Annotated in this window: 406 protein-coding genes, 11 tRNA genes, 1 other RNA gene, 7 pseudogenes and 1 riboswitch (2 of these 426 running past the window's edge); of the genes and pseudogenes, 182 read left to right on the top strand and 243 right to left on the bottom strand. The window is 72.1% G+C overall.

The annotated features are described in order from the left end of the window. Nucleotides 1–1,693, bottom strand: the 5' portion of a protein-coding gene (locus OG403_RS17035) for a hypothetical protein (RefSeq protein WP_329565258.1). 725 nt of this gene lie to the left of the window's left edge; the window shows 1,693 of its 2,418 coding nt (coding positions 1–1,693); its start codon is at nt 1,691–1,693; the stop codon falls past the left edge of the window. Beyond that, a complete protein-coding gene (locus OG403_RS17040; RefSeq protein WP_329565260.1) occupies nt 1,690–3,681 on the bottom strand; it encodes an ATP-binding protein in 1,992 nt (663 codons plus the stop codon). The genes OG403_RS17035 and OG403_RS17040 overlap by 4 nt, the downstream gene beginning before the upstream one ends. A gap of 265 nt (nt 3,682–3,946) precedes the next feature. Between OG403_RS17040 and OG403_RS17045 the strand changes: the two genes are divergently transcribed. Then, the gene (locus tag OG403_RS17045) at nt 3,947–4,264 is read left to right on the top strand and encodes a hypothetical protein (protein ID WP_329565262.1); all 318 of its coding nucleotides are present in this window, start codon (nt 3,947–3,949) and stop codon (nt 4,262–4,264) included. Here OG403_RS17045 and OG403_RS17050 read toward each other — a convergent pair. Next, nucleotides 4,243–5,562, bottom strand: coding sequence for a TetR/AcrR family transcriptional regulator (locus tag OG403_RS17050; protein ID WP_329565264.1), 1,320 nt, complete (start codon nt 5,560–5,562; stop codon nt 4,243–4,245). The genes OG403_RS17045 and OG403_RS17050 overlap by 22 nt on opposite strands. 187 nt (nt 5,563–5,749) lie before the next feature. On the opposite strand from OG403_RS17050, the gene OG403_RS17055 reads away from it, so the two are divergent. From OG403_RS17055 to OG403_RS17075, 5 genes and pseudogenes are all read left to right on the top strand, one after another. Beyond that, on the top strand, nt 5,750–6,907 hold the full coding sequence (locus tag OG403_RS17055) for an acyl-CoA dehydrogenase family protein (RefSeq protein ID WP_329565265.1): 1,158 nt from the start codon (nt 5,750–5,752) through the stop codon (nt 6,905–6,907). An 82-nt stretch (nt 6,908–6,989) separates the two neighbouring features. Then, a complete protein-coding gene (locus tag OG403_RS17060) occupies nt 6,990–8,753 on the top strand; it encodes a class I adenylate-forming enzyme family protein (protein WP_329565266.1) in 1,764 nt (587 codons plus the stop codon). 43 nt (nt 8,754–8,796) lie between these two features. After that, nucleotides 8,797–9,915: pseudogene (locus OG403_RS17065) on the top strand (IS701 family transposase); the annotation flags it as partial. An 846-nt stretch (nt 9,916–10,761) separates the two neighbouring features. After that, nucleotides 10,762–11,037 carry a Sec-independent protein translocase subunit TatA gene (gene tatA / locus OG403_RS17070; protein WP_329565267.1) on the top strand — a complete coding sequence of 92 codons (276 nt, stop codon included), beginning with the start codon at nt 10,762–10,764 and terminating at the stop codon, nt 11,035–11,037. Nucleotides 11,038–11,228: 191 nt separating this feature from the next. Continuing rightward, entirely contained in the window at nt 11,229–12,470 is a 1,242-nt protein-coding gene (locus OG403_RS17075; protein WP_329565268.1) for a hypothetical protein, read from the top strand. On the opposite strand, the gene OG403_RS17080 is transcribed toward OG403_RS17075, so the two are convergent. After that, complete coding sequence (locus tag OG403_RS17080; RefSeq protein ID WP_329565270.1) at nt 12,448–13,629, bottom strand: sensor histidine kinase; 1,182 nt, start codon at nt 13,627–13,629, stop codon at nt 12,448–12,450. The genes OG403_RS17075 and OG403_RS17080 overlap by 23 nt on opposite strands. A gap of 217 nt (nt 13,630–13,846) precedes the next feature. On the opposite strand from OG403_RS17080, the gene OG403_RS17085 reads away from it, so the two are divergent. Both OG403_RS17085 and OG403_RS17090 read left to right on the top strand, forming a co-directional pair. Continuing rightward, nucleotides 13,847–14,506 (top strand): double zinc ribbon domain-containing protein, encoded by a 660-nt coding sequence (locus OG403_RS17085; protein ID WP_329565272.1) that lies wholly within the window; start codon nt 13,847–13,849, stop codon nt 14,504–14,506. A 238-nt stretch (nt 14,507–14,744) separates the two neighbouring features. Beyond that, the gene (locus OG403_RS17090) at nt 14,745–15,449 is read left to right on the top strand and encodes a MerR family transcriptional regulator (protein ID WP_329565274.1); all 705 of its coding nucleotides are present in this window, start codon (nt 14,745–14,747) and stop codon (nt 15,447–15,449) included. Between the two features lie 7 nt (nt 15,450–15,456). On the opposite strand, the gene OG403_RS17095 is transcribed toward OG403_RS17090, so the two are convergent. Next, nucleotides 15,457–17,160 carry a protein kinase domain-containing protein gene (locus OG403_RS17095; RefSeq protein ID WP_329565276.1) on the bottom strand — a complete coding sequence of 568 codons (1,704 nt, stop codon included), beginning with the start codon at nt 17,158–17,160 and terminating at the stop codon, nt 15,457–15,459. Between the two features lie 287 nt (nt 17,161–17,447). Here OG403_RS17095 and OG403_RS17100 point away from each other — a divergent pair, with 287 nt between their 5' ends. Both OG403_RS17100 and OG403_RS17105 read left to right on the top strand, forming a co-directional pair. Further along, nucleotides 17,448–18,275, top strand: a complete 828-nt coding sequence (locus tag OG403_RS17100) for an ABC transporter ATP-binding protein (protein WP_329565278.1) — start codon at nt 17,448–17,450, stop codon at nt 18,273–18,275. 159 nt (nt 18,276–18,434) lie between these two features. Next, nucleotides 18,435–19,391 (top strand): esterase/lipase family protein, encoded by a 957-nt coding sequence (locus OG403_RS17105; protein ID WP_329565280.1) that lies wholly within the window; start codon nt 18,435–18,437, stop codon nt 19,389–19,391. Nucleotides 19,392–19,484: 93 nt separating this feature from the next. On the opposite strand, the gene OG403_RS17110 is transcribed toward OG403_RS17105, so the two are convergent. The 4 genes from OG403_RS17110 to OG403_RS17125 all read right to left on the bottom strand — a co-directional run bounded on the left by OG403_RS17110 (nt 19,485) and on the right by OG403_RS17125 (nt 23,689). Next, nucleotides 19,485–20,084 carry a cation transporter gene (locus OG403_RS17110; protein ID WP_329565282.1) on the bottom strand — a complete coding sequence of 200 codons (600 nt, stop codon included), beginning with the start codon at nt 20,082–20,084 and terminating at the stop codon, nt 19,485–19,487. Between the two features lie 115 nt (nt 20,085–20,199). Continuing rightward, entirely contained in the window at nt 20,200–20,607 is a 408-nt protein-coding gene (locus OG403_RS17115) for a RidA family protein (protein ID WP_329565284.1), read from the bottom strand. Nucleotides 20,608–20,701: 94 nt separating this feature from the next. Further along, complete coding sequence (locus OG403_RS17120; RefSeq protein WP_329565286.1) at nt 20,702–21,448, bottom strand: class I SAM-dependent methyltransferase; 747 nt, start codon at nt 21,446–21,448, stop codon at nt 20,702–20,704. A gap of 108 nt (nt 21,449–21,556) precedes the next feature. After that, a complete protein-coding gene (locus tag OG403_RS17125) occupies nt 21,557–23,689 on the bottom strand; it encodes a transglycosylase domain-containing protein (RefSeq protein WP_329565288.1) in 2,133 nt (710 codons plus the stop codon). Nucleotides 23,690–24,069: 380 nt separating this feature from the next. Between OG403_RS17125 and OG403_RS17130 the strand changes: the two genes are divergently transcribed. Continuing rightward, nucleotides 24,070–25,152, top strand: a complete 1,083-nt coding sequence (locus OG403_RS17130) for a MarR family transcriptional regulator (RefSeq protein ID WP_329565290.1) — start codon at nt 24,070–24,072, stop codon at nt 25,150–25,152. A 237-nt stretch (nt 25,153–25,389) separates the two neighbouring features. Here the strand turns inward: OG403_RS17130 and OG403_RS17135 are convergent, their stop codons facing one another. From OG403_RS17135 to OG403_RS17150, 4 genes are all read right to left on the bottom strand, one after another. Continuing rightward, nucleotides 25,390–26,115, bottom strand: a complete 726-nt coding sequence (locus OG403_RS17135; RefSeq protein ID WP_329565292.1) for an MgtC/SapB family protein — start codon at nt 26,113–26,115, stop codon at nt 25,390–25,392. Between the two features lie 27 nt (nt 26,116–26,142). After that, a complete protein-coding gene (locus OG403_RS17140) occupies nt 26,143–26,550 on the bottom strand; it encodes a winged helix-turn-helix domain-containing protein (RefSeq protein WP_442910927.1) in 408 nt (135 codons plus the stop codon). A 15-nt stretch (nt 26,551–26,565) separates the two neighbouring features. Beyond that, on the bottom strand, nt 26,566–26,847 hold the full coding sequence (locus OG403_RS17145; RefSeq protein WP_329565293.1) for a hypothetical protein: 282 nt from the start codon (nt 26,845–26,847) through the stop codon (nt 26,566–26,568). A 209-nt stretch (nt 26,848–27,056) separates the two neighbouring features. Further along, nucleotides 27,057–28,733 carry an NRAMP family divalent metal transporter gene (locus OG403_RS17150; RefSeq protein WP_329565295.1) on the bottom strand — a complete coding sequence of 559 codons (1,677 nt, stop codon included), beginning with the start codon at nt 28,731–28,733 and terminating at the stop codon, nt 27,057–27,059. Between the two features lie 305 nt (nt 28,734–29,038). Next, a riboswitch (M-box (ykoK) riboswitch) is annotated at nt 29,039–29,216 on the bottom strand. Between the two features lie 319 nt (nt 29,217–29,535). Between OG403_RS17150 and OG403_RS17155 the strand changes: the two genes are divergently transcribed. Together OG403_RS17155 and OG403_RS17160 are read left to right on the top strand one after the other, a co-directional pair. Continuing rightward, nucleotides 29,536–32,379 carry a PKD domain-containing protein gene (locus OG403_RS17155; RefSeq protein WP_329565297.1) on the top strand — a complete coding sequence of 948 codons (2,844 nt, stop codon included), beginning with the start codon at nt 29,536–29,538 and terminating at the stop codon, nt 32,377–32,379. Between the two features lie 309 nt (nt 32,380–32,688). Beyond that, the gene (locus OG403_RS17160) at nt 32,689–36,744 is read left to right on the top strand and encodes a hypothetical protein (protein ID WP_329565299.1); all 4,056 of its coding nucleotides are present in this window, start codon (nt 32,689–32,691) and stop codon (nt 36,742–36,744) included. Between the two features lie 502 nt (nt 36,745–37,246). Here OG403_RS17160 and OG403_RS17165 read toward each other — a convergent pair. Next, complete coding sequence (locus OG403_RS17165; RefSeq protein WP_329565301.1) at nt 37,247–37,612, bottom strand: DUF6907 domain-containing protein; 366 nt, start codon at nt 37,610–37,612, stop codon at nt 37,247–37,249. Nucleotides 37,613–37,854: 242 nt separating this feature from the next. Here OG403_RS17165 and OG403_RS17170 point away from each other — a divergent pair, with 242 nt between their 5' ends. Next, entirely contained in the window at nt 37,855–38,175 is a 321-nt protein-coding gene (locus tag OG403_RS17170) for a hypothetical protein (RefSeq protein ID WP_329565303.1), read from the top strand. Next, nucleotides 38,175–38,945 (top strand): nucleotidyl transferase AbiEii/AbiGii toxin family protein, encoded by a 771-nt coding sequence (locus OG403_RS17175; protein ID WP_329565306.1) that lies wholly within the window; start codon nt 38,175–38,177, stop codon nt 38,943–38,945. The genes OG403_RS17170 and OG403_RS17175 overlap by 1 nt, the downstream gene beginning before the upstream one ends. A 334-nt stretch (nt 38,946–39,279) precedes the next feature. Here OG403_RS17175 and OG403_RS17180 read toward each other — a convergent pair whose 3' ends face one another. The 5 genes from OG403_RS17180 to OG403_RS17200 form a co-directional block, all read right to left on the bottom strand. Further along, on the bottom strand, nt 39,280–41,271 hold the full coding sequence (locus OG403_RS17180) for a hypothetical protein (RefSeq protein WP_329565308.1): 1,992 nt from the start codon (nt 41,269–41,271) through the stop codon (nt 39,280–39,282). Nucleotides 41,272–41,835: 564 nt separating this feature from the next. Further along, entirely contained in the window at nt 41,836–42,558 is a 723-nt protein-coding gene (locus OG403_RS17185; RefSeq protein ID WP_329565310.1) for a hypothetical protein, read from the bottom strand. Nucleotides 42,559–43,506: 948 nt separating this feature from the next. Next, nucleotides 43,507–43,580: transfer RNA gene (locus OG403_RS17190), tRNA-Thr, on the bottom strand. A gap of 103 nt (nt 43,581–43,683) precedes the next feature. After that, on the bottom strand, nt 43,684–44,343 hold the full coding sequence (gene leuE, locus OG403_RS17195; RefSeq protein ID WP_329565311.1) for a leucine efflux protein LeuE: 660 nt from the start codon (nt 44,341–44,343) through the stop codon (nt 43,684–43,686). 38 nt (nt 44,344–44,381) lie between these two features. Beyond that, complete coding sequence (locus tag OG403_RS17200) at nt 44,382–44,960, bottom strand: GNAT family N-acetyltransferase (RefSeq protein WP_329565313.1); 579 nt, start codon at nt 44,958–44,960, stop codon at nt 44,382–44,384. Between the two features lie 65 nt (nt 44,961–45,025). Here OG403_RS17200 and OG403_RS17205 point away from each other — a divergent pair, with 65 nt between their 5' ends. Next, nucleotides 45,026–45,619, top strand: a complete 594-nt coding sequence (locus OG403_RS17205) for a TetR/AcrR family transcriptional regulator (RefSeq protein ID WP_329565315.1) — start codon at nt 45,026–45,028, stop codon at nt 45,617–45,619. A gap of 37 nt (nt 45,620–45,656) precedes the next feature. Here the strand turns inward: OG403_RS17205 and OG403_RS17210 are convergent, their stop codons facing one another. The 6 genes from OG403_RS17210 to OG403_RS17235 all read right to left on the bottom strand — a co-directional run bounded on the left by OG403_RS17210 (nt 45,657) and on the right by OG403_RS17235 (nt 57,171). Beyond that, nucleotides 45,657–47,273: an alpha/beta hydrolase gene (locus OG403_RS17210; protein WP_329565317.1), complete on the bottom strand. Its 1,617-nt coding sequence runs from the start codon at nt 47,271–47,273 to the stop codon at nt 45,657–45,659. Between the two features lie 106 nt (nt 47,274–47,379). Further along, nucleotides 47,380–48,510: a hypothetical protein gene (locus OG403_RS17215; protein ID WP_329565319.1), complete on the bottom strand. Its 1,131-nt coding sequence runs from the start codon at nt 48,508–48,510 to the stop codon at nt 47,380–47,382. 167 nt (nt 48,511–48,677) lie between these two features. After that, on the bottom strand, nt 48,678–49,895 hold the full coding sequence (locus tag OG403_RS17220; RefSeq protein ID WP_329565321.1) for a DNA polymerase III subunit delta': 1,218 nt from the start codon (nt 49,893–49,895) through the stop codon (nt 48,678–48,680). Between the two features lie 214 nt (nt 49,896–50,109). Next, entirely contained in the window at nt 50,110–53,322 is a 3,213-nt protein-coding gene (gene tmk / locus OG403_RS17225; RefSeq protein WP_329565322.1) for a dTMP kinase, read from the bottom strand. Between the two features lie 159 nt (nt 53,323–53,481). Next, nucleotides 53,482–56,328 (bottom strand): type I DNA topoisomerase, encoded by a 2,847-nt coding sequence (gene topA / locus OG403_RS17230; protein WP_329565324.1) that lies wholly within the window; start codon nt 56,326–56,328, stop codon nt 53,482–53,484. 357 nt (nt 56,329–56,685) lie between these two features. After that, a complete protein-coding gene (locus OG403_RS17235; protein ID WP_329565326.1) occupies nt 56,686–57,171 on the bottom strand; it encodes a hypothetical protein in 486 nt (161 codons plus the stop codon). 235 nt (nt 57,172–57,406) lie between these two features. Between OG403_RS17235 and OG403_RS17240 the strand changes: the two genes are divergently transcribed. Then, nucleotides 57,407–58,033: a hypothetical protein gene (locus OG403_RS17240; RefSeq protein ID WP_329565327.1), complete on the top strand. Its 627-nt coding sequence runs from the start codon at nt 57,407–57,409 to the stop codon at nt 58,031–58,033. Between the two features lie 34 nt (nt 58,034–58,067). On the opposite strand, the gene OG403_RS17245 is transcribed toward OG403_RS17240, so the two are convergent. The 5 genes from OG403_RS17245 to bldG all read right to left on the bottom strand — a co-directional run bounded on the left by OG403_RS17245 (nt 58,068) and on the right by bldG (nt 64,665). Continuing rightward, nucleotides 58,068–59,606 (bottom strand): DUF7059 domain-containing protein, encoded by a 1,539-nt coding sequence (locus OG403_RS17245; RefSeq protein ID WP_329565330.1) that lies wholly within the window; start codon nt 59,604–59,606, stop codon nt 58,068–58,070. Between the two features lie 96 nt (nt 59,607–59,702). Further along, a complete protein-coding gene (locus tag OG403_RS17250; RefSeq protein WP_329565332.1) occupies nt 59,703–60,566 on the bottom strand; it encodes a hypothetical protein in 864 nt (287 codons plus the stop codon). A gap of 89 nt (nt 60,567–60,655) precedes the next feature. Beyond that, complete coding sequence (locus OG403_RS17255) at nt 60,656–63,118, bottom strand: sodium-translocating pyrophosphatase (RefSeq protein WP_442910928.1); 2,463 nt, start codon at nt 63,116–63,118, stop codon at nt 60,656–60,658. Nucleotides 63,119–63,585: 467 nt separating this feature from the next. Next, on the bottom strand, nt 63,586–63,996 hold the full coding sequence (locus tag OG403_RS17260; RefSeq protein WP_329565334.1) for an ATP-binding protein: 411 nt from the start codon (nt 63,994–63,996) through the stop codon (nt 63,586–63,588). A 327-nt stretch (nt 63,997–64,323) separates the two neighbouring features. Then, the gene (gene bldG / locus OG403_RS17265; protein ID WP_329565336.1) at nt 64,324–64,665 is read right to left on the bottom strand and encodes an anti-sigma factor antagonist BldG; all 342 of its coding nucleotides are present in this window, start codon (nt 64,663–64,665) and stop codon (nt 64,324–64,326) included. A 269-nt stretch (nt 64,666–64,934) separates the two neighbouring features. Between bldG and OG403_RS17270 the strand changes: the two genes are divergently transcribed. Then, entirely contained in the window at nt 64,935–67,259 is a 2,325-nt protein-coding gene (locus OG403_RS17270; RefSeq protein ID WP_329565338.1) for a DEAD/DEAH box helicase, read from the top strand. A 282-nt stretch (nt 67,260–67,541) separates the two neighbouring features. Here OG403_RS17270 and OG403_RS17275 read toward each other — a convergent pair. From OG403_RS17275 to OG403_RS17285, 3 genes and pseudogenes are all read right to left on the bottom strand, one after another. After that, nucleotides 67,542–68,111 (bottom strand): annotated as a pseudogene (locus OG403_RS17275) (Rv3654c family TadE-like protein); the annotation flags it as partial. Next, a complete protein-coding gene (locus OG403_RS17280; protein WP_329565340.1) occupies nt 68,108–68,431 on the bottom strand; it encodes a TadE family type IV pilus minor pilin in 324 nt (107 codons plus the stop codon). The pseudogene OG403_RS17275 and the gene OG403_RS17280, both read right to left, overlap by 4 nt. Nucleotides 68,432–68,519: 88 nt before the next feature. Next, entirely contained in the window at nt 68,520–68,615 is a 96-nt protein-coding gene (locus OG403_RS17285) for a DUF4244 domain-containing protein (protein ID WP_329565342.1), read from the bottom strand. 18 nt (nt 68,616–68,633) lie between these two features. Between OG403_RS17285 and OG403_RS17290 the strand changes: the two genes are divergently transcribed. Next, complete coding sequence (locus OG403_RS17290; protein ID WP_329565345.1) at nt 68,634–70,241, top strand: recombinase family protein; 1,608 nt, start codon at nt 68,634–68,636, stop codon at nt 70,239–70,241. Nucleotides 70,242–70,498: 257 nt separating this feature from the next. On the opposite strand, the gene OG403_RS17295 is transcribed toward OG403_RS17290, so the two are convergent. The 6 genes from OG403_RS17295 to OG403_RS17320 all read right to left on the bottom strand — a co-directional run bounded on the left by OG403_RS17295 (nt 70,499) and on the right by OG403_RS17320 (nt 74,791). Beyond that, on the bottom strand, nt 70,499–71,857 hold the full coding sequence (locus OG403_RS17295) for a replication initiator (protein WP_329565347.1): 1,359 nt from the start codon (nt 71,855–71,857) through the stop codon (nt 70,499–70,501). 253 nt (nt 71,858–72,110) lie between these two features. Beyond that, nucleotides 72,111–72,302, bottom strand: coding sequence for a hypothetical protein (locus OG403_RS17300; RefSeq protein WP_329565349.1), 192 nt, complete (start codon nt 72,300–72,302; stop codon nt 72,111–72,113). Further along, the gene (locus OG403_RS17305) at nt 72,299–73,639 is read right to left on the bottom strand and encodes an FtsK/SpoIIIE domain-containing protein (RefSeq protein WP_329565350.1); all 1,341 of its coding nucleotides are present in this window, start codon (nt 73,637–73,639) and stop codon (nt 72,299–72,301) included. The genes OG403_RS17300 and OG403_RS17305 overlap by 4 nt, the downstream gene beginning before the upstream one ends. Next, the gene (locus tag OG403_RS17310; RefSeq protein WP_329565352.1) at nt 73,639–74,187 is read right to left on the bottom strand and encodes an RDD family protein; all 549 of its coding nucleotides are present in this window, start codon (nt 74,185–74,187) and stop codon (nt 73,639–73,641) included. Before OG403_RS17310 ends, OG403_RS17305 begins: the two co-directional genes overlap by 1 nt. Further along, complete coding sequence (locus tag OG403_RS17315) at nt 74,184–74,369, bottom strand: hypothetical protein (protein WP_329565354.1); 186 nt, start codon at nt 74,367–74,369, stop codon at nt 74,184–74,186. Before OG403_RS17315 ends, OG403_RS17310 begins: the two co-directional genes overlap by 4 nt. A 53-nt stretch (nt 74,370–74,422) precedes the next feature. Beyond that, complete coding sequence (locus OG403_RS17320) at nt 74,423–74,791, bottom strand: hypothetical protein (protein ID WP_329565356.1); 369 nt, start codon at nt 74,789–74,791, stop codon at nt 74,423–74,425. A gap of 221 nt (nt 74,792–75,012) precedes the next feature. On the opposite strand from OG403_RS17320, the gene OG403_RS17325 reads away from it, so the two are divergent. After that, entirely contained in the window at nt 75,013–75,765 is a 753-nt protein-coding gene (locus OG403_RS17325; RefSeq protein ID WP_329565358.1) for a GntR family transcriptional regulator, read from the top strand. 551 nt (nt 75,766–76,316) lie between these two features. Then, a complete protein-coding gene (locus OG403_RS17330; protein ID WP_329562113.1) occupies nt 76,317–76,583 on the top strand; it encodes a helix-turn-helix domain-containing protein in 267 nt (88 codons plus the stop codon). A 30-nt stretch (nt 76,584–76,613) separates the two neighbouring features. Here the strand turns inward: OG403_RS17330 and OG403_RS17335 are convergent, their stop codons facing one another. The 4 genes from OG403_RS17335 to OG403_RS17350 all read right to left on the bottom strand — a co-directional run bounded on the left by OG403_RS17335 (nt 76,614) and on the right by OG403_RS17350 (nt 79,419). After that, nucleotides 76,614–77,042: a hypothetical protein gene (locus tag OG403_RS17335; RefSeq protein WP_329562112.1), complete on the bottom strand. Its 429-nt coding sequence runs from the start codon at nt 77,040–77,042 to the stop codon at nt 76,614–76,616. Next, nucleotides 77,039–77,869: an IS5 family transposase gene (locus OG403_RS17340; RefSeq protein WP_329562111.1), complete on the bottom strand. Its 831-nt coding sequence runs from the start codon at nt 77,867–77,869 to the stop codon at nt 77,039–77,041. The genes OG403_RS17335 and OG403_RS17340 overlap by 4 nt, the downstream gene beginning before the upstream one ends. A 513-nt stretch (nt 77,870–78,382) precedes the next feature. Then, complete coding sequence (locus OG403_RS17345) at nt 78,383–78,592, bottom strand: DUF397 domain-containing protein (RefSeq protein WP_329565360.1); 210 nt, start codon at nt 78,590–78,592, stop codon at nt 78,383–78,385. Continuing rightward, on the bottom strand, nt 78,589–79,419 hold the full coding sequence (locus tag OG403_RS17350; protein WP_329565362.1) for a helix-turn-helix domain-containing protein: 831 nt from the start codon (nt 79,417–79,419) through the stop codon (nt 78,589–78,591). Before OG403_RS17350 ends, OG403_RS17345 begins: the two co-directional genes overlap by 4 nt. A 144-nt stretch (nt 79,420–79,563) precedes the next feature. Here OG403_RS17350 and OG403_RS17355 point away from each other — a divergent pair, with 144 nt between their 5' ends. The 6 genes from OG403_RS17355 to OG403_RS17380 all read left to right on the top strand — a co-directional run bounded on the left by OG403_RS17355 (nt 79,564) and on the right by OG403_RS17380 (nt 83,906). Continuing rightward, the gene (locus OG403_RS17355; protein WP_329565364.1) at nt 79,564–79,878 is read left to right on the top strand and encodes a hypothetical protein; all 315 of its coding nucleotides are present in this window, start codon (nt 79,564–79,566) and stop codon (nt 79,876–79,878) included. 372 nt (nt 79,879–80,250) lie between these two features. Then, the gene (locus OG403_RS17360) at nt 80,251–80,550 is read left to right on the top strand and encodes a hypothetical protein (protein WP_329565365.1); all 300 of its coding nucleotides are present in this window, start codon (nt 80,251–80,253) and stop codon (nt 80,548–80,550) included. Nucleotides 80,551–80,569: 19 nt separating this feature from the next. Beyond that, nucleotides 80,570–80,782, top strand: coding sequence for a hypothetical protein (locus OG403_RS17365; protein ID WP_329565367.1), 213 nt, complete (start codon nt 80,570–80,572; stop codon nt 80,780–80,782). A gap of 126 nt (nt 80,783–80,908) precedes the next feature. After that, the gene (locus OG403_RS17370) at nt 80,909–81,409 is read left to right on the top strand and encodes an NUDIX hydrolase (protein WP_329565369.1); all 501 of its coding nucleotides are present in this window, start codon (nt 80,909–80,911) and stop codon (nt 81,407–81,409) included. A gap of 345 nt (nt 81,410–81,754) precedes the next feature. Next, entirely contained in the window at nt 81,755–82,750 is a 996-nt protein-coding gene (locus tag OG403_RS17375; protein ID WP_329565371.1) for a radical SAM protein, read from the top strand. Between the two features lie 118 nt (nt 82,751–82,868). After that, nucleotides 82,869–83,906 carry a methyltransferase domain-containing protein gene (locus OG403_RS17380; RefSeq protein ID WP_329565373.1) on the top strand — a complete coding sequence of 346 codons (1,038 nt, stop codon included), beginning with the start codon at nt 82,869–82,871 and terminating at the stop codon, nt 83,904–83,906. 26 nt (nt 83,907–83,932) lie between these two features. Here OG403_RS17380 and OG403_RS17385 read toward each other — a convergent pair whose 3' ends face one another. Further along, nucleotides 83,933–84,178 (bottom strand): GntR family transcriptional regulator, encoded by a 246-nt coding sequence (locus tag OG403_RS17385; protein ID WP_329565375.1) that lies wholly within the window; start codon nt 84,176–84,178, stop codon nt 83,933–83,935. Nucleotides 84,179–84,335: 157 nt separating this feature from the next. Here OG403_RS17385 and OG403_RS17390 point away from each other — a divergent pair, with 157 nt between their 5' ends. After that, complete coding sequence (locus tag OG403_RS17390; RefSeq protein ID WP_329565377.1) at nt 84,336–84,716, top strand: hypothetical protein; 381 nt, start codon at nt 84,336–84,338, stop codon at nt 84,714–84,716. Nucleotides 84,717–85,090: 374 nt separating this feature from the next. Here the strand turns inward: OG403_RS17390 and OG403_RS17395 are convergent, their stop codons facing one another. The 4 genes and pseudogenes from OG403_RS17395 to OG403_RS17410 all read right to left on the bottom strand — a co-directional run. After that, a complete protein-coding gene (locus OG403_RS17395) occupies nt 85,091–85,573 on the bottom strand; it encodes a DUF4244 domain-containing protein (protein ID WP_329565379.1) in 483 nt (160 codons plus the stop codon). 112 nt (nt 85,574–85,685) lie between these two features. After that, complete coding sequence (locus OG403_RS17400; RefSeq protein ID WP_329565381.1) at nt 85,686–86,720, bottom strand: type II secretion system F family protein; 1,035 nt, start codon at nt 86,718–86,720, stop codon at nt 85,686–85,688. After that, nucleotides 86,627–87,895 (bottom strand): type II secretion system F family protein, encoded by a 1,269-nt coding sequence (locus tag OG403_RS17405; RefSeq protein ID WP_329565383.1) that lies wholly within the window; start codon nt 87,893–87,895, stop codon nt 86,627–86,629. The genes OG403_RS17400 and OG403_RS17405 overlap by 94 nt, the downstream gene beginning before the upstream one ends. Further along, a pseudogene (locus tag OG403_RS17410) lies at nt 87,892–88,500 on the bottom strand (ATPase, T2SS/T4P/T4SS family); the annotation flags it as partial. The pseudogene OG403_RS17410 and the gene OG403_RS17405, both read right to left, overlap by 4 nt. 69 nt (nt 88,501–88,569) lie before the next feature. Between OG403_RS17410 and OG403_RS17415 the strand changes: the two are divergent. From OG403_RS17415 to OG403_RS17430, 4 genes are all read left to right on the top strand, one after another. Further along, nucleotides 88,570–90,198 carry a recombinase family protein gene (locus OG403_RS17415; protein WP_329565385.1) on the top strand — a complete coding sequence of 543 codons (1,629 nt, stop codon included), beginning with the start codon at nt 88,570–88,572 and terminating at the stop codon, nt 90,196–90,198. Nucleotides 90,199–91,177: 979 nt separating this feature from the next. Then, the gene (locus OG403_RS17420; protein WP_329565387.1) at nt 91,178–91,441 is read left to right on the top strand and encodes a hypothetical protein; all 264 of its coding nucleotides are present in this window, start codon (nt 91,178–91,180) and stop codon (nt 91,439–91,441) included. Nucleotides 91,442–91,473: 32 nt separating this feature from the next. Next, complete coding sequence (locus tag OG403_RS17425; RefSeq protein WP_329565389.1) at nt 91,474–92,868, top strand: phage major capsid protein; 1,395 nt, start codon at nt 91,474–91,476, stop codon at nt 92,866–92,868. A gap of 249 nt (nt 92,869–93,117) precedes the next feature. Further along, complete coding sequence (locus OG403_RS17430) at nt 93,118–93,582, top strand: P27 family phage terminase small subunit (protein WP_329565391.1); 465 nt, start codon at nt 93,118–93,120, stop codon at nt 93,580–93,582. 263 nt (nt 93,583–93,845) lie between these two features. Here the strand turns inward: OG403_RS17430 and OG403_RS17435 are convergent, their stop codons facing one another. Continuing rightward, complete coding sequence (locus OG403_RS17435) at nt 93,846–94,937, bottom strand: helix-turn-helix domain-containing protein (RefSeq protein WP_329565393.1); 1,092 nt, start codon at nt 94,935–94,937, stop codon at nt 93,846–93,848. A gap of 96 nt (nt 94,938–95,033) precedes the next feature. Here OG403_RS17435 and OG403_RS17440 point away from each other — a divergent pair, with 96 nt between their 5' ends. The 4 genes from OG403_RS17440 to OG403_RS17455 all read left to right on the top strand — a co-directional run bounded on the left by OG403_RS17440 (nt 95,034) and on the right by OG403_RS17455 (nt 96,931). Further along, entirely contained in the window at nt 95,034–95,294 is a 261-nt protein-coding gene (locus OG403_RS17440; RefSeq protein WP_329565395.1) for a hypothetical protein, read from the top strand. Continuing rightward, the gene (locus tag OG403_RS17445; RefSeq protein WP_329565397.1) at nt 95,291–95,470 is read left to right on the top strand and encodes a hypothetical protein; all 180 of its coding nucleotides are present in this window, start codon (nt 95,291–95,293) and stop codon (nt 95,468–95,470) included. The genes OG403_RS17440 and OG403_RS17445 overlap by 4 nt, the downstream gene beginning before the upstream one ends. Nucleotides 95,471–95,649: 179 nt before the next feature. Beyond that, nucleotides 95,650–96,135 (top strand): NUDIX domain-containing protein, encoded by a 486-nt coding sequence (locus OG403_RS17450; protein ID WP_329565399.1) that lies wholly within the window; start codon nt 95,650–95,652, stop codon nt 96,133–96,135. 241 nt (nt 96,136–96,376) lie between these two features. Further along, nucleotides 96,377–96,931, top strand: a complete 555-nt coding sequence (locus OG403_RS17455) for a glycine-rich domain-containing protein (RefSeq protein WP_329565401.1) — start codon at nt 96,377–96,379, stop codon at nt 96,929–96,931. A gap of 1,159 nt (nt 96,932–98,090) precedes the next feature. Here the strand turns inward: OG403_RS17455 and OG403_RS17460 are convergent. Both OG403_RS17460 and ssd read right to left on the bottom strand, forming a co-directional pair. Beyond that, nucleotides 98,091–98,627 (bottom strand): ATPase, T2SS/T4P/T4SS family, encoded by a 537-nt coding sequence (locus tag OG403_RS17460; RefSeq protein WP_442910929.1) that lies wholly within the window; start codon nt 98,625–98,627, stop codon nt 98,091–98,093. Between the two features lie 218 nt (nt 98,628–98,845). Then, entirely contained in the window at nt 98,846–99,958 is a 1,113-nt protein-coding gene (ssd, locus tag OG403_RS17465) for a septum site-determining protein Ssd (RefSeq protein WP_329565403.1), read from the bottom strand. A gap of 828 nt (nt 99,959–100,786) precedes the next feature. Between ssd and OG403_RS17470 the strand changes: the two genes are divergently transcribed. Further along, nucleotides 100,787–101,650: an HAD family hydrolase gene (locus OG403_RS17470; protein WP_442911073.1), complete on the top strand. Its 864-nt coding sequence runs from the start codon at nt 100,787–100,789 to the stop codon at nt 101,648–101,650. 503 nt (nt 101,651–102,153) lie between these two features. Here OG403_RS17470 and OG403_RS17475 read toward each other — a convergent pair. Next, nucleotides 102,154–103,086 carry an oxidoreductase gene (locus tag OG403_RS17475; RefSeq protein ID WP_329565408.1) on the bottom strand — a complete coding sequence of 311 codons (933 nt, stop codon included), beginning with the start codon at nt 103,084–103,086 and terminating at the stop codon, nt 102,154–102,156. A 196-nt stretch (nt 103,087–103,282) separates the two neighbouring features. On the opposite strand from OG403_RS17475, the gene OG403_RS17480 reads away from it, so the two are divergent. Together OG403_RS17480 and OG403_RS17485 are read left to right on the top strand one after the other, a co-directional pair. Further along, complete coding sequence (locus OG403_RS17480) at nt 103,283–104,356, top strand: ATP-binding protein (protein ID WP_329565410.1); 1,074 nt, start codon at nt 103,283–103,285, stop codon at nt 104,354–104,356. 445 nt (nt 104,357–104,801) lie between these two features. Next, on the top strand, nt 104,802–107,117 hold the full coding sequence (locus OG403_RS17485) for a bifunctional SulP family inorganic anion transporter/carbonic anhydrase (RefSeq protein WP_329565412.1): 2,316 nt from the start codon (nt 104,802–104,804) through the stop codon (nt 107,115–107,117). An 89-nt stretch (nt 107,118–107,206) separates the two neighbouring features. On the opposite strand, the gene OG403_RS17490 is transcribed toward OG403_RS17485, so the two are convergent. After that, on the bottom strand, nt 107,207–108,151 hold the full coding sequence (locus tag OG403_RS17490; protein ID WP_329565413.1) for a chitinase: 945 nt from the start codon (nt 108,149–108,151) through the stop codon (nt 107,207–107,209). A gap of 282 nt (nt 108,152–108,433) precedes the next feature. After that, nucleotides 108,434–108,973 carry a hypothetical protein gene (locus tag OG403_RS17495; RefSeq protein ID WP_329565415.1) on the bottom strand — a complete coding sequence of 180 codons (540 nt, stop codon included), beginning with the start codon at nt 108,971–108,973 and terminating at the stop codon, nt 108,434–108,436. Nucleotides 108,974–109,424: 451 nt separating this feature from the next. On the opposite strand from OG403_RS17495, the gene acs reads away from it, so the two are divergent. Continuing rightward, complete coding sequence (gene acs, locus OG403_RS17500; protein ID WP_329565416.1) at nt 109,425–111,380, top strand: acetate--CoA ligase; 1,956 nt, start codon at nt 109,425–109,427, stop codon at nt 111,378–111,380. 172 nt (nt 111,381–111,552) lie between these two features. Here the strand turns inward: acs and OG403_RS17505 are convergent, their stop codons facing one another. Continuing rightward, nucleotides 111,553–112,977, bottom strand: coding sequence for a serine hydrolase domain-containing protein (locus OG403_RS17505; protein WP_329565421.1), 1,425 nt, complete (start codon nt 112,975–112,977; stop codon nt 111,553–111,555). Nucleotides 112,978–113,832: 855 nt separating this feature from the next. Here OG403_RS17505 and OG403_RS17510 point away from each other — a divergent pair. The 6 genes from OG403_RS17510 to OG403_RS17535 all read left to right on the top strand — a co-directional run bounded on the left by OG403_RS17510 (nt 113,833) and on the right by OG403_RS17535 (nt 119,772). Continuing rightward, entirely contained in the window at nt 113,833–115,113 is a 1,281-nt protein-coding gene (locus OG403_RS17510; protein WP_329565423.1) for a sensor histidine kinase, read from the top strand. A gap of 105 nt (nt 115,114–115,218) precedes the next feature. Further along, complete coding sequence (locus OG403_RS17515; RefSeq protein WP_329565425.1) at nt 115,219–115,863, top strand: response regulator transcription factor; 645 nt, start codon at nt 115,219–115,221, stop codon at nt 115,861–115,863. 338 nt (nt 115,864–116,201) lie between these two features. Continuing rightward, entirely contained in the window at nt 116,202–117,491 is a 1,290-nt protein-coding gene (gene nhaA, locus OG403_RS17520; RefSeq protein ID WP_329572342.1) for a Na+/H+ antiporter NhaA, read from the top strand. Between the two features lie 200 nt (nt 117,492–117,691). Continuing rightward, nucleotides 117,692–118,159: a phage holin family protein gene (locus OG403_RS17525; RefSeq protein WP_329565427.1), complete on the top strand. Its 468-nt coding sequence runs from the start codon at nt 117,692–117,694 to the stop codon at nt 118,157–118,159. A 150-nt stretch (nt 118,160–118,309) separates the two neighbouring features. After that, nucleotides 118,310–119,365, top strand: a complete 1,056-nt coding sequence (locus OG403_RS17530; protein ID WP_329565429.1) for an alpha/beta fold hydrolase — start codon at nt 118,310–118,312, stop codon at nt 119,363–119,365. A 191-nt stretch (nt 119,366–119,556) separates the two neighbouring features. Then, the gene (locus OG403_RS17535) at nt 119,557–119,772 is read left to right on the top strand and encodes a hypothetical protein (protein WP_329565431.1); all 216 of its coding nucleotides are present in this window, start codon (nt 119,557–119,559) and stop codon (nt 119,770–119,772) included. Between the two features lie 92 nt (nt 119,773–119,864). Here OG403_RS17535 and OG403_RS17540 read toward each other — a convergent pair whose 3' ends face one another. The 4 genes from OG403_RS17540 to nth all read right to left on the bottom strand — a co-directional run bounded on the left by OG403_RS17540 (nt 119,865) and on the right by nth (nt 123,592). Then, on the bottom strand, nt 119,865–120,566 hold the full coding sequence (locus tag OG403_RS17540) for a metal-dependent hydrolase (protein ID WP_329565433.1): 702 nt from the start codon (nt 120,564–120,566) through the stop codon (nt 119,865–119,867). 227 nt (nt 120,567–120,793) lie between these two features. Further along, on the bottom strand, nt 120,794–121,981 hold the full coding sequence (locus tag OG403_RS17545; RefSeq protein WP_329565435.1) for a MarP family serine protease: 1,188 nt from the start codon (nt 121,979–121,981) through the stop codon (nt 120,794–120,796). Nucleotides 121,982–122,069: 88 nt separating this feature from the next. Then, on the bottom strand, nt 122,070–122,738 hold the full coding sequence (locus OG403_RS17550; protein WP_329565437.1) for an NUDIX hydrolase: 669 nt from the start codon (nt 122,736–122,738) through the stop codon (nt 122,070–122,072). Next, nucleotides 122,735–123,592 carry an endonuclease III gene (nth, locus tag OG403_RS17555; RefSeq protein ID WP_329565438.1) on the bottom strand — a complete coding sequence of 286 codons (858 nt, stop codon included), beginning with the start codon at nt 123,590–123,592 and terminating at the stop codon, nt 122,735–122,737. Before nth ends, OG403_RS17550 begins: the two co-directional genes overlap by 4 nt. Before the next feature lie 176 nt (nt 123,593–123,768). Here nth and OG403_RS17560 point away from each other — a divergent pair, with 176 nt between their 5' ends. Together OG403_RS17560 and OG403_RS17565 are read left to right on the top strand one after the other, a co-directional pair. After that, on the top strand, nt 123,769–124,161 hold the full coding sequence (locus OG403_RS17560) for a PPOX class F420-dependent oxidoreductase (protein WP_329565440.1): 393 nt from the start codon (nt 123,769–123,771) through the stop codon (nt 124,159–124,161). A 297-nt stretch (nt 124,162–124,458) separates the two neighbouring features. Further along, nucleotides 124,459–125,133, top strand: coding sequence for a Crp/Fnr family transcriptional regulator (locus OG403_RS17565; RefSeq protein WP_030060009.1), 675 nt, complete (start codon nt 124,459–124,461; stop codon nt 125,131–125,133). 50 nt (nt 125,134–125,183) lie between these two features. Here the strand turns inward: OG403_RS17565 and OG403_RS17570 are convergent, their stop codons facing one another. The 5 genes from OG403_RS17570 to OG403_RS17590 form a co-directional block, all read right to left on the bottom strand. Next, nucleotides 125,184–126,005, bottom strand: a complete 822-nt coding sequence (locus OG403_RS17570) for an MBL fold metallo-hydrolase (RefSeq protein ID WP_329565443.1) — start codon at nt 126,003–126,005, stop codon at nt 125,184–125,186. Nucleotides 126,006–126,015: 10 nt separating this feature from the next. Beyond that, nucleotides 126,016–126,183 (bottom strand): hypothetical protein, encoded by a 168-nt coding sequence (locus tag OG403_RS17575; protein ID WP_329565444.1) that lies wholly within the window; start codon nt 126,181–126,183, stop codon nt 126,016–126,018. Continuing rightward, nucleotides 126,170–127,078, bottom strand: coding sequence for an NUDIX hydrolase (locus OG403_RS17580; protein ID WP_329565446.1), 909 nt, complete (start codon nt 127,076–127,078; stop codon nt 126,170–126,172). The genes OG403_RS17575 and OG403_RS17580 overlap by 14 nt, the downstream gene beginning before the upstream one ends. Before the next feature lie 77 nt (nt 127,079–127,155). Further along, nucleotides 127,156–127,620 (bottom strand): RidA family protein, encoded by a 465-nt coding sequence (locus tag OG403_RS17585; protein ID WP_329565448.1) that lies wholly within the window; start codon nt 127,618–127,620, stop codon nt 127,156–127,158. After that, the gene (locus OG403_RS17590; RefSeq protein ID WP_100889483.1) at nt 127,620–127,778 is read right to left on the bottom strand and encodes a DUF4177 domain-containing protein; all 159 of its coding nucleotides are present in this window, start codon (nt 127,776–127,778) and stop codon (nt 127,620–127,622) included. The genes OG403_RS17585 and OG403_RS17590 overlap by 1 nt, the downstream gene beginning before the upstream one ends. Before the next feature lie 243 nt (nt 127,779–128,021). On the opposite strand from OG403_RS17590, the gene OG403_RS17595 reads away from it, so the two are divergent. Both OG403_RS17595 and OG403_RS17600 read left to right on the top strand, forming a co-directional pair. Next, nucleotides 128,022–129,038, top strand: a complete 1,017-nt coding sequence (locus OG403_RS17595; protein ID WP_329572345.1) for an ArsA-related P-loop ATPase — start codon at nt 128,022–128,024, stop codon at nt 129,036–129,038. Nucleotides 129,039–129,079: 41 nt separating this feature from the next. After that, nucleotides 129,080–130,312: an ArsA family ATPase gene (locus OG403_RS17600; RefSeq protein ID WP_329572347.1), complete on the top strand. Its 1,233-nt coding sequence runs from the start codon at nt 129,080–129,082 to the stop codon at nt 130,310–130,312. A 51-nt stretch (nt 130,313–130,363) separates the two neighbouring features. On the opposite strand, the gene OG403_RS17605 is transcribed toward OG403_RS17600, so the two are convergent. Beyond that, nucleotides 130,364–130,687, bottom strand: coding sequence for a WhiB family transcriptional regulator (locus OG403_RS17605; protein WP_145905440.1), 324 nt, complete (start codon nt 130,685–130,687; stop codon nt 130,364–130,366). Between the two features lie 575 nt (nt 130,688–131,262). Between OG403_RS17605 and OG403_RS17610 the strand changes: the two genes are divergently transcribed. Further along, nucleotides 131,263–133,518 (top strand): transglycosylase domain-containing protein, encoded by a 2,256-nt coding sequence (locus OG403_RS17610; protein ID WP_329565454.1) that lies wholly within the window; start codon nt 131,263–131,265, stop codon nt 133,516–133,518. A 98-nt stretch (nt 133,519–133,616) separates the two neighbouring features. Here OG403_RS17610 and OG403_RS17615 read toward each other — a convergent pair whose 3' ends face one another. After that, a complete protein-coding gene (locus OG403_RS17615; RefSeq protein WP_329565457.1) occupies nt 133,617–134,075 on the bottom strand; it encodes a GatB/YqeY domain-containing protein in 459 nt (152 codons plus the stop codon). Between the two features lie 242 nt (nt 134,076–134,317). Here OG403_RS17615 and OG403_RS17620 point away from each other — a divergent pair, with 242 nt between their 5' ends. Both OG403_RS17620 and OG403_RS17625 read left to right on the top strand, forming a co-directional pair. Next, a complete protein-coding gene (locus tag OG403_RS17620) occupies nt 134,318–135,262 on the top strand; it encodes a metallophosphoesterase (protein ID WP_329565459.1) in 945 nt (314 codons plus the stop codon). A gap of 76 nt (nt 135,263–135,338) precedes the next feature. Continuing rightward, nucleotides 135,339–135,412 (top strand) — tRNA-Pro (locus tag OG403_RS17625). Nucleotides 135,413–135,728: 316 nt separating this feature from the next. On the opposite strand, the gene OG403_RS17630 is transcribed toward OG403_RS17625, so the two are convergent. The 3 genes from OG403_RS17630 to OG403_RS17640 form a co-directional block, all read right to left on the bottom strand. Next, nucleotides 135,729–136,043 (bottom strand): hypothetical protein, encoded by a 315-nt coding sequence (locus tag OG403_RS17630; RefSeq protein ID WP_329565461.1) that lies wholly within the window; start codon nt 136,041–136,043, stop codon nt 135,729–135,731. Between the two features lie 391 nt (nt 136,044–136,434). Then, nucleotides 136,435–136,710, bottom strand: a complete 276-nt coding sequence (locus OG403_RS17635; protein WP_329565463.1) for a hypothetical protein — start codon at nt 136,708–136,710, stop codon at nt 136,435–136,437. Nucleotides 136,711–136,788: 78 nt separating this feature from the next. Further along, complete coding sequence (locus tag OG403_RS17640; protein ID WP_329565466.1) at nt 136,789–139,425, bottom strand: right-handed parallel beta-helix repeat-containing protein; 2,637 nt, start codon at nt 139,423–139,425, stop codon at nt 136,789–136,791. A 445-nt stretch (nt 139,426–139,870) separates the two neighbouring features. On the opposite strand from OG403_RS17640, the gene sigJ reads away from it, so the two are divergent. From sigJ to OG403_RS17660, 4 genes are all read left to right on the top strand, one after another. After that, nucleotides 139,871–140,815, top strand: a complete 945-nt coding sequence (sigJ, locus tag OG403_RS17645; RefSeq protein ID WP_329565468.1) for an RNA polymerase sigma factor SigJ — start codon at nt 139,871–139,873, stop codon at nt 140,813–140,815. A gap of 125 nt (nt 140,816–140,940) precedes the next feature. Next, on the top strand, nt 140,941–142,146 hold the full coding sequence (locus OG403_RS17650) for an NAD(P)/FAD-dependent oxidoreductase (RefSeq protein ID WP_329565470.1): 1,206 nt from the start codon (nt 140,941–140,943) through the stop codon (nt 142,144–142,146). A 359-nt stretch (nt 142,147–142,505) separates the two neighbouring features. After that, nucleotides 142,506–144,098, top strand: a complete 1,593-nt coding sequence (gene dacB / locus OG403_RS17655) for a D-alanyl-D-alanine carboxypeptidase/D-alanyl-D-alanine endopeptidase (protein ID WP_329565472.1) — start codon at nt 142,506–142,508, stop codon at nt 144,096–144,098. Between the two features lie 505 nt (nt 144,099–144,603). Further along, entirely contained in the window at nt 144,604–146,622 is a 2,019-nt protein-coding gene (locus tag OG403_RS17660) for a TolB family protein (protein ID WP_329565474.1), read from the top strand. A gap of 135 nt (nt 146,623–146,757) precedes the next feature. On the opposite strand, the gene OG403_RS17665 is transcribed toward OG403_RS17660, so the two are convergent. The 3 genes from OG403_RS17665 to OG403_RS17675 all read right to left on the bottom strand — a co-directional run bounded on the left by OG403_RS17665 (nt 146,758) and on the right by OG403_RS17675 (nt 149,232). Further along, nucleotides 146,758–148,038, bottom strand: coding sequence for an ATP-binding protein (locus OG403_RS17665; protein ID WP_329565476.1), 1,281 nt, complete (start codon nt 148,036–148,038; stop codon nt 146,758–146,760). Between the two features lie 94 nt (nt 148,039–148,132). Further along, nucleotides 148,133–148,888: a hypothetical protein gene (locus OG403_RS17670; RefSeq protein ID WP_329565478.1), complete on the bottom strand. Its 756-nt coding sequence runs from the start codon at nt 148,886–148,888 to the stop codon at nt 148,133–148,135. Continuing rightward, entirely contained in the window at nt 148,885–149,232 is a 348-nt protein-coding gene (locus OG403_RS17675) for a PadR family transcriptional regulator (RefSeq protein ID WP_329565480.1), read from the bottom strand. The genes OG403_RS17670 and OG403_RS17675 overlap by 4 nt, the downstream gene beginning before the upstream one ends. Nucleotides 149,233–149,394: 162 nt before the next feature. On the opposite strand from OG403_RS17675, the gene OG403_RS17680 reads away from it, so the two are divergent. Both OG403_RS17680 and OG403_RS17685 read left to right on the top strand, forming a co-directional pair. After that, nucleotides 149,395–150,321, top strand: a complete 927-nt coding sequence (locus OG403_RS17680) for an N-acetylmuramic acid 6-phosphate etherase (RefSeq protein ID WP_329565482.1) — start codon at nt 149,395–149,397, stop codon at nt 150,319–150,321. Further along, nucleotides 150,318–151,211 carry an N-acetylglucosamine kinase gene (locus OG403_RS17685; RefSeq protein ID WP_329565484.1) on the top strand — a complete coding sequence of 298 codons (894 nt, stop codon included), beginning with the start codon at nt 150,318–150,320 and terminating at the stop codon, nt 151,209–151,211. The genes OG403_RS17680 and OG403_RS17685 overlap by 4 nt, the downstream gene beginning before the upstream one ends. A gap of 17 nt (nt 151,212–151,228) precedes the next feature. On the opposite strand, the gene OG403_RS17690 is transcribed toward OG403_RS17685, so the two are convergent. Continuing rightward, entirely contained in the window at nt 151,229–151,813 is a 585-nt protein-coding gene (locus OG403_RS17690) for a hypothetical protein (protein ID WP_329565487.1), read from the bottom strand. 319 nt (nt 151,814–152,132) lie between these two features. Between OG403_RS17690 and OG403_RS17695 the strand changes: the two genes are divergently transcribed. Both OG403_RS17695 and OG403_RS17700 read left to right on the top strand, forming a co-directional pair. Then, complete coding sequence (locus tag OG403_RS17695; protein ID WP_329565489.1) at nt 152,133–152,765, top strand: TetR/AcrR family transcriptional regulator; 633 nt, start codon at nt 152,133–152,135, stop codon at nt 152,763–152,765. A gap of 93 nt (nt 152,766–152,858) precedes the next feature. Beyond that, nucleotides 152,859–155,048 (top strand): MMPL family transporter, encoded by a 2,190-nt coding sequence (locus OG403_RS17700; protein WP_329565491.1) that lies wholly within the window; start codon nt 152,859–152,861, stop codon nt 155,046–155,048. A 35-nt stretch (nt 155,049–155,083) separates the two neighbouring features. Here the strand turns inward: OG403_RS17700 and OG403_RS17705 are convergent, their stop codons facing one another. Continuing rightward, complete coding sequence (locus tag OG403_RS17705; RefSeq protein ID WP_329565493.1) at nt 155,084–157,804, bottom strand: ATP-binding protein; 2,721 nt, start codon at nt 157,802–157,804, stop codon at nt 155,084–155,086. 98 nt (nt 157,805–157,902) lie between these two features. Between OG403_RS17705 and OG403_RS17710 the strand changes: the two genes are divergently transcribed. The 3 genes from OG403_RS17710 (at nt 157,903) to OG403_RS17720 (ending at nt 161,628) form a co-directional block, all read left to right on the top strand. Continuing rightward, nucleotides 157,903–158,271 (top strand): nuclear transport factor 2 family protein, encoded by a 369-nt coding sequence (locus OG403_RS17710; RefSeq protein WP_329565494.1) that lies wholly within the window; start codon nt 157,903–157,905, stop codon nt 158,269–158,271. A 68-nt stretch (nt 158,272–158,339) separates the two neighbouring features. Continuing rightward, nucleotides 158,340–159,770 (top strand): MFS transporter, encoded by a 1,431-nt coding sequence (locus OG403_RS17715; RefSeq protein ID WP_329565496.1) that lies wholly within the window; start codon nt 158,340–158,342, stop codon nt 159,768–159,770. 46 nt (nt 159,771–159,816) lie between these two features. Beyond that, complete coding sequence (locus OG403_RS17720; RefSeq protein WP_329565498.1) at nt 159,817–161,628, top strand: S9 family peptidase; 1,812 nt, start codon at nt 159,817–159,819, stop codon at nt 161,626–161,628. A gap of 17 nt (nt 161,629–161,645) precedes the next feature. Here OG403_RS17720 and OG403_RS17725 read toward each other — a convergent pair whose 3' ends face one another. The 6 genes from OG403_RS17725 to OG403_RS17750 all read right to left on the bottom strand — a co-directional run bounded on the left by OG403_RS17725 (nt 161,646) and on the right by OG403_RS17750 (nt 168,623). Next, entirely contained in the window at nt 161,646–162,431 is a 786-nt protein-coding gene (locus OG403_RS17725) for an SURF1 family protein (RefSeq protein ID WP_442910930.1), read from the bottom strand. Between the two features lie 131 nt (nt 162,432–162,562). Further along, nucleotides 162,563–163,852: a hypothetical protein gene (locus OG403_RS17730; RefSeq protein WP_329565503.1), complete on the bottom strand. Its 1,290-nt coding sequence runs from the start codon at nt 163,850–163,852 to the stop codon at nt 162,563–162,565. Then, nucleotides 163,849–164,367, bottom strand: coding sequence for a SigE family RNA polymerase sigma factor (locus OG403_RS17735; protein ID WP_329565505.1), 519 nt, complete (start codon nt 164,365–164,367; stop codon nt 163,849–163,851). The genes OG403_RS17730 and OG403_RS17735 overlap by 4 nt, the downstream gene beginning before the upstream one ends. Nucleotides 164,368–164,566: 199 nt before the next feature. Continuing rightward, entirely contained in the window at nt 164,567–165,640 is a 1,074-nt protein-coding gene (locus OG403_RS17740; RefSeq protein ID WP_329565507.1) for an aspartate-semialdehyde dehydrogenase, read from the bottom strand. Continuing rightward, nucleotides 165,637–166,917, bottom strand: a complete 1,281-nt coding sequence (locus OG403_RS17745; RefSeq protein ID WP_329565509.1) for an aspartate kinase — start codon at nt 166,915–166,917, stop codon at nt 165,637–165,639. Before OG403_RS17745 ends, OG403_RS17740 begins: the two co-directional genes overlap by 4 nt. A gap of 305 nt (nt 166,918–167,222) precedes the next feature. Continuing rightward, nucleotides 167,223–168,623: an MFS transporter gene (locus tag OG403_RS17750; protein ID WP_329565511.1), complete on the bottom strand. Its 1,401-nt coding sequence runs from the start codon at nt 168,621–168,623 to the stop codon at nt 167,223–167,225. Between the two features lie 169 nt (nt 168,624–168,792). On the opposite strand from OG403_RS17750, the gene OG403_RS17755 reads away from it, so the two are divergent. Next, nucleotides 168,793–169,323, top strand: a complete 531-nt coding sequence (locus tag OG403_RS17755; RefSeq protein ID WP_329565513.1) for a MarR family winged helix-turn-helix transcriptional regulator — start codon at nt 168,793–168,795, stop codon at nt 169,321–169,323. A gap of 116 nt (nt 169,324–169,439) precedes the next feature. Here OG403_RS17755 and OG403_RS17760 read toward each other — a convergent pair whose 3' ends face one another. The 5 genes from OG403_RS17760 to ffs form a co-directional block, all read right to left on the bottom strand. Then, complete coding sequence (locus OG403_RS17760) at nt 169,440–170,096, bottom strand: DUF5063 domain-containing protein (protein WP_329565515.1); 657 nt, start codon at nt 170,094–170,096, stop codon at nt 169,440–169,442. After that, on the bottom strand, nt 170,089–170,688 hold the full coding sequence (gene recR / locus OG403_RS17765) for a recombination mediator RecR (RefSeq protein ID WP_329565517.1): 600 nt from the start codon (nt 170,686–170,688) through the stop codon (nt 170,089–170,091). The genes OG403_RS17760 and recR overlap by 8 nt, the downstream gene beginning before the upstream one ends. Before the next feature lie 246 nt (nt 170,689–170,934). Next, a complete protein-coding gene (locus OG403_RS17770; protein ID WP_329565519.1) occupies nt 170,935–171,279 on the bottom strand; it encodes a YbaB/EbfC family nucleoid-associated protein in 345 nt (114 codons plus the stop codon). A gap of 162 nt (nt 171,280–171,441) precedes the next feature. Then, nucleotides 171,442–173,685 carry a DNA polymerase III subunit gamma and tau gene (locus OG403_RS17775; RefSeq protein ID WP_329565521.1) on the bottom strand — a complete coding sequence of 748 codons (2,244 nt, stop codon included), beginning with the start codon at nt 173,683–173,685 and terminating at the stop codon, nt 171,442–171,444. 69 nt (nt 173,686–173,754) lie between these two features. Continuing rightward, nucleotides 173,755–173,845: signal recognition particle sRNA small type (ffs, locus tag OG403_RS17780), an RNA gene on the bottom strand. A gap of 133 nt (nt 173,846–173,978) precedes the next feature. Between ffs and OG403_RS17785 the strand changes: the two genes are divergently transcribed. Next, nucleotides 173,979–174,063: transfer RNA gene (locus tag OG403_RS17785), tRNA-Ser, on the top strand. Nucleotides 174,064–174,675: 612 nt separating this feature from the next. Here the strand turns inward: OG403_RS17785 and OG403_RS17790 are convergent. From OG403_RS17790 to OG403_RS17815, 6 genes are all read right to left on the bottom strand, one after another. Further along, nucleotides 174,676–175,791: a hypothetical protein gene (locus tag OG403_RS17790; protein WP_329565523.1), complete on the bottom strand. Its 1,116-nt coding sequence runs from the start codon at nt 175,789–175,791 to the stop codon at nt 174,676–174,678. Then, on the bottom strand, nt 175,788–176,096 hold the full coding sequence (locus tag OG403_RS17795) for a helix-turn-helix domain-containing protein (RefSeq protein WP_329565526.1): 309 nt from the start codon (nt 176,094–176,096) through the stop codon (nt 175,788–175,790). The genes OG403_RS17790 and OG403_RS17795 overlap by 4 nt, the downstream gene beginning before the upstream one ends. Next, nucleotides 176,093–176,839 (bottom strand): hypothetical protein, encoded by a 747-nt coding sequence (locus OG403_RS17800; protein ID WP_329565528.1) that lies wholly within the window; start codon nt 176,837–176,839, stop codon nt 176,093–176,095. The genes OG403_RS17795 and OG403_RS17800 overlap by 4 nt, the downstream gene beginning before the upstream one ends. Further along, nucleotides 176,830–177,126 (bottom strand): hypothetical protein, encoded by a 297-nt coding sequence (locus OG403_RS17805; protein WP_329565530.1) that lies wholly within the window; start codon nt 177,124–177,126, stop codon nt 176,830–176,832. The genes OG403_RS17800 and OG403_RS17805 overlap by 10 nt, the downstream gene beginning before the upstream one ends. After that, nucleotides 177,123–177,917 carry a hypothetical protein gene (locus OG403_RS17810; RefSeq protein ID WP_329565532.1) on the bottom strand — a complete coding sequence of 265 codons (795 nt, stop codon included), beginning with the start codon at nt 177,915–177,917 and terminating at the stop codon, nt 177,123–177,125. Before OG403_RS17810 ends, OG403_RS17805 begins: the two co-directional genes overlap by 4 nt. A gap of 115 nt (nt 177,918–178,032) precedes the next feature. Further along, on the bottom strand, nt 178,033–178,686 hold the full coding sequence (locus OG403_RS17815; RefSeq protein ID WP_329572349.1) for a Crp/Fnr family transcriptional regulator: 654 nt from the start codon (nt 178,684–178,686) through the stop codon (nt 178,033–178,035). A gap of 390 nt (nt 178,687–179,076) precedes the next feature. Here OG403_RS17815 and OG403_RS17820 point away from each other — a divergent pair, with 390 nt between their 5' ends. Beyond that, on the top strand, nt 179,077–180,453 hold the full coding sequence (locus OG403_RS17820; RefSeq protein WP_329565533.1) for a hypothetical protein: 1,377 nt from the start codon (nt 179,077–179,079) through the stop codon (nt 180,451–180,453). A gap of 395 nt (nt 180,454–180,848) precedes the next feature. On the opposite strand, the gene OG403_RS17825 is transcribed toward OG403_RS17820, so the two are convergent. From OG403_RS17825 to OG403_RS17835, 3 genes are all read right to left on the bottom strand, one after another. Then, entirely contained in the window at nt 180,849–180,998 is a 150-nt protein-coding gene (locus OG403_RS17825; protein WP_329565535.1) for a hypothetical protein, read from the bottom strand. Nucleotides 180,999–181,530: 532 nt separating this feature from the next. After that, entirely contained in the window at nt 181,531–181,659 is a 129-nt protein-coding gene (locus tag OG403_RS17830) for a hypothetical protein (protein ID WP_329565537.1), read from the bottom strand. Between the two features lie 75 nt (nt 181,660–181,734). Further along, on the bottom strand, nt 181,735–182,367 hold the full coding sequence (locus OG403_RS17835) for an NADPH-dependent FMN reductase (RefSeq protein WP_329565539.1): 633 nt from the start codon (nt 182,365–182,367) through the stop codon (nt 181,735–181,737). 113 nt (nt 182,368–182,480) lie between these two features. Here OG403_RS17835 and OG403_RS17840 point away from each other — a divergent pair, with 113 nt between their 5' ends. Further along, nucleotides 182,481–183,167 (top strand): TetR/AcrR family transcriptional regulator, encoded by a 687-nt coding sequence (locus tag OG403_RS17840; protein WP_329565541.1) that lies wholly within the window; start codon nt 182,481–182,483, stop codon nt 183,165–183,167. A 214-nt stretch (nt 183,168–183,381) separates the two neighbouring features. On the opposite strand, the gene OG403_RS17845 is transcribed toward OG403_RS17840, so the two are convergent. Continuing rightward, on the bottom strand, nt 183,382–184,650 hold the full coding sequence (locus OG403_RS17845) for an alpha/beta fold hydrolase (protein WP_329565543.1): 1,269 nt from the start codon (nt 184,648–184,650) through the stop codon (nt 183,382–183,384). Between the two features lie 134 nt (nt 184,651–184,784). Here OG403_RS17845 and OG403_RS17850 point away from each other — a divergent pair, with 134 nt between their 5' ends. After that, nucleotides 184,785–185,384, top strand: a complete 600-nt coding sequence (locus OG403_RS17850; RefSeq protein ID WP_329565545.1) for a TetR/AcrR family transcriptional regulator — start codon at nt 184,785–184,787, stop codon at nt 185,382–185,384. Between the two features lie 64 nt (nt 185,385–185,448). On the opposite strand, the gene OG403_RS17855 is transcribed toward OG403_RS17850, so the two are convergent. Then, nucleotides 185,449–186,015, bottom strand: a complete 567-nt coding sequence (locus OG403_RS17855; RefSeq protein WP_329565547.1) for a TIGR03086 family metal-binding protein — start codon at nt 186,013–186,015, stop codon at nt 185,449–185,451. A gap of 95 nt (nt 186,016–186,110) precedes the next feature. Between OG403_RS17855 and OG403_RS17860 the strand changes: the two genes are divergently transcribed. Then, nucleotides 186,111–187,067: a helix-turn-helix transcriptional regulator gene (locus OG403_RS17860; protein WP_329565549.1), complete on the top strand. Its 957-nt coding sequence runs from the start codon at nt 186,111–186,113 to the stop codon at nt 187,065–187,067. A 113-nt stretch (nt 187,068–187,180) separates the two neighbouring features. On the opposite strand, the gene OG403_RS17865 is transcribed toward OG403_RS17860, so the two are convergent. From OG403_RS17865 to OG403_RS17875, 3 genes are all read right to left on the bottom strand, one after another. Next, the gene (locus OG403_RS17865; protein WP_329565551.1) at nt 187,181–188,368 is read right to left on the bottom strand and encodes an RCC1 domain-containing protein; all 1,188 of its coding nucleotides are present in this window, start codon (nt 188,366–188,368) and stop codon (nt 187,181–187,183) included. 274 nt (nt 188,369–188,642) lie between these two features. Next, entirely contained in the window at nt 188,643–190,100 is a 1,458-nt protein-coding gene (locus tag OG403_RS17870; RefSeq protein ID WP_329565553.1) for an MFS transporter, read from the bottom strand. Nucleotides 190,101–190,161: 61 nt separating this feature from the next. Next, a complete protein-coding gene (locus OG403_RS17875) occupies nt 190,162–191,106 on the bottom strand; it encodes an NADP-dependent oxidoreductase (protein WP_329565555.1) in 945 nt (314 codons plus the stop codon). A 102-nt stretch (nt 191,107–191,208) separates the two neighbouring features. Between OG403_RS17875 and OG403_RS17880 the strand changes: the two genes are divergently transcribed. From OG403_RS17880 to OG403_RS17890, 3 genes are all read left to right on the top strand, one after another. Then, entirely contained in the window at nt 191,209–192,270 is a 1,062-nt protein-coding gene (locus tag OG403_RS17880; protein WP_329565557.1) for a GlxA family transcriptional regulator, read from the top strand. A 132-nt stretch (nt 192,271–192,402) separates the two neighbouring features. Further along, nucleotides 192,403–193,530, top strand: coding sequence for an NADH:flavin oxidoreductase (locus OG403_RS17885; protein WP_329565559.1), 1,128 nt, complete (start codon nt 192,403–192,405; stop codon nt 193,528–193,530). A gap of 372 nt (nt 193,531–193,902) precedes the next feature. Next, nucleotides 193,903–194,613, top strand: a complete 711-nt coding sequence (locus OG403_RS17890) for a hypothetical protein (protein ID WP_329565561.1) — start codon at nt 193,903–193,905, stop codon at nt 194,611–194,613. A gap of 46 nt (nt 194,614–194,659) precedes the next feature. Here the strand turns inward: OG403_RS17890 and OG403_RS17895 are convergent, their stop codons facing one another. The 3 genes from OG403_RS17895 to OG403_RS17905 all read right to left on the bottom strand — a co-directional run bounded on the left by OG403_RS17895 (nt 194,660) and on the right by OG403_RS17905 (nt 197,168). Continuing rightward, on the bottom strand, nt 194,660–195,550 hold the full coding sequence (locus tag OG403_RS17895; RefSeq protein ID WP_329565563.1) for a LysR family transcriptional regulator: 891 nt from the start codon (nt 195,548–195,550) through the stop codon (nt 194,660–194,662). 63 nt (nt 195,551–195,613) lie between these two features. Next, entirely contained in the window at nt 195,614–196,378 is a 765-nt protein-coding gene (locus tag OG403_RS17900) for an SDR family oxidoreductase (protein WP_329565564.1), read from the bottom strand. 70 nt (nt 196,379–196,448) lie between these two features. Continuing rightward, a complete protein-coding gene (locus OG403_RS17905) occupies nt 196,449–197,168 on the bottom strand; it encodes a TetR/AcrR family transcriptional regulator (RefSeq protein ID WP_329565567.1) in 720 nt (239 codons plus the stop codon). A gap of 109 nt (nt 197,169–197,277) precedes the next feature. Here OG403_RS17905 and OG403_RS17910 point away from each other — a divergent pair, with 109 nt between their 5' ends. After that, complete coding sequence (locus tag OG403_RS17910) at nt 197,278–198,357, top strand: alpha/beta fold hydrolase (RefSeq protein ID WP_329565570.1); 1,080 nt, start codon at nt 197,278–197,280, stop codon at nt 198,355–198,357. A 39-nt stretch (nt 198,358–198,396) separates the two neighbouring features. Here the strand turns inward: OG403_RS17910 and OG403_RS17915 are convergent, their stop codons facing one another. From OG403_RS17915 to OG403_RS17925, 3 genes are all read right to left on the bottom strand, one after another. Next, the gene (locus OG403_RS17915) at nt 198,397–199,320 is read right to left on the bottom strand and encodes an RNA polymerase sigma-70 factor (RefSeq protein WP_329565572.1); all 924 of its coding nucleotides are present in this window, start codon (nt 199,318–199,320) and stop codon (nt 198,397–198,399) included. Beyond that, nucleotides 199,317–199,778, bottom strand: coding sequence for a carboxymuconolactone decarboxylase family protein (locus OG403_RS17920; protein WP_329565574.1), 462 nt, complete (start codon nt 199,776–199,778; stop codon nt 199,317–199,319). The genes OG403_RS17915 and OG403_RS17920 overlap by 4 nt, the downstream gene beginning before the upstream one ends. Before the next feature lie 266 nt (nt 199,779–200,044). Continuing rightward, nucleotides 200,045–200,755: a CTP synthase C-terminal region-related (seleno)protein gene (locus OG403_RS17925; protein WP_329565576.1), complete on the bottom strand. Its 711-nt coding sequence runs from the start codon at nt 200,753–200,755 to the stop codon at nt 200,045–200,047. Between the two features lie 77 nt (nt 200,756–200,832). Here OG403_RS17925 and OG403_RS17930 point away from each other — a divergent pair, with 77 nt between their 5' ends. Beyond that, on the top strand, nt 200,833–201,732 hold the full coding sequence (locus tag OG403_RS17930) for a LysR family transcriptional regulator (protein WP_329565578.1): 900 nt from the start codon (nt 200,833–200,835) through the stop codon (nt 201,730–201,732). 91 nt (nt 201,733–201,823) lie between these two features. Here the strand turns inward: OG403_RS17930 and OG403_RS17935 are convergent, their stop codons facing one another. The 9 genes from OG403_RS17935 to OG403_RS17975 form a co-directional block, all read right to left on the bottom strand. Continuing rightward, complete coding sequence (locus tag OG403_RS17935) at nt 201,824–202,792, bottom strand: ribose-phosphate diphosphokinase (protein ID WP_329565580.1); 969 nt, start codon at nt 202,790–202,792, stop codon at nt 201,824–201,826. Next, nucleotides 202,789–203,859, bottom strand: coding sequence for an alkene reductase (locus tag OG403_RS17940; protein ID WP_329565582.1), 1,071 nt, complete (start codon nt 203,857–203,859; stop codon nt 202,789–202,791). Before OG403_RS17940 ends, OG403_RS17935 begins: the two co-directional genes overlap by 4 nt. A gap of 25 nt (nt 203,860–203,884) precedes the next feature. Then, entirely contained in the window at nt 203,885–204,817 is a 933-nt protein-coding gene (locus tag OG403_RS17945) for a pseudouridine-5'-phosphate glycosidase (protein ID WP_329565584.1), read from the bottom strand. Then, a complete protein-coding gene (locus OG403_RS17950; protein ID WP_329565586.1) occupies nt 204,814–205,143 on the bottom strand; it encodes a hypothetical protein in 330 nt (109 codons plus the stop codon). Before OG403_RS17950 ends, OG403_RS17945 begins: the two co-directional genes overlap by 4 nt. A gap of 61 nt (nt 205,144–205,204) precedes the next feature. Further along, nucleotides 205,205–206,158: a DMT family transporter gene (locus tag OG403_RS17955; RefSeq protein WP_329565588.1), complete on the bottom strand. Its 954-nt coding sequence runs from the start codon at nt 206,156–206,158 to the stop codon at nt 205,205–205,207. Continuing rightward, on the bottom strand, nt 206,155–206,856 hold the full coding sequence (gene upp, locus OG403_RS17960) for a uracil phosphoribosyltransferase (protein WP_442910931.1): 702 nt from the start codon (nt 206,854–206,856) through the stop codon (nt 206,155–206,157). The genes OG403_RS17955 and upp (OG403_RS17960) overlap by 4 nt, the downstream gene beginning before the upstream one ends. A 19-nt stretch (nt 206,857–206,875) precedes the next feature. After that, complete coding sequence (locus OG403_RS17965) at nt 206,876–207,559, bottom strand: phosphoribosylanthranilate isomerase (RefSeq protein WP_329565592.1); 684 nt, start codon at nt 207,557–207,559, stop codon at nt 206,876–206,878. A gap of 349 nt (nt 207,560–207,908) precedes the next feature. Then, entirely contained in the window at nt 207,909–208,253 is a 345-nt protein-coding gene (locus OG403_RS17970; RefSeq protein ID WP_329565594.1) for a PRC-barrel domain-containing protein, read from the bottom strand. A 235-nt stretch (nt 208,254–208,488) separates the two neighbouring features. After that, nucleotides 208,489–209,442, bottom strand: a complete 954-nt coding sequence (locus tag OG403_RS17975; RefSeq protein ID WP_329565596.1) for a helix-turn-helix transcriptional regulator — start codon at nt 209,440–209,442, stop codon at nt 208,489–208,491. A gap of 129 nt (nt 209,443–209,571) precedes the next feature. Here OG403_RS17975 and OG403_RS17980 point away from each other — a divergent pair, with 129 nt between their 5' ends. Both OG403_RS17980 and OG403_RS17985 read left to right on the top strand, forming a co-directional pair. Beyond that, on the top strand, nt 209,572–210,378 hold the full coding sequence (locus OG403_RS17980; protein ID WP_329565598.1) for an alpha/beta fold hydrolase: 807 nt from the start codon (nt 209,572–209,574) through the stop codon (nt 210,376–210,378). Nucleotides 210,379–210,480: 102 nt separating this feature from the next. Then, a complete protein-coding gene (locus OG403_RS17985) occupies nt 210,481–213,723 on the top strand; it encodes a BTAD domain-containing putative transcriptional regulator (RefSeq protein ID WP_329565600.1) in 3,243 nt (1,080 codons plus the stop codon). Here the strand turns inward: OG403_RS17985 and OG403_RS17990 are convergent. Together OG403_RS17990 and OG403_RS17995 are read right to left on the bottom strand one after the other, a co-directional pair. Continuing rightward, a complete protein-coding gene (locus OG403_RS17990) occupies nt 213,707–214,492 on the bottom strand; it encodes an ABC transporter permease (RefSeq protein ID WP_329565602.1) in 786 nt (261 codons plus the stop codon). The two genes, OG403_RS17985 and OG403_RS17990, sit on opposite strands and share 17 nt — an antisense overlap. Next, a complete protein-coding gene (locus tag OG403_RS17995; protein ID WP_329565604.1) occupies nt 214,492–215,478 on the bottom strand; it encodes an ATP-binding cassette domain-containing protein in 987 nt (328 codons plus the stop codon). The genes OG403_RS17990 and OG403_RS17995 overlap by 1 nt, the downstream gene beginning before the upstream one ends. A 343-nt stretch (nt 215,479–215,821) precedes the next feature. Here OG403_RS17995 and OG403_RS18000 point away from each other — a divergent pair, with 343 nt between their 5' ends. From OG403_RS18000 to OG403_RS18015, 4 genes and pseudogenes are all read left to right on the top strand, one after another. Continuing rightward, nucleotides 215,822–216,391 carry a cysteine dioxygenase family protein gene (locus OG403_RS18000; RefSeq protein WP_329565606.1) on the top strand — a complete coding sequence of 190 codons (570 nt, stop codon included), beginning with the start codon at nt 215,822–215,824 and terminating at the stop codon, nt 216,389–216,391. Nucleotides 216,392–216,435: 44 nt separating this feature from the next. Beyond that, entirely contained in the window at nt 216,436–217,863 is a 1,428-nt protein-coding gene (locus OG403_RS18005; protein WP_329565608.1) for an FAD/NAD(P)-binding protein, read from the top strand. 43 nt (nt 217,864–217,906) lie between these two features. Next, nucleotides 217,907–218,578, top strand: a pseudogene (locus tag OG403_RS18010) (SAM-dependent methyltransferase). A 124-nt stretch (nt 218,579–218,702) separates the two neighbouring features. Further along, nucleotides 218,703–221,156 (top strand): helicase-associated domain-containing protein, encoded by a 2,454-nt coding sequence (locus tag OG403_RS18015; protein ID WP_329565610.1) that lies wholly within the window; start codon nt 218,703–218,705, stop codon nt 221,154–221,156. Between the two features lie 31 nt (nt 221,157–221,187). Here the strand turns inward: OG403_RS18015 and OG403_RS18020 are convergent, their stop codons facing one another. Further along, nucleotides 221,188–222,594 carry an amino acid permease gene (locus OG403_RS18020; protein ID WP_329565612.1) on the bottom strand — a complete coding sequence of 469 codons (1,407 nt, stop codon included), beginning with the start codon at nt 222,592–222,594 and terminating at the stop codon, nt 221,188–221,190. A 165-nt stretch (nt 222,595–222,759) separates the two neighbouring features. Then, entirely contained in the window at nt 222,760–223,029 is a 270-nt protein-coding gene (locus OG403_RS18025; protein ID WP_329565614.1) for a hypothetical protein, read from the bottom strand. 127 nt (nt 223,030–223,156) lie between these two features. Here OG403_RS18025 and OG403_RS18030 point away from each other — a divergent pair, with 127 nt between their 5' ends. Further along, nucleotides 223,157–223,765, top strand: coding sequence for an HhH-GPD-type base excision DNA repair protein (locus tag OG403_RS18030; RefSeq protein WP_329565617.1), 609 nt, complete (start codon nt 223,157–223,159; stop codon nt 223,763–223,765). Nucleotides 223,766–223,793: 28 nt separating this feature from the next. Here the strand turns inward: OG403_RS18030 and OG403_RS18035 are convergent, their stop codons facing one another. Continuing rightward, the gene (locus OG403_RS18035) at nt 223,794–226,553 is read right to left on the bottom strand and encodes a lectin (RefSeq protein ID WP_329565619.1); all 2,760 of its coding nucleotides are present in this window, start codon (nt 226,551–226,553) and stop codon (nt 223,794–223,796) included. Between the two features lie 107 nt (nt 226,554–226,660). Between OG403_RS18035 and OG403_RS18040 the strand changes: the two genes are divergently transcribed. From OG403_RS18040 to OG403_RS18055, 4 genes are all read left to right on the top strand, one after another. Continuing rightward, nucleotides 226,661–227,383 carry a rhomboid family intramembrane serine protease gene (locus OG403_RS18040; protein WP_329565621.1) on the top strand — a complete coding sequence of 241 codons (723 nt, stop codon included), beginning with the start codon at nt 226,661–226,663 and terminating at the stop codon, nt 227,381–227,383. An 80-nt stretch (nt 227,384–227,463) separates the two neighbouring features. Beyond that, nucleotides 227,464–228,630 (top strand): hypothetical protein, encoded by a 1,167-nt coding sequence (locus tag OG403_RS18045; protein WP_329565623.1) that lies wholly within the window; start codon nt 227,464–227,466, stop codon nt 228,628–228,630. Between the two features lie 110 nt (nt 228,631–228,740). Next, nucleotides 228,741–229,037 carry a type II toxin-antitoxin system VapB family antitoxin gene (locus OG403_RS18050; protein ID WP_329565625.1) on the top strand — a complete coding sequence of 99 codons (297 nt, stop codon included), beginning with the start codon at nt 228,741–228,743 and terminating at the stop codon, nt 229,035–229,037. 254 nt (nt 229,038–229,291) lie between these two features. Further along, the gene (locus OG403_RS18055; protein WP_329565627.1) at nt 229,292–230,044 is read left to right on the top strand and encodes a LytR C-terminal domain-containing protein; all 753 of its coding nucleotides are present in this window, start codon (nt 229,292–229,294) and stop codon (nt 230,042–230,044) included. A gap of 81 nt (nt 230,045–230,125) precedes the next feature. On the opposite strand, the gene upp (OG403_RS18060) is transcribed toward OG403_RS18055, so the two are convergent. Beyond that, nucleotides 230,126–230,761: a uracil phosphoribosyltransferase gene (gene upp, locus OG403_RS18060; RefSeq protein ID WP_035847466.1), complete on the bottom strand. Its 636-nt coding sequence runs from the start codon at nt 230,759–230,761 to the stop codon at nt 230,126–230,128. Nucleotides 230,762–230,868: 107 nt separating this feature from the next. Here upp (OG403_RS18060) and OG403_RS18065 point away from each other — a divergent pair, with 107 nt between their 5' ends. The 9 genes from OG403_RS18065 (at nt 230,869) to OG403_RS18105 (ending at nt 237,267) form a co-directional block, all read left to right on the top strand. Then, nucleotides 230,869–231,123 (top strand): hypothetical protein, encoded by a 255-nt coding sequence (locus OG403_RS18065; RefSeq protein ID WP_329565630.1) that lies wholly within the window; start codon nt 230,869–230,871, stop codon nt 231,121–231,123. 331 nt (nt 231,124–231,454) lie between these two features. Further along, complete coding sequence (locus OG403_RS18070; protein WP_442910932.1) at nt 231,455–231,970, top strand: tRNA adenosine deaminase-associated protein; 516 nt, start codon at nt 231,455–231,457, stop codon at nt 231,968–231,970. A 57-nt stretch (nt 231,971–232,027) separates the two neighbouring features. Beyond that, entirely contained in the window at nt 232,028–232,537 is a 510-nt protein-coding gene (gene tadA, locus OG403_RS18075) for a tRNA adenosine(34) deaminase TadA (RefSeq protein ID WP_329565634.1), read from the top strand. A gap of 77 nt (nt 232,538–232,614) precedes the next feature. Next, nucleotides 232,615–232,704, top strand: a tRNA-Ser gene (locus OG403_RS18080). A gap of 282 nt (nt 232,705–232,986) precedes the next feature. Then, a complete protein-coding gene (locus OG403_RS18085) occupies nt 232,987–234,000 on the top strand; it encodes a Gfo/Idh/MocA family protein (RefSeq protein WP_329565636.1) in 1,014 nt (337 codons plus the stop codon). A gap of 387 nt (nt 234,001–234,387) precedes the next feature. Then, nucleotides 234,388–234,552, top strand: a complete 165-nt coding sequence (locus OG403_RS18090; RefSeq protein WP_329565638.1) for a hypothetical protein — start codon at nt 234,388–234,390, stop codon at nt 234,550–234,552. A gap of 106 nt (nt 234,553–234,658) precedes the next feature. After that, on the top strand, nt 234,659–234,952 hold the full coding sequence (locus tag OG403_RS18095; protein WP_329565640.1) for a Dabb family protein: 294 nt from the start codon (nt 234,659–234,661) through the stop codon (nt 234,950–234,952). 223 nt (nt 234,953–235,175) lie between these two features. Continuing rightward, complete coding sequence (locus tag OG403_RS18100; RefSeq protein ID WP_329565642.1) at nt 235,176–236,147, top strand: SigB/SigF/SigG family RNA polymerase sigma factor; 972 nt, start codon at nt 235,176–235,178, stop codon at nt 236,145–236,147. A 172-nt stretch (nt 236,148–236,319) separates the two neighbouring features. Continuing rightward, nucleotides 236,320–237,267, top strand: coding sequence for an RNA polymerase sigma factor SigF (locus OG403_RS18105; RefSeq protein ID WP_329565644.1), 948 nt, complete (start codon nt 236,320–236,322; stop codon nt 237,265–237,267). Nucleotides 237,268–237,321: 54 nt separating this feature from the next. Here OG403_RS18105 and OG403_RS18110 read toward each other — a convergent pair whose 3' ends face one another. Further along, nucleotides 237,322–238,251, bottom strand: coding sequence for a tyrosine-protein phosphatase (locus OG403_RS18110; RefSeq protein ID WP_329565646.1), 930 nt, complete (start codon nt 238,249–238,251; stop codon nt 237,322–237,324). A 385-nt stretch (nt 238,252–238,636) separates the two neighbouring features. Between OG403_RS18110 and OG403_RS18115 the strand changes: the two genes are divergently transcribed. The 8 genes and pseudogenes from OG403_RS18115 to OG403_RS18150 all read left to right on the top strand — a co-directional run bounded on the left by OG403_RS18115 (nt 238,637) and on the right by OG403_RS18150 (nt 248,702). After that, nucleotides 238,637–240,874 carry a hypothetical protein gene (locus OG403_RS18115; RefSeq protein ID WP_329565648.1) on the top strand — a complete coding sequence of 746 codons (2,238 nt, stop codon included), beginning with the start codon at nt 238,637–238,639 and terminating at the stop codon, nt 240,872–240,874. A 151-nt stretch (nt 240,875–241,025) separates the two neighbouring features. Continuing rightward, on the top strand, nt 241,026–242,477 hold the full coding sequence (gene pelF, locus OG403_RS18120; protein WP_329565650.1) for a GT4 family glycosyltransferase PelF: 1,452 nt from the start codon (nt 241,026–241,028) through the stop codon (nt 242,475–242,477). Then, nucleotides 242,474–243,982: a hypothetical protein gene (locus OG403_RS18125; protein WP_329565652.1), complete on the top strand. Its 1,509-nt coding sequence runs from the start codon at nt 242,474–242,476 to the stop codon at nt 243,980–243,982. Before pelF ends, OG403_RS18125 begins: the two co-directional genes overlap by 4 nt. A 143-nt stretch (nt 243,983–244,125) precedes the next feature. Beyond that, nucleotides 244,126–245,118, top strand: coding sequence for an SDR family NAD(P)-dependent oxidoreductase (locus OG403_RS18130; protein WP_329565654.1), 993 nt, complete (start codon nt 244,126–244,128; stop codon nt 245,116–245,118). 56 nt (nt 245,119–245,174) lie between these two features. Then, nucleotides 245,175–245,879 (top strand): annotated as a pseudogene (locus tag OG403_RS18135) (nucleotidyltransferase family protein); the annotation flags it as partial. 119 nt (nt 245,880–245,998) lie between these two features. Further along, nucleotides 245,999–246,928: an NAD-dependent epimerase/dehydratase family protein gene (locus OG403_RS18140; RefSeq protein ID WP_329565656.1), complete on the top strand. Its 930-nt coding sequence runs from the start codon at nt 245,999–246,001 to the stop codon at nt 246,926–246,928. After that, the gene (locus tag OG403_RS18145) at nt 246,925–247,701 is read left to right on the top strand and encodes a spherulation-specific family 4 protein (protein WP_329565658.1); all 777 of its coding nucleotides are present in this window, start codon (nt 246,925–246,927) and stop codon (nt 247,699–247,701) included. Before OG403_RS18140 ends, OG403_RS18145 begins: the two co-directional genes overlap by 4 nt. Beyond that, nucleotides 247,698–248,702, top strand: coding sequence for an endo alpha-1,4 polygalactosaminidase (locus OG403_RS18150; RefSeq protein ID WP_329565660.1), 1,005 nt, complete (start codon nt 247,698–247,700; stop codon nt 248,700–248,702). Before OG403_RS18145 ends, OG403_RS18150 begins: the two co-directional genes overlap by 4 nt. A 63-nt stretch (nt 248,703–248,765) precedes the next feature. Here OG403_RS18150 and OG403_RS18155 read toward each other — a convergent pair whose 3' ends face one another. After that, nucleotides 248,766–248,960, bottom strand: coding sequence for a hypothetical protein (locus OG403_RS18155; protein ID WP_329565662.1), 195 nt, complete (start codon nt 248,958–248,960; stop codon nt 248,766–248,768). Nucleotides 248,961–249,107: 147 nt separating this feature from the next. Here OG403_RS18155 and OG403_RS18160 point away from each other — a divergent pair, with 147 nt between their 5' ends. Next, on the top strand, nt 249,108–250,067 hold the full coding sequence (locus tag OG403_RS18160) for an aldo/keto reductase (protein WP_329572351.1): 960 nt from the start codon (nt 249,108–249,110) through the stop codon (nt 250,065–250,067). Nucleotides 250,068–250,141: 74 nt separating this feature from the next. On the opposite strand, the gene OG403_RS18165 is transcribed toward OG403_RS18160, so the two are convergent. The 6 genes from OG403_RS18165 to OG403_RS18190 form a co-directional block, all read right to left on the bottom strand. Further along, on the bottom strand, nt 250,142–251,056 hold the full coding sequence (locus OG403_RS18165; protein WP_329565665.1) for a C40 family peptidase: 915 nt from the start codon (nt 251,054–251,056) through the stop codon (nt 250,142–250,144). Continuing rightward, nucleotides 251,053–252,090, bottom strand: coding sequence for an SPFH domain-containing protein (locus OG403_RS18170; protein ID WP_329565668.1), 1,038 nt, complete (start codon nt 252,088–252,090; stop codon nt 251,053–251,055). Before OG403_RS18170 ends, OG403_RS18165 begins: the two co-directional genes overlap by 4 nt. 255 nt (nt 252,091–252,345) lie before the next feature. Next, nucleotides 252,346–255,075, bottom strand: a complete 2,730-nt coding sequence (locus OG403_RS18175; protein ID WP_329565670.1) for an Ig-like domain-containing protein — start codon at nt 255,073–255,075, stop codon at nt 252,346–252,348. 243 nt (nt 255,076–255,318) lie between these two features. After that, a tRNA-Arg gene (locus tag OG403_RS18180) sits at nt 255,319–255,394 on the bottom strand. Nucleotides 255,395–255,431: 37 nt separating this feature from the next. Further along, nucleotides 255,432–255,507, bottom strand: a tRNA-Arg gene (locus OG403_RS18185). A 149-nt stretch (nt 255,508–255,656) separates the two neighbouring features. Beyond that, nucleotides 255,657–255,747 (bottom strand) — tRNA-Ser (locus tag OG403_RS18190). A 201-nt stretch (nt 255,748–255,948) separates the two neighbouring features. Here OG403_RS18190 and OG403_RS18195 point away from each other — a divergent pair. Beyond that, on the top strand, nt 255,949–259,260 hold the full coding sequence (locus OG403_RS18195) for a PAS domain-containing protein (protein WP_329565672.1): 3,312 nt from the start codon (nt 255,949–255,951) through the stop codon (nt 259,258–259,260). Nucleotides 259,261–259,326: 66 nt separating this feature from the next. Here OG403_RS18195 and OG403_RS18200 read toward each other — a convergent pair whose 3' ends face one another. Both OG403_RS18200 and OG403_RS18205 read right to left on the bottom strand, forming a co-directional pair. Further along, nucleotides 259,327–261,003 (bottom strand): long-chain fatty acid--CoA ligase, encoded by a 1,677-nt coding sequence (locus OG403_RS18200; RefSeq protein WP_329565674.1) that lies wholly within the window; start codon nt 261,001–261,003, stop codon nt 259,327–259,329. A 211-nt stretch (nt 261,004–261,214) separates the two neighbouring features. Then, nucleotides 261,215–262,192, bottom strand: a complete 978-nt coding sequence (locus OG403_RS18205; RefSeq protein ID WP_329565676.1) for a LysR family transcriptional regulator — start codon at nt 262,190–262,192, stop codon at nt 261,215–261,217. A 154-nt stretch (nt 262,193–262,346) separates the two neighbouring features. Here OG403_RS18205 and OG403_RS18210 point away from each other — a divergent pair, with 154 nt between their 5' ends. Both OG403_RS18210 and OG403_RS18215 read left to right on the top strand, forming a co-directional pair. Next, nucleotides 262,347–263,288 (top strand): zinc-binding dehydrogenase, encoded by a 942-nt coding sequence (locus tag OG403_RS18210; RefSeq protein ID WP_329565678.1) that lies wholly within the window; start codon nt 262,347–262,349, stop codon nt 263,286–263,288. Nucleotides 263,289–263,322: 34 nt separating this feature from the next. Further along, a complete protein-coding gene (locus OG403_RS18215) occupies nt 263,323–263,736 on the top strand; it encodes a nuclear transport factor 2 family protein (RefSeq protein ID WP_329565680.1) in 414 nt (137 codons plus the stop codon). Nucleotides 263,737–263,770: 34 nt separating this feature from the next. Here the strand turns inward: OG403_RS18215 and OG403_RS18220 are convergent, their stop codons facing one another. The 6 genes from OG403_RS18220 to OG403_RS18245 all read right to left on the bottom strand — a co-directional run bounded on the left by OG403_RS18220 (nt 263,771) and on the right by OG403_RS18245 (nt 269,895). Next, nucleotides 263,771–264,859: a glycoside hydrolase domain-containing protein gene (locus tag OG403_RS18220; protein ID WP_329565682.1), complete on the bottom strand. Its 1,089-nt coding sequence runs from the start codon at nt 264,857–264,859 to the stop codon at nt 263,771–263,773. A gap of 196 nt (nt 264,860–265,055) precedes the next feature. Beyond that, complete coding sequence (locus OG403_RS18225) at nt 265,056–265,385, bottom strand: hypothetical protein (protein ID WP_329565684.1); 330 nt, start codon at nt 265,383–265,385, stop codon at nt 265,056–265,058. Between the two features lie 280 nt (nt 265,386–265,665). Then, nucleotides 265,666–267,018, bottom strand: coding sequence for an FAD-binding oxidoreductase (locus tag OG403_RS18230; protein WP_442911074.1), 1,353 nt, complete (start codon nt 267,016–267,018; stop codon nt 265,666–265,668). 54 nt (nt 267,019–267,072) lie between these two features. Then, on the bottom strand, nt 267,073–267,867 hold the full coding sequence (locus OG403_RS18235; RefSeq protein ID WP_329565687.1) for a COG4705 family protein: 795 nt from the start codon (nt 267,865–267,867) through the stop codon (nt 267,073–267,075). A 93-nt stretch (nt 267,868–267,960) separates the two neighbouring features. Then, a tRNA-Ser gene (locus OG403_RS18240) sits at nt 267,961–268,051 on the bottom strand. A gap of 77 nt (nt 268,052–268,128) precedes the next feature. Beyond that, nucleotides 268,129–269,895 (bottom strand): S1C family serine protease, encoded by a 1,767-nt coding sequence (locus OG403_RS18245; protein ID WP_329565689.1) that lies wholly within the window; start codon nt 269,893–269,895, stop codon nt 268,129–268,131. Nucleotides 269,896–270,267: 372 nt separating this feature from the next. Here OG403_RS18245 and OG403_RS18250 point away from each other — a divergent pair, with 372 nt between their 5' ends. The 4 genes from OG403_RS18250 to OG403_RS18265 all read left to right on the top strand — a co-directional run bounded on the left by OG403_RS18250 (nt 270,268) and on the right by OG403_RS18265 (nt 274,748). Next, a complete protein-coding gene (locus tag OG403_RS18250; protein WP_329565691.1) occupies nt 270,268–271,656 on the top strand; it encodes a purine-cytosine permease family protein in 1,389 nt (462 codons plus the stop codon). A gap of 97 nt (nt 271,657–271,753) precedes the next feature. Then, complete coding sequence (locus OG403_RS18255) at nt 271,754–272,602, top strand: glycerophosphodiester phosphodiesterase family protein (RefSeq protein WP_329565693.1); 849 nt, start codon at nt 271,754–271,756, stop codon at nt 272,600–272,602. Between the two features lie 567 nt (nt 272,603–273,169). Next, nucleotides 273,170–273,616: an ATP-binding protein gene (locus OG403_RS36715; protein WP_442910933.1), complete on the top strand. Its 447-nt coding sequence runs from the start codon at nt 273,170–273,172 to the stop codon at nt 273,614–273,616. Nucleotides 273,617–273,764: 148 nt separating this feature from the next. Continuing rightward, complete coding sequence (locus OG403_RS18265; RefSeq protein ID WP_329565695.1) at nt 273,765–274,748, top strand: DUF5926 family protein; 984 nt, start codon at nt 273,765–273,767, stop codon at nt 274,746–274,748. Between the two features lie 239 nt (nt 274,749–274,987). Here OG403_RS18265 and OG403_RS18270 read toward each other — a convergent pair whose 3' ends face one another. Continuing rightward, a complete protein-coding gene (locus OG403_RS18270; protein ID WP_329565697.1) occupies nt 274,988–275,791 on the bottom strand; it encodes a bifunctional DNA primase/polymerase in 804 nt (267 codons plus the stop codon). Between the two features lie 519 nt (nt 275,792–276,310). Here OG403_RS18270 and OG403_RS18275 point away from each other — a divergent pair. From OG403_RS18275 to OG403_RS18285, 3 genes are all read left to right on the top strand, one after another. Next, nucleotides 276,311–278,014 (top strand): PP2C family protein-serine/threonine phosphatase, encoded by a 1,704-nt coding sequence (locus OG403_RS18275; RefSeq protein WP_329565699.1) that lies wholly within the window; start codon nt 276,311–276,313, stop codon nt 278,012–278,014. A 136-nt stretch (nt 278,015–278,150) separates the two neighbouring features. After that, nucleotides 278,151–279,650 (top strand): aminopeptidase P family protein, encoded by a 1,500-nt coding sequence (locus tag OG403_RS18280; RefSeq protein ID WP_329565701.1) that lies wholly within the window; start codon nt 278,151–278,153, stop codon nt 279,648–279,650. A 283-nt stretch (nt 279,651–279,933) separates the two neighbouring features. Next, nucleotides 279,934–280,911, top strand: coding sequence for a helix-turn-helix domain-containing protein (locus tag OG403_RS18285; protein WP_442911075.1), 978 nt, complete (start codon nt 279,934–279,936; stop codon nt 280,909–280,911). Nucleotides 280,912–280,924: 13 nt separating this feature from the next. On the opposite strand, the gene OG403_RS18290 is transcribed toward OG403_RS18285, so the two are convergent. The 4 genes from OG403_RS18290 to OG403_RS18305 form a co-directional block, all read right to left on the bottom strand. Then, nucleotides 280,925–281,407 carry a rhodanese-like domain-containing protein gene (locus tag OG403_RS18290; RefSeq protein ID WP_329565705.1) on the bottom strand — a complete coding sequence of 161 codons (483 nt, stop codon included), beginning with the start codon at nt 281,405–281,407 and terminating at the stop codon, nt 280,925–280,927. Between the two features lie 146 nt (nt 281,408–281,553). Further along, nucleotides 281,554–282,822, bottom strand: coding sequence for a hypothetical protein (locus tag OG403_RS18295; RefSeq protein WP_442910934.1), 1,269 nt, complete (start codon nt 282,820–282,822; stop codon nt 281,554–281,556). Nucleotides 282,823–282,991: 169 nt separating this feature from the next. After that, a complete protein-coding gene (locus OG403_RS18300) occupies nt 282,992–284,134 on the bottom strand; it encodes a hypothetical protein (RefSeq protein WP_329565707.1) in 1,143 nt (380 codons plus the stop codon). Between the two features lie 254 nt (nt 284,135–284,388). Beyond that, complete coding sequence (locus OG403_RS18305; protein WP_329565709.1) at nt 284,389–284,970, bottom strand: GNAT family N-acetyltransferase; 582 nt, start codon at nt 284,968–284,970, stop codon at nt 284,389–284,391. A gap of 104 nt (nt 284,971–285,074) precedes the next feature. On the opposite strand from OG403_RS18305, the gene OG403_RS18310 reads away from it, so the two are divergent. After that, nucleotides 285,075–285,911 (top strand): MerR family transcriptional regulator, encoded by an 837-nt coding sequence (locus tag OG403_RS18310; RefSeq protein WP_329565711.1) that lies wholly within the window; start codon nt 285,075–285,077, stop codon nt 285,909–285,911. On the opposite strand, the gene OG403_RS18315 is transcribed toward OG403_RS18310, so the two are convergent. The 5 genes from OG403_RS18315 to OG403_RS18335 form a co-directional block, all read right to left on the bottom strand. Continuing rightward, on the bottom strand, nt 285,884–287,209 hold the full coding sequence (locus tag OG403_RS18315; RefSeq protein ID WP_329565713.1) for a CoA transferase: 1,326 nt from the start codon (nt 287,207–287,209) through the stop codon (nt 285,884–285,886). The two genes, OG403_RS18310 and OG403_RS18315, sit on opposite strands and share 28 nt — an antisense overlap. 49 nt (nt 287,210–287,258) lie before the next feature. Further along, the gene (locus OG403_RS18320) at nt 287,259–288,062 is read right to left on the bottom strand and encodes a pentapeptide repeat-containing protein (protein WP_442911076.1); all 804 of its coding nucleotides are present in this window, start codon (nt 288,060–288,062) and stop codon (nt 287,259–287,261) included. 66 nt (nt 288,063–288,128) lie between these two features. Then, a complete protein-coding gene (locus OG403_RS18325; protein WP_329565717.1) occupies nt 288,129–289,013 on the bottom strand; it encodes a LysR family transcriptional regulator in 885 nt (294 codons plus the stop codon). Nucleotides 289,014–289,086: 73 nt separating this feature from the next. Next, nucleotides 289,087–289,824, bottom strand: coding sequence for a hypothetical protein (locus OG403_RS18330; RefSeq protein WP_329565719.1), 738 nt, complete (start codon nt 289,822–289,824; stop codon nt 289,087–289,089). A gap of 187 nt (nt 289,825–290,011) precedes the next feature. Further along, nucleotides 290,012–292,408, bottom strand: a complete 2,397-nt coding sequence (locus OG403_RS18335; RefSeq protein WP_329565721.1) for a glycosyl hydrolase family 18 protein — start codon at nt 292,406–292,408, stop codon at nt 290,012–290,014. Between the two features lie 448 nt (nt 292,409–292,856). On the opposite strand from OG403_RS18335, the gene OG403_RS18340 reads away from it, so the two are divergent. After that, complete coding sequence (locus tag OG403_RS18340) at nt 292,857–294,530, top strand: DUF4132 domain-containing protein (protein WP_329565723.1); 1,674 nt, start codon at nt 292,857–292,859, stop codon at nt 294,528–294,530. Nucleotides 294,531–294,543: 13 nt separating this feature from the next. Here the strand turns inward: OG403_RS18340 and OG403_RS18345 are convergent, their stop codons facing one another. Beyond that, the gene (locus OG403_RS18345) at nt 294,544–296,010 is read right to left on the bottom strand and encodes an MFS transporter (RefSeq protein ID WP_329565725.1); all 1,467 of its coding nucleotides are present in this window, start codon (nt 296,008–296,010) and stop codon (nt 294,544–294,546) included. Nucleotides 296,011–296,140: 130 nt separating this feature from the next. On the opposite strand from OG403_RS18345, the gene OG403_RS18350 reads away from it, so the two are divergent. Further along, nucleotides 296,141–297,133, top strand: coding sequence for an Lrp/AsnC family transcriptional regulator (locus OG403_RS18350; protein ID WP_329565727.1), 993 nt, complete (start codon nt 296,141–296,143; stop codon nt 297,131–297,133). A gap of 9 nt (nt 297,134–297,142) precedes the next feature. On the opposite strand, the gene OG403_RS18355 is transcribed toward OG403_RS18350, so the two are convergent. Both OG403_RS18355 and OG403_RS18360 read right to left on the bottom strand, forming a co-directional pair. Next, complete coding sequence (locus OG403_RS18355; RefSeq protein ID WP_329565729.1) at nt 297,143–297,379, bottom strand: hypothetical protein; 237 nt, start codon at nt 297,377–297,379, stop codon at nt 297,143–297,145. A 74-nt stretch (nt 297,380–297,453) separates the two neighbouring features. Then, entirely contained in the window at nt 297,454–298,104 is a 651-nt protein-coding gene (locus OG403_RS18360) for an ATP-binding protein (RefSeq protein ID WP_329565731.1), read from the bottom strand. 249 nt (nt 298,105–298,353) lie between these two features. On the opposite strand from OG403_RS18360, the gene OG403_RS18365 reads away from it, so the two are divergent. The 9 genes from OG403_RS18365 (at nt 298,354) to OG403_RS18405 (ending at nt 308,170) form a co-directional block, all read left to right on the top strand. Then, nucleotides 298,354–299,154, top strand: a complete 801-nt coding sequence (locus OG403_RS18365; protein WP_329565732.1) for a hypothetical protein — start codon at nt 298,354–298,356, stop codon at nt 299,152–299,154. A 128-nt stretch (nt 299,155–299,282) separates the two neighbouring features. Continuing rightward, entirely contained in the window at nt 299,283–300,002 is a 720-nt protein-coding gene (locus OG403_RS18370; protein WP_329565734.1) for a YcnI family copper-binding membrane protein, read from the top strand. A 98-nt stretch (nt 300,003–300,100) separates the two neighbouring features. Beyond that, nucleotides 300,101–300,775, top strand: a complete 675-nt coding sequence (locus tag OG403_RS18375) for an SCO family protein (RefSeq protein ID WP_329565736.1) — start codon at nt 300,101–300,103, stop codon at nt 300,773–300,775. Then, nucleotides 300,775–301,269, top strand: coding sequence for a copper chaperone PCu(A)C (locus OG403_RS18380; protein ID WP_329565738.1), 495 nt, complete (start codon nt 300,775–300,777; stop codon nt 301,267–301,269). The genes OG403_RS18375 and OG403_RS18380 overlap by 1 nt, the downstream gene beginning before the upstream one ends. A 7-nt stretch (nt 301,270–301,276) precedes the next feature. Further along, nucleotides 301,277–303,301, top strand: coding sequence for a copper resistance CopC/CopD family protein (locus OG403_RS18385; protein ID WP_329565740.1), 2,025 nt, complete (start codon nt 301,277–301,279; stop codon nt 303,299–303,301). Between the two features lie 3 nt (nt 303,302–303,304). Next, on the top strand, nt 303,305–304,519 hold the full coding sequence (gene efeB / locus OG403_RS18390; protein ID WP_329565741.1) for an iron uptake transporter deferrochelatase/peroxidase subunit: 1,215 nt from the start codon (nt 303,305–303,307) through the stop codon (nt 304,517–304,519). A gap of 116 nt (nt 304,520–304,635) precedes the next feature. Further along, nucleotides 304,636–305,571 carry a prephenate dehydratase gene (pheA, locus tag OG403_RS18395; RefSeq protein ID WP_329565743.1) on the top strand — a complete coding sequence of 312 codons (936 nt, stop codon included), beginning with the start codon at nt 304,636–304,638 and terminating at the stop codon, nt 305,569–305,571. A 518-nt stretch (nt 305,572–306,089) separates the two neighbouring features. After that, entirely contained in the window at nt 306,090–307,364 is a 1,275-nt protein-coding gene (serS, locus tag OG403_RS18400; protein ID WP_329565745.1) for a serine--tRNA ligase, read from the top strand. After that, entirely contained in the window at nt 307,361–308,170 is an 810-nt protein-coding gene (locus OG403_RS18405) for an HAD family hydrolase (RefSeq protein ID WP_329565747.1), read from the top strand. Before serS ends, OG403_RS18405 begins: the two co-directional genes overlap by 4 nt. A gap of 52 nt (nt 308,171–308,222) precedes the next feature. Here OG403_RS18405 and OG403_RS18410 read toward each other — a convergent pair whose 3' ends face one another. Beyond that, entirely contained in the window at nt 308,223–309,836 is a 1,614-nt protein-coding gene (locus OG403_RS18410) for an LCP family protein (protein WP_329565749.1), read from the bottom strand. 218 nt (nt 309,837–310,054) lie between these two features. Between OG403_RS18410 and OG403_RS18415 the strand changes: the two genes are divergently transcribed. Together OG403_RS18415 and OG403_RS18420 are read left to right on the top strand one after the other, a co-directional pair. Next, the gene (locus OG403_RS18415; RefSeq protein ID WP_329565751.1) at nt 310,055–310,807 is read left to right on the top strand and encodes a FadR/GntR family transcriptional regulator; all 753 of its coding nucleotides are present in this window, start codon (nt 310,055–310,057) and stop codon (nt 310,805–310,807) included. Between the two features lie 76 nt (nt 310,808–310,883). After that, nucleotides 310,884–312,131 (top strand): CynX/NimT family MFS transporter, encoded by a 1,248-nt coding sequence (locus OG403_RS18420; protein ID WP_329565753.1) that lies wholly within the window; start codon nt 310,884–310,886, stop codon nt 312,129–312,131. A gap of 42 nt (nt 312,132–312,173) precedes the next feature. Here OG403_RS18420 and OG403_RS18425 read toward each other — a convergent pair whose 3' ends face one another. The 10 genes from OG403_RS18425 to OG403_RS18470 all read right to left on the bottom strand — a co-directional run bounded on the left by OG403_RS18425 (nt 312,174) and on the right by OG403_RS18470 (nt 321,212). Beyond that, nucleotides 312,174–312,899: an ABC transporter permease gene (locus OG403_RS18425; RefSeq protein WP_329565755.1), complete on the bottom strand. Its 726-nt coding sequence runs from the start codon at nt 312,897–312,899 to the stop codon at nt 312,174–312,176. Between the two features lie 41 nt (nt 312,900–312,940). Then, nucleotides 312,941–313,858, bottom strand: a complete 918-nt coding sequence (locus tag OG403_RS18430; protein WP_329565757.1) for an ABC transporter ATP-binding protein — start codon at nt 313,856–313,858, stop codon at nt 312,941–312,943. A 9-nt stretch (nt 313,859–313,867) separates the two neighbouring features. After that, nucleotides 313,868–314,785 carry an ABC transporter permease gene (locus OG403_RS18435; RefSeq protein WP_329565759.1) on the bottom strand — a complete coding sequence of 306 codons (918 nt, stop codon included), beginning with the start codon at nt 314,783–314,785 and terminating at the stop codon, nt 313,868–313,870. After that, nucleotides 314,782–315,747, bottom strand: coding sequence for an ABC transporter ATP-binding protein (locus OG403_RS18440; RefSeq protein WP_329565761.1), 966 nt, complete (start codon nt 315,745–315,747; stop codon nt 314,782–314,784). Before OG403_RS18440 ends, OG403_RS18435 begins: the two co-directional genes overlap by 4 nt. Before the next feature lie 119 nt (nt 315,748–315,866). Continuing rightward, nucleotides 315,867–316,745 (bottom strand): hypothetical protein, encoded by an 879-nt coding sequence (locus OG403_RS18445; RefSeq protein WP_329565763.1) that lies wholly within the window; start codon nt 316,743–316,745, stop codon nt 315,867–315,869. Further along, complete coding sequence (locus OG403_RS18450; RefSeq protein WP_329565765.1) at nt 316,742–317,593, bottom strand: hypothetical protein; 852 nt, start codon at nt 317,591–317,593, stop codon at nt 316,742–316,744. Before OG403_RS18450 ends, OG403_RS18445 begins: the two co-directional genes overlap by 4 nt. Next, nucleotides 317,590–318,360, bottom strand: a complete 771-nt coding sequence (locus tag OG403_RS18455) for a hypothetical protein (protein WP_329565767.1) — start codon at nt 318,358–318,360, stop codon at nt 317,590–317,592. Before OG403_RS18455 ends, OG403_RS18450 begins: the two co-directional genes overlap by 4 nt. 58 nt (nt 318,361–318,418) lie before the next feature. Then, complete coding sequence (locus OG403_RS18460; RefSeq protein ID WP_329565769.1) at nt 318,419–319,255, bottom strand: hypothetical protein; 837 nt, start codon at nt 319,253–319,255, stop codon at nt 318,419–318,421. A 234-nt stretch (nt 319,256–319,489) separates the two neighbouring features. Next, the gene (locus tag OG403_RS18465) at nt 319,490–320,314 is read right to left on the bottom strand and encodes a putative hydro-lyase (protein ID WP_442910935.1); all 825 of its coding nucleotides are present in this window, start codon (nt 320,312–320,314) and stop codon (nt 319,490–319,492) included. 10 nt (nt 320,315–320,324) lie between these two features. Beyond that, nucleotides 320,325–321,212 (bottom strand): LLM class flavin-dependent oxidoreductase, encoded by an 888-nt coding sequence (locus tag OG403_RS18470; RefSeq protein ID WP_329565774.1) that lies wholly within the window; start codon nt 321,210–321,212, stop codon nt 320,325–320,327. A 139-nt stretch (nt 321,213–321,351) separates the two neighbouring features. Between OG403_RS18470 and OG403_RS18475 the strand changes: the two genes are divergently transcribed. From OG403_RS18475 to OG403_RS18490, 4 genes are all read left to right on the top strand, one after another. After that, a complete protein-coding gene (locus OG403_RS18475; RefSeq protein ID WP_329565775.1) occupies nt 321,352–321,588 on the top strand; it encodes a hypothetical protein in 237 nt (78 codons plus the stop codon). Then, the gene (locus OG403_RS18480) at nt 321,585–321,977 is read left to right on the top strand and encodes a type II toxin-antitoxin system VapC family toxin (RefSeq protein WP_329565777.1); all 393 of its coding nucleotides are present in this window, start codon (nt 321,585–321,587) and stop codon (nt 321,975–321,977) included. Before OG403_RS18475 ends, OG403_RS18480 begins: the two co-directional genes overlap by 4 nt. 354 nt (nt 321,978–322,331) lie before the next feature. Beyond that, a complete protein-coding gene (locus OG403_RS18485; RefSeq protein ID WP_329565779.1) occupies nt 322,332–323,279 on the top strand; it encodes a hypothetical protein in 948 nt (315 codons plus the stop codon). Between the two features lie 242 nt (nt 323,280–323,521). Further along, nucleotides 323,522–325,570 (top strand): phosphocholine-specific phospholipase C, encoded by a 2,049-nt coding sequence (locus OG403_RS18490; RefSeq protein WP_329565781.1) that lies wholly within the window; start codon nt 323,522–323,524, stop codon nt 325,568–325,570. Nucleotides 325,571–325,651: 81 nt separating this feature from the next. On the opposite strand, the gene OG403_RS18495 is transcribed toward OG403_RS18490, so the two are convergent. The 4 genes from OG403_RS18495 to OG403_RS18510 form a co-directional block, all read right to left on the bottom strand. Further along, on the bottom strand, nt 325,652–326,299 hold the full coding sequence (locus tag OG403_RS18495) for a hypothetical protein (protein ID WP_329565783.1): 648 nt from the start codon (nt 326,297–326,299) through the stop codon (nt 325,652–325,654). A gap of 73 nt (nt 326,300–326,372) precedes the next feature. After that, the gene (locus OG403_RS18500) at nt 326,373–327,572 is read right to left on the bottom strand and encodes an MAB_1171c family putative transporter (RefSeq protein ID WP_329565785.1); all 1,200 of its coding nucleotides are present in this window, start codon (nt 327,570–327,572) and stop codon (nt 326,373–326,375) included. Further along, on the bottom strand, nt 327,569–328,189 hold the full coding sequence (locus OG403_RS18505) for a hypothetical protein (RefSeq protein WP_329565787.1): 621 nt from the start codon (nt 328,187–328,189) through the stop codon (nt 327,569–327,571). The genes OG403_RS18500 and OG403_RS18505 overlap by 4 nt, the downstream gene beginning before the upstream one ends. A gap of 194 nt (nt 328,190–328,383) precedes the next feature. Further along, a complete protein-coding gene (locus tag OG403_RS18510) occupies nt 328,384–328,923 on the bottom strand; it encodes a helix-turn-helix domain-containing protein (RefSeq protein ID WP_329572355.1) in 540 nt (179 codons plus the stop codon). A 396-nt stretch (nt 328,924–329,319) separates the two neighbouring features. Between OG403_RS18510 and OG403_RS18515 the strand changes: the two genes are divergently transcribed. Then, nucleotides 329,320–330,168, top strand: coding sequence for an HAD family hydrolase (locus OG403_RS18515; protein WP_329565789.1), 849 nt, complete (start codon nt 329,320–329,322; stop codon nt 330,166–330,168). Nucleotides 330,169–330,198: 30 nt separating this feature from the next. Here OG403_RS18515 and OG403_RS18520 read toward each other — a convergent pair whose 3' ends face one another. From OG403_RS18520 to OG403_RS18570, 11 genes are all read right to left on the bottom strand, one after another. After that, the gene (locus OG403_RS18520) at nt 330,199–331,020 is read right to left on the bottom strand and encodes a phosphate ABC transporter ATP-binding protein (RefSeq protein ID WP_329565790.1); all 822 of its coding nucleotides are present in this window, start codon (nt 331,018–331,020) and stop codon (nt 330,199–330,201) included. A gap of 50 nt (nt 331,021–331,070) precedes the next feature. Continuing rightward, entirely contained in the window at nt 331,071–331,997 is a 927-nt protein-coding gene (locus tag OG403_RS18525; RefSeq protein WP_329565792.1) for a sortase, read from the bottom strand. After that, the gene (locus OG403_RS18530) at nt 331,994–333,883 is read right to left on the bottom strand and encodes a substrate-binding domain-containing protein (RefSeq protein ID WP_329565794.1); all 1,890 of its coding nucleotides are present in this window, start codon (nt 333,881–333,883) and stop codon (nt 331,994–331,996) included. Before OG403_RS18530 ends, OG403_RS18525 begins: the two co-directional genes overlap by 4 nt. Nucleotides 333,884–333,942: 59 nt before the next feature. After that, a complete protein-coding gene (gene pstA, locus OG403_RS18535) occupies nt 333,943–335,094 on the bottom strand; it encodes a phosphate ABC transporter permease PstA (RefSeq protein WP_329565796.1) in 1,152 nt (383 codons plus the stop codon). 101 nt (nt 335,095–335,195) lie between these two features. Continuing rightward, nucleotides 335,196–336,209: a phosphate ABC transporter permease subunit PstC gene (gene pstC, locus OG403_RS18540; RefSeq protein WP_329565798.1), complete on the bottom strand. Its 1,014-nt coding sequence runs from the start codon at nt 336,207–336,209 to the stop codon at nt 335,196–335,198. A 97-nt stretch (nt 336,210–336,306) separates the two neighbouring features. Continuing rightward, nucleotides 336,307–338,946 (bottom strand): hypothetical protein, encoded by a 2,640-nt coding sequence (locus tag OG403_RS18545; protein ID WP_329565800.1) that lies wholly within the window; start codon nt 338,944–338,946, stop codon nt 336,307–336,309. Between the two features lie 246 nt (nt 338,947–339,192). Next, nucleotides 339,193–339,792 (bottom strand): hypothetical protein, encoded by a 600-nt coding sequence (locus OG403_RS18550; RefSeq protein ID WP_329565802.1) that lies wholly within the window; start codon nt 339,790–339,792, stop codon nt 339,193–339,195. Between the two features lie 179 nt (nt 339,793–339,971). Continuing rightward, a complete protein-coding gene (locus OG403_RS18555) occupies nt 339,972–341,030 on the bottom strand; it encodes a PstS family phosphate ABC transporter substrate-binding protein (RefSeq protein WP_329565804.1) in 1,059 nt (352 codons plus the stop codon). A gap of 343 nt (nt 341,031–341,373) precedes the next feature. Continuing rightward, nucleotides 341,374–341,811 (bottom strand): hypothetical protein, encoded by a 438-nt coding sequence (locus tag OG403_RS18560; RefSeq protein WP_329565805.1) that lies wholly within the window; start codon nt 341,809–341,811, stop codon nt 341,374–341,376. Beyond that, nucleotides 341,804–342,427 carry a YegP family protein gene (locus OG403_RS18565; RefSeq protein ID WP_329565806.1) on the bottom strand — a complete coding sequence of 208 codons (624 nt, stop codon included), beginning with the start codon at nt 342,425–342,427 and terminating at the stop codon, nt 341,804–341,806. Before OG403_RS18565 ends, OG403_RS18560 begins: the two co-directional genes overlap by 8 nt. A gap of 180 nt (nt 342,428–342,607) precedes the next feature. After that, entirely contained in the window at nt 342,608–343,051 is a 444-nt protein-coding gene (locus tag OG403_RS18570) for a DUF3224 domain-containing protein (protein WP_329565808.1), read from the bottom strand. Between the two features lie 89 nt (nt 343,052–343,140). Here OG403_RS18570 and OG403_RS18575 point away from each other — a divergent pair. Further along, nucleotides 343,141–343,746, top strand: a pseudogene (locus OG403_RS18575) (helix-turn-helix transcriptional regulator); the annotation flags it as partial. A 56-nt stretch (nt 343,747–343,802) separates the two neighbouring features. Here the strand turns inward: OG403_RS18575 and OG403_RS18580 are convergent. From OG403_RS18580 to OG403_RS18600, 5 genes are all read right to left on the bottom strand, one after another. Further along, on the bottom strand, nt 343,803–345,203 hold the full coding sequence (locus tag OG403_RS18580) for an LCP family protein (RefSeq protein ID WP_329565810.1): 1,401 nt from the start codon (nt 345,201–345,203) through the stop codon (nt 343,803–343,805). Next, entirely contained in the window at nt 345,196–345,639 is a 444-nt protein-coding gene (locus tag OG403_RS18585) for a DUF6542 domain-containing protein (RefSeq protein ID WP_329565812.1), read from the bottom strand. Before OG403_RS18585 ends, OG403_RS18580 begins: the two co-directional genes overlap by 8 nt. Continuing rightward, nucleotides 345,629–346,960: an LCP family protein gene (locus OG403_RS18590; RefSeq protein ID WP_329565814.1), complete on the bottom strand. Its 1,332-nt coding sequence runs from the start codon at nt 346,958–346,960 to the stop codon at nt 345,629–345,631. Before OG403_RS18590 ends, OG403_RS18585 begins: the two co-directional genes overlap by 11 nt. 124 nt (nt 346,961–347,084) lie before the next feature. Beyond that, nucleotides 347,085–347,630 (bottom strand): SigE family RNA polymerase sigma factor, encoded by a 546-nt coding sequence (locus OG403_RS18595; protein WP_329565816.1) that lies wholly within the window; start codon nt 347,628–347,630, stop codon nt 347,085–347,087. Nucleotides 347,631–347,738: 108 nt separating this feature from the next. Then, nucleotides 347,739–348,668: an MBL fold metallo-hydrolase gene (locus OG403_RS18600; RefSeq protein WP_329565818.1), complete on the bottom strand. Its 930-nt coding sequence runs from the start codon at nt 348,666–348,668 to the stop codon at nt 347,739–347,741. A 133-nt stretch (nt 348,669–348,801) separates the two neighbouring features. Between OG403_RS18600 and OG403_RS18605 the strand changes: the two genes are divergently transcribed. Next, nucleotides 348,802–349,749 (top strand): AraC family transcriptional regulator, encoded by a 948-nt coding sequence (locus OG403_RS18605; protein WP_329565820.1) that lies wholly within the window; start codon nt 348,802–348,804, stop codon nt 349,747–349,749. 55 nt (nt 349,750–349,804) lie between these two features. Here the strand turns inward: OG403_RS18605 and OG403_RS18610 are convergent, their stop codons facing one another. Continuing rightward, nucleotides 349,805–350,296 (bottom strand): MarR family winged helix-turn-helix transcriptional regulator, encoded by a 492-nt coding sequence (locus OG403_RS18610; protein WP_329565821.1) that lies wholly within the window; start codon nt 350,294–350,296, stop codon nt 349,805–349,807. 91 nt (nt 350,297–350,387) lie between these two features. On the opposite strand from OG403_RS18610, the gene OG403_RS18615 reads away from it, so the two are divergent. Beyond that, nucleotides 350,388–350,951 (top strand): carboxymuconolactone decarboxylase family protein, encoded by a 564-nt coding sequence (locus tag OG403_RS18615; RefSeq protein WP_329565823.1) that lies wholly within the window; start codon nt 350,388–350,390, stop codon nt 350,949–350,951. A gap of 57 nt (nt 350,952–351,008) precedes the next feature. On the opposite strand, the gene OG403_RS18620 is transcribed toward OG403_RS18615, so the two are convergent. Further along, nucleotides 351,009–352,784, bottom strand: coding sequence for a sensor histidine kinase (locus OG403_RS18620; RefSeq protein WP_329565825.1), 1,776 nt, complete (start codon nt 352,782–352,784; stop codon nt 351,009–351,011). 46 nt (nt 352,785–352,830) lie between these two features. Continuing rightward, nucleotides 352,831–353,430, bottom strand: a complete 600-nt coding sequence (locus OG403_RS18625) for a class I SAM-dependent methyltransferase (RefSeq protein WP_329565827.1) — start codon at nt 353,428–353,430, stop codon at nt 352,831–352,833. A 55-nt stretch (nt 353,431–353,485) separates the two neighbouring features. Between OG403_RS18625 and OG403_RS18630 the strand changes: the two genes are divergently transcribed. Continuing rightward, nucleotides 353,486–354,274 carry an AraC family transcriptional regulator gene (locus tag OG403_RS18630; protein ID WP_329565829.1) on the top strand — a complete coding sequence of 263 codons (789 nt, stop codon included), beginning with the start codon at nt 353,486–353,488 and terminating at the stop codon, nt 354,272–354,274. Between the two features lie 74 nt (nt 354,275–354,348). Here OG403_RS18630 and OG403_RS18635 read toward each other — a convergent pair whose 3' ends face one another. The 12 genes from OG403_RS18635 to OG403_RS18690 form a co-directional block, all read right to left on the bottom strand. Then, on the bottom strand, nt 354,349–355,773 hold the full coding sequence (locus tag OG403_RS18635) for an ATP-binding protein (RefSeq protein WP_329572357.1): 1,425 nt from the start codon (nt 355,771–355,773) through the stop codon (nt 354,349–354,351). Nucleotides 355,774–355,872: 99 nt separating this feature from the next. Continuing rightward, nucleotides 355,873–356,703, bottom strand: a complete 831-nt coding sequence (locus OG403_RS18640) for a glycosyltransferase family 2 protein (RefSeq protein ID WP_329572359.1) — start codon at nt 356,701–356,703, stop codon at nt 355,873–355,875. A gap of 123 nt (nt 356,704–356,826) precedes the next feature. Next, the gene (gene cydD / locus OG403_RS18645; protein WP_329565831.1) at nt 356,827–360,399 is read right to left on the bottom strand and encodes a thiol reductant ABC exporter subunit CydD; all 3,573 of its coding nucleotides are present in this window, start codon (nt 360,397–360,399) and stop codon (nt 356,827–356,829) included. Nucleotides 360,400–360,408: 9 nt separating this feature from the next. Continuing rightward, nucleotides 360,409–361,434, bottom strand: coding sequence for a cytochrome d ubiquinol oxidase subunit II (gene cydB, locus OG403_RS18650; RefSeq protein ID WP_329565833.1), 1,026 nt, complete (start codon nt 361,432–361,434; stop codon nt 360,409–360,411). A gap of 18 nt (nt 361,435–361,452) precedes the next feature. After that, entirely contained in the window at nt 361,453–362,994 is a 1,542-nt protein-coding gene (locus tag OG403_RS18655) for a cytochrome ubiquinol oxidase subunit I (RefSeq protein ID WP_329565835.1), read from the bottom strand. 291 nt (nt 362,995–363,285) lie between these two features. Continuing rightward, nucleotides 363,286–364,878, bottom strand: coding sequence for a sensor histidine kinase (locus OG403_RS18660; RefSeq protein ID WP_329565837.1), 1,593 nt, complete (start codon nt 364,876–364,878; stop codon nt 363,286–363,288). A gap of 1 nt (nt 364,879) precedes the next feature. After that, nucleotides 364,880–365,659, bottom strand: a complete 780-nt coding sequence (locus OG403_RS18665) for a response regulator transcription factor (protein WP_329572360.1) — start codon at nt 365,657–365,659, stop codon at nt 364,880–364,882. A gap of 357 nt (nt 365,660–366,016) precedes the next feature. Further along, a complete protein-coding gene (locus tag OG403_RS18670; protein ID WP_329565839.1) occupies nt 366,017–366,724 on the bottom strand; it encodes a hypothetical protein in 708 nt (235 codons plus the stop codon). 76 nt (nt 366,725–366,800) lie between these two features. After that, complete coding sequence (locus tag OG403_RS18675) at nt 366,801–367,994, bottom strand: ABC transporter permease (protein WP_329565840.1); 1,194 nt, start codon at nt 367,992–367,994, stop codon at nt 366,801–366,803. Between the two features lie 11 nt (nt 367,995–368,005). Continuing rightward, complete coding sequence (locus OG403_RS18680; protein WP_329565842.1) at nt 368,006–368,878, bottom strand: ABC transporter ATP-binding protein; 873 nt, start codon at nt 368,876–368,878, stop codon at nt 368,006–368,008. Further along, nucleotides 368,878–370,287 (bottom strand): efflux RND transporter periplasmic adaptor subunit, encoded by a 1,410-nt coding sequence (locus OG403_RS18685; RefSeq protein WP_329565844.1) that lies wholly within the window; start codon nt 370,285–370,287, stop codon nt 368,878–368,880. Before OG403_RS18685 ends, OG403_RS18680 begins: the two co-directional genes overlap by 1 nt. Before the next feature lie 385 nt (nt 370,288–370,672). After that, nucleotides 370,673–371,272 (bottom strand): PadR family transcriptional regulator, encoded by a 600-nt coding sequence (locus tag OG403_RS18690; protein ID WP_329565846.1) that lies wholly within the window; start codon nt 371,270–371,272, stop codon nt 370,673–370,675. A 116-nt stretch (nt 371,273–371,388) separates the two neighbouring features. Here OG403_RS18690 and OG403_RS18695 point away from each other — a divergent pair, with 116 nt between their 5' ends. Beyond that, nucleotides 371,389–372,648, top strand: coding sequence for an FAD-dependent oxidoreductase (locus OG403_RS18695; protein ID WP_329565847.1), 1,260 nt, complete (start codon nt 371,389–371,391; stop codon nt 372,646–372,648). Here the strand turns inward: OG403_RS18695 and OG403_RS18700 are convergent. Genes OG403_RS18700 through OG403_RS18710 form a run of 3 tightly spaced genes read right to left on the bottom strand, consistent with a single transcriptional unit; the run spans nt 372,617 to nt 376,106 of the window. After that, nucleotides 372,617–374,890, bottom strand: a complete 2,274-nt coding sequence (locus OG403_RS18700) for an ABC transporter permease (RefSeq protein WP_329565849.1) — start codon at nt 374,888–374,890, stop codon at nt 372,617–372,619. The genes OG403_RS18695 and OG403_RS18700 overlap by 32 nt on opposite strands. After that, nucleotides 374,887–375,585, bottom strand: coding sequence for an ABC transporter ATP-binding protein (locus OG403_RS18705; RefSeq protein ID WP_329565851.1), 699 nt, complete (start codon nt 375,583–375,585; stop codon nt 374,887–374,889). Before OG403_RS18705 ends, OG403_RS18700 begins: the two co-directional genes overlap by 4 nt. Then, nucleotides 375,582–376,106, bottom strand: coding sequence for a PadR family transcriptional regulator (locus OG403_RS18710; protein WP_329565853.1), 525 nt, complete (start codon nt 376,104–376,106; stop codon nt 375,582–375,584). The genes OG403_RS18705 and OG403_RS18710 overlap by 4 nt, the downstream gene beginning before the upstream one ends. A 145-nt stretch (nt 376,107–376,251) precedes the next feature. Between OG403_RS18710 and OG403_RS18715 the strand changes: the two genes are divergently transcribed. Next, nucleotides 376,252–376,647, top strand: a complete 396-nt coding sequence (locus OG403_RS18715; RefSeq protein WP_329565855.1) for a VOC family protein — start codon at nt 376,252–376,254, stop codon at nt 376,645–376,647. Nucleotides 376,648–376,684: 37 nt separating this feature from the next. Here the strand turns inward: OG403_RS18715 and OG403_RS18720 are convergent, their stop codons facing one another. The 3 genes from OG403_RS18720 to hisC all read right to left on the bottom strand — a co-directional run bounded on the left by OG403_RS18720 (nt 376,685) and on the right by hisC (nt 379,379). Continuing rightward, nucleotides 376,685–377,500 (bottom strand): class I SAM-dependent methyltransferase, encoded by an 816-nt coding sequence (locus OG403_RS18720; protein ID WP_329565857.1) that lies wholly within the window; start codon nt 377,498–377,500, stop codon nt 376,685–376,687. A gap of 53 nt (nt 377,501–377,553) precedes the next feature. After that, nucleotides 377,554–378,102, bottom strand: a complete 549-nt coding sequence (locus tag OG403_RS18725; protein WP_329565859.1) for a hypothetical protein — start codon at nt 378,100–378,102, stop codon at nt 377,554–377,556. Nucleotides 378,103–378,299: 197 nt separating this feature from the next. Then, nucleotides 378,300–379,379 (bottom strand): histidinol-phosphate transaminase, encoded by a 1,080-nt coding sequence (hisC, locus tag OG403_RS18730; RefSeq protein WP_329565861.1) that lies wholly within the window; start codon nt 379,377–379,379, stop codon nt 378,300–378,302. Between the two features lie 361 nt (nt 379,380–379,740). Here hisC and OG403_RS18735 point away from each other — a divergent pair, with 361 nt between their 5' ends. Both OG403_RS18735 and OG403_RS18740 read left to right on the top strand, forming a co-directional pair. Next, nucleotides 379,741–380,916 (top strand): LacI family DNA-binding transcriptional regulator, encoded by a 1,176-nt coding sequence (locus tag OG403_RS18735; RefSeq protein WP_329565863.1) that lies wholly within the window; start codon nt 379,741–379,743, stop codon nt 380,914–380,916. Between the two features lie 115 nt (nt 380,917–381,031). Further along, nucleotides 381,032–382,219 carry a metallophosphoesterase gene (locus OG403_RS18740; RefSeq protein WP_329565865.1) on the top strand — a complete coding sequence of 396 codons (1,188 nt, stop codon included), beginning with the start codon at nt 381,032–381,034 and terminating at the stop codon, nt 382,217–382,219. A 33-nt stretch (nt 382,220–382,252) separates the two neighbouring features. Here the strand turns inward: OG403_RS18740 and OG403_RS18745 are convergent, their stop codons facing one another. The 5 genes from OG403_RS18745 to paaN all read right to left on the bottom strand — a co-directional run bounded on the left by OG403_RS18745 (nt 382,253) and on the right by paaN (nt 387,627). Then, nucleotides 382,253–382,603 (bottom strand): YrdB family protein, encoded by a 351-nt coding sequence (locus tag OG403_RS18745; RefSeq protein ID WP_329565867.1) that lies wholly within the window; start codon nt 382,601–382,603, stop codon nt 382,253–382,255. Nucleotides 382,604–382,685: 82 nt separating this feature from the next. Further along, a complete protein-coding gene (locus OG403_RS18750) occupies nt 382,686–383,117 on the bottom strand; it encodes a GNAT family N-acetyltransferase (protein WP_329565869.1) in 432 nt (143 codons plus the stop codon). Between the two features lie 11 nt (nt 383,118–383,128). Further along, nucleotides 383,129–384,298 (bottom strand): ARPP-2 domain-containing protein, encoded by a 1,170-nt coding sequence (locus tag OG403_RS18755; RefSeq protein ID WP_329565871.1) that lies wholly within the window; start codon nt 384,296–384,298, stop codon nt 383,129–383,131. Next, nucleotides 384,295–385,728 carry a hypothetical protein gene (locus tag OG403_RS18760; RefSeq protein ID WP_329565873.1) on the bottom strand — a complete coding sequence of 478 codons (1,434 nt, stop codon included), beginning with the start codon at nt 385,726–385,728 and terminating at the stop codon, nt 384,295–384,297. Before OG403_RS18760 ends, OG403_RS18755 begins: the two co-directional genes overlap by 4 nt. A gap of 216 nt (nt 385,729–385,944) precedes the next feature. Next, nucleotides 385,945–387,627, bottom strand: a complete 1,683-nt coding sequence (paaN, locus tag OG403_RS18765; protein WP_329565875.1) for a phenylacetic acid degradation protein PaaN — start codon at nt 387,625–387,627, stop codon at nt 385,945–385,947. A 124-nt stretch (nt 387,628–387,751) separates the two neighbouring features. Between paaN and OG403_RS18770 the strand changes: the two genes are divergently transcribed. After that, nucleotides 387,752–388,342, top strand: coding sequence for a TetR/AcrR family transcriptional regulator (locus tag OG403_RS18770; protein WP_329565877.1), 591 nt, complete (start codon nt 387,752–387,754; stop codon nt 388,340–388,342). 17 nt (nt 388,343–388,359) lie between these two features. On the opposite strand, the gene OG403_RS18775 is transcribed toward OG403_RS18770, so the two are convergent. Next, complete coding sequence (locus tag OG403_RS18775; protein WP_329565879.1) at nt 388,360–388,884, bottom strand: Lrp/AsnC family transcriptional regulator; 525 nt, start codon at nt 388,882–388,884, stop codon at nt 388,360–388,362. Between the two features lie 194 nt (nt 388,885–389,078). Here OG403_RS18775 and pdhA point away from each other — a divergent pair, with 194 nt between their 5' ends. From pdhA to OG403_RS18790, 3 genes are read left to right on the top strand one after another with little or no spacing between them, the layout of a single operon-like run. After that, nucleotides 389,079–390,212 carry a pyruvate dehydrogenase (acetyl-transferring) E1 component subunit alpha gene (gene pdhA, locus OG403_RS18780; protein WP_329565881.1) on the top strand — a complete coding sequence of 378 codons (1,134 nt, stop codon included), beginning with the start codon at nt 389,079–389,081 and terminating at the stop codon, nt 390,210–390,212. Nucleotides 390,213–390,244: 32 nt separating this feature from the next. Beyond that, nucleotides 390,245–391,207, top strand: a complete 963-nt coding sequence (locus OG403_RS18785; RefSeq protein ID WP_329572362.1) for an alpha-ketoacid dehydrogenase subunit beta — start codon at nt 390,245–390,247, stop codon at nt 391,205–391,207. Nucleotides 391,208–391,212: 5 nt separating this feature from the next. Further along, the gene (locus OG403_RS18790) at nt 391,213–392,511 is read left to right on the top strand and encodes a dihydrolipoamide acetyltransferase family protein (protein ID WP_329565883.1); all 1,299 of its coding nucleotides are present in this window, start codon (nt 391,213–391,215) and stop codon (nt 392,509–392,511) included. 131 nt (nt 392,512–392,642) lie between these two features. Here OG403_RS18790 and OG403_RS18795 read toward each other — a convergent pair whose 3' ends face one another. Genes OG403_RS18795 through OG403_RS18805 form a run of 3 tightly spaced genes read right to left on the bottom strand, consistent with a single transcriptional unit; the run spans nt 392,643 to nt 393,512 of the window. After that, complete coding sequence (locus OG403_RS18795; RefSeq protein ID WP_329565885.1) at nt 392,643–392,816, bottom strand: hypothetical protein; 174 nt, start codon at nt 392,814–392,816, stop codon at nt 392,643–392,645. Then, complete coding sequence (locus OG403_RS18800) at nt 392,813–393,052, bottom strand: hypothetical protein (RefSeq protein ID WP_329565887.1); 240 nt, start codon at nt 393,050–393,052, stop codon at nt 392,813–392,815. The genes OG403_RS18795 and OG403_RS18800 overlap by 4 nt, the downstream gene beginning before the upstream one ends. A 58-nt stretch (nt 393,053–393,110) precedes the next feature. After that, a complete protein-coding gene (locus tag OG403_RS18805) occupies nt 393,111–393,512 on the bottom strand; it encodes an ATP-binding protein (protein ID WP_329565890.1) in 402 nt (133 codons plus the stop codon). Nucleotides 393,513–393,810: 298 nt separating this feature from the next. Between OG403_RS18805 and OG403_RS18810 the strand changes: the two genes are divergently transcribed. From OG403_RS18810 to OG403_RS18820, 3 genes are all read left to right on the top strand, one after another. Further along, nucleotides 393,811–394,677, top strand: coding sequence for a helix-turn-helix domain-containing protein (locus tag OG403_RS18810; RefSeq protein WP_329565892.1), 867 nt, complete (start codon nt 393,811–393,813; stop codon nt 394,675–394,677). After that, nucleotides 394,670–394,873: a DUF397 domain-containing protein gene (locus tag OG403_RS18815; RefSeq protein WP_329565894.1), complete on the top strand. Its 204-nt coding sequence runs from the start codon at nt 394,670–394,672 to the stop codon at nt 394,871–394,873. The genes OG403_RS18810 and OG403_RS18815 overlap by 8 nt, the downstream gene beginning before the upstream one ends. 261 nt (nt 394,874–395,134) lie before the next feature. Then, complete coding sequence (locus OG403_RS18820; RefSeq protein WP_329565896.1) at nt 395,135–396,712, top strand: globin domain-containing protein; 1,578 nt, start codon at nt 395,135–395,137, stop codon at nt 396,710–396,712. A 15-nt stretch (nt 396,713–396,727) separates the two neighbouring features. Here OG403_RS18820 and OG403_RS18825 read toward each other — a convergent pair whose 3' ends face one another. Continuing rightward, complete coding sequence (locus tag OG403_RS18825) at nt 396,728–397,255, bottom strand: NUDIX domain-containing protein (protein ID WP_329565898.1); 528 nt, start codon at nt 397,253–397,255, stop codon at nt 396,728–396,730. 130 nt (nt 397,256–397,385) lie between these two features. Beyond that, on the bottom strand, nt 397,386–397,763 hold the full coding sequence (locus tag OG403_RS18830; protein WP_329565900.1) for a phage holin family protein: 378 nt from the start codon (nt 397,761–397,763) through the stop codon (nt 397,386–397,388). Nucleotides 397,764–397,824: 61 nt separating this feature from the next. Between OG403_RS18830 and OG403_RS18835 the strand changes: the two genes are divergently transcribed. From OG403_RS18835 to OG403_RS18855, 5 genes are all read left to right on the top strand, one after another. Then, nucleotides 397,825–398,142: a cupin domain-containing protein gene (locus OG403_RS18835; RefSeq protein ID WP_329565905.1), complete on the top strand. Its 318-nt coding sequence runs from the start codon at nt 397,825–397,827 to the stop codon at nt 398,140–398,142. Between the two features lie 65 nt (nt 398,143–398,207). Then, a complete protein-coding gene (gene tenA / locus OG403_RS18840; protein WP_329565906.1) occupies nt 398,208–398,879 on the top strand; it encodes a thiaminase II in 672 nt (223 codons plus the stop codon). 187 nt (nt 398,880–399,066) lie between these two features. Then, nucleotides 399,067–399,267 carry a DUF5326 family protein gene (locus tag OG403_RS18845; protein WP_280691242.1) on the top strand — a complete coding sequence of 67 codons (201 nt, stop codon included), beginning with the start codon at nt 399,067–399,069 and terminating at the stop codon, nt 399,265–399,267. A gap of 194 nt (nt 399,268–399,461) precedes the next feature. Further along, the gene (locus OG403_RS18850; RefSeq protein WP_329565910.1) at nt 399,462–400,160 is read left to right on the top strand and encodes a VC0807 family protein; all 699 of its coding nucleotides are present in this window, start codon (nt 399,462–399,464) and stop codon (nt 400,158–400,160) included. Nucleotides 400,161–400,190: 30 nt separating this feature from the next. Beyond that, a complete protein-coding gene (locus OG403_RS18855; RefSeq protein WP_329565912.1) occupies nt 400,191–401,201 on the top strand; it encodes a hypothetical protein in 1,011 nt (336 codons plus the stop codon). 71 nt (nt 401,202–401,272) lie between these two features. On the opposite strand, the gene OG403_RS18860 is transcribed toward OG403_RS18855, so the two are convergent. Together OG403_RS18860 and OG403_RS18865 are read right to left on the bottom strand one after the other, a co-directional pair. After that, a complete protein-coding gene (locus OG403_RS18860) occupies nt 401,273–402,760 on the bottom strand; it encodes an SPFH domain-containing protein (protein ID WP_329565914.1) in 1,488 nt (495 codons plus the stop codon). 212 nt (nt 402,761–402,972) lie between these two features. Further along, the gene (locus OG403_RS18865; RefSeq protein ID WP_329565916.1) at nt 402,973–403,179 is read right to left on the bottom strand and encodes a hypothetical protein; all 207 of its coding nucleotides are present in this window, start codon (nt 403,177–403,179) and stop codon (nt 402,973–402,975) included. A 303-nt stretch (nt 403,180–403,482) separates the two neighbouring features. Here OG403_RS18865 and thiC point away from each other — a divergent pair, with 303 nt between their 5' ends. From thiC to OG403_RS18885, 4 genes are all read left to right on the top strand, one after another. Beyond that, on the top strand, nt 403,483–405,315 hold the full coding sequence (gene thiC / locus OG403_RS18870; protein WP_329565918.1) for a phosphomethylpyrimidine synthase ThiC: 1,833 nt from the start codon (nt 403,483–403,485) through the stop codon (nt 405,313–405,315). Nucleotides 405,316–405,491: 176 nt separating this feature from the next. Then, nucleotides 405,492–405,914, top strand: coding sequence for a hypothetical protein (locus OG403_RS18875; RefSeq protein ID WP_329565920.1), 423 nt, complete (start codon nt 405,492–405,494; stop codon nt 405,912–405,914). Between the two features lie 554 nt (nt 405,915–406,468). After that, entirely contained in the window at nt 406,469–408,433 is a 1,965-nt protein-coding gene (locus OG403_RS18880; RefSeq protein WP_329565922.1) for an ice-binding family protein, read from the top strand. A 336-nt stretch (nt 408,434–408,769) separates the two neighbouring features. Beyond that, nucleotides 408,770–409,063, top strand: coding sequence for a type II toxin-antitoxin system VapC family toxin (locus OG403_RS18885; protein ID WP_329565924.1), 294 nt, complete (start codon nt 408,770–408,772; stop codon nt 409,061–409,063). A gap of 96 nt (nt 409,064–409,159) precedes the next feature. On the opposite strand, the gene OG403_RS18890 is transcribed toward OG403_RS18885, so the two are convergent. After that, complete coding sequence (locus OG403_RS18890) at nt 409,160–409,468, bottom strand: putative quinol monooxygenase (protein WP_329565925.1); 309 nt, start codon at nt 409,466–409,468, stop codon at nt 409,160–409,162. Nucleotides 409,469–409,568: 100 nt separating this feature from the next. Here OG403_RS18890 and OG403_RS18895 point away from each other — a divergent pair, with 100 nt between their 5' ends. Both OG403_RS18895 and OG403_RS18900 read left to right on the top strand, forming a co-directional pair. Next, the gene (locus OG403_RS18895; RefSeq protein WP_329565927.1) at nt 409,569–410,540 is read left to right on the top strand and encodes a GlxA family transcriptional regulator; all 972 of its coding nucleotides are present in this window, start codon (nt 409,569–409,571) and stop codon (nt 410,538–410,540) included. Between the two features lie 83 nt (nt 410,541–410,623). Beyond that, complete coding sequence (locus OG403_RS18900; RefSeq protein ID WP_329565929.1) at nt 410,624–412,315, top strand: DUF885 domain-containing protein; 1,692 nt, start codon at nt 410,624–410,626, stop codon at nt 412,313–412,315. A gap of 67 nt (nt 412,316–412,382) precedes the next feature. Here the strand turns inward: OG403_RS18900 and OG403_RS18905 are convergent, their stop codons facing one another. Next, a complete protein-coding gene (locus tag OG403_RS18905) occupies nt 412,383–412,967 on the bottom strand; it encodes a MarR family winged helix-turn-helix transcriptional regulator (RefSeq protein WP_329565931.1) in 585 nt (194 codons plus the stop codon). Nucleotides 412,968–413,043: 76 nt separating this feature from the next. Beyond that, nucleotides 413,044–413,520, bottom strand: a complete 477-nt coding sequence (locus OG403_RS18910; protein ID WP_329565933.1) for an NUDIX hydrolase — start codon at nt 413,518–413,520, stop codon at nt 413,044–413,046. A 223-nt stretch (nt 413,521–413,743) separates the two neighbouring features. Between OG403_RS18910 and OG403_RS18915 the strand changes: the two genes are divergently transcribed. Next, nucleotides 413,744–414,418 carry a helix-turn-helix transcriptional regulator gene (locus tag OG403_RS18915; RefSeq protein WP_329565936.1) on the top strand — a complete coding sequence of 225 codons (675 nt, stop codon included), beginning with the start codon at nt 413,744–413,746 and terminating at the stop codon, nt 414,416–414,418. A gap of 43 nt (nt 414,419–414,461) precedes the next feature. On the opposite strand, the gene OG403_RS18920 is transcribed toward OG403_RS18915, so the two are convergent. Then, the gene (locus OG403_RS18920; protein ID WP_329565939.1) at nt 414,462–414,863 is read right to left on the bottom strand and encodes a GtrA family protein; all 402 of its coding nucleotides are present in this window, start codon (nt 414,861–414,863) and stop codon (nt 414,462–414,464) included. 188 nt (nt 414,864–415,051) lie between these two features. Here OG403_RS18920 and OG403_RS18925 point away from each other — a divergent pair, with 188 nt between their 5' ends. The 6 genes and pseudogenes from OG403_RS18925 to OG403_RS18955 all read left to right on the top strand — a co-directional run bounded on the left by OG403_RS18925 (nt 415,052) and on the right by OG403_RS18955 (nt 422,854). Next, nucleotides 415,052–416,692, top strand: a complete 1,641-nt coding sequence (locus OG403_RS18925) for an FAD-dependent monooxygenase (protein ID WP_329565940.1) — start codon at nt 415,052–415,054, stop codon at nt 416,690–416,692. A 373-nt stretch (nt 416,693–417,065) separates the two neighbouring features. After that, nucleotides 417,066–419,486 (top strand): protease pro-enzyme activation domain-containing protein, encoded by a 2,421-nt coding sequence (locus OG403_RS18930; protein ID WP_329565941.1) that lies wholly within the window; start codon nt 417,066–417,068, stop codon nt 419,484–419,486. Between the two features lie 345 nt (nt 419,487–419,831). Next, nucleotides 419,832–420,848, top strand: coding sequence for a hypothetical protein (locus tag OG403_RS18935; protein ID WP_329565943.1), 1,017 nt, complete (start codon nt 419,832–419,834; stop codon nt 420,846–420,848). A 107-nt stretch (nt 420,849–420,955) separates the two neighbouring features. Then, nucleotides 420,956–421,429, top strand: a complete 474-nt coding sequence (locus OG403_RS18940) for an HPP family protein (protein ID WP_329565944.1) — start codon at nt 420,956–420,958, stop codon at nt 421,427–421,429. Between the two features lie 44 nt (nt 421,430–421,473). Next, nucleotides 421,474–422,048: pseudogene (locus OG403_RS36720) on the top strand (SAM-dependent methyltransferase). A 35-nt stretch (nt 422,049–422,083) separates the two neighbouring features. Then, entirely contained in the window at nt 422,084–422,854 is a 771-nt protein-coding gene (locus OG403_RS18955) for a TrmH family RNA methyltransferase (protein WP_329565947.1), read from the top strand. On the opposite strand, the gene OG403_RS18960 is transcribed toward OG403_RS18955, so the two are convergent. Genes OG403_RS18960 through OG403_RS18975 form a run of 4 tightly spaced genes read right to left on the bottom strand, consistent with a single transcriptional unit; the run spans nt 422,753 to nt 428,264 of the window. Further along, nucleotides 422,753–424,936, bottom strand: a complete 2,184-nt coding sequence (locus OG403_RS18960) for an FUSC family protein (protein WP_329565949.1) — start codon at nt 424,934–424,936, stop codon at nt 422,753–422,755. The genes OG403_RS18955 and OG403_RS18960 overlap by 102 nt on opposite strands. A 10-nt stretch (nt 424,937–424,946) precedes the next feature. Further along, nucleotides 424,947–426,266, bottom strand: coding sequence for an HTTM domain-containing protein (locus tag OG403_RS18965; protein ID WP_329565951.1), 1,320 nt, complete (start codon nt 426,264–426,266; stop codon nt 424,947–424,949). Next, on the bottom strand, nt 426,263–426,925 hold the full coding sequence (locus tag OG403_RS18970) for a DUF5819 family protein (RefSeq protein ID WP_329565953.1): 663 nt from the start codon (nt 426,923–426,925) through the stop codon (nt 426,263–426,265). The genes OG403_RS18965 and OG403_RS18970 overlap by 4 nt, the downstream gene beginning before the upstream one ends. Before the next feature lie 43 nt (nt 426,926–426,968). Next, nucleotides 426,969–428,264, bottom strand: a complete 1,296-nt coding sequence (locus OG403_RS18975) for a rhodanese-like domain-containing protein (protein ID WP_329565955.1) — start codon at nt 428,262–428,264, stop codon at nt 426,969–426,971. A 293-nt stretch (nt 428,265–428,557) separates the two neighbouring features. On the opposite strand from OG403_RS18975, the gene OG403_RS18980 reads away from it, so the two are divergent. After that, entirely contained in the window at nt 428,558–431,347 is a 2,790-nt protein-coding gene (locus OG403_RS18980) for a SpoIIE family protein phosphatase (RefSeq protein ID WP_329565957.1), read from the top strand. Between the two features lie 46 nt (nt 431,348–431,393). Here OG403_RS18980 and OG403_RS18985 read toward each other — a convergent pair whose 3' ends face one another. Both OG403_RS18985 and OG403_RS18990 read right to left on the bottom strand, forming a co-directional pair. After that, entirely contained in the window at nt 431,394–432,125 is a 732-nt protein-coding gene (locus OG403_RS18985) for a hypothetical protein (protein WP_329565959.1), read from the bottom strand. A gap of 275 nt (nt 432,126–432,400) precedes the next feature. Beyond that, complete coding sequence (locus tag OG403_RS18990) at nt 432,401–434,233, bottom strand: phosphatidylglycerol lysyltransferase domain-containing protein (RefSeq protein ID WP_442910936.1); 1,833 nt, start codon at nt 434,231–434,233, stop codon at nt 432,401–432,403. 184 nt (nt 434,234–434,417) lie between these two features. On the opposite strand from OG403_RS18990, the gene OG403_RS18995 reads away from it, so the two are divergent. The 3 genes from OG403_RS18995 to OG403_RS19005 all read left to right on the top strand — a co-directional run bounded on the left by OG403_RS18995 (nt 434,418) and on the right by OG403_RS19005 (nt 436,733). Next, nucleotides 434,418–435,080, top strand: coding sequence for a response regulator transcription factor (locus tag OG403_RS18995; RefSeq protein ID WP_329565961.1), 663 nt, complete (start codon nt 434,418–434,420; stop codon nt 435,078–435,080). Further along, entirely contained in the window at nt 435,077–436,297 is a 1,221-nt protein-coding gene (locus OG403_RS19000; protein ID WP_329565963.1) for a sensor histidine kinase, read from the top strand. The genes OG403_RS18995 and OG403_RS19000 overlap by 4 nt, the downstream gene beginning before the upstream one ends. Before the next feature lie 190 nt (nt 436,298–436,487). Continuing rightward, nucleotides 436,488–436,733 (top strand): chaplin, encoded by a 246-nt coding sequence (locus OG403_RS19005; protein WP_329565965.1) that lies wholly within the window; start codon nt 436,488–436,490, stop codon nt 436,731–436,733. Nucleotides 436,734–436,761: 28 nt separating this feature from the next. Here OG403_RS19005 and OG403_RS19010 read toward each other — a convergent pair whose 3' ends face one another. Continuing rightward, complete coding sequence (locus OG403_RS19010; protein ID WP_329565967.1) at nt 436,762–437,589, bottom strand: hypothetical protein; 828 nt, start codon at nt 437,587–437,589, stop codon at nt 436,762–436,764. Nucleotides 437,590–437,715: 126 nt separating this feature from the next. On the opposite strand from OG403_RS19010, the gene OG403_RS19015 reads away from it, so the two are divergent. After that, nucleotides 437,716–438,936, top strand: coding sequence for an MFS transporter (locus OG403_RS19015; RefSeq protein WP_329565969.1), 1,221 nt, complete (start codon nt 437,716–437,718; stop codon nt 438,934–438,936). Here the strand turns inward: OG403_RS19015 and OG403_RS19020 are convergent. Beyond that, entirely contained in the window at nt 438,908–439,642 is a 735-nt protein-coding gene (locus tag OG403_RS19020) for an alpha/beta hydrolase (protein WP_329565971.1), read from the bottom strand. The two genes, OG403_RS19015 and OG403_RS19020, sit on opposite strands and share 29 nt — an antisense overlap. Before the next feature lie 220 nt (nt 439,643–439,862). On the opposite strand from OG403_RS19020, the gene OG403_RS19025 reads away from it, so the two are divergent. Beyond that, nucleotides 439,863–440,240, top strand: coding sequence for a hypothetical protein (locus tag OG403_RS19025; RefSeq protein ID WP_329565973.1), 378 nt, complete (start codon nt 439,863–439,865; stop codon nt 440,238–440,240). Nucleotides 440,241–440,293: 53 nt separating this feature from the next. Here the strand turns inward: OG403_RS19025 and crcB (OG403_RS19030) are convergent, their stop codons facing one another. Genes crcB (OG403_RS19030) through OG403_RS19045 form a run of 4 tightly spaced genes read right to left on the bottom strand, consistent with a single transcriptional unit; the run spans nt 440,294 to nt 442,072 of the window. Continuing rightward, a complete protein-coding gene (gene crcB / locus OG403_RS19030) occupies nt 440,294–440,668 on the bottom strand; it encodes a fluoride efflux transporter CrcB (protein WP_329565974.1) in 375 nt (124 codons plus the stop codon). Further along, a complete protein-coding gene (locus OG403_RS19035; protein WP_329565976.1) occupies nt 440,665–440,997 on the bottom strand; it encodes a DUF190 domain-containing protein in 333 nt (110 codons plus the stop codon). Before OG403_RS19035 ends, crcB (OG403_RS19030) begins: the two co-directional genes overlap by 4 nt. Further along, nucleotides 440,994–441,410 (bottom strand): fluoride efflux transporter CrcB, encoded by a 417-nt coding sequence (crcB, locus tag OG403_RS19040; protein ID WP_329565978.1) that lies wholly within the window; start codon nt 441,408–441,410, stop codon nt 440,994–440,996. The genes OG403_RS19035 and crcB (OG403_RS19040) overlap by 4 nt, the downstream gene beginning before the upstream one ends. Next, a complete protein-coding gene (locus OG403_RS19045) occupies nt 441,407–442,072 on the bottom strand; it encodes an MOSC domain-containing protein (RefSeq protein WP_329565980.1) in 666 nt (221 codons plus the stop codon). Before OG403_RS19045 ends, crcB (OG403_RS19040) begins: the two co-directional genes overlap by 4 nt. 89 nt (nt 442,073–442,161) lie before the next feature. Here OG403_RS19045 and OG403_RS19050 point away from each other — a divergent pair, with 89 nt between their 5' ends. From OG403_RS19050 to OG403_RS19060, 3 genes are read left to right on the top strand one after another with little or no spacing between them, the layout of a single operon-like run. Beyond that, a complete protein-coding gene (locus tag OG403_RS19050) occupies nt 442,162–442,692 on the top strand; it encodes a potassium channel family protein (protein ID WP_329565981.1) in 531 nt (176 codons plus the stop codon). Nucleotides 442,693–442,723: 31 nt separating this feature from the next. Further along, nucleotides 442,724–442,918, top strand: coding sequence for a hypothetical protein (locus OG403_RS19055; protein ID WP_329565983.1), 195 nt, complete (start codon nt 442,724–442,726; stop codon nt 442,916–442,918). 48 nt (nt 442,919–442,966) lie between these two features. After that, nucleotides 442,967–443,593, top strand: a complete 627-nt coding sequence (locus OG403_RS19060) for an HAD family hydrolase (RefSeq protein WP_329565985.1) — start codon at nt 442,967–442,969, stop codon at nt 443,591–443,593. Nucleotides 443,594–443,697: 104 nt separating this feature from the next. On the opposite strand, the gene OG403_RS19065 is transcribed toward OG403_RS19060, so the two are convergent. Next, a tRNA-Leu gene (locus OG403_RS19065) sits at nt 443,698–443,781 on the bottom strand. 440 nt (nt 443,782–444,221) lie between these two features. Here OG403_RS19065 and OG403_RS19070 point away from each other — a divergent pair. The 5 genes from OG403_RS19070 to pknB all read left to right on the top strand — a co-directional run bounded on the left by OG403_RS19070 (nt 444,222) and on the right by pknB (nt 451,526). Continuing rightward, complete coding sequence (locus OG403_RS19070) at nt 444,222–445,115, top strand: DUF3662 and FHA domain-containing protein (RefSeq protein WP_329565986.1); 894 nt, start codon at nt 444,222–444,224, stop codon at nt 445,113–445,115. Between the two features lie 11 nt (nt 445,116–445,126). Continuing rightward, nucleotides 445,127–445,696, top strand: a complete 570-nt coding sequence (locus OG403_RS19075) for an FHA domain-containing protein FhaB/FipA (protein WP_329565988.1) — start codon at nt 445,127–445,129, stop codon at nt 445,694–445,696. Between the two features lie 98 nt (nt 445,697–445,794). Further along, complete coding sequence (locus tag OG403_RS19080; RefSeq protein ID WP_329565990.1) at nt 445,795–447,498, top strand: PP2C family protein-serine/threonine phosphatase; 1,704 nt, start codon at nt 445,795–445,797, stop codon at nt 447,496–447,498. Nucleotides 447,499–447,638: 140 nt separating this feature from the next. Further along, a complete protein-coding gene (locus OG403_RS19085) occupies nt 447,639–449,099 on the top strand; it encodes a peptidoglycan D,D-transpeptidase FtsI family protein (protein WP_329565992.1) in 1,461 nt (486 codons plus the stop codon). Nucleotides 449,100–449,375: 276 nt separating this feature from the next. Further along, on the top strand, nt 449,376–451,526 hold the full coding sequence (gene pknB / locus OG403_RS19090; RefSeq protein ID WP_329565994.1) for a Stk1 family PASTA domain-containing Ser/Thr kinase: 2,151 nt from the start codon (nt 449,376–449,378) through the stop codon (nt 451,524–451,526). Between the two features lie 82 nt (nt 451,527–451,608). Here pknB and OG403_RS19095 read toward each other — a convergent pair whose 3' ends face one another. The 6 genes from OG403_RS19095 to OG403_RS19120 all read right to left on the bottom strand — a co-directional run bounded on the left by OG403_RS19095 (nt 451,609) and on the right by OG403_RS19120 (nt 456,091). Beyond that, nucleotides 451,609–452,286 (bottom strand): hypothetical protein, encoded by a 678-nt coding sequence (locus OG403_RS19095; RefSeq protein WP_329565997.1) that lies wholly within the window; start codon nt 452,284–452,286, stop codon nt 451,609–451,611. Between the two features lie 134 nt (nt 452,287–452,420). After that, the gene (locus tag OG403_RS19100) at nt 452,421–453,161 is read right to left on the bottom strand and encodes a class E sortase (RefSeq protein WP_329565999.1); all 741 of its coding nucleotides are present in this window, start codon (nt 453,159–453,161) and stop codon (nt 452,421–452,423) included. Nucleotides 453,162–453,201: 40 nt separating this feature from the next. Continuing rightward, nucleotides 453,202–454,332 carry a class E sortase gene (locus OG403_RS19105; RefSeq protein ID WP_329566001.1) on the bottom strand — a complete coding sequence of 377 codons (1,131 nt, stop codon included), beginning with the start codon at nt 454,330–454,332 and terminating at the stop codon, nt 453,202–453,204. A gap of 4 nt (nt 454,333–454,336) precedes the next feature. Then, entirely contained in the window at nt 454,337–454,999 is a 663-nt protein-coding gene (locus OG403_RS19110) for an aminodeoxychorismate/anthranilate synthase component II (protein WP_329566002.1), read from the bottom strand. A 65-nt stretch (nt 455,000–455,064) separates the two neighbouring features. Continuing rightward, entirely contained in the window at nt 455,065–455,235 is a 171-nt protein-coding gene (locus tag OG403_RS19115) for a hypothetical protein (RefSeq protein ID WP_329566004.1), read from the bottom strand. 73 nt (nt 455,236–455,308) lie between these two features. Then, entirely contained in the window at nt 455,309–456,091 is a 783-nt protein-coding gene (locus OG403_RS19120; protein WP_442910937.1) for a DUF881 domain-containing protein, read from the bottom strand. A gap of 154 nt (nt 456,092–456,245) precedes the next feature. Here OG403_RS19120 and crgA point away from each other — a divergent pair, with 154 nt between their 5' ends. After that, on the top strand, nt 456,246–456,497 hold the full coding sequence (crgA, locus tag OG403_RS19125) for a cell division protein CrgA (protein ID WP_329566006.1): 252 nt from the start codon (nt 456,246–456,248) through the stop codon (nt 456,495–456,497). 374 nt (nt 456,498–456,871) lie between these two features. Here crgA and OG403_RS19130 read toward each other — a convergent pair whose 3' ends face one another. Then, nucleotides 456,872–457,750: a rhomboid family intramembrane serine protease gene (locus tag OG403_RS19130; protein ID WP_329566007.1), complete on the bottom strand. Its 879-nt coding sequence runs from the start codon at nt 457,748–457,750 to the stop codon at nt 456,872–456,874. A 284-nt stretch (nt 457,751–458,034) separates the two neighbouring features. Between OG403_RS19130 and OG403_RS19135 the strand changes: the two genes are divergently transcribed. Further along, nucleotides 458,035–458,886 carry a DUF5324 family protein gene (locus tag OG403_RS19135; protein ID WP_329566009.1) on the top strand — a complete coding sequence of 284 codons (852 nt, stop codon included), beginning with the start codon at nt 458,035–458,037 and terminating at the stop codon, nt 458,884–458,886. Nucleotides 458,887–458,992: 106 nt separating this feature from the next. Here OG403_RS19135 and OG403_RS19140 read toward each other — a convergent pair. The 5 genes from OG403_RS19140 to OG403_RS19160 form a co-directional block, all read right to left on the bottom strand. Then, nucleotides 458,993–459,065 (bottom strand) — tRNA-Ala (locus OG403_RS19140). A 121-nt stretch (nt 459,066–459,186) separates the two neighbouring features. Beyond that, nucleotides 459,187–459,315 carry a DLW-39 family protein gene (locus OG403_RS19145; RefSeq protein WP_211786189.1) on the bottom strand — a complete coding sequence of 43 codons (129 nt, stop codon included), beginning with the start codon at nt 459,313–459,315 and terminating at the stop codon, nt 459,187–459,189. Between the two features lie 257 nt (nt 459,316–459,572). Next, nucleotides 459,573–460,331, bottom strand: coding sequence for a protein phosphatase 2C domain-containing protein (locus OG403_RS19150; protein WP_329566012.1), 759 nt, complete (start codon nt 460,329–460,331; stop codon nt 459,573–459,575). Between the two features lie 133 nt (nt 460,332–460,464). After that, nucleotides 460,465–460,538, bottom strand: a tRNA-Ile gene (locus OG403_RS19155). Between the two features lie 16 nt (nt 460,539–460,554). Next, on the bottom strand, nt 460,555–461,373 hold the 3' portion of the coding sequence (locus OG403_RS19160) for a cyclopropane-fatty-acyl-phospholipid synthase family protein (protein WP_329566014.1). It continues 594 nt past the right edge of the window; the window shows 819 of its 1,413 coding nt (coding positions 595–1,413); the start codon falls outside the window, past its right edge; its stop codon occupies nt 460,555–460,557.

Consider the following 461,373-nt stretch of genomic DNA (forward strand, 5'->3'; position numbering starts at 1 on the left):
GGGCGGTGCCCTCGACCGGCAGGGCGTGCGCCAGCAGCTCCTGGTAGAGCCGCTGGGCGGTGGCGTGCTCGCCCAGTTCGGTGGCCGCGGCGGCGGCCAGCCGGCGCGGGTTGATCCGGTCCGGCTCCAGTGCCAGCAGCGCCTGGCAGCTCTCCACCGCCTCGGCCCAGCGGCCCTCGGCCACCGCCCAGCGGGCCCGGATCCAGTGCGCGTCGGCCGGGCTCGCGATGGCCACCCGCTCGGCCAGCCGGCGCAGGCCCTCGCCATCGCGGGCCTCGATCAGCACCGAGGCCAGCATGCCGATCAGGTCCTGGTGGCCCGGGTCCTGCTCCAGGCGGGCCCGCAGGAGTTCGGCGGAGCCCTGCTCATGGCCCAGCGAGGCGAGCAGGCCGGCCAGGCTGAGCAGCAGGCCGGTGGCGCCTGACACCTCATCGGCCGACGCCTGCGCACGCTCGAGCGCCGCCCAGCCGGCCGCCAGCAGGTCCAGGTCTCCCTCCGGATCCGGCTCCGGAGCCGCATCCGGGCCCGGCGCTGCCGCCGCCGCCTCGTCCCGTTCGCCGAGCCAACGCGGCAGCTCCAGCGGCGCGACCGGCAGCGACGGCACCGGCAGCGCCTCGGCCGCCGCCCGCAGCTCGGCGAGCGCGGCGGCCGCGCCCTCGGTGCGGCGCAGCAGCGGCAGCTTGCGCTCCCCCGTCGCCACCAGCGCCAGCGCCACCGCGCGGGCCCCGCGCCGCACCGCCAGCCGGCCGGCCATCAGCGCCAGGTCCAGGCAGGGGCGGTGCGATCCGGCCGCGTCCAGGTAGGAGACCCAGTGGGCCAGCCGGACACCGAGCCGGGCGTCGTTCGGGAACCGGTCCACAGCCACCAGGCGCTCGACCGCCTCGGTCCAGCGGTGCCGGATGTCGGCGAAGCCCTCGGCCTCCTCGAGCGGCGGCAGCTGCGCCAGCGCCTCGTCGTGGCGCCCGAGCGCGGCCAGCGCGCGGGCCCGGAGCACGCCGAGCTTGCGCTGGTCGTCCTCGTCCAGGGTGTGCCGGGCGGCGGTGTAGGCCTGCTCGGCGGCGGCCAGCGCGGCCAGCGCCTCCTCGGGCCGGCCGAGCTTGTACAGCGCGGCGGCCCGGGCTTGCCCGAAGGAGAGCGAGACGCTCGCCCCGGCCGCCTGGATCCGCAGCTGCGCCCGGTCCAGGTGGGCCAGGGCGGCCTCGGCCCGGCCGTCGTCCTCCAGGGTGTCGGCGTACTCACGGGACAGGCAGTCGAAGCAGGCGCGGGCCGGCTCGACCCGCTCCAGCGCCTCCTCCAGCACGGCGAGCCGCTCGGGGACGTAGCCGGGGCCGTCGATGTTGGCGTGGCAGATGGTGAAGTCCTGCACCGCGCAGACCGCCTGCGGGCAGCCGGCGGTCTCCTCGCGGTGCGCGTACTCCAGCAGCGAGACGGCCTCGGTCATCGCCCGCTCGCCCTGGTGGCGCTTGTTCAGCAGGTTCTGCAGCCGCCAGTGCCGCAGGAACACCTCGACCCAGGGCAGGCCGAGCGCGCGGGCCGAGGCGAGCGCCTCCGGGAACATCGCGTCGAGCTGCTCGTTGCGCCCGTCGACGGCGTGCCCGGCGATCTCCGCCAGCGCCGTGGCCAGCCGGTGCTGGCCGGACTCGACCAGCCGGCCGTGGGTGTCGTGGACCCAGCTCCAGATGTCCGTGGTCATCGGACGCCCTCCCCCTGCTCACGCGGCGAATCGTCACCGCGCGAATCGTCACCGCGCGGATCGTCACCGCGTGGATCGCTACCGTGCGGATCGGCACCGCGCGGATCGTCACCGAGGATTCTGTCGAGTCCCGCTGACAGCTCGTCTGTGGCCGGCGCGGTCAGCGCGGCGACGGCGGTGCCGACCCCGGCCAGCGCTGCCCCCAGGTCGCCGCCGGCCGAGCCGGTGGCACCGGCCGCCGCCATGATCACCTTGAGCGAGCGGAGCAGCCCGGCCGCCGTCGCGCTGCCGGTGTGCCCGGCCCGGTAGGCCCGCAGCAGGTCCTGGACGGCGGGTGAGGCGGTGTTCAGGTAGAGCCGGGCCCTGGTCCCGCCGTCGGTCCTGGCGGTGAACGCGCGGGCCAGCCGCAGCGCGGCCGACGGGATCCGGGCGTCCGCCTGGTCGTCCTCGATCCGCGCCTTCAGCTCGGCCTCCCGGTCGGGAACCAGCACCAGCGGCAGGCCGGGCGGCTCGAACCGGGCCGGCACCAGCTGCTCGCCCTCGTCCGCCAGCGCCGCGGTCAGCCAGCCCAGCTCCTCGGCGGGCAGCGGCTGTTCGGGGTCGCGGAACAGCTCGCGGTTGCCGTCCTCGCTGCCCAGCTCGACGATCCGGCAGTCGCGCAGCTGCGCGTAGCGGCGCAGGAACGGCAGCACGGCGTACCGGTCACCGCGCGCGATCGGCACCCGCATGGCCCGGTAGAGCATCTCCTCGAAGCCGCCGCCGGAGCCGAGCGCGACGTGCACCGCGCCCCCGCCGGCCGCCCGCAGCGCGCCGGCCGTCAGGTCGCCCTGCGAGGTGGGCACCGGGACGTCGTCGGCGAGCAGGGTGAAGAGCCGCTCGTCGCAGAGCGCGGCGCCCAGCAGGTCCTGGCCGTGCCGGGCCAGGATCCGGCGCCAGGCGGCCGGGTGCAGCCGGGCGGTCTCGTAGAGGCCGTTGACGATCGCGTCGGCCAGCGCCTGCTGCAGGTGCCGGTAGTGCTCGTCGCGCTGCAGGTCCTCGCGGCTGGCGGTGGGGGTCAGGCGGTTGGACTCGACCACGCCGCCGATGAATCCGGCCCAGCTGGGCAGCAGGTCGCGGGCGTCGTCGGCGAGCAGCATGCCGCGCAGGTAGACCGCGAGGTCGCGGTTGTCGCTGCTGCCGTAGGTGCCGCCGTCCTGCACCCAGAGCAGGCCGACGGCGTCCGTCCCGCCGTCGACCGGCTCGAACGGGAAGGCCGCCAGCGGTTCGAAGCGCCGCCCGAAGGCGGTGGCGAACTCCATCCGCGCTGCGTACAGGCGGGCCTGCGGGACCGGTTCCCGCCAGGGCACCGCGATGTCGTTGACCGGCCGCTGGTCGTCGCCGACGTACACCGGGACGGCCAGCAGCACGCAGTAGCGGCCGAGCACCTCGCGCAGCGCCGCCTCGTCGGCCAGGTGCGCGTGCTCGGGCTTGAGGGTCAGTTCCACCACGGTGCCCGGCCGCGGGCGGGCGGGCGCCGGCTCGACGCTGTACTGCTCGCCGCCCCGGCTGCGGTAGCGGTGGCCGAGGGCCGGCTCGCGGTGCGAGGTGGTGGTGACGGTGACCTCCTCGGCCACCGAGAAGGCGGAGAGGAAGCCGAGGCCGAAGGCGCCGATCAGCTCCTCGTTGCCGGTGACCTCGCGCAGCAGCCGGGTGTAGCCGGTGCCGACGGTGGCCAGGTAGGCGTGGATCTCGGGTTCGGTCAGGCCGGCACCGGTGTCCTCGATCGCCAGGGTCCTGCGGGCGGCGTCGGCGCGCACCGTGATCCGCGGCTCGTGGGCGGCGGCGCCCGCCGGGTCCTCCAGCCGGCGGCGGGTGTGCGAGTCGTGGGCGTTCTGCACCAGTTCGCGCAGCGCGACCAGGGGTGTGGAGTAGAGATGGGTGGCAAGGACGCTCACCAGGCCGCCCAGGTCGACCTCGGTGGTGCGCAGGTTCTCCTGACCTTCAGACATGGTCCGTCAGTCTGCCAGTCCGACAATCGTGCGACCAGCGGATTCCCGGGTGTCCACGCCGCCCCCCAACTGCCGGTCGGTCCAAACCTTCTCCGGTCGATATCCGGCGGTTATGACCCTATTGAGCGAATCACCGCCGGATCACTGGCCGCCGGCCGGAGTACCGCGTGATGCTGATGGTGCGACGTCAGACAACCGGCGCATTGGGGCGGCCACCCCGGAGGCGCCAACTCGCAGCAGTACCAGTACTCCTAGGGAGACCATCGTGTCCCGTACCCGTGCCCTCACCGCCGTCACCGCGCTCGGCGCCTTCCTCCTCCTCGGCATCGGCAGCGCCCAGGCCGACAACGGCGCCGGCGCCAGCAACGGCTCCAACAGCAGCGTGGTCAGCAACTGGGGCTCCGGCAACGTGGTCGGCAGCGTGACCGGCAACGGCAACGCCTCCCAGCAGACCGCCACCGGCTCCGGCGGCAGCAACCAGAACAACACCACCGGCGTGGCCGGCAACGACGGCAACGTGGCCGCCGAGCAGGGCAACCTCAACTACCTGCACGCCGTGCACTACCTGCCGCTGGGCGGCTGACCGGCGCCCGAGTGGTGAACCGCTGAGCAGGGGACGGGTCCGGCGCCGGACCCGTCCCCTGCGGCGTCCGGTTCCGGACGCCGACCGGTGCCCAGGACCGCATGCGCCAACTGCTCCAGCTGCGGCGCGAGTTCCGCCCCGAGATCCCGGGACCGGTTCCGCACCCCGTCGTTGACCAGGGCGAACATCGCGTGCACCCGGATCCGGGCCTCGGCCTTCTCGTCGTCCGGGCGGACCCGGCGCAGCAACTCCACCCAGAGCCGCAGGAAGTCCCGGCGGAAGTCCAGCGCCGCCTTGCGGTCCGGCTCGGCCAGCCGCTCGGTCTCGCTCACCATGGCGCCCAGGTAGTGGCGGTGCCGGCAGGCGAAGGCCACATAGGCGCGCAGCCCCTGGTCCAGCAGGTCCGCCGGCTCCCCCGCCGCCGCCAGCACCGGGGCCACCTCGTGCCGCAGCCGCTCACGGCAGCGGACCAGGGCGGCGGCCAGCAGGTCGGTCTTGGTCGGGAAGTGCTTGTACAGGCTGGGCCCGGCGATGCCCACCGCCGCCCCCAGCCGGTCGGTGCTGACATTGTCGAAACCGCGCTCGTCGAACAGCCGGACGGCCGCCGCCAGCAGTTCCTCGCGACGACTCGACGGTCTCGGTTCGCACGCTACTCCGCTGCCCTCAAGGATCATTGACGATCCGTCAGACAACGGGGCGGCGAACACCCCGAGCAGCAGCTCGGCCATCAGCCGCTCGAACCGCCGCCGGGGCGGCGCGAAGGTGTGGTACGACAGACTGCCGGCCACCGAGAGCGCCGACCAGGCCAACAACTCCGCTTGAGCCGAAGACAGTTCCGGCCTGGCGCCGGCCAGTACCCAACCCGCCGCACGGACGCTGGCGCGCAGCACCCGGCGCAGCTCGGCCCGGTCGGCCGGCGGCAGCAGCCGGGCGTCGCGCTGCCAGAGAGTGGCGAGCAGGCGCTGGTCCAGGGCGACCACCGCGAGCGCCTGGGCCAGTTCGCGCACCGCGGCCACCTGGTCCGCCCCGGCCGCCGTCCCACCAGCCGCCGCCACCCGGTCCACCGCCGCCGCCAACTCGCCGAGACCACCGCGCACCGCCTGGCGCAGCAACTCGGGCTTGCCCCGGTAGTGCCGGTAGAGCGCGGGCGCGGTGATCCCGACCGCCGCCGCCACCTCGGCCATCGCCACCTGGTGGTAGCCGCGCCGGTGGAACTGCTCGGCGGCAACCGCGAGGATCTGCGTCCGCCGCCCGCGCGGCCGGCGCGCGGGCCCGTCCGGGCCGCCGTCCCGTGCCATCCGCCGCCTCCTGCCACTGCCCGCCGCCCGGCTAGCAATCATTCACATAAAGGGCGCACAGGTCTACTGCCGCAGCACGGCTGATCACCGCAGTCGACTGCGCGCGGACTCTGGACAGGAAAGCTACTGGCGATTAACTTGGCGATCGATCAGCGTCCTGCCCCACCCGCGCGAAGGGAGCGCCATCGTGCGCCGCACTGTGTACAACGAGGACCACGAGGCGTTCCGGGCCACCATCCGGGACTTCATCACCAAGGAGGTCGTCCCGGTCTACGAGAGCTGGGAGACCGAGGGCCACCCGCCGCGCTCCTTCTACAACAAGCTCGGCGAGCTGGGCATCTTCGGCATCGAGGTGCCGGAGGAGTTCGGCGGCGCGGGCGAGACCGGCTTCAAGTACCAGGCGGTGATCACCGAGGAGGTGGCCCGCGCGGGCGTCAGCTTCGGCTCCTCGGGCGTGCACACCGGCCTGGTGCTGCCCTACATCCTGGAGTACGCCAACCAGGAGCAGAAGGAGCGCTGGCTGCCCGGCTTCGTCTCCGGCGAGATCATGACCGCGATCGCGATGACCGAGCCGGGCGCCGGCTCCGACCTCGCGGGCATCACCACCACCGCCAAGCTCTCCGCGGACGGCACCCACTACGTCCTCAACGGCGCCAAGACCTTCATCACCGGTGGCGCGCTGGCCGACCTGGTCCTGGTGGTCGCCCGGACCAGCGCGTACGACCCGGCCAACCGCCGGGCGGGCCTGTCCATCCTCTGCGTGGACACCACGTCCGAGGGCTACTCGGTCGGCCGCAAGCTGCACAAGATCGGCCTGCGCACCTCGGACACCGCCGAGCTGTCCTTCGTCGACGTCAAGGTCCCGGTCGCCGACCTGCTCGGCGAGGAGGGCAAGGCGTTCAGCTACCTGACCCACAACCTGGTCCAGGAGCGCCTGGCGATCGCGGTCGGCGCCTACGCGGCCGCCGCCGCGGCGGTCAACTTCGCGCTGCAGTACGTCAAGGACCGCAAGGTCTTCGGCCAGGCGGTGGCCGAGTTCCAGAACACCAAGTTCGTGCTGGCCGACTGCAAGTCGCAGGTCACCGCGATGCAGACGATGGTCGACCAGTCGCTGGAGCTCTACCAGAACGGCGAGCTGACGGTGGCCGACGCCGCCGAGGGCAAGCTGTTCTGCACCGAGGCGGCCTCGGTCGTGATCGACAAGTGCCTCCAGCTGCACGGCGGTTACGGCTACATCCTGGAGTACCCGATCGCCCGCCTGTACACCGACAACCGGGTGTTCCGGATCTACGGCGGCACCAGCGAGGTCATGAAGACGATCATCGCCAAGTCGCTGGGTCTGTAACCACCACGCCGGGGGCGGGCCGCGCCAGGACCTGGCGGCCCGCCCCCGGCTGCCGCGTTCGCGCCGGACCGTGGAGGCCGCCTTGACCAGCCCTGTCCCGTCCAGCAACTCACTCGCCGTGGTGACCAGGGTGCAGGCCGCGCTCTCGGCCCCCGGCACGCCCTTCGCCACCGTCGACACCCCGCGCGGACGGCGCTACGCCAACGCCCCCGCCGTGCTGCGCGAGGTCCTGGAGGCCACCCGTGCGCACGGCGAGCGGCCGTTCCTGCTGCTGGACGGCCGCGGCTACAGCTACGCCGGGCACTACGCCACCGCCGCCGCACTGGCCCACCGCTGCCTGACCGAGTACGGGCTGCGCCCCGGCGACCGGGTGGCGATCGCCATGCGCAACCTGCCCGAGTGGCAGGTCGCCTTCTGGGCCACCCAGCTGGCCGGGCTGATCGCGGTGCCGCTGAACGGCTGGTGGTCGGGCGAGGAGCTGGCCTACGCGCTGGACGACTGCACGCCCGAGCTGGTGGTGGCCGACCCGGAGCGCACCGAGCGGATCGAGCCGTGGCTGGCGGCCCGGGGCGAGCAGGGGAGGCGCCCCTGGCTGCTGACCGTGGGCATCACGACGCCGCCCGGCCCGGACACGCCGCGGACCGAGCGGTTCGAACGGCTGCCGCCCCCCGCTGACGGCCTGTCGGCCCCCGAGGTGGCGATCTCCCCCGAGGACGACGCCACCATCATGTACACCTCCGGCACCACCGGACGCCCCAAGGGCGTGGTCGCCACCCAGGCCGCGTGGTGCGCCGCCGCCCTGAACCCGCGGTTCTTCAGCGCCACCGCAGCGCTGGCGGCCGGCCGGGACCTCGCGGCGCTCCCGCCGCAGACCGTGCTGCTGACCTTCCCGTTCTTCCACGTGGCCGCCTTCACCACGCTCTTCCCGCTGATGGCGAACGGCGGGAGCGCCGTCCTGCTGCACAAGTGGGACGCGGAGCAGGCGCTGGAGCTGATCGAGCGCCACCGGATCACCCTCTACAGCGGGGTGCCGACCACCGCGCTGGGCCTGCTGGACGCCGCCGAGCGGCGCGGACTGCCGCTGACCGGCCTGACCACGATCGGCACCGGCGGCGCCGCCGCGCCGCCCGAACTGGTCCGCCGGATCCACCGCCAGTTCGACGGCCGGGTGGAGGCCCGCAACGGCTACGGCCTGACCGAGGTCTGCGGCGGCGTGATCGGCAACGTCGGCGCGCGCTACCTGGAGCACCCCGAGAGCATCGGCCGCCCCTCCCCCGCGCTGGAGGTGCGGATCGCCGACCCGGCCGGCGGGCGCCTGCCCGAGGGCGAGGTCGGCGAGCTGTGGCTGCGCGGGCAGGCGGTCTTCCGCGGCTACTGGCGCAACCCCGAGGCCACGGCCGCCGCGTTCAGCGGACCGCCGCAGGCCGGCGGCTGGTTCCGCACCGGCGACCTGGCCTGCCTGCGGGAGGGCGAGGTCTACGTGGTGGACCGGCTCAAGGACCTGGTGATCCGGGGCGGCGAGAACGTCTACTGCGTCGAGGTCGAGGGGGTGCTGCACGACCACCCGGCCGTCGCGGACGCGGCGGTGCTCGGCGTGCCGCACCCCGCCCTCGGTGAGGAGGTGGCCGCCGTGGTGCGGCTGCGCCCCGGTGCGAGCGCGGACGCCGAAGAGCTGCGCCGGCACGTCGCGGGCCGACTGGCGGCCTTCAAGGTGCCGGCGCACGTGGTGTTCCGCAGCGAGCCGCTGCCGCGCAACCCCACCGGGAAGATCCTCAAGCGCGAGCTGCGCGCCGAGGTCCGGGCGGAGCTGGCCGAGCGGCTTAGTACTGCAACTGCACTTGCGTGACGATCATGGTTTTGGCTCGTTGAAGTGACTGTGTGCTGAAGAGCTGACGGTTGAGCAGGTCGAGTCGTGGTCCGATGGCATAGCCGGGTTCCATGCCCGGTTCGCCCACCATTTCGGCAGGTCGGAGCCCCGCGAGCGGGCGCTGGACTACCTGAGGGGGCTACTGGCCCCGCTGGAGCGGAAAAACGGCTGGACGCTGTCCGAGCAGGTCGGGCAGCTGCGCCCGGACTCGGTCCAGCGCCTGCTCAACCACTCCGAGTGGGACGAGGACGCGGTCCGCGACGACGTGCGCGACTACGTGGTGGAGACCATCGGCACCAGGGACGGCATCCTGATCGGAGACGACACCGGCTTCCTGAAGAAGGGCACCAAGTCCGCCGGCGTCCAACGCCAGTACACCGGCACCGCCGGCCGGACAGAGAACAGCCAGATCGGAACGTTCCTGGCCTACGCCTCGACCAAGGGCCGTGCGCTGATCGACCGGGAACTCTACCTTCCCGTCTCCTGGACAGATGACCGCGAGCGCTGCCGAGCTGCCGGCATCGACGACGAGATCCCGTTCGCGACCAAGAACGAGCACCTCAAGTGGATGCTGCAGCGCGCGATCGACGCCGGGGTCCCGTTCGCATGGGTGACCGCCGACGAGGCGTACGGGCAGGTGAAACACCTGCGCTCCTGGCTGGAGGAACGAGGCGTCGCCCACGTGCTGGCCACCAAGGTCAACGACACCGTCATCACCACCAGTTGGGCCGATATCCGCGTGGACTCCCTGATCGCCGCCCTGCCCCGCCAGGCATGGAAACGCCTTTCCGGCGGGCAGGGCGCACACGGCGAACGGATATACGACTGGGCCCGCGTCGCGATCCGCCCCGTATGGGAGAACGGCTTCGGGCACTGGGTCCTGGCCCGCAGGTCGGTGAGCGACCCCACCGAGATCGCCCACTACGTCTGCTACGGCCCCGTCGACACCCGCCTGAAAGACCTGGTCAAGGTGGCCGCGGCCAGGTGGGCCGTGGAGGAGTCGTTTCAGATCGCGAAGAACGAGTGCGGCCTGGACCACTACCAGGTCCGGCTCTACCGCGCCTGGTACCGCCACATCACCCTGTCCATGGCCGCACTCGCCTACCTGACCGCCCTACGCGCCCAGGAAGCCACAAAGGGGCACCGCAGACGACGAGCAAGACCTCATACCCCTGAGCGTCCCGGAGATCCGCCGACTGATGGGCCACCTCGTCAAACCCCGCCACCAGACCAACGAACACCATCTGCACTGGTCACGCTTCCGACGACGCAGCCAAGCCCGAGCACGCCGATCCCACTACAAACGCCGAGGCCACACTCCCCAGATGCGGTTGCAGTATTAGCTGAAGGACGACTGGTCGGTGGAGTTCGCGCCGCGCCAGGCGTCCAGGCCCGCCTGGGAGGCGGCCCGGGCCTGCTGGAAGGCGCGGGCCGCCCGATCGGTGGGCGCGGTGTCCAACTGCCGGACCCAGCCCCGGCCCGCGGTGGCCAGCGCCACACCGACCATGGCCGTGCCCAGCAGTCCGGCCACCGCGCCGACGCCGCCGAGCAGCAGCCCGGCGCCGATCAGCTTGCGGTTGGGCTGGAACCCTTCGAAGATCTTCTGAGTGGTCGTCATACCGCCCACCATCGGCGAGGCGGTCGCCACCCGCACGCCGGACGGGTCCGACCGGGCGTCAGCCGGTCGCCGCCGTTGCCCCCGGCCACCCGGCGCCGCACCTGTCGCCGCACCTGTCGCCGCGCTCGCCGCCTTGCTCGGCGCCGCCTCGAACGAATGAATGCCTGCTGGGCGCGGTTGACCGACCGCCTCGGGTGACCTGGGCCACAGTGGCGCGCAATGCGCCGAACGTGCCACCGTCACCGGCTCTTTGACCACCGTTTCCCGACCGGTGTATACGTTCCGGCGCCGGGCCAGGCATACTGGCGATGTCGGGCGGGTCCGTCCGGCCCAGCAACCGCGAGAAAACCGAAGGGACCGGTGGTCAGGATGTTCCGCAACGGTCTGGAGCCCTGGCACCTCCTGGTGGTGCTGGCTATCGTCATCCTCCTGTTCGGCTCCAAGAAGCTCCCGGAGATGGCCCGCGGGCTCGGCAAGTCCATGCGCATCCTGAAGGCCGAGACCAAGGCCATGCGCGAGGACGACGCCCCGGCCGCCGACACCGGCACGGCGAACTCGACCGCCACCGAGCAGGAGCGCCCGGCGGTGGCCCCGGTCAACGTCACCAAGTCCGACGAGACCACCCGGACGAACACCACCGCCTGATCGGCTTTCGCAGCCCCTGACGCGCCCTCCGAGGAGCGTGCGTCAGGGGCTTCGCCATGCCCGGGGCCGACCGCGCGAGCGAGCGACCGGCGATCCGCGCGCCGGGGGCGGCCAGGCGGCCCTCATCGACTGGCTGTCCGCTATGTCCTGGTATCTGCTGTTCTGACAGCGGATACCGGAGGTGGCAGCGGATGGCCAGTGCGCTGGAGCGCCCACGGCGCAGGTGGCGGTCGGCCCTGGCCGCCGTGCTGATCGTGCTCGCCGCCGTGCTCGCCCCGCTGGGCATCCTCTCCGTCTGGGTGAAATCACAGCTCACCGACACCGACCGCTACCTGGCCACGGTCGCCCCGCTCGCCCACAACCCGGCGGTGCAGGCCGCCGTCACCAACCGGGCGACCGACGCGATCATGCAGGAGATCCCGGTCGGCTCGCTGCTGAACGGACTCTCCCCGAACGACCAGTCGGTGCTCGGCGGCCTGCTCGGCCAGCTCGGCGGCACGCTGAACGACGGGCTGACCGGGTTCGTCCACGGCCAGGTGGCCCAGGTGGTGGAGAGCGACGCGTTCGCCGCCGTCTGGCTGGCGGTCAACCGCACGGCGCACGACTCGCTGAACCGGGCGCTGACCGGGCAGGGCGGCGGCGCGGTGCAGATCACCGGGAACACCGTGACGCTCGATCTGGCGCCGCTGATCGACCAGGTCAAGACCGGCCTGGTGGACAACGGGCTGAGCATCGCCGCGAGCCTGCCCACCGTGCACACCTCCTTCGTGCTGGTCAGCTCCGACACCGTCGGCGACGTGCGGACCGGGTTCCGGGTGCTCCAGGTGGCCGGGTTCTGGGTACCGGTGGTGGCCCTGCTGGCGGCGGCGGCCGGGGTGCTGCTGGCGGCGAACCGGCGGCGGGCACTGGTCGGCGCGGCGCTGGGCGTCGCGGCCGGCGCGCTGGCGCTCGGGATCGGGGTGGACGTCTTCCGGGCCGTCTACCTGGACGGGCTGAGCGCCGGGGTCGACCAGGACGCGGCCGGCGCGATCTACGACGCGCTGGCCCGCTTCCTGCGCGAGACGGTCCGCACCGTGGTCGTGCTCGGGGTGCTGGTGGCGATCGCCGCCTGGCTGACCGGGCCGGGGCGCCGGGCCCGGGTGGTCCGCAGCCTGTGGCGGGCGGGGCTGGGCGCGGTGCGGCAGACAGGCGAGCGGCTGGGGCTGCGGCTCGGTGCGACCGGGCGGTTCACCCACCGGCACAAGGCCCGGCTGGAGTGGAGCGCGGTGCTGCTGGCGGTGCTGGTCCTGCTGCTCTGGGGCTACCCGACGGCGGGCGTGGTGCTGAGCCTGGCGGTCGCGCTGCTGGTGGTGCTCGCGGTGCTGGAGTTCCTGGACGAGCCGGACGACACCCCGGGCGCCGACGAGGCGGTCAGACCGGAACCTCCATCGTGACCAGCCAGCCGGTCGGCGTCGGACCGGCCTCCGTGGCACCGCCGACCCGCTCGATCCGCTCGCGCATCCCCCGCAGGCCGTTGCCGCCGCCACCGCTCACCCGGGCCGCCGCCGTGCCGACGCTGTTCGCGACGGTGAGCCGGACCTGGTCGGCGCGGTAGTCCAGGAGCACCTCGGCGGGCGCCCCGCCGGCGTAGCGGGCCACGTTGGTGAGCGCCTCCTGCACCCCCCGGTAGAGCGCGAACTCGGCCTGCGGCTCGCCCGGTCGAGCCGTGCCCCGGACCTCGAAGGCGATCTCGACCCGCAGGTCCCGGCCGCTGCGCTCGACCAGCGCGGCGAGGTCCGTCAGCCCCGGCAGCCGGTCACCGCGCAGCGCGCCGACGGCGTGCCGGGCCTCGACCAGGCCCTCCCTGGTCAGCTCGACCGAACGGCCGATGATCTGCTGGAGCAGCGGGGCCACCTGCTCGCGCTCGGCCAGCGTGCGGGCCGCCGCCAGCTGGATGGCCAGCGCCGAGAGCGACTGGGCCAGCACGTCGTGCAGCTCGCGCGCGATCCGGGCCCGCTCGGCCTCGGCCGCCGCGCTGGTCTCCGCCTCCCGCGCGTCGGCCAGCTCGGCGAGCAGCAGTTCGGTGCGCTCGTGGCTCTCCCGACTGAGCCGCAGCAGCCGGGCGGTGACGGCCAGCACCACGCAGAGCAGCACCGCGGAGCCGATCGTCACCAGCGGTTGGTCGACCGTCAGCCCCAGGATGACGGCCAGTCCGAGCGTCGTGCCCCCGCCGAGGAGCAGCGCGTTGCGCTCGTCGAGCCGGATGAAGCAGGTCATCACGACGCCGGAGACCGGTAGCGCGTTGAGGGCGCCGGGCTCCACGACGGTGAGCAGCAGCGCGCTGACCGCGCTCAGGCCGAGCAGCGGCAGCAGGGCCCGGTCGGTCCGCGCCGGGTGGATCCGGCCGACCGGCGCCAGCGGGACGGCGAAGCCGAGCAGCGCCAGGCTGACGACCAGTCGGCGCCCGGTCAGACCCGGCGGAACCGAGTTCGTCCAGGCCATGACGGCGACGGCGGCCAGCAGCAGCCAGCCCAGCTGGCGCAGCCGGGCCACCTGGCCGCCGCGCCGGCACTCGGCCTCGGCTATCACGCGGGCGACCCGCTCACTCACCATGCGCCGCAGCATATTGCCGGTCGGTCCAAGGGAGGTGACCTGCACGGTGACCAGCCGTGCGGTCGCGACTGACATCGAGTGAACGGCAGCTGAAAGGCCTTCCCTTCATCTCAGCTGACATGCCACTCTTCGCATGCCGAGAACCGCCCGGCGACACGAGGTGTCGTCAAGCCGACGGACGGCGTTCCGATATGGATCACCCTGGGGGGAACCACCGATGACCACCGAGATCTACTTCACCAACAACCACCGGGATCTGTGCGAACAGTACGGGACCGGCGCGGGTTTCCAGTTCGAGTTCAACTGCCAGCGCTGCCAGGACACCTGGCGATCGCCGTACGAGGCGTTCACCACCGGGCGGGCGGCCGGCTGGATCAGCAAGGGCGTCGGCGCCGCCTGGAACATGCTGGGCGGCAGCGGCAACACCATCTCGAACGCCGCCGACGGCCTGGCGGGGGCGAGTTGGGGCCATGCCAAGGACGCGGCCTTCGAACGGGCGATCGTCAACGCTCAGGGCCACTTCCACCGCTGCGCCCGGTGCACCCAGCACGTCTGCGACCTGTGCTGGAACCCGGCCCAGGGCCTGTGCCAGGGCTGCGCCCCCGACACGGCGGCCGAGGCCGAGGCGGCCCGCCGGCGCGGGCTGAACGAGGAGGTCGCCCAGCGCGCCTACACGGCGGGCCAGCAGGCCGGCCAGGGCTACGACGTGGCCACCGAGCGGCAGTTGGTCTGCCCGCAGTGCAACGCCGAGACGCACGGCGGGGCGTTCTGCGCGGGCTGCGGCTTCAAGCTGGCCACGCCCGGCAGTTGCGGCTCCTGCCAGCAGTCGGTGCCGGACGGCGCGGCCTTCTGCCCGGGTTGCGGCGCCCGGCAGTAGCCGAAGCACGCGCTGCGGGCCCGCGGATCACCCCCGGGCCCGCGGTGCGTACTTCGTCGCGGACCGTCCCGCCACCCCGTTCGCGCCACCCGGGCGAAGGCCGTGGGCACGCCCCCCAGTGGGGTCCCGCCACCGCCGACGGACAGTCAAGGGTCGCAAGGGTCTGGTTGCGGCGACCGCCCGGCGCCTAGGCTTGCGGGCATTACCGCTGGTCCAGGGCGGGAGAGGAGATCGGCCTGTGCGCGTCGGGGAGTTGAGTCGGCAGACCGGGGTCCCGGTACCCACCATCAAGTTCTACCTGCGCGAGGGGCTGGTCCCGGCCGGTGAGCTGACTTGCCCGAACCAGGCGCAGTACGACCAGCGACACATCCGGCGGCTCAGACTGGTGCGCGCGCTGCTGGAGGTCGGCGGGCTCTCGATAGCCGCCGCCCGCGAGGTGCTCGGCACACTGGACGGGCCCGAGGTGTCGCTGCCCGACACCCTGGGCATCGCGCGGCGGGCGGTCACCCCGGCCTGCGGCACCACCACGGAGCCGACCGGCCGGGCCGGGGACGCCGCTCGGCACACCGCCGCCCGGCAGGCCCCCGGAGCACCGGACCCCGCCGGGCAGGCGGCACTCGACGCGGCGGCCGCCTGGGTGGCCGGGCGCGGCTGGCAGGTGCGGCCGGGCGGCCCGGCCTGCGCCTCGCTCGCGCAGCTGATCCGCACCCTGCACGAGCTCGGTCGGCCCGACCTGCTCGATCTGCTCGACGAGTACGCGGCGGCCGCCGAGCAGTTGGCGATGGCCGAGCTGGCGCTGGTGGGCCGGCGCGCGGACCCGGACGGGCGGCTGGAGGGCGCGGTGCTCGGCACGGTACTGGGCGACGCGCTGCTCGCCACCCTGCGGCGGCTGGCCCAGGAGGACGCCTCGCGGCGGGCCTTCACCGTGCCCGCTTCATCGTGACGTTGCGTCAGTTCCCCGCGTCGTCACCGTTGTTGTTCCCGCTGTCACCGTTGCCGTTGCCGCCGTTGCCGTTGCCGCCGTTGCCGTTGCCGCCGTTGTCCACGCTGCTGTTGTCCACGCCGCTGTTGGCGTTGGCGTTGGCGTTACTGCCGGCGCCGCCGTCCTGGCCGTTCAGCGAGCCGATGATCGAAGTGAGCTGACGCTGCCAGCCCTCGGTGGTCTGCGCGTCCACCGTGTGCTTCTTGGCCAGGTCGCGGACCTGCTTCTGCGCCGCCTTCAGGGCCTGCACCGCGTCCTGCGGGTGGCCGGCGTTGGCCGCCGCCGCGGCGACATCCAGCGTGTGCAGCAGCGGAGCCTGCCGCTCCTTCGGCATCGGGGCGGCGGCCATCTCGGTGCGCAGCTCGCCGATCGCGGCCACCGGGGTCGCCGCACCCCCCACCGGGGCCGGGGTCGGCCTGCCCGGCGTGAACGACTGGCCGGGCGTGCTGCCCGCCGCGGGGACCCCGGCCGTGCTGCCGACCGCCGAGCCGGCGGCGGGCGGCTTGCTGCTCCCCGTCGAGGAGGAGTCGGCGAAGGCCAGCACGCCGACCACGCCCACCACCGCGAGGACGGCGACGCCGAGCACCCACGCCACGGTGCGGCGCGGGCGCCGGGCGGGAGCGGCGAGGTCGTCGCCCTCGCCCTGGTCGTGGCGGTCGTCCGGGCGGCCGTCGAAACCGTTGCCCGGGTAGGCGGCCTGCGCGGCCATCACCGAGGTGGGCGCGGCCCCGCCGCGGAACGGCGGCGGCTCGGGTATCGGGCCCGTCATCGGGGGCAGCATCGTGGTGCGGTCGCCGCCGGTCCCCGGTGCGGGCGTGGCCAGCAGCTCCGCCGTGCGGTCCACCGCTCCCGCCACGGTCACCGCCGCGAGCAGCTCGGCCCGCGCGGCGCCCGCGTTGGCCGGCCGGTCCGCCGGACGCTTGGCCAGCATCCGCGCCACCACCCGGTCGACCGTGGGCGGCACGTCGGGGCGGCGCAGGCTGACCAGCGGCGCCTCCTCGGTGACCTGCATGAACGCGGTCGCCACCGGCGTGTCGGCGGTGAACGGCGGCTCCCCGGTGAGCATCTCGGTGAGCACACAGCCCAGCGCGTAGAGGTCGGTGCGCCCGTCCACCTCGCCCGCGGTGGCCTGCTCGGGCGACAGGTAGGCGGCGGTGCCGAGCACGGTGGCGGTCTGGGTCAGCTGCTGCCCGCCCGACGAGGCGCGGGCGATGCCGAAGTCGACGACCTTGACCCCGCCGTCGTCGGTGATCATCACATTGGCGGGCTTGATGTCCCGGTGCACCAGGCCGGCCGCGTGCGCGACCTCCAGCGCCTCGCACATCGCCGCCGCGATCCCGACCGCCCGCTCGACCGGCAGCGGGCCCTGCTCGGCCAGCACCGAACTCAGCGACCGGCCCCGGATCAGCTCCATCACGATGTACGGAGAGCCGCCGTCCATCCCGGAGTCGAAGACCATGGCGATCCGCGGGTGCACCAGCATCGCGGCGTGCTGGGCCTCGCGGCTGAACCGCTCGGCGAACCTCGGGTCGTCGGCCAGCGCGTTGTTGAGCACCTTGACCGCCACCGGCCGGCCGAGCACCCGGTCCATGCCGTGGTAGACGGTGGCCATGCCGCCCATGCCGAGGATCCCGACCAGCTCATAACGGCCGTTCAGTGCTCGTCCGATCACTGGTCCCGCTCCTCACACTCCATCGGCCGGGCACCCGCGCGCCCGGCACCCGCGCCATGATCCGGCATCACTGCGACGCTCCCCCAGCGGGGTCACCGCCGAGGGTATCGGCGGTTGCCCGGCAACCGGGAGTCCAGCGACTGGAACGGTCCACGGACCGCCGAGGGCGACTGCTAGCGTGCGAGTCCCGACGCGGGCGCCCGGTGCGGACACCCGGTGAGTACGGACGTGGGTTCGCGCCGCCCGGTTGCCCTCGTTCGTCACGACCGCCGAGGAGCGCGCCCCCGATGACCGCCGCCACCGACCCCGCACCGCACGGCCCGCTGCTGCACGCCGAGGACGTCGACGTGGTGCGCGACGGCCGCCATCTGCTGCGCGCCATCTCGCTGACCATCGAACCCGGCGAACACTGGGCCGTACTCGGGGCCAACGGGGCCGGCAAGAGCACCCTGCTCGGCCTGCTCGGCGCCGTCTCGCACCCCACCCGGGGTGTGGTGCGGGTGCTCGGCCGGCAGTTGGGCCGGGTGGACATCCGGGAACTGCGCGCGCACCTGGGCCATGTGAACCCCCGCCATCCGCTGCGCTCGCCACTGACCGTGCGCGAGGTGGTGCTGACCGGCCTGACCAACAGCATCGAGCCCGAGCTGCGGCGCCAGCCCAGCACCGAACAGGTGCGGCACGCCGAGGAGTTGATCGCCACCCTCGGCATGAGCCGCCGGATCGAGGCCCCCTGGACCACCCTCTCGCAGGGCGAGCGCGGCCGGACCCTGATCGCCCGCGCCCTGATGCCCCAGCCGCGCCTGCTGCTGCTCGACGAGCCCGCCACCGGGCTCGATCTGACCGCCCGCGAGCAACTGCTCAGCAGCCTGGACGAGTTGCGCGAACAGCACCCGCAGCTGGCCAGCGTGCTGGTCACGCACCACCTGGAGGAGCTGCCCAGCAGCACCACGCACGCCCTGCTGCTGCGCGAGGGCGAGTGCGTGGGGCGCGGGCCGGCCGCCGAGACCATCACCACCGAGCTGGTCAGCGCCTGCTTCGACCACCCGATCAGGATCACCCGGGAGGACGGCCGGTGGGCCGCACGGGCGGCTCGGCGGGCTACCGCCGTGCGCTGATCGCCGTGCACTGATTTTCGGCACGATTCCCCCCTCAGGGTGTCATTTCGTGCGCGGTGTCTGGCCAGGCGCTTAACGCGGAAGTAACTTACTGGCCAGTTCCCTCGGCGCACCCCCACGCGCCGTTCGCGTACCTCCTACCCCACCCGGAGGACAGCCATGTCCGGAACACCTCTGCGCTCCACCCTGCCCAGAACCGGCCTGCCCAGAACCGGCTTCGGCCGCCGCCTCACCTCGCTGGCCCTCGGCTGCGGCCTGCTCGGTGCCGCGCTGGCCGGCGCCGCCGCCCCCGCCCAGGCCGCCACCCGTGGCGCCACCGACCCGATCGCCGCCGCCCAGGCGCTGGCCGCCCCCGGCGTGCCCGGGGCCAACAACTGGTCCTGCCACCCGAGCGCGGCCCACCCGCGCCCGGTCGTGCTGGTCCACGGCACCTTCGCCAACGGCTCGGTCAACTGGCTGACCATCGCCCCCGCACTGGCCTCCGACGGCTACTGCGTCTACGCCCTCACCTACGGCACGATGCCGAACGTGCCGGTGCTCGCGGCGATCGCCCCGGTGGCCGACTCCGCCCAGCAGTTGGCCACCTTCGTGGACGGCGTGCTGGCGGCGACCGGCAGCGGCCAGGTCGACATCGTCGGCCACAGCCAGGGCGGCATGATGCCGCGCTACTACCTGAAGTTCGACGGTGGCGCGGCCAAGGTGCACACCCTGGTCGGCCTCGCGCCGAGCAACCACGGCACCACCCTGGACGGCCTCACCACGCTGGCCCAGTCCTTCCCCGGCGCCCAGGCCGTGGTCAGCTCCGCCTGCCCCGCCTGCGCGGACCAGGAGGTCGGCTCGGCCATGCTCCAGCAGCTCAACGCGGGCGGCGACACCATGCCGGGCGTCGACTACACCGTGATCGCCACCGAGGACGACGAGGTGGTCACCCCCTACACCTCGCAGTTCCTCAGCGGTCCGAACGTGGAGAACGTGACGGTCCAGCAGCTCTGCCCGCTCAACCACCCCGACCACGTGCTGATGGCCGTCGACCTGGTGGTGCTGCACGAGGTCCGGCACGCGCTCGACCCCGCCGAGGTGGGCGAGGCGAACTGCTCCGCCAACCTGACGGGCTGACCCCCGGGCCTGCCTGACGGGCCGTCCTGGCCCGCGCCGTTGGGCCCGTTCCGGGGAGCGGACCCAACGGCGTCCGTTCGGCCCGACGCTGCGTCAGCGCTTCGCCCGGAAGATCCCCAGCGCCTCGCGCGCCGCGTACGCCGCCAGCAGGTATCCCACCAGCGGGTCGGCCCACCACCAGCCCAGCACGCTGCCGAGCAGCAGCCCGAGCAGCACGGCGACGGCGAGCGCCCCGTAGACCAGGGCCACCCGCGCCTCGGTGCGCAGCACCTGGTTGTCGAGCGCGGCCCCCGTGCGGGCCTGGCCCGCCGCGAGGGCGGACAACACGGCGGCGGTGGCGGCGGTCCAGCCGATGCCCAGCGGCGAGTGGCGCGCGTGGAAGCCGTCGACCAGCACCAGCGTCGACTGGATCGCGAGATAGCCGGCCAGCAGCGCGAAGCCGCCGCCGACCAGCCGCAGCGCCAGTTGCCGGTGCGCCTTGCCGGTTCCGGTCAGCTCCCCGAGCACGACCGCCGAGGCCCCCGCCTCGAGCAGCGAGTCCAGGCCGAGCCCGGCCAGCGCCACCGATCGCGCGGCGAGCGCCGCCACCGCGAGGACGGCGATCCCGGCGACCTGCCAGCCGAGGGTGGCGCAGGCGAAGGCGATGCCCCGGCGTAGCAGGGTCTGGCGGGAGATCTCGCGAACGATCGGCACCGGCCGCAGTCTGCCAGGCACCCCTCGGCCCCGCCAGAACCTCTCACCCACGGCACCCGCGACACTCCCCCGCCCGGGGGAGCGCGGTGGAACGACCGGCGGTCCGCACCCGGCGCTACGGCAGTGCGACGACCGCGTCGACCTCGACCAGGAACCCGGGGCGGAACAGCGAGGAGACCTCGACCAGCGTGCTGGCCGGGTTGGCCTGCTCGCCCAGCACCGGCCGGATGAACTCGTCGCGCGCATCGCGGATCGCCTGCACCTCACCGACGTCCAGCAGGTACCAGCCGAACCGCACGACGTTGTCCCAGTCGGCGCCCAACTCCCGCAGGACCGCCCGCAGATTGCGCATCGCCTGCCTGGCCTGCGCCGCCACATCGCCCGCACCGACCAGCTCGCCGTCGCCGTCGATCGCCACCTGCCCCGAGACGAAGGCGAGTCGGCCGGAGGTGACCACGGCGTGCGCGTAGCCGGGGCCGGGCGCGAGGTCCGGCACCTCGGTGAGTCGGGCATCGACAGGCATGGGATCCCCCGGTGTTGAGATCGTCAACGTGCTCGGAGCGCAAACCTACCAACCCGCTGACCCGGCGCCGGAGCGGCCAGGACGTCGCTCACCGCTACCGCACGCGCCGGGCGATCGTGATGATCTCCCGGGCCCCGGCCCCGGTGACCGGCTCGCCGCCCCAGTAGCCGTACTGCGCCTCGATCTCGAAGCCCGCAGCGGCGAGGAACGCGTTGAGCGGCGCCACGTCGAGGAAGCGCAGGCTGGTCCGGTCGGCCTGGAGCACGGTGCCGTCCGGTGTGGCCATCGTCCCGTCGAAGGTGACCACGTCGGCGGTGACGGAGTCGACCTCGTGCCACAGGCGCAACGGACGCCCGAAGGCCTCGAAGTCGAGCACGTTGGACGGGTTCCAGCCTTCCCAGGCCCGCGCCCTCGGGTGCCGGGTCTCGAAGGCGAAGCGGCCGCCCGGGCGCAGGGATGCGTGGATCGCGGCCAGGGAGGAGCGCAGCTCGTCGTCGGTGAGCAGGCACTGGAAGGCGTGGCCGGTCATCGTCGCGAGCTCGAAGCCGGCGCCGGCCCGGTCAACCCGGTCCGCCTGGGCAGCCGTACCCTCGATCCAGTCGATGTCGGTCCGCCGCTGGGCCCGGGCCAGCGCGGCGCGGTCCGGGTCCAGGCCGACCAGGCGGCCGTGGTGGCCCTGTTCGCGGGCCCGGATCAGCATCGCGCCGGTGCCGCAGCCGACGTCCAGGACCGAATCCGCCGCCATCACCAGCTCGTTGTAGAAGCGGTCCTCGGGGCGGTGGCCCGGGTCCCAGGGGTTCAGCAGGTCGTACAGCGCGGCGGCGTCGGCGTCCGAGATCACCGCGACAGTGTGGGCCGAACCCCGTGTTCCGGCAACTGGTTTCGCGAGTGGGCGAACGCGTTGAGCCCCCGGCCGAGGCCGGGGGCTCAACGCGTCAGGGCGGCGGTATCACTGGCCGGGGCTGGCCCCGCCGCTCGGGCTGGAGCCGTCGGTCGGGCTGGTGGGGGGGTTCAGCGCGGGTGCGCTGGGCAGCGAGATGGGGGGGAAGCTGTTGACCGGGGTGCCGGCCACGATGGCCTGCATCGCCTCGTGCCAGACCGGGCCCGCGACCTGGCCACCGAAGGCCTGCTCGATCGGGCTGCCGCCGAGGACCTGCCCCTCCAGCGGCTGCTGGGTGCCGGTGTCACTGACCACGGTGGCGCCCACCACGTCCGGGGTGTAGCCGATGAACCAGGCCTGCAGGGCCTTGTCGGTGGTGCCGGTCTTACCGGCGGAGTCACGACCGGCCAGACCCTGGCCGCTGGCGGTGCCGCCGTCCTGCACCACGCCCTTGAGCATCGCGGTCATCGTGTCGGCGGTGTTCGCCGACATGACCTGGGAGCAGTTGGCCGACGGGACGGCCACGCTCTTGCCGTCCGGGCCGGTCACCGAGCTGATCGCGATCGGGTCGCAGAAGACGCCGTGCGAGGCGAAGGTCGCGTACACGCCCGCCATCTGCAGCGGCGTCAGGGAGTTGACGCCCAGCGTCATCGCGGGGACCACCTGGAGCTTCTGGCCGCCGGCCTGCTGGGTGATGCCGAGCTTGTTGGCCATCTGATCGACCGTGCAGAGCCCGACCTGGCCCTCCAGCGTGGCGAAGTAGGTGTTGATCGACGCGGACAGTGCCAGCGGCATGCCGATGTCCCCGGCCTCCGCGGTGGAGTCGTTGTGGACCTCGCCGCTCGACTTGAAGCGGCCGCCCTGGCAGTCCTTCATCTCGGGCCAGGGCATGCTGTACGGCACGGTGAGGTTCGTGTCATCGCCCATGCCGTTCTCCATCGCGGCGGCGGCCACGATCGGCTTGAAGGTCGAGCCGGTCGGGAAGCCCTGGCCGCCGCCCATCGCATGGCTGACGTTGAGGTTCATCGTGGTCTGGTTGGTGCCCAGACCGTAGGGGTGGCTCTGCCCCATCGCCAGGATCTTGCCGGTGCCCGGCTGCACCACGCTCATCACGGCCGCCGGCTTGTCGGAGGCGTTCGCGTTGTCCGCCATCGACTGGTTGACCGCGTTCTGCGCCTTCGGGTCCAGGGTGGTGTGGATCTGCAGCCCGCCCCGGTTCCACAGCGCCTGCCGGTCGGCGGTGCTGGCGCCGAACGCCGGGTCCGAGAGCATGATCTGCTTCACGTAGTCGCAGAAGAAGCCCTCGCCCGCCTTGGCCGTGATGCAGCCCTGCTGCGGCGGGGTGACCGTGAGCTGGATCGGGGTGTTGATCGCCTGGTCGGCCGCGGCCTGGGTGATGGTCCCGTACTGGGCCATCTTCTTCAGCACCGTGTCGCGTCGTTCCTTGGCGTTGGCCTTGTGCACGATCGGGTCGTAGTTGGTGGGCGACTGCTCGATGCCGGCCAGCAGGGCTGCTTCCGGGAGCGTCAGGTCCTTCGCGTCGGTGCTGAAGTACCGCTGGGACGCCGCCTCGATCCCGTAGGCGTTCTCACCGAAGAAGGTGATGTTGAGGTAGTTGGTCAGGATCTGGTCCTTGGTCAGCGTCTGCTCGACGCTGATCGCGTACTTCATCTCCTGGATCTTGCGGCCGATGGTCTGGCGCTGTGCCTGCTGCACGGCTGCCGCGTCGTCACCGGCCTCGTCGACGAAGACGTTCTTGACGTACTGCTGGGTCAGCGTGGAGGCGCCCTGGGTGCCGCCACCGCTCGCGTTGCTGTCCAGCGCCCGCGCCAGGCCCTTGGGGTCGATGGCGCCGTGCTGGTAGAAGCGGTTGTCCTCGATGTCGACCAGCGCCGACTTCACCAGCGGGGATATCTGGTCACTCGGCACCACGGTGCGGTCGCGGTCGTAGACGGTGGCGATCACGCCGTTGTTCGCGTCGTAGATCGTGGAGGCCTGGGAGAGCGGCGGCGTCTTGAAGTCGCTCGGCAGACTGTTGAAGTTGTCGACCGAGGCCTTCGCGCCCAGGCCAACTCCGCCTACGAACGGAAGAGCCATGCCGGCCAGCAGGACACCGGCCACGCCGCTCGCACCGATCAGGCGGACGCCTGAGGAGAGCAGCACCAGTGGACGGGAAGCGCGGGAAGGGGACTTCGACACCATGGCATCGACCGTACGTTCCTACACTGGGAAAATGGTAAGGGTATTTTCCGCAGCTCGTAACAGTACGGTCACAGTGCTGTTCTGAGCTGCCTTCAGGGGGTCGCGGGAGGCCTCAGGAGACCCCGCGAGGCAGCGGCGGTAGGCGTCGCGGCACCCCGAGCTTCGGGCTTCGAGACCCGAGCGCTCTCACTGCGGAACGGTGGGTGGTACATATCCCGCCCACCCACCCAATGCTCTTGCAAGCCGATGAGTATGACTTATTGTCATCAGTTGGCAACTGCCAGCGATCGCGGTGTACGGTTCGCGCAAAGAAGCAACCCCCGCCGGTGCACCAACACCGAACGGGGGTCTGACCGACACGAATCGAGCCGATCGATCCAGTGGCTACTCACCATGCTATCGCCGCCCCCGGCTACGGCAAGCGGTCCGCGCCGTCGCAATACCCGAGCGGGCCGGACGACTTCGCTCACCTGCCCGACCGCGAGGCCGAAATCGCCCGCCACATCGACGGCCTGCCCGAAGGCGCGGCCGTCGACATCAAGTCCCTCGCCCGCGCGCTCGCCCGCTACGGGCAGCAGGCCGTGAGCACCGTGCTCCGTGCGCTCATCCGCAAAGGCCACCTGCGCCGGGTGCGCGAGACGGTGGGCGACGGCCTGACCCAGTGGGTCTCCCGGACGTACTTCTCGCGCACGCCGCGCAGCGCCACCTGGTGGGAGAAGTTCCTCAACGACCGCGAAAGCAGTGGGCGCACGGACCCCGCGCCCGCGCCCCCGGCGCGCTCCTTCTCCTACCGGGCGCTGGCCTCGCTGGCCGCCGCCGACCGGCGGATGATGCTCTCGGCCGCCGAGTGCGCGGAGTTGGAGGCGCTCGCCGCCGAGTGGTTCGCGCGCGGAGTGACCGTCGAGCAGTTCCGCTTCGCGATGACCAACGGCTTGCCCGCGACCGTGCAGTGCCCCGGTGCGTTCGCGCGCAAGCGGCTGATCGACCGGCTGCCGCCGGCGCGGGACACCGAGCCGCAGCCGCCGTCCGAGCGGCTGACGGAGTGCCAGGGCTGCCACCGCCCGGCCCGCCCGACCGCGCTGCGGGACGGGCTCTGCCGCAGCTGCTGGGAGGAGGAACCGGCACCGGGCGAGGGCCGGGCAGGCGACAGCCGGGCAGGCGACAGCCGGGCAGGCGACAGCCGGGCAGGCGGCCAGGAACAGGAGACACCGACCGGGATGATCGCCGGGATCCGGGCCGCGATCCGGGAGCGCAGAGCGCCCCGAGAGGTCAGCCCTGCTGCCGGGCCGCCGCCACCAGCAGCTCCGACGCCGCCTCCGGCAGGTCCAAGTGCCCGGAGATCCACGACGCTTCATGACCGGTACGGGCCAGCACCCACGCGGTCTGCAGCCGCCCCAGCGGACAGCCGGCCAGGTACGGCCGCACCGCCTCCAGCGGAAAGCCCGCCAGGCTCTCGGCGGTGAACCAGTCGTCGGCCGCCCCCGCAGCCGACCCCATGACCGGCTCCACCGCCGGCTCCACCGCCGACTCCCCCGCCAACTCCCCCACCACGACCGCCCGGCGCCGCCACCGCCGGAACGCCGCCAGTCCGCCCCGCACGCTGCTCCACACGTCCGCGCCCCCTGCCTCGCGCCGCGCCGTCGCCCGGTTCACGCCGGCGCCCGGTTCACGCCAACGCCTGGTTCACGCCAACGCCTGGTTCACGCCAACGCCTGGTTAACGTCCTCCTCCTCGTCCAGGTGCCAGTGCAGATCCCGCACCCCCGGCTCCAGCGAGAGCCGGGAGATCACCTGCTCCAACGCGCTGGCCACGTCACCGCTGACCGAGAGCGAGGCGCGCAGGCTGGTGGTCTCCGGGGTCTCCCGGCGGGCCCGCAGGCCGGTCGGGGTGAGGCCCGAGCTGGTGAGGGCCTGGAGCAGCAGGGCCCGGATATGGGTCTCGGAGCTGCGGTCGCAGCGCAGGTGCAGGTTGGCCTCGACCACCGCGTCGGGGTCGGTGCCGGCGGCCGGGACCCGGTCGAGCAGGCGTCCGGCGGGACGGCCGACCACGTGGACGGCGATCACGGCCAGCGTCCCGATCACGGCGAAGCCGTACTTGCCGGAGGCGGCCAGCACCCCGGCGGCGGCCGAGCACCAGAGCGTGGCAGCGGTGTTGAGGCCGCGCACCCCGGCGCCGTCACGCAGGATCACGCCACCGCCGAGGAACCCGATACCGGAGACCACGTAGGAGGCCACCCGGGTCGGGCTGCTGGTGTCGCCGACGGCCTCGCTGTAGAGCACGAACAGGGTGGCCCCGGTGGCGACCAGCGCGTTGGTGCGCAGGCCGGCCATCCGGGCCCGCCACTGGCGTTCGACCCCGATCACGGCACCGCACAGGACGCCGGTACCCAGTCGGAGCAGGAAGTCGAGGGTGGACAGGGCGTGCATGAAGCACCTCCTCGGGGATCGCTGGGGTCAACGGGTGCGGCGGTGGTCAGGCCCGGCGAAGGCCGGGTCGAACTTGTAGCCGATCTGCCGGACGGTGGTGATGGCGTCGCGATGAGCCGGGCCGAGCTTACGGCGGATCCGGGCCACATGAGTGCTGACCGTCCTGGTGTCGCCGAGATTCGGGCGGCCCCAGACGGCCTCCATCAACTGGCTGCGGGAGAGCACCCGCTTGGGCTGGGCCATCAGGTGGGCGAGCAACTCGAACTCCAGGTAGGTGAGGTCGAGCCGCCGCCCGTCGACGGTGGCAGTGCGCTGGTCGATGTCGACCACCACGCCGACCGCCGTGAGGCGCCGGGTCGGCGCCTCCACCATGGGAGCAGTCGCGGTTGGATTGTCGGAGAAGATCAGCTGAACCCTGGGGTAGTGCAGGGGCATCGAAACGTCTCCTTCTCAGCTCTCGGCGTGCCAGGCGGCTTCGAGGTGGACGGTCCCGGCGCGGTCGGTGACGGCGTGCCACTCGGCGGCCAGCCGCACGCGCTGCCGCTGCGGAGCGGCGGTGGCGCGCGGCGCCGGGGGCCGGAAGGTGTGCAGCACCGGGCTGTCGAGCGGGCTGTCGGCCAGCCGGCGCAGCAACTGCGCCAGGAAGGTCCGGACCCGGACGGTGCCGCCGAGGCCGATGGCCGGTCGCGGTCGGGCCGCCGGGAGCGCGGTGTGGAACGTGAAGACGGACACGGGGAGCTCACCTCCGTGGACGGCGTGCGCGCACGTCACGCGCACGCGGGCATGGCGAAGCGAACGCTTCGCGCGATTGAGCGTGCGTCAGTTGAAAGGCAGGAGGAGCTGTTGAACGGCAGGGTTGGAGGCCGGGACGAGTTGGGCCGGGGAAGGCGGCCCCTGTCCGGCCGGCCGGGACCGGGCGGCCGGACAGGGCGCCTCGGCCGTCAGTGGCCGAGCGCGGTCTCGACCAGCTTGAAGACGACCATGACCATCGCGATCAGCAGGTAGCCGCGCAGTGCGCCCATGCCGACCTTGCGGCCGGTGGACATCACCGGGCGGGTCAGGGTCTCCAGCGGCGGCATCCGCCAGTCGTCGCGGCCCGTGCGGTCCTGGGGGCACCCCCGGCCGGAGGCTGGGGGAGGGTCCTCGGCGGTCGCGGTCCGCTTGCGGGTGAAGGCGAAGCCGGCGACCAGCACACCCACCACGCCGCAGCCGGCCATGATGTCCAGGATCTGCCGCGAGGTGATGTCCGGGAAGAGCACCGAAGCGGTCAGGATCACCGACAGCGTCACCAGCACCCCCACCACCGCCGAGGTGAACGCGTTCACCTTGGGCCCGTTCGACCACGGCCCCAGCACCTGCTTGTCATTGCACAGCAGCAGCAGGAACACCGACGCCGACGGCAGCAGCACACCCGCCAGCACCTGCACACCCTGCGTCAGCAGACCCAGCGTGTGGTCACTGGACGCCAGCACGATCGCCGCCGCCGCACACACCAGACCCGCATACACCGCGTAGAACCCCTTCGCCCCACCGACCCCGCGGTGCAGCGAGTGCTTCATCCCGAACACATCACCGATCGCATACGCCGTCGACAGCGACACCGCGAACGCACCGATGATCGACGCGTCCAGCAACGCGATCGCGAACAGCACCCCGACCAGCTTGCCACCATGGTCCGCCAGCCCCTTCGCCACCGCACCCGCGTCCGTGAAGTTCCCGAACCCGTCCGTACCCGCGAACGCCGCCGCCGTGAAACCCATCATCGCCGCCGCACCCACGACCACGATCACGATCCCGATCCACAGATCGGCCTTCTCGTACTTCATGAACCGCGGCGTGATCCGCTTGTCGATCACATACGACTGCTGGAAGAACAACTGCCACGGCGCCACCGTCGTCCCCACGATCGAGATGATCAGCAGCATCACCGTCGCCAACTGCCCCGTACCACCCGGCATGTCCGGCACCACGAAGTCATGCGCCAGCTGCGAGGTCCTCGGGTGGACCATGAAGTAGATCGGCACCAGCAGCAGCGACCCCGCGCACAGCGCCACCGCGATCCGCTCGAAACGCTGGAACGACCCCGTGAACGCCGAAGCGATGATCACCGCCGCCGCCAGCACCACCGACGCCACCTTCGGCAGCCCCAGATACCCCGCCGCCAGCGTCACCCCGATGAACTCCGTCACCAGCGTCAACCCGTTCAGCAGGAACAGGTCGATCACGCTGAACGCGCCCCAGAACTTCCCGAACCGCTCCAGGATCAGCCGCGCGTGCCCCACACCGGTCACCGCACCCAGCCGCAGCACCATCTCCTGGTTCACGTACAGCACCGGAACCAGCAGCAGCAGCGTCCACAGCAGATGCGTACCGTAGTTCTGCCCCGCCTGGCCGTACGTCGAGAACGCCCCGGCGTCGTTGTCGCCGACCATCACGATCAGACCCGGACCGACAATCGCCAGCAGCGTCTTCAGCTTCGCCGACAGACCCTTGCGGTCAGCCGTGTCATCCAGCCTGATCGTGCCCAGCGCACCCTTGATATCGCCCAGGTGCGCATCATCCAGCACCGCGCTGCGCGCCGCCGGAACCTTCGAGTCGAGTGTCACGTTGGTGGTCATGGTGAACCTCCCTCAGCCCCCAACGATTCAGGGGGAGTTTGGAGGCACGCGGCAGCTATCCCCGCTACGAACAAGCGCCAAGGAGCGCGCCAGGGCAGCACTGAGCCGCTGATGGCGCGTCAGATCGAAAAGCGCGTAGCGAAGGTGGTTACCGCGAGCCGAAGAAGTACGAGGACAGGCGGGGGTAGGGGCAACTGTGGCCCGGACTACTGCAATCCATGAGTCTCTCGCCTCCTCCCGGCCGGTGCGCGCGACGGACCGCTGCGCATGACGACACGGCAAGGAGCTCGCCGGCCCCGAGGACCAGCTCACCCCAACTCGTCAGAGCTTTGGCACTTCACGGCGTGATCCGACTCGGCTGAGCCGGAAGCCACTTGGGATCAACCCTTAGGTCGGGAAGATCTGTCCTGATCCGGAGCGTCTCTCGACGGTTGGGATCAGTGGCCTGTGTCCATGAAGACGCCTCACCGAACGAGGTGCCTGCAAAACCTTGCCTAGCTTAGCCCTGTTCCACCCGAACGCTTGCCGCATTTACTAAACCTTGACCAAAGGGCCCTGGACACGTGGGGAAGTCCAGGTCACCGAGCGCCACCCGGGCTTCCGGCAGGCCAAGGCTTCGCCACGCGGCGATCAAGGCGGTCAACCGCCGTCCGCGCAGTGAATCGCCAGCTCAGGGCCGGGTTTCCCGACATCCGGGAGGCGCTCGTAACGGCGTGACAAAGATGAAGATCAAGAGGAGGATGTGCCCGGCTTCCGCCACGTGCGTAGAAGCCTCCAGCATCCGGTCCACAGGGGGTCCTCCGTGCGCCAGCGTCATCTCGCCGGCCTCGCCGTCGCCACCGTCATCGCGCTCGGGGCCGGTCTGCCCGCCCCGGTCCTCGCGGTCGCCGACGGTGCCACGCTCTTCGTCAACCCGGTCTCGGGCTGCACCGACACGGGCAGCGGCACCCAGGCCGCGCCGTTCTGCACCATCCAGGCCGCCGTCGATGCCGCCCAGCCCGGCCAGACCGTCCAGGTGGCCGCGGCCACGTACCGCGAGCAGGTCACGCTCACCCACTCGGGAGAGCCGGGCAAGCCGATCACCGTTCGCGGCGGCGACATCCGCAACGGCCTCAGCACTCTGCCGCTCGTCGGCTTCGACCCGGGCGGCACGGCCGCAGACCACGGCTTCGTCCTCAACGGCGTCCACGATGTCACGATCACGGGTCTCGGTATCCGTGGCTCCCTCGGTGCCGTCCAGTTGGCCGACACCCAGCTGGTGACCCTCGACGGCAACATCATGGGCGGATCGACGTCCGGCCCGCAGACCGCCGGCATCCACCTCAGCGGGACGACCGCCTCCACCACGATCAGCCGAAACATCGTCAGGGGCCTTGCCCGTACCGCCATCGTCGTCGACGCCGGCGTCACCGGCACCATCCTCACCACCAACGCCGTGGACAACCAGGCAGGCGGCGCCGGCATCCAGATCACCGACGCCCCGGGCACGGTGATCACGAGCAACACCGTCAGCTCGGTCTGCGGCCCGGCCATCGGCCTGCTCGGCAACTCGTCCAAGGCCGTGGTCGAGAACAACGTCCTCGCCACCGGCTTCGACACCGGCAAGAACGCCCCCGCCTGCGACCCGAGCCAGGGCACGGCCAAGCTCTCCGTCTCCGCGGACTCGGTGCCGGGCACCGTCGCCGACTACAACCTGGCCGACCCCTTCGGCAACGCGCCGGTCTACAACTGGGCGGGCACCAGCTACGCCACCGCGGCCGACTTCACCAAGGCCGTCCCGCAGCAGGGCGCCCACGACATCACGGCCGATCCGCACTACTCGGGGAACCCCGACACCGCTCTCCCCATCGGCTCCAACTCCCCCGGCATCGACTCGGCCGACGCCAACGCACCCGGCGAGCTCACCACCGACCTCTACGGCTACCAGCGGATCGACGACCCCGCCTTCCCCAACACCGGTACCGGTTCGGGCTACTACGACCGGGGCGCGTTCGAGTTCACGACCTCGTCCCGCTCGGTCGCGGTCGAGGTCCAGCCACGGCAGATTCCCGCCGGAGCGTCGACCACCCTCACGCTGCACGACTTCGGAAGCTGGTCGCCAGTCGTCTCCTACACCGTCGACTTCGGCGACGGAACTCCGACCGTGACGACCACGCAGTTCTCGGTCCAGCACACCTACCAGACTGCGGGCTCCTACCAGGCCACAGTCGTCGCCACCGAGCAGAACGGCGACACCACCACCACCGGTGACACCACCGTGCAGGTCAGCCCGCCCGGCCTGCTCGTCCCCAAGCTGACGTCCTCCCGGAACAGCAACCCGCTCGGGTACGACTTCTCGGACTTCGGCTCCACGTCCCCATGGTCGCTGGAGAGCTTCAGCTTCGACTTCGGTGACGGCAGTTCCCCCGTCACCACCACAGACGTCATCACGGGCACCTCCCACACCTACGCGAACGAGGGCGACTACACCGTCACGCTGACCGTGACCGACACGGGTGGGCGCAGCGAGAAGACCTCGCAGCTTCTGCACGTCGCGTACCAGGCGGGCGCCTTCCACCCGACAACCCCGATGAGGCTGCTGGACACCCGCACCCTGCCCAGCAGCGTGGCCGCCGGTGGCACCTTCGACCTCCAGTTGCTGCCCAACTACTCCAACTACTTCGGCTACCAGCAGCCGACTGCCGTCGTCCTCAACGTGACGGCGGTGTCGAAGGGGCGGGACGGCCACGTCACCGTCTACCCGACAGGTAGCAAGCAGCCCACCACGTCCAGCGTCAACTACGTCGGCGGGCAGGCCGTGCCCAACCTGATCACCGTCCCGGTCGGTCCGACCGGTGCGGTGTCGTTCGCCAACTCCTGGGGTGGCGACGTGGATCTGGTGGTGGACATCTCCGGCTTCTACAGCACCGACCTGTCGAGCGGCTCCAGGTTCACCCCGCTCACCCCCGCCCGCCTGGTCGACACCCGCAACGGCGACACCGGCGGCAAGCTCGGCCCGGACAGCACCCGCAACATCAAGGTTGCGGGCAGCGGCGGTGTACCCGCCAACGCCACCGCCGTCATCCTCAACCTCACCGGCACCGACGCCACCGAGACCACCCACCTGGACGTCGCCCCGAGCGGCACCAGCGGCTACGGGGCCTCCAACCTCAACCCCGTTCCCGGCCAGGACCGCGCCAACCAGGTCATCGTGCCGCTTGGCCCCGACGGCAGCATCAACGTCTACAACCACGCCGGCTCGACCGACATCGTGCTGGACGTGTTCGGCTACTACAGCCCGGACGGGAAGGGCCTGTTCACCCCCACCACCCCCACCCGCCTGCTCGACACCCGTACCACCGGGACCCCGCTCAGCCGGGACAGCCAGACCAGTCTCCAGATCGCCGGCACCGGCAACGTCCCCGCCAACGCCACCGGAGCGGTGCTGAACGTCACCGCCACCGACTCCACCGCCCCCAGCTACCTCACCGTCTTCCCCGACGGCCAGACCCGCCCCGGCACCTCAAACCTCAACGCCCAGCCCGGAGTCGACGTCCCCAACCACGTCACCACCCCGCTCGGCACCGACGGCAGGGTCGACGTCTACAACCACGACGGCACGACGGACGTCCTCGCCGACCTGCTCGGCTACTTCACCGCCGGCTGATCCCGCACAACCGCATCCGCCCCCACCGGGTCTCCCGGCGGGGGCGGAACCGTTTGGACCGGGCTTCCAGACCGGCCAGGTCTCGCCGCGCCAAGCGGCGTCCCAGGACATCCACTTGTGAAGGAGCACACCGGCCTCTGCCGGCGCAGCGCCACCGCTCCCGGTGCTGGATCGATCCCCGTTGCGCCCAACGGTAGTTCGGCAACGGAATCCCGCGCGCCGGCGTGCGGGCAACTCGCTAGACTCCGCCTGCTCGGCAGTTCCTGTGCTGTTCTTAGAAATCCGGTGTAACCGGAATGGGGGGATCGTATGAACCTGCTGCCGTCCGGCAGACGAGAAAGAAGAGGCTCCGGCGCGCTCGCGTCCGGCGCCGTGTTGCTGGCCGTCATAGCCTCGCTGATGGGCCAGCCCGGCAGCGCCGCCGCGGCGGCACCGCCCGTCGCGCCGCAGTCCGCCGCGGCCGCCTCGTCACAGCCCGGCGCCACTTCCGGCCCCACAGCCGGCACCGCCACCGCAGCCCCGTCGGCTGCCGCCAGCACGCCCCCGTCGGCGTCCGAGAGCCGACCCGCCAAGGTCGCGCCCAAGACGGCGCCCACGACCGAGGCGAAGTCCGCCCGCGGCGAGGCCGTGCGGGCGGTCCAACAGAGCGCCCCGCCCGGCCCGTGCCCGGCCACCCTTGCTCCGCAGACGGTCGTCGGCTGCGCGGTCGGCGCCTACCAGACGGCATCCTTCTCCATCACCCTGCCGCAGCAGACGGACCTGGTGCTCATCCAGGCCGTGGCGGCCCAGGGCACGCTCTACCCGACAATGGTGGCGCCGGACGGCAGCACCAAGGTGACCTGCGACAGTCCCTTCGGCTCCGGCTACGGGTACGGCGTGCTGCGCTGCCCGACCAGCCAGGCGGGGACCTACTCGCTGCAGGTCAAGGACGGCAGCGGGACGCAGAACGGCATCTCCGTGTCGTACCTCCCGCTGCTGTCCGCCACCGGCTGCAAGACAGTGGCCGCCACCGACCGGACGCTGGGCGCCCCGACCGTGTTCCCCGGCTCACTGCCCGTCGCCTCCGCTGGTGACTGCTACACGCTGGACCTGGCCGCCAACGACGTGCTGCGCAGCTACGCGAACACCTACCGGGTCACCCAGACCGTGTACGACGCCACCGGCAAGCAGGTCTGCACCGACCAGTCGAACCCGGGCAACGGCCTCGACTGCCGGCTCGCCGGCACCGCGCCGTTCCGCGTGACGGTGCAGCAGTCCTCCGGGGCCGCCCAGGACTACTCCTACAGCGCCGCCCGGCTCTCCCAGCCGGAGGGCTGCACGGTGGTGGAGCCGCAGGCGTTCGGCACCACCCCGGATCTGAGCGGCACGGCGCGCTGCCGCACGCTCCGGGTCCCGCAGGCCACCCACTACGGCTTCGGCCCGGTGTCCACCGGGACGGCCCCCTCCGGCGGGCTGTTCACGCCGGACGGCACCGCGCTGGTCGCCAACTGCTCGCTCGGCGCCTGCGACCTGACCCCCGGTGACTACACCTGGGCGGTCCAGGCGAGCAACACCACCGCCGGTGCGTTCGGCATGTTCCTGTACTCGGCCACCGAGAACCGGGGCTGCGTCGCGACCGGTGACGAGGACCTGGCGAACGGCCCCGCCACCGGCACCTTCGCCGGGCCGGGCGAGCAGCTCTGCCTGGCCCTGCCCACTGCCACCGGCAACGGCCTCTACCTGCTCAACCAGCCGCCGTCCGGCGGCGCCGACGTGGCGGTCGAGATCGACGACGCGGGCGGCGCCAAGCAGTGCACCAACGGCGGCTACGCCTACGGCGTCTGCAAGTTGACCGGCACCGCGCCGTTCCGCGCGGTGCTGAGCGGCACGCCCGGCAAGGCGTACCAGCTGGCGATCCAGCGCACCGGCGACTCGGCCGGCTGCACCGCCTGGCCGCAGTCCGGCTTCGACGGCTCCTGGGGCGCGCAGGTCTCGCTGACCGCGACCGTGCCGCAGGCCTGCCTGAGCCTGCCCGCCGACCAGCACGCCAGCGCCGAGATGCTCGACTTCGCCAACAGCAAGAACCAGTTGAACGCCTCGGTCCACGTGGTGGATCCGAGCGGCACCGAGGTGTGCCAGACGGTCGGCACCTCCTACACGGCCTGCCAGCTCGCGGCGGGCGTCCCCTACACGGCGATGCTGGTCGGCGTCGGCGGGGCGGACACCTACAAGGTGGTCCACCGCGACATCTCGCCGACCGCGCAGTGCACCACGCCGGCCTCGACGGCGGTCGGCGGTCCCTCGACCCCCTACGACCTGAACTCGGTCCTGGACGCCCGCTGCATCCGGATCAGCGGCGCGGCCACGGACAAGTTCTGGCTGAGCGCGCGCACCCTGGGATCGCGCTACGACCCCGGCACAGTGATGTCGGTCGTCGACGCCAACGGCAAGCCCGTCTGCACCCAGTGGGGCACCGCCTGCAAGGTCACCGGCTCGACCTCGTACGTCGCGTTCGTGCTCGCCTCCGGCTACAACGGCACGACCATCCACACCAACGTGGATACCTGGAAGGTCGGCTCGGCGGCCGGCTGGGCGCCCGAGTGCACCGCCAACCCGGTCTCCGTGGACGGCTTCGCGCTGCGCAGCGGGGTGCTCAACGAGTCCTCGACCGGCTACTGCGCCGTGCTCGACATGAAGCCCAACCAGTCCTTCAACGTCTACGGCACCGACAGCTCCACCAGCCTGGAAACCCCGCTGCTGACTCTGACCGGCAGTTCCTCGTGGGACGACCCGAACCTGACGTACCAGTGCGTCTCCATGTACGGCACTTTCGGCGCCAATTGCCAGGCAACCCCCAACTCGGTTGCCGGCCAGGCGGTTCTGCTGCTGAGCGCGAACCAGGCGGCCACGCCGGTCGAGTACAGCATGCAGGGTGTCTGCAACCAGGGCTGCACCCGTGCGCCTCAGCCGACACCGACGGGGCTCAGTCCCGCGACCGGTACCGCCGGGACGCAGCACCAGGCCGTTCTCCAGGGCACCGGACTCACCCTGGGCACCAAGGCGTGGCTGGCCCAGAACGGCGGCAAGCAGACGGTGCTGACGCCGCTCTCCGTGAGCGCCGACGGCACCTCGCTCGATGTCCTGGTCGACACCAACGGCCTGGTTCCCGGTAGCTACGACCTGGCGCTCGACACGGTCGGTTACACCACCGGGACGCCCTCCTACGGCTACCTCCCCAACGCGTACACGGTCACGGCCGCCGCGACCACCGCCAAGGACAAGTTCGTCCCGATCACCCCGACCCGCTTCCTGGACACCCGCTACGGCATCGGTGCCCCGAAGGCGCAGCTCGGCTGGGATGGCGTGGTCGCGCTTCAGGTGGCGGGCCAGAACGGGGTCCCGTCCACCGGGGTCAACGCCGTGGTGATGAACGTGACGGCCGTCAACCCGTCGGACGCCGGCCACGTAACGGTCTACCCGGACGGTCAGCCTGCCCCGAACACGTCGAACCTCAACTTCACCGCCGGGGACACCGTCCCCAATCTGGTGACCGTTCCGGTGCTGAACGGCAAGGTCGACCTGAAGAACGCCTCCAGCTCCGTCGACCTGATCGCCGACGTCACCGGATACTTCACCGACTCCGGCGCCGGCTCCGCGTTCACACCGATCACCCCGACCCGCTTCCTGGACACCCGCTACGGCATCGGTGCCCCGCAGGCGCCCGTCGGCCCCGGCGGTGTGGCCTCGCTCCAGGTGGCGGGCGTCAACGGTGTTCCGGCCACCGGGGTGACCGCCGTGGTCATGAACGTGACCGCCGTGTACCCCACCGAGGCCGGCCACGTGACCGTCTACCCCGACGGCCAGCCACTGCCCGACGTGTCGAACCTCAACTTCACCGCCGGGCAGATCGTCCCCAACCTGGTGACCGTCCCGGTCGTGAACGGGATGGTGGACCTGCGCAACAACTCGGGCTCGGTCGATCTGATCGCCGACGTCACGGGCTACTACTCGGCCACCGGATCGACCTACTCCTCGGTCGCGCCGGTTCGCCTGCTGGACACCCGGGTCGGCACCGGCGCCCGCCAGGGGAAGGTGAGCGGGGACAGCATCGTGAGCCTGCAGGTGGGCGGAGTCGAGGGCGTACCCGCCACCGGAGTGACCGCGGTCGTGCTGAACGTCACGGTCACCGAACCCACCGATGACAGCCACATGACGGTCTATCCGCACGGGATCGCGTGCCCCAACGCCTCGAACCTCAACTTCACCGCCGGACAGACCAGGGCCAACCTGGTCGTGGTCCCGGTGGTGGACGGCCGGGTGACCTTCTACAACCACGCGGGCGACACCCATGTGATCGCCGACCTGGAGGGCTACTTCACCTCCTGACACCGCTTCACGCCGAAGGCCCTCCCGGAAGCGTCCGGGAGGGCCTTCGGGCTCCAGCGGGCCAGCCGGAGCAGCGGCCTCGCACGGCTTCCGACCCCGCGGGCAGCGCCCTTCGGCTCACGCTCGTTGCCAAAACCACGGGTCACAGCGGCTGGAAACAGAAAAACCCCAGGTCAGAGGCCTGACCTGGGGGTTCCGGTGGAGCCGCCTATGGGATTCGAACCCATGACCTACGCATTACGAGGACACGTGATCATCCGCCGACTAGTCCCAACCGGCGGGCTCGCGTCCCAGTTTTCCCTGATCAGAGCACGTCCGTGCGTGACGGCTCGTCCCATACGGTTCGGCTGATCCCAAGCGGCTATGGATACTCCCGGGCAAGTTCCGGGCAAGTTGCTCCGGAGGAATCCCGTTACCCCTCCCTGTTCCTTCTTGCTCGGCCAACGCAAAGACTGTTACTCAGAGCATTCGATGTGGTCGGCCGTGGGGCTTCCCCAGTCAGTCACGCCGCGCGGTGCTGGGCGGCGCGCGCGATCGCGCCGTAGCGACGCTGGAACTCTCTCAGCTCTGTCACGTACCGCTCGAACCCCGCTATCAGCGCTTCCAGCCCTGCTGCGTCCAGTGCCTGCTCCTGTATGCCCTCCACATCAACGGACGGCAGGATCGGCCCAGGCGTCTCCGGGTCGGCTTCACCCATGAGCGCAACCTTCAGCAGCAGCGGCACGGGCGGTCCCTCACCGCCCGGAGCGGTCAACAGCAAGGCCGAGCCGTAGTGCCAATCGGACGGCTCACGATGCCCGCCGTCGCACCACTCCGGGCAGGCTGACCCGGTACTGGCTTCCGCCGGTATGCCTGACGTGCTCTCCATCGGGGGACCTCCTATGGGCTCCGCCTGGGGCCCCCACAGCGGGGCCAATCCGTCTACGGCCACTCTGCATCGTCCCGCCAGGCGCCCGCCGCCGCGCCCGCGAAATGCATCACTCGTTGGAGTGAGGTCTAGGAGAAGTCGTTGCGGCGGACAGCAAGGCGGATTGCTCCGGCAACTCTCACCCACTCGATCAGTCTGTCGAGAGCCTGCTTCCTGGGGCCCAAATAGGGCATCCTGGTGACGTGAGTAGGTATGCCGATGCCAAGCCCTACGCCGTCCCGGACACCCTGGCTGAGCTGACAGGACCGGTCCACGGCCTCATTCGCCTGCCCCGTCACCTCGACTGGGGCCCGGACTATGCCTACGACCTCGACGATGACACAGACCTTGCCGTCATGTACGAACGCGTTGTCCGCGAAGCCCAGTCCGCAGCAGACCTCCAGGAGCACCTCGACGGTGCCACCCTGGCGCGGCTGTGGCCACAGCTGATCGTCCCCGCGCCCGCCCGGGCCCGCTGGGAGCAGCGTTTCCCCCAGCTTCGCCGTCAGGCGACGGCGGCATAGTGGACGAACTGCACGCACGCCTGATCCGAATCTGCCTCGCTGCCCTCGCCGACGACTTCGGGTTCGCCCTCGCGGGCGGCTACGCCATCCAGGCGCACCAGATCGTCAACCGGCTCAGCGACGACGTGGACCTGTTCACGCCCTTCGAGCGCAGGGATCAGATGCCGGCAGCCACGACTCGCGCCTTGTCTGCCCTCTGGGAGGAAGGTCTGGAGGCGGAAGCCGCGACCACATCGGAGACCTACGTAAGGCTCCAGGTGACCGACCCAGCAACCGGGCGGGAAACGAAGGTAGAACTGGTCGCCGAGTTCCTTTCCCACCCACCCGTCGAAGCAGCACTCGGCCCAGTCCTGCACCCTGACGACGTAGCAGCCGGCAAGATGACCGCGCTCTTCTCCCGAGCCGAGGTCCGTGACTTCATCGACGTCGACGGCCTGCTGCGCGCCGGATACACCCGCGAGCGTCTGATCGAACTCGCCGAGCAGCGCGATGGCGGCTTCGACACCGCCGTCCTCGCTGACATGTTCGCCAGCATCCAGCGTTTCAACGACCGCCAATTCGCGTCATACGGGATCGACGTCCACCGGGCGACGATCATCCGAGGCACTTTCCTGCGCTGGCGCGAACAATTGCTTCCCGGTAACAGCAGCAGTCCCCGAGGCACGGCGGCCCGCGCTCGCTCCGGCTTGCCTACTGGAGAGCCGCACATGCCAGCCTCACAATCGCAGCCTCTGACCGAAGCGCCCCGGGACGACGGTCGGACCCGCTGACTGCCATACCCCCGCACGGAACTCCCAACTGCGATGTTGGCCCGGAAGTCGGGGTCAAGGTCGGCATGCTGAACGAGTAACCAGGCAGCGGAGGCCGTTTCTGAGCCGACGAGCGAAACAGCGGACCAACCGGCATGGGCAACAACTCTTTGAGGCGGGCGGGGTGGCGTTCGTCTATGACCGCGTCCCATATGCCCGTTTCCAGGGCATCATTTCCCATATTCCGATCACCTTCGGCCATTTCCAATATCTCTTGGGCAAGCTCGTTGCTCCTCGGACTCCATAGGGTTGACCCTACGCCTACCGTGACGGCCGTAGCCATTTCTTGGCGCACTTATCCAGCGTCACGTATCGCGATCACTCGCTGCTGGACTGCGAGCATGGGTTCCAACATGGTGACTACCTCCCGCGCATACCGACCAGCCGCTACGTCATCCGACGCACGGCTGTCAGCCAAACCGGTCAACGCCACTATCAAGCGGTCGGTCCCTGCTACGACTTCGCCAGTGAATTTCCGGCGGCGTTCTTCAGGGAAAACATCATCGAGGCGCGACCGCATGATCCGCAGGCTAGCGATGGCGGCGTGAATGTTTTCGGTCCGCTTAGGCTCCTGGGAGGCATAGCGCACGGAATCGAAGAAGACAGCTGTCAGTGGAAACGTGACGTACATGGCCTCATTGACTTGAGTCCAAGGCCCTCCGTTATGCAAGAGCCATTTGGCGGTGGATATACCTAGGCGCGGTCGGCTGTGTGGTAAGGCATCATCGCCACCAGAGAACTCGTCACGCTCAAAGGAGACAGAATCACGACCAGCGATATTAAGGGTAGCTCGCTTGGCAGTAGGAACAGCTCCGAAGGCTGCCGGCATCAAGCTGAGGATACCTACTTCGTCAGGCTCACCAATGCCCTCCCTTAGATTTGCAGAGACTTTGACTGAGTCATCGTCTTCGGCTACCTCGACGTCGGAAAGCCCAACCAGGCCACCAAGCAGCGCGATGGTCTGGTTCCGCTGCCCGGGTGTTACGAGCTCCATTGATACCGCCGTTGCTACATGCTCGGCACCGTGGCTCCAGACCCACGGCAATACGGCAAGTTGCAGCGCGAGAAGGGTTTCCTGGAGTGCCACCATATCTTCATGGAACTCGGCGTCTGACAGGTGGAGTTCTTTACGCGAGACCACTCGACCATTTTCAATCCGACGCGACTTAGCGGTGATCCCATCAGCCGTTACTTCGATACCTGCATGGGAACTTGCGTTGCGGATGACCATCTCTACTGTGCCGGCCCAAGGCGCGCCCAAGCGGGATAGCTCCTCGACGACTTCGCCGGACTTGATCCCCTCAATAACGTCAATCTCATAAGTGGCGTTATCGTCACCGCGGCTCGTCCTAGCCGAAACGAGCACGATGCCGCCGAGGTCAACCAAAGCCCCTTCAACTAGGTCCTTATAAACCTCTGCCATCGAGCGCATGCGATGGCGACGCGGCAATTCATGTCGCAGCTCACGGTCAAGCCGCTCGGCCTGGTCCACGACGCGCTCAACACCGCGACTGAGACGTTCAACAAGCAAATCTGGCTCAACTATCCAAGTGCTACTCGTGCCACCGTCGAGTACAGAACGCAGTAGGTTGGCCCGCTCAACCAATGCGTAGTGATCGACAGCCTGCGCTCCAAAGGACAGCGTCGGGAGAAGCGCGATGGCTCGCTCATCGGGAAGTGTGCGGATTCCGGAGATGTCCCCATAGGCGTTACGGGCGATCTCTGCGCCACGAGCGATTGACGGGCTGGCTGAACTCGCACCCCTCACACCGGCCCAGACCAGAGCAGCGATGTCCAAAGAGCCATCGACCCTAAACGGGCCATCACTTGGCGACTGCTCAATCAACTCGATAAAGGCGTCAACGCGCTCGGCATGTTTTGCGCTGACATCGAACGCTCGGTTCCCCGCCCCCTGCCAACGCACAGCCTCATCCATGTCCACAGCGCTCAGGGTCATCGCCATGAGCACGTGGCCGCGCACGTTAGCCACCAAGGCGCGGATGGCCTCGCGGTGAAGCGCGCGGAGCTCGATGGCTGGCATGGTCTCTCGGAGTGGGTCGATCCGGGAAAGTGCTCCGTCGAGGACCTGGATCAGGCGAGTGAAGTCGGCTAGACAGCCTGGCTCTTCCGGGTCCCAAGACCGTGAACCAAAAATCTTTGCAACCTCGTTGTGAAGCACCGATAGCGCCCGCATGCCAGGCAGCAGGACGTCACTGAGGTGAACATGCATCGGCAGCGGCGCGCCCCGGGTGGCAAATTGAAGTGGGCCGTCGGTGACCTGCTTCATGCGGTCCTGGAGTCGGTAGAGACGTCCCTTGAACGCCTGCCGACGGCGGCGTACTACGGCTCGCACTATGTCTACCGCATCGGGATCGAGCGGACTGGAGCACTCCGGGCAGACAGCGGGATGCCGGACGGACCTCCCCTCACCACATGCCGGGCAGGGCGCAACCAACGCCAGTCTGATGGAGTAGGTGCTGTCATCGTTCGCCGTCACGAGTTCCCCAGTCGAACTATTCGGTGCCCAGACCTCAGCGCAAGCAACCTGGAGCGGGTGCTGCTGCCTGCCTGCTTCCGGGTCCACTGTGGCACCACGCCTGCTCGACCATCCACAACCTTACTCAAGTGCTCACTGTCGCTGATCACCTCGGATGACACATCATCAAGGCTCCGCCGACTCCAGTCCATGTTCGTTCGACTCTCGGTAGTAAGAAGCGCAAGCTCAGGCGCAGCCGAGGGCCAAGTCGCGCGCTGGATTCGATCACCGGATCGGCTGGACGACGCCCTGCTCGCCGTCAACAAGCGAGTCTCCATGCTCGATGGGCGACCGGTTCGGCTTGCTGAACTGAACTCAACTTTCGTCGTCCGTGGCCATCTCCAGGTACTTGGAGATAGCGAAGGCCCGGATCATGTAGGCGAGCGTCAGGACGTCGGCCACCTCAAGCCCCCTTTCGAGCAGCTCGGGGAGGAGTTGGTACCCGAGTGCGGTAACCGTCAGGAACAGTAGAGTCACCGCGGTTCCGATGTTCGTAGCCCGCTTCTGCCGATCCGAGCCCTTCGCATGTTCGGCGAGGTCCGCCACCAGGTCGCCAACCCGATCGGCTACCTCCGTCGACAGCTGCACGTCGGGCAGCTTGGCCGGGCCTGTTTCTGGGGCGGACGCAATGACCTTGCGGGCTGTCTGGATGTTCTCGGGCGACAGCAGCGGGTGCTGGAAATCCTGCGCCCCCAGGCCGTCATACAGGCCGAGCAGGCCGCTGCGGGCTGCGGCCGGCTCCCAGTCGGTCAGCGGGGACTCCGCGGCGACGGTGGCCAGTGTGTTCAGGTCCTTGAGCGTCGTCGAGTCGAGCAGCCGATCCAGCTCGCTCGTCCACGTGCGGCCGAGCGCGTCTAGCCCGGTCGTCAAGGCGCGGAGGTTCGCGTCCACTGCCTGTGAGTATGCGGTCAGCGAAGCGTGCTTCTTGAGGGCGCGCTCCATGTCCCGACCCGCCTTCAGCGCGGCCTGGAAGGCGGAATCGTCGAGGATGCGGGCGGTCTGCTCGGCCGCCTTCTGGATACCCAAGATGGTCGTCACGCGAACCAGCATGCACCCCGGTTCGGGGCTTGTTTGACGCTGAACCGGGCAATCCGCTCCGTCCGGCAGCACCCGCTCGAAGCCTCGGAGCGACCGCACCCGCGCCAGCGATCGGGGCAGACTGCTCCTGGTCCCTACCCCATGGCGCTGGGCTGCATCGCCTAGCTTGACGCACCATGCCTTGGCTCGATCCTCAGAGTCCGCCTCGCCAGCGAGACGCTCCCTGCTCTTGACCTGCAAGATGACCCCGTCGGTCCCAGCTACCAACAGGCCACCGCTGATCTCTCGGCTACCGCCTCTACGTTGCACGAGTACGGGCTCGTACACGAAATCGGGTACGCCCATGCCTCCCGCCAAGCGCCGCGCGTAGTCCTCAACCGCAGTGCCCTGGGCCGGTTCACTCATCGGCCCATTCTCGCCCACTGCACCGACGATCCAGAGGCGGGCCTGTCGGCCCGGACGGCAGCCGGCAGTTGGGGATATTCAGAGGCACCGTGTACACGCCCTGGACTCGGACCGGCCGCCGGTCCACAAGTGCCCGCCGAAGAGCTCAGCCGTGGGCACCTTCGAGCCCGCCATCCGCAAGGGCATCGAGCTCGACCCTTCCCAGCAACATTCCAGGAAAAAGGTCACTCAGAGCGACGAGGGCTTGAGAGCAACTCGACCAGATGCGTCTGACCCATTTCATGATCATCGCCGGCCCGGGCAAGTTTCGGGCAAGTTCAGGGGTCGCGGTTGCGCGCAGCGCCGACCCTCATCACCCGCAAGGAACAAGAAAGCGCAGGTCAGAGCCCCATACTCGGAATGCTCGCCACTCTGCGGCTACGCGCTGCAAACAAAACCCGATGCATCTGGCATGCGTTGGTTTCGTGCCCGACAGTCCCACGATCCCAAGGTCACAGGACGGCAAAAACCCCAGGTCAGAGGCTATGACCTGGGGTTTCCTTGAGCCGCCTATGGGATTCGAACCCATGACCTACGCATTACGAGTGCGTTGCTCTGGCCAACTGAGCTAAGGCGGCACCGCTACCAGCCACCGACCCGCCAAGGAGCAGGTCCGTATCGGCAACGCGGGCCAGTCTACACAGGTCCGCGGGGTGATCCGAACCCGATTCGAGCGCGGGGTCAGGCGGAGGAGGCGGCGAGCTTGGCGGCGAAGCCGGCGAAGAGGAGGGCGACGGCGCTGGTGAGGCCGGCGGACAGGGCCCGGCGGCGGCGGAAGGCGGCGGCCAGGCGGGTGCCGGCGAAGATCAGGGTGGAGAGGTAGAGGAAGCTCATCGCCTGCAGGATGCCGCCGAGCAGCAAGAAGGAGAGGGCCGGCATGCCGTAGTGGGGGTCGACGAACTGGGTGAAGAAGGAGAGCAGGAAGAGGATCGCCTTGGGGTTGAGCAGGCTGATCACCAGCGCCCGGCGGAACGGGCGCTCGGCGGCGGCCTCCGGCTCCGGGGTCGGTTCCGGCTCCGGCTCGGCGGCGGCGTGGCGTTCGAGCCAGAGGGAGCGGGCGGCGCGGAGCATGCCGAAGCCGATCCAGAGCAGGTACGCCGCGCCGCCGAACTTCACCACCGCGAAGGCCTCGGGGTTGGCCTTGAGCAGCGAGGCGGCGCCCAGCGAGGTGAGGGTGATCAGGGTGAAGTCGCCGAGGAAGACGCCGGCAGCGGCCCGGTAGCCGGTGCGAATGCCCTTGCGGGCGGCCACCGAGAGCACGTAGATCGAGTTCGGGCCGGGCAGCAGGACGATGATCAGCGCCCCGAGCGTGTAGGTGGCGAGGCCGGTGACTCCCAGCACGGCGGGCTCCCTCTGACTACCGGGTGACTGCGGGCTGGTTATCGTACCGGCCGCACCGGACGCTGCTCGGAGTCGAGCCACTCCTGCGCGAGGATCGACCAGACCTCCTTGTCGTGCCGGATCCCGTTGTGCGCGTAGTACGAGCGCAGCACGCCGTCCAGCCGCATGCCGACCCGCTGCGCCACCGCCCGGCTGCGGGCGTTGGTGCTGCTGCTGTACCACTCGACGCGCTGCATGCCGCGCTCCGCCACCGCGAGCTCGATCAGGTGCCGGACCCCGGCCGAGATCAGGCCGAGCCCCTCCCCCGCCGGCTCCGCCCAGACGCCGATCTCGCAGTTGCGGTGCTTGGTGTCGAAGTGCGGGTACATCACGCCGCCGACCAGCGTGCCGTCCAGCCAGATGCCGTAGATCGCGCCGGTGTCGGCGGCCGCCATGTCGGCGTAGCGCTGCAGCGTGGCGCGGGCGGAGTCGACATCGGTGGTGAGCGAGGCGAAGCCGATGAACCGGTCGAGGTTGGCCCGCGCCCGATCCATGTGGGCCAGGAACTCCTCGGCCCGCCAGGGCTCCAGCGGGCGCAGCTCGGCGGGCAGGGTCTCGGAGAGGGATATGGCGAACACGGGGCTTCCTCCAGAGCTGGGGCGGCAGCGGTGCATAACAAACGTTTGGTAGGTACCATAGCGCCATGACGCCCGCCCGTGGAGACCATGACGCCCGCCGCCGAGACGTCTCCGAGGCGGTCTGGCGGGTGCTCGCCGGCCGGGGCTTCGGCGGACTGACACTGCGCGCGGTGGCCGCCGAGCTGGGCGCCTCGACCGGGCTGCTGACCCACTACTTCCCGAACAAGCAGGCGCTGCTGCGCACCGCGCTGGAGGTGCTCGACCAGCGCAACCAGGACCGCCCGCGCCGCACCCCGACCGCCGAGGGGCTGGCCGCGGTGCGCGCCACCCTGCTCGACATCCTGCCGCTGACCACCGAGTCGGCCGACGCGAACCGGATCTGGGTCAGCTCCTGGGACATCGCCCTGGCCGACCCCGAACTCGCCGCGGAGCACGCCGAGCGCTACCGCCGCTCACGGGCCCGGCTCGCCGGCCACGTCACGACCGCCCAGGCGCGCGGTGAACTGCCGGCCGGCCGGCCCGCCGCGGACCTGGCCGCCGCCGCCCAGTCCTTCACCCTCGGACTGATCACCCAGGCGCTGCTGGCCCCGCAGGAGTTCCCACCTGAGCGCCAGATCCGGTTGCTGGACGACTGGTTGGCCGACGTCGCACGCCACTGACCGGGCTCCACGACCGGGCTCCGCGACCGGGTTGCGCCTACTTCGCGCAGCGCAACCCCGGGGCCGGCGGTTGCCCCTCCAGCAGGTAGTGGTTGACGGCCGAGTCCACGCAGTCGTTGCCCAGCCCGTACGCGGTGTGCCCGTCGCCGTCGTAGGTCACCAGCCGCCCCGACTCCAACTGCCCGGCCAGCGACCGCGCCCAGGCGTACGGCGTGGCCGGGTCACGGGTGGTGCCGACCACCACGATCGGCGCGGCGCCGGCCGCCCGGACGGTGTGCGGCGTGCCGGTCGCCTTGACGGGCCAGTAGGCGCAGGCCAGCGCCATCCAGGCCATGTCCCGCCCGAAGTGCGGCGAGGCCTGCTCGAAGTCCGGCACCGCGCGCTGGACTTCGGTCGGAGAGTCGAAGGCGGGCGGCAGGTCCAGGCAGTTGACGGCCATGTTGGCGAACATCAGGTTGGGGTAACTGCCGTCCGCCGCACGTCCGTAGTACGAGTCGGAGAGCCGCAGCAGCGGAGCACCGTCGCCGCTCTTGGCCGCCGTCAGCGCGCTGCGCAGCTCGGGCCAGAGGAAGTCGGCGTACATCGCCTCGATCACCCCGGTCACCGCCTGGGCCTCGGTCAGCTGCCGGGTGCCGTCGACCTGCAGCGGCTTGGCCTCGAACCCGCTGAGGAGCGCGTCGAGTTGCTGACCGGCCTGCTGGACGTTCTGGCCGACGGGGCAGTCCGGATGGGTGTCGCAGTCCTTGACGAAGGAGTTCCAGGCCGTTTCGAAGCCGCCGGCCTGGGCGCGGTTGCCGTCCAGCGAGTCCAGCGAGGGATCCATCGCACCGTCCAGCACCAGCCGGCCGACCCGGGACGGGAAGAGCCCGGCGTAGGTCGCACCGAGCAGGGTGCCGTAGGACTTGCCGACGTAGTTGAGCCGGGGATCCCCGAGCAGCGCCCGCAGCACGTCCATGTCGCGGGCCGCCTCGATGGTGCTGACGTGGCCGAGCAGGGCGCCCGCGTGCTGCTGGCAGCCGGCCGCGAACTCCTTGTCGGCGGCGACCAGCTGGTCGATCCCCGCCGGACTCGCGGGCGTGCTGTCGACGGCGGCGAAGGCGTCCATCCGGTCCCCGCTCAGGCAGCTGATCGGGCTGCTCCGACCGACCCCGCGCGGGTCCAGGCCCACCAGGTCGTAGGCGGCGCGCACGGCCGGCTGGTAGCCGGGGGCCACCGACTCCAGGTACTCCACCGCCGAGCCGCCCGGGCCGCCCGGATTGAGCAGCAGCGAGCCGAGCCGCCGGGCGCCACCCGCGCCGTCGGCCACCCGGCGCGCGGCGGCCAGGGTGAGGTCGCCGCCCGCCGGGTGGTCGTAGTCCACCGGCACCTTGAAGGTGGTGCACTCGAAGCCCTGGTCGCACGGCTTCCAGTCGAGCTGCTGGGCGTAGTACGAGGCCAGCGCGGCGGGGATCGCGGCGGGCAGCGGCTGCAGCGGCGTGACCCCGGGGGCGGACGCGGTGGCGGACCCGCCGCCGTCCGAGGAGGCGGCGGGCGCACCCACGGCGCCGGTCCGGTGGCCGCCGGTGCACCCCACCAGCAGCAGCCCTGCGGCGGCCAGTCCGAGGACCCGGCGAAGCGCGGCGGCGGGCTGGGTGGCGGGCTGACCAGGGCGCATGCGGAGTTCTCCCCTCGATGGCCGGCCCGGTCAACGGGCGACCGGGTCGGCGGCTGCTGCTGAGCGTAGCCGGAGAACGGCGCGGAACCCGGACCGCGAGCGCCGGTCAGCCCGCCGGATGGGCGAGCGCGTCCATCAGGTACTGCGCGGCCGCTCGGACCAGCCGCAGTCGCGCCCGCTCCGGCGTGTAGTCCTGGACGACGTCGGAGACCTTCACCACCGCCCGCCCCGCCTGGCCCTTGGCCCCGCGCAGCGCCTCGGCGAGCCGGTGCGCCGCGGCCAGGCCGTCCGCGTCCGTCCGGGCGGCGGCCAGCAGCAACCGGGGCGCGTGGCCCGACGGGGCGTCAGCGGCGGCCTGGGTCAGCGCGGCCGTGTCGTACCGGCCCGAGACGGCCGCCGCCGCCCCGTACAGGTCCGGACGGGTCAGCCCGGCCGCGACCGCGCAGGGCGCGGCGCCGTCCACCCCGAGGACGGCCCAGCCCTGCGGGCCGGGCGGCAGGGTGCGGAAGGCGGTCGCGACGGCGGTGCGGATCGCGGCGTCGTCGGCCAGCGCCTGCGGGGCGGCGGCGACCAGGTCGCAGGGGTGCTCGGTGCCGGTCGGGGCGGCGGGCGCCACGACGATGAACGGGTGCGCCCGGCCCAGCTTGATCGCGGAGGCCAGGCCGTCGAAGACGTCCGGCTGCTCGGCGTCCGCCGTCCGGCCCGGCCCGGCGGCGTGCAGCACCAGCACCGGCAGCCGGACCGACGGATCGTCGGCGTAGCGCGGCGGCAGCCAGACCCGCACCGCGCGGGGCCGCCCGTCGCCGCCGGGCACGGCGGCCTGCAGCAGCTCGCCCTCGGCGGGGTGGGAGACACTCTCGAACCGCACCGCGGCCGGAGTCCGGGCCGGTGCCGGGCTCGGGGCGCTGCTGCCGGTGGCCGACGGCAGCGGGTGCGCGAGCGGCGGCGCGGCCCGCACCTCGTCCGCCGCCACCACCTGGGCCCGGGCCGAGCGCGGACCAGCACCGCCCGCCCCGGCCTGGGCGCCCAGGACGGCGGCCACCGCGAGCCCGGCGGCACAGAGCCCGCAGCCGACCGCCCCCAGCAGCCGCAGCACCACCGGGCGCAGGTCGGCGGTCAACTCATAGGTGCGCGCGGCCCGCTCGCCGCGCCAGCGGCTGAGCGCGGCACGGGCCAGCCAGCAGGCGAGCAGCAGGACGGGGACGAGCGCGGACAGCAGGAAGAGCGGACGGGGCACGGGGCACCACCTCGGGGAGCAGGACTCGGCCCCCAGCGTGCAAGACGCCGCCACCGATCAGGCGGAGCGTCCCGGGCGATCACCCACGTTCACTCGAACGAGCGAGCAGGGCCCCCGGCTCTGACACCGGCTCGTCCCGTGCGGCAGCCGGCCGCCGCGGCCGGGCGTCACCCCGCGCGCAGCGCCACCGTCATGGCTTCGACGGCGAGCAGCGGATCGACGTTGCGGTCCAGCGCCCGACGGCAGGCCAGCACCGCCTCGATCCGGCGCAGCGTGCCCTCGGGCGGACCGGCCGTGGCCACCTTGTCCAACGCGGGCCGCTGGTCCTCGTTGGCCAGCGCGCCGGTCGAGCCGAGCTGCAGGGCGAGCACGTCGCGGTAGAAGCCCAGCAGGTCCAGCAGCGCGACCCCGAGCGTCTCGCGGCGGGTCCGGGTGGCCCGGCTCTTCTGCCGCTTCTCCAGTTCCTTGACCGCTCCGGCCATCCCGCGCGGGGCCTTGCCACCGAGCCCCTCGGCGGCGCCGTACACGGCCCTCAGGTCGTCGGTCTCCTTGGCGTCCCGGGTCTCGGCCAGCGCCTCCGCGTCCGCCTTGGCGGTGTCCACCAGGCGCTGCGCGGCGGCCAGGCAGCCCCCGATGTCGGCCACCTCCAGCGGGATCCGCAGCACCTCCAGGCGGCGGCCGCGGGTCTGCTCGTCCACCGCGAGGCGACGCGAGCGCTCGATGTCGCCCTGCCCGGCGCGGGCGGCCAGCTCGGCCAGCCCCGGCTCCACCCCGTCGCGGCGCACCAGCAGGTCGGCCACCGCCTCGGCCGTCGGCGTGCGCAGCACCAGGTGGCGGCAGCGCGAGCGGATGGTGGGCAGGGTGTCCTGGACGGACGGGGCGCAGAGCAGCCAGACGGTCCTCGGCGAGGGCTCCTCAACCCCCTTGAGCAGCGCGTTCGCCGCCGCTTCGGTGAGCCGGTGGGCGGCGTCGATCAGGATCACCGACCAGCGGCCGCCGGTCGGGTAGCTGGACGCGCGCAGCACCAGGTCACGCATGTCGCCGACGCCGATGGACAGGCCGTCGCTGCGGACGAACTTCACGTCCGCGTGGCTCTCGGACATGACGGTGTGACAGCCGTCGCAGAACCCGCAGCCGGGCACGCCGCCCACTTCGAGGTCCGGGCTGGTGCACTGGAGCGCGGCGGCGAAGGCTCGGGCCGCGGTGGTCTGACCCGCGCCGGGCGGGCCGGTGAAGAGCCAGGCGTGCGTCATCAGCGAGGCGTTGCCGCCGGCCGCGGGCCCACCGGAGCGCCCCGCGAGCACCGTCGCCCGGGCGGCCCGGGCAGCGGCGGTGAGCTGTTCCACCACCCGCTCCTGGCCCACCAGGTCGTCCCAGACGGCCACCGCTGCTCTCCGCTCTCCTACCGACTAACCGAACTACCCGAACTACCCGAATCCAGCTGACCGGCCCGAACGGCCCGAATCCGCTGTCCGACGCCCCGAGCATACGGCGCAGCACCGACACGCCGAGCCGCCACCGAACCGCCACCCAACCGGCCCGAGCAGCCCCGGGCGGGCCGAGGCCGACCACCGCCTCCACCCCCGCCCCCGCCCGCGCTCACTTGCGCTTGCGACGCCCCTTGCCGCCGTCCGGCTCCCCGTCCTCGGGCCCGGTGTCCTCCCAGCGCGCCCACTCCTCACGTGAGCCGAGCAGCGAGTCGGTCAGCGACGGCAGGTCGTCCATCGGCGTCTCCTCGGCCCAGGACGGGCGGGCCGGCCGCTGCACCTGGGTCGGCTCGTCCGCCGCCACCCTCGGCAGCTCGCGCGTGGGGTCGGCCGGCGCCGGCTCGGGGCGCCACAGGCCCGGCGGCACCCGCTCCTCGACCGGCCGCACCGGCGGCGGCGGCCCGCTCGGCGTGGCCTTGGGCAGCACCGCGGTCTGCTCCACGGCCGACTCCGACGGCTTCGACGGCTTCGACGACTGCGACGACTGCGACGACTGCGACGACTGCGCCCGGCGGGCAGCGGCCTCCGCCGCCGCCACCGCCGCCTGGCGGTCCTGCTCGGAGATCTCCTCCGTCAGGTCGTCCGCCCCGGGGACCGCCGGCTTCGGCAGCTCCGCCGTGATCGCCGCGGCGTCGTTCGCGGCAGCCGCGGCGGCAGCCGCCGCCTCCGCCACCCGGATCGCCTCGGACCGCTGCAGCGCCTCCTCGGCACGCCTGCGCTGCTCGGCGCGCTGCACGTCCCGCTGTCGCTGGAGCTCGGCCTGCTGGGCGGCCTCCGCCTCCCGGCGGGCCCGCTCGGCAGCCTCGGCGGCCAGCCTGGCCTCTTCCTCGGCCCTGCGGGCGGCTTCCTCGGCCGCGCGCCGCTCGGCCTCCTGCTCGGCCTTGAGCCGGGCCTCCTCAGCGGCCTTGCGCGCCTCCTCGGCGGCCTTGCGCTCGGCCTCCTCCTTGGCCACCCGCTCCTTCTCGGCCTGCTCGGCGCGCAGTTGCTCCAGCAGTTCGAGCCGCTTGCGCTCGGCGGCCTCGGCCTCGGCCTTCTGCCGGGCCTCCTCGGCCGCCCGCCGCTCGGCGGCCTCCTTCGCCAGCCGCTCCTGCTCACGCCGGGCCGCCTTCTCCTGGTCGGAGAGCGGCAGCTCACGGTCCAGGCGGTGCCGGATCGCGGTGGTCACCGTGGCCGGCGCGGCACTGCCGTCGACCACCAGGTAGCGCACCGGATCGGCCGCCGCCAGCGCGAGGAACCCGGCCCGGACCCGGGCGTGGAACTCGGTCGGCTCGGACTCCAGCCGGTCCAGCGCCTCGGTGAACCGCTCCCGGGCCTTGGTCGGGTCGACGTCCAGCACCACGGTCAGGTCGGGCACCAGGCCACCGGTAGCCCAGCGCGAGATCCGGGCCACCTCGGTGGCGGCCAGGTCACGCCCGGCCCCCTGGTAGGCGATCGAGGAGTCCATGTAGCGGTCGGTGATCACCACCGCGCCGCGGGCCAGCGCGGGCCGGATCACGTTCTCCACGTGCTCGGCCCGGTCGGCCGCGTAGATCAGCGCCTCGGCACGGTGCGACAGGCCGGTGTTGCCGACGTCCAGGACCAGGCCGCGCAGCCGCTGCCCGACCGGGCTGCCGCCGGGCTCGCGGGTCAGCACCACCTCGTGGCCCTTGCTGCGGATCCACTCGGCCAGCGCCTGCGCCTGGGTCGACTTGCCGGCTCCGTCGCCGCCCTCCAGCGCGATGAAGAACCCTGCGCCACTCGCCCGGTGCTCGGGGATCTCGCGGCCCCGGCCCAGCGCCTCCAGCAGCTCGCGGCCGAACGGCACGGTGCCACGCTGGTCGTCCGTCTTGAGCAGCACCACGCCGGCCAGCGCCAGGGTCAGCACCCCGGCGGTGGCCACCGCGAGCGCCGCGCCGCCGTGGATGAAGGTGAAGCTGCCGGGCCCGCGGTCGCCGTAGTCGATCTCGCCGTAGCCGGCCGCCAGCAGCGGCATCGTGACCAGCGCCCCGCCGACCACGATGCGCAGCACCGCGTAGAGGTGCTCGGTGACCCGGGACAGCCGGGTCTCCTCGACCTCCTGGGCGAGCAGCGCCCGGCCGACCCCGACCACGATCCCGGCGGCCGTCCCGGCCACCGCGGTGAGCAGCAGGATCAGCACGTAGTCGAAGACCAGTCCGGCCAGGATCAGCGCGGCGCCGAGCAGCAGCAGCGCGATCGCCAGCAGCCGGCGGCGGGAGAGCGCGGGCAGCGTGACCCGGGTGAGCCGCAGCCCCAGCCAGGGCAGGCCGGTGGCGGCGAGCACCAGCAGGCCGTAGCCGATCGGCCCGGCGCCGTGCTCGGCGGCGGTGAGCAGCGCCAGCGCGGCGACACCGGCCATCGAGGCGTAGGCGGCGGCCACCGCGAAGGTGAAGTACGGAGCGGAACCAGTGCGGCCCTTGCCGAACGCCGGGCCGGGCGTCGCGTCGGTGGGCGCGCGCAGGCCGCGCAGCGGGGAGACGGGTGCCCCGGCGGCGGCCCGGCGCGGCAGGTCCTGGAGGTACAGCAGGGCGGCCGAGGCGGCGAAGAGCCCGGCCGCACCGAGGGTGGCCACCGTGACCTGATGCCCTCGCAGCCAGTGCGAGCCGAGCGCGGCGGCCAGGTTGTTGACCAGGGTGAGGCCGATCAGTGCGATCGCGGCCAGCGGCAGGGTGGCCCAGCCGGTGCGCAGGTCCAGGGTCCGCAGGGTGTCCAGGTTGGCCGCCGACGGCCGCTGCGCGGCGAGGCCCTGCTGCCCGTCGGCGGGCAGCGCGGGACCGTTGGCCAACGGCAGCAGGCTCGGCACGGTGACCCCCTTGGCCACCGACCAGACCCGCTCGGCGGCGCCGGCCGCGAAGACGGTGGCGAGCAGCGCGTAGGTCGCACCGTCGCCGTGCGCCCAGACGATCCACCAAGGCGCCACCGCGACCAGCACCGCACGCAGCACGTCGGCGCCGATCAGCGTCCAGCGCCGGTCCAGCCTGCCGGTGAGCAGCCGGTGCAGCGGGCCGAGCAGCGCCACGCCGACCAGCGCGGTGGCCGCCAGCCGAACCGCGAAGACCAGGGTCAGCGCGAACGCGACCCCTCGGTAGCCGCCGCCGAACTCCCCGGCCCGGCTCGCCGCGGCGACGGTCAGCGCCACCAGCACCAGGAAGGCCAGCCGGTCGCCGGTACCGCCGAGCAACTGGGTGACCCAGAGGCGTCGGTAGGGGCGCAACCGCAGCAACGCCCGGGCACGTTCGCCGGAGGTCCCGGCGGGGGCCACCTGCGGGAGGTCGGGCGGGGGGGCGGCGGCCTCGGCGGTGGGGATGGGCTGCTGCTCGCTCGTCATACCGTCAGCGTAGCGGGCGGGGCATGGCCGAAAAGGGGTCATCGCCTTCCGGAAGGCGGCCATGACGAGGTTGTGACGCACTCCACCGCGACGAGCGCGGCCCCGGACCGACCGCGCGAAGCGATCGGTCCGGGGCCGCCCGGAGCACCCGACAGGGCATCAGCCCTCGTCGCTGTCCCCCGCCGTCTTCTTGGCCACCGTCTTCTTCGCGGCGGTCTTCTTGGCCGCCGTGGCGGTCGTCTTCTTCGCCGCCGTCTTCTTCGCGGCGGTCTTCTTCGCGGCGGTCTTCTTGGCCGTCGTGGCGGTCGCCTTCTTGGCCGGCGCCTTCTTCGCCACCTTCTTCACCGGCCCGCGGGCCCGCTTCTCGGCGAGCAGCTCGTAGCCGCGCTCCGGCGTGATGGTCTCCACCTCGTCATCCTTGCGGAGCGTGGCGTTGGTCTCACCATCCGTCACGTACGGGCCGAACCGGCCGTCCTTGACCACCACCGGGCGCTCGCTGACCGGGTCGGTGCCCAGCTCCTTGAGCGGCGGGGCGGCCGCGGCCCGGCCGCGCTGCTTGGGCTGGGCGTAGATCGCCAGCGCCTCCTCCAGGGTGACCGTGAAGAGCTGGTCCTCGCTGGTCAGCGAGCGCGAGTCGGTCCCCTTCTTGAGGTACGGGCCGTACCGGCCGTTCTGCGCGGTGATCTCCACGCCCTCGGCATCGGCACCGACCACCCGCGGCAGCGAGAGCAGCCGCAGCGCCTCCTCGAGCGTCACGGTGTCCAGCGCCATCGTCTTGAAGAGCGAGGCGGTGCGCGGCTTCACCGCGTTCTTGCCGGTCTTGGGCGTGCCCTCGGGCAGCACCTCGGTGACGTACGGACCGAACCGCCCGGCCTTGGCCACCAGCGGGTTGCCGCTGACCGGGTCGGTGCCCAGCTCGACGTCGTCGCTCGGCTTGGCCAGCAGTTCCTCGGCCAGCTCGACGGTCAGCTCGTCCGGCGGCAGCTCGTCCGGGACGTCGGCGCGCAGGCCCGGCTCGCCCTCGACGGCAGCCGCCTTCTCGACGTACGGCCCGTACCGGCCGACCCGCAGGGTGATCTCCTTGCTGAGCGGGAACGAGCTGATCTCCCGGGCGTCGATCGCGCCCAGGTCGGTGACCAGCTCCTTCAGCCCGCCCAGGTGGTCGCCGTCGCCGTTGCCGGCCTCGGCGGCGACCCCGGCGCCCTCGCCCTCACCGAAGTAGAAGCGCTTGAGCCACGGCACCGACTCGGCCTGGCCGGCCGCGATCCGGTCGAGGTCGTCCTCCATCTTCGCGGTGAAGTCGTAGTCGACCAGCCGACCGAAGTGCTTCTCCAGCAGGTTGACCACGGCGAACGAGAGGAAGGAGGGAACCAGCGCGGTCCCCTTCTTGAAGACGTACTTCCGGTTGATGATCGTGTCGATGATCGAGGCGTAGGTCGAGGGGCGGCCGATCTCGCGGTCTTCCAGCTCCTTGACCAGCGAGGCCTCGGTGTAGCGGGCCGGCGGCTTGGTCGCGTGGCCCTCCGGGGTGAGCTGCTCGGCGGCCAGCGGGTCGCCCTCGGTCACCTGCGGCAGCCGGCGCTCGCGGTCGTCCAGCTCGGCGTTCGGGTCGTCGGCGCCCTCGACGTAGGCCTTGAGGAAGCCGTGGAAGGTGATGATCTTGCCGGAGGCGGAGAACTCGACGTCCCGGCGGTCGGCCGAGGTGCCGCCGACCTTGACGGTGACGGACTGGCCGGTCGCGTCCTTCATCTGGGAGGCGACGGTGCGCATCCAGATCAGCTCGTAGAGCTTGAACTCGTCGCCGCTCAGCGCGGTCTCGGCCGGGGTCCGGAAGCGGTCGCCGGAGGGGCGGATCGCCTCGTGCGCCTCCTGCGCGTTCTTGACCTTGCTGGCGTAGGTGCGCGGCGCGTCCGGCAGGTAGGAGGCTCCGTAGAGCTGGGTGACCTGGGCCCGGGCGGCCGTGATGGCGGTCTCCGAGAGCGTGGTGGAGTCGGTACGCATATAGGTGATGAAGCCGTTCTCGTACAGCTTCTGGGCCACCTGCATGGTCCGCTTGGCACCGAAGCCCAGCTTGCGGCTGGCCTCCTGCTGCAGCGTGGTGGTGCGGAACGGCGCGTACGGCGAGCGGCGGTAGGGCTTGGACTCGACGCTGCGCACGCTGAACGCGGTCTGCTCCAGGGCGGCGGCCAGCGCGCGGGCGGCCTGCTCGTCCAGGTGCAGGGTGTTGGCGCTCTTCAGCCGGCCGTCCGAGCCGAAGTCACGGCCGCTGGCGATCCGCTTGCCGTCCACCGCGGCCAGCCGGGCGCCGAAGCTCTCCGGGTTGGCGGCGTCCGCCGGGGTGCGGCCGGTGCCGAAGGTGGCGACCAGGTCCCAGTACGAGGCGGAGGTGAAGGCCATCCGCTCCCGCTCGCGCTCGACCACCAGGCGGGTGGCCACCGACTGGACGCGGCCGGCCGAGAGCTTCGGCATGACCTTCTTCCAGAGGACCGGAGAGACCTCGAAGCCGTACAGCCGGTCGAGGATGCGGCGGGTCTCCTGGGCGTCGACCAGGCGCTGGTTCAGCTCGCGGGGGCTGGCCACGGCCGCCTGGATGGCGTCCTTGGTGATCTCGTGGAAGACCATCCGCTTGACCGGGACCTTGGGCTTGAGCACCTCCTGCAGGTGCCAGGCGATGGCCTCGCCCTCGCGGTCCTCATCGGTGGCGAGGAAGAGTTCGTCGGACTCCGCCAGCAGCTGCTTGAGCTTGCTGACCTGCGCCTTCTTGTCGCTGTTCACCACGTAGATGGGGGCGAAGTCGTGGTCGACGTCCACCCCGAGCCGGCGCACCTCGCCGGTGTACTTGTCGGGGACCTCCGCCGCCGTAGCGGGAAGGTCGCGGATGTGCCCGACGCTCGCCTCGACGATGTAGCCGGGGCCGAGGTAGCCCTTGATCGTCTTCGCCTTGGCGGGCGACTCGACAATGACGAGTCGCTTACCGCCCTGCGCGGTCTCGCTGGTCGGGGACACCTTCGCTCTTCTCTCCCGGTCGTTTCCTGTGTGCTGGCCGACGGCCGGCCCAGGTCACCGGCCGTCGCACGACCGGTCACCGCGGGCAGCGCGGGCTCTCGCCGCCCGGCACACCACCGCCTGGGGCTGCCGCACCGCGACGACCCCACCAGCGGAGTGTGACCGTACCCTGGCCACCCTTGTCAAACGGACCGATCCCGCTTTTTCACTGGCAAGGCCGACCTACGCCACTCGAACGGTAACCCGATGACGGTCCTTCCCGCCGCATGGTTATCACCGGTGAGCACTCGGGGGCCAGGCGGATCGCGGCTGGCCAGGAGTCCCGGGCGAGGTCGGCACGGGCCGCCGGGGAGTGCGTCAGCGCAGCACCGCGAGGCCCAGCAGGCTCAGCCCGCCGGCCAGACTGCTGGTGCCCAAGAGGGTCCAGAACACGTCAAGTGGCAGCGAGGCGGCGACCGCCTTGCCGGTCAGCACCACGGTGGCCGGGCGGACCGGGTCGTAGGAGACCCGGACCGGGCTGCCGGGCAGCAGCCGGTCGGGACGGCGCAGCGGGGTGCGCCCGCGCGGCCGGGAGAGCACCGTGACCGACTCGGCCCGGACCGGGGTCGCGCCCGGCGCGCCGTCCGCCGGTCGGCCGACGGTGGGCAGGGTGTCGTAGGCGAGCAGCGGGGCCGGGTCCAGCGCGTCGGCCGGGGCCGGGTCGGGGACCACCAGGGCGGTCACCGGGATGCCGTGCCGACGCAGCCGGTGGCGAAGGCGCAGCTCGGCCGCGCACCAGAACAACAGTGCGCCTCCGAAGAGCGCCAGTACGCCCCCCGTGACCATCGCCGTCGGCATCTCCACCTGCGTCCCCCCGCTTCGCCCCGCGCTGAAGATCTTCCCGCTCGGGAACGTGACAGGCAGGGGGTAACCAGGCGTCGACAGCCACCGAACCCGAGGGAAACGCCAGGTCACGGATTGGTGAACCGCTGTCACAAGCCGGAAACAGCGGAAACCCGTCAGCGGCTTTATGCCGTGCTGACAACTGACCGGACGGCGCGATCGGCCGACCCGCACTCACCTCCAGGGGGGACCCACCATGAAGGCCAACCGCCTCGCCGCAGCCGCCGTCCTGACTCTGGCCGCGCTCGCCCTGACGGCCTGCGGGCCGGACGAGACGACCGGCGGCGCCGCCCCGGCCGCGCCCAGCAAGGTCGCCACCACCCCGAGCACGCCGGCGGCGCCCCCCGCCGGCCCGACCGCCACCGCCCGGCCCAGCAGCGCCCGGCCGACCACGGCCAAGCCCAGCGGCGCCAAGCCCAGCTCCGGCGCCTCGACCGGCGCGAGCCCGACAGCCGACTGCACGGCGAACGCCGCCGGCGTCGGCCGGGTGGTCGAGGCCACCGACGACGGCTACGCGACCCATGTCTGGATGCGCGCCAAGGCGACCAAGTTCGTCTGCGGTCCGGACATCCCCGACGACGGCTACTTCGAGAGCTACGGGGACCCCACGGTGTTCACCTTCAGTAACGACGTCAAGACCTCGCTGCTGGCCAACGTGCAGCCCCGGGTGGTCGACCTGAACACCTTCATGAAGCACGTCGACGACTGCCTGCACAACCCGTCGGCCGTGCAGCAGCCGTACATCTGCTCCGGGAACCAGTACATCATCACGGCGAACAGCCAGAACGTGATCACCAGCATCGTCCAGGGCTACCACTCCTGATGAGCAGCGGTTCTGACTGATCGTCAGACCATCATCAGAGCGACTCGACCGGCTCGACGAACCCCTGCTCGACCAGCAGCCGCAGCGCCTCGGGGACCCGGTCGCGCAGCCCGGCCGGGTGCTCGCCGAGCAGCTGCGCGATCGCGTCGAGGATCTCGCCCGCCGTCAGCGTGCCGTCGCAGACCCCGGCGAACCCGGCACCCACCGTGTCCACCTTGGTGGCCCGGCGCATGCCGCGGTTGTGGCGCAGCACCACGTGCTCGGGGTCCTCGGCGCCCGGGGCGCCGACCTGCTCCTGGACCACCTCGTCGGCCAGCAGGTAGCGGGCGGCGAGCAGCGCCGCGTCGTCGTGCCCGCGTAGGAAGTCCTGGCGGGCGAACCACTGCTCGATGTGCGGGCCGAGCGGCTGCTCGACCGGGTGCGGCCACTCCTCGATCCGCACGGTCGGCTGCTCGGCGCCGGCCGCCCGCAGGGTGATCCAGCCGAAGCCGATGCCCTCGACCTTCGCCGCCTCGAAGGCGTCCAGCCACTCGTTGTAGCGAGCCTCGTAGGCGGCGCGCGGCGCCAGGTGGTCACCGCCGTCACGCAGCCAAAGCTCGGCGTACTGCGCCACGTCCTGGACCTCGCGCTGCACCACCCAGGCGTCCAGGCCGGTGCCGGCCACCCAGCCGGCCAGCCGCTCGTGCCAGTCCTCGCCCTTGACGTGCTGCCAGTTGGCCAGCAGCTGGCAGTAGCCACCGGGCTCCAGGTGCGCGGCCGCGCCGCGCACCAGCGAGCGGCACAGCTCGTCGCCGGCCATCCCACCGTCCCGGTAGACGAAGCGACTGCCGGGCGAGATCACGAACGGGGGGTTGGAGACGATCAGGTCGAAGCGCTTCTCGCCGACCGGCTCGAAGAGGCTGCCCTGGGCGGTCTCGGTGTTCTCGAACCCCGACAGCGCCAGGGTGAGCCGGGAGAAGGCCAGCGCCCGGGGGTTGAGGTCGGTGGCGGTCACCCGCTGGGCATGCCGGGCCGCGTGCAGGGCCTGCACACCGGAGCCGGCCCCGAGGTCGAGCGCGGCACGCACCGGTCGGCGCACCGCCAGCCCGGCCAGCGTGGTGGAGGCGCCGCCGACGCCGAGCACCAGTTCGCTGCGGGCCACCCCGGCGGCGCTGCCGCCCGCGCCGATCCCGCCGGCGCCACCGACCGCGCAGCCGAGGTCGGAGACCACCCAGGCGTCGGAGCTGTCCAGCCCGGCGACCTCGTTGGCGTACGGGCGCACGTCCACGGTCGCGCGCACGTCCTCGCCGTCCCGCTCGAGCCAGCCGTCCGCCAGGCACTCCTCGACCGGCAGCGCGACGGCCGCGGCCGCGTACGGCACCGCTTGCTGCAGCAGGAAGAGCCGGACCAGGCTCTCCAGCGGCGTTCCGCCCCGGGTGGCGCGCAGCGCGGGCACCGCCTCGCTGCGGGCCAGCGCGGCGTAGCCCGTGGGGCCGAGCAGGTCGAGGCAGCCGTCGGCGGTGTAGTCGGCGGCGAGCAGCGCCTCGCGCAGGCGGGCGAGGCGGGCGGGGTCGGGAGTGGGGAGCTTGGTCACCCCGCCATTGTCCCGCCCGGCGGCCACCGGTCCGACCGGGGCGCGCTGCCGAGCGGGCGGGGCCGGCAGGTCGGCCGGCCCGGCGGGCGGGGCGGGCTAGCTGGGGGAAGCGCCGGGCGCCGACGGGCTGCCGGACGGCCCCGGGCTGCCGGCGGCCGGGCTACCGGCGGCCGGGCTACCGGCGGCACTGCCCGACGGGGAGCCGGACGGCGCCGGGCTGCCGGACGGCGCGCCGGCCCCGGACGGGCTCGGGCTGCCCGCCGCGCCGGGGCTCCCCGAGGCACCCGCCACCGGGCTCGGGCTCGCGCCCGCTCCCGCGTCCTGGCTCTTGCAGCCGGGCTGCTTGGCCAGTGCGGTCCCCAGGTCACCGGTCTGCACCTTGCCCAGGGCGCTGGTGGAGAGCGTGGACAGCTGCTGCACCTGGTCGCCGATGCTCTTCAGCCCGTCGGCGAACGTCGCCTGATCGCCGGTGGGCAGCGCGGTCAGCTTCTGCTGGACGTCCTGGTAGCCCTGCGCCGCCTGGCGCAGCTCGCTCACGGCGTCCTTCTGCAGTCCGGCGCCGTTGCTGACCTTGGGCGCGCCCGCCTTGTCGAGCGCGTCGGCGATCTGCTGGTTGGCCGTCCCCAGACTGCCGAGGTCGGTGGCCAGCCGCTTCTGCAGGTCAGCAGGGGCCTCGCCGCTCTTGACCACGCCGGTGTCCTTCATCGCGTCCTGCGACTGGGTCACCGGGCCGCGCAGCCCGTCGCAGACCTGCTTGGCCCAGTTGCCCAGCGCCGCGCTGTTGTCGCTGGAGCAGGCAGCCGCGCCGGTCGCGAGCAGCGCCCCGAGCAGCGGCAGGGTGAGCAGCCGGCGGGCCGATCCGCGCGCCGGGAAGAGCCCGCCCCCGCCGCGCCCGGCCCGCCTGGCCCGCTCGTCCGCCAGCACTCGCTCGTCCACCTGGGAGCCCTTCCGTCCAGTCACGATCCGTCCCGGGTGAACCTACCCGACACCGAAACGCAGACGGTCGGGCCGGCCACCGCGGTTCCGCGGCGGCCGGCTCCGGGAACCGCTCAACTGCCGGTCGGCGCCACCACCTCGCCGCCGACGGCCGCCACCACGTCGGGGCTCCCCGCGACGTCCACCGTCCGCCGCTTGGACACGTACACCGCGACCACCACCACCAGCACCGCCACCACCGCGACCGCCGCGCGCAGGCCCGCGTTCGCGTGTGCGCCGTAGCTGAACCGGACGATGGCGGGCGCGATCAGCAGCGAGACCAGGTTCATCACCTTCAGCAGCGGGTTGATCGCCGGGCCCGCGGTGTCCTTGAACGGATCACCGACCGTGTCGCCGATCACCGTCGCCGCGTGCGCCTCGCTGCCCTTGCCGCCGTGCGCGCCGTCCTCCACCAGCTTCTTGGCGTTGTCCCAGGCACCACCGGAGTTGGCCAGGAAGACCGCCATCAGGGTGCCCGCCCCGATCGCGCCCGCCAGGTAGGCACCGAGCGAGCCGACGCCGAGGCCGAAGCCCACCGCGATCGGCGCCAGCACCGCCAGCAGGCCGGGGGTGGCCAGCTCACGCAGGGCGTCCCTGGTGCAGATGTCGACCACCTTGCCGTACTCGGGCGTCTCGCTGCCGTCCATGATCCCGGGATGCTCGCGGAACTGCCGCCGCACCTCGAAGACCACCGAACCGGCCGAGCGGGAGACCGCGTTGACGGCCAGTCCGGAGAAGAGGAAGACCACCGCGGCGCCCAGCAGCAGGCCGACCAGGTTGTTCGGCTGCGAGATGTCCAGGCTCAACCCGGCCGGGTTGCCGATCACCGCGCTGCCGCCCGCACTGCTGACGGCGTCGTTGATCGCGTCGGTGAACGAACCGAACAGCGCGGTGGCCGCCAGCACCGCCGTCGCGATCGCGATGCCCTTGGTGATCGCCTTGGTGGTGTTGCCCACCGCGTCCAGCTCGGTCAGCACCCGGGCGCCGGGCCCCTCGACCTCGCCGGACATCTCCGCGATGCCCTGCGCGTTGTCGGAGACCGGCCCGAAGGTGTCCATCGCCACGATCACGCCCACCGTGGTGAGCAGGCCGGTCCCGGCCAGCGCGACCGCGAAGAGCGCGAGCACGATCGAGCCGCCGGCCAGCAGGTACGCACCGTAGACCGCCGCGCCGATCAACACCGCCGAGTACACCGACGACTCCAGACCGAGCGAGACGCCGGAGAGCACCACGGTGGCCGCGCCGGTGAGCGAGCTGCGCCCGACATCGCGCACCGGGCGGCGGCTGGTCTCGGTGAAGTAGCCGGTCAGCTGCTGGATCAGCACCGCCAGCACGATCCCGATCGCCACCGCGGCCAGCGCGAACAGGCGCGGGTCACCGCGATGGTCGTGGATGGCGGCCGGCACGTGCCGCAGCGCGGCGAAGCTGGACGGAAGCACCAGGTAGGCGGCGGCCAGCACCAGCAGCAGCGAGACGGCCGCGGAGAGGAAGAAGCCCCGGTTGATGGCGGTCATCCCGCTGCGGTCGCGCCCGCGCGGCGAGACCGCGACGATGCCGAGCACGGCGGTGACCACGCCGATCGCCGGAACGATCAGCGGCAGCACCAGGCCGGTGTCACCGAACACCGCGCGGCCCAGGATCAGCGCGGCCACCAGGGTCACCGCGTAGGACTCGAAAAGGTCCGCCGCCATCCCGGCGCAGTCGCCCACGTTGTCGCCGACGTTGTCCGCGATGGTGGCCGCGTTGCGCGGGTCGTCCTCGGGGATCCCCTGCTCGACCTTGCCGACCAGGTCCGCTCCGACGTCGGCCGCCTTGGTGAAGATGCCGCCGCCGACCCGCATGAACATCGCCAGCAGCGCGGCGCCGAAGCCGAAACCCTCCAGCACGCGCGGGGCGTTGGCCTGGTAGATCAGCACCACGACGGCCGCGCCCAGCAGGCCCAGGCCCACGGTGCACATGCCGACCACGCCGCCGGTGCGGAACGCGATCCGCATCGCCCGGTGCTGCGCGGGCTGCTCCTGCCCGGCCTCCACACCCCTGGCCACCGCGGCCACCCGGACGTTGGCCCGCACCGCCAGCCACATGCCCAGGTAGCCGGTGGCCGCCGAGAACGCCGCGCCGACCAGGAAGAACAGCGAGCGGCCCAGCCGCTGCGACCAGTTGTCCGCGGGCAGCAGCATCAGCAGGAAGAAGGCTCCCCCGGCGAAGACCGCGAGGGTGCGGAACTGGCGTGCCAGGTAGGCGTTCGCGCCCTCCTGCACGGCCGCCGCGATGCGCCGCATCACCGGCGTTCCCGGGTCGGCGGCCAGGACCTGACGGACCAGCAGCACGGCGACCCCGAGCACACCGAGCGCGATCAGGCCGATGATCAGCACCACCAACTGGTTGCCGCCGGTGAGAACCGCGTTTCCCGAAGAGCCGCCTGACGAACCGTCCGCCAGAACATCCAGGATTCGTGGTCGCACCGGTGCGGCCGAGACGGATTTCAGTACGTCAGATGTGGTTGAAGCACTCGCGATGATCGTGAATCCGGCCATGCGTCCTCCCCGACGACCGGCACGCCGACCTGTCCGAACGGCGCGCAAGTGGCTCTGGTGGCACAGGCGACCGGACCGGGCTTTCCCGACCCGACCGGATATCCAGAAGCGAGTGTAGGAATCATCGACGGATTGATATAGACCACGCGCGGCAGATACGGAAAGAATCATGGGCGGTGCCGAAAACCCGAAGGTTTTCGGCACCGCCCATGATTCTTTTGATTCGCTTTCCGTTTATCCGCGTCACTTCACGCGACTTCACGCGCCCGGAACCCCGCCCGCTTCGCCAGCCCCCGAGACCCCGTCCAGCGCGCCGGCCACATGCCTCGCGAAGAGGTCATGACGCAGCAGCGGGCGAACGGCGTAGCGGCGGGGGACGGTCTGGCGGCGGGGGAATGCCAGGGCCGCCCGGGAGCGAGTCAGGTCGCCCCGGGAGCGAGTCGGGTCTGCCGGGCCTCCGGCGGGACTCAGGCCGGCTGCACCGGCCAGCTCATCCGAATCAGCCCGCCGTCGTCGTCCCGGCCGACCTCGACGTCCTCGACCAGCCCGGTGATCACCGCGAGGCCCAGCGTGTCGTCGGAACCGTCAGCGGATTCGTCGGCGCCGGACTCGGCCAGCTCGCTGAGCGCCCCGGCGCCGTCGCCGACCTCGATGACGAAACGCTTCTCCTGGTCGGTCAGCGCCACCCGGACCGCACCGCCCAGGCCGCCGTGCTGGTGCAGGCCGACCGCACGGGAGCAGGCCTCGCCGACCGCGAGCCGGAGCTCGTCGAGTACCGACTCGTCCACACCCGCGCGTCTGGCCACCGCCGCCGCCACCAGCCGTGCCGTCCGCACGTGCTCGGGAAGGGGGCTGAATCGCAGTTCGACGGTTGCCATCTCTCCCTCTCGGGGTTGTCACCGCGTCGGTGCCACCGCTGCCTCAGGTCATGACCGACACACCGTCCGCGGGGCAGCATCCGACAGCGGTGCCCGGATCGAGCACCACCGCGCGTACGGATCTGACCTCCTGACGGACCGCCATCGGCCGAGCAGCCGCGACAACCCACGGAAGCGACCCGAAGCCGTCCCGTCCGGGACGGCCGGATCCACTGGACCGGTCAACCGCTCAGCGGGTTGACCGGTTCGGTCAGTTGAGCCAGTTCAGTCGGTCGAGCCGACTGAACTGGTTGTCCTCGTTGAGCTCGTTGAACTGGTTGAGCTGGTTCAGTCGGTCGCCTGGACGGCGTCTTCCACCGAGGTGTGGATCGGGAACACCTTGGTCAGACCGGTGATCCGGAAGATCTTGAGAATGCGCTCCTGGTTGCAGACCAGACGCAGCGAACCCTCGTGCGCCCGAACCCGCTTCAGGCCGCCCACCAGGACGCCCAGACCGGTCGAGTCGAGGAAGTCCACGCCCTCCATGTCGACGACCAGGTGGTAGCTACCGTCGTTGACGAGCTCGACCAGCTGCTCGCGAAGCTTGGGGGCGGTGTACACATCGATCTCGCCGCCAACCCTGACGACTGTGCGGTCGCCGATTGTCTCGGTCGACAGGGACAGGTCCACGGAACCTCCAGCACCTTGCTTGGTCAATTGCGTTCTACGGCGAGTCAGGCGGCATCGGCCGTTCTCGGTTGCCGATCCCGGCCGGACGGCCGCCACCGCACGAGGCGCTTGTGCACCGCCTGCCCGGTTCCACCGCATGGCCGAGTGACCGGCCCAGGTGCCGCCGGTCCGGCCAACTGGCCGCCACCGCATCATTCAACCACCTGGCAGCATGCCCGCACGATGGCTTGCCGCGATTGTCCGTCACTCCAGTGACACACTGGGTCTCCATGCCGCCCAGCCATCGCCCGCCCGAGGCCCTGCTCGACACCCTGGTCGCCAGTCGGGGCCGCTCGGACCGACTCACCCATACGGAGCATCTCCCCGCGCGCGAGGCGCGTTATGCCCCATGGCCCGACTCGATCCGCCCCGAGATCCGCGCCGCAGCGGCAGAACTCGGCGTGGACCGGCCCTGGGCCCACCAGGCCGAGGCCATGAATCTGGCCAAAGCAGGCCAAACTGTGGTGATCGCCACAGGAACCGCCTCGGGCAAGTCGCTCGGCTATCTGGCGCCGGTGCTGAGCGACCTGCTGGACGGCACCGAGGCCCCCAACGGGCGCGGCGCCACCGCCCTCTACCTGGCCCCGACCAAGGCCCTGGCCGCCGACCAGCGCCGCCGAGCCGCCGAACTCGCCCCGCAACGGGTGCGCGCCGCGCTCTACGACGGCGACACACCGCCGCAGGAGCGCGAATGGGTCCGGCAGTACGCGAGCTACGTGCTCACCAATCCGGACATGCTGCACCGGGGCATCCTGCCGGCGCACGCCCGCTGGTCCTCCTTCCTGAAGACACTGCGCTACGTGGTGGTGGACGAGTGCCACAGCTACCGGGGGGTCTTCGGCTCCCATGTCGCACAGGTCCTGCGAAGGCTGCGCCGACTGTGCCGCCGCTACGGCTCCGATCCAGCCTTTCTGCTCGCCTCGGCGACCGCCGCCGACCCGGCCTCGGGGGCCGAGCGGCTCACCGGGCTGCCCACCGTCGCGGTGACCGAGGACGCCTCCCCGCGCGGGCCGCTGGTCTTCGCACTGTGGGAGCCGCCGCTCACCGAGCGCGTCGGCGAGCACGGCGCCCCCGTGCGGCGGACCGCCACCACCGAGGCCGCCTACCTGCTGACCGACCTGGTGGCGGCCGGCACCCGCACGGTGGCCTTCGTACGCTCCCGCCGGGCCGCCGAACTGGTCGCGCTGCAGGCCCCGGACAACCTCGACGCGCCGCTCGCCAATCGGGTCGCCGCCTACCGCGGCGGTTACCTGCCCGAGGAGCGCCGGGCGCTGGAGCGCGACCTGCACTCGGGGCGGCTGCTCGGTCTGGCCTCCACCTCCGCCCTGGAACTCGGGGTCGACGTCTCCGGGCTGGACGCGGTGCTGCTGGCCGGCTATCCCGGCACCCGCGCTTCGCTCTGGCAGCAGGCCGGGCGGGCCGGACGGGAGGGCCAGGGAGCGCTCGCCGTTCTGATCGCCCGGGACGACCCGCTGGACACCTACCTGGTGCACCACCCCGAGGCCCTCTTCGCCCGCCCCGTCGAGGCCACCGTGCTCGACCCCGACAACCCTCATGTGCTGGCCCCGCATCTGTGTGCCGCCGCCGCCGAACTCCCGCTCGGGCCCGACGACCTCGAGCTGTTCGGCCCCTCGACCGCTCAGCTGCTGCCGGTACTGGAGCAGCGGGAACTGCTGCGCCGACGTGCCGACGGCTCCTGGTACTGGACCCGGCGGGAACGGGCGGTCGACGCCGTCGATCTGCGGGGCAGCGGGGGGAACCCGGTCCAGATCGTCGAAGCCTCCACCGGTCGGCTGCTGGGCACCGTCGACGCCGCCGCGGCGCACACCACCGTGCACACCGGAGCCGTCCATCTCCACCAAGGGCGGACCTACCTGGTCCGGGAACTCGACCTGGAGACCTCGGTCGCCCTGGTCGAGCTGGCCAACCCCTCCTACAGCACGGCCGCTCGCGACACCACGACGATCTCCGTCCTCACCACCGACCGCACGGTGGCCTGGGGAGAGGGCCGGCTCAACTTCGGCTCGGTCGAGGTCGTCAACCAGGTGGTCAGCTTCCTGCGCAAGCGGATCTCCACCGGCGAGGTCCTCGGCGAGACCAAACTGGATCTGCCACCCAGGACGCTGCGGACCAGGGCAGTCTGGTGGACTGTCACCGAACAGCAGCTGCTGGAAGCGCTGATCCCCTTCGATCAGCTGCCGGGCGCCGCTCACGCCGCCGAACACGCCTCGATCGGCCTGCTGCCGCTCTTCGCGACCTGCGACCGCTGGGACATCGGCGGCGTCTCGGTCCCGCTGCACCCCGACACCCAGTTGCCGACCGTCTTCGTCTACGACGGCCACCCAGGTGGTGCCGGCTTCGCCGAGCACGGCTTCCGACGTGCGGTGCAGTGGCTCACCGCCACCAGGGACGCGATCGCCGCCTGTGAATGCGAACGCGGCTGTCCGTCCTGTGTGCAATCGCCCAAGTGCGGCAACGGCAACGACCCGCTCGACAAGGCCGGCGCGGTCCGACTGCTGACCGCGCTGCTGGCGGGCGCGCCGAGCCCGTCGTAGCCAGGAAGAACCACGGCTGCCGACACCGGCTACGGCGCGGCCAGGCCCACCCGGGCCGGCCCTGATGCGGTCGGGCAGGACCTCGTCGGCCACGCGGTCAGGCGGGACGCGCTCGGCCGCGTCCTGGTCGGCCCGGATGCGATCAGGCCTGATGCCGGCAGGCCCTGCGGCCAGCGGTGGTGCGGCCAGTTGTGGTGCGGCCGATCGCACCGCCACCCGGCTGGCCACCAGCGCGGCTTCGGGCTCGTCCCGACCGCCGAAGGCCCAGATCGGCCCGGCCCGCGCCCGCGCGGTCGCCGGGCCGATCGGCAGCCGCACGCCGCGCACCGGGACCTCGACCTGGACCTCGACGCTGTCCGTCCCGAGGTCAACCGTGCAGGAGACCAGCGTGGCCCGGTGCGCGACCGCGAGCGCCCTCGCCCGGGCGCAGCCACCGTCCGCGTCCAGCAGCAGATGGTCGGCCGCCGCCAGGGCCGAGAGGTCGGCTGCGGACTCGGCACGGTGCCGAGCCACCAGGACCGCGCCCAGAGCCAGGGAGGCTCCGAACACCGCACAGCCGAGGAACGCCAATCCCGTCAACCAGACCGTCGCCGACCCCTGCTCGCGATCCACCAGCGCCTTTCCCGCCACCGCCCCCGCCGACGCCGACGCCGGCAACGGCAACGGCAACCGTCGGGGACGTCCCGCGCACCGGACCGCCACCTCCCCACCTCGCTCCTGCCCCCCAGTGGCCTTCCACCGGCCCCGGGAGAAGGCCCCGCCCGCTACCGCCCTGCCCAGCCGCAGCGCTTGGCCTGGCACCCACGCCCGCCCCCGCACGCTCACCCTCGTCATGACCGACAGCACCGTCATCGCCCCGTCTCCCTTCCGATCCGGTCCTCCCGAACAGCCTCGGCCCGTGCCGAGACCGTCATCGACAGCGCGGACGCCAACCGTCCGGGCCCCAGGCACTTCGCCTCCACCACGACCTGAACCATGTCGCCGCTCTCAGCGACCTCGACCGTGGCCCCGCGCGGTGCGGCTGCCTGGGCCCGGGCGACGACATCCCCTTCTCCGCGTGCAGCCATCCGCGCTCCCAACTGAGCGGCGTCGATACAGCGGAGCTGCGCGGCCGCGGTCAGCACACCCCAGACGAGCATGCTGATCAGCACCACGAGGGTCGGCAGCAGCACAGCCGTCTCCGCCGTCACGTACCCGGCGTCCCGCCCTCCCCGAGCCCGGCGACGCCACCTGCCAGGACGGCCCGCAGCCCCACCGATGTCAGACCGCATGAAGCGCCCGATCCAACAGATCCGCCAGCGCACCGCTCACCGCACCGCTCGTCACCACCTTGTAGAGCAGGGCGCTCAAGGTCACTCAAACTATGCTTCTTTTATGAGTGGAGGACGAAGCACAAGGCTGCGCAAGGCCAATCGTGCTGGGGGGTATGTCCGTATCTCGGAAGACCCGACCGGTAGCGAGGCAGGAGTTACGAGGCAGAAGGAGGACGTTGCCGCGCGGGCCGAGCAACTCGGCTGGACTGTGGCCAAGATCTACGAGGAGAACGACACCAGCGCTTACAAGCGCCGCCGCATCAGGAAGCACGACGGCCGCAGCGTATGGCGTGTGATCCGGCCGGAGTTTCGCCAAATGCTCCAGGACTACGAGGACGGGGTGATAGATGGAATCATCGTTTACGACCAGGACCGACTTGCACGCCAGCCTCGTGATCTTGAAGATCTGATCGACCTTGTCGATCACTTCAAGCGGCCTGTTGTGGGAGTGACCGGTGCGCTCGATCTGATGACCGACAACGGCAAGGCGATGGCCCGCGTGATGGTCGCCATCGCAAACAAGCACAGTGCCGACACTGCCCGCCGCGTATCCAGGGGACGGTTTCAAGAAGCCCGCACAGGCATTAGCAGGCCGGGAATCCGGGCGTTTGGCTGGAAGGCCGATGGCACACTTGAGCCTGAGGAGGCGAAGGTGCTCCACGATGCGGCACTCCGCTTCACGTTCGGGGAATCCTGGGCAGGCCTCACCTCCCAAATCATCGCCTGCGGGATCTCGACAGTCCAGGGTGGGAAGTGGCACCTGAAGACGGTCAAGGGCATGATCCTCAACCCCCGCATTGCGGGCATTGCCGTTTACAACGGCCAGTTCGAGGAGATCGACGGTGACGCGGACACCGAAACCGATTCGGTGGAACCAGTTATCAACGCAGGCATCACGGACCCCCGTGAACTCGCGATGCGTGACTCTGCCGGGGACTACGTGAAGGGCCAGTGGCAGCCCATCCTCACGGTGGAGGAGTGGGAAGCCGTGGTCGATGAGTACGAGCGCCGCCGCTCCGGGAAGGAGTTCACCACCCAGAACACCCGCAAGCACCTGCTATCCGGATTCCTGCGGTGTGGCAGGCCGCGCGAGGACGGGACTTTGTGCGGCAAGCCCATGAATGGGACCGTGACCACTAGGCGAACCGGCAAGGTGCCGATCTACAGGTGCCCCGGCCCCATTCACGGCGGGTGCGGAAGCTCGCAGCGCAACATGGCGAAGTTGGACGAGCTGATTACGGATCTGTTCTTCGCCCACCTGGAGCAGAATGCCCCCGACCCGAAGAATCGACTAGAAGAGGCCAGCCCCACCAGTCCGGCGGTCCAGGAACTTGAACAGGTGCGAAGCGACCTCCAGAGATTCCGTCACGGAATGCGCGATCGGACCATCAGCGCCACGTCGTTCTTCGAAGTAGTGCCAGCACTTGAAGCGCGCGAAAAAGAACTCGTCGCCATTGTCGGTAGGACCCGCCGCGCTGCTGCCGATCGGGCCCGAGTCCTGCGGACACCCAGCGAGGTTCGGAACGAATGGGAGCGCGCCACCGCTGCCGGCCGACGAGCGCTGCTCGGTCAGTACCTACAGGCGATCGTCGTTCATCCATCCCAGACCCGTGGACCCGTGTTCGATCACAGCACGATCGAGCCTCTTTGGAAGCCCCCAGCCGCTTAGCAACCGCTCACGGCAAAGCCCCGGTGATGCGATCACCGGGGCCGAGCAGGAATGTCTGGCGATGCCGTCAGGTGGTGCTGTCAGGAGCCCTCAACACAAGCAGCGTCTTGCGCCACTGCTCCGGAGTGATCTTCGGTGCACGGCCAACGTGGTGAGCAATCCACTCGGTACGTGTCATCGAGGCTCGGCGAGCTTGAGCCTTCGGGTGGCCCGTGGTGCCGTCCGTGGTAGCGCCGACTGAGACACACCCCGCCGGTTCAGCTTCCATGCCCCGCCCCCGACTGCCGAGGCCCGTCAGCCCCGCCTGGTCCCCGCCGCGCCCCACCCACCCACCCAGGGGTTAGGTAGTCCCGGGCCAGGTCACGCGCCCTCTTACGCTCATCAGCGATTCCGGCAGCTACCAGCGCTTCCGCCGGTGAGTGCCCCGAGCCGACGAACCGCCAGTGCCCCAGGGTTACTTCGTCCACCCCGACCAGCGCCAGCCCGGCAGCGGCCCGCACCCAGGCCTCACGCTCAGCCCGCAGCCGGCCGAAGGTGGTCGAGTACGCCCGCGTCTTGGTCAGGCAGTGCCCCCGAAACCCGAGCGTGTGAGCCCACGCCCGCAGCCGCAGGCCCTCCAGCTCCACCAGACCGCCCAGGCGCCAGCACGTACCGATCAGCGCCCGAACATGCCCCGTGACCGCCAACACCCCGATCTCAGCCGCACTCCGCACCGGCCGATCCACCGAGCCCACACCATCCGCACCCTTGGTCGTGTACTTCGCCAGGTAGGCCGCGACCCGCTCATCCACCGCCGCCTGATCACCGGCCCCCGTGATCGGGTGCACCTCCACCTGCGTCCCGAACCCCAGCCGCCGCGCCCCGTAGGCCGCCGACTCCGGCAGCCGCAGAGCCACCGCCACAGCCGCCGAACGGACCACCTGACGCAGCAGCCCCGCCGACGCCCACGACGGCGCAGCCTCCCCAGGCCCTGACGGACCGTCGAACCGCAGCACCGCGTGAAAGTGCACAACGCCCCGACGCTGGTACTCCGCCACCTTCGCCGCCGACACCCGCACCAGCCGCCGCACCGCCGAACGGCCAACCCCCACATGCGCGGCAACGTGGTGATACAGGTTGTCCGTGAACGCCTTCCACAACGCCCCGGCGTGAGCGTTCCACAGCACATGCCCCACGTAGTCGTAGCAACCCGCGCACAGCGGCTGACCAACCACCGGATCCGCGTCCGCATGCTGCCCACCGCAGCCAGTCAGGCGCCCGTGCTCGCACCGACCCCGCCGGACCCGATGGCAGACCCCGGCACGGTGCACCGCCCCGAACGACGGAGCCGTGAGCGTCGCGAACACCATCGGCCGCCCCCGAACCCCGGTCGGCACACCCTTCCCACCGACCAGACCCGAGCGCACCAGATGCCAGGCATCACCCCGGTACAGCCACGAGCACGGCTCACACCGCGACGCCCGCCGGTTGCGGCACCGCACCGCCAACCGCCCGCCCGGCTCGCCCGCCGTGCTGTAGCGCCTCAGCAACTCACCCGACACCGCATCGAACACCGACGACCCACCAGCCAGATACACCGGATGCGCGCACCCGCCCGTCGCGGCGATCTGCTCCAACCACCGTGACCGGCCCGGCATCTGACCCAACCGGACCAAATCCCGGTCCGTCTCACTCAGCGCCCTAAGCCGCGCCTCCCGGGCCAGGAAAGCACGGCGGGCATCAACCGACTCGAACGGATTAACCATGGGGGATGACTCCAAGGAAACAGGGCCCGCCCCGGCCACACCGGGCACAGCCCGGCATGACCAAGGACGACGACAGGCGGACATGGGACGGGCCTTGCTGGTCGCATGGGAACTCCAGTTCGATTCAATGTCCGTGGGTCAATCCGACGATGAGCGACGTGACGGTTATGGTGATCGGCTCACCTAGGGCCGTCTGGTCCAGGTACATCCCGAACAACCCGACCAAGATCACCTGCCAGAGCCGAAGCGCGTTCGAGCGCAACAGCACGAAGACCAGCAGCCCGAGCAGCGCCACCAGCGGAATGGTCGCGCTCACGCCGCAGCACCGCCCGCCCACAGGTCATCCAGGCTCGGCGTCAGGTGCGCGAACTCCTCCGCCACCTCCTGAGCCTGCTTCGGCGTGATCGGGTGCGTGCGAGCCCGCAGCCAACCCCCGGTCTGCGCGTCCGCGATCACCGCCGTTCCCGGCGCCTCGATGCTGATCTCCTGCACCGCGTCCACCGCGTCCGGCGCCAGGTCGCCGAGCACCATTTCCGCCGTGCCCTTGTCCAGCACCCGAAACGACACCCGGCCGGCCAACTGAGCCCTTACCGCCGTCGCGCCCGGTCCCAGGTCGGAGCCGAACCGCTGGCCGGCGATCACCAGATGAACCCCCAGCGCCGCACCAAGCTGACCGATCCGAAGCAGTGCCGTCGAGCACTGCGCCACCTCGGCCTTGTCTGCGTTGCTGGCCATCAAGTACAGCTCGGCCACCTCGTCCACCAGGACCACCACCGGCACCGGCTGAAGCGGCCGGGGCAATTCCCACACCGAGCGGACCCCCTCAGCCCGGCAACGCGCCATCCGCCCCGTCATGATCTCCACCAGCCGATCCAGCAGCGCCGCCGCCTCACTGCGGTTGCTCGCCAACGCCGTCAACCGACGCTCGAACAACCCCAGCTCCATCCCGCCCTTCAAGTCGACGCCGATCAGCGCCAGCTTCTGGCGCGCGAACTGCGACACCAACGCCGCCAGAAACGTGGACTTGCCCGACCGGGTCGCACCCACGGCCAGCCAGTGAGGCGCCTGCCGAAGGTCCACCCGCCACCAAGCCCCGTCGTCCCGGACGCCGACCACCGCCGACAAGAGACCGGCCGAACGCGCCAGGCCCGTGAACGGCGCCGTCAGCGGATCCCACGCCGCAGCCCTCAGCACCACCTCACCGCGCTGCTCCGAGACCGCCCGCACCGCGAACATCCGCCACGCGTGCGCCATCGCCTCACACACCGCCGCATACTGCTCCGGCACCTGGCCCGGGTGCAGCCACACCGTCACCTCCAGACCACCCAGCCGCCAGCGCGGGAACGACAGCTTCGGCTTCACCGGCCGAAGCGCCCGCCCCTTGACCATCACCGCCCCGACCACCGCCAGCGGCGGACGCTTGGCCACCGACAGGCCCTGAAGGTCCGCCAGCCGGCGCCACGTCCACAGCACCCGCAGTACTGCCACCGGGTACCCGCACAGCGCCCACCACACATGCGGCCGCCGACCCCGCAACCACGGCGACACCACCGCCAAAACCCCGGCCACCAGCCCTAGGGCCACCAGGACCCACACCCCAAGAGGTATGCCCTGATGACTAGTTGACGCCACACTGAGCACGATCGTTCGCATCACTTCACCACCTCTGCCATCTTGTTGATCACGTCGATTTCCACTACGACCGTGCGCGAGATCTGATCGGCGAACGTCTGCCGCCGGTAGTGCACCAGCGGCCGGAAGCACCCGAAGAACCCCGGCGCGATGTCCGCCACGTGCAGAGCACTGCGCACCAGCGACCTCGCCACACCCACCGGACGCCCCGTGTCCTCATCCACCGTCACGATCCGCAACAGCCTCTGCCCCAACGACTGGCCCGTGCGCCCGCGCTCCGCTGCCTGCCACACCAGGAACGCCGACCCTGATGCCCAGTAGCCCAGTTGGAACAGCGGCTGCATGTGGAAGCCCAGCAGGAGACCGACCGTCTGAATCAGCGCGAATGCCGGACGCGCAAAATACAGCAGATACCCGTAGGCGCTGATCACCCCGCTCGCGATGCTGATCTCCAGCAACGCGGCGCCCGCCCGAGCCCCCCACGGCGCCATTCCGGCAACAGCCGGCCGAGGCTCCTTCACCGGCCGCCCCGGGCCGATCAGCGCCCGCCAACGCGCCTCATCACTCACGGCGCCTCACCCCCGCCCATGTCCAGCGGCGGGAGTTCAACCCCGTGCTCGGCCGCCAGGCGCACCAACTCGGCCTCCAGGTCAGCGGCCAAGCTCGCCGCATCCCGCGCCATCGTGGAGATCACGGCGAACAGGAACCGGTAGGTCCCCCAGTCCAGATCCGGTCGGATCTCATCCGCCAACTCGCCTATGTCGCTAAGCCGTTCACGAAGGGCCGACCAATCACGCTCCCCGCTCACTTCTCACCCCCGCGCGCTACCCGAGGCTCGCTCGCCGGACGAGGCGGCGCCGCAGGAGCCAAGGTCACCGACTCCGCGCGGTAGGCGAGCCCCGCCCGCCCGTTCATCTCCCACCAGAACGCCTCCAGGCCATGCAGCTGCACGACCTGACCGACCTCCACCCCCGCCGGCTCACCCGACACCGAGACCTCGATCAGCGCCGTCTTACGACCCTCCGGCCGCACCGCGACACTGACCGCCCACACCGCAACCCCGTCGCGGTCCGCCTTCACCGCACCCGTTTCCGGATCCGTCTTTGCCTCCACCGACACGCACAGCGCGACCCCCAGCCGCGCAGCGTCCAAAGGCAGATTCTTCAAGCTCACGCCGTCTCTCCCACCCCAGGACGACCAGCCCAATGGGTCAGTCGTCATGATGAATTTGCCTGTGGGTAGAGCATGCGCCCGCTTGACTCACGACGCAAGCACATTCATCATGACGACTGTTGAATGAGCATGCGATCACCGCGCCTGACCAGCGAAGACGCAACTTGGAAAACTTGTTCGGGCGACATGACACAGTGAGCCGAGCCCTCGAAGGGGGAGACATGGCGGTCCGACCGCAGGCCCTGTACAAGCAGGTCGCCCAGGACATGCGCAAGAAGATCATCCGAGGCACATGGAAGCCCGGCGCCCAGATCCCCACCGAAGACAAGCTCACCGCACAGTTCGGCGTCTCCCGCCCCACCGTCCGCCAGGCCGTTGCCGAGCTTCGCACCGAAGGCCTGCTAGACGTCCAGCAGGGCCGAGGCACCTTCGTGCGAGGCCTGGCCCCGGACCGAGCCGAGCCGGTCTGGATCGACCGAACCGTGAGCCGAACAGGCGAACGCTACGAGTGCACCGGCGACTGGTCCAACGAGGAAGACCCCACGATCTACCGAGTCCGCGTCGACGCCACCGCAGCGGAGATCCTGCACATCGAGGAAGGCGAAGCCGCTTACCTGGTTGACCGCCTGATCATTCATCAGCCAAGCGGAACCCGCGCCCGGTACACCACGCTGCTGCCGATGGAAGCCATCACCAGCACCCCGATCGCCCAGGACCCAGCCATCCCGACCGCCGAGGCCTACACACACCTCGCCGCAGCACACGGCCCCCTCCAGTTCCGCGAAGCCGTCAGCGCCCGCATGCCCAACCCGGACGAGCGCGCTGTCCTGCAACTCCCGGACTCTGTACCAGTGCTGATCTCCCAGCGCGTCACCCAGACCGAGCCCGACGGTAACCGGCTCATCCTGGAGACCACCACCATCGGCGCAGGCGCAACCCACGTGATCTTTACCCACCGTCCTGCCGACCAGTGATCATCGGGAGTCTCGGGGTCCGGGGCAGCCGTCGAAAACTGTCTCTACATCCTCAAGGGCGGCGCTTGCGCGCCACCGGGGCGGCCTTGCCGCCCCGGCCGGGCATGCGGCCTGACGGCCGGTCCCGACCGGGCGGCCGGCACGCCCCGCGCGTAAGCCACACCATCGAGATGCCGATCAGACCGGCCGATCGGGCGCTAGCTCACCGCGCCCAGCCATGCGGTCCATGATCTCGCTGAGCTTGCGGGCCCCCGATGGCGTTCCCTTCAAGAACACCATCCCGTGCCCGTCGTCGGACCACCCCGCCTGCGCCCTCACCAGGTCGGCACCCCGCAGTCCGAACTCTGCTAGCACGAAGTTCAGTTGCTTGGCAGCGGCCCGCGCCTCAAGCCACGCCGCCTCAGAGGGCGGTACGCAAGGATTCGCCCGACTTATCCCTGTCGCGGGATTGACCTGCAGGACAGGGCAGTTCGCGGGCCTCCCACTGCCCTCGCGGCCTGGGATCGGGACAGAGGGCTGTCCCAGCCGGGGCTCAGCGGCATACTGCGGTCATGAGTGAGGAATCGGCACGACTGGCGCGAGCCCTCGTCGAGTTCCGTGAGGCCGAAGGCATCTCGGAGCGCGAGCTCGCACGACGTACCTGGCTGAGTCACGCGACCATCAGGACCTTCGAACGCGACCGCGCGGGCCTGCCCACTCCGACCGTGGCCCGAACGTTCGAGGAAGTCCTCGGCTGGGCTCCGGGGAGCATCAAGGCCACGCCGTCCGAGGCGACGGGCCTTGTGTCATCGGCCGATTCGAGCTCAGGCCTCAAGTAGGCGCGCTGGTCAGGCCTGCTTGCCGGACGGCTACGGTCGCGGCAGGGCGAACAGGCCCGGTTCGGGCTCTGCCAGGATGTTGCGCCCGGTCAGGCGCTTGAGCTTCAAACGGACGTTGTTGATGTTGTTCGGAGCCGGGTCCAGGTCCATCGCCTCGCACACGCCCCGCGCGCGCAGCGGACCGTCTGCCTGGGCGAACACCACCATGATTTCCTGGTAGGCCGCCCCGTCCGGCACCTGCGGGGCGGACGCCGACGGCGCGGGCGGGTCCGGGTCGGGCAGCCCCAGCAGCGTCTTGCGGGTGATCCGCACTTCCTCGGCGGCCCGATCGAGCTCGTCCAGCACGGCGATGAGCCGCGTGATCTGCTCGCGGGTCTCTTCGGCCTGCGCGGCGATCTCTCGCTCGCGCTTCTCCAGACGCACCAGCACCGCCCCCAGGGTCAGGTCCCCGCTGGTCACGCGCCGCGCCATGACATCGCGCCGCCGGTCAGCCGACGGGTCATCACGTCGCTTATCGCCCAGTAGACCCGGGACTCGGCCGAGGCGGGGCGGTGCTCGTAGTCACGTACCAGTCGCCGGTGCAGCATCAAGATCCCGTTCGTCTGCTCCACCCGCCACCGGATCGGCTGCGGGACGAACCCGGTCTCGGCAGGGTTGCGTTCGACGATTTCGACGTCGATGCCCACCTGCTTGCCGTGGTCCACAACGGTCTTCTTGAACCCCTGGTCCACCAGGGCCTTCGTCACGGTGTCGCCACTGGCTACTGCGACCTTGTCGAGCAGGGCGGTGCCGAAGGCGTTGTCGTGGACGGAGGCGGCCAGCACGACCACGGCGATCACCAGGCCCAGCACGTCCACGGCAAGGCCCCGCTTGCGGCCGGGCACCTTCTTCGCCACGTCGCGTCCCGTCGTCTTGGCCGGCACCCCGGCCGCCGCGTGCAGGCTCTGGGTGTCGAGCACCACCAGGCTGGGGTCGGCTAATCGGCCCCTCTTCTCGCGGACCTGCCAGCGCAGCAGGTCATGAATGACCTGGTCGGTGCCGTCATTGCGCCACGTGTAGAAGTAGTACTTCACCGCGCCGGCGGGTGGCAGGTCGTGCGGGAGGTAGTCCCACTGGCAGCCGGTCCGGGACTGGTAGAGCAGCGCGTTGACGATCTCCCGCATCTCGTAGCGGCCTTCGTGGCCGCTGACCGAGGGATGCTGGACCTTCCACGAGGTGATCACCGGCTCGATCAGCGCCCAGCGTTCGTCGGACAAGTCGCTCTTGTAGGGCTTGCGGTCGCTCACGCAGTCACCTCAGCACGGCGCCAGCCCCGCGACCTGCCAGAGGTAGCAAGGCCACACGTTCAGGCGACGACAGAACGGACTTAATCTCTCATTCCGCCCACTCATAGTTGACCCCCTCCAGCACCGAGCCACCCCCGAGGAAGAATCTTCCCTCCTCCTCGCTGCTGTCCAACTCGCCCATGGCGCCCCCTTCGGACTTCTCACTCATGCCCCGTCCGCCCGCACGCGTCGTGACCGAGACCCCTCCGTTTGGCCACCAACTGTAACAACCTCATCACGCCAAGCATGGGAGGCATGGGCAAAAAATCCTTTGCCAACGGCATAGTCGCTAGCTGCAACCTGCTACACAGCCGACCCAGTTGCAATGCCGGAAGTTGGCCGCGTATCGTCAAGACAGCTCGCGGGACTCAGCCTTGTCTGTTCTCTCGGGAAGCCCCACTCATCGGCCGGCGCCCAGGAGACGCTGAACCCCTGCGCGCCGGTAGAGCTGCACAGGGGTCCAGTGGGGATCGGTCAGACGGTGCCGAAGTCGCCCGCCTTGACCCCAGCGACGAACGTTGACCAGGCACCCGCCGTAACCACTAGGGCGGGCCCCTGAGGGTCCTTCGAGTCGCGGACGGGCACGATGCCGGGGAAGCTGGGCGCCACTTCAACACACGAGCCGCCGTTGCCGCTGTGGCTCGACTTGAACCAGGAAGCGCTGGACAGGTCTAGGTCGGTCATGGGTTCAGTTCCTCTCTTGCCTTGCAGATCAGGTCAAGGGATGCGGCCTTCGAAAGCGCTTCCACCTGTAGCCGATGGTAGGCCCTCTCCCACGCCCTTACTGTCTCGTCCCCCCTCACTACGTAGCCCTGCTCAACCGACTCTGTGTACCCGACCACCGAGCGGTCCGGGAAGGTCAGCAGGGTCATGAACGCTCGGAACGGGATGTGCTCGGCCAGACTGAACGGGGCGATCTGGATGATCACGTGGGGCCGACGTGCCAGCTTGACCAAGTGATCAAGCTGAGCCCCCATGATGGCCGGACTTCCGACAGGGCGCCGGATACAGCTCTCATCCATGACCGCGTGAATGAGTGGCGGAGCTGTTCTCTTGAGGAGACGCTGCCGCGCTGCGAGGAACTTCACTCGCTCGTTTGCCTGTTCGGGTGCGACGTCACCGCGCTGTACTGCTGCGTCTTCAAGCGCGGCAGCGTACTCCGGTGTCTGGAGAAGCCCGGGGATCATGTTGGGCTCGAAGACTCGGATCTCCGCTGCCCGTGCCTCCTGCGCTGCGTGCTCAGGGAAGCCTTCAAGGAAGCCCTTGCGCCGAAGCCCAACCCACATAAGTTCGAGTGTTTGTCCGGTTCCTAAGGCTGCATCAGCTGACCTTGCGAACTTCAGCGAGGGAGACTTGCGCCCTACTTCCACATTCGAAATGTAGCTACCCGAGTACCCCATGGCGGCGCCTAGCTCATCCTGTGACCAGCCCTTGGCCTCACGTGATGTGCGGAGTTGTGAGCCAAAGGCGGCGACTGGCGACGACTGTGGATCGAGCTTCTTCCGGTTCAATGATCAACTCCAACTGTGCTGCGACGCTGGCCAAGTTGCATGGTTCCACATGGTGCGGGACTCTGAACGCCCTTCGGTAGTCGACCGGCTACCGAAGGTGCGGTGATCTTAGTCCTGGCGACCGTGAGGGGGTTAACTCCCGTAGTGGAAGGCAACATTGAGACCGATCACCAGCGCATGGCGCGAGAGCTGCGTGCATGGGCTGAGGCATCTGTCCAGAAGCTCGAGGATGCGTTCGCGCTGGCCGAACTTCCGCCCCTGGTCGGCGCTGGACGAATCACGATCACGCCCGAGGGCATTCATGTCGAACTGGGCGGCGTCAGTGTTCGGACGGTTCTGGCACTCAGTGACTTCGTGCTGGCGCACGCCCGGTGCCTGGGAAGGGTCCAACAGGGCGAGATCGTGCCCACTGGACTGGCCGAACTGCCCTATGTGCGCTGTGAGTTGGACGCTGAATGAGCCTCGCTGAGCCGCCGCCCCATGCGGGCCTGACCATCCAGATCTATCGGATCACCAGGACCGGTCGGCGAATCGACCTGGGCAGCACCGAGTACGGCCCTGAGCTGCCGAGCAGTAGGCCATTCGACGGCACATGGCCGGTCTGCCAATGTCCGCGCTGCCTAGGGCAGTTGGATGAGCAGGCGTCGGGGGATGTGGCATGACGTACGACCCCATGCCACGGCCCGTATGGGTCCATAATCGGCGCCCGCCGAGCCCGCGCTGGACTGCCGCCGCCCCCGCCGCACTACCGAGTGCGTGTCGATCTCCGGCGGCTACCCGCTCCGGCCCATGAGAGTGACCAACGACCACCACATGAAGGTGAGTTGCCTGATGTCCGCTGAACCCACCCTTGCCACCGTGACCGCGCTGCCCAGCGCCATGGCGAACCGACCTGGCAGCCTCGGCCGTCCGTTCAGCCGGCCCGAAGCGTTCGCCGACCTTGCCTCGCTCGGTCGGCTGCTCGACCACCAGGTGACCCGCCCCGGGAGCGCCACGGTCTCCGAGCTGGATGCCACGCTCACCGTGATGCGCGCGGTGCACGACCGGGTCGTGGCCGAGCTGAGTGCCACGCTGACGGTGAGGCCCCGTGGCCGATTCGCCTACTGGCAGAAGCTGCGCCGCGCGGCCTGACCATCAGGGAACGAGCGCCGTGAAAGACCTGTCGTACTTCTATTCGTACGACGTAGTTCGAGATGAACTGACGGGCAAGATACGGGTTTTGCGATGCCCGGACGATCTCTGCCACCGCCTGGTCGGCGTCGCGGGCGGCCGGTTGATCGAACACGATGACTACTACCAGGTTGCGCGCTGCGAACTGTCTGGAGTCCGGGTCGTCGACCAGGTCCCGCGCCGCACCTCGTGACCCACAAGCCCCGTGCTGGTCGACGGATCCTCCCCCCGACCTGCACGGTCCAGGTCCCGCCTGTCTACCCCCCGTTGCTGACGGGCGGGACCGCTCCACAGAACATCAAGGAAAGGCACAACTTCCGTGGCTCATTGCGATGTTGACTCCAAGAACCCCCCGCCCCGCCGCATCGGGGCTGTGGTCCTGCTGCGGACGTCCACCGGGTCCGTGCTGCTGGTCAAGCCCACCTATCGCGAAGGCTGGCAGCTGCCCGGCGGCGGTGCCCACCAGGGTGAGCAGATCGCCGACGCTGCCGCCCGCGAGCTGAAGGAGGAGACCGGGCTGACGCGTCAGCTCTCGCACTTCTTGGCGCTGGACCAGGTGTCCGCCAGCGAGAACGGAAGCTCGGCCGAGGGCTTCAACATCGTGGTCGACGGCGGGACGCTCACCAGCGCCGAAGCGGCATCCGTCGCGATCCCCGACAGCGCCTCGGGCGAGCTGTCCGATATCAAGTGGGTGCCCCTGGACCGGCTCGGCGAGTACACCCAGCCGTACCAGGAACGCCGCATCCGGGCGGCCGTGGCTGCCGCCGTAGCCGGTGCCCGGCTGCCCCTGCTGGAGCACGGCCGCACCGTCGGCGAGTAGGTGCGTGGGCGAAACCCCAGTCGTACCTGATGAGACGAATAGGCGCCCCGCGCTGGTATGTCTGCGTTGTGGCGAGCTGGATGCGCGGCGCAAGACGGCCCAGACGGCCCAGGACTAAACCGCCCTGGTGGACGAAGGTGTACTGAGGCTCACCCCCCGTCAACTGACGGGCGAGACCACCCAACTCCCGGCAGGAGCATCAATGGCTACACCGCCACCCCCGCCACCGCCCGAGCCGACCCCGACGCCGGTCCCGGACCCGGGCCCGCCCTGGTGGATGTAGGCGCCGCACAGACCCCCGCCCCGTAGGGGCATTCCGACACCCGTTGCACGGAAGGACGCACTGTGACTGCCGTACTCGAACCGCCGATCGCCGATATCCAGCACATCCCGCACGTGATCGAGCTGGAGATCACGGGCAAGTGTCAGCTTGAGTGCACGCACTGTTTCGCCGATTCCGGGCCGACCGGAACGCACGGCGTCATGACTCAGGTCGACTGGTGCGGCTTGATCGATCAGGCCGCTGAACTCGGCATTACCACCGTGCAGTTGATCGGTGGCGAGCCGACCGCGTACCCCGGATGGTCCACCCTGGTCGACCACGCGCTGAACGCGGGCCGCAAGGTCGAGGTGTTCTCGAACCTCTACCACGTGAGCGCGAAGGGCTGGGCCATCTTCGAACGCCCCGGCGTCAGCCTGGCCACGTCGTACTACTCGCCGAACCCCGGCGAACACGACAGGGTGACCAAGGTGGCTGGCAGCCACGAGCGAACCCGCGCCAACATCCGCGAAGCGGTACGCCGGGACATCCCGATCCGGGCTGGCGTGGTCGGTATCAACGATGGCCAGTTGGAACGCCTGGCGGTCGCGGAATTGCGGGAGCTGGGCGTCCAGCGCATCACCCTGGACTACCAGCGGGGAGTTGGCCGCGCGGCGAAGGTCGCGCCGGACGTCAGCGTCCTGTGCGGCAATTGCGGCCGGGGCCGGCTGGCCATCATGCCCGACGGGGCGGTGTCCCCGTGCGTACTCGGCCGGTTCATGCGCCCGTTCAACATCCGGCAAACCACGCTCCGTGAGGTGCTGTGCAGCCCGGAGTGGGCGAAAGTGATCGCCACCATCCCTCCGAGGAGGGGCACCGGACTGGATGGCGCACGGGCCGCATGCCCGCCAGACGACTCGAACGACTGCTCCCCGGCTTCTACGGAAGCATGTGACCCGGCGTACTTCGTGCCGGGCGAGGGCGCGCCGCTGGCGGTGAGCGCGCGCACCTACGCGTGTCCGCCGGACGACTCGAACGACTGCTCCCCGGCGAGCACCGAGGCATGCGACCCTGCGTACTGACGGGGACGAGAGGGGAACGCAAGTGAACTGGCAGAGCCATGCCGTCGCAATGGCGGCACGCGTCACCGACCCGGATTCCCGATGGCGCACGGCAGTTGAGAACATCCCCCGGCACAGGTTGATCCCGAAGTGGTGGGAGCGGACGCCGGACGGTGCGTGGACGCTGCGCGCCGGCGAAGACGACCCGGAGCGGTGGGCCGCCATCGCCTACGGCAACGAGTCGGCCGTCACCAGTGTCGGTGGACTCCACGCGGACCACGCCGACCCGGGCGACCACCCGATCGGTCTGCCCACGTCGAGCGCCACCCTGGCCGCCCTGGTCGTGAAGATGCTTCGGCACGGCCGGGTCGCGGACGGTCACGACGTGCTCGATGTCGGGACAGGCGCTGGAGGGCTGACCGCCTACCTGGCACACCGGCTAGGCGAGGAGCACGTCACCAGCGTGGACGTAGACGGCTACCTGGTCGAGGCAGCCTGTGATCGGCTCGCCGAGCTGGGGTTCCGGCCGACGTTCGTCACGGGTGACGCCACCGGCCGGCTCCCGGGTGACTACGACCGGATCGTGTCCACGGTGGGGGTGCGCCCGGTGCCGCCGTCGTGGCTGGAAGCCCTGCGGCCCGGTGGACGGCTGGTCACCACCATCCGGGACACGGCCTTGATCCTCACCGCCTGGAAGACGCCCGACGGTGGTGCTCGCGGGATGATCGAACGGGACTGGGCCGGATTCATGGGCACCCGGCACGGCGACGACTACCCACCTGGTCCCGTCGAGCTGTTCAAGACCGCTCGCGAGTCGGATGGCGAAGTCATCACCACCGGCCGCTACCCGGTGGCCGACGTGCGCAGCGCCTGGGAAATCTGGTCCTACCTGTCCATCTCCGTGCCCGGCATCGAGTACGACTTCGAGGATCGGGAGGACGGACGGTCGCTGTACATGGTCCACCCTGACGGGTCCTGGGCGCGGGCAACGGCTACCCGATTCGAGGCGCCCACCGTTCACCAGGGCGGCCCGCAGCAGCTGTGGACCGCGTTGGAGCGCATCCGGACCCGGGTGATGGTCGAGGGCGGTCTACCGCTCTACGGCAGCGACGCGAAGATCACGCCGGACGGAGAGATCCACCTGTCACGCGGTCGCTGGTCAGCAGTGATCACCTGAGAGCCCAGCGCGAGCCCCGTCCGGGATCACCTGGGCGGGGCTCCCTTTCCCCGGTCTGTCACGAAACTGCCCATGCCTGTCTCAGTACGGATCAGCCGTTCATCGCGCAGTGCAGCCGTCACCTTTGCGACCGTAGCCCGCGCCACCCCGAAGTCCTGCTCAAGTTGGGCAGCTGAAATCAGGTGACCAGGCGGGTACTCCCCGCTCTCAATGCGGCTCGCGATCACTTCGAAGATCTGTCGCCACTTGGGACGGGTGCTGTCGAACTCCATGGTCAGACCGTAACCGCTGGTGGTCATCAGTGGGAGTGAGATGCCATAGGGGACCATAGACAGGCATAGGGACCCCTAGTAATGTCGGGGCGAAAGCGACCCCGGCGAGTGCGGACACACTCCCGGGGTCGGTCAAAGCCACTGGAGGGCTTACGACATGACCAACCCTAGCGCCTGGGCGTTCGCCCCGGCCCTCGCCCTTGTGCTCGCCTTCCTGGCCGCCTGGGCCATCACAGCAGCACCCGAGCGGCCCATCACGCGCGAGCCGATCGGCGTGCCGCTCCGCGTGACGCAACCCACTTCCTGGCAACTCCCCGAGCCTGGCGACTGGGCGGCGCCGCGCGCCATCCCGCCCCACGTGGCCGAAGAACCGGAAACCTTCTCCAGCCTGCCGGTGGTGCCGCTGTGGCTGGTGAACTGGGAAGAACAACAGCGCCAGGCAGAGCGGCGCCGAGCGCTTGAAGCAGCCGCCATCGGTAGGCCCGATACGGGCTACACCTACCCGGGCGCCCACCACATCCCCGGATCGGTGACATGATGCGGCACCCACTGTCACCCCCGAGCATCCGCTGCGCACACTGCCAGAACAGCCCGCTCATCCCCGTTCGGGTCGGGGCCATCCTGACTGGCAAGGACCGTGCGTGGCCTATCTGGGCCTGCCTGCGCTGCGCACCAAGCGTCCGCCGCCTGCTACACGGCAGCTAGCCCAAGAAGCACCCGAGGTCCGGATTCCTTCCGACGGAATCCGGACCTCGCACGTTCCCCGAACTACAGGCTGCCGCGCCGTGGCCGAGCCCGGCGGCGGGAAGCTTTACGCACCTTGCCGAGCCGGGACCCGAGTCGGGCAAGACCGGGGGGCCACTCGGCCAAATTGCGGTCAGGCCCAGAAGCCTGCCCGAGACCGCGACGAGCTTACGGCCCCCCGGCCATGCCCGACCCCAGCCCCGCAAGGACACCGCCCAAAGCTTCCCGCCACCTCTGCGAACCGCCGCCGGCTCGTCGGAATGACACAGTTTGATAAACAAGCAGCGCCGCGAACCCGCAGGCCGCCACCGTGCCGACGGCGTACTCGGCCGTCGACATGCCAAGGTCCGAGGCTCCCGCGAACCTTCGGCGGGACCAGGCGACCAACCGCCGGGCCGCGCTGCGCATGACCTGGCGCAACCGTCGCCGCGGTCGTCGGCGCGCGGGCGAAGAGACCGTCCCGAGCGGCCACGGGTCACCGTCCACCGGGGTCACACAGCGCCCGCCTGCCACCGCCCGCCACGGGGCCGCCCGCACGTGCGCGGGAAGGGCCACGAAGGTCACGACCGGCGTGTCGCGGTCGGTGACAGCGTTGCCGCCGTTCATCTCGTTCCTGCCGTTCCTGCCGTTCCTGCCGTTCATGGCTCGCATGTCCTTCCTCTCCGAGATCGCCAACCTGGTCGATCTCGACGCCGCCGCCAGTCCGGTCGATTCCGCCAAGCTGACTAGTGATCAATTCACCTACTCCACAAGTCGCACCGGCTCACATCCGCTGACCGAACGAGGCCGCCAGGCCCATCACGACCGGAACGACGCCGATCATCACGAACGCCGGCAGGAAGCAGAGCCCGAGCGGCGCGGTCGCCAGCACTCCGGCGCGACGCACCCGGGCATGTGCTGCACGACCGGCCGCCGCCCGCTGCGCGAGGGCCAAGCCCGTGAGCGGCGCCGCAGGCGGTGCCCCACTCACGGTGGTCCGCACGAGGCAGCGGGCGAGCGGAGACAGGGCCGGACACTCATCCCCCAGCCGCTCCCAGCAGGCGGCCGGCGGAGCTCCCAGTGCCAATTGCGCCGACACGGCACTCAGGCGTGTTCGCATCGGGTCACCGATCGTCCGTGCGACAGCCTCCGCCGCCTGGGCCGGTGAGGCGGATGAACCCAGGCAAGCCGCCAACAGTTCAGCAGCCAGTGGAAGTTGGGCAAGCATCAGATCCTGCTCGCGAGCCGCCCGCCGGTCAGCCGAGCGGATCACCGGCAGCAAGCGCCGGAGCAGCAGAGCCGCTCCCGCTCCTACCAGCGCCCCGACTCCACTGGGAAACAGCACCACAATCGCCAGCCCCGCCAGCAGTGGCGCTGCGGACTCGAGGCCGACCCATGGGCGCCTGCCGGCGCTGACCGCCGTGACCACTGGAGCTGGCCCCGTCGTCTGCTCCGGCGAAGTCGCCGCGAGAACGGTCAATCCACCCGCCCGAGTCGACGCATCGCCGACCCGCCCCCACTGCCTGACGCCGCCGAGGAGTTGTCTGCCCCGTCGCCGACCGGCTGCCCCCAGCCGGACCGCCCGTCGCCGTGCAGCCCGCCCGTGCAGCCAGCGCCCGCCGAGCGTCGCCAGCAGCAGCGCTGGTGTGAAACCCCCAACCATGATCATCAGCGGCAGGAGGTCCGAAGGTGCCGACGGCGCGTACGTGTCCGGGCTCCCGCTCATCACGACGTCCCCAACGCGCCGCCGAGCACCCTGTGCCGACCGCCGTGCCCCGGGTACCGCAGACGCCCCGGGCACCTGAGCTGCCGCAGGCATTCGCGCTGCCACCACGAAGACGCCCCGCGCCGCTCGGTCGCCGACTCCCGCCCGTACGAGCGCCGCGATCGGTCGACCTGGGCCGCTCGGCGACCGCGACCACCAGCGCCGGCCCGACAGCTCGCACGCCGCCGGGTCGCTCGGCCACCCGTCCCGCTCGGCCCGCCCACAGGGCTGGCCCCGCACGCCTGCCGCTGCGGCACCCGCGCCCGGTCGCGGCCCGATCGCCGCCCACCCGACCGCACCACTGCCCCGGCCTGGACGCCCAGATCGGCCAGCGCACCGCGCACGATCCGACCGCTCCAGCACAGACCCGTGACCTCCAGCGCCACGCCCGCCGCCAGGCACCCCCACCCCAACGGCGTGTGCAGGAGAACCCGCAGCGGCTGCGCCCCGAGGGCGGCTCCGAGCAGCAGCCCGAAGACCGGAAGTGCCGCGAGCAGCACGGCGGTGGTCCGCGGCCCAGCCAGCTCGCTCTGGACCTCTTCGCGCAGGGCGCGATCGGCTCGCAGCGCCTCGGCCACCTGTTCAAGCGCCAGGGCCAGGCCGCTACCGCTGTCCGCCGTCACCTGCCAGCAGGCCGCGATCGCCGAGCCACCCCCACCACCCGGCAGGGTCGCCAACCAGCGCAACGCGGCGGGGACATCAGCCCCGTAGCGGGCGGCCACCAGTCGGGCCACCGCTTCCTCGCCCAGCCGCTCCAGCAGGCCGGCCGTCGCCCGCCCTGGACTGGTGACACTGTCCAGCGCCTGTTCGGGCGTCGCGCCGCTGCGCAGTTCTCCCGCGAGCGCCGCGCACAGCTCGATGACGGCGACAGCCCTGCGCTGCTCCGCACGGCCCGCTCGGCGCCGCTCACGCCAGCGACAGCTCGGGAAGACCAGAAGCACGGCGGCCACCGGCGGCACCGGCGAGCGCAGGACGTACCCGGCTACCAACCCGCAGGGCAGCAGCAGGAGTTCGGGGACCAGCCAGCGCGGTCGAGGCGCACCCGGACCGAAGAACCAGCGCAACCGCCGCACGCCCATCCGGACCAGCTCCCGCGCACCTCCCGATTGCTCCAGCACGACGCCAGAACGCCGCCTCGCCAGCCTCTGCCGGTCGAGCCGCGACCACGCCGTGGCCGCCATCGCGCACAGCAGCAGCGCCGGCGCCAGTTGAAGCTGAAGTCCAGTCATCGCTGCCTCCGTTCCAGCACGACGCCGCGCGCCGCGCACAGTTCCACCAACCGCGCCCAGCCGGGCCCGCGAGTCACCGTTCCGTCCGCGCCGAAGAGCACGGCGGGCACCGTGATGGCGAGGCCGGTGGCATCACCGGTCAGCGTGTGCAGCTCAGCCACTCGCCGCCGACCGGTCCGCTGCTCCCGGACCAGGTGGATCACCACGTCCAGTGCGGCGCGCAGCTGGCTGTGCACCGCCCGCCGCTCCAGCCCGGCCATCGAGCCGAGCGCTTCGAGCCGAACCGGCACATCGGCCGCCGTGTTGGCGTGGACCGTGCCGCAGCCGCCTTCGTGGCCGGTGTTGAGAGCGGCCAGCAGGTCGAGCACCTCGCTGCCGCGCACCTCCCCCACCACCAGCCGGTCGGGCCGCATCCGCAGTGCCTGGCGGACCAGATCCCGCAGGGTCAGCTCACCGAGCCCTTCCTGATTGGGCGGCCGGCTCTGCAGACGGACCACGTGGGGGTGCAGCGGCCGCAGCTCCGCCGAGTCCTCCGCGATGACGATCCGTTCGGCTCGGTCGACCAGCCCCAGCAACGCGGCCAGCAAGGTGGTCTTGTCTACCCCAGCTAAGTGCCACCGCAGGAATTCCCCGCTCCCTAGAAATTTCGAGAGCACCTGAGGGGAATTCAGAACATGCGAGCACTTACAGCAGTCCGACTGTCGAACGTCACCGACAACACGACCAGCCCCGCACGGCAGCGAAAGAAGACCGGTGGATGGTGCGATGCCAACGGGGCAACGGTAGTTGGCGAAGCGCTCGATTTGGATGTTTCAGCGTCGAAGGTCGCGCCATTCAAGCGCCCAGAACTAGGCAAGTGGCTGAGCAGGCCCAACGAGTATGACGCCATCGTGTTCTGGCGCCTTGACCGCGCAGTTAGGTCAATGGCCGATATGGCAACGCTGGGCCAGTGGGCCAAAACACACGGAAAGCTGCTTGTATTCGTTGAAGGCCCCGGCGGGACGCCACTGGTACTGGATATGCGCGCGACCTCTCTGGTGTCTGAGCTAATCATCATGCTTCTGGCTTTCGCTGCTCAAATGGAAGCAGAAGCGATCAGAGAACGAGTTCAGGGCTCGCGCGCCGAACTCCGATCTCAGGGGCGCTGGCATGGCGGTCGAGTCCCCTACGGCTGGACTGCCACTGAAAACCCGGACGGCAAGGGATGGGTGCTGGTCGAATGCCCAAAGACCGGCCCGATTGTCCGGGAGATTATCCGGCGCGTGATAGTTGGAGATTCAATCTATGCAATAGCCAATGACCTTGACGAGCGGAAGGTTCCGACGGCTACCGATCTCGAAGTTGAGCGCAAGACGGGAGCACTACCCGAGAAGCGGAAGAAGTGGGACCACCAGCAGATTTCGGGAATGCTGCGGTCCGAGCACCTCCGGGGCTACACGCTCCATGACCCGGAAGCAACGGCAAAGAGGAATCGCCGCGCGGAAGGCGCAGAATGGCAAGCATGGGAAGGGCGCCCGCTGCTGGACAGCAATGGGCATCCTCGCATTGACCGACCCCCGCTGATCAGCGATGAGGACTGGCCCAAGCTGCAAGCCGTCATGAAGACCAAGGAACGCCCCGAAGCCAGAACTCACAGCGCGGGGTCAATGTTGGTCCGCATAGCATACTGCGGCGGAATAAACAAGGACGGCACCGTTTGCAGTGAGCCCATGTACGGCGGATCAAAGAAACGTCTAGCAAACCGCAAATGGACCGGGGAGCACGTGCGAATTTACCGGTGCAAGGCACGCGGCACCGGCCACTCTGTAACGGTGGATGCCGATATTGTCGAAAGGTGGACGGAAAGCGAGTTTCTTAAGCGAATCGGGAGCTGGCCGATTATGATGCAGGTCGCCGACCAAGGAGAGGACCATTCAGCTGAAATCTCGCGTGTCGGCGAAAGCATTTCCCGCCTGCGGCGAGACCGAAATGCCGGACTCTATGACGGGGAAGAAGACGAAGTCGAATATGACCGCATGATGGCTTCTCTGGTCAAAGAGCGAAAGGTACTAAAGGCCCTTCCCTCCCGCCCGGCAAACATCATGTCTGTGCCGACCGGGCGCACCTATGCAGATCTGTGGCACGCAGCCGATACCGAAGGAAAGCGACGCATGATGATGGATGCTGGCGCGCGTCTTACTGTCATCACGGGCAAGAGCATCGGGCCCCGGTTCAACTACGACCGGCTCTCGTTCGCTATCGGCCAACACGAGGACCCCCAAGCGGCCGAGCTTGCCGCGATCGCTCTTTCAGAAGCCGCCTGAGGCACCATCACCGCCCCTGTAGCCCCGTCTGGCCCCCGTGGGTCCGACGGGGCTCTTTCATGCCCTCAGATGGCCCCACAGGGCCCCTGCGGCACCGGCGGGAATTCCTTGCTCCCCACGAAAGGGAGGAAGGCGCGTGCCGGACTAACGGGCCGTCCCGTCGGAACGCGTGGCAACGCTGACGCCTTGTACGAGACAACCCAGGAGTAACTACGCATGCACAGCTCCCATTTCGACGCGATACGCCGGGCACTGGAGTCGGCCGAGGCGGCCACCTGGGGGGCGCTCGCCGGCAAAAATCCAGACCTCATCGAGGAGGCGCACACGCGAGTGCGCGAGGCGCTGAAGCTCGTTCAGGACGCGATGGAAGCCCCCCGGTGCGGGCGGCCGGAGTGCTCAAATCCCGTCCCCCGCAAACCACTGGGCCGCCCAGCACTGTTCTGCTCCCGCAGGTGCCGTGACCGTACGCGCTATCGCGAGTCGCGGCAGGCTGAGGCAGAACAGCGGTAGCCAGCGTGAAGCGGGGTGGTCCTTAGGGGCCACCCTTTGGCGCTTCAGCGTAGCGGGCAGGCGCATGACGCTATACCTGACACATCGTTAGTAGCACCCCCTCTGACCTGCGCTTTATGGCGGTATGACGATTAGAGAGCTTGTCCTGGTATAGCAATATAAATACTAGGGAACCAGGAAACGGCATCCAAAGCGCCATACCGTCATGCGCCCTCCGCTGGCCCAAGTCGGCAGGGGGTCACCTACGAAATTTCGTAGGTCCTTGCCCGCTGCGCCCTTCCTCGGCGCGCGGGAATTCCTTGCTCCCTAGTCCTAGTAGAGAACGAGTCCGCCGCTCTGTTGTTGCGCCCCGATCTCTTTGCGCTTGGCGGCGCGCGCCCTCTAATTTTGGCCCCCGTGTACCTGGAATGCATGCCGCCCATAGGCATTCCAGGTCCATGGGGGTCTTTTTTTATTTCAAGGAATCTCTGTGGCTCTAAACGAGATGGCTCTACGGCTGAAGCCCGCCCAGGATGTTGGGCCGGACGCGTTCATTCCGGAGCTGCGCCTACGCCTCAACGCGCTTGCTCTCGCTGCTCTTGAGGCGGTCGAGCGAGACGGGGTGTCAGTCGATGGAAAGCCCCATCCGATGCTCTCCGCTCTTACTGCTCTGGTCGAGGTCGGCACTGACATGCGCCGTCTGGCGAATGACCGCCGCATCGCAAGTGCAGTTCTCGACAGCAATCGACACTGAGAACGACAAGGAACCAAATGGATAAGCGGGAAATGATCGCGGACCTGCGAGCGAAGCGCGAAGAGTCTCGTGATGCGCTGGAGCGAATTCTTGGGCGTGCCCAGTCTGGAAATCGCAGCCTCACGCCGGCCGAAGCCCGAAATTTCGATACGCGAGAGGCTGAAATTCGTGCCATCGACGACCGTATCGAGGAACTGGACGAGCAGGTACGAGCAGCGGATGCCGCCGCGCCCATGCAACGCCAATACGCCCCAAGCGCAGGAGTAAACCACGTGACCACTGAAACCCGTAAGCTGACGATGCCTGGCACCGCCATTATTACCCGCGAGCCGGAGGTGTATAAGCGCGAGGATGCTAAGACCTCGTTCTTTATGGACATGCTCAATGTTCGCAATAATGGCGACCGTAACGCGCTTGAGCGGCTGGACCGCAATAATAAGATGGTTGCCGACCGGGCCCGCGCAAACGGTGAAATTCGCGCTGTCAGCACCACGAATGGCAGCGGTGGCGAGTTCGTCCCGCCTGCCTGGTTGGAGGACCAGTTCGTCAAGCTCGCACGTCCGAGGCGTGTTTTTGCCGATCTGGTGGCGAATGATCCGCTACCGCCCGGCACTGATCAGCTCAACATTCCGAAGGTCAATAGCGGTACTGCGACTGGTGTTCAGTCTACGCAGAACACTCAGATTCAGCAGACGGACCTGACGACTACCAGTATTTCCAGCAGCGTGACCACGGTGGCTGGTGGGCAGACAGTTTCGCTCCAGCTTATGGAGCAGAGTCCGCTGAATATTGATGACCTGATCTTGGGTGACCTCGCTGCGGATTACGCGATGCGCTTGGACACGCTCTGCCTTACCGGCCCAGGTACTGGTGGCCAGCCGACCGGAATTCTGACCCTCTCCGGCACTAACTCCGTTGCGTGGACCGGTACCGCGCTGACCGGCGCCAACTCGCTTTACAGTGCGATTGTGTCGGCGATTAGCAAGGTTTATACCTCTCGCTTTGAGGCGCCGGACGCAGTGATCATGCACCCACGCCGGTTCCTATGGGCGCTTGCCCAGCAGGACACGCTAGGACGTCCCGTCATCGTTCCCGCCGAGACTGGCCCGAGCAATGCTCTCGGTGTTCTCGGCCCGAAGCTGAACGCTGAGGGCCCGGCCGGCCGAATCGCTGGTCTGGATGTGTATCTCGACGCGAACATCCCCACCAACCTGGGTACCGGCACGAATGAGGACCGAATCCTAGTTCTCAAGTCTGATGATGTCCGACTGTGGGAGTCGCACATTCGAGCCGAGGCTTTCCAGCAGACCTATGCAAATCAGATGTCTGTGTTTGTGAGGCTCTATAATTACGCGTCCTTCCAGGCGGCCCGCTATCCCGGCTCTATTTCGGTGATCTCCGGCACTGGCCTTAACCAGGTCCTGTAGGGGATTCGCCTTGCCAGCGCCCGCCGCAGTCACCTACTGGTCACTGTGGCGGGCGCTTCGCTTTCCAAGCCTTAAAGGTGCAGCCCCTACTAAGTGTGACTCCCAAAACGGACATTAGGGTGCATGGGGGGCACATCAGTCTTCAGGTCGTCACTCAACGAGGACCCGGCCCCCTAAGAACGCGCACGGCTGCGAAAGTCGCGAACTGAGTTCACCCGAATACTTGAGAAAAGAGGGGCCAAAATGGCTATGGGTCGACCGCCAAAACCCGTAGAACTCAAGCGCAAGCTCGGAAATCCTGGTCAGCGTTCGCTGAGTCCGCTCTCTGAGGTCGCGCACGTTGATGCTGTCGATCCGGACCCGCCCGCGCACCTCAGCGCCGCCGGTAGATCGTTCTGGGCTCGCGCTGTCGAGTCCGCGACGTGGATAGCGGCTACGGACGCGCCAGTTCTCCTGCTGCTCGCCGAACAGCTCGACCGGCGCGCCGATTGGCTAGGGCGCATCGCCGCTGACTCCCCGGTGCTCGTCTCGCCACGGGGCCAGCAGTACGCGCACCCGCTTGTGCGCCCGGTTGCTGTCCTTGAGGCCGAGATCCTGAAGTCGTTCAGCGCACTGGGCTTCACTCCGGCGGATCGCACTCGCATGGGGGTTGCTGAGATCAAGGCCACGAACGCCTTTGAGGAGATGCTTGCCCGTCGCCAGTGCCGAGAGTAGCCCCCGGTCTGCCGACACCCACGCCCCAACATCTGGCCTTCCCGGGTCGATGTTGGGGCGTTCGTCGTTAACTGGACTGCTTGTAGGTCGAGTTGGGGTCCTCGCCCCTGCGGCCGGCGCGGGGTAACAGCGCTGAAAGTAGCCGGAGTTGACGCGTAGCTGCTTCGGTCGGCGTACTCAACTCGACTCAGCATTCGCCAGTCAGCACAGAGCCCCTGCGCGGCTCTCTGCGGGCCTGGCAGGGGCTCAGTGGGGGGATCGGGTCAGACGGTCCCGAAGTCGCCTGCCTTGATGCCCTGCACGAACGCTGCGAACGCGTCGGCGGGGAAGACCAAGGCGGGACCAGACGGGTCCTTTGAGTCACGGACGGGCACGACGCCGGGAAGGTTGGGGGCCACCTCCACGCACTGGCCGCCGTTGCCGCCGCTGTAACTGCTCTTGAAGTAGCTGGCCGTAGCCAGAACATGCGGCTCCAGGGCCATGATCAGTAGACCTTCCATGTGACGGCGAATGAACTGCGCCGACTCGTCCGGCGAGAGTGCGTCCGCGCGAAGCCGATCATAGTTCCGGCCGCGCCGCGCAAGCTGCTTTGGGTCGGCGGAGAAGTGCCCCTGATCCGCGCTCTCTGAGTAGATCCACTGATCACCGTCCGGTAGATCCACAAGTGTCAATGAGGTGGCGGCGCGCGTGCGGGCACCGAGCTTCAACGGCGCAACTTGCAGCAGGACGTTCGGGCGCTGTGCGACGACCAGCAGATGTGCCAACTGCCTGTACAGGACCGTAGGCCCGCCGACTTCGCGCCGGATCACTGCCTCATCCAAGACGACGTCCAGGAGGGGAGCGCTGCCGAGTGCCCCCAGGTAGCGTGCTTGCCTGCTCATACGGGCTGCGACGCGCTCAGCGATCGACTCCTCATCTGCTGATTCGTCCTCTTCTCGAAACAGTGCGCGGGCGTACTCCTCTGTCTGCAACAGACCCGATACCAAGGTTGGTTGGTACTCCTGGAGGCGCGTCGCTCGTGCTTCCATCTCGGCGAAGCGCTTGAACCAGTCCGGGTGTGCAGCGACCACGTGCCATGCAACGTCGTCCCACACGCGAGCCAACTGGCCACCCGTAGCGAGCACTTGATCGCATCGCTCGGCGAAGTCCCTTTGTGGAACCCTCTCCAGGCTCTCGATCTTGGTGATGAGCGACGGGTGGACGACCAGCTTTCGGGCCAGCGAGGCGCAGGTCGGGTAGCCCGCCCGGATACGCAGATCACGCAGTAACCACGCGAAAATCTCGGGCGTCAGAGTGCCCGTTCGTTCGATTACTCGCCGTCCGGCCAAAACTGACTCCCATTCAAGACAGATCACTTGTCTCGTTTGCCGACCTGGTCACCGTACTACCGGGCGCCCACCCTTGAGGTACACACAGTGAGGGTGGGGACGGATCGGCGAACGGAACGGATCATGACGTCACACATCAACCGGCACACGGCCGAAGCAAGACGGCAGGCGGCAAGCGCACTTGAGGATGTAACAGCCATCCTCGCGCTTGCGAACGTGCTCCTGCCGTCGGTGGCCGTCGACTGGCACTCGGGACAGCTCACCGGCACCTACCTGGTCGACTTGGGCGCTGCTCGGCCCGACGTGGTCATGGCCCTGGTGGCGGTCCTGCGGGCTGGAGTCGAACACATGGCGCACTGCGGTCATGAGGCGGTGGAGTCATGATCCGCAAACGTGCAATGTCCATCCGGTCATACCGGATCACCAGCAGCGGCCAGCGGATCGAACTGTCGAGTGTCGACGTGCTCGAAAACACGCCGGACGTGCCGTTCTCCGGGACGTGGCCCCGCTGTCAGTGCCCCAAGCACCGAGAAGCGACCGAACAGAAGGACACCGCATGAGCCGCAAGGCAGCACAAGTAGCCCGCAACATAGGCGAGTTCATGAACGGGGTGCGGCGAGCTCGCGCTGAGATCGCCGAACAGGACGGGCCATGCCCCATCTGCGGCCGGAATCCCTGCACGAGCCCGACCCGACACCTGTCCTGGCCCTGAGCCCAACTGACTGAAACTGGAACGACGTTGAACCCAACCGACATCCTTTCTCACCCGCCCGTCCGCCGGCTCGGCTGCCAGGTGATCGCCTTCAACCCTGCTGGCGAAGTGCTCGTCGTGGACCCGGAGTACAAGAGCGGGCTGACGCTCCCCGGTGGGTCGGCCCTTCAAGGTGAGGCCCCGAACGAAGCCGCCGCGCGCCACCTCGCGCTGGAGACCGGTCTCGTCCTGGACCTCTGGCAGATCCTGGCCGTCGACTACGTACCGGAGGGCGTGTACCCCGAGGGGATCAACCTGGTCTTCAACGGCGGGATGCTCACGGATCGTCAGGTCGAAAGGATCGCGGTCCCGCCGATCGCGAAGAGTCGACTTCACGGCTTCCGCTTCGTGCCCATGACCGAGGTCAGCACGTGCACAGAGCCGTACCAGCGGCGCCGGATCCGGCAGGCGTACAACGCGCTGAACATGGCCAAGGCACTCCCGCTCCTGCTGCGGGGCGAGCTTGTCTGCTGACCCCCATAGACCCCCGCCCCGGGACGGTACTTCGATCGGCCGGACGCCGGGGCGGGCCCTGCAACACCGAACGGTTCGGCCGCCAACCGGCGGCGTAGTCGGCCAAAGCGCTGACCCACAGATTCCCGCCCCAAATCGCCGAAGTCTTGGCAGAGAGCAGCGACCGGGGCGGGTCCGCAACACCGAACCGCCCCGGTCACCAACCGGTGCCCGGAACGCCTCCGAGTGAGGAGATCCCATTATGAGCGCCACGCTCCCTGACACGCCCGAACCGGGCCCGGTGTCGGACCGCCGGATCCGCCGCATCGACGGCATGGACCTGCTGACCGCTGGAGAGTTTCAGCGCGTCGCGGACACTGTGATCGGCAGCAACCCCGGGATGGAGCCGGAGTTGTCGCGCCGCATCGTGGCCGAAGCCCTGGCCTACCTGACCACCTACGCGCGGAACGTCAACGCGCAGATCGCCCCGTCACCGGTCGTGGACGAGGGTTGGCACGCGCTTGTCCTCCACACGGAGCTGTACGCCTCGCTCTGTGAGGGGCTGGGGGGTGGGTTCATCCACCACTACCCGCAGCGCACCGAGGAGGAGGGTTACGCGGCAGGCACCGTGGATCGCACTGTCGCCATGATGGCTGCGGAAGGCTTCACGGCCGATCTGTCCCTGTGGCGGGGGCCGGATAACGGCGGAGTGCAGGTGACTGCCAACGTCTGGCACTCGCCCGGACCGAACTGCGGACCGATCATCGTGAACCCGCCCGGTGTGCCGAAGCCGGGGAAGGTGACGATCCCAGGCTAAGCACTGTGGCCCCTGCCGTCGAAGTGCCGATGGCGGGGGCCGCACGTCGGTAGGCTGCTGGCGGAGACAGGAGGCGCCCCCGTGAGCGAGTGGACAGATCCCCGTTACACCGAATTGGTCGCGGCGTATCGACGGGCCGCTGAAGACGCACAACAGGCCGAGCCGGACGAAGATCAGAATGGGGGGCCCGTGCGCGCGTTCCTGACCGTCCTCCCGGCTAGCTAAGCCATCTGTGGGCCCCGGCTGACACCTCCGGTAGCCTCACGGGCAGGGGTGCGGGCATCTCCTTGATTACGACCCAAGCCGAGCCTGCATCCCTCCCACAGGCGGCATTCCAGCCCCGTTCGGATCACCGGGCGGGGCTTCTGTATCTGGTCCCGAAGCTGACGAGTAGACAGATCATCCAGCCGGGCCGTACGGTTCGACCACAACAAAAAATAGACCCCGGCGAGTGCTGGTAACACTCCCGGGGCATGGACGACGCTTAGTAGGAGCGACGACGTGACCCACTTTAGCGCCTGGGCTTTCGCCTGGGCTATCGGCCTCTGTGCTGCCGCTGTGGCCGCCTGGATGATCTCCAGCGCGCCCAATCAGCCAGCGGCAACCCGTGAACCCATCCGGGTGCAGCTCGCATGTCTCCAGCCCGGCTCGTACCAGCTGCCTGAGCCCCGTACATGGGCGACACTGCCAGAGATCCCGCCCCACGTGCTCAAGCGCTCAGAACCCCTCTGGGGCGACGAGACGGAGCTAGTCCGAGGACACGTCCGGCACGTGGCCAGCGTCCGTAAGGCGGTGGCCTGATGATCACCGCAGCAACTGGACAGACCACCTGTGGCGCCCGTCGACCGGGCTGGGAGCACGGACCCGCAATCGGAATCCACCGCATCCCGTGTGTTCTTGACCCGTTTCACCAGGACGACCACGCAAACGCGTTCGGCCTGGGATGGGAGCGCAACCCGGAGGACTGTCCGCCGTGCGTGCAGTGCCACACGCGCCCGCTGCTTCCCGTCCGGGTCGGTGCCGTACCGACCGGCAGCGGCCCTGCGTGGCCCGTCTGGGCCTGCCTGAGCTGTGCCACGGCCGTCCGCCGTCTGCTGCTTGGCAAGTAGCCCCTGAGCCCCGTCCGGCCACCAACCGGGCGGGGCTCTTCCGGGGGAACCTAGTGGTGGCACATAGGGAGGGTCGTCTTGCCGGTGCCGGTGCCGCCACTGATCAACAGCGAGAGTCGGGCCCGCACGATGGCGCCGAGCAGTTCGGCAGCGGTCGGCGCCAGAGCCCCGGCTGCCTCCAGTTCGGCGATCTCGAAAGGTTTCTGACGGCTGATCCGGAGCGAGATGTGTGTGCAGTCGGCAGCGATCGGCGGGAGCACCGCGTGCAGCCGGGTGCCGTCCGGGAGCCGGGCGTCAACCCACGGCCGCGCGTCGTCGAGCCGGCGCCCGGCTGCGGTCGCCAAGCGGTGAGCGAGGTGGCGCACCGCCTGCGCATCCGGGAACCGGACCGTCGGCTCACGGCACAGCCCGCTGCCCCGGTCGACCCAGACCTCGTCCGGGGCGTTGACCAGTACGTCGGTCACGTCAGGCGCGCTGAGCAGAGCCTCCAGGGGTCCGGCGCCGACGAGTTCGGCCCGCAGGGTACTGACGGTGTCCAGCAGGTCGTCACCGCCCAGCGGGGGCCGCGCGGCACGCAGGGCCGCCACGACCTCCACGGTTGTCGGCACCGCACCGGCCTCAGCCAGCCGCAGACGAACGGCGTCCAGCAGGGCGGCGGCACGCTCAGGGGCGACCGGAGCCGGTTCCGGGGGCCTGGAGTGACGCCGGAGCGCGGCGAGGATGGGCCGCGGCTTCGGTCGGTCGGACTGCGCAGGCCACGGGAGGTGTCGATCGGTGGCGCGGCCGGTGGGAGTCGTGGCCGTGTTCATGATGACGGTTCTCCTTCGGTACTGGGCATGACTTCGTCGAGGTATGCGGCGCAGAACCTGGCGAGTGGTCCACCACCGCGCAGTCCGGGAGGCTTGCCACGCTCCGCGTCGAGGGTCAGCCCGACTTCGTGCGCGATCTCGCCCGCGAGCGGCAGACCCAGACCGCGGGCGATCTCCGCACCGCGCAAGCCCACTGGCCCCGGCAGTCGGATCACAGCTCGCAGGTCGGCCAGACGCATCCCGGCGACGGCTGCCACCCGCCCGGCCGCCGCCAGTGCGCGCAGCTCGGCGGGGACCACCAGGAGCCCGGTGTCGGCCTGTTCCAAGGCCTGGGCAGCCGCCAGATCCAGCTGTCGCGGCAGATCGAGGACGACCAGCCCACCGCGACGCCGGGCTGCCGCAAGCACACTGCGCATCGCGATCGGTGGGATCACCAGCGTGTCGCCCCGGTCCCAGGAGAGCGCGCTGACCCGGTGCAACCTGGGTAGCGCCTGGACCAGTTCGGTGCTGCTGATCCGGCCACGGGCACCCGCCAGATCGGGCCAGCGCAGCCCGTCGACGCCTTCGCCACCGAGCAGGACATCCAGGCCGCCGCCCAGTGGATCGCCGTCGATCAGCATGGTGTGGTGGCCGGTCCTGGCCGCGGTGACCGCGAGCGCGCAGGCGAGCGTGGAGGCCCCTGCGCCGCCGCGACCGCCGAGCACCGCGACAGTCAGCGCCGGGTTGCCGACACCCTCCACCGCATCCGCGATCCGGTCCAGCAGCCAGGCCTGCGCCTCGGGCAGGAACAGCACCTGTTCAGCTCCGAGTTGGACGCCGCGGACCCACACCTCGCAGTCATCCAGGTCGAGGCCGAGCAGCAGCACCCCCGGCCTTCGGACCAGTTCCGCGCAGCGCTCGTACTGGTCATCACCGACCAGGACGATCGGGGCGGTCTCCCAGAGCCGGCGGGGCGGGGCGCCGGCCAGCAGCCGGGGCTCCGCACCGGCCGCCGCGCAGAGCTTGACCAGGTGCTCGGCCAGTCCCTGGTCCTCGGTGAGGATCAACGGCCCGGCGCAGCCGGAATCGTCGGGCATCGGCCGGTACTGGTCGATGGTGGGTGTGGGCATGGCTGCCTCCCCGGGGCGGGATGCTCGCTGCTGCCCGAGCCGGTCGACCCGATCCGCTGCCGCACAGGCGGCTTCGTCGGGGAGATCGGCCCGGCCGAGCGGGCGACGACGGTGGCGGCCTCGGCCATGAGGTGCCGTCCCGGTCGGTGGCCTGCGCCCCTCCGGTCCAGCCATGACGTCGGCTTGGGCCCCACAGTGCCGCCCAGCCGCTAATGCGGCAGCCACTCTTCGATTCGCTGTGGATAACCCGGGGGATGTGGAAATCGGAACTCACCCGGATGGACTCTCATCACTCGTCCGAGGAGTTCACGTCGACGAATTGACGTAGTTCCAGGGTGGTCTCCGAGCACAGCCCGCTAGACTACTGAGAGTGACGAACTGGGTCGAGGATCCGCCCGGTGATCCTGGCTGGAGTGCCGCCCGCAAGCCCCTCGATCAGCCGTCTCGGCACATCGCAGAAGCCCTAAAAATGGGCCCGGACATGCGACGACCCCCGCCGGGGGGGAGAGCGGGGGTCGTCTATCCACGGCCCGACTCGGGGGGGAGGAGCCGGACCGGGTTAGCACGGTCGCGAACGATCCGTGACTTCCATGGTGTACCCGAGCGGCCAGAAACACAAACCAGCACACCCCCGCGTCCACCGAATGGCGGCGCCTGTGAGGCCGCCATCTATCCTCGGTTCCTGTGGACACCACCGAGAACGCCGACATCGTAGGCGGTGCCGAGAACTCCGGACCGGAGACCGCACCGAATGCCGCGCCGCGCGACAGCACGATTGTCCCGCACACGACCGAACGGTCCGCCCCGACCGCGACGGGCGGCACGACCATGGCGGCGGACGGCACGCCGACCGTCGCCGATCACCCCGCCCCGGAGAGAACAGCCGCCGCCTTCACCCGCACGGCGGCGTTCTTCGACCTCGACAAGACGATCATCGCGAAGTCCAGCGCACTCGCGTTCAGTCGACCCTTCTACCAGGGCGGTCTGATCAACCGTCGGGCCGTGCTGAAGAGCGCCTACGCCCAGTTCGTCTTCCTGGTCGGAGGCGCGGACCACGACCAGATGGAGAAGATGCGGCAGTACCTCTCCGCCCTGACGCGGGGCTGGAACGTGCAGCAGGTCCGCGAGATCGTCGCCGAGACCCTGCACGGCCTGATCGACCCGATCATCTACGAGGAGGCCGCCGCGCTGATCGAGCAACACCACGCCGCCGGACGGGATGTGGTGATCGTCAGCAGCTCCGGCGCCGAGGTCGTCGAGCCGATCGGCGCCCTGCTCGGCGCCGACCATGTGATCGCCACCCGGCTGGCGATCGAGGACGGCTGCTACACCGGCGAGATCGAGTACTACGCGTATGCCGAGAACAAGGCCGCAGCGATCCGCGAGTTGGCCGAGCGCAAGGGCTACAACCTGGCCGACAGCTATGCGTACAGCGACTCGATCACCGATCTGCCGCTGCTCTCGGCGGTCGGGCGCCCGTCCGCCGTCAATCCGGACCGCAGCCTGCGCAAGGAGGCCGTCGCCCGGGACTGGCCGGTCCTGGTCTTCGACCGCCCGATCGAACTCCACCGCCGACTGCCCGAGTTCAAGACGCCGAGCCGCAGCGTACTGGCGACGGCGGCGGTCGGCGCCGCGTGCCTGAGCGCCGCACTGGTCTGGCAGTTGGCCAAACGGCGGCGCCCAACCGGTTGACCGATCGATCCGTCGGCGAGATCCACTGGCCGACACGATCGGCCAACCAGCCATGCTGCCGAACAGTCAGTCCATGCCAAAACGGGCGAAAGGTAAAGAATTCGCCCTTCGAGTTCCGTTTGTCATGGATCCGAGATACAAAGGACTCACGGCCCGCGTGACCCGGAAGGACCCGAAGAGGTCAGACCGACACCGCAGTTCAGGCCCCACGGACCGCGTACAACCTCCGAGCACCCACGTGCCGCCGACCCGCGATACGGGCCGCCGCACCAGGCGAACGGGCTGGATCCCCGCCTGATGGGCATATCCGGTGCACGCATGGTCACCCGGACCGTTGTACCAGCGGCGACATCAGCAGTCAGGATGTCGCCGCAACTCTCTTCGCGGGCCTGCCGCCTGCCCGGCACACCCGGGCCCGCCGCCTCCCGGCCCGTTGACGCCCGCCACGGAGCCCGTCGCGACGTCGCCCCCCCGCTCGCGCGACGCCACCCGCATCTCGCCGCTCAGGCCATCCCTCGCTGCATCGCCTCACACACCGCCGTGCTCTCCCGGACGCCGAGTCGCAGTGCCAGCCCGCAATGCGCGATCCAGCGCGCCAGACCCTCGGGCGTGCCGGTGAGGTAAGCCGCCAGCGCCGCACGGTAGGCCGCGGTACCGAGTTCGACCAGACCCACCTCCGCCGGGCAGATCGCCTTCGGGTCAAGGCCCTCGGCAATCAACACGATGCGCTGCGCGGCCCTGGCCACCAGGCCGTTGTGACTCTCGAACGGTCGCAACGCCAGGAGCTCGCCGTGCACCACCGCAGCGGTCACCAGCGCGGGCGCGCCGCCCTGGGCACCCGACGTCCGGGTCGCCAGCAACTGCGCGAGCTGGTCCAGGCGGGCGGCCACCTCGGCGGCGGACGGAGCCGGAGGCAACACAGCGGCCACCTGGCTACCGACCACTCCCCCGGCCGGTGGCGAGGCGGGTGCCAGCGGGTCGATGGGTGCAGCCACACCGTCCACCGGCGCCAGCTCCAGCGGGAAGAGCTCCTCGACGGGTTCACCCTCCCGCCGCGGCCTACCGGCCGCAGGGCTCGCGTCACCGGCGGCCAGTAGATGCAGCCGCGCCAGCACCTGCAGCGGAGAGGTCCGCCACACACTCAGCAACTGGCCCGCTTCCGCCGAGATCCGCAGCGCGCCGCCGACGATGCGCTCGTCGGCGCCGGCGCTGAAGTCGCTGCGTCGGCGCACCTCCTCCAGCGGCCAGTCGGCACCGGCCAGCGCGGCCGACGCCCTGGCCCCGCGCAGCGCGGACTCCGAGGTGACCTCGGCCGCACGGCGCCGCATGACGCGGTGGCCGTAGAGCCGGTCAACGACCTTACGGACCTCGGCGACGGACTCGGGCACCCCGGCAAGCGCGGCCAGCGGGGCAAGCGGATCAGTTCCAGTGCTCACCTACCCGAGAGTAACGACCCTCCCGCCCAGGACCGCACAGCAACCCCGGCTTCACCCGTTCGAGGCAATCCGCGCTTCCCTTCGACACGGCAGCCCAAACCCCTACTACGATGTCAACTATCGGACACGATAACGATTATCAAAAAGTTCGCCGAGGCCCGTGCGGCGATCGACGGACCGAGAGCCGGGAGTCCAGATGAAGATCGCCTTCGTCGGCAAGGGCGGCAGCGGCAAGACCACGCTGTCGGCACTGTTCATCCGCCATCTGGCCGCCGCAGGGCGACCGGTGATCGCGGTGGACGCCGACATCAACCAGCATCTGGGCCCGGCACTCGGCCTGACAGATGATCAGGCTGCTCAACTCCCCTCACTCGGGGCCCACCTGCCCGAGATCAAGGAGTACCTTCGGGGCAGCAATCCGCGCATCGTGTCCGCCGCGGAGATGATCAAGACCACTCCGCCAGGCCGCGGCTCGCGCCTGCTGCGCATCGTCGAGGAGAATCCCGTGTACGCCGCCTGCGCCCGCCCGGTGGCGCTGGACGAGGGCTCGGTCCGCCTGCTGGCCACTGGCGCCTTCACCGAGGAGGACCTCGGCGTGGCCTGCTATCACTCCAAGGTCGGCGCAGTGGAGTTGCTGCTCAACCACCTGGTCGACGGCCCGGACGAGTACGTGGTCACGGACATGACCGCGGGCTCCGACTCCTTCGCCTCAGGTCTCTTCACCCGCTTCGACCTCACTTTCCTGGTGGCCGAACCCACCCGCAAGGGCATCTCGGTCTACCGCCAGTACAAGGAGTACGCCCGGGACTTCGGTGTCGCCCTGCGGGTGGTCGGCAACAAGGTCCAGGGGGCGGACGATCTCGCGTACCTGCAACGGGAGGTGGGCGACGATCTGCTGGCTGTCGTCGGCCATTCCGAGTGGGTCCGCAGTCTCGAGCGGGGCACCGCGCCGGCGCTCGACTCGCTGGAGCCGGCAAATCGCGCTGTTCTGCAGGTCCTGCGCGAGGAGTTGGACGCCGCCTTCCCCCGCCGAGACCCCCAGCGGTACACCGCGCAAGCAGTGGACTTCCACCTGCGCAACGCCGAGAGCTGGGGCAATGCCAAGGCAGGCGTCGACCTCGCCACCCAGGTCGACCCATCCTTCGTACTCGATCAGGCCGCACTCGACCGGGCCATGACGGAGCAGGCGGTGGCGGGGCGGACCGACGGCACCCGGGCAGTGCTCGACCCGGCCGAAGCCAGTATCGACCCGGCCGGCGCTCACGTCTGACGCCACATCGGTCAAGGGGCCGGGTTCGCAACCACGGGGTTGCGAGCCCGGCCCCTTGGCTTCCCCCGTGCCACACACCACGCCTGGCGCCCGGGACCGGCCGACAGCGCAACTGGGCAGCTGGGCAAGCGACGACTCGGGCAGCCCGCAGGGACGGCGGGGCGCTGTCACGATCCCGCGCGCCACCCACAGGAGTGAATCTCAGCAACAGGACTCCCGCACACACTTACGCTATGCGAAGCTTCCATTACTCACAGTTTACCAAGTCTTGGCGTGCGAGATCGATGGCCAGTGAGCCGCACCGTGCCTGCCGGCGCAGTGCTCGTGGCCGTCCCAGCCCGCTGCCGCACCTCCCGGGCAGCCGTTCCGATCATCCGCATCAGCGACGGACTTGGCCGTAGCAACGGACTCGACGGTGTTCGTTCTCCTGGAAGGACAGGAAGCCATGGCCCTCGGCTCTGCCCCACCCCCACCGCGCACCGATGCCGAGAGCCATGCACCGCCCCCGGCCTCGGCGGGCAGTACCGCCCGGTTCCGGATGCCGGGCGCACAGGATCTGACGGCCTCCCTGGTGGTGTTCGTCTTCGCTCTTCCGTTCTCACTCGGCATCGCGCTGGCCAGCGGGGCACCGCTGACAGCGGGTCTGGTCGCGGCCGCCGTGGGCGGGATCACGGCCGGGCTGCTCGGTGGGACGCCGCTTCAGGTGACCGGACCCTCAGCTGCCCTGACCGTGATCACCGCCGAGCTGATCACTCGTTACGGCTGGCAAGCCACCTGCGGGATCACGCTCGCGGCCGGCCTGCTGCAGTTCCTGTTCGGGGCCCTACGGATGGCCAGGTCCGCTCTCGCGGTGTCCCCCGCCGTGGTGCACGGGATGCTCGCCGGGGTCGGCATCACGATCGCCATCGCCCAGTTCCACGTGGTCCTCGGCGGCTCACCGCAGGGCTCCGCACTGGCCAATCTCAGCGCCCTGCCGGCCCAGCTGTCCGGGCCGCATCCACCTGCACTCGCCGTGGGCCTGTTGGCAATCGCGGTCCTCGGCGGGTGGCCGAGGCTGCACCGGCTGCCCGGATCCGCCGGACGGATCGGCGCCCTGCTCGGCCGGGTTCCCGCCGCCCTGGTCGCGGTGGCCGCCGGCACGGCGCTGGCCATGGCCTTCGACTTTCGACTCGCCCGGGTGGAGCTCGCCGGCTGGGGGGAGCACGATCTCGCCACCCTCCCGCACGGTTCGCTGCTCGCGCTGCTCGGCGTGACGCTGACCGTCACGGCGGTGGGGAGCGTCGAGTCGCTGCTCTGCGCCGTCGCCGTCGACCGACAGAGCGGCCGACCCGGCGACCTCAACCGCGAGTTGCGTGGCCAGGGACTGGCGAATCTCCTCAGCGGAGCGCTCGGCGGTCTGCCGGTGGCCGGTGGCGCGATTCGCAGCTCGGCCAATATCCAAGCGGGTGCGCGCAGTCGCCGGGCCGCTGTCTTGCAGGGCTGCTGGGTGCTCCTGGCAGCCGTGGCGCTGACCGGCGGGCTGCGCAGAATCCCGCTCGCCGCCCTGGCCGCGCTGGTCATGGTGGTAGGCATTCAGATGGTGAGCGCCGCGCACATCCGCAGGGTCCATCGGCACCGGGAGTTCGCGGTCTACCTCGCCACCGTCCTCGGCGTGGTGCTGCTCGGCGTCCCCCTCGGGGTCGCGGCCGGTGCGGCGATGACCGCACTGCTCGCCCTGTACCGGCTCAGCCGGGCCCACATCGACCTGATCGACTATCAGGACGGCTCGTACGAACTGCGCACACACGGGCCGCTGACCTTCCTGGCGGTGCCCAGGCTGACCGGGGCGCTCGCCTCGATCCCGCTCGGCACCGCCGTCACGATCCGCCACGACGGGGCCTTCCTCGATCATTCCGCCTACGGGGCCCTGCGGAGCTGGCGCAGCGAGCGCGTCGCGCAGGGCGACCAGGTCGTCATGCTGACCGACCGTCATGACGAACCGGTGCTGGACCCGGACGGCACGGTGGGCTCCGCCGAGGGCTCCCGACCACACCGCTGCCGAGCCTGGACGCCGTGGGTGGGTCATCACTGCATCGACCAGGAGGACGACCCGCACGGTCGGCTGCTCAACGGTGTGCGCGGATTCCAGGCGTACACCGCCCCCCTGGTCAGACCGGAACTGGCCCGGCTCGCCCGGGAAGGCCAGACGCCCTCTCAGCTCTTCCTGACCTGTGCCGACTCCCGGCTGGTCACCAGCATGATCACCAGCAGCGGCCCGGGCGACCTCTTCACCGTCCGCAATGTCGGCAACCTGGTCCCGGCCCCACACGAGCCGGGCGCGGCCGACGATTCGGTGGCCGCCGCCGTGCAGTACGCGGTCGACGTGCTGGGGGTGGGCAGCATCACGGTCTGCGGGCACTCCGAGTGCGGCGCGATGAAGGCCCTGCTGGACGGCGTCCACGAGCAGCCCGGGCGGCCGACACCGCTGGCCCGCTGGCTGCGCAACGGTCGAGGCTCGCTGGCCCGGCTGGCCCGGGTTCCGGCGGAGTTCACGGATCGTCCGGTCGCCGACCGGGTCGAGCAGTTGTGCATTACCAACGTGGTTCAGCAACTGGACCAGCTGATGACCAACCCGACGGTCGAACGTCGGGTACTCGACGGCAGCCTGCGCCTGATCGGCATGTACTTCGACTTCGCCACCGCACAGACCTACGTTCTCGACCAAGCCACCGGGAGGTTCACCGCCGTCATCGGCACCCGCGAGATCGCGAGTGCCGCCTGACGTCGGTGCCGGACCAGCGGCATCCGCCCGCTCGGCGGTACGACTGCGGGTGGTGGCCCGGCCCAGGCCACCACCCAGCTACCGCGAGGTCAGCCGGCGATCTTGTTGAAGATCTTGGAGTAGGCGTAGCCCGTGCCCTTGTCGTAGCCGTCGACCTCCCAGAAGGACAGCTCCTGGACGCCCTTGGCAGCGGCGAAGCTCTCCAGGGTCGCGGCGTTGGCCTGGGTGAAGTTCTCGTTGTCATCGTTCCGGCCGGCGATCGGGGTCAGCCCCAGCCTTCCCCAGGCCTGGGCCGATGTGCCCCCGTAGAGCCCGGCCAGCTGCCCGTGAGTCGCGTTGGCCGCCGATTCGGCGTCCTTCAGGGCGTTCTGCCCGTCGCCGAAGTCCATGGTCATGATGTTGACCAGGCTGACCTGGACGCCCTTGCTCTTGGCGTCCTTGAGCAGGTTCAGAGCGTTCGACTCCAGCCCGGTGGGGTCCACCGGGACGGTGAAGTCGATCCGCACCGAGGGGTTGGCCTTCTGGAGTGCCGCCAGGGCCTGGTCGCGGCGGGAGTTTGACGCCGTGTCGTCCAGGACGTTCCCTTCTATGTCGAAGTCGAGCCTGGTGACACCGTAGGTCTTGACGACATTGGCGTAGGCGGCGGTCAGCGCGGAGACCGAGGTGCAGGTCTGAGCGAGCTCTCCGCCGGCCTCGCCGCCGAAGGAGATGATCACGTTGCCGCCGGCCGACTTGAGCGCGTTGACCTGTGAGGTGAAGGCTCCGAGCGAGTCGTTGTTGTCCTCCCACATGGGGGTACAACCGGACTTCGGGGTAAGAAAGGCCAGGGTGTAGAACGGGTCACCGCTGGCCTTGTGATCGGCGGCCAGGTCACCCGCATCCGAACCACTGATCTGCAGGTACGGCGCGGCATAGCGGGCGGGGAAGGCAGCGGCGGCCGGCGTGACCGCCGCCTGGGCGGGAGTGGTGGCGAGGGCGAGAGTGATCGGCAGGACCGAGGCAGCGAGCGCGGCGAGCCGGAACTTCTTGTCCATGACAACCTTTCAGGCACATACCTGTCCCGTTCGCAGTGAAGCTCACCGAGGACGTACGGACGGGAGATGGCAGGCCAGGATGTGGGGGTCCATGTCAGTTAGTAAAGCTTCCTGACGTTAGGTCAGGATGGTGGCGCCGCCCCGAAGACCTGTCAAGGGTCCGCGCAGTCCCGTCCTCGGCAAGGGATTTGATCAGCACTGGCGCAGGAGCACTCGCCCGAAGGGCGCACGCAACGACACGGCCCCGGCATCGCGCCGGGGCCGCGGACTAAGCAGGTCGGATCAGCTGATCAGCCGGTAGAGGTCGGCCGGCGTGACGTAGCCGGGCCAGCGCCCGTCGCCGAAGAGGTGGATCCCGGCGTCCTGGTAGCACTGGTCGACCAACTGCGAGCAGATCTGGTGCCGCGTGTCGGCAACATAGCCCTTGAGCAGCGAACTGCCCGGCAGATGCACGCGGTGTGCGGCCAGCGCGGCGTAGTCGAGGAAGCTGTACGGCACCCGCAGACAGCCCCGTGCAGCAGCGACGATCTCCACTCGTTGATCGTTCGTCAGTTGGATGTGACCGCTGGACCAGCGAATCAGATGCGTGTCGTACTCGGCCAGTGGCGCCTGCCGAGCCCCACCGGGTTGAGCTTCTATCACCTCGTCATCACCGACCAGGACGAAGGCATGTTCGTAGTTGGCGAAGCCGTCTCCGTTGAGCCATTGACCCAAGCGGATCAGCCGACCGACCTCACCACCCATGCTCACCACGGCGAAGTCGCCAGGCCTCGGCAGCGGGATGGCAGTGGCAGGAGACGCAGTGGCAGGAGATTCCGACATGTCTCAACTCCCCGAGAGTGCCGCGCCAGCCGGCACCCCCATGACCGGACCATCGAGACCTCGGGCAGATGGCGGCGCTCTGAGCTGGTGTCTCCAGTGGAGTACCGGCACGGAGAAGCGTCAAGGTCCACCACCGAGCAAGTGCGTCGAACACGGCCGCCGCTGCCGCGGTCTCACGACACGCCACATCCGTGGGGCGGTCATGATGCTGGGAAATTCCCGCATGTCCGGCGGCAATCCCGCGCCACCCCGGCCCTGACGACGGCAAATTGATCAAAGGTCTACACCAATTTCTCGGGTCCCCTTGTCAAGCGACCTATTCGCCTGATGAGCTGTGCGCTGGGACAGACGGGACAATCCCTAGTCAAGGGACATCCCGCAGCACTGGTACTTCTCCCCGCGGGGCCCGTGAGGGGAAGCACTGTGAAACAGACTCGATGAGGAGTGTGCGTTGAGCAACGAGAGCCTGGCCAATCTGCTCAAGGAGGAGCGGCGCTTCGCCCCGCCCGCCGAGCTCGCCGCGGCCGCCAACGTCACCGCGTCCGCGTACGCGCAGGCTTCCGAGGACCGCCTCGGCTTCTGGGCCGAGCAGGCCCGCCGGCTCGACTGGGCCGTCGAACCGACCCAGACCCTGGACTGGTCCAACCCGCCCTTCGCCAAGTGGTTCGCCGACGGCAAGCTCAACGTGGCGTACAACTGCGTCGACCGCCACGTCGAGGCCGGCAACGGCGACCGGATCGCCATCCACTTCGAGGGCGAGCCCGGCGACGGCCGCTCGATCAGCTACGCCCAGCTCAAGGACGAGGTCTCGCAGGCCGCCAACGCGCTGCTGGAACTGGGCGTCGCCAAGGGCGACCGGGTGGCGATCTACCTGCCGATGATCCCCGAGGCGGTCGTCGCGATGCTCGCCTGCGCCCGGATCGGCGCCGCCCACTCCGTCGTCTTCGGCGGCTTCTCGGCCGACGCTGTCGCCTCCCGGATCCAGGACGCCGACGCCAAGCTGGTGATCACCGCCGACGGCGGCTACCGCCGCGGCAAGCCCTCCGCGCTCAAGCCCGCCATCGACGAGGCGCTGACCAAGTGCCCGCAGGTCGAGCACGTCCTGGTGGTGCGCCGCACCGGCCAGGAGATCACCTGGTCCGAGGGCCGGGACGTCTGGTGGCACGACATCACCCAGCGCCAGTCCACCGAGCACACCCCTGAGGCACACGAGGCGGAGCACCCGCTCTTCATCCTCTACACCTCCGGCACCACAGGGAAGCCCAAGGGCATCCTGCACACCTCCGGCGGCTACCTCACCCAGGCCGCCTACACCCACCACGCGGTCTTCGACCTCAAGCCCGCCACCGACGTCTACTGGTGCACCGCCGACATCGGCTGGGTCACCGGCCACTCCTACATCGTCTACGGCCCACTGGCCAACGGCGCCACCCAGGTCATCTACGAGGGCACCCCCGACACCCCCCACCAGGGCCGGTTCTGGGAGATCATCCAGAAGTACCGCGTCACCATCCTCTACACCGCCCCCACCGCGATCCGCACCTTCATGAAGTGGGGCGACGACATCCCGGCGAAGTTCGACCTGTCCTCGCTGCGGATCCTGGGCAGCGTCGGCGAACCGATCAACCCCGAGGCCTGGATCTGGTACCGCGAGCACATCGGCGCCGGCCGCACCCCGATCGTCGACACCTGGTGGCAGACCGAGACCGGCGCCATGATGATCAGCCCCCTGCCCGGCGTCACCGAGACCAAGCCCGGCTCCGCCCAGCGCGCCCTACCCGGCATCTCGGCCACCGTCGTCGACGACGAGGCCAACGAGGTCCCCAACGGCTCCGGCGGCTACCTCGTCCTCACCGAACCGTGGCCGTCCATGCTGCGCACCATCTGGGGCGACGACCAGCGCTACATCGACACCTACTGGTCACGCTTCCCCGGCCGCTACTTCGCCGGCGACGGCGCCAAGAAGGACGAGGACGGCGACATCTGGCTGCTCGGCCGAGTGGACGACGTCATGCTCGTCTCCGGCCACAACATCTCGACCACCGAGGTGGAGTCCGCCCTGGTCGGCCACCCGGCCGTCGCCGAGTCCGCCGTGGTCGGCGCCAGCGACCCCACCACCGGCCAGGCGATCGTCGCGTTCGTCATCCTGCGCGGCACCGCCACCGACAGCGAGGAACTGGTCGCCGACCTGCGCGACCACGTCTCCAGGACGCTGGGCCCGATCGCCAAGCCCAAGCAGATCAAGGTGGTCAGCGAACTGCCCAAGACCCGCTCCGGCAAGATCATGCGCCGCCTGCTGCGCGACATCGCCGAAGGCCGCGAGGTCGGCGACACCACCACCCTCGCCGACTCCTCCGTGATGAACCTGATCCAGTCCCAGCTGCCGGCCACCCCGAGCGAGGGCTGATCCACCGAGGCCCTGGTACCACGGGGCCACACGGTTGAGGGCCTCCCCCGCGTGCTGCGAGGGAGGCCCTCAACCGTGGCGCCGGTCAGGCTCACCGGTCACCACGGGCGGGCGGGTGCCGCGTGACCGGACGCGTCACCGACAGCCCGACGGCACACGGGCCGACCCGGGGTCAGCGGAACAGCTGATCCGCGGCGAGCCCGTGCAGCGTCTCCTGAGCTGTCCGCAGGAACTGACGGCGCCGGGTCGGCGGCGAGCTGACCAGGGCGACCAGACCAGTGGCGGCCTTCGGGTTGAAGCCCGCGAAGGCGATGAAACCGCGGGTGCCGCCCTCGTGGAAGAACAGCTCCTGGACCTCCCGGTCCGGTGCCCGGTGGCCGTCGTTCCCAGCACGACCGTTCGGCCGAGCACTGCCGCCCTCGCCACCGCCCCGCAGAACAGCGGTGTTCCGAGTACCGCTGTCCCGAGCAGCGGGTGCACGGGAGCCGGTTCGCCGAGCGGTCGCCTCGTGCACCGCCTCCTCCGTCCAATCGGCCTCGGTCCGGTCGGCCTGCCGCGGCCGGTTCCGGACCGCCGGGGCCCACGGTGCGGCCAGGCCGCCCAGCGTGTCCGCCGCGCTGTCAGCTCGGCGCCTGGCGGCCGCCTCGGTGCGCTCCGCGTCCCGTCCCGGCTCAGCGGGCAGCAGCTCGATCGGGCGCTGCTTCCACCCCAGACAGATCCGAGTGCCGGCCAGCCGCCAGGCCACCCGTGGACGGCGGACCTCGCCGAGCGCGGTCCGCAGTGTGGACCCCGTACTCTCGGCGGCACCGTCCACCACCAGCGCCTGCAGATAGCGGAGCATGTCGTCGGCGCTGGAGCGCAGCGCGGCGGCGCCTGGCAGCGCCGGTATACGGAACGACGGAACCCACCGGCCGCGGCGGTAGTCGCTGCCGATCTGGCCGCCGGGGTCACAGGACGTGTCGAGCAATCCCAGCGGACCGCAGACCCGGCTGGCGAGCAGATCCTCGTACCGAGTACCGGCTGCGTTCTCCAGCAGCAGGCCGAGCAGGCCGCAGCCGAGGCTGGAGTAGCGCACCTGCGTCCCCGGTGTGCCGCGCACCGGCGTGCGGGCCAGCGAGCGCAGCAGATGGGCCTCCCCGAAGGTCGCGCAGGGCCGGGTGAACCACTGCGGGGTGGTGCTCGGCAGCAGGCCGACCGGCAGTCGCGGCAGGCCCGAGGTGTGCGTGGCCAGGTGCAGCAGGGTGATCGGGCGCTGCGTGGGGTACCCGGGGACGGCACCGGCCGGCAGATACCTGTCGATCGGATCGTCGTACCGAACCTCGCCCCGGGCGGCCATCTCGGCGAGCAGCAACGCGGTGAACGTCTTGGTGATGGAACCGAGTTCGAACCTGGTGTCGGCCCTGACCGGACGCAGCGCCGCGGGGTCGGTGTAGCCGCGGCAGGCGACCGTACGCTGGTCGCCCTGGACCACCGCGACGGCGACGCCGCTGTGCGGCGGCAGACCCTGGAAGAGCGGGCGCAGCCGGCGTTCGATCCGAAGGGCGTCGTCCGCGGCGAGTTCCAGGCCGACCGGTGTGCGAGCCGCGGCAAGGCGCACAACCGGCCCTGCGGGTGCGCCGAACCGGCTCGATGCCACCCGGCGGGCGGCAATGGTGAGCGGGACGGGCGGGACGGGGAGCACCGGAAGGGCAGTTGATCCTGCGGGCAGTGCCGCCAACGCGGGCCGCGACGCGCTGTCGGGCACGGCCTCTGGGGTCGGCAGGAGCGATGAACCGGTCGGGGAGGGCGGAACGCTGGGCCGCGAGGGCACCGACGGCGGGGTCGGCACCGGTGCGCGCCCGGCCTGCGATAACAGAGGGGGCGCGCTCTGCGCGCCCTCACCTCCCGCTGCTGGGTACGGCACGGCGGCACGGCCGGACGGCACCGCGGCGGCGGGCCCGACCGAATCGGCCGGTTCCTGAACGGACATGGTGTTGCCTCCGAATGGAGTCGACTCTTCGGCCGCAACTAGGGGCGGCACGTTGAAATGACGATAAGTTCGCCCACGGTCCGCCGCATGTGCTCAACGCCTTTCGAGCAGCGGAAGTCGACGCCCGGACCGGCTGCGAAACACCGCCACTCGGTCAGCACGATCCGGCGTTCGTGCTATCACGAGTCCGGAACAGGGGTGCCAGCACGCAGCGAAGACGGGTGCCAGCGCCCGTGCGCGAAGGCACCCGGATTCGTCACTCTGTTGCCATGAAGACAACACGCAGAGCAATCGCCAGCACGATCGCCACGATGGGCAGCAGCCACGCCGCCAGTACGGTTTGCCGCACGCCGTCCAGCACGCTCAACGGCTCTCCGGGGAGCTTCCCGATACCCGTGGCCTGCGCCGTCACACTGCCGACGGTCGCGGGCCCCTCGTTCAAAAGACGCGACGTGTGAGATCGCGATGATCCACACTGGCCGGATGGCATCGGGGACCATAATGCGCGAACATCTGACAGCACGTTCCTGGCGTGAGCGGCTCTACTCGCTGCTCAGCCTGCCGTTGGCGGCCCTCGGGCTCGCTGCGGTGGTGCTCACAACCATCCTAGGCCTGCTCTCCGCCGGGCTCCTCTTCCTCCCGATGCTGGCGCTGAGCCTTCGGGGCGACCGGGCCCTGGGCTCTCTCTACCGATCGCTGGCCCGCAGTCTGCTGCGGCTGGAGATCGCGGCACCGCCTCCTCCGCCGCGCGCTCCTGGCCTCTCCGGCCTGATGGGACAGCACCTGGGCGATCCCGCTGCCTGGCGGGTCTGCCTCTACCTCCTCATTCGCATCCCACTGGGGGTTCTCCAGTTCACCCTCGGCTTCCTCTGGTGGGCCTACGGCCTCCTCTTCCTCTGCTACCCGCTGCTCTGGAAGCTGGAGCCACTGCACGGAGTCGACAGCGCCGGCGTCGCCCACAGCTTCGGCTTGGAGATCGCGGGCTTCTACTTCGACACCTGGCCGCGCGCGCTGGTGGTCGTGGCGGCCGGCGTCCTGATCCTGGTGGCCTCGCCCTGGCCAAGTCGCGTGCCACTGCTCGCCGATCGCTTTCTGATGCCCCGTCTGCTCGGCCCGAGCTCCGCCTCGGTCCGCCTGGCCCAGCTCACCGAGACCAGGGAACACGCCATCAACGAGGCGGCGACGACGCTGCGTCGGATCGAGCGCGATCTGCACGACGGGGCCCAGGCCCGACTGGTAGCCCTGGGGATGCGGTTGGGCCGAGCCGAGCGGCAGCTGACCCAGGGGAACCTCGAGCAGTGCCGATCCTTGATTCGAGAATCACGACAAGAGACCAAGGAGATCATCAGCGAGCTGCGCGAGTTGGTGAGCGGCATCCACCCACCCGCGCTGGACGCCGGATTGGGCCCCGCACTGACCACGCTCGCCGCCCGCTCGGCCATTCCGACCCAGGTCGAACTGGACCTGCCGGAACGGCCATCGGCCGCCGTCGAGACCATGCTGTACTTCGCCGCGGCGGAGCTACTGGCCAATGCCGGCAAGCACAGTGAGGCCCAGTCGGTGACCGTGTCGGTCCGCACGGCGCGGGGACGGCTGAGCCTGCTGGTGAGCGACAACGGAAAGGGAGGAGTGCAACTGGACGGATCCGGCAGCGGGCTGCGCGGGCTCGCCGAACGGGTCCGGGTCGCCGACGGGGTCTTGACCGCAACCAGCCCGATCGGCGGGCCGACGACGATCTCGATCGAGCTGCCGGCGCCGTCCTGAGCCGATCGATGTCGCCCGCTCCTGGTTGCACAGCCACCCAGCCTGGGAGCATCGGGAAGATCGACATCAGAGAATCAACAGACGCGGCGAAGGGGCACTCGGACGATGCGGGTGGTAGTGGCTGAGGACACCGCGATCCTGCGGGCCGGACTGGTTCAGTTGTTGGAGGAGGAGGGGTACCTGGTCGTGGCGGCGGTTCCGGACGCCGAGCAGCTGCGGGCTGCGGTGCTCACACACGGTCCGGACCTGGTGGTCTCCGACATTCGGATGCCGCCCACCCACACCGACGAGGGCCTGCGCGCCGTGATCGACCTGCGGACGGCCAATCCCGCGCTGGCGGTCCTCATCTTCTCCCAGTACGTGGAGACGCAGTACGCCACCCGGCTGCTGGCCAGCGGTTCGGCCGGTGTGGGGTATCTGCTCAAGGAACGGGTCCTGGACGCACAGGACTTCATCGACGCATTGGAGCGAGTGGCGGCGGGTGGCACCGCGCTCGATCCCGAAGTGGTCAACCAGTTGATGGGCGCCAGCCCGACGCGCAAAACGGTCAGCGAGCTCAGCCCCCGAGAACGGGAGGTCCTCGCGCTGATGGCGGAGGGCCGGTCGAACGCCGCGATCGCAGTGGCGTTGGTGGTGACGGAGCGCGCCATCGAGAAGCACGTGGCCAATATCTTCCTGAAGCTCGACCTGCCGGTCTCGGCAGCAGACCATCGACGCGTGCTGGCCGTCCTGCGCTTCCTGGGAGCCTGACGGCAGCTCAACCGAGTGGGGGCCGCGGCCATGGGTAGCGCGGGTGCTCCGGCAGCTCGGCAGACGCCGAGAGAAAAGCGCACATAAAATACGACAAAACGGATATCGACCCTCGACGCCCCGTAGACTGTCAAAGTCGCAACAAGATCGGCGACAGTTCTTCGAGGCGCGCCGGGAAGTCTGGTCGGCACCGCACCACCGGTGTATCCGCATGTCCTTCCCGCGCCCTGGAGGTCTCTCGCGTGGCCAGCCCGCCGCCCCATGACCACTCGTCTGACCAACCCGCTCAGCACCGGCCGCCGAGCGACCCGGCCCAGCAACCGCGCCAGTTCCTCGGCCTGCTCCCGCTGCCCGAGCGGCGCTACCTGGCCGAAGCCCTGCGTACCGAGACCGTCGGCGGTGTCCTGCTCCTGCTTGCCGCGGTCACGGCACTCATCTGGGCGAACAGCTGGCCACACTCTTATGAGAGCGTCCTCCACTACACCATCGGGCCTTCGACACCACTGCACCTGCACCTGTCGTTGGAGACCTGGGCCAACGACGGGCTGCTGACCATCTTCTTCTTCGTCGCGGGGATCGAGCTCAAGCGTGAGTTCGTCGCCGGCGAGCTGCGTACACCCAGCGCCGCGGTGCTGCCGGTGGTCGCCGCCATCTGCGGGGTGGCACTGCCCGCGATCGTCTTCGCCGTGGCCAACAGCGGACCGGGCGGACATCCCGGCGGCTGGGCGATCCCGACCGCCACGGACATCGCCTTCGCCCTCGGGGTGCTGGCCGTGGTGAGCAGTCACCTGCCTTCCGCGCTGCGGGCATTCCTGCTGACGCTGGCCGTGGTGGACGACCTGATCGCCATCCTGATCATCGCGGTCTTCTACAGCTCCGGCATCAAGTTCTGGGCGCTGGGGCTCTCGCTGGCGGGCCTGGTGCTGTTCTGGTTCCTGCACCGGCGGGGAGTGCACGGCTGGTACCTGTTCGTCCCGCTGGCCGTGGTCATCTGGGCGCTGATGCACGAGAGCGGGGTGCATCCGACGGTGGCGGGGGTGGCGATGGGCCTGATGCTGCGCTGCCACCTCGAGGGCGATGAGACGCACTCCCCCGGTGAGCACATCGAGCATCTGGTCCGACCGCTCTCGGCCGGGGTGGCGGTACCGGTCTTCGCGCTCTTCGCGGCGGGCGTCACGGTCTCACCCTCGGCGATCAAGGAGGTCTTCACCCAGGCGATGCCACTGGGCATCGTGCTCGGCCTGCTGCTGGGCAAGACCGTGGGAATCTTCGGCGGAACCTGGTTGGCCGCCAGATTCACTAGAGCCGAACTCAATCCCCAGCTCACTTGGGCCGATCTGTTCGCACTGTCCACGCTGGCGGGCATCGGTTTCACGGTCTCCCTGCTGATCAGCGAGCTGGCCTTCACCGACCACCCCGAGCTTGCCGACCGGGCCAAGGCAGCCGTGCTGATCGGTTCGCTGCTCTGCGCGGTGGTGGCGACCGTCCTGCTCAAGCTGCGCAACCGGCACTACCGGCAGCTCTGCGAGGCGGAGGAGCTCGACAGCGACGGGGACGGGATCCCGGACGTCTACCAGCAGGACGCCCCTTCCTGGCCTGGTCACCGGCCGATCGAGAGGCGAGCATGATGAGATGGCTCACGGTCGGCGCTGCCGGGCTGGTCAACGATGACAGGCCTCGGCACTGTCCTGCGGCGGCGCGGCGCTCCTGTCCCGCGGCTGCGGGCGGGTGACACACCGTCCGCCGCGGGTGGCCCGAAGTGGTGCCTGACTGGCCGGTAGGGGCATGATTCTGAGCTGTCCGGAATCTCAGCAGAGGAGAAGACCAGATGTCCGCAGGAACCGCAGGTCCGTCCGGCAGCTCCCGGGTGCCCTACGAGGGCGAGCGCTCGGTCGGGCAGCTGTTCGCCGCGGCCACGGCTGACCTGTCGGCCCTGGTGCACGACGAGATCGCGCTGGCGAAAGCCGAGATCCGACAGGACGTCAAGCGCGGGGTGGCGGGCAGCGTCTCGGTCGTGGTGGCCGGCGTCATCGCGCTGGCGTCGATCCCGATGTTCAGCTTCGCGGCGGCCTACCTGCTGAAGTACTGGGGCCTGCCGCTGAGCGCCTCGTTCGCGGTCGTCGGCGGCGCCTACGTCCTGCTGGCCGCGGTCCTGGGCCTGCTGGCCTGGCGGTCCTTCAAGAAGATCGAGCCGCCGCACCGCACCATCGAGGGCGCCCAGGCGACCGCCGAGGTGCTGAAGAACGCCCGCCCCCGGCCGGCCACGGCGGAAGAGCTCGCGGCCCTGGAGCGCTGACCGGGCGTCGGACGCGCGCTGCGGCACCGGCCGACGGTGTCCGAAAGCGGCCCGCATGTGGCTGACACGCACGGGTATCCGTCGAAGTCCGCACTAGCCCGTACGAGTGCCGGGGCCGTGTTCCCCGCCTGGATGTGAAACGCTCTCGGTATGCCGCTCGACCAGACGCCCGTTCCGTCCACCACCGCAGGACCGCACTTGGGTTCGAAGCCCGAGGAGACCGGGGAGACCGGAGCGCCCCGGTACCCGGGCACGCCCGAGCGGCCGGCCCCCTCGGGCGCTTCGCCGATCGGTGGGCGGGCGGCTGGTTGGAACGTCCGTACGGCAGGCCCGTGGTCGCACCGCGATCTGGCCGCCAACGGAGCCCGGTTCCACATCGCGGAGCAGGGCGAGGGACCGCTGGTCCTGCTGGTGCACGGCTGGCCGCAGTACTGGTGGGCCTGGCGGCACCAGATGGCCGCACTGGCCGAGGCCGGATTCCGTGCGGTCGCCCTGGACCTGCGCGGTACGGGCGGCAGCGACCGCACCCCGCGCGGCTATGACCCGACCAATCTGGCGCTCGACATCACCGGGGTGATCAGGTCGCTGGGCGAGCACAGCGCCCATCTGGTCGGACACGACATCGGCGGCTCGCTCTCCTGGGTCGCCGCGGTGATGCGGCCCTCGGTGATCCAGAGCCTGACCGTGGTCTCGGCCGCCCACCCCCGGCACCTGCGCCGGGCCCTGCTGCGGGACCGCCGGCAGGTAGCCGCCTACGATCACGTGCTCGGCTTCCAGCGGCCCTGGATACCGGAGCGCCGACTGGTCGCCGACGACGCCGAGCAGATCGGGGACTACCTCACCGCGTGGACCGGCCCGAACCAGTTGGACGCCGAGGCGGTGGCGAACTACCGCAAGGCGATCCAGATCCCGAGCACCGCCCACTGCTCGATCGAGCCGTACCGCTGGCTGGTCCGTTCGATGGGCCGCCCGGACGGCATCCAGTTCGCCCGCCGGATGAAGAAGCCGGTGACCGCGCCGACGCTGCACATCCAGGGCGCGGCCGACCCGGTGCTGCTCGCCCGCACCGCGCTCGGCGCGGGCGAGTACGTGGCCGCGCCGTACCGCTGGCGGCTGCTTCCCGGCGTGGGCCACTTCCCGCACGAGGAGGCACCGGAGGAGTTCAGCGCCGAGCTGGTCTCCTGGGTCCGCGAGCACAAGCGGTAGGGCAGGCACCCCGGCGGCCGCCCGGACTGCCGCCCGCACCGGCGACCGGACCACCACCCGGAACCGCGGGCTCCGATCCCGGCGTCTCAATCGATATGACGAGATGTCGCATGCCGCGGGCATAGTCCGGTTCGTCCCAACGAAGGTGGTTACCTCCGCGGGCTCAGGGGCATCCATCCTGCATGACCTGGATGCCCGATCGAACCGCCGCACCTCGCGGACGACGTGTCAGCCGCAGCTCGCAGAACACCTCGCAGAGCACCACGCACTCGAACCCCGCGCCCCACCAGAGCGAGTGGGCGAGCGAGTCGCCGTACCCGGCCACCGAGCCACATCCCCTGGGTATCCCGCGCATCCTCGGCCGCCGTGCCCGCTGGGTCGGCGCCCGGCTGCGCCGCGAGGCCTGAGCCGCGCACTCCCCCAGCACCTGGAACCAGTACCCGAAACGCCGAGGTCCGCGCGGTGATGGTGCCGCGCGGACCTGGGAACGGGTGGGTCGTCAGCTGATGACCGCAGGCTCGACCGCCGTGAACCAGAGCAGCGCGAAGGTCGCGACCGTCATGATCGGGACCAGCACCTTGGTCTCCACGTCGTTGCCACTGCGCTTGATCAGCACGATCTCGTAGCGCTGCTTGTGCGGCCAGAGCCACGGCGCACCCATCTTGGTGAGGCTGTCACCCAGCAGGTGGGCCAGGGCGCCGAGGGCGACCGCGTACGGCAGCCAGCCCGGCGCGGCGGGCATCCACCTGTCCAGCACGAAGGTGCCCACGGCCGAGAGCCCGAGCACGCTGAGCCAGGTGGTGTGCCCCTCGCCCGGCACGTGGAGCCGCAGCGCCTTCACCGCGAGGGCGAGCAGGAAGAAGGTCATGCCGAGGGTGAACGGGCGGCCCAGGTAGGTGACGCCGGCCCAGGTGCCGCCGCCCACCAGGGCGACGAAGAGCAGCGAGTGGGTGGCGTGCCGGTGACCGCCCGAGATCCAGGCCACGAAGCGGCAGAGCAGCTTGGAGACCGGGCCGAGGAAGTTGGCGATCGTCCCGTCGTGGTGGTCCAGGTCGGGCAGCAGCGCGGCACCGGCGCAGAGCACGGTGCCGAGCAGGATGTCGGCCGGCTTCAGGTGGGTGTGCAGCAACAGCGGCGGCAGAAACGGCGCGGAGGCCGCGTACAGCATCGCGCCGCTGACCGCGTGCGAGTGACCCATCATGGCCGATTACTCCTTCTTACGTGGCGCCGGCTGTACTGCCGGCCGGGCCCGTACCAGCCTGACTGCGCCGAACGGGTGAGCGCCGCCGACGCTATCAGGCGGAACTGACGGTTCGACGGATCGTGTCCAGGTCAGCGGGGGTAAGCAGACGCGGCGTCAGCCGGAGCCGACGCCGCGTCAGGAGTATGGAGGGAAGGGGCGGAGGGGGAGTTCCCGGGGCGGAGCGGTCAGAGCGCGCAGCCCTGGGTGTCCGCCTGGGTGCTGTCGGTGGCTCCGGCGACCGCGTCCGGTTTCACCTCGGCGGCGGTCAACGCGTAGCCGGTGTCGGCACTGTCCAGTGACTTGGCGAAGACCACGCCGTACACCTCACCGTCCGGGGTGAGCAGCGGACCGCCGCTGTTGCCCTGGCGGACCAGCGAGCGGATCGAGTAGACGTCCCGGACCACCTGGCCGCGGTGGTAGATGTCCGGGCCGTTGGCCTGGATGTCTCCCCGGATCCGGGCGGGCTGGACATCGAACGGCCCGTTCTCCGGGAACCCGGCCACGATCGCGCTGTCGTTGGTCTTGGCCTCGCCGGCGAAGGCCAGCGGCGGGGCGTTGAGCTTGGGCACCTCGAGGATCGCGATGTCCCGCTGCCAGTCGTAGCGGACCACGGTGGCGTCGTAGAGCGGGCCGGTCCCGCCGATCTGCACGGTCGGCTCGTCGACGCCGCCGACCACGTGGGCGTTGGTCATCACCCGGTGCGGCGCGAAGACGAAGCCGCTGCCCTCCAGCGTCTTGCCGCAGGAGGGGGCGGTGCCCACCACCTTGACCAGGCTCTGCCGGGCCTTGGCCAGCGCGGGGCTGCCGGCCAGCGCCGGATCCGGCGGCTGGACGTCGGTGATCGGCTCGTGCTCGAAGGGGTTGAAGACCTGCGGGAAGCCGTTCTGCGAGAGCACCTTGCTGAAGTCGGAGAACCAGTTCGGCGCGTCGGCCGGCAGCGCCTGCTGGACCCCGCCGAGCACCCGGGAGGTCCTGACCTGCTTGGAGACCGTGGGCATCGAGGTCCCGGCCAGCGCCGAACCGATCAGCCAGGCGACCAGCAGCATCGACAGCACGTTCACCACCGAGCCGCCGAGCGCGTCCAGCACCTTGGCGGGACCGCGCTCGCCGATCCGGCCGCGCAGCTTCCACCCCAGCTGGGTGGTGGCGGCCTGGCCGACCGCCGCGAAGACGATCACCACGACCACCGCCACCACCGAGGCGGTGGTCCCCGGGCTGAGGTGGCTGAGCAGCAGCGGCAGCAGTTGCACCGCGATCAGGCCGCCCCCGAGGAAGCCCAGCACGGAGAGGATGCCCACCACGAAGCCCTGCCGGTACCCGGACACGGCGAAGCCGATCGCGGCGGCGAGCAGCAGCAGATCGAGCACGTTCACCGGGCCACCCTCCCATGGATGTCGGACCGCACAGCAGCGGACCCGGCCGCCGGCCCCGGGGCGCGGCGCTGCGCGAGGTCCGGCCGCCTCACGGCATGGCGATCAGGCGGGAGCCGTCCCAGGGCAGCTCGAGCCCGCTGTGGTGCAGTACCCGGTCGATCACCCCGGCCGTGAAGCCCCACACCACATGACCGGCGACCGCGAAGGCCGGCCCGCTGAACCCCGACGGGTGCCGGTAGCGACCCCGGTTCGCCGGGTCGGCGAGCTCGGCGAGCGGGACCCGGAAGACCGCGCCGGTCTCCCCCGGGTCCACCGGCGCCACCGGGCTCTCCTCACGCCACCACCCCAGTACCGGGGTCACCACGAAGTCGCTGACCGGGATGTAGAGCGCGGGCAGCGTGGCGAAGACCTGCACCCCGCCCGGGTCGAGACCGGTCTCCTCCTCGGCCTCGCGCAACGCGGCGGCCACCGGTCCCGAGCCGTGCGGGTCACCGTCCACCGCGTCCAGCGACCCGCCGGGGAAGGAGATCTGACCGGCGTGCGAGCGCAGTGCTTTGGAGCGCTCGGTCAGCAGCAGGTCCGGGCCGCCCGCCCCCTCGCCGAAGAGCAGCAGGACGGCGGAGCGCCGGCCGCCCTCGGCGGGCGGCAGGAAGCGGCTGAGCTGCTCGGGGCGGACCGTCTCGGCCGCCGCCCGGACCGGCAGCAGCCAGTCGGGCAGGCCGTCGCGGACGATCGCGGTCGGCGCGCTGCTCGTCACTCGGTCACCTCGTTCGCGCCCTGGACGCCGTCACCCGTCGCGGGCTGCGCGGGCGCGCCCGGGTAGTCGGCCGGCGGGCGCAGGCGCTGGCCCGGTCGGCCGCCCAGCTCGTACTTCAGCAGCGCGGCCGCCTTCTCCGGGTCCACCTCGCCGACACCGTAGGAGGGGCAGAGCGGCGCGATCGGGCAGGCGCCGCAGGCGGGCTTGCGGGCGTGGCAGATCCGCCGGCCGTGGAAGACCACGCGGTGCGAGAGCATGGTCCACTCCGACTTCGGGAAGATCGCCGCGACGGCCGCCTCGACCGCCACCGGGTCCTCCTCGGTGGTCCACCCGAAGCGCCGGGCGAGCCGCCCGAAGTGGGTGTCCACGGTGATCCCCGGCACGCCGTAGGCGTTGCCCAGCACCACGTTGCCGGTCTTGCGCCCCACCCCGGGCAGCGTGACCATCTCCTCCAGGGTTCTCGGCACCTCGCCGCCGAAGTTGTCCCGCAGCGCGATCGACAGCCCGATCAGCGCCTTCGCCTTGTTCCGGAAGAAGCCGGTCGGCCGGATGATCTCCTCCAGCTCGTCCGGCACCGCCGCCGCCAGGTCGGCCGGGGTCGGGTACTTCGCGAACAGCGCCGGGGTCGTCTGGTTCACCCGCAGGTCGGTCGTCTGCGCCGACAACACGGTGGCCACCAGCAGTTGGAACGGCGACTCGAAGTCCAGCTCCGGATGCGCGTACGGGTACAGCTCCGCCAACTCGCGGTTGATCTTCCGGGCTCGGCGGACCATCGCCAGCTGCGACTCCGGCTTCTTCGGCTTCGCGACCGTCCGCACCCCGGACGCCGCCTGCCGGACCTTGCTCTCTGCCATGCACGCAGGCTACGCCGGACGCGTAGCCGTATGTGGCGGAGTCCGCAACTGCTGACCGGTCCGGGTCCGCCCATCCGGGCGCCGCCGCAGGTCCGTTCGGCCCGGCCCGTAGGCTGCGCCACAACCCTGCCGAGCCGGTCGGCCCGCGCAGCCTTCGACCCGATCGGGAGACCCCTGTGACCCTGCCCGAGGAACTGCTGACGCTGCTGCGTTCGGCGAGCACCTGCTACCTGGCCACCTCGATGGCCGACGGCTCACCACAGGTGACCCAGACCTGGGTCGACACCGACGGTGAGCACGTGCTGATCAACAGCGTCCAGAGCCATCTGAAGACCCGGAACGTCGCCCGCGATCCGCGGGTGGCCGTCGCCATCTCGCACCCGGACAACCCCTCTCGCTACTTCCAGGTGCGCGGCCGGGTCCGCGAGGTCACCACCGACGGTGCGGTCGACCACATCGAGCAGCTCGCCCAGCGCTACCTGGGCACGGCGTACCCCTGGTACGGCGGTCGCGACCAGGTGCGCGTGATCTTCGTCATCGAGCCGGAGAAGATCAGCAGCATGGGGTAGGGCCGCCGAAGCAGCTCCCGGCCACCCGGGCGTGGGGCGGCCGGGAGAGGTGACCGATGAGTAGCCGATGCGTACGGATGGCCGTGTATCGGGCTCCAGAGCGCACCCCCTCCTCATATGATCGGAGCGACATGCGCCATGCTTGGTGATGAAGAGCACTGTTCCTCCATCGCCGGAGATCAACGGGGATCGATCGAAGATCGCCGGAGACCGCCGGGACCACCGACAGACATGGCGGAACAACCAGTACGCGAGCCACCCGGGGGCCCACCTCGGACGGCGAACAGGAGGAAGCACGTGGACGACGTTCTGCGGCGCGCCGCGCTCTTCGCGGCGCTCGACGACGAACAGGCCGGCGAGCTGCGCGCTTCCATGACCGAGGTGACCCTCGCCCGTGGCGAGTCGCTGTTCCACGAGGGCGACCCGGGCGACCGGCTCTACGTGGTCGCCGAGGGCAAGGTCAAGCTGCACCGCGCATCGCCGGACGGCCGCGAGAACATGCTCGCGGTGCTCGGGCCGAGCGAGATGATCGGCGAACTCTCACTCTTCGACCCGGGTCCGCGCACGGCCACCGCCAGCGCGCTGACCGAGGTCAAGCTGCTGGGGCTGGGCCACGGCGACCTGCAGCCCTGGCTGCACGCCCGCCCCGAGGTCTCGATCGCGCTGCTGCGCGCCATCGCCCGCCGGCTGCGGCGGACCAACGACGTGATGAGCGACCTGGTCTTCTCGGACGTACCGGGCCGGGTGGCCAAGGCGCTGCTGGACCTCTCCCGCCGCTTCGGCGTGCAGTCCGACGAGGGCATCCACGTCGCCCACGACCTGACCCAGGAGGAGCTGGCCCAGCTGGTCGGCGCCTCGCGGGAGACCGTGAACAAGGCGCTGGCCGACTTCGCCGGGCGCGGCTGGCTCAAGCTGGAGGCCCGCGCGGTGGTGCTGCTGGACGTCGAGCGGCTCTCCCGCCGCTCCCGCTGAGCCGCTGCCGCTGAGCGGCTGCCGCAGCTTCCCGGAGGACCACGGGCTCGTCAGATGAGCCCGTGGTCCTCCAGGTATCGCAGCTGGGCCCGGACCGAGAGTTCGGCGGCCGGCCAGAGCGCCCGATCCACATCGGCGTACACCCGGGCCACCACCTGCTCAACCGTCCGGCAGCCGGCCTCCACCGCCGTCTCCACCTGGGCCAGCCGGGCCGCCCGGTGCGCCAGGTAGTACTCCACCGTGCCGAGCGCGTCGGCCAGCACCGGACCGTGCCCCGGCAGCACGGTGCCCACGCCGTGCTGCGCCGCGAGCGCGCGCAGCCGGCGCAGCGAGTCCAGGTAGTCGCCGAGCGCCCCGTCCGGGTGGGCGACCATCGTGGTGCCGCGCCCCAGCACCGTGTCGCCGGTCAGGATCGCGCCGTCCGCCGGGAGGTGGAAGGTGAGCGAGTCCGCCGTGTGGCCCGGGGTGGCGACCACCCGCAGCTCAAGGCCGCCGACCTCGATCACCTGCCCGCCGTGCAGGCCCTCGTCGCCCAGGCGCAGCGCCGGGTCCAGGGCGCGGACCTGAGTACCGGTCAGCTCGGCGAACCGGGCGGCCCCTTCGGCGTGGTCGTGATGGCCGTGGGTGAGCAGGGTGAGGGCGACCCGCTTGCCCCGCTGCTCGGCGGCGGCCAGCACCGCGCGCAGGTGTCCCTCGTCCAGCGGCCCCGGGTCGACCACCACGGCGAGCTCGGAGTCCGGCTCGGCGAGCAGCCAGGTGTTGGTGCCGTCCAGGGTCATCGGGGACGGGTTGGGCGCGAGCACGCAGAACGCGCGCGCGGTGGCGACCCCGCCGACGGTAGCGGCGGGGTCACCAGGCAGCGGACCGGTCACGGAGAAGTCCTCAGGAGGGGGTGGGCCGGGACAGCCCGCGCACCGTCAGCTCGCGGGTCAGCGCGCGGACGGCCACGCCGGCCGGCAGCTGCGGGCACTCGCAGGCCAACCGGCGGGACAGCGGACGGGCCGCCAGGGTACGGGGGGCGAGCACGCGAGCCACATCATTGTGGGTCATCGGTTGGGGGTCCTTCCTCGGGATAGCGTCCGTCGATCGTCAGCTCTTCATACCCAGGCCAGCGAATGGTCATTCGATCACCCGCCAGCTCGGCCTGGCCGAGCACCGGTGTCAGGGTGCGCCGCCCGGCCAGCTCCAGCGCCTCGCGCGCGGTGCGGGCCGGCAGCAGCTCGCGCAGCACCGAGATGGTCGGCGGGAGCATCCCGTACCGCCCCTCGGCATAACCCCGGGCGGCCTCGGCCGGCGTCAGCCAGGCCACCCGGTCCGCCTCGCCGACCTCGCGCGCGGCCCGCTGCCCGGGCGGCAGCGCGGCGACGAAGAACCAGGTGTCATAGCGCCGCTCCTCGAAGGCCGGCGTGATCCAGCGGGCCCAGCCGGCCAGCAGGTCACTGCGCAGCACCAGGGCGTGCTCACGGCAGAATTCGGCGAAGGAGAGCTGGTGCGCCTCCAGCGCGGCCCGCTCGGCGCTCCAGTCACGCTCGGGGGCCATGGTGTGCGCGTCCGGGCCGGCCAGCAGGACGCCGGCCTCCTCGAAGGTCTCCCGGACCGCGGCGCAGACCACCGCCTGCGCCGTCGCCCGGTCCACCCCGAGCCGGGCGGCCCACTCCTCGGGGCTGGGACCGGCCCAGCCGATTTCCTGCTCGGCGTCGCGCGGATCGACCCCGCCACCCGGATAGGCGTACATGCCGGCCGCGAAGGCCATCGATCCGCGACGGCGCAGCAGGTAGGCCTGCGGGCCGGCGGCGTCCGCGACGTCGCGCAGCAGCACCACGGTCGCGGCCCGCTTGGGGACCACCGGGGTCAGCCGGCCGGCCGCCAGCGCCCGGATCCGGGCGGGCCAGCCGGGCGGCATGGGAAGAGCGGCCGTGGGCGGGCCGGGGAGGTTCGCTGCCATGTCCGGATGCTATGCACCCGGACATGGCGCTGAGAAGAGCCCGCTGATCAGTGGTCCACCGATCAGCGGCAGGTGGGTCAGGCGCGGACCCGGACCTGGATCTCCACCTCGACCGGCGCGTCCAGCGGGAGCACCGCGACGCCCACCGCGCTGCGCGCGTGCACGCCCGCGGCACCGAGCGCCTGGCCGAGCAGCTCGCTGGCGCCGTTCACCACGCCGGGCTGACCGGTGAAGTCGGGGGCCGAGGCGACGAAGCCGACCACCTTGACCACCTGCTCGATCAGGTCCAGGTCGCCGATCACCGACTTCACGGCGGCCAGCGCGTTGAGCGCGCAGATCTGCGCGAGCTCCTTGGCCTGCTCGGCGGTGACCTCGGCGCCGACCTTGCCGGTGTACCGCAGCTTGCCCTGCACCATCGGCAGCTGGCCGGAGGTCAGCACGTGGTCGCCGGAGCGGACCGCCGGGACGTACGCGGCGACCGGGGCCGCCACCTCGGGGAGGGTCAGGCCCAGCTCGGCCAGGCGGCTCTCGACCTTGCCCATCAGTTCTTCTCCCGCTTGAGGTAGGCCACCAGCTGCTCGGGGTTGTTCGGCCCGGGCACCACCTGGACGAGCTCCCAGCCGTCCTCGCCCCAGGTGTCCAGGATCTGCTTGGTCGCGTGCACGAGCAGCGGCACCGTTACGTATTCCCACTTGGTCATGGGGCTGACTCTAGACCGTCCGCGCGCACCGCAGCCCGATGTGAGGTGGGACACAATGCGGGCCGCGAGGGTGCCCGGCAGCCGAATGCTCCCGGCATCGGGCGCGAGCGCTGGTTACGCTCGCGAGGAGGGCCCAGTGGAGGGAGACGGAGCGTGCCAAGGATCCAGCAGCCCGGTGCGACCGCGGCGCCGACGGACGCCGAGGAGCCCGGAGCGGCATCCGGCGGTTCCGACTGGGAGGGCGTGCGCCTGCACGTGGTCAGCGGAAAGGGCGGCACCGGCAAGACCACCGTGGCGGCGGCGCTCGCGCTGGCGCTGGCCGCCGAGGGGCGGCGCACGCTGCTGATCGAGGTGGAGGGCCGGCAGGGGATCGCCGAGCTGTTCGGCAGCAGCGCACTGCCCTACGAGGAGCGGAAGATCGCCACCGTCTCCCCCGCCAAGCTCGGCCTGCCGGGGCGCGGCACCGGCGAGGTGTTCGCCCTGGCGATCGACACCGAGCAGGCGCTGCTCGAGTACCTGGACATGTTCTACAAGCTCGGCCGGGCCGGGAAGGCGCTGCAGAAGGTCGGCTTCGTCGACTTCGCCACCACCGTCGCCCCCGGGGTCCGCGATGTGCTGCTCACCGGCAAGGCCTGCGAGGCGGCCCGGCGCAAGGGGGCCGACGGGCGCCTGGTGTACGACGCGGTGGTGATGGACGCGCCGCCCACCGGTCGGCTGACCCGGTTCCTGAACGTCAACTCCGAGGTCGCGGGGCTGGCCAGATTCGGCCCGATACACAGTCAGGCCCAGGCGGTGATGGGCGTGCTGAAGTCCCCGCAGACCGCCGTGCACCTGGTCACCCTGCTGGAGGAGATGCCGGTGCAGGAGACCGTGGACGGCTTCACCGAACTGCGCGCGGCCGGGCTGCCGGTGGGCGGGGTGCTGGTGAACATGGTGCGCCCGCCGGTGCTGGACGCGGCGGCGGTGGCGGCGGCGCACGGCGACCACCGGGAGGAAGTGGCGCTGGCGCTGGTGGAGGCCGGACTCGGCGGGCGCTCGCGAAGTGCGGCCACCCGGCGGGCAGCGGTGGAGCCGCTGCTCGACCCGCTGCTGGCGCAGGCCCGCGAGCACGCCGAGCGAGTGGCGCTCGAACACGAGCAGCGGGCCGACCTGGGCACCCTGGAGCTGCCGACCTACGAGCTGCCGCTGCTCAGCGGGGGCGTGGACCTCGGCGGGCTGTACCGGCTGGCCGGCGAGCTGAAACGGCAGGGGGCGGCGTGAGCGCGGGCGGCGGGAGCGGCGCGCGCAGCGGCGGGAGCGGCATCAGCGACGGCAAGGGCGGCGGGAGCGACGACGTGAACGGCGGCAACGGGCTCGACATCGACCGGCTGATCGACGACCCGGGCACCCGGATCATCGTCTGCTGCGGCTCCGGCGGGGTCGGCAAGACCACCACCGCCGCCGCGATCGGCCTACGGTCCGCCGAACGCGGCCGGCGAACCGTGGTGCTGACCATCGACCCGGCCCGCCGGCTGGCCCAGTCGATGGGCCTGACCGAGCTGGACAACACCCCCCGCCCGGTGAAGGGCGCGAACGGCCCGGGTGAACTGCACGCCATGATGCTCGACATGAAGCGGACCTTCGACGAGGTCGTGCTGGCCCACGCCGACCCCGAGCGGGCCCGGGCGATCCTGGAGAACCCCTTCTACCAGTCGCTCTCGGCCGGTTTCGCGGGCACCCAGGAGTACATGGCGATGGAGAAGCTCGGCCAGCTGCAGGCCACCGGGGAGTGGGACCTGATCGTGGTCGACACACCGCCCTCGCGCTCGGCACTGGACTTCCTGGACGCACCGGGCCGGCTCGGCTCCTTCCTGGACGGGAAGATCATCCGGGTGCTGATGACTCCGGCCAAGGTCGGTGGACGCAGCGCGATGAAGTTCCTCAACGTCGGGATGGGGCTACTCACCGGCACCCTCGGGAAGATCTTCGGCGCCCAGCTGCTGACCGATCTGCAGACCTTCGTGGCAGCGATGGACTCGATGTTCGGTGGCTTCCGGGAGCGCGCGGAGGGCACCTACCAGTTGCTCAAGGCCCCGGGCACGGCCTTCCTGGTGGTCGCCGCGCCGGAGCGGGACGCGCTGCGCGAGGCCGCGTACTTCGTGGACCGGCTGGCCGCCGATCAGATGCCGCTGGCCGGGCTGGTACTCAACCGGGTGCACGGCACCGGCGCGCCGCAGCTCACGGCGGAGCGGGCGCAGGCGGCGGCCCAGGCGCTGGAGGAGAACGGCGCGGAGAACGGCGCTGGTAACGGCGGCGGCAGCGGTGGCGAGCACGAACCGCACCAGGGCGCGGCCGAGGCACTGGCAGCCGGACTGCTGCGGCTGCACGCCGAGCGGGTCGAGGTGATGAGCCGGGAGCGGCGGACCAAGGACCGGTTCGTCTCGGTCTATCCCGATGTGCCCCTGGTCGAGGTGCCGGCGTTGGCCGGGGATGTGCACGACCTGGAGGGGCTGCGCCTGATCGGGCGTCAACTGGCCGGCGGACCGGACCAGTGAGCAGCGTGGTCTGAGCAGCGTGGGCGACCCCGTTGCGCCGGGGCCGCCCGGTCAGCCGGCCTGCGCGTAGTCCGAGAGGATCACGCCGGTGGCGAGCGACTCCTCGTACTCCGTGCGTGCCGTCTCCAACAAGCGGCGCCAGGAGATCACCGTCGGACGGCGGCGCAGCAGTGCCCTGCGCTCCCGCTCGGTCATCCCGCCCCAGACACCGAATTCCACCCTGTTGTCCAGCGCGTCCGCCAGGCACTCGGTGCGCACCGGACACCCGCTGCACACGGCTTTCGCCCGGTTCTGTGCCGCCCCCTGGACGAACAGTTCGTCCGGATCGCTCGTGCGGCAGGCAGCCTGCGCGCTCCAGTCATCTACCCAGCCCATCCCGGCGCCGTCCTCTCCCGAATCGAGGCTCCCCCCACGGCGGTAACGGCATATTCACCGTTGCCAGTTGAGGACGTTACGGAAGATTGGCGGAGCGCAACAGCCCCTTCGGGTCCAATCTCGAATGACCCGATCGGACTATGGGTGCCGGTCAGATCACTCGTTGGAGTGATCGCAGGTCGCGAGGCTTGCCCTCGTCCCGATCGTCCGCTTTGCCGCCACTTTCGTCACGGAGCGCCACAGCGCCCCCAGGGGCTCGCGCCACGAAGGTCGATCAGCGGCCGAACCAGCTACCTCATAACCCGTCAAATCGGGCAACTCTCAACACTCACAGGAGTGTTTGCAGCCTACGGAGCGGAGCTGTCGCAGGCCTGCGACAAGCGTAGGCGAACGCCTGCCCCTGCGCCCCGATTTTGGCAACGTAGAGTCTTCTTATGGCACCAAAGCGCTCCTCAGCACCCCAGCGCCCCCGCCGACGGAGCACCTCTCCTCTGGAGTTGACCGGACACGGGATCAAGTTTCTGGGCGTCAGTGTTCTCTCCGGCCTCGTACTCGCGGGCCTCGCGTTGCCCGCCGTGGGCACGATCGGACTCGGCGCCAAGGACGGCGTCCAGGGCTTCGACAACATCCCGGACGACTTCAAGACCCCGACCCTGTCCCAGGCCTCGTACATCTACGACTCCAAGGGAAACCAGATCGCCAAGGTCTACGCCCGGGACCGGACGATACTGACCCAGGATCAGATGTCGCCGCTGAGCCGCAATGCCCAGGTCGACATCGAGGACGCGCGGTTCTTCCAGCACGGTGCGATCGACCCCAAGGGCGTGCTGCGCGCGATCGGCAAGAACGCCTCCTCCGGGGACTCCGCCGAAGGTGCCTCGACACTGACCCAGCAGTACGTGAAGAACGTCTTCGTCGAGGAGGCGGGCGACGACCAGAGCGCCTTCAAGGCGGCGACCGAGAAGAGCCTCGGCCGCAAGGTCAAGGAACTGAAGTACGCCATCCAGTTGGAGAAGGATCTGACCAAGGAGCAGATCCTCACCAACTACCTCAACATCACCTTCTTCAACCACCAGGCGTACGGCATCGAGGCGGCCGCCCAGCGCTACTTCGGCAAGTCGGACAAGGACCTCGACGTCGCCCAGGCCGCACTGCTGGCCGGCATGGTGCAGAACCCGTCGGCGTACGACCCGCTGGCTCACCCGAAGGCCGCGCAGACCCGGCGCGACACCGTGATCGACAAGATGCTGCAGTACAAGCACATCACGGCGCAGCAGGCCCAGGCCGCGAAGGCCAGCGGACTCGAACTGAGCTACCAGGCGCCGCAGAACGGCTGCATCACGGCCGGCAACGGCATGGCCTTCTTCTGCGACTACGTCCAGCGGGTGGTGGAGAACGACCCGGCCTTCGGCGCCTCCACGGCGGCACGCGGCAAGCTCTGGAGCCAGGGCGGCCTGAAGATCTACACCACCATCGACCCGGACAAGCAGGCCGCGGCCAACAACGCCGTCACCTCCCAGGTCAAGGTGACCGACTCGGTCGCGGCGGCCATGACCATGGTCAAACCGGGCACCGGGGAGATCCTCGCGATGGCCCAGACCCGGCCCTACGGCCTGGACGCCGGCCAGCACCAGACCGTGGTCAACCTCAACGTCGACGCGGCGATGGGCGGCGGCAACGGCTTCCAGCCCGGCTCGACCTTCAAGGCGATCGTGGCGGCGGCGGCCCTGGACAGCGGCTCCGCCCAGTTGAACACCAGCTTCCCGTCACCGCCGCAGATGCCCTACCCGGACATGTCCACCTGCGGCCAGACCTGGAAGAACAGCACCAGCAAGCCCGCGACCGTCAGCAATGACAGCCCCACCGAGGCCGGGCCGTTCATGATGCCGGAGGCGATGGCCCGCTCCATCAACACCTACTTCGTCTCGCTGGAGCAGAGCATCGGACTCTGCGCGGTCACCCAGATGGCCAACAAGCTGGGGATCAAGACCCAGGCCAGCGGCGCCGCGCTGCAGCAGGTCCCGTCGATGACCCTGGGCACCCAGCTGATGAGCCCGCTCGACATGGCCGGCGTCTACGCCACCTTCGCCTCGCGCGGCGTCCACTGCGACCCGCTCGCGATCAAGTCGGTCACCGGCATCGACGGCAAGCAGCTGGCGGTCCCGCAGGGCAACTGCCAGCAGGTGATGCAGCAGAACACCGCGGACAGCATCAACACGCTGCTCAAGGGCGTGACCGAGAAGTCGGGCACCGGTGCCGCGCTGAACCTGGACGACAACCGTCCGATCGCCGGCAAGACCGGCACCACGGACCACCGGTACGCCGCCTGGTTCGACGGCTACACCCCCGACCTGGTCGGCGTGGTCTGGCTCGGCGGCCCGGAGACCAGCGTCCCGATGGACGGCAACATCGTCATCGGCGGCCACCACTTCTCCGACGGCGTCTACGGCGCCACCGGCCCCGGGCCGATCTGGCAGCAGGCGATGAGCCGGGCGGTCGCGGGCACTGCGGTGAGCCAGTTCAACCTGGTCCCGAACGCGCCCTCCGCGACGGCCTCCTCGGACAGCCCACCGGCGAGCCCGAACCCCAACCCGAACAACCCGAGCCCGCCCGCGGGCGCCCCGAACAACCCGCCCGCCAACCCGCCGGCCAACCCGCCCGCCAATCCGCCCGCCACCAACGCCGGCCTGGTCACCACCAACCCGGTGCCGCCGATCACCGCGGTGCCCGGACCGCCTCAGGGCGGCACCGTCGGCGGCGGCTTCACCCTGCCGCCGGGGATGATCGGCGGCGCCGGTGGCGCCAAGCCGGGCCGGCCCGTGCGGCACTGAGGCCGAGCCGCACGCGAAGAGGGCTCGGGGCCCCTGGATCCGTCCAGGGGCCCCGAGCCCTTTGCTCGTACGGCAGGCGGTAGGCGGCAGGCGGATGCCTAGCGGTTCGCCAGTGCGGCCTTGACTGCTGCGGACACCCGGCCGCCCTCGGCCAGGCCCGCCACCTTCGGCCGGACCACCTTCATCACCGCACCCATCGCCTGCGGCCCGCTCGCGCCGCTCTCGGCCACCGCCTCGGCGACGATCGCGGCCAGCTCCTCGTCGCTGAGCTGCTTGGGCAGGTACTCGGCCAGCACGGTGCCCTCGGCCTGCTCACGCTCGGCCGCCTCGGGCCGCCCCGCGTCCGCGAAGGCGGTCGCCGCATCCCGGCGCTTCTTCGCCTCGCCCTGCACCACCTGGACCACCTCGGCGTCGGAGAGCTCGCGCTTCTCCTTGCCGGCCACCTCGGCGCGGTTCACAGCGGTGAGGGTCAGCCGAAGCGTGGACGAGCGCAGCTCGTCCCGGGCCTTGATCGCGGCCGTCAGGTCGTCCCGAAGCCGCTCCTTGAGCGTTGTCATGGGCCAATCCTCACACCTGAGCCGCCGCCGTGCGCGTGAATATCGGGCGAGGAACCGGGAGGAACCAGTGGTACCGCCACGGGCCTGACGGCGCCTTGGCCGCATCTCGGCGGGATCGCCGGGTCGCCGACCGGGCGCGGACGGGTCGGAACGAACGCAGTACCCGTGCGGCCGACGGGATGTCAGACAACCGAGGGAAGGCCCGGTTCTCCCCGGCAGGCCGGGTCTGCGACCATGGACCGATGCGAAAGCTGTACTCCGTCCCACTCGCTGCCCTTGCCACCGGAGCCGCCGGGCTCGCCTACTCCGCCGGCTACGAGGTCCGCTCGTTCCGGCTGCGCCGGGTCGACGTCCCGGTGCTGCCCCAGGGGGCCAAGCCGCTGCGGGTGCTGCACGTGTCGGACATCCACATGGTGACCGGGCAGCGGAAGAAGCAGCGCTGGCTGCGGAGCCTGGCCGGACTGCGGCCCGACCTGGTGGTGAACACCGGCGACAACCTCTCCGACCCGCTCGGCGTGCCCGCCACGCTGGACGCGCTCGGGCCGCTGATGGAGTTCCCCGGGGCATACGTCTTCGGGTCGAACGACTACTACGGCCCCGCCCGCAAGAGCCCGACCCGCTACCTCAAGGCGCTGGCCAGCGGGAACCACGGCCTCAACAACGCCGACGGCACCGGGCGGGCGGGCATCAGCGGGGCGATCCACAACCCCTGGGAGAAGCTGCGCGACGGCTTCGACGCGGCCGGCTGGCTGGACCTGACCAACGCGCGCGGTCGCCTCACCCTGTCCGGCCTCGACATCGAGTTCACCGGCGTGGACGACCCGCACATCCGCCGCGACCGCTACGCCACGGTGGCCGGCGGCCCGTCCGCCGACGCCGACCTGTCGATCGGCGTGGTCCACGCGCCCTACCTGCGCAGCCTGGACGCCTTCACCGCCGACGGCTACCCGCTGATCCTGGCCGGCCACACCCACGGCGGCCAGCTCTGCGTCCCCTTCTACGGCGCCCTGGTCACCAACTGCGACCTGGACGCCAAGCGGGTCAAGGGCCTCTCCACCCACCGGGCCGGCGGCAAGCAGGCCCACCTGCACGTCTCCGCCGGCTGCGGCACCAACCGCTACACCCCCGTCCGCTTCGCCTGCCCGCCCGAGGCCACCCTGCTGACCCTGACGCCCCGCTCCCGATAACCGGATTTCGTCTCCTGACCTGCATGGGATAGAGTTCTACTCGTTGCGCCGGAGACGGAAGCAACGAGAGCAGGACCGGGGTGTGGCGCAGCTTGGTAGCGCGCTTCGTTCGGGACGAAGAGGCCGTGGGTTCAAATCCCGCCACCCCGACCCAGCCCAGAGGGCCAGTCAGAGTAATCTGACTGGCCCTCTGGCGTTCCTGCCAGCAGGCAAGTACAGCAACCGCTACCGACCTGCCAGAAGTCGATGCGGACGTGGGCCGCCACCGAAAGACCGACCGGCCCGAGAAGATCAGCGTCGACGCAGGCCCGCACCACACTCCCCGTGACCGTGCTCACACGTCCAAGCGTGCTCTTGATCCCGGCGGGGACCGCCTCGCCAGAAGCAAGGTCGGAGCCCTTCGCACCGCCACAGCGCCCCGTCCGATCGAGAAGAGGACTGGGTGCTCCCGCCAGCGGCGAACAGGTCAGGACCTACCCCGCAGCATCGACAGCACGGTAGCGACTGGCCCGAGGGAGAGGTCTGCTCCGTACAGCAGCACGAAGGGAAGAACGGTCGCCGCCGTTCCTGCGGGTACCGCGAACGGCCCAGAGGAAATGAGCCAGCCGGAAAACCCGATGAGGGAGGCGGACCACAGGATCGCCACTGCCATCCGGATAGAGCGGCGCCACCACGACGGAGCAGGCTCCTGGTCCGTCAACCACTCGTCCGCCCACAGGGACTCCGGCAGCAGCGCCGCTGTGCGCCCCTGGGCGTACCGCTCGGTGATCTCGGTCGTCATCTCCGCAAGGAGCTTCAGGGCCTTGTCGGGGTCGGCATCCAGGTGCTCTCGGACGGAGTGCGGAGCAGCCGCGACCTTGGGCCCGTGTGTTCGGGACAGCCGCGAAGGACCCACGATGGGCCCGACAGATCGCATCGGACGGCGAAGGGCACGCTCAACTCTCCCGCACTGCTGGTGCAGCAGGTACAGCTTCACCGGCCGGCCCGCCAGGTCGGCCGCCCGCACGTCGTTGCACAGGCCCACAGCCGTGACGGCGTATATCGGATCACCCGATAACGGCGATAGGCACCTTCCGTCGTCCGGTGGGACGCGATACGCCATACAAGCCAAGGGGCGAGGACCAGCGTCATCCCGATCGGGAGCTTCCGAAGTAGCGGAGGCGCGGAGTCGGTCAGGAAGATCGCTCCCGGCGGGTCCGAGGCCGTCCTCCACCAGTGAGGAACATGCTGCGCCAGTTGCGCGGCTCGACCGGCGTCCCGTACCGCGTGGTGAAGACGAGGTCGGAGTCGGTCCGCAGCTCGCCGGCGGCCGGCTTGTCGGCCGCGCCGCGCTTCTGACGCGGTAGCAGCGCGGCGCGGCCGATCTCGGGCAGCGGGAGCATCGACTCCCAGGTGTCGGTCCTGACCTCGGAGTGCGGCAGCCGGCGGCGCACAGAGGTGCTGGGCACCGTCGTGTACGCGTGAGCGCCCCGCAGCGGCCTGGTCGGCTGCTGCGGGGCGCTCGGTCGGCGGGTACTGCGGAGGACTCAGTCGTTCTGGTAGAGGCCGAAGATGTCGACCACCAGGTTGATGTTCCCGCCGCTGGCGTTCCAGAAGTCGATCAGACCGTCGGGGCCGCGGCCCGTCTGGACCATGTTCGGGACCGTCTGACCCGCGCGCCAGTTCAGCGTGGACACGGACGGCGGCGAGAGCGGGGCCTCCGATCCACTCTGGTACTGCTGAAGGGTGTTCGGGTCGAGCCCGATGCTGAGGTGTCCGTCGGTCGCCGTGTCGGTCGCGGTGCTGTTGAGCACGAACCCGGTGAAGTCGGGGTGGTTGTGGGCCAGCGGCATGTAGATGTAGTTCCAGCCGGGCAGCGGGCCGCCGCTCCAGCTCGCCGGGTCACGGGTGTCGAGCAGACGCTCCGGAGCCAGCGGCAGGTAGGCGCTCTTGCCGGCCGCGCTGTAGTAGCCGACGACGTCGACGATCAGGTCGGCCGCTCCCCAGGAGCTGTTGAGGATCTGGATCCTGCCGTCGGCGCCCACCGGCACGACCACCGAGTTGGCGATGGTCTGGCCGCCGCTGTAGTTCACGTTGGACGCGTTCGGCGCCGCCTGGCCGTCCGGGTAGACGGTCAGGTGCCCGGGCCCGGCGGGCCCGGTGACCGTGACGTTGAGGGCGACGGCGGTGATGCCCGAGCCGGGCAGTTGGCCGCCGGCCGACCCGGCGATCTGCACGGGCAGCGACTGGCCGCCGCCCACCCGCGGCTGCCCGCTGCCGTCGCGGGTGTCGACCAGGCGGTTGGGCACCACGGGGGTGTAGCCGCTGGACGGGGACTGGGTGAAGTAGCCGTCGATGTCGACGATCAGGTTCAGCGCGTCGCCGGCGTTGTACAGGTCGATGGAGCCGTCGACGCCGACCTCCGCGACCACCATGTTCGGAACCGTCTGGCCGGTCGCGTAGTTGAGGTTCGACGTGCCCGGCACCGGGTCGCCGTCGCCGTAGACGGTGACGTGGCCGGCGCTGGTGGTGTCGGTGGCCGTGACGTTGAGCACGACGGCCGTCACACCGGCCGGGATCGCAACGTTGCCGGCGATCTGCAGCTTGGTCGTCGAGTAGCCCGCGACGTTCGGCAGGTTGCTGCTGTTGCGGGTGTCGAGCAGCCGGGTCGGCCCGTACGGCGTGTAGTCCGAGCCCGCGGTGGCGATCGTGCCCGAGTTGCTCACCGCGTAGCCGGCGGTGTCGGTGGCCGTGGCGGTGATGGGGAACTGACCGAGCTTCGGGTAGGTGTGCGGGGCGGTGGCGGGGCCTGGGGCGAAGTTCACGTCGCTGCTCGTACCGTCACCCCAGTCGACGTGCAGGGATCGCGCGCCGCTGACGGATGTGACGGTCGCGGTGAGCGTCACCCCGTAGGCGCTGGTGTCCGTCGCCTGCAGCGCGAGGGTCAGGTCGGGGGCGTACGCGATCGCGCCCCGGTCGTGGTACGGGCTCGCCGCGTAGAAGTCCGAAGCCAGCGCGCCGGGAGCGTTCGGGTTCGCCGAGCCGATCGCGGCGGAGCCCGGCTGCGGGCGGGCGTCCACATCGGTCGACTCGTTCGGCCGCAGCGCGACCGGGGCCGCCTCCTTGGTCTCGACGGCGTCGTGCGTGCCCAGCGGGCCGGCGGCCTTGGAAGCGTCCAGGCTCGGGTAGGTCGTGCCGGCCCAGCTGTAGGGCGCGGTCGCGTCGCTGCCGAAGACGGAGAAGTCGTTGTAGTCGGACACCGTGCCGGCGGCGGAGTCGCTGGACACGGTGATGTCCGGCGCCCAGCCCAGGTTGTTGGCGAGGCACTGGGACTGGTAGCCGCCCAGCAGGGCATCCGTGGTCGGATCGGCGTCCTCCAGCACGTTGTTCTCCAGGGAGACCCCGGACGACGCACCCTCGACGTCGATCGCCGACTTGCACCCGCGCTGGATGGTGTTGCCCACGGCGTTCAGGCCAGTCACCCCAGCGGCCGAGATCCCCCCGGCGGCCAGGATGTCACTGGCGAGACTGATCCGGCTCGCGCCGGACGCGACCGAGACCGCCGTGACGTTGGAACCGCTCTGGTTGTAGCGCGTGTCGACGTACGTACGGCTCACCGAGATGCCGCTGGAGGCCCCGTCGATGGTGAGGCTGCCCGACGCGTTGTCGGCGGTCAGGTAGCTGGAGTCCAGGCTGACGTTCGAGGACCCGATCACCTGGACCGCGGGCGCCCCGTACGAGGTCAGCATCAGGTTGCTGATCGTCACATTGCTGACGTGGTCCAGCACGATCGCGGGCTTGCCGCCACTGGCGTTGGTCGCGGTGATCCACGCCTGGTCGCCGAGGCCGACGATGGTGATGCCCGACGTCTTGACAGTCACCGACTCCTGGGAGAAGTAGCCGATCGAACCCTGGACGTCGATGGTGTCGCCCGGCTGCGCCACGTTGACCGCGTCCTGCACCAGGCAGAAGGGGGAATCCTGCGCGCCCGTCCCGGGGTCGCTCGAGCAGCCGCCGTTGGCCGTGGAGGCGTAGATCGTCCTCGGGCCCGCGCTCACGCTCGCGCTCTTGCTCGCTGCGGCCTTGCGCGTGCCGGGCGCCGGCCGCTGCACGCGGAGCGACTTGTCGGCGGGACTGGTGAACGTCTTGAGAGCCCCGGACCCGGTCAGTGGTGCGGTGTTCACCAGGTGCGACTCGGCGCCGGCCGGCGGCGAGTCGGTCGCGGACGCGAGACCTGGTACGAGTGCGATACCGACCGCGGCTGCGGCAGCGGTGACGACGAGCCGGTGATGAAACACCAACCCCCCCAGTCGTATTCATGTGATGAACGGGCAGAAAGCTGGGTCAGCGTACGGGAGACGCGCACGCCGAACAAAGCCAATTCCTCCCTACTGTCGCCACACCGCACCCACCATCAGTTGCACCACTCCCACTGCCTCCCGGGTCAGGGCCTGCTGGGAGAAATTGCGCCGGGAACGGTCTCGGCGGCTCTGCTGACGCGCCGTCAACGGAGTCGGGCAACGCCACGGCCGACCTGGGCGGCATTCGCCGACGAGCCCCCGAGGACGCCTCCTACCGAGCGCTGTCCCGCCTGCCGTTCCGCCGCCGGGGCGAGTAGGATCCGCGAGCATGGCCCTGAGCATGAGCGACGTGGACCGGTTCGAGGCCGCCAGGCCCCGGCTGGAGGCCATTGCCTACCGGCTGCTCGGCTCGGCGGGTGAGGCGGAGGACGCCGTCCAGGAGACGTTCCTGCGTTGGCAGGCGACCGACGTCGGGCGGATCGAGGTGCCCGAGGCCTGGCTGACGAAGGTCCTCACCAACTTCTGCCTCAATCAGCTCACTTCGGCACGCGCCCGGCGTGAGACATACGTGGGGAGGTGGCTCCCCGAGCCGCTGCTCGCCGGCGACCCGATGCTCGGCCCGGCCGACACCGTGGAGCAGCGCGAGTCGGTGTCGTACGCCGTCCTCGTCCTGCTGGAGCGCCTGTCGCCCAACGAGCGGGCGGTGTACGTGCTGCGTGAGGCCTTCGACTACCCGCACCGGGAGATCGCCGGGATCCTGGACCTCACCGAGGCCGCCAGCCAGCAGATCTACCACCGGGCCAAGAAGCACGTCGTGGACGGCAGGGCGCGCACCGAGATCGACGAGGCCACCGCCCGCAGGATCGTCGAGGAATTCCTGGCCGCGGCGACCAGCGGCCGTACCGAGCCCCTGGTACGTCTGCTCACCCAGGATGCCGTCTCGGTCGGCGACGGCGGTGGGAAGGTCCCGGCCCGCGCGAAGGGATTCGAGGGGGCGCTCGCGGTCGCCAAGTTCCTGCGCGGCCTGTTCAAGCCCAGCGAGGCCAAGCGGGCCCTTGTCGGCGGCGCGGCCGAGATCCACGCCACGACCGCCAACGGCGGGCCCGCCATCGTGGCGGTCGTGGACGGCCGGGTCGTCGGGATCACGTGCCTGGAGGTCACCGCGGAGGGCATCGCCGCGGTCCGCAGCCAGGTCAACCCCGACAAGCTCGTCCGCGCGACCGCGCAGTGGGCCGCCACGGACCAGGGGGACTCCCCGCTCCACACGCTCTGATCCGATACGAGGCGAGCTGTGACGTGCCTCACATCCCGATCCTGTCAGGAAACGCCGGGCTGCACGGTTCAAGGGGCGAAACCGCGCACGACCACGGCGGACCCGCGCAGACAGGAGCAGGCACAATGCAGCACCGCATCGTCGTCCTCGGAGCCGGCTACACCGGAGCCATCGCCGCCGGCCGCCTCGCCAAGCGGCTGCACCGCGAGGACGTCACCATCACCCTCGTCAACCCCGAGCCCGACTTCGTCGAGCGGGTCCGGCTGCACCAGCTCGCGGCCGGCCAGGACCTCGCGCCCCGGCCGTTCAGCGAGATGTTCGCGGGCGCGGGCGTGGAACTGAGGCTCGCGAAGGTCACCGCCGTGGACGTGGACCGCAAGACGGTGGCGGTCACCGCCGTGGACGGCCCCGCGGCGGGGGAACTCGAGTACGACACGCTGGTCTACGCCCTCGGCAGCGACTGGAACCACGAGGGCGTACCCGGCACCGCCGAACACGCCCACGAGGTCTCCAGCCGCCCCGGAGCCCTCCGCCTGCGCGAGCGCCTGGCCGCCCTGGACGCCGGCCGGACCGTGGTCGTGGTCGGCGGCGGACTGACCGGCCTGGAGGCCGCGACCGAGATCGCCGAGGCGCGCCCGGACCTCGATGTCGCCCTGGCGGCTCGCGGCGCGCTCGGTGACTGGCTCTCCGAGAAGGGTCGCGCCCACCTGCGGAAGGTGGTGGACAAGCTCGCCATCAAGGTCCACGAACACACGGCGGTCACCGCCGTGGCGGCGGACGGCGTGACGGCGGCCGACGGCACGACCATCCCCGCCGAGGTCACCGTCTGGACCACCGGCTTCGCCGTCCACCCGATCGCCCGTGCCACCGCCCTGGAGCGCACCGACCGCGGGCAGATCGTGGTCGACTCCACGATGCGCTCGGTCTCGCACCCGGACGTGTACGCCGTGGGCGACGCGGCGATGGCGATCGGCCCGGGCGGAAAGCCCCTCCGTATGTCCTGCGCCTCGGGCGTTCCCATGGCCTGGCAGGCCGCCGACGCCATCGCCGCCCGCCTCACCGACACCAAGGTCCCCAGCGTCGCCATCCGCTACTTCCAGCAGTGCATCTCGCTCGGCCGCAAGGAGGGCCTGATCCAGTTCGTCACCGCCGACGACCGAGCGGTCAACCGCGCCCTCACGGGCCGCGTGGCCGCCCTCTACAAAGAGCTGATCTGCAAGGGCGCGGCCTGGGGCGTCGCCAACCCGACCGTAGGCGTCCCGTCCCGCCGCCGGCGTGTCGTGCGGCAGGAGACCCGAAGCCGTGCAGGGGTGGAGGCGAGCGCGGCCTGACCCCGCCCGATGGGGCGCCGGAGGGGATGCGCCAGCTTCAAGGCGAGGCGTCGGCACAGCGTCGCCCGTACAGCAGGAAGGGCCCTGCCGGAGGGATCCGGTAGGGCCCTTCCCGACGGGCCGTCTACTGTCCGGCCCCGACTCCTATGCGTGCCCGCCTTCGACCGATCGAATGACTTTCACATCCCACGCCGTCAGCACGCCGCGCAGCAGCCCCGGTCCCGGAGTCCGCGTACCTACCATGCGCCGTGAGTGCCCTGAAAGCGGGGCTTCCGACTCCAGAAACGGCTGGGCGAATGAGATCAAGGATCCGTGATCGGCTTCGGGCCTGGGCCACCCTCGGCGTCACGCTCGCGGTCGTGGCCGGGACAGCTGCCGCCGCACCTGCGGAGAACCCGCACAGCGACCTCGGGCCCGACATCACGGCGATCATGAACAAGCCCGCGTACAAGCACGCGCAGTGGGGCCTGCTGGAGATCGACCCCGAGAGCGGGCGGGTCGTCCACTCCATGAGCCCCGACCAGTTCTTCATGCCGGGTTCGACCATCAAGCTGATCACCATCTCCAGTGCCTGGCACGCCCTCGGCCCGGACCACCGCTTCACCACGCCGGTGCACGCGATCGGCCAACTCAACGGGTCGACCCTCACCGGGAACCTGGCGCTCGTCGCCCAGGGCGACCTCACCATGGGCGGCCGGACCAAGCCGGACGGGTCGGTCGACTTCACCCCCATCGACCACACCTATGCCGACGACGTCCCGGGCGCGACCCTCACGCCGGAGGACCCGCTCGCCGGCCTGGACGGGATCGCCCACCAGGTCCGCGACTCGGGCATCACCGCGGTCGACGGCGATGTCGTCATCGACCCGCGGCTGTTCACGCCCCCGTCGCTCAACCCCCAGCCGACACCCCTCATCATCAACGACAACGTCATCGACCTGCTGACCACCCCGGCCTCCCCCGGACAGCCCGCCCAGCTGAGCTGGCGCCCGCAGGTCGCGCCGTACCAGGTCACCTCCAACGTCCAGACGGTGGCGGCCGGTGGCACCACCGACATCCAGGTCACCGCGTCCCCTGACGGCACGAGGATCACGCTCTCCGGCACGATCGCCGCCGACGCCCAACCCACCTTGAAGGTCTCCCAGATCCAGGACCCCAACGCATTCGGGCGCACGGCCCTGATCGAGGCCCTGGGCCGCGCGGGGGTCACCGTCACCGCCCCGCCGACCGGGCCCAACCCGGACGGCACGCTGCCCGCCTCGTACACCGGCGATCCGCAGGTGGCCGCCTTCGTCTCACCGCCGTACCGCGAGTACGCCAAGCTGATCCTGAACGTCAGCCACAACCTCGGCGCCAACCTGGCGCTGTGCAACATGGCCGTGAACCGCGGCAGCACGGACTGCTTCGACGGCTTCCCGGTCATCCACGACTTCCTCACCCAGACGGCGAACGTCGACCCGACTCAGTTCCAGATGGCGGACGGACGCGGCGATGTGCCCGTCGACCGCGTCACGCCCACCGGGCTCAACCAGCTGCTCGCGTACTGGCTGCGCACCCCTGACGCGGACGCGTTCCGCACCTCACTGCCGATCCTCGGGGTGTCCGGCACGGGCGCTCTCTTCTGCACCACCGACTGCCCGGCCAAGGGCAAGGTCTTCGCCAAGCCCGGCACCATCATCGGCTTCGACCAGCTCAACCAGCAGTTCGCCATCAACGCGCAGACGTACGCGGGCTACCTGCAGGCGGACGACGGCCACCTCTACACCTTCTTCATCGGCGTCAACGGCGCGGCGGCACCGGACATCCAGGGGTTCTTCGACGTCAACGACGACGTCGACGAGATCGCCGCCATCCTCCAGCAAGAGGCATGCGCGGAACACGGCGCCGGCCGCTCGCACCACAAGGACGTCATGTCCGCGAGAAGGCCGCTCTCCCGGATCATTCGTCCGTAACGCGACCAGTACCCACGGCTCGCGCCGTTGCCGCACGCGATGGCGCTGGCGGGATGACGCCGGCACAGCTGATGCGGCATGCATCGCCTGCCCCCCGGCGGCGCGAGCTCCTGGGAAGCCACCCCAGCGGTCAGGGGACTCGGCAGACGAGTCCGAGGAGTACGGCAGCCGCCCCGACCCGGTAACACCAGCTCAGGGCCGGTATCCCGCAAGGGACACCGGCCCTGACTGGTTTCCCGACCCGTTGGGAGCCGCTGGGGAGCGAGCCGGGGAGCGGACCAAGGAGCCCGCTCCCGAGCGCCTGCTACTGACACGCCCTCAGCAGGGCATCGAGGGCGGCCTCCCGGACCCGCGTCAGGCGGCCGGGCGGGTTGAACAGCCGGCACCCCCAGAGGATCTTCACCGATTGCCCTCGTTTAGGATCACGTAGCCAACACGGCTTCGACACAGGCGAGTTGAGATGCATCGCATACCATTGCGGCAAATTGTTCCGATTGCGGCGGCCTTGTCGCTCGCGATCGCGCTCTCACCCTTCGGCACCCCGATGGCGCAGGCCGCGCTGCCGGGTACGCCCGGGCTGCTGGTGGGGACCCGGATCTACCCCAACGGGGGCGCCACGACGGCCACCGAAAACCCGGACGGCTCCCGGCTGGTCCTGGCCGTCAGCCCTGGAGGGGGCACGGACCAGGGGAGGGCTCCGACGTGGTCCCCTGACGGCACGAGGATCGCGGTCCAGAGCGGGGAGGGCGGGGTGGCCACCTACCTTCCCAATCTGACCGGTGCAGTGCTTGCCGACGGCGGCGTGGACGGCTTCCCGGCCTACACCGCGGATGGAGCGGACGTCATCGTCGGCTCCTATACCGGTGCGGCGGACGCGCAGGTCCAGCTGAAGTACTCCCCGTCGACCTGGGACATTAACCAGCACGAGGGTTCGGGCGACCTGCAGCCCTGGTTCCCGACCTCCACCGGCGGCTCCGACACGGCTCCCAGCGTCTCCGCGAAGACCGGGACCGTGGTGTTCGAGCACGACACCGCCGGTTCCTCGGACATCTGGACCGACCACGGCAACCACACCGCCGGGCTGCTGATCTCCAACGGCAAGCAGCCGGACGTCTCGCCCGACGGTTCGACCATCGCGTTCAGCCGGACCGTCAACGGGTTCGCCCAGCTCTTCACCCAGCCCGCCGACGGCTCCGGCAGCGCGGTCCAGGTGACCAGCGGCGCGACCAACCACACGTATCCCAAGTGGAGCACGGACGGCAAGGAGCTGTTCTACGACAGCAACCCGGGCACCGACTACCAGTCGACGGTCGGCCATTACCTGGTGCTCTCCACCATGGCCGACGCGCTCACGCCCAACGGCCTGATCGACGTCCAGCAGCAGCCCACCACCCCGAAGCCGGCCGGGGTCGCCTCGACGTTCCATCCGATCCCGCCCGCCCGGCTGCTCGACACCCGCGACGGCACCGGGACAGTGGCCAAGGGCGCCGTGCCCGCCGGAGGGATCCTGCCGCTGCAGATCAGCGGTGCCGGGGGCGTCCCCGCCTCGGGCGTGACCTCGGTGGTCCTCAACGTCACGGTCACCGACACCACCGGTCCCGGGCATCTGACCGCCTGGGGGGACACGACCGCGATGCCGTCGACCTCGAACCTCAACTGGAACCAGGCGGGACAGACCATTTCCAACCTGGTGACCCTGCCGGTCCCCAGCGACGGCGAGCTGGACATCTTCACGAACAGCACCACGGACGTCGTCGCCGACGTCCAGGGCTACTACACGGCCGACACCAGCGGCGCGACGTTCACCAGCCAGGCGCCGACGCGGATCCTGGACACCCGCACCCCGCTGGGTGTCCCGAGCAAGGGCCCGGTCGACTACAGCACCATCAGCCTGAAGGTCGACGGCCAGAACGGCGTTCCGGCCAACGCCTCGGCGGTCGTGCTGAACCTGACCACGGCGTTCACCGCCAATGACGCCGGCTACCTGGAGGCCTACCCCGAGGGCACCGCCCCGCCGACCGTCTCCAACGTCAACTGGTCCTCGAGCGGCGCGCTGATCTCCGGTCTGGCGGTCGTCCCGGTCGGGGCCGACGGCAACGTCAGCATCAAGGTCCACGGCACGACCGACGTGGTTGCCGATGTCTTCGGCTACTTCACGGCCGACAGCGCTGGTGCGAAGTTCAGCAGCACCGTCCCGGGCCGCATCCTGGACACCCGGCTCAGCGGGAGCGCGCTCACCGCGGGCCAGCCGCTCGCCCTCCAGGTCACGGGGGTCGACGGCGTCCCCAGCGGCATCAAGTCCGTCGTACTGAACCTCACCGTCACGGACAACAACAGCGCGGGCTTCCTGGAGGCCTGGGCCGACGGCACCACGCGTCCGGCCGCGGCGTCCAACGTCAACTGGGTCAGCGGTCAGACGATCCCCAACCTGGTGATCGTCCCGGTCGGGGCCGACGGCAAGGTCGACCTGTACACCAACAGCACCACGAATGTGATCGCCGACGTCTTCGGCTACTTCAGCTGAGGTCCGGCTCCGCCGCGATCGGCGGGGCTCGGCGCCCGAGAGGGCTCAGCACCAGGTCAGGGGCCTGATCCGCGGTGCGGGTCAGGCCCCTGGCCCGGGGAGCGTCCGCACCTGGGCCGACCGGGAAGTACTCGCTCAGAACCGGCTGTACGCCTCGATGTCGTCGGTGAACTCCGCGATCGCCTCCCGGGTCAGGGTCGGGCGGGTGTCGGCGATGGCGGTCAGGTAGTCGCCGGTGCCCGCGGGCTTGCCCTGGCGCTGGGTCAGCTCGCGCTCGAAGGCGGCCTGGGCGCCCTTGCGGGCGGCGAACTCGATGTCGGCCGGCGTGAAGAGTTCGCTGGCCCGCACCAGGCGGTCCAGGTCCACCGCCTCGGCGGCGGGGCCCAGGTAGCGGGCCCAGATGGCCGCGCGGGCCGCCGGGTTCGGCGGGCCGATCGGGATGACGTAGTCGAACCGGCCCGGACGCAGGAAGGCCGGGTCCAGCGAGCGGACCGAGTTGGTGGCGCAGACCAGCAGCCGGGCCTCGTGCTCGCGGAAACCCGGGATGATCTTGAGCAGCTCGTTGGTGACCCCGTGCCCGGGGTCGACCGCCTTGCCGGACCGCACCCCGGCGATCTCCTCCACCTCGTCGATGAAGAGCAGGACCGCGTCCAGTCCGGCGAGGTCCGCGAACGCGTCGCGCAGCGCCACCGCCAGCCCGCCGTCGGTGCCGGCCGCCAGCCGGGACGGGAAGAGCTCCACGAACGGCCAACTCAGCCGGGACGCCACCGCCTTGGCGAAGCTGGTCTTGCCGGTACCGGGCGGGCCGAAGAGGATCACCGCCTTGGGCGGGGCGACGCCGTAGCGATCGGCCAGCGCCGGCTCCGTCAGCGGAAGGACCAGGCGGCGCTCGACGACCTGCTTCTCCCGCTCCATACCGGCCATCGCCTCCCAGAGCCCGCCCGGCAGCATCCGGCCGCCCAGCACCGCGAGCGCGTCGGCGTCGGCCGCGCCCGGCGGTTCGACCCGCTCGTAGTAGACCAGGCCGGTCCGGACCGTGTAGCCGGAGTTCTCCAGGGCCCGCGCCCCGGTGGCGCCCTCCGGCAGCAGCACGCTGATCCGGCGTACGCCGACCGCGCGCAGGCGCCGCTCGACCTCCGCGAGCAGGGCGCTGCCGACTCCGCGATTGCGCCAGTGCGAGGCCAGTGCCACCAGCAGCACCCAGGCGCGATCACCGCGCGGCTGGGCGACCACCAGGCCGATCACCTCATCGCCGACCACCGCGACCACGCTCGCCTGGTCGGCCCCGGCGGCGGCCATCACCTCGGAGACCGGGAAGACCGGGACCTCGCCGTCGGCCTGGCGGCTCTGGTCCCAGATCTGGATCGCCTGGTCGAGGTCGCCGTCGCGATAGTCCCGCAGGTGCCATGCCGGCATGGTGCTCACCTCGCCGCGTCCGAACCTCCATTCTGGCCTCCCGGAGCACGGGGCGCCGCTCGGTGGCCGGCCGGCCGGCAGCGGGCGGCGCCGCTCAGGCGTCCTCGGCGCCGGCCCGCACCTCCCGCTTCATCCGGCGCCAGCCGTTGGCCAGCCCGATCGGCCCCAGCACGGCCGCGACGGCCAGCGCCACCAGGCTCATCCGCGACCCGCCGACGTGGGTCGCCCAGCAGGCCACCACCCCGCCGAGCACCGCGCCGAGCACCGCCTCGCGCAGCCTGGACCGGGTGGTGCGGCCGACGAAGAGCCGCTTTCCGGGCGGCGGCACCAACTCGTCGAGTCCGGCCGCCGGACCGGCGCTCGCCGCCTTCGGGCGCTTGAGGTACATGAAGTACAGGAACCGGCCGCACGGCTCCCAGCCCTCGGGGGCGAGTTCGGCGGCGATCGCCGCCAGGCCGCGCGCCCGGTCCGCGCTCTCCCGCCGGTACTCCCAGCGCATCGCGCTCGCCGGGTCCCGGTGGCAGACGAAGCGGCCGAGCCGGTCGAGGCCCGCCACCTCCCAGCCCTGGTCCCCGTAGTGGTTCAGGTACTTGCGGTCGGTGTAGATGTCGGCGGCCCACTTCCAGGTCTGCGCCGAAGCGTCGGGCCGCTCGTCCGCCCCCGGCCGCCGGGTGAGGCGCGCGGCGAAGTCCTCCGGCGCGCCGAACTCCTCGTACGGGTCGGGCGATCCGCTCTCGGCCAGGTAGCCGCCGAGGTCGGCGACGGTCGCCGCGACCTCGCTCTGCGGGAGTCCGGCGGCCCGCAACCCCCCGGCCAGCTCGGCGAAGTAGCGGTCGGTGCGCTCTGTCATGGTGCTCCCCCTGGAGTGGCTCTGCTCAGCATGGACTTCACCGCGGTGTGGAACTCCAGCCACGACCGGTTCTGCTCCGCCAGCTCCCGGCGCCCCACCGCGGTGAGCTGGTAGTAGCGGCGCCCCGGTCCGCGCTCGGCGGCCCGGAACTCGCCGACCACCAGGCCGGCTTCCTCCAGCCGGTTGAGCACGGGGTAGAGCGTCCCGCCCTTGATCTCGCCGAGCCCGGCACCGGCCAGGGCTTTGGCGATCTCGTATCCGTAGCTCTCGCCCTCGGTGAGGCAGGCGAGCACGAGCAGGTCAAGGACACCCTTGAGCCAGTTGGATCTGCGATCTGCGGCCATGGGTCAATTCCAGCACTACCTAGGTAGGAATGCAATCTAGCTGGGAGTCCGATCCTGCGGGGCGCCGCTCATACCGGGCCGCGGTCGGCGAATGAGCCCGCCCGGCGCGCCGTCGGGTGGCAGACTGCTGACGGTCGCTGCCACCCACCCGAGGGAGCCCCCGTGTCCCTGGACTTCGACGACCCGTCAGCCGCGCTGCCGCCCACCGAGCGCCGCAACCCCGCGAGCCTGGCACTGGACCGGATGGACACCACCGCGATCCTGGAGCTGATCAACGATCAGGACGCCACCGTGCCGGGCGCGGTGCGGGCCGCGCTGCCGCAGCTCGCCGAGCTGGTCGAGGCGGGGCTGCGCACGCTGCGCGCCGGCGGCCGGGTGCACTACTACGGCGCCGGGACGGGCGGGCGGATCGCGCTCGGCGACGCCGTGGAACTGGGGCCGACCTACGGCGTGGGCGAGGAGCGGTTCGTCGCGCACCTGGCGGGCGGGCACCGCACGGCCGCCGTGGCCCGGGAGGGCGCCGAGGACGAGTCGCCCGACCCGGCCGACCGACCGCCCCCCGACGAGCGCGACCTGGTGATCGGCATCACCGCGGGCGGCGGCACCCCGTACGTGATCGCCGCACTGCGGGCGGCCCGCGCCGCGGGGGCGAGCACCGCGCTGCTGTCCGGCAACCCGCAGGCCCCGGCAGCCGGCTTCGCCGACCTGCACGTGCTGCTGGACACCGGGCCCGAGGTGGTCACCGGCTCGACCCGGATGAAGGCGGGCACCGCCCAGAAGCTCGCGCTCAACGCCTTCTCGACCGCCCTGATGGTGCGCAGCGGGCGGACCTGGTCGAACCTGATGGTCACCGCCTCGGCGGCCAACACCAAGCTGCGCGAGCGGGCGGTCCGCAACCTGATGACGGCCTGCCAGGTGACCCGGAGCCAGGCCGAGCGGACGCTCGACGCCTGCGACGGGCAGACCGCGACGGCGCTGGTGGTGCTGGCCGGCGGCGGCACCCCGGAGCGGGCCCGGACGGCGCTGGAGCGCAACCACGGGCAGCCGTGGGCGGCGGTGCGGGAGCTGACCGGCGGCCGGCAGCCGTGAATCCGCTCTTCCTCGGGCTGGACGCCGGCGGCAGCTGGACCCGCGCCGTGGTGCTGGACGCCGCCGGGCAGGAGCTGGGCCGGGCCACCACCGCCGGGGCGAACCCCACCGCCCGGGGCGTGGCGGCGGCGGTCGACTCGCTCGCCTCGGCGGCGCTGCCGGCGCTGCGCGGGCTGGCGGCGGACGCGGTGGCCGGCTGCGTGGTCGGCCTGGCGGGCCTGCGGACGCTGGCCGACCGGGCGGCCTTCGCCGAACGCTGCCGGACCGCGTTCGCGATCGAGGCGCGGGTGCGGCTGCTGCCGGACGCGGTGACCGCCTTCGCGGCCGGGACCGAGCAGCGCGCGGGCACCGTGCTGATCGCGGGGACCGGGGCCAGTTGCTGCCAGGTGAGCGAGTGCCGGGTGGTGCGCGCCGGCGGCGGTCTGGGCTGGCTGCTCGGCGACGAGGGCAGCGGCTTCTGGCTGGGCCGCGAGGCGCTGCGCCACGCGCACGCCGAACCGGGCGGGCCGCTGGGCGCGGCGGTGCTGCGGCACTGCGGTGCGGCGGGCCCGGACGAGTTGCTGCCCTGGGCCTACGACGGCCCGCCACGCCGGCTGGCCGAACTGGCCCCGCTGGTCAGCGCGGCCGCCGAGGCCGGGGACCGGGCCGCCCTGGCGATCGCCGAGGCGGCCGCCGGGCACCTGGCCCGGCTGGTCCGCGCGACGGCCTCGGCCACGGGGCCGCTGGTGCTGGCCGGTTCGGTGGCCGCCTCCCCCGGGCCGGTCCGCGAGCGGCTGCTGGCACTGCTCGGCGGGCCGGTGGCCATCGCCGGTGATCCGGCGCTCGCGGCTGCCCGGCTGGCGCTGCGGGCCGGATCCGCTCACCCGCCGTACCGGCCCTGGGACGGCTGATCGCCGAGGCGGGCCGATCAGGCCCGGTCGCCCGCCGGCGGCGTCAGGTCGGGCGCCGCACCGAGGCCGGGGGCGGCGGCGGCCGGGATCCGGTCGGGGCTGAACTGCTCGCTGACCCAGATCCGACCACCGCCGCGGCAGTCGACCAGGTAGTCCCGTCCCACGCTCCAGCGCCGCTCGCCGGCATAGGGCCAGTGCCGGGGCGCGAAGGAGACCGGACGGCAGGCCAACAGGCTCTGCTGCTGGGCGAGATGGTGGAGCAGCGGGGTGCCGGACGGCGGGAGCAGCGACGCGGCCTGCCGGGCCGGCAGGTAGGCGTGGCAGCCGCTGACCGTGACCCCCTGGGGCGTGATCAGCCTGCTGCGCTGCAGGACCAGCGGGGCGAGGCCGCCCTCACCCGCGAGCGCCTCGCGCACCACCGGCGGGACGGCCTGCGGCGCCACGGGCTGCTGGGCGTCCACCACCATCTGCACCGGACTGCCGACCAGGCCGGCCAGCAACCGGATGGCGGATCCGTCGAAGGTGAGCAGCAGCCGCGTCACCTCCGGATAGGACCACGGCCGTAACGGCGGCAGCTCGGTCGGCTCGGTCACGGGCACCACGGCGCACACCTCGGCTCTCTTCATCGGGACCGCCAAGCTCGCCTGCCCGCAAGCGGATCTGACTATGCGTCAATCATAGATGGCAGACAATTGATGAACGCAAGTCTTAAATTGCTCTGCAGTCAAAACTTTCCCGCGCGTCACACTGGTCGCACCGGTCACGGGCGGCCGACCTGACGTTGTGCCCTGGACGTTCTTCCGCAACCCGGCGCCCGACAGCAGCCGAGTGCTGGGTCTGACCCGCAGACCGTGGTATGAAAATCGCGTCGGTGCAGGCCACCGCCTCAGCCGACCGGGCAGAGCCGAACGGAGAACACCCATGGACCTGCGCCCGCCCGCCGGGGCCCCCGGCCTCGGCCGTCGCGAACGCAACAAGCAGCGGGTCCGCGAACGGCTCTACACGGCCGCGGTGGACCTCTTCGTCGCCAAGGGCTACGACCACACATCGATCGAGGACATCGTCGAACTCGCCGACGTGGCCCGCGGGACCTTCTTCAACTACTTCCAACGCAAGGAAGACCTGATCACCGCCTGGAACGAGCGGCGGCGCAACAGCCTGGTCGTGCTGCTGACCGAGAGCCAGTACGGCAGCACCAGCGCGGTCGACCAGCTGAACCGCTGCGTGACCGTACTCGCCCAGCTCAACTGGGCGGAGCGGGAGCTGACGGTGGCCATGCTGACCGCCTGGGGCAAGGCGGGGCGGCCGATCCTGCAGGAGCCGTACCTCGCGCAGACCTTCACCCGGATCGTCCAGGCCGGCGTCGCGCAGGGCGAGCTGCGCCCGGAGCCGTCGCCCGAGCGGGTCGGCAACACACTGCACGACCTCTACCTCGGCGCGCTCTACCGCTGGGCGGGCGAGCCCGGACCCGCCGCACCCGAGGCGCTGACCGAGGAGTTGCTGGGCGCGCTGCGACTGCTGCTGGACGGCATAGCGCTGCCCGTCGAGCGGTAGCGGTCCCGACCCCGCCCACGGCCCGGGCCGGCTACCTGATTGGGCGTATGTCGCACGGATGGGCCACACCCCGGCACCGCTTACCGTCAGCTCATGTCCACGCCCTCCCCGAGGCCCGGCGGCCTCCAGCGGCTCGGCCAGTGGTGCGCGCGCCACTGGGCCGTGGTGATCATCGGCTGGCTGGTCGCCCTGGGCGGACTGCACGGGCTGCAGAACTCCTTCGGCGGCACCTACTCCGACGACTTCTCGCTGCCCGGCGTCCAGTCGCACACCGGCCAGGAGGTCCTCGCCGCGCACGCCCCGGCCTCCGGCGGCTTCGGCTCGCAGATCGTGCTGCACGACGCGAGCGGCCCGCTGACCGCCGACTCCGGGCCGATCGGCCAGAGCGTCACCGCCCTGCAGAAGCTGCCGCACGTCCTCTCCGTGGTGAACCCGCTGCCCGCTCCCGGCGCCCCGCCCACCGGCGCGCTCTCCGCCAACCAGAGCATCGGCTACATCACCGTCCGCTTCCAGGAGAACCCCACCCTCTACGGCACCGGCTACCTGACCGGCGTCGACGACGCGGTGGCGCCGATGCGGGCGGCCGGCCTCCAGGTCGAGTACGGCGGGCCGCTGGGTGAGCTGGCCCGGCCGCACACCAAGGACCTGACCAGCGAGGCGGTCGGCTTCGCGGTCGCCGTGGTGGTGCTGCTGATCGGCTTCGGCAGCCTGATCGCCGCCGGGCTGCCGCTGCTCAGCGCGCTGCTGGCGGTGATCGTCGGACTGAGCTGCCTGAGCCTGCTGGCGATCGCGTTCACCTTCGCGAGCGTCTCGCCGACCCTGGCGACCATGATCGGGCTGGGCGTGGGCATCGACTACGCGCTCTTCCTGATCACCCGTCACCGCCAGCTGCTGATGGACGGCCTCGACCCGGCGAGTGCCGCCGGACGCTCGGTGTCCACCAGCGGGCGGGCCGTGGTGGTCTCCGGCTGCACGGTGGTGATCGCGCTGGCCGGGCTCTCGGTCTCCCGGGTGAGCTTCATCGCCAAGCTGGGCGCGGCCGCGATGATCACCGTGGCCACCGCGGTGCTCGGCGCGATCACCCTGGTCCCCGCACTGCTCGGGCTGATCGGGCGGCGGATCGACCGGTTCAGCGTACGGACCCCGGTGGCGGAGGTCAGCGCGGTCCCCGCCGAGCGGGGCGCCGGCTTCTGGCACCGCTACGCCCGCCGGGTCGAGCGCCGCCCCTGGTGGTTCCTGGCCGGCGGCCTGGTGGTGATCGGGGTGCTGACGATCCCGCTCTTCTCGATCCGGCTCGGGCACATCGACGACGGCGCGGATCCGACCAGCTTCACCGACCGGCGCGCCTTCGACCTGATCTCCGAGGGCTTCGGTCCGGGCGCCAACGGGCCGCTGACCATCGTGGTCGACCAGAGCACGGTGCCCGCCGACCAGCGCTCGACGCTGCTGACCAACCTCCAGCACGCGCTCACCGACGTGCCGGGCGCGGCGAGCATCAGTCCGCTGCAGTCGACCTCCGACGGTCAGGTGCTGATCGCCACCGCGATCTCCACCGGCGCGCCGCAGGACGCCGTGACCACCAACCTCTTCAACCACCTGAAGAACACCGCGCTGCCGCAGGGCCGGGCCGGGACCAGCGCCACCACCTACCTGACCGGCACCACGGCCGCCCAGCTGGACTTCCTGGAGCTGGTCGCCAAACGGCTGCCGGGGATCATCGCGGTGGTGGTGGGGCTGGCCTTCATCATCATCCTGACCGTCTTCCGCGGTCTGCTGGTGGCGGTGAAGGCGGCCGTGCTCAACCTGCTCTCGATCGGCGCCTCGTACGGCGTGGTGGTCGCGGTCTTCCAGTGGGGCTGGGGCGGCCCGGCGCTCGGGGTGAACGGGACGGTGCCGATCGAGAGCTATGTGCCGATGATGATGTTCGCCATCGTCTTCGGCCTCTCGATGGACTACGAGGTCTTCCTGCTCTCCCGGGTGCACGAGGAGTGGCACCGGCTGGGCGACAGCCGGGACGCCGTCGCGCACGGCCTGGAGATCACCGCCCGGGTGATCACCTGCGCCGCGTTGATCATGGTCAGCGTCTTCGCGGCCTTCATCCTGAGCGACAACATCGTGGTGAAGATGCTGGGCCTGGGCCTGGCGGTCAGCGTCCTGGTGGACGCCACCGTGGTGCGGCTGCTGCTGGTCCCGGCGGTGCTCACGCTGCTGGGCGACCGCGCCTGGTGGCTGCCGCGCTGGCTGGACCGGGTGCTGCCGAACCTGAACGTCGAAGGGGACTGACGGCGCGTCGGGGTGCCGATCGCGCGCGGGAGCCGTCAGACCAGCTCGGCCAACTCGGCCCGGGAGGCGATGCCGAGCTTCGGATAGGCCTTGTAGAGGTGGTGGCCCACGGTGCGGGGGCTGAGGAAGAGCTGGGCGGCGATCTCCCGGTTCGACAGCCCCTTCGCCGCGAGCCGGGCGATCTGCTCCTCCTGCGGGGTCAGCCCCGCCAGCGGTCCGGCCGGGGCCGCCACCGGGGCGGCCGAGCCGGCCGCGCCCAGCTCGGCGCGGGCCCGTTCGGCCCACGGCGCCGCGCCCAGCCGCTCGAAGACCTCCAGCGCCGCGCGCAGCCTGCTCCGGGCCTCGCTCTTGCGCCGGTCCCGGCGCAGCCACTCGCCGAACAGCAGATTGGTGCGGGCGAGTTCGAACGGCCGGTCGGCGGCGGCGTGCAGTTCCAGGGCCGCCAGGTAGCCCGACTCGGCGAGTTCCGGCGGCCCGAGCAGCGCCTGGCAGCGCAGCACCAGCGCCCGGGTCCAGTGCGGCTCGCCGATCCGCTGCGACCAGCTCGCGAACCGCGCGAAGGCGGCCTCGGCCCGCTCGGGCCGGCCCAGCCGGACGGCCGCCTCCACCAGGTCGGGCACGGTGCGGATGGCCGAGACGTGGTGGCGGTAGCGGCCGGCGGTGTGCGGCTCCAGGCGCTCCACCACTTCGGCCACCCGGCCCTGTCCCAGGTCGTGCACGGCCAGCGCCCACTGGCTCCAGGAGCTGCCGGCCGCCGGAGCGCCCCAGGCGGTGGCCTCGTCCGCCAGGGCCTCACCGACCCGCCGCGCGACCAGCTCGCCGTCACCCCGCAGCGCCGCCAGGTAGGCCTCCAGGGCCGCCAGTTGGCCGACCCACTGGGGCTGGGCGGTGTCCCGCGCCAGCGCCGCGCCCTCGGCCGCCGCCAGCTCGGCGTCCCGGTGGCGCCCGTGGAACAGCTCGGCCTCGGCCCGGAAGAAGAGCAGCGTGGGCAGCAGGCCGACCGCGCCGGCCGACCGCGCCTCGGCGATCAACTCCTCGGCCAGCGCGAAGGTCTCGGCGTCCCGCCCGGGGATCAGGGTGGCTCCGCAGAGCTGCACCAGCTCGCGCGGGCTGTCCACCCCGGCCGCCCGGGCCGCCGCGACGACCTCCAGCACCGGGCGGGCCGGCGGCGCGCTGCGGCCGACGGCGGGCCCGGCGCTCGCCAGCAGGTACTCCACCAGCGGGGCGAGCGGATCCGCGGCGGGCAGTTCGAGCGCCGCCAGCCGGTCCAGCACCGCACCGACCTGCTCCTCGCCCAGGTACCAGGCGGTGTGGAAGGCCTGCAGCAGCAGCCGGGCGGCCAGCGGCGCCTCGATCCCCCGCTCGGCCGCGCCCAGCAGCAGCCGGTGCGCCTGCGGATACCCGCCGCGCCAGAACGCGGCGGTGGCCCGCACCCAGTCCAGCACGGCGAGCGTGAAAGGCTCTTCGGCCAGCTCGGCTCCGCGCTCGGCGAGCCCCCTGGCCCGCTCGGCCTCCGCCGCGTCCAGCGCCGACTCGGCCGCCAGCACCAGGCAGCGGGTCACCGCCCCTCGATCCGGGGCGAGTTGGGCGGCCCGCTCGTAGGCGGCGGCGGCGCCCGCGTGGCCGCCACGGGCCACCGCCCGGCGGGCGACGCCCTCCAGCGCCTCGGCCAGTTCGGCGTCCGGCCCGGTGGCGGCCAGCGCCAGCTGCCAACTCCCGCTGTCCAGCTCACCGTTCGCCCGCAGCACCGCGCCGAGCGCGCGATGTGCGGCCATCGTGCGCTCCAGCGGCGCAGCGTGCAGGATCGCGGCCCGCAGCAGCGGATGGCGCAGCGTGTACCGCCCGTCCGGGGTGCGCCGCAGCAGGCCGGCCTGCTCGGCGGGCGACAGGTGCACGGTGCCCACGCCGAGCGTCTCGGCCGCCCGCAGCACGGTCGCCAGCACCCCGCTCTGCTCGGCGGCGGCCACCAGCAGCAGCGTCCGGGTCGGCTCGGGCAGCCGCTCCAACTGCCCCTGGAAGGCCTGGCCGAGGCGCCCGGTGAGCGGCAACTCGCCGGCGCGGTACGGGTGTCCGTCGGCCAGTGCGGCAGGCAGCTCGGTCAGGGCCAGCGGGTTGCCCTGCGCCTCGGCCAGCACCCGGTAGCGCAGTCCGGCCCCGCCCGGCGCCGAGTGCGCCGCGAGCAACTCCGCTGCGGCCGACGGATCCAGTGGCGCCAGCCGCAGCTCGGGCAGCCCGGCGGCGACGAACGAGTCCTGGCCGTCGCGGGCCGCGAAGAGCAGCACCACACCCTCGCGGCCGAGCCGCCGGGCGGCCAGCAGCAGCGCCTCGGCGGAGGAGTGGTCCAGCCAGTGCGCGTCGTCCACCAGGCAGAGCAGCGGCCGGGTGGCGGACAGTTCGGCCAGCAGCCCGAGGGTGCCCAGCCCGCCGAGCAGCCGGTCACCCGGGCCACCCGGCTCGGCCAGCCCGAACGCCGCCTCCAGGGCGCGGCGTTGGGGCGCCGGCAGGCCGGGCAGCAGCGGCAGCGCGGGGCCGAGCAGCAGATGCAGCCCGGCGAACGGCAGGTCGGCCTCGCTCTCGACCCCGCTCGCCCGGAGCACCTCGAAGTCGGCACCCGCCCGCTCGGCCGCGTACTCCAGCAGCGCGCTCTTGCCGATCCCCGGCTCCCCGCGCAGCACCAGTGCCCCGCTGCGCCCCTCGACCGCCCCTGCCAGCAGCCCCGCGATCGCGGCCTGCTCCCCCGCCCGCCCGTACAGCATGGGTCGACCCTACCTATGCGTGACCGATTCGGCTGCTCCGCATCCCGCCTACCTTCTTGACCAGCAGGAACACACAGAACGCAAGAGGGAGACGGACCATGACGAACCTTCAGCAGCTGGCCGACCAGTACCTCGCCACCTGGAACGAGAGCGACCCGGCCGCCCGCCGCAAGCTGATCGACACCTACTGGGCCGCCGACGCGAGCTACACCGACCCGCTGGCCGAGGCCGTCGGCCGCGACGCCGTGGACGCCGTCATCGGCGCCGTCCAGAGCCAGTTCCCCGGCCTGGTCTTCAGCCTGGGCGCGGGCGGCGTGGACGCCCACCACAACCTGGCCCGCTTCACCTGGGACCTCGGCCCGGCCGGCGCGGAGGCGCTGGTGGTCGGCTTCGACGTGCTGGTGGCCACCGAGGACGGCCTGATCGGCGCCGTGCACGGCTTCCTCGACAAGGTCCCGTCCGCCTGAACCCGGCGCGGCGCCATGCGGGCCCCCGGTCCGCATGGCGCCCCCGATCCCCAAGGAGCACACCCGAGATGACCATCACCCTGCCCTCCCCCCGGCTCGTCGCCGAGGAGCAGCGCCCGCCCCGCGGCCTGCTCACCGTGCTGCTCACCGCGTCGTTCGTGACCACCCTCGACTTCTTCGTGGTCAACGTCGCGATCCCCTCGCTGCAGGCCCGGCTGCACGCCGGCCCGGCGGGCATCCAGTGGGTGGTGGCCGGCTTCGGCCTGGCCCTGGCCGCCGCCCTGGTGCCCGCCGGACGGCTCGGCGACCGGTTCGGGCGCCGCCGGATCTTCGCGCTCGGGCTGCTGCTCTTCACCCTCTCCTCGGCCGCCTGCGGCCTGGCCCCCAGCACCGGATCACTGATCGCGGGGCGGGTGGTGCAGGGCCTGTCGGCGGCCCTGATGGGCCCGCAGGTGCTGGCCATCCTGCGGCACAGCTACACCGGCGCCGCGCAGGCCAAGGCCTTCGGCCGGTACGCGCTCTCGCTGGGCATCGGCGCGGTGCTCGGCCAGCTGATCGGCGGCCTGCTGATCAAGGCGGATCTCTTCGACCTGGGCTGGCGCACCTGCTTCCTGGTCAACGTGCCGGTCGGCCTGGTCACCCTCGCGGTGGTCAAGCGCTGCGTGCCGGAGTCCCGGGCACCCCTGGAGGTCCCCGCGGCCGGCGGCCGGGGCGGCACCGGCCTGGACCTGGCCGGCAGCGCGCTGGTGGCCGCCGCGCTGACCGCGCTGGTGCTGCCGCTGATCCAGGGCCAGTCGCAGGGCTGGCCGCTGTGGACCTGGCTCTGCCTGGCCGGCTCGGCCGCGCTGTTCGCCCTCTTCGCGCTGCACCAGTCCCGCCTGGCCGCCCACCCGGTGCTCGACCCGCGGCTGCTGCGCGAACCCGGCTTCGCCGTGGGCATCCTCGCCCAGCTCGGCTTCAACCTCGGCCAGGCCTCGTTCTTCCTGGTCCTCGCGCTCTACCTGCAGATGGGGCACGGCCTGGACGCGCTCGGCTCCGGCCTGCTCTTCGTCTCGATCGGCGGCGGCTACCTGCTCACCTCGCTCAACGCGCACCGGGTCGCCGCCCGGCTCGGCCGCGGTGCCGTGGCGCTGGGCACCGCGGGCATGGCCGCGGGACTGGGCGTGCTGGCCCTGACCGCGCAGTGCGTCGGCACCGCCGGGAGCGCCTGGTGGCTGGCCCCGGGGATGTTCCTGGACGGCCTCGGCATGGGCCTGGTGATCGCCCCGCTGACCGGCAGCACGCTGGCCGCGGTCCGCCCGCGACTGGTCGGCTCGGCCGCCGGCGCGGTGGCCACCACCCAGCAGGTCGGCAACGCGCTCGGCGTCGCCCTGCTCGGCATCCTCTTCTACCGCGCGGTCCACCAGGGTTGGACCCACGCCTTCGTGCTGAGCATGCTGGTGCTGGCCGTCCTGGAGCTCGCGGTGGCCGCGCTCTCCCGGCTGCTGCCGAAGAACTGACCCCCGCACTGCCCAGCACCCGCCTTCCCGTGCCAGAGTGACTCGGATGAGTAGCGAGAAGAACGACGTGCCCGCCTGGGAGCAGCGCTTCCGGGCGGCACGGGTGTCACTTCCTGAATGGGCGGACGACGCCCCGGAGCGTTCGCTGTACGTCTCGAACGCGGCCGGCAGCTATGAGGTCTACGCCTGGGACCGGGCCGCCGGCACCCACCGGCAGGTCACCGACCGCCCCAGCGGCACCACCGACGCGGCCCTGTCCCCCGACGGTGCCTGGATCTGGTGGTTCGACGACACCGACGGCGACGAGTTCGGCAGCTGGCGGCGCCAGCCGTTCACCGGCGGGCCTGACGAGGTGGCCGTGCCCGGCCTGGCCCCGTCCTACGAGGCGGGCCTGGCGCTGGGCCGGGACGGCACCGTGGTGGTCGGCCGCTCCACCGACGAGGACGGCACCACGCTGCACCTGCTGCGCCCCGGCGCGGGCGAACCGGTGGAGATCTACCGGCACGCCGAGTACGGCGGGGTCGGCGACCTGTCCCACGACTCGGCGCTGCTGGCGATCGACCACACCGAGCACGGTGACGCGATGCACAGCGCGATCCGGGTACTGCGGACGTCGGACGGTGCGGACGTCGCCGAGCTGGACGAGGTGACCGGCCGCCCGGAGCCGCGCGGCCTGACCTGCCTGGGCTTCGCCCCGGTGGCCGGCGACAGCCGGCTGCTGGTCGCTCACCAGCGCCGCGGCCGCTGGGAGCCGCTGATCTGGGACCCGCTGACCGGCGCCGAGACCGAGTTGCTGCTGCGCACCGAGGACGGGCACCCGCTGCCCGGCGACGTCTCCGCGCAGTGGCGGCCGGACGGCCTGGCGCTGCTGGTGGAGCACGAGTTCGAGGCCCGCAGCGAGCTGTTCAGCTATCAGCTGGCGACCGGCGAGCTGACCCGGCTGCCGACCCCGCGCGGCACGGTGGCCGGTGCCGGCGCCCGCCCCGACGGCACCGTCGAGTTCCTCTGGTCCTCGGCCGCCGAGCCCTCGGTGGTCCGCTCCACCGCGGGCTCGGTGGTGCTGCGGGCGGCCGGCAGCGCGCCGCCGCGCTCGGTGCCGGTGGAGGACGTCTGGGTGGAGGGGCCCGGCGGACGGGTGCACGCGCTGGTCCAGCGCCCGGCCGGGCCCGGCCCGTACCCGACCGTCTTCGAGGTGCACGGCGGCCCGACCCACAACGACAGCGACTCCTTCGCCGCCGGGCCGGCCGCCTGGCTGGACCACGGCTTCGCGGTGGTGCGGGTCAACTACCGCGGCTCCACCGGCTACGGCCAGGCCTGGACGGACGCGCTGCGCGAGCGGGTCGGCCTGATCGAGCTGGAGGACATCGGCGCGGTGCGGGCCTGGGCGGTGGCCTCGGGGCTGGCCGACCCCGAGCGGCTGGTGCTCTCCGGCGGCTCCTGGGGCGGCTATCTGACCCTGCTCGGGCTCGGCACCCAGCCCGAGCACTGGTCGCTGGGTCTGGCCGCCGTCCCGGTCGCCGACTACTTCACCGCGTACGCGGACGAGATGGAGGCGCTCAAGTCGCTGGACCGCACGCTCTTCGGCGGCACCCCCGAGGAGGTGCCCGAACGCTACCGGGCCTCCTCGCCGCTCAGCTACGTGGAGCAGGTGCGGGTGCCGGTCTACATCAGCGCGGGACTGAACGACCCGCGCTGCCCGATCCAGCAGATCGAGAACTACGTGGCGCGGCTGTCGCAGCTCGGCATCCCGCACGAGGTGTACCGCTACGACGCCGGGCACGGCTCGCTGGTGGTGGAGGAGCGGATCAAGCAGCTGCGGCTGGAGCTGGACTTCGCCCGGCGGCACCTCAAGCCGTGAACCGCTGAGCGCGGGGGTCAGTCCAGGACCGGGAGCAACCCGAGTTCCCGGTCCTGGACGGCCTCCGCCTCGCGGCGGGCCAGCCGGAACCACATGAACGGGACGAAGCCCGCGAAGACGAACCACTCCAGGGTGTAACCGAGGTTCTGGAAGGCCCGCGCGTCCAGGCCGTTGCCGCCGTCGGGCTGGGTGGTCGGGACGCTGGTCAGGCCGGCCGGCACGCTGTCGGCGGCCACCCAGCCGTCGTACACCGGGTACGGCAGCAGGTTGACCAGGGTGGCCGGGCTGATCATGCCCAGCTGTCCGACCGGCAGACCGCCGTTGACCGCGCCGTTGGTGTCGGAGGTCTCCGACGCCTGCAGCCGGCCCACCACGGTGACCTCGCCGGCCGGCGGGGCGGGCAGCGCCGCGCCGGGCGAGCCCGGCAGCCAGCCGCGCACCACCGCCACCGCCCGGCCCGAGCCGGTGCGCAGCGGAGTGAGCACGTAGTAGCCCTGGCGACCGTCCACGGCGCGGTCGGGGACCACCAGCTGGTGGGCGGCGTCGTACTGCCCGGAGGCGGTCACCTCGCGGCCCAGGCTGTTGGTGCCGACCTGGGCGGTCGGGCCACCCAGCACCGTCTCCAGCGCCCCGGCCGGCTGCGGGGTCCCGCTCGGCGTCGCCGGGGCGGCGGTGTGCTGGCTGGAGACCCGGCCCTCGAAGCGGCTCAACTGCCAGGAGCCCAGCCAGAGGCAGACCGCGATGGCGAGGATCGCGAGCACGGTGCCGCCGAGCCAGCGCGCGGACAGGAGGAATCGGTACACAGTCATCACGGTAACCATCGATTCCGAACCGCCGAGCACGGCCCCCTGCCGAACCGCCCGCCGGTCTGCCTGTCGGCCCGCGTGTCGGGCCGCGTGCCGGGCCGCGTGCCGGGCCGCGGCAGGCGGGAGCGCTACCCGGTCGGCTGCGGGGCGGCGCGGTAGAGGGTGCCGCCGCCGCAGACGCCCGCGATGGTGGCGTCGGCCGCGTCCGGGGCGATGCCGAGCGGCTGGTAGCCGAGCGTCAGGGCGGCCGGGCCACCGGGCGTCGCGGAACCCGCGGTCACGGTCGGTGACGGGCTGGGCGTCGTCGCCACCGGGTCCGCCGCGCCGGCGGCCAGCGGGCTCTGAGCGCCCTGGGCCGCACCCTGGTCCGCCGCCGCGCCCGCCGGTGCGGCGCCCCCCGCCCCACCGCCCGGGGCCGGGGTCGGGCCGCCGGCCGTCGGGCCCGCGCCGCTGCTGGCCGCCGGGGCGGCGCTGCTCGTGCTCGGGCCGGCCGCCGGGCTCGCGCCGCTACCGCCGTTCGCCGCACCGTTCGCCGAGCAGGGCGCGTCCGGCGCGAAGGCGAACGGCAGCCGGTAGCCGGCCCCCGCCCCGAGCAGCAGCGAGCCGGTCGCGCCGGCCGGGTCCGGCAGGCGGGTGGCCGGGTCGCCCGCCGTGTGCGCGAGCACCCGTACCGTCCCGCCGCCGCTGCCGCCGATCACCGCGCTGACCGTTCCCGGATCGGTCAGCGCGCAGGGGTGCCCGGAGACGTTGGTCACCGTGAACGCGCCGTAGACCCACCCCGCCGCGTCAGGGGCGCCCAGCGTCACCTGGCCGCCGCCGAGGTCACCCCGCCCGCAGCCGGGCGTCAGGGAGGCCGTCGCGCTCACGCCGCCCACCGAGGTGCTGACCGGGCTGCTGTAGTCCTGGACCGACGCGCTGGGAGTGCCGCTGACCGACGCGCTGACGGTGCCGCCGGGGCTGCCGCCCGCCGTGCCGCCACTCGCGTCGGGCACCGGGAGCGGGACGACCGGCCGCGCGCCTCCCGGATGCGCCGTGGCGCTGGGCCGACCGCCGGCGGTGCTGCCTGGGGCGGCGGCCGGGGAGGCCGCCGAACCGTCCGAGAGCTGGAGGCCGCCCAGGCCGCGCAGGGTCGGTACGGCCGCCGCCGAGACCACCGCGATCAGCAGCGCGCCGGTCCACGCCTGCCGGTGCCGGGCCCGCCGGGCCGGAATCGCCCGCCGGATCCGGGGCAGCGCGTCGGCGTCGGGCTGCAGGCCGTCCACCGCGCGGTGCAGCAGCGCGCGCAGCGCCTGTTCCTCGCCCGAGCCCGGCTCCCACTCCCGCTCCCGACCCCCGAGTGAGAAGCCAGGAGCCGACACCCCGTCAACCGGCTCGACCGGCCCGTCCGATGCCCGGCGGCCGAACTGATCATCAGTCATGAACCGCTCTCCATCAGCACCCGCAGTGCCGCCAGTCCGCGCGAGCCGTACGCCTTCACCGCACCCACCGAGATCCCGAGCAGCTCGGCCACCTGAGCCTCCGTCATGTCGGCGTAGTACCGCAGCACCAGAACCTCGCGCTGGCGCCTCTGCAAACCTTGCAGGGCCGCCTTCAGCTGGTCGCGCTCGAGAGCATCGTAGGCGCCCTCTTCTGCACTGGCCATGTCAGGCATGGGCTTGGGCAGCAGCCGCAGGCCGAGCAGCCGGCGCCGCAGCGTGCTGCGCGAGAGGTTGACCACGGTCTGCCGCAGATAGGCGAGGATCTTCTCCGGCTCGCGCACCCGCCGCCTGGCGGAGTGCACCCGGATGAAGGCCTCCTGGACCACGTCCTCGCAGCTGGAGCGGTCGTCCAGCAGCAGCGCGGCCAGCCGCAGCAGAGCCGGGTAGTGGGCCTGATAGGTGGTCGTGAGCAGGTCGACGCTGGCGCCGGCCGTGTCGGTGGCGGCCGTGGTCATCTCCGACTCAACCAGTTGCCGCACGGCGCCCCGCGGCACCCGTACGGTCGGTGCCGCTGCTAGCACTGCCAGGTCTGTCACACCCGTTGGACACTCGATCCCCCCTCAGGGTTGCCCCGTCCGGCGGACATTCTTCCGTAAACACGTCGGCCCCCTCCACCGGGAAGGGGGCTTGGGTGTCCGTCAGATCGCGGCGGCCTCAGTCGGTCAGCTCGCCCGCCACCAGTTCGGCGATCTGAGCGGTGTTCAGCGCCGCGCCCTTGCGCAGGTTGTCGCCGCAGAGGAAGAGGTCCAGCGCCGTCGGGTCGTCGATCGAGCGGCGCACCCGGCCGACCCAGGTGGGGTCGGTGCCGACCACGTCGTTCGGGGTCGGGAACTCGCCGGCCGCCGGGTTGTCGTACAGCACCACCCCGGGGGCCTGCGCCAGGATCTCCTGCGCCCGCGCCTGCGTCACCTCGCGTTCGAAGACCGCGTGCACCGCCAGCGAGTGGGTGGTGATCACCGGGATCCGCACGCAGGTCGCCGCCACCCGCAGGTGCGGCAGCCCGAGGATCTTGCGGCTCTCGTTGCGGACCTTGAGCTCCTCGGAGGACCAGCCGTCCTCCTTCAGCGAGCCCGCCCACGGCACCGCGTTCAGCACCAGCGGCACCGCGAACGGACCGCTGTCACCGATCAGCGCGCGCAGGTCGCCCGGCTGCTCGCCGGCCGCCGTCCCGGCCACCTTCACGGTCTGCTCGCGCAGCGTGTCGATCCCGGCCTGGCCGGCCCCGGAGGCCGCCTGGTAGGAGGCGACCACCAGCTCGCTCAGGCCGAACTCCGAGTGCAGCGCGCCGATCGCCACGATCATCGAGAGCGTCGTGCAGTTGGGGTTGGCGATGATCCCGCGCGGCCGGATCCGGGCCGCCGCCGCGTTGACCTCGGGGACGACCAGCGGCACGTCCTCGTCCAGCCGGAAGGCGCCGGAGTTGTCGACCACCACCGCGCCCTTGGCCGCCGCGATCGGCGCCCACTGCGCGGAGACCTCGTCGGGCACGTCGAACATCGCGACGTCGATGCCCTCGAAGGCCTCCTCGCTGAGCGCGACGACCTCGACCTGCTCGCCGCGCACGCTCAGCCGGCGGCCGGCCGAGCGCGCGGAGGCGATCAGCCGGATCTCGCCCCAGATGTCCGCTCTGGCGGAGAGGATGCCGAGCAGCACCGTGCCGACCGCGCCGGTGGCACCGACCACCGCGAGGTTGGGCCTGCCCTGGCGGTCCGCTCCGCCGCCGGTCATCGTCCGGTCCCGCCGTAGACGACCGCCTCGTCGCTCTCGCTGTCCAGACCGAAGGCGCTGTGCACGGCGCGCACCGCCTCGGGAACGTCATCAGCCCGGGTGACCACCGAGATCCGGATCTCCGAGGTGGAGATCAGCTCGATGTTGACGCCGGCCTCGGAGAGCGCCTCGAAGAAGGTCGCCGTGACCCCCGGGTTGGACCGCATGCCGGCGCCGACCAGCGAGATCTTGCCGATCGCGTCGTCGTAGCGCAGCGACTCGTAGCCGATGCCCTCCTTGACCCGGCCGAGCGCGTCGATGGCCTTCTGGCCCTCGGTCTTGGGCAGGGTGAAGGAGATGTCGGTCAGACCGGTGGACGCGGCGGAGACGTTCTGCACCACCATGTCGATGTTGACCTCGGCGTCCGCGATGGCGCGGAAGATCCGGGCCGCCTCACCCGGCTTGTCCGGCACCCCGACGACCGTCACCTTGGCCTCGGACGTGTCGTGGGCGACTCCGGAGATGATGGCCTGCTCCATCTCGCCCCCTTCGGGCTTGTTCGGGTTGGTGTTGCTGACGATGGTCCCCGGCAAACCGGAGAAGGACGATCGTACGTGGATCGGGATGTTGTAGCGCCGCGCGTACTCCACGCAGCGGTCGAGCAGCACCTTGGAACCGGAGGACGCCAGCTCCAGCATGTCCTCGTAGGCGATCCAGTCGATCTTGCGGGCCTTCTTCACCACCCGCGGGTCGGCGGTGAAGACGCCGTCCACGTCGGTGTAGATCTCGCAGATCTGTGCCTTGAGCGCGGCGGCCAGCGCGACCGCGGTCGTGTCGGAGCCACCGCGACCCAGGGTAGTGATGTCCTTGCTCACCTGGGAGACACCCTGGAAGCCGGCCACGATCGCGATGTTGCCCTCGTCCAGGGCGGAGCGGATCCGGCCCGGCGTGACGTCGATGATGCGGGCCTTGTTGTGGACCTGGTCGGTGATCACCCCGGCCTGGCTGCCGGTGAAGGACTGGGCCTCGTGTCCCAGCGCCCTGATCGCCATCGCCAGCAGGGCCATGGAGATCCGCTCACCGGCGGTCAGCAGCATGTCGAACTCGCGACCGGCCGGAATGGGGGATACCTGCTCGGCGAGTTCGATCAGCTCGTCCGTCGTGTCGCCCATCGCGGACACCACGACGACGACCTCATGGCCGGCCTTCTTGGTGTCGACGATTCGACGGGCCACGCGCTTGATGCCCTCGGCATCCGCAACGGATGAGCCGCCGTACTTCTGCACGACAAGGCCCACGTGCGCTCCTCGACTAAGTCGTCTTCGGGGGGTGGTGCCCAGCGCGGGGTGGCGCCGTCCGGTCCCCCCAGACCCCCTGGACGGGGGTACTGCGGTCGCCGGTCAGTCTACCGAGCAGGGGCCAGGCGTCAGCCACCTTCCATATGCTGATACTCACGTTTCACCTGGTGAACGCCGGTGGAGCGGGTCGACCGGCGAGTCTGCGGGCGGGAGGCGGCGGGGTCGAAAGAATTCGCGGAGGGCGGCGGTGCCGGCTCGGAATTTGCCGGAGAGATTTTTCTGTGAATTCTGCGGAACGCGGTGCCTCAGACGGGCAGCCGGGGCGCCGCGTCGGTGGTCAGTGCGCTGGTGGTCGGCACGCTGGTGGTCGGCACGCTGGTGATCGGCACGCTGGTGGTCGGCACGCTGGTGATCGCCGCACTGCCGGGGGTGCCGACCGCGACCGGTGCGGTGCGCGCCACCTGGGTCGCCGGCGCCGGCCGGTCCACCTCGGCCGGCAGCCGCCGCCCCAGCCGGAGCAGCATCCCCCCGCCCGCCAGCGCCGCGACCGCGACAAGCAGCCAGGGCAGCCGGGCATCGACCGCCAGCAGCAGGGTGAAGAGCGAAGGCGCCACCGTCTTCGCCAGCGACCAGGAGAGCTGGTAGGTCGCCTGGTACCGCCCGCGCAGCGCCGGCGGAGCCGCACTGGTGGCCAGCGCGGAGGCGGACGGGTTGTGCACCAGCTCGCCCATCGTGGCCACCACCACCAGGATCAGCAGCCCGCCCAGCACCACCGGCAGCAGGTGCGGTCGCACCGTGCCCAGCACGACCTGCCCGACCGCGCTCGCCGCGAACAGCCCCGCGCCGACAGCCGCCGTGCGGGTCCGGCTGCCGAAGCGCCGGGCCAACCGCGCCACCGGGACGCCGGCGAGCGCGCAGAGCACCGTGTTCACCACGAAGGCCACCCCGACCAGGGACTGCGGGGCGCCCAGGCAGCTGACCGCGAAGACCGGCAGCAGCACCGAGAGCGCCGAGTAGCCGACCGCGATCAGGAAGTTCGCGCTGGTCAGGCCCAGATAACGACGGTCGGCCAGCACGGCCCGGTAGCCGCAGTCAGCGCCCGCCCCGTTCGCCGCGGCCCGCCGCCGCAGCGCGCTGCCGAAGCCCTGGACCACCGCCGGCACCCGCCGCGCCAGCAGCGCGGCGGCGAAGAAGCTGGCCGAGTTCAGCCAGGCTGCCGCGGTGAAGCCGCGGTCGCCCAGCACCCCGATGATCAGCGAGGCGAGCAGCGTCCCGGCGCCCAGCCCGGCATTGGAGAGACTGCGCGCGATGGCCTGCAGCCGCTCCACGTCCGCCCCGCGCGCCAGCTCGCCGATCCGGGCCTGCTGGGCCACCGGGAAGCCGCGGTCGCCGATCGAGGTGAGCAGCGCCACCGCCGCGAAGGCGGGCAACGACCCCGCGAACGGGTAAGCCGCGAAGCCCAGCCCCCGCACCACGTACAGCCCCAACTGCAGGCGCCGGGCCCCGAACCGGTCGACCGCGGTGCCGACCAGCGGCAGCGCCGCCATCGCCACGAACCCGGTCACCGTCAGCACGGCGCCGATCAGCGGCAGCGGCAGGCCGGTGACATGCCGGAAGAAGACCAGGCTGAACGGCACGTACATGCCGGAGCCGACCGAGTCGATCGCCATACCGGCCAGCAGGGCGCGCTCACCCGGGACCCGCACGGGCTTGGCGGCTGCTTCGGCTCCTTCGACTGCTTCGGCTGCTCGCCTGATCGGGAACACGTGGCACCTCCGGGGCAGTGACAGGGAAGCTCATGAGTAAGTCAGTGAGCAAAAAGTAACTTAGCAGCAAGCTACTTAGTCGCAACCCTTTTCATGGCAGACTGGTCCCATGGAGCAGCAGGAGTCGGAGTCAGTGCCGGAGTCGGAGTCGGTGCCGGACGCCGTGGACGCGATCATCGAGCAGTGGGGGGCGGTCCGCCCCGATCTGGAGACCGACGCGATGGAGGTGTTCGCCCGGATCTACCGGCTGGCCCGGGCGATGGGGGACCGGATCGAGAAGATCTACCAGCAGTGGGGCATCGGCCGCGGCGAGTTCGACGTGCTCGCCACCCTGCGCCGGGCCCCCGCCCCGCACGTGCTCTCGCCCCGCGAGCTGACCGCCACGCTGCTGCTCACCACCGGCGGCATGACCGGCCGGCTGGACAAGCTGGAGCGGGCCGGCCTCGTCACGCGGTCACCCGACCCGGCGGACCGGCGCGGTCTGCAGATCACGCTCACCGAGCAGGGCCGGACCATCATCGACGAGGCGGTGACCGCCGGGCTGGCCGAGCAGCAGCGGGCCCTGGCCGGGGCCGGGTTCACCGGGGAACAGGCGCGGCAGCTCAACGAGTTGCTGCGCGGCCTGCTCGCCGCCCTCTGAGCCCGACCGGCGCGGGACGAGGCGCCGAGGCGCCGAGGCGACGGGGCGACGGGGCGACGGGGCGACGAGGGGACGGGACGGGGGACGGCTTGGGGAGGCCGGCGGGAGCCGTCCGGTCAGATCCCGAGCTCGGCCGCCATCAGGTCGCCCGCCTGCTGCTCCAGCTGCTCGTCCGTCAGTCCGTCGTCATCCGTGTCGGCCCCGTCCGGCACCGCGCCGATCGGGCTGTCCAGCCGCACGTGCGCGATCAGCGACTGCAGCGCCCGCAGCACGGCCGTGCAGGTCGAGCCCCAGGTCGACAGGTAGGAGAACTGCCACCACCAGAGCGCCTCGCTGACCCGGCCCTCGTCGTAGTGGGTCAGCCCGTGCCGCAGGTCGCTGACCACGCCCGCCAGGTCGTCCGAGATCCGGAAGGCGTTCGGCATCGTCGGCGCCCCGTACGGGTCGAAGACCTCGTGGTAGACGTCGATCGGCGCGAGCAGTTCGGCGAGGTGCTCGCGCAGCTCGACGCCGTCCGGCTCCGGACCGGCGTCCGGCTCGAAGCGGTCCTCCGGCAGCACGTCCTCGATCGCGCCGAGCCGACCGCCGGCCAGCAGCAGCTGCGAGACCTCGAGGAGCAGCAGCGACACGGCGCTGCCCGGCTCGTCGCCCTTGGCGATCTCGGTCACCGAGAGCACGAAACTCTTGATCGAGTCCGCGATCTGCACCGAGAAGCCGTCGGGTTCGGCCATGTGAACCGTGTGCACCGCCTGGTGCGTGCTGTTGTCAGACATCGAGCAGTCGTCTCCCTTCGAAGGCCCGGCCGAGGGTGACCTCGTCGGCATACTCCAAGTCCCCGCCGACGGGCAGCCCGCTCGCCAGCCGGGTCACCTTCAGGCCCATCGGCTTGCAGAGCCGGGCCAGGTAGGTGGCGGTCGCCTCCCCCTCCAGGTTGGGGTCTGTGGCCAGGATCAGCTCGCCGACAGTGCCGTCGGCCAGCCGGGCCAGCAGCTCCCGGATCCGCAGATCGTCCGGGCCGACGCCCTCGATCGGGCTGATCGCCCCGCCCAGCACGTGGTAGCGCCCGCGGAACTCGCGGGTGCGCTCGATCGCCACCACGTCCTTGGACTCCTCGACCACGCAGATCACCGTGAGGTCGCGGCGCGGGTCCAGGCAGACCCGGCACCGCTCGGCCTCGGCGACATTGCCGCAGACCGCGCAGAACCGAACCTTCTCCTTGACCTCCAGCAGCGCGTGAGCCAGCCGGCGCACGTCCACCGGGTCGGACTGCAGGATGTGGAAGGCGATCCGCTGCGCGCTCTTGGGCCCGACGCCGGGCAGCCTGCCCAGTTCGTCGATCAGGTCCTGAACCACGCCCTCGTACACCGCTCTGCCTTTCCACTGGTCAGACGACCCGACCGTACCGCTGTACCGCCGGTGCCATCATCCAACGAACCGGGCGCCGGACACACCGTCCGACGCCCGAAAGTCGACTCTGATCGAACTGTTCCACCAGCTGACCCCGAGCTGTCACGACTCCCGACACAGAAGCACCACACCGCTGTCGGTGTTGCCGTCCGAGCAGCGGCGGGGCCGGCCCGGCCTGGTTCGGGGGCGGGGGTCAGGTCAGGGTCAGAACGGCAGGCCGGGGATGCCGCCGCCCATGCCACCCAGGCCCTGGGTCAGCGGGCCCATCCGGTCCGCCTGCAGCTTCTGCGCGGCCGCATTGGCATCGCGCACCGCCGCGAGCACCAGGTCGGCCAGCGTCTCGGTGTCCTCCGGGTCGACCGCCGCCGGGGCGATGGTCAGCGCCACCAGCTCGCCGCTGCCGGTCACCGTCGCCTCGACCAGGCCACCGCCCGCCGAACCGGTCAGCTTCGTCTCGGCCAGCTCCTGCTGGGCCTTGGCGAGGTCCTGCTGCATCTTCTGCGCCTGCTTGAGCAGCTGCTGCATGTTGGGCTGGCCGCCAGGAAACACGGTTCACTCCTGCCTGAGTACAAGTAAGTAGGTGGTACAGCGGGTCCTGGACGGTGCCACACCGGGTCGCCCCCGGGCCATCCCCATGTCATCCGTCGGACCTCGTCGAGTCGAGCCTACGCGCTCGGCGCCACCCGACGGCCCGGCCGGAGCAGGGACCGCTCAGCCACCGTGCTGGATCTCCTCCAGCACGGTCGCGCCCAGTTCGCGCATGATCAACTCCTGCCCCGAGACGCTCTCCCCCGGCACGCCGGCCACGGCCACGTCATCGGCCGAGACCTCTTCGTCCTCCGGCCTGACGGGCTGCGACGAGCTCTGAGCCGGTGCCTGGCTCTGGGCTTGGGTCTGGGCCTGCGGCGGTCGCGCCTGCTGGAACTGCTGGGACGGTGGTGCGGTGACCGGCGCCGTCGACTGCGCCGACTGGACCGGGCCGGACGGGACCGAACCCGGCGCGGGCGCCACCGCCTGGCCGGGCGGCGGACCACCGAAGCCACCGACCGCCGTGGCCGTCGCCGCCGGTGCCGCCGGGCGCTGGGCCTGCGGGGCAGCGCCCCAGCCACCGCCACCACTGCCGGCCCCGGCGCCGGACTGCGGGGTCTGGGTGCCGCCGGACGGATCGACGATGCACTCGACCCGCCAGTCGACCCCGAGCGCGTCGGCCAGGGCCTGGCGGAGCACATCGTCGCTGTTGCTGCTGACGAAGCTGTCGCGGGCGCCGGCGTTGATGAACGAGACCTGCAGCGTGCTGCCGTCGAAGCCGGCCACCTGGCCGTTCTGGCTGAGCAGGATCCAGGTGAACCGGCGCCGGTTCTTCACCGCCTCCAGCACCTGCGGCCACATCTGGCGAACCTGCGCAGCCCCTTGCTGCTGCTGCGCCGAGGGACCCGACTGCTGCGGCATCGGCTGCTGCACCTGTGGCTGCGGCATCGGCTGCGCCGGCTGAGGCTGCGCGACTGGCGCCGGGGCCGGCGTCGCCGCCACGGGGGCGGGCTGCTGCACGGGGGCCGCCGCGGCCTCGCCGGGGGCGGGGAAGCTGCGCGGGATCGGCCAGGCTCCGGGGGCGGGGGCGGGGGCGGACGGCTCGGGGGCGGCGGCCGGTGCGGGCTGCTGAACCGGAGCCGGCGGGGTCGGTGCCATCGGCGGCTGCGCGGTCGGCATCACCTGCGCCACCGGAGCCGCGACCGGGGCCGGGGCCATTGGGACCGGGGCCATTGGGACCGGCCCAGGGACCGCCCCGGCGCCCAGCATCGGTCCGCGCCGCTCCAGCTTGTCCAGCCGTGCCATCAGCGACAGCTCGTCCGAGTAGGCACCGGGCAGCATCACCCGGGCGCAGATCAGCTCCAGCTGCAGCCGCGGCGCGGCATTGCCGCGCATCTCGGTCAGCCCGGTGTTGACGATGTCGGCGGCCCGGCTCAGCTCCGCCGCCCCGAACCGGTCGGCCTGTGCCTGCATCACCGCGATCCGGTCGGCGGGAGCATCGATCAGCCCCTTCTCACCGGCCTCCGGCACAGTGGCCAGGATCACCAGGTCCCGCAGCCGCTCCAGCAGGTCGGTCACGAACCGCCGCGGATCGTGCCCGCCCTCGACCACCCGGTCGATCACCTGGAAGACCGTCGCCCCGTCCTGCGCGGCGAACGCGTCCACCACCTCGTCCAGCAGCGCGGAGTCCGTGTACCCGAGCAATGCGGTGGCCATCCGGTAGGTGACGCCGCCCTCGGCCGCCCCCGCGAGCAGCTGGTCCATCACCGACATCGAGTCACGCACCGACCCGGCCCCGGCCCGCACCACCAGCGGGAAGACCGAGTCCTCGACCTGGATCCCCTCCCGGCCGCACACCTCGGCCAGGTAGTCCCGCAGCGTCCCCGGCGGCACCAGCCGGAACGGGTAGTGGTGCGTCCGGGACCGGATCGTCCCGATCACCTTCTCCGGCTCCGTGGTCGCGAAGATGAACTTGAGGTGCTCCGGCGGCTCCTCCACCACCTTGAGCAGCGCGTTGAAGCCGGCCGAGGTCACCATGTGCGCCTCGTCCAGGATGAAGATCTTGTACCTGCTGTGCACCGGCGCGAAGAACGCCCGCTCCCGCAGCTCACGCGCGTCGTCCACACCACCGTGCGAAGCGGCGTCGATCTCGATCACATCGATCGACCCAGGCCCGCCCGTCGCCAGATCGCGGCAGGACTGGCACTCCCCGCACGGCGTCGGCGTCGGCCCCTGCTCGCAGTTCAGACAGCGCGCCAGGATCCGCGCACTCGTCGTCTTCCCACAGCCGCGCGGGCCGCTGAAGAGGTACGCGTGGTTGACCCTGTTGTTGCGCAGGGCCTGCTGGAGCGGAGCGGTCACGTGCTCCTGCCCGATGACCTCGGCGAAAGTCTCGGGGCGATAGCGGCGGTACAGGGCTAGGGACACGCCACCGACGATATCGGGACGCGCGGACAAACGCGTCGCCCCTCGTCCCCCGCTGCCCGCCAGGAACGCAAAGACCCCTCGTGCACCCGCCAGAGCCCTCTTACCCTTGCTGCCTTCCGGCCCTGGGGGGGTTCAGAGAGATAACGCCACACGAGGGGCTGGCACTAGAGTACCGGATCCCGACCCCCACTCCGTCCCCCTCCCCCACTCTCCGATCCGCAGGCGACCCCCCGCCATCCACCTGCGAGATAGCGGTTCGCGAGCACCCCTGAACATGGGCTAAGCTCTCCCACGGAGGATTCGCCTAGAGGCCTAGGGCGCACGCTTGGAAAGCGTGTTGGGGGCAACCCCTCACGAGTTCGAATCTCGTATCCTCCGCCGGCCGAAGGCCCGGACCGCACAGCGGTCCGGGCCTTCGTCGTTCCTCGGAACTGCCTCAGGCTCGCATGAGGCGGCAACTCCCGGGCGCGGCCCCGGCGCAAATGCCCCGCCGGGGCCGCGCGCGACCGGCGGCCGGAGGGCCCGGCGAAGCTCCCGCCGGGCAGGCACTTCCTCGACAGCCCTCTCCAGAACCGCGCACACTCGGCCCAGCAGCAGACCCAGGACGATGGTGGCCCCAAGGGCTACCCCGCGCCCATCAGCCACGAGTCTCCACATAGCTGGCCTCGTCAGCGCCCGGTCTGTACCGCATCCACGTGAATATCCTCCGACTGCGCCTCGCCGGAGGCTGCATCTAAAGAGCCGCAATATGGACTGGTGTTCGATGAAGAGGGTCGCCAGCCCCTGCCAATCCGTCAGACAGCCACGAGCCGAACGCGATCATCTGGCTTCCTGTGCCGCCCTGTTCAGCCGAATGGCGGCGGTTACCCGGGCGGGCGAGGACTTCCACTAGTGAGCCGATAGCACGGCTCACCCGGCCGGCTGGTGTGCGGCGCGGGAAGCCCAGGCGGGTGGCCCTGGCAACTGTCGCCGGAGCCACCCGCCGCGCGGTCAGATCAGCGCGCGGGCCCGGCGCTCCCAATCCGCGATCCGGGTCATCACGCCACTGACCTGCTTGACCGCGGCCGTGAGGTCCCGGCCGGGCACTCGCAGCTCCCGGCTCATCTTCACCAGCCACCGCATGCCGACCTCGACCTCGCCGAGCACGCCCACCACCTCATGGGTGGACTCGGCGATACTGATCATCTGTTCCAGGAAGCCGGTCGGCGAACCGTCACGCTGCTCGGGCGGCATCGCCGCGATGACGTCAAAAGCCGTCTGGACCGCCGCGTCCATCTCCACCATCTGCCCGGCGAAACGGGTGCACGCCTCCCGGAGACCGGAGGCCGGCTCGGCCATCGCCTTCGCCAACTCGGTCATCGCCGGCAGCCAAGCACTCATCGGCGCCCCGGGCTGGGAGGCCCGCTCCATCACGGGACCGATCTGCAGTCCGACTTCGGCGATCACCGTCATGAACCCGGCGATCGCCTCCGAGGTCTCGCCCATCGCCTCCATCTGCTCCTCCACTCGAGCAAAGCGGTCGATCAGCCCGGGGGCCTCCGGGTCGTCCGGCTCCGCCTCGAGCACAGTCGGCGACGGCGCCACCGCTGGGAGCCCGAACAGAATCCGGGCCGGGGTCAGCGGCTCGAACCCGTTGTGCAGGGCACCCTCCAGCGCGCTCTCCAGGTCCCGCCGCGCCCTGACCAGCCCGCTCCGGCTGCGCTTGAACATGATCGTCCGGATCAGCGAGAGGTCGAACGGCAGCTGCCCGTGCTCGCCGATGTGGATGATGGGCTTGCCGGTCAGGTGCCGGATCCCGATCTCATAGGTGACATTGGCATTGCCCCCGGTGAGGTCGGCGATCACGATGTCGTCCTGCAGCACGTGGCGGCAGATCTGCTCGGTGATCTCGCCCGAGTCGGCGATCCCGTCCGCCCGGATAGGGACGATGCCGTGCCTGGCGCAGGCGGGCAGGATCACCTTCTCGTAGATCTCCAGGTTCTCCTCGAACGCTTGGAGCTCCTGACTCCCGTCCGGGGCGTGCTCGTTGCCGATGGGCGCGATGACGAAACAAGTCGTCATCGGCACCTCCTCGGGCTCCGGACCTGCGACGGCCACGATGCTCATGTGTAGTCCTCCGTTTCGGACTCCGTTGCACGATCGCGCCGTTCCGCGAAGTCGGCACCGGCTCGCAGATCGGCCGGGTAGACGGGACGCTCCTCGATCCCGAGCGCTCGAAGCAGTCCGGCGGTGGGGATCCGGTACTGCCACCCGAGGCGCAGGACCGAGCAGGGGAAAGAACCCTGGTGGATGAGCTTGTAGGCGGTGGCGGGGCAGAGCCCGAGCGCGCGGGCTGCGGTGCGCAGGTCGACGGCCAGCGGCAGGTCGAACGCCTCGCCGAACGACATCCAGGTGCCGGAGCGTGGGGTCATCGCCGCCCTCCGGTCTGACGCAGCGACAGGGTGCCGATCCGGCTACCCTCGCTCGGACGTCGCGCCCGGTGCACGATCTCCCCGAGGCCCAAGTACCCGGCCAGTTCGCCCAGTCGGAAGCTCTCCAGCCGCTCGGGTGAGACGCTGAACCGCACCGTCGCCGACAGACCGTCAGGCCGGGCAGGCGGCGCCACGCGCAGCTCCCAGCCATCCTGCCAGTCGCTGACCGGTGACTCCGCGGGCGCCTCCACGGCGAGGTGGGCGGCGGCCAGCGCCGCGACATCCGCCACCGGTCGCTCCCGGATGCGGGCCCGGGCGAACGCCCAGACCTGGTTGATGGCGGGGCGCAGCAGTGCGCGGCCGGCTTCCTTGGTCTGCTGGTTCACGTCCGTGAGTGCTGCCAACAGGGCGAGCAGTGCCTCGGATTCGAGCTCCCGCCGGTCGATCGGCCACCGGATCGCGACCCGGTAGACGGTTCGCCGCATCGCGGGCAGGGCCAGCCAGAGCGCCAGCAGTCGGTCGGGTCCGGCCGCGCCGGTGTCGCGCTGCGCCGCGCCGACGGCCTCGCGCCAGATCTCCTCGCGGAGCTGCGGGTCCGCCGCCCTGCCGTACAGCGCCCGCCGGGCCGCCAGGGCGGAGAGCCGGGCCGGGCCGTCGGCCGTGGTGACCGGGAAGGGCAGGTCGGCGGGCCGGAACCGGTGCTCCAGCACGTCGAACACCCGGTTGTAGGGGATCAGTCCCATGGTGCACCTCCCGAGTCGTCGGTGTCGTCACGCAGGTCGTCCACGATGCGCGAGCAGGCCCGGATGATCCGGTGCAACTGCTCGCGCAGCGTCTCGTAGGGGACCGGCGAGAAGCCGGCCGTGCGCCGCCGCGCGCTCGCGGCGGAGTGGTGGTCGCAGGCGGCGGCGTAGTAGTGCACGTCGCCGGTCCGGCCCTGGACGGAGAGGCCCCGGGCGCCCTGCTGGCGGTTGCCGCCCGCCGCGTTCCCGCAGGAGGTGCAGCCTCCGGCGGGCGGGTCGTCGTTCATCGGCCTGCCCCGCCGGGCACCGCCCCGTGGATGATGGGCCCGTGGATCACAGCCGCCTGGATGCCGGTGCCGTGGACGCCGTGCTGCACGAAGCTCGGCTGCTCCCGCTCCGCCACTCGCGCCGGGGACCGCGGCCCGTCATCCGGCGCACCCGGCCAGGGCTCCCGCCCGTCCTGCGGGTCCACACCGGGTAACCGGACCCAGCCGTACCCGGCGAACCCCTTCTGCTGCACGTGAATGCGGCGGTACTGCTCCGGGTCGAGTCCGTAGAACCGCGAGCGCACCACGTCCTGGTAGAGCCGGTCGGAGACCACCACGGCCAAGCTCGCCGAGCCGGCAGCCGCCAGGGCCTGCTTCACCTCGGGTGCGTTCAGGTAGCGGGCCACCGCGATCGGGGCGGGGCCCGCGAAGCCCAGGGCGGCCGTGGCGACCACGCCGGTGTCGATGGCCAACCGCAAGCGCATCCGCTCGGCGGGCCGGCGGGTGGCGTTGTAGCCGGCGAGCTCGGCCGCCAGGTGCGTGACGTACTCGCCCAGCACCAGTTGATCGGGAGTGCCGGGCGGGAGAACCGCGAACTCCAGGTCGCCCTGCGGCTGGGTGGACCACTTGCCGTGGTCCAGCCCGCTGCGTTCGGCTGCCGTCCGCAGCACCCGGGCGAGTTGGGCCTGCGCGGCCCGCTGGTCCGGGGTGTCGAAGCGGCTGTACTGCTCGATGTCCGCCGCCAGGCAGAGGCGGCTGGTGACGTCCGGCCGGGGCTTGTCCCAGGGCCGGACGGTCGGGTGCGACGTCATGTGAACCATCACCTGCTCGATGAGAGTGGACAGTTGCTTGCGTTGCACGCCCACTGTGCGACCGGTGGACCGGAAACTCCGCACAGGCCGCAGAAATGCGGGTTCCTAGGTCCTGTCAACGGCCGATCATCGGCAGGAGTCCGATCGCCCGGAGGCGGTCCAGCTTGATCACCACCATCCGGCGGCCGCCGGTGCCGACGATCCCCTCGTCGCGAAAACCCGCCAGCGCCCCCTGTACCGCCCTCTGCTTCGCTCCGATGAGCGCGGCGAGTTCGATCTGTGTGAGGTCGAGGCAGATCATGGTGTGCGAGTGGATGCGTCGGCCGTAGTTCTCGGCCAGTTCAGCGAGCGCACGGGCCAGCCGCACTCGAACGGGGAACTCACCGAACGCGATGCGCCAGGAATTCGCCATACGCAGGCGGCGGTTGCTGAGCCGCACGATCTGAATGGCGGCCTCGGGACACTTGTCGAGGAAGCTCCGCATCGCTCGGCCCTGGACGACGTGCGCGTCGACGTCGTCGCACGCCGTCACCGTGGCCGACCTGGGCACGTCGTCGAGCACGGCCATCTCCCCGACCACGTCTCCGCCGACCCGGATGGCGATCAGGGCTTCATGCCCGTTGCCGAGCGTGCCAGTGACCTTCACGCAGCCGGTCTTCAGGAGCACCAGGTGATCGCCCGCCTCCCCTTCCACCAGGATCTTCTTCCCGGGCGGATACTGCTTCGGGGAACCGATACTCAGCAGTTCCTCCCGGACCGGCCGTGACAGGCTTCCGAGGAAGCGGGCAGGCCGCCGCTCGCCGGTGCCACCCGTGCCACCCGTGCTGTCCCCTGGGTCGCGCGCTCCATATCCCACCTCTTGGTCGAACCCGAGTGCCTTCCCCGTCAGGGAATCAGACCCGGATTCGGGTGGAAAGAGCGTACGAGGAGTATCCGGTGTGGTGCGTATGCATGGGGAGCGCGTCGGCACTGTCGCAGGTGGAATGCCCGAGCCGCCGCCTGTCATTGGGACTGGGACTGCACATGGTCCGTGATCTTCAACCGCTGCTCGCCGGGCGTTTCAGACCGTACAAGTTCGACACTGTCTTTGGCCTGAACCGGCCTCCTTCCGAATAGGCCCTCTTGTCGTTGCTGGTGGCGATTCCTACCGTCCAATGTCATGGACTCCACTGCCTTCGAAGTCATCGAACGTCTCAGCGAGCCTCTGGCCGTGCAGGTGAACTCCTCGTCCGCGCTCGTTGAGGGAATGGGCAAGGCAGCTGCCGCCATCGATCGCGAACGGGCGAAGAAGGGGATCAAGAAGGACGTCCACGGCCCCCGCAAGCCGGGCCTCGACCAAGTCGCCCCTGCCGAGCGGGTCCCGCTGCAGATAACTCCGTGGGACGTGCTGGCGACGTTCTCACGCGCTACGACCCTGGCGCGCCAGGGACGCGGAAGGGGGCTGGCCGAGCACTGGCAGGGACTGAAGTACTGCCGTGCCTTCGCCGGAGACCGGCACGGAAACCTGTGCCTCACGAATGAGGGGAAGGCGCCCGAGCTCTCCTATCGGGCCATGCAGGCACGGGAGCTGGGACGGGCCTTCGGGCTCGCGGTCGCCGAGCGGGTGATCCGCGAGCGGTTTCCGGATCACTTGGTCAGCATCATCGACGCGGAGATCGCCCTGCTTCCCGGCTTCGCCCGGACCAAGCCGGCGGGGACTCTGGGTGCGAGGCCGCGGCCGGACTTCCTACTGGAGGCGTGGCGGCCCGGCGAAGGATCACGGATCTTCGTAGTGACTGTGAACGGCAACCACCAGGCGGTGACGGCGAAGACATCCGCGAGCTCCCGCACGACGTACAAGCAACTGGCTCGGAGCGGTGAGCGGGTGGAGCGCTTCCACCTCGGCCGGTGGGACGAAACCCCAGCGCTCCTGACGTCGACCGAGTTCCTGGCCGCGGCCGGAGTCACCGTCCACGTGCTGCAGGCCGGGGGAGGCGTCGTGCTCCCTGCACGGCCGGCATCCGGTGCCGGCACTGCTGACGTGGCCATCGGCCGCCGAGCTCTGCCGTACGTGAACTCCGTGACTGTCCCGACGAAGCGCGGAGCCGCCCAGCACAATGCCTTCTGTGTCCCCGAGAAGGAACTCGCCTGGTTCGGTCGGGTGGTCGCCCGGGCCCACGCCGCCGGCCAGCTCTCACTGGCCGGCGGCGGAGGGACGGTGGGCCGCTACCTGATAGCAGAGCAGGGAGGCAAGCACTTCAGCGAGACGGCCTTCGCCGGCACGGCAAGCGTCCATGATGCCGAAGCCACCTTCGCGGACGGGCGGTATGTCGGTACCGACCAGGTCTTCCGCATCAACGGCCGTCGCGTCGAAGCCTTCTCCGGCATGGCCACGGATCTGTACGACCTTCTTGTGGTCGGCAAGGTTGAGGAGTACCGCCGACAGGCATACGAACGTCGCATGGACTGGCCCACGCCGGACGACGTCAGTGATTGGGGTGCGACCTCCTTCCGGTCGGACGGAACTGTCCTCGCGATACGCCTGGTGCGGGAATAGGCCAGCACTGAATCGAGACCAGCGGGGGCGGGGTCCGAAAGAACCCCCGCTGGGAGTCCGCGTGTCTGGAGCCTGCATGCGGGGCGGAGCGCAATCGGCCCCAGCACGGCGAGGCGGAGCGCAGCAGGCGCGGCTTTGGTGGATCGGCCTGCGGCCGATGGTCTCAGTTCTGGTCTCATTCAGGCCCCGTCCGCCGGGGTTCAGGCAGTGTGCCGAGACTTCCTCCGCCGCAGGTCAGGACAACGGCGAACCTGTCTGCACAGTGACGAGGAGAATTGGAAAGCGTGTCGGGGGCGCCCCTCACGAGTTCGAATCTCGTACCCTCCGCCGGCAGATGGCCCGCCGTCCCGTCCCGGCATCGCGCTGTCCGGGACCGCTCGCCGTAGAGATGTCGATCACGCCGCGTCGAATCCCTCCGTCCACACGGAGCGGAGCGGGCCGACGATGTCGGCGGCCTGGCGAGGACCCGCCGCGGCGATCTGCATCGTCGCACCGACGGTGAGCTCGACCGGCGCGCCCAGCGCTCCCGCCGCCGTCGCACTCATGCCCCGGACCTGCCGCAAGCACGGCTCACGGGCCGTCAGCGCGCGCCACACGAAGGCGGCGACGAGTACGGCACCGGCGAGAGTGGGGACGAGCGCGCCAGGCGAGGCGAAGTCACCGCGCTCTCCACCCCGAGCCGACCCCGAACAGCAACAGTGCGAAGCCCGGCGAGAGCGTCAGCAGGCCCGGGACGTTCAGCTTGGGCGCGGATGAGGTGCTGAACGGCGCGGCGGGCGTAGCAGCTTCGCGGCGGGCGCCGGCGCTGCCGCGCCCACGAGCAGGCTGACGGAGAAGATCCGGTACCAGGACACGGTGTCGATCAGCCAGCCGCCCAGGATCGGCCCGGCGGCCGGTCCGACGGGACGGGAAGCCCGAGCCGTGCACGGTCTGCGGCGCGCATCACCATCGCCGTACCGACGTGCATGAGCAGCCCGCCGCCGAGCCCCCGCACCACGCGGAACGCGATCAGGCTGCCCGCGCCCACGCGCACGCGGCGAGCAGCAACCCGGGCGTGAACAGCGCGAGGGCGGTCAGCTAGGCGCGCTTGGCGCCGATCCGTCCCATCGCCCACCCTGCGGTCGGGATGATGTCGAGTACCGACATCACGGAGCCGATGATCATGACGGCGATCGCGCGGTTGAGCACCGTGGGCACCGTGGGCACGGTCCGGTGCTCCTCCGCCGATGACCCGACCGGCTGCTGCTGCGGCCCTGTGTCGCGGCCGGCTCCGCGCCCCCGTCAGCCCTCGTAGGGATGGGTTGCGCGAGCCGCCCGCAGCGCCCGCCCCCACCAGTTCAGCTGGCCGAGCATGCCCTTGGCCGCGCCCTCGCACACGGCCGTGTCGCGCGGCGCACCGTTCTCCGCGAGGCCCGACCACGGCCCGTGCAGGCTGACGGAGTCGCGCACCGTCATGGCGTGCAGCTCGGCGAAGACCAGCCGGAGCTGCTCGACGGCGCGCAAGCCCCCGCCGAGCCCGCCGTAGGAGACGAAGCCGACCGGCTTGGCGTGCCACTGCCCGTGGTGCCAGTCAATGAGGTTCTTCAGTGCGGCCGGGAAGCTGTGGTTGTACTCGGGAGTGACGATGACGAAGGCATCGGCGGCGGCCAGCCGCGGTGTGACGTCTGCCAGTGCGGCTACGGCCTCCGGGCTCGGGGTGCCGCCCCAGCCGGGCATGACGAGCGGCAGTTGGACGTCCACGAGGTCGATGACGTCCAGTTCCAACCCGGTGTGGCCCGCCGCGGTGCCGAGGAACCAGTCGGTGACGGCGCGGCCCGCGCGGCCCTCGCGAACGCTGCCGACGATGACGGCGACGCGCAGCGGCGCGTCCTCGTGAGCGGCGGTGGCCGTGGGCGCGACTTCGGTGGCAGGCATGGCGATGTCCCCTCCTTGAGCGGGTCGGCCGCCCGCTGCGACTCCCGCTCCGGTAAAGTACAACGTGCGTTGTCAAAAGTGCAACGGTCGTTGTAGATCGCGAGGAGGCGAGTGTGGGCAGCGGCAACGATGCCTGGATGGAGAGGGCGCGGCACGAAGTCCCGCCCCGGAGACTGGAGAAGCAGCTCGCCATCGCGAGCGCGTCCTGCACGGTCTTCGGCCGTGAGGGCTACACGCGCGCCTCGGTCGATGCGCTCGCCGCCGCGGCCGGCGTCTCGACGCGCACGCTCTACAACCACTTCCCTGGCGGCAAGGCGGAGCTCTTCCGCACCGTCGTCAGCTGGACGTCGGGCGAGGTGCGGGACGCCCAACTCGCCCGAATGCAAGCCCTGCTGGACCCGGAACGCCCGCCGCACCCGGACGACCTGGAGCGCGACCTCGTCGCCCTGACCCGCGCGTTCGTCGGCTTGATCGCCGACTACCCGGCCCACTTCGCACTCGTCCGCCACATCCACGCCGAGGCCGACCATGTGCCGCCCGAGGTGCTGCAGGCGTGGAAGGACGCCGGACCGGCCCCGATCGGCCGCGCGCTCGCCGACGTGATGGCAGGCCTCGCCGCTGCAGGCCTGATCGATGTGCACGGCGACGCAGCCATGGCGAGTGCTCACTTCATGACACTGACCTCACACTTGATCGTCCAGCTCTCCCACTACGGCGTCCTCCCGCTGTCGAAGGAGGAGACCAACCGCTTGATCACCGGCGGCGTTGCGGCGTTCCTACGGGCGTACCGCGCCGGGTGATCCAGCGGCACCGCTCTCGTCGGTGGTCGCGGAAGGGGCTCTGCCGGAACGATCGGCTTCCGGGGTCACCACCGCGGTGCGTCGATGTCGTGCACCCCAGGGTCGGGACGTGCTGGTAGCGCCTCGACATCACGGCCGAGGTCCGCACTCTCGGCCCTACGGGAGCAGGACCCGGCCGCGCACCGGCGGCTGGAACGCGCGCCGCGGGTCCTCGTCACCTGTGGTCGCGGAGGAACGCGGCGATGTCACTGCGGGTCGGGTAGTTCGGCAGCGGCGCCGGCTCGTCCTGGAGGAACGCGGTGATCGCGGCGACGGCCCGTTGGTCGTTGTCGTCGAGGCCGTTCCACATGTGGTGTCCGACTGCGGGCATGTACTGCGTGCGCTGGATGGCGGGATCGTCGGCGAGGATGGTGGTCTCCCACGTCCGGACCTGGGAGGAGCACTCGGCGATCATCAGCATCGCGGGCGTCCGGGAAAGCCTCAACTGCGGGGCGATGGAGGGTGATTCCTTGATCGTCTGCTGGACGCGGAGGCTGGCGGCGGCGCTGAAGGAGAAGTTCTGCGTGGTGTCCTCGACGGGAATGCGGTGCGCGTCCTTCGCGCAGTAGCCGGATGCGGTGTCGCTGCCGAGATCGGCGGCGGTGAACGCGTTGTCACCCTCGGCCTGACCCACCAGCCCACTGTCGGGGTCGAGGAGCCCGAGCCGCATGAGACCGAACGCGACGGCGTAGCGCGGGACGTGCGTCGAGCGCGGTCCGGTCATGGCCGGTGCGATGTCGCGCGCGGACGGCCGGCCCTCGTTGCCGGTGAGACGCGAGGTGGGGCCGTCCATCGGGCCGGGCTCGGCGATGACCGCCCGATGGAGGTGCGCGGCTGTGTCCGGATCGGCCAGGGCCCGGGTGAGCACGACCGCGCCCGAGGAGAATCCCAGGACGTCGACACTGCCCTTGCCCAGCCGGTCGATGAAAGCGCCGAGGTCGCGGACCTCCCTGGAGATCGTGTACTGGTCCATGGGAAGCAGATCGCTCCGTCCGCCGCCGGCCTGCTCGTAGGCGTAGACGTCGTAGCCCTGGCGCGCCAGGAGTTGCAGGAACTGATGGTCGAGCAGCGAAATGCCGCGCACGGGGCCGCCGTTGAGGTACACGAGCGGAACGGGGTGCGGGGTGCTGCCGCTGGCGGGCGGGTAGTGGTACACCGCGACCCGGCTGCCCGTGGCCAGGCTCCAGTACTGCGTGGCCACGAACGGCAGGGCTGGTGGATACCTCCTCGCGGTGGGCACCGTCGGGATGCAGACCGACGCCGTCAACGCCGCCGCGATGGCCACCGGCACTAACGGCACGAGCCGCTCCCGCCAGGCACGTCGCCGGCCCCGCCACAGTGCGGCGGTGATCGCGACCCCGACGGTCGCCGCCCACGCGGCGAAGCCCGAGCCCGCCCCCTTCGTGAGGACGATCAGCGCGAGGAAGAAGACGATCAGGGCCACGACGGCGGCCGCAGCCGGCAGCAGGCGACCGGCGAAGCGGGCAGCACGTATGACGGACGGTGGCATGGCAGTCTCCCAGTGATTTCAGAACACCGTTTCAAAACGATGTTATCAAAGCGGGTAGACTGGTCTCCATGGGTAGGCCCAGAACGAACGACGACGCCGTCAAAGAACGTCTCGTGGTGTGTGCAACCGAGATGTTCGCCACCCGTCCGCGGGAGGCGGTCACCGTCCGCGCCCTGGCCGCTGCCGCCGGGACGTCGACGGCGGCGGTGTACACGCTGTTCGACGGCAAGGACGCACTGGTGGAGGAGGTGCGCAACAGGGCGGTCGCGGGGCTGTTCCACGACCTGTCAGTGGTCCCGGACTCCGACGACGCTCTCGCCGACCTCTACGCACTGGGCGCCGCGTATCGGCGATGGGGAAGCGAGAACCGCCACCTCTACATGGTGCTGTTCGGCGCCGCCCAGTCCTTCGACCCGTCAGGTCCGGTCGGCACCCGCGACCCCGTCCGGCCGCTCCTCGCGGCGATCGACCGCGCCGTGGCGAGTTCCGTCCTCGACGGTGAGGCCACGCTGATCGCCGTCTCGCTCTGGGTGGCCCTGCACGGGCTCGTGACTCTCGAACTGGCAGGAGCCATCGACGCCGCCACGGCCGAGACGGCGTTCACCTCCACGATTCACGCCGTGCTGCGCGGCTGGGCGACTCCTGCGGCGTTCCGCAGCCTGGGATGAAGCGACCACGACCCACCCCGGGAGTGGTCACCGCTGCGGGTACTCGATCCCGCAGCGGTGATCCTCAGGCCGCCCGGCCCAGCCAGCCGGCCAGGCGGGCGTACGCGTCCGCGTCGGCCGGAACCTCCTGCAGCGGGCCGAAGGGCAGCCCCTCGCGGCTCCGTTCGGCCGGGAGCACCTTCTCGGCGATACCCAGCGAGACGAGTGCCAGTTCCTCGTCCAGGGCGGTGTGCGGGGTGACCACCTGGGCGATGTCCCAGGTGTGGGTGGCGGCCTCCATCACATAGCCGCCCAGCGCCATCCGGCCGGGCACCGCGCCCCACGGGACCTCCACGATCCGGTCGAGCGTGGCGTCGTCCGCCCAGGCGGCGATCGCGCGGGTCCGGGCCCGGCCCAGGGCGCCCGACCAGTCGGTGTCGTCGATCCGGTCCACCGCGGGGGACACGTCCAGGGCGCGGCCGCCCTCGCCCACGTACGCGATCCGGTGGATCCCGCCGATGACATGGCCGAGCAGCGCCCGCAGGTCGTACTCGGTGCACGGAGTGGGGCGGTCGAGCTCGGCGGGGGTGATCCCGGCGAGGACCGTCTCCAGCTGGTCGAGGGTGCGGATGTAGAGGGGACGCGGGTCCATCGGAGCAACTCCTTTTGTGCGCAGTGGCGTTCTTCCTTGCGAGGGACACTCTTCCGGCAATACCTGACACCTCGCGTCAGGTTTAATGGGATCTCGTGAAGGCCGACCGACTGCTGTCGATCCTGCTGCTGCTCCAAACGCGCGGCCAGGTGCCCGCCACCGAGCTGGCCGAACGCCTGGAGGTCTCCGTCCGCACCGTCTACCGGGACGTGGAGGCGCTGTCGGTGGCCGGCGTCCCCGTCTGGGCCGAGCGCGGCCGACACGGCGGGATCAACCTGCTGCCCGGCTACCGCACGGACGTCACCGGGCTGACCAGTGACGAGGCCCGCGCGCTGTTCGTCCTCTCCCCCCAGTGCGCGCACCAGGCACTCGGCCTCGGGGACGCCATCAACTCGGCGCTGCGCAAGGTGATGGCCGCCCTCCCCGCCCCGCACCGCCCGGCGGCCGAGCGCACCAGCCAGCGGATCCTGATCGACCCCGCCCGCTGGATGCGGGCCGAACCGAACGGCACCGCCGACCTCGGCGAGCTGCAACGGGCCGTCTTCACCGACCGGAGAATCGTCCTGACGTACCGTCACAGCGGTGCCGGCGAGCCGAGCGAGTACACCGTCGACCCGTACGGGCTGGTGAGCAAGGCCGGCGTCTGGTACCTGGTGGCCGACCTGGACAGCGAGCCCCGGCTGTTCCGGGCGGACCGGGTGCTGGCCGCCACCGTCTCCGACGACCCGGTGTGCCACCGGCCCGGCCTCGGCCTCGCGGACGTGTGGACGGTGCTCCGCGACCAGGTCGAGCGGGTGCCTGAAAGCGTACGGGTCCTCGTCCGCGCCCGCCGCAGCCGCCTCGACATGCTGCTGCGCATCCACGGCTCCCGGGTGGCCGTTCCGCCCGCCCCCGGTGACGGCGAGTGGGCCGAACTCACTTTCGCCTTCCCGGCCGTCCGGGCCGCCCGCGCCCTGCTCTCCTTCGGCACGGACATCGAGATCCTCGCCCCGCCCGAGGCGCGCGTCGAACTTGCCCGCGCCGCAGCGGAGATCACGCAGCTGTACGGCTAGCCGGGCCCGCCAAGGCAGTTGAAGGCCCCGACCGGTTGGTGGTTTCCGGTCGGGGCCTTCGTCATACCCCGGTTCTGGTCTCAGTTGGGGTTCCGGGCCCTGGGGAGCGGGGATCAGGCGGCGAGGCTGAAGTGCCCGTAGCTCGGTGCGGCGATGAAGGTCAGGTAGCTGTTGGCGCCCGCCGCGGCGACCGGGGTGGAGCGGTTGGTGGTGCTGCCATCGCCGAGCTGGCCGTAGCCGTTGTAGCCCCAGGCCCGCACCGTGCCGTCGCTCAGCAGGGCCAGTGCGTGCACCTGGCCGGCGGCGATGGACTTCACGTTGGCGAGGTTCTGGACGGCGACCGGGGTGAGTCGGTCGGTGGTGCTGGCGTCTCCCAGCTGGCCGTAGCCGTTGTAGCCCCAGGCCCGCTCCGTGCCGTCGCCCAGCAGGGCGTAGGTGGAGTTGCCGCCGGCCGCCAGGGAGCGGGCGTTGGCGAGGTTCTGGACGGCGACCGGGGTGTAGCGGTTGGTGGTGCTGCCGTCACCGAGCTGACCGTTGCCGTTGTAGCCCCAGGCCGACACCATGCCGTCGTTCAGCAGTGCCACGCTGTGGTTCTGGCCGCCCGCGAGCGCCTGGGCGTTGTTCAGTCCGGCCACGGTGACCGGGTTGGAGCGGCTGGTCGTGGTGCCGTCACCGAGCTGGCCGTAGCCGTTGTAGCCCCAGGCCCGCACCGTGCCGTCGTTCAGCAGCGCCAGGCTGTGGTTGCAGCCGGCGGCGATCGCCCGCACACCGTTCAGTCCGGCCACGGTGACCGGGTTGGTGCGGCTGGTCGTGGTGCCGTCGCCGAGCTGGCCGTTGCCGTTGTAGCCCCAGGCCCGGACCGTGCCGTCGTTGAGCAGCGCCAGGCTGTGGTAGCAGCCGGCGGCGATCGCCCGCACACCGTTCAGTCCGGCCACGGTGCCGGGTGTCGAGTGGTTGGCGGTGCTGCCGTCGCCGAGCTGGCCGTTGCCGTTGTTGCCCCACGCGTTCACTGTGCCGTTCCGCAGCAGCGCCAGGCCGAAGCCGTCGGTGTTGCTTCCGCCCGCCACCAGCGAGGTGAGCTCGGTGCCGGTCAGCCCGGGGATCGCGCTCGGTGTCGGCCGGCTGCTGGTGTCCACCGCGCCCAGCTGGTAGGTGGAGTTGGCCCCCCAGCCCTTCGCCCGGCTGTCCTGAGCGGTGGCACTCGTCGGCAGCGCCAGCACTGCGAGCGAGGTCGCGCCCAGCAGTAGGGCGGTCAGGATCCGACGCGGGGCATTCGCGCGCTCGGTGCGCAACGGTCTCATGGCATCAGTCACTTTCGTCAGGGCCCACGCAAGGTTGGGCGGCTTGACAGTCCTGGACGGCAACCCTGCGCGGCTGGCGCCGGGCCCGCCGGGGAGGAGGTTCCCAAGCGGATCGTCCGCATACAAGCCAGCCGCGCTGCCGACCGTCCCGGACATGCGCGAGTTCACCTGTCCGGCGGGTGCGTCCGTGGATCAAGGCTCGGACCTGCCCGGAAGTCGCGACGGCTGGGCCCGCTTCCTTCATGGCCCCGGCCATGACCGGTGCCCCTCGCACTCAGGCCCGGGCAACCGGCTGCTTCGGCAGCAGGAAGACGACGATGCCCGCGATGACAGCGAGGACGAACGTCCCGAAGGACGCGACGGCGAAGGCGTGGCCGGCGGCGGCAACCCTGCCGACTGCCGCGGGATGGAACGAACCGAAGAAGACCGCTCCGACAACGGCAACGCCCAGCGCCCCGCCACACTGCTGAGCCGTGGACAGGACCCCTGACGCGACACCGGCCGACGCCGGCTCGACGCGGCTCAGCACCGTGTTGAGCGCCGGCGTGATGACCAGTCCGCCGCCGACGCTCTGCAGGACGAGGGTGGGGACCACGAGCAGCGGAGTGATCCGCGGGCCGGACACCAGCAACAGGCCGGTCGCCAGGTAACCGCTCGCCAGGATGACCGCCCCGATCTCGAGGACACGTCGTCCATGTTTCGGGATGGTCCGGCTCGCCACCATGCTGAACACGAAGAACGCGGCGGCGGCCGGCGCGTAGACCAGGCCCGCGCCGAGCGGCGACAGGTCGAGGCCCTGCTGCATCGTTACCGACAAGGCCAGGTAGTACGAGTAGATCAGCGCGTACAGGGCGAGGACGAGAACGATCCCGAGCGAGAACGAGCGCTGCTCGAACAGCGTCAGCGGCACCAGCGGGTCCCCGCCCCGCCGTTCCAGGCCCCGCTCGATCGCGACGAACGAGCCGAACGCGGCCGCGCTGCCCGCGAAGCAGGCCCAGACCCACCCTGGCCAGCCTGCCTGCTGCCCCTGGATCAGCGGGAGCACCAGGAGGAAGAGGGCCGCACTGAGCACCAGGACGCCGGGAACATCCGGCTTGCGGGTGGCGGCTGAGCCTGTCTCCGGCAGGTATCGCACTGCGAGGAGGAACAGGACGATTCCGATCGGCACGTTCACCCAGAACACCAGCCGCCAGCCGGCGGCCGAGGGGAGGTCGGCGCCGATCAGCAGTCCGCCGATGAGCTGTCCGCTGATGGTGGCCGTACCCATGACGGTGCCGAGCACGCCGTACACGCTGTGCCGCCCCGCCGCCGGCACCAGCACCGTGACGTACGCGAACACCTGGGGAACCATCAGGGCTGCTCCCAGGCCCTGGAGGACCCGCGCGGCGATGAGGCTTTCCGCGTTCGGTGAGAGCGCGCAAGCAACTGATGACAGCGTGAACAGGGCCACCCCGAGAAGGAGGATCCGCTTGCGGCCGTACCGGTCAGCCAGCCGAGTAGCGGTGATGATGAAGACCGCGTAACCCAGCTGATAACCCGCCAGCACCCACTGGACATCGCCGGCGGAGGCATGCAGGTCCGCCTCGATCGAGGGATCGGCGACCACGACGATGAACGAGTCGAGGACCGCCATGAACAGGGCGATCAGGACAACCGAGATCGTCAGCCACGGAGTGGCGACAGCTTTCGCCGCCACTACCGGTCGGCCGGCTGACTGCTGACCACTTGCCACGACTGGAGACCTCTTCATCCATCCTCCGACTGCCCTTTGGATAACGCATGATGACGTTTCGTCAGTCGACGGTGAGCACCAACTTCCCAGTGCTCCTGCCGGTTTCACCGAGCCCGTGGGCCTTGGCGGCGTCCGCCAGCGGGAAGACGGCGTCGATGTGCACCTTCAGCCTGCCGGTCTCGACCAACTCCGTGATGGCCAACAGCGCCCGCCGGTCGGGCTCGACCAGCATGAAGCCCGAGCGGATGGAGCGCGCGGCCGCGGCCGAGGCGATCGCCTCGGTCTCCCGGGCCGGGAGGGTGATCAATGTGCCACCGCTGCGCAGCACCGAGAGCGAGCGCTCCTGGTAGTCCCCGGCGATCGGGTCGATCACCACGTCCACGTCGGAGACCACCGAGGCGAAGTCGACCGCCGTGTAGTCGATCACCTCGTCCGCACCCAGCCCCCGCACGAACTCGTGCTTGCCCGCGCTGGCCGTGCCGATGACGTACCCGCCGTACGCCTTGGCGATCTGCACCGCCAGGTGCCCCACGCCACCTGCCGCGGCGTGCACCAGGACCCGCTGCCCCTCCCGCAGGGCCGCCGTGTCCACCAGGGCTTGCCAGGCCGTGAGCGCGGCGAGCGGCAGGGCCGCCGCCCGCACGTGGTCGAGTCCGGCCGGCTTGGGGGCGAAGTGGCGTGCCGGAGCGGCCACGTACTGCGCGTAGGCGCCGACCATGCGCGGAAAGCCCGGCATGCCGTACACCTCGTCACCCGGCCGGAAGAGCGTCACGCCGAGTCCGACGGCCTCCACCACCCCCGAGACGTCCCACCCCACGATGCCTTCGCCGGGGACAAGCAGGACACCGGCCGCCCGGGTCTTCCAGTCCACCGGATTGACGCCGGCCGCGTGCACCCGGACCAGGATCTCCGTCGGACCGGGTACCGGCCGCTCCCGTTCCACGACTCTCAGGACCTCCGGCCCGCCCGGCTCTTCGAAGGCCACGGCCGTCATCTTCTCCGCCATCCGGATTCACTCCCCCGTCTCGTTCGCGGTCGATCAGCAGCCTGCCGCCGCCCGGCTGCCGAAACGAGTGGCCGGATTGCCAACTAGTGAGAGGATCCGGCCATGCAGCAGGCCGTGCACCGCGTCGTCGTCCTCGCTCTCCCCGGCGTCTTCCCCTTCGAACTCGGCATCCCCGCCAAGGCCTTCGGCCTGGCCCGCGGCCCGGACGGCGACCGGCCCTACGAGGTGCTCACCTGCACCCCGGACGGTCGGCCGGTGCGCACCAGCGAGGACTTCTCGATCGCCGTCGAGCACGACGCGAGCGTGATCGCCACCGCCGACACCCTGATCGTGGCGGCCATCGACGACCCGCTCAGGGTCAGCGACCCGCTCCCCGAGCCGGTCGCCGCCGCTCTGGGCCGGCTCCGGCCCGGCACCCGCCTGGTGTCGATCTGCACGGCCTCCTTCGTCCTCGCCGCCGCCGGGCTGCTCGACGGCCGGCCCGCCACCACGCACTGGATCCACGCCGAGCGCTTCCGCGAGCTGTACCCGCGGACCCCGCTCGATCCCGATGTGCTCTACGTGGACGACGGCGACGTACTCACCTCGGCCGGCGCCGCTGCCGGGATGGACCTCTGCCTGCACCTGATCCGCCGCGACCACGGCAGCGAGATCGCCAATCAGGTCGCCCGCATATGCGTGGTTCCGCCATGGCGCGACGGCGGACAGGCCCAGTACATCGCCCGACCCGTCCCCGACGCGACCGGCAGCGACACCGCCGGGGCCCGCGAGTGGGCCCTCCGGCAGCTCCACCAGCCCATCAAGCTCGCCCAGTTCGCCACCCAGGCGGGCATGAGCGTGCGCACCTTCAGCCGCCGGTTCCTCGCCGAGACCGGCCAGACCCCCGGCCACTGGCTCACCACCCAGCGCCTCGAACTCGCCCGCAGGCTGCTGGAGTCCAGCGACCTTCCGGTGGACCGGGTCGCCGAACACGCCGGATTCGGCAGCCCCTCCTCGCTGCGCCAGCACCTGGCCGCCGCAGTCGGCGTCTCACCCGCCGCGTACCGCCGCACCTTCCAGGGCCGTTCGGGACCGGAGTGCTCAGCCGCAGGTCAGGACGTTTCCGGCGCGGCGAGCACGGCATCTCCGCGGCTGCCGAGGGTCATGACCCGAACGAGCAGTTGACCGTCCTCGAGTCACGTGTCCGGGATCACAGGACTGCTCGCCGGATGGGCGAAATGCCGCGACCGTGCGAGCGGTTCGCATCTAGGCGTATTCAATGCGCGCGCACATACCGCCTGGTAACGAGGAACGCCCATGACCAGCACTGCGTCCTACGCCTCCCGCGCGGCCGAGATCCTGTCCCGGCCCGTCGCGCTGAACGGCCTGACCGTCCCGAACCGCATCGTGATGGCTCCGATGACGCGCAGGTTCTCCCCGGGCGGCGTACCGGGTGAGGACGTTCGCTCGTACTACGCCCGTCGCGCCGCCGCGGGTGTGGGCCTGATCGTCACCGAGGGGACCTACGTCGGCCACGAGTCGGCCGGGCAGAGCGACCGGGTGCCGCGGTTCCACGGTGAAGAGCAGCTGGCGGGGTGGGCGAAGGTCGCCGAGGCCGTTCACGCGGCGGGCGGCACGATCGTGCCGCAGCTGTGGCACATCGGCATGGTGCGCAAGCAGGGCGATCTGCCCTACACCGACGCTCCCGCTGTCGGCCCGTCCGGCATCCGCGTCGACGGCACCGAGGGCACCGGCAGGGCGATGACCCGGCGCGACCTGGACGACGTCATCGGTGCCTTCGCCCAGGCCGCCGCGGCGGCCGAGCGGATCGGCTTCGACGGCGTCGAACTGCACGGCGCGCACGGCTACCTCCTCGACCAGTTCCTGTGGGCGGGGACGAACCGCCGTACCGACGCCTACGGCGGTGACCCCGTGGCCCGGACGAAGTTCGCCGCCGAGATCGTGGCCGCGGTCCGCGAGAGCGTCTCGCCCGGCTTCCCGGTGATCTTCCGCTACTCGCAGTGGAAGCAGGAGGCCTACGACGCCAGGCTCGCCGAGACCCCGGCAGAGCTGGAGGCGATCCTGACCCCGCTCGCCGCAGCCGGCGTCGACGCCTTCCACGCCTCCACCCGCCGCTACTGGCTCCCGGAGTTCGAGGGCTCGGACCTGAACCTGGCGGGCTGGACCAAGGCGCTCACCGGCAGGCCCACCATCACCGTCGGCTCGGTCGGCCTCGACGGCGACTTCGTCCGCGGCTTCAGCGGCGAGGGCGCGCCGGTCCAGGGCATCGACAACCTCCTCGACCGCCTGGAGCGCGACGAGTTCGACCTGGTCGCCGTCGGCCGCGCGCTGCTCCAGGACCCGCAGTGGGCGGCGAAGGTCCTGCGCGGCCGGTCCGAGGAGCTGAAGCCCTTCGATGCGGCGGCGCTGAAGACGCTCTCCTGACTGAGCCGGCTGAGCCGGGAGACAGGCCGATGTGCGACCGCTCCACCTCGCGCCCCAGGGATCGCGGCCTTTCGTGGACACGGGGCGTGTATCGGCCTTTGGCCGCTGGTGAACAACCAGGTCAGCAGCATGATCACGAACATGGGCAACAGCTACCACCCGACAGCACGGCGCAGAGCGTCACCACTGACATCGACATCACGAACGCGGGCAAAGCCGCGGTCGCCCAGGCGGCCCAGTACGCGGTGCAGAACGCGCTCCAGGGCACCAACCTCGACCCGAACGGGAACACCTCCCTCAACGTCGGGCAGCAGGCGGTGACCGGCTACGGGACCGGAGCCCAACTGGACAGCGCCTTCCATCAGGGGGCAAGTGAGCGTGTTGACCCCGAAGGAAGACGTTCCTGCCGCGCGCCGTCGCCGGCGGCTGCGGGGTACTGCCGCGGCAACGGCCGTCCTGGTCGCCGCCGTCGTGTCGCTGGTCGTCTGGCAGCCGTGGCAGTCCGTCACCAAGCTGAGCCTGCCCGCGCACGCCTGCTGGGGGGTACTGACCGCCGACGACCTCCGCCCCCTGGTGGGGAAGAACGGCACGATGACCGCCGAGACCAACACCAGCACGCTCCCCACGCCTGAGGCCACCAACGGCGGCTACCACTGCTCCCTGTACTGGAAGGACGGCCCGACGAAGCTCTACCTGGGCGCCGGTCCGATGATCGCGCTCTCCACCGCGAGCGACCTGCGGCAGACCCAGGCGGTGGACGCGAGCACCGGAAAGCTGCGGTCGCTGTCCTTCGGCGCCGGGAACATCGCCTGGGAGGCGGACACCAACGTCCAGTGGCTCAACCTGGCCATTCCATGCACCTTCCGGGACCCCGTCTCCGGGCAGTCGTCCAACGGCTACGCCCGTGTCTGGATGGACATGGCCCCCAACCCCGGCGGCCCTCCCACACCCACCAGCGAGGTGCGCCAGGCGGACGCCGGGATCGTCCTCAAACTGGCCAAGGCGTTCACCCAGCAGTACCCCTGCGGCGGCGACACCCTTCCGCCGGACGCCCCGAGCATCCCGCCATACCCCGGCTCGTGACAGGAGGCGAACCCGCGCACTGAGCCGTCCCGTCCCGGCCCCCGCCTCAGGCCGACGCGGCCGCGGCCTCGACGAAGGCGAGGACGGCGGGGTCGGGGTTCTCGGCGGGCCAGGCGAGCACCACGCGGCTGGGCGGGTAGTCGGCCAGCGGGACGAAGGCCACGCCCTCCGTCCGGTGGTGGCGGGTGGCGCCGACCGGCAGGATGCCGACCGCGCCCTGCCAGACCACGGCGTGCAGGCATTCGGCCACCGCCCGGACCACCGGTCCCCCGCCGTCCGGTGCCGGAGGCGTCCCCGTCCCCGCCTCCGGCTGCGCCTCGCCGAGCCAGTACCGCCGCCAGGCGGCGTCCGCCTCTTCCGGCAGCCGCATCCACCGTCGGTCGGCGAGCTCGGCCACCGCCACCCGCTCCCGCCGCGCCAGCGGGTCACCGGACGGCAGCACCGCGACCACCGGCTCGCTCGCCAGCACCCGGACGGCCAGTCCCGCGGTGTCGAACGGCAGCCGGGTCAGCGCGACGTCCACCGCGCCGGCCCGCAACCCCGCGGTCGGATCGCTGATCCCGGTCTCCCGCAGCCGCACCAGCGCCCGGGGGTGGCTGTGCCGGAACGCCTCGGCGGCGCGCGGGCCAAGACCGCGGCCGGCCCCGGCCACGGTGCCCACCACGATGGTGCGCCGTCCGGCGGTCTGCCGGACGCGTTCGCTCGCCCGCTCCGCCGCCTCCAGCAACTCCCGGGCCTCGGCCAGCAGCACCCTTCCCGCCTCGGTCAACCGCACGCCCTGGGCGGAGCGGTCGAACAGCCGGGTGCCCAGCGAGTCCTCCAACTCGCGGATCCGCCGGCTCAGCGGCGGCTGCGACATGTGTAGCCGGGCCGCCGCCCGGCCGAAGTGCAACTCCTCGGCCACGGCCACGAAATACCGCAGACGGCGTAGGTCCATGCCGGGCACAATAGCCCGCCGCGCCGACCGGCCGTCACGGCGCGGGCGCGGCCTCCCCGGCTGCTACCAGGGCACCGGACCGTCCTCGCCGAAGAAGCCGGCGGTCGGGCCGTCCGGGCCCAGGGTCGCCAACTCGACGATGACCGCCGCTCCCTGGGCCGCCGTGCGGGCCATCGGGAAGCCCGCGCGCTGCAACTCCTTGGTCAGGTCGGTGTCGCACGGGCCGGGCGACGCGGCGTTGACCAGGAAGCCGTCCCCGCGCAGCTCCTTGGCGTACTGGACGGTCAGCGCGTTGAGCGCGGACTTGGAGGCCGGATAGGCGGCGGTGGCGGGCACCTTGGCCAGGTAGCTGTCGGGGGAGCTCTGGGCGGCCAACGAGCCCATGCCGCTTGACACGTTGACGATGCGTGGGGCGGCCGACCGGCGCAGCAGCGGGAGCAGCGCGTTGGTGACGGTCAGCACGCCGAAGACGTTGGCCTCGAAGACCCCGCGGACCAGGTCGAGGTCGGCGGTGCTGGGCCGGTGCCCCGGACTCTCGGCCGCGCCGGCGTTGTTGACCAGCACGTCCAGCCGCCCGAACCGCTCACCGATCCACCCGGCCGCCTGCCGCACGGTCGCCGGATCGGTGACGTCCAGCGTCACCGGGTGGGCGTCGGCCCCGGCAGCCCGTATCTCGTCGGCGGCGGCCCGTCCGCGCTCGGGGTCGCGAGCACCCACCACCACGGTCAGGCCGCGCTCGGCCAGTTGACGGGCCACCTGGAACCCGATGCCCTTGTTCGCCCCGGTCACCAGTGCCACCGCACCGGTCGGGGTCGCAGTCTCGATCATGCGGCCAGCCCATCACGCACTCCATGCTGCGGACCAGGACCATCTCGGCATCGCACCGTCCGTTCTGGTATCAGTGCTGCTCGATGAGGGCCTGGACGCCGTCGAGGATGCGGGCCAGGCCGAACTCCAGCGGGTCGACGGCGTCGGGGGCGAAGGCGCCCGCGGCGATGGCGCGGGTCAGGGCGGGGAACCGGTCGGCGTGGCGGTCGAGCAGCTCGCCGGTGAGGCGGTTCCACTCGCGGTCGTGCTCCTCGTCGAAGTCGAGCAGCTCCTGGGCCAGCGTGCGCACCAGGCCGGCGACGAGGACGAAGACCCGGTGCTGCTGGGCCGCGGTCAGGCCGGTCGGCGCCAGGGCCGCGAACGCCGCGTCCAGCCAGGCGAGTTGGTTGGGTCCCATGAGCTGGCGGCGCATCGCGGTGGCCGCCAGCAGCCAGGGGTGGGCCTGGTGCACCCGGGCGGACTGACCGGCCCACTCGGTGATCTGCGGCCGCCAGCCGGCTCCCGCCACCGACAGGTCGGGGGCCGGGGCGAGGATCGACTCGACCATCAGCTCGACCAGTTCGGCCTTGCCGGGCACGTAGCGGTACAGGGCCATCGCCGAGACACCGAACTCGGCGGCGACCTTGCCCATCGAGACGGCGTCCAGGCCCTCGGCGTCGGCGATGGCCACGGCGGCCGCGGCGATGCGCTGCGGGGTGAGGCTCGGCTTGGGACCGCGGGTCGGCTGGTCCTGCTCTCCCCAGAGCAGCGCGACTCCCGCCCGCAGGTCACGTGTCTTCTCCTTGGCCATGCGGCCCTCCGTCCCGGTGGCGACCAGGCGGTGCCGATTGACACCACCCAGAACTGTATATACCTTAAACGCAACTGCTGACGAGATAAACAGTTTAGGGGGAACACTTATGCTCGACATCATCGCCACCGCATCCGCCGCCGTCCTCGCCACGCCCGTCGCCGGCCTGCTGGGCTACCGGCAGCTCAAGCGCACCGTGAACGCCAGGCGCCTGCGCATCACCACCCCGAACGGCATCGACGAGTCCGGGTTCGTGCGCATCGGCGGCATCGACCAGTGGATCTCGATCCGCGGCGAGGACCGGGGCAACCCGGTGCTGCTGGAGATCCTGGGTGGCCCCGGCGCGTCCAATCTCGTCTTCCTCCCCCGCACCCGGCCCTGGGAGCGGCACTTCACGATCGTGCGGTGGGACATGCGCGGGGCCGGTCACACCTTCGCCGCCACCGGCCCCGCCGGGCAGGGCGAGCTGAGCCTGGAGCAACTGCACCGCGACGCCCTGGAGGTCACCCGGCACGTCCGCGCCCGGCTCGGCGTCGCGAAGGTGCTACTGGTCGCCAACTCCTTCGGCACCGTGCTCGGCCTGCGCCTGGCCCGCAACCACCCCGAGCTGTACTCCGGCTACGTCGGCACCGACCAGAACGTCATCGCCGGCGGGCGCGAGCACTCGGCCCACGACGCGCTGGTGGCCCGGCTCCGCGCCGCCGGCCGGAAGCGGGAACTGGCCGCCGTCACCGCGATGGGCGCCGGCCAGGCGGTGCCGAGCGCCGAGCAGCTGTCGGAGTACATCAAGATCATCCTCACCACCGACCCGCTCTCCTACGACACCATGAAGACCGTGGTGATCCGCTCGCTGTGGTTCTCGCCGCTGCACACCCTGCGCGGCCTGCGCGCCTACCTGAAGGCCATGACCTTCTCCCAGCCGCTCGCGCTCGAAGCCATGGCCATCGACGAGTGGGCCGACGGCACCGCGTTCCAGCTGCCGTTCTTCGTCTTCCAGGGCGCCCGCGACGTCCTGACCCCGCCCGAGCCGGCCAAGCGCTTCTTCGACGACGTGACCGCCCCGGTCAAGGACTTCGCGCTGATCCAGGACGCCAGTCACTTCGCGTCCTTCCGCCACCCCGACCGGTTTCTCGACCTGATGCTCACCAAGGTCCGCCCGGCGATCACCGGCGAGCCGCTCGCCCGCTGAACCCGCGGCGGCGCCGGCCGGCCCGCACCGTGCGAACGGCTACGGGGCCGGCAGCGGGGGCACGTCGTCCAGCCGGGCGAGCAGCTGGGCGAGCTTGTCGGGGTTGATGACCGCGTAGAGCTCCGCGGCGCGACCCTCGGCGTCGAAGTCGAAGACGTAGAGGACGTGCCGCTGCGGCCGCTCGAAGAGGACGGCCGGCGCGTGGTTGATCCACAGCAGCCGGGTCTCGGCCGTCCGGTAGAACCGGTCGAACACCGAGGCGAAGAGCCGCGCGGCCTTGTCGGCGCCGAGCACCGGCCGCAGCGCCGCGTTCGCCTTGCCGCCGCCGTCGGTGGTGTAGACGACGTCCTCGCGCAGCATCGCCTTGAGCCGGTCCAGTTCACCGCTGCGCGCGGCCGACAGGAAGCTCTGCACCAGCGCCCGTCCCCGCGCCGGGTCCGTCGCCGCGGGCGGACGGGGGCTCGCGGCCACGTGCAGCCGGGCGCGGTGGTGCAGTTGGCGGCAGGAGGCGACGCTGCGTTCGCAGATCGCGGCGATCTCCGCGTACGGCAGCGAGAACGCCTCGCGGAGCACGAAGACGGCACGCTCGGCCGGGGAGAGCCGGTCCATCAGGAGCAGCATCGCCATCGACGCCGAATCACGCAGGGCCGCGGTCTCGGCGGGGTCGTCGGGGCGGGTGGGGAGCGGCTCGGGCAGCCAGGGGCCGACGTAGGTCTCGCGCCGCACGGCGGCCGAGCGGAGCCGGTCCAGGGCCAGCCGGGTGACGGTGGTGGTCAGGAAGGCCGCCGGATTGTCGACATTCTGGCGATCCGCCCCCGTCCAGCGCAGAAAGGCGTCCTGGACGGTGTCCTCGGCGTCGTGGACCGAGCCCAGCAGGCGGTAGGCCAGGGCGAGGAGCATCGGCCGGTGCTCGAGGAACGGCTCCCCGGGCACCAGCCGGCCGACCGCGGTGGCTGTGCTCAACCGCGCTGCGGCACCACGGCCTGCGTGCTGATCGCGATCCGGTTCCACGCGTTGATGGTAGCGATGGCCGTGATCAGCTGGACCAGTTCCCGCTCGTCGAACTGCTCGGCGGCCTGCGCCCACACCTCGTCCGGCACGCCGTGCTCGCCGATCCTGGTGACGGCGTCCGTGAGCGCGAACGCGGCCCGCTCACGCGGGGTGAAGAGGTGGCGGGCCTCCTCCCAGGCCGCCACGACGACCAGGCGCTGCGGCGTTTCACCCAGCGCCAGCGCGTCGTGGGTGTGCATGTCGAGGCAGTAGGCGCAGCCGTTGAGGTAGCTGGCCCGCATCTTGATCAGTTCGAACAGGCGGGGGTCGAGTCGCTCCGCGCAGAACCGCTCCAGCGCGCTCATGGCCTGGTAGGCGGCGGGCTCGATCTTGGCCCAGGCGAGGCGCGCGGACGGTGCGGTGGTGGACATGGCGGGGTTCCCTTCGTTGCTCCGGACACCGACTCGACGGGACAGCGCCGCCGGATGTGACGGGCACGAAGGTGACGCCGGTCACCCGCGGGCCGGAGCCGCGACCGGACGGGGCGGGGCCGGGCCGGGCGCGACGGGGCGGGCGGCGCTGAACGCGGCTTCGGGGAGAGTGGCGAGCGGGCTGGCCGACCGGGCATCGGGCACCGTGTACGCGCGCAGCAGAGCGCGCAGCAGAGCGCCCGCCCGGCCCGCCGGCGTGCGCCGGCTCACCGGGTGCGCGCATGGTCGACGGCGGCTGCGGCGAGTCCGGCGATCAGCGGGTGGGCCCGGCTGCCGTCGCCGTCCAGTTCGGGCTGGAAGAGGGTGGCCAGGAAGAAGGGGTGGCTGGGCAGTTCGACGATGCGCACGTCACCGGCTTCGTCGCTGCCGGTGAAGCTCAGGCCGTGCTCGCGCAGCAGGTCGAGGAGGTGCGGGTTGGGGCCGTAGCGGCAGTGGTAGCGCGCCGGCGTGCGGTCGGCGCCGAGCAGTCGGGCGGCCCGGGAACCCGGGGTGATCCTGACGATGCCCTCGTGGCCGACCAACGAGCAGGCCAGCGGGATGACCACCGCGTCCTCCTCGGCGGTCTCCGGGACGTTCTCGAGGTGGCCGGCGCGCTCCAGACCGCAGACGGTACGGGCGAACTCCAGCAGCGCGTGCTGGAAACCGCCGCAGGTGCCCAGGAACGGGATGCCCTGCTCGCGTGCCGCCCGGATCGCCGCCAGCACGCCGGCCTCGCTGCGGTAGGGGCTGCCGGGCAGCACCCAGACGGCGTCGAAGCCCTCGATGTCCTGGTCGGCGTCCTCGGTGGCGATCCAGTAGGCGTCCAGGTCCAGCCCGTCGCGCAGGCGCAGCGCGTCGAGCAGGCCGGGGATGCGGGCGTGGGATCGGACGGCGTCGGAGCGGTCACCGACCAGGGCGATACGTGCGGCGTGGTTCATGGCCACGATCCTGCAGGCCCCTGCCGCATCAGGTCCAACGATGATCTGTGGACCGCGCATCAGTGATACTGATCCGCATGGATCCGCATCTGCTGCGCACCTTCGTCGCGGTCCTCGACCACCGCTCGTTCTCCGCCGCCGCCTCGGCGCTCGGCTACACGCAGTCCGCGGTCTCCCAGCACATCGCCGCCCTGGAGGCCGACCTGGGCACCCGGCTGGTCGAGCGCCGGCCCGTGGCCGCCACGCCGGCCGGAGCGCGGCTGATGGAGCACGCGCCCGCCCTGCTGCTGCGCCTGGACGCCGCCCGCGCCGACATCGCCCGCCTGCGGCACAGCCACCCCACCCGCCTGGCCCTCGCCTGCTCGCCCGCCGCGCTGGGCCCCGCCGTCGCCCGGGCGCTGGCCCAACTGCACACCACCGACCATCCGTTGGACCTCGAGGTGCGGACTCTGGGCCGGGCGGCGGTGATCGCGGACGTGCTCACCGGGCGGGCCGACCTCGGCCTCGTCGACGGCACCGCCGCCCCCAGCGACCCGCTCGCGCTGCCCGACCTCGGCCCCACCACCGTGCTCGCCGCGGCCGAGGAGCCGCTGGCCGTGCTCTTCCCGCCCGACCACCCCTTGGCGCGGCGTCGCTCGGTGCGCCTGACCGACCTGGCCCAGGCCCAGTGGATCGACGCCCCCGACACCGCCATCCCCCTGGAGCGGCTGCGCACCGTGTGCCGCACCGACGGCTTCCGCCCCCGGATCCGCCACCGCGGAACCGACCTGCACGGCCTCGCCGCGCTCGCCGCCGCCGGCCACGGCCTGGCCGCCCTTCCCCTCCCGCTGGCCGCCACGCTCGGCTGCGCGGCGGTCGCGGTGACAGCGCCGCGCCTGGTGCACCGCACCGAACTCCTCCACCTGGCCAACCCCGCCGCACCGGCCCGCCGGCTGGCCGACCTGCTGACCCGGCGTCAGACCGCCCCGGACACCTGAACCGGTGCCCGGGGCGGTCCGCCGCTCAGCGCCACGAGGCGCTACGAGGCGCTACGAGGCGCTACGAGGCGCTACGAGGCGCTACGAGGCGCTACGACTCGAAGAGGCTGGTCACCGAGCCGTTCTCGAAGATCTCCCGGATGGCGCGGGCGATCACCGGGGCGATGGACAGCACCTCCACCTTGTCCAGGTCGACCGCGGCGGTCGGCAGGGTGTCGGTGAAGACGAACCGGCTCACCCTGGAGTTCTTCAGGCGGTCCACGGCCGGCCCGGACAGGATGCCGTGGGTGGCCGCCACGATCACGTCGGCGGCACCGTTCTGGTAGAGCACCTCGGCCGCGGCGCAGATGGTGCCCGCCGTGTCGACCATGTCGTCCACCAGGACGCACACCCGCCCCGCCACCTCGCCGACCACTTCGTGCGCGGTGACCTGGTGCGCGACGTCCTTGTCCCGCTTCTTGTGGACGATCGCCAGCGGTGCGCCGAGCCGGTCGCACCAGCGGTCCGCGACCCGCACCCGCCCGGCGTCCGGGGAGACCACCGTCAGCCGGGCGTGGTCGGTCTGCGCGGCGATGTGGTCCGCGAGGATCGGCAGTGCGACCAGGTGGTCCACCGGCCCGTCGAAGAAGCCCACGATCTGGTCGGTGTGCAGGTCGACGGTGATGATCCGGTCCGCACCGGCGGCGGTCAGCAGGTCGGCGACCAGCCGGGCCGATATCGGCTCGCGGCCCTTGTGCTTCTTGTCCTGCCGCGAGTAGCCGTAGAACGGCGCGACCACCGTGACGCTGTTCGCGGAGGCCCGCTTCAGCGCGTCGACCATGATCAGCTGTTCCATGATCCACGTGTTGATCGGGGCGGTGTGCGACTGGATCACGAAGCAGTCCGCGCCGCGCACCGACTGCTCGAAGCGCACGTAGATCTCGCCGTTGGCGAAGTCCCGCGCCTGCGTCGGCACCAGCCCGGTCCCCAGCTCCTTGGCGATCCGCTCGGCGAGTTCGGGGTGCGCGCGACCGGAGAACAGCAGCAGGTCGCGCTCGCTCCCCCGGATGACCTCTCTCACCGCTCGAGGGTGGGGTAGTCGGTGTACCCGTGCTGGTCGCCGCCGTAGAAGGTCGAGTCGTCGACGGCGTTGTACGGGCCGCCGGCCTCGATCCGGGCGGGCAGGTCCGGGTTGGCCAGGAACAGGGCGCCCAGCGACACGGCGTCGGCCAGGCCCTCGTCCAGCACCGCCTGCGCGGTCTTCGCGGTCGCCGGGAAGGAGTCGCCGGTGGCGTGCGGGTTGAGGATCAGAGCGCCCTGCCACAGGCCGCGGATCGCCTCGGTGGCCGGGCGGTTGACGATCTCGCAGACCTCCAGGAAGGCCAGCTCCGGCAGGGCCGGGATCAGCTCGGCGTACAGCGCCTCGCTGTCGCTCTCCACGATGTCGTTGTAGGGGTTGGCCGGCGAGACCCGGACACTGGCGCGCTCGTTGCCGACGGCGGCGACGATGGCCTCGATGACCTCGATGGTGAAGCGGATCCGGTTGGCGATCGAGCCGCCGTAGCCGTCGGTGCGCAGGTTGGTGTTGGTGGCGAGGAACTGGTGCGGCAGGAAGCCGTTGCCCGCGTGCAGCTGCACCCCGTCGAATCCGGCGTCGATGGCGTTGCGGGCGGAGGTCGCGAAGTCCTCGACAGTGGCGTCGATCTCGTTCAGGCTCAGCTCGCGCGGCACCGGGTAGTCCTGCATGCCGTCCGGGGTGAAGCCCTGACCGCCGGCCGCGACCGGGGACGGGGCGACGGACTGGTGCGCGCTCTCGTACAGCGAGGGGTGGCCGATCCGGCCGGAGTGCATCAGCTGGGCCACGATCCTGCCGCCCTTGGCGTGCACCGCGTCGGTGACGACCCGCCAGCTGGCCACCTGCTCGGGCTCGTGCAGGCCGGGCGAGTTGATGTAGCCCTGGCCGATCTGGGAGGGCTGGATGCCCTCGGTGATGATCAGGCCGGCGGCGGCGCGCTGGCTGTAGTACTCGGCCATCAGCTCGGTGGCCAGGCCGCGCGAGGTGGCCCGGTTGCGCGACATCGGCGCCATGACGAGCCGGTTCTTCAGCGTGATCTTGCCGAAGGTGACGGAATCAAAGAGCGAAGTCATATGAGTTACCTCTTCGAACGGTGGGTCAGGAGTGGTCGGACAGGTAGCGGGCGTAGGCGGCGGCCATCCGGCCGCCGACCTCGGCGGTGGAGATGAGGACCGCCATGTTGGCCTGCGCGGTGCGGCCACCGGTGGCCCGGTCGACCGCGTGCATCAGGTACTTCGTCAGGCCCTGACCGGTGACGCCCTCCCGATCGGCCTGGGCGAGCGCGTCGTTGATGGCCGCCTCGGCCACCGCCGCGTCGACCGCGTCCTCGTCGCGGGGCGGGGCGGTGATCACCACCGAGCCCGGGTGCCCGGCGGCCCAGTGGGTGCCGACCACCTTGGCGATCAGGTCCTCGTCATCGATCCGGTACGGCGAACGGATGCCGCTGGACGCGCAGTAGAAGGCCGGGAAGTCGTCCGAACCGTAGGAGATCACCGGCACGCACTGGGTCTCCAGGTACTCCATCGTCAGCTTCAGATCGAGGATCATCTTCGCGCCGGCGCAGACCACCGCGACCTTCGAACGGGTGAGCTGGATCAGGTCCGAGGAGATGTCCATGGTGGTCTCCGCGCCCCGGTGCACCCCGCCGAGCCCGGCGGAGGAGAAGAACGGGATGCCGGCCAGTTCGGCGGCGACCAGCGAGGAGGCCACGGTGGTCGCGCCGCGCCCGCCCCGGGCGAGCACCACGGGCAGGTCGCGGCTGGAGACCTTGGGGATCCCGCCCTCGGAGGCGAACCGCTCGATGTCCGGCCCGGTCATCCCGACCCGGATCGCGCCGTCCTCGATGCAGATCGTCGCCGGCACGGAGCCGCCCTTCCGGACGGCGGCCTCCACCTGGTGCGCCGTCTCGGCGTTGTGCGGGTACTTGAGGCCGTGCGTGATGACGTTGGACTCCAACGCGACCACCGGGCGGCGCTCGTGCAGGGCCTCGCGGACCTCTTCGCTGTAGACGATCGGAATGGCGGCGCTCATCGGATTCCCTCGGTCTGGGCGGCTGGGACGGGAACGGGCTGGGCGGTGGGCACAGGCACGGGCTGGACGGTGGGAGCGGGCTGGGCGGTGGGAACGGGCTGGGAGTAGTTCGGCTGCTTCCACAGCAGTTCGGCCCGCTGTTCGATCTCGGGGATGTGCACCCGCTCCATCCACTGCGCCGGCTCGATGGACTCGACGGCGATCGACACCGACCCCGGCTCGCAGCAGAACACCCGGGTGACCGCCTGGCTCAGCGAGCTGACCAGGTCGGCCTTCTCCTCGTCGGTGAACGTGCGCGGCCAGTGCCTGATGATCATGTGAGGCACGGCTCGGTTCCTCTCTGCTGACGGCTCGACGCCGCCCTGGTCGAACACTTCTGACGGTGCGTCAGCGCGCTGTGCCGGCGGTCGTTCCGTCGGCCGGACTCTCCTGGAGCGCGGCGGGCTCGGCCACGGCCGGCGGCGCGGCGGTCGGCGCGGCCCGGCCCCGGCGCGGCTGGGCGATGACCACCGATCCGATGACGGCGACCCCGCCGAGCAACTGCAGCGGGCCGAGGGACTGGTGCAGGAACAGGTAGCCCAGGACGGTCGCGCACAGCGGTGAGGCGAAGGAGAGGAACGAGGCCGCCAGCGCGGGCAGCCGCGCCAGGCCGCGGAACCACAGGACGTAGGCGATCAGCGCCCCGATGATGCCCAGGTAGGCGAAGCCGCCGATGTTCTTCCAGCTCAGGTGGTCCGGGAAGGGCTCGCTGATCAGGGTGATCGGCAGCAGCAGCAGGCCGCCGACGGTCAGCTGCCAGCCGGTGAAGGCCAGCAGCGAGACACCCTCGGGGCGCCCCCAGCGCTTGACCAGCACGATGCCGGAGGCCATGCAGAGGGCGCCGAGCAGGCCCGCCACGATCCCGATGCCGTCCAGGCTGGCCTTCGGCTCGAGCACCAGCAGCGCGACCCCGGCGGCACCCAGCACGCAGGAGGCGATGTGCTGGCGCATGATCCGCTCGCGCAGCAGCAGCGCACCGAGCAGCAGCACGATCATCGGCTGGATGCTCATGACCAGCGCCGCCACCCCACCGGGCAGGTGGTACGCGGCCAGGAACAGGAAGTAGAAGAACGCGCCGATGTTCAGCACGCCGAGCGCGATCGCGCGCCACCACCAGATGCCCTTCGGCAGCACCCGGGTGATCAGCAGCAGGATCAGCCCGGCCGGCAGCGCCCGCAGCGTGGCGGCCAGCAGCGGCCGGTCGGGCGGCAGGAACTCGGTGGTGATCAGGTAGGTCGACCCCCACACCAGGGGGGCTAGCGCCGTGACGACCGAGGTGGTCGCGAGTCGCTGGTTGCTCATTTCACGGCTCCGGAGTCGGTGGTGCCGAAGAACCGGTCACCGAAGTCACCGATCCCGGGGATCATGAACGCGTGCTCGTTGAGCCGGTCCTCGATGGCGCTGGTGACAACTCGCAGCCGCGGTCGCCGGTCCAGGACGCGGCTCAGGCCCTCGGGCGACGAGAGGAAGTTGACCATGACGATGTTCTCCTCGCGCACGCCCGCCCGCAGCAGCACCTCGACGGCCGCGAGCGCCGACTCACCGGTGGCCAGCATCGGCTCCAGCAGCAGCACCTGGCCCTCGGCGATGTCGTCGGGCAGCAGCTGGTAGTACAGCCGCGGCAGCTTGGTCTGCTTGTCGCGCTGGATGAGGATCTTGCCGATCCGGATACCGGGGTGGATCGCCAGCAGCTCGCCCTCCATCGCCTCGCCGGCCCGGATGACCGGCACCGCGAACACCTTGGTGGCGAACTCCAGCCCGGCATAGGTCGCGCCCACCGGAGTGGTGACCTCGCGCTTGGCGAACGGCAGCAGGTCCAGGGCGGCGTCGAGCAACTGGCGGATGACGCGCCGCGAGTAGAACCGGAAGTCCTCCTGCGTGCACTCCTTGTTCCGGATGATCGTATGCATGACGCGAAGCAGGTCCGTCTGGGGCAGCAGATGGACGTTCTGTTCGGTGCTCACGGCTGAGCCTCCTCGGTGCGGGTCGAGAACGCGCATTGGGGGAAGGTCGATCGGATCAGCCGATCTCGTCGAAGGCGCGACGCGCCTCGGCGATGAACTTGGCGACCTTGGCGCGGTCCTTGCGACCGTCCGGGCCTTCGAGGCCGGTGTGGGAGTCGATGGCGGCGGGCCGCACGGCGCGGATCGCGTCGGCGACGTTCTCCGGGTTCAGGCCGCCCGCCATCATCAGCGGCTTCGGGGAACGGCGCACCAGTTCGGCGGAGACGTTCCAGTCGTGGGTCAGGCCGGTGGCGCCCTTGGCGCCGGTCTTCGGGTCGAAGGTGTCCGTGATGTACATGTCGACGAACGGGTGGGTGTCGTCCACGAGTTGCAGCAGCTCGTCGGCGTTGTCCGCCTTGACCACCAGCGACTTCAGCACGAAGAGCTCGGGACGCAGCTCCTTGAGCCGGCGCAGCTCCCCGGTCGCCACGTCGCCGTGCAACTGAACCGCGACGACGCCGAGTTCGGTGCAGAAGTCGCTGACCTCCTGAGCGTCGGTCAGGTAGCTGATCAGCACACCGGCGTGCGGGGCCTCGAGACCCTTGATGATCGAGGCCGCGTCCTGCTCCGAGATGTCGTCCTTGCCGGACGGCAGGCGCAGCGCGAACCCGATCCAGTCCGCCCCCTCGCCGATGATCATGTCGGCTTCGGCGGCATCGATGATGCCGGCGACCTGAACGAGCTTGTTCACGGTGGTCATGACGATTCCCCAGTCGGTGGACGAAAGACGGCGACTACGGGCAGGCCGAAGCGCACGGTCCCAACGCCCCGAGGTGTCCGATATCGAGAGACTACGGAGGGAAAGCGGCGTTCTCGGCGTCCCGGGCCAACCCCACTCGGACTACGCCACGTTGGCACACGGTGTATCGGTCGGGATGTCCGGACCAGCAGGCCTTTCCGCCGCTCCCCGTCACTGACGGCCCGTCAACCCAGGCTGACGGCAATGCCCCAGGAGCCCCACCACCCCCGAACGGCGGCAGCCGCCCTCGGCGCGCTCGTCCACCGGCGGCGCGCGGCGGAGCCCGGGCTCGGGCTCGGGCTCGGTTCAGTCAGTGACGCTGGTAGTAGTCCTGGACCTGGTCGTGGAAGGCGATGTCACCGGGCGTCCTGCGCGGGTCGTACTGCGGTGACAGCCTGATCTCGTCCTTGGTGCGGTCGACGTACACGATCCGCTCGGCGCGGTCGATGCCGGTGACGGCGTCGGCGGGCACCAGCACGTGGGTACCGAAGGTCCACGGTCCCGTGTTGACCACGAGGTAGCCGGGGCCCACCTCGTCACTCTCCTCGTCGACCTTGCCGAGGTGGCCGTCGGTGGCTTCCACCCGGTAGCCGGTCAGGCGCGGACCGGGTTCGTCGTTCGAAACGAGGCGCTGACGCCGGATGTCCTGGCTCACGGCTGCGGTCCTTCCGATCGTGCTCGCCGACGGTGCGGGCGTCGGCGGGATCGGCGGCGGTGGTGGACGGCCGCGCTGGGCAGCGGCGGAGTCTGGCGGCGCACCATGATCAGGGACCAGCGGGTGGGTTGGCGCGACGCGGTCGGCCACCATCGGGGCCGGGTCGAACCCGACGCCTTCGGCGGATCCAGTTTACTGCGACCGCGCCGGGCCCACCGGAGCTCCGGAAGGCAGCTCAGCGGCCGCTGTGCCCGGCCCGCCAGCGGCTGGGCGACAGTCCGGCCTGGCGCTGGAAGAAGGTGGTGAAGTTGGCGGCGTCCGCGAAACCGACGCGCTCCGCGCAGCGGGCGACCGGCAGATCGGTGTGCGCGAGCAGCCGCTTGGCCTCCAGCAGGATCCGCTGGTCGAGGAACTGCTTGGCGCCCAGACCGGTCGCGGCCCGGGTCGCCCGGGTCAGGGTGCGCCGGTCGTAGCCGAGGATCCGGGCGTAGCCGGTGACCTGGTGGTCCTCGGCGAACCGGTGCTCCACCGCGACCTGGTAGCGGCGGAAGATCTCGTGCTGCTCGGCGTGCCCGGGGTTCCCGGTGCGCTCCGCACCGGCGTGCCCGCCGCCGAGGTGCTCGCCGCCGAGGTGCTCGCCGCCGAGGTGCTCGCCGCCGGCCGGGAGCACCCGCAGCACGAGGGCCGAGAGCAGGTGGGCGAGCAGCGGCGGCGACGCCAGCCGGGGGTCGGCCACGGCGGCGGCATGCTCGCGGCCCAGGTGGTCCGCCGCCAGCAGGCTCAACGCCCAGGCTTCGTCGTCCAGTTGCCAGCAGGCGGGGGCAAAGGCATCGGCCGCCGCCGGCTGCGCCGGCCCCCAGGCGGGCAGGAAACCCGGCTCGAACAGCACCAGCGGTCCGTCCACCCGGTCGACATCGGTCCAGCGGTGCACGACCCCGGGGCGGATCCACACCACACCGCCCGCCCGCAGCGGATGGTCCACGAAGTCGGCCGCGTGGTGCCCGACGCCCGACCGCACCAGGGCCAGCACGTGGAAGTCCGGGCGCTGCGGCCCGGTGCGGCGGCCACCGCGGTCCAGTTGCCGCAGCCGTTCGAAGCTGAGCACCTCGACGCCGAAGCCCGCGCCGGGGGCCGGGGCGTAGCGCAGCTGCCGGACGTCGGAGGGCTGACCGTTTTCCACCAGGATCACGCACCTTTCCACCGTGCTCCGCCCAGAGCCCCAACCGTAGCGTCAGTGCTGTCCCCCGGTCCGCGGAGGGCGAGTCCGTGGCCGCGACGGTCGCACCGGCGCTGCCGGACGGTCCAGTGGGAGATCAGGGTGACGACAGAAACCACAACCGCGCATGTCCGGGTGAGTGGCGGGACGATCGGCGTCAGGCGGCACGGGTGGCGCGGGCCGACGCTGGTGTTCACGCACTACTGGGGCGGCTCCGCGAGCACCTGGGACGCGGTCGCCGAACTGCTGCCGGCCGATCGGGACACGGCCCGCTTCGACCAGCGCGGCTGGGGCTCCTCCCGGCGGCTGCCCGGTCCGTACCACCTCCGGCAGCTCGCCGACGACCTCGTCGACGTGGTCACCGGCCTCGGCCTCGGCAGCTTCGTCCTGGTCGGCCACTCGATGGGCGGCAAGGTGAGCCAGCTCGCCGCGGCCCGGCGCCCGCCCGGCCTGGCCGGGCTGGTGCTGCTGGCCCCCGCGCCACCGCAGCCGCCCGCCACCGTGACCGCCGAATACCGGCACCTGCTCTCGCACGCCTACGATTCGGCCCACAGCGTCGGCCAGTCGCTCGACCAGGCACTGACTGCCGCACCGCTGGCACCGCCCGCCCGGGCCCGGGCCGTGAGCGACAGCCTGGCCGCCACCGACCTCGCCCGCCGGGAGTGGCCGCTGCGCGGCATCGCGGCGGACATCACGGACGCCGCCCGGCTGATCAAAGCACCCGTCCTCGTCCTGGCCGGCGAGCACGACCGGGTCGAACCGGTGCCGGTGCTGCGGCAGCACCTGCTCCCGCACCTGCCGCACGCCCGCCTCGAGATCGTCCCCGGCAGCGGACACCTGCTGCCCCTGGAGGCCCCCGCCGCCGTCGCCACCGCGCTGACGGAGTTCACCGCCGGCCTGCGCCGCTGACGGCACGGCGACGGCCGCCACAGCGACCACAGCCACCACAGCCACCACAGCCACCGCGGAAATGCGGCCACCGCCCCCCTCGCCCGGTAGCACAATGCGATCATGCAGATTGCGTTGTTGGGGTCGCTTGAGGTCCGGGCCGAGGACGGCACCCGCGTCACGGTGGGCGGTGCGCGGCTGCGGACGCTGCTGATCCTGCTGGCCCTGGAGCCGGGCCGGGTGGTCTCCGCCGAGCTGCTGATCGACGGGATCTGGGAGCAGGACCCGCCGCTGGGGGCGGCCAACGCGCTGCAGGCGCTGGTGTCCCGGCTGCGCCGCGGTTTGCCCGGGGTGCCGGTGGAGTCGCATCCGGCCGGGTACCGGCTGGTGATCGAACCGGACGCGGTGGACGCCGTGCGCTTCGAACGGCTGGCCGCCACCGGCCGGTCCGCACTGCCCGAGGACGCCGCGACGGCGGCCCGGGTGCTGCGGGCGGCGCTGGAGCTGTGGCGCGGTCCGGCGCTGCTGGACGTGGCGGGCGTGGACTTCTTCCGCGCGCCCGCGGTCCGGCTGGCGGAGCTGCGGATGGCCGCGCTGGAGGACCGGATCGAGGCGGATCTGCGGCTGGGCCACGGCCGGGACCTGACCGGCGAGTTGAGCTCGCTGGTGGCCGAGTACCCACTGCGCGAGCGGCTGGTCGCCGCGCTGATGCGGGCGCTGGTCGCGGCCGGCCGCTCGGCGGAGGCGCTCACGGTCTACCAGCAGGCGCGCGAGGTCCTCGCCGAGGAGCTCGGCGCCGACCCCTCGGCGGAGCTGTCCGCGCTGCACACCGCCGTGCTGCGGGGCGAGGTCACCCCGGCCCCCGGGCCCGCCGGGGCGGCGCCGGCCGGCGCCCCGACCGCGCCCGAGCAGCCGACCGGACCCACCACCGCCGCCCACCGGCCGCCGACCAACCTGCGGACGGGGCTGGCGAGTTTCGTCGGCCGGGACGAGGACCTCGACCAGGTCGCCCGGCTGGTCGGTGAGCACCGGCTGACCATGCTCACCGGCCCGGGCGGGGCCGGCAAGACCCGGCTGTCGATCGAGGCCGCCCACCGGCTGGTCGAGCGGTTCCCGGACGGTGTCTGGTTGGTGGAGCTGGCACCGGTCACCGACGCCGCCGGCCTGCCGCCGGCCGTGCTGGCCGCACTGGGACTGCGGGAGGCGGGCCAGGCCGGCGTGGAACCGGTGGAGCGGCTGGTCGCGGCGCTGCGCACCCGCCGGCTCCTGCTGGTGCTGGACAACTGCGAACACCTGATCGAGGCAGCCGCCGCACTGGTCGACCGGCTGCTCGGCGAGGGCCCGCAGGTGCGGGTGCTGGCGACCAGCCGGGAGCCGCTCGGCCTCACCGGCGAGGCGCTCTGGCCGGTCCGACCGCTCGCCCTGCCCCCGCAGGACGCGCCGCCGGCCGAGGCACTCGCCTCCCCGGCGGTGCGACTGCTCGGCGACCGGGCGTCCACCGCCAGGTCCGGCTTCACGCTGGACGAGCGGACGCTGCCCGCGGTGCGCCGGATCTGCCAGGCGGTGGACGGCATGCCGCTGGCGATCGAGCTGGCCGCCGCCCGGCTGCGCACCATGACCGTCGAGCAGTTGGCCGCCCGCCTCGACGACCGGTTCCGGCTGCTCACCGGCGGTTCGCGCACCGCGCCGCGCCAGCACCGCACGCTGCGGGCGGTGGTCGACTGGAGCTGGGAACTGCTGGACGAGCCGGAGCGGGCCCTGCTGCGCCGGCTCGCGGCGTTCCCCGGCGGCGCCACGCTGGAGGCCGCCGAGCAGGTCTGCGCCGACGATCCCGGCACCGGCCCGGTCGACCGGGACCAGGTGCTCGACCTGCTCGCCTCGCTGGTCGACAAGTCGCTGCTGGTGTCGACCGAGGACGGCCGCTACCGGATGCTGGAGACCATCAAGGCGTACGGCCTGGAGAAGCTGGAGCAGGCCGGTGAGCGGGAGTCGATCCGCCGGGCCCACTGCGCCTGCTTCACCGAGCTGGCCGAGCGGGCCGAGCCCTACCTGCGCCGGGCCGAGCAGCTGGTGTGGCTGGAACTGCTCGCCGCCGAGCACGACAACCTGACCGCCGCGCTGCGCGGCGCGCTCGCGGCGGGCGACGCCGAGGCGGCGGTGCGGCTCGCGGCGGCGTCCGGCTGGTACTGGTGGCTCGGCGGCCACAAGGCCGAGGGCGCCGAACTGACCGCGCGCGTACTGGCGTTGCCGGGACCGTCCGACGACCGGGCGCGGGCGGTGGCCTGCGCGACCGCCGTCCTGCTGGCCACTGCCGGACTGGGCGACGAGCGCCGGATCGGGGAACTCCTGGACACCGCCAGGGAACTCGCCGAGCGGACCGGCAGCAGCCATCCGCTGGTGCGCTTCATGGCGCCGCTGGACCGGCTGCGGGCGGGGGCCGACGACCTCGACGGGCCGTCCCGGGCTTGGGCGGAACTGCTCACCGACCCGGACCCGTGGGTCTGTGCCTCGGCCCGGCTCGAGGGCGCTCGCGCGCTGGTCAACATCGGGGGGCCGCCGGCCGAGGCGGAGACCCGGATCCGGCAGGCGCTGGCCGGGTTCCGCGCGATCGGGGAGCGCTGGGGCATCTCCTTCGCGCTCGCCGTGCTGGCGGACCTGGTCGCCCGGCGCGGCGACCACCTCGCCGCGCTGGAGCTGCACGAGCAGGCCGATGCCGTGGTGGCCGAGCTCGGGGTGCTGGAGGACCGGCTGTACGCGCGGGGCAAGCAGGCCGAGTTGCGCTGGCTGATCGGTGACCGGGTGGGCAGCGCCTCGGTCATGGCGCGGGCCGAACGGGACGCCCGGAAGGTCCCCTGGTCCGACGCGCTGGCCGGGTTGGCCCACTCCCGGGCCGAACTCGCCCGCTGGGCCGGGCGGACCGGCGCCGCCCGGGCCGAACTGGCCGAGTCGACGGAGCTGGTCCGGGACATCGCCGTGCACCCGGTGTTCCGCGCCATGCTGCTCGACTCGCTGGGGTATCTCGACGCCGCCGAAGGCGACTTGGCCTCGGCCCGGACGCACCGGGCCGAGGCGCTCGGCCTGGCGCTGGAGTCCATGCACGCGCCCACCCTGGGCCAGGTCCTGGTCGGCATCGCGGACCAGGCACTGCGCCAGGGCGGTGCGCGGCAGGCGGCCGGGCTGCTGGCCGCCGCCCGGGCGGTGCGCGGTGGGCCCGACCACTCCCGTCCCGATGCCGCCCGGGTGGAGAACGCGGCGCGCGCCGCGCTCGGCGAGGAGTTCACCGAGGCGGCGCGAGGTGGCGCGGAGCTGTCCCTGGCGGCGTCGGGGGCGGTGCGGGAGCTGGCCGCCGTCACGCTTGACGGTTGAGCAGCCGCTTGGCCCAGAGGTAGCCGACCGCGGTGATGACCAGGCACCAGGCGACCGCGATGATGCCGTTGTCGCCGATCGGACCGCCCATCAGCAACCCGCGGATGGCCTCGATGATCGGGGTGAAGGGCTGGTGCTGGGCGAACCAGCGCAGCCAGCCCGACATCGAGCCGGTGGGCACGAACGCGCTGCCGATGAACGGGAGCAGCGCCAGCGGCATGACGATGTTGCTGGCCCCCTCCGGGCTCTTGCAGAGCGTGCCGAGCGCGACGGCCAACCAGGTCACCGCGAAGGTCAGCAGGGTGATCAGCCCGATCGCGGCGAGCCAGTGCACCGCGTCGGCACTGGGCCGGAAGCCCATCGCCAGTGCCAGTCCGAGCACGATCGCGACGCTGACCATGGTCTGGATCACGCTGCCCAGCACGTGCCCGACCAGGATCGAGGCCCGGGAGATGGCCATCGTCCGGAACCGGGCGATGATGCCCTCGGTCAGGTCGGTGCAGACGGAGACCGCCGTGGACATGGACGCGGAGGTCACGGTCATCAGGATGATGCCGGGCGCCAGGTAGTCGATGTAGGCGCTGCCGTGGCCGACCCCGGTGGCCAGGGCGCCGCCGAGCACGTAGACGAAGAGCAGCAGGAAGATGACCGGGACCATGATGGCGCCCAGCGAGAGCCCGGGGTAGCGCAGCGCGTGCGTCAGCTTGCGCCGCAGCATGGTCGACGAGTCGCGCAGGACGAGGGCGGCGGTGCTGGTGCTGGTGCTCATCAGAGGGCTTCCATTTCCTTGGCGGGCTGCTGGGCGGGGCGGGAGGTTCCGGCCGGCTTGCCGGTGAGGGCGAGGAACACGTCGTCCAGGTCGGGGGTGTGCACGGTCAGGCCGTCGACCTCGATCGCCTCGGCGTCGAGCCGGTCGAGCAGCGAGCGCAGCGACTGCACCCCGCCGTCGCTGGGCACCTGCAGGGTGAGCGCGTCCTGGTCGCGGGTCACCTCGCCGAACGAGCGCCCCGCCCGCTCGAAGGCGCCCGGGTCGGTGAACCGCAGGCTGATGTGCCCGCCCGGGACCAGCCGCTTGAGCTCGTGCGCGGTGCCCTCGGCGACCAGCCGTCCGCCGTCCAGCACCGCGATCCGGTCCGCGAGTTGGTCCGCCTCCTCGAGGTACTGGGTGGTCAGGAAGATAGTCACCCCGTCGGCCACCAGATCGCGGATGATCTGCCACATCGCGCGCCGGCTGCGCGGGTCGAGACCGGTGGTCGGCTCGTCCAGGAAGATGATCCGCGGGCCGCCCACCAGGGTCATCGCCAGGTCCAGGCGCCGCAGCATCCCGCCGGAGAAGGTGGCCGCCGGCTTCCTGGCCACGTCGACCAGGTCGAAGCCGGCCAGGAGTTCGGCCGTCCGCCGGCGCCCCTCGGCCTTGCCCAGGTGGCGCAGATCGGCCATCAGCCGCAGGTTCTCCTCGGCCGTCAGCAACTTGTCCACCGCCGAGAACTGACCCGTGACCCCGATCGCCGCCCGGACCGCGTCCGGCTCGCCCGCCAGATCGTGCCCGGCGATCCGCACCTGGCCGCTGTCCGGCCGCACCAGGGTGGAGAGGATCTGCACCGTGGTGGTCTTGCCGGCCCCGTTCGGCCCGAGCAGCGAGAAGATCGTGCCCGCCGGGACGTTGAGATCGACACCGTCAAGGACGGTCTTCTCGCCGTACGACTTGCGCAGCCCCCTGGCCACGATCGCCGACTGCTCCGACTCTGTCATCATGTCCGCCTGTCCGTCTGTCCGTTGGTCGCTTCCTGCTGACCTGGTCACCATGGCCGGACCGGCTGACAGCCCCTGGAGGGACCGCTGACAGCTCGCTGACACGGCGGTCCGCGCCGGCCACCGGCGCGGGCGAGCACCCGATGGGCGGGCAGTGGGGCCGCACGCCCCGGTTCACCACCCCAACTTCTGCTTATGTTCCAGCCCCACTGACTCTCCGTCAGCGCACGGCCACCGGCCCGTGACCGTCGGCGCCGCCGGGCCGCGAGGATCCATAAGCCCCGCTTTGCCTTGGGTCGGTAACTGTCGTTGGACATGACAGTGCGCCCGGGTCGAAGTTGGCAGCATGACGTCTTCCATCGCGTCCGGCACGGTTGTCGCCCGGGTCACCGCGCCGATCGACGAGCTCATCGTCGCGGCCCGCGAGGTCATCCACCGCGGCCTGCCGCCGGAGCTGACCGCCCACCTGGTCGGCGAGCTGATCGCCCCGCTGCTCGGGACCTCCGGCCTGCTCACCGCCGAGCAGTGCGAGGGCTACCCCGACCGGTACCGCCAGCACGTGCTGCACGCCGAGGCCGACGGCAGCTTCTCGATCGTCGCGCTGGTCTGGCTGCCGGGCCAGCAGACCTCGATCCACGACCACGTCTCCTGGTGCGTCACCGGCGTGCACCAGGGGCAGGAGCACGAGCGCCGCTACCGGCTGATGACCGACGGGCGGACCTCCCGGCTGATCCCGACCGAGCACGTGGTGAACCCCACCGGCGCGATCGCCGCCTTCGCGCCGCCCGGCGACATCCACCGGGTGCGCAACGCCGGTGCGGCCAAGGCGATCTCCATCCATGTCTACGGCGCGGACATCGCCCGCCTGGGGACCAGCATCCGGCGGACCTACCGCGATCCCGAGGGCGAGCAGTGAGCGCCCGGGGGGCGGACCGCCACTCGGAAAGGAACGGTCTCCTCGTGAGCCGCAGCAGTACTGTCCAGCACATCGCCGTGGTCGGCGCGGGAGCCGCCGGCACCCTGACGGCGACCCGGCTGCTCCGGCACGCCGCCGCGGAGCACCGGACAGGGTTGCGGATCTGGCTGATCGACCCCGCGCCCGCCGGTCGCGGACTCGCCTTCGGCACCGAGCAGCCGCACCACCTGCTGAACGTCCCGGCCGGGCGGATGAGCGCGCACCGGGACGACCCGGGCCACCTGGTCCGCTGGCTGGCCGAACACGGCGAGCGCGGCACCTGCGGCGAGCTCTACGGCGAGCACGACTTCATCCCCCGGGGCCGGTACGGCCGCTACCTCGCCGACTGCCTCGACGCCGCCGGCCGGCTCGACGGCGCCCCCGACCTGGTCCGCCTGCACGACCGCGTGGTCGGCATCGCCCGCCAGTCGGACCCGGCCGCCGCACCGCTGCGCCTGCGGCTCGGCAGCGGGCAGTGGCTCGACTTCGACGCCGTGGTGCTGGCCCTGGGCAACTTCGCACCGGGCCAGGGCTGGGCACCGCCGGAGCTGCGCGCGGCGGCCGGCTACCTGCCCGACCCGTGGGCACCCGGCGCGCTGGAGCGGGTTCCCGAGGACCGCGACGTGCTGCTCGTCGGCACCGGCCTGACCATGGTGGACATGGCGCTCAGCCTGCGGCGCCCCGGCCGGGTCGTGCACGCCCTGTCGCGCAACGGGCTGGTCCCCCAGCCGCACGCCGACGCACCGCTGGTCGTCCCCCCGGCACCCGACATCGACGCCTCCTCGGGCCTCGACGCGCTGCGCCGGGCGGTGCTGCGGCAGATCTCCTCCTGCCGGCGCGAGTACGGCGACTGGCGGACGGGCGTGGACAGCCTTCGTCCCCTCACGATCGCCCTGTGGCAGCAGCTCTCCACCGCCGACCAGGCCCGACTGCTCGGCCGGGACCTGCGGCTCTGGGAGACCCACCGCCACCGGATCCCGCCGGTCAGCGCCGCCGCCCTGCGCGGCGCCGTCGACGCGGGCCTGGTCAGCCTCGGCCGCGGGACGGTGGCCGAGGCGCTCAGCACCGCGGACGGCATCGAGGTCCGGCTGGACAGCGGAGCGCGGCAGCGGTTCGGTGCCGTGCTGAACTGCACCGGCTCGCAGGCCGACCTGGCCCGGGTCGACGACCCGCTGATCGCCGACCTGCTCGCGGGCGGCCTGGGTTCCCTCGCCCCCGTCGGCGGCGGCTTCGACACCACCGCCGCCGGCCGGCTCCGCCCGGCGGCCGACCACGTCGCCGCACCGCTCTGGACGCTGGGCTCACTGCGCCGCGGCAACCTGCTGGAGACCACCGCCATCCCCGAGATCCGCTGCCAGGCCGACGACCTCGCACGGCTGCTGCTGGACCACAGCCGGCTGGAACCGCAGGGCGCCGCCGCACCGCGGCGCTGAGGCCGGTGGCTGCCGCGCGACCACGCGGGCCGGGAGCGCCCCGGTGGCCGGCTGGGACTTCTCCTGGCCGGCTGGCCGGGCTGGCCGGGCTGGCCGGGCTGGCCACCGAAGCGCGCCCGTCCTGGGGCTGCTCGGCGAGCGGATGGCGAGCGGATGGCGAGCGCCCGGGCTGCGCTGGACCTGCGGACCGGCGGCGGCGAGGTGCTCGCCGGGGCCTCGGCGCGGGCACCGCTGACGGTGGCCACCGAGGGCTGGCCGCCGAACATCGCGCGGGCGACCCGGCTGCCGCACCCTCCCCCAGCCTTCGGCCGGGGGTGCCCCCATGGCCTTCGACCTGGTGGTCAGCCGGCACCCGGTGACCGTCTGGTGGACGGAGATCGCACGGGTGCTGCGGCCCGGCGGCCGCTACTTCTCCCAGCAGGTCGGCCCGGCCGGCGTGTTCGAGCCGGTCGAGTTCTTCCTCGGCCCGCAGCCCGAGGCGGCCGGACTGCGGGTGGTCGACCTGCGCGCGGAGTCGCTGCGCACCGAGTTCTTCGACATCGGCGCGGTGGTGTACTTCCTGCGCAAGGTGATCTGGATGGTGCCGGACTTCACCGTCGACCCCCGGGTGAGGCGCGTGCGGCCGGCCCCGGGCGCGCGCCGAACGCGCGAACTCCCCTGCCCCCGGCCGATCTCGGCGAACGGCCTCCGGCGATCACACCGCGCACTAGACTGACGCACAGTCACACCACCGTCGCAGCCCGCGAGTGGCGCCACACGGCACCACGGGCGCGGGCCACCTGCACCCAGCGAGGTGAGCCGTCATCACCGAGTCACCACACGCCGAGCTGACCGCCTGGTTGCGCGGCCTCGACGCGGACCGGCTCTACCGCCTGCTGCGCGCCCGGCCGGACGCCACCGGCGTGCCCGAGCCCGCGCGCCCGGCCGAGCTGGCCGAGCGGCTGGCCCGCCCCGGCGCGGTCACCGCGGTGCTGCGCCGGCTGCCGCTGCCCTGCCTGCAGACCGCCGAGGCGCTGGTCGCCCTCGGTCCGCCGGCCGACCGGGCCGCGCTGGCCCGGCTGCTCGACGCCCGGGAGGGTGAGCGGGCCGCCGGGCTGGACACCGCCCTGCAGGCACTGGCCGGCCAGGCGCTGGTCTGGCCGGACGCGCACGGGCGGCTGACCTGCGTGCCCGCGCTGCGGCAGGTCTGGCCCAGCGCGCTCGGGCTGGACGCGCCGCTGGCCGAGCTGCTGGCCGACGCCACCTCCGAGGAGTTGCGCGCCATGCTGGCCCTGCTGCGGCTGCGGGTACCGGCCACCAAGCAGCAGCGATTGGCCACCCTCACCGAGCGGTTCGCCGACCACGCCTGGCTGACCGCCGTGGTGGCCGGCGCCCCGCCGGGGATCGGCCGGCTGCTGGAGGAGAGCGCGCGCTCCGCGGTGACCCGCCAGGCGCTGGTGGTCTCCGCCTCCGGGGAGGCCGGCCGGGCGGCGCGCTGGGCACGCGAGCGCGGGCTGCTGGTCCGGGCCCACCACGGCTACGGGTCGGCCCGGATGCCCGCCGAGGTGACGCTGGCGCTGCGCGGCCCGGCCTGGCACGCCCCGTTCGACCCGCGCCCGCCGGAGCCGGAGCTGGTCGAGGTCGGCGCGGCTGAGGTGGAGCGCGAGGCGGTCTCGGCCGCGACGACCTTCGGTTCGCAGGCCGCCTCGGTGCTCGCCGAGTGCGCGGCCCGTCCGGCGGCGCTGCTGAAGACCGGTGGGGTCGGGCCGCGCGAGCTGGGCCGGATCGGGCGGCAGGCGCAGTGCACCGAGCCGGTGGTGCGCCTGGTCCTGGAGAGCGCCGCCGCGGCCGGGCTGCTGACCGGCGCGGCCGACCCCGGGCCGGGCCGGACGAGCGGCAAGGGCCCCGCCCGACGGGTGGTCGCCCCGAGCCGGCAGGCACCCGTCGATCCGGAGGCGGGCGGCGGCCGGCTGCTGGTCACCCCGGCGTACGACGGATGGGCCGAGCTGGACCCGGCCCGCCAACTGGTCGAGCTGGCACTGGCCTGGTGGGCGCTGCCGTTCACCCCGACCGCGACCCAGGACCGCGACGGCAAGGCCTGGCCGGCGCTGATCAGCCGTCCACCGAGCCCGAGTTGCCGGCACGCCCGGCGCGGGGTGCTCACCGCGGCCGGTCGGGTGCCGGCCGGCCAGGGTGCGGCCCGCACTTCCGGGCTGGGTCGGCTGGCCGCCTGGCACCGCCCGCTGGCCGACCAACTGCCGCAGGACAGCACGCCGTTCGCCAGCGTGATCCGGGAGGCCGAGCTGCTCGGCCTGGTGGCGCGCGGGACGCTCTCCCCGCTCGGTGCCGCGCTCGCCGCGCAGTCCCCGGAGCAGCCGACCGCGCTGCTGGACCGCGCCGTGCGGCTGCTCCCGGCCGCGACCGCGCAGGCCAGGCTGGGCACCGATCTGACGGCGGTGGTGACCGGCCCGCCGACCGGCCGACTGGCCGCCCTACTGGACACGGCCGCCGACCTGGAGACCCGGGGCACCGCCTCGGTCTGGCGGTTCACCCCCGGCAGCATCCGCCGCGCGCTGGACGCCGGGCAGAGCCCGGAGCAGCTCACCGCCGAGCTGACCGCGGTCTGCGTGGGCACCGGCGAGGAGCGGCAACTCCCGCAGCCGCTGGCCTACCTGATCAGCGACACCGCCCGTCGGCACGGTCGGGTCCGGGTCACCGCCCCCGGCTGCGTGCTGCACGGCCCCGACCCCGGCCTGCTCGCCGAACTGGCCGCGCACCGCAGGCTGGCCGCCCTGCGGCTGCGGCTGCTGGCGCCGACCGTGCTGGTGAGCGCGGCGGGCCCGGAGCAGACCCTGGACGCGCTGCGCGCCGAGGGCTACGCGCCGGTGGCGGAGGCGGTCGACGGCACGGTCCGGGTCGAGCGCACCGGCGCCGACCGGACCCCGCCCCTCCCCGCCCAGCGCCAGGCACCGCCGCGGCCCACCCGGACACCGCCCTCGGCCGCCGAGCTGCGCGCGCTCGCCGGCCGGCTGCTGGCCGCGGCCCGGGCACCGGGCGCGGACGAACCTGCGGTGGACCCGCGGACCGAGGAGGCGCTGGCCGACCGCGCGCAGCTGCTGACGCCCTCGGCGATCCGCCGGCTGGCCCGCGCGCTGCAGGCCGACCGCTCGGTCACCATCACCTACCTGACCCTCGACGGCGACCTGACCGTGCGCACGCTGAGCGGCCTGGAGTTCGACCCGCCCTTCCTCTACGCCGCCGACGGCCAGGAGGAGTACGCCCTCGCCCGGATCCAGGACGTCCAGCCGGCCTGAGCCCGACCCGGCCCCGGGAGGCGGCCCGGCCTCAGGAAGCCCGAGCCGCCGACCGCCGCCGGACCTCCACCACCCGGGCCGCCACCAGCACCACCGCGGCGGCCACCAGCGAGAGGATCATCTGGATCCGGCCGTCGTGGTCGGTGAACATGTAGCCCACCACGAAGACGATCAGCCCGATCGTCGCCCAGGTCAGGTACGGGAAGAGCCACATCCGCACGGTCAGCCGCTCGGGCATCTCGCGCTCGATGATCCCGCGCATCCGCAGCTGGGTGCAGCAGATCACCAGCCAGACGAAGAGCGCCACCGCGCCCGAGGAGTTCAGCAGGAACTGGAAGACGGTGTTCGGCGAGGTGTAGTTGAAGAAGACCGCGACGAAGCCGAAGACCACCGAGGCGAGGATCGCGGTGCGCGGCACCCCGCGCCCGGTCACCTTGGCGAAGGCGGCCGGCGCGTCACCGCGCTGCCCGAGCGAGAAGGCCATCCGGGAGGCGGTGTACATCCCGGAGTTGAGGCAGGAGAGCACGGCCGTCAGCACGATCACGTTCATCACCTGGCCCGCGCCCGGGATCCCCACGTGCTCCAGCACCGCGACGTACGGACTGCCCTTGACCGAGGCCGAGTTCCACGGAAGCAGGGTGACCACGATGGCGATCGAGCCGAGGTAGAAGACCCCGATCCGCCAGATCACGCTGTTGGTCGCCTTGCTGACCGCCCGCTCCGGGTCCGCCGACTCGCCCGCCGCCAGCGTGACGATCTCGCTGCCCATGAAGGCGAAGACCACCGTCAGCATGCCGGTGAAGACCGCGCCCACGCCGTGCGGCAGGAAACCACCGTGCCCGAACAGGTTGCTGGTGCCGACCGCGTGGGTGCTCGGCAGCAGCCCGAAGATCGCGAGCAGACCGATGCCGATGAACGCGACGATCGCGACCACCTTGATCCCGGCGAACCAGAATTCGAACTCGCCGTAGGAGGCCACCGAGAAGAGGTTGGTCGCCGTCAGCACCGCCATCACCAGCAGCGCGAACGCCCACTGCGGCACCGAGGGCAGCCAGCCGTTGAGGATCTTCGCGCCGGCGGTGGCCTCGACCGCCAGTACCACCACCCAGAAGAACCAGTACAACCACCCGATCGTGAAACCCGCCCAGCGCCCGAGCGCCTTGTCCGCGTAGGCGGAGAACGAGCCGCTCTGCGGGTCGGCGGCGGCCATCTCGCCCAGCATCCGCATCACCATCACCACCAGCACACCGGCCAGCGCGTAGGAGAGCAGAATGCCCGGGCCGGTCGTCGCGATGCCCGCGCCGGAGCCGACGAACAGGCCGGCGCCGATCACGCCACCGATGGCGATCATGGACAGGTGACGGTTCTTCAGGCCGGCCTGCAGCCCGCTGCCGTCCGCTCGCTGCGGGGCCGAGGTTTTGGAGGTATCCGTGGTCATGGCTGGTTTCGCTGCCTCTCCTGCGCGGTGGGAAGAATCCGCGCAATGCCAGGCAACGTAACCCGCGACGAAAATTCTGGTAACCCTCTCCGACCATTCTCACTCATTATTTGAGGATGATCTGAGGATTATCCCGAGTTACTGACCCGTCATCAGAATGCGGGTTTATCGGCTCGCGGCCGGCCGGCGGCCGTGCTCCTCCCAGGCCGCCGCCAGCCGGTCGACCGCGGCCTCCAGGATGTCCGGCGCCTCGGCGAAGGAGAGCCGCACCCCGTGGTGGTGCCGCCCGTCCACGCACGCGGCCGCGCCCGGCGCGACCAGCACCCCGTAGCGGGTGGCGGCCAGCGCCTCGGCGATCCGCCGGTAGCCGGGGCCCGGGCGAAGCTGCCAGCCGTCCAGCACGATCCGGGTCCACCAGCCGAGGTCCTGGTCCATTCGCTCAGATTGGCACCGCCCGCACCGGCCGACAAGGTCCACGCCGCACCCCGCCCCCACCCTCGACGCGCGCCCCCGGCCCGGCGTGTTGCGCGACTGGCACAGCGCCACCCTCGACCATGGAGCCATGCCCGTCTCCCTGCACCTCGCCCAGCAACCTGACGCCGACGCGCTGCTCAGCCGCAGCCCACTGGCCGCCCTGGTGGGCATGCTCCTTGATCAACAAGTGCCGATGGAGTGGGCCTTCACCGGCCCGCTGACCATCACCCAGCGGCTCGGCACCGACGACCTGGACGCCCACCAGATCGCCCGCCACGACCCCGACGCCTTCGCCGCACTGCTCTCCGAGAAGCCCGCCGTGCACCGCTACCCGGGCTCGATGGCCAAGCGGGTGCAGCAGCTGTGCCAGTACCTGGTCGAGCACTACGACGGTGACGCGGCGGCCGTCTGGCGGGACGCGGCCGACGGCAAGGAACTGCTGGCCCGGCTGAGCGCGCTGCCCGGCTTCGGCACCCAGAAGTCGCAGATCTTCCTCGCGCTGCTGGGCAAGCAGTTCGGCGTCCACCCGGACGGCTGGCGCGAGGCCGCCGGACCCTACGGCGAGGCCGGCTGCCACCGCTCGGTGGCGGACATCACCGGCCCCGACTCACTCGTCCAGGTCCGCGCCTACAAGCAGCAGGCCAAGCAGGCGGCGAAGGCGAAGAGAGCGACGAAGGCCGCCGGGCCGGCGAAGTGATCCACCGGCCCGGCGGCCTGACCCGCTGTCAGCTCGGCAGCGTCCAGCGCTGCCCCGCACCGCCCTGGCAGTCCCAGAGCCGCAGCCCGGTCCCGTCGTCGGTCTGGCCCTTCGGGGCCTCCAGGCAGCGCCCGGCCGGCGGGTTGTAGAGCGAGCCGTCCGAGCGCGGCCACCACTGCTGCGCCCCGGTGCCGTTGCAGGTCCACAGCTGCACCAGGGTGCCGTTCGCGGTGCCGCTGTGGTCGACGTCCAGGCAGTGGCCGACAGCGCGCACCGTGCCGTCGCCCGCGAACGTCCAGCGCTGGGCGTCGGTCCCGTTGCACCCCCAGAGCTGGACCGGCGTGCCGTCGGCGGTGGCGGCCTTGTCGACGTCCAGGCACTTGCCCGCCGGGCCGGTCACCTCACCGGTCAGCGGCTGCGCCGGGCCGACGTCGAACGAGGGCGGCGCGTCGCGCGGGTCATGGCCCCAGTCGGGGTCGGGGTCGGCGGCCAGCCGGTACTCCAGGGTGCCGCCGTGCGCGATCAGGTCGGCGTCCACCCAGGGCCGGGTGCTGGTGTGCCCGTTGACCCGCAGCTCGTGCACGTAGCGGGCGTCGGCCGAGGCCTCGGGCGCGCTGATCTCGATCACGGTGCCGTTGCCCCTGGTGATCGTGGTCTGCGGGAAGAGCGGGCTGGCCAGCACCAGTTCGGCCCGGCCGGGGACCTGCGGGTAGAGGCCGAGCGAGGCCCAGACCGCCCAGGAGGACATCTCGCCCAGGTCGTCGTTGCCCACCTCGCCGGCCGGCCCGTCCCCGTACAGCGTGGTCACCGCCCGGCGCACCACGTCGGCGGTGCGGTCGGGGCGGCCCGCGTAGTCGTAGGCCCACGGGGTGTTGAGGGTGGGCTCGTTGCCCAGGTAGGCGTAGGGCGCGTCGGGACCGGCGTTGAGCTGCTGGGTGAAGCTGTCCAGCCGCTGCACCACCGCCTGGTCACCGCCCATCGCGTCGAAGAGACCGCGGTGGTTGAACGGGACCATCCAGGCGTACTGCGCACCGTCGCCCTCGACGAAGCCGTCCTCCTGGGTGGGCTTGAAGTCGGGCCAGCTGTGGTCGGCCTTGCGCGGCTGCAGGTAGCGGCTGTCGATGTTGAAGAGGTTGCGCCAGTTCGCGCTGGCCCGCAGCAGTTGCTCGTGCACGCTCTGGTTGCCGAGCCGGTCGGCGAGCTGCGCGAGCGCGAAGTCGGTACTGGCGTACTCCAGGGTGCCGGAGACCGTCCCCCACTCGCCCGAGGTGTCGACCGGCAGGTAGCCCTCGGCCTGCTCGGCCGCGTGCCCCTCGCGCTCCCGGCCGTCCTGACGGCCGGCCAGCGCCAGCTTGAGCAGTCCGGCCGCGTCGAAGTCGGTGGCGCCGAAGGCGTGCATGGTGGCGGCGACCGTCGGCAGCGGGTCGCCGACCATCACCCCGGTGCCGCCGTTGGCCAGCGTCCAGCGGTCGAAGTAGCCGCCCTGGGCCCCCTGGTTCACCACCGACTGGGCGATGTCCGAGGCCTCCCTGGGAGCCAGTAGGGCGATCAGCTGCACCTCGGAGCGGTAGATGTCCCAGCCCGAGAAGTCGGCGTACTGGACTTTCCCCGGATCGGTGCGGTGCGTCTTGTTGTCGAAGCCCATGTACTGGCCGTCCACGTCGCTGAACACGCTGGGGTGCAGCAGCGAGTGGTAGAGCGCGGTGTAGAAGGTGCGCAGCTGGGTGGCGGTCCCGCCGGCCACCGCGATCCGGCCCAGCAGGTCGTTCCAGGTGGCCCGGGCGGTGTCCCGGACCTGGTCGAGGCCGGGGCCGCCGGCCTGCTCCGCGTCGAGGTTGGCCCGGGCGCCCTCGGCACTGGTGAAGGAGATCCCGACCCGGGCGGTGACCGGGTCCCCGGAGCTGGTGTCGAAGGAGACCTGCGCCTGCGCGCCCGAACCGGTGTCCGGCGCGTCCGGGTGGGTCGGCCGGTCCGGCGCGCGGTGGCCGGCCGCCGCCTGGGCGGCGGCGGTGCGCGGTGGCTGCGGGGCGATCCCGGGGCTGTCGCCGCTGGCGCTGCGGCGGGTGGGGTCGAGGCGGCCGTCGTGCACGATGCCGGCCCGGATGAACGGGTGGTCGAAGACGGCGGTGAAGTAGATCCGGTAGTGGTTCTGCGTCCCGCAGAAGCCGCCGCCGTCGGTGTAGCCGGAGATGGAGTCGGTGCCGATCGTCAGCGCGCCGCTGGCCTTGTTGAACGCCCGGCCCGCGTCCACCGTGAGCGAGGCGGTCTGCCCCGCCGGGTAGCTGAACCGGGCGATGCCGGTGCGCTGGGTGGCCGAGAGTTCGGTGCGCAGCCCGTTGTCGAAGGTGACCGCGTAGCCGCCGGGGGCCGCCGTCTCGTGGGCGTGCGAGAAGGTCTCGTGGCCCACCGGGGTGTCGCCGACCATCGGCAGGAACGGGATGTTCCCGTAGTCGCCGCAGCCGGCGCCCGAGATGTGGGTCAGGCTGAAGCCGCGGATCCGCTGGTCGTCGTAGAAGTAACCGCCGTGCTGGTAGGTGACGGTGTCCGGGCTCCACTGCACCATCCCGAACGGCACGTCGGCACCGGGAAAGGTGTTGCCGGCCCCACCGCCGTTGCCGAAGTCGATCGCTCCCTGTTTCGTGCCGACGAACGGATTGACGTACTGTGCCGGATCGCTGACCGTGACGCGGTGCGTGGCGGTCGTGGCGGAGGCGACTGCTGGGGCGCTGCTCGCGCCGGTCAGCAGGGTCAGGGCCAACGCCGTGGTGATCATCTGACGGACGCTCATATGATCATCGTGAGGCTGGCCCCCACGCCGCCCCGGTCGCGACAGACCCGGTGTCCCCCCAACGGCTTACCATCGAAGGCCATCGGACCTTCGGCTGGGAGCGGGACATGGCAGAGAACGAGCGGCCCGGCACCGAGAGCCTGATGATCGCGGAGGCCCGCAAGGCCTTCTTCGTGGTCTTCGGCTTCCTCTGCGCGCTCTGGGTGATCCAACTCGGGAACTGGGCGGACGGCGAGGCACTGGTCCGCGACTACGGAATCCGCCCGCACGACCTGACCCGGCTGCCGGACGTCTTCACCGCGCCCCTGCTGCACGTCAGCTGGCAGCACCTGCAGAGCAACTCGGGCCCGCTGTTCATCTTCGGCTTCCTGGCGGCCTACCGCGGGGTGCGCAAGTTCCTGCTGCTGACCCTGCTGATCACCGTCACCAGCGGCCTGGCGGTCTGGCTCTTCGGCAGCGGCGACGCGGTCACGGTCGGCGCCAGCGGACTGGTCTTCGGATACCTCGGCTACGTGGTGCTGCGCGGGCTCTTCGACCGCCACCTGATCGACAGCCTGATCGGCCTGGCGATGGCCGCCTCCTTCTCCTACGAGCTCTCCGTCGCGGTGCCGGGGGCGCCGAGCGGGATCAGCTGGCAGGCACACCTCGGCGGCCTGGTCGGCGGGATCGCGGCCGCCTGGCTGCTGCGCGACCGGGCGGCCAGGCCGGCCAGGGCGGCAGCCGCCCCGGGCCCCGCGGCCGGCCCGGACGCCGCCGCACCGGGCGGCAGCGCCGGCGCGCCGAGCACCCGCGCCGAACTGCTCAAGGAGCTGGACGACCTGGGCCTCTGAGCCCCGCGTAGGTCTAGACCATCTCTCCGCCGAGCGGCTAGCGTGGGCCTCCCCCGTACCTCCCGTCCCGGAGCCGCGCCGTGCAGACGTCCGTCCTCGCCTTCGCCACCGACCTGATCGACGAGGGCGCGGACGCCTTCTTCGGCAACCTCACCGAGCGCTGCGCAGTCGGCGGGGTCACCCTCGCCTCGGTCTACCACCAGGCCCGCGACGTCTTCCCGCACCACCCGACCCGGGTGGTGCGCTACCTGGAGCCCGGCGCGGCCTACTTCCGCCCCGACCCGGCGCGCTGGGCCGGCCGGCGGCTGGTCCCGACGGCCGCCGGCGCGATCGGCGAGCACGACCCGTTCGCCCAGGCCGCCGAGCAGGCCGACCGCCGCGGCCTGAAGCTGCACGCCTGGACCGTCTTCTGCCACAACGACCGGCTCGGCTTCCAGCACCCCGACTGCGCGCCCGCCAACGCCTTCGGCGACCGGCACCTCACCGAACTCTGCCCCGCCCACCCCGAGGTCCGCGAGTACGCCCACACCCTGGTCGACGAGCTGGCCCGGTACGGCGTGGACGCGATCCGCGCCGAGTCGCTGCACTTCCACGGCCTGCGCCACGGCTACCACCACGAGCGCTACTTCGAACGCCTCGGCACCCTGGCCGAGGCGCTGCTCGGCCTCTGCTTCTGCCCGCACTGCCTGGCCGCGGCGAACGCCCGGGGCGTGCCGGCCGAGCGGGTGCGCCAGGTGGTGGCCGCCGAGATCCGCCGCCGGCTGGCCGACGAGCGGGCCGCCGAGCAGCCGGGCGCACTGGACGAGCTGGCCGACGGCGCGCTGGCCGACTACCTGGACGCGAGCGCGGCCACCGTGACCTCGCTGGCCGCCGAGCTGGCCGAGCGGGCCCGGCAGCACGGGATGCGGCTGAGCTTCATGGACGGCGGCGGCCCCGGCACCGGCTGGCTCGCGGGCATCGACCTGCCCGCGCTGAGCGCCGCCGGCGTGGGCGTGCAGACCCTGGGCTACGCCAGGACCGCGGACGCGGTACGGGAGAAGGTCGCCGCGTTCGCACTGCACGGCGTCCCGCCGCAGGCGCTGGCGGTGATCCTGCGGCCGATGGCCCAGGACTGCGACGGGCCCGAGAACCTGGCCGAGAAGATCGCGGTGCTGCGCGGGCTCGGGGTGCCGGAGGTCGAGTTCTACAACTACGGGCTGATGCGGCTCTCCTCGATGGACCGGATCGGCGCCGCACTGCGCGGCTGAAGCCGTTCCTCCCCGAATTTGCCGGTCCATCCGTAGACATATCGTCAGCACCGCGGGCCGGCGCAGCGCGCTTGCTGCGCCACCCGCCGCCCAAACGGTAGGCTTTCCGTGTGATCTTCAAGCGCATCGGCAACGGGCGGCCGTACCCGGATCACGGCCGGCTCAGCACCCGGCAGTGGGCGGACGTCGCCCCACGCCCGGTGCGACTGGACCAACTGGTTACCACCAAGGGCCAGTTGGATCTGGAAACCCTGCTGGCCGAGGACTCCACCTTCTACGGCGACCTCTTCGCCCACGTGGTCAAGTGGCGCGGCGACCTCTACCTGGAGGACGGCCTGCACCGCGCCGTTCGCGCGGCCCTGCAGCAGCGCCAGGTCCTGCATGCGCGGGTGCTGGAGATGGACTGAGGCCGATCTGCGGCTGACGACGGATCAGCAGACGACGGGCCCAATCCGAGGAGGGGCCGAATGATCGTCAGTACACCCTTTCGAGTGCTCGGGTGCGCCAAATGATGATCATTTATTACCCCCATCTCAGGAACGGACTAGGCTGCTGAACACGGCCGCAGCGGGTCGCGGACCCCGGGTCCCGCCGCCCCGCCGGCCAGACCCGTCGCCCGTCGGCAAGGCTGCCCTTCCTCCAGGGGAGACAGACTGTGAGCATGTTGACTCCCCAGGGATTGAAGGGGAAGCAATTCCGGATCACCGGCACCAGCTATCCGCGGCTGGGACCACCACCCCGGCGCGGCCGTCGCTGGCTGATGCTGATCGGCTCGCTGCTCGCGCTCTCGCTGATCGCGCTGGGTGGCGTGCAGTTGGTCGACATCTTCACCGGCAAGGCCAAGCACGGCGCCGCCCAGGCCTGCGCCAGCTCCCGGGCCTCGGCCTCCGGCAAGCCGCTGGCGGCCCCGGCGGCGACCGCGGCGTCCGCCTCCCCCAGCGGCTCAGCTGCCGCCTCCGGTTCGGCCGCGCCCGGCTCGCCCGCGGCCTCCGGGGCGCCGGCCGCCGTCGGCACGCCACTGCCCGCCGTCACCGCCGCGCCGCAGCCGCAGACCGTCACCGTCAACGTGCTGAACGCCACCGACAAGGCCGGCCTGGCCGCCAGGACCGCTGACGATCTGAAGCAGCGCGGCTTCACCGTGGGCAAGGTCGGCAACGCCCCGTCCGCGCTGGAGGGCCACGTGTCCGGCGCCGCCGAGCTGGTGGCCGGCCAGTCCGGCGCCGGCGCCGCCGCGCTGCTCGGCGCCCAGGTCAGCGGCGCGAGCACGCTGGCCGACGCCCGCACCGACGGCAGCGTCGACTTCGTGATCGGCGACGGCTACACCGCGCTGCTCGATCCGAACGCCGCCGCGACGGCACTCGCCGCGGCACTGAAGCCGTCACCGAGTGCGTCCCCGCTGCCCGGAAGCTGCTGACCGGCAGACAGCCACTGGCCGGTCGTACGAGAAGAGCGGTGCCCCGACCAGGGGCACCGCTCTTGGCCGTTCCGGTGTCCGTCAGCCCGCGGTGCCGTAGAGCCGGTCCCCGGCGTCACCGAGGCCCGGGACGATGTAGCCGTGCTCGTTGAGGCGCTGGTCCAGCGCGGCGGTGACCACGGTGACCGGCAGCCCGGCCAGCTCCTTCTCCATCACCGCGACGCCCTCCGGCGCCGCCAGCAGCACCACGGCCGTCACATCGGTGGCGCCCCGGTCGATCAGCAGCCGGATCGCCGCGACCAGCGTGCCGCCGGTGGCCAGCATCGGGTCGAGCACGTAGACCTGGCGACCGGACAGATCGTCGGGCATCCGGGTCGCGTAGGTCGAGGCCTCCAGCGTCTCCTCGTTGCGGACCATGCCGAGGAAGCCCACCTCGGCGGTCGGCAGCAGCCGGGTCATCCCGTCCAGCATGCCGAGCCCGGCCCGCAGGATCGGCACCACCAGCGGGCGCGGGTAGCTGAGCCGGGTGCCGGTGGTGACCGCCACGGGGGTGGTGATCTCGACCTCGTCGGTCCGCACGTCCCTGGTGGCCTCGTAGGCCAGCAACGTGACCAACTCGTCGGTCAGGCGACGGAAGGTCGGGGAGTCGGTGCGCTCATCGCGCAGCGTGGAGAGCTTGTGGGCCACCAGAGGGTGGTCGACGACGTGGATCCGCATATTCCGACCTTAACGGCGACCTGCCGCCGCGGACGACCGCCGTGGCGTCGGCAGACGCGTGGGACAGCTGTGGTATCAAACCGGGACTTCTGGGAAAGTCAGACCGTATGAGAAGGAAGCCGGGCCCGATCAGCGAGCCCCCCGAGGAGCCCGCGGCGGATCCGAACACCGCCACCCGGGCCGCCTCCGGCGCGGGCGTCGAGCAGGGCCCGCCGGAGACCGAGGCCGCCCGCCGGCGCCGTCGCGCGGTCTTCCTGCGGGAGTTGGCCGAGGCCCGCGAGCTGCGCGCCAGGGTGCAGCCGCGCAAGACCAAGGAGCGCCGGATGCGCGAAGCGCTCCGCATGCGTACCTTCCGGATCTGACATGCCGTAGGGCCGGATCGGCCGATCCGCAGATGCCCTGGCGTCGCCCCCGGGACACCTGCCACCCACCCGTTCCCCGGCCGTTCCCCGGCCATTGGCCGAGTGATCTCCGGTTTCCGACACGACCTGCGAAGACGCGCTGCCGAACACTCCCCGCAAGGCCCGGCTTTCTGTCACGATGCCGGTGGGACGGTCCGAACAGCGGACCGCCTCTGGCGCGGGGGCGGCCAGACCGCGTTCGCCCGAGATCGCCTACGGCCGAGACCATTTGGGAGTGTCCCTGGTGGCGTACTTCGCTGCAGTGCTTGCTCGCACCGAGGACGGGTGGGATGTGAGCGAGACCGAGTTGGACAACGTCGAAACACTTGCCGATCTTGCCGACCTGGCACGCGAAGCGGCAGAGGACGACGACACGGTGCTGGTGTTCATCGAACAGGAGGACGCCTGGTTCGCCGTCGTCCGGGTGGACGGCGAGGAGGATCCACGGATCTTCGTCTCCGACGCCGCGGCTGCCAAGCGCAGCTCCTACGGGGACGTCGTCCTCACCGAGGAGCTGGTCGGCCGGGCCGGCGACGCCGAGTTCGACGACATCGACAGCCTGGTGACCGAACTGGAGGACAGCGAGGACGCCGAGCTGTCCGACTCCGACGAGGACGAGGAGCTCCCGCTCACCGGCCCCGGCGGCGTCCCGGTCGGTCCACTGGGCGATGCCACGCTGCTGAGCGACCTGGGCATCGGCGAGAAGGAACTGCTCGCCCTCAGCGCCGAGGGCGCCGAGCCCAGTGAGGCGCTCTCCGAGATCGCCGACGCGCTCGGCTGCGCGGAGGTGCTGGAGGCGGTGCGCTGACCGACCGCGGGTCGGGGTGAGGGTCGGGTGGGGCCGCCGGTGCCGGACACTGGTGGGATGCAGCCCCACCTCGACCTCGCACCACTGCCCGCGCCGGTGCGCCCCGACCCGGTCCGCGACCGCTGGGCCGCCCCGATGCGGCTGGCCATCGCCGAGGCCGCGCTCGCCACCGCCACCGGCGACGTCCCGGTCGGCGCCCTCGTCCTGGGCCCCGACGGCACCGTCCTGGGCCGCGGCCACAACGAGCGCGAGGCCATCGGCGACCCCACCGCGCACGCCGAGGTCCAGGCCATCCGGCAGGCCGCCCAGGCCGTCGGCGAATGGCGCCTGACCGGCTGCACCATGATCGTCACCCTGGAGCCCTGCACCATGTGCGCGGGCGCCATCGTCCTCTCCCGGATCGACCGCGTCGTCTACGGCGCCCTCGACGAGAAGGCCGGCGCCGCCGGCTCCCTCTTCGACGTGATGCGCGACCGCCGTCTCAACCACCGCCCCGAGGTCGTCCCCGGCGTCCTCGCCGCCGACTGCGGCACCCAGCTGCGCGCCTTCTTCGACACCCACCGCTGACCTGCCGCCCGGCCCCGGCCACCCAGCGGCCCCAAAGGATTTCGTCCCGGCCCGACCCGTCCGGTAGAGTCTCTCTCGGTAGCGTGTCCGAGCGGCCAAAGGAGCACGCCTCGAAAGCGTGTGTGGGGGCAACTTCACCGTGGGTTCGAATCCCACCGCTACCGCCAGAGCAGGAAGACTGAAGGCGCCTACGAGATCTCGTAGGCGCCTTCAGTCGTTCCCGGCCCACGTTTCGTGCCGGGTCATCGCCTCGGAACGGGGCTGATCAGGAGCAGACCACTCTTTCGTGAAGGAACACGCCCAAGCGAATTGACTTGCCGTCAGCACCCTCGGCACGCTGGCGCCGATCCCTGGACCACCCCCGACGGCGAGTTCGTCCGGGCGGCAGAGCTGACCGCGTTCGCCCGCGCATCGCCGATGCCCCTTCCCACCCAGGAGGCCCGCCCCGCATGCCGCTGACGCCCCCGCCCGCCACCCCCCTCGCCCCCGCCCCCGCCCCCGCCCCGCGCAAGCTGGCCATGCTCGGCCGGGGCTCGGCCGCCGAGTGCTACCTGGCCGCGATCGAGGCCGACCCGGCCTTCGCGCTGGGCGCCGTCTGCGACCTCGATGAGGCGGCGCCGGCCGGCTCGCGTGCCGTCGGCGTCCCCACCTACCGCGAGCACCGCGCGCTGCTGGCCGCCCACCACGACCTGGGCGGCGCTGTCGTGGCCGGCCTGGGCGGGGCACACGCCGCGCTCTGCCGGGACCTGCTGGCCGCCGGGCTGCCGGTCTGCGTGGAGCAGCCGCTGACCGCCGAGCTCTCCGACGCCCGGGCGCTGACCGCGATCGCCGCCGAGCGCTCACTGGTGCTCTTCACCGCTTTCCGGCACCGCTACAACAGCGCGGTCCTGGAGCTGCTCAGGGCCTGTGCGGGCGGGTCGGTCAGCAAGGTCAGGGTGCGCCAGGTCGAGCGGTCCGAGCAGCGGCAGGGCCAGGACGCCTGGCACCTGGCCCCGCCCCGGCGCAGCGGCGGCGGCGTGGCGACCGACGGGCCGGCCGCCTTCGACCTGGTGCGGCTACTCTTCGGCGAGGCGGAGCTGAGCGTGGTGCGGGCCACGATCCACCGCGATCCGGCGGGCCTGGAGCGGCAGGCGGTGATCGACCTGGTCACCGCCGGGCCCACGCCGCGCCGGGCCAAGGTCGAGCTGGACCGGTCCTGCCCGGGAGAGCTGATGGCGATGGAGGTCACACTGGCCGACGGCCGAGTACTGCGGGCCGACCTGCCGACCGGGGCCACGGGCCGCGCTGCCCCGCTCCGGCACGAGTACCAGGGGGTGCTGACCGCCTTCGGCGCCGCGATCGGTACGGCCGGCAGCCGCCGGGACGGCGGCCTGGCCGCCCTCGACCTGGTCGCGTCGGCCTACCGGCTGGACGGCGACGCCGCCACCCACGTGTTCCGGCCCACGGCCGTGGAAGCGCGATGACGCCGGTACGGCAGCGCTGACGCCGGACCAGCTGAGGGGAGATCAGAGGTGGGGGGAGCGATCCCGGGGGAACAGATCGCTCCCCCGGCGGAGGTCCCACAACCGGTGCCGCATCGGGGGGAAGCGCGGCGCCGGTCCCACAGCGGGGAACTCCGGACCCATGTACCGCGATTCCTGCCAGATCCTCGGTACGACAACCATCCTGCCGTCGCGACGGACCCGGGGCATCCGTACAAGGACCCGACTCCCGGGGACCTTCGTCCCACGGAGTGAACGCGTCGCACACCTGATTCGGCCATCTGGTGGATAAGCTGCACGCTGGGCCTCGCGAACCATCCGGGCACGGGCGCGGGGCTGGGAGCGGACAGGCGGAGGCGGGCGGTTCCGATGGCACAGGCAAGACGGATCGGCATGTACCTGCTGCTGATCTTCGTGGTGTACACGATCATCCACTCGCCGGCACGTGCGGCGGAGCTGGTCCAGTCGGGCTTCGTCGGGATCTCGGACGCGGCGAAATCGGTCGGCGCCTTCATGACCGGCCTGGTCAAATAGGCCCGCCGCCCGAGGCGGACCGCAGCTGGGCCGGGACCGCGGCTGGTCGGCGGAACCACCCGGGTTACCTTGTCGAGGTCCATCCCCGGCCCCGCAAGGAGCACCCGTGATCCGCCATCTGGTCCTGTTCAAGCTCAACGAAGGCATCGCCAAGGACGACGAGCGCGCGCTGGCCGCCGCCAAGGCCTTCGAGGGGCTCGACCAGCAGATCCCCGAGCTGCTGGAGTGGCAGCACGGCTTCAACATCAGCCCGCGCGAGGTCGCCCACGACTTCGCGATCAACAGCCTGGTCGCCGACCAGAACGCGCTGCAGGCCTACGCCACCCATCCGGCGCACGTCGCGGCCGCCCAGCTGTGGCGCGAGATCGCCACCCTGGTGGTCGCCGACTTCGAGGTCTGAGCCGCCTCCAGAATTTCGGTCGTATCCATACGACCCAACGACCCCCCGCATCGCGACGGCCCCCACCGGGTCCGCCTGGACAGCGGGGGGTCGTCATCTTGTTGACGTCAGGTCAGCAACACGCCTCTGGCCGGTACTTGAACGGATGGCGTCCAGCTTGTGATGCTATGACCGAATTTGCCGGGCAGGACAAGGTGGTGAACCGAGGAGGGGTGACGCGTCCGTGCGGATCCAGGACGACACGCCGGACACCGGCACGGGCGGGCCCGGCGCCGGGTCGGACCTCGAACCGGACCCCGAACCGAGCGCCGACCAGAACACCGGCCTGGACACCGACCCGAATGCCGGGCCGAGCACCGATCCCGGAGCCGGCCCGGGCAGCACGCCGGGCAGCGCACCGGGCACCGAGGCCGCCGATCAGTTCGGCACCCCGGGCCCGATCGACGTGCGCACCCTGACCCGGGTGCTCTTCGAGCGCCTCGCCGAGCTGCCCGCCGAGGCGCCCGAGCGCGAGCAGGTCAGGGCCGCGCTGATCGAGGTCAACATCCCGCTGGTGCGCTACGCCGCCACCCGCTTCCGCAGCCGCAACGAGCCGATGGAGGACGTGGTCCAGGTCGGCACCATCGGCCTGATCAACGCGATCGACCGGTTCGACCCCAGCCGCGGCGTGCAGTTCCCGACCTACGCGCTGCCGACCATCCTCGGGGAGATCAAACGTTACTTCCGCGACAACGTCCGCACCATGCACGTCCCGCGCCGGCTGCAGGAGCTCTGGGTCCAGGTCAGCGGCGCGATGGAGGAGCTGACGGTCACCCACGGCCGCACCCCCAAGGTCCCCGAGATCGCCGCCAACCTGCGGATCCCCGAGGAGGACGTCCGGGCCTGCCTGGACGCCGGACGCGCCTACAACGCCGCCTCGCTGGAGGCCGCCCAGGAGCACGAGGGCGGCCTGGCGCTGCTCGACCGCCTCGGCTACGAGGACTCGGCGCTGACCGACGTGGAGCACCGCGACATGGTGCGCCACCTGCTGGTGCAGCTGCCCGAGCGGGAGCGACGGATCGTCATGCTCCGTTTCTTCGCCAACCTGACGCAGTCCCAGATCTCCAATGAACTTGGCATGTCCCAGATGCACGTCTCCCGCCTCCTGACGCGCATCCTCACCAGGCTTCGCACCGGCAACAACTGGGACGAGTGAGCCACGGCCGCGCATCGCTGCGCGTTACCGCCGCGTGACAACTCGCGATGTTCGGGTTTGCCACGCGTGCGGTTCCGGTAAGCAAGCGGTTGGGGGACGCCGATCACTCGGCGCGCACCGGGGAACCGTCGAGCGGGGGCTCCCGTTGGACCAGTCACGAGGGGGTGGGTGCATGTCCGCAGAGCTGGGCAGCGCAGAGATCCACGGTGGTACGGCGGTGGCCGAGCACGCACCGGAGCAGCCTGTGGCCGTCGAGGACGCCGGGCCGCCGGCCGGCCCGCTGCAGACCGTCCCGCTGCAGACCGGACCGCAGCCGGCCGGCCAGCAGCAGCCGGTCCCGCAGCCGACGTCGGCGCCCGGTCTGGACACCCGCACGCTGTCCCGCTCGCTCTTCCGCCGGCTGGCCACGCTGGAGGCCGGCAGCACCGAGCACACCTATGTCAGGGACACCCTGATCGAGCTGAACCTGCCGCTGGTGCGCTACGCCTCGGCCCGGTTCCGCAGCCGCAACGAGCCGATGGAGGACATCGTCCAGGTCGGCACGATCGGCCTGATCAAGGCGATCGACCGGTTCGACCCGGAGCGCGGGGTGGAGTTCCCGACCTTCGCCATGCCCACCGTGGTCGGCGAGATCAAACGCTTCTTCCGGGACACCAGCTGGTCGGTCCGGGTGCCCAGACGGCTGCAGGAGCTGCGCCTCGCGCTGACCAAGGCGGGCGACGAGCTGGCCCAGCGCCTGGACCGCTCGCCCACCGTGGCAGAGCTGGCCACCTGCCTCGGGGTCAGCGAGGAGGACGTGGTCGAGGGCCTGGCCGTCGGCAACGCCTACACCGCCAGCTCGCTGGACTCGACCCCCGGCGAGGAGGACGGCGACGGACCGCTGGCCGAGCGGCTGGGCTACGAGGACCTGGCCCTGGAGGGTGTGGAGTACCGCGAGTCGCTCAAGCCGCTGCTGGCCCGGCTGCCGGCCCGGGAGCGCCGGATCATCATGCTGCGGTTCTTCGGCAACCTGACCCAGTCGCAGATCGGCGAGGAGATCGGCATCTCGCAGATGCACGTCTCACGGCTGCTGACCAAGACCCTCACCCAACTGCGCGAGGGCCTGACCAGCGAGGGCTGACCAACGAGGGCTGAGCACCGGCGGCCGAGCACCCCGCACCGCCGGCGCCGCCCGTCAGCGACCGGTGTCCCCCAGCAGGTTCTTGCGCAGGCCGGCCAGCACCGCCTCGTCCAGGCCCAGGCCGTCCTGCCAGAACGCCTGGAAGCTGCCCCAGCGGGCCTCGACCTCGGCGAAGGCGGCGGCCAGGTAGTCCCGGTCGGCGCGGAACAGCGGCAGCAGCAGCGAGGGGTCCTCCATCAGGCCGCGGGTGCCGAAGCTGTCCACGATGTGCTCGATGATCGCGGCCGAGCGCACGTTGGTCAGCAGGTAGTCCTGGTAGACCGTCGCCCGGTCCACGCCGAGCGCGGTGAGCAGCAGCGCGGCGGTCCAACCGGTGCGGTCCTTGCCCGCGGTGCAGTGGAAGAGCACCGGCGTCCCGTCCGGGTCGGCCAGCAGGCGCAGCACGGTGGCGAACCGCTCGCGGGCCAGCGCGTCGGTGACGAACCACCGGTAGAGGCCGATCATCACCTGCCCGGCCCGGCCCTCGCCGAGCAGCGCGTGCTGCCTGGCGGGGTTCCGCTCGCCGAGCGCGTCCCGCAGCGCCACGTAGATGTCGTAGTCGGCGGCGAAGATCGGCAGGTGGTGCAGGGTGATGCCGTCCGGACCGGCGGCGCTGAGGCTGAGCGGCTGGTCGGAGAGCTCCACGGCCGAGATGTCGGCCACCGGCAGTCCGGGCACCCGGTCGGGGCCGGCCTCGCGCACCTCGTCCAGGCTGCGCAGGTCGACCACCTGGCGCACCCCGAGCGCGGCGAAGACCGCCAGGTCGGGCTCGGTGAGCCGGTGCAGGCCGTCGCTGCGCAGCGCCACGCCGGTGCGCAGCACCCGCCCGTCAGCGGTCCGGTAGCCGCCGAGATCGCGGGCGTTGACCGCACCCGCCAGGCCCAGGCTTCGGGCGGCCAGCTCTTCGGCGGCGGCCGTGCTGGCCGCCTCGGACTGCTCGGTCACAGGGGCCTCCATGTCACGTTCACGATAATTCTGTCCGACCAGAGTACGAATCGGTTCGGGTCTCGCCGCACCCGGCCCAGCGACCGTGTACGACATGTTCCGCCAGGTGAGACACGTTCATAAAACGAAACTTGTCATGATCCGACCGTTTTCTGCTCCCTTAAGTGCGCCTTAACGACTACAGGGTGTCGAACATGGCTCACAAGTGAACGTCTATGACAGATTCGCTGCACTCTCACCCATTCGGCCGATAAACGGCAGAGTTCTGCCCCACGATGGTCCGCAGTGCCTCGCACGGCTGGCCGTGCGGCGTGGGGGATGAACAGGGACATCAAGGGGCAGACGCGGGGGCAGTCCGTCCTTTTTCAGGGGAGGAACACCGAACATGGGTCGAGCGACCCGTTGTGCTGCCGCCTGCGCGGCTGCCGGTCTGCTGGTTGCCGGACTGCAGACCTCGACCGCCTTCGCGGCGGTCCAGAACCGTATCGACCTCACCGTGCTGGTGGTGGACGACGGCGGCCCCGCCACCGCCGCGATCACCGCCGAACTGGCCAGTGAGGGCACCCCGTACACCGTGGTGAAGCTGTCGGACCCGAACCGGCCGACGATCACCCCCGCCTTCCTCAGCGACACGCTCAACGGCGCCCCCCGGGCCAAGTTCCAGGGCGTCGTGCTGCCCAACGAGAACCCGTTCGGCGCCGGCTCCGCCGAGATGACCGCCCTCGCCGCCTACGAGGCCACCTTCGGGATCCGGCAGATCGACGCCTACACCTACGCCAACCCCGACGTCGGTCTGAACTGGGCTCAGAACCCCGGCTACATCGGCTCGTTGGACGGCACCCAGGGCGCGGTCACCACCGCCGGCCTGGCCGGACCGTTCGACTACCTCAACGGCAGCGTCCCGTTCGAGCAGCCCGACCCGGGCGTCAGCACCAGCTACGGCTACCTGGCCACCCCGCTGGCCACGCTGCCGGCCGGCGCCTCCTTCACCCCGCTGGTGGACGCCCCGATCCCCGGCAGCAGCTCGCGCGGCTCGCTGGTCGGCGAGTACGACCACGACAGCCGCAAGGAGTTGGTGGTCACCTTCGTCTACAACCAGTACCAGCAGCAGTACCGGCTGCTGGCCCGCGGCTTCGTGGACTGGCTGACCCAGGGCATCCACCTCGGCTACGACCGCAACTACTTCGCGGTCCACGTGGACGACCTGTTCCTCTCCGACGACCGCTGGAACACCACGCTCAAGTGCACCCCCGGTGACGTGACCTGCCCGCCCGGCAGCGACAACACCGACGACGACCCGATCCGGATGACCCCGGCCGACGTCAACACGGTGGTGCAGTGGGAGAAGGCGAACAACTTCACCCTCGACTTCGCCTTCAACGGCGGCGGCAGCGGCGACTGGGAGTCGGACAACAACACCACCACCGACCCGCTGCTGAACGCCTTCAAGGCCAACAGCAGCTCGTTCCGGTTCATCAACCACACCTGGGACCACCCGTTCCTCGGCTGCGTGCAGAACGTCACCGTGGTGCCGTGGCAGTGCACGACCGACGCGAGCGGCAACGACGTCTGGGTCGACCAGGCCACCATCCAGAGCGAGATCCAGCAGAACATCACCTGGGCCCAGCAGCAGGGCCTGCCGATCGACCCGACCGAGCTGATCACCGGCGAGCACTCGGGCCTGGTGACGCTGCCTCAGCAGCCCACCGACAACCCGAACCTCGCGCCCGCGCTGGCCGCCGAGGGGATCAAGTGGACCGGCTCGGACGCCTCGCGCGAGCCGAACCAGCGCGCGGTGGGCAGCTCGACGCTGACCGTGCCGCGCTACCCGATGAACGTGTTCTACAACGCTGGCCACACCAACGAGGAGGTGGACGAGTACAACTGGATCTACACCAGCAAGGCCCAGGGCGGCAGCGGGATCTGCGAGACCTCGGTCAACTCCACCTGCCTGCCGGCTCCGCTGGACACCACCACCGGGTACGCCTCGTACATCGTGCCGATGCAGACCAAGATCGACCTCGGCTACGTGATGAACAACGACCCGCGGCCGAACTTCATCCACCAGTCCAACTTCGCCGAGGACCAGATCGCCTACCCGGTGCTCAACTCGATCCTCGACACCTACAAGAGCCTGTACGCGGCCAACACCCCGATCGTGAACATGCGGGACAGCCAGATCGGCGCCGAGCTGCAGCAGCGCTCCGCCTGGAACGCGGCGGTCGCGGCCGGGCAGGTGACCGGCTACCGGATCGGCAACACGGTCACCGTGCAGGCGCCGTCGGGGGTGAAGGTCGAGGCCACCATGCCGACCGGCACCCTTCAGCAGTTCCTGCTCGGCGGTTCGCAGTTCGGCACCGCCTACGCGGGCGAGCTCTCCGGCTGGGTCGCCCCGGGTCCGTTCCAGGGCACGGTCAACCTGCAGCTCGCCCCGGCGGCGACGCCGAGCGCGGCCAAGGCCTCGTCGAACACGGTCAACTCGGCCGTGAGCGCGGCGAAGAAGGTCGCCAAGGCGCCGAAGACCACCGTCCCGACCGGCACCGCCAAGGCCGTCGCGGTGGGCCCCGGTGACACCCAGCGGACCAAGGCCGCCTCCTTGGTCCCGACCGGCGATCAGAAGTAACTCCCGTACCACCAGCACCTCGAGAACCACCGCACCACCGAGCACCACATCGCGGCAGTCCGGGCCGCGCGGCGACCCCGCGCGGCCCGGGTCGGCCGCGGCGCGCCCGACCGCCAGCGGGCGCAACCGATTTGGGGGGAAGGGAAGCAAGATGCGTGTCACCTTGCTCACCGAGGGGACGTACCCGCACGCGCACGGCGGCGTCAGTGTCTGGTGCGACCAACTCGTCCAGGGCATGTCCGACGTCGAGTTCGACATCATCGCGGTGACCGGTACCGGCAACGAGGAGCCCGCCTGGGAGCTGCCCCGCTGGGTGCGCAAGGTCACCGCCGCACCGCTGTGGGGACCCGCCGCCCCCGGCAAGCCGCCGCGCGGCCGTGAGCTGCGCCGCTTCCTGGACGCCTACGAGCGCTTCCTGCACGCCGTGCTGGACCCGGTCTACGCCTCGCACTTCGGCACCGAGCTGTACGGCTTCGCCGACTTCGCCCAGCGCGGCCTGCTCAGTCCGGCGCTGCGCAGCGAAGGGGCGCTGCGCACCCTGCAGGAGGTCTGGACCCGCCCGTACCTGCCCACCGCCGCCGCCGAGCCCACCCTGCACGACGCGCTGCACGCCACCGACCTGCTGGAGCACGCGCTGCGCCCGCTGGTCGTCGAGGCGCCCAGCGACGGGGTCACGCACGCGGTCAGCGGGGGCCTGGCCGCGCTGCCGGGGCTGATAGCGGCCCAGCAGCACAACGTGCCGTTCCTGCTCACCGAGCACGGCATCTACCTGAGGGAACGTTACCTCGGCTACCGGACCGGGCCGTACCGCTGGCCGGTCAAGGCGCTGCTGCTCGGCTTCTACCGGATGCTCGCCGAGGAGAGCTACGCGCGTGCGGCGCTGGTCACCCCGGGCAACCGGTACAACCGGCGCTGGGAGGAGCGCGGCGGCACGCCGTCGGCCAACATCCGCACCGTCTACAACGGGGTGGACCCCGACCTCTTCCCGGCCGCCGGGCCCGAGCCCGAGCTGCCCACCATGAGCTGGGCGGGCCGGGTCGACCCGATCAAGGACCTGGAGACGCTGATCAGGGCCTTCGCGATCGTCAAGGCCGAGCTGCCCCAGGCCCGGCTGCGGCTGTTCGGGGGCACCGCGCGCGGCGCCGAGGGCTACCGGGACGGCTGCGTGGCCCTCGCCGCCGAACTGGGACTGGCCGACTCGGTGGCCTTCGAGGGCCGGGTCGAGGACATCAAGGACGCGTACGCGGCCGGCAGCATCGTGATGCTCAGCAGCATCAGCGAGGGCTTCCCGTTCACCCTGATCGAGGCGATGAGTTCGGGACGGGCCACCGTCTCCACCGACGTCGGCGGGGTGCGCGAGGCAGTGGGGGACACCGGTCTGGTGGTGCCGCCGCGCGAGCCCGAGCCGATGGCGCGCGCCGCCCTGGAGCTGCTGCGCGATCCCGAACGGCGGGCGGTGATGGGCGCGGGCGCCCGGCTGCGGGTGGTCGAGCAGTTCACGCTGCGTCAGACGATCGACGCCTTCCGCGGCATCTACGCCGAACTGCTCGGCGGGCGGCCGGAAGAGACCAGGTTGCGGACCGCTGCCGAGGGGGCCGCGTGAGCGGGCCGCTGCGGCTGGTACCGGACGAGGGCACCCCGGGCTGGGCCGAGGAGACGATGCGGCTGCGCACCCTGCCGCGCCGCCGCCAGCGACCGGCCGGGGCCGACGCCCACCCCGATCTCTCCCCCGACCCGCTGGACGAACTCGCCGAGCGGCTGGCCGAGTTGTGCGCGGACGCGGTGCACCCCTACGAGATCGCGGCGTTCCTGGAGTCGGACGGCCTGACCGACGAGCAGGCCGCCCTGGTCTACGGCCGCACGGACGCCTTCACGTTGGCGGAGGACCTGTTCGCCAAGGTCGCCCGCCGCTACCCAGGCCCCGCCCCGGCCGACTCCGACCCGTGGCGGGCCGACCCGTGGCGGTGCGTGCTGCGCGGCCTGGTCTTCGCGCTGCCGGGGCTCGCCTACCTGCTCGGGGCCGATCTGTTCAGCGCCCACCGGCACCGCTTCGGGCTGCCCTCGGGGATGGCCGCGCTGGCTGCGGCCACCCTGCTCAGCTGGGCCTTCAACCAGGCGCTCGCCCACCGCGCGTACGGCTGGCTGAGCCTGACCGACCGCCGCTCGGCGGCCCGCACGCTGGCCCTCGGCGCACCGCTCGGCGCGCTGCTGGCCGCGAGCACCGGCTGGATCCTGGGTGGTCCGCTGGCCGCGCTGCTCTTCATCATCGGGCAGTCGGTCTATCTGGGCGCGGCCACCGCGCTGCTGGTGCTCGGCCAGGAGAAGCTGCTGCTCGCGGCGCTGGGACCGGCCTCCCTCGGTGCCGTCCTGGTGCTCCTGGTGCGGCTGCCCGGCCGGGCCAAGGCGGCGATCCTGCTGGCCACCCTGGCCGCCGCGGTGGGCCTGGCGGCCTGGCAGCTGACCCGCTGCCTGACCGGTGCCGGCAGCGCCCGCGCGAGCGGGCCGCGCTGGTCCCCGACCATCGCCTCGGGGCTGTTCGGCCTGGCCGTCGGCACCCTGACCATGATCGCCGGGCTCGGCCCGAGCCTGCACCACGCGGTGCGCCCCGCCGCGCCCGCCTCGGCCGGCGCGGGCACCACCGGGCCCGCCCTGGTCGCGCTCACGCTGAGTCTGGGCCTGGCCGAGTGGCTGCTCTACCGCTACCGGAGCCTGGCCACCAGGGCATTGCGGACCAGCACCAGCCCGGCCGACTTCCGCCGCCGCACCGCCCTGGCACTGGCCGGCTGCCTGCTCGGCTACCTGTTCGCGGTGACCGCGGTCGACTACACGGCCACCGCCCTGTGGGCAGCCGCCCCTCTGATCGGTCCGATCCAGCTGACCGCCCTGCTGCTGCTCGCCGCCACCCTGTGGACGGCGCTGCTGCTGCAGGCCCTGTCGATCGCCTGGCGCACCGCCGGCCTCTGCCTCGCGGCGGCCGGGTTCGAGATCACCGCCGTACTGACCGGCGGCGACCCGATCAGCATCCAGCTGTACGGCTGTGGAGCAGCCGCCGCACTGCTGGTGCCGCTGGCCGTGGTCGTCCTCGGTCGCACCACCCGGCACCGCTGACACACCGACCGCACGACCACCGGAATCGCTGAACGCGCGCTGAACAAGTGCTGGGAAATCCCCGTACCGGCCCAGCATCGCACCACCGGACAACGACACTGATTTCCTGTCACACCACCACACAGAGAAGGCAGTTCACCGACATGAGCACTGTCGCAGTCACCGGGGCCGAAGGCTTTATCGGCTCCCACCTGACCGAGCATCTGGTCGCCCGCGGGCACCGGGTGCGGGCCATGGTCCAGTACAACTCCTTCTCCTCCTTCGGCTGGCTGGAGACGCTGGACGCGCACACGCTCGACTCGGTGGAGATCGTGCTCGGCGACGTGCGCGATCCCGGTTCGGTGAACGGCCTGGTCAAGGGCGCCGAGGCGGTCTACCACCTGGCCGCGCTGATCGCCATCCCGTACTCCTACCAGGCCCCGCACTCGTACATCGACACCAACGTCAACGGCACCCTCAACGTGCTGGAGGCCGTGCGCCACCAGGACATCCCGCGCCTGGTGCACACCTCCACCAGCGAGACCTACGGCACCGCGCAGACCGTCCCGATCACCGAGGACCACCCGATCAACACCCAGTCCCCGTACTCGGCCTCCAAGGCGGGCGGGGACCGGCTGGCGGACGCCTACCACGCCAGCTTCGACACCCAGGTGGTCACCCTGCGGCCGTTCAACACCTACGGCCCGCGCCAGTCGATGCGGGCGGTGATCCCGACCGTGATCGCCCAGATCGCCGCCGGGGCCCGCGAGATCACCCTGGGCGACCTGCGGCCCACCCGGGACTTCATGTTCGTCAAGGACACCGCCGCGGCCTTCCACACGGTCGGCACCGCGCCGGCCGAGACCGTGGTCGGCCGCACCTTCAACGCCGGCACCGGCGGCGAGATCTCGGTCGGCGACCTGGTCACCCTGGTCGGCAAGCTGATGGAGGTCGAGCTGACGGTCCGGGAGGACACCCAGCGGCTGCGCCCGAGCGGCTCCGAGGTGATGCGCCTGGTCTGCGACGCCGGCCGGCTGCGCGCGGCCACCGACTGGGCGCCCGCGCACTCGCTGGAGGCCGGCCTGGAGAAGACCATCGCCTTCTTCCGCGACCCGGCCAACCTGGCACGCTACAAGACCGACCTGTACAACGTCTGAAGCCCGTCCGATCAACTTCGTCTGAGCACGTCCACCTCATCGTGGGGGAGACCACCATGCACGCAGTGATTCTGGCCGGGGGCAAGGGCGTTCGGCTTCGGCCCTACACCACCGCCCTGCCCAAGCCGCTGGTTCCGATCGGCGACCAGCACGCCATCCTGGAGATCGTGATGCGTCAGCTGGCCGCGGCCGGCTTCAAGACCGTCACGCTCGCCATCGGACACCTGGGCCACATCATCCGCGCCTACGTCGGCAACGGTTCGCAGTGGGGGCTGCGGGTCGGCTACGCCGTCGAGGACACGCCGCTGGGCACCATGGGCCCGCTGCTGACCATGCTCGACCGGCTGCCCGAGAACTTCCTGGTGATGAACGGCGACATCCTCACCGACCTGGACTTCGCCGGGGTGCTGAAGCACCACGAGGCCGCCGGGGCGCCGCTGACCATCGCGACCTACGCCCGCGAGGTCAAGATCGACTTCGGGGTGCTGACCACCGAATCGGGCAGCATCACCGCCTTCCGCGAGAAGCCGAGCATGGACTACCGCGTCTCGATGGGCGTCTACGGCGTCTCGCGGGCCGCACTGGCCAGCTACACCCCCGGACTGCCGCTCGGCTTCGATGAGTTGGTACTGGACCTGCTGGCGGCCCAGACCCCGCCCGCCGCCTACGAGTTCAACGGCTACTGGTTGGACATCGGCCGCCCCGACGACTACGACCGGGCCAACGCCGAGTTCGCCGCCCGCCGTTCGATGCTGCTGCGGGACGACCGCACCGACCGCGCGCTGAACGAGCTCAACCGGGTCGGCGGCCAGGGCGAGGAGGCCGTCGAACTGGAGCTGGAGGCACCCGCCGTGGTCGGTGCGGCGGACGGGCGGGCCGCGTGAGGATTCTGCTGCTCGGCGCGGACGGCTTCCTCGGCCGCCATGTCGCCACCGCCCTGCGGGAGTTGCCGGGCGCCGAACTGGCGACCGCGGGCCGGCGTCCGTCCCACGACCTGCGAGTGGACCTGACTAACTGTCAGGTCGAGGAGCTGGCGGCCGCGCTGGCCGACCTGGCGCCGGAGCTGGTGGTCAACTGCGCCGGCGCGGTGGCGGGCAGCGCCCGGCATCAGAGCGAGGTCAACGCACGGGGCCCGGCGGTGCTCGTCGAGGCACTCGAACTCGCCTGCCCCAAAGCACGGTTGATCCATCTCGGATCGGCCGGCGAGTACGGCCCGGCCGATCCCGGCAGCTCGCTGAGCGAGCGGGACCTGCCGCGCCCCACCGGGATCTACGGGGCGACCAAGCTGGCCGGGACCCTGGCGGTGGCCGAGTCCGCGCTGGACGCGGTCTCGCTGCGGGTCTTCAACCCGGTCGGGCCGGGCGCCTCGGCCGCCTCGCTGCCGGGGCGGCTGGCCGCCGAACTCGCCGCCCACCCCGGCGGGGTGGTGACGGTCGGCGACCTGTCCGCCTACCGCGACTTCGTGGACGCCCGCGACGTCGCCTCGGCGGTGGTCGCCGCCGCACTGGCCACCGCACCGCTGCCGCGGATCCTCAACGTCGCCGGGGGCCGGGCGCAGCCCGTTCGGGCGATCGCCGAGGGCCTGGCGGCGGCGGCCGGCTTCACCGGCCGGATCGAGGAGACCGGGGCCGGCTCGGACCGCTCGGCCAGCGTCTCCTGGCACCAGGGGGACATCTCGGCGGCCGAGCGAGCCCTCGGCTGGCGGCCCCGGATCCCGCTGGAGCACAGCCTGCAGGACCTGTGGGCCGACGTGACCAGCAGGCCGAGCAGCACGTCGAGTGCCGACCCGCTGGCGGCCGGCACTCGATGACCAGCGCCTCCCACGCCCGCCTGCTGGTGCCGCTGTACGTCCACCCCGCGGTGGACCCAGCGGCCTGGCAGGCGGTCGCGACCGCCGGTCCCGAGCGGGTACGGGCGGTCGTCCTCAACATCGCCGACGGCCCGGGCAGCGGGCCGGACCCGGCCTTCGAGCAGGCCGCCGCCCGGCTGACCGAGGCCGGTATCCCGCTACTGGGCTACGTGGACACCGACTACGGCCGGCGCCCGCACGCCACCGTGGTCGCCGAGGTGCTGAGCCATCGTCAGTGGTACGGCACCACGGGGGTCTACTTCGACCAGGCCGCGGCTCACCCGGCCGCCCTCGCGCACTACCGCAGGCTGACCACCGCGGCCCGCGCGGCCGGCTGCGGGCTGGTCGTGCTCGGTCACGGCCAGCACCCAGAACCGGCTTTCGCCGAGCCGGAGTTGGGGGACCTGCTGGTCACCTTCGAGGGCAGCTGGACCGAGTACGATGCCCTGGCACTGCCACTCTGGACGGCCCATCATCCGGCCGAGCGGTTCTGCCACCTGGTCTACCAGGTGGCGCCCGAGCGGGCCGAGGCGGTGGGCGCGCTGATCGCCTCCCGCCGGGCCGGCTTCGGGTGTGCGGTACCCGGGGGCGGCGACAACCCCTGGGCCACCCTGCCGTACGGACTCAGCACACCTGCCGCACCACCTGACGCGCCATCCGCCCCGCCGCCCGCCGCCACGGGACAACCCGCCACTCCACCACCGGAATCCACGCATCTGGAGTGTCTGAAGTGACCCGTCGCACCGCTGCCCTGCTGGCGGCCCTGACCTTGACCGCCGCCGTGCTGTTGAGCGCCTGCTCCAGTGACGGGGGCGGCGACGACTCGGACTCGCCCACCCCGGCACCGGCCACCAGAGCGACGAACCCGCCTACCGGGCAGCCGAGTTCCGCACCGAGCCAGTCCCCGACCCCGTCGCCGAGCGGTTCACCGAGCCCGTCGAAGTCCGCCGCGCCGTCCGGCCCGCCGTCCTCCGCCGCCAGCGCGTCCACGCCGGCATCCGGATCCACCTCCGCCTCGCCCGGTGCCGCGACCCAGAGCTACTGGCACCCCACTCCGGGCACCCCCTGGCAGTGGCAACTCAGCGGCACCGTCGACCAGTCCGTCAACGTCCCGGTCTACGACATCGACGGCTTCGAGAACGACGCCTCGGTGGTCGCCGCGCTGCACGCCCAGGGCCGCAAGGTGATCTGCTACATCAACGTCGGCGGCTGGGAGAACTTCCGCCCCGACGCCTCGTCCTTCCCGAGCTCGCTGCTCGGCGCCGGCGACGGCTGGAAGGGCGAACGGTGGCTCGACATCCGGCAGCTCAGCGTGCTGGAGCCGCTGCTGGCCAAGCGCTTCGACATGTGCAAGGAGAAGGGCTTCGACGCGGTCGAGCCGGACCTGCTGGAGGCCTACGAGAACAACTCCGGCTTCCCGATCACCGCCGACGACCAGCTCGCCTTCAACAAGATGATCGCCCAGTTGGCCCACCAGCGCGGCCTCGGCGTCGCCTTGAAGAACGACGTGGACCAGGTCCCGCAGCTGGTGGACTACTTCGACTTCTCCATCGACGAGCAGTGCGCCGAGTACCAGGAGTGCGACGGGCTGACGCCCTTCATCCAGCAGGGCAAGGCTGTGCTGCACGTCGAGTACAACGTGCCGAACAGCCAGTACTGCGCGCAGTCCAAGCAGCTCCAGTTCAGCTCGATGGAGAAGCACCTGAACCTGGACGCCTGGCGCGAGCCGTGCTGAACCCGACCCGCGCCCCCGTCGGCCTGTCCTGGCCAGATGCCCGCTCGACCGCCTGACCAGGAGTTACTTGACGGCGAGCCAGATCACTCCGACGACCACGACGAGCGCGACGATCGCACCGATCGCGATCAGGCCGCTACGGCCGCCGCTGTTGCTGCGGTGCACGGAGACGTTGCTCGGGGCCTGGGCCGCCGGCGTCTCCACAAAGGCCCGGAACATCTGGGTGCTGCCGGCAGGGTCTTCATAGTTCTCAGCCATGGCATGGGACTCTAACCAATCCGGGCCCACCCACGACAGTCCGACCCCTCCCCGGGGTGAGCGTCTCCTCCCGGACTGACGGCGCGGGCCCGCCCGCCGGCCGCCCACCCCGGAATGGCCACCGCACCGCACCGGTTGTCCAACGACATGACCGACACCCAAGCCAGCACCGTCCCGCTCGGCCCCTCCCAGCTCTCCGTCTTCCCGTTCTCGCTCGGCGGCAACGTCTTCGGCTGGACCGCCGACGAGGCCCAGTCCTTCGCCGTGCTGGACGCCTACACGGCGGCCGGCGGCAACTTCGTCGACACCGCCGACATGTACTCGGCCTGGGCACCGGGCAACCAGGGCGGCGAGTCCGAGACCATACTCGGCAACTGGCTGCGCTCGCGCGGCAACCGCGACCGGATCGTGGTGGCCACCAAGATCGGCCGCCACCCGGTGGCCACCGGCCTGAGCGCCGCGAACATCCGCACCGCCACCGAGGCTTCGCTGCGCCGGCTCGGCATCGAGACGATCGACCTGCTCTACACCCACTTCGACGAGCCCGAGATCCCGGTCGCCGAGATCATCGGCGCGCTGGACGCCCTGGTGAAGGAGGGCAAGGTCCGCGAGATCGCCGCCTCCAACATCAGCGCCGAGCGGCTGACCGAGTCGCTCGACTTCTCCGACCGCGAGGGCCTGGCCAAGTACGTCGCCCTGCAGCCGCACTACAACCTGGTCTCCCGCGCCACCTACGAGGGCGACCTGGCCGAGGTGGTGGCCGCGCACGGGCTGGCCGCCGTCCCGTACTTCGCGCTCGCCTCCGGCTTCCTCACCGGCAAGTACCGGGTGGACGGCCCGAGCGTGGACAGCGCCCGCGCCGAGGGCGCGCACCGCTACCTGGAGGACCCGCGCGGCCCCCGGGTGCTCGCCGCCCTGGACACCGTGGCCGCCGCCCAGCAGGTCGAGCCCGCCACCGTGGCGCTCGCCTGGCTGGCCGCGCAGCCCACGGTCGCCGCCCCGATCGCCAGCGCCCGCACCGTCGAGCAGCTCGCCCCGCTGCTGGCCGCCACCACGCTGCGGCTCGCCCCCGAGGAGCTGGCGCTGCTGGACGCCGCCTCGGCCTGACGACGCCACACCTCGGGCCCTGTCCACAGCCTGTGGACAGGGCCCGAGGTGCGACCGGGCGACCGGGTCCCGTCCTACGGCCGGCCGAGGTGGGTCGGGAAGTAGCCGGCGTTGAGCGTCGAGATGCGCACGTCACGGCCAGGGCGCGGGGCCTCGATGTACCGGTTGTCGCCCAGGTAGATGGCCACGTGGTGGATGCCCGAGACGCGGTCGTTGTCCGACCAGAAGAGCAGGTCGCCGCGGCGCAGCTGATCGGCGCTGATCGGCGTGGTGGCCGTGTACTGGTCGTCGGCCACCCGGGGCAGGTCGATCCCGGCCCGGCGGTACGCCTGCTGGACCAGGCCCGAGCAGTCGTAACCACTGGGACCGTTGCCGCCCCAGACGTAGGGCTTGCCGAGTTGGGCGAGCGCGAAGGCGATGGCGCTCTCCGTGCCGGTGGCGGCGAGGGCCGCGGGGGTGGCGGGCATGGCGGCGCTGGAGGCCGCGCCGGTGCGGCTGAGGTAGACGTCGTAGTGGGTGGTGTAGCGCCACTCGCCGGCCGCGTTCTGGAACCAGTACCGCGAACCGTCCCAACCCTGCCGCATCCCGTCGCCGCCGGTGGCGGTGGTGGCGGTGGTAGCGCTGGCGGCGCTCTGGTTCGTCCGGCTCAGATAGACGTCGTAGTGGATCGTGTAGCGCCACTCACCCGCGTCGTTCTTGAACCAGTACCGCGAACCGTCCCAACCCGGTCCGCTGGGGGCCGACTCGGCGACGGCCGTCCCGGCACCGAGGCCGAGGCCGAGCACGCCGGCCCCCGCGAGGACGGTGGTGACCAGGCAGGCCCCGCGGACCGTGCGGTTGACCTGAGGTATTCGCCCGCGCCGCGCACCGAGCCAGGCCCGTGAGCCGGCCCGCGCGACACAGTGTGGGCACTTGCACGCCTGCGGCACCGGCTGGTCGCCGAGCCACTCCTCGAATCCGATCAGGGCGGGGTCGGTGGCTATCTTCACGCTCGGTTCCCTTCCTTCTTCTTGGCGGCGTGCCCGGCGGAGTGCCCGGCAGCGGGCGCCGGGACGGTGCCCGGCAGCGCGCTCGGCACCCCGGCGGGTGCGACGAAGGCGACCAGCAGTTGCTCCATCAGAGCGCTGCGGGCGGCCTGGTCCAACTCCTGGGTGGTGGCCCGCTCCAGTCGGCGCACCGCGAGCGCGGCAGCCTCCACCGCGTCGTCCACCAGTACGGTGCGCAGCCCCGCGTCCAGATCGGCCAGCCGCCGGCGGCGCATCGACTCGGCCACCTCGGGCGCGTACTCCAGCGCCAGCGGCTGCACCGAGAACACCTCCAGACCGGCCGGAGCCGCCTCGGCCGCCAGCGCCCGGGTCAGCTCGTCGGCGAACCACTGCCCGTCGCGCAGCGCGGGGCCGGGCGCCGCGTTGCTGTCACACGGCAGGATGCTCGCGGTGCGGGTCAGCACCGCGTGGATCTGCTCGCGCAGGTAGTCCTCGTGGTCGCGCACCGCGAAGACCGCGCGGGCGGTGTCCTTGATCCGCCAGACCACCAGCAGCCGGACCACGATCGGCGTCCCGGTCCGGTCGGTGGCCTGCACCGGTTCGCTGCGCCAGTGCCGGAGCCGGACATCCACCCGGCGACGGCGCACCAGCGGGTTCACCCAGAGCAGCCCCGCCCGCCGCACCGTCCCCCGGTACCGGCCCCAACGGCTGAGCACCCGCATCTCGCCACCCGCGTTGGCCAGCAGCCCCGCCAGCACGACCAGACAGACCATCCCGCCCACGGTCGCCGCCGCCAGCGCCCACCCGGTCACCACCGGCCCGCCCACCGACCGGGCGGCCTCGCCGCGCAGGTCGGGCAGCGGGTCGGCGAGCCGCGGGACCAGCCCCGTCCGGGCCAGCACCAGGCCGACAGACGCCATCGAGAGCAGCAGCGCGAGCAGGGCGATCCACCCGGGGAGCGCGAACGCCGGCCGCTCGCGCAGCTCCGGGTCCACCTTCGGGGGCCGTCGGGCGGCGATCTCGGCACGGGTGTCCACAAGCTGTGGACGACTGGCGGGGGCCGGGAGCGGAACGGAATCGGCACCAGGATCCGGCTCGGCCGGCCTCTTCGGGAGCGGGGTCGCCCCGGCGAGGGTGCGGCGTACGAGATCGCGGGGGAAATCGCGGGGGACGTCCATGCGGGATCCTCAAAGTCGATGTGTTACGCGCAGTCAGGTTAAGTACATAAGCCAGCAAATGCGACATTTGGCTGATGGTGTGTCGATCTCTGCTGATGGGGTGTCGGACCCGGCTCAGCGGCGTCGCGCGCCTGGGCCACGGGCGAAGATCCGACTGATGATCAAGGTCACCCCCGCGAGGATCAGCAGCGCTCCGCAACCCGCCGCCTGCCAGCCCCCGAGGTTGCCCCGCCGCAGGACGGAGCTGTCCGCAGCCGGTGGCGGCGCGAGCAGCAGGACGGACGGGGAAGCGGACGTCGACAGGTCGACCAGCTGGGCCGAGGAGGACGGGAGGGGAGAGGACGGGGACAGCTTGGGCACCGGTGCGAGCGCCTGCACAGCGCCGGGCGGGCTGCTGCTCGGGATCGGGTCGGCGGCGGTGCTCGCGACCGCACCCGGGCTGAGGCTCATGCTCGGACCGGCACTGCCGCTCGGGCGAGCGCTGACACTCGCGGTCACACTCGGGCTCGCCTTTGCGCTCTGAGTCGGACCCGCGCCGGCACTGACGCCTGCGCTCGGGCTACTACTCGCGCCGACACCAGCACTCGGACCGACGGTCGGCTTGGTGCTCGCACTGACACTTGGGCTCGGACTCGCACTCAGGCTTGTACTTGCACTGGCGCTTGGGCTTGCACTGACGCTTGGACTTGGGCTTGCGCTCGGGCTTGTACTTGCGCTGGCGCTCGGGCTCACACTCACGCTCGGGCTCGGGCTTGTACTGACGCTCGCACTCGCACTCGCACTCGCCGTCGGCGACACCGGCACCGCCGGCACCACGCGCACCCGTACCGCGTCGCCCGCCGTGGCGTTGCCGGCCCGGTCCGTCGCCGTCGGGGTCAGCAACTGCTCCCCCACCGCCAGGTCCCGCATCGCGTTGCACGTCCAGCTGCCGTCCACCGCGGCGACCGCCGCGCAGAGCGCCCCGTCCCCGCCCGCCACCACCGTCACCGTGGTGCCCGGCTCGCCCTTGCCCGCCAGGCGCGGGCGCAGCACGTGCAGTTCCTCACCCGGTCCTGGCACGGTGAGCACCGGCTTCGCGGGCGGCACGGTGTCCACCACCAACCTGGTCGGGCGCCCGACCGCGTGGTTGCCGGCCTCGTCGACGGCCGTCGCGGTCAGCCGGTGCGACCCCTCGGCCAGTTCCTCGACCGGCAGGCAGACCCAGGACCGATCCGCCTTCACCGCCGTCCGGCACAACTCCTCGCCGTCGCCGCTGCCGTCCCCGTCCGTCACGTAGACCGTGCTGCCCGGCCCGCCGGTACCGGTCATCAGCAGCCCGGGGTCGTTGGTGTACTCGGGCAGGGTGAGGACCGGTGCCGCCGGCGGGGTCGTACTGATCGTGATCCGCACCGGTTCCCCGGTCTGCACCACGCCCCCGCTGGTCGTCTCGGCCGGGCGCACCGTGTGCGCTCCCTGCGCGAGCGCCGCGTCGGCCCGGCAGCTCCAGCCGCCGTCCCGTGCCACCACCGCCTGACAGAGGGTCACCGTCCCCTCCTGGACGTCCACCGTCGCACCCGGCACCCCGCTGCCGCCGGCGAACTCCGGCCGGGAGTCGCCGACCTCGGTGCCCGGCACCGGGCTGGTGAGCTCGGGCTCGGCCACGCCGACCGCCAGCCGGATCGCCTGGTCCTCCACCTCGCCGGCGTCCGCGAAGCCGTCGGCGCCGACCACCTGGGCGGAGTCGCGGGCGATCCGCAGCCGGGCCCAGGTGTCCCCGGCGGTGACGTCCGGCGGCACGATCCACTCCAGTGTCGCGCTGCTCGCCCCGGGCGGGACGTCGGCCTGGGCCCGTTCGGTGGCGCCGAAGTGGCCGTCGCGGTCGAAGTCGATCCAGCCGGCCAGCGTCGCGCCGTTCCGGCCCGGATCGACCGGCACCGTGACGTCGTAATAGCCGCCGATCGGGGCGTTCGCCGGAAAGACCACGCTCGGGTCGTTGGCGAGGTGCTCGACCCGGCCCGGCTGGAGTTCCGGCGGCGCCGGCTGGGGCCCGCCGCCGCGGTGGCTGAGGCCGGCGGTCGGCACGGCGCTGATCGCGTCGCTGCCGAGGAAGAGGTCGGAGATCACGTGCGAGGCGTTCCCGTACCCGGGTGGCGCGCTGCCCAGCGTCTCGTCCAGCGTGACGGTGAACGCCTGGCTCAGTGCCGGGGGCGCGGTGGTGGTGCCGGGTGCCGCGGTGTCCCGCCGCTCGACCCGGAAGGTCGCGGTGTCGAAGGTACCGTCGAGTTCGAGGCTGCCCGCCGGGTCCACCGCCGCGCCACCCGAGCCGTCGGCGGTGCTCGGCGCGAGCGCGCCGCCGACCGCCGTCCAGCCCTGCCACGGTGAACGGGTGGTGAGCGCGGGAGCTGCGGGGCTGCCGCCGGTGACGCTCAGTCGGACGGCCGAGCTGACCCGGCCGCCGGGCCCGTCCGCCACCCCGGCCAGCCCGCTGACGTGCAGCCGGGGATTGCGCACCGGCCGGGAGAAGCTGAGCCGCAGGGTGCCCAGGGTGCGCCAGCTGCCGTCCACCTGCGGGCGGTCCTCGCTCAGCCGCAGCGTCTCGGCGGGTGCCCCAGGGCGGATCCCGTCGACGTAGCCGGCCGCCCCGGCGCCGTCCAGCGTGCCGGGCGCGGGCCGGGCGGTGATCCCGGGTACGGCGGCGAAGTCGAGGTCGACGGTCAACCCGGAGCGCAGCACCGCCCGCCGGTCCTGCGACCACGCGTCCGGCGACTGCTGCGCCTGAGAGATGGACGGGAGCCAGCCGACCGCCAGCCCGACGGCCAGCGCTGCCGCGACCAGGACCGTACGACGGGTGCTTCGCGCGGGCATAAGACCCTCCTGTGCACACGATGTGACAAGAAGGAATCACGATCTAACAGCACGCCACGGAAGCCACCCGAGCGAACAGCACGAGAACCACCCAGACGGACGCGGCTGCTACGGAGTGTCCGGCTGGACGCCGTACCGCACGGCGAAGAGCTTCACTCGGCATGCCGCTCGGCACCCTGCCGGCCAGGCTGAACGGGGCCCACAAACGCCGAAGGCCCCTCGGTTGAGGGGCCTTCGATCAGGTGGTGCGCTCAGCAGGATTCGAACCTGCAACCTCTTGATCCGTAGTCAAGTGCTCTATCCGTTGAGCTATGAGCGCTCGGACGGCCCCGGGAAGGGAACCGCGAGCGGAGGTTTGGTGCGCTCAGCAGGATTCGAACCTGCAACCTCTTGATCCGTAGTCAAGTGCTCTATCCGTTGAGCTATGAGCGCTCGCCCCGGCGACCTGGCCTCCGGGGCGTTGCGGGGACAACATTACATGACCGTCGACCTGGGGTGAAATCGATAAGTTCCGGGCAGGTCGACCGGCACCGGCTACGGCAAGAGCCCCGCCGACCGAGGTCGACGGGGCTCTCATCAGGCGGAGGCTGAGGGATTTGAACCCTCGATGGGCTTTAAGACCCAAACCGCATTAGCAGTGCGGCGCCATAGACCGGACTAGGCGAAGCCTCCATCCACTTGGCCCATCACCGTCTCCGGTGCGGACCGCGTGCATGAGATGATGCCACAGCTCGGGGCTCCGACACCAACCACCGCTTACGTTACTAGGCGGGTCGTCCTCTCGGCAAAAACAATGGGATACTCCAACCCCCGGAGGCAGCCCGGTCCGCGAGCGCGAACCGCAAGTCGTAAGTCGTGAGGAGACCTGTCGACGTGAGCAGCAGGCCGATCCGAGGCGCTGCTCGCCTCGCCGCGATACTCGACGCACTGCCCGACGCGCTGCTGCTGGTGAACAGCAACGGCACGGTGGTGGACGCCAACCAGGCCGCCGTACGCAGCATGCAGACCCCCGGCACCTCGCTGGTCGGGATGGGCGTGCTCGACCTGCTCCCCGACTTCGACCCGAGCCGGATCCCCGGCTCGATGCGGCCGGCCCCGCGCGACCGGGACGAGGCCGACAAGCCGGTCCGGATGACCGCGCGACGGACCGACGGCAGCACCTTCCCCGTCGAGGTCTCCGGCAACGACTTCGCCGACGAGAGCAGCAGCGGCTACACGCTCTCCCCGCGCGCTTCCTACGACCCCTACCGGGACGGCGGCCCGCGCGGCTCGAACGCTGGCGACCTGCTGCTGCTCCTGGTCCGCGACCTCTCCAGCCGGCTCGGCGTGGAAGCGGAGCTGCGCCGCCAGCACAAGCAGACCGAGATGATCCTGCGGGCGGCGGCCGAGGGCGTGCTCGGCGTCGACCTGGAGGGCCGGGTCGTGCTGGTCAATCCGGCCGCGGCGCACATCCTGGACTTCCGGGCCAGCGAGCTGGGCGGGCGCGAACTGCACCCGCTGATCCAGCACTCCCGCGCGGACGGCACCCCGCTGGCCGCCGAGGAGTCCGCGCTGCTCGACACCCTCACCTCGGGCCGCAAGCACCGGGTGCGCGGGACGACGCTGTGGCGCAAGGACGGCCGAGCGGTCACCGTCGACCTGACGACGGCTCCGGTGCGCGACGGCGACCAGCTGGTCGGCGCGGTGATGACCTTCACCGACCGGACCAAGGAACTGGCTCTGACCGCCCGCGCCGAGCACCTGACGGCCGTCCTGGAGACCGAGGTCAGCAGCGCCCTGGAGGCGCTGCGGCAGCGGATCGACACGCTGGCCGGCGACCCGGCCGGGCAGCTGTGGCCGGAGGCCAACTGGACGCTGCGCGCGCTCGCCGACGACTGCCGGCGGTTCGGCCTGCTGATCGACGGCGTGCTGGCGCACCAGCAGCACGAAGAGGAGCCGACCGCCGGCGCGGGTACCGAGGCACGGGAGAGCGGCGACTCGCTCGACCGCGCGCAGACCTCGCTGGACAAGCTGGTCGCGCGAGCCGTGGAGTTCGCCGGGCAGCTGGTCGGACCGGGCCGGCTGCGTTTCTCGGTGCACGCCGCCTCCGTCGAGGTGACCGTCGACCACGAGAAGCTCGCCCAGGCACTCGCCCACCTGGTGGTCGACGTGAGCGGCGCCCAACTGACCGGCGGGCCCGGCAGCGGCGGCGGCCAGCCACCGATGGTGGTGCTGGCGGCGGCGCAGCGCGGCGACGTGGCCCGGATCGAGGTGCGCGGCCCCGGGCGGGGCGGCAGCCGGGTGCACGTGCCGATCGCGCGCGCACTGGTCGAGCGCCACGGCGGCGTGCTCCAGCCGCACGAACTGCCCAACCAGGCCGGCACCACCTACGTGGTGGAGCTGCCGCTCGACCCGGCGGCGGCCAAGGCCGCGGCCGCGCGGGCGGCGGCGAACGGCGGGCGGCTGGTGCCACGGGAGACCGACACCGCCGTGCTGCCCGATCTGCCGGGTCTGGCCGGCGGGCCGGACGTCCCGACCGAGGCCCCCGCACCGGCCGGCGAGACCGGCTCGGCCGACGGCGCCGCGGTAGCGACCGGCGGCGAGCGCGGGCCGCTCGCGCTGGGCCCGGGCCCGCGCGGTGCCGTGGCTGCCGCCGTACCGGAGTCACCGGAATCACCGGAGTCGCCGGAGTCGGCGGCCGGACGCGGTCCGATCGCGCTCGGCCCTGGCACCGGTGCCGAGCCGCAGCAGGTGCAGCCGACCCGGCGCCGCCGGGCGCTGCCCGCCCAGTCGACCGAGGCCGAGCCGCCGTCCGCCATGCTGGCCCTGCCCGGGGTGCCGGATGCCGGCACCCCGCTCTACCCGGGACTCGAGCACGCGCTGCCGCCCGTCCCGTCCGTCCCGAGCGAGCCGCCGACCGCCCAGCCGGCCCCGGCTCCGGAGCAGCAGCCCACCGGGCGGCGCCGCCGACTCGGCATCCCGGGCACGGCGCAGCCCGCGCCGGAGCAGGGACAGGCCGCGCTGGAGCCCGCCCGGCCCGGCCCGGACACGCCGTCCGCCAACCCCTCGGCCGCACTCGCGCTGGCCGAGCCGGTGCCGCCGATGCCCGTGACGCCGCCGACCGCGACCCCGAACGTGCCGCCGGTGCCGCAGCAGGTGCCGGTGGGCAGCGGGCTGGGCGAGCTGGCGCCGCCGCGCCCGTCCGGCTTCGCGAGTGCCTTCCCGGCCGCGTTCCCCGCGCCGCCCGCCGCCGTCCCGGTCCCCGCGCAGGCTTCGCCCGCCGAGCCGCGCACGCCGGCGCGACCGATCGCCGAGCTGGCCCCGGCGACGGCCGACGCGCCGTCACGCTCCGGCGACACCGAGAGCGGGCTGCCCCGGCTCTCCGGCGAGGACGACCCGGTCGCGACGAGCGCCGACGCCGCGCCGCGGGTGCCCGAGTACCCGGACTACCCGACGATGGTCAATCCGGCCGCCGACGGGCGCCCGCGCCGGCTGCTGGTCTGGCCGGAACCCGACCCGTCGACCAAGCAGGCGCTCCAGGACCGCGGCTACCGCCCGGTGATAGTCCGCTCCCGCGAGGAGGTGGACGCCCAGGTCGCCGCCTACCCCGCCGCGCTCTTCGTCGACCCGCTGACCGGCCCGATCACCCGCACCGCGCTGCAGTCGCTGCGCACCGCCGCGCTCAACAGCCGGGTTCCGGTACTGGTCACCGCCGGTCTCGGCCAGGCCACCAGGGATGCCGCGTACGGGGCCGACCCGGCCGTGCTGCTGCGCGCGCTGGCGCCGCGGGACAGCGAGAACCACGCCGCCCGGGTGCTGCTGGTGGAGAGCGACCCGGACATCGCGGCCGCGCTGACCAGCAGCCTGGAGCGGCGCGGCATGCACGTCGAGCACGCCGTCTCGGAGAACGACGCGGTCTCCAAGGCCAGCAGCGTGCAGCCCAACCTGGTGGTGATGGACCTGCTGCAGATCCGCCGCCGCCGGATGGGTCTGCTCGACTGGCTGCGCACCAACGACCGGCTGCACCGCACCCCGCTGGTCGTCTACACCTCGGTCGACCTCGACCCCGCCGAACTGCCGCGACTGCGCACCGGCGAGACCGTGCTCTTCCTGGCCGAGCGCTCGACCAGCGGTGACGTGCAGGCGCGGATCGTGGACCTGCTGGGGCGGATCGGCTCGCTGGGCGAGGTGACGACGGCCGGCTGACCACGGCCGAGCCGCCCTGACGACCTGGTGCCGGGCCCCACGCGGGGCCCGGCACCGGCGGCCGGGTCACTCCTTGCCGAGCACCGTGACGTCCAGCTCCCGCGCGGCGTAGGAGGCGCGGATCACCTTCTTGTCGAACTTGCCGACCGAGGTCTTCGGCACCGAGGACACCAGCACCCAGCGCTCGGGCAGCTGCCAGGAGGCGATCCGCCCGGCCAGGAAGGTCCGCAGGCCGCGCAGGTCGACGGTGGCACCGGCGCGCAGCACCACGGTGGCCAGCGGCCGCTCGCCCCACTTCTCGTCGGGGACGGCGACCACGGCGGCCTCGGCGACCTCCGGGTGGGCCATCAGGTGGTTCTCCAGCTCGACCGAGGAGATCCACTCACCGCCGGACTTGATCACGTCCTTCGCCCGGTCGGTGAGGGTGAGGAAGCCGTCGGCGCTGATGGTGCCCACGTCACCGGTGCGCAGCCAGCCGTCCTCGGTGAACTTGTCCGCGGGGCGCTCGGGTTCGCGGTCCGGGCCGCCGTAGTAGGCGCCGGCGATCCACGGGCCGCGCACCTCCAGCTCGCCGGCCGAGACGCCGTCGTGCGGCACCCGGTCGCCGCCGGGGCCGGTCAGCCGGGCCTGGACGGAGGCCGGGAAGACGCCCTGGGTGATCCGGTAGGCCCACTCCTCGTCCTCGAGCAGGCCGGCCGGGGGCAGGCCGAAGGTGCCCAGCGGGGAGGTCTCGGTCATGCCCCAGGCGTGCACCACCCGGATGCCGTGGCGCTCCTCGAAGCCGCGCATCAGCGCGGGCGGACAGGCCGAGCCACCGATCACCACCTGGCGCAACGATGAGGTGTCGTAAGGCTGCTGACGGTCAGTCGGCTGGTCGAGCTCGTCCAGCAGGCCATTCCAGATGGTCGGCACGGCGGCGCTGACGGTGGGTCGGATCCGCTCGATCATCTGGGCCAGCGGCTGCGGCTGCAGGAAGCGGTCGGGCATCAGCAGGTCGGCGCCGGACATGAAGGCGGCATGCGGAATCCCCCAGGCGCCGACGTGGAACATCGGGACCACGGGCAGCGCGATGTCCTGCGGGGTGAGGCCGAAGGTGGCGGCCGAGTTGACCTGCAGGCAGTGCAGGTAGACCGAACGGTGGCTGTAGACCACGCCCTTGGGGTCACCGGTGGTGCCGGAGGTGTAGCAGATCATCGCCGGGCGGCGCTCGTCCAGCTCCTCCTGCCACGGGTAGTCGGTGGGGCGGCCGGCCAGCAGCTCCTCGTAGTCGTGCACGGCGCCGGCGAAGCCGGCCAGCAGCGAGCGGTCGCCCGGACCGCTGACCACGATGTGCTTGAGGGTCGGCGAGAGCCGGGGCAGCACGCCGGCCAGCAGCGGGAGCACGCTGCCGTTGACGATGATCGCGTGGTCGGCCGCGTGGTCGATGATGAAGGCCAGCTGCGCGGCCGGCAGCCGCAGGTTCAGGGTGTGCAGCACCGAGCCCATGGCCGGCACCGCGAGGTAGGCCTCCAGGTGCTCGGCGTTGTTCCACATCAGCGTCCCGATCACGGTGTCGGGAGTGGCGTCCAGCTCGTCGCGCAGGGCGTAGGCGAGCTGCGCGGCGCGGGCGCCGACTTCGGCGAAGCTGCGCACCTGCGGGTCGTTCCCGGTCCAGGTGGTCACGGTGGAGCGCCCGTGGATGCTCGCGCCGTGGCCCAGGATGCGGGCGACGGTGAGCGGTACGTCCTGCATGGTGCTGAACACGCGGGTCCTCCTTGACCTGGCTGCCTGGCTGCGGCCACCGCGCCGGCTACCGACGGGTAGCGGGAGTGGCCCGCTGCCGATTCTGGCCCTCGGGCCGAGCGGATGTCAGTAGCTCAGGGGCGAATGAGACGATCAGCTCAAAAGCCGCCGCCGACGGCGGCACTGCGGGCCTCGGCGGGTGCCTGTCGAGCAGGGCGGCAGGGGTCGGGCGTCAGCGCGAGCCGGTCAGCTCCGCCCGCTCCGCCTCGGGCAGCCAGTCGCGCTCCGGGCCGTACTCCAGCCAGCGGTTGCGGCGCCCGACCTCGGCGAAGCCGCGCAGCAGGGTGGCGACGGCCGGGTGGGCGGCGCGCCGCGGCCAGCTGAGCGACCAGGCGTACAGCGGCGTGGGGCCGACCAGCGGCACCGCGCGCAGCCCCGCCGCGGCCGTCCCCTCCGGCAGCGGCACGTCGGCCGGGAGCAGGGCGAACCCGTCCGGGCTGTCGCGCAGTTGGGCCAGCAGGTGCTCGGCGCCGAGGTTGGGTTCCGGCAGCAGCGTGCCGTCCACCTCGAAGCGCTCGGCGAAGCGCTGCAGGAACTCCAGCCGCTCCAGTGCGGCCGGCAGCAGCAGCCGCCCGCCGCGCAGTTGGGCCGGACGCAGCGCGTCGGCGCCGGCCAGCGGGTGCTCCGGCCCGAGGATCACGTCCACCGGTTCGAGCCGGACCAGGCGGTGCGCGAGCGCCTCGTCACGCCGGTCCCCCAGCGCGTGGTAGCGGCCGAACCCGGCGTCCGCCTCCTCGCGCAGCAGCGCGCCGGCCACCGAGGGCAGGTCGCGGCCGTGTCCGATCTCGACGGCCAACGGCGTTGGTCCGTCCAGCCCTTGACGTACCGTCCGCAGCGGCGCGAACAGATGGCCCCAGACGTCCAGCCGCAGCGGTCGCACCGTCCCCCGCACGGCCGTCACCGCCGCCGCCCCGGCGGCCAGCAGCGCGCGGGCCGGCGCCAGGAAGCGCTCGCCCGCCGCCGTCAGCTCGACCCCGCGACCGCCCTGCCCGCCGCGCTCCAGCAGCCGTTCGCCCAGCGCCTCCTCCAGCCGCGCGATCCGCTTGGAAAGGGCCTGCTGAGTGATCGACAGGTCCTCGGCGGCGTGTCCGAAGTGGCGGTGCTCGGTGGTCGAGACGAAGGCACGCACCTGGGCGAGGTCGAGATCCATGCCCGCCATCTTGACCGACAACCACCGGTTGTCGAGGGGGCGGGAGGGTTGTTGGCCCGGACCCGGGCGGCGGCGGTTGGCTGTGTTCAGCGCAGCGGGGAGCTGCGGAAGAGTAGCGGATCAGTCGCGGATTGGTCGCGGAAGGAGCAGTCGGATGAAGGCGTTCGTACCCACCGGTACACCGCAGGAGCTCGGGCCCACGGTCCGCCTGGCCGAGGTCGAGGAGCCGGTGCAGCGGCCGGACCAGGCGCTGGTCAAGGTCGAGGCCTACTCGGTGAACCGCGGCGAGACCTTCGTGCTGGAGCGCCCGCCGGTCGGTTGGCGGCCCGGCAAGGACGTGGCCGGGCTGGTGGTCCAGGCCGCGCCGGACGGCTCCGGACCGGCGGTCGGGCACCGCGTGGTGGCCCACCCGCCGGCCCTCGGCTGGGCCGAGTACGTGGCGGTGCCGACCAGCGCGCTGGCCCCGATTCCCGAGCAGCTGACCGCCGTTGCGGCCGCCGCGCTCCCGCTGGCCGGTCTGACCGCACTGCGCCTGCTACGCACCGCCGCCCGGCATACCGGGCACCTGGCGGGCCGGCGGATCCTGCTCACCGGCGCCTCCGGCGGGGTCGGGCACTACGTGACCGAACTCGCCGCCGCTGCGGGGGCTCAACTGACCGCCGTCAGCGCCTCGGCGGAGCGCGGCGGGCGGCTGACCGAGCTGGGCGCGGCCGAGGTGGTGCATGAAGTCGCCGAGGCCGAGGGGCCGTTCGACCTGGTGCTGGAGTCCACCGGCGGCGCCAACCTACCGCTCGCGCTGGACCGGCTGGCGCCGCGCGGGCTGCTGCTCTGGTTCGGGCAGGCCAGTCGGCAGCCGGTCGCGCTGGACTTCTTCGCCATCCTGAACGGGCCGGTCAGCGCCACCATCAGGCAGTTCAGCTACGCCGACGTGGACGGGCCGGACGGAGCCGACCTGGCCACCCTGGTAGGACTGACCGCGGCGGGGCGGTTGCACCCGGAGATCGGCACGGTCCGCAGCTGGACGCGGACCGCCGAGGTGCTGGCCGAACTGCGCGAGCGCCGGATCCGGGGCAACGCCGTACTGACCGTCAACTGACAATCCTTGCAAGCACACTGGGAGAGGAAGAGTCATGAACAACGAGCTCAGCCCGAAGGCCGTGGTGGTCCGCTACGTCAACGCCGTCGCCGAGGGCGATCTGGCGACCATCACGGACAGCTTCACCGAGGACGCCACCTGGAGCTACCCGGGCGACCTCCCGCTGTCCCGGGTCTGGCGCGGCCGCGACGTGATCGTCAACGACTTCCTGGGCGGCGCGGGCTCCCTCTTCGCGCCGGGCGGCACACCGCAGGTGACGCTCAACCAGGTGATCGCGGACGGCGACCAGGTGGTGGCCGAGTGGCGCTCGGTGGGAGTGACGGCGGCCGGGGCGACCTACGACAACCCGTGCCTGGGGGTGTTCACCGTCCGGGACGGCCGGATCGCCGCGGTGCGCGAGTACACGGACACCCAGCACGTCGCGAAGGTGCTCTTCCCCGCGCTGTGACGCGCCGGCCCGGTGCGCCGACCGGCCTGGTAGGTCAGCCGGCCACCAGCGCGTCCCACTGGTCGCGGTCGATCTCCACCTTGACGCCCCCGTGGGACTCCAGGACCCCGCCCTGGATCTGGTGGGCCCGGCGGTGCGCCGACCACTGGTCGTCCGTCAGGACGCCGCCGCCGTCCAGGCTCGGACGGTTGTCCCAGCGGGCGTACCAGAGGGCGTCGGGCAGCGGGGCGGCGCCGGCCCGGGCGGCGGCGGCCAGGTCCGCGACGCCGGTGTTGAGGCTGGAGTAGTAGCCGGAGAAGTACCCGGCGCTGTGCAGCGCCTGGGTCCAGCCGAGGGTGAAGTCCACCACCGCCTTCGCGCACCCGGCGTCCCCGGGGCGGTAGGACTCCATGTCCAGGTAGACCGGGCTGCCGGGCCCGATGCCGACCTGCTTCGCGCCCTGGACCGCCTCGGCGGCCTCCTGCCGGCCCTGCTCGACGGCCTGCGCCGGGTCGATCCACTGCGGCTTGTTCTGGGCCGTGGTGCACGGTGCCTGCCGCCCGACGTGAGTGGGGATCAGCCGCCAGCCCAGCGCCCGGACCTGCTGCACCCAGTCGGCGGTCAGCCGGGGCTGGGTGCAGGCGCGCTGCCGGCCGCTGGTGTAGATGCCGACCGCGCCGTAGGGGGAAGTGCCGCGCCAGGCGCGCATGGTGTCCAGCGACGGGGCGGTGCAGGCGTCGAAGGCGCTGCCGGTGAAGACCGTCCGCGGGACGGCGGCCAGCTCGGCCGCGCCGGGGTCCGGCAGCACGGTCGGCGGCGTGGCCGGCGCGGCTGGCGCGGCCTGGGCGTCCGGCGCGGTCGGGTCGGTCGGGTTGGCCGGGTCGGTCGGGTTGGCCGGGTCGAGCTGCCCGGGATCGGTCGGCGGCGCGGGGGCGGTGCTGGTCGGATGCGCCGAGTGGCCTGGGCGGCCTGAGTGACTTGAGTGACCTGAGGTGCCTGCGTGCCCCTGGTGCCCCGACACCGGCATACGGTTGGCCGTCTCGGCGTACGCGAGCGGGACGCCGCGCAGCGCGCTCCCGTCGGTGGCCAGCAGCAGAACGAGGGCGGCAGCCGAGAGCGCTGTCGGACGCAGGTAGCGGACCATCCCTCGATGCTGGCCTCGATCCACGCCCCGTCCGGCGATCCGGGGGGCGGACGCGCCGCCCGCGTGCGCCAGGACCACCCGGGTGGCGCAGCGGCGGACCGACGGGAGCGCGGAAACGCCGGTGGGCGGTGCCGTTGCCGACACCGCCCACCGGCGTTCGCGGGCGCGGTGACCCTTTCCGCCGCCCGTCACCGGCTCACTTGATGATCGGCGCGAAGTCGATCTTCACGTCCTTGTTGGACTGGTCCGCGTAGACCCAGCCCGAGTTGTCCTTCACCCCGAGGGTGTTGTTCTGGTTGGAGGCGCCACTGCCGGTCGCTGTCTGCTGGGTGGCGTTGTAGTTGCCGTCGACGGATCCGAAGATGTTCCCGCTGCCCACGTTGGAGACGACGCTGCTGTTGGACCCGCCATCGGCGCCACCGACGTTGTCGGCGAACGCGGCGCCGGCGCCGGCCAGCAACAGGCCTGCGGCGAGGGGGGCGGCGGCCAGCGCGACGATCACCCGGGCGGTGCGGTTGCGTGCCATGGAATCCTCCAGAAATCCAGAAGTGGATTGATTGCTGCGGGAGTTCGCGGCCAGACGAACTCCTGCGGGCTGCGACGCCGAGATCAGGATTCAGCGACCGCCGACCGATCCGCCAGAGTCCACCGGCCAATTACCTCGATCGCGTGAAGTCGGAACGCTAAACCCGGGGCCCCAACAAGCCGATAGGACCGGTCGCTCTTCGGCCATGCCCGGCCGCGACCAGCCCGGTTCCACCGCATGGACAAGCCGCGCCACCCCACCCGCGCCACCCCGGAATGGCTCAGAACAGCTTGCCCGGATTGAGGATTCCCAGCGGGTCGAACAATCCTTTCATCTGCTTTTGCAGCTCGAGTCCGACCGTCCCCAGCTCCCGGGCCAGCCACTCCCGCTTGAGCAGCCCGACCCCGTGCTCACCGGTGATCGTGCCGCCGAGTGCCAGCCCGAGCGCCATGATCGCGTCGAAGGACTCCCTGGCCCGGGCCACCTGGTCCGGGTCCTTCGCGTCGAAGGCGACGACCGGGTGGGTGTTGCCGTCCCCGGCATGGCAGCAGACGCCGATGGTCAGCCCGCAGCGCGCGCCGATCTCGGCCACCCCGGTCAGCATCTCGGCCATCCGGGAGCGCGGCACCGCCACGTCGTCCACCATCGTGGTGCCCAGGGTGTCCATCGCGGTCAGCGCCATACGCCGGGCCTGCAGCAGCAGCTCCGACTCGGCCTGGTCCTCGGCCGGCACCACCTCGGTGGCCCCCGCGGCCCGGCACAGCTCGGCGACCGCCGTCAGCTCCCGGGTGCGCTCCGGCCCGTCGAAGGCCACCAGGAGCAGCGCCTCGGTGCTCTCCGGCAGCCCCATCCGCCCGTACCGGTTGACCGCCTTGACCACCACCGCGTCCATCAGCTCCATCAACGAGGGCGTGAACCCGGCCTCGGTGACCGCGTTGACCGCCGCGCAGGCCGCCGTCGCGCTGCCGAACTCGGCCGCCAGCGCCAGCTGCGGCGCGGGCGCGGGCTTCAGCGCCAGCACCGCGCCGACCACCACGCCCAGGGTGCCCTCGGAGCCCACGAAGAGCCGGGTCAGGTCGTAACCGGCCACGCCCTTGGCGGTGCGCCGGCCGGTGCGCAGCAGCCGGCCGTCGGCCAGCACCACGTCGAGGCCGAGCACATACTCGCTGGTCACCCCGTACTTGACGCAGCACAGGCCGCCCGCACCGGTGCCGATGTTGCCGCCGATGGTGCAGGACTCCCAGCTGGACGGGTCCGGCGGGTAGGCCAGTCCCAACTCCCCCGCGGCCCGGGAGAGCACCGCGTTCACCACCCCCGGCTCGACCACCGCGATCCGGTTCACCGGGTCCAGCTCCAGGATCCGGTCCATCTTCAGCAGCGACAGCAGGATGCAGCCGGCCACCGCGTTCGCCCCGCCGGACAGCCCCGTCCTGGCCCCCTGCGGGACCACCGGGACACCCAGCGCACTGGCGGTGCGCAGGACGTGCCGCACCTCCTCGACCGTGCTCGGGAAGACCAGCACCGCCGGCTCGCCGGCCTCGCAGAAGCCGGCCATGTCGTACCGGTAGGCGGCGGTCACCGCCGGGTCGACGACCACCGCCGCCTCGGGCAGCCCCGCCCGCAGACGGTCCATCAGCTCGCTCACCACTGGGCCCCTCTCCTCGGAGAGACCCAGTCTGACCGATCGTCAGTCGGCCCGGCCCCGCCGAGCGCCCTCGCGCCAGCGGACGGTCAGCACCGCCACCAGCGCCGCGATCAGCACGGTGAGCACCAGGCTGACCGGGCCGGTGCCCCAGCCCAAGCCGTGCCGGGCGTGGTCCGCGCCCATCCAGTCGGCGAACGAGGCGCCCAGCGGCCGGGTCAGGATGTAGGCCAGCCAGAAGGCCGGCACCGCCGGCAGCCGCAGCTTCCAGTGCGCGAGCGCGGGCAGCGCGATAGCGACGGTGAACAGCACGCCGGAGGCGAAGTAGCCCAGGCCCGTGGAGGCCGTCAGGTCGCCCACCGCGGTGCCCAGCGCGAAGGTGGCCAGCACCGTCGCCCAGTAGAAGAACTCCCGCCGGCGGGTCCGCACGCTGTGGATCGACAGGGTGCCCTCGCTCCGGCGCCACCAGCCGAAGACCGCCAGCAGCACGACCAGGAAGCCCGAGGCCGACACCGCGTACGGCACCCCGAACCCGACGTGCAGCACGTCCGCCGCCATCGTCCCGAACACGCTGACCATGGTGACCGCCAGCCAGTACACCCACGGGACGTACCGCTTCGCCCGGAGCTGCAGCACCAGCGCCGCCAGCAGCAGCACCCCGCCCAGCCCGACGGCCGGGATCGGATCGAGCGTCCGGACCAGGTAGTCCGAAGCGTCCTCGCCCATCCCGGTGGTGAGCACCTTGGTGATCCAGAACAGCGCCGTGACCTCGGGCACCTTGCTCAGCAAGCGCTCCGCGGTGGCGACCGGCTCGCTCGGCCGCAGTTGAGCAGTCGTCATGCGCCCCACCCTGCCAGGCCGAGCTGAAGCGCAGCTGAAGATCCGGGAAAGGCTCCGGCCCCTGACCGTTTTCGCTGGTCAGGGGCCGGTCCGTGGCGGAGAACGTGGGATTCGAACCCACGGTGCGGGGTCACCGCACGACAGTTTTCAAGACTGTTCCCTTAGGCCGCTCGGGCAGTTCTCCAAGCGGAGGTCAGCCTAACGGGTCCACGGGGGTTCGGTGCACCGGTTTGTGGTGCGGCCGGGTGGGTCAGGGGGCGGTCACTGGTCGCCGGAGCGGCTGCCCAGGGTGACGGTGGTGTGGCCGACGGTGCCGTTGCGGGTGTAGTCGACCTCGACCTTGTCGCCGGGGGCGTGCGTCCAGATCGCGCTGACCAGGTCGGCGCTGTTGTCGATGAGCTCGCCGCCGAGCTTGGTGATCACGTCGCCGGGCTTCAGGCCCGCCTGGTCGGCGGGGCCGCCGGGGGTGACCGGGGCGGTGCCCTGGACCGGGGAGGTCATGATCTGCGCGCCGTCGCCGTTGTAGTTGTCGTTGCGCAGCACGCCGAGGGTCGCGTAGACCGGGGTGCCGGTGGTGATCAGCATCTGGGCCACCCGCTTGGCCTGGTTGATCGGGATCGCGAAGCCCAGGCCGATGCTGCCGGCCTGGCCGCTGCCGCTGGAGTTGGACTGGATCGCCGAGTCGATCCCGATCACCTGGCCGCTCGCGTTGAGCAGCGGACCGCCGGAGTTGCCCGGGTTGATCGGTGCGTCGGTCTGCAGCGCGTTCATGTACGAGGTCTGGGTGCTGCCCTCGTCGCCCGACTGCACCGGCCGGTTCTTGGCGCTGATGATGCCGGAGGTGACGGTGCTCTCCAGGTCGTACGGGGCGCCGATGGCGATCGCCGGGTCGCCGACCGCGACCTTGTCGGAGTCGCCCAGCGGGAGCGGGGTGAGCTTCTCGGTCGGCTGGGCGTCCAGCTTGACCACCGCGAGGTCGTAGCCCTTGGCCTGGCCGACCACCGAGGCCGGGTAGCTGTTTCCGTCGGAGAACTTGACGGTCAGCTTGCCGCCGCCGGCCGCCGGGGCGACCACGTGGTTGTTGGTGAGGATGTGGCCCTGGATGTCGTAGATGAAGCCGGTGCCGGTGCCGGACTCCTGGCTGCCCTCGGCCTTGATGGTGACGGTGCTCGGCAGCGCCGCGCTGGCGATGCCGGCCACCGAGTCGGGGGCGCGGTTGAGCGCGGCGGTGTTGTCGGCGGTGGTGGTCGTGGTGCTGACCCGGCTGTTGCCGCCGGAGACGGCCGAGCCCGAGTTGCCGCCCTTGAGCGCGGCACCGGTCACACCGCCCGCGATGCCCGCCACCAGGGCGACCGCGGCGATCAGCGCGACCAGGCTGCCCTTGCCCTTCTTGCGCGGGGCGGGCGGCTGGGCGAAGGCGCCCGGGTAGTCGCCGGCGAAGTCCGCACCGCCGGGGCCACCGGGGTAGCCCTGCTGCGGGGCCGCCCAGGTGTCGCCGAGCGGGGTGCCGGCGCCGAACGGGTGGTGCTCGCCCTGCGCGGCCCCGGCGGCCGGCATGCCCGGCGTGATCGGCGCTCCGCCCGCCATGGCAGCGGCGGGCGGGGCGACGGGGGCTGCGGCCGGAGCCGCGTACGGGTTGCCGGGCGGCTCGACGGCGGGGGTCGGCAGGACCGGCGGCGGGGCGTCCAGGTAGGACGGGGCCGACGGCGCGTCAGCGACGGTGGGCTCGGCCGCCGCGGTGACCGTGGGCTCGACGGGCTCGACGGGCTCGGCGGGTGCGGCGGGCTCGGCGCCGGGGGTCGGCGCGGCGGCCTCCTCCGGTGCGGGCACCTTGCGCAGGGCCAGGGTCGGCTCGGCCGGCGCCACCGGCTGCTCGCCGGCGCCGTCGCTCACCGCGGGCAGCGTCACCGTCGGTTCGCTCACTGGCGAAGCGTCACCGACCGCCGAAGTCCCCCCCGGCTCGCCGAGACCGCTGGAGAGCTGCTCCCCCTGCGGACCGGTGGAACCACTCTCGTGCTCGGTGCTCACGGACGACCTCCATAGCTGACAGGGACCTTGGCCCCTAGTTTTTCCTATGCCCGATCTGGTTGCCGTAAGGGGCCGCCTGAAGAACCGGTAAGAATCCTTAGACGGACCGAACAGCCCCCCGTTCGCCATACTCGCGACACCCGGACGGCCTCCCCGACGGCGTCCCGCGAGCCGGACGGCGCACGCTCCCGCCTTGGCGTGGGCCGAACGCCGGGCTACCCTGTCGCTTCCAGATCGACACGCGGGAGCTTGGACCCACCAGGCTGAGAGTGCGCTGATTGACCGTACGCCATGGCGATGACGCCGGCGCGGCCGAGGGAGCGCTGACCGCCGGAACCTGTCCGGGTAATGCCGGCGTAGGGAGTCTTGGCCATGACGGCTGCTTCGCCTTCCCCCAGCTCGACCAACTCGAGCGGCTCGACCGCGCTGCTCGAACCGGCCGCGGCCACCGGCCGCGCCGAGGCGCCGCTGGTGCTGGACACCGCGCCGCCGCGCACCCTCGGCTTCAAGGACCAGTTCGCGCTCTGGGCCAACCTCGGGATCAGCCTGATCGGCTTCACCAGCGCCGCCACGGTGCTCGGCCAGCCCGGCAGCGAGCTGTCGTTCACCGCGGCGCTGACCGCGATCGTGGCCGGCACCGTGATCGGCACCGCGATGCTGAGCGTGGCCTCGCTGATCGGCGCGCGCACCGGCGCACCGGCCATGGCCATCCTGCGCGGGCTCTTCGGCACCCGGCTGTCGTACCTGCCGACCGTGCTGAACATCCTGCAGTGCGTGGGCTGGGGCGTCTACGAGCTGATCGTGATCGCCTGGGGCGCCCAGACGGTGGCCGACACCCAGGGCTGGCGCTGGCTCTTCGTGGTGCTGGCCGGGGCGCTGACCACCGCGCTGACCATCTGGCCGCTGGGCTCGATCACCGCGCTGCGCAAGTACGTGGCGATCGCGGTGGGCGTCGCGATGGTCTACTACACCGTCCAGCTGGGCCGGCAGGGCTGGCCGAACCCGGGGGCCGGCAACTGGAAGGGCTTCCTGAGCGCGACCGACGCGATCATCGCCGTCTCGATCTCCTTCGTGCCGCTGGCCGCCGACTACACCCGGCACTCGCGCACCGGGCGCGCCTCGTTCTGGGGCACCTTCTCCGGCTACACCATCGCCCAGGTCTGGTGCTACGCGCTCGGCCTGATCGCGCTGCTCCAGTCGCACGGCAACGCCGACAACCTGCTGGACTCCTTCACCGGGGTGACGGCCGGCTGGGCCTTCCTGCTGGTCCTGGTGCTGCGCGAGGCGGACCAGTCGTTCGCCAACGTCTACTCGACCGCGATGTCGGTGCACAACCTGTTCCCGCGGGTCGACCGGCGGCTGCTGACCGGCGGGCTCGGCGTGCTGGTGACGGTGCTGGCCCTGCAGATCACCGAGTTCACCAACGCGTACTACGCCTTCCTCGGGCTGATCGGCTCGGTCTTCGTGCCGCTGCTCGCGGTGCTGGCCACCGACTACTTCCTCGGCCGCGGGCGGCGCGGCTGGGACCTGTCACAGCAGGCGCCGGCCCGGCCGCTGATGCTGCTGCCGTGGGCGCTGGGCTTCTGCACCTACCAGTTCCTGGCCCCGACCCAGAACTTCGGGGCGTGGACGCACTTCTGGACGCAGCTGCAGGGGTGGCTGCACTTCACCCCGCAGCAGTGGACCTCGGCCTCGCTCTTCTCCTTCCTGGTGGCCGGACTGGTGACGCTGGGGCTGACCCGGCTCAGCGACGCCGTCTGACCCGGCCGAGCGACCCCGTACAACCGGCCTGACCTGCGCAACCCGGTGCCGGGGAGGTCGTCGCGTCCGCGTCAGCGGCTCACTCTAGGGTGGCCCTGTGACGACTCCCGACCTCTTCGCCGCCGACCCCGCCCGCACCGCCCCGGCGGTCCAGGTGGTCGCCCACCGCGGCTCCTCCGCCGTACTGCCCGAGCACACCCTGGCGGCCTACCGGCGCGCGCTGGCCGAGGGGGCCGACGCGGTCGAGTGCGACGTGCGGCTGACCCGGGACCGGCAGCTGGTCTGCGTGCACGACCGGACCATCGCCCGGGTCTCGGACGGCGGGCGCAAGGTGGTCTCCACGCTCACCCTGGCGCAGCTCCAGGCGTACGACTTCGGCTCCTGGAAGCCCCACGCGGACGGTGCGGGGGCAGCGGAGGATCCCGAGCGGCGGTCGGTGCTGACCCTGGAGAGCCTGCTGGAACTGGTCGCCGACTGCGGTCGGCGGGTCGACCTGGCGATCGAGACCAAGCACCCGGTCCGCTACCGGGGCGCGGTGGAGGCCGAGCTGGTGCGGATGCTGCGCCGGTTCGGCATCGGCGGGGCGATGGGCGGCGAGGGCGACCCGGACCGCCCGCACGCGCGGCTGATGAGCTTCTCCGGGCTGGCGCTCGGGCGGCTGCGGAGCACGGCACCGGAGTTCCCCCGGGTCTTCCTCTTCGAGCATCCGGAACTGCTGCGCCTGTGGCCGGGCGCGGGGCTGCCGGCCGGCTCGGTGATCGCCGGACCCGGCATCGAACTGGTCCGCCGCAAGCCCGAGTTGGTGACCCGGCTGCGGGCCGCCGGACACCGGGTGCACGTCTGGACGGTGGACCGCCCGGAGGACGTCGCGCTCTGCCTGGAACTCGGGGTCGAGGCGATCATCACCAACCGGCCCCGGGACGTGCTGGACCAACTGGGCCGCTGAGCACCGAACACCGGCGCACCGGGTCGCCGCGGTGTCCGGGCACCGCGATACCCGAGCCTGGGAACAGCCACCCGCGCGAAGCGGCCGAGTTGGCGTACGCGGGCGCGAAACCGGGTGGCGCGGTGGCCCCGGCGGACGGAATCCACTCCCTGGATTGACGCAGCGTAAGCAGTTAATCACCTTTTGCGCACAGCGTGTTGCGGCCACCCCTACGACTTCACAATTGACGGACCACGAGCGACTCAACCCGTTTCCGGTGCATTACCTCGGGGCATCCATCCCTCGGCAAACGCTGAAGGAGGTCCGGGGGTGGCGTTGATGGTGGCGCGTGAAGTGCCGACTTCATCGACCATGGCGGTGCCGCACGGCCCAGCCAGTGTCGGGGCCGCACGGCGCCGACTGCGGCGTGATCTGGGCGATCGCGAGGTGCCCGATACCGTCATCGATGACGCGGTTCTGATCCTTTCCGAACTGCTCAGTAATTCCTGCCGCTATGCGCGGCCGCTCGCCCCTTTGCTGGATCTCACCGGGGGGGCGACCGAGGAATTCCCGCTTCATCCCGCGGCTTTGACGAAACCCGCGGACCGGGCGGAATCCACCGCCGGGGCCGCCGCCGTCGAGCTGAACATCGAGGTGGACATCGCGGTGGACATCGCGGTCGAGGAGGCCGCCACCCTCGACGCGCTGCTGGTGGGTGCCGGCGCCCACCGGCGCCAGGCCACCGCGCACGAGGCGCGCGAGGCGGCCGGACCGGCCGAGCCGGAGCAGCCCGGTGGAATCCTGGTGCGCTGGCAGGTGCACGGAAACGGCCTGCTGACCCTGGAGGTCACGGACGGCGGGGCCAGCACCCGGCCGCTGCCGGCCAGCCCCTCGCTCACCGCCAAGGGCGGGCGCGGCCTGAGCATCGTCGGCCAGCTCGCCGTGGACTGGGGAGTGCGGGACGCGCCGGGCGAGGTGACCGTCTGGGCCGCGCTGCCGGCCCGGTGCCAGGAGCCGGCCCGCCGCTCGGCCTGACCTGACCCGACCGATGAACTGACCGGTGAGCTGACCGCCCGGGTGGGCGGTCAGCTCACCGTCGCGCGCGGGTGGCCACCTGGCCGACCCGGAATTCTCAGTAGGCTGCCCCGGAGACAGTGCCCACCACCCCCGGGAGAGCCGCACCATGGCCAAGAAGGCCGCCAAGAAGTCGTCCCAGCCGAGCCGCGCCACCGCGACGGACGGCGCCGTCCCCGCCGTCGGCGCCCGCGAGGACTGCCCGTGCGGCTCGGGCCGCCGCTACAAGGCCTGCCACGGGCGGCAGGCCGCGCACGCCGTCCAGGAGCTGGTGCACCGCCCGTTCGAGGGACTGCCGGGTGAGGCCGACTGGGTGGCGCTGCGCGAGCTGGTGCCCGCCGCCACGGTGCCGCTGACGCTGGCCGCCGGCCTGACCGACCAGGCGTCGGGCGAGGTCCCGTCGGTCACCCTGGCCACCGTGCTGCCGCTGGCCTGGCCGGCCCTGCGCCGCCCGGACGGCTCGATCCTGCTCGGCCTGCAGACCCAGTCCTCCTCCGGCGACCTGAGCCGCGACCTCGCGGACGCGCTCACCGAGGCCCTGGTCACCGAGCCGGGCACCCCGGTGCCGACCCGCCGGGCAGCCGCCGACGGCCCGCGGCTGCAGGACCTGCTCGACCTGTCCGCGCCGTTCGTCCCCGCCGTGCACACCGGCTTCGAGTTCTGGCTGGAGGACGCCGAGTCGGCCACCGGCGAGGTCGCGGCCTCGCTGGAGCGGGCCAACGCCTCGGCGATCCCGACCGAGAAGCTGGCCGGCGTGGACAGCGCCTACTGGTGCGGCACCCCGGACAAGAACCACCTGCGCTGGGTGATGACCGTGCCGGAGGAGCAGCTGCTGGACGCGCTGGCCCGGCTCGCCGCCACCGGCGAGGCCTCGATCGGCGAGGGCACCCGCCTGGTCGGCTCGTTCCGCGCGCACGGGCTGACCGTGCCGGTCTGGGACCTGCCGGTGGAGATGTCGGCGGCCGACTGCGAGAAGCCGGCCGCGGCCTTCGCGGAGCGGCTGGCCGGCGTGCTGAGCGCGACCGCGCCCCTGACGGCGGAGGAGCGCCGGGCCCGCGCCAATCTGGTGAATCGTCAGGTCACCCTGAACTGACCAGACATGGCGTTTTGTGATCAGTTCTGATCAGGGGAACGTGACTCCGATCACATTTATCCTTCGCAGCCCCTGAATCTCGGGGTCGGGCCGCGCAGGGAAATTGGCGGCGGCGCGATTCCTTGTTACTGTCTTAAACAGTCCGGCCGCTGGTGCATCCCCCGTCGCCAGCGGCCGGATCTTCCATTTCCACCGTCGTGACGCTTCCGACGGCCTCCAGCACCTGGTCCGACGGCCCGTCAGTAGGCCAGTCGACTCCCGTCCGGCGCCGCCGATCCGGCTGCCAGCAGTGCCTCCAGCAGGCTCGCCACCGGCGGCAGCCGCACCCCGCCGCCCGGCGCCGCCACCGGCCGCCGCACCCAGCGCACCCCCGCGCCCTCCCCCAGCCTTCGGCCCGGCGTGCCCGCATCGCCGACCCGCGAGGGCGGCAGCACCAGGAACCCGCCCGGCCCGTGGTAGCGCACCGAGCTCGGCACCTCGCCGGGCGCCCCGCCCGGGCAGAGCGTCCGCTCCTGGTCCACCAGCAGCTCCGCCAACTCGGGGTAGGAGTAGGGCGCGACCAGCAGCGCCCAGCGGGTCGGGCCGGCCAGCACCGGGCCCACCGGCAGGCGCAGCGCGTCCAGATACGCCAGCAGCCGCCCGCCCGCCACCGCCGGCACGCTGACCGCCGCCACCGCCCCGCCGGTCGCCACGATCACCGGCGCCTGCGGACTGTGCCGCTCCCACCACCAACGCACCATCCGGGCATCGGTGGTGGCCGCCAGCAGGGACTGGTCGAGCGGGTGTGCGGCGGGCACCGCGCAGCGCGGGTCGCCGCAGGAGCAGACCGTCCGGGGCCCGGGCGCCGCCGGCTCACCCGGCGCCGGGTCGCCGTTCGGCAACTCGCCGGGGGCACCCAGGTCCCCCAGTCCGTCGACCCGCTCGACCAGTACCGCGCCGGGCACCACCGGCCAGCGCCACCGCTCCGCGCAGGTCAGCGCCGCCTGGAGCAGCGCCTGCCGGGTCCTGCGGTGCCTGCTGGACAACTCCCGCGAGTCACGCATGGGCACTCGTTCCTCTCCGCGACCGGGTGGATCAAGACCGGATGGGCGGCCGGCGGACCGGCCCACGATCGACCGGCTCGACAGCCGATGGCTCGAACAGCTGCGGAACCGGCTGAACACTGGCGCGGCCGGGGAGCCGCAGGATGTACTCGGCGTCATGCGCGACGGGACGCCGACCCGGGCAGGCCTCGGGCGCGTCCCTGGAACGAGAATCCCTCATGCGACCAGATGGACGCCCTTCGGCGGCCTCTGGTTCCACCGTACGAGTGAGTGACGACTGGTCAGCCCGGTTGCCGGGCGGGGGGATCCCTACGCTCCGGGCAGGGTCCGGCAACCTCTGGACAGCTTCTGCCCGCTGACGGTGCCGTCCACGCACCAACGCAGAACCAGCCATCCGGCAGGGCCCCGATCCTGGACACGCGCCGACCGTCCTGTGTAGAACGTCCTGTGTAGAAGTGGGGCATTGGAGTGGTTTGGCAGGCCTTTGTACGGTATGGCCACAGCGCTGGGAGTCGCGGCATGAGTGACAAGCGTCCGACCGGCGCGGCCGGCATGAGCAGCAGTGGCACGAGCGCCGGCGCGAGCGGTGGTTCGCCCGAACCGGCCGAGAGCGCCGGCGGCGGGGACGGGCCGCAACCCGCGCCCGGCAGCCTGGCCACCCTGCTCAACCTGCCGCAACCCGCTCTCCCCGAGGCCCCGTCGGCCCGGCCGGCCGAGGCGGCCGGCGGGGTGGCGGCAGCGGCGGGAGACCTGGTGGACCAGGCGGCGGCGCGGGCGACCGGCGCGGCGACCGGCCGCCCGGCCGACCCGGCGCCCGGTGGCCCGCTCGGTGAACCGGCCGCCCGACTGGACCAGCTGCCCCCGCTGGAGCGGCTCGCGGCGCTGGAGCAGTTGCACCGGCACACCGAGCGGCTGGCCCGGGCCCGTGGCCTGACCGCCACCCTGACCACCCTGCTCGACTCCGGCGGCGAACTGCTCGGCGCCACCCGTGCGCTGCTGGTCCCGGTGGCCAGGGAGGGCGGCGAGAGCCGGCCGTCCGCCGGCCGGGCCGCCGCCGAGCTCGCACCCGCCGTCGCCGGCCCGCCCAGCACCGGCTGGCGGGACCACGCGGGCCACGGCCCGATGGTGGGCCTGGCCCTGGACCACGCCGCGATCGGCGCGCTGGAGACGGTCCCGGTCGACCACGGCCCGTTCGCCGGCCTGCTGCGCGCCACCGGGCGCCCGCGCCAGCTGCTGCTGCGCGACCTGACCGCCACCGTCCCCGAGGTGGCCCCCAGGTTCCGCGAGGTGGCCGCCGACCTCGGGCTCGGCGCCTGCTTCGCGCTGCCGGTGGCCACCGAGCCGGACGGCCCGCTCGCCGCCGCCGTCTGGTTCTACCCGACTGCCGATCAACCCACCGAACTGCAACAGGAGTTGGCCCGGAGCTACATCTCCTTCGCGGCCCCGCTGCTGGCCGGCCGGCTGGCCGCCGACCGCAGCCGGCAGGCCACCGAGGCGCTGCGCCGCGGCCTGCTGCCCGACCACCTGCCCTACCTGCCCGGCCTGCGGCTGGCCGCCCGCTGGCGGCCGGCCGGCCTGGAGCACGCGACGGGCAGCGACTGGTACGACGCGATCGTGCTGCCGGACGGCTCGATCGGGCTGACGGTGGGCTCGGTCTCCGGCGACGGCCCCGGCGCCGGCCCCTCCTCGGCCACCGGTGCGGCCAGCGCGATGGGCCGGCTGCGGGCCGCGCTGCGCGCCTACGCGGTGCTGGAGGGCGAGGACCCGGTAGCCGTGCTCGGCGATCTGGAGCTGCTGCTCAAGTCCTGCGAGCCGGCCCGCACCGCCACCGCCCTCTACGCCTGCCTGGACCCCGGGGAGCGCCGGATCACCCTGGCCGGCGCGGGCCACTGCCCGCCGCTGCTGGTCACCCGCTACGGCGCCAACTTCGTCGAGACCTCGCTCTCCGCCCCGCTGGGCATGCTCAGCTGCTGGGAGGCCCCGGGCGTGGAGCTCAACGCCGAGCGCGGCGACCTGCTGCTGCTCTATACCGAGGGCCTGGCCCGCCGCTGCGGTGCCACCCTGCACGCCGGCCAGGCCCGGCTGCGCAAGGCCGCCGCGGACGCCCCGCGCGAGGTGCGGCACGACCCGGACCGGCTCTGCGCGCACCTGCTGGACTGCTGCGCCGACGGTCCGGGCGAGGCCACCGACGACCTGGTGCTGCTGGCGGCGCGCTTCGAGTAGCAGGCCCCCCGGGCTCGCCGCGGCCCCTCCCGAACGGTTGATCGGCAGGTCGTCCGTACCATGGGAGCCACAGCCGCCCGTCACGTGTCGCGATCCGACGCGTCGGGGCGGAGTGACTTGCGAGGAGGCGACGAGCGTGACCGAGGACCGCACCCCGGCAGCGGCGGACAACCCCGAAGGGGCCGGCACCGAGCAGGAGTCGGCGGAGCAGCCGATCAAGGGCCGCAAGAACGGCCTGTACGGCGAGGTCTCCGACGAGCTGGCCGCGTCGATGAAGTCCGGCTGGGCCGACACCGAGCTGCGCGGGCTGGCCCCGATCGAGCAGGCCCCGCACACCGCCGCCCGCCGGGCCGCGCTGTCGGCCGCCTTCCCCGGCCAGCGCCTGGTGGTCCCCGCGGGCAACCTGCGGACCCGGGCCAACGACACCGAGTACTCCTTCCGCGCCGCCAGCGAGTACGTGCACCTGACCGGCGACCAGAGCGAGGACGCCGTGCTGGTGCTGGAGCCGCGCGCCGACGGCGGCCACGACCAGGCCCTCTACCTGCTGCCGCGCTCCAACCGGGAGAACGGCGAGTTCTGGCTGGACGGCCAGGGCGAGCTGTGGGTGGGCCGGCGGCACAGCCTGGCCGAGGCCGAGCAGCTGCTCGGGCTGCCCACCCGGGACGTGCGCAAGGCCGCCGAGGAGCTGGCCGCCGCCGACGCCGCGGTGACCACCCGGATCGTGCGCGGCTACGACGCCGGTCTGGAGGAGGCGGTCACCAGCACCGAGGAGGGTGACGAGGAGCTGAAGATCTTCCTCAGCACCCTGCGGCTGGTCAAGGACGACTGGGAGATCGGGCAGCTGCGCGCTGCCTGCACCGCCACCGTCAACGGATTCACCGATGTGGTGCGGGAGTTGGGCCAGGCCGTGGCCACCTCCGAGCGCTGGATCGAGGGCACCTTCTGGCGCCGCGCCCGGGTCGAGGGCAACGACGTCGGCTACGGCTCGATCGCCGCCGCCGGCCCGCACGCCACCACCCTGCACTGGGTGCGCAACGACGGCGAGGTCCGCCCCGGCGAACTGCTGCTGCTGGACGCCGGCGTGGAGACCACCACCCTCTACACCGCCGACGTCACCCGCACGCTGCCGATCAGCGGGACCTTCTCCCCGCTGCAGCGCAAGATCTACGACGCCGTGTACCAGGCGCAGGAGGCCGGCATCGCGGCCGTCAAGCCCGGTGCCCGGTTCCGCGACTTCCACGACGCCGCCCAGCGCGTGCTGGCCGAGCACCTGCTCGCCTGGGGTCTGCTGGACGCCTCGCTCTACGACGTCGAGAAGGTCCTGGAGCTGGGTCTGCAGCGCCGCTGGACCCTGCACGGCACCGGCCACATGCTCGGCCTGGACGTGCACGACTGCGCCCAGGCGCGCCGCGAGTCCTACGTGGACGGGGTGCTGGAGCCGGGCGTCTGCCTGACCGTGGAGCCCGGTCTGTACTTCCAGCAGGACGACCTGACGGTGCCCGAGGAGTACCGGGGCATCGGGGTGCGGATCGAGGACGACATCCTGGTGACCGCCGAGGGCAACGAGAACCTCTCCGCAGCGCTGCCGCGCACGGCGGACGAGGTGGAGGCGTGGATGGCCTCGCTGAGCGGCTGACCTGCCGCCCCGCGCGCCTGCCGCGGCGCCCGGCCCCGATCAGGGGCGGGGCGCCGCGGCGTTGTTCGGGCCCTGGACCGGCGGGCTCGGGCTCACTTCAGACGTTTCCTGGCAGCCCCGGTCATCGATCGGTCGACGCCGTTCGGCCGACCGGGAGATGAACCGCCGTCACCGCGCCGCGCACTACACTCGCCAGCAGTTCGCCGCGCGCACAGGGGGGTCCATGACCGAGCGAGGCACAGCGCGGCCGGTGGACGTGGCGATCGGGCGCTGCCCCGAGCCGGTGCACACCGTGGCGGTCTACGTCTTCGACGGGATGGCACCGTTCGAGCTCGGGGTGGTGGTGGAGGTCTTCGGGCTGGCCAGGCCCGAGCTGGCCGGGCTGCTGGCCGCACCCTGGTACGGGCTCAAGGTCTGCGCGGACCGGCCCGGGACGCCGCTCGCCGTGGTCGGCGGGTTCTCGCTCACCGCGCGGCACGGGCTGGCGGAGCTGGCGGCGGCCGACACGGTGATCGTGACCGGGGTGGCGGGCGCCTTCGGCGACGCGGTCTCGCCCGAGCTGGTCGCCGCGCTGCGCACGGCGCACGAGCGCGGGGCCCGGATCGTGTCGATCTGCTCGGGCGCCTTCGCGCTGGCCGCCGCCGGGCTGCTGGACGGCCGGGAGGCCACCACGCACTGGCGGTACGCCGAGCTGCTGCGGCAGCGGTACCCGGCGGTGCGGGTCAACCCGGACGTGCTCTACGTGGACCACGGCGACCTGCTGACCAGCGCCGGCAGCGCGGCCGGCATCGACCTGTGCCTGCACCTGGTGCGCGCCGACCACGGCGCGAAGGTGGCCAACACGGTGGCCCGGCGCTTCGTGGTGTCACCGCACCGGGACGGCGGGCAGGCGCAGTTCATCGAGGCCGCGGTCAAGCCGGTGGCCGAGGAGGAGGACGGGGTGGCGCAGAGCATGCGGTGGGCGCTGGACCACCTGGCCTCGCCGCTGAGCGTCTCGCTGCTGGCCAGGGCGGCCCGGATGTCCGACCGTTCGTACCTGCGGCACTTCACCGCGCGCAACGGCACCAGCCCGATGCGCTGGGTGATCACCCAGCGCATCGCGGCCAGCCTGCCGCTGCTGGAGTCGCTGGACGGGACGGTGGAGGAGATCGCCGCGGCCGTCGGCTTTGAGAGCGCGGCGACCTACCGGCACCACTTCAGCCGCACCATGCGCACCTCGCCGACCGCCTACCGGCGCTCCTTCGGCAGCGGCCCGGCCTGAGCCGCAGGGCGGCTCAGCAGACCAGGCCGAGGTCGGCGGGGGTGGCGGTGCTCGGGTCCACCGGGCGGCGGCCCTCGGTGGGCCAGCCCTCGCGGATCCAGTACTCCAGGCCGCCGATCATCTCCTTGACCTGGCGGCCGAGCGCGGCGAGCTTCATCGCGCCCTTGGTGGAGCCGTTGCAGGCCGGGCCCCAGCAGTAGACCACCAGCAGGCCCGGGGGCAGCTCGGCGACCCTCTCGGCGGTGATCTCGGCCAGCGGCAGGCTGACCGCGCCGGGCAGGTGGGTCCTGCGGTGGGCACCCTCGATCCGGACGTCGACGATGGTGAAGTCCGCCCGGCCGTCGCGCAGCGCGTACCAGACGTCGGCGGGGTCGGCCTGGCAGCCGAGGCGCTCGGCGAAGAAGGCGAAGGCGCGCTCGGGCGCGAGCGCCGGGATCCCGGTGACGGGCGAGGGGGCGGCGGCAGGGGTGGTGACGGGGGCGGGGGCGGCGGTCATCGTCGGCTCCTCGGCGAGGCGGTCAGCGCGGTCAGGATGTGCCGGGCGTTCCGGGCGGTGAGACGATCTTCCGCCGCGGGCCGCGACCGCCGACAGTGGCGCTGCCGACTACGACCGCCAAGATCCCGCCAACCGGCCGGCCCGGATCAGCCGCGCATGGCGGCGGGGGTGCGGACCTCGCCACCGGCCGGACGCGGGATCGAGGCCCGGCCCCTGCCCCGCCGGCCACCGCTGCCCCGGCCCCCGCCAGGGCTCGCACCGCCCCGGCCGCGACGCGGCTTCTTGGTGGGCCAGAGCAGCACGTAGGCGGTGGAGATCACCACGAAGGCCAGCCGGACCATGCCCTTGGCCGAGTCCGAGGGGATCAGCAGCGTGCCGCCGTAGAGCGAGGCCAGCGCGATCCAGCTCCACCAGGGCACCAGGCGGCGCTGCCCGACCGCGTCCCAGAGCAGGGTGCCCAGCAGGATCGAGGCGGTGTAGTAGGTGTAGACGCTCGGGTCCAGCAGGATCCGGGCGTTGGCGCCGACCAGCACCACGGCCGGCCAGCGCCCGCGGCGCACCGCCAGGGTGCCCAGGCCCATCCCGATCGCGAACTGCGCGGGCCGGTCCCACCAGGGGGTGGACGGATCGGAGACGCCCAGCCAGCGCAGCGAGGAGGCCGGCTGGTTGGGGATGGTGAACTTGGCGGCCGACAGCGAGCCCAGGTTGCTCAGGTAGAACGGCAGCCAGGCGAGGGCGATCAGCCCGACGCACCAGAGGAAGGACCGCCGCCAGGCCGGCTTGGGCAGCGCCAGGATCAGCGGGAGGAAGGAGATCGCCCAGGGCTTGGAGTCCACCGCCAGGGCCAGGAAGACCCCCACCGCGACCGGCTTGTTCCGGACCAGCGAGTGCACCGCGAGCATGGTGAAGAAGAGCGCCAGCACGTCGTCCATGTGCGCGAAGCGGACCGACACCTCCACCCACATCGGGATGAAGGCCAGGCCCGCGATCAGGATCCGCTGCTGGAGCCGGCGGTGGTTGGTGCCGGTGCCCCGGTAGTACCAGGCGGCGGTACGGCCGACCAGGACCAGCATGATCAGGCCGAGCACGGACATCGTCGCCTCGGCCAGCACCTGCCCGACATGGGCCGGGAACGGCGCGAAGAGCCGGGCCGCCGCCAGGCTCACCGGGCCGATCTGGAGCTCGGGATGGTGCGCGTAGAGCGCCAGGCCGCCGCCCTCGCCACCGCTGAAGAGCAGTTGCTCGCCCTCGCGCAGGTAGTGCCAGGAGAATCCGCCACTGGGTTCGACGATCAGGAACCAGATGATCGTCCAAGCGACCAGAAGCACGTGGTGTCTGCGGACAGGCAGGCTGGCGATCCGGCCGGTGTTCGACCCGTAGTCGCTCGCACTGTTGTCCGCGCTCGCTCCGCGCACCTCTGTTCCTCTTCCCCGCACCGGCCCCCTCGGCCGGACATCCTATGCGATCAGTTGAAACAGCCCGCCTACTGTGACATCACACACAGCGCACCCCGGGCCCGGCCGAGCGGCTGCTCGGCCGGGCCCGGGGTGCGCTGCACACCGTCCGTTCAACAGACTCAGCAGGTCAGGCGTGCCGTGCGGCGCCCTTGCGGCGACGCACCAGGACCAGGGTGCCGACCCCGGCGGCGAGCACGGTGGCACCCGCGATGGCGATCGGCGCGGCATCGCTGCCACCGCCGGTGAAGGCCAGGCTCTGCTCGTCCGCCGTCTCGGCGGCCTTGGCCTGCTGCACGGCGGCGGCCGGAACCGGCACGGCGGAGGCCTGCGGCGGCGGCACCGGGAAGGGGGTGACCGCGCCGCCGGAGGACGAGGCGGACGGGGTGCCGCCCCCGGCGGAGGCCGAGCCGCTCGGGCTGCTGCTCGGGCTGCCACTCGGGCTGCCGCTCGGGCTGCCGCTCGAGCTCGGCGACGACGAGGAGGAGGTCGAGGCGCTCGGCGAGGGAGACGACGGGGACGACGGGGACGACGGCGAGGAGGTCGCGGAGCTCGAGGGACTCGGCGACGGAGACGAGGGCGCGGAGCTGGAGGAGCTCGCCGACGGGCTACCGGTCGGCTCCCCGCCCCCGGGCGGCAGCACGCAGAAGAAGGCGGGCTCGCTCGCGGACAGCACCCCGGGCTGGTCGGGCGCGGCGTCCACCGGCAGCCAGTACGCGATGAACTGCGCGAAGGCCGTCCCGGTCGGATTGTCGTCCGGCAGCCCGAGCCGCACCTTGATCGAGACCGACTTGCCCGCCTTCACGTAGATCAGCGCGTCCGGCGCCGGCACCCCGCCGCCGTCCACCGGACCGAGCAGCCGGACATCGTCCATGAAGGTCGGGATGGTGCTCTCTTCCCAGTCCTGGCGGTTCTTCTTGTAGTCCAGCAGCAGCGCGGTGTTGTCGACCTTGCCCGCACGGTCGTTCACCTTGACCGCCGGGTAGAAGACCAGGTCACTGTCCGAACGGTTGGTCAGTTCGACGGTGAAGCCGGTCGGCTCGTCACCGGCGGTGATCTCGTGCGGCAGTCCCTCGACCGCGAGCTTGGGACCGACCGCGTCCGGCACCTCCTTGGCCGGCTGCACCTGTCGCGGTGCGGACCCGTTCGCCGAGACCGCGGGCACTGGGCTGGTCACCGCCGTGCCGGGCACCGCGAACGCGGCGCAGGCTCCGGTCAGCACGGCCGAGGAGGCCAGCGTGCCGATCGCGGCCAGGGCGAGAGAACGACGCATGAGCGTGAGCACCCCATCATCAAGAGCCGCACCCGGGAGAGACGCCCCTGGGCTCGCGGGAGAAGTTCGACGGAGAATATCGGACCAACTCACAATTCCAGGCCCGGGGTTAGGGCCCGTTCGCAAAATCTCCGCACTGCGCCCAGTGCCCACTCCGGGCGTTCAGCCGAGTGTCCGGTCAGCGAATGCCGGACGTCCGGTCAGCGACCTGGCGATGGCGAACCGGCAGCTGTCTGAGCATGGTTGACTTCCTGTCAGCTGATGGCTCCGGGCTGCACCGGCCACTGGGCCGGCGGGCGGTCGGCGAAGAGGTGGAGCGTGTCGCGGTAGATCGGGTCCTGCCGCAGGCCGTGGTCGACCAGCCCGAGCCGCCCGGCCACCGCGAGCGATCCCGGGTTCTGCGGGTGGATCCAGGCGAAGACCGGCAGCTGCGGGGTGTGCTGCCGAGCGGCGGCGAGCGCCGCCCGGCTCAGCTCGGTCGCGTAGCCCCGGCCCCAGTGGGCGGCGGCCAGCCGGTAGTAGAGGTTCCAGTGGCCGCGCGCCCGCTGCTCCTGCACGCCGCCGATGCCGATCACCGGCCCGGTGCCGTCGCCGGCCCCGCCCACCGCGCGCAGCCGCACCGTCCAGTAGCTGAGCCCGCTGGCCCAGCCCTCCACCGCCCGCTCGATCCACTCCCGGGTCTGCCCGATCTCGGCGTGCCGCCCCTGCGGCCGGTGCCGCCAGACCTCGGGGTCGGAGTTGATCGCGAAGAGCGGGTCCAGGTCGTCGAGGCGCACGGCCCGCAGTTCGAGCCGCTCGGTGGTCACGGTGTGCAAGGCTCTGGTGGTATTGATCATTCCCGGAGCGTAGCCACGGTGCGTCGCGGCCGAACAGGCCTTTCCAGCCCGATCCGGCGGGCGCTTGACCCTCACACCGTGTCAGGGCATGGAGTGGAGCCATCATGTTCACCATCGGAGACTTCGCCAGGCACGGCCGCGTATCGGTCCGCATGCTGCGGCACTACGACGCCATCGGCCTGCTGCACCCCGCCCAGGTCGACCCGGTCAGCGGCTACCGCTTCTACGCGGCGGCCCAGTTGGCCCGGCTCAACCGGGTGATCGCGCTCAAGGACCTCGGGTTCACCCTGGACCAGGTCAAGGCGATCCTGGACGAGCAGGTCGGCACCGAGCAACTGCGCGGCATGCTGCGGCTGCGGCACAGCGAGCTGGCCGAGGCGGTGACCGCCGCAACGGCCCGACTGGCCCAGGTCGAGGCGAGGCTCCGGACAATCGAGAGCGAGGGCAAGATGAACAGCAACGACGTGGTGGTCAAGCCGATCCCGGCCGTCCGGGTGGCCGAACTGAGCGCCGTGGCCGGCGGCTACGAGCCGGAGCAGATCAGCCCGGTGGTCGGGCCGCTCTTCGACCGGCTCTGCCGGCTGCTGGCGGAGTCCGACCTGGCCATGGCCGGGCCGGGCATCGCCTACTACGAGCCGGTGGCGGACGGTTCGGGCGCCGTGCTGGTGCACGCGGCCTTCCCGGTGGCGGCCCCGGCTCCGCTGGAGCGGCATCCCGCCGGGTTCGCGATCGTCGACCTGCCCGCGCTGGCGGCGGCCGCCACCATCGTGCACCGGGGGTCGATGGACGACCTGCTGGGCAGCGCCCAGAGCCTGGCCCGCTGGATCGAGGGCAACGGCTGGCGGTCCACGGGGTACGCGCGGGAGCTGTACCTGGAGTGCCCCGAGGACCAGGCCGGGTGGGTGACGGAGATTCAGGAACCGGTGGTCCAGGCGGGCTGATCGGTGCCCCAGCGGGTGGGGCCGCTCGCCCAGCGGGTGGGCGCGCCGGGGTAGCCGATCGGCGGGCGGGCGTGGCGGAGCAGGCCGTACGGGGAGGGGGTCTCGGCAAGGCGGGGCACGGGGGTGTCCGCCTCGCCGCCCTCCCCCGCCGGCAGCCCGAGCAGCCACTGGGCGGTGGCGGCGAGCGAGAAGCGCAGCAGCGTGCCCGCGCCGCCGCGCTCGCGCTCGGTCAGCGCCCGCAGCACCCCCGCCGCCAGCAGGTACCCGGTGCCGTGGTCCAGCGCCTGGGCCGGCAGCGCGCCGGGGTGCCCGTCCTGGTCGGCCTCGAGCATCGCGATCCCGCAGCGGGCCTGCACCAGGCTGTCGAACCCGCGGCGCCCCGCCCACGGCCCTTGCCAACCCCAGGCGCAGAGCTGCGCCACGATCAGTCCCGGCGGCAGCTCGGCGGGCGTCAGCCCGTAGTGGTCGAGCGCACCGGGGCGGTAGCCGGTGACCAGCACGTCGGCGGTGGCGATCAGCTCGCGCAGGGTTGCCAGGTCGGCGGGGCGGTCCAGGTCGAGCCGGACGGACCGCTTGCCGAAACCGGTGTCGGCGTGCGCGTCCTCGCTCTCCGGCAGGCGCGGCGAATCGACGCGCAGCACGTCCGCCCCGAGCAGCGCGAGGGTGCGGGTGGCGACGGGGCCGGCGATGACCCGGGTGAGGTCGAGCACCCGGACCCCGGCGGCGGGCAGCGCGGCGGGGGCGAGCCGCCGCCGGCTCTGCCCGCGCTCCGTGCGCTCGACCAGCTGATGATCCGTCCGCTCGGCTTCGCCGACCGCCACCGCCAGCGCGCCGGCGGCGTAGGCCGTCTCCTGCACCTCCACCGCCGCGCGTCCCGCGAGCTCGGCGGCGAACCGCTCGGGCGTGGTGCCGAGCGCCGCCAGCAACCGCTCGCGGTGATGCGGGTAGTTGGCGTGCGTGCGCACCCACCCGTCGGCGGTGCGCCAGAAGCCGGAGAGCGGTGCGAAGCTGGTCAGCGCCCGCCCGTCGATCCGCAGCAGCCGCTCACTGACGAACGCCGAGGCCACCGCCGCCTCGTCCACCAGCACGTCCGGGACAGCCGCGCCGGTGCGCACTGCCAGCAGCTCGGCCGCCGCCAGCGAGCAGACCCCGACCGTCGCCCGGGCCAGCTCCCGCACGGCCAGCCGGCTCGGCAGCACCCCGGGCGCGGGCTGGTACGCCACACCCGCCGAGAGCTGCGGCGCCCCGCCGAGCGCGGACCAGGCGTGGGCGGTGGCGGCGTCGTGATGAACTGTCATACCGGCATTCTGGCCCGGTCGGGCCAGGGGCGGGCCGAGCGGGTGGTGGTCACCAGTGGGGCGGGCGGGTCAGGCCGGTGGGGAGCTTGGTGGCGGCGTCGCCCTTGGCGGCGTTCAGCTGGGGCTGGGTGAGGAAGAAGGCGTCGGTGAGGTCGGCGCCGTGCAGCTTGGCGTCGCGCAGGTCCGCGCCGATCAGGTCGGCGCTGCGCAGGTCGGCGCGGCTGAGATCGGCGGCGATCAGGTAGGCGCCGCGCAGGTCCGCGCCGCGCAGCGAGCTGCCGGCCAGCCTGGCGCCGATCAGGTCGGCGCCGCGGCGGTCGCGCTTCTTGCCCGGGACGGCGGCGCGGACGCGTTCGCTGGTCTCCAGCAGCAGGGTGTTGACCCGCCCGCGGTGGGCGGCGACATCCAGGGCGAGCAGCTCGGCGGGGGTGCCGGCGGCGAGCGCCTCGGTCTCGGCGAGCAGCGCGCGCAAGTCGGCCGTCGGCGCCAGCCGCAGGGCTTCGCCCAGGTACCGGAGCAGCTCGTGCAGCTGCCGCACCACCGGGAAGACCTCGAACATCTCGCGCGCCGTCTGCGGCGCCTGCCGCCAGCTGGTCCCGCCGTAGGTGACCTGGGAGACCTGCTGACCGGCGCCGAAGCAGTCGTAGACCGTGCAGCCGCCGAACCCCTGCTGCCGCAGCCGCGTGTGGATGCCGCAGCGGAACTCGGTGTCCAGGTTGCGGCAGGGCTTGCCGGCGTCCTTGGTGATCGCGAAGTCCGCCGAGGCCGTGAAGGGCAGCGCCACGCAGCACAGGCCGAAGCAGTTGGCGCAGTCGCCGGTCAGAGCGGTGGCGGTGGGCTCGGGCACGGTGATCGGGGATCCTTCCGGACGGATGGGGACGGGTCTCGAGTAGAGCCGACCGGGCGGGCCGCGGTCCAGTCAGGCCGGGCCGCCGACGGCCGCCACCGCGCGCAGTTCGCGGATCAGCGCCCGGACCCCCAGGGTGCGGGCCAGCTCGGGGGTGGTCACGTAGCCGACCGTCCGGGTCGGCCGGTCGGTCCCGAGGTCGGTGACCGTGACGCTGGCGGGCGCGTCCAGCAGGGCGAGCCGCGGCATGATCGCCATGCCCATCCCGCGCGCGACCATCGAGAGCACCACGCTGTCCTCACCGGCATCGAGCCGGGCAGCGGGCAGCCAGTCCTGCGCCTGCCACCATGCCCGGGTGTAGGAGGAGCAGTTCTCGGCCCAGTCGATCAGCGGCAGCGCGCGCGGGTCGGTGCTCCCGGACGGGTGGACCAGCGAGTACTCCTCCTGGAACAGCTCCCCCGCCACCGCGCCGGCCGGCAGCTCGAAGCTGCCGCTCAGGGTGGCGATGCCGAGGTCGGCGCGGCCGTCCAGGACCTCGCCGGCGGTGCCGCGCCCGACCTCGGGGACGATCCGCACCTCGGGGGCCAGGCCCGGGTGGGCGGCGGCCAGCCGGGTCAGCGCGGTGGGCAGCAGCTGGACGGCGGCGCTGCGGAAGGCGGCGATCCGCAGCGGACCGGTGAGCACCTTGGTGCTCGCGCCGCGTGCCTCGTCGGGCAGCGCGTCCAGCAGCCGCAGGATCCGGCGGGAGTGGGCCGCCGCCCGCTCACCGGCGGGGGTGGGGCGGGCGCCGTGCCGACCGCGGTCGAACAGGACGGCGCCGATCTTGCGCTCGCAGGAGTTGACGGCGTGTGAGACGGCGGACTGGGTCAGGCCCAGCGCCTGGGCGGCGGCGGTGAAGCTGCGCGCCCGCTCGACGGCGACCAGGATCCGCAGCTCGCGGACGGCGAGATCGTTCACGCCCGCCACGGTACTCCGCCCGCCACGGTGGACCGGGGCGAGCGGAGCAGCGGAGCCGAGGGAGCGGCGGCGGTCAGAGCTGGTCGGGGTGCGGCGCGTAGCTCGGGTGGCCCGGCTGGCCTCCGTACGGCTGCTGTCCGCCGTAGCCGGGCTGGCCCTGCGGCGGCTGCTGCGGCGGGAACGGCTGCGCGGCGAGCGGCGGGGCGGCAAGCGGCGGAGCGGCGAGCGGCGGGGCGTCCTGCGGCGGGTAGGGCTGGGCCTGCGGGGGGAACGGCTGGCCCTGCGGCGGGTAGGGCTGCCCCTGCGGCAGGCCCTGCGGCGGGTAGGGCTGGCCGGGCAGCGGCATCCCCTGGGCGACGGCCGGCGGCAGCGAGCCGTCCGCCATCGCCCCGGGCGGGAAGGCGGCGGAGAGCAGGTCCAGCTCGTTGCGCCAGTACCGGTGGATGTTCAGCCGGCTCGGCGAGGAGTCACCGGGCAGCTGCAGGTACATCGAGCTCCACACGGTGGCCCGCTTCACCCGGCTGACCGGGAAGGTGTGGCGCGGGAAGACCGCGACCACGTCACCGGGCCGGTTGGTCCAGCGGCTCGCCGAGTTCACCACGACCGAGCTGTTGGTGAGGGTGAGGAAGTAGAACCGCCGGGTCAGCGCGACGACCAGGCCGAGCACCGGAATCCGGTCGAAGACCGCGTTGAGCCAGGGGCTCGGGCCGGTCTCCACGTGCACGCACGCGACGAACGTCTCACCGGGCGGTGCCACCTGGGAGAGCTTCTCGACCACTTGAGCCTTCTGCGTGGCCCGGAGAATTGCCATGGTATTTCCTCGTTACCCCGTCTTGTCCGCAGCTGGGTGCCGCGCTGAAATCGGCTGAGATTAGCAGGTGGTGATGGCGGGTCGAACAGCGCGGACGCACCGCGCGAAGAGCCCCCGGCGCCGGAACCGCGCGCCGGGGGCCGACCGGGCCGTCCCGCCCGGAGCCTGCTACCTCACCCTGCTGGGCTTACTTCATGCTGCCGGTCATCGCGTTGATCAGGGTGCCCGACGGGTCGTCGGCCTCCAGCGAGTAGGCGAAGATCCCGCCGAGCCCCTTGCTGGTGGCGTACGCACCGCGGGCCGCGATGGCCTGCGGGGTGTCACCGGTGAAGAAGTTGGTGCCGTCGTAGATCCACGAGCTCTGCGTGGTCGGGTCCCAGTGGACGTTGGCGGCACCGGTCTTGCCGGTGGCCACCAGTTCCTTCCAGAACGCCACGCCGGCCGACTGGCTGGTGCTCTGCGCCGCGGACGGGCCGGTGGCGCTCTGGTAGAGGCCGTTGTTGCCGCCGGCCGGGACGCCGGTCCAGCCGCGGAAGTAGAACGGCACACCCAGCACCAGCTTGGCGGCCGGGAAACCGCCCGGGATCCCGTACGCCGGGTCGCCGTGCAGGAAGGCGTTGACCGCGTTGTCGACGGTGTACTTCTCGGTGCCGGGCGCGATCGGGGTGCTCGGGTCGTTCGGGCTGTTGTACAGCGGGTCCTGAAGGTTGGTGGGACCGGTCGCGTCCCAGGCACCGTGCATGTCGTAGCTCATGATGTTGCCGTAGTCCAGGTACTTGCCGATCTGGTCGGTCTGGACGTTGGCGATCTTGTCCTGGCCGCTGGGCAGCGCGGCGGTCAGCAGGAAGTGCTTGCCGATGCTGTTGCCGTAGGCGTCCAGCTCGTTGCGGAACTCGGCCAGCAGCGCCGTGTAGTTGGCGGTGTCGGCAGGCGAGGTGTGGTTGCCGGTGTGACCACCGGTCGAGGCCGGGTACTCCCAGTCGATGTCGATGCCGTCGAAGATGCCCGCCGCCGAGCCCTGCCCGCCCGAGGCGTCACCGGAGACACCGGTGGGCAGGTTGCCCTTGATGAACATGTCGATGCAGGAGGAGACGAACTTCTTCCGCGAGGCGTCGGTGGCGGCCACGTCGGAGAAGAACTTGGAGTAGGTCCAGCCGCCGATCGAGAGGGTGAAGCGCAGGTTCGGGTACTTCGCCTTCAGCTCGCGCAGCTGGTTGAAGTTGCCCTTGATCGGCTGGCTCCAGGCGTCGTTGCCGCCGTCGACGCTGTTCGCCGAGGTGTACGACTTCTGGTAGTCCGCGAAGGCGTCGCCCGCGCCGTCACCCGCGTTCGGGTCGCTGTCGTTGGTGTCGGCGGCCTTGACGGTCTCGAAGCAGGTCTGGTTGGTCGGGTCGATGTTCTCGAACGCGTAGGTCATCACGTTCAGGCCCGAGGCCGCGCCGCTGGCCGCCACGCTGCTCGGGTAGTACTGGTTGCCGTAGATGCCCCACTGCGAGAAGTAGGCCGACTTCACCGCACCGGTGGGCAGCGCGCCGGTGGTCGCGGAGACCGGGGCGGACTGGGCGCTGGCGTGGCCGGCCGTGTCGTAGCCCTGGACGGTGAAGGTGTAGGCGGTGTTCGGCAGCAGCGAGCTGACGGTGACCGAGGTGCCCATCGAGGTGGCGACCAGGTTGCCGCCCGAATAGACGTAGTACGCCGGGACGTTGCCGTTCTGGCCGCCGTCGGTGGAGGCGCTCCAGTTCAGCGTGACGGTGTTGTTGCGCACCGCGGCGCTCACCCCGGCGGGGGTGCTGACCAGGCCGTCGCCGCCCGGCGCGGTGCCGCTGCTCGGGGAGGCGGTGGGCGAGGCGCTCTGGGTGGGCGAGCTGCTCTGCGTCGGGGACGCGCTCTGGGTCGGCGAGGCGCTCTGCGTCGGGGACGCGCTCTGGGTGGGGCTGGCGCTCTGGGTCGGCGAGCTGCTCTGGGTCGGCGAGGCGCTCTGGGTGGGCGAGCCGCTCTGCGTCGGCGAGGCGCTGGTGGTCCCGCCGGCCGGCCCGGTCAGCGCCAGGTCGTCCGCGTAGTAGGTGCCCTGCCCGTACCAGCCGTGCACCCAGACCGTCACCGAGGTGGTCGAAGCACCGGTGGTGAAGGCGGTGTTGAGGTTGGCCCAGCCGGCGCTGGAGGTCCAGGTGCTGGTGTCGGTGGTGCCGGTGCCGGTGACCCCGAGGTAGGCGTAACCGCCCTTGAGCCAGCCGGAGAAGTCGTACGCGGTGTTCGGCGTGACCGTCACGGTCTGCGAGCACTGCGCGGTGTCGGCGGCGGAGGCGGCGCCCGCCAGCGCGTAGCTGCCGCCGTGCGGGGCGGTGCTGGTGATGCTGCCGAGCCCGCTGGAACAGGTCCAGCCGGCCAGCGTGCCGGTCTCGAAGTCGCCGTTGGTGAGCAGGTTGACGCTCGCGGCGGAGGCCGAGCCGCCGGCCAGGGTCGCGAGGCCGGCCGCACCGGCGATCAGCGCGGTGGCGGTGGCGAGGACGGTCGCCTTGTGGAAGGGCCGTCGAGCGGGTCGGGTCCGCTCGATCTGCCGCGTGGCGGTAGCGCGTTCGGGCATGGTCGCTCCAGGGAGTCACGCCCGGTTGTGGGGTTCCGGACGCCGTGTGGGGGAGGTGTACCTGGGCCGAGGCGGGTGCGCACCCGGCCCGACCTGCTTCCGCGGACTGGCGCAGAACGTATGTCCTGCCGCCCCTTCGGGTCAACAGGTCTGTACCAATCTGCAATCTGACGATGGCTCCGACCGGCCCAAACGTCCGAATTCGTCCGCCAATGGTCCACGCGCACTCGAACAGGTCTCTACCAATACCCCAGGATTGGACCACCGCCCCGAGCTGCGCTTCAGGCGCTCGCCGGTCCACTGCCGCCCGCCCGCCCGCGCCGGCTCGATCCGGCCCCGATCCGACCCCGAGTCGGCACCGAGTCGGCACCGAGCCGAGCTCGAACCACCCCGGCCGGTGACCGGCGCCCCCGGATGCGATAGGACGTAGCCCGGGGGTGAGCTCCACATGCTCTGGCTACGTCTGTTCCTGCTCGGCACCGAGTTCCCGCGGCTCCAGGAGCCCCGGCGGCACCCGCCGCTGCGACCGCGGTCGCTCGGCCGGGCGCTGATCCGGGCCGGGCGGGCCGACGTCGGCGCGTACCGGCGCACCGGAGTCGAGGCGGCGCCCCGGAGTGCCGAACTGCTCGACACGCTCCCGGCGGCCACCCGCCGCGAGATCGCCAAGGCGCTGCAGCGCGAGCGGACCGGCCTGCTGACCGGGGACTACGAGTGGGCGGCCACCGTCGCGCTGCGCGAGGCCCGCTGCGACTGGTCCGCCGAGGAGGTCCACCAGCTCTTCGGCTGGGCGCTGACCGGCGTCGACCCGGTGCGCCCGACCGCCCCCTGGTCGACCACCGCCGAAAGCTGCCTGGAGCTGCCGCTGGCCGCCTGCGAGGAGCTGGCCCCGGCCGACCGCGAGCCGTTCCGCCCCTACCTGCGCACCCTGCTGGCGGCGTGCTCCGGCTGCCGCGGCGGCTTCGAGGATCCGGAGCGGCTGACCTTCGCCACCCGGCTGCGGGCCCTGCTGCCCACCCGCGTCGACCCCGCTCAACTGCTGGCGCAGGACGACCCGTTCGCCGTCGCGGCGCGCTGCCAGCTGGGCGCCGCGCTCTACGAGGAGCCCGCACTGCGCCTGCTGGAGCTCTGCGCGAGCTCGACGGACCTTCGGCCGAGCTACGAATGGCTCGGCCGGGTCCGGGAGTTGATCCAGCTGGAGCCGGCCGTCCGGCAGCCGCTGCGGGCCCTGCTGGCCGCCGGCTGCGGGGACCCGACCGACTGCCCGGCACGGGAGCGGCACGAGGGCCCGCCGAGCCCGCGCGGCGGGAAGCTGCTCGGCGCGCTGGCCTGGGTCGCGGTGGTCAGCGAGGACACCAGGACGATCCAGCACCTGGGCCGGGCAGTGAACCGGCACGCGCGCCGGAGCATGGACGAACTCCAGCCGGGCGCCGCCCACTTCGTCCGCGCCGGGCTGGCCGCCCTGGCGGCACTGGCCGGCGAACCGGGCGCCGGCCAGCACCGCCGCCTGCTGGCGGCGCCCGCACCGACCGCCGCCCGCCAGGCCCGCGAGGAGCTGGCCGCGCTGCGCGACCTGCCCGCCGGCGCCGACCTGGGCGGACTCACCGTGCCGGTCGGCCCGTACACCGCGGTCTTCAGCTACGAGGCGACCGGCACGGTGCGGCTGTGCTTCCGCAACGAGCACGGGAAGCTGCTGAACCGGGTGCCCTCCCAGGTCCGCGAGCGGCACCCGGCCCGGTACGCCGTGCTGCGCGCCCGGCTCGCCGAACTGCGCGGGCAACTGGACGTCTACCGCGGCGCGTTGGCCGAGCGCCTGGCCACCGATCCCGGCACCCCGGCCGCCCGCTGGCGCGCCGCCTTCCTGGCCGAGCCGGGCCTCGCCTCGCTCACCGCCGCGCTGGTCTGGGAAATCGACACGCTGTCAGGCCCGGTGCGGGGGCTGCCGGTGCACCGCGCCAGGTCCGAGCACTGGGTGCTGCGGGACCTGGCGGGCCAGGTGCACGAGCTGACCGACGACACCGTGGTCCGGCTGTGGAACCCGCGCCTGGGCGACCCCGCGCAGGCCGAGGCCTGGCGGGCGGCGCTGGCCGAGCGCGGGCTGCGGCAACCGGTGCCGCAGTTCTAGGGCCTGTACGGCGTCAGGACTTGGCCACCGCGTCGACCGGCGCCTGCCCCGGTGCCTGGGCCTGGGCCGGTACGCCGCCCCAGGCGGGCGCGGGCGAGCGGCGGACCAGGGCGAGCACCAGGACGCCCGCCACCAGACCGGTGCAGCCGGCCACCAGGAAGACCCGGTCGAGCCCGGCCGCGAAGGCCGCGTGCAGGTCGGGGCGACCCGCCGCGTGCCCGGTGAACTCCCGCACCCGGTTCTGGAAGATGGTGCCGAGCAGCGCGATGCCCAGTGCGTAGCCCAGCTGCCGCGCGGTGTTGATCGCACCGCTGGCCATCCCGGCCCGCTCGCGCGGCACCGCCGCCAGCGCGGTGGCCATCAGCTGCGGCGTGGACATCCCGACGCCGACCCCGCTCACCAGCAGGCCCGGCAGCAGCGCGGACCAGTCGGAGCCGGCCGAGACCAGCCCGAGCAGCAGGGTGCCGCCGCCGATCAGCAGCAGCCCGATGCCGATCGGCAGCTGCGGCGCCAGCCGGTGCGTCACCTTTCCGCTGACCAGCGCGACCACGAAGGCGGCCAGGGCCAGCGGGCAGACCGCCAGACCCGCGTTGAGCGGGCTGAGGTCCAGCACCTGCTGCAGCCAGAGCGAGGTGTAGGTGAGCTGGGCGAAGGCGGCGGCGGTGAGCAGCAGGCCGCCCAGGACCAGACCGAGGAAGGTGCGGTTGCGCAGCAGGCCCAGGTCGAGCAGCGGGTGCCCGCCCCGGCCGCCGCGCAGCTCGGCCAGCACGAAGACGACCAGCGCCAGCACGCTCACCGCGACCGAGCCGAGCACGATGGCGCTGCCCCAGCCCTTGTCGCCGCTCTCGATCAGCCCGTAGGTCAGCGCGCCGGCGAACACGGTGAAGCTCAGCGCACCGGCCAGGTCGAGCCGGCCGCGCGCCACGCCCGTGCCGCCCTTGAGGTAGCCGGTGGTCATCACCAGCGCGAGTACCGCCACCGGAACGTTGACCATGAAGATCGAGCGCCAGCCGAACTGGTCGGTGAGCAGCCCGCCGAGCACCGGCCCGACGGCAGCCGCGGCCCCGTTGACCGCGCCCCATATCCCGAAGGCGGTGCCCCGGTCCCGGCCCTGGTAGGCACCGTTCAGCAGCGCGGTGGTCGAGGTCATCATGGCGGCGCCGCCGATCCCCTGGGCCGCCCGGGAGGCGATCAGGACGGCCGCGTCCGGCGCGAGCGCGCAGGTCAGCGACGCGGCGGCGAAGACGACCAGCCCGCCGAGGTAGAGCCGCCGGTGGCCCAGCCGGTCGCCCAGCGAGCCGAGCGCCATCAGCAGCGCGGCCAGCACCAGGGCGTAGATGTCCACCACCCACTGCAGGGAGGTGAAGGACGAGTGCAGGTCGGCGGACATCTTGGGCAGTGCGACGTTGACGATGCTGACGTCGACCAGCAGCATGAACGCGCCCAGGCAGATCGCCGCCAGGGGTATCCACTTGCGCACGAGTGGCTCCGATCAAAGGGGAAGTGCGAATTCAACCGAACCGAACTCCCCCACGATGACCCGGTGCGCTCGAATCCTCCAGCCAGCCCGGCCGCATCCGCTTGATTTCGACATCAGCTAGCCTGATCTGATGGATTCCGACACCTTCGACGAGCTGGACCGTCAGCTCGTCCACGCCCTGCAACTGAACGCCCGCGCGCCGTTCAGCCGACTCGCGTCGGTGCTGGGCGTCTCGGACCAGACCGTGGCGCGGCGCTACACAAGGCTGCGCGGCGGGAACTGGATCCGGGTGCTGGGACTGACCCACCCCGAGGCGCTGGGCGAGGTGCGCTGGCACGTGCGGGTGCAGTGCACGCCGGACGCCGCCGGCGCGGTCGCCGAGGCGCTGGCCCGCCGTGAGGACACCTGCTGGGTGACGCTCAACTCGGGCGGCACCGAGATCAACTGCTCCACCCGGGCGCACCCCACCCAGAGCGACGACTCGCTGCTGCTGCAACGCCTGCCGCGCACCCCCAGCGTGGTGGGCGTCACCGCGCACTGCGTCATGCACACCTTCTTCGGCGGGGCGCAGAGCCTGGTGGTGAAGAGCGGCACGCTCACCGGGCGGCAGGTGGCCGCGCTGACCGCCGAAGCACCCGCCGAGCGGCCCACCGCGGCGCCACCGACGCTGGACGAGGCGGACCGGCGGCTGCTCGACGCGCTGGCCGTCGACGGCCGGGCGCCGCTGGCCGAACTGGCCGCCCTCACCGGCTGGTCGGCGAGCACGGTGCGGCGCCGGATGGACGAGCTGACCGGCTGCGGGGTGCTCTACTTCGACCTCGACGTGGACTGGCGGATCTTCCAGGTGCGCACCCACACCTGCCTCTGGCTCTCCGTGGCTCCCGCCGAACTGGCCGCCACCGGGGCCGCGCTGGCCGGCTACCCGGAGGTGGCGTACGCCTGCGCGACCACCGGGCCGACCAACCTGCACGCCGTGGTGCTGACCCGGGACGTCCAGGAGCTCTACGGCTTCCTGACCTCCCGGATCGCCTCGCTGCCGGCGGTACGGCACCTGGAGACCGCCCCGACGATCCGCGTCGTCAAGGGCCCGGGACCGTTCACGCTGCCGCCCCGCCGGCGCTAGCTCCGGGACTTACGGCAGATAGGTCGACCGGTCGTGCTCGTCGGCCAGGAACGGGACCGACTGGAACCAGAGCACCCCGCAGGAGCGGCAGCAGGGCTCCTTGGTCTGTCCCCACTCGGTCGGTTCAAGGGTGGCCGCCCCCTCGGCTAGATCACGTCCGCACATCCCCGTGGTGCTCTCGCCCTGGACCATGTGCCACTGCTTCACCGGGCCGGAGCGGCCCTGATCGCCGTATTCGGCGTACATCCGATGCAACATATCTCCACAGTGCGCCCCGGCCAGGGCGAACGCCAGACGGATGAGCCGGGCAGGCGCGACCGCTACGACGCCACCCGCAGGGCCGGGCGCTTCAGCACCTTGTCGAAGCTGACGATCGCACCGCGCTGCGGGTGGTTCTGCAGCCGGACGTGGTCGGTCAGGGCGCGGATCAGGAAGAGGCCGCGGCCTGACTCGGCGGTCAGGTCGGGCAGGGCGTCCGGGTCGGGCAGCCGGAGCAGGGCGGGGTGCGGGCGGCCCGGGGGGAGCACATGGGTGTCGTAGGCGGAGGGGCGGGTGCGACGGGCGGGGCCCGGCGCGGCGGGACCCGGCAGGGTGGCCCGGCCCCGGCGGCGGCGCGGGCGGGCGTGCGGGTGCGCGACGGGCAACGCGGGCAGGGCGGGCAGGGCGGGCAGCGGAGGCAGCGCGCGATGGGCCGGCACCAGGTGCGGGGCGGCGGGCAGGCCGGGGCCGGAGTCGATCACCTCGATCCGCAGCAGGTCGCCGTCGAGTGCGGCGGTGACCTGGAAGCCGTCGCCGCGGACCGCGCCCGCGTGCTCCACCGCGTTCGCGCAGGCCTCGGTCAGCGCGAGGCCGAGATCGTGGGCGATCTGCGGATCGACCCCGGCGCTCTCCATGGTGCCGAGCAGGAAGCGCCGGGCCAGCGGAACGCTCGCCAGCTCGCGCTTGAGGTGCAGAGTCCACCAGATGTCCACGACCGGTCCCTCCTGGCTGGGGCTCCACATACAACTAGGTATTGCCGAGCGATCCGGCCATGAACCGTCGCTGCGCGGCCACTCCGCCCGTTCGGCGGATGGACTGCTGCGGCACGGTATGCCGAACGGCGCGCGTCTCACTCGTTCGCGCCGGGGCCATTGGGAGTATCAGGGGCACCACGTGGGGCTTTCCGCCGTTTCGCACCCCGCCCCGAACGGGCCGGGGCCCGGTGAGATGATGTCTCGGCCATGACTGACCGCCAGCCCGCACCGCTCCCGGACGCCGCACCGGCGCTCCGGCCCGCGCTGCGCGCCGGCTGGGACCTGCGGCTGCTGCGCGCGGTCCCGTTCGCGCTGGTCTGCACGGTGGTGGCGGCGGCCGGGCACCTGATGGGCGGTGGCGGCGAGATCGCCGTACCCGTCCTGCTGCTCGGCTTCACCCTGGTCGCCACCGTGGCGGCGCTGCTCGGCGGGCGCGAGCGCTCGCTGCTCGGCATCGCCGGGGCGCTGGGCACCGGTCAGCTCGGGCTGCACCTGCTCTTCCACAGCACCGGCCACCACATGATGGCCGGGATGACGATGGATCAGGCGGCCGCGCGGCTGGTCTGCAACGACATGCCCGGCATGGCACACACACTGCCCGCCGGGGTCAGCCCCGCGCAGCTGCTGACCGAGGCGGGCCTGGACCCGAGTGCCTATCACGCCGCCGCCACCGGTTCCTGGTGGCAGTTCGGCCTCACCCCCGCGATGCTGCTCGGCCACCTGCTGGCCGCGGTGCTGGCCGGCTGGTGGCTGCGGCGCGGTGAGGTGGCGCTGTGGCAGCTGGTCCGGCTGACCGGCAGCGCCGCCCGGGAGGCGCGGCAGTGGACCGCCCCGCTGGGGCGGGCCCTCGCGCTGGTCGCCGCGGTGCTGCGCGGTCTGCTCGCGATGGCCGGAGCCGGGTTGCGCGAGCCGCGCCCCGGCGCGGGGCACAGCCGGCTGCCGGCGGCGGCGGCGCTTCGGCACACCGTGATCCGGCGTGGTCCGCCGGTGGCGGCCTTCGCGCGCTGACCCGCCGTCACCACCGGGATCGACACTCCACCGGCCGACGGTCCGGGGTCCGGGCGCGCCTTCGCACCCGTCGTCACCCCACTGTCCAGGGCACCCCTGTGCCCTGCTCCCGATGGAGACCACCCACCATGCGTTCGCTTCCCGCCCGCCGTTCCGTCACCGCCGTCGTGCTCGCGGCCGGCGCCGTGCTGGCCACCGCCGTCCCCGCCTTCGCGCACGTCACCGTGCAGCCGAACACCGCCCAGCAGGGCGGCTACACCGCTGTCGCGTTCCGGGTGCCGGACGAGAGCGCCACGGCGAGCACGGTGAAGCTTGAAGTCACCGTGCCCACCGATCACCCGATCGCCTCGGTGTCCACCCAGCCGGTGCCCGGCTGGAGCGCCACCGTCGACAAGACCCCGCTGACCACTCCGGTGAAGACCGACGACGGCGACTCGGTCACCGCCGCGGTCAGCAAGATCACCTGGACCGCCGACGCCACCGGCAAGGTCGGTCCCGGCCAGTTCCAGGAGTTCAAGATCTCCTTCGGTCCGCTGCCCAAGGACACCGACAAGCTGGTGTTCAAGGCGCTGCAGACCTACGACGACGGCACCGTGGTGCGCTGGATCGACGAGGCCAAGCCCGGCCAGCCCGAGCCCCAGCACCCCGCCCCGACGCTGACCCTCACCCCCGCCGCGAACGCCGCCCCGGCCGCCGCGCTGAACGTGGCGCCCACCACCACCGCCGCGGCCAAGTCCGACGACGGCACCGCCCGCACCCTGGGCGTGGTCGGCATCGTGGTCGGCGTGGTCGGCGCCGGACTCGGCGCGGCCGGCCTGCGCCGCCGGAGCGGCACCCCGTCCGCCTAGTCGCGGCCCGGTCGCCGGGGCCGTCCGCCCCACCCGGACGGACGGCCCCGGCGGCCGCACCCACCAGCCACGAGCCCTCACGAACGGACCGCCACAGCATGAAGCTCCCCTCCTCCCGCCGCCGGGCCGCCGCTGCCGCCGCCCTCGCGCTGACCGCCGCGCTGGCCCTGACCGCCTGCGGCTCGGGCACCGCCAAGAGCGCCGGCGCGGCGGCCGTGGTCTCCCAGGAGGCCCAGAACTCGCCCTACCAGGGCACCGTGCTGGCCCAGCACTTCGACAAGCCCGACCTGGTGCTGCCCGACACCAGCGGCCAGCCCTTCGACCTGCGCCAGCAGACCGCCGGGAAGACCACGCTGCTCTTCTTCGGCTACACCAGCTGCCCGGACGTCTGCCCGACCACCATGGGCGACATCGGCGTGGCGATGCAGAAGCTGCCCGCCGACCAGCAGGCCAAGATCAACGTGGTCTTCGTCTCCACCGACCCGCAGGTCGACACCCCCAAGGTGCTGCGGACCTGGCTGGACTCCTTCGACAAGAACTTCATCGGGCTGACCGGCGACCTGACCAAGGTCAAGGCCGCCGCGGCGAGCTTGGGCATCCTGGTCGAGGACCCGGTGGTCAACAAGGACGGCACGGTCACCTCCTCGCACGGCGCCCAGGTGCTGGCCTTCATGCCCTCCGACAACAAGGCCCACCTGGTGTACCTGAGCGACACCTCGGTGGCCGCCTTCGAGCACGACCTGCCGCTGCTCGCCAAGGGGGTGGCGGCCTGATGCCCGCCTCCCTGGAGTTCCGCCGCGCCGCGCTGGTCGGCGCGGGCCTGGCCGCCGCGCTGACCGCCAGCGCCATCGTGGTCGCCTGCGGGGGCGGCAGCGGGCACGCCGCGAGCGCCAAGCTCAGCGTCACCGACTCCTACATCCCGCTGCCCGCCGGCGCGAGCAGCGCGGACAGCATGGCGGCCGGGTACCTGACGGTCCACAACACCGGCGGCGCCTCCGACACCCTGGTGCGGGTGAGCAGTCCCGGGGCAGGATCGGTGAGCATGCACCAGTCCACCGAGACCACCATGCAGGAGGTGGACAGCCTGGCGGTGCCGGCCGACGGCACCCTGCAGCTGAGCCGCGGCGGCACCCACCTGATGATCATGGGCTGGCAGAAGCCGCCCGCCGTCGGCGACCAGCTGGAGCTGGACCTGACCTTCGCACACAGTGGCACCATCACCGTCGAAGTGCCGGTGAAACCCCTCACCTACCGTCCCGGGAGCTGACCTCCAGATGCTGCTGCGCAAAGCCCGGACCTGGCTCGCCACCGCCGGAGCCCTGCTGATCCTGCTGATCGGCAATGCCTCCCCGGCCGCCGCGCACGCGGCACTGCTGCAGACCGACCCCGCGCAGAACTCGGTGGTGGCCACCGAGCCGGCCGCCGTGACGCTGACCTTCAGCGAGGGCGTGTCGCTGTTCAGCGACTCGGTCCGGGTGCTCGACCCGGCCGGCAAGCCGATCGACCTCGGCAACCCGGGGCACGCCGACGGCAAGGAGGACACCGCCTCAGTCGGGCTGCGGCCCGGCCTCGGCAACGGCACCTACACGGTGGCCTGGCGGGTCGTCTCGGCGGACACCCACGTGGTCGGCGGCGCCTTCACCTTCTCGATCGGCACGGCCTCGGACACCTCGGTCTCCACCGCGCAGATCCAGGGCGCCCAGGTGAACGGAACGGTCTCCGCGCTGTACGGGATCGGGCGCGGCGTGGCGTACGGGGCGTTCGCGCTGCTGGTCGGGGTGGCGGCCTTCGTGCTGCTCTGCTGGCCGCGCGGGGCCCAGACCCGCTCGGTGCAGCGGCTGCTGATGGGCGGCTGGGTCGGCCTGCTCGCGGCCACCGTCGCGGTGCTGCTGCTGCGCGGCCCGTACGAGCAGGCCACCGGGCTCGGCCAGGCGCTGAACCTGTCGCTGGTGCGCGGCACGCTGGACGAGCGGCTGGGCACCGCGCTGGCCGCCCGGCTGCTGCTGCTGGCCGCCGGCGGGGTCTTCCTGTCGCTGCTGGTCGGGCAGTTGGGGCAGCAGGAGGGCCCCGACGAGCGGCTGCTCGCGCCGACCGGCGACCCGGAGGAGGACGAGCTGCGCCGACTGGAGCGGCGGGCCGCCGAACGGCCGCTGCGCGAGGCGCAGCTGGCGCTCGGCGCGGGCGGGGCGCTGCTCGCGCTGGGGCTGGCGGCCACCTGGGCGGCGGCCGACCACGCGGCGGTCGGGATCCAGGTCTGGGTCGCGCTGCCGTTCGACATGCTGCACCTGATCGCGATGGCCTGCTGGCTGGGCGGCCTGGTCGCCCTGCTGTTCGCGCTGCGGGACGGGGCCGGGGCGAGCGCGGCCGAGCGGTTCTCCAGGGTCGCGATGGTCTCGGTGGCCGCGCTGGTGGCGACCGGCGTCTACCAGGCCTGGCGGGGCGTCGGCTCCTGGGGCGCGCTGGTGGACACCGAGTACGGGCGGCTGCTGCTGATCAAGGTCGGCCTGGTGCTGCTGATGCTGGCCGCGGCCTGGTTCTCGCGGCGCTGGACGGCACGGCTGCGGGCGGACGCGGGGGCGGTGGCGGTGGCGGTGGCGGCTGCCGAGCGGGCGCAGGAAGTCGATCAGGTCGACGTCCGGGTCGCGGCCACGGTCGGCGAGGCGTCGGACGCGGCTGCCGAGGCCGGGGCCGACGCCGCGGCCGACCCGACGCGGCAGGCCCAGCTGGCCCGGCAGCGGGCCGCGGTGACGGCGGCCGGGGTGCGCCGGGCCCAGGACGGCACGCCGGCCCAGGCCGGGCTGCGGCGCTCGGTGCTGATCGAGGCGGTGGTGGCGATCGGCGTGCTGGTGGTCACCACGCTGCTGACCAACTCGCCGCCCGGACGGGTGGCGGCCCAGGTCACCGCCGCCGGCACGAGCACCGCCGGCGCCCCCGCGCCCAGCGCGGGCGCCCGCACCGTGGAGCTCAAGCTGGCCTACGACACCGGTGGCACCGAGGAGGGCGCCAAGGGCACCGCGACGCTCACCGTCAACCCGGCCACCGCCGGCGCCAACCAGCTGACCCTGCTGGTCACCGACACCGCCGGCAAGCCGGTGGACGTGCCCGAGACCCAGCTCTCCTTCACGCTGCCCGACCGCGACCTCGGCCCGCTGCCGGTGACGCTGACCAAGTCCGGCACCGGCCGTTGGAGCGGCACGGCGCAGATCCCGCTGGCCGGTGAGTGGGTCGCGGCGGTGGTCGTCCGGTCCTCGGACATCGACCAGGACACCGAGACCAAGCAACTGACGATCGGCGGCTGACCCATGGCGACGACAGGCTTCTCCCGCCGGGCGCTGCTCGGCGGCGCGGGCGCCGGGCTGGCGGTCGGCGCCACCGGCGGCGCGCTGGCCCGGGCGGTGGCGGTGCCCGGCGCGCCGTCCGGACCGCCCGCGCTCGGCGCCGCCCGGGTCGGCTGGCAGGGCCCGCACCAGGCCGGGATCACGCAGCCGCAGCAGGCCCGGGTCCAGCTGGCCGCCTTCGACCTGGCCCCGGGTGCCGGGCGCGACGGGCTGCGGAGCCTGCTCCAGCAGTGGTCGCAGACCATCGCCCGGCTGACCGTCGGCGAGCCGGCCGCCAGCCACGAGAACCAGATCGCGCTGGACGCCGGGCCCAGCTCGCTGACCGTCACGGTCGGCTTCGGCGCGAGCCTGTTCGACAAGGCGGGCCTGGCCGACCGCCGACCGCCCGCGCTGACCCCGCTGCCCGCGTTCCCGCTGGACGCGATCGACCCGGCCCGCAGCGACGGCGACCTGTGGGTGCAGATCGGCGCGGACGACGCGCTGGTGGCCTTCCACGCGCTGCGGGTACTGCAGCAGCAGGCGGACCCCACCGCCACCGTGCGCTGGCAGATGGCCGGGTTCGCCCGTACCCCCGGCGCCACCGCCAAGCCGATGACCGGGCGCAACCTGATGGGCCAGGTGGACGGCACCAACAACCCCAAGCCCACCGATCCGGACTTCGCCGCCAAGGTCTTCGCCACCGGCCCCGACTGGATGGCGGGCGGCTGCTACGCCGTGCTGCGGCGGATCCGGATGCTGCTGGACGACTGGGAGAACCTGCCGACGGACCGTCAGGAGCGGTTCATCGGACGGCGCAAGTCCGATGGCGCGCCGCTCTCCGGCGGCACCGAGACCACCCCGGTCGACCTGACCCGGCAGAACCCGGACGGCACCCTGGCGATCCCCGCCGACGCTCACATCCGGGTCGCCGCGGCGACCTCCAACGGCGGCGCGGCGATGCTGCGGCGCGGCTTCTCCTACGCCGACGGGACGATGCCCGACGGCTCCCCGGACGCCGGCCTGCTCTTCGTCGCGTTCCAGGCCGACCCGGCCCGCGGCTTCGTCCCGGTGCAGCAGAAGCTGGCCCGCGGCGACGGGCTCTCGCGGTTCCTGCGGCACGAGGCGAGCGGGCTGTACGCGGTGCCGCCCGGAGTGCCGGGCGGCGAAGGGTACCTGGGGCAGGCGCTGCTGGAGGGCTGATCCGGGCCGATCCGAGCCGATCCGGGCCACTGACCGGACCGCTGCGCCGGGCCGCTCCCGAAGTGGCTATGGTGGCAGGTCTGGTACCGGTCCACTCGAGCTCACGGAGGCGCGGCATGTCGGCGACCCGCTACACCTATCTGGGGCCGGCCGGCACCTTTACCGAGGCGGCGCTGCACACCCTGCCGGAGGCGGCCACCCGGGAGCTGGTGCCGCTGACCTCGGTGCAGGCCGCGCTGGACGCGGTGCGCGGCGGCGAGGCGGCCGGCGCCTTCGTGGCGATCGAGAGCTCGGTGGAGGGCGCGGTCACCGCGACCGCCGACGAACTGGCCTTCGGCTCACCGCTGATGATCTACCGCGAGGTGCTGCTGCCGATCAGCTTCGCGCTGCTGGTGCGCCCCGGCACCGAGCTGACCGACATCAAGACCGTCACCAGCCACCCGGTGGCCCAGCCGCAGGTGCGTCGCTGGCTGGGCACCCATCTGCCGGATGCCGCTTGGGAGGCCGCCGCCTCCAACGCGGACGGCGCCCGGCTGGTCCAGGAGGGGCAGGTGGACGGCGCCTTCGCCGGCGAGTTCGCCGCCGCGCTCTACGGGCTGCACCCGCTGGTCACCGACATCCACGACGCCGAGACCGCGACCACCCGCTTCGTGCTGGTCGGCCGGCAAGGCCGGGCCGCCTCGCCGACCGGCTGGGACAAGACCTCGATGGTGGTCTGGCTCGGCGACAACCACCCGGGCGCGCTCCTCGAACTGCTGCAGGAATTCGCGGTGCGCGGGGTCAACCTGATGCGGATCGAATCCCGGCCGACCGGCCAGGGGCTGGGAAACTACTGCTTCTCGATCGACTGCGAGGGCCATCTGAGCGACCGCCGGGTCGCCGAGGCGCTGATGGGCCTGCGGCGGATCTGCCCGCAGGTCCGGTTCCTCGGCTCGTATCCGCGCGCCGACCAGCGGGCCGCCATCGCGCGCCGGCCGGGTTCCTCGGACGAGGATTTCGTCGAGGCCGCGGATTGGCTGGCGCGCTGCCTGGACGGCCGCGGCGAAAGCTGACGGCCGCCCGCCGCCGACCCCCGGAACCGCTGGTCCGCCGCGCGTCAGCCGCACGTCATCCGCTGGTCGCCTTTCGGTCATCTCCCCGAAAGGCGACCGGAGGCCTCATCCACAGGGCCTTCTCCGGCCCGCTCCGCCGTCCACAGGCTGGGCTACTCGGCAGTTATCCACCGGTTATCCACAGGGCTGGGGATGAGTCGACAAAACGGCTTAGCCACTCCCAGGTCCGTTCTGATCATCGTCAAGCATGCCAAAACGGACTGATCACACCAGAGTCACCCTTCTCCGGGGAAACGCACCCCTCCGAGTGGTGGAATTCGCTCCGTCGAGATGGCAAAGCCAGGTTTGAAACCTGAGAAAACCGATTCGATAGCGCTGAATCCGGCCCGAGTCCGTCATCCACAGGACACCACCCCGGCCTGTGGACAAATAGCCGGTGTGGATCTCCCAGGGGCCAGTTATCCACAGGGATCAATACGTTATCCCCAGCCGGGTCGGACCCCGGTAGGCTTGCCCCCGTGATTGACCTTCGCCTGCTTCGTGAAGACCCTGACCGAGTGCGTGCCTCGCAGCGCGCCCGTGGCGAGGACGTCGACCTGGTCGACGCCCTGCTCTCCGCCGATGAGCGCCGCCGGTCCTCGGGCAGTCGCTTCGACGAGCTGCGCAATGAGCAGAAGGGTCTGGGCAAGCAGGTCGCCAAGGCCCAGGGCGAGGAGAAGACCGCCCTGCTCCAGCGCACCAAGGAGCTGGCCGCCGAGGTCAAGGCCGCCGACGCCGAACAGGGCGAGGCCAGGGAGGAGGCCGAGCGGCTGCTGCGCTCGCTGGCCAACCTGATCGACCCCGCCGCCCCGGTCGGTGGCGAGGAGGACTTCGTCACGCTGGAGGAGATCGGCACCCCGCGCGACTTCGCGGCCGAGGGCTTCGAGCCCCGCGACCACGTGGAGCTCGGTCAGCTGCTCGGCGCGATCGACATGGAGCGCGGGGCCAAGGTGGCCGGCGCCCGTTCCTACTACCTGACCGGCTCCGGCGCCCTGCTGGAGCTGGCCCTGGTCAACATGGCGATGGCCCAGGCCACCGCGCTCGGGTTCATCCCGATGATCACCCCGGCCCTGGTCCGCCCGGCCGCCATGGACGGCACCGGCTTCCTCGGCCAGGCCGCCGAGAACGTGTACCACCTGGAGCAGGAGGACCGGTACCTGGTCGGTACCAGCGAGGTCCCGCTCGCGGCGTACCACATGGACGAGATCCTGGACGCCGAGAAGCTCCCGCTGCGCTACGCCGGCTTCTCCTCCTGCTTCCGCCGGGAGGCCGGGACCTACGGCAAGGACACCCGCGGCATCATCCGGGTGCACCAGTTCGAGAAGGTCGAGATGTTCGTCTACACCACCCCGGAGGAGGCACCGGCCGAGCACCGCCGCCTGCTCCAGTGGGAGAAGGACTTCCTCAACGCGCTGGAGCTGCCCTACCGGGTGATCGACGTCGCCTCCGGCGACCTCGGCTCCTCGGCCGCCCGCAAGTTCGACATCGAGGCCTGGATCCCGACCCAGGGCAAGTACCGCGAGGTCACCTCCACCTCGAACACCACCGAGTACCAGTCCCGCCGGCTGTCGATCCGGATGCGCGAGGAGGGCAAGGTCCGCCCGCTGGCCACCCTCAACGGCACCCTGGCCGCCATCCCGCGGCTGATCGTGGCGATCCTGGAGAACCACCAGCAGGCCGACGGCTCGGTGGTGGTCCCCGAGGCGCTGCGCCCGTTCCTGGGCGGCCGGACCACGCTGGACCCGGTCAAGTGACCGCCGGGTTGCCGTACCGGCTGATCGCCACCGATCTGGACGGCACCCTGCTCACCCCCGCGGAGACGGTCTCCGACCGGACCCGCGCCGCGCTGGCCGCCGCCACGGCGGCCGGTGCGGTCCACATCGTGGTGACCGGCCGGGCCGCGGGCTGGGCCCGTCCGGTCCTCGACGAGATCGGCTACACCGGGATCGCCGTCTGCGGTCAGGGTGCCCAGGTGTACGACGCCGGCGCGCACAAGCTGCTCACCTCGATGACCCTGGACCGCCGGGTCGGCCGGCTGGCGCTGGACAAGCTGGAAGCGGAGCTCGGCCCGCTGGCCGTGGCCGCCGTCCAGGACGGCCTGGCGAGCGCCGGGCTGGCGTTCGGCCCCTACCGGCTGGAGACCGCGAGCGACTTCTCGCTGCGCCAGGTGCTGGGCCGCGACGAGCTGTTCGCCGAGCCGATCAGCAAGCTCTTCCTGCAGCACCCGGAGCTGACGGACGACCAGCTGACCGCCGCCGCCCGGCGGATCGTCGGCGACCTGGTCGGCGTGACACTGGCCGGCCCGGGGATCATAGAGCTGCTGCCGCTGGGCCTGTCCAAGGCCACCGGACTGGCCGTCGCGGCCCGCCGGCTGGGGCTGCGGGCCGCCGACACCATCGCGTTCGGGGACATGCCCAACGACCTCCCGATGTTCCAGTGGGCCGCCCACGGGGTGGCGATGGCCAACGCGCACCAGGAACTGCTGGCGGTGGCCGACGAGGTGACCGCGAGCAACGCCGAGGACGGCGTCGCGGCAGTGCTCGAACGGCTCTACGGCTGACGGACGGCGACCCGGCTGACGGACGGTCGGCCGGGGTGCCGCTCCCGGCGGGTCAGCCGTTGTAGCTGAGCTTGGCGCACGGGTCGTCGTCGGCCGAACGGGCGTTGTCGGCGATGCTGGAGGGCAGCGGTCCAGGGGCCACCGGTGCCGCCGAACCGCCGGCCCCGGAAGCCCCACCGGCCGCCGCGAAGTCCTTGCCGAGGATCAGGTTCAGACCGCCCGCGCTGCTCTTCGCCAGCGTCGCCCCCGGGAAGAGCCGGGCCAGCTGCTGGGCCGCGGTCGCCTCGGCGGCGCCGTACTGGATCACCGTGGTGTCGTGGTCCTGCTCGGCCGCGTTGGCGGCGCCGGCCACGGTGAACCCGGCGTCCTTGAGCTTGGCGGCGGCCGAGCCGGTCAGCCCCCTGGTGGTGGTGCCGTTGTAGACCATGACCCTGGCGCCGGCGCCGTCCACCGCGGTGCTCGGGCTGCTGCTCGGACCCGGGGCGGGGCCGGCGGCGGGGCTGCCGGCGGCCGGGGCGTCGGCCTGCTGCCCACTGGCGTCCTGGCCGTCCAGCGTGCGGTCGGCCTTGAGCGCGGCCCAGAGCCGGTCCGAGTCCGGCTTCACCCAGGCCACCCGGGGACCCTCGAAACGCCAGGGGACGGTGACGAACTTGACGTCGTGCAGGTCGATGTTCTTCATCGACAGCCCGAAGCCGAGCAGCTTCTCGGCCGAGGCCAGGTCCGGGTCCACGGTGACCGACTTGGTGGCGGCATCGGCCAGCGGCAGCAGGGTGGTGGGGTCCATCCCCTGGCCCTTGACCTTCTTGATCAGCGCGGCGAGGAAGGCCTGCTGCCGCTGCATCCGGCCGATGTCGGAGCCGTCGCCGATGCCGTGCCGCACCCGGACGTAGTCCAGCGCCTGCTGGCCCGAGACGGTCTGCAGTCCCTTGGCGAAGAGCTGGCTGCCCTTGTGCCCGAGATTGGGGTCGAGGTCGCCCTGGTAGACGGCGTTCGGCAGGCAGACCTGGACACCGCCGACCGCGCTGGTCATCGCCGAGAAGCCGGCGAAGTCCACCACCAGGGTGTGGTCCACCCGCAGGCCCGTCAGGTGCTCCACGGTGTTCTGGGTGCAGGCCGGGTTGCCGGTGTCGGTGTTCCCCATCGAGAAGGCCGCGTTGAACATGGTGTTCGGCTGCGCTTTCGTCCACTTGCCGTTGACCAGGCAGGACGGGATCTCGACCAGCGAGTCGCGCGGGATCGAGATGCCGACCGCGTGCTTGTGGTCGGCGTACACGTGCAACAGGATCGTGGTGTCCGAGCGGGCGCCGTCGTCACCGCCGCCGCCGAGGTCGCTGTTGCCGCCGCCGCGCGAGTCCGAGCCGATCAGCAGGACGTTGACCGGCTTGTTGCCGTTGGCGTCAGCGGTGGCCGCCGGCGGGCGGTCGGGGGCGATGCCGGCCCGGTCGAAGCTCCTGATGTTGCCGGTCAGCTTCAGGTACACGGCGCCGGTGGCGCCGGCCGCGAGCAGCACGGCGGCTGCCGCGGTCCAGGCGATGATCTTCTTCCGGCTGGTCGGCCTGCGGCGGGCCCTGGTCCGGGCCCGACGGGCGGCGGCCCGGCCGCCGGTGGCCGCCGGCGCCTGCGCGGGGGCGTCGCCGTCGGACGAACCCGCCTGCTGACCTGCCATGCGCACTCCCCTCCGTCGGTCGGTCGACCGCCGCTTTTCAGCGGAGCATATAAATACATCATCGCGAAGTCTTGACCGGGTCTTGACTTGCTCTATTGCTTAACTGGGCAACCAAGTCGCGCCCAAGCGCTCCGGGGGCCAGTTGTAGGATGACCGGGCAAGAGGTTGTAGGATGACCGGGCAAGCGATGGGGCCAGGCGGATGATCGGAGGTGGCGGGTGACCAGCGGTGGCAGCAGCACGGGCAACGGCGGCGACACCCTGCACGCCGCCGGTCGGCGCTCCCTGGTGGACGTCGCGATCGAACAGCTCCGCGCGCAGTTGGCGGCGGGCAGCTGGGCGGTCGGCGAGCGGATCCCCACCGAGCACGAGCTGGCCGAACGGCTGCGGGTCGGCCGCAACACCGTGCGCGAGGCGGTCCGGGTGCTGGTGCACGCGGGCATGCTGGTCACCCGGCAGGGCGAGGGCACCTTCGTGCGCAGCACCAGCGACCCCGCCGCCGTGCTGCGGGGCGTGCAGCGCTCCGGCGTGCGCGACGTGCTGGAGGTGCGCGCCGCGCTGGAGGCCGAGGCGGCCCGGCTGGCCGCCGTCCGGCACACCCCCGAGGACCTGGACCGGATGCGGGCCGCGCTCGCCCGGGAGGCCGAGGTGATCGCCGCGCACTCCGAGCGGGTCGGCCGCGAGGCCACCGTCGAGCACGACCTGGAGTTCCACACCGCGGTCGTCGAGGCCGCCCACAATCCCGCGCTGACCGAGGTCTACCGCTACTTCGGCGCCTCGGTCCGCGAGGCGATGCGCACCGCGTTCGGCGACCACGAGATGCCCGAGGTGGTCGTGGCCACCCACGCGGCGCTGGTCGACGCGATCGCGAGCGGCGACCCCGAGCGGGCCGAGGCCGCGTGTCGCGCCCTGCTCGCCGAACCCACGGCGGCGGTCGAGCAGTTGCTCGCGGAGTTCGCCGCCCGGAAGTAGTCGGAAGCCGTCGGCCCGGACCACAGCGGGCCCCGCTTCCCCCTGCCACTCCCGTTTCCCTAGAAATGGCACCACCATGTCCGTCACCCGGGCTCAGCAGTCGCTGCCCATCTCGACCGTCCCCGTGCGCTCCAGGCTCGCCCATCCGGCGCTGCTGCTGACCGGGATCGTGCTGGTCGCGCTGAACATGCGGGCCTGCCTGGCCGCGATCTCGCCGATGGTCGGCGAGATCCAGCACACCTTCGGCCTCTCGACCACGGTCAGCGGTCTGATCACCACCGTGCCGGTGCTCTTCCAGGGCCTCGGTGCGCCGCTCACGCCACGGCTGACCCGCCGCTTCGGCACCGAGCGGGTGGTGCTCGGGGCGGTGCTGGTGCTGGGCGCCGGCGTGCTGCTGCGGGTGCTGCCCTCGGTGGCGGCGCTGTACGCGGGGTGCGTGGTGATCGGGGTGGCGATCGCGGTGCTGAACGTCTCGATGCCGGGACTGGTCAAGCGTGAGTTCCCGCAGCGGGCGGCGGCGATGACCGGGGTGTACTCGACCACGATGCTGGTCGGCGCCACCCTGGCGGCCGGCAGCTCGGTGCCGCTGGAGCACGCGCTCGGCGGCGGCTGGCGCGCCTCGCTCGGGGCCTGGTCACTGCTCGCGCTGGTGGCGGCGGTGGCCTGGCTGCCGCAGGTGCTGAAGGCCCGTCAGGACCGGGCCGCGGGAGTCGCGGCCGGGGCGGCGCCCGCGGTGGCGGCGGCCAAGCCGATCGCGGGGATCTGGCGGCTGCCGCTGGCCTGGCAGATCAGCCTCTTCATGGGCATCTCCTCGCTGATGGTCTACACCCTGGTCGCCTGGATGCCGACGATGCTGGCCGACCACGGCATGAGCCGCGACCAGTCCGGCCTGGTCTTCGCGTTCAGCAACCTGGTGCAGGTGGCGGGCGCCTTCCTGGTGCCGCTGCTGGCCGGCCGGCTGACCCGGCAGCGCGGGCTCGCGGTGGCGATGGCGGCCCTGAACGCGGCCGGCGTGACCATGCTGCTGCTCGCGCCGGTCTCCGGCGCCTGGGCCGCGGCGGCGGTGCTCGGCCTGGCCCAGGGCGGCTCGCTGGGCCTGGCGCTGGCCTTCATCGTGCTGCGCACCGACAGCGTGGCGGGCGCCGCGCAGCTGGGCGGCATGTCGCAGGCGGTCGGCTACCTGATCGCCGCCCTCGGCCCGGTCGGCGGCGGTGCGCTGCACCAGCTGACCGGGAGCTGGACGCCGGTGCTGCTCGTGCTGCTCGCGCTGGCCGGCGCGGCGGCCCTGGCCGGCTGGGGAGCCGGGCGGGACCGGACGCTGTAGCGCCGGGCGCGGTGTCCCCCGCCGCGGCGGGGGACACCGCGCTCAGTCGTTCGAGCTGAGCGTCAGGCCGGCCAGCCGGACCGTGGCGAAGGCGGTGGCCGCGACGGTGACGACCAGCAGCAGCGGGATGGCCGCGCCGAGCGCGACATCGGCCGTGATGGCGCCCGGCGAGGCGATGGTCTTGGCGACCGACAGGCCCCACTGCTGGATGCTCAGCGTCCTGGCGCCCTTCACGAAGTTGCCGACCAGGCTCTCCCAGATCAGCGCGTACGCCAGCCCCACCACCACCGCGTTGCGGGTGACCACGCCCAGCAGCAGGAAGAGCGCGCTGTAGGCGGCGCCCGCGACCAGGGTGCCCACCGTGTAGGCGAACGCCAGCCGGTCCGTCGTCCCGTCCAGGATCAGCCCCGCGACCAGGGTGGGAACGGCGGCGAAGAGCCAGCTGGTGAGGACGGCGACGGCGAGCTTGGTGGTGATGATCACCCGCCGCGGCAGCGGCTTGGCCAGCAGGTAGACGATCGAGCCGTCGTCGATCTCGGTCGAGATCACGCCGGTGCCCACCACCAGTCCCAGCAGCGGGACCAGGGTGCCGAGCCCCAGCGTGCCCAGGATGTTGACGGTCAGCGCGTGCTTGTCGGTGTCGGCGCTGGCGGCGGCCCTCGCCACCACGGCCAGCAGCACCAGCAGGACCGGGACAATCAGCAGCAGGATCGCCCGCCGCCTGCCGAGGAGACCGCGTACGGTCAGCCGTGCCACGGTCAGGTTCACGGTGTTCAGCCTTTCTGGACTACTGGTACGGGGTGGGACGATCAGGAGTTGACCAGGTAGGAGAAGACGCTCTCCAGCGACTCGTCCGCCGGGGAGACGGTGTAGAGCCGGATCCCGGCCTCCTGGGCCACCTTCGGCAACAGGGTGGTGAACCCCTGGAAGTTGATCGCCTGGATCCGCAGCGCCCGCTCCTGCCAGTCCAGTTCGATGCCGGCCGTGGAGCCGTCGGCGATCAGCGCGGCGGCCAGCCGCCGGTCGTCGCTGGAGCGGACCAGGTAGCGGTGCGGCCGGTCGGTCATCAGCCGGCGGATCCGGCGGAAGTCGCCCGAGGCGGCGTGCCGTCCGGCGACCACCACCTCGATGTGCCGGGCCAGTTGCTCGACCTCCTCGAGGATGTGCGAGGAGAAGAGCACCGTGCGGCCCTCGGCGCCGAACCGGCGCAGCAGCTCCATCAGTTGCAGCCGCTGACGCGGGTCCATGCCGTTGAACGGCTCGTCCAGCAGCAGCACCGCCGGGTCGTGGACCAGCGCCGAGGCCATCTTGACCCGCTGCTTCATGCCCTTGGAGTAGGTGCCGGTCTGCCGCTCCTGCGCGTGCTCCATCTCGACCAGGGCGAGCGCCCTGCGGGCCGCCGCGCCCGGGTCGGGCAGCCCGTGCAGTTCGGCGTTGGCCAGCACGAACTCCCAACCGGTCAGGTAGTCGTACATCGACTCCCGCTCCGGCACCAGGCCGATCGCCCGGTAGACCTCCTGGTTGCGCCAGATCGGCGCCCCGTCCAGCGTCACGCTGCCGGCCGAGGGCGCCAGGAAGCCGCTCATCAGGTGGATCAGGGTGGACTTGCCCGCCCCGTTTGGCCCGAGCAGGCCGGTCACGCCGGGGCCGATCGACATCGAGACGTCGTTGACGGCGACCACGTTGCCGAACCAGCGGGAGACCTTGTCGATGGTGATGACAGCCATGACGATCCCTCAGATCTTCCGGTAGCGGCGCAGCAGCACCAGGTAGGCGCCGACGGCGAGGGCGAGGATCTCCAGGCCGAAGACCACCGTGCCGAGCGCGCCGGGCGTGCCCGGCGAGTTGGCCGTCAGACCGCAGATCTGGTTGACGAACCGCTCCACCACCGAATCGGGCGCGATCAGGTAGGCCCAGGCCGCCTGGGTCGCCCCGTTCTCCCGCAGGCCGCCACCGCCGGAGAGGCCGACGATGATGGTGGCCACGATGCCGCTGACCACCAGCACGCCCATGATCGCGGCGACACCGAAGCCGCGCCGCGGCGTGGCCGCCGCGATCACCAGGGCGACCGCCGAGAGGACCAGCGAGTAGAGCAGCGCGGTGAGCAGCCCCATGCCGAAGTGCTCGGTGTTGTGGGCGAAGTCCATCCCGCCGAGCAGCGCGCCCAGGTAGAGCACCAGCAGCGGAAGCCCGGTGACGATCAGCATCGCGGCCACCAGCGCGGCGCCCTTGGCCCGCACGTAGTCCGCGCGGGTGATCGGGCGGGAGAAGTAGAGCGGGACGGTCGCGTACCGCAGATCGCGGGAGAGCAGCACCGGGGCCTGGGCGGCCACGAAGATCTCGGCGAAGAGCAGGCCGATGTTCTCCAGGTACTGCGGATAGTCCGTGGAGTACTGGGAGCTGCCCTCCCTGATCGTGATCGCCACTATCAGGGCGGCCGGCAGTGTGATGGCGGCCAGCATCAGCATCGGCAGCACCTTGGACCGGCCCGAGCGCCCCAACCCGAAGGCGCCGCGCAGGCCCTGGACGAAGAGCGAGCGGGTGGCGTAGCCGCGACCGAGCCGGGGGCCCTGGTAGCCGCGGTAGCCGATGTTGTGGATGACACCGTCGGGGGCGGCGTCGGTGGGTGCTGGGAAGTCGGACTGGGTGGTCATCGGCTGCCCCCTGCGGGCTCGGCCACCGACTCGGTGGTCGGCTCGGTGAATATCTCGGCGACCCGGTGCCGGCGCTGCTCCAGGCGGACCAGGCCGAGTCCGAGGTCGGCGACGGTGTCGCGGATCAGGTCGTAGGTGTCCTCGCCGGCCAGTTCGACCAGCAGGACGTGGCCGCCGTCGGGGCTGACGCTCAGGCCGGCCTCGGTCAGCCGCTGCTGGACCAGCCGGTCGGCGCTGCCGTCGGCGTTGTCCGTCACCTCGACCGCGAGCAGCTGGGTCACCTCGGTGAACGAGGCGGTGGAGGAGGAGCGCAGCAGCCGGCCGCCGTCGATCACCACCAGGTGGTCGCAGGTCCGCTCCAGCTCACCGAGCAGATGCGTGGTGACCAGCACCGAGATGCCGAACTCGCGGTGCACCTTGCGGATCAGCCCGAGCATCTCGTCCCGGCCCGCCGGATCGAGGCCGTTGGTCGGCTCGTCGAGCAGCACCAGCCGGGGGTCGTGGACCAGCGCCTGGGCGAGCTTCACCCGCTGCTTCATGCCGGTGGAGTAGCCGCCCATCGGGCGGTAGCGCTCCTCGTACAGGCCGACATGGCGCAGCACGTCGGCCGTCCGCTCGCGGGCGGCGGTGGCCGGCAGCCCGGACATCCGGGCCATGTGCACCACGAACTCGGTGGCGGACACGTCCGGTGGCAGGCAGTCGTGCTCCGGCATATAGCCGACCAGCTCGCGGATCGCCGAGCCCTCGGTGGCGATGTTCAGCCCGAGCACCTCGCCGCTGCCTGAGGTGGCCGGCGAGAGCCCGAGCAGGATCTTGATGAGCGTGGACTTGCCCGCCCCGTTGGCCCCCACCAGTCCCACCACGCCCGGCCGCACCTCTACGGTGAGCTGGTCGAGCGCGGTGATGGCGGGGAACCGCTTGGTGAGGGCGTCCGTTCTGATGACTGGAGGCTCGGTGGACACGTGTCGAACCTAACGCCTGGCGGCGCCGGTGGGACCTGACCGCAGGCGTGGATCCTCTCCTGCTGCGGGATGACCCGGATCGGGCCACCCCCTAGGGGACGGTGCGTCAGCCCGGTACGTCAGCCCAGCAGGTTCGCCTGCAGCAGGACCACCTGGCGGAAGGCCTGGCTCGGCACGCCGTGCGGGTTGCTCATCACGATGGTGGTCACCACGTCCCCCGAGCCGAGGTAGGCGGCCTCGGCCACCGGCTGCCCGGCGCCGGTCGGGCCGGCCTGCACGCCGCTCTTGGTGGTGTGGCTGGCGGTCGGGACCCGGAAGTCGAACTCGTCGACTCCCGGGGCGCCCTGTGGGACCGCCTTGGGACTGCCGTCGGTGATCAGGTTCTGGTAGAAGTCGCTGCCCTCGTCCGCCGAGCCGAACCTGACCAGCCAGATCTCGGTGCGGGTCCCGTCCTTGGTGGTCCAGACCCGGGTGGCGGCCCCGCGGCAGGCGTCGGTCGCGAGCAGGTTCGGCAGGTTGGCCGCGTCGTCGTGCAGCTTGGCGTAGTCGGTGCAGGGCGGCGCGGCGGCCGGCGAGCCGGCCGGGAGCCCGCCGGGGCCGGGGACCGCCTCGCGCGGCGCCGACAGCACCAGCGCGCGCAGGTCCGCGTAGTGCCGGTGGTTCGCCGCGCCGTCGCTCGGGGCGGGCTTGCCGTCGGGCAGCTGCGGCAGCGCCTGCGGCGCGAAGGTGTAGCGGCCGTCGCCCGGCGTCTCGAGGCCCGGGATGCTGGTGCGCTCGGGCGCGCTGACCGCGACGGCGGTGGCGGCGCCGGAGGCCACCAGCAGCAGCCCGGCAACGGCCCAGCGCAGCACGGTGCCCCGCTGGGGGCGACGCGGCGGGCTCGGCGCGGGCATCCCGGGCACGGCCCACGGGTCGCCGGGCCACGGCAGTTGGGCGGCCGGCTGCGCCGGCGAGGGCTGCTCGGGCTGCTCGGGCTGCTCGGGGATCTGCTCGGTCATACGGACGCTCCGGGAAGGGCCAGCCGCTGCAGCTGCTGACGGAAGATGGACACGGCCTCACTCAGCGGCAGCGGCGCGACCCCCGCGACGTGCATGGTCACCAGCAGGTCGCCGACGGCCGCCGCGCACTCCATCCCGTCGATCGGCGCGGCCGGGTCGAGCTTCGGCAGGAAGCAGTGCGCATCGGGGTGGTCGGGCACCTGCGGCCCGTCCCGGAAGATGCCGGAGTCCGCGCCCAGGGCGCCGAGGAAGGCGCTCTCGGCGTTGACCGACTGCTGGTCGAACTGGTCCAGCCACACCGTGGCGACCAGGTTCGCGTCGTTCTCCTGGTAGCTGCGCACCCCCGCGCCCCGGTGGCCCTCGGCCTGCAGCACGGTCCTCACGTGGTCGCGCTGGTCCTTGGGCAGGTCCTTGATCTGCTCGTCCAGGTAGGAGGCGAGCTGGTCCTTGGTCAGCGCGGTGTCGTCGCCGTACGCCCCGTCGTCCGGGCCCGGGCGGAAGCCGGCCGGCATCGGGAGCAGCAGGTCGCGCATCGAGCCGAAGTGCGTGCCGTTCGAACTGGCGCCGTACGCCGGGCCGGTGCTCGGCGCGGCGGTGGGGGCCTGCGCGGCCGCCGGGGCCGCCGCGGCGCGTGGCGACGCGGTGCGGTCGGGCGTGGCCGCGATGACGCCGGCGCCGATCCCCACGCCGAGCAGCGCGGCGGCGGCCACCGCGGCGGTCACCCGCAGCGCGGGGCTCCGGCGGCGGGCGGCGGGCTCGGGCGCGGCGGGCTCGGGCGCGGGCGCGGGCGCGGGCTCGGGCGCGGGCTCGGGCGCGGGCTCGGCGCCAGGGGTTTCGAGGTCGCTCATGCCAGCCGCTCCCACTGCTGCTTGGCCAGGTCACGGACCGTGTCCGCGGTCATCTGGGTGGTGCCGAACGCCTCCACCCGCACGACCAGGTCCCCGCGCCGGGTGATCGCCTGGGCGAAGTAGAACTGGTCGGTGGTCTCGAAGTAGGTCTCCGGCGTGCTGGTCGCCCGGTAGCCGCCGTCCATGCCGTTCGTGAACGGCGTCCCGCCGCTGCGGGCGGTCGACGCCTGCGCGAGCGCCGAGGCGGCGCTGTCGGAGAAGTACTGGATCAGCTGGACCCGGTACTTGACCCCGTTCTGCTGCCAACTGGCCAGCGCCGCACGGCGGAAGCCGTCGATCAGCAGCTCCCGGAAGTCCTGCGCCGAACTGCCGGCCTCCTGGGCCAGTTCGTCGGTGCTCTCCCAGTCGCCGCTGTCCGCGGCCCCGAAGTCGTCCCAGTCCTGCGCCCCGGCGGGCTCAGGCAGCAGCAGCGGGCGCAGGTCGCCGTCGATGGCGAGCGGCTTCGGGGCGATCGCCGCCGAGGCCTGGGCGCTGAGGTGGGTGACCGGGTAGCCGGGCGCCGTGGCCGGCTGGATCGGCGGCAGCGGCGTGGGCGGGCGCTGCGCCTGGATCGCGTAGCCGACACCACCGCCCAGCAGCGGCCCGAGCAGCAGCGCGCCGGCCATCAGCAGCGCGGTCCGCGAACGACGCGCCGGCCGCTCGGGACCGGATTCGGGTGCCGGCGCCAACTCGGCTGGCGGCGTGGTGACTTCGGGTGGCGTACTCACAGCTGACTCCTGCGCGGGCGGGACGACGGTCGAAGGCGGACCACTGCGGTCCGCGGCCTCAGCCACCGCTGCCCAACCGGTCGTGCTGACGCTTCATCGCATCCGCCAGCAGCGACGGATCCGGGTCGCCCTTCACGTACACGTGCACCTCGTACTCGACGTCACCGACCGAGCTGACGCCGACCATCTCGCCGGTGTACGCCTGCTGGTCCGGCTTGAAGAGGAAGCCCTTGGCCGAGCTGTCGCCGCCCACCGACATCGACGTGGAGTTGTCCCAACTGGCCGACTGGGCAAAGGCCTTCGCATTGTCGGCCGAGGAGAACCGCATCAGCTGGGTGGAGACCTCGCTCTGCCCGTCGCCGGTGCGGTACCGGCGGTAGGCCGCCTCCTGGTAGCTGTAGGAGTCCAGGATGCCCTGGGTGTCCGCCGGCTTCGCGTAGTTCTTGGCGATGTCGGCCACAGTGAGCGCGGTGCCGTCCGGGGAGCCGTAGGGCTCGGCGCCGTCCGGGACCTGGAGCAGGAAGAAGCGCAGGTCGCCGCCGTGGGTGTCGCCGTTGACGGTGCCGTGCAGGTTGCCGGTCGGCGCGGGGGCGAGTGAGAGGCTGGGCAGCGGCACCGGGGTCGGGCTGCCGGTCGGGGCCGGCTGTCCGGTCGGCTGGGCACCGGGCGCGGAGCCCGCACCGGCCGTGCCGAGTGCCGACGAGGCCGCTGACGAGGCCGCCGCCGCGCGGTGTCCGGGCCGGCCGACGGCGACCGTCACGGTGGCGCTGGCCGCGGTGACCGCGAGCAGCCCGAGGGTGGCCAGGGCGACGGTGGCGGCCCGCGGCAGTCGGCGGGACCGGACGGCGAGGTGCTGGGCCTCGGGCGGCTCCGTCGCGAGGACGGGCGCTTCCACTGACTCGGCGTCAGCGGCGGGATCGGGTGCGGACAACAGACTTCCCCCACGAAGTGAACGAGCGAGACGCGCGCGCACTGTCTGCCAAGCTCAGCCGCACCGTCAGTCACCCGGAAGTATGAAAGATCGCTGTGTGCGGCAGCAACGTGAAAATCCGCCCCACTCCCCCATTGCTTCACCTATCGGACACGTCGTGATCGAACCGCAACTGTCCGGCCGGTCGACGACGGTCCGTCAGCCTTGCAGGTAGGCGCTGTCCCTGACATCGGTGATGAACATCCGCCCGGGCGCGTGGGTGATCGCGAACGGCGGGCGCGAGCCGATCACCGCCTGCTGCGCCGTCACCCCGCAGGCCCAGAAGACCGGCAGCTCCCCCGGACCGATCGCCACCGGGTCGCCGTAGTCCGGCCGGGCCAGCTCGTGGATCCCCAACTCCTTTGGCGCGCCCACCTGCAGCGGAGCACCGTGCACGGCCGGCAGCCGACCGGTGACCGCGATCGCGGTCTCCACCAGCTCCGCCGGGATCGGCCGCATCGACACCACCAGCGCACCGCGCACCCGCCCGGCCGGCGCACAGTCGCGGTCGGTGACGTACATCGCCACGTTGCGGCCCTGCTCGACGTGGCGCAGTGGCACGCCCGCCGCCAGCAGCCGGCCCTCGAAGCTGAAACTGCACCCGATCAGGAAGGTGACCAGCTCCCCGCCGCGCACCTCGGGCAGCCCGGCGATCGACGGCAGCTCGGCCTCGTCGGCCGGTTCGCCGTCCACCCAGACCCGGTAGGCGGGCAGATCGGTGCGCAGGTCCGCGCCCGGCGCCAGGCGGCTGGTCCAGCTGCCCGGCGCGGTGACGTCCAGCACCGGGCAGGGCCGCGGGTTGCGGTCCGCGAAGAGCCGGAAGTCCGCGGCCCAGTCCCGGGGCACCGAGAGCAGGTTGGCCTGGGTGAAGCCGAGCGCCACCCCGGCGGTGGGCAGGTCCAGGCCCGCGCGGAACGCCCGCCGGGCCCGCTCGGGCGACCAGGCGGCGCGTGCTGCGGCGTCCTGCTCCGTCACCCCTCCCACTCTGCTCGGCTCAGCCCAGCTGCGCCAGGCCCTCGGTGGCGATCCGCTCGAAGACGGCGAGGTCGTTGTCGAAGACCGAGCCGGGCACCGGCCAGTGGATCACCAGCTCGGTCATGCCCAGCTCGCGGTACCTCCCGGCCCAGTCCACGAAGGCGTCCAGGGAAGCCAGCGGCCGCTCCGCCGTCGACCCCTGGAGCAGCACCTTCGCCAGCTCCGCCACGTCCCGCCCCTGCGCCTCGCAGGCGGCCCGCAGTTTCGCCAGCTGCCCGGCGATCACCGCCGGTGCCTGCTCGGCCGGCACGTCGGCCGGTCCCTTCGGGTCGCCGTAGGTCACCCAGCCCTGCCCGTACTCCGCCGCCAGCCGCAGCCCGCGCGGCCCGGTCGCCGCCACGTACAGCGGCAACCGGGGCCGCTGCACGCAGCCCGGGATGTTCCGCGCCTCGACGGCCGAGTAGTACCGCCCCTGCTCGGTGGTGGCGTCCCGGGTCAGCAGCTTGTCCAGCAGCGGCACGAACTCGCCGAACCGGTCCGCCCGCTCCTTCGGCGACCACGCCTCCTGCCCCATCGCGGTCGCGTCGAAGCCGACCCCGCCGGCCCCGATCCCCACCGTCAACCGCCCACCGGAGATGTCGTCGACCGTGACCAGCTCCTTGGCCAGCGTGACCGGATGCCGGAAGTTCGGCGAGGTCACCAGCGTGCCCAGCCGCAGCCGCTCGGTCGCGCAGGCCGCGGCGGTGAGGGTCGGGACCGCCCCGAACCACGGCTCGTCGCGGAACGACCGCCACGAGAGGTGGTCGTAGGTGTACGCGGCGTGGAAGCCGAGGTCCTCGGCCCGCCGCCAGATCTTCTGACCCTCGTTCCACCGGTGGATGGGGAGGATCACGGTGCTCAGACGCATGCCACCGACCCTACGGGAGTCGCGTCGACCTCCCACGGACTGTCGAGCCAACGCAAGCCTCTACGGCTCACACATGATGTACTACACTTCTGTTATGGATACACAGCGACCTGGCAAGACCCGAGTCACCAGTGTCTCCTTGCGCGCCGAGACTCTGGAGGCGGTTCGCGCGCGTGCCGGCAAACAGGGCGTCTCCTCCTTCATCGAGGAGGCCGTGCAGCGGCAGCTCCAGCGCGAAGCCATCGACGAGTACATCGCCGCCTCCGAAGCCGAGCACGGCCCGGTCGATCCAGCCGAGGTGGCGGCCAGGGCTGAGCGGATCCGCGCACACCACGCCGCCCACCGCGCAGAGGGCGCCCAGACGGATGCCGCGTGAGCGGCACCCTCGTTCTCGACAGCGAGGCGCTCTCCAAACTCTCCCGACGGCATCGCGGCATGACCGTTTGGCTGGACGTCGCTCGCACGCTGGACCTTCTCGTCGTGACGAGCGCGGCCACACTGGTGGAGGCGCGTGACCCGAAGGTGCCGCAAGCGGCGTTCGACCACGCCGTGTCCCTGGTCAAGGTACGGCCCATCACGGAAGAGGTCGCACGCGCTGCGAGCAAGCTGCTCGCCGCCGAGGGGCTGCACGGGCACAAGTACGCCATCGACGCGATGCTGGCCGCCACCGCCCACCTGGAACACGGTGATGTGACCGTCGTGACCAGCGACACCGACGACCTGCGCCGGCTGTGCCGACCGCGCATCGCGGTCGAGCCCGTCTGACCGCGTCTCGGCATCGGTGAACGCGGATCCTCCTCGGCCTCGTCCGTCGTCAGGGACGAGTGGGCCCGAGGCCTTCGTAGAACGGGCCGTAGACCTCCAGGACGCGGCCCTGGGCGGGCTCGTCCACGACCACCCGGACCCGTCCACACTGTCCACGAAGAAGCCTTGCGGTGGCGGCTTCGTCCGTAAGCGGCCCTGTTACGGCACGGTGACGCGGCATGGATCCTGGCGGGACATCGGACCAAGAGAATTTTCACAGAGCGTCCGCCAGGTCTCCAACGTGTGAGTGGAGAGGGGGGTGGGGCGCACCGTCCCGATCCGCTGCCGTGCCCGTGTTCCTTGGGGGATCACCCGATGTCCGTTCGCTTCGCCCGCCGCCGCTCCCGCCTGCTGGCCGCCGCCGCCACCGTCGCCGTGCTCGGCGCCGCCATGCCGCTGGTCAGCGGCGCCTCCTCGGCCTGGGCCTGCGGTGACGGCCCCGCCACGGTCGCCCCGGCCGTGCCGGCGCCGACCGCCTCCGCCGCGGTGCACCAGGGGCAGGTGCAGACCGCCTACCTGCCGGGCATGCCCGGCACCATCACCGCGGGCGGCAGCCCGATCGAGTTCGGTGTGGAGATCGGCAACTTCACCGGCGCGGCGTACGACAGCCTTCAGCCGACCCTCGGCTTCTACAACGAGGCGGCGGGCTCCCACCCGGGTGGCGGGACCAACCTGCGGCCCGAGGACTTCACCGTCCAGGTCATGACCGGTGGCCAGTGGAAGACCCTGCCGGTCCACCACGGGTGCGACCCGGTGATCTACCCCGACACCTCGGGCCTCGCCCAGCAGCTGGACAACGGGCACGCTACGCGGCTGATGTTCCGCGTCGCGCTCTCCGCCAAGGCGCCGGCCGACCAGCACGACATCACCGTGTACCTCGGCACCACGCCCAACGGCCGGATCTCCTCGCACGCCCTGCACATCGCCCGCCTGGCCGCGCCGAGCAGCCCGTCGGCGAGCGCCCCGGCCAAGGCCGCGGGCGGGACGCCCACCAAGCCGGCCGGCCAGGCCCCGGCGCCCGCCAAGCAGCGGACCGCCGCCACCCCGAGCGCCGCGCCGGCCCAGGTCGCCGCGGTGCGGGCCGCGGCGGCGACCTCGCCCACCGCGGTCCCGAGCACCGCGACCGCCTCCACGAAGCAGCTGGCCTTCACCGGCGGCGGCTCCGACTCCGGCCTGCTGCTCGGCGCCGGCGGAGCCCTGGTCGTCCTCGGCGCGGGCGCGGTGACCCTGAGCGCCCGCCGTCGCTCGGCGGCCCGCCACTGAGGCCGGAGCCGGGACGGGCGATGCCCGACGGAGCCGCCTGAGCCCTGGTCGCCGACCTGGCCCGGCCAAGGGCTGAACGGGCGTCATATCGTATGCCTACTGGTCGAAGCGCCTGAAACCACTGATGTTGGTGGAGGCTTCTCCGTAACTTTCCCCGCGCTCCGTCGTGAGTTCTCGACCGACTCATGAGACTGTCTCGGCACCCGCACCCGCCCCCGGAGCCCTCAGGAGACAGGTCTGCCATGAGCGCCATCAACCGTCGTCGCTTCATCCAACTGGCGGGCGGGACAGCCGCCCTGTCCGCGATGTCGACCAGCATCGCGCGTGCCGCGGCCATCCCGGCGAGCCGTCGCACGGGGAGCCTGCGGGACGTCGAGCACGTCGTCGTGCTGATGCAGGAGAACCGTTCCTTCGACCACTATTTCGGCACCCTGCGCGGGGTGCGCGGCTTCGGCGACCCGCGGCCGGTGACGCTGCCCAGCGGAAAGCCGGTCTGGTACCAGTCGGACGGCAGCAAGGACGTACTGCCGTTCCGCCCCAGCGCGGAGAACCTCGGGCTGCAGTTCCTGGAGGACCTGGCGCACGACTGGAACAGCGGCCACCAGGCCCGCAACAACGGCAAGTACGACCAGTGGGTGCCGGCCAAGACCGCCACCACGATGGCCTACCTGACCCGCGAGGACATCCCCTTCCACTACGCGCTGGCCGACGCGTTCACCATCTGCGACGCCTACCACTGCTCGCTGGTCGGCCCCACCGACCCGAACCGCTACTACATGTGGACCGGCTACACGGGCAACGACGGCCAGGGCGGCGGCCCGGTCATCAACAACGCCGAGGCGGGCTACTCCTGGACCACCTACCCCGAGCGGCTGGAGCGGGCCGGGGTCTCCTGGAAGATCTACCAGGACATCGGCGACGGCCTGGACGCGAACGGCGGCTGGGGCTGGATAGAGGACGCCTACCGGGGCAACTACGGCGACAACTCGCTGCTGTACTTCGACCAGTACCGCAACGCCAACCCCGGCGACCCGCTCTACGACAAGGCCCGCACCGGCACCGACGCCAAGGCGGGCGAGGGCTTCTTCGACCAGCTCAAGGCCGACGTGGTCGGCGGCACGCTGCCGCAGGTCTCCTGGATCGTGGCACCGGAGGCCTTCACCGAGCACCCGAACTGGCCGGTCAACTACGGTGCCTGGTACATCTCCCAGGTGCTGGACGCGCTCACCGCCGACCCGGAGGTGTGGAGCAGGACCGCGCTGCTGGTCACCTACGACGAGAACGACGGGTTCTTCGACCACGTCGTGCCGCCGTTCCCGCCGAGCTCGGCGGCTGACGGGCAGTCCACCGTGGCCACCACCGGGGAGCTCTACGCCGGCAACTCCGGCACCGCCGGGCCCTACGGGCTGGGTCAGCGGGTGCCGATGTTCGTGGTCTCGCCGTGGAGCAAGGGCGGCGCGGTCTGCTCGCAGACCTTCGACCACACCTCGATCATCCAGTTCATCGAGCAGCGCTTCGGGGTGCACGAGCCGAACATCTCGCCCTGGCGCCGGACCGTCTCCGGCGACCTGACGGCGGCCTTCGACTTCCGCCGCCCCGACGCGGACGTGCCCGGCCTGCCCGACACCAGCGGCTACCTGCCGCCGGACCAGGACCGCCACCCCAGCTACGTGCCGGTGCCGCCGGCCAACCCGGCGCTGCCCAAGCAGGAGCCCGGCCTGCGCACCGCCCGCCCGCTGCCCTACGACCTGGCGGCCGACGGCCGGGCGGGCGCCGACGGACAGCTGCGGGTCGACTTCGCCAGCCACGGCGACGCGGGCGCCCACTTCCTGGTGACCTCGGCGACCCAGCCGGACGGCCCGTGGACCTACACCGTCGAGGCCCGGCGGCAGCTGACCGGCGGCTGGACCCTGGCGGCCGGCGCCTACGACTTCACGGTGCACGGTCCCAACGGGTTCCTGCGCCAGTTCCAGGGCGAGGCCGGCACCGCGGGCCTCGAGGTGACGGCGCGCCACGACGGCGGCAGCGGGCAGGTCCAGCTGGTGCTGACCAACACCGGTGCGACGTCCGTCGAGCTCACCGTCACGGACGCCTACGGCAACGACGGCCCCGCCACCCACCGCCTGCGCCCGGGCGCCCAGCTCAGCCACACGGCGGACCCGGGGCACAGCCACGGCTGGTACGACCTGTCGATCACCACCGACCAGGACGCCGGCTTCCTGCGCCGGCTGGCCGGCCACGTCGAGACCGGCGCGGCCAGCACCAGCGACCCGGCGATCGCGACCGCCTGACGGCCGGCCGCACCACCGACGTGACAGTGCGGTGCTTCCCGAGCCGACTCGGGAAGCACCGCACTGTCACGTCGGTCGGGCTCAGCGCAGCGCCAGGAAGACCGGAGTGGCCACCGCCGCGCCGAGCGCCGTCCCGACCAGCACCTGGGCCAAGGTGTGGTCGCGCAGCGCCACCCGGGACCAGCCGACCAGCGCGACCAGGGGGTAGAGCGCGAGCAGCCAGGGGCCGTACGAGCAGGCGAGCATCGTGATCGCGCCGGACGAGACGGCGGTGTGCACGCTGACCTTCCAGACCGTGGTGATCGCGAGGATCACCACCAGACTGGCCAGCATCGCGGCGACCAGGGCGATCAGCGCCGCCGGGGCGCCGCCGACGAGCAGCAGCGTCATCCCGATCGTCACCGAGGCCATGATCAGCGGTATCACCACCAGCCGGTCCTGCCGCCGCCGCACATGCCGGTCGCCCCAGTGCCCGCGCCGCTCGCCGAGCTTGATCAGCAGGATCGGGATCACCCCGGAGAAGAGCGCGGCGGTCAGTCCCCAGCCCACCCCGCTCCACCGGCCCGCGTGCCAGCCGATCAGCAGGGTGACCGCGATGATCCAGTTCTTCGGCTCCAGGCCGTCGGTGACCAGCCGCGCGCCGCGCGGTTCGGCTGCGGCTGCGGCTGCGGCGGCCGGCGGTTCCTCGACGGCGGGCGGGGCGGCGGGCGGGGTGGGCAGCGAGGTCACGGGACATCCTGGAACTGGGCGACGGCGAGGGCGACGGACGGGACGGGCGGGACGGGCGGGACGGGCAGCGAGGTCACGGGACGTCCTGGAGCCGAGGGTCGGCGAGGGCGACGGCCGCGACCGACCGGTAGGCGGCCGCGAGACCGAGCAGGCGGCGGGTCTCGGCCTCGAAGTCGAGCTCGGCGAAACTCTCGGTGGGCCGCTGCGCACTCTGGTGGCCGGGCGTCCGGCCGGCCAGCCGCTGGGCACCGCAGGCGCGCAGCAGCAGTGCCTCGGCCAGCTCCGGCTGCTCGGCGCCGGCCTGCCGGGCGACGCGCTCGCACAACTCCTGGTCGGCGTACCCGGCCAGCACCAGGGAGGCGTCGCGGATCTCGATCACCCTGCGGTGCAGCAGCACCCGGGGGCTGCGGCCCAGCGGCGCGGTCAGCACCACCTCGGGCACCGCCGTGGTGAGTTCCACCCAGAGCGGCCGCAGCCGGCGCGCGGTGCGCCAGGCCCGCAGCGCGGCCCGGCCGCCGCCGATCGCCGGGATCGAACTGCCCACCAGGATCAGCCCGATGGCCGTCCACTCGATGCCGTACAGCACCGAGGCCCCCAGGAACATCGGCCGCTGGTCGAGTTGGAGCAGCACCTGACAGACCCGCAGCAGCGCGTAGCAGAGACCGGCCGCGCTGCCCGCGCCCAGCACCCGCAGCCCGGTGCGCAGCCAGCCGGCCGCGGCCCGGCGGGCGTAGGTGCCGAACAGCCAGCTCGCCAGCCCCATCGCGGATCCCAGGTAGCCGGCGAAGATCAGCTCGTACACCGCCGCGGGGACCGAGCCCGGGTAGCTCTGGAAGAAGTCCCCGACCTCGGCGGTGCGGTGCATCAGGCAGAAGCTGACCACCAGCCCGGCCTGCGCGGCGAGCAGGACGGCCAGCTGCGGACGGCGCAGCCGGGTCGCCGGCTCGGGGCGGGCGGTGGCGGTCACGAAGGCGAGCACCCCGTCACAGGCGACCAGGCCGGTCAGGTGCTTGATCACCATGGCCAGGTTGTGGACACCGCTGCTCGCGTCCACCCAGGCGGTGATCGCGGGCAGGCCCAGGGTGATCGCGATCGCGAGGCCGGCGAAGGCGGTCCAGAGGGTGCGCTGGCGCGGGTTGCGGACGGCGGCGGGCAGCCGCCAGGCGGTCACCAGCCAGAGCATGGCCAGCACCAGGAGGTGGCTGGGCGACAGCCGGTCGGTGGTCTGCGTGGCCGGCACCGACCCGGCGGCGAGCTGGAACACGGTCGTCATGTGCGCCGCGCCGGGTGGCCGAGGGCGTCGTTGAGCCGGCTCAGCACCGGGTCGCAGCTCGGTTCGCCGGCCGGTTCGCCGGCCCGGGTGGCGCGCTCCAGGATCAGCGTGGCGAGCGACTCCGCGTCGGCCTCCTGGCAGCTGCTGTAGCCGCTGCGGGCGAGCAGTGCGAGCACCCGGTCGGTGACCAGTCCGAGCTCCGCGTCCCGTGCCGCGCGGTCCACGGCGGCGGCCCGCTCGGCCCGCGCCGCCGCTTCGGCCTCGGCCCGCTCGGCGAGGCGGAGCTGGTCGACGAGTTCGGCGAACTCGGCGACCGAGGTCCCCTCGGGCGAGACGTGGCCGAGCAGCATGTGCGACACCTCGTGCAGCACGATCTGGGCCTTCAGGATCGGTGCCGCCCCCGCCTCGTAGAAGATCAGGTCGGCACTGTCCAGCCCGACCCAGAGTCCGCACGGCAGGTCCGCCCCGGCCGCGTTCGCCAGCGCCACCAGCCGCAGCGGGCGCCCGCGCTCGCGGGCGATCCCCGCGCAGAACTCCTCCAGCTGGAAGGGGCGCGGTACCACCAGCCGGTCCGCCAGCGCGGTCAACCGGGACCGCGGCTGCCTGCGCCACCTCATGGCCGCCTGCCCTCTTCGCCGTTGCTGTGCCACCGACCCGGTTGCCGGGGCGACTCGGGACGGTGCGCCGACCGTGCTGGACGATCGAGCCAGTAGCTTAAACGTTCGGTCGAGCGGCGGTCACGTGCGGTGGCGTGCAGGTGCGGTGTCCTCCGCACGCGGTCCTCTTCACCACACCGGCCGGGCGCTGGGACTCAGCGGGTCTTCCCGCGCCTGGCGCGGCCCACCTCGGGCAGCCCCTCAACCACCCGGACCTGGTCGACGATCGCCCGCAGACCCTTGAGCGCGCGCGGCGACAGGCCGGCCAGCCGGAACGCCACCGCGCGGATGTTGCTGTCGGCGAGCACGTCGGCCAGTTCGTCCGCCGCGGCGGGCGCGGCCGACGCCCCCTCGGGCGCACCCTCGGGCGCGGCCCCCGCCTTCAGCTCCCGGACCCGGGCGTCCACCCGATCCGCGACCGTGTCGTCCAGGAAGTAGGCGGCCGGCACCCCGAAGAAGGCCGCGATGGCCTCCAGGGTGCGCACGGTCGGGTTGGTCTTGGTACCGGTGCGGATCTGCTGCAGGGTGCCGTGCGAGACGGTCGGCCCGTCCGGCCCGGCCTGCTCGCGGATCGCCTGGGCGACCTCGTGGTAGCTGAACGGGCCGCGCCCCGCCGGGTGGATCTCCCGGAAGAGGTGGTCCAGTCTCTGCGCGATGGTGCGTCGGCGGTCCTGGGCCTGCCCGGGCATCGACATCGCCACCGCCACCACTCCCCTGCTCCCCCGATCCGCGGACCCTACGCGACTGCTTCCTGGCGCACGCGGATGCTGTTCCGTGCTGTAGGCCCCAGTATCCACTGAAATGGACGCCTGATACGAGCGGAACGGAAAGTTCCTCCTCTTTTGATCAGCCACCGAAGCGTTCGCTAAGACGGTTGACAGCCCCCGGAGGGTTCAGCGTATGTTCGACCGCGAGCCGTCCAACAAAATAGACGGCCCACTGACGGCGCGCGGTCACACGGGGGTTGACCGCGTGCCGTCAATTCTTTTGGAAGGCCGCCCGCAGGCCACCCGGTGCCCCGCGGCGCCCATCGGCCGGATGAGCTTCACGGAGTCGGCCACGCCCGTCCGGGCACCTGCGAGGATGGACGGGTGACCCAGCCCGCCACCCGCCCCCGCCTGATCGCCACCGACCTCGACGGCACCCTGCTCTGCCAGGGCGGCACCGTCTCGGAACGGACCGCCGCCGCGCTGCTCGCCGCCGAGGAGGCGGGCCTGCGGGTCGTCTTCGTCACCGGGCGGCCACCGCGCTGGATGCGGCTGCTGAGCGAGCACATCGGCGGCCACGGTGTGGCGATCTGCTCCAACGGCGGCGCGGTCTACGACGTGCGCCGCGAGCTGCTGCTGGAGAGCTTCCCGCTGAGCGGCCCGGACGCCCTCGCGGTGGTGGACCGGCTGCGCGAGCGGCTGCCCGGGATCGCCTTCGCCTTCGAGTACCCGGCCGGCTACGCCCGCGAGCCGCAGTACGAGGCCCGGATGTGGGGCGACGACGAGGCGCACGAGGTCGCCCCCGCCGAACAGCTGCTGGCCGCCGGCCCCGAGGGGCACCCGGGCCCGGCGCTCGGCAGCTACAAGATCCTCGCCAAGCACCCCGGCCTCGACCCCGACGCCTTCCTCGCCGAGGCCCGGGCCGCCGTCGGCCCGCTCGCCGAGATCACCCGCTCCAGCCCGATCGCCCTGCTGGAGATCAGCGCGCGCGGCGTCACCAAGGCGAGCACGCTGGCCCGCTGGTGCGCCGAACTGGGCATCGACCGCAGCGAGGTGGTCGCCTTCGGGGACATGCCGAACGACCTGGAGATGCTGGCCTGGGCCGGCACCTCCTACGCGGTGGCCAACGCCCACCCCGAGGTGCTCGCCGCCGTCGCCCAGCACACGCTGAGCAACCAGGACGACGGCGTTGCCCGGGTGATCGAGGAACTGATCACCCGGGCCACCGTGTAGCTCGCCCCGTTCGACGATTCGTCAGTTCTGTTACCCGAAGCGCCCGTTGACGTAGTCGGCGGTGCGCTGGTCGCTCGGGCTGCCGAAGATCCGCTCGGTCGGACCGGCCTCCACGATCCGCCCCGGGGTGTCGTGGCTGGCCAGGAAGAACGCGCAGGACTGCGAAACCCGCTGCGCCTGCTGCATGTTGTGGGTGACGATGACGATGGTCAGCCGCCCGCGCAGCTCGGCGATGGTCTCCTCGACCCGCCGGGTGGAGGTCGGGTCCAGCGCCGAACACGGCTCGTCCATCAGCAGGATCTCCGGCTCCACCGCCAACGAGCGGGCGATGCAGAGCCGTTGCTGCTGGCCGCCGGAGAGCGCGCCGCCCGGGGTGCCGAGCCGGCTGCTGACCTCGTTCCACAGGCCGGCCCGGCGCAGGCTCTCCTCGATCAGGTGCGCGCGGTACTCCTTGCTGACCTTGATCCCGGCCAGCTTGAGCCCGCTGGCCACGTTGTCGGCGATCGACATCCCCGGGAACGGGTTGGGCCGCTGGAACACCATGCCGATCCGGCGCCGCACCTCGGCCGGGCGGCGGCCGTGCGCGTAGACGTCCTCGCCGTCCAGCAGCACCTCGCCGGCCAACTGGGCGCCGCGGACCATCTCGTGCATCCGGTTGAGGATCCGCAGGTAGGTGGACTTGCCGCAGCCGGAGGGCCCGATCAGCGCGGTGACCTGTCCGGCCGCCATGCTCAGCGAGACCCGCTCCAGCACCTTGTGGGAGCCGAACCAGGCCGAGATGTCCCGGGTCTCCAGGCCGAAGAGCCGGTCCGACCGGGCGGCGACGGGCGGCCCAGGGACGGTGGTGGTCATCGGGGTCCTTTCACGCGGCTGACCTCAGGTCAGCTCTGGTGCACATCAGGTCAGTAGAGGTTGGGCAGCAGCGCGGCGGCGTTCTCGTAGCAGGCCCAGAGCAGCGCGGCCAGCACCGGCGCGAAGGTCAGGTAGGCGGCCCCGCGGTGCCAGTAGCGCACCGCCAGGGTGGCCGCCAGCACGGCGGCCAGCAGCGCCGCCGACCAGAGCTGGAAGGCGGCCAGCGCCCCGGTGTCCTGCGCCAGCGCGTGGTCGGCCGCCACCTGCGCGGGGCGGCCGTAGGGGTTGGGCTGCGGGTCGCCGGCCAGCCGGGCCCCGACCAGCACGGTGCCGGTCGGGATCCAGCCGGAGTTGCTGGTGGTCAGCACCAGCCGGTTGGGGTCGGGGTCGCGTACCGGGTGCGCGCTGTCCCCGTAGACGTTGACGGTGTAGGTGAACTGGCCCTGCCCGGTGGAGACGAAGATCTGGTCGCCGACCCGCAGTTCGGACAGCCGCCCGAACGGCGCGTTGAACGCGGCACCGCGCCCGAACAGCACCGAGACCCCGGCCTGGCCCGGCAGCGCGGTGTCCCGCCGGTGGCCCGGACCGCGCATCAGATCGCGCCCGGTGGTGCCCTCGACCACCACCGCGTGGTGCAGGCCGATCTTCGGGATGTCCACGATCGCCACCGGCTCGCCGTCCACCGCCGCACCGACCGGCGCGGTCGCCTGGGACAGCTCGTAGCGGAAGGTCTGGTAGGCGGCGGCCTGGTAGTGCATCTCCTGCAGCGGCGAGAGCACCGCCAGGAAGACCGCGAAGCCGAGCAGCAGGACCGCGAGCAGCGTCGCCGCCCAGCCCACCCGCAGCACTCGGCGGCGGCCGGCCGGAAGCTGGTCTGACGTGTCGTCAGATATGCGCTCCGGCAAGGTCGGCAGCACCACGGTGTCGTCGGTGGCCGAGACGCCGGCAGCCACCGGGGCCTCGGTCGTCGCGGTCATCGCGGGCCTGCCGAGGAACCGGCCTGCCGGCGGCGCAGCCAGCCGCCGAGGAACGGCGGGACGGCCACCACGGCGAGCAGTTCCAGCGCCGTGATCGTGGTCAGCGTCCAGTCCTGCGGCCGGCCACCGACGTTGACCACGTTGGCGGCCACGTCAGTGGCACCGCCCCCGCCGCCGGCCGGGACCACCTCGCCGGTCTGCGGGTCGATGGTGGTGCCGTCGCCCCCGGCCCCGACCCCGGCCCCGGCCGCACTGCCCACGGCGCCGGCGCCGGAGCCGGCCGCGGCGCTGCCGTCCGGACCGGCGGTGCCGCCACCGGAGCCCCCGCCGCTGCCACCGGCGCCGGTTCCCCTGGTGCTGGTCGAACCGCCCTTGGCGGTGGCACCCTTGCCGCCGGCGCCGGCCGAGCCGCCACCGGTGCCGCCCGAGGAGCCGCCGGATCCGCTGCCCATGGCCCCGGCGGACGCCGAGGGGTTGCTCCGGTCGCAGGTGAGCGGTTCACCCAGCTTGTCGCAGGGGTTCGGCTGCGGGGCGGTCTCCAGGATGATCAGGTTGCCGTTGCTGTCGAAGGTCGGGTTCGGGCAGTTGTTCAGCGTGTTGGGGTCGACGTTCCCGGCGTAGCCCGGGATCTGCGCGACCTGGAGCAGACCGCCGCGGACCAGGCCCCTGGGGATGGGCGAGTAGCCGATCGAGTCGATCCCGCCCTGCCCGGTCGCCTGGCCCCCGCAGAGCACGTAGTCCAGGTACTGGCTCAGCGCGGCGCCCTTGGTGTTGTTGAACTTCGGCGGCGGCGGCAGGGCGTCGTTCTGCCGGGGCACGATCATGTAGCTGTAGCTGGAGAGCGGGTAGGAGCGCGGGTCGCTGTTGGTGTAGACGCCGTCGAGGTTCTGCTGCAGGAAGTTCGGGTCGGTGGGCGGCGTCGGGTCGTCGACCCCGCGGATCTTCGCGGCGGTGAGCGCCACGGCCACGTTCGGCGCGGTGGGCAGCGTGTAGTAGCCGGCCGGGTTGAGCACCTTGACCACCGGCCAACCGCTGTTCAGCGCGAAGGCGTACTCGTCGTAGCCGATCGCGCCGACGTCGTCCTTCGCCTGGATGTAGTGCGCCACCGCGTCGGACCCGTCCTGCGCGACCATCTGCGGGGTGGCCGGGTAGAACTCGGTGTACTCGCCGCAGGTCACCCCGTTGATGCCGGTGCAGTACTGGTCCCACTGCGACTGGTGGGTCTTCTCCATGTAGCGGGTGAACTGGGCGGTGGCGCCGGAGCCGTCGGAGCGGACCACGGGGGTGATCTGGGTGTGCGGCAGCGTCTTGCCGTACGAGGCGGTGATCTTGGGATCGTCCCACCAGGTGATCTTCCCGGTGAAGATGTCGACCAGGTTGTCCGGCGACAGGCGCAGGTCGGTGACCTGCTTGCCGCCGACCTTCAGGTTGTACATGAAGGCGGTGCCGCCGGCCGTGATCGGGACGTAGGAGTAGCCGTACACCGGGTTCTCCGCGTTGCCCTGGCCGCTGCCGTGCAGCTGCTGGCTCGCCCCGGTGTCGGCCTGGGTGCGGAACGGGACGTCCGAGGCGGTGAAGTCGTCCTGGCCGTTGGCCCACTGGAGGCGGCCGGCCGCCGACCCGTTCTCGGTGAAGTTGATCAGCATGCCCCGGTCGGCGACGTCGACGCTCCACTTCTGGATCGCCGGCCCCGCCCAGCTGGACCCGTCGCCGTTCAGCGTGACGGAGGACGAGGCGTACGCGCTGACACTCGGCCCGAGCAGCAGCGCGAGCACGGTGAGCGAGAAGGAGAGCACCAGGGCCAGCGCCCGGCCGGCCCCTCGGCTGGCGCCCGGCGAGCGAACGGGGCGGTGAGCGGTGGCCCACGGCATGGCACTTCTTTCCATGTGGCTGTCTCCGTTGTGGCTGTCTGTGCTGCGGGAGCCGGACCTGACGGCGGGTCGGTTCATCGGCCGGCCGCCTGGCGGGCGAGCCTGCGGCGCTGACGGCGGCTCAGCTCACCCGGCCGCCGGCCGCCGATCAACCGGGCGGTGACGAAGAGGACCAGCACCAGCACCATCAGCGTCAGCGCGGCCGCGAAGCCGCGGGAGACCATCTCCGGGTAGGGCTGGCGGACGTAGTCCCAGATGTAGAGCGGGAGGCTGACCTGGTGGCCGGAGAACGGGTCGTCGTTCATCGCCGAGGTGAAGCCGGCCGTCAGCAGCACCGGCGAGGTCTCGCCGATCCCGCGCGCCATGCCGAGGATCACGGCGGTGGCCAGGCCCGGCCGGGCGGTGGGCAGCACCACGTTCCACACCGTGCGCCACTGGCTGCCGCCGAGCGCGTAGGAGGCCTCCCGCAGGGTGCCGGGAACCAGCCGGATCACCACCTCGGCGGCCCGGGTGACGATCGGCATCATCATCACGGTGAGCGCGAGCGAGGCCGCGAAGCCGCTCGCTCCCATGCCGAGGGTCAGGATCACCACGCCGAGCACGAACAGCCCGGCGACGATGGACGGCAGCGCGGTCATCGCCTCGACGATGGTGCGCACCGGGCGGGCCGTGCGGCCGCCGACCTCGGACATGAAGACCGCCGCCGCCAGGCCCAGCGGCACCGCGAAGAGCGTGGCCAGACCGATCTGTTCGAGCGAGCCGACCACCGCGTGCAGCGCGCCGCCCGAGGTGATCGGCGAGGTCGCGGAGGTCCTGAGCATGGTCTGGGTGAAGAAGTTGGCGTGCTGCGCGGCCTGCAGGCCGCGCAGTGTCAGGAAGCCGAGCTGCTCGACGATCAGCACGGCCAGCAGCAGCCCGGCGCTCCAGGCGACCAGGGTGACGAGCCGCTCGCGGACCACCGGCCGCGGCCACTGGAAGGCACCGAGCAGGTAGCTGAAGCCGAGGAAGAGCAGGTACCAGGCGCCGAGGAAGCCCTGGGCGCCGCTGAGCGGCAGCAGCCGTTCGTAGAGCAGCCAGTCGAGCGCGAGCGAGCCCGCAAGGGCGGCGAACAGCGTGCCGACCTCGGCTCGGGTGACGCCGCCGAGCCGGCGGCGGCGCTCGGGAGCCTGCGCCGGGGGCGCCGGGGCGGGCGGCGCCGAACTCCCGGTCAGCTGGACGGTGGTCACGGTGGTGTCCCCTTCGGGTCCGGCGGGCTGGGTCATCGGGTGCTCTGGTTCATCGAGCGCTCAGGTTCATCGCGTGGTCCGGTTCATCGCGTTCATCGCGATCAGTCCGCCGTCGCGGCGCCGGACCGGGAGCGGTTGACCACGATGCCCGCCAGCACGTTGACCACCAGGGTGACCGCGAAGAGCACCAGGCCGGCCGCCATCAGGGCGGAGAGCGAGAGGCCGTTGGACTCGCTGAACTGCAGGGCGATCAGGGAGGAGATCGAGTTGGCGCCGTGCTGCAGCAGATGGCTCGCGAAGGTGTAGGTCGGGGAGATGATCAGCGCCACGGCGATCGTCTCGCCCATCGCCCGCCCGAAGCCCAGCATCACCGCGCCGATGACCCCGCCGCGGCCGAACGGCAGCACGACGGTACGGACCATCCCCCAGCGGGTGCCGCCGAGCGCGTAGGCGCCCTCCCGCTCGCCCTGGGGAGCCTGCGAGAAGACCTCCCGGCTGAGCGAGGTCATGATCGGCGTGATCATCATCGCCACCACCAGGCCGGCGATGAAGGTGGAGGAGGTGTAGGAGGTCCCGATGTCGCCCAGCGGCACCCGGAGGAACGGCAGGATGCCGCCCAGGTGCATCGCCATCCAGCGGACCAGGCCGATCATGCGCGGCTGGAGGAAGAACAGGCCCCACAGGCCGTACACGATGCTGGGGACGGCCGCCATCAGGTCGACCATCGTGATCAGCGCCCGCCGCAGCCGCACCGGCGCGTACTCGGCGATGAACAGCGCCGCCGCGAGCGAGACCGGCACCGCGAAGAGCAGCGCGACCAGCGCGATCAGCGCGCCGTCCGGCAGCACGGCCGCGATGCCGTAGATGCCGGCGGTCGGACTCCAGCGCTGCGTGGTCAGGAAGGACCAGCCGGTGAACCGCAGCGCGTTGGTGCCGCGCCAGAGCAGGAAGAAGGCGATCAGCCCCATGATCGCGAAGACCGAGTAGCCGGCCATCCGCAGCAGGCCGCGGAAGACCAGGTCGCCCGGGGTGGCGGGCGCCGTGATCACCCGTGGCCGGTCGGCATCGGGCAGCGGGTCGGGGTGTGCTCGAGGGACGGGCGGTGCGGTGGTCATGGCAGGTCTGCTCCCCGGCTCCGATGGTGGTGGGTGGTCCTCGGGCCGGCCGGCCGGACCCCGGGACGGGGGATCCGGCCGGCCGGCTCACACGCACTCAGCGCGCGCCACCGCCAGGACCGCGGCGCAGGCGGGTGACCAGGCGGGCACCGGCCGCCGTGCCGCTGAACACCAGCGCGGCCGGTCCACCGACCAGCAGCACCGCTCCGATGATCAGCACCACCGGGAGCAGCAGCCGGGCCAGGCCGGCCCGGTCCGGCGACGGGGTACCGGCGGCCACCGGCACCAGACCGGGAGCGGCGGCCACGGCGGAACCCGCGGCCGAGGGGGCCGGGCTGCCGGACGGCGCGGGGGTGGCGTTGGGCGCGGGCGGGTTGGCCGCCGTGTCGCCCCCGGTACCGCCGGCGCCGCTGGTGCCGCCGGAGGCCGACTGGCCGCTGCCGGAGCCGGAGTTGGCGGCGGAGCTGTCGTCCGCCGCCGAACCGCCTGCCGCGGAGTTCAGCGCGGCGGCCTGCGCCGTCGGCGACGGGCTGCCCGTCGGGCTGGGCGTCGGGGACGGGGCGGGCGGCTGCTGGTTGCCGGGCAGCGTGCCGTCCTGGACCGAGACGTGCTGGAGGGCGTCCTGCGCCGAGCCGAGTTGATTCTGCGTCAGATCGACGAATCCAGGGCCGAGTTGGCCGGGGGCGCGGCCGTAGAGCTGGCCGCCGCCGGGGTCGGTGACCTGCTGGAAGAAGGTGGAGACGGCCGTGGCCTTGACCGGCGCGAGTCCGGCGGTGGGCAGCATCGCGTACTGCACCATGGCCAGCGGGTAGGCGTTCGGGTCGCGGGAGTAGGCGGTGTCGGGCACTCCGTAGGGCAGCGACTGGGTGTTGGTGGCGGCGCTCAGCGACATGTCGTTCACCGCGGCCTGCACGGTGCCGATCGTCGGCGTCACGAACGACCCGGCCGGGTTGACGAGTTGGGCCTCCGGCAGGCTGTAGGACTGGGCGTCACCGCTGTCGATGATCCCGATCAGCACGCGCTGGCCGGGGAACAGCGCCGGGCAGCCCTCGTTGATGCCGTTGGCGTCGGCCAGCCACTCCTGGCAGCTCGAGGTGTTCTGCAGCAGCATCCGGACCGAGCTGTCCAGCCCGTTGATCACCGGGTTCCACTCGAAGCGCTTCTGGAAGGTGGACTTCTTGTCGCTGCGGATGATGCCGGTGGAGTCCTGCGGGGTGAGCAGATTGGTCGGGTAGCCGGGGTAGGAGGGCCGCTCGTAGTAGGGGTCGACGTGCATGCCCCACGGGTCCGGCGCGCCCTGCAGGAAGGCGGCGGCGTCGGGGTCACCGGCGATCCACGAAGTCAGCTGCTGGATCATGTCGGTGGCGTTGCCCGCCACCACCGGGAGGCTGTCCGGGTTCGAGTCGTCACAGGTCGGCCACTGCGCCGGGGCGATCAGCGAGGGCGGGTTGAGCGCGAGGAACTCGGGGTCCTCGAAGATGCACCGCGGGTTCCCGGTCACCGAGGCCGGCTGGCTGCCCGCCGGGGCCTGCGCGTACGACTGGGTCAACTCCTTGGCGAGCAGCCGGGGGTTGAGCCGCATCTGGGTGATCTGCTGACCTGTCTTCGGGTCGTCCACCAGGAAGACCACCGAGACGGCGGAGTTCGCCAGCGGAACGTAGACGTAGGGCCGTGGCGCGGTGGCGGCGGTGTCCGGATCGGAGGTGAGCGCGACGTCGGCCCCGCTGCCGTTCAGGAACGACTGGCGGGCCTGCGGCTCGCCCTGCGAGGTGTAGCCGGCGTAGATCGGCGCGGCACCCAGGCAGGCACCCGCGCGCCACTGCTGGACGGCCCGCTCGGCCATCGGCAGGCCGGCCATGCTGAAGGTGGTGTTCCCGGACGCGCAACTGGCGGCGGTCGGCGCGAAGTTCAGCGGCACGACGGTCCGGTTCGCCCAGGCGCAGCCCTCGCCCGAGGCGTAGCCGGCGCGGTAGCTGGTGTGGACCATGACCGCGTCGACCGAGGTGGCGATGGACGGGGTGCGGTCGTAGGTGTGCACCTCGCAGTGCAGCGTGCCGGGCGGGTCGTGCTTCAGGAAGGCGGTGTAACCCATGCTGTCCCCGCCGTAGTTCGGCTCCACCACGATCGAGCACTGGTGGGTGGCGTCGCAACCGAGCGAAGGACTCTGATCCCCGGTCCAGGTCTCGATGTTGGCCGATCCGGTGCCGTCCGCGGCGGTCGTCGCGATCGCCATGTTCGACGGGAGGTCGGGCGTCGTGGTCCCCACCGCCGGCTGCTTCTGCAGGAAGCCGTTCGAGGGGTCGGCGCCGTAGAGGGTGGACCCGTAGCAGTCGGTCACCTGCGGATCGGCGCCCCGGCACTCGTAGACGCGGACCGCGTAGTAGACCGAGGTGCTCTTCGGCGTCACCACGGTCGCCGGCGCACCGCCGTTCTGGATGCTGGGGGTGAACCCCTTCCAGGAGACGTGGACGACCTGGTCGGTCAGGTTGGTGGTGGGCGTCACCGTGACGCTGCCGTCCGGCCCGTAGCCGCCGGTGGCACCGGTGCTCCCGGACGGAATCCAGACCGGCGGCCCCTGCTCGGTGAGCGCCCCCGAGTCCGCGTGCGCCTGCTGGACGGTGCCGACGCTGATCGGCAGCACCGCGAGCAGGGCGACGACCGCCCAGGCCACGGTGGCGGACAGCCACGCTCTGGCCCACCAGCCGAGCCCTCTCGGACCTCGGTCACGGACTTTCATCAGGGATACCTCCGGCAGTGCAAGGTGCGGGCGTGCGATGGCTACGGGCATGCGAATGGACCCACGGCTTCCCGTGGGCCCATTCGTCCATGACCACATGACACTTGATGACCGGTCAGGTGTACGAGGCCCCAACTGGGCCCCGATGGCAGGGGTATGCGCCCGGCCGGCGACCCGCCACACGTGCCGACGGGCCCACGCGCAGCGCGTGGGCCCGTCGAACCAGCCGTAACCGTGCGGGATATGTCAGCTGCCGGCGGTGAACGTCAGCGTGCCGGCACCGGCGTGCTGGCGACCCGCGAAGAAGGTGGTGCCGAGGGCGTTGTCCACGAACGCCGCACCCGACGCGTCGACCTCCAGGTCGCTGGAGGTCAGGGTCTGGGTGGTGCCGGTGCCGCTGATCACCGGCTTGGCCGGGTCGAGCAGCTTGACCGCGGTGGTCTGCCCCAGCGGCACGCCGGTGAGCGCCCACTTCGAGGCGTCGAAGGTCAGGTTGTTGAAGATCACGGTCTGGCCGTTGGTCACGTTGACCAGCAGCAGCCCGCCGCCGAGCTGCGCGGCTCCGTAGAAGCCGGACAGGTGCACCGCACCGCCGGTGACCGGGAAGGTGGCCGACAGACCGGTGGTGGTGCTGAAGCCCGGGGTCGCGTTCGGCAGCGCGATCGCCACGATGCCGTTCGAGAGCGAGTTCTGCAGGAAGGTGCTGTCCTCCTGGACCACCAGGCTGCCGGACGGGGCGGTGGCGGCGGGCGTGGTGTCGGCCAGTGCGCTGTCGCTCAGGCCGGTGACCGCGAGGGCGGCGGCGATGGCGACGGTGGCGGCGATTCTGGTGCTGATCCGGCGCATGGTGGTGATCTCCTTCGTGCACGGCGGTGGGCTGGGAGCGGCCCGACGGCCAGGGAGGATCCCCTGGCCGTCGGGTGTGCTGCGGGTCCTGCTGGGTGTGACCGGGCGGTGCTGTGCTGTGCTGCGTCGTGCGGTGCTACCGCGCTGGGCTACCGCGCGGCGCGGTGGGGCGAGTTGGATCAGGAGTGGACGACGGCGCCGCAGGCGAAGGGCGGCAGCGCGGCGAAGCCGTAGCTCGCGATGTCGGCGGCGGCGGTGGTGCTGTTGCAGATCCAGCCGCTGGCGCCGAAGATGTTCTGCAGCGCGGTGGACTGGGTGCCGGTGCCGTTGAACTCGGCGTCACGGACCACGTTGTAGACCGTGCGGCCGTAGTTGGTGCCGGTGAAGGCCGGGTTCAGGGCGCTGCTGGCGATCGGGTTGATGCCGTCGATGTTGCGCAGGGTCAGGTAGCCGGGGGCGTCGGTCGTGGTGGTGTGGCCACCGACGGTCTGGCCGATGTAGTGCGCGGCGGAGTACGGGTAGATCACGTTCGGGTTGTTGAAGACCGAGTCCGTGCCCTCGTTCTCCTCCGGGGTGTAGGCCTGCACGCAGCTGCCGGGGGCAACCGTGGTGCCGCCGCCGATCGCCTGCAGGAAGAAGGCCCGGGTGCCGGAGTTGGACTGCGGGAGGTAGGCCTGGATGGCGGCGTTCGGGCCGGTGTAGCCGGAGACGTCGGTGATCTGGTTCCAGTTGGTGATCGAGCAGGTGTAGATGCCCTTGAGGTCGGCCGTGCTCAGGTTGGCCGGCGCCACGCCCGTGGCGTTGCCCGCCCAGGAGACACCGTCCTGCGCGAAGGCCACGAAGTCGTCGGTGCTCGGGTCGGTGCTCTGCGGACCGCGCGAGGAGCGGGCGAAGTCCACGGTGGTCTTGGTGTTGTTGTTCAGCGCGGAGATGCCGCCGCCGGAGCCGTTCGGGCGGGCGATGGTGCTCGCACCGGTCTTCGGCGTGATGTTGCCGGCCGGGGTGGCGTCCCAGCTGTAGAGGCGCGGCGAGGTGGTGTCGCCGGCAGCGGTCAGCGAGGCGTTGTAGTCGGTCGAGAACTGGTTCAGCACGGCCTGGATGGTGTCCGAGCCGGTGCCCACGATGTCCTGGGCGGCCGGGGTCACGGTCGGGTCGGCGGTGGCCTGGCCGGCGGCGACGGTGGCCAGCGAGGCGGCGATCGCGACGCTCGCGAACAGCTTGGCGGCGGTGTGACGCATGGTGCTTTCCTCCGGTGGGAGAGGCAGGCATGACGTTTCCGGGTGCGGGGTCGAACCCGGTTGCCCGGGGCCGTTGTTGCGTCGGCCCGTCCTGGCGGGACTGATCCTGTCCAGTCGGCGGCGGCGCCGGAAGCTCCCTTCTCATCTGCTCGAGTACCGGTGAACTTTCGGGATTTGTCGACATGAAGGTTTAGTCGCAGGCCCGAATCAGTGGTTCGTGGGCTGTCACGTCAACCCCTGCGGACCCCGCGCTGCCTGACGTTCTTCTCGCGGTGGCGATTCGGGTCGGATCCGGCAACCTGCACGCCACCGGATCATCGCCGCCGTTCACCCGGGCCGGCGATCACCACGGCCAGCGGCCCTCGCCGCCGGCGCCGCTGGTACCGCTGGTACCGCCGGCGCCGCGCAACTCGCGTTCCAGCGCGTTGAGTCCGCTGCGGAAGCCCTCGACGCCCTGCCGGCACTGGTCGCGTCGCAGGTAGCCGCGCGCACTGCGGGCGACGGGTTCCCCGGCGGCGGGATCCGGGCGGGTGGTGCGGGGCGGCAGATAGGCCGACCAGCACCAGGCACGCGCCTGGTCCTGCACGAAGGCATACCGCAGCGAGGCCCGCTCGATGAGCAACTCGCGCAGTGCCGTGACGAGTTCCGACTCGGAGCGGTAGAGCCGTGCGGAGACGGCGAGTTGGCGGCCGTTGCCGGCGGCAAGCGACCAGCCGACCAGTCGGCTCGCGCTCTGCACGGCGAGCAGGCGGGGGCCGCGTACAGCGGGGCGTTCAGGCATCGCCGCCGGATCTCATCGGCGGCAGCGGCACGGCGGGTTCGGCGGGAACGGCAGGCACTGCGGGCACTGCGGATTCGGGCGCGGGTTCGGGTCCGGGTTCGGATTCGGGGGAGCGCTCCCGCAACCCGTCCGGCGGGCCACCCGGTCGCGGCTGCGCGGCGTCGCCCGCCTGCCGTTCCAGCAGCGCCACGAAGCGCCGGAACGCGTTCTGGCAGGTGGCGTACCGCTCATAGGCCCGGTTCGAGCGCGCCTCCGGCACCCCGCGCGAGCCGGGCACCACCCAGATCCAGCCGATCCCGTCTCTCACATGAGTGATACGTGCCGTTAACTCGGCCGCGTCCGCACGCAGTGCCGCGAACACCCGGCTCGCCTCCTGCGGCGAGTCGTACACCGGGGACGAGACCGCGACGATCCGTCCGTTCGGTGCCTTGAGCTGCCACTGGTAACGCCCGTTCGCCGCACGCTCGACCTGAAATCCACCCCGGACCGGGTCAGTGCCGACCCGACCCCCGCCTTCTCGGCCCACCAGGCCCCACCCGCCCCTGTCCCCGGCGCCACACGGCCCCGAGGATTGCCGGGACACGTGGGCGTCGCGTAGAGATCCCGTGCTCGGCACCCAACCGGCCCAACCGTATGTGTGCAGAGCTGGGCACAGATAGGGCCGATCATCGTTCGGCAGGTCTATTGGCCGGGAAGTTCTCTCTCGTTAACGTTCAACTAAATGCGCAACTGAGCTTCCTGGCAAGGTGCTCGCCCGGACCCGGGTCCAGGCGAGCACCTTGCTTCTGACGTTCCGTCAGTTCTCGTGCTGGTCAAGCCCGTCGTAACCGAAGACGTACGGCACGGCCGACTCGCCCTGCCGCGATCGGAAGCTGCCGCTGCCGCGCAGGCCGGTCAGCGCGCCGGTGCCCGAACCGGCGACCACCTCGAAGGAGCAGTGCACGCTGCCGTCCTCGTCGAAGCTGCCGCGCTGCTCGATCACGAAGCTGCCCCGCCGGCCGTCGAGGCTGCCGGTGATCAGCTCCAGGCCGTTGAGGACGCCGGTCCTCTCGGTCACATAGCTCAGCGTGTACTCGCAGACGGTGCCGGCGGCGGTGAGGCCGCCGGTGAAGTTGTTGCTGACGGCGGCACGGGCCAGCCGCGGGGTGGTCGCCGGGTCGCCGGGGCCGATCGGGGACTCCGCCCAGTTGGCGGAGGTGAACCAACCACTGGTACTGATGGCCTCGCTGGTGCTGTTCATGCGCGGTCCTCTCCGGGATTCGGGTGCGTGACCAGCCTCTTCGGCATACCTGACACCTTCTGTCAGGTACGCCGAGCAGAATGGTGGCCATGCGCGCCGATCGGCTCCTCACGCTGCTCCTCCTGCTGCAGAACCGCGGCCCGCTCACCGCACCGGTGCTGGCCGCCGAGCTGGAGGTCTCCGTCCGCACCGTCCACCGGGACATCGAGGCCCTGGGCGCGGCCGGCGTCCCGGTCCTGGCCGAGCGCGGCCCGGCCGGCGGCTACCGGCTGGTGGAGGGCTACCGCACCCGCCTCACCGGGCTCACCGAGACCGAGGCCGGTTCGCTCTTCCTGGCCGGAGCGCCCGGCCCGGCCCGCGACCTGGGGCTGGGCGCCGCCCTCGCCGCCGCCCAGCTCAAGCTGCAGGCCGCGCTGCCGAGCGGCTCGCTGGAGCGGGCCCGGCGGGTCCAGGACCGCTTCCACCTGGACGCACCCGCCTGGTTCCGGGAGGCGGACCCGGTGCCCTGGCTCGGCGACCTGGCGCGGGCCGTGTGTGAGCAGCGGGTGCTGCGCTGCGAGTACCGGCGGTGGAGCGGCGAGGTGCGCCGGGAGCTGCGGGCGCTGGGGCTCGTACTCAAGGGCGGCATCTGGTACCTGGTGGCGGCTGCGCCGGACCTCCCCAGGACCTACCGGGTCGGGGCGGTGGCGGCCCTGGCGACGCGCTACGCGGCGCCGGCAGCCGCGGAGCCGCCGGCACCGGGCTCATCGGCTCAGTCGACGCAGGGGATCCCGTTGTCACCCTGAACGGCCTTGCCCTGCATCACCATTCCGGCCGCCGGATCGGAGACGCTCGGACTCGGAGTCGGGATTGCGGCCGGTGTCGGAATCGGCGTCGGGGTCGGCGTCGCGCCGGCGCGGTGGCCCGACCTGGCGGACGGCGACGCGAACGGCGAGGGTGAACTCGCGGCGGGCGACGGCACCGGTGCGGACGCCGCAGTGGACGCGGACGCCGACGCGGAACCGGACGTGGCGTCGGAGTAGCCGAACAGCACCTTGACCGTGCGCTGGTTCAGCGCTTCATCCACGTAGTTGACGTCCACCGGCTTCGGGCCGTCGTCCGGGATCACCACCGGCGGCTGCAGCGCCTTCACCGGCAGTGTGTTGAACTCCACGTTGCCGCCGGTGAGATCGGGTGCCTGCTGGATGAAGTCCAGCAGGTTCCACTTGTCGTCGATCACCACGTCCTTCTTCACCGCGTCGAAGAGCTGCTGCATCCTGCCGAGGTCGCCGAAGAGTCCGTCCTGCCGGAGCTTGTACTCGACCGCCGCGATGAACGCCTGCTGGCGGTGGGTGCGGTCGAAGTCACCGCCCGCCAGGTTGTGGCGCTGGCGGACGAAGGAGAGCGCCTGGGAGGCGTTCAGGCTGTTGAGGCCGGCGTGGAAGTCGGCGCCGGAGCCCTGGAGGTCCTCGGCCGGGTCCTTGGTCGCGGCGTTCAGGCAGACCGTGATCGGCTGCACGGCCTGGGCGATGTCGTAGAAGCCGAGCAGGTTGACCTCGGCGAAGTGGTCGATCGGGACGTCGAGGAACTTCTGCACGGTCTCGATGGTCGCCGCGCGCCCCGCGTCACGGCCCGCCTGCTCCAGGGCCGCGCCTTTGAGGCCCTTGGCCTGCAGACCGGGTGCCGCCTGCTCCTTGGCCTTGCCGTAGGCCTCCTTGATCTTGTGCATGCCCTGCTCGGAGCCGTCGCCGTTGTAGGTCATCACGTAGTCGTCGCGCGGGATCGACACCGCCTCGACCTTGCCGCCGCCGGCCGGGATGTGCAGCAGGATCAGGCTGTTGGTGTTGTAGCCGCCGATCTGACTGGAGCCGGCGTTCAGTTCGTCCTGGACGAACTGCTTCGGCAGGTCGTTGCCGTTCATGTCCTTGCGGCTGTCCAGGCCGATCAGCAGCAGGTTGACCGAGTTGTCGAGCTTCTTCGGCGCGTCCTGCTTCACCTGCTCCAGCGCGTTCGAGGTGGTCATCCCGGTGGTCAGGCTCCGGTAGGTGTACCAGGTAAAGCCGGTGGTGCCGAGCACGGCCAGGCAGACGCCGCAGGCCAGGGTGCGGCCGGCCAGCCGCAGCGGCCCGGTGCGGCGGGTCCGGGCGGCGCGCCTGCTGCGGTGCTCAGCCACGGCGCCCCCCGCGCTCACGGCCGCGCTCGACGACCGTGCGGACCACGATCACCAGCAGCGCCGCCCCGATCGAGCAGGCGATCACCGGGAACGCGTGGACGGACCAGCGCACCGCGCCGGTGGCCAGCGCCTTGCCCCGGTACTTGTCGCCGTGCCAGAGCAGTTCGGCCACCGCCGTGAGGCCGAGCACCAGCACCGGCGGTGCGGTGACCACCCACCAGCGGCCGGCCGGACCGCAGAACCAGGCCGCCAGCAGCGTGCCGAGCACGGCGCAGACGGCGAAGCCGCGGCCGATCCCGCCGTTGGCCGTCTCGTCGAACACGGCGCCCAGCACCGGCAGCCCGACGGCGAGCGGTGCGGCGGGGACGGTCACCCGGGGCCGCTGCCGCCGGGGTCGGCGGCGGGTGGCCGGTTGCGGTGCGGCGTCAGTCGACACACGGAATCCCTTCGTTGCCCTGAACAGCCGGACCCACGGGCGGCGCACCGCCCGACGCCGTCGGTGCTGTCGGTGCTGTCGGTGCCGACGGCAGCGCGGCGCCGGACGCCGGACTGCCCGACGCCGCCGGAGCGCCCCCGAACAGCTGCTGGACCACCTGCCGGATCCGCACCGGGTCGACCGTGTTGACGCTCTCCTCGAAACCGCGGGTGCTGACCGTCGCGAACCCGGTGATCGGCAGGGTGTTGAACTCGACGTTGCCGCCGACCAGGTCCGGCACCTGCTGCATGAAGTCGAGCAGGTTCCACTGGTCGTCGATCACCACGTCCTTCTTCACCGCGGCCAGCAGCCCCTGCGCCTTGCCGAGGTCGCCGAACAGGCCCTGCTGCCCGAGCGTGTGCAGCGCCGAGGCGATGAAGGCCTGCTGGCGGTGCGTCCGGTCCAGGTCGGCGTTCGGCAGGCCGTGCCGCTGCCGCACGAAGGCCAGGGCCTGGGCCGGGTCAAGGGTGTTGATGCCGGCCCGGCCCGAGAAGCCGGAGCCCAGCGAGTCCGAGGTCGCGTGGTTCAGGCAGACCTGGATCGGGCCGACGGCCTGGGCGATGTCGTAGAAGCCGAGCATGTCGACCTCGGCGAAGTGGTCGATCGGGATCCCGAGGAACTGCTGGACGGTCGCGATGGTGGCGGTGCGGCCCGCCTCGCTGCCCTGCTGCGCCAGCTGGGCCGGCGACAGGCCCTTGCCCTGCAGCTTGGCCTCGGCGGCGGCCTTGGCGATCCCGTAGACGTACGAGATCTTCTGCATCCCGCCGTCGGCACCGGCCGACTGCACATAGTCCTCGCGGGGGATGGAGACCGCCTCGACCCTGCCGTCACCGCCCGCCGGGATGTGCAGCACGAGCAGGGTGTCGGTGAGGAAGCCGCCGAGGTCGCTGGATCCGGCGTGCAGCTGGTCCCGGACGAGGGAGTCGGGCACGGCACTGCCGTCCAGCGCCGTTCGGCTGTCCACGCCCATCAGCAGGATGTTGACGCCCTTGTCCAGCCTCGGCGGCGCGCTCCTGGCCGCCTCGGTCAGCGCGTGCGAGGTGGGCACCGGAGGGCTGCTGCCGAGCGCGGCGGCGAACAGGCCGCCCCCGGCGATCACCGCGACCGCCGTCACGCTGCCGGTGAGCGCGGCGATCCGCCGACGCCGGCGCCGGACCCGGCCGCGGACCAGGCCGCCGGTCACCAGGGGCTGCGACTCGCTCCGGACGTGCTCGGCCGCCTGGTCGAAGGCACGGACCAGCCCGTCCTCGAACTCCGGGTCGGGCTGCGGATCGGCTGGCATCGGGGATCACCGTCTCTCGGTCTGGGGCTGCTGAAGGCCGGCCGGGCCCGTGCCGGAAGGTCCGGGGTCAGCGGGTGATGGGGCCGGTGGGTGGCGTGGGTGGTGGGGACGACGGCGGGCCGGGTCAGCGGGTGGCGAGTTCGGCCAGCGAGTCGCCGAGCAGCGCCCGCAGCCTGGCCAGCGCCCGGACACTGCGGACGCGCACGGTGCCGGCGTTGGCGCGCAGCACCGTAGCGGTCTCCTCGACGCTGCGGTCCTCCCAGTACCGCAGCACCAGCACCGCGCGGTCCTTGGCCGGCAGCCGGGCCAGCGCCTCGGTCAGCGTGATCCGCAGGCTGGCGTCCACCTCGTGCCCCGTGCGGTCCGGCAGCACGGCCGCCGGCCGCTCCCGGTTGCTGCGCCGGCGCTGGTGCGAGAGGAACTGCCGGACCAGCACGGTCTGCGCGTACGCCGCCGGGTCCGCGATCTTCCCGTTCCGCCCGGGCCGGGTGGTCCGGTGCCAGTGCGTGTACATCCGGCCGAGCGTCTCCTGCACCAGGTCCTCGGCCAGATGCCCGTCGCCCCCGGTCAGGAAGTACGCGGAGCGGTACAGCTGCCCGGAGCGTCCGGTCGCGAAGGCGAGGAACTCCTCCTCCATCGCCTCACGCGCGCTACTGCTGCTCTTGGTCATCACCACTCCCGACTCGGACCATCCGCCCTATGACGGTGTGGGGAGCTGCGCGCGTTACATCGGTTCAGCAGATTTTTTCGGAGCCCCCGCGTCATCGCCCGCACCCGCTCAGGCCCCCGCGCCCGCCCACCCGGTGATCGCGAAGGTGTCACCGGCCCGGCGCACCTCGGTGATCCCGCTGCCGCCGAAGTGCGCCGGGATGATCAGCTCCCGCTCGTCCGAAGCCCGTTCGAGCACCCGACGGCGGGTGGCGGCGGCCTGGGCCTGGTCCGCGCAGAAGCAGCTGTTGCAGGCGGGATCCAGGATCTGGATCGGGCTGTGCAGGATGTCCCCCACGAAGACCGCGCGATCGCCCCCGGAAGCCAGCCGCAGCACGCTGGAGCCGGGGGTGTGGCCGGGGGCCGCCTCCAGGGTCAGGTTGCCGTCGATCCGGTGGCTGTCCTGCCAGAGGTCGAGCTGCCCGGCCTGGTGCACCGGGGCGATGCTGTCGGCGAAGAGCTGCGCCTGGCTCTCCCGACGGCGGAACTCGGCCTCGGTGCGCGGCTCCGGGCGGCCGTGCTGCTGGGCCGGGTCGGCGGCGTCGAAGTCGGCGGCCGGCAGCAGGTAGCGGGCGTTGGGGAAGGTGGGCACCCAACTCCCGTCCCGGAGCTCGGTGTTCCAGCCCACGTGGTCGGCGTGCAGGTGGGTGTTGACCACCAGGTCGACGTCGGCCGGGCGCACGCCCACCGCCGCCAGGCCGTCCAGGAAGTCGGTGTCCCAGTTGGCGAAGTGCGGGGCGTGCGGCCGGTGCCGGCCGTTTCCGACGCCGGTGTCGACCAGGATCGTCCGCCCCTCGCTGCGCAGTACCCAGGTCTGCACGGCGAGCACCAGCGCGCCGCTGGCCGGCTCCCAGAAGTCGGGGGCCAGCCACGCCTGGTTGTCGCGCCAGACCTCGGGCGGGAAGTCCGGCAGCATCGTCGCCGCCGGGACGAGCGGCGCCTGGTGCTCCATGACCCGGCCGACCTCGACCTCGCCCAGTGTGATGTGCGTCTGCTCCATGGCTTCTTCCGCTCCTGTGGTCCGCTGTCCTGACGGGCTGTCGTGTTGAGCATATGGATCAGCATCTGAGTGTCTCAATGCGTGATCTGCTCAATCGGATATGCGAGAAGCTCACCGCCGCTACGCTGGCCGGGTGGACGTACTCAGCGACGCGATCTCGGCGGTCCGGGTCGGGCAGCCCTCCTCCGACCGGCTGCGGGTGGCCGGCACCTGGTGCGCCCGGCTGGCCGCGTACGAGGGCGCGGGGTTCCACGTGGTGCTGCAGGGCAGTTGCTGGCTGCTGCCGGACGACGACGGCGCGCCCGTCACGCTCGGCCCCGGCGACGTGGTGCTGCTGTCGCACGGCACCGGGCATGTGCTGGCGAGCGAACCGATGGGGCGCCAGGCGATCGAGCGGGCGGTGGACTTCGAGGAGTGGCGGTCGCGGCAGGCCGTCCGGTCGGTGCCCGACGGGCCCGGGGTGACCGAGCTGCTCTGCGGGAAGTACCGGCTGGACCGCAGCCACCCGCACCCACTGATGGCCGAGCTGCCGACCGTGGTGCAGCTGCCGAACCGGATCGGCCGGCACCCCGAACTCCGGTCCGCGATCGACCTGTTGGGCCGCGAGGTGGGGCGGGATGCGCCGGGGGCCGGGGTGGCGGTGCCCGGACTGCTCGATCTGCTGCTGGTCTACCTGGTGCGGGCCTGGCTCACGGACGGCCCCGCCGACGGCTCGGCAGCCGGCCCGGCGGACGGCGGCTGGTCAGCCGCACTGGCCGACCCCGTGGTCGCCGGAGCCCTGCGCGCGCTGCACGAGGCCCCCGAACAGGCCTGGAGCAACGAGCTGCTGGCCGCCCGGGCCGGCGTCTCCCGGGCCACCCTGGCCCGCCGGTTCACCGCGCTGGTCGGGCGCTCCCCGATGGCCTACCTGGCCTGGTGGCGGATGACCAGCGCGGCCGCGCTGCTGCGCGACACCCAGGCGCCGATCGACACCATCGCGCGCCAGGTGGGCTACGGCTCGCCGTACGCGCTGTCGCACGCCTTCAACCGCGCCTTCGGCACCACACCGGGCCGCTACCGGGCCGCGCGGTCGACCGGCTGACCGACTGACCGACTGACCGGCCGGCCGGCCGGCCAGCGCGCTGTCGGCCCGTCCGCTACTGGCCGAACCACCCCGCCACGTCCAGCCGGAAGAACCCCGCCGGCACCATGGTCCGCAGGTCCCGCTCCAGCTCGCGCACCCGGTCCTCGCCCAACCGGGCCACCCAGTCGGCCCGCAGCCGCTCGAAGACGGCGGCGGAGCGGGCCAGCATGTCCACACCGCGCGGGGTGAGCCGGACCAGCTTGCGCCGGGCGTCGGCCGGATCCTCCACCCGGGAGACGTAGCCGAGCGCCTCCAGCCGGTCGATCGTCTTGCCGGCCGCCTGCTTGGAGACGCCCAGCCGACGCCCCACCTCACTCGCGCTCGCGCCCTGCAGGCCCACCGCCTGCAGGGCGAAGCCATGGGCCGGGCGAGCGTCCGGGTGGCCCTGTTCGGCGAGTTCGGCGTGCAGCTGGTCGATGATCGAGCGGAAGCCCGCGAAGAGCAGCAGCGGCAGCTCGAACCCGTAGCTCTCGCGCTCCGCCGCGCCGTCACCCATCGCGGACATCCGGACACCCCTTGCCTAGATCGACAACCTGGTTTACGTTTTTAGTCAACCACGTTGTCCATTGCTCGACGAACGAGGAGACCGATCAGCCATGTCCCGACCCTACTTCCCGGCCCACACCCTGGACTCCGCTCCCGCCGCCGCACACGCCGCGATGGAGTCCACCCAGCGGCACTTCGGCCACCTGCCCGAAGCGGTCGGCAAGATGGCCGAATCCCCCGAGCTGCTCACCGGGTTCCTCGACCTGAGCGCCCGCTTCGAGCGCAGCTCACTGGACCAGCTCGCCCGCGAGGTGGTCGTGCTGACCATCGCCACCCGCAACGTCTGCCACCTCTGCGTGGCCATGCACACCGCCAAGCTGACCAAGCTCGGCGCCGACCCCGCCCTGATCGAGGCGCTGCGCACGGGCACCCCGCTGCCCGACCCCCGCCTCGCCGCCGTCCGCGCCTTCACCCTGGAGCTGCTCGCCACCGCCGGCGCCGCCTCCCCCGAGGCCCTGGACGCCTTCCTCGCGCACGGCTTCACCCCGCGCAACGCCCTGGAGGTGGTGCTCGGAATCGGCACCTACACCCTGTCCACCTTCGCCAACCGCCTCACCGACGCCCAACCGGACGCCCAGCTGGCCGCGTTCGCCTGGGAGCCGGCCGGCGTCTGACCCGCCGCACCGTCGACCGGCGGGCGCCGACGCACCAACACCGGCACGCCTACACGGTCACAGCCGCGCCGACCACCGCACCCGGGTACCCCGGCGGTCCGGGCCCGGCTCGTGCCAGGCGTCGCCGCCCAGCGCCTCGGCCCGGCGGCGCAGATTGGCCAGGCCGCTGCGGCGGCCCCCCTCGGGGATGCCCACGCCGTCGTCGGTCACGGTGAGCAGCACACCGGGGCGCCCCGGGCGGTCCAGGGCCTCGGGGTCGCCCGAGACGGGGTGGCCGTCGTCGCCCAGGTGGACGGTGGCGTCGACCTCGACGACGACCCGGGAGGCACGGGCGTGGCGGGCCGTGTTGGAGAGCATCTCGCGCAGCGCGGCCAGCAGTTGACGAGCCGTCGCATCCCCGACCAGGTTCTCCACCGGGCCGGTGAAGGTCATCGAGGGCTTGAAGCCGAGCGCGGCGGCGGCCTGGCTGCCCTCGCGCAGCACCCGGGTGCGCAGGGTGTCCGGTTCGTCGCCGTGGTCGTCGTGCTGGAGGGCGTAGATGGTGGTGCGCACCTCCTGGATGGTGGCGTCGAGTTCGTCCACCGCGTGGCCGATCCGCTCGGTGACCTCGGGGACGGCGGCCCGGCGGGCGGCGCTCTCCAGCATCATCCCGGTGGCGAAGAGCCGCTGGATGACCAGGTCGTGCAGGTCGCGGGCGATCCGGTCGCGGTCCTGGAAGACGGCCAGCCGCTGCTTGTCGTGCTGCCCCTCGGCCAGCCGCAGGGCCAGCGCGGCCTGCGAGGCGAAGGTGGCCGCGAGTTCCTTGGTGACATCGCTGAACGGGCGGGCGCCCAGCGCCCGCCAGACCACCAGGCCGCCCAGCACCTGCCCGCCGGCCACCATCGGCAGCGCCATCGAGGGCCCGTAGCGGCGGGCCAGGCGCATCACCAGCGCCGGATCCTTTGACATGTCGTCGATGAAGACGCTCTCCCCGTCGCGCAGCCTGGCCGCGTAGCCGGCGCCGGGGACCAGCTCGCCGACCACGTACTCGGCGTCCCGGCCCGAGGCGTGCGAGACCCGCAGCCCGCCGTCGCCGGTGGGCAGCATGATCATCCCCAGCTCGGCGTCGGCCAGTTCGCGCACCCGCTCGGCGGCGACCGTCAGCGCGTCGTGCGCGTTGTCGGTGGAGAGCAGCGCGGTGGTGACGGCGGCGGCGCCCGCGATCCAGCGTTCGCGGCGGCGCCCCTCCTCGTACAGCCGGGCGTTCTCGATCGCCACCCCGGCGGCCGCCGCGAGCGCGTGCACCACCTGGGCGTCCTCGGGCGTGAACCCGCCGCCGCCGTGCTTCTCGGTCAGGTAGAGGTGGCCGAAGACCTCGTCGCGCACCCGGATCGGCTCCCCGAGGAAGGAGCCCATCGGCGGGTGGTGCGCCGGGAACCCGCTCGCGCGCGGGTCCTTGGAGAGGTCGTCCAGCAGCAGCGGCTCGGGACGGTCGATCAGTACGCCCAGGATCCCCCGCCCCGAGGGCAGGTCGCCGATCTCGGCGGCGGTCGCGTCGTCGATCCCGACGTGGATGAAGTCGCTCAGCCCGTGCCCGGTCGGCGAGATCACCCCGAGCGCGGCGTACCGGGCGTCCACCAGCTCCGCCGCCCCGGAGGCGATCCGCTCCAAGGTCGCGTGCAGGTCCAGGCCCGCGCCGACCGAGACCACCGCTTCCAGCAGCCGCTGCATCCGGTCGGTGACTGCGGCGGCCGACTGCAGTCGCTCGGACACCTCGGTCACCAGCGTGTCGAGGCCGAGCGAGGAGATCTCGGGCACCCGGTGCGGAGCGGGCTCATCGGGGGTGGTCGCCATGCTTCGACCCTAGGCGCTGAGCAGCCGATTCACCCGGAAGGACGGCTCAGTCCGCGTCGGCGCCGACGCTGCCCTCGTGATCGCCCGAGGGCTTGTGCGCGACGAAGGTCAGCACCCGCCCCACGCCGATGGTGAGCTGCTCGAAGCCCAGCGTCTGCAACCGCGCCAGAAAGGCCGACGGCTCCACCGGGTTGTAGGTGTCGCCCTCGTGGAAGTGGTGCAACGCGTCCCCGGGCAGACTGTCCGACCCCACCAGCACGCCGCCGGGGCGCAGCACCCGCAGCGCCTCGGCGAGCAGCCGGTTCTGCAGGGCCGGGGTGGGCACGTGGTGCAGCATCGTGAAGCAGCCCACCGCGTCGAACGCGGCGTCGGCGAACGGCAGCGCGGTGGCATCGCCGTGCAGCACCTCGACGTTGGTGCCGGCGTAGCGGGCCGCGAGCGCCTCGGCGGCGGCCTGCTCGTACTCGACCGCGACCAGCCGCTCGACGCGGCGCCGCAGCCAGTCGGTGGCGGCACCGGGCCCGGGGCCGACCTCCAGCATCGCCGGGCCCAACTCGACTCCGGCGGTCACCTTGGGCAGCACCAAGGTCTGCAACTGCTCGGCCCATTCCGGACTGGTGCACACACGCGCGTGGTTGAGGTTCATGCCTTCGAGGCTAGGCAGCACCGGAACGGGCCACCAGGACGTACGCTTCCAGATCATGTCGCGAAACGGACAGCCGCCGAACCCGCCGGGCGCGGTGGACCAGGTGCCCGCCGCCATCGTGGTGCGCGCCTACCGCCTGGCGCCCGGCAGCCGTTTCGGCACCCACCGGCACGACACGCACCAGGTGGTCTGGGCCCGCAACGGCGTGCTGACCGTGTCGACCGAGGGCGGCGAGTGGATCCTGCCGCCGACCCGGGCGCTGTGGATCCCGGCCGGCACCGCGCACCAGACGGCCGCCCTGGCCAGCACCGCCATGCGCAGCCTCAACCTCACCCAGGGGCCAGGACTGCCCAGTTGGTCGGCTCCTCAGCCGCTGGCGGTGGGTCCGCTGGTCGCCGACCTGATCGACCACCTGGCCCAGTCCGCGCTCGAAGCAGGGCGCCGGGCCCGCGCCCAGGCCGTCCTGATCGACAACCTCGAACCCGTCGCCGCCCGCTCGATCGACGTACCGATGCCCACCGATCCGCGAGCCCTCGACGTGGCCCGCGCCCTGCTCGCCGACCCGGCCGACCCGCGCACCCTGACCCAGTGGGGCCGCCAAGTCGGCTCCAGCGCAAGGACCTTGGCCCGCTCCTTCGGCACCGACACCGGCCTCACCTTCGCCCGCTGGCGCACCGCCGTACGCCTGCGCGCGGCCCTGGCCCACCTCGCCCAGGGCGACCCGGTGACCCGGGTCGCCGGACGCGTCGGCTACGCGACCCCGAGCGCCTTCGTCGCCGCCTTCGTCCGGGAGACCGGCCTCACCCCGGGCAGCTACTTCCACGGCGGCCCACCGACGCTCTGATCTGGTTCCCGGGCGCCCACACGGCTGTTGCCCGGAGCTCCGGCGGACAACTCGCGCCGTCCCTCAGCCGCTTCTCAGCGAGTGCGCCATGCACCGAGCAGTTCCTCAGGGCCGTAGGCCGCCTGGAGCCCGGAGCAGCTGACGCCGCTTCGGGACACCGCGACGAGCGGGATCGGGTCGTCCGTGAACGTGGCTCTGTGCTTGTGCAGGGCGGCCAGGTCATGGGCGTCGAACGGGGATGTCTCCAGCCACTTGACCGACCCCAGGAACAACAGTTGCTTGGCCACGGGCTGACGGTCGGCGCCCACGAGATCGATCTCGACGTCGTTGCTCCGGGTCCAGTAGCCGCCGATGGCGGGAGCGGCAGGCAGTTGGCCGTCAGGCAGGACACGAGCGAGCGACTCCCGGATCAACGGCTCGACGGCTCGACCACGCCAACTGGTCCACTGGGCCCTGATCCGGGCCAGGGTGAGATCACCGCGCATGCGCTCGATCTCCGCCATGTGCGGATCGAGAAACGCCAACCAGAACCGCAGGTAGGGGTCCGCCACGCGATAGCGCCGTTCTTTCGAGGGGTGGAGCGAGATCGGAAGGTCGGCAGCCACCACCCGCTTGTCGATCAGCAGGTCGGCCGCCCTGGTAAGAGTGCTGTGGGCGATACCACCGGCGGCACGCGCGATGTTGGTGAAGGTCCGCTCACCCGCCCCGATTGCTCTCAGCACCTCCCTGCCCATCGCTTGCGGGGGAAACTCTGCGGCGAGCGACCGCTCGGCCGAGACCAGCAGAGCTGAGATCGGATTCTCCAGTGCGGCTTCGAGGAACTCCCACATCGAGGCCCCGGCCTGCCATTCCCGGCAGATCAGCGGCAAGCCGCCGGTGATGAGGGCGGCGTCGAAAGCGGTGGCCGGCTCCAGGTCCAGCATCTCGCTGAGGTCAGCGGGGTCGAGGGGGCCCACGACCATCTCGCGTCCGCGCTGATGGAACGGTCGGTCGTAGCTGTCGAGCGCCTCCATCATCGACAGATCCGAGCCGACCAGCAGCAGCAGGACGGGCTTGCGACTGAGCAGGCGGTCCCACGCCCGCTGGAGCATGCCCTCGAAGGCGTCGATGCGGTCCATGAGATAGGGCACCTCATCGATCACCACAACGCTTGGAGAATCGTCCGGCAGGATCTCCGCCAACAGTCGGAATGCCGCGTTCCACTGGGTCGGTGTCTCCTCCGCGAAGAGTGACCGGTCCGGGAGGGTGGAGCCGGCAACCGCGTCCAGCAGTTCGCCCAGTTCGTCTTCGGCGGATCCGCCCCCAGCCGTGAAGAACAAGTGGGGGATCGCCGCGCTCCGCAGGAACTCTTCGACCAGCGTGGACTTCCCGACCCGTCGCCGCCCTCGCACGAGCACGCACTGGCCGGGCTGAGCCGCCTGGCCACCGGCTCGGCGGACTTCATCGAGCGTGCTTCTCAGGGCCCGCAGTTCCCGATCCCGACCGATGAACCGATGCATGGAGAGATCCCGTCCTGCGAGTACGGACATAACGACAGCAGAGATAGTATTGCCAGAGATACTATCTCTGGCGCAACCATTGACTCCGAGGGCAGCGGCCTAGATGATCGGCGGCCGGCCCAGCCGGGTCATGGTCCACACCGTGCGCCAGCGCATCGGCTTGCGCCGCCCGCACGGTGTGCGCCAGCCCTCGGCGAAGCCCGCGAACCACGCCTTCAGCCCGGCCGCGTCCCGGGTCCGGGCGACGGTGAGCGCCAGCCACACGCCGAGGTAGACCGGCACCAGCAGGGCGGGGAGGTGGCGGCGCGCCAGGTAGACCCGGTTGCGGGCGTTCACCCGGAAGAAGAAGGAGTGCCGGGTCGGGCTGGTGCGTGGGTGCTGGAGCAGCAGTTCCGGGACGTAGCGCACCCGCCACCCGGCGTCCAGCGCCCGCCAGGCCAGGTCGGTCTCCTCGTGCGCGAAGAAGAAGGCGTCCGGCCAGTCCCCGATCTGCTCCAGCATCTTCGAGGACAGCGCGTGGCCGCCGCCGAGGAAGCCGGTCACCTCGCCGCCGCGCATCGGGTCGCCGGCCCGCAGCCGGGGGACGTGGCGCCGCTGGGTGAGGCCGGTCTCGTCGGCGATCCGGAAACCGACGATCCCCAGCCCGGGGTCGGCCTCGTACAGGGCGGTGATCCGGGCGAGGACGTCGTCGGCGACCAGCAGACCGTCGTCGTCCAGGTCGATCACCACGTCCACGTCCCGCAGGTGCTCCAGCGCGACGTTCCGCCCGCCGGTCACCCCGAGGTTCTCCGCCAGCTCCACGCCCTCGACCCACGAGGGCAGTTCCGGCAGCGCGCACCCCTGGCCCACCAGCACGACCTTCGCGGCCTTGACCGTCTGCATCTCCACCGAGGCCAGCAGCTCGGCCAGCTCCTTCGGCCGCGTGCCCATGGTCAGGATCGCCACACCCAGCTTCACGCCCACTGAACCGCTTCCCTTCGAGGAACCAGAGACGACCTCACGAACGCCGGAGCACCGCACCGCGTCGCTCACAGAAGGTAGCGCTCCCGCCGACTAGGCCACCACCGCGACCAGCTGGTCCGCCGCCGACTCCCGCTCCCACAGCGCCCGCAGTCGCCCGTCCGGACGGCTCGTCAGCTCCGCCCAGCTCCCGCGCTCCAGCACGCGCCCGCCGTCCAGCACCACCACCTCGTCCACGCCCGCCTCGGCCAGCCCGGCCAGGCGGTGGGTGATCAGCAGCGTGGCCCGGCCCTCGGTGGCGGCCAGCAGGTCGGCTGTCAGGGCGTCGGCGGTCGGCAGGTCCAGGTGCTCGGCCGGCTCGTCCAGGATCAGCAGCGGGAAGTCGGCCAGCAGCGCCCGGGCCAGCGCGAGGCGCTGGCGCTGGCCGCCGGAGAGGCGGGCGCCGTGCTCGCCGACCATGGTGTCCAGGCCGTCGGGCAGGGTGTCCACCCAGTCGAGCAGGCGGGCGGCGGCGAGGGCCTCGCGCAGGGCGGTGTCCGGGGCGTCGGGCCTGGCCAGCCGCAGGTTCTCGCGCAGCGAGCTGTCGAAGACATGGGCGTCCTGGGCGCAGAGCCCGATCAGAGCGCGCACCGCGTCGCCCTCCAGCGCGCGACTGTCCACAGCCTGTGGACAACCGGCGGCGAGGGTGACGGAACCCTCGCGCTGGTCGAGCAGGCGGAGCAGCACCTGCGCCAGCGTGGTCTTGCCGGAGCCGGACGGGCCGACCACCGCGATGCGCCGACCGGCCGCGAAGTCCAGGTCGATACCGTCCAGCGCGAGGCCCTCCTGTCCCGGCCAGGCGGCCCGCAGTCCGCGCACCGCCAGCGGGAACGGGTCGGCGGGCGGCTCGGCGGGCGAACCGGGTTCGACCACCGGGTCGGGGGTGTCGACCATCTCGGTGAGCCGCCCGGCCGCCGCCCGACTGCGCTCGCGCACCTGGATCGCACCGGGCAGCCCGGCCACCGCCTCGAAGGCGGCCAGCGGGGTGAGGATCACCAGGGCCAGGCTCAGCCCGTTCAGGTTGCCGGAGCGCACACCCGCCACGCCGACCACCGCGCAGGCGACCACCGTCCACCCGGTGAGCAGCGCCATCAGGCCGGCGCCGAGCGCGGTGCTGGCGGCCGAGCGGGCGGCGAGCGCGGTGAGCCGGGCGTCGGCGGCCCGGACCACACCGAGCCGCCGGGGCAGCGCGCCCGCCACGGCCAGCTCGGCGGCGCCGGTGCAGGTGTCGACCACCGCCGAGGCGAGCGCACCACGGGCCGGGGCCTGCTGGCGCTCCGTGCGACGGGAGAGCCGGGCCGTCAGCAGCGGCAGCCCGGCCCCGGCGAGCAGCAGGCCGACCGCCAGGGCGATCCCGGCGGCGGGCAGCATGAGCGCCAGACCCAGCGAGGCGGCGAGCGAGACGGTGAACCCGACCGCCGCGGGCAGTCGCCAGCGCAGGTACCAGTCCTGCACCGCGTCGACATCGGCGACCAGCCGGGAGAGCAGGTCACCGCGCCGGAACGCGGGCAGCGCGGCCGGTGCCAGCCGCTCCAGCCGCCGGTAGACGGTCACCCGCAGGCTGCCCAGGGTGCGCAGCACGGCGTCGTGCGAGACCAGCCGCTCGCAGTAGCGGAAGAAGCCGCGCCCGACCCCGAAGGCGCGCACCGAGGTGACCGCCATCATCAGGTAGAGGACGGGCGGCTGCTGCGAGGCCTTGGAGATCAGCCACCCCGAGGTCGCCAGCAGCGCGACCGCGCACCCGAGCGCGAGGCCGCCGAGCAGCACGGCGAGCGCGAACCGGCGCCGGGCCCGGCCGGCCTCGGCGGCGGCGAAGAGCGCGGCGATCCGGCGCAACGGAGTGCCGGAGCCGGAGCCGAGCGCGGGCAGGGCGGGGGCCGGGGCAACGGCGACCGGGGAGGGCTCGCGGTGCTCCACCGCGACTGCGGCCACCGGCGATGTTTCACGTGAAACATCGCCGCTGAGCTGAGGCATCGTCAGCCCCACCCGCTGGTCGGCCACCGCGAGCAGCGCCGGCCGGTGCGCCACCAGCAGCACGGTGCGCGCCGGGTCCGCCGCCAGCACCCGCACCGCCTCGACGACCGCCGCCTCGCTCTCGGCGTCCAGGTGAGCGGTCGGCTCGTCCAGCAGCACCAGCGGACGGTCGGTCAGCAGCGCGCGGGCCAGCGCCAACCGCTGTCGCTGGCCCGCCGACAGCCCGGCGCCGCCCTCGCCGAGCGCGGTGTCCAGGCCGTTCGGCAGGCCCCGCACGAAGTCCAGCGCCTGCGCGGCGGCGAGCGCGGCGCGCAGCTCGGCGTCGGAGGCCGCCGGGCGGGCCAGCCGGACGTTCTCGGCCACCGTGCCCGCGAACAGGTGCGGGTGCTGCGGCACCCAGGCGACCTGCGAGCGCCAGGAGTCGGGCTCCAGCTCCGCCAGGTCGTACGAACGCCCGTCGGCACCGGTGACCGTCACTCCCCCGGCGTCCGGCCGGACGAACCCGAGCAGCACCGACAGCAGCGTGCTCTTGCCCGCCCCGCTGGGCCCGGTGAGCGCGCTGGTGCTCCCCGGCGCCAGCCGCAGGGCCGCGCCGCTCAGCGCGGGCGAGGTGCGACCGGGGTGGGTGACCGTCAGCGGGCCGACCGTCACGGTGGCGCCCGCGAGCGCGGGAGCCGCGACGGTGCCGGCGGCCGGCAGCGGCGTCTCCAGGACCGCGAAGACCTCCTCGGCCGCCGCCAGCCCCTCCGCGCTGGAGTGGTAGAGCGCGCCGACCTGGCGCAGCGGGAAGTACACCTCGGGCGCCAGGATCAGCACCAGCAGCCCGGTCTCCAGCCCGAGACTGCCGTCCACCAGCCGGAACCCGATCGAGACGGCGACCAGCGCGACCGAGATGGTGCTCAGCAGCTCCAGCGCGAACGAGGAGACGAAGGCGATCCGCAGGGTGCGCAGGGTGGCCCTGCGGTACTCGTCGGTGATCCGCTTGATCGCCTCGGCCTGGGCCTTGGCCCGGTTGAAGACCTTGAGCGTGGGCAGCCCGCCGACCACGTCCAGGAAGTGGTGCGAGAGCCGGGCCAGCGAGCGCCACTGGCGGTCCATCCGGTCCTTGGTGGCCCAGCCGATCAGCACCATGAAGAGCGGGATCAGCGGGAGGGTCCCGGCGATGATCGCCGCGCTCTCCCAGTCCGCGCCGACGATCCGGGCCAGCAGCACCACCGGCACCACCACGGCCAGCGCCAGCTGCGGCAGGTAGCGGGCGAAGTAGTCGTCCAGCGCGTCGATGCCCCGGGTGGCCAGCGTGGTCAGCTCGCCGGTGCGCCGGCCCGCCAGGTGGTCGGGGCCCAGCGCGGTGGCGTGCTCCAGCAGCCGCCCGCGCAACTGCGACTTGACCCGGGCCACCGACCGGTGGGCGGTCAGCTCGGTGAGCCAGGCGACCAGGGCCCGGCCCAGCGCGGTGGCCGCCAGCAGCGCCAGCGGGGTGCCCAGGTCGCCCAGGCCCTGGTGGCGCTGGAAGCAGCGGACCACGATCTCGGCGATCAGCGTGGCCTGGCCGAGCACCAGCAGCGCGCCGAGGCCGCCGAGCAGCACCGAGCCGGCCAGGAACGCCCGGGTGGCGCGGGCCTGGGTGAGCAACCGGGGGTCAACAGGCTTCATGACGAGGGCTCAGCTCTCGATGGCGGGTGCGGCGTGCTCGCCGACCGGCAGGTGCTGGACACCGATCCGCTTGCGGAACACCCAGTACGTCCAGGCCTGGTAGAGCAGGACGAGCGGGGTGAAGACCGCGGCCACCACGGTCATCACCTTCAGCGTGTACGGCGCGGAGGAGGCGTTGCCGACCGTCAGGCTCCAGGCCGGGTTGAGCGTGGAGGGCATCACGTTCGGGAAGAGGGAGAGGAAGAGCATCCCGACGGCGGCCACGACGGTCAGCCCGGAGAGCGAGAACGCCCAGCCCTCGCGGCCCAGTTGGTTGGCCACCAGGGCGCCGACCAGGGCCAGCACGGCGACCGCCAGCGCGGCCAGGCTCCAGCCGGTGCCCCGGTGGACCTGGGTCCAGATCAGGAAGGCCAGCGCCAGCAGCGCCGTCACCAGCCCGAGCCACAGCGCCATCCCGCGTGCCCTGGCGCGGATGTCACCGACCGTCTTGAGCGCGGCGAAGACCGCGCCGTGGAAGGTGAAGAGGGCCAGCGTGGTCAGACCGCCGAGCAGCGCGTACGGGTTGAGCAGGTCCCAGAAGCTGCCGGTGTAGTTCTTCTGCTGGTCGATCGCCACACCGTGCACGATGTTGGCGAAGGCCACGCCCCACAGGAAGGCGGGCAGCAGCGAGGTCCAGAAGATCGCCTGCTCCCAGCCGCTCTGCCAGCGCTCCTCGGTGCGCTTGTGCCGGTACTCGAAGGCCACGCCGCGGATGATCAGGCAGACCAGGATGATCAGCAGCGGCAGGTAGAACCCGCTGAACAGGGTGGCGTACCAGTCCGGGAAGGCCGCGAAGGTGGCACCGCCGGCGGTCAGCAGCCAGACCTCGTTGCCGTCCCAGACCGGGCCGATGGTGTTGATCAGTACCCGGCGCTCGGCCCGGTCCCTGGCGAGCAGCTTGGTCAGCACGCCGATGCCGAAGTCGAAGCCCTCCAGGAAGAAGTAGCCGATCCAGAGGACCGCGATCAGGACGAACCAGACGTCGTGGAGCTGCATGATTCTCTCTCCCCGGGCTCAGTAGGCGAAGGCCAGCGGGCGGTCGGCGTCCTCGTCCGAGCCGGGGCCGCGCAGCGTGGGGTCCTTGGCGGGCGGGCGCTCGTCCACGTCCGGGCCGGCCTTCGCGTACTTGGCGAGCAGCCGGACCTCGATCACCGCGAGCACCGCGTAGAGCGCCGTGAAGGTGCCGAAGGCGATCAGCTGGGTGGTCACGCTGACGTTCGGGGAGGACGAGTCGGCGGTCTTCAGCAGGCCGAAGACGGACCAGGGCTGGCGTCCCATCTCGGTGAAGATCCAGCCGAAGCTGTTGGCGATCAGCGGGAAACCCATGGTCAGGATGCCGATCCGCCAGCTCCACCGGGTCAGCTGCGGGCCCAACTCGCGGGTGGGGGTGAGCATCAGGCGCGGCGGCTCGTCCTCGCCGGTGCGGAACTCGGGGGCCAGGAACCGCTTCCCGCGGGTGGTCCAGAGCCCGATCGCGGCGGCCACGAAGGAGGTCATCCCGAAGCCGATCATCAACCGGAAGCCCCAGTAGGTGACGAAGATGTTGGGGATGTAGTCACTCGGACTGCCACCGTACTTGGCGGCCTCGGCGGCGGCGGTGTCGTTGATGCCCGGCACCGCCGAGTGGAAGTCGCTCTTGGCGAGGAAGGAGAGTATCCCCGGGATCTCCAACTCCACCGAGTTGTGGCCCTTCTCGACGTTGCCGACCGCGAAGATGGAGAACGGCGCGGGCGCCTCGGTGTCCCAGAGCGCCTCGGCGGAGGCCATCTTCATCGGCTGCTGCTCGAACATCACCTTGGCCAGCGTGTCCCCGCTGAGCGCGGTGCCCAGCCCCGCGACCACGGCCAGCACCAGGCCCAGGCGCAGCGAGGTGCGCATCGTGGCGGTGCGGCGCTTGTCGGCCAAGTCGGGCCTGCGCTTGGCCTTCCACAGGTGCCAGGAGGCGATGCCGACCATGAACGCGGCGCCGGTCAGGAAGGAGGCGGTGAGGGTGTGGAAGACCACGACCAGCGTGGTGTCCTGGAACAGCACCTTGCCGATGTCGGTGAGCTGGGCCCGACCGGCCGCGTTGATCGTGTAGCCGGTCGGGTGCTGCATCCAGGAGTTGGCCGCCAGGATGAAGTAGGCGGAGAGCATCGTGCCGAGCGCCACCATCCAGATGCAGGCGCAGTGGATCTTCTTCGGCAGCTTGTCCCAGCCGAAGATCCACAGCCCGATGAAGGTGGACTCGAAGAAGAAGGCGATCAGCGCCTCCATCGCCAGCGGCGCCCCGAAGACGTCCCCGACGAAGCGTGAGTAGTCCGACCAGTTCATCCCGAACTGGAACTCCTGCACGATCCCGGTCACCACGCCCATGGCGATGTTGATCAGGAAGAGCTTGCCCCAGAACTTGGTGGCGTGGAAGTACTTGTCCTTGCCCGTCCGCACCCAGGCCGTCTCCAGCCCGGCGACCATCGCCGCCAGGCTGATCGTCAGCGGCACGAAGAGGAAGTGGTAGACGGTGGTGACCCCGAACTGCCATCGCGCGATGGTCTCGTGAGCGATCGCTAGTTGCACTTCGCCCTCTTCCCTTCGATCCGACACCCGATCTGGGCTGGTTTGGTCCAGATCCTGCCTCACCAACCGGACAAAAGTGCTCTTTGCCGCAGGCAGCACCATTACCGGCCAAGCTTGCGAGCTTGTGAACGTGAACACTTTCACAAGCTCGCCGTTGGAGACAGTATGCCGCACACCTGTACGGCGACGGGAGGCGGGGTGGGGTGAAGACGGCGGGGAGCGCTCGTGAATATGTGAAGGTCAGATCTACAACTGGCCGACCTGGGTGCCGTTCCCGAACGGCCGGCCTGACTACTCGCCGCTGGAACGGGGCAGGGTGAGCCGGAAGGTCGCCCCCGCGCCGAGGGCGGTGTCCAGGGTGAGGGCGCCGCCGTGGGCGCGGGCGAACGCGGTGGCGATGGCCAGTCCGAGGCCGGCGCCGCCGCCCTCGTGCCGGCTGCGGGAGGCGTCGACGCGGTAGAAGCGCTCGAAGACGCGCTCGGCCTGATCACGCGTCAGACCTGGTCCGGAGTCGGCGACTTCGAGCACGCAGCCGTCCGCGCGGGTGCCCACGCCGATCCGCACGGCGGTGCCGCGCGGGGTGTGCTTGACCGCGTTGCCGACCAGGTTGGTGACCACCTGGCGCAGCCGGGACTCGTCGCCGAGCACGGCGGCGGCGCCCGGCGAGCCGGTGCCGCCGGGTCCGGTGAGCGAGACCTGGCGGGTGGGGTCCAGCGCGGTGAGGTCGTGCAGCGCGTCGGCGGCCAGCGTGCGCAGGTCCATCGGGGCCAGGTCGAGCGGACGCTCCTCGTCCAGCCGGGCCAGCGTGAGCAGGTCCTCGACCAGGCCGCCCATCCGGACCGCCTCGCTCTCGATCCGGTCCATGGTCCGCTTGACGTCGGTGTCCGAGGCCAGCGCGCCCATCCGGTAGAGCTCGGCGAAGCCGCGGATGCCCGCCAGCGGAGTGCGCAGCTCGTGCGAGGCGTCCGCGACGAAGCGCCGCATCCGCGCCTCCGAGGCGGCCTGGGCGGCGAACGCGGACTCGATCTGGTCGAGCATCCCGTTCAGCGCCAGCGAGAGCCGGCCGACCTCGGTGCTCGGCGGCAACTCCGGCATCCGGTAGGAGAGTTCGCCGGCCGAGATCAGCTCGGTGCCACGCTCGATCCGGCGCAGCGGCTTCAGCCCGGCGCGCACCGCGAAGGTGCCGAGCCCGGCGATCAGCAGCAGCACCGCGCCGCCGATCGCGAGGAAGGCGTCACCGAGCTTCGCGACGGCGGAGTTCACGTCGTCCAGCGAGATCGCGATCATCACGTAGGACGCGGAGTTGGGGCCGGTCGGCGCGCCTGAGCTGTGCTGGTCCGGCAGGATCAGCGCCCGCCAGCGGCTGTCCCGGGAGCCGGGCAGGTCGAAGCGCTTGTCGACGTGGGCGAGCAGGCTCGCCCCGGTGAGACCGGACACGTCGGGTTCGGGGTCGGTGGCCGCGATCGGCTGGCGGTAGGCGCGCTGCACGCTGCCGTCCGCCGACAGCATCCGGACCTCGAACTCGCTGGGCAGGCCGGACTCGCCCTGCGGACGCTTGAAGACGCCGCTGGTCGGGTCACCGGGCTTGGCGGCGCCCTGCAGCGGGTGCTCCCCGTTGTGGTGGCCCAGCGAGGTGCCGAACCGCTCCAGCTGCTGGTCGACCTGGCCGATCAACTGCTTGCGCACGGTGCCGAGCACCACCACGTCGCTGACCGCGAGCCCGGTGGTGACCAGCACCAGGGTGAGCGCGAGCAGCCGGGCCCGCAGCGACAGCCGGCCGGTGCCGCGCAGCACCCGGCCCGGACGCAGCCCGGGCAGCCGCGCCGCGAACGAGCGACGCGGCCGTGCCGGATCCCGCTGCCGCCCGCGCGGCCAGCCCCGCACGTCAGTCCTGCGGGTGCTGCGGCGGCCGGCGCAGCGCGTAGCCGATACCGCGCACGGTGTGGATCAGCTTGGGCCCGTGGTCGGGACCCGAGTCCAGCTTGCGGCGCAGGTAGGAGATGTAGGACTCGACGATGCTCAGGTCGCCGCCGAAGTCGTAGGCCCAGACGTGGTCCAGGATCTGCGCCTTGGAGACCACCCGGCCGACGTTGGCCATCAGGTAGTGCAGCAGCTTGAACTCGGTGGGCGAGAGCGAGATCGGGCGCCCGTCCCGGGTGACCTCGTGGGCCAGCGGGTCGAGGGTGAGATCGGCCACGGTGAGCCGGCCGTCCTCGGCCGGACCGCCGGCCCGGCGCAGGATCGCCCGGATCCGGGCGATCAGCTCCTCCAGGCTGAACGGCTTGGTCACGTAGTCGTCGGCGCCGGAGGCCAGGCCGTGCACCTTGTCCTCGGTGCCGTCCTTCGCGGTGAGGAAGAGCACCGGCAGGTGGTCGGCCGGGCGCGGGCGCCCCGGGCGGGCGGCCAGGCCCGCCGGGTTGGCGATCTGCTGGCGGCGGGTCTGCTCGCGCAGCCGCTCGACCACGGTGAAGCCGTCCAGGTCGGGCAGCATCACGTCGAGCACCACCAGGTCGGGGCGCTCGACCGCGATCGCGGCCAGCGCCTCCTCGCCGGTGGCCGCCGACTCCACCCGGAACCCGGAGAAGCGCAGCGAGGCGGAGAGCAGCTCGCGGATGTTCGGCTCGTCGTCCACCACCAGCAGGAAGGCCTCGCCGGAGGCCCGCACCGGCGAGGCCGGGCCGGCGGCGGCGAGCTGCGCGGGCGCTGTCGGGCCGGCCTGGGCCAGGCTGTGGGACGCCGTCGCTGTTGTCACAGTCCCTGTGGTCACGGGGTCCGCCTCCCGGGTGCTTGGGGCTTGTCGGCCGAGCAGATGATGAATTGGGGACGCTACGCGCTCTGAATGAGAGCTGGATGAAACATGCCAAATCTTCCGCATCCGAAGGACCCAACCCGTCCAGTACTCGTCAGTACGCTCAAGTGCTCCCCAAGGAGCTCGGACCTGTCCGCCGCCACAACGGCGCGGGCGGCCCCGGGACCCGACGTCCGAGGCCGCCCGCTGCGGCGTCAACCACCCTGCGAAGGCTCAGCCGCCGCTGGCGCCACCGCCACCACCGAAGCCGCCACCGCCACCGGCGGCACCGCCCTCGGTGAGCTGCGAGGCCGTGTAGCCGCCGGAGCCGTCCGGGGTGCCCACCACGGTCACGCTCTGGCCCGGCTGCAGCTGGCTGACCTGGCCGTCCTGGGTCACCGAGACCTTGGTGGAGCTGCCGGTGGTGACCTTGACGATGTTGCCGTTGGCGTCGGTCAGGTAGACGGTGCTGCCGTCCACCAGCTTGACCGTGCCGCGGGTGAAGCCGGCTGCGCCGGCCGCACCGCCCGCGCCGCCACCCGCGCCGCCGCCGGCGCCACCGCTGCGGCCGCCGCGGGCCGCGCCGCTCTGGCCGGCCTTCTGGATCGCCGCCGTGATCGCCCGGCTGGCGGCGGTCGTGTTGTTGCCGTCGTTCTTCTGGTACCAGGCGCCGCCGGCGAACGCCGCGGCCGCGATCACGCCGCCGGCCAGCAGCAGGGTGACCCAGGGCAGCTTGCGGCGCGGCGGAGCGGACAGCTCCGCGGTGATGTCCCGGGCGTCGGGCGCGGTGGCCAGCAACTCGGCGTTGGCCGCCGACTCCGCCGACAGCACGACCCCGGGCGGGGCGGCGGCGGCAGCGGGCGGATAGCTGACGGACGGGGAGATGGCCGACAGGCGGACAGTATCGTCGGCCCGGACCAGGTCGCTGTTGTTGGAAGGCATGGGCTCTGACTGCTCCCGCTCTGCTCGCTCGGTGATCATGACTGATCCGTGGTCGTACCGGTGGCCATCGCGCGCCTCACTCGTGCCGCAGGGCGTCGATGGGACGCAGCGAGGCGGCCCGGTTGGCCGGGTAGCTGCCGAAGAAGAGGCCGATCGCCACCGCGATCCCGAAGGCGCCGAACACCGAGGCGGGGATCACCACCGGTTTGATCCCGACCACGCTGAAGTGCGAGCCGAGGATGCCCACCGCGACGCCGAGTCCGGCGCCGAACACCGACAGCAGCGTCGACTCGGCCAGGAACTGGCCCAGGATCACCGCCTTCGGCGCGCCCAGCGCCTTGCGGATGCCGATCTCCCGGGTCCGCTCGGTCACCGTGACCAGCATGATGTTGGTGATCCCGATCCCGCCGACCAGCAGCGAGATCGCGGCCACCGCGCCGAGCAGCACGGTGAAGGTCTGGCCGGTGCTCTCCCGGGTGCTGAGCAGGGAGGCCTGGTTGCTCACCCGGAAGTCGAGCTTGGTGGGGTCGGTCAGCGAGTGGGTCCCCATCAGGATCTGGGTGATCTCGTTCTGCGCGGCCGTGGTGGTGTCGGCCGAGGTGGCCTGCACCAGGATCTGGTTGACCGAGCTGAAGCCGGTGAAGGCGTTCTGCACGGTCGGCAGCGGCGCGATCACCACGTCGTCCGGGTCGGTGAAGCCGGTGGCGCCCTTGGTCTGCAGCACGCCGACCACGGTCAGCGGGGTGCCGCCGAGGGTGATCGTCTTGCCCACCGGGTTCACGTTGTCGAACAGCTGCTGCGCGGTGGTCGAGCCGATCACCGCGACCTTGCTCGAGTTGAGCACGTCGTCGTTGCTGAAGTAGTCGCCGGAGGCGACCTTCTCGTTGGCGGTCTCGAAGTAGGCCGGGTAGGTGCCGATCACCGAGCCCGGGGTGTACGAGATGTCGCCGTAGTCCGCGGTGGCGGTGGTGGTGACCACCGGGGCGACCGACTTGATGTCGGGCGCCGCGGTCGGGTTGGCCAGCGCCTTCGCGTCGTCCACGGTCAGCTTCTTGACGGTGCCCGCGGTGCGCGCGCCGCCGCTGGTGCCCGAGGTGACGGTCAGCGAGTTGGTGCCGAGCGCGGTGATCGAGTTCTTCACCGCGGTCGAGGAGCCGTTGCCGACCGCCAGCAGCAGGATCACCGAGGCGACACCGATCAGCACGCCGAGCATGGTGAGCGCGGAGCGCACCTTGTTGGCGGCCAGGCCACCGAAGGCGAAGCGGAGCATCTGTCCGACGATCACGGTCGACCCCCGATCAGCGCGCCGGCCTGCTGGGCGGCGAGTTGCTGGGCCAGCACGGGCGGCGGCCCGACCACCGGGCCCTGCCGGACGTCGGAGATGATCTGGCCGTCCACCAGGCGGATGACCCGCTTGGCGTGGGCGGCCACCTCGTCCTCATGGGTGATCAGCACGACCGTTCGTCCGGTCGCGTTCAGTCCGTCGATGATCGCCAGTACCTCTTCGGTGGAGCGGGTGTCCAGGTTGCCGGTCGGCTCGTCGGCCAGCAGCATGGCCGGCGCGGTGACCAGGGCACGGGCCACCGCCACGCGCTGCTGCTGACCGCCGGACAGTTCGTTGGGCTTGTGGTCGGCCCGCTCGGACAGGCCCACCAGGGACAGCGCCGCCAGCGCGCGCTTGCGGCGCTCGGCGGCCCGCACTCCCGCGTAGGCGAGCGGCAGTTCGACCTGGGCCAGCGCGGTGGTCCGCGGGACCAGGTTGAACGACTGGAAGATGAAGCCGATCTTGCGGTTGCGGACCAGCGAGAGCTGCCCCTCGTCCAGGTGGCCGACGTCGATCCCGTCCAGCAGGTAGCGCCCCGCGGTCGGCACGTCCAGGCAGCCCAGGATGTTCATCAGGGTGGACTTGCCGGAGCCCGAACTGCCCATGACCGCGATGAAGTCGCCCTGCTCGATGTCCAGGCTGACGCCCAGCGGCTCATCGGTCTCCTGGTCCCACGGGCCGCGCAGGGCGTGCACGGTCGCGTCGCCGTGACCGTACGACTTGCGCAGCTTGCGGATCTGGATGACCGGTGGCGGTGTCTGCGGGGCCGCGGGCTCGGCGGCGTCGACCGCCACCGAGCCGGCGCGACGGGCGCGCGCGCGGCGGGCCATCAGGCACCGCCCCGGGCGCCGCCACCGCCGCCGCCGCCGAAGCCGCCGCCGCCACCGCCACCGAAGCCGCCGGCACCGCCGCCGCGGCTGCCACCGCCGGCGCCGCCGGGGAAGGTGCCGCTCGGGAAGCCGTTGCTGCCGCCGGTGGTGGCCGAGGCCAGCTGGACCTTGTCGCCGGCGTTGAGGCCGGAGACCACCTGCACGGTGGAGTCACCCACCACGCCGACCGTGACCGAGACCCGGGAGGTGGTGCCGTCCGGCTTCACCAGGGTCGCGGTACGGGTGGTGCCGGTGCCGGAGAGCGCCGTCGCCGGGACCGAGAGCGCGTTGTCCGCCTCGCCGGTGACCACCGAGACGGTCGCGCTCAGGCCGGTGCGCAGCTGGCTGGTGTCGCCCTCGATCTGCAGCGTCGCCGCGTACTGCACCGCGCTGCCCGCGGCGCTGCTGGTGCTGCCGCTCGACACCGGCAGCGAACTGACCGAGAGGACCGAGGCGTTGAGCGTGGTGGAGGACTGCGCGTTGAGCGTGACGGTGGCGCCCTCGCCCTTCTTGAGCTTGAGCGAGTCGAGCTCGGAGAAGTCGGCGGTGACCTGCATCCCGCTCGGGTTGGTGATGACGATGAAGCCCGAGGGGGTCGTGGAGGTCGAGGAGCTGGTCGTCTTGCTGCCGCTGGAGCTGCTGCCGGAACCACCCGAGCTCGAGTCGCCGGTGCCCGACACGGTGTCGCCGACCTTGTTGGAGATCGAGGCGACGGTGCCGCCCTCCGAAGCGGTCAGCGTGGTGCCGGCCAGCGCCGTCTGCGCGTTGGTGACGTTGGTCTGCGCGGTGGCGACCTGCTGCTGAGCCTGCGTCAGCTGCTGCTGCGCCTGGGCGACGGCGGCCGGGTCGACCGTGGTGGTGGTGATGGTGGTCATCTGCGGGGCGGGGGTGCTGCTGCGGGAGCCGCTGCCGCTGTTGCTGCTGCCGCTGTTGCTGCTGCTGCTGTTGTTGCTACCGCTGTTGGAGCCGCCGTTGCCGCTGCCGTTCTGGCCGGCGGACGGCGAGGCACCGGAGGACGGGCCGCCCGAGGTGCTGGGGGACGCGCTGGTGTAGGAGGCCTGGACGGCCCCGCCACCGCCCACCGGAACGGTGCTGGTCGTGGTCGTCCCCGCCTGAGCCTTCGTCAGGTTGTCCTGAGCCGTGGTCAGCCCGGCCTGCGCCTCGGTCAGCGCGCCGTTCGCGGCGTTCAGCGCCTGCTGCGCGGCCGTGGTGTCGACGGTGGCGAGCACCTCGCCCGCGGTCACCGTGTCACCGACCGAGACCTTGACCGAGGTCAGCGTGCCGCCGGTGACGAAATTCTCGCCGGCGTCGCTGGGTGAGCTGAGGGAGCCGGATCCGGACACCGTGGCCAGGACCGTTCCCTTGGTCACGGTCGCGGTCCGAGCCTGCACCTTACCGGCCGCTGAGCTGCTGGTGCTGTTCACCGTGGTGTATGCCAGCGCGCCCCCCGCGAGGAGGGCCACACCGAGCACTGAGTTGAGGATGACGGCGCCACGCCGCCGCGGGAGGACCTTCATAGCGCACAAGACTCGCCCGATGCTCTTGCGAAGTTCTGGACGCAAGCTGGGCGGACGCTGAGGCAGGCACCAAGGACAATCATCCCAAAAACGGACAAATACTCCGTAGATGAGGATCATCGGGAAACACTGCCAACGGTAATCCCAGGATCTTCCCAGGCATCTCGGGCGCAGCATTCACGCCACAGGGCCATCCCGGACACCGAACAGGACCCAACCATAGCTGACTGAGCGTCAGCTACTGCTCACTCCCGTACGCCAGCAGCTCGGCCACCGACCAGGTCAGCCGCCCCGAGCGCAGGTCGTCGAGCACCGCGCGCAGCCAGCGCGCCTCCGCCTGCGTCACGGCGTGCAGGTACTCGGTCTCCAGCAGCGCGATCCGGGCCAGTCCGCCCTCCCCCTCGCCGGTCAGCGTCGCCGCCAGGCCCGCCAGCCGCTCCTCGGTGACCCGCAGCCGCCGTTCCAGCGCGCCGGAGATCTCCTCGGACGTCAGCATCAGCAGGTTCGAGAGCGCCGCCGGGAACTGCGGGAACTCCTGCCTGGGCACCGCGAGCATCTCGATCAGCCACTCCCGGGCGACCGCCCGCCCCGCCTCGGTGACCTCGTAGACGGTCCGCTCCGGATACGCCTGGTCCCGTCCGGTCTCCCGGACGGCGACCAGGCCGGCTTCCTGCAGCCGCTCGATCGTCCGGTACAGGCTCGCGCGCTGGCCCACGTTGACCACCTGGTCCTTGCCCCAGTCCTTGATCAGCCGCTGCAGGCCGTAGGGATGCAGCGGCTTGTAGTGGAGCAGGGCCAGCACGGTGACGGCGAGGGGGGAGCTGCGGTGGGCGGTCATGCCTCGATCCTAGCCTCACCGAGACTAGTTGACGAGAAACTAGTTGCACTGCAACTATTGAAGTGGCGGCCATCGGCTGCCGCACCGACCCGAACACCACGGTGAAAGCAGGAGAAATGAGCGACTCCCGTCAGACCCGCAGCGCCCTGGTCATCGGCGGCGGCATCGCCGGCCCGGTCACCGCGATGGCCCTGCGGCAAGCAGGGATCGAGGCCACCGTCTACGAGGCCTACCCGCACACCGCCGAGGGTGCCGGGGCCGGGCTGAGCCTGGCCCCCAACGGCCTCGACGCGCTGGACGCGATCGGCCTGGGCCACCTGGTGCGACCGCTCGGCAAGCCGATGGCCGGCATCGTCCTGCAGGACTGGGCCGGCCGGCGGCTCGGCGAGTTCGGCAATCCGCCCGGAGTGCCGCCGATGCAGTTCCTGCGGCGGGCCGAGCTCTACCGGGCGCTCTACCAGGAGGCCGAGCGGCGCGGGGTGCGGATCGAGCACGGGAAGCGGCTGGTCGGTGTCGAGGAGGGCGCGGACCAGGTCACCGCGCTCTTCGCCGACGGCACCCGGACCACCGCCGACGTGCTGATCGGGGCGGACGGCCTGCGCTCCACCGTCCGCCCGCTGGTCGACCCGGCCGCGCCGGGACCGCAGTACGCCGGCCTGATCAGCTTCGGTGCCGAACTGGAGCGGGTGGCGGTGCCCGGCACCGAGGACCGGATGAACATGAGCTTCGGCAAGCGGGCCTTCTTCGGCTACCAGGTCTTCGAGGACGCGTCGGCCGTCTGGTTCGTCAACCTGCCGCACCGGGAGCCGATGACGGCGGCCGAGGTCCAGCGCACCCCGGCGCGCCAGTGGCTGCCGCGGCTGCGCGAGGCCTTCGCCGAGGACGGCACCCCGGCGACCCGGCTGATCGAGGCGACCGACCCGGACCAGCTGATCATCGTCGGCCCGATGGAGAACATGCCGGCCGTCCCCACCTGGAGCCGGGGACGGCTGGTCCTGGTCGGGGACGCGGTGCACGCCCCCTCCTCCAGTTCGGGGCAGGGCGCCTCGCTGGCCATCGAGAGCGCGATCCAACTGGCCCGCTGCCTGCGCGACCTGCCCCACCCGCAGGCGTTCGCCGCCTACGAGGCGGAGCGCCGGCCGCGGGTGGAGAAGATCATCAGGGCGACCACCCGGAAGAACGGCGCCAAGGCCGCCGGACCGGTGGGCCGGGTGCTCAACGCCTGGGCGCTGCGGGTGTTCTCCAAGCTGGTGAAGCCGGCGAAGATGGCCTGGATGTTCGACTACCGGATCGACTGGGAGGCGCGGGTCACCGCCGCCCCCAGCCCGTCCGCGACCGGTCCCGTCACTCGTTCCGCGCCGTCTGCGGCCCGGTGATCCGCCTGAGCAGCGGCAGGGTGGAGCCGATCACCCCGAGCGAGGCCGCCAGCCCCAGCAGCACCAGGACGTAGTAGGAGAAGTCCGGCGCCCGCACCGAGTAGCCGTACTGGGCCTGCAGGAAGAGCTGCGCAGCCAGGAACCCCATGCCGATCGCCACCACCGCGACCACCAGCAGCGGCAGCGCGCTCTCCAGCAGCACCACCCGGCGCAGCGTGGCGAGTTGCACCCCGGTCAGCCGCAGCAGGCTGAACGGGCGCTTGCGGTCGGTCAGTCCACCGGCCACGCTGACCGCCAGGCTGCAGCCGGCGATCGGCAGGCTGACCAGGATCACCACGTCGGCCAGCTTCTGGTAGCTGGTCAGCTCCGCCGACATGCCCGCGCGGTCCTCGCCGATCGTGTAGGGCGACCGCTCGGCCGGATAGGCGTTCGCCAGCAGGGTGCGTGCCCGCTCGACCGCCGACGTGGAGCCGTCCGTGCCCACCACGATCAACTGCACCGGCAGCCGGTCGACCTGCTCGGCCGAGATGGCTGCGGTGGGCCAGCGGGTGGGCCAGCTCTCGTCGCGGTTCAGACCCATGGAACCGAGATACGGCGTGATCGAGGCCGCCTGGGCACCTGGATCGCAGAGGCCGAAGACCGGGGTGCTCGCCAGCTGCGCGCAGTCGACCAGCGCCGCCGGTGGCAGCGGCCCCCGCACGTTCTGACCCGCCATCAATGGGTCGGTGGTGCCGAGCGGGTTCGTGTGGACCGACGTCACACCCGTCACGCCCGGGATCGCGCGCAGCGCGGCCAGGGCCTGGTCCGGCAGCGGGCTCTCTGGGTCGATCGGCTGCCCGGCGGCTGTCCGATCGTGGAAGAACTCGCTGACCACCGTGGAGCGGAGCGCCGCGCTGCCCTTGGGCACCCCCTGTTCGACGGTCAGCGCGTCGATCACCCCGACGGCGCCACTGGTGATGCAGAGCGCCAGCACCAGCCCGCTGACCGCGCGGAAGCCGGCCTTCGGGTCGTCGGCCAGCCGCCGCCCGGCGATCAGCACGGTGGGCCGGCCGGTGCGCCGGGCCATCAGCCGCGCGCCGACCATGGTCAGCCACGGCCCGGCCAGCACCAGCCCGCCCAGGATCAGCACGATGCCCGGCACGAAGGCCCGGACCTGACCGGCCGAGGTGGGCGGCCGCCGGCCGATGAAGTAGGCGAGTTCGACGACGCCCAGGGCCAGCGGGAGCACCCGGTAGAAGCGGGGCGGGCGCGGGGTGGTCCGCCGGGTGACGCCGAGCGGGGAGATCTGCACCCGGCGCAGCGCGATCCGGGCCGCGACGGCCGCCGCCAGCGGGACGCCGAGCGCCACTGCCAGGACGTCGTTCAGGTTGAGCGCCAGGTCGCTGCTGAAGAACCGCGCGGTGGTGAGGTCGACCGTCGCCAGCAGCGGACGCAGCAGGAAGAACAGGCCGAAGCCGACCGCCGTGCCGGCCGCCGCCGCGACGGTCGACTCCACCGCCGAGACCACCGAGATCTGCCGGGGTGTCGCGCCGACCAGGCGCATCGCGGCGAAGCGCTGCTCGCGGCGGGTGGCGGCGAGCCGGGTCGCGGTGCCGATCAGGATCAGCACCGGGAAGATCAGCGCGACCGCCACCACCGAGAGGATCAGGTCCATCCCGCTGGCGTTGGTACCGACCGGGCAGTCGGCGCACTCGCTGGGCGGCGTCGTCATGATCGAGCCGACCCGCACCGCGGCCGGATCGGCCGCCAGCTCGCCCGGGGTGTGGCCGATGAGGATGATCAGCGAGTCCGGTGCGGGCAGCGCCGCCGGGCCGATCGTGCCCACCTGCTGCCCGGGGTAGCGGTCGGCGAGTTCGTCGGCCGGCGTGCCGGTCAGCAGCTTCGCCATGGCGGGCGAGGCGTAGTACTGCCCGGGCCCGGGCAGGTGCGGGATGCCGGGCGGCAGCGGCGAGTCTGGCCCGGTGGCGGCGACGTCGACCCGGCCGATGGTCCTGCCCTGGAAGGCGTCGGCCCGGATCAGCCACCAGAGCGGCTGGGCGCTGCCGGCGGGGGCCGCCGAACCGGCGGCAGCGCCGCTGTCGAGCCAGGAGTTGCGCCCGTTCTGGGTGTTGGTGGCGTTGATCGCCGCCAGCGTGCCCAGCAGCAGGCCGACCCCGAGGGCGACGGCGGACGCGACGACCACCAGGCGGGCGGCCGCCTCCCGACCGGCCGCCAGCGTCAGGCGAAGTCCGAGGCGGATCACGAGGCCATCCGCTCGATCAGGAGCGGTGCGACCCTGCCGTCGCGCACCACGACCTCGCGGTCCGCGCAGGCGGCCACCCGGGGCTCGTGGGTGACGATCACCACGGTGGTGCCGTGCTCGCGGGCGGCGTCCACCAGCAGGTCCATCACCTGCTCGCCGGTGACCGAGTCGAGCGAACCGGTCGGCTCGTCGGCGAAGAGCACGTCGGGCTCGGCGACCAGCGCGCGGGCCAGCGCGACCCGCTGCGCCTGACCACCCGACAGCTCCCCCGAGCGGCGCCCGCCCAGCCCGTCCAGGCCGAGCCGGCCGAACCACGAGCGGGCCCGGTCCAGCGCCTGCGACCGGCGGACACCGCCCAGCAGCAGCGGCAGCGCCACGTTCTCCTCGGCGGTCAACTCGGGCACCAACTGGCCGAACTGGAAGACGAAGCCGAAACGGTCACGGCGCAGCGCGCTGCGCTCGGTCTCGCGCAGGGTGTCGATCCGGCGGCCGTCGAACCGGACCTCGCCGGCATCGGGGGCCAGGATCCCGGCCAGGCAGTGCAGCAGCGTCGACTTGCCGGAGCCGCTGGGGCCCATGATGGCCAGGATCTCGCCGGGGGCCACCCCCAGGGTCGCGCTGCGCAGCGCGGGCGTCTCGCCGAAGGAGAGCACGACGTCCCGCGCCTCGATGATGAAGTCGCTTGCGGTGCTCATCCCCTGACCTCCTCGGCGAGCGCGCCCAGCCGGGCGGCGGTCTGGTCGATCCAGCGCAGGTCCGCCTCGAGGTGGAACAGGCCGTGGTCGGCGAGCAGCCGGTCGACCAGCGAGCCGCCGCGCCGCACCTCGGTCAGTTCGCGCATCCGTCCCAGGTGCGCCGCGCGCTGGGCGTCGAGGTAGCCGGCGGCGTCGCGCTCCAGCAGCAGGGCCAGTACGACCTTGGTGAACAGCACCGTCTGCAGGTGCGGTTCGGCCTCGGCCGGGGTGGCGAGCCAGGTCTGCAGCTCGGTGGCACCGAGGTCGGTGATCACGTAGCGCTTGCGGTCGGGGCCGGTCCCCGGCCCGACCTCGCCCATCACCACCTTCCCGTCCCGGGCGAGCCTGCTGAGGGTCGAGTAGACCTGCCCGGGCGGCAGCGGCTTGCCCCGGCCGAAGTAGGCGTCGTAGTCGCGCTTGAGGTCGTAACCGTGACTCGGCTCGCGTTCGAGCAGGCCGAGGAGGGCGAGAGGAACTGTCATACCTAAGTATCTACACTCAGTATCTACTTGGGGTCAACACTCAGTATCTACTGACCGTCAGTTACCACCCTCTTTCCGATCATCCGCCGCCCGATGCCATGATGACGTCACGTCAGTTCTCTGCCCTTCACCCCCAGGAGCCCGCGTGACCTCCCGCGTCCGCAGCATCACCTTCGACTGCGCCGAGCCCGCCGGGCTCGCCGCCTTCTGGGGCGCGGTGACCGGCCGGACCCCGGTCAACGACGGCACCGAGGAGAGCCCGGAGTACCTGCTCGCCGACCCCGCGGACGCCGGCCTACCCAACCTGCTCTTCATCGCCGTGCCCGAGGGAAAGAGCATCAAGAACCGGGTCCACCTGGACCTTCAGCCCGCCGACCGCAGCCGCGAGGAGGAGGTGGCGCGGCTGCTGGGCCTGGGCGCAACCCTGCTCGCCGACCACCGGCAGCCGGACGGCACGGGGTGGGCCCTGCTGGCCGACCCCGAGGGCAACGAATTCTGCGTGGAGCGCAGCGCGGCGGAGCGGGTCCGAACCGGCGGGTGAACTCGGCGATCGGCTGCCCGAGTTGATGACCCCTCTACTACCGCTTGGTCGCGCGGAGCGAGTAGACCAGCGGCGTGCGCGGGTGGCCCGGGGGAAAGCGGTACTCGGTGGGGGTGCTGCGCTCCAGCACGGAGTAGCGCTGGAAGAGCGTCACGTCGTGTTCGTGGAGGAAGTCGATCCGCAGGCCCGCCTCGGCCAAGGCGGTGACGACGGAACCGAGTTGGTGGGTCCACTGGACGGACGTGGTCTCGGTGAGCGTCGGCCCGTCGGTGTAGGTGGTGGCGCAGTCGAAGGTGCCGGCGGAGCTGTCGAAGTAGTCGTGGGCGACCGTGCGGCCGTCCTCGTCCAGGGTCTCGGACATGGGGTGGAACTCGGCCAGGTAGAGGGCTCCGCCGTCGGCCAGCAGCGAGGCCACCACGCGGGCCCAGTGGGACAGGTCGGGGAGCCAGACGAGCGCGCCGAACCCGGTGTAGACCAGGTCGAACCGCTCGCCGGCCAGGGCGTTGGGGGCCTCGTGGACGTCGCAGACCACGAAGCGGGCGCGGTCGGCGAGGCCGGTCTGCTCGGCGAGCGCGCGGGCGGTGCGGATGGCGGGCTCGGAGAAGTCCAGGCCGGTGACCTCCGCGCCCCGGCGCGCCCAGGAGAGGGTGTCCTGGCCCATGTGGCACTGGAGGTGTAGCAGGCGCCGACCGGTGACGTCCCCCATCTCGTCGAGCTCGAAGGGCCGCAGGGTGCAGCCGCCGGCCCGGAAGCCGGGGAGGTCGTAGAACTCGCTGGCGGCGTGGACGCGGGTGCGATCGTCCCAGTTGGCGCGGTTGAGGCTCAGCCAGGAGGCGGGCTCGGAAGCAGTCATGCCCGCCGACGCTAGCGGCCGACTCGGCCTGCCGCACGGGCATTTCGTCGGTGTCAGCCCAGGATGCGGGCGAGGCGGATCTGCGCGCCGGTGAAGGCGCGGGCTATCAGCGGGAGCAGCAGGAGCAGCGGCACACCGCCGACCAGGGCGTGGAAGGCCCAGACACCCGGGTAGCTGGGCCCACCCCAGGCGTGCGGGTCGTAGCCGGTCATACCGATCAGCGGGCGGACCGGGTAGGCGAGGTTGATCAGGGAGAGGTAGGCGACATAGCCGAGGGCCAGGGCGGCCAGGGCATTGACCGGAAGGCCGAGCAGGGCATGGGCCAGCACTCTGGCCCGGGCCCGCCGCGGCGCGGGGCCGACCGGCTGCCCCAGGGAGCGGCGCACCAGCGCCCGGTGCCGCCCGGCCAGGCTCGGGCTGGCCGTGGAGCCGACGGCCGCGAGCAGGGTGAGCGGGAGCGCGAACATCGCGTAACCGGTGCGGCGCCAGGCGGCGGCCGAGTACGCCCGGCGGACCCGGTCCGGGGTGCTGGAGACCCGGGAAACGGCCGGGGAAGCGGCCGGGGAAGCGGCCGGGGAAGCAGGCAGCGTGGCGGTGCTCATGGAGTCCTCCGGAACGACGGTCGGGCGGGCGATCCGGCAGGTCCGCCCCTGTGACCACGATCCTGCCGCGCTGCCGACCCATCGTCAGGCGTGCTACCACGTCAGCTTCCAGGTGGTGCCAGCACCACCTCGGCCGAAGCGGCCCAGCGGGAGGTCCAGCCGGCGGGCCCGCTCCGGGCCCGCCCGCCGTCACCGGCTCAGAACTCCTTGCGGAACGCCTCCGCCGCCGCGAGGAACCGGTCGTTGCCCGCCACCTCGCCGATCGACACCCGGACGCCCTCGCCGGCGAACGGCCGCACGATCACGCCCGCCGCCGCGCAGGACGCCGCGAAGTCCAGGGTCCGCTCGCCCAGCCGCAGCCAGACGAAGTTGGCCTGCGAGTCGACCACGGTCCACCCCTGGGCGGCCAGCGCCGCCGCGACCCGGGTGCGCTCGGCGACCAGCGCCTCGACCCGGACCAGCAGCGCGTCCTCGGCGCGCAGCGAGGCGACGGCCGCGTCCTGGGCGAGCTGGCTGACCCCGAACGGGATCGCGGTCTTGCGCAGCGCGGTGGCCACCGGCTCGTGCGCGATGGCGAAGCCGACCCGCAGGCCGGCCAGGCCGTACGCCTTGGAGAAGGTGCGCAGCACGCAGACGTTGGGCCGGTCGCGGTACAGCTCGACGCCGTCCGGGACCTGCTCGTCGCGGATGAACTCGCGGTAGGCCTCGTCGACCACGACCAGGATGTCGCTGGGCACCGCGTCCAGGAAGCGCTCCAGCTCGGGGCGGTGGATCGCGTTGCCGGTCGGGTTGTTCGGGTTGCAGACGAAGATCAGCCGGGTGCGCGGGGTGATCGCGGCGAGCATCGCGTCGAGGTCGTGGTCCTCGGCGGCGGTCAGCGGCACCGGCACCGGGGTGGCCCCGGCGACCTGGGTGATGATCGGGTAGGCCTCGAAGGAGCGCCAGGCGAAGATCACCTCGTCGCCCGGGCCGGCCGTGGCGAGGATCAGCGATCCGGCCACGCCCACCGAGCCGGGGCCGGTGGCGATGTGCTCGGCGGGGACGCCGAAGCGCTGGGCGAGCTCGGCGGTGAGCTCGGTGACCGCCATGTCGGGGTAGCGGTTGAACGAGCCGGCGGCGGCCACCGCGGCGTCCAGCACGCCGGGCAGCGGCTCGTAGGGGTTCTCGTTGGAGGAGAGCTTGAAGGCGTCGGCGCCGGCGGGCTTGCCGGGCTTGTAGGTGGGGATCGCGTCCAGGCTCGGCCGAAGCCGCGGGCCCTGCGCTGCCGTACCGCTCACGGTGCTGTTCTCCTTCGTCACTGTCCGGGCCGGCCCGGTGGGGCGGCCCGAGGCCGGCGTGCGCCCCCGGCGCTCGGTTGCGCGCCGGTCGCGTGCGCGACCGCCTGTCCCGGTCGGGTGCCCAGAACGATACCCAGCGCGCTCACCCATGCGGGTGAGATGTCCGGCCAGTGCACCGCCGCAGATCAGCCATTGTGCCTCGTTCCAATGGCACATGTCAGAGGTAATCGGCCGAAATCAGACCACTGATCCAAGGAGTGAGACGAGCGGTGGACGTGGAGAAACGTATCTGCTTCGGCCGCTCCGAGGCTTCGTACGCGTGGTTCAGGGATGAGCTGACGCACCATACGATCGGTCCGCCATGACAGCAGCAGCCAATCAGAGCGGTCGGCGACCCCCCACCTCACGACGTCTGGAACGGGCCGGCATCCGGGATGTGGCAGCAGCCGCCGGAGTGTCGATCACCACCGTCTCGGACGCCCTGAACGGGAAGGGCCGTCTGCCCGACGAAACCCGCAGCCGGGTGCGCGAGGTCGCCGAGCGCCTCGGCTACCGGCCGTCCGCGGCAGCCCGGACGCTGCGCACCGGCCGGTCCGGGCTGATCGGGCTGACCGTCACCACCTACGGCGAGGAACCCTTCACCTTCACCGAGTTCGCCTACTTCGCCGAGATGGCCAGGGCCGCCACCAGCGCGGCGCTGGGGCGCGGCTACGCCCTGGTGGTGCTGCCCGCCTCCTCACGGCACGACGTGTGGAGCAACGTGGCGCTGGACGGCACCGTGGTGATCGACCCGGCCGACCAGGACCCGCTGGTCAGCGAGCTGTACCGGTCCGGCGTCCCCGTGGTGAGCGACGGCAAGCCGGGCAACTGCCCGGTCACCGCCTGGGTGGACAACGACCACGAGGCCGCCGTGCTGGGCATCCTGGACCACCTGAGCGAGGCCGGCGCCCGCCGGATCGGCCTGCTCACCGGCACCAGTACCGACACCTACACCCGGCTCTCCACCGACGCCTACCTCGGCTGGTGCGAGCGGGTCGGCCAGGAACCGGTCTACGAGGCCTACCCGGCGCACGACCCGGCCGCCGGGGCGGTGGCCGCCGACCGGCTGCTGGCCCGCCCGGACCGCCCGGACGCGGTCTACGGGCTCTTCGACCCCAACGGCACCGACCTGCTGGCCGCCGCCCGCCGCTACGGCCTGCGGGTGCCCGACGACCTGCTGCTGGTCTGCTGCAGCGAGAGCGACGTCTACGCGGGCACCGAGCCGCCGATCACCACCCTCTCGCTGAAGCCGCGCCGGATCGGCACCACCGTCGTCAACCTGCTGATCGACGCGATCGAGGGGGTCGACTCGGGCGCCGGGCTGACGGCCGACACCCCCACCGCGGGCGCCCGGCTCTTCCCGCCCCGCTACCGCACCGCCGGAACCGGCCCGCCGCCGGGCACCCTGATGCCCACCGAGCTGATCGTGCGGGCCTCCTCGCTGCGTCGCAGCCCCCGAACCACCGTCAGCCCGCCCCGCACCCCGGGCGAGGTCTGAACTCCACCGGCCCGCGGCCGGCAGGGCCCCACCCCGGCCCGGGATCGGTGCAGCGCGCGGATTGGATACCCACCGGGTGAGGACGACGGGAGAGGGCTCTTCCTATGATGGGCGGATGACACCCGAGGACCGCTTCCCCGGGCCTGAGCTGCCCCAGTCAGGCCCCCGCCCGCAGCAGGACCTCGACGTGCTGCCGTACGGCTCGTACTTCGAGCCCAATCCCCCTGCGGAGTACCAGGATTCGCCCGAGGAGCCGGCCGGCGGGCCGGAGCCCACGTTCAGCGCGTACGGCGGGGCGCGCTACCTGGAGCAGCACTGGCCGGTGGCCGGGCACCCCACTCCGCAGGCCTCGGCCTTCCCCGCCTTCCTGGCCGCCGAGCGCACCACCGACGCACCCGCGCAGGACGACCCGCCGACCATCGAGCTGGGCCCGCCGATCACCGAGGACAACCCGTACGCGACGCCGTACCCGCACCCGGGCGGCGACCCGGGCCCGGTCGGCCCGCTCTACGTGGTCGGCGATGTGCACGGCTACCTGGACGAGCTGCTCGCCGCGCTGCACGAGCAGGGCCTGGTCGACGGCGAGGGCCACTGGTCGGCCGGGCGCTCGCGGATCTGGTTCCTCGGCGACTTCACCGACCGCGGCCCGGACGGGATCGGCGTGATCGACCTGGTGATGCAGCTGGCCGCCGAGGCGGCGGCGGCCGGCGGCTACTGCCGGGCCCTGATGGGCAATCACGAGCTGCTCTTCCTCGGCGCCCACCGGTACGGCGACGAGCCGGTGCAGTCCACCGCCGGCACCGCCTCGTTCCGCGCCGCCTGGCTGCTCAACGGCGGCCAGCAGCACGACCTGGAGCGGCTGCAGGGCCACCACATCAGCTGGCTGAAGCGGCTGCCCGCGATCGCGCTGGAGGACGGCCACCTGCTGCTGCACTCCGACACCACCGCGTACCTGGAGTTCGGCGGCTCGATCGACGAGGTCAACGACGCCATCCACGACCTGCTGGCCGACGAGGGCGCCGACGAGTGGTGGGACGCGTTCCGCCGGTTCACCAAGCGGTTCGCCTTCCGCGGCGAGGGCGGCCCGATGGCGGCCGGCGAGCTGCTGGGCACCTACGGCGGACACCGGGTGGTGCACGGGCACAGCCCGATCCCCTACCTGACCGGCGAGGCGAACAACGACAGCGGTGAGCGCCCGTACGTGCCGGGCCCGTACATCTACGCGGACGAGCTGGCGGTGGCGATGGACGGCGGGGTGACGATGGAGGGCCGGCTGCTGGTGGCCCGGCTGCCGGTGGACTGAGACCGACCGGCAGCGCGGGGGCGGACGCCGGGCTCAGTCCCGGGCGCGGGCGACCGTGATGTAGGCCGTGTTCAGCAACGTGATCACGGCGAAGACCAGGGCCCAGGCCGGACCCTTGACGCCGCCGAGGGCCAGCGCGGCGCCCCCGAAGACCAGCGCCTTGACGAGAAGCACGCCCGACACCGGCAGCTTCACCGAGGCCTTGGGCGCGGCGTACCGCCCCCACAGGACGGCGGCCAGCAGCGGCAGACCGATCGCGAGCAGCAGGTGGACGGCGGTGTCGGGGCCGGTCCGGTATCCCCACCAGGCGAGGAAGCCGAGCGCGGCCAACTCCAGGAAGAAGGCCAGGACATCGTTCAAGGCACGCAGGCCATTGGTCGACATGGCCCGCACATTACGGGAATTCCGGTAACCCGGACCTGAGTTTGCCTTGAGCCCGACGTCCGGCCGGCTCTCCCGCGGTGGTTCAGAGCTCGCGGGCGAAGTGCAGGGCCACGATCGCCATCCGGCGGGCGTGGTAGAACCGGTGCGCGCCGTGGTTGGCGACGCCGGAGTCCAGTTCGACCCGCACGCAGCCCAACCGCCGGGCGCGGTCCTCCAGCTGGGCGAGCAGGTGGGCGCCGACCCCGCTGGAGCGCGCGTCGGGATCGGTGACCAGGTCGTCCACGAGGAGCAGCCGCCCCCGGCTGGTGGCCAGGATCCGGTGCGCCGCCACCGCCCGGCAGCGCCCGCGCGGGTCGTAGGCGGCCGTGAAGACCAGGCCCTGGCCGTGCGCCTCGGCGGCGAACGCGGCGAACTCCGCCCGCCCCAGCCCCGGCCGCAGCAGCCGGATCAGCGGGGCGACGTCGCGCTCCAACTCCACCTGGTCCGGCGTCACATCACAGACGATCAGCTCCATGGCGCACCACCTTACGCAGCCGCCCGCCGCCGGTAGCCATCGAGCACATCCCGGCGCAGCAGCAGCCCGAAGCCGGCCGCCTCCAGCCGCAGCCCGAGCGCCGGCTCCGTCACCCCCAGTGCCTCGGCCGTGCGGCCCAGGTGCCAGTCGTGGGCGGCGAGCCGGTCCAGCAGGTGGCCGCGCCTGGTCTGGTTCTCGGAGAGCCGGAAGGTCTTCAGATAGGCCGGCCGGCCGTGCTCGTCGGTGATCGTCTCGCCCAGGTGGTTCTCCTGCTTGAGCCGGAAGCCGGGCAGGAAGCGGCTTAGCGTGAACCGGCCCAGCCGGCGGACCTCCTGGAAGCGGTGGTCGCCGGAAAGCAGGCCACCCGCCATGGTGGTGTCGTGGAACCGGGCCCAGTCCCGCTCCTGCTGCTCGGCGGCGCGCCGCAGGTCGGCCAGCGTGCTGATGCCGCGCTCCGGGATCGCGGCCCGGAACTCGGGCAGCGGCTGCATCAGGGTGGCGTAGTGGTGGACGAGTTCGCCGTACAGGTCGTGCAGCAGGCTCGGGTGCAGGGCGCGGTAGTCGGCGGGGTGCGGCACCACGAAGGCGGCGGCGAGCGCGTCCGCGAGGTAGAGCAGCACGCCGCACTGGCCGGGGTGGACCTCGAAGACGCGCAGCGCGTCGGCCAGCCCGCGCACCTCGGCGCCCCGGTAGGCCTGTTCGGCGCGCGCCCCGAGGCCGTGCCGCACCGCCCGGTCGGACCACTCCTGCCAGGCGATCACCGGACCGTTGAAGTGCAGCGCCAGATAGCCCTCCAGGGCCAGGTGCAGCGGCAGGAAGCGCAGCCGGGTGCGGCCCTCGCGCTGCGCCATGCGCTGCTGGGCGCGCAGCGGCAGCGCCCGCGGGGCGTCCGCCACGTCCAGCTGGGTGCCGTAGGCGGCTGCCGCGCCGCCGTCCCCGGTCCAGTCGGCGACGAAGCCGTGCGGGATGTACGAGGTGTAGGAGAGCTTCGGGGTCAGCTTGACCGAGGGGTACTCGCCGCCCATCGGGTTGACCCGCTGGTGCAGGCGCAGGTCGGTGATCGGCTGCTCGCGGACCAGCGGGACCAGCCGCACCGCGCCCCAGGTCTGCGCGGGGCGGGTGGTCAGGCCGGTCAGGTCGAGGGCGGTCCGGTCCAGGGCGGTCTGGTCGAGGGCGGTCATCGGGGCTCCCCTTCCGGTGCCAGGAACGCCTCGACGCGGGCGTCCAGGTGCGCGCGCAACTCGGCCAGGCCGGTGCGGCCTTCGGCGAACTGGGCCAGCTCGACCAGCGCGGGCAGGTCCTCGGCGTCGCGCAGGCCGGCGGTCGGCACGGTCGGCGCCAGCCGGCGCACGTCGAAGTCGGCCGCGTCGTAGACCGGGTTGAGGTGGACGATGCTGGTGCGGTGCCCGGGGTCGAGCCGGGTGCGGTGGATCCGGAGCACCTCGGCGGCCAGACCGGGCGGCGCGTTGTCCCAGCCGTCGGAGATGATCACCAGGCGGTCGGGGGCGCCCTCCAGCGCGTCCAGGATCCGGTGCCCCAGCGGGGTGGCGCCCAGCGGGTGGGCGAGCAGCGCGTTGCCGCGGCCCGAGGTCCAGTGCGCGCGGTACCGCGTCGCCAGGGCGGCCAGCAGGTAGTGGCCGGCCAGCGCGACCGCGAGCGGGCGGCGCCGCTTGGTGCCCGAGCCGTAGCTGGAGAAGCTGTCGTCGAGCACCGCGGCCACCGTGCCCCAGCTGCCGCGCCGGGCACCGGCCGCCCGGTCGGCGGCCGACCGCAGCGCGCCGCCCAACTCGGCCAGCCGGCCGCGGCGTTCCTCGACCGGCAGGGCGAGCACGTAGGAGGCGAGCCGGGTCAGCGGCATCCTGCTCAGGTCGGCGGCGAGGTCCTGGGCCCCGTGCGCCCGCGCCGACTCCTGCAGGCGCAGCTGCTCCAGCCGGCTGAGCTTCGGGGCGATCTTCGCCAGGAAGGCGCCGCGCGGGATCCCGTGCTTGGCGGCGAAGCCCTCGGCCACGGTGAACGGCAGCTCGTAGAGGGCGGGCTGCTCGTAGTGCGCCCGGCGCCAGGCGTCCAGCAGCGGTGCGTCGTACCGGCCGCGGCGCTTGGGCGCGAACAGGAAGTCGCCCAACTCGACTTCCGGGGTTGCCAAGTGGGCGTGCCGCAGGGCGCCGGTCAGGCCCGCGCGGTACTTCACCGCGTCGAAGGCCGGCTCCGGTCGCGCCGCCAGCCAGTCGCGCATGATCGCGCGGGTGCGGCGGTTGTTCACCCGGGCCCGGCGCAGCTGCCCGAAGAGCCGGTAGACCCGCTGCGGCGGCAGCAGTTGGAGCCGGCGGGCGATCAGCCGCCCCTCGGCCCGGCGCCCGGCCGCCGCCGTCTCCCCGGCGTGCACCAGCAGCTGACGGATGATCAGCGCGGCGTTGTGGTCGTTGATGTCGAGGGCGAGCGTCGCCGCGTACAGCTCGCGGTAGTTGACCCGCAGGTACTCGTGCAGGAAGTCGAGCGAGAGTGACTGCTCGGCCGCGTCGGAGTGGAACTCGCGCTGGCCCGTCGAGGTGATCGCGGCGTTGACGAAGAGCAGCACGTCGTCGGCGGCGATCAGGTCACCGTGACCGTCCATCAGGCGTCTCCCCCGGCCGCTCGGTATGACGACGGCCGGCCGGGGAATGGGGGCACGAGCTGCGAATCATCGCGGTAAAGGCGGGTCCCGGAAGTCGCACCGGAGTCCCGCGGCCGGACCGTCGCCGTCGACCGTAACAGAGGGTGCCGACGCCGGTCCGCCCGTTTTCCGGTGGTGCCGCCGGGCGGCGGCACCACCGGGAACGGCGCCGGGTGCTCAGGCCTGGCGGCGGATCTCCACCGTGCGGAAGCGGTTGGCGACGAAGGCCGCGTCCGTGTAGGCGGCGTTGGCGGCGGGGTTGGCGCCGGTGCCGTGCAGGTCGGAGAAGGCGGCGGTCTGGTTCGGGTAGACACCGCCGGTGAGGTTGAGCGAGAGGCAGACGCCGGTGTCCAGGCAGGCCCGGACCAGCAGCTGCTCGACCTCGGGAGCCGTGGTGTAGCCGGTGGCGGTCATCGCGCCCTGCTCGGTGACGGTCTGGCGCAGCAGCTCGACGGCGTCGGCGGTGGAGTCGACCGCGACGGCGAAGAAGACCGGGCCGAAGCACTCGCTGAGGAAGACCGCGCGGTCGTCCGGCTTGTGCGCCTCCACCTTGATCAGCGCGGGGGTGCGGATGGTGGCCCCGGGGAACTCGGCGGACTCCACCACCCGCGGGGCCAGCGCCAGGTCGCCGTACTCGCCGCTGGCGGCGGCGGCGCTGCGCTGCAGCACGGCCGGGTTGACCACGGCGCCCAGGATCGCGGCGGCGCGGGCGTCGTCACCGAGCAGCCCCTCGATCGAGCGGGCCAGGTCGGCCACCACCTCGTCGTAGGACTTCGTGCCCTGGTCGGTCTCGATGCCGCCGCGCGGGATCAGCAGGTTCTGCGGGGTGGTGCACATCTGGCCGGTGTAGAGCGAGAGGGCGAAGGCGAGGTTGCCCAGCATGCCCTTGTAGTTGTCCGTGGAGTCGATCACCACGGTGTTGACGCCGGCCTTCTCGGTGTAGACCAGGGCCTGCTCGGCGTTGCGCTCCAGCCAGTCGCCGAACTCGGTCGACCCGGTGTAGTCGATGATCCGGATCTCCGGGTGCAGCGCCAGCGTCTTGGCGATGCCCTCGCGGTCGCGCTCGGCGGCCAGCGTGACCAGGTTGGCGTCGAAGCCGGCCTCGGCGAGCACCTCGCGGGCGATCTTGACGGTGAGCGCCAGCGGCAGCACCGCGCGCGGGTGCGGCTTGACCACCACCGGGTTGCCGGTGGCCAGGGAGGCGAACAGGCCCGGGTAGCCGTTCCAGGTCGGGAAGGTGTTGCAGCCGATCACCAGCGCGGTGCCGCGCGGGACGGTGACGAACTCCTTGCGCAGCACCAGCGGGTCGCGCTTGCCCTGCGGCTTGGTCCAGCCGGCCTCGGCGGGGAGCTTGGCCTGCTCGGCGTAGGCGTAGGCGACGGCCTCCAGACCCCGGTCCTGGGCGTGCGGGCCACCGGCCTGGAAGGCCATCGCGTAGGCCTGCCCGGTGGTGTGCATGACGGCCTGGGCCATCTCGTGCGAGCGGGCGTTGATCCGGGCCAGGATCTCCAGGCAGACGGCGGCGCGGGCGGCCGGCGTGGCGGCGGCCCAGGCGGTGCCGGCCGTCTTGGCGGCGGCGAGCAGCGCGTCCACCTCGGCGCGGGGGTAGCTGATGTCCAGCTCGATGCCGTAGGGCGAGACCTCGGTGCCGACCAGGTCGCCGGCCTGCGGGTGGCCCGGCAGCGCGAAGGCGGTGCCGAGCAGTGCCTCGAAGGCGGCCTTGCCCTCGGCCGGTGCGCTCTCGCCGTAGGCCTTGGCGATCTCGGGGTACGGGGACCAGTAGTCCCGCTCGGTGAGGGCGCTCAGGGCCCGGTTCAGGGTCTCCTGGTGACGCTCGATCAGTTCGTCGACGGCGGCCATGCGGCGCTCCTCGCGGGGAGAGGACTGGGCTGACGCTCCACAGCGTAACCGAACGATCGGTCGGTGGAACAGGGCCCGCCGCCCCGCGCTCGGGCCCGGGCACGCGGCCCGGGATACTCGGAGCATGGCCGAGAACCCGCTGCGCACCACCTACACCGTCGACTCCCTGCTCGCCGTCACCGTGGAGGTCTTCAACACCCGCGGCTACGACGGCACCTCGATGGAGGACCTGTCGCGGGCCGCCGGGATCTCCAAGTCCTCGATCTACCACCACGTGCGCGGCAAGGAGGAGCTGCTGCGCCTGGCGGTCGGGCGGGCGCTGGACGGCCTGTTCGGGATCCTGGAGGAGCCGGCGGCGCTGACCGGGCGCCCGGTGGACCGGCTGGAGCACGTGGTGCGGCGCACCACCGAGGTGCTGCTGACCGAGCTGCCCTACGTGACGCTGCTGCTGCGGGTGCGCGGCAACACCGGGACCGAGCAGTGGGCGCTGGAGCGGCGGCGGGACTTCGACCACCGGGTGGCGGAGCTGGTCCGGGAGGCGGTGACGGCCGGCGAGCTGCGGGCGGACGTGGAGCCGCGGCTGGCCACCCGGCTGCTCTTCGGGATGATCAACTCGATCGTGGAGTGGTACCGCCCGGCCGGCGCCGGCGGCCCGCAGGTCGACGGCGTGCCGGACGCGGTGATCCACCTGGCCTTCGACGGTCTGCGCGCGTAGGCGCACAGCGAGTGCCGTCAGGCCGGCGGCACCCGGTCGGTCTCCTCGAAGACCAGCAGCGTCTGGGTCGACAGCACGTCGGGGATGCTCTGGATGCTGCCCAGCACCAGCTCCCGCAGCGCCCGGTTGTCAGCTGTGTGGACCAGCATCAGCACGTCGAACTCGCCGCCCACCAGCGCGATGTGCGCCACCCCCGGCAGGTCGAGCAGCTGCTCGCGCACGGTCCGCCAGGAGTTCTGCACGATCTTCAGCGTGACGTACGCGCAGGCGCCCTGCCCGGCCCGTTCGTGGTCGACCCGGGCGGTGAAGCCGCGGATCACGCCGTCCTCCATCATCCGGGCGATCCGGGCGTAGGCGTTGGCCCGCGAGACGTGCACCCGCTCGGCGACCGAGCGGATCGAGGCCCGGCCGTCCTGCTGGAGCAGCCGCAGGATCGAGCGGTCCACCCGGTCCAGTCCCCGGTCGGGACCGCCGTTCACCACACCCGCCGGGGTCGGCTGAGGTCTGCCCCCGCCGGACCCGGCCATTTGTTCAGCGCCCATGGCCCCGAGCCCTCCCAAGATGGACGTGCTGCTTTCAGCAGACTGCCGTGACGGCCGATTGTCCAGCACCTTCGCTCGGCTGTGGCCACAATGAGTAGACAACCGAACAATCGGTTGGGAGGCAACACCCCACCTGCCGCCGCCCTGCTCCCCCGAAGCGCGGCCCCGCCCTCCCCACCCCTTGGAGGTGCCTGATGACCGTCCTCGACCACCGGCCCACCACGCCCGTTCCCCCGTGGCTGCCCGACGCGACCGGCCCGCGGACCGACCCCGCGCCCCTCCTGCCGGACCACACCCCGGTCCGCGTGCTCGGCACCCCGGCGCTGGCCAAGTACGACCCCGAGCTGCTCCGCGACCTCTACCGCCGACTGGTGATCGGCCGCCGCTACAACCAGCAGGCGACCACCCTCACCAAGCAGGGCAGGCTCGCCGTCTACCCGTCCTCCACCGGCCAGGAGGCCTGCGAGGTGGCCGCCGCCACCGTGCTGCGGGCCGAGGACTGGCTCTTCCCCAGCTACCGGGACACCCTGGCCGTGGTCGGCCGCGGCGTCGACCCGCTGGCCGCGCTCACCCTGCTGCGCGGCAGCGCGCACACCGGCTACGACCCGCTGGCCACCCGCACCGCCCCGCTCTGCACCCCGCTCGCCACCCAGGCCCCGCACGCGGTCGGCCTGGCGCACGCGGCCCGGCTGCGCGGCGAGAGCGTGGTCGCGCTGGCGATGCTCGGCGACGGCGGCACCAGCGAGGGCGACTTCCACGAGGCGCTGAACTTCGCGGCCGTGCTGAACGCCCCGGTGGTCTTCCTGGTGCAGAACAACGGCTACGCCATCTCGGTCCCGCTGACCAAGCAGTCCGCCGCACCGAGCCTGGCGCACAAGGCCGTCGGCTACGGCATGCCGGGCCGGCTGGTGGACGGCAACGACGCGGTGGCCGTGCACGAGGTGCTGGCCGAGGCGATGGACCGGGCCCGCAACGGCGGTGGCCCCACCCTGGTGGAGGCGCTGACCTACCGGCTGGACGCGCACACCAACGCCGACGACGCGACCCGCTACCGGGAGTCGGAGGAGGTGGAGGCCTGGCGCGAGCACGACCCGCTGACCCTGATGGAGCGCCACCTGCGCGCCGCCGGGGTGCTGGACGACGCGCTGGTCGCCCAGGCGACCGAGCAGGCCGAGGCCCTCGCCGCCACCATGCGCGCCGAGTTCCACGCCGAGCCCGAACTGGACCCGCTCAGCCTCTTCCAGCATGTCTACGCCGAGCCGACGCCGCAACTGCGCGAGCAGGCCGAGCAGTTGGCCGCCGAGCTGGCCGCGGAGGCGGGAGCGTGAGCACTGTGACCACAGCCCGCGGCACCAGCAGCATGGCGCAGGCGCTCAACGCCGCGCTGCGCGACGAGATGCGCGCCGACCCGATGGTGCACCTGCTGGGCGAGGACGTCGGCGCCCTGGGCGGCGTCTTCCGGATCACCGACGGCCTGACGGCCGAGTTCGGCGCCGACCGCTGCCTGGACACCCCGCTCGCCGAGGCGGGCATCCTGGGCACCGCGATCGGCATGGCGATGTACGGCCTACGTCCCGTGGTGGAGATGCAGTTCGACGCCTTCGCCTACCCGGCGATGGAGCAACTCGTCTCGCACGTAGCCAAGATGCGCAACCGCACGGCCGGCCGGCTGGCGCTGCCGATCACCGTCCGGATCCCCTACGGCGGCGGGATCGGCGGGGTCGAGCACCACAGCGACTCCTCCGAGGCCTACTACGCGAGCACCCCGGGCCTGCACGTGGTCACCCCGGCCACCGTGGACGACGCCTACGGGCTGCTGCGCGCCTCGATCGCCTCCGACGACCCGGTGATCTTCCTGGAGCCCAAGCGGCTCTACTGGTCCAAGGCCGAGCTGAACACCAGCGCCGCCACCGAGCCGATCGGCCGCGCGGTGCTGCGCCGCCCCGGCAACTCGGCGGTGCTGATCACCTACGGGCCCTCGCTGCCGGTCTGCCTGGAGGCCGCCGAGGCCGCGAAGGCCGAGGGCTGGGACCTCGCGGTGCTCGACCTGCGCAGCCTGGTGCCGTTCGACGACGCCACGGTGGCCGAGGTGGTCCGCTCGGTGGGCCGCGCGGTGGTGGTCCACGAGTCGACCGGCTTCGGCGGGATCGGCGCGGAGATCGCCGCCCGGGTCACCGAGCGCTGCTTCCACCACCTGGCCGCACCCGTCCTGCGGGTGACCGGCTTCGACATCCCGTACCCGCCGCCGATGCTGGAGCACCACCACCTGCCCGGGGTGGACCGGATCCTGGACGCGGTCGCCAAGCTGCAGTGGGAGGACTGAGCGTGATGCCGATCGTGCGCGAGTTCACCCTGCCCGACCTCGGTGAGGGGCTCACCGGGGCCGAGGTGGTGCGCTGGCTGGTGGAGGTCGGCGACGTGATCGCCGTCGACCAGCCGGTGGTCGAGGTGGAGACCGCCAAGGCGATGGTGGAGGTGCCCTGCCCGTACGGCGGGGTGGTCACCGCGCGCTACGGCGAGGTCGGCGAGGAGCGGGCGGTGGGGCAGCCGCTGGTCACCGTGGCCGTCTCGCCGGAGCCCGGGACGGACGTGCCCGGCCTGGGCGGCGCCGCCGAGAACGAGCGTCCGCTGGTCGGCTTCGGCGTGGCGGAGGGCGGCAAGGGCTCGCGCCGCCGCCGGGTGGGCGTCGGTGTCGGCGGCGGCAGCGCGCCGGTCGTCACGCAGCCCGCGCCGGTCGTCGAGCCGCTGCCCGTCCGCACCGCGATCGCCGTCATCTCCCCGCTGGTGCGCAAGCTGGCCCGGGAGCACGGGGTCGACCTGACCGCCGTCGCCGGCAGCGGCCCGGACGGCCTGATCATGCGCGCCGACGTGCAGCGGGCGATCCAGCCGGTGGCAACCCCCGCACCCGCCACGGTGTCTGCGGACGCGGAGGTCGTCCCGCTGCGCGGCCTGCGCCGCACGGTGGCCGAGAAGCTCACCCGCAGCCACCACGAGATCCCGGCGGTCACTGTCTGGGTGGACGCGGACGCGACCGAACTGCTCGCCGTGCGCGCCCAGATGAACCAGGCACCGGACGCCCCGAAGGTCAGCCTGCTCGCACTGTTCGCCCGGATCTGCGTGGCCGCGCTGGCCCGCCACCCCGAGCTCAACTCCAGCGTGGACCTGGACGCGAACGGCACCCCGGTCGCGCTGCGCCGGCACACCGCCGTCCACCTGGGCTTCGCCGCCCAGAGCGAGCGCGGCCTGGTGGTCCCGGTGGTGCGCGACGCGCAGCAGCTCACCACCGAGCAACTGGGCGCCGAACTGGGCCGGTTGACAGCTTCCGCACGCGCCGGCTCGCTCACCCCGGCCGAGCTGACCGGCGGCACCTTCACGCTCAACAACTACGGCGTCTTCGGCGTCGACGGCTCCACCCCGATCCTCAACCACCCGGAGGCGGCCATGCTCGGGGTGGGCCGGATCACGGCCAAACCATGGGTCCACGAAGGTGAGTTGGCGGTCCGCCAAGTGACCCAGCTGTCGTTCACCTTCGACCACCGGGTCTGCGACGGCGGCACGGCGGGCGGCTTCCTGCGCTTCGTCGCGGACTGCGTGGAGCGGCCGGGGATGCTGCTGCGGCAGCTCTGAGCGGCGGGCGACGCGGGGCAAGGCTGCGGCGGTGCTTGATGAGACCGCCGTGGCCGAGCCGAGGAGGTCTCCCGACGGGGGCTCACCATCCAGCAGCTTGGATTGCAGGCTCCACGAGACGGCCGCTTCATCTACAACAAAGGGTGTTGTAGATCTACAACATTTTCGGCGGAGACGGTGGTGTCCTCGCCGGGCCTGGTCAGCCGGAGTGAGGTGACGACTCCGAGGGCGACGCCCGCGAGCGCGAGCGTGAAGACGATCGCCAGGGCCGCGATGATCAGGGCGTCCTCGGTGCCGGGCCTCACCGGCGGATGCCGATGAGGCGCCGGCCGAGCCGGGCGGCGAGGTCCTGGAGCAGGTGGTCGGCCTGCTGGTGGGTGAGGGCGAGGGCGAGCTGCTCGCCGGGGCCGACGTGGATGTCGAGGTCGACGGCGGCCCGGAGCTGGACGGCGGCGTCGGGCACGGACTCGACATCGAGGTGGGCGACGGTGGTCCGCTCGACGTGGGGCGGGGCGGTGCCGAGGACGATCAGGACTCCCACGGGCTGCCCTCCGCTTCCACCTCGTTGATCAGGGCGCGGACGGTGAGCTGGGCGGCGGTCACGCGGCCGAGTCCAGCTCGAACCAGACCCGCTTGCCTCCGCGCTTGTGCGGGGCGGCGCCGAACCGATGCGTGAGCGAGCGGACCAGGTGCAGGCCCCGGCCGGACAGCTCGTAGGGGTCGGCGGTGCGGGTGCGCTGCTCGGGCAGGGCGGGGCTGTCGTCGGCGACGGAGACGCGGAGCGTGCGGAAGGCCTGGTCGGCGAGGAGCACGACAACGACGACGGGCGCGGGGCTGCCGCCGTGCTTCCAGGCGTTGACGAAGAGCTCGTGCAGGGCGAGTTCGGCGTCGTGGATGAGGTCGGTGGACCACCCGGCGGTGGTGAGGAGGTCGCGCAGCTCCTCCCGGGCGGCGGACCAGTCGGGCGGCTGGGGGAAGGTGGGCAGGGTGCAGGAACGCATGGGGAACCTCCGCGAGGCGGTGGGGTGGTGAGGTGATCGGCGGATGCGTCGCCGTGAGCCAGGCCAGGACGGGACTGGTGAGGTCGCGTGTGGCTGCTTCTGCGGTGCGAGGGCAGTAGGCGCCTACTGCCCTGGTGACAGGCATTACTGACGATCCGTCGGATCGGTATGCCAACGACCATAGCGCAGCTCCGGTTAAATTTACCCGCCCTGCTGGAAGGTTCCCTCGCCCGAGTGACAGCTGGCCCGCGAGTCGGTTCGCGCGGCACACTGATCCGACGAGAATCGAGAGGACGCCATGGCCAGTCGCACCAGCCCAACGCTCCGCCAGCGACGCGTGGGGACTGAGCTGCGGAGAATGCGGGAGCAGGCCGGCCTCGGAGGCAGCCAGCTCGCTCGCCTGCTCGGCGTCACCCCTGCCCACATCACACAGTTGGAGAGCGGCAAGACCACGGTCAGCGTAGAGCGGCTGTACGCGATCGCCAGGGCCTGCATGTGCGACAACCAGCCCTTGCTTGATGCGTTGGCCGATGTCATCGCTGATCGGGGCAAGGGTGGCTGGTGGGAGGAGTATCGGGGAGAGCTCCCGATCGACTTCCTTGAAGTGGCTGAACTCGAAGGCCACGCGCGAGAGATCGTCGCGTTCAACATGGCCTTTGTCCCAGGGCTGCTTCAGACACGTTCATACGCGAAGGCCTTGTTCGCAGGAGAACTCGTTCCTCTTCGCGGTCAGGAGATCGACCTCAGGGTCTCCTTCCGCCTGCGCAGGCAGCAAGAAATTCGCTCCAGCGAGACGCCGTACCGAGCGCTGGTGCACGAGGCAGCCTTGCATGGCCACTACGGCGGGCGTGACGTACTCATCGACCAGCTCGCCTCCCTCATCGAGAGTTTCGAGCATCCGGGCACCTCGATCAGAGTCATCCCCTTCGAGGCGGTCACCTTCCCGGTCCCGAGCGAGGATCTCGTCCGCATGGCGGGCGATGTGCCAGAACTGGACACGGTCCAGGTCGATGCCTCCTACGGTGCGCACATCCTTGATCAACCCGCGCGGCTTGCACGCTACCGTGCGACCCTTGAGCGCCTCGAAGCCATCGCTCTCTCGGAAGATGACTCGCTGGGCTTCATCCGCTCGACCATGAAAGAGGTCCAACGCAAACATGGCTAGCTCGTCGTGGCAGAAGTCCAGCTACAGTGCCAACGCCAACGAGTGTGTCGAAGTCCGCACCGCCGACGGCCTGATCGAACTCCGCGAATCCGACGAGGGTGGCGTCATCGTCCGCACCACCCCCACCAAGTTCGCCAAGTTCCTCCAGGGCGTCAAGGACGGCGAGTTCGACCACTTCGCCAGCCCCTCCAACTGACCCACTGACGATCCCGCTCCTCTGGGACCGATGTCTTCCGAAGGCCGCAGATCTGCGCGAAAGTGCAGGTCGGCGGCCTTCTTCCCGGTGCGCGCAGACCACAACGGAGTGGGTCCACCGGCCGCCCGGCGGGCAAAGGGAGCGAGCCTAGCGCGCGGAGTGGGCGTCCGTCCGGCGTTTGCTCGATTTGTCGGATCAGCTGTTCGGCCGTGCCACGCTGCTTGAGGCGTTACTGGGACGACCGGAGGCGAAACGATTCTCTTGAGTACGCGTCAAGTCAAAGTGAAGTCGCTCTCCGCGCTGCTGGTCCGCTCGGGGATGGGGGCGGGCTCGGCGGCGGCCACGGCGGTGCCGGGGATGCCCGGCACCGAGTTACGCCCCGAACTCCAGCCGGTACCGCCCCCGTTGGTGGTGCCGCCGATGCCCAGCGAGCCCCCGATGATCCCGGCACCGCCCGCGACCCAGGCAGCGACCCAGGCGCCGACCCCGCCGGAGCCCGCCCCGGCACCCGCCGCCGAGCCCCGGCAGCCCGCCGAACCCCGCCCCGCCATCGAGTCCCGCCCCGCCATCGAGCCGCTGTTCCGCTGGGCCCCCGGCCTCAACTGGGCGGGCCCGGGAGACCACTGGAGCCAGGCCTGGGCCATCGACACCCTCGGCAGCACCGCCCCGCCGCCGCCCGTGCTCTCCCCTGCCGTCGCCCCCGCCGCCCAACCCCCCACCGCGCGCGACCTGGAGCTGATCCGCGCCACCCTGGCCGTGGTCGAGCCGGTCGCCGACCGGGCCACCGCGCACTTCTACGCGCTGATCTTCCTGCACCACCCCGAGGTCCGCGCGCTCTTCCCGGCCGCCATGGACGTGCAGCGCGACCGCCTCTTCCGCGCCCTGCTGCAGGCCGCCCGCAGCGCCGAGGACCCGGCCTCGCTGACCGAGTACCTGACCCGGCTCGGCCAGGGGCACCGCAAGTACGGCACGTTGACCGGCCACTACGCACCGGTCGGCGAGTGCCTGGTGGCCGCGCTGGCGAAGTACAGCGGCAGCCGGTGGGACGCCGAGACCGAGCTGGCCTGGCGCCGGGTCTACGGGCTGATCGCCCAGGTGATGATCGACGCGGCCGAACAGGCGTCGCGGACCTCGCCGCCCTGGTGGCAGGCCGAGGTGGTCTCCCACCAGAGTCCGAGCCCGGACGTCGCGGTGCTCACCGTCCGCCCCGACCAGGCGTACCCGTACCGGGCCGGCCAGTACACCACCCTGGAGACGCCCTGGTGGCCAAGGGTCTGGCGGCACTTCTCGTTCGCCACCGCGCCGCGCCCGGACGGGCTGCTGACCTTCCACGTCAAGGCGCTGCAGGCCGGTTGGGTGAGCAGCGCCCTGGTGCGCCGGGCGGCGCCCGGGGACGTGCTGCGGCTCGGTCCGCCGGCCGGGACCATGGCGGTCGACCACACCGCCCCCGGTCACCTGCTCTGCCTGGGCGGCGGCACCGGGATCGCGCCGATCACCGCGCTGGTCGAGGAGGTGGCCGAGCACGGGGCGCTGGGCCGCCGGGTCGAGGTCTACTACGGCGCCCGGCAGACGGCGGAGCTGTACCAGCTGCCCGTGCTGCGCGAGTTGGAGCGGCGCCATCCCTGGCTCGCGGTGCACCCGGTGCTCTCCGAGCAGCGCACCGACAGCGCGCTGTGCGGGCTGCTCTCCGACGTGGTGGCGCAGCGCGGTCCGTGGGACGGCCACCAGGCCTTCCTCAGCGGCCCGCCCGCGATGGTCCGCCGGGCCACCGCCGCGCTGACCCGCTCGGGCGTGCGGCCCGAGTGGGTGCACCACGACCTGGCGGCCGGCCAGGGCTGAGCGGTTCCGCAGGCGCTAGCCGAGATCGGGGGAGAGCATCGCCCGGACCCCCTCGATGTTGGCGGCCAGGTAGGCCCGGAGCGAGGGCGGCACCAGGTTGACCGAGGTGACGCCCTCGCGGGTGAAGGGCAGCCGGACGATCTCGTACTCGCCGCGCGGCTCGTCCACCTCGGGTCCGTGCCGCAGTGCCGGGTCCAGCGCGGCCAGCCGGCAGACGAAGAAGTGCTGCACCTTGACCCCGTGCGGGTGGGCCAGGGTCCCGTCCTCGTGGTGCGCGTGCGCGACGGTGTCCACGAAGGCGGGGACCACGTCGACCACCTTGCCGCCCAACTCCTCGTCCACCTCGCGGTGCAGGGCGTCGACCACGGTGCGGTCGGCCGGCTCGACCCCGCCGCCGGGAGTGATCCAGTACGGATTGCAGCCCGGCCTGGTGCGCTTGATCACGATCAACCGGGCCTGGCCGTGCCAGGGATCGTCGGTGGGCAGTTCGAGCAGGATGGCCCGCGCGGTGCGCTTGACCACCGGGCGGGGGTGGGGAGTCACCTCGACCACTCGGGTCACCTCCGGATGCCTGTTGTGCCTCAGCATCCCTCGGCCCGGGCGGGACGAAACTCGCACAGGCGGACGAAGTGATCGCACCCCGCACGATCGGCGTCGCGCGGTCGCGCTCCGCTCAGTCCTCGTCACCGACCGCCAGGTGCAGGCCCCAGGCGACCACGCTGATGATCAGCGAACCGATCAGCGCCGGTACGAAGCCGTCGACATGGAAGTCCAGCTTCAGCCGGTCCGAGGCGAACGAGGTCAGCCAGAACATCAGCGCGTTGATCACGAAGGTGATCAGTCCCAGCGACAGGATGAAGAGCGGGAACGAGAAGAACTTCACCAGCGGCTTGATCAGCCAGTTCACCACGCCGAAGATCAGGGCGACGGCGACCACGGTCAGCGTCTTCTGCTGCCAGTCACCGCCGGACAGGGTGATCCCGTTGACGATCCAGGCGGCCACCCAGATGGCAGCCGCGTTGATGAGGGTCTTGACCACGAAGTGCTTCATGCCCCGCATGGTCGCAGGATCGGGCGGGGCAGTGGAAGCACCCCCTTGAAAGGAGCGGTTGATGAAGGTCTTCCGGCTGGACGAGTTGGACCGGCACCGGGCCGAGCAGCAGGGCGCCTACCTGCGCTTCCTGAAGGAGCGCACCATGTCGGCGGGCCTGTACGCGCTGGCGCCCGGCGAGGTCGACACCCAGTCCGCCCACCAGCAGGACGAGTTGTACCAGGTGGTCAGCGGCCGGGCCGAACTGACCGTGGGCGAGGAGACCTGCACGGTGGCGCGCGGCAGCGTGGTCTTCGTCCCGGCCGGGGTGCCGCACCGCTTCCACCACATCACCGAGGAGCTGCGGGTGCTGGTGGTCTTCTCACCGCCGGAGACCTGAGCACGCCGGGGCCTCCGCCCGAGACCCGAGCCCGGCCGGGGCCGGCCCGCGCGTAGGGTCGGGGGATGACCCAGACCCTGACCGAGGAGCTGTGGGCCGAGACCGTCGCGCCCGTGTACACCCAGATCCTCACCCACCCGTTCCTGGCCGGCCTGACCGACGGCACGCTGCCGCGCGCCGCGTTCCGGCACTTCGTCGTGCAGGACTCGCACTACCTGCGCGACTACGCCCGGGCACTGGCCGGTTGCGCGGCCAAGGCACCGGGTGAGGCCGAGGTGCGGGCCTTCGCGGACGACGCGATCGGCGCGCTGGCGGCCGAGCAGGGAATGCACGCGGAGTTCCTGGAGGCCTTCGGGCAGAGCGCCGAACAGGCCGCCGCCGAGCCGGTGCTGCCCACCACCCGGGCCTACACCAGCTACCTGCTGGCCACCGTGCACGGCGGCTCCTTCGCCGAGGCGGTGGCCGCCGTGCTGCCCTGCTACTGGGTCTACGCCCGGGTCGGCGAGCAGCTGCTGGCCAAGTCCTCGCCCGATCCGCTCTACGCCCGGTGGATCGCGGTCTACGGCGACGAGGCCTTCCAGTCGGTGGTGCGCCGGGTGCTGGAGCTGACCGACCGGCTCGGCGAGCAGGTCTCGCCCACCGAGCGGCGCCGGATGCACGAGCACGTGCGCACCACCACCCGGTACGAGTGGATGTTCTGGGACGCCGCCTGGCGCGGCGAGAAGTGGCCCGTGTGAGCCCGGCAGCGGGGTTGTAGGAGGCCGATAAGGGCGACCCTGAGGTCCCTCCCTCAGGGCCGTATCCGGGTTCTCTCAGGGGCTTGAACCCTCGTTTCCGCTTCGGGGCCCTCGTACGATCGAAGTACCGAAAGCGGACGGGACGCGGCACCAAGGGCCGACCCGAAGGGGAAGAAGAGGTACGGACATGGCTGAGATCTGGAAGTCGCTGCCCTCCTGGGTTCGCAACATCGTCGTCCCGATCCTGGTGCTGATCATCGCGTTCAACGTGCTCGGAATCGTCTTCAGCGTGATCAGCTCGCTGGTCTGGTTCGCGGTCAAGGCCCTGGTGGTGGTCGGCATCGCAGCCGGGGTGGTGATCCTGGTCAAGCGGGCGGCCAAGGGCTGACCCGCAACGCCGCCTCCGCTCCGGCGCCCGTCCCTGCTCGGCAGGGACCGGGCGCCGCGGCGTTTCGTGACAACCGACGGCCGCCGCCGTGACAGCTGTCATGCGGCACCGGCGACACAAGGCACTGACGGCGGGTCAGCTCGGATCGGCAGAATCTCCCTTGTCACCAGGCAGGACAACGGGAGGAACGGGCCATGAGCGAGACCACCATCACCGAGGCGGCACCGGTCGGCAAGCAGCGCAGCCCCCTGGCGAGCACACTGCTGCCGCTGGTGGTGGACGTCGCGGTGCCGCTGGCGACCTACTACCTGGCGCACTCGGTCTTCGGTCTGAGCCTGGTCTCCGCGCTGATCGTCAGCAGCGTCGTGCCGGCCGTGCGCACCGTCTACGGGCTGGTCCAGGGACGGGCGGCTGGGGGCACCTCCCGGCCGATGGCCGGGGGAGGCCTGGCCGGCCTGATGCTGCTGGTCAACGTGGCCGGCATCGTCACCACCTTCCTCACCGGCGACCCGCGGCTGATGATCGCCAAGGACGGCCTGGTGAGCAGCGCGATCGGCATCGGGATCCTCTTCTCCGCGCTGCGTGGCAGGCCGCTGATGGCGGTGGGCCTGCGCCCCTTCCTGACCGGTGGGAAGCCCGCCCGGGAAGCCGCCTGGGGACGGCTGTGGGTCGAGTCGGCGGAGTTCCGGCGCTACGCGCTGCGGCACTCGGTGATCTGGGGCGGCGCGCTGATGCTGGAGTGCGTGGCCCGGGTGGTCGGCGCCTACACCCTGCCGCTGACCACCATGGTCTGGCTGCCCACCGTCTTCCTGATCGGCGCGATCGGGCTGGCCTCGGTGGTCTCCGGCCCGTGCACCGAGCGGATGAAGAAGCTCATCACCGAGCAGGCCTGACCAGCCACCACACCGGAGCGGGGAGAGAACATGCGCGGCAAGGGCATCAACTACGACACCGGCTTCCGCCCGGGCGGCGGGCTCTCCCGGGAGGAGTTCGACCCGGCCGTGGTGCGCGAGGAACTACGGGTGATCGCCGAGGAGTTGCACTGCACCGCGGTGCGGATCAGCGGCGCCCACCCCGAACGGATAGAACTGGCGGCCGAGTTCGCCGCCGGGTACGGCCTGGAGGTGTGGTTCGCGCCATTCCCCTGCGACCTGGCGGCCGAGCAGCTGCTGCCGTACTTCGCGGACAGCGCCCGCCGGGCCGAGCACATCCGGTCACTGGGCGCCGAGGTGGTGCTGGTGCTGGGCTGCGAACTCTCGCTGTTCGCCGCCGGGTTCCTGCCCGGCGAGGACTTCGGCGCCCGGCTGGCCGCGCTCGGCAGCACCGATCCGGCGGTGCGCGCGAACTTCGGGAACGTGGGGGCCGAGCTCAACGCCTTCCTGGCCCGGGCCGCCGGGGTGGCCCGCGAGCACTTCCACGGGCGACTGAGCTACGCCTCGGGCGTCTGGGAGCGGATCGACTGGACCCCCTTCGACCTGGTCGGCGTGGACGCCTACCGGGACGCGGACAACGCCGGACGGTACCGGGAGCAGCTGCGGCACGAGTTCCGGCACGGAAAGCCGGTGGTGGTCACCGAGTTCGGCTGCTGCGCCTACCAGGGCGCCGGCGAGCGGGGCGCCATGGGCTGGGCGATCACCGAGGACGACGCCGAGCAGCCCTACGTCACCGAGGAGTTGGTCCGGGACGAGGAGGAGCAGGTGCGCTACCTCCGGGAGCTGCTGGCGGTCTTCGAGGAGGAGGGCGTGGACAGCGCCTTCTGGTTCACCTTCGCCCACTACCGGGCGCCGCACCGCGAGGAGCCCCGCCACGACCTGGACCTCGGGTCCTACGGCGTGGTCGCGCTGCTGCCGCCCGAGGCGCCGCAGGCCCGGCCGGGGCTGGGCTGGCGGCCGAAGCGGGTCTTCGCGGCGCTGGCCGAGGCGTACCGGGTCTGAGCCGTCCGGGCCTTGGACGCGACAGTGGCCCGCTCCGCCGGGGGCGGAGCGGGCCACTACTCGGTTCCTGGTTACGCGCCCGGGTCGGCCTGGACCGGGATCGGGTGCGTGGTGGTGCCGGCGGCCGGCCTGGCCGGCCGGTCGGCCTCCTGCCCCGCCTCGGTGGCCGGGTTCATCGAGCCGAGCAGCTGGCGCGCCAGCCCGAGGCCGGTGCCGCCCATGGTGAGCGCCTTGGCGAACATCTCGCCCATCCCCTCGGCGCCGTTGAGCAGCACCATGTGCTCGACGTTGCCGAAGGCCTCGGCGCCCGCCCGGACGATTTCCGGCCAGTTCTCCGCCAACTGCTGGGCGACCACGGCCTCCTGGTTCTCGGCCAGCGCGGCCGCCCGGGCCTTGATCGCCTCGGCCTCGGCCAGACCCAGCGCGCGGGCCGCCTCGGCGGCGGCCAGACCCTTGGCCGCGGCGGAGGCCGCCTCGGCCTGACCGGTGGCCTTGGTGGCCTCGGCGGAGGCCAGACCCCGGGCCTTGGTCGCCTCGGCCTCGGCCTGCGCGGCGATCTTCACCCGGTTCGCCTCGGCCCCGGCCTTCAGCTCGGTCTCCCGGGCCTGCGCCTCGGCCGCCGAGATCCGCGCGTCGCGGTCGGCCTCGGCCTTGGTGCGGGTCTCGTAGGCCCGGGCGTCGGCCGGCTTGCGGACCTCGGCCTGCAGCTGCTGCTCCTTGCGGTGGCCCTCCAGCTCGGCGACCTTGGTCTCCTGGACCACGACCTCCTGGCGGGAAGCGGCTTGGGCCAGCGGGCCGGCCTGCAGCGCACGAGCCGCCGCGGTGTCCATCTCGGCCTGGTAACCGGCCTGCTGGATCCCCGAGTTGCGAGTCGCCTCGGCCTTGCGGGCGAAGGCCTCCTGCTCCGCCTCGGTGGCCTCGCGGTCCGCCGCGGCGGCGGCGATGCGCGCGTCACGCTGGACGGCGGCGGCGTGCGGGGCGGCCAGGTTCTTGATGTAGCCGGTGGGGTCCAGGATCTCCTGGATCTGCAGCGAGTCGATGATCAGACCGAGCTTCTCCATCTCGGTGCCGGAGGCGGCCCGGGTCTCCCCGGTCAGCCGCTCGCGGTCGCGGATCATCTCCTCGACGGTCAGCCCGCCGACGATGGAACGCAGGTGCCCGGCGAAGACGTTGTGGACCCGCTGGCCCATCATCTTCTGCTGGTCCAGGAAGCGCCTGGCGGCGTTGGCGATGGACACCGTGTCATCGCCGACCTTGAAGATCACCACGCCCCTGACCTGGACCGGGATCCCCTGCGAAGTCACGCACTCGACGTCCAGGTCGGCCTCGTTGAGGTCGAGCGAGAGCTTGCGGACCACCTGGATGCCCGGCGTGACGAGCGTCCCGCGCCCGGTCACCACCCGGAATCCGAGCCCGTCGGTGAGTCCTTCGGTGCGGTGCTTGGAACCGGAGATGATCAGTGCTTCGTTCGGCTCGGCGACTCGCCAGCACAGCTTGAAGAGCACGATCAGGACCACGATTGCCGCGGCGACGATCCCCGCGATGGTGCCGATCAACATCGGCCGTATCCCCCTTCAGAGCACACCGCTCCGTGGCTGCGCTCGGTTGTGCAGGATTGCGCGGAACGCGGTGGCGAGTCGAGATTGTGCGCCTGTTTCGATCACATGGGAAGTCCGGCACGGCGTGTCCCGCGAGCCTGTGACACGTCGTTACCCGGCGTGGACGGTGACGGCCGGAAAGCGACGCAGTGTGGCGTGCGAACTGCCGTTGTTCACGGCAGGGCGGGGGCGACGTAGACCGTGCGCGGTGGCTGGTATTCGACCACCACGACCTGGGTGCCGACCGGCAGCACCTCACCGGGCAGCGCGAGGTAGGCCAGGAAGGCCTCGCTGCCCTGACGCTCCGGCACCAGCAGCATCACCTCACCGACCAGACCGGGCCCCACCTTGCCGGTCACCCGCCCCGTACAGCCGATCATCCGGCCGCCCCCCTTTCCCTCACCGTCGTACCTGGCAGCCTCCCAGTCTGGCGCACCGGTGCGACACCAGCCGATGGCCGGGTCCGATTCCCGGGGTGCGGTCCCTACTGGACCGCCGCCCGAGCCTGCGGTTACCGTTGGGACATCTTTGGGCAGGCAAGTCCGCCTGCCAACGGGAGCTCGGAGCACCGGGCTGAGAGGGCGCTGAAGGGCCCGTGGCCGTAGTTGGGGCCATGGACCGACCGCTGCGCCGACCGTAGGAACCTGGACCGGGTAATGCCGGCGTAGGGAGTAAAGGGTCTGATGACCGTTTTTGATGACGCACGTCCGGATGACGCCCGCCCGGCTGCGGAGACCACCACCGTGACCAGCGCGTCCACCGGCTACCCGACGCCGGCCTGGCGCAAGGCCTACCGCGAGGGCACCCGCCCCGACCTGCGGGTCCCCTATCGCGAGGTGCAGCTCACCAACGGCCGTACCGTCCCGCTGTACGACACCTCGGGGCCCTACACCGACGCCGCCTACGAGGCCGACGTGCGCCGCGGCCTGCCCGCGCTGCGCGACCCGTGGATCCGCCAGCGCGGCGACGTCGAGGAGTACGACGGCCGCGAGGCCCGCCCCGAGGACGACGGGATCAAGCACACCGCGCCGCGCGGCGGGAACCTGCGCAACCTGGACGCCGTCTTCCCCGGCCGCCCGCGCCGCCCGCTGCGCGCTCGCGACGGCGCGGCGGTCACCCAACTCGCCTACGCCAAGCAGGGGATCATCACCCCCGAGATGGAGTTCATCGCGCTGCGCGAGGGACTGGCGGCCGAGTTCGTGCGGGACGAGGTGGCGCGCGGCCGGGCCGTCATCCCGCTGAACGTGAACCACCCCGAGGTCGAGCCGGCCATCATCGGCACCAACTTCCTGGTGAAGATCAACGCCAACATCGGCAACTCGGCGGTGACTTCCTCCATCGAGGAGGAGGTGGAGAAGATGACCTGGGCCACCCGCTGGGGCGCCGACACGGTGATGGACCTCTCCACCGGCCGCAACATCCACACCACCCGCGAGTGGATCCTGCGCAACTCCCCGGTGCCGATCGGCACCGTGCCGCTCTACCAGGCGCTGGAGAAGGTGGACGGCAAGGCCGAGGAGCTGAGTTGGGAGGTCTACCGCGACACCGTCATCGAGCAGTGCGAGCAGGGCGTCGACTACATGACGGTGCACGCCGGCGTGCTGCTGCGGTACGTCCCGCTGACGGCCCGCCGCAAGACCGGCATCGTCTCGCGCGGCGGCTCGATCATGGCCGCCTGGTGCCTGGCGCACCATCAGGAGAACTTCCTCTACAGCAACTTCGAGGAACTCTGCGACCTCCTGCGCGCCTACGACGTCACCTTCTCGCTCGGTGACGGCCTGCGCCCGGGCTCGATCGCGGACGCCAACGACGAGGCGCAGTTCGCCGAACTGCAGACCCTCGGCGAGCTGGGCCGGATCGCCCGCGAGCGCGACGTGCAGGTGATGATCGAGGGTCCGGGCCACGTCCCGATGCACAAGATCAAGGAGAACATGGATCTCCAGAAGGAGATCTGCGACGAGGCCCCGTTCTACACCCTGGGCCCGCTCACCACCGACGTGGCGCCCGGCTACGACCACATCACCTCCGGCATCGGCGCCGCGATGATCGCCTGGTGGGGCACCGCGATGCTCTGCTACGTCACGCCCAAGGAGCACCTGGGCCTGCCCAACCGCGACGACGTGAAGACCGGCGTGATCACCTACAAGATCGCCGCCCACGCCGCCGACCTGGCCAAGGGCCACCCCGGCGCCCAGGACTGGGACGACGCCCTCTCCGACGCCCGCTTCGAGTTCCGCTGGGAGGACCAGTTCAACCTGGCCCTCGACCCCGAGACGGCCCGCGCCTTCCACGACGAGACGCTGCCGGCCGAACCCGCGAAGACGGCGCACTTCTGCTCGATGTGCGGGCCGAAGTTCTGCAGCATGAAGATCAGTCAGAAGATCCGCGACGAACACGGCGCGGGCTCCACGGCCGTGAACACCGAGTTCGACGCCGAGGCCCTCGCGGGCATGGCCGAGAAGTCGGCCGAGTTCGCCGAGCACGGCAACCGGGTCTACCTGCCGCTGGCGGACTGACCCGGGAGCCGCAGGAGGCGCTGTACTGGGAGGCAGGAGGGGACCTCCCAGTACAGCGCCGTGTCGTCTGCCGGGCCGGTGGACGGTGATCATCGCCCTGGTCCGTCGGATGCGCCCGGATGGGGAACAGGCGCATCGTTTCTGCGGCGCTCTTCGTTTGCCCGAATATGGGCACTTTGACGAATCTGCTCGGCGAAATGCCGCACCTGGCCGCAGCTGGTGACCCCGTCACTGTGGCCGAGCGCTGCCATGCCGCGGGCGGCCTGACCAGGACCACACTCGGAGAGCTCCGCGAGGAGCTCGGTTACGGACGGCTCGGCAGGCGCGTTCTGGACGAGGCAGCCGAGAGCCTGACCCTGGACGGGCTCGGCTGGTTCCCGGCCTGGCGCCTGTCAGCCAAGAACGACAGGCCGCACAAGGATCAGGAGCTGTGGGTGTTCGCGCGTGACGGTGGCCTCCGGTGTCAGATCATCAGCGCCATCCAGGAGCCCGACGGCTGCGATGTCCCCGCAGTCCTGAACGGGCTGCTCAACGGTCGGCCTCAGGATCTCTCCCCGATGGACAAACTCGGCCTGATCCGCGAGATCCTCGACTACTGACCCGCCCGAGCGCTCCTCTCGACCTCGCGACCATTCATGGATCTGACTTCTGACGCGCTTTTCTCGCCGATAGCCAGGGCTCGGACGCGATTTTTCTTGACCCTGAACTGCCGCTGTTTCCAAGTGACTTGACTGCTCCACAGGGGAAAATCAGCGAGCACATCACCCGTTTGGATTTTTAACGGACCATCAGACCTAAAAGGCCCTTAGTGTGCATACGAGTGAGTAATGGTGCGTCACTGCCGCGGCGGGTAGCAGTTCGGTGACCTCCCATCCGGTCAGGTCCGCGAACAGGCTCGACACGCCGACCGGAATCCTGCGGCTCGACCAGAACTCACCACGTCAGCTCGGAGCCTCCGCAACGGGGAGTTCGAGTTCAACGGCGGCAAGAAAGGTCTTGTCCTATGGCAGTGGATGTCATCGTGTCCGCTTCCCCCGGCCGACGGCGCAGACGCACTCGGATCAGGGAAGCCCTCGTGTTGGTCCCCGGATTGGCGTTGCTGGCAACGGGAGTTCTGCATCCCAGCCTCGCGCACGCCGCAGATGCACCCGTGATGCTGGGGACCGACACCACTTACGCGGTTCTGGGCGGTTCAACGGTCACCAACACGGGGCCCAGTGTGATCAACGGCGACTTGGGGCTCAGCCCGGGTTCCTCAGTGACGGGCTTTCCACCGGGCATTATCAACGGCGCGCTGCACGTCGCTGACGCGCCCGCCCTGCAAGCACAGTCGGACCTGGTCATCGCGTACAACGATGCGGCCGGCCGAGCACCCACGGCCAGCGTCGCGGGCGACCTGGTCGGGCTGACACTGACATCCGGCGTCTACAACTCCACTGGGCCACTGGGACTGACCGGGACCGTGACGCTCGACGCCCAGGGTGATCCCAGCGCGGTCTTCATCTTCCAGATCGCCTCGACCCTGATCACCGGCTCGGCGAGCAACGTGAGTCTCGTCAACGGGGCACAGGCCTGCAACGTGTTCTGGCAGGTGGGGAGTTCCGCCACCATCGGGACCAACTCCTTCTTCAAGGGCAACATCCTGGCCCTGACCTCCATCGCGGCACAGACCGGCACCGTGATCGAAGGCCGGGCCCTGGCGCGCAATGGCGCGGTCACACTGGACACCAACACCATTACGAGAGCGGCCTGCACTGTCGGCCCGCCCGGACCGCCCGGACCGAGCGGCCCGGCCGGACCCAGCGGACCCGCCGGCCCGACCGGCTCGCCCGGACCTACGGGCGCGCCTGGTGCTCCCGGCGCCAACGGTTCTCCTGGTGCCCCAGGTGCTCCCGGTCCCAACGGTGCGCCTGGCGTTGCCGGCTCACCCGGGGCTCCTGGTGCGCCCGGCCCGAACGGCGCACCCGGCGCGCCCGGCTCCCCTGGCCCCAACGGTGCTCCCGGTGCCAACGGTGCGCCTGGGGCTAACGGTGCGCCTGGGGCCAACGGCTCTCCCGGCGCACCCGGTCCCAACGGAGCGCCCGGCGCCAGCGGTGCTCCCGGCGCACCTGGCCCCAACGGTGCTCCCGGCGCCAACGGCTCTCCCGGCGCACCCGGCCCCAACGGAGCGCCCGGTCCCAACGGCTCTCCCGGCGCACCCGGCCCCAACGGAGCGCCCGGTCCCAACGGCTCCCCCGGCGCCAACGGTGCTCCCGGCGCAAACGGCTCCCCCGGCGCTCCCGGTCCCAACGGAGCTCCCGGCGCAAGCGGTGCTCCCGGCCCCAACGGCTCGCCCGGTGCACCTGGACCCAACGGATCCCCCGGAGCCAACGGTGCTCCCGGCCCCAACGGCTCCCCCGGCCCCAACGGCCTGCCTGGCGCCAACGGCTCCCCTGGAGCTAACGGCTCGCCCGGTGCACCTGGTCCCAACGGCTCGCCCGGAGCCAACGGTGCTCCCGGCCCCAACGGCTCCCCCGGCGCCAACGGCTCGCCTGGTCCCAACGGCTCCCCCGGAGCCAACGGTGCTCCCGGCCCCAACGGCTCCCCCGGCGCTAACGGCTCGCCCGGCGCTAACGGCTCGCCCGGAGCCAACGGTGCTCCCGGCCCCAACGGTTCCCCGGGTGCCAACGGTGCTCCCGGTGCCCCCGGTGCTCCCGGCCCCAACGGCCTGCCTGGCGCCAACGGCGCTCCCGGGGCCAGCGGTGCTCCCGGTGCTCCCGGTGCCCCCGGTGCTCCGGGCCCTGCCGGACCGGCTGGCCCCGCTGGACCTCCCGGACCCGCCGGCCCTCCCGAGTCTCCGGGGGAGCACGGCGGTCATGGCCAAGGAGGCCCTGGACAGGGTGATCACGGGAAGGGCGAGGGTGATCACGGCCAGAGTGAGCATGGGAAGGGCGAGGTTGGTCACGACCAGGGTGACCATGGGCAGCATCCGAGCAAGTCGAAGCAAGAACTCGCTGCGACCGGCACAGATGAGTCGATCGGCCTTGTGGTCGGCTCGCTGGTCCTGCTTGCGCTCGGAGGCTTGGCCATCCTCCTCATGAGGAGGAGCCGAGGAGGCGCAGCCGGTCGACGGCACTAGCGCATCGGGAGTCTGACCGCCGGTTGGGGACCAACCGGCGGTCAGCTCCTGCTGACGGACTGCTGCGTCATGCGGCGGGCCTGAGAGGGGTGGCGAGTTCGGCGACGTGTGAGCTGTCCGCGCCTCCCGCGTAGCGAACCCCCGGCCTGACGGTCCCGGGGGTTCGTCGTTTTGCGGCTCCTCTCTGCCGCCCTCAGCGACGCCCGATGCAGAACACGACCCCGGGGATGGCTCGGGGGGACCACTCCGTCCGCCCGAGATCATCGGGCAGCGGGGAGCCCGGACGAACGGTGAACACGTCCTGACGGACTGGACGGGAGCCTCCCAGGACAGCGCGTGGTGATCAATCCGATCGTCTACGCGGAGGTCTCGGTGGCCTACCCGGCGATCGAGGAGTTGGACGCGGTGCTGCCACCCGAGGACTTCCTCCGCGAGCCGCTTCCGTACGAAGCGGGATTCCTGGCCGGGAAGGCGTTCCTGCGCTACCGGCAGCGCGGCGGCAGCAGGACGGCGCCGCTGCCGGACTTCTACATCGGCGCACACGCGGCGATCCGGGGCTACCGGCTGCTGACCCGCGACGCCACGCGCTACCGGACCTACTTCCCGACGGTCGAGCTCATCTGCCCGTAGCAGCCACGACGAGTGGCCTGGCCGCACCGCCTCGCCGACCCGGCCGGGGCCGTGCGCCCCGGCCGTGGACCCGCGAACCCGCGAACCCGCGGACGGCTACGGCAGCTTCGCCGCCAGCACCTCCACCGGCACGATCTCCGGCTGCTCGGCGAGCAGTCGCGGCGCCGCCGCGAACAGGGCTTCGGCGATCTTGCCCTGGATGTGCGCCTGGCGGTCCTCGTCGCTGCCGAAGGCGTCGAAGATGCCGAAGGTGGTCGGGCCCAGGCGGAGCGCGAACCAGGTGGTGGTACCGGTCTCCGCCTCGGCCAGCGGAAGGGCGCCGGCCAGGAAGTCGTGGAGCTCATCGACGTGCTCGGGCTTGGCCTCGAGGCGGACGAGCAGGCCGACGCGCGGGGTGGTGGTCATGGGGGCGTTCCCTTCGGGTGCTGGCTGGTGTGATCAACCTACGAGCGCAGCCGCCAGGCCCCCCAGTGGCGGATACGACACATCCCTTACCGTTTCCGACATGAAGATATCGGTGCTGGTGGTCGACGGCGTCTTCGACTCGGGCCTCTCCTCGGTGCTGGACGTCCTGCAGACCGCCAACGAGCTGCGCGGCGAGCTCCCCCAGCCGCCGCCGGCCTGGGAGGTGACGCTGATCCGCCCGGACCGGGCCCCGGTGCGCACCGCCGCCGGCCACCTGGTCACCGCGCTCACCCCCGCCGAGGCCGCCCCGCCCGAGCTGCTCGTCGTCCCCGGGGTCGGCCACAAGCAGCCGGCGCCGCTGCTCGACTGGCTGGACGCGCCCGAGCGGGGCCCGGTCCGCGAGCTGCTCACTCGCGCCCACGCGGACGGCACGCAGCTGGCCGCGGCCTGCACCGGCAGCTTCCTACTGGCGGACAGCGGCGTGCTCGACGGGCTGGCGGCGACCACCAGTTGGTGGCTGGCCCCGGTCTTCCGCCGGCGCTATCCGCAGATCGCGCTGGACGAGAGCCAGATGGTGGTCCGGGCCGCCGCCATCACCACCGCCGGCGCCGCGATGGCCCACCTGGACCTCGCACTCACCCTGGTGCGCGACCGCAGCCCACTGCTGGCCGACCTCGCCGCCCGCTACCTGGTGGTCGACTCCCGTCCCACCCAGGCCAGTTACGCGATCCCGGGACACCTGGCCCGGACCGACCCGACCGTCGCGGGCTACGAGCGCTGGGTGCGCGAGCACCTCGACCAGCCGCTGCGGATCGCGGACGCGGCCCGTGCGCTGGGCACCAGCGAACGCACCCTGCAACGCGCCCTGGACCGGGTGCTGGGCATCTCCCCGCTGCGCTTCGCCCAGCGGGTGCGCCTCGAACAGGCGGCCCACCTGCTGCGGACCACCGACCTGCCGACCGACACCGTCGCCCGCCGGGTCGGCTACGAGAACGCCAGCACGCTCACCACCCTGCTGCGCGAGCGGCTGGACACCACCCCGGGCCGGCTGCGCCGCACGGCCGAGGGTTAGCAGGGCCCCGTCCGGCCCTAACCGGGTCCGCCACGGCCGAATCGACCTGACACACCAGCGGCGGCTGCGCGAGGATGATCCCCATGGCAGACGAGACACTCACCCCGCGCCGGATCGCCGACGACTACGTGGCCCGGATGGTGGCCCACGACCCCTCCATCGCGGCCTGGTTGGGCGAGCCGGTGGGGGAGGACCGGCAACCGGGGCTGTCGCCGCAGTGGTACGAGGAGGGCGCCGAGCTGGCGCGTGACGCGCTGGCCCAGCTGGAGGCTGCCACGGCGGCGGGCGGGCCGCGGTGGGCGGACCCGGTGGAGGCCGACTGCGCGCGGCTGCTGCGCGAGCGGCTGACCGCCGAGCTGGCCTGTCACGAGGCGGGCGACCAGCTGCGCTCGGTGCGCTCGCTGCACGCGCCGTACCAGTCGCTGCGGAACATCTTCACGCTGGCGCCCACCGAGACCGAGGCCGACTGGGCCAACGCCGCCGCCCGGCTGCGCGCCCTGCCCGGCGCGCTGGACGGCTACCGGGCGACGCTGCGCGAGGGGATCGGCCGCGGGCTGCTGTCGGCACCGCGCCAGGTCGACGCGGCGATCCGCCAACTGACCGCCTGGACCGGGGAGGAGAGCGGCGGGCCCAGCTGGTTCAGCGGCTTCGTCGCCGACGGTCCCGAGCACCGGCGCGCCGCACTGGACCGCGACGCGCTCACCGCCACCGCCGCGATCGCGGAGTTCCGCGACTGGCTGCGCACCGACTACGCCCCGCTGACCCTCGCGGTGCCGGACGCGGTCGGCCTCGAGACCTACCTGCGCTCCGCCCGCCGGGCCACCGGCGCCGACCTGGACGTGGCCGAGGCCTACGGCTGGGCCTGGGAGGAGTTCCACCGCACGCTGGCCGAGATGCGGGTGGCGGCCGCGCAGGTGCTGCCGGGCGCCACCGTGCTGGAGGCGATGACCCACCTGAACGAGCACGGCCACCTGATCGAGGGCGAGGAGGGCATCCGCGCCTGGCTGCAGGAGCTGATGGAGCGGGCGATCGAGGATCTGGACGGCGCCCACTTCGACATCTCCGGACCGCTGCGCCAGGTGGAGACCCGGATCGCGCCGCCCGGCAGCTCGGTCGCGCCGCACTACTCGAGCCCCAGCCTCGACTTCAGCCGACCGGGCCGCACCTATCTGCCGGCCCTGGGCCGCACGGTCTTCCCGACCTGGCAGCTGGTCAGCACCTGGTACCACGAGGGCGTACCGGGCCACCACCTCCAGCTGGCCCAGGCCGTGACGCTGCAGCACCGGCTGAGCCGCTACCAGATCACCCTCGGCAAGATCAGCGCCAACGTCGAGGGCTGGGCGCTGTACGCCGAGCGGTTGATGGACGAGCTGGGCTTCCTCACCGACCCGGCGCACCGGCTCGGCTACCTGGACAAGCAGATGCTGCGGATCATCCGGGTGATCATCGACATCGGCATGCACCTGCGGCTGGAGCTCCCGGCCGACTCGCCGTTCCACCCGGGCGAGCGCTGGACGCCGGAGCTGGGCACCGCCTTCATGGCCGCGTACCACGGCAGCCCGGCCGCCCGCCGCGACGGCGAGATCGAGCGCTACCTGGGCTGGCCCGGCCAGGCGATCGGCTACAAGCTCGGCGAGCGCGCCTGGCTGAACGGCCGCGCGCAGGCCAAGCGCCGGCGGGGCGCGGACTTCGACCTCAAGGCCTGGCACATGGCCGCGCTCTCCCAGGGCTCGCTCGGCCTGGACGACCTGGCCGAGAGCCTGGCGGCACTCTGACCGGACCGCGCCGACCGGGCTGTGCCGACCGGACCGGGCGGTCCGGTCGGCGCAGCCCGACGCCGGATCAGCGCAGCGCGTCCTCGGTCTGCTCCAGGTAGTGCTCCAGGCGCTGCTGGTTCTCCACCACCCGCAGGCACAGGTGCCGCAGCGCGGTGAGGTCGGCGGGGGTGAAGCCCTGGAACACCCCCGCCATCGCCCGCTGGGTCGGCAGCCGGAAGGTGTCCAGCCAGCCGCGGCCGGCCTGGGTGATCCGGGTGAGCACCGAACGGCGGTCGTGCGGGTCGGGGATCCGCTCCGCCAGGCCCTCCCGCTCCAGGGTGTCGACCAGCCCGGTGACGTTGCGCGAGCTGACGTCGGCGGCCCGGGCGAGGTCGCCGATACTCAGCGCCTCGCCGCTGGTGGCGCCCAGCCGGATCAGGATGTCCAGCGCGCCGGCGCTCAGGCCGCGGCCCTGGGCGCCGCGCGCCCGCAGGCGCTCCACGGAGTGCGTGGCGGCCCGCAGCGCGGCGGCGGCCTCCAGTGCGAGGGTGTCGGTGCCGAGCGTGAACTCGGCCAGGACGGTGCGGACTCGGGGATCGTAGAGGCAGTCGTCGGCGTCCTGTGCCAGGCCGCGTGCGGGCGGCTGGGCTGCGTTGTGTACCTGCTTCATAATGAAGCAGTACTTTATTAGGCGGGTATGACGATCCGTCAACCCTTCCAGGTGAGAGCCCCGTCCACCGCCCGGGTCAGCCGCCGAACCGGAACGCCGTCTCCCCCGTGCAGTCCAGTCCCAGCTTGAGCCGCTCCTGGTTGTACCCGTCCAGCTCGGGCAGCGCGTCCTGGGCGAACCAGGCGACCTCCAGCGACTCCTCGTCGTTCACCCGGGCGCTGCCGCCCACCACCCGGCAGCGGAAGGTGAGTTCGAGGTAGCAAGCCTGGTCGCCGTTCGGGTAGGTGACCGGCGGCGAGACGGTGACCGCGGCGAGCAGCTCGGGCACCACCTCGACGCCGGTCTCCTCCAGGCACTCCCGCGCCGCCGCGTCGGCCGGCTGCTCGCCGGGGTCGATGATGCCGCCGGGCAGCGCCCAGGAGCCGGTGTCCGCGCGCCGGCCGAGCAGCACCCGGCCCTGGTCGTCCAGCACCACCACACAGGCGGCGGAGAGCCAGAGCGGGCGGGTGCCGACCAGGCCCCGCAGTTCAGCGAGAAAAGAAGGAATGGCCATGCGGCGAGCGTATCCGGCCCGTCGCCCACCGCCCTGACCAGCGACAGCCCGGTACCGACCTGCGACAGTCCGACCGGCGAGTTCCGAGGTCCCCGGCCGCGAGCCGCGATCGCCGTCCCCCGCCGGCGCCCCGAACCGTAGGTTGGCGCCAGGTGTTCCGGTCGGCCCCGGTGCACCGCGGCGGTGGCGCGACGGACCGCGCTCCCGGGGAAAGGTGGCCAGGGTGAACCTCGACGACACGCGAACGGTGCCGGGCACCGACCGGCCGGGCCGCGCGGACGGTGCGGCGCAGCGGCTGCTCGCCCAGGAGCCCGAGGTGCTGGCCCGCTACCTGGCCGGGCTGCGGGCGATCGACAGCCCGCTGGCCGCCGATCCCGAGGCCTGGGAGCAGTGCGTGGCGCAGGCCCGGCGGATCCTGCTGGACTGCGCGGTGAGCCTGGCCGAGGGCAGCGCGACGGTGCCCGGCACCGGGATCGCCGAGGTGGTGGACCCCGGCGGCGAGCCGAGCAGCCAGGGACTGCACCTGACGCACTCGATCCGGGCCGGGATGCTGCTGCTGGACATCGTGCTCGCGGCGCTGGCCACGGCGGTCGCCGACACCGGCGAGGCCCCGGCACCGGAGCACCCGCGCCGCCCGGTGGCGGGCACGGCGGGCGACCGGGGCGTCCTGTCCGGCCGCGAGCTGGAGGTGCTCGACTGGGCCGCCCGAGCCCTGAGCAACCGTCAGATCGCGGTCCGGCTGGGCATCACCGAGGGCACCGTCAAACGCCATCTGCGGAACATCTTCGCCAAGTTGCACGCGGTCTCGCGGATCGACGCGGTGAACAAGGCGGTCGAGCGCGAGCTGCTCACCCCGCTCGGCCACCGCGCCGGCCCGCCGGGCCCCGGGCCGCACTGACCGCCAGCCACCCCGCCACCGACCATCCCGCCACCGACCCCCCTCAGCCCCGCACCACCTCGCGCAGCACCACGAACCGCACCACCGTGCCCACCGCGTTCGCGCCCACCAGCGCCGCCACCTCCTCGCCCCGGGTGGCCTGCGGGTCGACCGCGCCCAGCGCCGCCAGCACACCGCTGCTGAGCACCAGCCCGACCAGCAGCGCGAATCCGCCGCCGAGTTGGTGGCGCAGCACCCCCTGGCGCCCGGTCACACCGAAGGTGAAGCGGCGGTTGGCGGCCGTGTTCGCGACCCCGGAGACCAGCTGCGCCGCCGCGTTGGCGAACAGCGCGGGCCACAGCTGGCGCAGCCCCAGGTACAGCAGCAGGTACGTCGCCGTCCCCAACGTCCCGACCACCGTGAAGCTCGCCAGCTGGCGCACCAGCCGCGCCCGTCCCGCCTCCATCCGGCCCTTCCCCTCAGGTCGCCGAACAGGCCGCCGAACAGCTCGGCCGGTGCGGGGCGTGCCCCGGCCTCCACTGTGACTCGTCGCCGTTCTCCCGTCGATGAGATTCACACCACCTGATGGGCCCGCGATGATGGGAAGCTGAGAGTGGACTGAGATTGAGCCAGCGAGCAGGCGGAGTTGAGCCCATGACGGATCAGCGAGACCAGCGTCCCGAGCACCAGAGCGAGCAGCGGACCGAGCAGCCCACCGCGCAGCCCACCGCGCAGCGCACCGAACCCACCGTGACCAGCGCACCCACCGAACCCACCGTGACCAGCGAGGTGGTCGTGGTGGGCGCCGGCCCCACCGGCCTGCTGCTGGCCGGCGACCTCGCCGCCGCCGGCGTGCAGGTCACCGTGCTGGAGAAGCGCGGCAAGGAGTCCAACCTCACCCGGGCCTTCGCCGTGCACGCCCGCACCCTGGAGCAGTTGGACGCCCGGGGCCTGGCCGACGAGCTGATCGCCACCGGCACCCCGCTCTCCGAGCTGCGGTTCTTCGGCGGACTGCGGGTGGACCTGGGCAAGCTGCCCACCCGCTTCCCGTTCGTCCTGGCCACCCCGCAGACGCACACCGAACGCCTGCTGCTGGAACGGGCGGTGAAGGCGGGCGCGGTGCTGCTGCGCGAGCACCGGGTGACCGGGCTGCGGCAGGACGGCGAGGGGGTGACGCTCACCGTCAGCGGCCCCGAGGGCCAGGTCAGGCACCGGGCCCGCTACGTGGTCGGCGCCGACGGCGTGCACAGCGCGGTGCGCGAGCTGGCCGGCATCCCGTTCCCGGGCGAGTCGGTGGTCAGCTCGGTGCTGCTCGCCGACGTCCGGCTGGAGCGCGCGCCGCAGGACGTGTTCACTCTCGGCGCGACCGCGGACGGCTTCGCCTTCCTGGCGCCGTTCGGCGACGGCTGGTACCGGGTGGTCGCCTGGGACCGGGCCCGCCAACTGCCGGACGAGGCACCGGTGGAGCTGGCCGAGCTGGCCGACATCGCCCGCCGCACCCTGGGCGTCGACCACGGCCTGCGCGAGGCCCGCTGGATGTCCCGCTTCCACAGCGACGAGCGCCAGGCGCCGCAGTACCGCGACGGCCGGGTGCTGCTCGCCGGGGACGCGGCGCACTGCCACTCCCCGGCCGGCGGTCAGGGCATGAACACCAGCCTGCAGGACGCCGCGAACCTCGGCTGGAAGCTGGCGGCCGTGGTGCGCGGCCGGGCCCCCGAGACGCTGCTGGACAGCTACCAGCGGGAACGCCACCCGGTGGGCAGGGCGGTGCTGCGCACCTCGGGCGCGCTGATCCGGCTTGGCCTGGCCAGGAGTTCGGCCGCCCGCGCGGCACGTTCACTGGCTTCCGCGCTGGCCGGCTCCGTCGAGCCGGTGGCCAACCGCGCCGCCAGGACCGTCTCCGGGCTCGGCATCAGCTATCCGGCCGAGCCGGGCGCGCACCCGCTGGCCGGGCGCCGGATGCCCGATCTGCGGCTGGCCCAGGACGGTCCCGGGCAGCCGGGCCGGCTCTACGAGGCGCTGCGGGCCGGCCACTTCGTACTGGTCAGCAGCGACGAGCGGGCACCCGGTAGCCGCGCCCCGTTCGGCGGCCTGGAGGCGGCCGCCTTCGAGCCGTGGACCGATCGCCTGGTGCACGCGGCGCCGGCCGATCCGCATGGCAAGCTGCGCTCCACCGTGCTGCTGATCCGCCCGGACGGCTACGCGGCCTGGGCGGCGGCCGACCCGAGCCGGGCCGAACTGCGGGCGGCGCTCACCCACTGGCTGGGCGCGCCGAGTGCCAAAGCGGGCGGCTGAGCCGCGTCGTACGTCACCGCCGGGGTACCGGGCCGACCCCGTACCCCGGCGTCGTATTTCCGGGACTTCCCTTGTGGCCGTGGCGAGTTGACTTGCCGTGAGCGCACCGCAACCGAACTACCCGGCACTGCTGCCGAAGCGGCGCAAAGGACCAGACCACACACGGTGGCGGAATCCGGCCACCGTATTCACTGTATAGAAACAGCTCCATTCAGTTCATAAGCGGCACATCAACACTTGACTGTTATTTATGATTTCATTACCTAACCAATGCTCAATTCACAGTGAACTTCTGGGATCTTCTGATCAGCGTTCAACCCCCAAGAACGCCTGACCCCTGCCGGCCATGCACGCCGGCCAGAGGAGGATCCCAGTGCGACCCCGTCCCCTCGCGCTCGCCGCCGCGATAGCCCTGCTGCCGCTCTGCGCCGCCTCGCTGTCGGTCACCGCAGCCCAGGCCGCCACCCCCAACGCGACCTCGCGCGTGGCGCTGCCCGACACCGTCACCCCCGCGGTGTCCCACTCGCAGAAGCAGGGCGACGTTCCCGCCGCCCAGCAGCTCTCGGTCGCGGTCAGCCTCAAGTTGCGCAACTCGGCCGAGCTGGACCAGTTCCTGGCCGATGTCGCCAACCCGGCCTCGGCGAACTACGGCCACTACCTGACCCCGGCTCAGTTCGAGGCCCGCTACGCGCCGACCCAGCAGGACGTCGACCACGTGGTCGCCTTCCTGAAGTCGCAGGGTCTGACCACCTCGGTCAGCGCCAACCGCCAGGTGGTCGACGCCAAGGGCAGCAACGCCCAGATCGCGCGGGCCTTCGGCACGCACGAGAGCGCGTACTACGACGCCTCCGACGCCCGGCAGTTCTTCGCCAACGACAACGCCGCCTCGCTGCCGGCCGACGTCGCCGCGATCGTCGACGGGGTCTCCGGTCTGAACAACAAGACCGTGCGCACCCCGCAGCTGGCCAAGCCGAACAACTCGACCCCGCTGGCCTCCCCCAGCGGCTACGGCCCGAGCCAGTACGACGGCGCCTACAACCTGAACAAGATGGGCGCGGACGGCACCGGCGTGAAGGTGGCGCTCTGGGAGTTCGACGGCTACACGGCCTCCAACCTGACCACGTACGACAAGCAGTACGGCATCACCGGCCCGGCGGTCACCACCGTCCCGGTCGACGGCCAGAGCTACGACAGCGCGCCGGGCCAGGGCCAGGGCGAGGTCGAGCTGGACAGCGAGATCGTCAGCGGTGTCGCTCCCAAGGCCACCCAGCTGGTCTACGAGGCCCCCAACAGCGACCAGGGCGAGATCGACATGGCCGCCAAGATCGTCTCTGACGACCAGGTCTCGGTCATCTCCATCTCCTGGGGCGGCTGCGAGCCCGACACCACCCAGTCCGTGATGACCGCGGTGGACAACTCCTTCAAGCAGGCCGCCGCCGAGGGCATCTCCGCCTTCTCCGCCTCCGGTGACGACGGCTCGCGCGACTGCACCCGCTCCACCAGCGGCTCCTCGGTCAAGTCGGTCGACTTCCCGGCCTCGGACCCGTACGTGACCGGCGTCGGCGGCACCAACCTCCAGGTCTCCGGCACCTCCTACTCCTCGGAGAGCGCCTGGAGCACCGCCGGCGGCGGCGTCTCCACCGTCTTCAGCAAGCCCAGCTGGCAGACCGGCACCGGGGTCAGCGGCACCATGCGCACCGTCCCCGACGTCTCCTCCAACGCCGACCCGAACAGCGGCTTCGCCATCTACACCCAGGGCGACAGCGGCCCGGCCTGGCAGGTCTACGGCGGCACCAGCGCCGCGGCCCCGCTCTGGTCCGGCTACACCGCGCTGTTCAACCAGAAGGCCAAGGCGGCCGGCAAGGCCAACCTCGGCCAGGCCGACCCGGCGCTGTACGCGGTCGCCAACAGCAGCAGCTACGGCACGGCCTTCCACGACGTCACCACCGGCGCCAACCAGGACTTCAACGCCGGCAAGGGCTACGACCAGGTCACCGGCTGGGGCTCCCCGGTCGCCGACGCGCTGACCACCGCCCTGCTCGGCGGCGGCGGCACCACCGGCGGCTCCAACACCGTCACGGTGACCAACCCGGGCACCCAGAACGGCACCGTCGGCAGCGCGGTCTCGCTGCAGGTCAAGGCTGCTGACAGCGCCTCGGGCCAGACCCTGGGCTACTCGGCCACCGGCCTGCCGGCCGGCCTGTCGATCAGCTCCACCGGCCTGATCACCGGCACCCCGACCGCCGCCGGCTCCTCCTCGGTGACCGTCACCGCCACCGACGCCACCGGCGCCACCGGCACCGCGACCTTCACCTTCACCGTGGCCGCCGCCTCCAGCTGCACCCCGAAGCAGTTGCTCGGCAACCCCGGCTTCGAGACCGGCAGCGCCAGCCCGTGGACCGCGTCCTCCGGCGTCATCAACAGCGACATGGGCAGCGAGCCCTCGCACTCGGGCAACTACGACGCCTGGCTCGACGGCTACGGCTCCGTGCACACCGACACCCTCTCCCAGAAGGTGACGGTCCCGACCGGCTGCAAGGCCACCTTCAGCTTCTGGCTGCACGTGGACACCGCCAACACCGACACCACGGCCGATGACACCCTGACCGTCCAGGCCAACGGCACCACCGTGGCGTCGTTCTCCAACCTGAACGCGGCCAACGGCTACACCCAGCAGACGGTGGACCTCTCCGCCTACGCCGGACAGACCGTCACCCTGAAGTTCACCGGCAGCGAGAGCGGCAACGGCCAGACCAGCTTCGTCATCGACGACACCGCCCTGAACGTCGGCTGATTCAGCCTCCGCGACGCTGAACGTCCACTGACAACTCCGCGTCGTTACCTGGTAGCTCGCTGACACCGAAAAGCGAATAATCCCAGGTAGTGAGATCCCGCCGGTATCGGACCCCCGTCCGATACCGGCGGGATTGTTGCATTCGCGTTTCGTCCGTTTGGAGATCCGAGCAAACCCGAGTGAAAGTAATTTGTCGTGACCACTGTCATAGCAACCGCTTGATGACGTAGCCTCTGGTCCCTGCGTAAGGTTCCTGCAGCTCGGTGCCGTCCCCACAACGGCACCGAGCCGGTCCCGCCGCGTAGTCCTCGGACAGCTTGGCGGCTGGTGGGGAAGGTTATTCGCATGGGCTCGCATTACCCGCAGAACACCGCTCATCTCCGCCTGGTGGAGGAGGAGCAGCCGCCGGCCTCGGTCGCGCTGCGCGAACTGCCCCCGTCGGACTGTCCCGGCACCGAACAGCAGCTGGCCGGCGGCAACTTCGCCGCCACCCTGCACCGCGCGATCGAATCCAGCGGGCTGAGCCTGGACCGGATCCGCACCGAGCTGGACCGACAGGGCGTCAGAGTCAGTGTGACCACCCTGAGTTACTGGCGGCGCGGTCGCAGCCAGCCCGAACGGGCCTCCTCGGTCCGGGCCGTGGCACTCCTGGAGGAGTTGCTCGGGCTGCCCCGCGCCGCGCTGTCCGGCCTGCTCGGCCCACCCCGGCCGCGCGGACGCTGGATCGCCGGCGGCGCCCAGGACTGCCTGCCGGTGGCCACCATCTGGCCCGAGGAGCAGCGGATCGCCGAGGTCTTCGCGGAACTCGACGCACCGGCCACCGGCGAGCTGGAGCGGCTCAGCGTGCACGACGCCTGCTACCTGGACGCCAACCGGTTCGGCGGCCAGTTGAGGACCCGTCAGGTGGTGCGGGCCACCACCGCCGGCGTCTCGCGCTGCCTGGTGGTGCACCAAGCGGACGAGGACGCCGTCGGCTGCCCCGAGCTCACCTCGATCCGGCACGCCCGGCTCGGCCGGGTCCGCCGCTGCCCCGAAGTCGGCCTGCTGGTGGCCGAACTGCTGCTCGACCGACCGCTGGGGCTCGGCGACTCCACCGTCTTCGAGTACGAGGTGGAACTGCCACCGGGCGGTCCGACCACCGTCTACGGGCGCCGCTTCGCGGTGCCGGTGCGCGAGTACGTGCTCCAGGTGCACTTCGACCCCAGCGCGGTGCCGGTCCACTGCGAACGCTACGAACGCGACCCCGGCGCGCTGCAGGACCGGGTGCGCGAGCGGCTCTGGATCGGCGCCTCGGCCAGCGCCCACGTGCTGGCCACCGAGCAGCAGCCGGGCCAGAGCGGGATCCGCTGGGAGTGGGAGTAGGCCGCTGTCCAGCGCCTTGCCCAGCAGGCAAGACACCTGTCCTGTCCCTCGACACCCTGATTAACCTCCTGGTCAAGCCCCCCTCGACCGCGCCCAGGAGCCGCCCCGTGTCCGCACCCCGACCGCACCCCCTGCACGTCCTGCGCGCCGCCGCCTTCGCGATCGGCGCACTGCTCCTGCTGGTCGGCGTCGGCGTGCTGCTCGGCGAGCCGCTGCTGATCCCGCCGCTGGCCGCCAGCGCCGCGCTGGTGCACGGGGCGCCGAAGCTGCCGATCTCCCAGCCGCGCAACCTGGTCGGCGGCCAGCTGCTGGCCGCGCTGATCGGCTTCGCGGTGCTCCCCTGCACCGGCCACACGGCCTGGGGCGCGGCGGTGGCCGCCGGGCTGGCGCTCGGCGCGATGATGCTCACCCACCTCTCGCACTCCCCGGCGGCCGCCACCGCCGCGCTCGTGGTGCTCCAGGGCCCGCACCTGGTGCCCTTCCTGCCGCTGCTGGCGCTCGCCACCGGCCTGCTGGTCGCGATCGGCATGCTGGCCGGGCGGTTGGGTCGCACCGCCGTGCGCTATCCACTGAGCTGGTAGTACGGAAAGATCACCACCAGATCCCGAACTAGCCCAGGGGAACGATGAGCACCGACAGCACCGTCACACTGCGCCCGATCGGCCTGGTCACCGGCGGCCGCGCCGAGGTGGTCGACGACGACTGGGGCCAGGTCGCCGCCGTGATCCGGCTCGACCCGGCCCAGTACACCGCCGAGGCGCTGCGCGGCCTGGACGCGTTCTCGCACCTGGAGGTGGTCTTCCACTTCCACAAGGTCGCCGAGGAGAAGATCGAGACCACCGCCCGCCGCCCGCGCGGCAACCCCGACTGGCCCGAGGTCGGCATCTTCGCCCCGAACAAGGCCGCTTTGTGAGCTGCTCCTTCGCTGCGGGCGGGTGCCACCTCGTTCCTCGGCGACCCCCACCCTCCGCTGCGTCTCAGCTCAGTCGCTCGCCGCGCGGCAAGAACCGCCCCAACCGCCTGGGCGTCTCCCGCTGCCGCCTGGTCGAGGTCGACGGCCTGGACGTCCACGTGCTGGGCCTGGACGCGGTGGACGGCACCCCGGTCCTCGACCTCAAGCCCTGGATGGCCGAGTTCGCCCCGCTCGGCGAGAGCGGGCAGCCGGCATGGGCCACCGAGCTGATGCGCGACTACTACTGACCGATGGGTCCGGCCGGCCGTGCGAGAGTGCAGGCATGACCAACCACGATGCCCAGGACCTCGCGCTGCGCCAGTGGCGGGCGACGGCCGCGGACCCGTCCACCGTGCTGATCGACGGGTTCCACGCGCTCAAGCACACCCTGCGGTTCGGCGGCGAGGTGCGGCAGATCGTCACCACCGACCGGTCGGCGCTCGATCAGCTGAGCCGCAGCCTGGCCCCCGACGTGGCCCAGGTTGTGCATCGCGCCGCCACCGAGGTCCCGGCGGCGGTGCTGCGCGAGCTGGTCGCCCGCCCGCACCCCACCGGGGTCGCCGCGCTGGCCGTGCGCCCGGCGCCCGAGCAGGCGCTGGCCCGGCTGAGCGCCCTGCCGCGCCGGGCACCGGTGGTGGTGCTGGACAACCCGCGCAACCTCGGCAACGTGGGCGCGGTGGTCCGGCTGGCGGCCGGCTTCGGCGCCACCGGCGTGGTCACCACCGGCGATCTGGACCCCTGGCACCCCACCGTGGTGCGAGCCGGTGCCGGGCTGCACTTCGCCACCGACGTGGCCCGGCTGCCGGCCGACCGGCTGCCGCCGGGGCCGCTCTACGTGCTCGATCCCGAGGGCGAGTCCATCCATCGCACCCGGCTGCCGGACCAGGCGCTGCTGGTCTTCGGCTCCGAACGGCACGGGGTGAGCGAGGAGTTGCGCTCGCGTGCCGATGCCCTACTGGCGATCCCGATGCGTCCGCTGGTCTCCAGCTTCAACCTGGCCACCTCGGTCGGCATGGGCCTGTTCCACTGGCAGGCCCACACCGCCGGCCACTGACGGGTTGATCGCCCGCGCCAGCTCCTCCAGCGCCTGGACCAGCAGCCGGGAGCCGGCCCGCACCACCTCCAACTGCCCCGGCAGCTGGTCCAGTTCATCCTCCCAGGCCCGCTGCGCCGCGCGCAGCGGCCCGAAGTCGCTCGCCGTCCCGGTCAACACCGCCGCCCCGGCCGCCGCCGTCGCCTGCGCCACCAGGTCCCCGAACTCTGCGGCGCCGGGCACCGGATCGGCCTGCCGGGTCGGCAGGTGCGCCTCCAGCAGCAGCCCGGCCCGGGAGAGGAAGCCGAGCGCCTCGCGGGCCCGGCCCAGCTGACCACGGCTCAGCTGCGGCGAGTGCGCCCCGTGCCGCACCGGCTCGGCCGCCGCCCGCTCCCGGGCCAGCAGGAAGGCCGCCCGCGCCTCCCGGGAGTCCAGCAGCGCCCCGCGCACCGCCTGCGGGTCGCGCCCGGCCGGGTCGCCGTAACCGGCCAGCACGGTGGCGGCGTACCGGCCCAGGGCGGCGATCCACTCGGCGGTCCGCTCGGGCAGCCGGGCGGTCTCCCAGGTGGGGAAGAGCGCGTAGCCGAGCAGCGCGACGGCGCCGCCCAGCAGGGTCATCAGGATCCGCTCCCGCGCGGTCTCCAGCGGTGCGCCCGGTTCCATCCCGAGCAGGAAGACCACGTAGGCGGAGACGCAGGTGGTCATCAGCGCGTAGCCGGTGCGCAGGGTCAGGTAGGCGCCCGTGATGCAGAGCACCGCGAGCGCGCAGGCCGCCCAGTCCCCCGGGTGCAGCAGCTCCACCACCCCGGTGGCCAGCAGCACGCCGACCAGGGTGCCCACCACCCGGGCCACACCCCGGCTGTAGGTCTGCCCGAAGTCGGGCCGGATCACCATCGCGGCGGTCATCGCCGCCCAGTAGCTGTGGTGCAGGCCGGTCAGCCGGGCCAGCACGTAGGCCGTGGTGACCACGCCGGACAGCCGCAGCGCGTGGCGCAGCACCGGCGAGCCGGCCCGCAGCTGGTGGCGGGCGGTCCGCACGGCCACCGGCACCATCCGCGCCAGGCCCGGCCGCACCAGCGCGCCGCCGGAGCCGGCGATCGGCGTCTCCAGGGTGGACTCGGTGTTCTGGTCGAGGGTGCCGAAGGCCCGGTCCAGCAGCGTGGTGAGCCGACGGGCGGCCCGCAGCGCGGGACCGCCCAGCACCGGCCGGGCCGGGGCCGCCAGCGCGGCGGTGGCGGAGCCCGGATAGCTGGGCGGCTCGCCGGTGCGGATGGCCCGGGCCAGCACGTCCAGCAGCTGGGCGGCGCCGGACAGCAGTTCCCTGGCCCGGTCCCGTTCGGGGCCCTCGGCGGCCGCGCCCAACCGCGGGTCGGCGATCGCGGCCAGGGTGGGCCGGATCCGCTCGGCCAGCCCGCGCAGCCCGCGCAGTTCGGGCGGGCGGCGGCGCTGCTGCCAGGGCGTCAGGGCGGCGGCGTGCCGGGCGGTCATCAGCGGGTCGGGGTCGATGGCGGCATGCGGGTCGTACCGCAGCCGGCGGGCGTAGTCGGCCAGCGAGGCGTACGCGTCGGCCAGCGCGTCGCGCTGCGCGCCCCAGTTCTTGACCGGCCAGAGCGTGATCACCAGGGCCTGGACGCCGCCGCCGAGCGCGCAGAGCAGCGCGTGCGCGACGGCGGTGGCCACGCTGACGGGCAGTTGGACCACCACCAGCATCACGGTCAGCGTGTTGGTGGCCACCACCCCGGCGGTCGGGCCGAGCGACCAGGCCAGGCCCGCCGCGAACGCCCACACCGCCAGCAGCACCGGGAACAGGCCCGGCACCGAGACCGCCAGATAGCCGAAGAAGGTGCTGACGCCCAGGCCCAGGCCGGCCGCCAGAGCCAGCGAGGGGCGCGGCCGGAAGCTGCGCTGGAAGGTGGCGACGCCGGCGATGAAGGCACCCATCGCAGCCGAGGTGGCCGGCCGCGGACCGCCGATCGCCAGCACCGGGAAGACCACCAGGGCCACCGCCAGCCCCCCGCGCACCGCCCGGACCGGATCACTCAGCGCCCGCTCCAGGCGCAGGCCCGCGCGCCCGGTGTGGCGGAGGGCGGCGAGCCAGGGCATAACGGACAGTCTAGGCCGCCACGCGGCGCCGGACTGGAGCTGGGAGGACCGAACGGACCCGCCCGCCCAGCCACCGCAGCGCACCGGTCGGCAGGAAGACGGCGTCCGCCGCGACCATCGCCAGCGAGAAGATCGGCAGCCCGAGCAGCACCGCGATCGCCAGGTGCTCGGTGATCATCACCGCCAGCAGCACGTTCTTCACCCGCCGGTTGACCAGCGTGAAGGGGAAGGCGACCTGCACGATCACCGTGCCGTAGGAGCAGAGCAGGACCAGCACGGCGCTGCTGCCGACCAGCGCGGACAGGCCCGGCCAGGGGGTGAAGTAGTCCAGGTGCAGCGGGTAGTAGAGGGCGCTGCCGTCCTGCCAGCGCGAGCCCTGCACCTTGTACCAGCCGGCCGTCGAGTAGACCAGCACCACCTGCGCGGCGATCACCAGCATCGCGCAGTGGTGCAGCATGGTGGCCAGCGCGTCCAGCACCGCCCGCACCTCGCCGCCCGGCCACCGACGCCCGACCAGCCACCAGAGCGCCGCGCCGGCCCAGAGCGTCCAGAACAGCACCGACCAGCCGACGTAGGGCCAGCCGTACCCGCTCCAGGTCAGCTTCCCGGTCAGCTGAGCCGCCATCAGCAGCGCGCCGCCGAGCGCCCAGAGCAGCACCCCGACCAGGTCACCGCCGCCGCCACCGCCCCTGGCCCGCCGCCGGGCGTCCAGTGACCAGACCTCGGCGCACCGGGTGAAGACCAGGTAGATCGCCATCAGGTGGACGATGTTGTCGCCACCGTCGCCGACCAGGATGTCGCGGTTCTGCACCGAGAGCACGGCCACCAGGAAGAGCACCGAGCTGAACCTGGTCCGCCAGCCGAGCAGCATCAGCACCCCGGCCAGGATCGCCAGCAGGTAGCAGCCCTCGAACCACCAGCCCTGGTCCCGCCAGACCAGCACGGTGAAGGCGTGGGTCTCGCCCAGCAGGTCGCGGGCCAGCCCCGGGCTCAGGGGCGAGCGGTCGCCGTACAGCACCCGGCGGTTGGGCCACTCGAGCAGCAGTTGCAGGGTGAAGACCAGGGCGAAGCCGATCCGCACCACGGCCGCCTGGTGGCGGGCCAGCGGGCGGGCCGAGAAGGCGGTGCAGCCGGCCACCACGGCGTCCCGCAGCAGCGCGCCCACGCGCGGGCGGGGCGGCGGGGGAGCGGTGGCGGGCGGCACGACCGGCGGGCCGCCCTGGTGCGGGATCCCGGCCAGCCGCCCGCCGGACCCCGGCGCCGCGCTCTCCAAACCTTCGGACGCCAGGCCTTCGGACGCCAGGCCTTCGGTCTCCGGCCGACCGGTCATGACAGACCTCCGTAGTCCGCCGGACTCACCGGCCACCAGGGCAGTTGGCGGTACTGCGGCGCGGTGGACCAGTGCTGGGTGCTCCACGGCGGCGGCGCCACCGCCACGGTGGCCGCGCGCAGCTCGACCCCGGTGACCGGGGCGCCGTCCAGCGTCCGGCCGAGCCGCTGCAGCGCGATCCGCTTGAGGTACTCCTGGGCCAGCTCGCCGCGCTGCCCGATCGGGCTCTCGTCCGAGGCGTGCGTGCCGTCGTAGAAGTCCCAGGCCCGGCGCAGCAGGTTCTGGTCCAGGTGACTGGGGACCAGGTTCTCGCGGATCGCCGCGATGTCCTGCGCCGTCAGGTCGACCCAGGCTCCGTCCCCGGCGGCGCTGCGCAGCCGGGCGTCGACGCTGATGTTCTGCTGCAGCGGGTCGGGCGCGAAGAGCTTCCAGTTCTGCTCGAACTCGGGGTAGACCAGGCCGTCGACCTGGTCCTGGTACTTCTGCGAGAGCGCGTTGGGCGGCGCCACGCTCAGGAAGACCAGGCCGAGGAAGACGGCCGTGCCGAGCAGCAGCGCCGCACCGGCACCGGTCAGCACCACCAGCGCCGGCCCCGACCAGGTGCGCGCGGGCGCCGACTCGTCCGGCGCCCGCCCGTCCCGCGCCTGCTCGTCCGTCATCCGGCCCCTCCCCTCCACACCGGCCGGCCGGTGGCCGAGCGGCTCAGAGCACGTAGGCCGCTTCGGCCGAGTCGCTCACCATCGGGCGCCCGGCCTGGGCCCAGGCGAACATGCCGCCGTCCACGTTGAAGGCCGCCCGCTCCTGGCCGACCAGGTACTGCACCACCTGGGCCGAGCGACCGCCGACCCGGCAGAGCACGTACAGCGGGACGTCGGCGGGCAGTTCGCCGATCCGCGCGACGAAGTCGCCGATCGGGATGTGCAGCGCGCCCTCGACGTGCCCCGCGTCCCACTCGTCCTGCTCGCGCACGTCCACCAGGACCGCGTCGGTGGGCAGGCTCTCGACCTGGACGGTGGGGATCTGCTGGAACATGCTCGGGCTCTCCTGGACGGGTGTCGGCGGTACGGACGTCGATCTCGGTGCCCCATTGTCCACCGGTTCGACCAGCGGCCCGGCCAGTTCGGCCTGCAGGGCGGCGGCCTTGCCGAGCAGCTGCTCTGCCAGCTCGGCCAGCAACCGGTCCGGGTCGCCCGGGGCCAGCGCCAGCAGCGAGCCCATCGCGGTGGACTCCAGGCGGACCTGCTCGGTGGCCAGCGCGGCGATCCGCGCGGAGAGCCAGTCCAGCCGCTGCAGCAGCCAGGCACCGCGCTCGGGGGCCGCGAAGTCGGGAGCGGACTCCGGGGCGGTGGACCACTCCTCGGTCAGCGCCGTCAGCGCCGCCGCGTCACCGCGCGCGTAGGCCTCGTTGGCCCGGGCGATGAAGGCGGAGCGGCGCTGCTGCTCGGCCGGGTCGGTGGACAGGTCGGGGTGGGCGAGTCGGGCCAGCTCGCGGTAGAGCCGCTGGGCCTCCTTGCCGGGGCGCACCCGACGCGGCTGCTCCAGGGGCGCGCCGGGCCCAGGGCCCTCCCCGCCGGATCCGGCACTCTCGCCGCCGGGTCCGGCACTCTCCTCGTCCGGCCCGCACTGCCCTGCCGCGGCCTCGGCGACCCGCTCCTCGGCCTGCCGCACGCTGTCGAAGAGCGCGTCCAGGTCCGGCAGTTCGTCCACCAGGCGGCGCGCGTCCACCGCCCGGCGCAGGTCCTCGGGGCTGCCGGTGCGCACCGCCACGGCCTCGGCGACCAGCGCCTCCAGCTCGTCGATCCGGGCGTAGAGCGGGCCCAGGCGCTCGTGGTGGATCAGCGCGAAGTTGTCGATCTCGACCCGCAGGGTCTCGACGTCGACCTCCAGCGTCAGCCAGGCCAGTTCGGTGGCCGCGACCCGCTCCTCCAGTCGCTGCCGCTCCGGGTCCGCCCAGCGGACGGGGCTCACCGCGGTCACCTGCTCGCCTCGCTCTGCCATCGTTCCCGTCGTTCCCGTCGTCCGTGCCACCCGCCCTGCCGCGCCGCCGGATCGGCGGCCGGACCGCGTCGAGCCTACCCGTGCGGGGTAAGGAGATCGGTGCGGAGCGAGGGCGGCGAAATCCGGCCAACGAAGTGATGGACAGGGCGTGCGACAGGGCGCACGCTGGGTGACACGCAACTGATACTGAGGAATCTGGCGGTTTCGGTACCGGCTCCGGGCCGGTCCGTGCTTCGCTGGAGGCGGCACAGGGCCCATTCAGTGGCCGGACAGGCGGGAGCGACACGAATCCCATGGCGGACGACCCGAACTCCACATCGGACACCCCGGCGGACCAGCCCCGCACCCTGGGCTCGGTCGCGGCGGCGCCCCCGCCCGCCGAGCCGGAGCCCACCGACCAGCCCTCGGGCGTGGTGGCGATGGTGCGGCTGGCGGCCGTGCTGATCGATCCGGACGGCCGGATCGCGCTGTGGAACCGCGGCGCCGAGGAGCTCTTCGGCCACCGCACCGAGACGGTGCAGGGCCGCACCGCCGGCGGCCTGCTGCCCGCCGTGGAGCCGCGTTCGCTGTCCGCGGCGCCGGTGGTCGCCGGGCGCCGCTGCGATGCCTTCGACACCCTGGACGACCTGACCCGCAGCGGCGGCTGGGCCGGACTGATGCCGGTCACCGACCGCGAGGAGCGCTCCCGCTCGGTGCTCTGGTGGGCCTACCCGCTGGTCGAGCCGGACGGCCGGGGCCTGCTGGCACTGGCCGCCGACGCCCGCCCGCTGCGGGCCCGCGGCCCGCGGATCGCGATCGGCCGCCGCCTGCTGCCGTACGCGGCCGCCGAGACCAACCCGTGGGGTGCCGCCCGCCCGGACACCCAGGGCAACTTCCGCCGGATCTCGGCCGCGCTGGGCGCCACCACCCCCGGCGCGGCGAACTCGCTCGCCCCGCTGCTGCCCAGGATCGGCGCGGTGCGGCTGCGCGCGATGCTGCGCCAGGTCGCGGCCATCGGCGCCCCCGCGCTCTGGGTGGACGACGGCACCCGGCTGCCGGTCGTCCCCTACGAACCGCTCTCCGCCGGGGTGGCCCAGCTCGCCGCCGGGCTCGGCCGCCGCTACCCCACCGCCCAGCAGCGCTCGGCCGCCGCGGCGGCCGGCGGCCAGCTCGGCCTGCGGGTGGTTCCCGAACCGCGCCTCGAACAGCGGCCCGAGCCGCCCGCCGAAGCGCCGACCGGCGCCACCGTCCCGCCGGCGCGGTACCGCCCGCAGCCAGACGCCGCCCCGGGCCCCGCACCGACCCCGGGAGCCTTGCCGGCGACCGACCGGCAAGGCGCCGCCACCGCCCGGCCGCCCACCACCGCACTGACCGATCCGGCCACCGGTGAGCGGGACCGGCCCTCGGCCGACCAGCTGGCCACCCTGCTGACCAACGGCCAGGCGGGCGAGCAGCTGACCCTGCTGAACGAGGTCGGCGGCAAGGTCGGCACCACCCTCGACCTGGACACCACCGCCCGCGAGCTGTGCCAGGTACTGGTCCCCCGGGTGGCCGACTTCGCCTGCGTCGACCTGCTGGACCGGCTGATCTCGGACGCCGAGCTGCCCGAGGCGGCGCCGGACGACGACACCATGCTGCGCCGGGTGGCCCGCAGCTACCACGAGTCCGCCGGCACCTGGTCACACGTGCTGGAGGAGGGCGCGCTGCTGGCGATGCCGAGCAGCACCCCGCCGGGCATGGCCCTGCAGCGCAACCAGGCGGTGCTGGTCCCGGTGGTCGGCGAGGACCTGGCGGTGGACTACGCCGCCGCGCTGGGCGGCGGTCCGAGCCTGGTGCCGGTGGTCAGCGGGCGCTCGATGCTGGTGCTGCCGCTGGCCGCCCGCGGCACCGTGCTCGGCATCCTCAAGCTGCTGCGGCTGCCCGACCGCGCCCCCTTCGACGAGACGGACGCCGCCACGCTGCGCGAGCTGGCCGCCCGCGCCGCGCTGTCGCTGGACAACGCCCGGCTGCACCGGGCCGAGTCGAAGATGGCCACCACCCTGCAGCGCTCGATGATCCCGACCCGCCCGCCGCAGATCCCCGGCGTCCAGATCGCCCACCGCTACCTGCCGGGCGACCGGCGTGCCGAGGTCGGCGGCGACTGGTTCGACGCGATCCAGCTGCCGGGCAGCCGGGTGGCCCTGGTGGTCGGCGACGTGATGGGCCACGGCCTGCACTCGGCCGCCGCGATGGGCCGCTTCCGCACCGCGATGCAGACCCTGGCCGCGCTCGACCTGCCGCCGGGCCAGCTGCTGCGCCACCTGGACAACCTGGCCCAGAAGATCGGCGACGACCACCTGGCGACCTGCCTGTACGCGGTCTACGACCCGATCAACCGCACCTGCGAGCTGGCCAGCGCCGGCCACGTGCCACCGGTCCTGGTGCACCCGGACGGCACCGGCGAGCTGCTGGAGATCCCGGCCGGCGCCCCGATCGGGGTGGGCGGGGTGCCGTTCGTGGCCAAGAAGATCGACGTGGTGGACGGCTCGATGCTGGTGATGTGCACCGACGGCCTGGTCGAGGTGCGCGGCGGCGACATAGGGGCCGGCCTGGCGGCGCTCTGCGGGAACCTGATCGACCCCAAGCAGACGCCCGACGAGGCCTGCGACACGGTGCTCGACCGACTGCACTCGGAGGACCGCAAGGACGACGTGGCGCTGCTGGTGGCCCGCTTCGACGGGGTGGCCGAGACCGAGGTGGCCACCTGGACGCTGGCGGTGGACCGCACCGAGGCGCGCCGGGCCCGTCAGCTGGTCCGCGACCAGCTGGCCGCCTGGCAGCTGACCGCGCTCAGCGACACCACCGAGCTGCTGGTCAGCGAGCTGGTCACGAACGCGGTCCGGGTGGCCCGGGACTACGTCCAGCTCCAGCTGATCCGGGTGGACAAGCTGCTGGTCGAGGTCAGCGACGACAACCACAACCTGCCCTCGCTGGAGCCCGCCGAGTCGATGGACGAGAACGGCCGCGGCCTCAACCTGGTCAGCAAGCTCGCCGAGCGCTGGGGCACCGCCCGCAAGGCGGTCGGCAAGGTGGTCTGGTTCGAGCAGCCGCTGCCGCGCGGCTGACGGACCGCCCGGACCACCGGGCGGTCCGGGCGGTCCGGGCGGTCCGCTACGCGGTGCGCTGGCGCTCGGCGCTGAACAGGCTGGCCGCGCCGACCCCGTTGAGCACCCGCGGCCAGTAGCTGCCGAAGACCTCGCCGGCGCTGGCGATCAGCACCGCGGTGATGATCGCCACCACGTGCTCCAGACCGGCCAGGTTCGGCAGCACCACGGCCTCCCCGACCATGGTCCCGATGACGGCGGCGCCGGTGAACCAGGCCCGGGTCTTCCAGGCGATGCAGATGGCCAGCGCCACCACGGCCGCCGACGGCCCGGTGTCGCGGATGTGGGCGACCCAGCCGGGGAAGCCGAAGAGGTGGTCGGGGCCGATCCGCACGGCGAGCCGCGCGTAGATCGTGCCGGCCAGCGTGCAGGCGTAGGCGATGAAGAGCGTCGCCTTGCGGCCCAGCACGATCTCGGCGATCCCGAAGACCAGCAGGACCTGCGCCAGCGCACCCCAGACCGGCAGATCGAGCGCCGGCACGTAGAGCGAGAGCGGAGTGCGCAGCAGCGACACATCCAGCGGCAGTGCCGCCTTGACCACGCCGATCCGGGTGACGAATGCCTCGCCGCCCGGCAGATGCTGAACAATGCTGAACAGGAGGATCAGGAACGTCGCTCCGACCGCCAACGGAATGGATGCGAAACGCTTGCGCACCACATGATCCCGGACGGTGCCGAACAATGTTCCCCACTCGGCGACGACGGCCCGGCGCAGCAGCGCCCCCCGCCCTTGTCGCACGCCCCCCGTGTGGGTCCTCTGGTCCACGACTGCCTCTCCCGTAGTTTCTCTCTTGTCCAGCCTAGATAAGTGGAACATCTCCCGCTTCGGTCTTCATACCCATATTCGACTCATCCTCAGGTGGGATATCGCACTTATGGATCTCAGGGGCCACCCCTAGGCCTACCCCGAGCGCAACTGAGCACAACTGAGCACAGCACCGTCGGCTGCAGCCCCCCTCGAGGAACGCCTGGGCAGCCGGTCCGCGAGGTTCCCCTCCGCCCCCCGGCGGAGGGCTACCCCTGCCCGTCGCCTTCCGCCGTGGGCAACGCCGGGGCCGCGCCCGAGGCAGCGGACCGGGTGTGCCGGCGACGGAAGAGCGAGGGGAGGCTCGGTGCGGTGATGAAGCCCTCGGCCCGGGCACTGGCGATGCCGATCCGGGGGATCTCGCTGCTCTTCTCGAAGAGCAGGTAGCGCGGCTCCCAGATCGGCCGGTACTTGGCGTTGGCCCGGTACAGCGACTCGATCTGCCACCAGCGGGAGAAGAAGCCCAGCACCGCGCGCCACAGCCGCAGCACCGGACCGGCCCCCAGCCGCGAGCCGCGCTCGAAGACCGAGCGGAACATCGCGAAGTTGAGCGAGACCCGCTTCAGGCGCAGCTCGCCCGCCCCCTTCTCGAGCAGCTCGATCACCATGAACTCGATCAGACCGTTCTCGGTCTCCCGGTCCCGGCGCATCAGGTCGAGCGAGAGCCCGTTCGGCCCCCAGGGCACGAAGCTCAGCAGCGCGCGCGGCTCGCCCTGCCCGTCGTAGCACTCCAGCATCACGCAGCGCCCGTCGGCCGGGTCGCCGAGCCGGCCCAGCGCCATCGAGAAGCCGCGCTCGGTCTGCCCGTCGCGCCAGCTGTCGGCCTTCTCCAGCAGCTCGGCCATCTCGGCCTCGGGGATGTCCTCGTGCCGGCGGATCCGCACCGTGTAACCGGCCCGCTTGACCCGGTTGTAGGCCTGGCGGACCCCGCGCATCGCCCGACCGTCCAGCGAGAACTCGTCCAGCTCGACGATCGCCTCGTCGCCCAGCTCCAGGGCGTCCAGCCCGTGCCGGGCGTAGATCACCCCGGCCTCCTCGGAGGCGCCCATCACGGCCGGGGCCCAGGCGTGCTCGCGGGCCTCGGTCAGCCAGGCCTCGATCGCGCCCGGCCAGGCCTCCGGGTCGCCGATCGGGTCGCCGGAGGCCAGCGAGACCCCGCCGACCACCCGGTAGGTGACCGCCGCCTTGCCGGTCGGCGAGAAGACCACCGCCTTGTCCCGGCGCAGCGCGAAGTAGCCCAGCGAGTCGCGCTCGCCCTGCTTGTCCAGCAGCGCGCGCAGCTTGCCCTCGTCCTCGGCGGTGAGCAGCTCCTTGCCGCGCGGGCTGCGGAAGGCGACGTAGAGCACCAGCAGGAAGAGCACCGCACCCATCGCGTTGATGAAGGTGTTCAGCCAGTTGGGGACGTCGATCACGTCCAGCAGCCGGTCCGAGGGGGTGACGGTGACCATCCGGCCCACCGCGTAGCGGAACTCGTCGCCGAAGCTGGCGTCCGACAGCCGGTTGTAGAAACCGACCAGGACCGCCCCGACCAGCCCGCCGAACACCAGCCCGCCGACGAAGGTGGCCACCGCGGTGAGCGGGTTGGACCGGTCGCCCTTGGAGGTGAACTCCTTGCGGCCGACCACCAGGCAGAGCATGAACACGCCGGTCAGCACCGTGGAGAAGTAGTTGAAGCCGTGCTCGTTGTAGTGGTCGTCGCCGGGCAGCACCACCGCGAGCAGGTAGAGCAGGAAGAACAGCCCGCCCAACACGAAGTTGAAGATCCAGGCGGCCCGCTTGCGCCGGCGCATCGCGACCGCGAGGAAGATCGACAGCACCGCCGTGGCCAGGCCGGAGGTCATCAGATACGGGGTGAAGTACTGGCCCTCGGAGTGGTGGCGCACCGTGTTGCGGAACGGCGTGATAACCACCGCCACCACGTTCACCAGCGCGATCAGTCGCAGGTACCAGACCGTCCCGGTCGCACCGTAGGGCCGCAGCCGGGCCAGGAACCCGGACCGCGGCACGGCTGCCGCGGACGGCTGCTTGGAGGTGGTGGACACAGCTTCATTCCAAACGATCGGATCCGCAGGCGCATCCGCACTGCTGGTGGAGTGTCATTAATCGTGGCGCAGGCCGCGGCGGATCCGCGTGAACCGGTCAGCCGATTCCCACCCCGCCGTTCGGCGGGGGTGAGAACCGCCGGAAGCCCTAGGCTCGTCCCCGAGCAAGGAGTGAGGAGGGATCGTGACAGCGATCCGCGTGCTGATCGTCGACGACGAGCTGCTGGTCCGCTCGGGCCTGGGGCTGATCGTCGGTTCAGCCCCCGACCTGGAACTGGTCGGCGGCTGCAGCGGTGGCGACGCCGAGGAACAGGTGAAGCGGCTGCGGCCGCATGTGGTGCTGCTCGACGTCCGGATGCCCGACCTGGACGGCATCTCGGTGCTGCGCCGGCTGCGGGCGCTGCCCGACCCGCCGGCCGTCTCGATGCTCACCACCTTCGACACCGACGAGTACATCGGCACCGCGCTGCGCGCCGGAGCGGCCGGGTTCCTGCTCAAGGACACCGCCCCCGACCAGCTGGTGCACGCGGTGCGGATCCTGGCGGCCGGCGGCAGCATGCTCTCGCCCGCCGTGACCCGCACCGTGATCGGCGGCTACGTCGAGGGCGGCAGCCCGGACTCCGGCGCGCTCGCCCTGGTCCGCTCGCTGACCGGCCGGGAGCTGGACGTGCTGGCGCTGCTCGGCGAGGGCCTGGCGAACGCCGAGATCGCCGAGCGGCTGTTCCTGGGCACCGGGACGGTCAAGGACCACATCAGCGCGATCCTCGGCAAGCTCGGCGCGGCGAACCGGGTGCAGGCGGCCGTGATCGCGCACCGCGCCGGCCTGGTGCGGCCGGCCGGACCGTGATCCCACTGCCCGGACGCCGCCCGCTGACGCCCGCCGCGCGCCGCCGCCTCGCCCTGCTGCTCCCGGTCGCCTACGCGCTGCTGGAGAGCTGGCTGCTGGACCGGGACACGGTCTGGTGGAAGAACGCGCTGAACGGCGTGGCGGCGCTCGGCCTGCTGCTGCGCCTGCGCTGGCCGACCGTCTCGATGGCGCTGGCGCTGCCCGGCACCTTCTTCACCGAGAGCTGGCTGGCCCCGATCACCGCGCTCTACTCGGTGGCCGCCGACCGGCGCCGGCTGCCGGTGCCGGTGCTCTGCGCGGCGGCCTTCGGGCTCTGCGACTACTTCACCTGGTCGGTCACCGGGCAGAGCTCCTGGGTCGGCCAGACGCTCGTCCTGACCCAGGCCAGCGGTCTGGCCATGATGCAGTCGGCGCTGCTCGGCACCGCCCCGGTGGCGCTCGGCATGCTGGCCCGCACCCGGCGGGAGCTGACCCTGCGGCTGGAGCAGCTGACCCTGGGGCAGCGGCGCGAGGCCCGGTTGCTGGCCGAGCGGGTGCTGGCCACCGAGCGCGCCCGGCTGGCCCGGGAGATGCACGACGTGGTCTCGCACCAGGTGAGCCTGATCAGCGTGCAGGCCGGCGGGCTGCAGGTGTCCACCACCGACCCGACCGCCGAACGCACCGCGCGCACCATCCGCGAGCTCTCCGTGCGCACCCTGCAGGAGCTGCGGCAGATGGTCGGGGTGCTGCGCGCGGCGGGCGGCGCGAGCCTGCCCGAGCAGGGCGATCCGACCGGCCCGCCGCAGGCCCCGCAGCCCCGGCTGGCCGACCTGCCGCGGCTGGTCGAGGACAGCGGACTGGTGGCGGGCAACGGTCTGGTGATGGACAGCGCGCTCTGCGGGCCCGGCGAACCGGGCGCGGACGGGCAGGCGTGGCCGGAGGCGGTCCAGCGGGCCGCCTACCGGACGGTGCAGGAGGCGCTGACCAACATCAGCAAGCACGCACCCGGCTCCCAGGTGCGGATCACCGTCAGCGAGCGCGGCGGACGGCTGCTGGTGGAGGTGCGCAACGGTCCGGCGCCCAGCCGTCCGGACCGCACCGCACCGCTGCCCGGCGGCGGGCACGGGCTGGTCGGGCTGCGCGAGCGGGCCCAGTTGCTGGGCGGCCAGCTGACCGCCGAACCCACCGCGGACCGGGGCTTCCTGGTCCGCGCGGTGCTGCCGGACGTGCGGCGGTAGGGCCGGACGAGTGCGGTTATCAGCTCGGCTGCTGCGCCGTGCGGGTGACTGCGGGTGACTTGCCGGTGGCGTAACCGTTCCCGGGGCAACCGAAGCCGAAGAGTACCTCAAGGGACACTTTCGGTCACCGACGATCAGGAGTGCCCTCGTCTGCCCCCTGTTCTATCCGGCAAGGAATGGAGACATCCCCATGAAGGACTTCCGCAGGGCCATCGCCCTCACCTGCGCCGCCGGTGCGCTGGTGTTGGGCGGCGCCGGCGTCGCCTCGGCCGACAACTCCGCGACCGCGACCGGTGTGGCGATCGGCTCGCCCGGCATCCTGTCGGGCAACGTGATCCAGGTTCCGGTCAACATCCCGATCAACATCTGCGGCAACAGCATCGACGTGATCGGCCTGCTGAACCCGGCTATCGGGAACAGCTGCACCAACGGCTGACCTCGCCCGCCCCGGCCGGCCCCGCCCATCAGGCGGGGCCGGCCGTCGGCGTTGCGGCACCCGCCAGCCGCAGCTGGCGCAGCGTCCAGCCGTGCCCCGCCGGGTCCAGCCCCCGGGTCGCGGCCGTGAAGAGCTCGGCCGCCCGGCGGTAGGAGAGCCGCCCCCGCCCGCTCAGCGGGCAGCGGTCGACGGCGGGAACGGTGGCCGGCACCCGGCGATCGGTCAGCAGCAGCGGCCCACCGGCCCGGCTGACCAGCAGCAGCGGCAGCAACCGGGCAGCGCCCGCACCCCAGCACAGATCGGCCGCCCGACCCCGGCCCCGCCGGCCCGAGACGTCGATGTCATCGACGTTCAGCGCCAGCACCCGCTCGATCGCAGCCCCGGACTCGTGCACCAGATGCCAGCAGACCTGGTCCCGCAGCGGTGCGGGCAGCGTCAGCACCGCCGTGACCTGATCCGACGTCAGCGCCCCGGGTCCCCGTACGGGCTCGGCCCACGGCACCAGACCGGCCGTCGGATCGCCGCGCAGCCAGCCCTGCGCCCGCCACCAGCCGACGGCGCCCCGCAGCGCCGACAGCTCCCGCTCCGCCGTGCGCCGGCTGGCCCCGCGCGCGGCCAGGTGCGCCCGCAGCCGGTCGGGAGCCTGCGGATGGTCCAGCAGCCCCAACGGCAGCACCGGCGGCACGGCCCGCCGCCGGCCGTCACCGCCGGGCACCGGGCGATCGGCCAGCGCCCAGGCCCAGGTGGCCAACGCGATCCGATAGATCCGGCGGGAGGCGGCACTCAGCCGGGCAGCCGCCAGATACCGCTCGACCGCCACCGCGTATTCCACCGGTTCCCGCAGTAAATCACTCACCCCGCGCCCCCTGTCCTCGCAGTTCAGCGCCTATTTACTGCGCTAATTCAAGCGTACCGAATAATTGACTGCCAATCACTCAATTTCTCTTGCCGTACAGATCTTCTGACGGGCACTCTGCTGTTCATGACGACCGCTCTCGACGGGCGCCGCAACCTCCTGCGCGCATTCCCGAAAGACCGTGAATTCCGCCGTTTCTTCCCGGGCTACACCGTCTCGCTCCTCGGCTCCGCGATGGCACCGGTCGCGCTCGCCTTCGCGGTGCTGCGCGGCCCGGGCGGCGCCGGTGCGCTCAGCTGGGTGCTGGCGGCCCGGACCGGTGCCACGGTGCTGGTCCTGCTGGCCGGCGGGGTGGCCGCCGACCGGCTGGGCAGCCGCCGGGTGATGCTCGCCGCCGACCTGGTGCGCTTCCTCTCCCAGGGGACCTTCGCCGGGCTGCTGCTGGCAGGCCACCCGCCGCTCTGGGCGATGCTGGTGCTGGTCTGTACCGGCGGCGCGAGCGAGGCCCTGTTCAACCCGGCGCTGACCGCGCTGATCCCCCGGCTCACCCCGCCCGAGCAGCTGGCCGAGGCCAACGCCCTGCTCACGCTGGCACGGTCCGCCACCAGCGTGGCCGGTCCCGCGCTGGCCGGGCTGCTCACCGCCGCCGTGGGACCGGGCGCGGTGCTCGCGCTGGACGCGGCCAGCTTCGGGGCCAGCGTGCTGGTGCTGGCCGGGCTAACGGTGCGGCTGCCGGTCGCCGCACCCGGCCCGTCCCTGGTGGCCGACCTGCGCACGGGCTGGACCGAGTTCCGCTCGCGCGGCTGGCTCTGGGCCACCTGCGTGCACTTCGGACTGTTCAACCTCCTGGTCTGGGCACCGTTCCTGGTGCTCGGCCCGGCCACCGCCGCGCAGCGGCTGGGCGGCGCCCGGTCCTGGGGACTGGTACTGGCCGCCTACGGGGCCGGCTCGGTGCTCGCCGCGCTCGCCCTGCTCGGCCGCCGCCCCCGCCGTCCGGTCCTGGTGGCCACCGCCGTCACGATCGGCTTCGCACTGCCGTCCGCTTTCCTGGCGCTGGGGGCCGCGCTGCCCTGGGTCTGCCTGGGCGCGGTGGTCGCCGGGGCGGCGTCGGCGGTCAACGGCGCGCTGTTCGACACCGCCGAGCAGCGCCTGATCCCGCCCCAGGCGCGGGCCAGGGTGGCCGCCTACGGCAGCCTGGGCGCCTTCGCGCTCGGCCCGCTCGGGCTGGCCGCCGCCGGCCCGGCGGCCGCGCTGCTGGGCAGTCGGACGGTCTTCGGCTTCGGCGCGCTCTGGCTGCTGGCGGCCACCGCCGCCGTGCTCACCGTCCCGTCGGTACGGCGGAACTGAGGCGCCGTCGGCCGCGCGGCAGCGCGATCCGCAGGCCGCCCTGGTCCGAGCCGCGGGCCGCGAAGGCCCGCGTCACCTCCTGCGGGGTGGTACCGACACCGAGCAGTGCGGCGCTGAGCCCGGCCGCCGCCTGATGCCAGTCGCGCGAGCGGCGGAGCATCGCGTGGTCGGACCCCGCCACCTCGAAACCGGCCACCCGGGCACCCGCCGCCCTGGCCCGCTCCGCGAAGTCCCGGGTGGCCGCGGGGTCGGTGACCTTGTCCCGGTCCCCGTGCAGGGTCACCAGGGCGCGGCCGGCCAGCTGCTCGGCCGGGTCCTCCGGCGGGCACCAGGGCGCGAGCGCGACGACCCCGGTGACCACCCGGTGCCCGGCGCAGCGCAGCGCGGCCCGCCCACCCATCGAGTGCCCCAGCAGCACCACCGGCACCGGACCGAGCTCGGCGGCCACCGCGTCCAGCGCCGCCACGACATCCTGGGCCGCGTCCGCCCGCTCCCCGTTCCAGCCCCGGTAGCGGTAGCGCACCAGCCCCACCGCGATCCCGGCCCCCGCGGTGGCCCGCACCAGCGGCGCGACGAACCCGCGCATCCGCACCGCCGCCGGTTGCCACGGCCGGGCCGGCGCCGTACTGGCCACCTGGCCGCCGTGCAGCACCAGCACCACCCCGCGCGCCCCTGCCGGCCGCACCCGCCACCGCACCGCTCGCATTTCGACCACCGCTTCCGCCCGCCGGGTCCACTCCCAGGTCCAGTCTCCCGGCTCAGGCCGACTGATCAATTCCGGGCCAGGGACACGCCGGACCACCACCGACTACCGACACTTTCGATCAACAAGCTCCCAACAACAGTCAGCGGATCGTGCGGTGCCGAACCGATCCCTACTCTCGGAAGCGACTGGGGAGTATTCGAACGACCCGTGGGAGGCAGCGATGACCGGTGTGGAGATTGCCCTCAAGGAGGCCCTGGCGATCGAGGGCGCCATCGGCGCGGCCCTGGTGGACCTCGGCAGCGGGATGGCCCTGGGCACCCTGGGCCAGGCGGCCGATCTCGACCTGACCCTCGCGGCGGCCGGCAGCACCGACGTGGTGCGGGCCACCCTGCGCTCGGCGGAGCTGCAGGGGCAGGCGGGCGGCGAGGCGATGGAGGACATCCTCACCACCCTGACCCACCAGTACCACCTGGTCCGCCCGCTCACCGGAGCCGGCGGCCAGGGCCTCTTCCTCTACCTGGTGCTGGACCGGGCCCGGGCCAACCTGGCGATGGCCCGCCATCACATCCGCCGGATCGAGAGCGAGCTGACCATCTGACGAACGGCCATCAGCCAGGCCTGCCGAGCGACCAGGTCAACCGAGCAACCAGGTCAACCGAGCAGCCGGGCCAGCTCCGCACCGAGGTAGGCGGCACCGAGGCCGCCCACCAGCGAGAGGCCGACATTGGCCGCCGCATACCGCCGCGCCCCGCCCTCGACCAGCCGCAGCGTCTCGTAGCTGAAGGTCGAGTAGGTGGTCAGCGCACCGCAGAAGCCGGTGCCGACCAGCAGCTGCCAGTGCGCCGAGGCGGCCCCCGCCAGCACCGCGCCGGTCACCAGTCCCAGCACCACGGTGCCGACCAGGTTCACCGCGAAGGTCCCCCACGGGAACACCGAGTCGTGCCTGGCCTGCACCGCGCGGTCCGTCAGATAGCGCGCCGGTGCCCCCACCAGCGCGCCGATCGCCACCAGCAGGTACCCGCTCACGCGTCCGGCTCCTCGAACCGGACCACCTCGACCGGCTCCAGCGTCACCAGCCCCCGGTTCACCAGCCCGGCCAGTCGCGGCAGGAAGGCCCGCACCCGCTCCTCCTCGTCCACGATCACCACGGCCACCGGCAGGTCCTCGCTCATCGACAGCAGTCGCGCCGAATGCAGCGTCCGGGACGCCCCGAAGCCCTCCACCCCGTGGAAGACCGAGGCCCCCGCCAGCCCGGCGGAGTGCGCCCGGTGCACGATCTCGGTGGCCACCGGCCGGTGGTGCCAGGTGTCGGTGTCGCCGACGATCACCGTCAGCCGCAGTGCCGAGCCGTTCATGTCGTCCTCCCGGTCCGGGCCAGCACCCGCCGGGTCGCCCCGGCCCCGCCGGTCACCGCCGCCATCGCCGCCACCAGGGTGAGCGCCAGGTAGCCCAGCGCCGTGCCCACCTCGCCCTTGGCCAGCAGCCGCTCGGCGTCCACGCAGTAGGTGGAGAAGGTGGTGAAGCCGCCCAGCACGCCGGTCCCGAAGAACGGACGGACCAGCCGGTGCGCCGGACGCCCTTCGGTGATCGCCACCAGGAAGACCCCGATCACCAGGCAGCCCAGCACATTGATCAGCAACGTGGTCCACGGGAAGCCGCCGGCCACCGTCAGCCACAGCCGCCCGGCCTCGTACCGGGCCTCGGCCCCGAGCACCCCGCCGACCGCGACCACCGCGACCACGTCCAGCGGAAACTCCCGCGCGCTCACGACGCCGCCGCCCGCTCGGCCAGTCGGCGAGCCGCCCGTTCCCGGGTCGCCGCCGGCAGTTCGGCCACGTCCACCAGCCGGTGCAGCAGCTGCGGCTCGGCGGTCAGCGCCCGGAACACGGTCGCCACGTCGAGGCCGTGCCCGGGCCGGCGCACCACCCGCACCGGGTCGCCCGCGCACACCGGACCCTCCCGGAGCACCCGCAGGTAGGCACCCGGCAGCGCCCGCTGGGTGAACCGCTTCACCCAGCCGCGCTCGTCCAGCCAGTCCGCGAAGGTCCGGCACGGGATCCGCGGCACCGAGACCTCCAGCAGCAGCGTCCCGCCCACCAGCCAGCGCTCACCGATCAGCGCGCCGTTCACGTCCAGGCCCTCGGTGGTGAGGTTCTCGCCGAACTGGCCGGGCCGCAGCTCGCGCCCCAACTCCGCCGCCCAGTAAGCCAGATCCTCCTGGGCGTAGGCGTAGACGGCCTGCTCGGGACCGCCGTGGTGGCGCAGGTCGCAGATCGCGTCCCCGGCCAGCCCACTGCCCTGCACCGGCACCGTGACCTCGAGGGAGCCGGTCACCGGCCGCTTGTCGATCCCGGTCACACCCGGCTCGGAGAACTCCGCCGGGGTGGCCACGCCGATGTTCACCGACCGGACGAAGGCACCTGATTCCATATGCCAAAACTACCGTCTCCGCCCATCCGGCCTCCCCCTGACGGCCCAGCCGGGAAGCCGCCCGCCCGTCGCCCGCACAGGCTGGGCACATGGACAAGCCGCCCCGTGCCCCGCTCTGGCTCTGGCTGCTGCTGACCGGCGGTCCGGTCCTGCTGTTCACCGCCTACTTCACCCTGCCGCTGGGGACCTTCGGCCCCCACCACCCGGCGCTCAGCTGGACCGTCTTCGTGCTGCTGCTGACGGCCACGGCCGGGCTGCTGCTGCGGGCCATCCTGTCGATCTGGATAGAGTCCCGACGCGGGCTGCCCGGGCTCACCATCCTGCTGCTCAGCATCGTCACCCTGCTGGTCTTCTCGACCTGCTACCTCGCGCTGGCCCGCTCCCCGGGCCACTTCAGCGGTCTGAACACCCGGATCGACGCGCTCTACTTCACCGTCATCACCGCGGCCACGGTGGGCTACGGCGACATCGTCCCGGTCAGCCAGACGGCCCGGGTCATCGTGATGCTGCAGATCCTCTACACCCTGATCTTCCTCACCGCCGCCGCCACCGCGCTCGGCCAGCGGATGCGCGGCCAGCTGGACCGCCGGGCCCACCGCCGCCGGGACGGAAGCGGTTGAGCTTTGCCACCGGCGAGGCGATGCTGGTCAGGTGACCGGCATCTTCGACGAGGAGTTGCGCGAGCAGCTGGCCCTGGCCCGCAAGGCCCTGGCCCAGGCTCGCGCCGACGGCGATCTCGACGGCGTCCAGGCCTACCAGGGCCGGATCGCCGGACTGCTGCGGACCGCCACCAAGCACGGCATCACCCTCGAGCACACCGAGGAGGAGGAGAGCGGCGAGAGCTGACGCCGCCGCCCGCCGCCCAACTGTTCGACCCGGCTAGGGTGATCGGCCATGGACGAACGAGGGCCCCACCTGCCACTGACCGTCGGCTTCGACCTCGACATGACGCTGATCGACACCCGCCCCGGCATCAAGCGGTGCTACGACCTGCTCGCCGCCGAGACCGGCACCGCGATCGACAGCGACCTGGTGGTCAGCCGGCTCGGCCCGCCGGTCGAACGTGAGCTGGCGAACTGGTTCCCCGCCGAGGCGGTGCCGACCGTGGCGGACCGCTACCGCGCCCTCTACGCCGAGCACGGCATCGAGGGCTCGCTCCCGCTGCCCGGTGCCCATGAGGCGATCGCCGCCGTGCACCGGCAGGGCGGGCGGGTCATCGTGGTCACCGGCAAGTACGAGCCCAACGCCCGGCGCAATCTCGACGCCGCGCGGCTCGCGGTGGACGGCCTGCACGGGACGGTCTTCGGCGCGCAGAAGGGCGCCGTGCTGCGGGCCGAGGGCGCGAGCGTCTACGTCGGGGACCACCTCGGCGACATCGAGGGCGCCCGGGTGGCCGGCGCCCTGGCCGTGGCCGTCGCCACCGGCCCGTACACCGCCGCCGAACTGGCCGCTGCCGGGGCCGACGCCGTCCTGCCCGAGCTCACCGGGTTCCCCGGCTGGCTCGCGGACCTGCGGGCCTGAACCCGCCACGGCGGCCCGGATCCACGGGTCGCCACCAGGCGGTGGCCCGGAAAAGCGTTGAGGCCGGTCGCTCCGACTTTCGTCGGACCGACCGGCCTCATCTGTGCGCGAGGGGGGAGTTGAACCCCCACGCCCTTTCGGGCACTGGAACCTGAATCCAGCGCGTCTGCCTATTCCGCCACCCGCGCAAGGTGTTGTCGAAGATGCTAACCGATCGTCCGGGTGAGGTCGAATCGGTTTGGACCCGCTTCGCTTCCCACTCGGCCGGCTTCGGCTCCCTCTCGGGCGCCCCTTCCGACATGGAAAACATTAGCACGCCCCGCGGGCGACCTACGAATCCTTCGCAGGCCAGGGCCTGCACACCAACCGCCCGGCCGCCACTCGAACGGCTCGACGAACAGCCTGGCGAACGGGTGAGCGAGGGATGAGCGTCCGCCGCCAGGGGTACCTCTCGTTGCACCGGAACCGCCTCAGCGGCCAGGGTGTGCGCTAGCTCGCCCGGGTCCAGCGGGCGGCCGGGGAACCGTACAGATGGCCAAGGCGTGGATACGATCAGTACGGAAGTACCGCAATCGGGCCCGCGACGGCCCGGCCCAGCAGCCGAGAGACCTTTGGAAGGGGGTGCCCCGTGGGAGTCATGAAGAAGTTCGAGCAGCGACTCGAGGGTCTCGTGAACGGCACCTTCGCGAAGGTGTTCAAGTCCGAAGTCCAGCCCGTGGAGATCGCCGGCGCGCTGCAGCGCGAGTGCGACAACAACGCCACCATCTGGAACCGCGACCGCACCGTGGTGCCGAACGACTTCATCGTCGAGCTCAGCTCGCACGACTACGAGCGGCTCAGCCCGTACGCCGGCCAACTCGGCCAGGAGCTCTCCGGCATGGTGCTGGAGTACGCCGAGGCGCAGCGCTACAGCTTCCTCGGTCCGCTGCAGGTGAACCTGGAGCGCGCCGACGACCTGGACACCGGCCTGTACCGGGTGCGCAGCCGCACGCTGGCCGGCGAGACCCCCGAGCCGCCGGCCGCCGCCGCGCCGGCGCAGCCCAGCTACGGCCGGACTCCTGGCGAAGCACCGGGAGCACCCGCCGCGCCGGGCGCATCCAGCGCACCGTGGCAGCAGAACAGCGCGGCGACGTACGCCGGTGCACCACCGGCGCCGAGCGCCCCGCCCGCCATGCCCCCGACACCGCCGAGCGCCGGGATGGGCAATGTGCGCCCCTTCCCCGGCTCCGGCACCGGTGCGGGCACCCGGCGCTGGATCGAGGTCAACGGCACCCGCCACCAGATCACCGGCAGCGCCTGCGTACTGGGCCGCTCCACCGAGGCCGATGTCCGGATCGACGATCCCGGCGTCTCCCGCAAACACGCCGAGATCCGCCCCGGCAACCCGGCCATGGTGCTCGACCTGGGGTCCACCAACGGCATCGTGGTGGACGGACAGCACACCCAGCGCGCTACGCTCCGCGACGGCTCGCGGATTGTCGTGGGCTCCACGACGATCATCTACCGACAGGTCGAAGGGTAGGGCGAGCTCCGGTGTCCGAACTGACTCTGACAGTCCTCCGGCTGGGTTTCCTGGCCGTGCTGTGGCTGTTCGTCATCGTCGCGGTCCAGGTGATCCGCAGCGATCTGTTCGGCGCCAAGGCAGGCGGCAGGACCGGCCGGCGCGGCGGGCGCACCCCGGCGACCGCGACCGGCACCCCGGCCCCGACCCCGGTCGGGGCCCCGCCGCGACAGCAGGGCGGCGGAGCGCGCGAGGCCACCCAGGGCGGCCAGGGCGGCGGCCAGCGCGGCCGTCGCGGCGCGCCCGCAGGCCCGACCCAGCTGGTGGTGGTCGAGGGCGGGCTGGCCGGCACCACGGTCGCGCTGCAGGGCCAGGTCATCACCCTCGGACGGGCCCACGACTCCACCATCGTGCTCGACGACGACTACGCCTCATCGCGGCATGCCAGGATCTACCCAGACCAGACTGGGCAGTGGACCGTGGAGGATCTAGGCTCCACCAACGGCACATATCTCGACCGGCAGCGGCTGACCACGCCGATGCCGCTGCAGGTGGGAGTGCCGATCCGTATCGGCAGGACCGTCATCGAACTGCGGAAGTAGTAGCGCATGAGGGACAGCACCCCGTCCAAGACCAGCCGGGACGGCAGCGCGATGGCTGCCGCGGCCCTGCGCGAGGCCCAGAGGGGGGCACGCACCGTATGAGCCTCGTGCTGCGTTTCGCCGCCGGTTCCCACAAGGGCCTGATCCGGGAGGGGAACGAGGACTCCGGCTACGCCGGTCCCCGGTTGCTCGCCGTGGCCGACGGCATGGGCGGCGCGGCGGCCGGTGAGGTCGCCTCCTCCGAGGCGCTCAGTTCGATCATCTCGCTCGACGACGCCGACCCCCACGCCGACCTGCTGACCCTGCTGAACGACGCCGTGCAGGCCGCCAACGAGCGGCTGCGCGTGATGGTCGAGCAGGATCCGCAGCTGGAGGGCATGGGCTGCACCCTCACCGCGCTGCTGTGGACCGGTGATCGGATGGGCCTGGTGCACGTCGGCGACTCGCGCGCCTACCTGCTGCGGGACGGGGCGCTGACCCAGATCACCCAGGACCACACCTGGGTGCAGCGCCTGGTCGACGAGGGCCGGATCACCCCGGAGGAAGCCGAGACGCACCCGCAGCGCTCGCTGCTGATGCGCGCGCTGGACGGCCGCGGCCAGGTCGAGCCCGACCTGTCGATCCGCGAGGTCCGGGCCGGCGACCGCTACCTGATCTGCTCCGACGGCCTGTCCGGACCGGTCAGCCACCAGACCCTGGAGGAGACGCTGGGGAGCTTCTACGCCCCCGAGCCGACCATCCAGGAGCTGATCCAGCTCGCCCTGCGCGGCGGCGGCCCCGACAACATCACCTGCATCGTGGCCGACGTGCTCGATGTGGGCCCCAGTGACACCCTCAGCGGCCAGTTCGCCACCACCCCCGTGGTGGTCGGCGCGGTGGCCGAGGGCCCGCACGGCACAGCCGTGGACCACCAGATCATCGACACCCCGGCCGGTCGCGCCGCGGGCCTGGGGCGCCAGCAGCCCCCGCCGCCCGGCGCCTTCGGCCCGGCCAACGGCTACGACCACGCCCAGGCCGGCTTCGGCCCGGCCGAGGGCTACGGCGGCGGGTACGCCGAGGGGTACGGCGATCCGCACCTGCAGGGGTACGGCGACGGGTACGCCGAGGGCTACGACCAGAACGGCTACCCGGTGGAGGGCTACGGCGACGCGGCCCACCCCGGCGAGGGCTACGGCGACTCACCGGCCGGTCCGGCCGGTGAGTACGGGGCCGAGGCCGAGGGCCACCCGGTGCCCGAGCAGCCGAAGAAGCGCCGCTGGTTCCGCCGCTCGGCGATCACCGCGGTGGCGCTCTGCCTGGTCGGCGGCGCCGCGTACGCCGGATACCAGTGGACCCAGGGCCAGTACTACGTCGGCGAGCACGACGGCCACGTCGCCGTCTACCAGGGCATCAACCAGGACCTGGCCGGGTTGCAGCTCTCCTCGGTCCAGCAGGAGTACCAGGACGCCGCCGTCGCGGACCTGCCCGCCGCCCAGCAGAGCCAGCTCAAGGGCACCGTCTCGGCCGGCAGTCTGAGCGCCGCCACCGCGCAGGCCGACCAGTTCAGGGACCAGGCCTCGGCCTGCCACAAGCTGAAGCAGGGCACCGCCACACCGGCCGCCACGGCGACCAACGCCTCGTTCGAGACCGCGCCGAAGACCGAGCCGAAGGCGGGTGCCTCGCCGACCGCGCCGAGCCCCTCCACCACGCCGCAGCCGAGCAGTACGCCCTCGCAGGCCGCTGCCTCGCCCAGCGCCCCCGCCGCACCGAGCGGGCCGCCGCTCACCGCGGCGGAGCAGCAGTTGGCGAAGAACTGCTCCTGAGCGGCGCGACCGCCGACCAGCCGGGCGGGGCCACCGGGCCCCGCCCGCGGGCGACCCGGGCGGTCGGGGGGTAAGCGTTCGTGCGGTTGAATGGCTGGGCCGCGCCACGCAGTACGCACCGAGGAGGGGACCGCGTCTCAATGAACCAGCCCATTCGACGGGTCTCCGTCTTCTGCATGGTCCTGATCTTCGCGCTGCTGCTGCGCAGCAACTGGATCCAGGCCGTGAGCGCCGACTCCTACGCGGACAACCCGAACAACATCCGCAACACGCTGGACCAGTACTCCTACCCGCGCGGCAACATCATCACCGCCGACGGGCAGCCGATGACCAGCTCGGACCTGACCACCGGTTACAAGTACAAGTACAAGACCGGCTGGACCAACGGTCCGCTGTACGCCCCGATCACCGGCTACTCCTCGCAGGTCTTCGGCTCCAACGGCCTGGAGTCGCTGGAGAACGGGATCCTCTCCGGCACCGACGACCGGCTCTTCTTCGGCGACACCTGGGACACGCTGACCGGTGGGAAGAAGCAGGGCGGCAACGTGGTCACCACGATCAACTCCAAGGCCCAGCAGGCCGCCTTCCAGGGGCTGGGGAACCGCAAGGGTGCCGCGGTCGCCATCGACCCGCGCACCGGCGCGATCCTGGCCCTGGTCTCCACCCCGTCCTACGACCCGGGCACCTTCGCCGGCAGCAGCACCAGCGACAGCAGCGCCTGGACCGGCCTGAACAGCGACCAGAACCAGCCGATGCTGGACCGGGCGCTCAAGCAGACCTACCCGCCGGGCTCCACGTTCAAGATCGTCACCGCCGCCACCGCGTTCGAGACCGGCAAGTACCAGAACCCGACCGACCAGACCGACACGCCCGACACCTACGTGCTGCCGGGCACCAACACCGTGCTGCACAACGACAGCGACAGCGAGCCGTGCGGCCAGGCCACCCTGATCGACGCCTTCGCGATCTCCTGCAACACGGTCTACGGCAAGCTCGGCGCCGACCTCGGCGAGTCGAAGCTGCTGGCCCAGGCGGACAAGTTCGGCTTCAACGCCACCGTCGACACCCCGATCCGCTCGGCGGCCAGCACCTTCCCCAGCGACTCCACCCCCGACGGCACCGCGATGGACGCCATCGGGCAGCACAACACCGCCGCGACCCCGCTGCAGATGTGCATGGTGGCCGCCGCGGTCGCCAACAACGGCAAGCTGATGCAGCCCTACCTGGTGGACCAGGAGAAGTCGGGCAGCGGCAGCGTCGTCTCCACCCACACCGCCAAGGAGATGGACCAGGCGGTCAGCCCGGCCACCGCGCAGAAGCTCCAGCAGATGATGGTCGCCGTGGTGCAGAACGGCACCGGCAAGCTGGCCCAGATCCCCGGCGTCGAGGTCGGCGGCAAGACCGGCACCGCCCAGCACGGGACCGACAACAAGGGACTGCCGTTCGCCTGGTTCGTCTCCTACGCCAAGGTCGGCAACGACATCCCGGTGGCCGTCGCCGTGGTGGTCGAGGACGGTGCCGCGACCAGCGACGAGATCAGCGGCGGCAGCATCGCCGCGCCGATCGCCAAGTCGATCATGCAGGCAGTGATCGGCCACTGATCCCGGCACGTTTCCGGCGAGCTGGGCCATACTGGGCGGTCGGACAGACGATCGGATACCGGTCTGGTCTCAGCTGCCGGGCGTGTCGAGTTGGTACGGCGACGACCGGTAGCGTATCCGCCAGCAGCGGGTGTGCCCGCGGCTCGGAGCCATGGCCCGCCGGGGCTCAGGGACCGGCGTCACAGAACCACCGTGACGAGGGCGGCGTCTGTACTGGAACGTGCGGGGACACCTACGTCATATCCTCACCGCCCGGTGAGGGAGAGGGTCGGAACTATGGAAGAGCCTCGTCGCCTCGGCGGCAGGTACGAGCTCGGCGGCGTCCTAGGACGCGGTGGCATGGCCGAGGTCTACCTCGCCCACGACACCCGGCTCGGCCGATCCGTAGCGGTGAAGACGCTCCGGGCCGACATGGCCAGGGACCCGTCGTTCCAGGCCCGCTTCCGCCGTGAGGCCCAGTCCGCGGCCTCACTGAACCACCCAGCGATCGTCGCCGTGTACGACACCGGCGAGGACTACATCGACGGGATCTCCATCCCGTACATCGTGATGGAGTACGTCGAGGGCTCCACCCTGCGCGAGCTGCTGCACTCCGGGCGCCGGCTGCTGCCCGAGCGCGCGCTGGAGATGACCATCGGCGTGCTGCAGGCCCTGGAGTACTCGCACCGGGCCGGCATCGTGCACCGCGACATCAAGCCCGCCAACGTGATGCTCACCCGGCAGGGCAACGTCAAGGTGATGGACTTCGGCATCGCGCGCGCCATGGGCGACGCCGGGATGACGATGACCCAGACCTCGGCCGTGATCGGCACCGCCCAGTACCTCTCGCCCGAGCAGGCCAAGGGCGAGACCGTGGACGCCCGCTCCGACCTCTACTCCACCGGCTGCCTGCTGTACGAGCTGCTCACCATGCGTCCGCCGTTCGTCGGCGACTCGCCGGTCGCGGTCGCCTACCAGCACGTGCGCGAGGAGGCCCAGCCGCCGTCCAGCTACGACCCCGAGGTGCGCCCCGAGGTCGACGCGATCGTGCTCAAGGCGCTCGCCAAGGAGCGCGACTACCGGTACCAGAGCGCCGACGAGATGCGCGACGACATCGAGCGCTTCCTCGACGGCCTCCCGGTGGCCGCCGCCCAGCAGGCCGCCGCGTACGGCATGGGCGGCTACGGCTACGACCCGAACGGCTACCCGGTCGACCACGACCCGTACGGCCAGACCAACCTGATGCCGCAGCAGGGCCACGGCGGCGCGCCGACCACCATGCTGCCGCCGGTCGGCCAGCAGGGCTACCAGCAGGGCGGCCCCGGCTACCAGGGCAACGGCTACGACGACGGCTACGGTGGCGGCGACGACGGCTACGACGAGGGCCCGCGCGCCAGCCGCCGCCGGGAGGACCAGCCGAAGAAGAGCAACACCTCCTGGATCATCCTGGCCGTCGCCGCGGTCCTGGTCCTGGTCGGCTCCTTCTTCGTCGCCTCCGCGATGTTCAAGGGCGGCGGTTCCGGCGGCTCCGGCTCGACCGGTCAGATCGTCGCGCCGACCCTCACCGGCAAGAACATCGCCGACGCCACCGCCGCGGCGAAGGCCGCCAGCGCCAAGCTGACGGTCACCCAGGGCGACCCGATCCCCTGCAACAACGTCGCCAAGGACCTGGTCTGCCAGCAGAACCCGGCAGCCGGCGCGCAGATGCCCGCCAACGGCCAGCTCACCGTCCAGCTCTCCAGCGGCCCCGGCCAGAGCCCGGTCCCCACCGTCACCGGCCAGGCCGCGGACGCCGCCACCAGCGCGCTGACCGCAGCCGGCTTCCAGGTCACCCCCCAGTACGCCAACGACGACAACACCCCGCAGAACTCGGTGATCTCGCAGAGCCCGCAGGGTGGCAGCCAGGCCGCGCCGAACAGCACGGTCACCATCGTCATCTCCCAGGGCCCGGGCAAGATCGCGATCAGCAACGTGGTCGGCCAGACCACCGCGGCGGCTGTCCAGACCCTGCAGCAGCAGGGCTTCACCTCGATCGACAGCACCTCGAAGACCACCCCGTCCACCAACGCCAGCCAGGTGGTCGGCACGGTCGCCTCGCAGACCCCGGCGGCCGGCAGCAAGGCGGCCAAGAGCGCCCAGATCACACTGACCATCTACACCGCGCCGACGACGGTCCAGCTGCCCGACGTCACCAACACGGACGTCAAGGACGCCATCGCGGCGCTCACCGCCAAGGGCTTCACCAAGTGGACGTTCTCCGGGCCGAGCGACAACAACTCGATCGTCACCCAGATGAACCCGCAGCCGAACCAGCTGATCGACCCCGGTACGAGCATCACGCTCACCACCACGGCGGCCACGCCAACCAAAGGGGGTCCCATCGGCGGCGCCTTCGGCTCCCCGCCCTTCACCCTCCCCGGGCAGACGACCCAGGGCGGGGGCAACTAGTCCCTGAACAAGCCTGAAGGGGCTGTGGACGACCATCCTGGTCGTCCACAGCCCCTTCGCCGTCGCCGCCCCGCAGCGGGCCTCACCGCCGTCGGCGGCGGTGCCCTCCCCCGCCTGGGGCCGCACTGATGGTGCAGAGCAGGTCGACCCGACCGCCGAGGGTGTGGACCGCGCTCGACGTGTCGGCGAGCCGGGCGCTGAGCGCGGCGAGCAGTTCCTGGTCGCGCCGCACCTGGGCGACCAGCCCGGCGTGCCGGGCCTCCAGGGCGGCGATGCCCTGCCGCAGCCCGTCGACCCGCTGCTGGACAGCTCCGGTGGCCTGCCCGACCAGCTGACCGATCGTCACCCCGGACAGGTCTGCGGGCCGTTCCACCGCGTCGAGCAGGTAGCGGCGCACCGCCCGGGCGACCTCGCTGTCGCGCAGCAGCATGGCGACGTCGAGGACCGCGCGGCGGGGGAAGACACCCAGCCCGGTACCTGGAACTGTTCTATGGGTCATGTTGACCCATAGAAAACTCTGCAGGTCAGAACCCTTCAGCAGGACGAAGCCGCTTTCGGTCAGCTCGTCCCGGTGCCTCCTGACCAGGCTTCGGATTGCCTCGTCGTCGACCTCGAAGTAGTCGGCCACCATCCGGCGCGTCACATGCACCCCGTCCGGCAGCATCAGCAGCGCCTTCACCTTCTCCAGCGCGTCCGTCCGCTCCGCCATGCTCGTCCGCAGGGTGCGCGACTCCAGCAGGACGGCGTCGTTGTCGATCACGGGTGTCTCCTCCCGGCAGCAGTGCCACCAGGAGCAACGCCTCGCACATCCGACCGTCACCCTGTCAGCAGCGGCGCTCGGGGTCACTCCCCCGGCGTGTTCGGACGGCCACACGCCTACGGGATTCTTCTCCGTCAGCCCCGCAGTTCCGCCGGCGGCGTCCGCTGCGCGTCCATCGGGTCCACCCGGACCAGGCTCCCCCACACCGCCATCCGGTACCGGGAGGTGTACACCGGCGTGCAGGTGGTCAGCGTGATGTACCGCCCGGGCTCCCGGTAGCCCGACTCCTGCGGCACCGGAGCGGTGATCCCCGTGTCGTACTTGCTGGTCTGCTCCAGGGTGGCGTCCACCCGGTAGACGTACCAGTGGTCCCGCGTCTCGACCACGATCGGGTCGCCCTTGCCCACCGCGTCGAGGTCGTGGAACTTGGCGCCGTGGCCGTCCCGGTGCGCGGCGAGCGCGAAGTTGCCGCTGGCGTCCCAGGGCATGGCCGCCTGGTAGGGCTCCTGGTAGGCGCCCGCCACACCCTGGTTGAGCACCTCGGGAGTGGTGCCCGGCTTGATCAGCACCTGGTAGTCCTTGCCCATCGCGGGCACGTGCAGGAACCCGATGCCCTCGCTCGCCAGGTACGGCACGGCGGGGGCCGCCGGGGCGGTCCAGGTCTGCCTGAGCCGGTCACCCGCCCGGTCCGACTGACGGTCCGCCAGCAGGTCGGTCCACCAGAGCGAGTAGCCGACGAAGAGCGCGAGCACCAGGCCGGCCGTGATCAGCACCTCACCCAGCACCCCGAGCGCCAGCGCGCCGCGGGAGCGGCGGCGGCCCGGGGCGCCGCCGCCCGCAGGGCTCACGGTCAACTGCTGCCACTGGTCCGTCACGCCGGCTCCGCTCGTCCACCTGGCGGGGCGCCACGCCGGTCTAACCGTTCGTCAGCGCCGGGGGCAGCCCCTGGCTGCGCGGCCGATCGTCCACCATCTTGCCGAAGACGATGAGCCTTCCCACGGCACTGTACTCGGGGGTGCAGGTGGTCATCGTGATGTAGCGGCCCGCCTGGGTGAACGGGGAGCCGTTGGGGATCGGGTTGAGCACCGCGACGTTGTGCGGCGAGGTCTGCGGGATGCCGCCTTCCACCTGGTAGGTGTAGTAGTCGGTCTGGGTCTCGACCACGATCATGTCGCCGGGGTGGAGTTCGGCGAGCCGGTTGAACGGCTGGCCGTGCGTGGTGCGGTGGCCGGCGACGGCGAAGTTGCCGCTCGCGTCGGAGGGCATCGCGGTCCCGGTGTAGTGGCCGACCAGGCCGTGGTCGAGCACCGTGGTGGTGTCGGTGCCCTCGGCGATCGGGTCGGTGAGGCCGATCTTGGGGATGTGGATGATCGCGAAGCCCTTGCCGGGGGCGAAGGTCGGCGCGGGTGCGGCGGACTGGCCGGCGGCGGGGGTCGTCGGGGTGACGGTGGGGTTGTTCCACTGCTGCTCGAGCTGGTTGCGGGTGCTGTTCGCGGAAGCGTCCGCCTGCACGTTGGTCCACCACAGCTGGTAGGCCACGAAGAGCAGCATCACCAGGCCGAAGGTGATGCACAGCTCGCCGACCGCGCGGGCGGCGAGCACCCGCTTGCGCTCCTTGGGACGCACCACGGGGCCGCGCCGACCGGTCGCCCGGCGCCGCCCGGTGCCGGAGCGCACCGAGACCTTGCCCTGCGCGCGGCGCGCGGCGGGCACCGGCACAGCGCCCGCGGCGCCGTCCGGGCTGACGGATATCGTGCGCAGCTGCAGCGTCTGGTCGGCCAGCCACGGGTAGGCGGGCTGCTCGTCCGGCTGCGCGGGGTCGTAGACGCCCCAGCCGTCCGGCTCCGCCGTGCCGGGGTGGCGGTCGCCGGCCGGCTCGCCGGGCCCGTTCGCGGCCGTCCGGTACCCGTCCGTGCCGTATCCGGCCGCGTCGTACTGCGGCGTCCCGTACCCGGGCGCCCCCTGCGCGGGCGGCCGGTATCCGCCCGGCTGCTGCCCGTAGCCCGGGTATGCCTGCTGGCGCCCCTCCGGACGCACCGCGGTCACGTTCTCAGCCCCGGCCGATCACCGGAGCGAGGCCCGCCGAACGGCCCACCGCCTCCGGGTCACCGCACTCGGCCAGCCAGTTGGCCAGCATCCGGTGCCCTCCCTCGGTGAGCACCGACTCGGGATGGAACTGCACGCCCTCGACGGGCAGTTCCCGGTGCCTCAGGCCCATGATGACACCGCTGGCGGTGCGGGCGGTGACCACCAGCTCGGCCGGCACGGTGGCCGGCTCGACGGCCAGCGAGTGGTAGCGGGTGGCGGTCATCGGCGAGGGCAGACCGGCGAACACCCCGCCGTCCTCGTGCTCGACCGGTGAGGTCTTGCCGTGCAGCAGTTCGGGCGCCCGGCCGACCACCGCGCCGTAGGCCACCGCGATCGACTGCAGGCCCAGGCAGACGCCGAACAGCGGCAGGCCGATCCCCGCGCAGTGCCGCACCATCTCGATGCACACACCGGCCTCCTCGGGCGCCCCCGGCCCCGGGGAGAGCAGGACCCCGTCGTAGCCGCCCGCGGCGGTGCGCCGCTCGGCCCGATCCACCGTCAGTTCGTCGTTGCGCACGACCTCGCAGGTCGCGCCCAGCTGGTAGAGGTACTGGACCAGGTTGAAGACGAAGCTGTCGTAGTTGTCCACCACGAGGATCCGCGGGGCGGTATCGGGCGAGGCCATGCGTGCTGTCTCCGGGTTCGTGCGGATCGGGCGAGAGGGTCGGCGCGGTGGCGGCGGCGCGGCCGTCAGCCGGAGCCGCCGTTGTTCACCGTGACGTCGCCGAAGGGGAGCAGCGGTTCCGCCCAGGGGAAGACGTATTGAAAAAGGACGTACACCGCCCCGAGGATCAGCAGGACCGAAATGATGGCTCGCGCCAGGGTGTTCCCCGGCAGGTGCCGCCAGATCCAGCCGTACATGGTGCTCCCTACGTGATGGGCAGTGGAAACAGAGTAGACCTCGAAGCTGTGCTCGACGGTGGCTGTTGCCGATCTACTGGGCGGTCGCCGCGTTCAGGTCGGTACTGCCGTTGTAGCCGGGCAGGCTCAGCTCGCTGTTCTCCTGCACCTTCCAGCCGAGCCCGTAGGCGGTGACGTACTGCAGGTAGTTGCGGATCGAGGGGTCCGCGTCGACGGCGGCCCGCAGGTCGCCGGTCCGGCCGACGGCCCTGATCACGTACGGCGGCGAGTAGACCCGGCCCTGCAGCAGCAGGGTGTTGCCCACGCAGCGCACGGCGCTGGTGGCGATCAGGCGCTGGTCCATCACCTGCACGCCGCTCGCGCCGCCCCGCCACAGCGCGTTGACCACGGCCTGGATGTCCTGCTGATGGATCACCAGGTCGTTGACGCCGGGCTCGGGCACCCCGGGGATCCTCGCGGTGGCGTCCGGCGGCGCGTCGTTGAGGGTGACGGTCAGGCCGGGACCCTGCAGCGGGTCCAGACCGACCTGCCCCTGCACGGCGCTCAGCCGGTCGGTGTCGGCCGGGCTGCCGCCCTGCTGCCTGGCGAGCTGGTCGGCGCGCTGCTGCAGGTCCGCGAGTTCCGACTGGGTCTGCCGGTTCTGGTCGCTGCGCTGCTGTATCACGTCGCTGAGCCGCAGCAGCGAGTCGTCGGTGCGCAGGTCGATGCCGTGCGCCGCGTGCGCGCTGACGTAGAAGAGCACTCCGGCGAGGGCGAAGATGCCGCAGGTCAGGACACGGCCGACAATTCGGGGCGAGCCGACCCGGTCCGCGGCCGGGTCCGGGGGAGGATCCCCGGAAATCGAGGAATTCGGCACCGTACCCTTATCTCCTTCCGACCCGGCGAGCCACTACGCTAACGGACGCCGGTGGCATGTGCGGAGCCTCAGCCGTACCAACCCGGTCCCCACAGCCGCCCCGCCCCGCTGCACCCCTGCGCGGTCTCACAGCGCATCGACAGGAGAGCCCCTCGTGCCGAAGTCTCGACTCCGCAAGAAGTCCGACTACACCCCGCCGGTCACCGCGACCGCCGTCAAGCTGAGCTCCGGGCGCAACTGGGTGGCCCCGGTGATGCTCGCGCTCTTCCTGATCGGGCTGGTCTGGATCGTCACCTACTACGTGACCAGCGGCAGCTACCCGGTCCAGGCCTGGGGCAACTGGAACATCCTGGTCGGCTTCGGCTTCATCGCCGCCGGCTTCGGTGTCTCCACGCAGTGGAAGTAGCCGCAGCCCGCTGAGCGCCCTTCCGGGACCGCCCCGCCGAACCCGGTGGGGCGGTCCGTCGTGCTGTCCGCACCCGCCCGGAGCCAGCGCCCGCAACGGCCCGGAGCTCTTCGCACCATCCGCTTATCCACACAGTTATCCACAGTGGGGAAAAGTCGACCAGCCCTGTGGATAACTTGGCGCCAGCCTCCTCGGCCGATTCGGCCGCCAGAGAGCGAAAAACTGCTCATACGGCAATGGATTCCGCACTGGGACACGCGTAGACCGGCATACGGAGCGCCGTCCGGCAGACACCCTGTGCGCAACCCGCCACCCGTTGTGGACAACCGAACAGCCGACCGCGCTACGCACAGGTGCCCGAGGACAGCGCGCGGTCACCCGGTCAGCCGGGCCGTCTCCACCAGCACCATCGCGAACGTGGCGGCCAGCATCAGCACCACCGTGCCGGCCTGCACCAGGTTCCGGTTGGCCCGCGGCGCGTGCATCATGCCGATCCCGGTCAGCACGCCCGCCACCAGACCGCCCACGTGCGCGCGCCAGTCGATCCCCGGCACCGAGAAGGTGATCACCAGGTTGAAGACGATCAGCGCGATCACCGGCCCCAGCGGCTGCCGGGCCGCCCGGAAGAGCACCGCGGTGGCGCCGAACACACCGAAGATCGCCCCGGAGGCGCCCAGCGAGGCCACGCCCGCCCCCGCGACCAGATAGACCAGCGCGCTGCCGGCCAGCCCGGAGACCAGGTAGAGCGCGGTGAACCGGAGCCGCCCGAGCACCCGCTCCACGGTCGGCCCCATCCACCACAGCGCCAGCATGTTGGAGCCCACGTGGAAGAGCTGGACGTGCAGGAAGGTGGCGGTCAGCAGCCGGTACCACTGGTCGGGCCCGGCGGCCACGCCGGAAGCCGCTCCGGTCTGCGGCGAGACGTAGCTGTACAGCTCCCACTGGTCGGCCAGCGACTTGTCCAGGTAGGCGGCCACCACGAAGACCGCCAGGTTGATCCCGATGAGGATCTTGGTGACCAGCGCGCCGTCCCCGGTGAGCCTGCCGCCGAACCGGGTGGTGGCCACCCGGGTGGGCTGCGCCGCGGCGCCGCTCACGCACTCGGGGCAGTGGAAGCCGACCGAGGCGTCGATCATGCACTGCGGGCAGATCGGGCGTCCGCAGCGCGAGCAGCTGACCCCGGTCTCCTGGTCGGAGTGGCGGTAGCAGCGCGGCAGGGTGTACGCGCCGGGCGCGGCCTCGTCCTGGACCATCCGGGTTCGTCCTCCTCATGAGCGATCCCGGTGCCGCTCCGCCTCGCGGAAGGTCACCGGGATCGTCAAGGCTACTGCCGCCGCGGCGGCGCCGACAGGACTTCAGCGGCGGGTGATCTCCACCGGCTCGAATCATCCCATGACCACTCCGGGCATCCCGGGGCCCCGCGGCCGCCGCAGCGTACGGACGGCCCAGCCCACCGCGCGGGCGGACAAATCGGCATGCATGATCTCGAATCAGCTGGATATGTGCTTAAAGGACGCCACCCAGGAGGAGGATCTCTGTGACCCGCTTGGACACCGCACGTGAGACGGCCGGCAAGACCCTGGACACGCTGGCGCCCTACGCCGCCACCGCCAAGGACACCGCGGCACACTACGCGGACGAGGCCCGAGCCCGGCTCGGACCGGCTCTGGAGGCGATCGGCCCACGCTTCGAGGCCGCCGCCGGGCAGGCCAGGACCGGCACCGTGCAGGCCGCGCACTCGGCCCGGGTCGGCTACGTGCGGCACGTGGCGCCCCATGTCGAGCACGCCTTCGCCGCGCTGCCGCCCAAGACCCAGGAGAGCACCCTGCGGGCCGTACACCGGGCCCAGGAGGCCGCGCTGGCCGCCAAGCACTCCGCCGACCGGGCCGCCACCCACGCCCGCGTCAGCACGCTGCCCAGACTGAACGAGGCCCTCGACGAAGCCCGGGCCACCGCCGGCCCCGTCGTGCAGGAGGCGCAGAACCGCGGCGTCGCCGCGCTCAGCGTGCTGCAGGGCCAGGTGAGCGCCGAGCAGGTCAGCAAGCTGGCCGCCCGCAACGCCCGCCGGGCCAAGTGCAACAAGGCGGCCACCTCGCTCGCGGTGGCCGGCACGGTGGCCATCGGCAGCGGCGTGCTGGTCTGGCACTGGTGGCGCAGGCGCAGCGAGCCGCAGTGGCTGATCGAGCCGCCCGAGGTCCAGGGCCCGCCGAACACCGTGCACCCCGCGAGCCGCGGCGCCACCGCCTCGAGCGCCCCGCTGAACGGCTCGGGTCCCGCCGGCGATGCCGACGATGCCACCGACAGCGCCGACCAGGATCGGCCGGCCCCGGGCACCCCGCACCCCGGTGACGACCACCCCAAGCCGCACGACCCGCGCAAGCCGCACTGACCACGGCCGGCCGCGCGACTCCGAAGAAGGCCGGGAACGCTGAGAACACCGAGAACGCCGATGGCCGACCTGGAGGAACCAGGTCGGCCATCGGCGTGTCGCGCTGTGGAGCTTAGGAGACTCGAACTCCTGACATCTGCCTTGCAAAGGCAGCGCTCTACCAACTGAGCTAAAGCCCCGTGACGGTGCACCGGACGCCGTCGGAGAACAGCGTACCGGGTCCGTCGGAAAATCTTGAGCGGGTATCCGACAAGCGCCGCGGGAGGCCCTGGGCGGACCTCCCGTCGTCCGCGCTACGGGTCAGCGGCCGGCCGGGATCGGGTCGGTGGCCTCGGTCCACAGGTCCTGCTCGGCGCGGTCGGCCTGAACCTGACGGTAGACAAAGAAGCCGCCGAGGGCGACCAGGGCGACCAGGAGGAGCTTCTTCACCGCGGGACCTCGTCCTTCTCAGCGTGTGGGCGGGCTCAGCAACCGGGACCCGAATCGGGCGGCCGGGGCTGCGAGTCCTCGGATGTGCACGTATGAACCGGCGGTCGGCTGGCCAAACCGCCCTGCGGCCGATGATACACACCCGTGTCCTGTCCGAGACCGGCCAGCAGCGGCTCAACCGGCGGACTCCGGCAACGGTTTGACGCCGTGCCGCAGGCCTCGGCCCGGCCGCCGCCCGGCCCCGGCCACCCGGCGGCTCAGCCGACCGGCTGCGGGCGCCCGAAGGCGACCGTCGCGTCGTCGTGGCGCTTGCCCCGGAACCGGCCGGGCGGATCGGCCGACTCGGCGGCCCGCACCGCCCGGACGGCCTCGGCCGGCCCCTGCTCGTCCAGCGTGTCGAGCAGCCGCCGCCAGGACCAGCCGTACCGCTCCACCAGCCGCGACACCCCGTCGGTGAGCACTGCGAAGCGGGCCACCCCATCGAGCCGGTGCGCGCCGCTCAGCGCCTGCTCGGCGGCCTCGGGGCGGGTGCTCGCCACCCAGAAGCCGCCCGGCGCGTTGCGCAGCCGGGCCACCGTCGCCAGGTCGTAGGCGGGCAGCCGGTCGACCCGGTCATCGAGCACCACCTCCAGCCGACCGTCCGTCAGTTCGACCAGCACCGGCGAGTCGGCGAGTACCAGGTGCTCCAGCCACGCGCCGCGCCGGCGCAGCAGGGCCACGGTGGCCGAGGGGCTGTCGGGGTGATCGAGGTCACAGCTGTCCACGTGCAGTGCCCGCACCCGCTCGATCGCCGCCGCCAGCACCTGGGGCAGGGTGAGCTCGGGTTCCTCCACCAGCAGTTGCCCCAACCTGGCACCCAGCCGCCGGGTGACCCAGGCCACGTCGTGTCGGCATCCCGTCCGGGGCGCGCTCCTGGTGGCCCCGTCCAGCACCACCACGAAGTCCTCGCCGGCCAGCACGAAGTCCTCGTTCGCCCGCCCACCGGGCGCCGCCACCGACACGTACCCGAGCTGCACCGGCCCGCTCCTCACCGTTGAAGCCGCCATCGCAGCCACCCTCGAAGCCACTGGCGGATCATCACCGTCGGATCAAGCCTGCCGGAAAACAGCAGCGCCCCGGATGGTGAACCATCCGGGGCGCTCTCGCAGGTGGGCCTAACAGGACTTGAACCTGTGGCCTCTTCCTTATCAGGGAAGCGCTCTAACCGTCTGAGCTATAGGCCCTTGCCGCACTGAAAGATTAGCGGACCGATGGCCGATCTCCCAAATCCATATCCCCGACCCCGTTCGGACGCGCGATCGCAACGTGCAGCTCAGGGGACCTGGACCGGTCGGCGCCGGGCTGCCCGGTGCGGATCAGCCACTGCTCGCGGGTGGCCGGCAGGTGGCTGGCGCCGACCGGAGTGGTGCGCACGGCGAGCACCTGGTTGACGCCGATCCGGTTCTCCTCGAAGGCGAGCGCGGAGGCGGCCATGTAGAGCCGCCAGACCCGGGCCCGGCCGCGGCCGACCAGGTGGACCGCCTGCGACCAGCCGGCCTCCAGGTTGGCCACCCACTCCCGCAGGGTCAGCGCGTAGTGCTCGCGCAGGGCCTCGACGTCGCGGACCTCGAAGCCGGCCTCCTCCAGCAGCGCGACCGTGTTGCCCACCGGGGCCAGCTCGCCGTCCGGGAAGACGTAGCGGTTGATGAACGGGCTGCTGGTGTAGGTCTCACCGGGCGCGGTGGGGCGGCGGGCGATCTGGTGGTTGAGCAGCCGGCCGCCGGGGACCAGCAGGTCGTACAGGCCCGCCGCGTAGACGCGGTACTGCTCGCTGCCGACGTGCTCGGCCATCCCGACGCTGGAGATCGCGTCGTAGGGGCCGTCAGGGATCTCCCGGTAGTCCTGCAGCCGGATCTCCACCTGCTCGGTCAGTCCGGCGGCGGCCACCCGCTCGCGGGCCAGCGCCACCTGCTCGGCCGAGATGCTCACCCCCACCGCGCTGACGCCGTAGTGCTGGGCCGCGTGCAGCACCAGCGAGCCCCAGCCGCAGCCGACGTCCAGCAGCCGCATGCCGGGGCG

Origin of the sequence: Kitasatospora sp. NBC_01266, assembly GCF_036242395.1 — a bacterium.
In the GTDB taxonomy this organism is placed as follows: domain Bacteria; phylum Actinomycetota; class Actinomycetes; order Streptomycetales; family Streptomycetaceae; genus Kitasatospora.

Coding starts and splice junctions, on each gene's coding strand:
- OG403_RS17040 (WP_329565260.1), bottom strand. CDS start 3,681: ATGTCTGAAGGTCAGGAGAACCTGCGCACCACCGAGGTCGACCTGGGC.
- OG403_RS17050 (WP_329565264.1), bottom strand. CDS start 5,562: ATGGCACGGGACGGCGGCCCGGACGGGCCCGCGCGCCGGCCGCGCGGG.
- tatA (WP_329565267.1), top strand. CDS start 10,762: ATGTTCCGCAACGGTCTGGAGCCCTGGCACCTCCTGGTGGTGCTGGCT.
- OG403_RS17075 (WP_329565268.1), top strand. CDS start 11,229: ATGGCCAGTGCGCTGGAGCGCCCACGGCGCAGGTGGCGGTCGGCCCTG.
- OG403_RS17080 (WP_329565270.1), bottom strand. CDS start 13,629: ATGGTGAGTGAGCGGGTCGCCCGCGTGATAGCCGAGGCCGAGTGCCGG.
- OG403_RS17085 (WP_329565272.1), top strand. CDS start 13,847: ATGACCACCGAGATCTACTTCACCAACAACCACCGGGATCTGTGCGAA.
- OG403_RS17100 (WP_329565278.1), top strand. CDS start 17,448: ATGACCGCCGCCACCGACCCCGCACCGCACGGCCCGCTGCTGCACGCC.
- OG403_RS17105 (WP_329565280.1), top strand. CDS start 18,435: ATGTCCGGAACACCTCTGCGCTCCACCCTGCCCAGAACCGGCCTGCCC.
- OG403_RS17115 (WP_329565284.1), bottom strand. CDS start 20,607: ATGCCTGTCGATGCCCGACTCACCGAGGTGCCGGACCTCGCGCCCGGC.
- OG403_RS17125 (WP_329565288.1), bottom strand. CDS start 23,689: ATGGTGTCGAAGTCCCCTTCCCGCGCTTCCCGTCCACTGGTGCTGCTC.
- OG403_RS17135 (WP_329565292.1), bottom strand. CDS start 26,115: ATGCACGCCCTGTCCACCCTCGACTTCCTGCTCCGACTGGGTACCGGC.
- OG403_RS17140 (WP_442910927.1), bottom strand. CDS start 26,550: ATGCCCCTGCACTACCCCAGGGTTCAGCTGATCTTCTCCGACAATCCA.
- OG403_RS17150 (WP_329565295.1), bottom strand. CDS start 28,733: ATGACCACCAACGTGACACTCGACTCGAAGGTTCCGGCGGCGCGCAGC.
- OG403_RS17160 (WP_329565299.1), top strand. CDS start 32,689: ATGAACCTGCTGCCGTCCGGCAGACGAGAAAGAAGAGGCTCCGGCGCG.
- OG403_RS17165 (WP_329565301.1), bottom strand. CDS start 37,612: ATGGAGAGCACGTCAGGCATACCGGCGGAAGCCAGTACCGGGTCAGCC.
- OG403_RS17180 (WP_329565308.1), bottom strand. CDS start 41,271: ATGAAGCAGGTCACCGACGGCCCACTTCAATTTGCCACCCGGGGCGCG.
- OG403_RS17205 (WP_329565315.1), top strand. CDS start 45,026: ATGACGCCCGCCCGTGGAGACCATGACGCCCGCCGCCGAGACGTCTCC.
- OG403_RS17210 (WP_329565317.1), bottom strand. CDS start 47,273: ATGCGCCCTGGTCAGCCCGCCACCCAGCCCGCCGCCGCGCTTCGCCGG.
- tmk (WP_329565322.1), bottom strand. CDS start 53,322: ATGACGAGCGAGCAGCAGCCCATCCCCACCGCCGAGGCCGCCGCCCCC.
- OG403_RS17240 (WP_329565327.1), top strand. CDS start 57,407: ATGAAGGCCAACCGCCTCGCCGCAGCCGCCGTCCTGACTCTGGCCGCG.
- OG403_RS17255 (WP_442910928.1), bottom strand. CDS start 63,118: ATGGCCGGATTCACGATCATCGCGAGTGCTTCAACCACATCTGACGTA.
- OG403_RS17260 (WP_329565334.1), bottom strand. CDS start 63,996: ATGGCAACCGTCGAACTGCGATTCAGCCCCCTTCCCGAGCACGTGCGG.
- OG403_RS17270 (WP_329565338.1), top strand. CDS start 64,935: ATGCCGCCCAGCCATCGCCCGCCCGAGGCCCTGCTCGACACCCTGGTC.
- OG403_RS17290 (WP_329565345.1), top strand. CDS start 68,634: ATGAGTGGAGGACGAAGCACAAGGCTGCGCAAGGCCAATCGTGCTGGG.
- OG403_RS17305 (WP_329565350.1), bottom strand. CDS start 73,639: ATGCGAACGATCGTGCTCAGTGTGGCGTCAACTAGTCATCAGGGCATA.
- OG403_RS17325 (WP_329565358.1), top strand. CDS start 75,013: ATGGCGGTCCGACCGCAGGCCCTGTACAAGCAGGTCGCCCAGGACATG.
- OG403_RS17330 (WP_329562113.1), top strand. CDS start 76,317: ATGAGTGAGGAATCGGCACGACTGGCGCGAGCCCTCGTCGAGTTCCGT.
- OG403_RS17345 (WP_329565360.1), bottom strand. CDS start 78,592: ATGACCGACCTAGACCTGTCCAGCGCTTCCTGGTTCAAGTCGAGCCAC.
- OG403_RS17360 (WP_329565365.1), top strand. CDS start 80,251: ATGTCCGCTGAACCCACCCTTGCCACCGTGACCGCGCTGCCCAGCGCC.
- OG403_RS17385 (WP_329565375.1), bottom strand. CDS start 84,178: ATGGAGTTCGACAGCACCCGTCCCAAGTGGCGACAGATCTTCGAAGTG.
- OG403_RS17390 (WP_329565377.1), top strand. CDS start 84,336: ATGACCAACCCTAGCGCCTGGGCGTTCGCCCCGGCCCTCGCCCTTGTG.
- OG403_RS17395 (WP_329565379.1), bottom strand. CDS start 85,573: ATGCGAGCCATGAACGGCAGGAACGGCAGGAACGGCAGGAACGAGATG.
- OG403_RS17400 (WP_329565381.1), bottom strand. CDS start 86,720: ATGCCTGCGGCAGCTCAGGTGCCCGGGGCGTCTGCGGTACCCGGGGCA.
- OG403_RS17405 (WP_329565383.1), bottom strand. CDS start 87,895: ATGACTGGACTTCAGCTTCAACTGGCGCCGGCGCTGCTGCTGTGCGCG.
- OG403_RS17415 (WP_329565385.1), top strand. CDS start 88,570: ATGCGAGCACTTACAGCAGTCCGACTGTCGAACGTCACCGACAACACG.
- OG403_RS17425 (WP_329565389.1), top strand. CDS start 91,474: ATGATCGCGGACCTGCGAGCGAAGCGCGAAGAGTCTCGTGATGCGCTG.
- OG403_RS17430 (WP_329565391.1), top strand. CDS start 93,118: ATGGGTCGACCGCCAAAACCCGTAGAACTCAAGCGCAAGCTCGGAAAT.
- OG403_RS17440 (WP_329565395.1), top strand. CDS start 95,034: ATGACGTCACACATCAACCGGCACACGGCCGAAGCAAGACGGCAGGCG.
- OG403_RS17445 (WP_329565397.1), top strand. CDS start 95,291: ATGATCCGCAAACGTGCAATGTCCATCCGGTCATACCGGATCACCAGC.
- OG403_RS17455 (WP_329565401.1), top strand. CDS start 96,377: ATGAGCGCCACGCTCCCTGACACGCCCGAACCGGGCCCGGTGTCGGAC.
- ssd (WP_329565403.1), bottom strand. CDS start 99,958: ATGCCCACACCCACCATCGACCAGTACCGGCCGATGCCCGACGATTCC.
- OG403_RS17470 (WP_442911073.1), top strand. CDS start 100,787: ATGGCGGCGGACGGCACGCCGACCGTCGCCGATCACCCCGCCCCGGAG.
- OG403_RS17480 (WP_329565410.1), top strand. CDS start 103,283: ATGAAGATCGCCTTCGTCGGCAAGGGCGGCAGCGGCAAGACCACGCTG.
- OG403_RS17485 (WP_329565412.1), top strand. CDS start 104,802: ATGGCCCTCGGCTCTGCCCCACCCCCACCGCGCACCGATGCCGAGAGC.
- OG403_RS17490 (WP_329565413.1), bottom strand. CDS start 108,151: ATGGACAAGAAGTTCCGGCTCGCCGCGCTCGCTGCCTCGGTCCTGCCG.
- OG403_RS17495 (WP_329565415.1), bottom strand. CDS start 108,973: ATGTCGGAATCTCCTGCCACTGCGTCTCCTGCCACTGCCATCCCGCTG.
- OG403_RS17510 (WP_329565423.1), top strand. CDS start 113,833: ATGGCATCGGGGACCATAATGCGCGAACATCTGACAGCACGTTCCTGG.
- OG403_RS17515 (WP_329565425.1), top strand. CDS start 115,219: ATGCGGGTGGTAGTGGCTGAGGACACCGCGATCCTGCGGGCCGGACTG.
- OG403_RS17525 (WP_329565427.1), top strand. CDS start 117,692: ATGTCCGCAGGAACCGCAGGTCCGTCCGGCAGCTCCCGGGTGCCCTAC.
- OG403_RS17530 (WP_329565429.1), top strand. CDS start 118,310: ATGCCGCTCGACCAGACGCCCGTTCCGTCCACCACCGCAGGACCGCAC.
- OG403_RS17535 (WP_329565431.1), top strand. CDS start 119,557: ATGCCCGATCGAACCGCCGCACCTCGCGGACGACGTGTCAGCCGCAGC.
- OG403_RS17540 (WP_329565433.1), bottom strand. CDS start 120,566: ATGATGGGTCACTCGCACGCGGTCAGCGGCGCGATGCTGTACGCGGCC.
- nth (WP_329565438.1), bottom strand. CDS start 123,592: ATGGCAGAGAGCAAGGTCCGGCAGGCGGCGTCCGGGGTGCGGACGGTC.
- OG403_RS17575 (WP_329565444.1), bottom strand. CDS start 126,183: ATGACCCACAATGATGTGGCTCGCGTGCTCGCCCCCCGTACCCTGGCG.
- OG403_RS17580 (WP_329565446.1), bottom strand. CDS start 127,078: ATGGCAGCGAACCTCCCCGGCCCGCCCACGGCCGCTCTTCCCATGCCG.
- OG403_RS17585 (WP_329565448.1), bottom strand. CDS start 127,620: ATGGGCAAGGTCGAGAGCCGCCTGGCCGAGCTGGGCCTGACCCTCCCC.
- OG403_RS17590 (WP_100889483.1), bottom strand. CDS start 127,778: ATGACCAAGTGGGAATACGTAACGGTGCCGCTGCTCGTGCACGCGACC.
- OG403_RS17605 (WP_145905440.1), bottom strand. CDS start 130,687: ATGGGCTGGGTAGATGACTGGAGCGCGCAGGCTGCCTGCCGCACGAGC.
- OG403_RS17615 (WP_329565457.1), bottom strand. CDS start 134,075: ATGACAACGCTCAAGGAGCGGCTTCGGGACGACCTGACGGCCGCGATC.
- OG403_RS17620 (WP_329565459.1), top strand. CDS start 134,318: ATGCGAAAGCTGTACTCCGTCCCACTCGCTGCCCTTGCCACCGGAGCC.
- OG403_RS17630 (WP_329565461.1), bottom strand. CDS start 136,043: ATGACGACCGAGATCACCGAGCGGTACGCCCAGGGGCGCACAGCGGCG.
- sigJ (WP_329565468.1), top strand. CDS start 139,871: ATGGCCCTGAGCATGAGCGACGTGGACCGGTTCGAGGCCGCCAGGCCC.
- OG403_RS17650 (WP_329565470.1), top strand. CDS start 140,941: ATGCAGCACCGCATCGTCGTCCTCGGAGCCGGCTACACCGGAGCCATC.
- OG403_RS17665 (WP_329565476.1), bottom strand. CDS start 148,038: ATGCCGGCATGGCACCTGCGGGACTATCGCGACGGCGACCTCGACCAG.
- OG403_RS17670 (WP_329565478.1), bottom strand. CDS start 148,888: ATGACAGAGCGCACCGACCGCTACTTCGCCGAGCTGGCCGGGGGGTTG.
- OG403_RS17675 (WP_329565480.1), bottom strand. CDS start 149,232: ATGGCCGCAGATCGCAGATCCAACTGGCTCAAGGGTGTCCTTGACCTG.
- OG403_RS17695 (WP_329565489.1), top strand. CDS start 152,133: ATGGACCTGCGCCCGCCCGCCGGGGCCCCCGGCCTCGGCCGTCGCGAA.
- OG403_RS17700 (WP_329565491.1), top strand. CDS start 152,859: ATGTCCACGCCCTCCCCGAGGCCCGGCGGCCTCCAGCGGCTCGGCCAG.
- OG403_RS17705 (WP_329565493.1), bottom strand. CDS start 157,804: ATGCTGTACGGGCGGGCGGGGGAGCAGGCCGCGATCGCGGGGCTGCTG.
- OG403_RS17710 (WP_329565494.1), top strand. CDS start 157,903: ATGACGAACCTTCAGCAGCTGGCCGACCAGTACCTCGCCACCTGGAAC.
- OG403_RS17715 (WP_329565496.1), top strand. CDS start 158,340: ATGACCATCACCCTGCCCTCCCCCCGGCTCGTCGCCGAGGAGCAGCGC.
- OG403_RS17720 (WP_329565498.1), top strand. CDS start 159,817: ATGAGTAGCGAGAAGAACGACGTGCCCGCCTGGGAGCAGCGCTTCCGG.
- OG403_RS17730 (WP_329565503.1), bottom strand. CDS start 163,852: ATGACTGATGATCAGTTCGGCCGCCGGGCATCGGACGGGCCGGTCGAG.
- OG403_RS17735 (WP_329565505.1), bottom strand. CDS start 164,367: ATGACCACGGCCGCCACCGACACGGCCGGCGCCAGCGTCGACCTGCTC.
- OG403_RS17740 (WP_329565507.1), bottom strand. CDS start 165,640: ATGACCGGCGGCGGAGCGGACCGCCAGGGCAGGCCCAACCTCGCGGTG.
- OG403_RS17755 (WP_329565513.1), top strand. CDS start 168,793: ATGGAGCAGCAGGAGTCGGAGTCAGTGCCGGAGTCGGAGTCGGTGCCG.
- OG403_RS17760 (WP_329565515.1), bottom strand. CDS start 170,096: ATGTCTGACAACAGCACGCACCAGGCGGTGCACACGGTTCACATGGCC.
- OG403_RS17790 (WP_329565523.1), bottom strand. CDS start 175,791: ATGAGCATCGTGGCCGTCGCAGGTCCGGAGCCCGAGGAGGTGCCGATG.
- OG403_RS17795 (WP_329565526.1), bottom strand. CDS start 176,096: ATGACCCCACGCTCCGGCACCTGGATGTCGTTCGGCGAGGCGTTCGAC.
- OG403_RS17800 (WP_329565528.1), bottom strand. CDS start 176,839: ATGGGACTGATCCCCTACAACCGGGTGTTCGACGTGCTGGAGCACCGG.
- OG403_RS17805 (WP_329565530.1), bottom strand. CDS start 177,126: ATGAACGACGACCCGCCCGCCGGAGGCTGCACCTCCTGCGGGAACGCG.
- OG403_RS17810 (WP_329565532.1), bottom strand. CDS start 177,917: ATGACGTCGCACCCGACCGTCCGGCCCTGGGACAAGCCCCGGCCGGAC.
- OG403_RS17820 (WP_329565533.1), top strand. CDS start 179,077: ATGGACTCCACTGCCTTCGAAGTCATCGAACGTCTCAGCGAGCCTCTG.
- OG403_RS17825 (WP_329565535.1), bottom strand. CDS start 180,998: ATGAGTGCGACGGCGGCGGGAGCGCTGGGCGCGCCGGTCGAGCTCACC.
- OG403_RS17835 (WP_329565539.1), bottom strand. CDS start 182,367: ATGCCTGCCACCGAAGTCGCGCCCACGGCCACCGCCGCTCACGAGGAC.
- OG403_RS17850 (WP_329565545.1), top strand. CDS start 184,785: ATGGGTAGGCCCAGAACGAACGACGACGCCGTCAAAGAACGTCTCGTG.
- OG403_RS17855 (WP_329565547.1), bottom strand. CDS start 186,015: ATGGACCCGCGTCCCCTCTACATCCGCACCCTCGACCAGCTGGAGACG.
- OG403_RS17865 (WP_329565551.1), bottom strand. CDS start 188,368: ATGAGACCGTTGCGCACCGAGCGCGCGAATGCCCCGCGTCGGATCCTG.
- OG403_RS17875 (WP_329565555.1), bottom strand. CDS start 191,106: ATGGCGGAGAAGATGACGGCCGTGGCCTTCGAAGAGCCGGGCGGGCCG.
- OG403_RS17880 (WP_329565557.1), top strand. CDS start 191,209: ATGCAGCAGGCCGTGCACCGCGTCGTCGTCCTCGCTCTCCCCGGCGTC.
- OG403_RS17885 (WP_329565559.1), top strand. CDS start 192,403: ATGACCAGCACTGCGTCCTACGCCTCCCGCGCGGCCGAGATCCTGTCC.
- OG403_RS17895 (WP_329565563.1), bottom strand. CDS start 195,550: ATGGACCTACGCCGTCTGCGGTATTTCGTGGCCGTGGCCGAGGAGTTG.
- OG403_RS17900 (WP_329565564.1), bottom strand. CDS start 196,378: ATGATCGAGACTGCGACCCCGACCGGTGCGGTGGCACTGGTGACCGGG.
- OG403_RS17905 (WP_329565567.1), bottom strand. CDS start 197,168: ATGGCCAAGGAGAAGACACGTGACCTGCGGGCGGGAGTCGCGCTGCTC.
- OG403_RS17910 (WP_329565570.1), top strand. CDS start 197,278: ATGCTCGACATCATCGCCACCGCATCCGCCGCCGTCCTCGCCACGCCC.
- OG403_RS17920 (WP_329565574.1), bottom strand. CDS start 199,778: ATGTCCACCACCGCACCGTCCGCGCGCCTCGCCTGGGCCAAGATCGAG.
- OG403_RS17925 (WP_329565576.1), bottom strand. CDS start 200,755: ATGAACCACGCCGCACGTATCGCCCTGGTCGGTGACCGCTCCGACGCC.
- OG403_RS17930 (WP_329565578.1), top strand. CDS start 200,833: ATGGATCCGCATCTGCTGCGCACCTTCGTCGCGGTCCTCGACCACCGC.
- OG403_RS17940 (WP_329565582.1), bottom strand. CDS start 203,859: ATGACTTCGCTCTTTGATTCCGTCACCTTCGGCAAGATCACGCTGAAG.
- OG403_RS17945 (WP_329565584.1), bottom strand. CDS start 204,817: ATGAGCGCCGCCATTCCGATCGTCTACAGCGAAGAGGTCCGCGAGGCC.
- OG403_RS17955 (WP_329565588.1), bottom strand. CDS start 206,158: ATGAGCAACCAGCGACTCGCGACCACCTCGGTCGTCACGGCGCTAGCC.
- upp (WP_442910931.1), bottom strand. CDS start 206,856: ATGCGCGTTCTCGACCCGCACCGAGGAGGCTCAGCCGTGAGCACCGAA.
- OG403_RS17965 (WP_329565592.1), bottom strand. CDS start 207,559: ATGACCACCGTGAACAAGCTCGTTCAGGTCGCCGGCATCATCGATGCC.
- OG403_RS17985 (WP_329565600.1), top strand. CDS start 210,481: ATGCAGATTGCGTTGTTGGGGTCGCTTGAGGTCCGGGCCGAGGACGGC.
- OG403_RS17990 (WP_329565602.1), bottom strand. CDS start 214,492: ATGAGCACCAGCACCAGCACCGCCGCCCTCGTCCTGCGCGACTCGTCG.
- OG403_RS17995 (WP_329565604.1), bottom strand. CDS start 215,478: ATGATGACAGAGTCGGAGCAGTCGGCGATCGTGGCCAGGGGGCTGCGC.
- OG403_RS18000 (WP_329565606.1), top strand. CDS start 215,822: ATGACGTCTTCCATCGCGTCCGGCACGGTTGTCGCCCGGGTCACCGCG.
- OG403_RS18020 (WP_329565612.1), bottom strand. CDS start 222,594: ATGACCACGGATACCTCCAAAACCTCGGCCCCGCAGCGAGCGGACGGC.
- OG403_RS18025 (WP_329565614.1), bottom strand. CDS start 223,029: ATGGACCAGGACCTCGGCTGGTGGACCCGGATCGTGCTGGACGGCTGG.
- OG403_RS18030 (WP_329565617.1), top strand. CDS start 223,157: ATGCCCGTCTCCCTGCACCTCGCCCAGCAACCTGACGCCGACGCGCTG.
- OG403_RS18035 (WP_329565619.1), bottom strand. CDS start 226,553: ATGAGCGTCCGTCAGATGATCACCACGGCGTTGGCCCTGACCCTGCTG.
- OG403_RS18040 (WP_329565621.1), top strand. CDS start 226,661: ATGGCAGAGAACGAGCGGCCCGGCACCGAGAGCCTGATGATCGCGGAG.
- OG403_RS18055 (WP_329565627.1), top strand. CDS start 229,292: ATGTTGACTCCCCAGGGATTGAAGGGGAAGCAATTCCGGATCACCGGC.
- upp (WP_035847466.1), bottom strand. CDS start 230,761: ATGCGGATCCACGTCGTCGACCACCCTCTGGTGGCCCACAAGCTCTCC.
- OG403_RS18065 (WP_329565630.1), top strand. CDS start 230,869: ATGAGAAGGAAGCCGGGCCCGATCAGCGAGCCCCCCGAGGAGCCCGCG.
- tadA (WP_329565634.1), top strand. CDS start 232,028: ATGCAGCCCCACCTCGACCTCGCACCACTGCCCGCGCCGGTGCGCCCC.
- OG403_RS18085 (WP_329565636.1), top strand. CDS start 232,987: ATGCCGCTGACGCCCCCGCCCGCCACCCCCCTCGCCCCCGCCCCCGCC.
- OG403_RS18090 (WP_329565638.1), top strand. CDS start 234,388: ATGGCACAGGCAAGACGGATCGGCATGTACCTGCTGCTGATCTTCGTG.
- OG403_RS18105 (WP_329565644.1), top strand. CDS start 236,320: ATGTCCGCAGAGCTGGGCAGCGCAGAGATCCACGGTGGTACGGCGGTG.
- OG403_RS18115 (WP_329565648.1), top strand. CDS start 238,637: ATGGGTCGAGCGACCCGTTGTGCTGCCGCCTGCGCGGCTGCCGGTCTG.
- pelF (WP_329565650.1), top strand. CDS start 241,026: ATGCGTGTCACCTTGCTCACCGAGGGGACGTACCCGCACGCGCACGGC.
- OG403_RS18130 (WP_329565654.1), top strand. CDS start 244,126: ATGAGCACTGTCGCAGTCACCGGGGCCGAAGGCTTTATCGGCTCCCAC.
- OG403_RS18145 (WP_329565658.1), top strand. CDS start 246,925: ATGACCAGCGCCTCCCACGCCCGCCTGCTGGTGCCGCTGTACGTCCAC.
- OG403_RS18155 (WP_329565662.1), bottom strand. CDS start 248,960: ATGGCTGAGAACTATGAAGACCCTGCCGGCAGCACCCAGATGTTCCGG.
- OG403_RS18160 (WP_329572351.1), top strand. CDS start 249,108: ATGACCGACACCCAAGCCAGCACCGTCCCGCTCGGCCCCTCCCAGCTC.
- OG403_RS18175 (WP_329565670.1), bottom strand. CDS start 255,075: ATGCCCGCGCGAAGCACCCGTCGTACGGTCCTGGTCGCGGCAGCGCTG.
- OG403_RS18205 (WP_329565676.1), bottom strand. CDS start 262,192: ATGGATCTCGACCTCGCCCAGGTGCGTGCCTTCGTCTCGACCACCGAG.
- OG403_RS18210 (WP_329565678.1), top strand. CDS start 262,347: ATGAAGGCGTTCGTACCCACCGGTACACCGCAGGAGCTCGGGCCCACG.
- OG403_RS18215 (WP_329565680.1), top strand. CDS start 263,323: ATGAACAACGAGCTCAGCCCGAAGGCCGTGGTGGTCCGCTACGTCAAC.
- OG403_RS18220 (WP_329565682.1), bottom strand. CDS start 264,859: ATGGTCCGCTACCTGCGTCCGACAGCGCTCTCGGCTGCCGCCCTCGTT.
- OG403_RS18225 (WP_329565684.1), bottom strand. CDS start 265,385: ATGGCACGCAACCGCACCGCCCGGGTGATCGTCGCGCTGGCCGCCGCC.
- OG403_RS18230 (WP_442911074.1), bottom strand. CDS start 267,018: ATGGACCGTCTGCGGGCGGGGCTGCCCGAGGCGGCGGTGGTCGTCGAC.
- OG403_RS18235 (WP_329565687.1), bottom strand. CDS start 267,867: ATGACGACTGCTCAACTGCGGCCGAGCGAGCCGGTCGCCACCGCGGAG.
- OG403_RS18250 (WP_329565691.1), top strand. CDS start 270,268: ATGACGGCTGCTTCGCCTTCCCCCAGCTCGACCAACTCGAGCGGCTCG.
- OG403_RS18265 (WP_329565695.1), top strand. CDS start 273,765: ATGGCCAAGAAGGCCGCCAAGAAGTCGTCCCAGCCGAGCCGCGCCACC.
- OG403_RS18270 (WP_329565697.1), bottom strand. CDS start 275,791: ATGCGTGACTCGCGGGAGTTGTCCAGCAGGCACCGCAGGACCCGGCAG.
- OG403_RS18275 (WP_329565699.1), top strand. CDS start 276,311: ATGAGTGACAAGCGTCCGACCGGCGCGGCCGGCATGAGCAGCAGTGGC.
- OG403_RS18290 (WP_329565705.1), bottom strand. CDS start 281,407: ATGACCGCCGCCCCCGCCCCCGTCACCACCCCTGCCGCCGCCCCCTCG.
- OG403_RS18300 (WP_329565707.1), bottom strand. CDS start 284,134: ATGCGTCGTTCTCTCGCCCTGGCCGCGATCGGCACGCTGGCCTCCTCG.
- OG403_RS18305 (WP_329565709.1), bottom strand. CDS start 284,970: ATGATCAATACCACCAGAGCCTTGCACACCGTGACCACCGAGCGGCTC.
- OG403_RS18310 (WP_329565711.1), top strand. CDS start 285,075: ATGTTCACCATCGGAGACTTCGCCAGGCACGGCCGCGTATCGGTCCGC.
- OG403_RS18315 (WP_329565713.1), bottom strand. CDS start 287,209: ATGACAGTTCATCACGACGCCGCCACCGCCCACGCCTGGTCCGCGCTC.
- OG403_RS18330 (WP_329565719.1), bottom strand. CDS start 289,824: ATGGCAATTCTCCGGGCCACGCAGAAGGCTCAAGTGGTCGAGAAGCTC.
- OG403_RS18335 (WP_329565721.1), bottom strand. CDS start 292,408: ATGCCCGAACGCGCTACCGCCACGCGGCAGATCGAGCGGACCCGACCC.
- OG403_RS18340 (WP_329565723.1), top strand. CDS start 292,857: ATGCTCTGGCTACGTCTGTTCCTGCTCGGCACCGAGTTCCCGCGGCTC.
- OG403_RS18350 (WP_329565727.1), top strand. CDS start 296,141: ATGGATTCCGACACCTTCGACGAGCTGGACCGTCAGCTCGTCCACGCC.
- OG403_RS18355 (WP_329565729.1), bottom strand. CDS start 297,379: ATGTACGCCGAATACGGCGATCAGGGCCGCTCCGGCCCGGTGAAGCAG.
- OG403_RS18365 (WP_329565732.1), top strand. CDS start 298,354: ATGACTGACCGCCAGCCCGCACCGCTCCCGGACGCCGCACCGGCGCTC.
- OG403_RS18370 (WP_329565734.1), top strand. CDS start 299,283: ATGCGTTCGCTTCCCGCCCGCCGTTCCGTCACCGCCGTCGTGCTCGCG.
- OG403_RS18375 (WP_329565736.1), top strand. CDS start 300,101: ATGAAGCTCCCCTCCTCCCGCCGCCGGGCCGCCGCTGCCGCCGCCCTC.
- OG403_RS18380 (WP_329565738.1), top strand. CDS start 300,775: ATGCCCGCCTCCCTGGAGTTCCGCCGCGCCGCGCTGGTCGGCGCGGGC.
- OG403_RS18385 (WP_329565740.1), top strand. CDS start 301,277: ATGCTGCTGCGCAAAGCCCGGACCTGGCTCGCCACCGCCGGAGCCCTG.
- efeB (WP_329565741.1), top strand. CDS start 303,305: ATGGCGACGACAGGCTTCTCCCGCCGGGCGCTGCTCGGCGGCGCGGGC.
- pheA (WP_329565743.1), top strand. CDS start 304,636: ATGTCGGCGACCCGCTACACCTATCTGGGGCCGGCCGGCACCTTTACC.
- OG403_RS18410 (WP_329565749.1), bottom strand. CDS start 309,836: ATGGCAGGTCAGCAGGCGGGTTCGTCCGACGGCGACGCCCCCGCGCAG.
- OG403_RS18420 (WP_329565753.1), top strand. CDS start 310,884: ATGTCCGTCACCCGGGCTCAGCAGTCGCTGCCCATCTCGACCGTCCCC.
- OG403_RS18430 (WP_329565757.1), bottom strand. CDS start 313,858: ATGGCTGTCATCACCATCGACAAGGTCTCCCGCTGGTTCGGCAACGTG.
- OG403_RS18435 (WP_329565759.1), bottom strand. CDS start 314,785: ATGACCACCCAGTCCGACTTCCCAGCACCCACCGACGCCGCCCCCGAC.
- OG403_RS18445 (WP_329565763.1), bottom strand. CDS start 316,745: ATGACCGAGCAGATCCCCGAGCAGCCCGAGCAGCCCGAGCAGCCCTCG.
- OG403_RS18450 (WP_329565765.1), bottom strand. CDS start 317,593: ATGAGCGACCTCGAAACCCCTGGCGCCGAGCCCGCGCCCGAGCCCGCG.
- OG403_RS18470 (WP_329565774.1), bottom strand. CDS start 321,212: ATGCGTCTGAGCACCGTGATCCTCCCCATCCACCGGTGGAACGAGGGT.
- OG403_RS18485 (WP_329565779.1), top strand. CDS start 322,332: ATGTCCGTTCGCTTCGCCCGCCGCCGCTCCCGCCTGCTGGCCGCCGCC.
- OG403_RS18490 (WP_329565781.1), top strand. CDS start 323,522: ATGAGCGCCATCAACCGTCGTCGCTTCATCCAACTGGCGGGCGGGACA.
- OG403_RS18500 (WP_329565785.1), bottom strand. CDS start 327,572: ATGACGACCGTGTTCCAGCTCGCCGCCGGGTCGGTGCCGGCCACGCAG.
- OG403_RS18505 (WP_329565787.1), bottom strand. CDS start 328,189: ATGAGGTGGCGCAGGCAGCCGCGGTCCCGGTTGACCGCGCTGGCGGAC.
- OG403_RS18510 (WP_329572355.1), bottom strand. CDS start 328,923: ATGTCGATGCCCGGGCAGGCCCAGGACCGCCGACGCACCATCGCGCAG.
- OG403_RS18520 (WP_329565790.1), bottom strand. CDS start 331,020: ATGACCACCACCGTCCCTGGGCCGCCCGTCGCCGCCCGGTCGGACCGG.
- OG403_RS18525 (WP_329565792.1), bottom strand. CDS start 331,997: ATGACCGCGACGACCGAGGCCCCGGTGGCTGCCGGCGTCTCGGCCACC.
- OG403_RS18530 (WP_329565794.1), bottom strand. CDS start 333,883: ATGGAAAGAAGTGCCATGCCGTGGGCCACCGCTCACCGCCCCGTTCGC.
- pstC (WP_329565798.1), bottom strand. CDS start 336,209: ATGACCACCGCACCGCCCGTCCCTCGAGCACACCCCGACCCGCTGCCC.
- OG403_RS18545 (WP_329565800.1), bottom strand. CDS start 338,946: ATGAAAGTCCGTGACCGAGGTCCGAGAGGGCTCGGCTGGTGGGCCAGA.
- OG403_RS18550 (WP_329565802.1), bottom strand. CDS start 339,792: ATGCGCCGGATCAGCACCAGAATCGCCGCCACCGTCGCCATCGCCGCC.
- OG403_RS18555 (WP_329565804.1), bottom strand. CDS start 341,030: ATGCGTCACACCGCCGCCAAGCTGTTCGCGAGCGTCGCGATCGCCGCC.
- OG403_RS18560 (WP_329565805.1), bottom strand. CDS start 341,811: ATGCCTGAACGCCCCGCTGTACGCGGCCCCCGCCTGCTCGCCGTGCAG.
- OG403_RS18570 (WP_329565808.1), bottom strand. CDS start 343,051: ATGAACAGCACCAGCGAGGCCATCAGTACCAGTGGTTGGTTCACCTCC.
- OG403_RS18590 (WP_329565814.1), bottom strand. CDS start 346,960: ATGCCAGCCGATCCGCAGCCCGACCCGGAGTTCGAGGACGGGCTGGTC.
- OG403_RS18595 (WP_329565816.1), bottom strand. CDS start 347,630: ATGACCAAGAGCAGCAGTAGCGCGCGTGAGGCGATGGAGGAGGAGTTC.
- OG403_RS18600 (WP_329565818.1), bottom strand. CDS start 348,668: ATGGAGCAGACGCACATCACACTGGGCGAGGTCGAGGTCGGCCGGGTC.
- OG403_RS18610 (WP_329565821.1), bottom strand. CDS start 350,296: ATGTCCGCGATGGGTGACGGCGCGGCGGAGCGCGAGAGCTACGGGTTC.
- OG403_RS18615 (WP_329565823.1), top strand. CDS start 350,388: ATGTCCCGACCCTACTTCCCGGCCCACACCCTGGACTCCGCTCCCGCC.
- OG403_RS18620 (WP_329565825.1), bottom strand. CDS start 352,784: ATGGCGACCACCCCCGATGAGCCCGCTCCGCACCGGGTGCCCGAGATC.
- OG403_RS18625 (WP_329565827.1), bottom strand. CDS start 353,430: ATGAACCTCAACCACGCGCGTGTGTGCACCAGTCCGGAATGGGCCGAG.
- OG403_RS18630 (WP_329565829.1), top strand. CDS start 353,486: ATGTCGCGAAACGGACAGCCGCCGAACCCGCCGGGCGCGGTGGACCAG.
- OG403_RS18635 (WP_329572357.1), bottom strand. CDS start 355,773: ATGCATCGGTTCATCGGTCGGGATCGGGAACTGCGGGCCCTGAGAAGC.
- OG403_RS18640 (WP_329572359.1), bottom strand. CDS start 356,703: ATGGGCACGCGGCCGAAGGAGCTGGCCGAGCTGCTGGCCTCGGTGGAG.
- cydD (WP_329565831.1), bottom strand. CDS start 360,399: ATGAAGCCTGTTGACCCCCGGTTGCTCACCCAGGCCCGCGCCACCCGG.
- cydB (WP_329565833.1), bottom strand. CDS start 361,434: ATGCAGCTCCACGACGTCTGGTTCGTCCTGATCGCGGTCCTCTGGATC.
- OG403_RS18670 (WP_329565839.1), bottom strand. CDS start 366,724: ATGCCTTCCAACAACAGCGACCTGGTCCGGGCCGACGATACTGTCCGC.
- OG403_RS18675 (WP_329565840.1), bottom strand. CDS start 367,994: ATGCTCCGCTTCGCCTTCGGTGGCCTGGCCGCCAACAAGGTGCGCTCC.
- OG403_RS18680 (WP_329565842.1), bottom strand. CDS start 368,878: ATGGCCCGCCGCGCGCGCGCCCGTCGCGCCGGCTCGGTGGCGGTCGAC.
- OG403_RS18690 (WP_329565846.1), bottom strand. CDS start 371,272: ATGACCGCCCACCGCAGCTCCCCCCTCGCCGTCACCGTGCTGGCCCTG.
- OG403_RS18695 (WP_329565847.1), top strand. CDS start 371,389: ATGAGCGACTCCCGTCAGACCCGCAGCGCCCTGGTCATCGGCGGCGGC.
- OG403_RS18705 (WP_329565851.1), bottom strand. CDS start 375,585: ATGAGCACCGCAAGCGACTTCATCATCGAGGCGCGGGACGTCGTGCTC.
- OG403_RS18710 (WP_329565853.1), bottom strand. CDS start 376,106: ATGACAGTTCCTCTCGCCCTCCTCGGCCTGCTCGAACGCGAGCCGAGT.
- OG403_RS18720 (WP_329565857.1), bottom strand. CDS start 377,500: ATGACTGCTTCCGAGCCCGCCTCCTGGCTGAGCCTCAACCGCGCCAAC.
- OG403_RS18725 (WP_329565859.1), bottom strand. CDS start 378,102: ATGAGCACCGCCACGCTGCCTGCTTCCCCGGCCGCTTCCCCGGCCGCT.
- OG403_RS18735 (WP_329565863.1), top strand. CDS start 379,741: ATGACAGCAGCAGCCAATCAGAGCGGTCGGCGACCCCCCACCTCACGA.
- OG403_RS18740 (WP_329565865.1), top strand. CDS start 381,032: ATGACACCCGAGGACCGCTTCCCCGGGCCTGAGCTGCCCCAGTCAGGC.
- OG403_RS18745 (WP_329565867.1), bottom strand. CDS start 382,603: ATGTCGACCAATGGCCTGCGTGCCTTGAACGATGTCCTGGCCTTCTTC.
- OG403_RS18750 (WP_329565869.1), bottom strand. CDS start 383,117: ATGGAGCTGATCGTCTGTGATGTGACGCCGGACCAGGTGGAGTTGGAG.
- OG403_RS18755 (WP_329565871.1), bottom strand. CDS start 384,298: ATGACCGCCCTCGACCAGACCGCCCTGGACCGGACCGCCCTCGACCTG.
- OG403_RS18760 (WP_329565873.1), bottom strand. CDS start 385,728: ATGGACGGTCACGGTGACCTGATCGCCGCCGACGACGTGCTGCTCTTC.
- paaN (WP_329565875.1), bottom strand. CDS start 387,627: ATGGCCGCCGTCGACGAACTGATCGAGCGTCACCAGGAGACCCTGAAC.
- OG403_RS18770 (WP_329565877.1), top strand. CDS start 387,752: ATGGCCGAGAACCCGCTGCGCACCACCTACACCGTCGACTCCCTGCTC.
- OG403_RS18775 (WP_329565879.1), bottom strand. CDS start 388,884: ATGGGCGCTGAACAAATGGCCGGGTCCGGCGGGGGCAGACCTCAGCCG.
- pdhA (WP_329565881.1), top strand. CDS start 389,079: ATGACCGTCCTCGACCACCGGCCCACCACGCCCGTTCCCCCGTGGCTG.
- OG403_RS18785 (WP_329572362.1), top strand. CDS start 390,245: ATGGCGCAGGCGCTCAACGCCGCGCTGCGCGACGAGATGCGCGCCGAC.
- OG403_RS18790 (WP_329565883.1), top strand. CDS start 391,213: ATGCCGATCGTGCGCGAGTTCACCCTGCCCGACCTCGGTGAGGGGCTC.
- OG403_RS18805 (WP_329565890.1), bottom strand. CDS start 393,512: ATGCGTTCCTGCACCCTGCCCACCTTCCCCCAGCCGCCCGACTGGTCC.
- OG403_RS18810 (WP_329565892.1), top strand. CDS start 393,811: ATGGCCAGTCGCACCAGCCCAACGCTCCGCCAGCGACGCGTGGGGACT.
- OG403_RS18815 (WP_329565894.1), top strand. CDS start 394,670: ATGGCTAGCTCGTCGTGGCAGAAGTCCAGCTACAGTGCCAACGCCAAC.
- OG403_RS18830 (WP_329565900.1), bottom strand. CDS start 397,763: ATGAAGCACTTCGTGGTCAAGACCCTCATCAACGCGGCTGCCATCTGG.
- OG403_RS18835 (WP_329565905.1), top strand. CDS start 397,825: ATGAAGGTCTTCCGGCTGGACGAGTTGGACCGGCACCGGGCCGAGCAG.
- tenA (WP_329565906.1), top strand. CDS start 398,208: ATGACCCAGACCCTGACCGAGGAGCTGTGGGCCGAGACCGTCGCGCCC.
- OG403_RS18845 (WP_280691242.1), top strand. CDS start 399,067: ATGGCTGAGATCTGGAAGTCGCTGCCCTCCTGGGTTCGCAACATCGTC.
- OG403_RS18850 (WP_329565910.1), top strand. CDS start 399,462: ATGAGCGAGACCACCATCACCGAGGCGGCACCGGTCGGCAAGCAGCGC.
- OG403_RS18855 (WP_329565912.1), top strand. CDS start 400,191: ATGCGCGGCAAGGGCATCAACTACGACACCGGCTTCCGCCCGGGCGGC.
- OG403_RS18860 (WP_329565914.1), bottom strand. CDS start 402,760: ATGTTGATCGGCACCATCGCGGGGATCGTCGCCGCGGCAATCGTGGTC.
- OG403_RS18865 (WP_329565916.1), bottom strand. CDS start 403,179: ATGATCGGCTGTACGGGGCGGGTGACCGGCAAGGTGGGGCCCGGTCTG.
- thiC (WP_329565918.1), top strand. CDS start 403,483: ATGACCGTTTTTGATGACGCACGTCCGGATGACGCCCGCCCGGCTGCG.
- OG403_RS18880 (WP_329565922.1), top strand. CDS start 406,469: ATGCTGGGGACCGACACCACTTACGCGGTTCTGGGCGGTTCAACGGTC.
- OG403_RS18890 (WP_329565925.1), bottom strand. CDS start 409,468: ATGACCACCACCCCGCGCGTCGGCCTGCTCGTCCGCCTCGAGGCCAAG.
- OG403_RS18895 (WP_329565927.1), top strand. CDS start 409,569: ATGAAGATATCGGTGCTGGTGGTCGACGGCGTCTTCGACTCGGGCCTC.
- OG403_RS18900 (WP_329565929.1), top strand. CDS start 410,624: ATGGCAGACGAGACACTCACCCCGCGCCGGATCGCCGACGACTACGTG.
- OG403_RS18905 (WP_329565931.1), bottom strand. CDS start 412,967: ATGAAGCAGGTACACAACGCAGCCCAGCCGCCCGCACGCGGCCTGGCA.
- OG403_RS18910 (WP_329565933.1), bottom strand. CDS start 413,520: ATGGCCATTCCTTCTTTTCTCGCTGAACTGCGGGGCCTGGTCGGCACC.
- OG403_RS18920 (WP_329565939.1), bottom strand. CDS start 414,863: ATGGAGGCGGGACGGGCGCGGCTGGTGCGCCAGCTGGCGAGCTTCACG.
- OG403_RS18925 (WP_329565940.1), top strand. CDS start 415,052: ATGACGGATCAGCGAGACCAGCGTCCCGAGCACCAGAGCGAGCAGCGG.
- OG403_RS18935 (WP_329565943.1), top strand. CDS start 419,832: ATGGGCTCGCATTACCCGCAGAACACCGCTCATCTCCGCCTGGTGGAG.
- OG403_RS18955 (WP_329565947.1), top strand. CDS start 422,084: ATGACCAACCACGATGCCCAGGACCTCGCGCTGCGCCAGTGGCGGGCG.
- OG403_RS18960 (WP_329565949.1), bottom strand. CDS start 424,936: ATGCCCTGGCTCGCCGCCCTCCGCCACACCGGGCGCGCGGGCCTGCGC.
- OG403_RS18965 (WP_329565951.1), bottom strand. CDS start 426,266: ATGACCGGTCGGCCGGAGACCGAAGGCCTGGCGTCCGAAGGCCTGGCG.
- OG403_RS18970 (WP_329565953.1), bottom strand. CDS start 426,925: ATGACGGACGAGCAGGCGCGGGACGGGCGGGCGCCGGACGAGTCGGCG.
- OG403_RS18975 (WP_329565955.1), bottom strand. CDS start 428,264: ATGGCAGAGCGAGGCGAGCAGGTGACCGCGGTGAGCCCCGTCCGCTGG.
- OG403_RS18980 (WP_329565957.1), top strand. CDS start 428,558: ATGGCGGACGACCCGAACTCCACATCGGACACCCCGGCGGACCAGCCC.
- OG403_RS19005 (WP_329565965.1), top strand. CDS start 436,488: ATGAAGGACTTCCGCAGGGCCATCGCCCTCACCTGCGCCGCCGGTGCG.
- OG403_RS19015 (WP_329565969.1), top strand. CDS start 437,716: ATGACGACCGCTCTCGACGGGCGCCGCAACCTCCTGCGCGCATTCCCG.
- OG403_RS19020 (WP_329565971.1), bottom strand. CDS start 439,642: ATGCGAGCGGTGCGGTGGCGGGTGCGGCCGGCAGGGGCGCGCGGGGTG.
- OG403_RS19025 (WP_329565973.1), top strand. CDS start 439,863: ATGACCGGTGTGGAGATTGCCCTCAAGGAGGCCCTGGCGATCGAGGGC.
- OG403_RS19035 (WP_329565976.1), bottom strand. CDS start 440,997: ATGAACGGCTCGGCACTGCGGCTGACGGTGATCGTCGGCGACACCGAC.
- OG403_RS19045 (WP_329565980.1), bottom strand. CDS start 442,072: ATGGAATCAGGTGCCTTCGTCCGGTCGGTGAACATCGGCGTGGCCACC.
- OG403_RS19050 (WP_329565981.1), top strand. CDS start 442,162: ATGGACAAGCCGCCCCGTGCCCCGCTCTGGCTCTGGCTGCTGCTGACC.
- OG403_RS19060 (WP_329565985.1), top strand. CDS start 442,967: ATGGACGAACGAGGGCCCCACCTGCCACTGACCGTCGGCTTCGACCTC.
- OG403_RS19080 (WP_329565990.1), top strand. CDS start 445,795: ATGAGCCTCGTGCTGCGTTTCGCCGCCGGTTCCCACAAGGGCCTGATC.
- OG403_RS19085 (WP_329565992.1), top strand. CDS start 447,639: ATGAACCAGCCCATTCGACGGGTCTCCGTCTTCTGCATGGTCCTGATC.
- pknB (WP_329565994.1), top strand. CDS start 449,376: ATGGAAGAGCCTCGTCGCCTCGGCGGCAGGTACGAGCTCGGCGGCGTC.
- OG403_RS19110 (WP_329566002.1), bottom strand. CDS start 454,999: ATGGCCTCGCCCGATACCGCCCCGCGGATCCTCGTGGTGGACAACTAC.
- OG403_RS19115 (WP_329566004.1), bottom strand. CDS start 455,235: ATGTACGGCTGGATCTGGCGGCACCTGCCGGGGAACACCCTGGCGCGA.
- OG403_RS19130 (WP_329566007.1), bottom strand. CDS start 457,750: ATGGTCCAGGACGAGGCCGCGCCCGGCGCGTACACCCTGCCGCGCTGC.